Source organism: Pseudomonas sp. GM17 (assembly GCF_000282175.2).
GTDB lineage: Bacteria > Pseudomonadota > Gammaproteobacteria > Pseudomonadales > Pseudomonadaceae > Aquipseudomonas > Aquipseudomonas chlororaphis.
Genome location: NZ_CP124732.1, coordinates 6,043,598 through 6,496,540, shown reverse-complemented (window position 1 = coordinate 6,496,540; position 452,943 = coordinate 6,043,598). Strand labels below are relative to the sequence as shown.

Here is a 452,943-nt window from a genome sequence, read left to right as displayed (position 1 = left end):
CTACGATCGTCTGTCGCCGGTGTACCTGGCTGACTACGTCGAGCTGGGCGCGGGTACCGGCGTGGTTCACTCCTCGCCAGCCTACGGGGAAGACGACTTCGTGACCTGCAAGCGTTACGGCATGGTCAACGACGACATCCTCAACCCAGTGCAGAGCAATGGTGTTTACGCCACCTCGCTGGAGTTCTTCGGCGGCCAGTTCATCTGGAAGGCCAACCCGGCCATCGTCGACAAGCTGACTGAAGTCGGTGCGCTGCTGCACACCGAAACCATCAGCCACAGCTACATGCATTGCTGGCGCCACAAGACCCCGCTGATCTACCGCGCCACCGCGCAGTGGTTCGTCGGCATGGACAAGCAGCCAACCAGCGGTAACACCCTGCGCCAGCGTGCGTTGCAGGCCATCGAAGAGACTCAGTTCGTGCCGGCCTGGGGCCAGGCGCGCCTGCATTCGATGATCGCCAACCGTCCGGACTGGTGCATCTCCCGTCAGCGCAACTGGGGCGTGCCGATCCCGTTCTTCCTGCACAAGGAAAGCGGCGAACTGCACCCACGCACCGTCGAGTTGATGGAAATCGTTGCCAAGCGTGTCGAGCACGAAGGCATCGAAGCCTGGTTCAAGATGGACGCGGCCGAGTTGCTGGGTGACGAAGCCCCGCAATACGACAAGATCAGCGACACCCTGGACGTCTGGTTCGACTCCGGTACCACTCACTGGCACGTGCTGCGCGGCTCGCACCCGATGGGCCACGCCAGCGGCCCGCGTGCCGACCTGTACCTGGAAGGTTCCGACCAACACCGCGGCTGGTTCCACTCGTCCCTGCTGACCGGCTGCGCGATCGATGGCAATGCGCCGTATCGCGAACTGCTGACCCACGGTTTCACCGTCGACGAGAACGGCCGCAAGATGTCCAAGTCCCTGGGCAACGTGATCGCGCCGCAGAAGGTCAACGACACCCTGGGCGCCGACATCATGCGCCTGTGGGTCTCGGCCACCGACTACTCCGGTGAAATGGCGGTTTCCGACCAGATCCTGCAGCGCAGCGCCGACGCCTACCGGCGTATCCGCAACACTGCGCGCTTCCTGCTTTCCAACCTGAGCGGCTTCAACCCGGCCACCGATATCCTGCCGGCCGAAGAAATGCTCGCCCTGGACCGTTGGGCCGTGGACCGTACCCTGCTGCTGCAGCGCGAGCTGGAACTGCACTACGGCGAGTACCGCTTCTGGAACGTCTACTCCAAGGTGCACAACTTCTGTGTGCAGGAGCTGGGCGGTTTCTACCTGGACATCATCAAGGACCGCCAGTACACCACTGGCGCCGACAGCAAGGCCCGTCGTTCGTGCCAGACCGCGCTGTTCCACATCTCCGAAGCGCTGGTGCGCTGGATCGCGCCGATCCTCGCCTTCACCGCCGACGAGCTGTGGCAGTACCTGCCGGGCGAGCGCAACGAGTCGGTCATGCTCAACACCTGGTACCAGGGCCTCAGCGAGCTGCCGGAAGGCTTCGAGCTGGACCGTGCCTACTGGGAGCGGATCATGGCGGTCAAGGTCGCGGTCAACAAGGAAATGGAAATCCAGCGCGCGGCCAAGGCCGTCGGTGGCAACCTGCAAGCCGAAGTGACCCTGTACGCCGAGGAAGCGTTGAGCGCCGACCTGGCCAAGCTGAGCAACGAGCTGCGCTTCGTGCTGATCACCTCCACCGCCAGCGTTGCGCCTTTCGCGCAGGCACCGGCGGATGCGGTGGAAACCGAAGTCGCCGGCCTCAAGCTGAAAGTGGTCAAGTCGAGCTTCGCCAAGTGCGCCCGTTGCTGGCACTGCCGTGAAGATGTCGGCGTGCACCCCGAGCACCCGGAAATCTGCGGTCGCTGCGTCGACAACATCAGCGGCGCAGGCGAGGTTCGTCACTATGCCTAATGCCGCGGGCCGTTTCGGCCGTCTGGGCTGGCTGTGGTTGAGCGTGCTGGTCCTGGTCATCGACCAGGCCAGCAAGTTGCACTTCGAAGGCTCGCTGTCGATGTATCAGCAGATCGTGGTGATCCCGGATTACTTCAGCTGGACCCTGGCCTACAACACCGGCGCGGCATTCAGCTTCCTGGCGGACAGCTCGGGCTGGCAGCGCTGGTTGTTTGCCCTGATCGCGGTGGTGGTCAGCGCGGTGCTGGTGGTCTGGCTCAAGCGCCTGGGGCGCAACGAAACCTGGCTGGCGGTCGCCCTGGCACTGGTGCTGGGCGGCGCGCTGGGCAACCTGTATGACCGCATCGCCCTGGGCCATGTGATCGATTTCATCCTGGTGCATTGGCAGAACCGCTGGTATTTCCCGGCGTTCAACTTTGCCGACAGCGCCATCAGCGTAGGTGCGGTGATGCTTGCGCTGGATATGTTCAAAAGCAAGAAAACCGGAGAAGCCGTTCATGACTGAACAGGTATTGGCTGAACAACGCATCGGCCAGAACACGGAAGTCACTTTGCATTTCGCATTGCGCCTGGAGAACGGCGACACGGTGGACAGCACCTTCGACAAGGCCCCGGCGACCTTCAAGGTCGGTGACGGCAACCTGTTGCCAGGTTTTGAAGCGGCCCTGTTCGGTTTCAAGGCGGGTGACAAGCGCAGCCTGAACATCGAGCCGGAAAACGCCTTTGGCCAGCCGAACCCGCAAAACGTGCAGATCATCCCGCGTTCGCAGTTCCAGGATATGGAGCTGTCCGAAGGCCTGCTGGTGATCTTCAACGATGCGGCGAATACCGAGCTGCCAGGCGTGGTCAAAGCTTTTGATGACGCCCAGGTGACGGTTGATTTCAACCATCCGTTGGCCGGTAAAACCTTGACCTTTGATGTCGAGATCATCGACGTTAAAGCGCTTTAAAGGCATCGCGAGCCGGCTCGCGTCTACAGTCTCCGTAGGGTTGCTGTAGGCGCGAGCAGGCCAGCGAGCAATCGCGAAGCGGTTGCACCGAATATTCCTTGCCCGCAAGACACGAGGCACAGCATGCAAATCAAACTCGCCAACCCCCGTGGCTTCTGCGCTGGCGTGGACCGCGCGATCGAAATCGTCAATCGCGCCCTGGAGGTCTTCGGGCCGCCGATCTACGTGCGTCATGAAGTGGTGCACAACAAATTTGTCGTCGAAGACCTGCGCGCTCGCGGCGCGATCTTTGTCGAGGAGCTGGACCAGGTGCCGGATGACGTCATCGTGATCTTCAGCGCCCACGGCGTTTCCCAGGCCGTGCGCAGCGAAGCGGCGGGCCGTGGCCTGAAAGTCTTCGATGCGACCTGCCCGCTGGTGACCAAGGTGCATATCGAAGTGGCGCGCTACAGCCGCGACGGTCGCGAATGCATCCTGATCGGCCATGCCGGCCACCCGGAAGTCGAAGGCACCATGGGCCAGTACGACGCCAGCAATGGCGGTGCGATCTACCTGGTGGAAGACGAGCAAGACGTCGCCGAGCTGCAGGTGCGCAATCCTGAAAAGCTGGCGTTCGTGACCCAGACCACCTTGTCGATGGACGACACCAGCCGGGTCATCGATGCCTTGCGCCAGCGTTTCCCGGCGATTGGCGGGCCGCGCAAGGACGACATCTGCTACGCCACGCAGAACCGTCAGGACGCGGTCAAGCAACTGGCCGACGAGTGCGATGTGGTACTGGTGGTGGGCAGCCCGAACAGCTCCAACTCCAACCGCCTGCGTGAACTGGCCGAGCGCATGGCCACCCCGGCGTACCTGATCGACGGTGCCGAGGATATGCAGCGCAGCTGGTTCGACGGCGTCGAGCGCATCGGCATCACCGCCGGAGCTTCGGCTCCCGAGGTGCTGGTGCGGGGCGTGATCGAGCAGTTGCACGCCTGGGGCGCTACCGGCGCCGACGAATTGGCCGGCCGCGAAGAAAACATCACTTTCTCCATGCCCAAAGAGCTGCGCGTTCGCTCCCTGCTCTGATCAGCCCTGTCTGTCGCATAACGCCTGCGCGGCCTTGTCGCTGCGCAGGCTGACCCGCCCACTGCGGGAAAGCACCACCTGGTGCTGGCTCGTTCCCGGATCGGCCGCGCAGATGTGCAGCGTCCCGGCCTGAAAGGCGCCGCTGGGCAGCTGCGGATCACCCAGGCCACTGAAGCGCACGAAATGCTCCACTGGGCGATTGCCGACAATCGCCACCCGGGCGTCCCCCCGGCGTTCAAGCAATACCGGGTTATCGCTGTCCTGCGGGCCCTCGCCGCTGATATCCAGAATGATCCGCCAGCCTTGGCTCCAGTCGTCGTTCAACCCGTGAATCACGGTTCGCTGCTGACGCAGGATGGCTTCGGTGCGCGCATTGCGAATACCGCTGGCAAGCATCTGCGCGGCATCCAGCCGGCGTGTCGACTGGAACAACTCCCCGAATGAGGTGGTGGCGAACAGCATCAGCAGGCTGGCAAGCGCCAGGCCCACGATTATTTCGATCAGGCCGAAACCCTTCTGCGGCATGGTTCTCCCTCCATGGAGTGCGCCAGGTCCGGACAATCCTGCCCGGCCATTGAGCAAAACCTCAAACCCTCGGTCTATGAAGGTTCGAAGTGCCAGGGCCAGTTATAGCCGCTGGCCGCTCAAGGGGATGGCATGCGTCACCGTACAGAAGGTTTCACGCTGATCGAATTGCTGGTAGCCCTGGCAGTTTCGGCGGTTTTGTTGACCCTGGTGGTTCCTGCGTTCAGTCAGATGGCGCAGCGCTCCAAGGCCGACAGCGACATCAGCGAACTGCTGCGCAGCTTGAATTACGCGCGTCTGGAGGCGATCGACAGCGGCTTGCCGGTGCACCTGCGCCCGGCCGCGGTCGATTCGGACTGGAGCCGGGGGCTGTCGATTTATCAAGGCGACGGACCGGCGACGAATGTATTGCGGGTTGTTCCCGCGGTCAGTCGCGGCGCCCGGCTGACGCTAACCTCTGAATTCGACAGCATTGGCTTCAACGCGTTGGGCGGTGTATCGGCAGCGGTCCCGCCGGTCATGACTTATGTGCTGGGCGAGCAACACAGGACGATCACGCTGTGCCTGAATGGACGGATAGCGGTAAACGGGGAGTGCCAATGACGGGCAGGAGCGTGCAGGCCGGAATGACGCTGATCGAGGTGCTGGTGGCGGTGCTGATTCTCGGCGTCGGCCTGCTCGGTGCGGCGGCGGTCCAGCTCAATGCCCTGCGCTACACCGACAGTGCATTGATGACCAGCCAGGCCAGCTTCATCGCCTATGACATGCTCGATCGCATCCGCGCCAACAGCGCCGCGGACTACACCGTGGCAGCTCCCGAGGCCGGCAATTTCGGTGTGGTTCGGGACCAGGACCTCTATGACTTCCAGCGCAATGTCGAGAGTTTCGGCGGGCCGACCGCCGAGGGCCATATCAGCCTCAAACAGGGCGTGTTCACCATCAGCATCACCTGGGACGACGCCCGTGCCGCCCATGTTTCTGCCCAGCCTGCTGAAGGCTCTCGCAGTTTTGTCCTGAGCAGCCGGGTGGCGGTGGATCCGGGGAGCAAGCCATGAGACGCGGGAACAGCGGTTTCGGTCTGATCGAAATGCTGGTGGCGCTGGCGTTGAGCCTGATCGTGGCCTTGGGCGTGACGCAGATTTTCATCTCGGCCAAAAACACCTATGTCAGCCAGAACGCTTCGGCCAGCCTGCAAGAGGATGCGCGCTTCGTGCTGAGCAAGATGATCCAGGAGATACGCATGGTCGGCATGTTCGGCTGCCTGCAGAGCATCGCCGATGCCAGCATTGCCGCGGACTTCGCCGGCCATGCGCAAACGCCGATCCGCTGGGACAACGCCAACCACCGGCTGACGCTGGTCACGGCCGATATCGGCGACAGCGGTGGCGCCCCGACCTGGACCGTGCTGAGCGATTGCCGCAATAGCGCCACCGCTTATACCGGTGCCCGCAAGGCCCTCTCGGGGCAGCAGGCGTTTGCGGTGCGGCGCCTGGTGTACAGCTTGAAGGACGATCAACTGCTGATGGGCACCGGCACTGGCTCCGGCCAGGCGGTGCTGGTGAACAATGTCAGCGCGTTCGACGTGTCGTTCGGCATCGCCAGCACCGCCACGGATGTCGCGGCCTCCAGCTATAGCCGTGATCCCGCAGACCCGGCACGGATCCGCAGCGTGCGTTTGAGCCTGACCCTGAGCGATCCCCAGGCGCGAGTGCGGCCGCAGACGTTCAATGTGGTGGCCGCCTTGCGCAATCGCCTGTTGTGAGGGAGTTGCCGATGACTTCGTATCGAACGGCTCCCGGGGCGCAGCGCGGCATGGCGCTGTTGATGAGCTTGGTGTTCCTGTTGCTGCTGACCTTGATTGGCATTTCGTCGATGCAGAATGCGACCTTGCAGGAAAAGATGGCCGGCGGCCTGTGGCTGCGCAATCAGTCGTTCCAGGCGGCGGAGATGGCGCTGCGCATCGGTGAGAGCGCGGTGCAGCAGGACAGTTATGTATTGGCGGCCTGTAGCGGCGGCCAGTGCGCGCCGCCCGGCGAGTCCGCGGCTGTCAGCGCCGCGGGCCACAACAGCCATTCGGGCGTGACCTGGATCACCACCGGTAACGGATTTTACGCTGTACAGAACCTCGGTACGACGCTGGGGGCAGTCCATGTGCCGAGCAACACTTCCGCGACCCTATACCGGGTGACCGCTGTCGGGCTGGCCGGCCACTCGCGCAGCGTGCTGGAGAGCATTTATGCCAAGTATTGAAAGGCCTGGGGGATTGCTGGCTGGCGCTTTGCTGGGCCTCTATCTGAGTGCCCCGGCCTATGGCTTCAGCCCGGCGCAGGCACCTTTGGCGAACGCGGCGGCGGTGGCACCGAATGTGATGCTGCTGCTCGACGATTCGCAGAGCATGAACAGCATTGTCTATGCCCCGGGCTTCGATCCCGGGCTGGCGCGGGCGCCGGTCAGGCCGTGCCGGATGCAGGCGGGCGAATGCCTGGCCGGAGCCAGTCCGAGCGCGGATTCGCTTGCTCTCTCAACGCTGAGCCAGGCGGGCTGCGCCAGCGGTTATGTCGGTTTCTACCGCGACCATGCCCGGTCACAGTGCCTCAAGCTGCCTGATCCCGCGGGGAACGGCCGCACCCGTTATTCGGCTGCCTATTTGGCTTACCTGCTGGCCCTGGCCGACGGTCGCGATCGGGATTTCACCGATGGCTCGATTCCCGTTCAAGACCGGATGACCCTGGTGCGTGAGGCCGCCAGCAAGCTGGTGGCTGACAACCGCGCGCTGCGCATTGGCCTGGCGAGCTTCAACCCGCCAGCGGGCGGCGATCTGGCGCCGGGTGGGCGTATCGTGCGCGCCATCAGCGATCTGGCTCCGGTCGGCGATCAGGTCAGCCGGGCTCAGGCTGACGACAATTACCGGGTATTGCTGTCCGCCATCGGCGGGCTCAGGGCCTCGGCCGAGGCGCCGCTGGCGGAAACCTATTACGAGATCAGCCGTTATTTTCGGGGGCTGACGCCTTACTACAACAGCACGCCCTCTACCTATGGCAGCCCGATCCAGTATCGCTGCCAGCGCAATTACGGCCTGGTGGTGACCGATGGCCTGCCCAGTTACGACCACAGTTTTCCCTCCCGTGAACCCCAGGGGGCGAGCAGCCTGCCAGATTGGGATGGGGTGCCCAATGACGGCATTAATCCTGGTGGTAACGAGGAGGGCAGCAGCTTGTATCTGGATGACATCGCCAAGCTGGCGGTGGATATCGACATGCGCGCGGCAGGCATGGATATCGCGGGGAAAAGCTGGGATTCGGCGGGCTTCGCGCAACAGCACATGAACACTTACACCATCGGTCTCAACGCGCAGTACCCCATGCTGCTGGATGCGGCGAACTATGGCCGGGGCAAGTTCTACCCGGTGACCGACAAGGCGGGGCTCGACGCCGCGCTGGCCTCGGCCCTGGGCGAGGTTTCGGCTTCCACCGCCCAGGCGGGCAGCGCCACGGCGGGGGCCGCCGGGCTGGCCAGCGGTTCGAGTTATTTCCAGGCGTCTTATGACCCCGCCGATTGGCACGGCACCATCAGGGCGTATGGCATCAGCCCCGCTGGTGCGGTCGACACCAGTACGCCGCTGTGGAGCACGGACTCGACCCTGGTTGCCGATGCGTCGCCGGGGATCTTCCAGACCTGGAACAGTGCCTCCCGAACCGCCGTTGCCTTGCGCCATGACCAACTGTCCGGTGCGCAGCAGGCCGCGCTCGCCCAGAACCTGCCGCCCGGCACCACCGCGGCCGATCTACTGGCCTGGAGCCAGGGGAGTAACCGGGCCGGGCTCAAGGTGCGGAGCCGATTGCTGGGAGACATCGTCAACTCGCCGCTGGTCATGGCGGCGCCGACCGCGCAGGACGCCGCCGACCTGCAGGGCGACAGCGACTACAGCGCCTACCTGGCGAGCAAGGCCCAAGGCATGACCCCGAGCCTGCTGGTCAACGCCAATGACGGCCTGCTTTCGCTGATCGACCCTGAGAATGGCCGGCGCCGCTACGCCTATATGCCCTCCAGTGCCTTGCCGCTGCTGCATCACATCGCCGACCCCGGCTACGTCAACGGGGAGCGTCACCGGTTTTTGGCCGATGGCCCGGTGGCGGTCTTCGATGCCCAACTCGGCACGGCCTGGGCAACCCTGGCGCTAGCGGGCACCGGGGCCGGAGGCAAGGTGTTTTACGCGGTGCAGCTGTATGGCCAGGCCGGCAATACGCCGCAGGCGCTGTGGGAAATTGCCGCGCCTGTGCTAGCCGATAGTAACCACCCGTTCAATGACCTGGGTTATGCCTACGCCCGCCCGGAAGTGGCACGCTTGGCCGACGGGCGCTGGGCGGCTTTCATCGGCAATGGCTATGGCAGCCATTCCGGGCTCGCCGCCCTGTATGTGGTGGATATTCGCGATGGCTCGCTGATCAGGAAAATCCCGGTCGATGGCAATGGGCAGGAGAATGGTTTGTCCTCGGTGAAGGTGCGGGTGGACAGCCAGAATGTGGTCCAGGCGGCCTATGGCGGCGATCTCCAGGGTCATCTGTGGAAGTTCGATTTGAGCGGTTCGGCGCCGGAAAGCTGGGGTCCGGCCTTTGGCGGTGCTCCGTTGTTCAGCGCTCTGGGTGGCGCGAGCCAGCCGATCACCGCGCAGCCGTTGCTGGTGGATCATCCCGAGGGCGGCAAGCTGGTGCTGTTTGGCACCGGCAAGCTCAGCGAGCTGGCCGACAAGCGCAGCAAGGATGCCCAGGGTTTCTATGCGGTCTGGGATGCCCCGGCTGGGACGGGCCGCATCACCGTGGCTGACCTGCAGGCGCAAGCGATCACCGGGCTGTTTGCCGGCAGCGCGGGCTCCTATATCACCAGCACCCAGGCGGACGTCAGTTATCCGGCCGAGCAGGGCTGGTACCTGCCGCTGGGGGAGGCGTCGAGTGGTGAGCGGGTCATCAATCAGGCCACGCTGGTGGCGGGTCGCATTGTCTTCAGCACCGCCGCTGTCGAGGCGGTCGACCCTTGTTCCAGCGCCGGCAACGGCAAATTGGTCGAGCTGGACGCATTCAGCGGTAAGATGCAGGGCGACGCGGTGCTCGACACCAATGGCGATGAAGTGGTCGATGGCCTGGATACGCCTTCCAGCGGTGTCATCTTTACCGGCGGCATTCCTGCATTGAGTGCTGTGCTTAACCGCGCTACCCGCAAAATCGTCAGCGATTCCGGCGGCGGTATCGCCTCCCTGGTCGAGAAACCGGGCGGTGGCAGCCGCCGCATCATGTGGCGACAAATACAGTAAGTGAGAGTGAGGCATGCGTAGATCCAACCAAGGTTTTACCCTGATCGAAATCATGATCGTGATTGCGATCATCGGGCTCGTCGTCACCCTGAGCTTGCCCAGCATCACCGAGTACGTGAAGAAAACCCATCGCACGCAAATCGCCGGCCTGCTGTCGGAACAGGCGCAGAGTCTCGAGCGGTTTCATTCCAAGGGCGGTGTCTACAGCAACGCTCCGGGCCTCAGCGCCGGCAACGATGACTACAGCATCACGCCAGTCCTGGCCGACCAGAGCTTTACCCTGACCGCGACGCCGAAAACCGAGAGCATGATGGCCGGCGACAAGTGCGGCGAGTTCACCCTTAGTCACACCGGTGCCATGGGCAACAACAATATGGCCGACGGGGTGACCAGCAAGGATTGCTGGGGTCGCTGAACATCCTTCTCGGGCGCTGGCGGCGCCCGGTGTTTTCATTTCCTGGACTGGACTATGGCAAAGCAACAGCAAGTGGTGATTGTCGGCGGTGGAGTGATCGGCCTGCTGACCGCGTTCAACCTGGCGTCCGCCGGGCAGCAGGTGGTGCTGCTCGAACGCTCGAATGTCGGCCAGGAATCTTCCTGGGCTGGCGGCGGGATCGTCTCGCCGCTGTACCCCTGGCGCTACAGCCCGGCGGTCACCGCGTTGGCGCATTGGTCGCAGGACTTTTATCCACAACTGGCCGAACGCCTGTTCGCCACCACCGGTGTCGATCCCGAAGTGCACACCACCGGCCTGTACTGGCTGGACCTCGACGACGAGGCCGAAGCGCTGGCCTGGGCGCGGCGCGAACAGCGGCCATTGAGCGCTGTGGATATCTCGGCGGCCCATGACGCGGTGCCGGTGCTGGGTGGCGGTTTTTCGCGGGCGATCTACATGGTCGACGTGGCCAACGTGCGCAACCCGCGCCTGGTCAAATCGCTGAAGGCCGCTCTGTCGGCCCTGCCGACGGTGACCCTTCACGAGCAGTGCGAAGTCAGCGGGTTTATCCGCGAAGGGGAGCGGGTGCTCGGGGTGCAGACCTCCCTGGGCGAAATCCGTGGCGATCAGGTGGTGCTGGCGGCAGGGGCCTGGAGCGGCGAATTGCTCAAGAGCCTGGGTCTGGCGTTGCCGGTGGAGCCGGTCAAAGGCCAGATGATCCTCTACAAGTGCGCGTCGGATTTTCTTTCCTGCATGGTCCTGGCCAAGGGGCGTTACGCGATTCCCCGGCGCGACGGTCACATCTTGATCGGCAGTACCCTGGAGCACGAAGGCTTCGACAAGACCCCGACCCCGTCGGCCCTGGAAAGCCTGAAGGCTTCGGCCATCGAGTTGATCCCGGCGCTGGCGCAGGCCGAGGTGGTGGGCCATTGGGCGGGGTTGCGCCCAGGTTCGCCCGAGGGCATTCCCTATATTGGCCCGGTGCCCGGGTTGGCGGGGCTGTGGTTGAACTGCGGGCACTACCGCAACGGTTTGGTCCTGGCGCCAGCGTCCTGCCAGCTGTTCGCCGACCTGATGCTGGGCCGGGAGCCGATCATCGACCCGGCGCCTTATGCGCCCAGTGGGCGAATTTAATCCAGGCCGAGTTTCTTCAACCGGTAGCGCATCGAACGAAACGACAGGCTCAAGCGCTGGGCCGCCGCCGTGCGGTTCCAGCGGGTGTGCTCCAGAGCCTGGAGGATCAGCCGGCGCTCGACCTCTTGCAGATGTTTCTCAAGATTGATCACCTGTGCCGGGCCGGGCGTGATGGCTGGGTGGGCGCCGTTTGGCGTCAGGCGCAGGTCACGTGCTTCGATCCGCCGGTTCTCGCACAGGGTGTGCGCCCGTTCGAGCAGGTTCTCCAGTTCGCGCACGTTACCGGGAAAGTCGTAGCCCTGGAGTGCCAGCAACGCGCTTGGCTGAAGCCGTGTCAGTTGTTGGCCGTTACCCTGCGCCAGGCGCTCGAGGATGGCGGTGGTCAAGGGTTCGATATCAGCCTTGCGCGCCCGTAGCGGTGGCACCGGCAACTCGATCACGTTCAGGCGGTAGTAGAGATCCTGGCGAAAGCGCCCGGCATGCACTTCCGCCTGCAGCGCCTTGTGAGTGGCGCAGAGAATGCGCACATCGACCTGGACTTCCTGCTGTTCGCCGACGCAACGTATCGCCTTCTCCTGCAGTGCGCGGAGCAATTTGACCTGCATCGCCAGCGGCAGATCGGCCACCTCATCGAGAAACAGCGTGCCGCCGTGCGCCGCCTGGAACAGGCCGGGCTTGTCTTCGATAGCGCCGCTGAAGCTGCCTTTGCGATGGCCGAAAAACTCGCTCTCCATCAGTTCCGGTGGGATGGCTCCGCAATTGACCGGCACGAAGGCGTGGCTGGCTCGAGGACCCTGGTCGTGGATTGCGCGGGCGACCAGTTCCTTGCCGCTTCCGGACTCTCCGCTGATATAGACCGAGGCCTGGCTCCGGGCCAGTTTGCCGATTTGTCCGCGCAGCTTGTGCATGGCGGCCGAATCGCCGAGCAATGGTCCGGTGGCAGGGGGCGGGGGTGTCGATCCGGGCAGGGCACCATTCAGCAGCTCGCGCAAGCGCGCCAGGGCCACGGGTTTGCTCAGGAAGTCGATGGCGCCGGCCTTCAGGGCGTGGATCGCGGTTTCCTGGCGGGCGCAGGTGCTGAGTATTGCCAGCGGCATTCGCAGCTGGCGGCACTGGATATGCTCGAGTAACTCCAGCCCCGTGCCGTCGGGTAAATGCAGGTCGCTCAGGCACAGGTCGAAGCCTTCCCGGGCCAGCCAGTGACGCGCTTCGCCCAGGGTGCGGGCGCTGCGGGTATGGCGTTGCATCCGGCCGAGGCTGATTTCCAGATATTCGCGAATGCCTGGATCGTCATCGACGATCAAGACTTTTTGTCGTGGGCTCATGCCGCTTACTGCTTCATCCGTGAGCGAAAGAGGTGCGAGAGCACCCGCCATCCTGGCGTGTCGTGAAGTCTAGGCAGGCTTGAGGTCGTTGGCCCGCTCAAGGCCGGGCGGTGCGGGGCCGTTTGGTCGGATTCAAGATGACGCGCAGGGTAATAGCCCCGATTTGCCGAGGGTTGCCGGCCGGAAGCGAGGTGAGGAGGGGCGGTGGCTTTTTTGTAGCGAATTATTCAGCGGTGCAAACAACGTGCTTTTGACGTCATATGCACCGCTGCGGTCGAGGTTCAGCGATCGCGGGAGATCGGACCTTGCTCCAGGTGCGCCTGGCTGCAATACCACTGTTGCTCGAGGCTCAGCGCCCGGTCGCGGGGCAGGTGCACGCCGCAGTGGGCACAACGCACCATGGGCGTGGTGCTGGGTTCGCGGGGCGCAGCGGTGCCGGAGGCGGGCTGCTTGAATTTGCGCCAGAGCCATACCGCAGCGGCAATCAGGGCGATCCAGAACAGTAGACGAAGCATGGTAGCCAGCTATGTGAGTGAGGAACCGGCAGTTTAGCCAAGGTCATGCCGGGCGCACAGTGCAATCAGCGCTGAAATCCACGGACAAAAAAAGGGAGACTCGAAAGTCTCCCTTTTTTGTGACCGCGGCGGTGTCAGTCGAACACGCCGAAGGTCATGTAGCTGAACCACGAGCGGTCGCTGTTGTTGCCTTCGGCTTCATGCTGTTCTTCTTCGACAGCGTCGCCATTGGCGTCTTTAGGCTTGAGCTCGGCCGGAATCGCGTCCTTGGCATCCTGGTATTGCTTCATCACGTCCTGGTTGGCGCGGGTTTCTCCCGGCGGCAGCGGTGGACGGGACTCGATCAGGCCCAGGGTGGCCTTGCTCAGCCAGGAGCGGTTGTCCGCCTCGGCGACCCGTGGCACGAACTGGCCGTCGACCAGAGTCGGGTGATCGGGGTAGTTGAGCTTCAGGGTTTCCAGGCTGGTGGCGGCCAGTTCGTCCAGGTGCAGACGCTGGTAAGCCTCGGTCATCACCGCCAGGCCATCGGCCACCGATGGGGTTTCCTGGAAGTTTTCCACCACGTAGCGACCACGGTTGGCGGCGGCCACATAGGCCTGACGGGTCAGGTAGTAGTCGGCCACGTGGATTTCGTAGGAGGCCAGCAGGTTGCGCAGGTAGATCATGCGCTGCTTGGCGTCCGGCGCGTAGCGGCTGTTCGGGAAACGGCTGGTGAGCTGGGCGAACTCGTTGTAGGAGTCGCGCGCGGCACCCGGATCACGCTTGGTCATGTCCAGCGGCAGGAAGCGCGCCAGCAGGCCGACGTCCTGGTCGAAGGAGGTCAGGCCCTTGAGGTAGTAGGCGTAATCCACGTTCGGGTGTTGTGGGTGCAGGCGGATGAAACGCTCGGCGGCGGACTTGGCGGCCTCCGGCTCGGCGTTCTTGTAGTTGGCATAGATCAGTTCGAGTTGTGCCTGATCCGCGTAGCGGCCGAACGGATAACGCGACTCCAGGGCCTTGAGCTTGGCGGTGGCGCTGGTATAGCTGTTGTTGTCCAGGTCGGTCTGCGCCTGCTGGTACAGCTCGACCTCGCTCAGGTTTTCGTCAACGACTTCCTTCGATGAGCAAGCAGCGGTCAGTGCGAGGATGGCGATCAGCAGCAGGTGTTTCACTTGCATGGCGGCTTGCGTCCCTATGACGGCCGCTGTCTTGGGCGGGGCCGTCCTGTTATGATGAGCGCCCCGTTGAAAAAGCCTCGGGGCAAAAGACGCCGTATTTAACCACAAGCGCGCAGCCGAAACCAAAGGCTGTGCCGACGCCTAGTCTGAGCATGTCCGATAAAATTGAACTTCGCGCAGAGGTGCCGTCCGAACTGGGCGGCCAACGCCTCGATCAAGTCGCCGCCCAATTATTCGCTGAGCACTCGCGCTCGCGCCTTTCCGCCTGGATCAAAGACGGCCGCCTGACTGTGGATGGAGCGGTTATCCGCCCGCGAGACATCGTCCATGGCGGCGCGGTTCTTGAGCTGACCGCCGAGCAGGAAGCTCAGGGAGAATGGATCGCTCAGGACATCGAACTGGATATCGTCTATGAAGACGACGATATCCTGGTGATCAACAAGCCTGCCGGCCTGGTGGTCCACCCCGCCGCCGGTCACGCCGATGGCACGCTGCTCAATGCCCTGCTGCACCATGTCCCGGACATCATCAACGTGCCGCGCGCCGGCATCGTCCATCGCCTGGACAAGGACACCACCGGTCTGATGGTGGTGGCCAAGACCATCCAGGCGCAGACCCAGCTGGTTGCCCAGTTGCAGAGCCGCAGCGTCAGCCGCATCTATGAATGCATCGTGATCGGCGTGGTCACCGCCGGTGGCAAGATCAACGCGCCGATCGGCCGGCATGGCCAGCAACGCCAGCGCATGGCGGTGATGGAAGGCGGCAAGCCGGCCGTCAGCCACTACCGCGTGCTGGAGCGTTTCCGTTCCCACACCCATGTCCGGGTGAAACTGGAAACCGGGCGGACCCACCAGATCCGTGTGCACATGGCCCATATCAACTACCCGTTGGTCGGCGATCCGGCCTACGGTGGCCGTTTCCGCATTCCGCCCGCCGCGAACCCGACCATGGTCGAATCCCTCAAGCACTTCCCGCGTCAGGCGCTGCATGCGCGGTTCCTTGAGCTGGATCATCCGACCACCGGCGAGCGCATGAGCTGGGAATCGCCGCTGCCGGAAGATTTCGTCTGGCTGCTGACCCTGCTCAAGCAGGATCGCGAGGCTTTCGTCGGATGAGTGACTGGCTGATTCCTGACTGGCCCGCGCCGGCCGGGGTCAAAGCCTGCGTCACCACCCGTGCGGGTGGCGTCAGCCTGGCGCCGTTCGACAGCCTCAACCTGGGCGATCATGTCGATGACAACCCAGAGGCAGTGGCCGAAAACCGCCGTCGCCTGACCGATCGTTTCTCTATAAAGCCAGCCTGGCTGAAACAGGTTCACGGTATTGATGTGGTCGAGGCGGATCCGTCCGTTGTCGCCACCGCCGATGCCAGCTGGACCGCCACGCCCGGCATTGCCTGTAGTGCCATGACCGCCGATTGCCTGCCAGCGCTGTTCTGCGACCGCGCCGGTACTCGGGTGGCAGCGGCCCATGCCGGTTGGCGCGGGTTGGCGGCCGGGGTGCTGGAAGCGACGCTCGATAGCCTGAAAGTCGCGCCAGAGGATGTACTGGTCTGGCTGGGGCCGGCCATTGGTCCGCAAGCCTTCGAGGTCGGTCCGGAAGTGCGTGAGGCTTTCGTTCGGCACTTGCCACAGACCGAACAGGCCTTTGTACCGAGCCACAACCCCGGCAAGCTCATGGCTGATATCTATACGCTGGCCCGCCTGCGCCTGGCGGCATGCGGTGTCACCGTCGTGTATGGCGGCGGTTTCTGTACCGTGAGCGATCCGCGTTTCTATTCCTACCGCCGCAGCCTGCGCACCGGGCGCTTCGCTTCCCTGATCTGGCTGGAACGCTAGACTCTTCTGACCTGTGTCAAGCTCGCAAGGCTTGAATCTTCCAGAATCGACCGCATCTACAGGGGTATCTGGCAGGTTTCTCTATTTAGGTGTGTCCATCGCTCCGACCTGCTCAAAAGGAAGGTGACTAATGCGTATAGACCGATTAACCAGCAAGCTTCAGCTGGCGTTATCCGATTCTCAATCCCTGGCGGTCGGCCTCGATCATCCGGCCATCGAGCCGGCGCACTTGATGCAGGCGCTGCTCGAACAGCAGGGCGGCTCGATCAAGCCGCTGCTGATGCAAGTGGGTTTCGACGTGAACAGCCTGCGCAAGGAACTGAGCAAAGAGCTCGACCACTTGCCAAAAATCCAGAACCCCACCGGCGACGTGAACATGTCGCAGGATCTGGCGCGCCTGCTGAACCAGGCCGATCGCCTGGCACAACAGAAAGGCGACCAGTTCATCTCCAGCGAACTGGTGCTGCTGGCGGCCATGGACGAAAACAGCAAGCTCGGCAAATTGCTGCTGGGCCAGGGCGTCAGCAAAAAAGCGCTGGAAAACGCCATTAATAACCTGCGAGGCGGCGAGGCGGTGAATGACGCCAACGTCGAGGAGTCGCGTCAGGCCCTGGATAAATACACCGTCGACCTGACCAAGCGCGCCGAAGACGGCAAGCTCGACCCGGTGATCGGCCGTGACGACGAAATCCGCCGGACCATCCAGGTGCTGCAACGTCGGACCAAGAACAACCCGGTGCTGATCGGTGAGCCTGGCGTGGGTAAAACCGCGATTGCCGAAGGCCTGGCTCAACGCATCATCAATGGCGAAGTGCCGGACGGCCTGAAAGGCAAGCGCCTGCTGTCCCTGGACATGGGCGCGCTGATCGCTGGCGCCAAGTACCGCGGTGAATTCGAAGAGCGCCTGAAATCCCTGCTCAACGAGCTGTCCAAGCAGGAAGGGCAGATCATTCTGTTCATCGACGAACTGCACACCATGGTCGGTGCCGGTAAGGGCGAAGGTTCGATGGATGCGGGCAACATGCTCAAGCCGGCCCTGGCTCGGGGTGAGCTGCATTGTGTCGGCGCCACCACGCTCAACGAGTACCGCCAATATATAGAGAAGGACGCGGCCCTCGAGCGGCGCTTCCAGAAAGTCCTGGTGGATGAGCCGAGCGAAGAAGACACCATCGCCATCCTGCGTGGCCTGAAAGAGCGTTATGAGGTGCACCACAAGGTGGCGATCACCGACGGCGCGATCATCGCCGCAGCCAAGCTCAGCCATCGCTACATCACCGACCGGCAGTTGCCGGACAAGGCGATCGACCTGATCGACGAAGCCGCCAGCCGTATCCGCATGGAGATCGACTCCAAGCCTGAAGTGCTGGACCGCCTGGAACGGCGCCTGATTCAACTGAAGGTCGAATCCCAGGCCCTGAAGAAAGAAGATGACGAAGCGGCGATCAAGCGCTTGGAGAAACTCCAGGAGGAAATCACCCGCCTGGAGCGCGAATACGCCGATCTGGAAGAAGTCTGGACCTCGGAAAAAGCCGAAGTGCAGGGCTCGGCGCAGATCCAGCAGAAAATCGAGCAGTCCCGTCAGGAGCTGGAAGCCGCACGCCGCAAAGGCGACCTGAACCGCATGGCCGAGTTGCAGTACGGGGTGATCCCGGACCTGGAGCGCAGCCTGCAGATGGTCGACCAGCATGGCCAAAGCGAGAACCAGCTATTGCGCAGCAAGGTGACCGAAGAGGAAATCGCCGAAGTCGTGTCCAAGTGGACCGGTATTCCGGTGTCGAAGATGCTCGAAGGCGAGCGCGACAAGCTGCTGAAGATGGAAAGCCTGCTGCACCAGCGCGTCATTGGCCAGGACGAAGCCGTGGTGGCGGTCGCCAACGCAGTGCGGCGTTCTCGCGCCGGGTTGTCCGATCCGAACCGGCCGAGTGGTTCGTTCATGTTCCTCGGCCCGACCGGTGTGGGTAAGACCGAGTTGTGCAAGGCGCTGGCCGAATTCCTTTTCGATACCGAAGAGGCGATGGTACGGATCGATATGTCCGAGTTCATGGAGAAACACTCCGTGGCTCGCTTGATTGGTGCGCCTCCAGGCTACGTCGGCTACGAGGAGGGCGGTTACCTGACCGAGGCGGTGCGGCGCAAGCCTTATTCGGTGATCCTGCTGGACGAGGTCGAGAAGGCCCATCCGGACGTGTTCAACATCCTGCTGCAAGTGCTGGAAGACGGCCGCCTGACGGACAGCCACGGGCGTACCGTGGACTTCCGTAATACGGTGATCGTCATGACCTCCAACCTGGGCTCGGCACAGATCCAGGAGCTGGTGGGGGATCGCGAAGCACAGCGGGCGGCGGTGATGGATGCGGTGTCGACTCATTTCCGTCCGGAGTTCATCAACCGGATCGACGAAGTGGTGATCTTCGAGCCATTGGCCCGGGATCAGATCGCCGGCATCACCGAGATCCAGTTGGGGCGCCTGCGCGGCCGCCTGGCCGAGCGCGAGCTCAAGCTGGAGCTGAGTGGCGAGGCCTTGGACAAACTGATTGCCGTGGGCTACGACCCGGTCTATGGCGCGCGTCCGCTGAAACGGGCGATTCAGCGCTGGATCGAGAACCCATTGGCGCAGTTGATTCTGTCTGGCGGTTTTCTGCCGGGAGCCACTGTGACGGCCAAGGTGGAAAACGACGAAATCGTCTTCGCCTGAGTCCGATAGGGCGTCGTTGTGAAGGAGGCCTCGCATTGCGAGGCCTTTTTTTGCATAGGGCGTTGAACTGTAAGGCAAAGGCTTGTAAAGTGCGCCCCGCAGTACGTCACCCCAAGGCTTTTTCCTCCCTGAGGAAAAAACTGAAATAAGTTGCAAATCATTGTCTTGAAAGCAATTTAGGGGGTTGACAGAGGTTTTTAAGATTGTAGAATAGCGCGCCTCAGAGACATGAACGTAGCGATACGGACCAGGTCGACGAGGGGGCTTCTAGAAATAAAAGCCTGCTGTAAAGGTTGTAAATTGAAATGTTCAGTTCCGTGATAGCTCAGTCGGTAGAGCAAATGACTGTTAATCATTGGGTCCCAGGTTCGAGTCCTGGTCACGGAGCCAATTTCAAGCCGGGGTATAGCGCAGTCCGGTAGCGCGCCTGCTTTGGGAGCAGGATGTCAGGAGTTCGAATCCCCTTACCCCGACCATATTTGGGTCGTTAGCTCAGTTGGTAGAGCAGTTGGCTTTTAACCAATTGGTCGTAGGTTCGAATCCCACACGACCCACCATTTTTGAAACCAGTTCGCTGGAATCGAATCTTAAGATCAGACGCCAAAAGCTCTGTTCGCAGAAGGCGCCTTTAAAAGGTGCCTTTTTTTTACCGGGGTATAGCGCAGTCCGGTAGCGCGCCTGCTTTGGGAGCAGGATGTCAGGAGTTCGAATCCCCTTACCCCGACCATATTAAAAATCCTCGTATCGACAGATACGGGGATTTTTTTTGCCCGGAATTTGACACGCGGTGCTTGCCGGCGAATGCGACGCACAAAAAAGCCCCGATCATTCGGGGCTTTTTTATGGGGTGGCCCATGCTGGCTGAGTCCGGTCAGTTGTAGTCGAGTACGTAAGTCATCGTTGCATCTGCCTTGCCGGCCTTTATTTCGCCGCCACTCGGCGTATAGCGAGCGGACCCCGCGAAGCGGTAGACCTCGGCATCGGTTTCGCTGTGCTGCCAGTCCAGGCTGACCGCGCCGGGCTTGTTGAAGGGGAGTTTGGTGCCCTTGTCGTTTTTCAGCTCGATAGCCACGCCTTGGGCAACGCTGGTCTGCCCAGCTCCTGTCAGATTCAGCATGCCTGGGCCTGTCGAGTTGCCTTCGAAATAAATCTTCAGCGGAACCGGCTTTTCAGGCCGCATACCGCGGCAGCGAATATCGAGGGCGAAGGGTTTTTCCGGTGCGGCGCCAGACTTGATGTTGGAAATCGGGACCTTGCCCATTTGTACGGTCATGGAGGGCTCCCGGGCCTCGCAACTGCTGAAGTAGAAGTTGTTCTCCAGGTTGGTGAATCCTGAGGGTGTGTAAGTCACTGTGCTCGGGGTCAGGCCAGTATTCGGAGGGATAATGAAGTTGATTGTAAAGTTGGTTGGCACCTTGCCTGAGCCAACTGCGATTTCCGTGCGGACGTATTCGACATGAATGTAAGTAGGCAGGTGGACGCTATAACCTTGTCCAGTAAATGTGTGTTGGGAAGGCAGGGGGTACCTTAAACTCCTGTCCCCCCCACGTGTCTTGAAGCGATGATGCGCATACCGATGCCCGCCACGCCGGTTTTGTACACATCGGGGATGGCGGAGGGTTCGAGGCCGTTTTCAAAGGTTATGTTCATGATCTCGTTGCTGCTACAAGTAATCCCTCCTTGGACAGGGATCTGCTGGGAGTAACTTGCGAGTATTTCGCCGACTGGGACCCGCTTGACGGTCAGGCTGGATGGAACATTCACCTGGTTATATGACGCGCCAGGAGGGCCAGAAATGCTGCCCCATAGGCACCATGAGAGCGCTGGCTCGGCCAGCACCAGGGCAAGCAGGCCAATGGGAAGAGTGATCAGTTTGTGCATATGTCCGCTCTGGTTTGAAAGGGTGTGGGTCACAAGACCCGGCAAAGGCCGTCCACGCGTTCGTAAGCCAGCTCCTTGTTTGTTGGGGGGAGCTTGTAGTCCACCATGCAGCTGCCTTCGGCCCAGCGAATCTCCAGCCGGCCCTGGTCGGGAACGCCAAAGACCAGCAGGCGCGACAGGTTGTCGACCATGCCCAGGGGCTTGCCTTGTTCGTCGTAGCCTTGGGCGCCGAAGGGGATTGGATCGCCCTTGTCCGCGCGCAGGACGAATTGCAGGCGACGACCGGTTTGTGCGGTATAGGTGGCCTTGACGATGGCGCCACGGGTTGGCACCAGCACCTTGGAGGTTTCGTTGATCTCGGTGTCGGTCCCCAGGGTCTGGGTATCCAGGTTCAGCCAGTTGTAGCGATAAGGCTGCATATAGGGCACCACCGCGTAACCCTTGCCATTGGTGCGTACGGCGTTCCAACCGGATATCCCGACGCCGTCGACGTCCGGAACTTCCAGCAAACCGAAAGTCTCGCCAAGCGGCTGGCCGAGGGTAACGCCGCCGCTGTGCACCACCAGCGAGCCAGACGCACCCAGGTCGATATGCTTGTCGTCACGCCCCTGGTTATAGCCACCACGCAGCTTGGCGACGGGGGTATCCCAGTCCAGGCTGGCGCCGGCGGTGCTGCCATTTCTCTTGCTGTGGCCGGCCTGCGCCGAGTAGCTGAGGGTTGCCTGGTCGTCCAGGTAGCCGGACACGTTCGACTGCAGCGAGGAATCACCTTTGCTCGAGCTGATGGCGTTGCTGGAGAGGCGGTGAGAACTACCCCGGCCTCCCAGCGGCATGCTGATACTGGCGGTGAGTTGCGTATCCGAACCACCGTTCATGGGATCGCTCTGGGTGCGTGACACCGCCAGGTTGTAGCTGACGCTGGCAATGCTGCTGCCATAACCAAATTGCCAGTTGCGCGTACGGCCCTGCTGATTCCAGTAGTTGGTTTCATCCATGCTGAGGTACAGCGAGCCTCGCTGTGACAGGCTCTGGTTCACCCGGAGGTTGATTCGGCTCTTTTGTGCGCTGAAGCCGGCACGGTCCTGATACATGAGGTCGTCCACATGCTGGCCGAAGCTGCGATAGCCTTCGGTGGAGTAGCGATAGCCGGCCATGGTGAAGGTGGTATTGGTGGCGTTCAGCGTCTTGGAGTACAGGAAGCGCGCACTGTGACCTTTGTTTGTCTTGCCGTTCTGGGTCTTCGATTCACTGCTGGTGACGTCGAAGGAAATACCGCCGATGTTGGAGTTCACGCCCGCGCCAAGGTTGACGGCGCGATAGTCTTGCGCGAGCAGCGCACCGCCATAACCGGTGAGGTTGTCGGTCACACCGTAGACGGCCGTGCCCTGGGTGAACGACGGCGACGGCTGGTCGGCGGAGCGATATTCACCGGCGGTGACGCTGTAGCGAAGGTTGCCGCGCCGGGTCATGACCGGCTGGTAGGCATAGGACTGCTGATATTCGCGTACCCGGCCATCCGCTTCGATGATCTTGATCTGCAGGTCGCCGTTGGAGCCGCTGGGATAGATGTCGGTGAACTCGAAGGCGCCAGGCGGCACCGACGCGGAATAGATCACGTAGCCGTTTTGCCGTACTTCTACGGTGGCATTGGTTTCAGCGATGCCACGGATCACGGGTGCGTAGCCGATCTCGTTGTCGGGCAGCATGCCGAGGTCCGAAGCGATCTGTGCACCGCGAAAACGCACGCTGTCGAAGATCTCGCCAGGGGTGTACAGCTCGCCGAGGGAAAACTTGCCTTTCAGGCGCTGGACGTCGCGCTCCAGATAGTTGCGGTTGCTCTTGAATTCGCTTTTTGTGCCGGTTCCGCCGGTCAGCGCGGATTCGTTGCGAAAGCGCCAGCCGGCGATATTGAAGCCGTTGCGCAGGTTCAGGTTGTGGTAGTCGCTTTTCGTTCCCCGGTTGGTGTTGCGGTTGAAGTTGGCCTGGTAGTCGCTGTAGAAGGCCGTGATGCCTTCGTCCCAAACCGAGGGGTCGACGTAACCGCGGGAATAGCGCTGGACGTATGCCTGCGGAATGCTGAACTGCAATGCCAGGTTGGTGGCGTCGAAGTCCACCGCGGCGCCGGCGATCTGGGCGCTGACATCGAACGGCTGCTCATCCTTGGTGTCCGCGGCGATGAGTCCATCCTGCTGGGCTTTGCCCGCGTTGAGGCCGAGCTCTTTGAGCAGCCCGAGCGAGATGACGGGCTTGACCTGCCCGGAGGCGTCGGCGGCGAAGGTGATCTCCTGGCGCTTGATCAGTACATTGTTCAGGTAAAGGTCGACGCTGTAGGCGCCAGGCGGAACTGCACTGCCTTTCTCAAAATACTTGAGGTCTACCGGAGCACCCCCCATTTTCAGAAAGGAGTCGGCGAACTCGGCTTCTGCGGCGGACAGCTTCGAGGTCAGCCCCAGTGCCACGAGGCAGGTCGCGCACGCCCGCCGGGCGATCCTGAAACTGAGCTCTCTCTGAAAAATGGGCATGCGAAATCCTTTCGATCATGCATCGGATGCCCGAAGCACTGACCTGATTAAAAAGTCGGATTAGGTAAGGCGGTGCGCTCTAGCGAGCGACACGAGTGATGGCTGTGTTTCCGTTAGTTGGAAAGTTTGCTGGTGACTCGGTCCAGTCCGCCGTAATCGTTGATGCTGTCGAATTCCACTGTTGTGGTTCCGGCCCTCATGCCAGTCGAGCCTTTGATCGCGACGGTGCGTGTTGCTCCTGGTGCCAGCATTTCTGCGGTGGCGGTGCCCGTGTCCTTGCCATTGCGCAGCGTCACAGTGCTACCAGAAAAGGACACGTGGTACGCAGAAGGATTGCTCACGGAAAGCATGGTTTTGCCGTTTTGTTCCACCAGCTTCCATTGCAGGCTCTTGGCTGCATTTGCCGCAGTGTCCGGCAGATTGGCCGGGCGGTAGAACAGCTTCACTCGCTGGCGTATGGCAATTTGCAGGGTGTTCTCGTCCTTCGCTTTTTGCGGAATCTCCTGCACGGCCAACCAGAACACGGATTCCTTGTCGGTTGGCAGCCCCTGGCCTTGATAGAGGATGCGCAGGACCTGTTGCTTGTTGCCTCCCAGGCGAACCAGGGGAGGGGTAATGGCGAACGGTACGTCGGTCACGGGCCCGTTGGTGTCTGGCTCGACCCAGGACTGGACCATGATGTCATTCGAGCCTTGGTTCCTGACGACGACGGACGTTTCCTTGGCTGGCGCAGCAAAGACGACGCGAGTGCCATCCAGCGTAATGCCGGCACTGGCCATCGACGCAAAAAGCGTCATGACGCTGGCGAGTGCAAGACGTGTCAATAGTGAGGTTTTCATAGCGGCTCCAGGTCGGAGGGAGGGGCGCAGACCCCTCCCTTTGGCGCGGGTTACTCGTAAGTCAAGGTAAACGGCAGGGTGCCGTTTGCAGGACCTGCTTTGACCGGTTCACCGTTCGCCACATAACCTGCACGCATGTTCAGCTTGGCGGTGTACGTGGTGACATCACCGTCTTTGAGTGGCACCAAGTCTCCCTTGATGGTCTCGTTCGCGCCGAGGTTCACCAGCTTGCTGCTGCCGTCGTAAAGACCGATAGCCACACCCTCTGCGCCCCCTGTGACTTTCAGCAGCGAGCCGTTCTTGCTGTCGATGCCGGAGCCGCTGCTCGGGTCGAACTGCAGCTTGACGGACTTCAGGCCCTCTGCGGTGCCGCCGCAATCCAGATTCAGGTTGATGCTCTGACCGCCGACGATGCTGCCTCCTGCAGTGCCAGAGAGCGAGTCGGTGCTGACTTTGCCGAGGTTGACATCGATGTTCTGGTTGCCCTTGCTACCACCAACGTTGGTGCCGGAACCAGCGTCGATTTTGCAGGAGGCGGCGATAATGTCACCGGTGAAGTTGATGGTGCCATCTGCTGCGAGAGCGGAAGTGCTGACCGCGCCAGCGATAGCCATGGAGACGATGCTTTTGAGAAGTTTGGACATTTCATGTACCTGCTAAAGTTGGAGGTGCAATCTTGTATCTTCACTTTGGTCGTTACAATAAGACCATTCTTAAAGTATTGAATGCTCTATGGGTTTGAATGGCGGCTGATACTTTTTTGCCTGATATGATTTCAATAAGAAGATTCTTAAAATTTGATCGGGTGGCATGAAGTTGTCGGAATACCTGTCGGCAGCTAAACGGGACGATCGCCGCCAAAATCTTCGATCTTTGTATATAAGCAACTGTTTTGCAGGGGCTAATCCTCAGGGGTAGCAGGTTGGAGTCGAAGGATTAAGCGTGCAGGGCGAACTATCAATGCAACTAGATAGAGCGTGAGTGGCGTCGTGAATACTATCGGGTCAGCTATCTATATGCCGCAGTAAGAAGTGATGCGGAGGCCGGCGTATGTATTCGGTACGCCCGGGGAGAGCAACTTTTTGATGTGGGGGGTTAAGTCCGGTGGCTCTTCTATTTTAGAATTAAGATTAATCTTAAAGTTGCGCGGAAAGTTGGAAATAGAGTGCAGGAAGTCTCTAGGCACTTCGATCTTTAACAGCCTGCCTGTTTGCCTGAGTTCGTGTTGACCAGGGCGCAAAAAAATGCCCCGATCGCTCGGGGCACTCTTGTCTTGGTCTACAGGCTCAGATTCAGTGCAGCTTGAGGCGTGGCTCGGTGCCGCGGCCGATCCGGCTGCCGAGCATCAGCATGGCGGTACGGAACGGGCCGTAGAGCGCCATCTGGTGCATGCGGTACAGCGACACATAGAACATCCGCGCGAGCCAGCCTTCGAGCATCACGCTGCCGGTCAGGTTGCCCATCAGGTTGCCCACGGCGGAAAAACGCGACAGCGAGATCAGCGAGCCGTAGTCGGTGTATTTGTATTCCGGCAGGGCCTTGCCTTCGATACGCAGTTTCAGCGACTTGGTTAGCAGTGATGCTTGCTGGTGAGCCGCCTGGGCCCGCGGTGGAACGTTGCGATCGGTGCCCGGTTGCGCGCAGGCGGCGCAGTCGCCAAAGGCGAAGATGTTCTCGTCGCGGGTGGTCTGCAGGGTCGGCAAGACCTGCAGCTGGTTGATGCGGTTGGTTTCCAGGCCGTCGATGTCCTTGAGGAAGCCCGGTGCGCGAATCCCGGCGGCCCAGACTTTCAGGCTGGCGGCAATCACCTGGCCATCGGCGGTGATCAGGCTGTCGGCGGTGACTTCGCTGACCGCGGCATTGGTCATGACCTTGACCCCGAGTTTTTCCAGGGTCTTGTGCACCGGGCCGCCGATCCGCTCCGGCAGGGCCGGCAGTACCCGTGGGCCGGCCTCGATCAGGGTGATGTGCATGTTTTCCGGCTTGATCCGGTCCAGGCCGTAGGCCGCCAGTTCATGGGCGGCGTTGTGCAGCTCGGCGGCCAGTTCGACGCCTGTGGCACCGGCACCGACTATGGCCACGCTGATCTGCTCCACGACATCGGTCTGCCCGGCATGGGCGCGCAGGTAGTGGTTGAGCAGTTGCTGGTGGAAACGTTCGGCCTGTTTGCGCGTGTCGAGGAACAGGCAGTGCTGGGCGGCGCCCTGGGTGCCGAAGTCGTTGGTGGTACTGCCCACGGCAATCACCAGGCTGTCGTAGCCCAGCTCACGAGCGGGCAGCAGCTCCACGCCGTTTTCGTCGTAGGTGGCGGCCAGCTGGATCTTCTTCTGCTGGCGATCGAGCCCGCTCATGCGGCCCAGCTGGAACTCGAAATGGTTCCATTTGGCTTGGGCGACATAGTTGAGTTCGTCTTCGGAAGAGTTCAGCGAGCCGGCGGCCACTTCATGCAGCAAGGGTTTCCAGATGTGGGTCAGGTTCGCGTCGACCAGCATCACACTGGCGGTACCGCGCTTGCCCAGAGTCTTACCCAGACGGGTAGCCAACTCCAGACCGCCGGCGCCGCCGCCAACGATGACAATACGATGAGTCATGGGGATATCTCGCAAGGCTAAAAGAAATCGGTACGGTTACCCGAGCGAGCGCGATGCAGCTCATAGCGTCAGGTAACTGATAAATCGGCTCAGCAGGCCCAGGCCAATGGTGATGGTCACGACTATCACGAGGAGCATCCACGGCCGGAAGGGCCGGCGCTCGACTCGGTGCTGGGCCAGTTGCAGGTATTCTTCGACATGGCGTTGGTCGTCGGGGTTCAGGCGGCTGGTCATAAAGAGCCTCGTCAGCTAGACGTTGCGAAAAGTATGAAGGTTACAGCGCAGTGCCATCTTGTCGGGCTATGCGGCATGGAACGGAGCATAGCTGCTCGCGGATGCCGGCCTTGTCATCCCGTGAGTGATTGCGCTTTGTAACACTCGCGCGGTGTTTGCGCCATGCCACGAATGGCCTGAAGAGGTCCGGGAAATTCTGCTCCAGGCGGCCTACAGGCTGATACCGACATCGAAGAGGATGCTGCGCCCCAGGTTGCCGCGCAGGAAGTCCGGCGCGTCGGGGTGGGCGAACAGCACGCGGGCGAAGGTCGGCCCGACCAGCGACAACGAGCGCCAGCCCTGGCGCAGGTATTCGGTCGGCGGCGGGAAGTGGCTGTTGAGGTCCAGCACTTCGCGCTTGAGGCTGGCGAAGGCGATGATGTCCAGCTCCCCCAGGTCCATGCCGCGTTCCTTGTAGTTGTGGGCTTTCTTGCGCAGGGTCGGGGCCAGCCTGAGCAACAGTTCGTTGGCCGGAATGCGCTTGGGCTTGGCCTCGCGGCGCACCAGCTGGCTGAGGGAGAAGGCACTGCGGCGCCGTTGCAACTCGTCGCGCCATTCGTCGTTGAGGCGGCGGCCTTCGTCCAGCACGAAGAACACCTCGAAACAGGCCTCGCGAAACAGTACGTCCGGCGGCTCCTGCCCGGCGGGCGTGAACTCGTCGGCACGGTAGGGGATGTTCAAGCCTTGCAGCAGGCGTTGGCAGACCCAACGCTCACGCTCCCATTTGCGCGCATTGGACAGGAACGCGTTGGCTTGTTCGGCCTGAATGGTGAGCAGGCGCAAGTAATCTGAGTCATCCATAGTCCAAGCTTAGCGTCCAAACGCTGATCCAAGAAATACACTCTGCCGGGTCGGCGGGGGCTGACTGCACTTATAACGGATAAGTGTGACATCAGGTCAACCCTCTGCCGCTCGTTCAGGCCCGCCAGGGTTTCAGCCAGAGCCCCAAGGCGATCAGCAAGAGCAGCCCGGCCACTGTGCTGAGCCCCAGTTGCAGCCAGACATTCAATAGCGGATGCAACAGCAGCGCCGCGGCACTCAGCAGAACGGCGCTGACTGCCCAGCGCACCGGCCAGTTGATGAGGGTGAGCAATTGCTGGCGCTGCATCAGCAACAGGTTGGTCAGGAGCACACCGCCGAGGGCCGCCAGAGGAATCGCGGTCAGCCCCAGAACCAGCGGCAGGCCCGCCAGCAGCAAGGCGTTGAGCAGGCTGCCGAGCAGCTCGCAATGCAGTGGCGTGCTGGTATCACCGGCGGCATAGGCGTAACGGGCGAGCATGGCGTTCCAGGCGCCGAACACCAGGGACACGGCGAACCAGCCCAGCAGTGCCGGCAGCGGGCCGTCGGCGCTCTGGGCGGGCAGCAGCCAGTGGATCAGCGCCGGGCTGGCGCCCACCAGGCCGAGCGCGGCTGGCAGGCTCAGCAGGGTCGCGGCGTCGAGTCCCCGATGCAGCAGCCCCAGGCGCTGATCGCCGGACTTGCCGCTCATCAAGCCAAGCAGGACCTGGTTCAGGCTCATCAAGGCAATCAGCGGCAGGTTGATCAGCTTGCGCGCCAGGTTGACCCAGGTCACCACGCCTTCGCCCAGGTAGCTGGCGACCAGCCGTTCCACCAGCGCCAGGCCCTGGCTGGCCAGGTTGCTGGTCAACAACGGGCCGAGGCGGCCGAGCAGTTCCCGGCCGGCACCGGCATCCCCGCGGACTTGCCAGGGGCGCCAGCCGGCCTGCCAGACCGCCGGCACCAGCGACAGGCACATCAGCAGGCTGCCGAGAAAAAATGCCAGCGAAAGGCCGGAGCCAAGGCTCGCCTGGCCGTAGAAAAACAGGTAAAGCACCGGTGGCAGGTTGAACAGCAGCGAGCCTAGCCCCGGCAGGACAAAACGCTGCCGGGCGTGCAGCGGGATGCTGAACAGCGCGTGCATGAGCAGGCCGGGGATGCAGGCGGCCAGGCTGCGCAGGTTGGCGGCGGCTTCGGCCTGGGCTTCGCTGTCGAGCCCGGGGCCGATCAGGCGGATCCACAACGGCGCGCTCAAGGCCAGCAGGGCATACAGCCCCAGACCCAGGCCCAGCAGGCGTGGGCACAGGCCGGCCAGCCAGGCGTGCTGGCGCTGGGCGTCGCGCTCCTGATAGAGCGGCAGGGCCGCGGCCGCGAGAATGCCGGCGGCCAGGGTCATGCGCAGGGCTTCGGGAATGAACACCGCGACCAGGAACGCATCGCTGCGGCTGCCCGCGCCCCAGGCCGCCACCAGCAGCCATTCGCGGGCAAAACCGGCGAGCAGCCCGGCGAGGGTCGCCAGGGTCAGTAGCAGGGTGCTGCCGAGCATCAATAGAACAGGGTGAACAGGCCTTTGCCACCCACCTTGTAGTTCAGGTCGTGAGGGCGCTCGCCCATGGGTTTGGCACCGCTGCCGCCGATGATCTTGTAGGGGGGAACGGCCTTGGCCACGAGGGTGTTGGCGGTCACTACGGCCCCGCGACCGATATGCGAGCCATGGGCGAGCAGCGCCCGGGTGGCGATCCAGGCGTAGTCATCGATGTAGATGGGCGCGGACACCGACCAGAACTCGGGGCTCATCGGGTCATGGCCGCCGGCGAGAATCAGCACGTGAGAGGCGATCGTCACATGATCGCCGATGATCAGCCCGGCCCGGGCGTCGATCTGACAATGCCAGGCGATCACGCTGTCATCGCCGATCACCAGGTTCTCCACCCCCAGTACCTCGGTGTTGCGCCAGATGGTCGAGCCCTTGCCGATTTTCGCGCCGCCCAGGCGCAGCCAGGCGATGCGCACGTGATGGCTGGGGATCTTGTTGATCAGGATGTTGTAGGCCTGTTCCCAGGCCCGCAACCAGCGGTCCTTGAGGGTGGCCAGGTTCTTGCCGTAGCGCGGCACCAGGGTGGTGGGGATGTCCTGCTTCAAGCGGCGATACAGGCTTCGGGCCAGGGGATGTTCGATGATCTGTTCGATGTCCACCGAGGAGATGCTGTAGCGCGCCTGCTCGCCGTCGCCCTCGACGAACAGCACGTCGTTGTTCAGCCCCCAGCTGTAGGCCTCGAGCAGTTCATCGTGGCTGACACCCAGCTCCGAGGCCAGGGCAGGCAGGCGTTCCGGCAGATCCGCAGAATGGAAAATACGATGTTTCATGCTTGGCGATCCTTGGGGTTGATGAGGGGGAGGGTGATGGCCGGGCGTAACCGGACCTGTTGCAGGCTCATGCCCATCAACAGCCAGAACAGACCGATCAACACGAAAGTGAAGCTGAAGTAGTGGTCGAACAGACCCGTCAGCAACGCCGCCAGCAGGCCGGAAATGCAGCCCAGCCAGAGCGCGTTGTCGGCAGTCACCTGACGGATCGGCGCCAGCGGGCGCACCTCGCGCCACCACAACAGGGTGACGGCGATGAACAGCAGCATCCCCGGAATGCCAATCTTGTAGATGAAGTTCAGCCACAGGTTGGAGATGCCCGGCAGGTCGGTGCCCGGTACCGGCGGATCGACCTTGAAGCCGATGCCCAGCGGGTAGCGCATCATCGCCTCGGGGAATTTCGCGTACTCGTCGAAACGCACTTCGGTACTGGCGTTGGTCGCCGAGAACATGGTCATCAGGCGTTCCTGCAGCGGCGGATAGAACATCACCAGGGCCACTGCGAAAGCCGCCCCGAGGCCAATGATCCGGCCGCTGTAGGGCACGCGTTTGTAGGTCAGCCAGATCAGCACCAGGGCCAGGGCCAGGATCGCCCCGCGGGAAATACTCAGCAGCAGCCCCGCGCAACCGAGGATCGCCACCGCCAGCCCCAGGGCCCGGCGCGCGCCGGTGCGGGTCCAGCCATAGAGCAGCGCCAGGGGAATGAACAGCACCAGCACGCCGCCCGTGAGGTTGGGGTGAACCCAGGGTGATGCCATGCGCTGGTAGTTGGCGGAGAAGATGTCCTTCACCGCTTCCGGGTGGGCGTACTTGAGGTCGGTGAGGATCGGGATCATCGACATGGCATTGCGCGACTTGATGAACATGCCGATCGACAACAGCAGCATCAGCAGAGTGCCCAGCAGCAGGGCGATCACCAGTTTGTCGCGGTCGGCATCGGTACGCAGCAGCAGCGGCACCATGAACAGCAGCGACAGGTTCATCAGCCAGCGCACCCAGTTCACCGGGCCGTTGCCATCGGCATGAATGATCAGCATGCCCCAGACAAAGGGAATGGCGCTGAACAGCATCAGCCAGACCATGGCCCGCTCGGTGGGGCGCCAGAGCATGAGGTTGCGGGTCTTGCCGATGAACGATTGCCAGAACAGCCCGACCCACGTCAGGCCGAGCACCGCTTCACTGACCGTGGTGCGAATCCCCAGCTGCAGTGTGGTGTAGGGAATGCAGGTGGCCAGCACGGCGAAGATCAGCAGGCCCCACAGCGGCTTGCGGATCAGCGTCAGGGTCACGGCCAGGCCGATCACCACGAAGATGACTTTTGCCGGTGGCAGGGCCCACAACAGGATCCCGAAGATCAACCCCAGGGTCAGGCCAATGAATTTTCCTGGCAGCATCAGTGAAAGAGCCCTGTGAGCAAGGTATCGAGGCGCTGGCGGTGGGCCGGCTCGGCAAATTGCCGGGCCCAGTCGCGCAGGGTATCCGGATCGGGTCTGGCGCTGTCCTGCGCCTGTTCGATCAGCGCGTTGCGCAGGCTGGCGCGATCGCGGGCATTGAAGCGCCGCGCGCCGGGTGGCGTGACCTCGTCGAGCGCCGACCCCCTGGCCACCGCGACCGGCGTGCCCTGCCACAGCGCTTCGACCACCGGCAGGCCGAAGCCTTCGGCGTAGGAGGGCTGCCACAGGCAGTCGGCATGCCGGTACAGGGCCTGCAACTGCTCGTCGCTGACGCCGTTGACCCAATGCAGGCCGGGCAACTGGCTCAGGTTCGCGGGCAGGTCGCTGGCATGGCCGACCAGGACTAGCTCCGGTACTTGCGGGTTTTCCTGGCGGCAGCGCTGCCACTGCTCGATGAAGAACGGCATGTTCTTGCGCGGCTCCCGTGTCCCGACGGCCAGCCAGTAACGCTCGGGCAGGCCCGTCGGCAGTGGGCCGATGACGCCCTGGAACTCCGGCACCAGGTTGTTCAGCACGCGGAATTTCGGCCGCGCCCAGGGAAACAGTCGGGCCGCTTCGCTGCAGGAAAACCGCGAAGGGCACCAGACCTCATCGGCGACCCAGATCGACCAGGCGATCGACACGGCGTCGATCAGCCGATAGGCCACGGCCTTGAGCTGCGAACGGTGGAAGTTGCGCTGGGTCAACTGGAACAGGTCATGCAGGATCAGCACATAACGGGTGCCTGCCGGTTTGTGGCCGATGGGCAGGCCCATGTTGGCGGTGGCGATATACAGGTCGACCGACTGCTCGCGAATGGTCGCCGGCAAGAATTTGCGTTCGAAGCGCAGGCGCACGCCGGGGCGTTGCACGCCATCGAGGGGGCTCGGCCAGGCCGGACAGAAGGCGGTCTGGCGTTGCTCATGCTCCAGTGGCGCTTCGCTCACCAGCAGCAATTCGGTGTCTTCACGGGCACGCAGGGCCTGTTCCAGTGCCTTGACCTGACGGGCGATGCCCGAGGAGGGAGCGACCGTGGCCGGACGATAATCGAGGGCTACACGCATGCGGGATGCTCCTGTGTGGAGGGCAGAGTCCGGTAGATCTGTTCCAGTTCGTCGCCGGCCACGGTCCAGTCGTGATGCTGGCGGGCATACAGTCGGGCGCCGCCGGCCAGTTGGGCGGCGAGGGTTGGCTCGCGCAACAGGCGAATCACGGCATCGGCCAGGGCCTGGGCATTATCGCCTGCCAGGTAATGTTCCTCGGGGCGGATGGCCAGGCCCGAGGCGCCTTGCGCGGTGCTGACCAGCGGCAGGCCGGCGGCCATGGCTTCGAGCACCTTGAGCTTGGAGCCGCCACCCTGGCGTAACGGCGCGATGAACAGCGCGCAACGTCGTTGCAGATCGGGCAGGTCCGGCACGAAGCCGACCCACTCGATGCGGCTGTCGGTCCAGCGTTCGGGCCAGTGGGCCGGCAAGGCATACCCGGCCACCGCCAGGCGCGCCTCGGGGCAGTGGCTCCAGACCCGCGGGAAAATCTCGTCGAGCATCCACAGCACGGCGTCCAGGTTCGGCGCGTATTCGTAGTTGCCGACGAACAGCACCCGCTGGCTCTGCGGGTCGGCCGAGACCTCGGCAAAGCTGCGGCTGTCGACGCCGTTGACCACCACCTCGACCGGGGTACGGGTCAGCTGGCGCATGGCTCGGGCGTCGCTTTCGGTCACCGCGACCACCTGGCGGGCCGTGTCGAACGCCTTGCGTTCCCACTGCCGGCAGCGCCATTGGTCGTAGCGCACGAAGAGGCTGGCCCAGGCCGGGAAGCGGTCATAGGTCGCGCCGCCCAGGCTGGATTCGAGGTTGTGCTCGGTGAGCACGAAATCCCGGCCGGCCCGCCGCAGCGGTTGCAGATAGGGTTGCAGGCTGTAGCTGTGCTCGACCTGGATCACATCCCAGGGCTCTTGCAGCAGGCTGTCGAAGCGTTCGCGCAAAGGGCGCGACACACCGTTGACCGTGGTCAGCAGCGGCCACGGCGCGAACAGCCCGGCCAGCAGCGTGACCGGGTGCTTCAGCGGGCGCCGGGGCACCACGATCAGGCGTTCCAGCCAGGGCTCGAGGGCGGCGCGGGTGGCGGCATCGGCCTCGGTCTTCGACTGCACCAGCAAGGTGATGCGGTGACCCCGCTCGCTCAAGGTCCGCAGCAAGTGAAACTGGCGAGTCTTGCCACCGCTGGTCATGGGCCAGGGCAGGTAGGGGAGAATCCAGAGAATCTTCACGTACGGCACTCCAGGTCGAGATCGATTACCACACGAGAATCTGCAGGGACGATTTCACGGCCGGCTGGATGCCATCCGCGGCCTCGAGACTGGCCCGGGTTCCGCTGAGCGGATCGTAGAGCTCGGCCTGGTGCACCTGGGGCAAGCGGATAGTGCCGCCCTTGGCGCTCCAGAACATCAGCAGGCGCTTACCGTCGTCGCGGGTCCAGGACACGCTGTAGAAGGTGTCGGGCAGGTTCTCGAGCTCCGGCGTCTTGCCGGGTTTGAGGCGCGCGCCGGTAATCTCGAGAAAACGCGCGAGCGCCTTGTACACCGGCTTGGGTTCGCCGTTGAGATCGAGCAGGCCGTAATGCTGGTCGCGAGCCGAGGCGCGCGAGTCGAGATCGGAAAGGGCGAAGAGAAAGATCCGCTCGTAGTCCTGGTCGCTCATCAACGCCAGGCGACGCAGGGTGTAGTCGGCCTGGCCGTCGACGCCGATCAGCCGCTGCATCTCCTTGGGCCCGGCGTAGCTCGACCAGCCCCACTCGGTGGCCCAGATCCTCTTCAGGCCGGCGCCGTGCAGCATGTCGTTGAGCTGCTTGCCGCGCAGCAGCACTTCGTTTTTGCCCGGCTCATCGCTTTCCGGGGTTTCCGAATACGGGTGGTAGGCGGCGACCATGCCCAGGCTCTGCACGCCCAGTTCGCCGAGTTTCTCGAACATCAGCGCGTTGCGCTGGGTCGGCATCTGGCTGTAGTAGGCCATGCCGCCCATGACCTGGATCTTGTCCGGCGCCACCTGGTTCAGGGCCTGATGGGTCGCCAGCAGCAGCTCGCCGTAGCCCTTGGCATCGGGTTTCGGCCGCCAGTTGTTGGGTATGTTCTGCTCGTTCCACACCTGCCAGGCGTCGATGTCCGGGTAACGCTGGGCCAGCATGGCCATGCGCGTGGCGAAGACTTTCGGATCGCGCGGCGGGTACTGATCCTGGAACGGCCCGCCCTTGGGGGCGGTGGTCACGAAGGGCGCCGAGCCTACGAGGTAGAACAGCGACTTGAGTTTCGAGTCGCTCAGGGTCCGGTCCAGTTCGTCGAGGGTGCTGAGTTGATAACCCTCTTCGGTGGGTTCGAGCCGATCCCAATGCAGGTCGACCCGCACCCATTGCAGGCCGAGCTGCTTATAGGCGGCGATCTGTTTGCGGTATTGCTGCGGGGTGAACCACAGGAAATGCGCATTGACCCCCAGGTAGTCCTTCCACACCAGGGTGCGATCGGGGGCCAGGTTGATCGGTGTGGCATCGACCTGTTCGCTGAGCAGCAGGGCGCCGCCTACTGCCAGTGCGGCGACCAGTGGCAGATAGCGCAATAGAGGGCGACGTTTAAGGCCTGCTCGGGTCTTCATTTCGATCGCTCCTTGCACACTTCGTTGAACAATTCGGCGAAGCGCCGCGCGGTCGCGCTCCACTCGCGTTGTTGCCCGGCCTCGCTGGCCCGCGCGGCCCACTGGCGGGCCAGTTCGGGCTCCAGCACCAGACGGCTCAGGTGCTGGCTCAGCGCTTCGACATCGCCTTGCTGATAAGTCACGCCATTGCCGCCGGCAACCTCCTCGGCAAAGGCCCGGGCATTGGAGGTGACGACCCCGCGACCGCAGGCATTGGCCCAGGACAGAGCGCCGCTGGTGCCGCGCATCTGGCCGAGCCAGGCGAGCTTTTTCGATTCCCGGTACGGCAGCACCATCACATGGTGGGCCTGGATGGTGCGGGCGATCTCGGCGGACGGCAGGTCCAGTTGCCAGTCCACCACATCGTCCAACTGCAATTCGCGAATGCGCTGGCGCAGGCCGTCGAGGTAGCTGCCGGCCGGGTCGAAGGTCATTTCCGGGGCGGTGCCGCCGGCCAGGGTCAGGCGGACCTGGCCACGGCACTGCGGGTTGGCCGCCAGGGTGCGGGCCAGGGCTTCGATCAGGTCTTCGATGCCCTTGCCGCGGTAGATGAAGCCGAAGTACAGCAGGCGCAACGGCACCAGCGGCGGCAGCTCGGCCGCGGGGATCGGCAGGTTGCCGTGGGCGATCACCGCCACCTGTTGCGGTCGCAGGCCCATGCGCTGGCGCAGGCAGTCGCCGCCCAGCCGGGTCAGGGTAATCAGCCGGCGCATGCCGCGGGCCAGGCGCCGTTCTTCGCGCAGGGTCAGCGGGTCGGCGAGCAGCGCCGCCGCTTGCGGCAGCGGGTGCGGCAGGCGTTCGAGCAGGGTCAGTGGCCAGAACAGCCGGGCGCGCCGCCAGATCAGGCGCTCCGGGTCATGCACGGTGGCCGTGCGGGGGATCCGCGGTTGTTCGGTGCTCAGGTAGTCGAGCGCCTGGAATTCGCCGAAGCGGCCACCGCCGAGTTCGGCGTGCACCAGGTCGACGCCCGTCCAGTCGAAGGCGCGCAGGCGCGTCAGTTGCTCCGCTGGATCGTGACAGCCGGCCAGCGGCGTCAGCACTTCGATGCCAAGGCCGCGCAGCGCATTGCTGAAATGCGCGGCGTAGTCGGCGATACCGGTCTGTTCCGGCGGCAGCGGGGCCAGCAAGGCGATACGCATCAGGCCGCACCGCGCCAGCTGTTGATCCGCTCCAGCACCCTGGACGGTACTTCGAAGCGGCGACGGTTGAGGATCAGTCCGTCGACCTTGCCGAAGGCGGTGGTCAGCAACGACATTGCATTCTCGATCATCGGCACGGTGCTGGTCCGGGCCTCGATCACCAGGGCGATCAGGTCGGCGCGGCGCAGGATCAGGAAGGCCTCCTGGTTCGACAGCAGGGCCGAGGCATCCAGCAGCAGCACTTCACCGGGCTGGGCCGGTGCGCTGTCGTTGACCCGCACGCGCTGGCCGCGTTCTTCCAGCAGGCGGCGCAGGCGTTCGAGGATGAAACTCACGCCTTCGCCATGGCGCGCCGAGGTCAGGCCCAGGGTCAAGCCCTGGCTCTCGATGCGCTCCATGGGCAGCAGGCTGTAGAGCCGGTAGATGCTCGCGGTCATGGCGGCGGGCGTGGCGTCCTCAAGGTCCGGCACGCTGCCCCACAGCGGCACCTGGAACAGCTCCGGCAGGCGCGAGCCGTCGTGGATGCGCTGGTCCAGCAGGTAGCAGACATAGATGGTCAGCAGACCCACGGCGATGCCCGCGGGAATGGCGAACAGCAGGATCAGCAGGCTCTTGGGGAAGACCCGCGCCGGGTTGAAGGTGGCGTGCTCGATGATCGCGATGTTGCTGATCTGGCTGCTGTCGAGCTCGTGGTCGATACGCGCCTGTTCCAGGTTTTCCGAGTACAGCGCGTAGCTCTTTTCCGCGGTGCGCAACTGCTGGGTCAGGCGGTTGAGTTCGGGCTCGTCGGTCAGTACCCGGTCGCGCTCGGTACGCAGGGCGGCCAGGGTCTTGTCGTAGTTCTCGATCTGCCCGGTCAGCCGGCGCTGTTGCAACTGGGCATCGATGACCTGCTGCTTGACGTTGGTCACCAGGCTATTGGGCGCGATGTTCTTCGAGCGTTCCAGGCGGCTCTCTTCCTGTTCGCTGAGGGCCTGCAGGTCGTGGATGTTCTGTTCGATCTGCTTGACCGCCGGCGCCTCGGGCAAATAGGTGCGCAGCAAGCGCGCGCGTTCCACCTGCAGGGTGTTGAGCTGGCGCTTGAGGTCGAGCTGGGTCGGGTTGAGGCTGGTCTCGCGACTGGTCACTACTTCGACGGGCTGATCGAGGATCTGCTGGCGGGCGTTGATCAGGAAGCTGCTGATCCCGGACAACTGGTTCTGCGCATTGACCCGGGCGTCGGTCAGGCGGTCGATCTGGCTGGTGAGGTTTTCCAGGCGGGCATCGACGCTGATCGAATCGATCTGCTTCAGGCGGCCCTGCAATTGCTCCTTGAGGCTGAGGATCTGCGCGGCCACCTTGTTGCCTTCGCCCTCATAGAAGGCATAGAGGCTCTTGCGACCGAGCACCCGGGCGCGCTCCTCGAGGAAGGTGTCGACCCAGATCTTCACTACCTGCTGGGCGATTTCCGGGTCGTCCCAGGTAAAGCTGATATCGATCACCGACGAACCCGCTTCGTGGCTGGCCTGGAAGTTCTTTTCCAGGCGGGTCGCCAGGCGGTCCAGCGGGCTCTGCGGCTCAGACAGGCCGACCAGTTGCAGCAGGCTGCGCAGCGCATCGATGGCCGTGCCCATGGCCTTTTTGGCGTAGAACTTGAGGGTCTTCCAGAAACCCTGGGGTTCGGCGGCCGCGCTCAGTTCCAGATAGCGCTGGGCGACGATGTGCACGATCGGCCGGCCGGTGAGCATCTTCTCCTCATCGACGATCGGGTCGTGCTGGGTGCTGGGCGAGATCAGCGTCTGGCGATTGCCGGCTTCGATCGGTACCGTGGTGCTGTCGCGCCCGGGCTTGACCAGCAGGCGCGCGTCCGACTCGTAGCGCGTCGGCAGCAGGAAGGCGCCCAGCACCGCGACCACGATAGTGGTGATGACCGCCAGCTTGAACTCGCGACGGAAGATGAAGAACAGGCGCAACAGGTCGCGTAGAGAGCGTATTTCGATCACGGGATCACTCCGTTGAAAGTACTTGTAGCAGTGGCTGATGGAGGCCGATCAAACGTATCGATCCTGTTTACTGCCCCGTCCCGGTACCGGTGGAACTGCTGGTGAAGTTGTTGATTGTGTTGCCGCTGTTCTTCACTTCCTGATCATTCAGGTCGTAGTTGAAGCCCAGGCCGATCCCCTTGTTGATCGGGAACAGCTTGGTGAAGTACATGTCCACCGCTTCCACCGTGCTGCCGATGGTCGATTGCGGCACGTAGATCAGGTCGCCGCGCTGCAGGGCGACCAGCGGATGATCGGGGTTGCTGAGCATGCTGCCGAGGTCGACGAAGTACATCTTGTACTTGCCGTCGGGGCCGGTCCTGAGCAGGGCGATGTTGGAGCTGTCGGCCGAGGGCAGCACGCCACCGGAGCTGAGCAGGGCCTGCTCCACCGACACGGTTCCGGCCAGGTTGAAGAACGACGGGTTGGCCACCGCGCCGCCGATGAACACCCGGTTGCTCGGGGCAATGGCGATGTTCACGGTCACTTCGGGCTCGCGGTAGACACGGGTGTAGCGTTTGGTGATTTCCTTGCCCAGGTCTTCCGGGGTCAGCAGCGCGGCCTTGATCCGGCCGATGTTGGGCATCGAGATGAAACCGTCCGGTCGCACCACGAACATCGTCATGTCGTCGGAGCTGGCCGGCTCCTGGGCATCGCGCACGATGCGCAGGGTGTCGCCGCTCTGGATCAGCACCTGGGCGGGCGGCAGGTCGGCCAGGGTCAGTGCCGCCGCGTGGCGGGCCTTGAGGGTGTCGCTGTCGGGGAGCGCGACATGGGCGGGGGTCGAGCAGCCGCCCAGCCACAGGGTGGCGGTCAGGATGCTCAACAGACAAAGCCGGGAAGGTCGGTTAATAGTCATCATGACAGCTCAGGTCCAGTAGTTTGAGAACATGCTCAAGCGACGCTTGAGCGGTGTCGGCAGATGCTGTTCGGCGTGGCCGAGGCGATAGCCCAACAGTTTCAGCGCGCTGCGCAGCAGCACTTCCGGTACGCGTTGCAACTGGCCGGCGTCACGCAAGGCGCGCAACTCGGCCTGGACGTAACGCTTGCCTTCTCCGCCCGCGGTGCCGAAGGCTTCGCGGATCCAGGGCTCGCGGCCATAAAACACGCCGATATCGAAATAGCGGCGGAACTCCTGCATCAGACTGTAGCTGTGCGAATGCTGCACGCACGCACTGGCGGCGTAGCGCACCAGATAACCGTTGAGCAGCATGCGCGCGGCGACGTGGGCGTCCTCGCTGCCGATGACGTCCTCGGGAAAGCCACCCACCGCTTGCAGGGCACTGCGCCGGTAGACGGAAAACGAGTCCGAACTGAAGCAGGTCTTGATCCCCAGCTCCCCGGCGTCGGCCAGGCTTTTGCTGCGGCTCTGCGGGCTGTAGTTGAAGTGGCGTGACTGCGCCTCGAGAATCCCGGCCCCGGGATGTGGCAGTTGACGACCATAGGCGAGGCCGATCCGCGGGTCTTCTTCCAGCTCCTGGATCAGGTTGGCGAAGGTCTGGGGCGTGGCCGGAATCGCATCCTGGGTCAGCAGAATCAGCGCGTCGGCATCCACCTGCTCGCTCGCCCAGCGGCGGGTGCCGCCATGGTTGAATTGCTGGGCGGCGATGACCTCCACCCGGGCGCCGAACTGCCGGAAGCGGTCGACGGTGTCGTCCGTCGAGCTGCTGTCGACCACCAGCACCGTGTCCGGTTGCAGCGTCTGCGCGGCCAGCGCCGGGAGCAACCGCTCGAGATGCGGTGCGGCGTTGCGGGCGGGAATGATCAGCGCCACCTTCATCATGGTTTTACCTGCGCCGGGGCACGGCCGTAGACGTCTTCGAAACGCACGATGTCGTCTTCGCCCAGGTACTCGCCGCTTTGCACTTCGATCATCACCAGGTCGATGATCCCGGGGTTGCTCAGGCGGTGTTTATGGCCGGCGGGGATATAGGTGGATTCGTTGCTGTTGAGCAGGACCTCCAGGTCGCCATTGGTGATCAGGGCGGCGCCGCTGACCACTATCCAGTGCTCGCTGCGGTGATGATGCATCTGCAGCGACAGCGATTCCTTGGGCTTGACCATGATGCGCTTGATCTTGAAGCGGCTGCTTTCCTCCAGCACGGTGTAGGTCCCCCAAGGGCGGGTGACCGTGCGGTGCAGGCTGTAGGCACTGTGGCCGAGGCGCTTGAGTTCGGTGACGATATGGCGCACGTCCTGGGTCCGCGAGGCATCGGCCACCAGCAGCGCGTCCGGGGTGTCGACGATGATCAGGTCACTGACGCCGACGGCCCCGAGAACCCGCTTGGGCGAGTCGATATAGCAATTGCGCACGTCATGCAGGATGGCTTCGCCGTTGACCTGGTTGCCGGCGGCGTCGCTCGGGGTCAGCTGGCGCAGCGCATCCCAGGAACCGATGTCGCTCCAGCCGAGGTCGCAGGGCACCACGGCGACCCGCTTGGAGCGTTCCATCAGGGCCACGTCGATCGAAACGTCCGGGGCGCGGGCCAGGCTGTCGGCGTCAAGTTCACGCTGGCGGCAGTGCTTGTTGTCCAGGGTCATGCCTTGCTCCAGGCAGGCCTGGGCGGCGCTCAGCACCTCGGGAGCATGCAGAGTCAGCTCTTGCAGCAGAGTATCGGCGCGGAAGCAGAACATCCCGGCGTTCCACAAGTAGTTGCCGCTGTCGACGTAGGCCTGGGCAGTGGCCAGGTTGGGTTTCTCGACGAAGCGCGCGACCTGGAAACCTTCCTTCAGCGCCGGGCCCTGTTCGATGTAGCCAAAACCGGTCTCGGGTTTGTCGGGCTGAATGCCGAAGGTCGCCAGATAACCTGCTTCGGCAAGGCTGCGCGCCTTGCCCACGGCTGCGGCGAAGGCATCCTGGTCGAGGATCAGGTGGTCGGCCGGAAGGATCAGCAACTGCGCCTCGTCGCCCCAGTACTCGCGCACATGCAGGGCCGCCACGGCAATGGCCACGGCGGTGTTGCGCCCGAACGGCTCGAGCAGCAGGTCGAGGCCCAGCTTGCCCTGATTGACATTGCGGTACTCGTCCAGCGAGCGGAACAGCAGCTCGCGGTTGGTCACCGTGACCACGCAGCTGACGTCCGCCAGGCTGCTGGCGCGGACGAAGGTCTTTTGCAGCAGGCTCTGCCCATCGCGCATGCGTATGAATGGCTTGGGCATGTTCTGCCGAGAGACTGGCCACAGGCGCGAGCCAGAGCCGCCGGAAATAATGCAGGGGATCAATCCAGTGAATGCGCTCATCAGTAGACTTCCTTCGTCGAGAGGACGGCCGGAACCGTCATGAAAACGATGTACAGATCCAGCCAGACCGACCACTTGGAGATGTAATCGAGGTCGTACTCCACTCGTTTCTGGATTTTCTGCAGGGTGTCGGTTTCTCCCCGGTAGCCATTGATCTGCGCCCAGCCGGTGATCCCGGGCTTGACCCGATGGCGCGAGCTGTATTCGCGCACCGCCTGTTCGAACGGCACTCCCGCCGCCTTGGTGGCGGTGGCGTGTGGGCGAGGCCCGACAATCGACATGTTGCCCATCAGCACGTTGAACAGCTGGGGCAGCTCATCGATGCTGGTCTTGCGAATGAAGCGTCCGACCCGGGTGATCCGCGGGTCTTCCCGGGTGGTCTGCCGTTCGGCATTGAGGTCCGCCTGCTCGACATACATCGAGCGGAACTTGAACACACGGATCAGCCGGTCGTTGTAGCCGTAGCGCTTTTGCCGGAACAGCACGGGGCCCTTGGAATCGAGCTTCACCGCCACGGCAGTGGCCAGCAGCACAGGGGACAACAGGACCAGGCCCAGCAGGGCGAGCACGATGTCCTCGCAGCGCTTGATCAGCGGCGCCCAGCCGCGCAATGGCAGCTCGGAAGTGTTGAACATCAGGATGCCGCCGACATCGGTCGTGCGGTTGTGGCCAAAGCGCAGGGTGGTGATGTCGGGCACCAGGGCGACATTCACCGACAACTGCCGCAGCCGTTGCACCAGTTCGCCGATGCGCGCGTGCGCGGCCCAGGGCAGGGCGATCAGGACCTGATTGACCTGCTCGGAACGGATCAGCTCTTCCAGGTTCTGAGTGTTGCCCAGAAAAGGCAGGTCGCAGAAGGCCTTGGGCACGCGGTCGCTGCGATCGTCGATGAAACCGATCAGGCCGGAGCGGATATCGCCATGGCGCTGCATGTGTTCGGCAAGGAACAGCGCGCTCTCGCTGAAACCGAGGATCACCGTGCGTTGCAGGTATTTGCCCCTGGCCATCCACGAATGGAACAGGCGCAGCAGAAACAGACGCTCGATGCCAAACAGCACGAGGCTGGCGATGAACCAGATAGCCAGGTCCCGCAGGCTGAAGACCGGCAGCAGGTGCAGCCCCAGGTACATGACCAGCAGGATGCAGAAGGCGGAGGTCCAGGCCACCAGCATCGTGCGCAGACGCAGGCGATTGCTGAAGAACTCTTCGGAGTAGACCCCCTGGGCCTGGAACAGGATGACGGTGATGACGGCAAAGAACAGCAGCAGGCCGAGTACGGTTGGCCAGATATCCGCACTGGCGGATTCAAGACTCAGGAGCAGCAGGATGCCAGGCAGGGCGGCGGACAGGGCGTGCGTCAGTTTTACCCCCGAAATGAAGAGTTCCATGAATCCGGTTCGGGTCAGGAACCTGCTATCAATCGATTTCGTAAGCATCGAATCCCGTCGTTGCCAGGTAAGAACCCAGCTCTGTTAAGGGTAAAGCCACTACAGAGGCAGGCTGAAAAAACTAAGGCTTACTGCAAAAAGTCTGTTTTTTGGCGGCCCATGATGGCCAGACAATACTATTTTTCTGCTTTGATGGTCAATGAATTGACTAATTCTGGCAGATTAATCCTTTTTTTGCATTATGCATCGGTTTTTTGACGGTTTTGCGCATCCAGGACGAATGGCAGCCTGGGCATGTGTCACGAAGTTGGCTCATTCGTGAGCGAGGGCGTGACGGATAAATGGAGTGTTGTTCAGGGGTCGACTCTTGTCCAACCGGTGGCGACTTATTCCCTTTCGCCCGTGATTACGGGGTTCTTGATGGCTGATGCGGCCCTCGGGTGGGGCGCTCTGGCGGTGTAGACTGGACGCTGCGAACTAACCGAAGGAAGGGGAAGAAGCTGTGAAGTATTGGTCATTGCTGTTGCTGGGTTTGATGCCATTGCTGGCGCACGCGGTGGAGGTCGGCGAGCGTCTGGCGCCCTGGACCTTGCTCGATCAATTCGACCGGGCCTACAGCCTCGACGGGCAGGCACGGACCCTGCTGGTGGCGCGCAGCATGGATGGCGCCAAGCTGGTGAACGCCGCCTTGCAGGATCGTCCCGCGGGTTATCTGGAGGCCCGGCACACGGTATTCGTCGCGGACATCCAGCGCATGCCGGCGGTGATCGCCAGGATGTTCGCGGTGCCGGCGATGCGTGATTATGGCTACCGGGTCATGCTCGACCGTGACGGGCGGGTGGCGCCGCGCTACGCCGGGGCTGTGGATAAAGTCCTGTGGCTGCAGCTCGACGATGGCCGGCTGGTGGCTCAACGGGAATACGGCACGGCCGCCGAACTGCGCGCAGCGCTGGAGCAGGCGCAACCATGATCAGTGCCGCGCTGCTGGCGCCGCTCACTCTCGGCGCCGGCTGGCTGATCTATGTGCCAGTGCTGGTCTGGGCCGCCTGGCGCGCGCCCTGGGTCGAGCTGTTCAGCGACAGTCGGCGTCAGCATCTGCTGTTCGGTACGGTGTTCGCGTTGTTCATGTTGTGGCTGGTGCGCCGGGATTTCGATACCGGGGTGTCCTATCACTTCATCGGCATGACGGCGGTGACCCTGTTGCTGGACTGGCCGCTGGCGATCGTCGGCGGCCTGATTGCCCAGGTGGGGCTGGTCGCGCTGGGTCGCCAGGACCTGGCGGCGGTCGGCATCAACGGCGCCTTGCTGATCCTGCTGCCGGTGCTGGTCACCGAATGCTGCGCGATCCTGGTGGAGCGCGCGCAGCCGCGTAATCCCTTTGTGTATATCTTCTGTTCCGGTTTTTTTGCCGCCGCCCTGTCGGCCTTGTTGTGCCTGCTGGTGGGCCTGGGGCTGCTGTGGTTCGACGGGCGTTTTGCCATGCCGGAATGGCTGGAGGACTTCGTCGGCTACCTGTGGCTGATCCTCTTTCCCGAGGCCTTCATCAACGGCATGGTGGTCAGCGCCCTGGTGGTGTTCTGCCCCGAATGGCTGGAAACCTTCAACCGCACCCGTTACCTGTCGGCACCGTGGAAGGATGACGATCCGCGTTCTTGATCCATATCAAACACGTTCGGCAGGCGCGGTCCCATGCTCGGCAAAAACCGTTCGGGAGCAGGGTCATGAGTGTGTATGAATGGGCGCGGCAGGAAGTACGCAAGAGTCTGGATACTGCGCAGCAAGAGGGGTTCGAACCGGGCTTGAGCCTGCGCGCCCTGCTCAGCGCGGTGGTGCAGGAGAGTCGGCGGGTGCGCAGCGGCGAGGATCTGGCCGACGAGTTGCAGTTTCTCGCGGAGAACCTCGACGATACGCAGGATTACGCTTTCATGCGGCCTTAAAGCTTTAGTGGGCGCGAGGCGGCAGATCGTCGGAAAACAGATCGTCCTCGGCATCCGGGCTGACCGGAATCTTGTGTTCTTCGGCAGCCCAGGCGCCGAGGTCGATCAGTTTGCAGCGGTCCGAGCAGAATGGACGGTTGAGGTTGCTCGCGGTCCATTCCACGGGCGCACCGCAGGTTGGACATTCCACGGTCAGGGGTTGGCTCATGACTGGCCTCCACGCAAGGTAAGGTAAAAGTGATGCAGGCGTTCGACCTCGCTGTGCAGCCAGACGAGGTCGCGGTCGTTGACCAGCACATCGTCGGCATGGCTCAGGCGATCTTCTCGGGTCGCCTGAGCCTTGAGAATCGCCTGGATCTGCTGTTCGCTGATCCGGTCGCGTTGCAGGGTCCGCTCGATCTGCAGTTGCTGCGGCACATCGATCACCAGGATCCGCTGGGTCATCGCGTATTGCCCGGATTCGATCAACAGCGGTGACACCAGAATCGCGTAGGGCGATTCGGCACGGGCCAGGTGGGCGGCGATTTCATCGGCAATCAATGGATGCAGCAAGGCTTCCAGCCAGAGGCGTTGTTGCGGCACCTCGAAGATCAGCTTGCGCAGTGCGGCGCGGTCCAACTGGCCATCGGCCTGCAGCACGCTGTCGCCGAAATGTTCGGCAATGCGGGCCAGGGCCGGGCGGCCGGGCTCCACCACCCAGCGGGCGGCGTGATCGGCATCCACCACATGGATGCCCAGGTCGATGAAGTGCTGGGCCGCGGCACTTTTGCCACTGCCGATACCGCCGGTAAGGCCGAGGATCCAGGGTTTGAAAACAGGCTTGGTCATCTGAAACCGACAAACTGCAAATAGGAGTCGGTTATTTGACCACCCCAGAGCAAGGCAATCCAGCCGGCAATGGCCAGAAAGGGACCGAAAGGGATAGGCGTGGACATTTGCGCGCGGTTGCGGCGCAGCATGGCGATCCCGGCCAGGGCTCCGGTCAGTGAGGCCAGCAGCAGGGTCATCGGCAGAATCTGCCAGCCGCCCCAGGCGCCGAACATGGCCAACAGCTTGAAATCGCCGTGCCCCATGCCTTCCTTGCCGGTCAGCAGCTTGAACAACCAGTACACCGACCACAGGCACAGGTAGCCGGCCACGGCGCCCCACAGCGCATCGTGGAGGCTGACGAACAGGTCGAAGCCATTGACGATCAGGCCCAGCCACAACAGGGGCAGCACCAGCACGTCGGGCAACAGTTGATGATCGGCATCGATCAGGCTCATCGCCAACAGGCCCCAGCTCAGGAACAGCATCAAGCCGGACTGCCAGCCAAAGCCGAAATGCCAGGCCACGAACGCCGAGGCCAGGCCGCAGGTCAGCTCCACCAGCGGGTAGCGCCGGCCGATCGGGGCCTTGCACGCGGAGCAGCGTCCGCGCAGCAGCAGGTAGCTGAACAGAGGGATGTTTTCCCAGGGGCGGATCGGGTGCGCGCAGTGCGGGCACTGGGAGTGCGGGAGCAACAGGTTGTAGGTCGGCCCGGCAGGCTCGTCGGGCAGCCCGAGGATGTCACGGGCCTGGGCGTGCCAGTCGCGTTCGAGCATCTTTGGCAGACGCCAGATCAGCACATTGAGAAAGCTGCCGACAATCAGGCCCAGGATCAGCACCGATGCTACGAAGACCAGCGGGTAGCTGGCCAGGACCTCAGTCAATGACATGTTCAGATCGCTGTGCCGAGTTGGAAGATGGGTAAGTACATGGCGACCACCAGGCCGCCGACGAGGGTGCCCAAAACTACCATGATCACGGGTTCCATGAGACTGCTCAGGGTGTCGACCAGGGTATCGACCTCTTCCTCATAATGGATCGCGACCTTTTCCAGCATGCCGTCCAGGGCCCCGGACTCTTCGCCGATGGCGGTCATCTGGATGGCCATGCCGGGAAAGATGCCGGATGCGCGCATGGAAAAATGCAACTGCATGCCGGTCGCCACGTCCTGCCTGATGCGGTTCACCGCTTGCTTGAACACCTGGTTGCCGGTGGCCCCGGCCACCGAGCCCAGGGCTTCCATCAGCGGCACTCCGGCGGCGAAAGTGGTGGACAAGGTGCGGGCGTAGCGGGCCACCGCGGACTTGTACATCAGTGGCGCTACCAACGGCAGTTTCAGCAGGCCCACGTCCAGCCAGTGGCGAAAGCGTGGTGAGCGCCGGCGGGCATGGCGCAGGCCGAACACACTGAGCAACAGTGCGCCCGCCAGCAGCCACCACCAGTGCTGCACGAATTCCGAGAGGGCGATGACCAGTTGCGTGAACATGGGCAATTGCGCGCCGAAGCCCTGGAACATCGACTGGAATTGCGGCACCACCTTGACCAGCAGGATCCCCGTGACCACCAGCGCCACGCAGATCACCGCCAGGGGATAAGTCATGGCCTTGCGGATCCGCGTCTTGAGGTTTTCGCTTTTTTCCTTGTAGGTCGCCACCCGCTCCAGCAGGGTTTCCAGGGCCCCGGCCTGTTCGCCGGCATCCACCAGGCTGCAGTACAGCTCGTCGAAGTACCGCGGCCTCTTGCGCAGCGCGGTGGTGAAGCTGCTGCCGGCGGCGATGTCCTGTTTCAGCTCGCCCATCAGTTTGCGCATGTTCGGGTTGTCGAAGCCCTCGGCAATGATGTCGAACGATTGCAGCAGTGGCACGCCGGCCTTGATCAGGGTCGCCAGTTGCCGGGTGAACAGGCTGATGTCGCAGGCCTTGATCGGGGGCGTGCGCTGCAACAGCGAGCTGGACTTCTTCCTGACCCTGGCCGGGTTGATGCCTTGCTTGCGCAACTGGGCCCTGATCAGCGAGGGGGTATGGCCGCTCAATTCGCCGCGCAGTTTGCTGCCTTGCCTGTCGGTGCCTTCCCACAGGTAAACACTGACTTTTGCTGCTTTGACCGCCATGGTGTCGAGTCCCGGGTTGTGATGGATGTCCTCAGGGCCGGCAGTGCCCTGTGCGTTAGCGAGTGGACCGCTGCGCGGGGCGCGGCGTCCGGCTCATAGAGTTTGAATGGCCCGATACGTTCCTTGGATGGGGCGGGCAGTGAATGCAATCGATGATCGAATGACAGCGTAGCCCGTCACGACGACCGGCCCAGGGCACTTGGCTGACAAAAAGTGTCAGATAGTGCGACTTCTGGCGCTCACTGCCGCAGCTCCGCGCCGCTAAAGCCCCGTTCAGCCGGGGCGCAGGCGCTGGCACAGGCTGTGCTATGGCTGTGTGGTGAGTGCCCAGACCCCTGGATATCCCCTGCTTGGAGCAGATAGATGAAGTATCAGAAAGGTTTTACCTTGATCGAGCTGTTGGTCGTCGTGGCGATCATCGGCATCCTGGCCACCTTTGCCATGCCGCTGTATTCCAAATACCAGGCGCGGGCCAAGGTCACCGCGGCGTTGGCCGAAGCCTCGGCGCTGAAGGTCAACTTCGAGGACGTGCTGAACCAGGGCAGCGATCCGACCCTGGAGCTGGTGGGGGGCAAGGCGGCGACGTCGAACTGCACCATGACCGCTGCGGGTTCTGCCTCGACCGGAGCGGGAACAATCGGCTGCACCATCCTCAATGCACCGGCACCGGTGCTGAACAAGACCGTCACCCTGACCCGCACCACGGCCGATGGCTGGGTCTGCACCACCACTGTCCCCGCGGACTACTCCCCCAAAGGCTGCACCGCCAGCGGCAGCTGAGCCCGGTTCTCGCTTGCTCGACGAGTGAAACGCCACGCGCCAGTGCGCCTTTGGGGAAAGTATCGAGAATTCAGGAAGTTAGCTCGCCTGGGAAGTGCAACTTGCATGCAGATTATTCGCCGGTCATGCATTTTGCATGACCGCGAGTGTTTGGATGGTTTTGTAATTCATTGATATTTAAGAGTTTTATTGTTTTTCTGAACTTGGCATAACGCCTGCAATCTACTTAAGTAACCCTGCTGCCAGGACTTGGAGCAGGTTTTCCAGAAGAACAGGAGTTACTCGTATGAAGAAGTTCGCTATCGCTGCTGCAACTGCTACCGCTCTGACCCTGACCATGGCTAACGTCGCATTTGCCCAGACCACTCAAGCTACTCAGGCGCCAATGGTGCTCGCGGCGGGTGAAGTGACCGAGGCCAAGGAAGCCACTTCCGACACCTGGATCACCACCAAAGTCAAAGCGGATCTCGTAACTGAAAAAGGCATTCCTGGTACCGACATCAAGGTCGAAACCAACAAGGGTGTGGTTTCCCTATCCTCCACCACTGCTCTGACCGCGGCGCAGAAAGAAACCGCAGTCAACATCACCAAGAACATCAAAGGCGTGAAGGCAGTATCGGCTGACGGTTTGAAAACCGACTAAGCCTCAAGCTTCTTTCCTGGACAGGGAGAAGATGCGGTAGAGGATTCATCTACCGCTTCCTTGAAGGTTCATGCGAATGGCCACAGGGAAGTGGCTCCTTTTGTAAACAGAACAGGCCCCGGCACAGTGTGTCGGGGCCTGTTCTGTTTATGGCGGGGGAAAAACGCCGGGCCGACCCGTTTCCGGGGCGGCGGGGAGGGGGGCTATTCGGCGTCCAGGTGCATGGGGGTAATGACCCGACCATCGCTTTCGGCCTGGCCAAGGTTGGCATCGATGAAGTAGACCCGGTCGTCCGCCAGTTGGCCCTTGTCCACCAGGAAGTCCTTGATGCTGCTGGCCCGCTCCTGGCCCAACTGGCGCAACAGCACATCGCTGCCACTCCAGAACTTGATCACGCCTTCACGCATTTTCGCGGTGCGCTCTTCCTTGCCCAGGTCCTTCCAATCGGCCGGTGGCTGGGTCTTGAGGCGTGTGCGATAGATGCCTTCCAGCAGCGGGGCTTTCTCTTTCTCCGGTACTTCCAGCAGCGACGCCTGGGCCGGCACCTTGTCGCCGCGACGCTGGAGCATCTTGTAGTAGTTGTACTGGTATTCCCGCTCCAGGCGTTGCTCGGCGATCAGCGGGCCATCGCTGCTCTGCGCGGCGGTGCCTTCGATCTCCAGGCGCAGGGCCGGACGTTCCTTGAGCGCATTGGACAGCTTGACCAGCGTTGCTTCCGATTCCGGGCTCAAGTCACTCGAGCCCGGGGCGAACGAGACACTGCCCAAGTCTTGCGAACCGCCACCCGCGACCAGCCCGCCAATCAGTTTGAACGGTGCCGCGGCAGCCTTGACGATCAGGTTGCGCAGGGTCTGCCAGACAATCGGCATGACGCTGAACTGTGGGTTGTTCAGATCGCCGGTCACCGGCAGTTCGATGGAGATCTTGCCGTCGACATCCTTGAGCAAGGCGACCGCCAGTTTCAGTGGCAGGCTCACGGCATCCGGGCTGTCGACTTTTTCCCCCAGCTCCAGTTGTTCGACCACCACTTTGTTTTCGGCCTTGAGCTGGCCGTTGGTGATGACGTAGTGCAGGTCGAGGTTGAGCCGGCCCTTGCGGATGCGGTAGCCGGCGAACTTGCCGGAGTAGGGGGTCAGGTTGGTCAGTTCGACGCGTTTGAAGCTGGTGGCGATGTCCAGGGCGGCCATTGGATCGAAGGGGTTCACGCTGCCCTTGATGGTGACCGGCGCATAACGGTCGACCTTGCCCTTGATATCGACGCTGGCCGGTTTTGCCTGGCGGCTGTCGATGGTGCCGATCTGGCCATTGAGTTGCTGGACGGCCGTGGCGAAGTTGGGGGTCAGGCTGAAGTCGGCGAAGTTGGCCGAACCGTCGTTGATGGCGATCTGGCCGATATGGATGCCGAGGGGTTTTTCCTTGGCGGCCGGCTTGGCTGCGCCTTTCGGCGCGCTGTCGGCCGGTTGCGGGATCAGCAGGTCATCGATGTTGGTGGTGCGGTCATCGTTGATCATGAAGCGCGCATAGGGCTGCATCAGGTTGACCTTGTTGATCGTCAGGCTGTCGCCATGCTGATAGTTCAGACCTTCGAGCACCAGTTGCTGCCATTTCACGAAATCGCGGGTTTTCAGGGTGTCCAGGGTGTGCAACTGGTCGACCTGGGCGCGGCCAGTCACGCTGAATGTCAGGGGATCGATGTTTTTCAGGTCCACCGCCAGGTCGCTGCCGAGCATGCCGCTGCGCAGCTCCAGGCGAATGAACGGGCTGATGTAGGACTGGGCGACCCGCAGGTCGATGTCCTTGGTCTGCACCGCCAGCTTGGCGGTCACCGGTTGCAGGTTGACCACGCCGTTGGCGAGGATCTTGCCCTGTTTGCCCACTCCGGTGTCGAGCTTGAGGTTGAAAGGCGACTGGTTGAGGCTGTCGAAGTTCTGCACGTCGACGTTCAGCGGGCCGACTTCCAAAGCTACGGCCGGCTTGGCCTGACGGTCCGCCAGGTGCACCTGGTAATTGCGCAGTTGCACGTCCTTGAGCAGCACCTGCCAGGGTTTGCTTGGCGCTGGAGCGGGAGCCGGCGGAGTATCGGCGGCGGCCGGAGCGGGCTTGGCGGCCGGTTTGGCCGGCTGGCTGGCGAACAGCTTCTGCCAGTCCAGTTGACCATCGGCCTCCAGGGCGGCCCAGGTTTCCAGTTTCTGACTGCGGATCTTGCCGACCACCACTTGCTGCTTGGCCAGGTCGACCGTGGTTTCACTGACGTCCAGGCGCTCCAGGCGGGCCAGCGGCCGACCGTCGGGGGCCTTGATGGCGAAGGGGGCGACGCTGACCGAGGCATCGCTGAGCAACAGCTCGGTTTCCTTGGCCAGGTTCAGCTTGTAGTGGGTATCCAGGTTCAGCACGCCGTCTTCGAGAACCAGTGGTACCGCGTCGCGGACATAGGGCCACCAGGCTTTCATCTGGCCGTTGGTGACTTTCAGGCGGCCCTCGGAGGCGATCGGCGTCAGGCTGAAGTTACCGCTCCAGTCGAGCTGGCCACCCGCGGGGCCCATGGCGACCAGGGTCATGTCGGTGCTGTCGTCGGGCAGGGTGCTGAGGTTCTTCAGTTCAAGGTCGAGTTTGTCGTAGAGAAACTTGATGGGTTCGCTGGGGCGCTGGTCCTCGAAATGCACATAACCGTCGGCCAGCTTGATGCGTTCGATCCGCAGCGGGAATGGCTTGGCCTCGGGGTCGTCCGGAATCGGTTCGCTGGCGGGCAGGTTGAACAGGCCCAGCAGGTTGAGCTTGCCATCCTTGGCGAACAGGATCTCGCTCTTGGGTTTGTCCAGTTCGATATCGGCCAGGTGCAGCGCGCGGGTCCAGAGGCTGTCCAGTTGCAGGTTGGCGTAGAGACGTTCGAAGGCCACCTGCTCCTTGCCCGGCTCACCGATATTCAGGCCCCAGAGCGTCAGTTCGAGACTGAACGGGTTGAGTTCGATGCGCTGGATCTTTGCCGGTACCGTCGCGTAGTTGGCCAACTGTTGATTGGCCACTCGCAAGGCGATGCCCGGCAAAATCAGAAAGCCCAACAGGCTGTACAGGGCGAGAGCGGTCAACAAGGCGCCGATAGCGCGGATCAATCCTTTGGACATGCGAGGCTTCATCTATCTGAATCGGAAGTGCGTTGGAGTATGGCATGCGTTTCCGGTTCCGAAACAATCCCGTGACGGTCGCAAACAGGATTGTTCAGATTCCTCGCAGCAGGTCACAGATGCAGGATCAGGGTCTTGAGCGGCGGTTGCTGGTCCATGGACGGGAAGTCGCGAGCGGGTGTCAACACCTGCCATTCGCGTACCGGGCGACCGGCTTTTTCGGCACAGCGCAGCACCTGTTCGCGCCAGTCGTCCAGCGTGACTTTCGCCAGGTTGTTGCAGCAGATCAGCACGCCATTGTCGGCGGTGGCCAGCAGGGCAGGCTTGAGCAGACTCTGATAGTCGCGCAGCAGGTCGACGGTGCCGAATGCACTCTTGGCCCAGGCCGGCGGGTCGAGCAGCACCAGGTCGTACTGGCGTTGTTCCAGGCGTGGGTAGCTGGGCAGCTTTTGTCCACGGCGCTGGCTGATGGGCAGGCCGGCCAGTTGCCGGATCGCCGGGAAGTAATCCGATTGCACGAACTGCATGGCTGGCAATTGCGGATTGAGCTGGCCGTTCTCGCGGCCGACCGCCAGGTTGCCCTCGGCGAAGTCCAGGTTGCACACCTCGCGGGCACCACCTGCCGCGGCACTCAGACCGACGCCACAGGTATAGGCGAACAGGTTCAGCACGCTCTTGCCGGCGCTGTGGGCCTTGACCCAGCCACGGGCGTTGCGCAGGTCGAGAAACAGCAGTGGGTCCTGGCCGGCATGGCGACCGCGTACCCGGTAGTTCAAGCCCCATTCGTGGCCGACCAGGTCTTTGAGCGCCTCTTCTTCGGCGCGGTAAACCGAATCCTCGCGGTCGATGCGTGAGTTACCCCGGGAGCGGTCGTTGTAGACCAGCAGGGTGTCCAGGCCCAGTTGCTGCTGGACGGTCTCGTGCAATTGCAGCAAGGCATCGCGTTCCAGCGTCTGGTGAAAGCTTTGCACCAGCAGCTGCGGGCCGTAACGATCGATGGTCAGGCCCCCGGCGCCTTCCTGGCTGCCATGGAACAGCCGATAGCAGTCGGTGCCTTGCTGATGCAGCTCGACGAGCAGGTCCTGGCGATGATCGAGGGCGGCGCGCAGCGCCTGATTCAAGGAAGACATGCGGGCGCCTTGCGGATGATTGGGCGGGGCAGTCTACCAGTTTCGTTTTGTCCTCTGTGTAGGAGCGAGCTTGCTCGCGAAAGATCGGCCGCTCCTACAAGGGGATTGTGATCAGCGTTCGATGGCCAATGCCACGCCCTGGCCGCCACCGATGCACAGGGTGGCCAGGCCTTTCTTGGCATCGCGCTTGAGCATTTCATGCAGCAGGGTCACCAGCACCCGGCAGCCCGAGGCGCCGATCGGGTGGCCGAGGGCGATGGCGCCGCCGTTGACATTGACCTTGCTCGCGTCCCAACCCAGTTCCTTGCCCACCGACAGCGCCTGGGCGGCGAAGGCTTCGTTGGCCTCGATCAGGTCCAACTGCTCCAGGGACCAGCCGGCCTTGTCCAGGCAGCGGCGGGTGGCCGACACCGGGCCGATGCCCATGATCGCCGGGTCGACGCCGGCGTTGGCGTAGGCGGCGATCTTCGCCAGCACCGGCAGGCCCAGGGCCCGGGCCTTGGCGGCGCTCATCAGGATCACCGCGGCGGCGCCGTCGTTCAGCGACGAGGCGTTGCCGGCGGTGACCGTGCCGTCTTTCTTGAAGGCTGGTTTGAGCTTGCCCAGGGATTCGGCGGTGGTGCCGGCGCGCGGTTGTTCGTCGGTGGCGAAGGCCACGGGCTCGCCCTTGCGCTGGGGAATCAGGATCGGGGTGATCTCATCGACGAAACGTCCGCCCTCGATGGCGGCCACGGCCTTCTGCTGCGAGGCGGCGGCAAAGGCATCCTGGGCTTCGCGGCTGATGGCGTATTTGTCCACCAGGTTCTCGGCGGTGATGCCCATGTGGTAGTCGTTGAAGGCGTCCCACAGGCCGTCGCTGATCATGCTATCGACGATCTGGCTGTGACCCATGCGCAGACCGGTGCGGGCACCGGGCAGCACGTAGTTGGCCAGGCTCATGTTCTCCTGGCCGCCGGCGATGATCACTTCGGCGTCGCCGCAGCGGATCGCCTGGGCGCCCAGGTGCAGGGCCTTGAGGCCGGAGCCGCAGACCTTGTTCAGGGTCAGCGCCGGCACGGCGTGGGGCAGGCCGGCCTTGATCGCGGCCTGGCGCGCGGGGTTCTGCCCGGCGCCGGCGGTGAGCACCTGGCCCATGATCACTTCATCGACCTGGGCGCCGTCCAGGCCGGTCTGGGCCAACAGCTGGCGGATCACCGCGGCCCCCAGATCGACCGCGGGAATGTTCGCCAGCGAACCCTGGAAACTGCCGACCGCGGTGCGGGTGGCGGCAACGATTACGACGTCTTGCATGGCGCGAATCCTCATCGTTATTGGCGGCATCGGTCGGCGGCCATTGGCAGGTGACCGGTGCGCGAGAACTTGGAAAATCATGGTTGCATAGAAGGTCGCGACGTCGCCAATCGCGAACCGGTGGGTCGCGTTCTGTTCGCCCGGTCGGGTATTACAGGCCCATGCGTCGGCGTGCGCGATGTATCGAGCCGTTGCGTACCGCCCAGCGCAGCATCGGCGCACTGCGGTTGACGCTGGCGCGGATCAACTGGCGTTGCAGCAGACCCTGGTTGACGTCGAGCATATCGCTGGCCCAGTCGGGCAACAGGTCGATGCCGGCCTGCATCATCAACAAGCCAAATGGCTTGGCCAGGCGGCTTGGGGCAGGTGCCGCCAAGAGCAAACGCAGCACCTCGCGGCTGCGTTCATCGCAGAGCAACTGGGGGCGCATCCGTGCCAGGTAATCCGCCACGGCCCGGCGCGAGCGCGGTACATCAGTGGCGCCAAGACGCTCGGCGATCAGCGCGACTTCCCCGTAGTAACGGTCCTGGTCGGTAGGCGACAGGTGCGGGTTGCGATAACGCAGGTGCGCCGCCAGAAAGCTGCTGACCTCGGCCACATGTACCCAGGTCAGCAGTTGCGGATCGCTGGCGGCGTATGGCCGACCGTCTGGCGCATGGCCGACGATCTGCAGGTGAATGGTGCGCACCTTGTCGATCAGCCATTCGGCATCCTGGCGCGAGCCGAAGGTGGTGCCGGAAATGAACTGTGCGGTGCGCCGCAGGCGCCCGATCATGTCTTCCCGGAAGTTCGAGTGATCCCAGACCCCGGCCAGGGCCAGCGGGTGCAGGGCTTGCATCAGCAAGGCGCTGATGCCGCCGATCAGCATGCTGCTGAAATCGCCATGCACCTGCCAGCAGATGGCGTCCGGGCCGAACAGGCCCGGGTCGCCCTTGGGGTTGTCCAGGTCGAGCTGGCCCAGCGACAGGCCACCCAGGCTCATCACCTGGGTTTCGATACGACTGCGAATGAATTCCATACCGCTTGGCTGTTCCTTGGTTGAGGCCCGAGGCCCCGCTCAGAGGTTCAGGCGTTTATCGATCAGGCCCTCGACCACGCTCGGGTCGGCCAGGGTCGAGGTATCGCCCAGGCTGTCGAGCTCGTTGCAGGCGATCTTGCGCAGGATACGCCGCATGATCTTGCCCGAGCGGGTTTTCGGCAAGGCCGGCGCCCACTGGATCAGTTCCGGCTTGGCGAAACTGCCGATCTCGCGACTGACCAGGCTCAACAGTTCCTTCTTCAGTTCTTCGCTGGGCTCGACGTCGTTCATCGGGGTGACAAAGGCATAGATGCCCTGGCCCTTGAGGTCGTGGGGATAGCCGACCACCGCGGCCTCGGCGATGCTGTCATGCAGGACCAGGGCGCTCTCGACTTCGGCGGTGCCGATGCGGTGCCCGGACACGTTGATCACGTCGTCGATGCGTCCGGTGATCCAGTAGTCGCCGTCTTCATCGCGCCGCGCACCGTCGCCGGTGAAGTAGTAGCCCGGGTAGGGTTTGAAATAGGTCTCGACCATGCGCTGCGGGTCGCCGTAGACGCTGCGGATCTGTGCCGGCCAACTGGCCTTGATCGCCAGGATGCCGCTGCCGGCGCCGTTGATTTCCTTGCCGTACTCATCCAGCAGCACCGGTTGCACGCCGAACATCGGGCGGGTGGCGCAGCCCGGCTTGATGTAGCTGGTGCTGACCAGCGGGCTGAGCATGATGCCGCCGGTTTCGGTCTGCCACCAGGTGTCGACGATCGGGCAGCGCTGCTCGCCGACGCTATTGAAATACCATTCCCAGGCTTCCGGGTTGATCGGCTCGCCGACAGTGCCCAGCAGGCGCAGGCTGCTGCGCGAGGTGTGTTGCAGCGGCTCGGGGCCTTCGCGCATCAGCGCCCGCAACGCGGTGGGGGCGGTGTAGAAGATGTTCACCCGGTGTTTGTCGATGACCTCCCAGAAGCGCGAGCTGCTCGGATAACTGGGCACGCCCTCGAAGATCAGGGTGGTCGCGCCATTGGCCAGCGGGCCGTAGACGATGTAGCTGTGGCCGGTGACCCAGCCGACGTCGGCGGTGCACCAGAAGACTTCGCCTTCGCGGTAGTCCAGTACGTATTTGAAGGTCATCGCCGCTTGCAGCAAGTAGCCGCCGGTGGTGTGCAGCACGCCTTTGGGTTTACCGGTGCTGCCTGAGGTGTAGAGGATGAACAGCGGGTCTTCGGCGTCCATCGGTTGCGGCGGGCAGTCGTCTTCGACGTCGCGCAGGGCCTGGTGATACCAGAGGTCGCGGCCTTCGATCCAGTTCACCGGGTTCTGGGTGCGCTCGATCACCACCACGGTGCTGACGTTCGGGCAGCTTTGCAGGGCCTTGTCGACGTTGTTTTTCAAGGGTATGAACTTGCCGCCGCGCACCCCTTCGTCAGCGGTGATCACGGTGCGGCAGTCGGCGTCGAGAATGCGGTCGCGCAACGCGTCCGGGGAAAATCCGCCAAAGACCACCGAGTGCACCGCACCGATACGGGTGCAGGCGAGCATGGCGTAGGCCGCCTCGGGGATCATCGGCATGTAGATGCACACCCGGTCGCCTTTTTTCACGCCGCGGCTTTTCAGGACGTTGGCCAGGCGGCAGACGTAGTGATGGAGTTTCTTGTAGGTGATTTGCAGCGACTCGGCAGGGTCGTCGCCTTCCCAGATGATCGCTACCTGATCGCCGCGTTTTTCCAGATGGCGGTCGATGCAGTTGTAGCTGACGTTCAACTGGCCGCCGGCGAACCAGCTGGCGGCGCCGGTTTTCAGGTCATAGCGCTGCACGGTTTGCCAGGGAGCGCTCCAGTCGAGAAAGCGGGTGGCCTGTTCGGCCCAGAAGGTACTGGGGTGCTCGATGGATTCGCGGTACAGCCGCTGGTAGTCGTCCTGACTCAATTGTGCGGCCCGGCGGACGGCATCGGCTTGGGGGAACATGCTGATATCGAACATGACGGTTCCTTATTCTTGTTTTAGCGACAAGTAATAAAGATGCGCCTTGATCGGAAGGGGTTCAAGGGGAGGGAGGCCAATCGCGAGCAAGCTCGCTCCCACAGATGGATACGGATTCTGTAGGAGCAGCCGGTCGACGCTCGATTGCTCGCGAAGGGGTGTTTCAGATAGCTATCAGCCGCGGTGGCGACCGCGGAAGTAGTTGATCAGGCCCTGGGTCGAAGCATCCTCGGCCGGGGTTTCTTCGCTGCCGACCAGGCGGTTGTAGACGCCCTTGCCCAGCTCCTTGCCCAGCTCCACGCCCCATTGGTCGAAGGCGTTGATGCCCCAGATCACGCTCTGCACGAAGACCTTGTGTTCGTACATCGCCACCAACGCGCCCAGGCGGCGCGGGCTGATGCGCTCGACCACCAGGGTGTTGCTCGGGCGGTTGCCGGGGATCACCTTGTGCGGTGCCAGCTTCTGGACTTCGGCCTCGCTCAGGCCTTTTTCACGCAGCTCGGCCTCGGCCTCGGCGCGCGTCTTGCCCAGCATCAACGCTTGGCTTTGCGACAGGCAGTTGGCGTACAGCCACTGGTGATGGTCGGCGACCGGGTTGAAGCTGACGATCGGAACGATGAAGTCGGCCGGAATCAGCTGGGTGCCCTGGTGCAACAACTGGTGGTACGCGTGCTGGCCGTTGCAGCCCACGCCCCCCCAGATCACCGGGCCGGTGTCGGTGGAAACCGGCGTGCCGTCCTGGCGCACGCTCTTGCCGTTGGATTCCATGTCCAGCTGCTGCAAGTGCTTGGTGATGTTGCGCAGGTAGTGGTCGTACGGCAGGATCGCGTGGCTTTGCGCGCCCCAGAAGTTGCCGTACCACACGCCCAGCAGAGCCAGGAGAACCGGCATGTTCTGCTCGAACGGCGCGGTCTGGAAGTGCTGGTCCATGGTGTAGGCACCGGACAGCAGTTCCTTGAAGTTGGACATGCCGATGGCCAGGGCGATCGGCAGGCCGATGGCCGACCATAGCGAGTAACGCCCGCCGACCCAGTCCCACATCGGGAAGATGTTCTCTTCGCGGATGCCGAAGGCCACCGCGGCGGCGTTGTTGCTCGACACTGCGATGAAGTGGCGATACAGCTCGGCCTCGGAGCCGCCCTGAGCCAGGTACCAGGCGCGTGCGGCCTGGGCGTTCTTCAGGGTTTCCAGGGTATTGAAGGATTTCGACGAGACAATGAACAGGGTGGTTTCGGCGCGGATCTTCGAGGACAGCTCGTGGAACTCGCTGCCGTCGATATTGGCCAGGTAATGGCAACGCACGCCTTTCTGGGCGTAGGACAACAGGGCTTCGGACACCAGCTCGGGGCCGAGGAAGGAACCGCCGATGCCGATGTTCACCACGTCGGTGATCGGCTTTTCGGTGTAGCCACGCCACAGGCCGTCATGGATGCGCCCGACCAGCTCGGTGATCTGGTTCAGCACCTTGTGCACTTCCGGCATCACGTTGACGCCGTTGACCGACAGCTTGTCGCCCACCGGGCGGCGCAGGGCGGTGTGCAGGGCCGGACGGCCTTCGGAAGAGTTGACCAGCTCACCGGCGAACAACGCCTTGATCGCGTCCTGCAGGCCGGCTTCGTTGGCCAGGCCCACCAGCAGGTTGCGGGTTTCGGAGGTGATCAGGTTCTTCGAGTAATCTAGAAAAAGCCCACAGCCGCTGAGGCTGAATTGATGAAAGCGCTGCGGGTCGGCATTGAAGGCCTCGCGCATGCTGAAATCCTGCATGGCCTGGCGGTGGTCATTCAACGCTTGCCAGGCGGGCAGAGCGGTAACGTCGTGAGGAGTGCGGTAGTACGCCATCGCTGCGGTTTTCCTTTTACTTGAACTGCCTGTTGGACACTGAAAAGCCCGGAACGTCCTGCTCGAAGAATAACGTTCGGTCAAACCTGCGCTGACACGATTAAGCACGCAGGGCGATAACAGTAACTCTCGCGTGCTGATCTGTCTTGGCTTTGTCTGACTTGCGGCCGGTACTTTTTTACACCGGCGCCTCAGAGCCGCGCACGAACGGGATTTCAGGGGGTGAGAATGACTGGGGTTCAGGCGACCTGAACCGGGATGGCATGGCTGGTGTGGCTCAGCTCGTTGCCTGGCGCCATATAGAGCATGCGTGGCTTGAAGTTGAGCAGTTCGGCTTCGCTGTAGTGAGCGTAAGCGCAGATGATCACCCGGTCGCCGACCTTGGCCTTGTGCGCGGCGGCGCCGTTGACCGAGATCATGCGCGAGCCTTCCTCGCCACGAATGGCGTAGGTGGTGAAGCGTTCGCCATTGTCGACGTTGTAGATCTGGATCTGTTCGTACTCACGGATACCGGACAAGTCCAGCCATTCGCCGTCGATGGCGCAGGAGCCTTCGTAGTCGAGCACAGCGTGGGTGACTTCGGCGCGATGCAGCTTGGCCTTGAGCATGATGGCGTGCATGAGTGGTTCTCTCGGTCGGATCCTCGAACAGGGCCCGCAGCATCGCTGCAGGCCCCGGGCGGCGGCAGTTTGCCCGAAGGTCGGGCTTCGGGCAATCGGCCTTTGGGACCTAGGCGTCGAGGTCCAGATGCAGGTTGTCGATCAGGCGGGTAGCGCCCAGATAGGCCGCCGCCAGGATCACCAGGTCGCGGTCTTGCTCGGTGGCCGGGCGCAGGGTCCGGGCGTGGCGGATTTCCAGGTAATCGGGGCGCAAACCTGCGGCTTCGAGCACTCGTTTTTGCTCGTCCAGCAGCTTTGGATAGTCCCGCTCGCCCTGGTTGATGGCCTCGGCGATTTGAGTCAGGCCACGATAGATCACGGGGGCGATGGCACGTTGTTCTTCGCTCAGGTAGCCGTTGCGCGACGACAGCGCGAGGCCGTCGGCGGCACGTACGGTGGGCTCGCCGATGATCTGTATCGGCATGTTCAGGTCATGCACCAGGGCGCGGATCACCGCCAGTTGCTGGAAGTCCTTCTGGCCAAAGACTGCGAGGTCCGGCTGCACCATGTTGAACAGCTTGCTGACCACCGTGGCCACTCCTTCGAAATGCCCGGGACGGCTGGCGCCGCACAGGCCTTCGGAGAGCTGTGGCACGCTGACCCGGGTCTGGCCGTCCATGCCGTCGGGGTACATCTCTTCGACGGTCGGGGCGAACAGCAGATGGCAACCGGCTTGCAGGAGCTTTTCCTGGTCGGCGGCGAGGGTCCGCGGGTACTTGTCGAGGTCTTCGCCGGCACCGAACTGCAGCGGGTTGACGAAAATGCTCGCCACCACGAAATCCACCCGCTGGGCCGCCTTGGTCACCAGGGCCGCATGACCGCTGTGCAGGTTGCCCATGGTCGGTACGAAGCCGATGCGCTTGCCCTCGCTGCGGGCACGGGCCACGGCGGCACGCAGTTCACGTACGGTTTTGACAGTATTCATGCAGAAAACCCGTGTTCGGCGCCTGGGAAGGTCACGGCCTTGACTTCATTGACGTAGGCGCTCAGGGCGGCCTGGATGCTTTCCTGGCCGGCCATGAAGTTCTTCACGAACTTCGGCGCGCGACCGCTCAGGGACAGGCCCAGCATGTCGTGCAGAACCAGCACCTGACCGTCGGTGCCGCTGCCGGCACCGATGCCGATCACCGGAATCTTCACCGCCTGGGTGATTTCCGCCGCCAGTTCGCTCGGCACGCATTCGAGCAGCAGCATCGCTGCGCCGGCCGCTTCCAGGGCGATGGCGTCGGCACGCATCTGCCGGGCCTGGTTTTCGTTACGGCCCTGGACCTTGTAGCCGCCGAGGATGTTCACCGACTGCGGGGTCAGGCCCATGTGGGCGCAGACCGGGATACCGCGTTCGGCCAGCAGGCGGATGGACTCCGCCAGCCAGAGTGCGCCTTCGACCTTGATCATGTGCGCACCGGCCTGCATCAACTGGGCGCTGTTGTTCAGGGCCTGTTCGGTGGTGGCGTAGGCCATGAACGGCAGGTCGGCGAGGATCAGGGCGCCACTGTTACCGCGTTTGACCGCGGCGACGTGGTAGGCCATCTCGGCGGTAGTGACTGGCAGTGTGCTGTCGTGCCCTTGCAAGACCATGCCGAGGGAGTCGCCCACCAGCAGTACTTCAACGCCAGCCTGGCAACAGGTGTGGGCGAAGGTCGCGTCATAGCAGGTCAACATGGTGATTTTTTCACCTTTCTGCTTGAGGCCTTGCAGGGTGGTCAGGGTGATGTCTGGCATGAAAAGGGGTCCTCATTCAGGCGCTCTGGAAACTGCTGCGAGTAACGCGCGTGATTCTTTATCTATGCAGGCGCACGGTCTGTTGTCGTGCTTATAAGGCCTGGATTGCGCCCTGTAACGCCGTGTTGGCGGCAACGGGACGCCTATAGTCGTGAGGAGAACTCGGGAAGTCAATTGCATGTGTTACCGCCTTGTTACGGCGTGAGTGTTACCGCCGTAACTGATGCGTTTCAGCAGTCAGGTCAGACGTTCCAGGCCGACAAATGGGCAGGCGGCGAGCAGATCGCGCAGGTGGCGGCCATCGGCTAGTTGCAGGTCGACGGGGGCCAGTTCGGCCAGGGGATAGAGGACGAAGGCCCGGGCCTGCATATGGTAATGCGGGACCTTGAGCCGCGGCTCATCGATCAGGCGATCGCCGAACAGCAGGATGTCCAGGTCCAGGGTACGTGGCCCCCAGCGTTCGAGACGCTCGCGGCCCTGGCCGTTTTCGATGGCTTGCAGCGCGTCCAGCAGTTCGAGGGGCGCGAGGCTGCTGTCCAGGGCGGCCACGGCGTTGGTGTAACGCGGTTGGCCGGGCAGCAGGGAATCGCTTTGATAGAAGGCCGAGACCCCCGCCAGTTGGCTGTGCGGCAACTGCGCCAGGGCGTCGATCGCGCTGCGCAATTGCTCTGCCGGGGCAGCCAGGTTGCTGCCCATGCCGATGTAGATGCGTTCCATCGGGTTATTCGCCGGAAGCGCTCGGTGCGCCGGCGGTGGCGCGTTTGCGTTTGGCGCCACTGCTGCGGCGACGCTTGCGCGGACCTGTGCCGGCTTCGTCCTTGCCGCTCAGATCGCGAATCATGTCGCGGCGACCGGCTTCGTTGGCGTCCTGATAGTCGGTCCACCATTCGCCCAGGCCATCGGTCTGTTCGCCGGCGCTTTCGCGCAGCAGCAGGAAGTCATAGCCGGCGCGGAACCGCGGGTTGTCCAGCAGTTGATCGGCGCGCTTGCCGCTGCGGCGTGGCAGACGTTCCTGCATGTCCCAGATTTCGCGGATCGGCATGGTGAAGCGTTTTGGAATGGCGATGCGCTGGCACTGTTCGCTGATCAATTCGTGAGCGGCTTCCTGCATCGCCGGAATCGGCGGCATGCCGCGTTCCTGAAGGCGCAGCACGCGAGCCGGCAAGGCAGGCCACAGCAGCGCGGCGAACAGGAAGGCTGGGGTTACCGGCTTGTTCTGCTTGATGCGCAGGTCGGTATTGACCAGGGCTTCGCTGATCAGCGTATGGGTGTAGGTCGGGTTGTACTCCAGTGCCTCGGCGCTGGCCGGGAACAGCGGATCGAACAGTTGCAGGTCGACCAGCATCTCGAAGGTGTCGGCGGCATGGCCGGACAGGAACAGCTTGAGCACTTCCTCGAACAGACGCGCCGAGGGGATTTCCCGCAGCATGGGGGCCAGGTCGCGGATCGGTGTGGCAGTGTGTTTCTCGATGCCGAAATCCAGCTTGGCGGCGAAGCGCACGGCCCGCAGCATGCGTACCGGGTCTTCCTGGTAGCGCTGGCGTGGATCGCCGATCAGGCGGACCAGGTGATTGCGAATGTCGTGCACGCCGTTGGCGTAATCGAGGATGCGTTCGCTGACCGGATCGTAATACAGGGCGTTGATGGTGAAGTCGCGGCGCTGGGCGTCCTCTTCGAGGGTGCCGTACACGTTGTCGCGCAGGATGCGCCCGCTTTCGTTGCGCGCGGATTGGTTGCTGTCTTCCTCTTCATCGTTTTGCGGGTGATTGGCGCGGAAGGTCGCGACCTCGATGATTTCGCGACCGAAGTGGATATGCACCAGCTTGAACCGACGGCCGATGATCCGTGCATTGCGGAATTCGGCCCGCACCTGTTCCGGCGTGGCGCTGGTGGCGACGTCGAAATCCTTGGGGGTGATATTGAGCAACATGTCGCGCACGCAACCGCCGACCAGGTAGGCCTGGTAGCCGGCGTTCTGCAGGCGTTCGACGATGTTCACCGCATAACGGCTGAACTGGGCGCGTTGCAGCGAGTGTTGGCTGCTGTTGAGCACTTCAGGCGTGCTGCGTTTGTGTTGCGTACGACGCAAGGGAGAACGGAATGACTGGAACAACTTCTTCAGCATGGGATGCACTGTTTGAAGGAATGTTCGGCCATAACGAAGAATGACCGCATGATGGGCGGGGATTCTAGCATTTAGTCGGGGGATGGTGTAGGAAGCTGCGGCGAGTCGTGCGCGGGGCTTTGGAACGCGGGTTGGCGGGGCTTTGCGTCAGTAAAGTCGCAATCGCGGAAACCACAAGGGGAGCCGAAGCTCCCCCAGAAGTGTTTGCGTGCTCTATTTTTATTATTGGTTTCGGGCTTTTTGTTTTTGTTTAACGCCCTTGTCACCTGGTTAACCCAGGATGACCCTCCCAATCGGGAGCCAAGAGCAAACGGATTGCTTTGGTCGCTGTGTTGCAATGATCGATGATCCAACCAGTTCAGGCTCTGCCTTAGGGCAGTTTTTGTTGTTCTCGGCCTGGTTGTGGGGCAAGCCCCAATGACAACGCCTCTCCAAAAGAATCAGTTAGCTGCGCCTCCGCCGTGTTGTTTTTATTGTGCGTGAGTCGATTCGTCTTATTTTTATTGTCTTATGCATTGCTTGTTATTGTTCTTGTACCAAACATATAGCAGGTGCCGTGCCAACTTTTGCGAAGCCCAGTAAAACAAGGGGTTAGGCGTGGTGTTGAGGTTTTCGCGGGCGAAAAAAAGCCGGGGCTTCGTTACCTTAAGCCCCGGCTTTTGTTACGTGAAATGACTGAGGTAACAGTTTTTTCACAAGGTCGCGTGTTACCCGCAACCCGTTACCGCCGGACTTCAGCTTTCGCTGGCGACCCCGGTCTTGCGCCGTGGGATGCCCAGGCGCTGGCGGCGTTCCCACAGGCATTTGCGGCTGACGCCCAGTTTGCGCGCCAGTTCGGTTTCGGTCATATGGTCCTGGTGCTCGAGGACGAAATGCTGGAAGTAGTCTTCCAGCGACAGGTCTTCGGTCGGCTCGTGGCTGCTGTTGTTGGCGTTGGCGGCCTGGGGCGCCAGGCCGATGAATTCGTCGTCTTCCAGATCGCTCAGTTCGATATCGATACCCAGCAGCTCGGCGGAGATTTCCGGGCTTTCGCACAGGATGACCGAGCGCTCGACGGCGTTTTCCAGTTCGCGAACGTTACCTGGCCACGAGTAGTGACGAATGGCTTGCTCGGCGTCCGGAGCGAACTTCAGGTCAGTGCGGCCCACGCGCGCGCTTTGACGGGCGAGGAAGGCATTGGCGATTTCGTTGACGTCGGCGCCGCGCTCGCGCAGGGCTGGCAGTTTCAGGGCAATCACGTGCAGGCGGTAATACAGGTCTTCACGGAACTGGCCGATCTTGGCCAGGCTCTTGAGGTCGCGGTGGGTCGCGGCGATCAGGCGCACATCGACCTTCTGCGATTGCACCGAACCGACCCGGCGAATCTCGCCTTCCTGCAGCACACGCAACAGGCGGGCCTGGGCTTCGAGTGGCAGTTCGCCGATTTCGTCGAGGAACAGGGTGCCGCCGTCCGCCGCTTCCACCAAGCCGGCGCGCCCGGCGCTGGCACCGGTGAAGGCGCCTTTTTCATGTCCGAACAGCTCGGACTCGATCAGGGTTTCCGGAATGGCTGCGCAGTTCACCGAGATCATTGGCGCCTTGGCACGCTTGGACAGGTTGTGCAGGGCGCGGGCTACCAGTTCCTTGCCGGTCCCGGACTCACCCTGGATCAGTACATTGGAGTCTGTCGGGGCGACCTTGCGGATCTTGCTGTACAGATCCTGCATCGGTGGGCAGGAACCGATGATGCCGATTTCGCCGTTGCTGGCGCTGGCTTTGTCCGCACCGTTGCCCGGCTTGGCGGCCGGCCGCTCGTTGGGGCTGCTTTGCGCGGTCTGGCGGTCGCGCAGGATGCGCGCCACGGCCTGGAGCATTTCGTCGTGGTCGAAAGGCTTGGCGATGTAGTCCACCGCGCCCATCTTCATCGAGTCGACCGCCGAGCGCAGGCTGGCGTAGCTGGTCATGATCAGCACCGGGGTGCCCTGGCCGAGCTTGATCAGTTCGGTGCCGGGGGCGCCTGGCAGGCGCAGGTCGCTGACGATCAGGTCGAACGTGGGAATGCTGAAACGCTCTTGTGCTTCCTGCACGGAACCGGCTTCGCTGACCTGGTACTGGTTGCGTTCCAGCAGGCGGCGCAAGGCGGAGCGGATAATTGTTTCGTCTTCGACGATCAAAATGTGCGGCATTGATTCGATTCTCTCGACGGTCTCAGTTCACAGCGGACGTCGCTTCGACATGACGCGGTAAAGTCACCCGGATACGGGTGCCGCGTTGGCTTTCGGTGTCAGCCGGGCTGTCGATGGTGATTTGTCCATAATGCTCTTCAACGATGGAATAGACCAGTGCAAGGCCCAGTCCGGTGCCCTCGCCAGGATCCTTGGTGGTGAAGAAGGGTTCGAACAGTCGATCCATGATGCTCGAGGGGATGCCGCTGCCTTCGTCTTCGACGATCAGGTCGATCGTGTGTTCGCTGGCCTCGCTCTTGACCCGTACCGCGCTGCCCGCCGGTGAGGCGTCGCGGGCATTGGATAGCAGGTTGATCAGTACCTGGGCGAGCCGCTGCGGGTCGCCGTCGACCCAGTGGTCCGGATCGCACAGGTTGAAGAATTGCACTTCGAAGTTGCGCCGGTTCAGCGCCAGCAGACCAATGGCGTCCTGCGCCACCTCGGCCAGGCACACGGCTTCGTCGTTGTGCTGGTGGCTGCCGGCGTGGGCGAAGCTCATCAGCGACTGGACGATGCGCGATACGCGCTTGGTCTGCTCGAGGATCTGGCCGCTGATTTCGGTGAGTTCGCCGTCTTCTTCGCGCTCTTCGCGCAGGTTCTGCGCCAGACAGGCGATACCGGTGATCGGGTTGCCGATTTCGTGGGCCACGCCGGCGGCCAGGCGGCCGATGCTGGCAAGTCGTTCGGAATGCACCAGCTTGTCTTCGAGCATCTGGGTTTCGGTCAGGTCTTCCACCAGCAGCACCAGGCCGCTGTTGCCCGGGGCCAGGGGTTCGTCGATGGCGGCCTTGTGCAGGTTCAGCCAGCGGGTCTGGCCGTCGAGGGCCAGGTGCTGTTTATGCAGATGTTCATCGGGGATGTTGATGAAGCCTTGCAGCAGCTCTCTCCAGGGATCGGCGATGGTGCTCAGGCGCGAACCGACCACATGCTGCGCCGGAATGCTGGTGAGCTCTTCCATGGCCTTGTTCCACATGAGGATTTCCTGGTCCTTGGCCAGGGAGCAGACGCCCATCGGCAGCTCCTGCAAGGTCTGGCGGTGGTAGCGGCGCAAGGCGTCGAGCTCGGCGGCCAGGCCGGTCAGGCGCGAGTGGTAGTCCTCGAGCCGGCTTTCGATGAAGTGAATGTCTTCGGTCACATAGTTTTCGCCGCCGGCCTTGTAGGGCAGGAAGGTTTCCACCATGTCCTGGGCCACGCTGGGGCCCATCAGGCCGGACAGGTTGGCCTCGATACGGTCGCGCAAGCGGCGCAGGGCATAGGGGCGGCGTTCGTCGAAGGGCAGGTAGAGGTCGCGCAGCGCCTGCTCGACTTCCTTCTGCGCGGCCTTGGCGCCCAGGGGCTTGGCCAGCTGGGTGGCGAACTCCTGGGGTGAGGCAGCATGCAGTTCGCGACGTTGCGGCCGGCGCACGTTGTCCACCGCGCAGGCTTCGGCGGCGCTGGCTTCTTCGGAGCTGGCGTTGGTGAACAGCGAAATCAGGGTGAACATCAGGACGTTGGCGGCCAGCGAGGCGATAGCCGCCATGTGCCAACTGGTGTCGTCCAGCACGTAGATCATGTTCAGCAGCGGTATATAAAAGCCCTGCAAGTTGCCGATCAGCGGCAGCAACATGGTCACCAGCCACACCAGCGTCCCGGCCATCAGCCCGGCGATGAAGCCGCGCCGGTTGGCAGTCGGCCAGTACAGCACCGAGAGTACGCCGGGGAGGAACTGCAGGGTCGCGACAAAGGCCACGATGCCGAGGTTGGCCAGGTCCTGTTCGGCTCCCAGCAGCAGGTAGAAGGCATAGCCGGCCATGATGATGGCCACGATCAGTGCGCGGCGGGTCCATTTCAGCCAGCGGTAGATGTTGCCTTCGGCCGGTGGCTGATACAGCGGCAGCACCAGATGGTTGAGGGCCATCCCCGACAGCGCCAGGGTGGTGACAATGATCAGGCCGCTGGCGGCGGAAAGCCCACCGATATAGGCCATCAAGGCCAATGCCGGTTTGTTGGCGGCGATGCCGATGCCGAGGGTGAAGTATTCGGGATTGGTGGTGGCGCCCAGTTTCAAGCCGGCCCAGAGGATCAGCGGCACCGCCAGGCTCATCAGCAACAGGAACAGCGGCAGGCCCCAGCTGGCGCTGACCAGCGAGCGCGGGTTGAGGTTCTCGGTGAAAGTCATGTGGTACATGTGCGGCATCACGATCGCCGAGGCGAAGAACACCAGCAGCAGGGTGCGCCAGGGCCCTTCCTGCAATGGCGTGTGCAGGGCGGCGAGGGCGGTCTGGTTCTGCAGCAGCCAGAGTTCCAGCTGTTGCGGCCCATCGAACACACCGTACAGGGCATAGAGGCCGACGCCACCAATGGCGATCAGCTTGATCACCGACTCGAAGGCGATGGCGAACACCAGGCCTTCGTGCTTTTCCCGGGTGGCGATGTGCCGGGAGCCGAAGAAGATGGTGAACAGGGTGATCAGCGCGCAGAAACTCAGGGCCACCCGGTGCTGCACCGGCTCGCGGGTGAGGATACCGATGGAGTCCGCGACTGCCTGGATCTGCAAGGCCAGCAGCGGCAATACCCCGACCAGCATGATCACCGTAGTCAGCGCGCCGGCCCAGGTGCTGCGAAAACGGAAGGCGAACAGGTCGGCCAGCGACGACAGTTGGTAGGTGCGGGTGATTTTCAGGATCGGGTAAAGCAGCACCGGTGCCAGCAGGAAGGCACCGGAAACCCCGAGATAACTGGAAAGAAAACCGTAGCCGTACTGATAGGCCAGGCCGACCGTGCCATAAAAGGCCCAGGCGCTGGCGTAGACCCCGAGGGACAGGGTGTAGGTCAGCGGGTGGCGGATGATCGAGCGCGGGATCATGCCGCGTTCGCTGATCCAGGCCACCCCGAACAGCACCAGCAGGTACGCGGCGCTGATCAGGATCATCTGGGTCAGGCTAAAGCTCATCGGCATCTTTTTGGCTCTGCAGGATGAAGGTCACGACGATCAGGATCAGCCAGAGCAGATACGGGCGATACCAGGCGCCCGTAGCATCGATCCACCAATCCATGATGGCGGGGGAGAACAGATAGATCCCCACTACCAGCAGTAGGACCAAGCGATAGATGTACATCTCGGCCTCTCTTTATTGTGTGCGTGCCCGAAAACGTGCGGCGATGGTAACGGATGGGCGCCAACCTGCAAGGGGCGTCAGCGGATTTGCGCTTCGGGCACGCTCAGTGTGCGTGGGATCAGTAAAGCATCCCAGTGTTCGATGCCCCAACTCAGCACTTCCCGAGGGTTGGCATGGACCATTGCGCTGTCGGTTTTCTGCCCCAGAGCGCGCAGGGCACGCAACAGCAGCGGGGTGGCCTGGTCCGCGGCCAGCGGCGGGGAGCGGTAGGACTTGCCCAGTTTATGCCCATCCGGCTGGGTGATCAGCGGCACATGCAGGTAGCGCGGCTGTGGCAGGCCGAGCAGCTCCTGCAGGTACAGCTGGCGCGGGGTGGAGTCCAGCAGGTCGGCGCCGCGGACGATATCGGTCACCCCTTGCCAGGCGTCGTCGAGCACCACTGCCAGTTGATAGGCGTAGAGGCCGTCGCGGCGGCGGATCACGAAGTCGCCCACATCCCGTCCCAGGTGCTGGCGGAATTCGCCCTGGACCCGATCGGTGAAACGATATTCCAGCTCCGGTACGCGCAAGCGGATGGAGGCATCTTCCTGGCCATGTCCGGCATTGCGGCACAGGCCCGGATAAATGCCATGGTAGGGTTCCAGCTGCTTGCGCGAGCAGGTGCAGGCGTAAGCCAGGCCCTGGTTGAACAGACGGTTGAGGACTTCGGCGTAGGCCGCGTGCCGCTCGCTCTGGCGGACCATTTCGCCGTCCCACTCGAAGCCGTAGCTTTCCAGGGCCTTGAGAATGGCTGCCTGGGCACCGGGCTCTTCCCGGGGGGGATCGAGGTCTTCCATGCGTAACAACCAGCGGCCGCCGACGGCGCGGGCATCGAGGTAGGAGGCCAGGGCGGCGACCAGCGAGCCGAAATGCAGGTGCCCGCTGGGGGTTGGGGCAAAGCGCCCGATGTAGGAAGAGGCGTGAGAGGCAGTCATGGAGAGGATGTTACTTCGTTCGGTCCCAAGGTGACGATGGCGTCTGGCGGATCGCCATCGCGAGTAAGCTCGTTCCTACAGGGGGGAGGCGGCAGAAACAAAAACGGAGCGTTCGCACGCTCCGTTTTTCATTCAAGCCAGCGATTATTTGCCGACTTGTTTTTCCTTGATTTCCGCCAGGGTCTTGCAGTCGACACACATGTCGGCGGTAGGGCGGGCTTCCAGGCGGCGAATACCGATCTCGACGCCGCAGGATTCGCACCAGCCGTATTCTTCGTCTTCGATCAGTTGCAGCGTCTTGTCGATCTTCTTGATCAGCTTGCGCTCACGGTCGCGGGCGCGCAGTTCCAGGCTGAATTCTTCTTCCTGGCTGGCACGGTCGGCCGGATCGGGGAAGTTGGCTGCTTCGTCTTTCATGTGATCAACAGTGCGATCGACTTCCTGCATCAAGTCCTGTTTCCACTTGTTCAGGATCTTGGTGAAGTGCTCGCGCATGGGCTTGCCCATGTACTCTTCGCCTGCGGTTTCAACATAAGGCTCGAAGCCGCTGATCGATTGATTCTGTTGCTTTGCTTGGGTGGGCATGAAATGGACCGCCTCTACTCATGTAATCCATTGCGCAGGATTGCTCCATCACCGACACATGCCGGCCCTGCGACTGCAAGCGGGCGAACTTACCAGATCAAATCGGACGGCGCTACTCCCGGTTGTCGAGCCCGCGTCCCGCGGCGCTTGCAAAGGTCGATGCCGCCTGGCCTGGTCTGTTCGGGGGCCTGGTCAATTAATGATTTTAGCCAAGCCTGGGCCTGGTGTCGGTGTTCTTTAATGGGGTGGATGGCGGGGGCTCAAAGGCTTTGGGCTCTCCCTTGTCCCCGGGGTTGGGTAGAATCGGTTTTTTGCTCACTTCAATGAAGGAAGGCTAATGGCTCAGCCCTACAGTGCGCGCAGCCGCGCTATCGAACCTTTCCACGTGATGGCCCTGCTGGCCCGTGCCAATGAGCTGCAAGCGGCCGGGCACGATGTGATTCACCTGGAAATCGGTGAACCGGACTTCACCACGGCTGAGCCGATCATCAAGGCCGGGCAGGCCGCACTGGAAGCGGGCAGGACCCGCTACACCGCCGCCCGCGGGATTCCCGAGCTGCGCACGGCCATCTCCGGATTCTATCGGCAGCGTTACGGGCTGGACATCGACCCCGAGCGCATCATGATCACTCCCGGTGGTTCCGGTGCGCTGCTGCTGACCAGCAGCTTGCTGGTCGACCCCGGCAAGCACTGGCTGCTGGCGGACCCAGGCTACCCCTGCAACCGGCACTTCCTGCGCCTGGTGGAAGGCGCGGCGCAACTGGTGCCGGTCGGCCCGGACGTGCGTTATCAGCTGACACCGGATCTGGTGGAGCGCTATTGGGATCAGGACAGCGTCGGCGCCCTGGTGGCATCGCCGGCCAACCCCACCGGGACCTTGCTTTTCCGCGACGAACTGGCGGGGCTGTCGGCCGCGGTGAAGGCGCGTAACGGTCATCTGGTGGTGGACGAGATCTACCACGGCCTGACCTACGGCTGCGATGCCGCCAGCGTGCTGGAAGTCGATGACGGCGCCTTTGTCCTTAATAGCTTTTCCAAATATTTCGGCATGACCGGCTGGCGCCTGGGCTGGCTGGTGGCGCCGCAGGCGGCGGTCGGCGAGTTGGAGAAGCTGGCGCAGAACCTCTACATCAGTGCCCCGAGCATGGCCCAGTACGCTGCGCTGGCCTGCTTCGAGCCAGACACCATCAGTATTCTCGAAGAGCGTCGCAACGAGTTTCAGCGGCGCCGCGACTTCCTCCTGCCAGCCCTGCGCGAGTTGGGTTTTGGCATTGCGGTAGAGCCGGAAGGGGCGTTCTACCTGTATGCCGATATCAGCGCATTCGGCGGCGATGCCTTTGCCTTCTGCCGGCATTTCCTCGAGACCGAACACATTGCCTTTACCCCGGGGCTGGATTTCGGTCGCCATCAGGCCGGGCACCATGTCCGGTTCGCCTACACCCAGAGCCTGCCGCGCCTGCAGGAAGCGGTGGAGCGGATTGCCCGTGGCCTGCGGAGCTGGCAAGGCTGATGCGTTTTCATCCCCCCCTCGAAGAAGGTCGCCTGGTCCGTCGTTACAAGCGTTTTCTCGCCGATATCGAGACCATTGGCGGCGAGTTGCTGACCATTCACTGTCCCAACACCGGTTCCATGTTCAATTGCATGGTCGAGGGCGGGCAGGTCTGGTTCAGCCGTTCCAATGACCCCAAGCGCAAATTGCCGGGGACCTGGGAAATCAGCGAAACGCCCCAGGGGCGGCTGGCTTGCGTCAATACGGCGCGGGCTAACACGCTGGTGGAAGAAGCCTTGCACGCCGGGGTGATCGCTGAGTTGAACGGTTTTACCGCCCTCAAGAGGGAAGTGCCCTATGGCCAGGAAAACAGTCGTATCGACTTCCGCCTGGACTATCTGGACGGCCCGGCTTTCGTCGAGGTCAAAAGCGTCACCCTGGGCTTTGACGGCTCCGCGGTCGCGGCCTTTCCGGATGCGGTGACCCAGCGTGGTGCCAAGCATTTGCGGGAATTGGCCTGTCTGGCGCGGGACGGTATTCGCGCGGTGCAGTTGTATTGCGTCAACCTGTCGGGTGTCGAAGCGGTGCGACCGGCCGAAGAGATCGACCCCGGTTATGCCGCGGCGCTGCGCGAGGCAGTGGCGTCCGGGGTCGAGGTACTGGCCTACGGGGTACGCTTGACCGCCGAAGAAGTGTGCATCGACCGTCGTCTGGACGTATTGCTCAACGGCTAAAGCTGAACCCAGATGCCCTGGCTGTCTTCCCGGCAGGGGATGGCCTTCAGGGATTGCCCGGCACAGGGGCCGGCGACGCATTCACCGTTTTCGATCAGAAACAGTGCACCGTGGGTGGCGCACTGAATCAAGCTGGCGCTTTGATCGAGGAACTGATCGGGTTGCCACTCCAGAGCGACCCCGCGATGGGGGCAGCGATTGGTGTAGACGTATACCTGTTGATCGCGGCGCACCGCGAAAAGCGGCCGGCCTTCAAGGTTGAAACCTCGGCTGGAAGCCTCCGGCAGATCGCCGGGGGGGCAAAGAAACTTCATGTCTATCCTCGGTAACCGACGGCTCTGGGCTCAGGCTGTCACAGTTTTCCTGTGGGCGCTTGGTGAAACATGTCTGTGCTTGACGGTCAAATGCAAACAATTATCAAATGGCCGCTTCGCCTGTGGGGCGCTTGCTCATTTCGATGCCTGGGTTGCAGGGCATGTCACATGTACGGCGGCTTCCGTGGGCCCACTCTCTGAAGGAAATACCTTTATGCGTTCGAGTGCCCGCGCAATCGCGCTCTGTGTCGGACTTCTGGCCAGCCATGCCGCTGCGGCGGCCGAGCTACCACAACGCTGGGTGAGCGCCGGCGGCGCCTTGTCCGAATGGGTGAGCGCGCTGGGCGCCGAATCGAAGCTGGTGGGCGTGGACACCACCAGCCAGCATCCCGAATCCCTGAAGAGCCTGCCGAGTATCGGTTATCAGCGTCAGTTGTCGGCGGAAGGCATTCTCAGCCTGCGCCCGCAGATTCTGGTGGGTACCGAAGAGATGGGGCCGCCGCCAGTACTCTCGCAGGTGCGCAGCGCCGGGGTGCAGGTCGAGCTGTTCTCGGCCCAGGCCGACCTGCCGACCCTGCGGGGCAACCTGCAGCATCTGGGCAAGTTGCTGGGTAGCGAAGACAAGGCGACGCAGCTGTTCGAGCAATACCAGCAGCAGTTGGAGCAGCAGCGGGCCTGGGTCGGCCAGGCCCAGAAGAAACAGGCCGCGCCGGGGGTGCTGCTGTTGCTCGGGCATGCGGGTGGCAAACCTCTGATTGCCGGTAAGGACACGGCCGCCGACTGGCTGCTGCAGCAGGCGGGCGGACGCAACCTTGCGACCCATACGGGCTACAAGCCCTTTTCCAATGAGTCGTTGGCCGAACTCAACCCCGAGGTGCTGGTGTTTGCCGATCGCAGCCTGAGTGGTGAGGCGGCCCGCGCCGCGCTGTTCAAGGAGAACCCGATTCTCGCCTCCAGCGGCGCGGCCAAGGCCGGCCGGGTCTTCGAGATTGATCCGACCTTGCTGGTGGGAGGCCTGGGGCCGCGCTTGCCACAGAGCCTGAAAAGGCTGTCGGCCGGTTTCTATCCAGCCGAGTCGAGCCAGGCCAGCACCGCCCAATGACCCCTTTGCTTAAACCCCGTGCGTTGTTCATTGGCCTGAGCCTGCTGTGTCTGTTGGCGATCTGGCTGTCCCTGGCACTCGGGCCGGTCAGCCTGCCGTTGCTCGACACCCTGCGTGCCGCCCTGCGTTTGCTGGGCCTGCCTATTGAGGGGCAGGGGCTGGAGCAGGCTGAACTGATCCTCGGGCAGATTCGCCTGCCACGCACCTTGCTGGGGTTGGCCGTAGGGGGCGTCCTGGCCCTGTCCGGCGTGGCGATGCAAGGGCTGTTTCGCAATCCCCTGGCCGACCCGGGGCTGGTAGGCGTTTCGAGTGGCGCGGCGCTGGGCGCGGCCTTTGCCATCGTCGGTGGCTCGTTGCTGGGTGGCGTGCCGGAAGCGATCGGTCCTTACCTGCTGTCGTTCTGTGCCTTTCTCGGTGGTCTGGTGGTGGCGTGGCTGGTCTACCGCTTGGGGCGGCGCAACGGCCAGACCCATGTGGCGACCATGCTGTTGGCCGGGATCGCGTTGACGGCGCTGGCCAGCTCGGCGGTGGGCCTTTTCACCTACCTGGCCGACGACGCGACCTTGCGCACCCTGACGTTCTGGAACCTGGGCAGTCTCAACGGTGCCAGTTATTCGAGGTTGTGGCCGCTGCTGCTGATCAGCGCGGCCGTGGCATTGTGGCTGCCACGCCGGGCCAAGGCCTTGAATGCCTTGCTGCTGGGGGAGTCTGAAGCCGGTCATCTGGGGATCGATGTCGAACGGCTGAAGCGGGAGTTGGTGTTCTGTACCGCGCTGGGGGTCGGCGCGGCTGTCGCTGCTGCCGGGTTGATCGGCTTTGTCGGGCTGGTGGTGCCCCATCTGGTGCGACTGCTATCGGGGCCTGACCACCGGACCTTGTTGCCGGCGTCGATACTGGCCGGCGCCAGCCTGCTGTTGTTGGCGGATCTGGTGGCGCGCCTGGCGCTGGCGCCTGCGGAGCTGCCCATCGGCATCGTGACTGCTTTCATCGGGGCGCCATTCTTTCTGTTTTTGTTATTGCGAGGGCGCGCCTGATGCTGCGAGCGGAAAATCTGGCGGTGCGCCGTGGCAGGAAAACCGTGCTGGAAGGGATCGACCTCGAGCTCAAGCCCGGTGAAGTGCTGGGAGTGCTAGGGCCCAATGGCGCGGGCAAAAGCACCTTGCTGGCGGCCTTGTGCGGCGAGCTGAAACCCGATCAGGGTCAGGTCTGGCTGGATCAGCGTGAGCTCTCCAGGTGGGACGGCGGGCAAAAGGCGCAAAGGCTGGCGGTGTTGCCGCAAAGTTCGACGCTCGAGTTCGCCTTCCGGGTCGAAGAGGTCGTCGGCCTGGGGCGCCTGCCTTATCAAAGCGGCCGGGCGCGGGATGACGAGATCGTCCTGCAGGCCCTGCAAGCGGCGGATGCCGGGCACCTGCACGGTCGCAGCTATGTGGCCTTGTCGGGCGGCGAACGTCAGCGCGTGCACCTGGCCCGGGTGTTGGCGCAGCTGTGGCCGGGCGCGGTCGGTCAGACCCTGTTGCTCGATGAGCCGACCTCGGCCCTCGATCCCTTGCATCAACATGTCACGTTGCAGGCCATCCGCGAATTTGCCGATCGTGGGGTCGCGGTCCTGGTGATCCTGCATGATCTGAACCTCGCCGCGCGATATTGTGATCGCCTGTTGCTGCTCGAAGGCGGGCGGCCCCACTCGCTGGACAGTCCGGCGCAGGTGCTGCGGCCCGAACCGCTCAAGGCGGTGTTCGGACTGGAGGTGTTGGTGCAGGCGCATCCCGAGCGCGGCCACCCTTTGATCATCGCCCGCTGAGGCGATTCGCGGAGACGCCACATGCGTGTGTTATTGATCCTGAGTGTGTTGCTGCTGGGCGCCTGCGAGGGCGTGCCGGTCATGCCTGAACTTCCGGTCCAGGCTGAACGCGGGGCGATTCAGGACCTGCGCAGTGGAAAGCTCCTGACTCCAGAGGAACTGGTCATTCGTCTGGCCCGGGCGCCGCGGGTGATTGTCGGCGAGCAGCATGACCACCCCGAGCATCACGCCTTGCAGCTGTGGTTGTTGCAGGCGATGGCGACCCAGCGTAGGCAAGGCAGCCTGCTGTTGGAGATGCTCATGCCGGACCAGCAGCCGCGGGTCGACTCGCTCCGCCAGCACAAGGCGGCGCAGGGCTTGTCCGATGATCTGCCAGGCGCATTGGCCTGGTCGCCGGGGTGGGACTGGGCGCTGTACGGACCTGTCGTGCGCTATGCGTTGCTCCAGCCTTATCCGTTGCTGGCCGCCAATCTGGATAGCTCCGAAGTTCGCGACATCTATCGCCAGGCACCAGCCTTGAGTGGCGAGCACTCGAATGCCGCCTTGGTGCGCAATGAGTTGCTGCAGCAAGTTCGTGACTCCCATTGTGGCCTGCTGCCCGAAAGCCAGATGCCAGCGATGCTGGCGGTTCAGCAGCAGCGCGACCGACGCATGGCCGAGCGCTTGCTGGCGGCACCGACGCCGGCGCTGCTGTTTGCCGGGGCCTTTCATGCACGCAGGGATGTCGGGGTGCCGGTTCACCTGCGGGACCTCGACGCATCGAACGGCACCGTGGTACTGATGCTGGCGCAGAAGGGCATGCACGTATCGCCGCAAAGCGCGGATTACGTGTGGTACAGCGCGCGGTTGCCGGAGAAGGACTACTGCGCCCAGATGCGCCAGTAGGCTTTTTTCAGGCAAAAAAAGACCCGGCAAGAGCCGGGTCAAATAACCGTGATTAGCCTGATGAGGAGATAATCTGAGAGTCCGAACCACTGGTCTTCCAGGTTATCGACTGATCTCGCGATCAGCTGTGATAATCATAACGATTCTCATTTCCAAGTCAACAAAGTTTTTCCTGTTTCTGTGAATTCCGCCAAACGCTCGTTTGGATTGCTTGTAAAACGGGGCTTCAAAGGTTAGCGCTCAGGCTGTGCAGGCGGCTGACTTCCTTGTTCAACAGGTCGATTCGCCGTGCCATGCTTTCGATCAGGCTATGGGCGATACGTGGATTGCTCTGGGTCAGGCTGAGAAACTGGCTCTTGGGGATCAGCATCAGGGTGGATGGCTCGCTGGCAATCACGCTGGCGTTGCGTTTCTCCCCGGTAAAAATGGCCATCGCACCAAAGATCTCGTCCTTGGGCACATCCCCGACCTTGTGCCCGTCGACAAAGGCTTCGGCGTGCCCTTCGATGATGACGAACACATGATCGGCGTCATCGCCCTGGCGAATCAGCACTTCGCCCTTGGCCACGCGTTGAAAGCCGTTGCTGTTGCGCAACTCGGGCTGCTTGAGGCGGGCAACGGCATCGGAGAGCAGGGCGGTTTGTCCGATCAGGTACTGTAGAAACAGTTCGGCCCGCTGTTCGTCGGCATACAGATGCTGGAACACCGCGGAACGCTGATAGGGGATCAGGCTCAACGGCTGCTCGCTGCTGAGTTGCCAGTGAGGCAACTCAGCTCCTCGGCGCAGTCCGAGCAGATCGCCTTCATGCAGATAAAACAGTGGGCGCTCATCGACGCTGGCTTGTACCTGGCCGCTTCCGAGCAGGAACAACTGGCTGTCGGCAAGGCTGCTGGAGAGGTCTTTGGAAGGGGCCACTTCCAACACATCGCCGGACGGCAGCAGGCCTTCCAGCAGGCGCGGCGGGATGCTCTGCAACTGATTGATCAAGGCATCGGCGTAAGCCGGTTGTTCCCCCAGTAAATACATAAAAAGCCTGCCAGGTCAGTTCTTTTGGCGTGAAGAAATGGCATCCAGCTGTTTGTTGAGTGCTTCCTTGCGTTCTGCCGGAATGTCATTCCAGTGCACATCCATCAGTGCGCCTTCAATGGCGTACAACAGCACCTTCGAGGCTCGAAACCCTCGGGTCCGCACGGCCCGATAGGCATCCACCGCCCCCAGGCGGCGCAAGTCCGAAGCGCTATGGATGCCCACCGCATGCAGCCATTGTGCCGACGTCTTGCCAAGGTTTTTCAGGTGTTGCAATTCATCATTCATCAAGCCTCCTTGCGACGGCCGAATGGTGCGTGGGCAAGTCTCAAAGGAGTGTAGCGCTCAGTAGGAAAAGCGCTGTTCTTTGGTCGGTTTTGGCGCAAAAGCTTCTAAGGCGACAGAGGAAAGTACGCCAGAAACAGAGGGAAGAGGGGGCGGGAGAAGACCAAGTCCAGCGTAAGGCAGAGAGCGCCGGACCTCGGAGCAAAAAGGGGCGATTACTTGGTGCGGTAGCGCAGGCGAGTGCCGAAGTTGACGGACATCAGGATTTCATCGGCAGTCAGTTCGGGCGGAAAGTAGGCGCCGGAGATTTGCGCATGGGCCAGGCTGGCGCCTTCCATGGAGGAATTACGCAGGTCGAGGCCGCGCAGGTCGGCAGAACGGAAGTAGGCGTCGGTGAAGTCGATGCCGTCGGCATTCAGTTCACGCAGGTCGAGCCCACGAAAATCGCCGCCGCGCATGTCGACAGTCTGGTCTTTCGGGCGTTCCCGGTTAAAGCCGTCGATGTCGTCTTTGTGCAGCAAAGCGTAAAGGGGAGTATCGAGAAGTTTGGGCTGACTCATGGGGCGTCACCTGCTGGAATTATGACGCCAGTATAGTGCCACTATTTTTCAGCCGTGAAGCCTTTGCGATTTCACGGCTGAAATAGTTGATTACAAGCCTGGGAGACGCTGGCGAATGTTCGCGACCAGGGCGTCGAGGCTCCCGCTTTCATTGGTCTCGACGCGCTTGCTGCGCAGCACTTCCTCGGCGCTCAGGGCTTCGCGATTGGCTTGCTGCTGTTCGATCACGGCCAGGGTCGCGTCCGAGGGGTCGTTGCGATCGACCTGGCGTTGTGCCAGCCAGCTGGCAATGACGGCCTGCGGGGCATTGCAGTCGATGATCAGGCAAGGCGTGCCGGTCGCTTCGGCAACCTTGGCCGCGGCATCACGCTGGTCGCGCTTGAGGTAGGTGGCGTCGATGACCACCGGGAAACCGGCGCGCAGGACGATACCGGCAAGTTCATGCAGGCGGTCATAGGTCGCGGTATTGGCTTGGGCATTATAAATGCCGGCATTCGGATCGTTCTGTACCTGCTGCTCGCCAAACAGGCGTTTGCGCTCGACATCGGAACGCAGGCGAACGGCGCCCAGGGCTTCCACCAGACGCATGGCCACATGGCTTTTTCCAACGGCGGAAACGCCAGAAGTGATCGCCAGGAAGCGCGATGGAATGGTGCTGTAGCTTTCTGCCAGGTTGGCGTAGTTGCGGTACTGGCGCAGGGCCGTGGCGCGCTGCATCGGACTGGCGTCGGCCGGCATGCTGAACAGGGCGACCTTGGCTCGTACCAGGGCGCGATAGGCTTTGTAGAAATTCAACAGCTCCAGGCCCTGATAGTCACCGGTCTGTTCCAGGTACTGGCTGATGAAACGGCGTGCCAGGCATTTCAGGCCGCGGTCCTCCAGGTCCATGGCGAGGAAACCGGTGTCGGCATAGACGTCAGTGAAGCGGAACGGCTCGTTGAACTCGATGCAATCGAAGATCACCACCTTGCCATCGATAAGCGTTGCGTTACCCAGGTGGATGTCGCCGTGGCATTCACGGATGAAGCCTTCGGCCTTGCGCTTGGCGAGGAGTGGCTTGAGTCGTTCGAAGCTGCTTTCGGCCCAGGCTTGCAGGGCTTCGAGCTGTTGCAGGTCGGCCTTGTCGCTGAGGAATGGGCGGATCTGCTCGAAGTTCTGACGCACCGGCTCCATGACGCTTTCCGGGGTGCCGGCTTCGTGGGCTGCCGGGACCCGCGGGGCTTCGAGGTGGAACCTGGCAATCTGCCGGGCCATTTCGTCGATGTGCGCGGTGGTCAGTTCGCCATTGGCTTGCAGCGTGCTGAGCAGTTGGCTTTGCGGGAACTGGCGCATTTTCAGGGCGTATTCGATAACCGGGCCGTCCCCTGCGATCTGCGGCGCTTCGGCACTGCCGGTGATCGGCAACACTTCCAGATACAAATCATCGGTCAGGCGCTGGTTCAGACGCAGCTCTTCGCCGCAGAAGTGCCCGCGCGCTTCAAGGCCGGTGAAATCGAGAAAGCCGAAGTTGACCGGCTTTTTCAGCTTATAGGCATAGGGACCGGTGAGCAGGACCCAGGAGATATGGGTCTCGATGACCTGGAATCCGTCTACGGAATGCGGGTAGAGGGCCGGGTTTTGCAGGGCGGCGATCAGGGATTGGCTCACAGGCGATCCTTCAGAGTCGGGGAAAATACAAGGGCGTCATTATGGCCGCTGACAGGGCTAACGCAAACCTCGGGCCGCTCCTGTTGACGATGAATAAAGTGCGTATAATCCGCCGCCATGACTCGTACTCGATCCCCCCGTTCCGCTAAAAAACGTCCGTCTAGTGGCCCGCGCCCCTGGCTGGGCTGGGCCTTGAAGCTCGGTCTGGTCGCTCTGGTGGTGCTCGCCGGCTTTGCGGTTTATCTCGATGCCGTGGTCCAGGAGAAATTCTCCGGCAAGCGCTGGACCATTCCGGCCAAGGTCTATGCGCGCCCGCTGGAGCTGTTCGTCGGACAAAAGCTCAGCAAGGACGATTTCCTCACCGAACTCGACGCACTCGGCTATCGCCGCGAAAGCGTGGTCAATGGCCCTGGTGCTGCGTCGGTCAGTGGTAACACCGTTGAACTCAATACCCGCGGTTTCCAGTTCTATGAAGGCATGGAACAGGCGCAACCGGTGCGGGTGCGTTTTTCCGGTGACTACGTGGCCGAGCTGTCAGGTAGCAAAGGCTCGAAACTGGCCGTGGTACGCCTGGAGCCGCTGCTGATCGGCGGCCTGTATCCGAAGAATCTCGAAGACCGGATCCTGATCAAGATCGATCAGGTGCCTCCTTATCTGCTGGAAACCCTGGTGGCGGTCGAGGACCGGGATTTCTACAGCCACTTTGGCGTGTCGCCCAAGTCGATCGCCCGGGCGGTGTGGGTCAATACCTCGTCCGGCGCCATGCGCCAGGGCGGCAGTACCCTGACCCAGCAGTTGGTCAAGAACTTCTACCTGACCAACGAACGCAGCCTGAGCCGCAAGCTCACCGAAGCGATGATGGCCCTGCTGCTTGAGCTGCATTACGACAAGCGCGAGATCCTCGAGGCGTACCTCAACGAGGTCTTCGTCGGCCAGGATGGCCAGCGTGCCGTGCACGGTTTCGGCCTGGCCAGCCAGTTCTTCTTCAGCCAGCCGCTGGCCGAACTCAAGTTGCATCAGATCGCCTTGCTGGTGGGGATGGTCAAGGGGCCGTCCTATTACAACCCGCGTCGTTATCCGGAGCGTGCGCTGGAGCGGCGTAACCTGGTGCTCGATCTACTGGCGCAGCAGGGTGTGGCGACGCCGGAGCAGGTCGAAGCGGCGAAGAAAATGCCCTTGGGCGTGACCAAGCGCGGCAGTCTGGCGGACAGCTCGTTCCCGGGCTTCCTGGACCTGGTGAAGCGTCAGCTGCGTGAGGATTACCGCGACGAAGACTTGACCGAGGAAGGCCTGCGGATCTTCACCAGCTTCGACCCGATTCTGCAGATGAAGGCCGAGGCTTCGGTCGGGGATACCTTCAAGCGCCTGGCCGGGCGCAAGGGATCGGATGAAGTTGAAGCGGCAATGGTGGTGACCAACCCGGAAACCGGCGAAGTCCAGGCCATGATCGGCAGCCGTCAGGCCGGTTTTGCCGGTTTCAACCGGGCGCTGGATGCGGTGCGGCCGATCGGCTCCCTGATCAAGCCCGCGGTTTACCTGACGGCGTTGGAGAAACCCAGCCAATACACACTGACCAGTTGGCTCTCCGACGAGGCGTTCTCGGTGAAGGGGGGCGACGGACAGGTGTGGAAGCCCCAGAACTACGACCGTCGTTCCCACGGCACGGTCTTCCTTTATCAGGGGCTGGCGCATTCCTATAACCTGTCGACCGCGCGCCTGGGCCTGGAAGTCGGTGTGCCGAACGTGCTGAAAACCCTGGGGCGCCTTGGTGTCACCCGCGAATTCCCGGCGTTCCCTTCGATGCTGTTGGGGGCGGGGGGCTTGAGCCCGATGGAAGTCGCCACCATGTATCAGACCCTGGCCAACGGCGGTTTCAATACCCCGATGCGCGGGATCCGTAGCGTGCTGACCGCTGAGGGCGAACCGCTGAAGCGTTATCCGTTCCAGATCCAGCAACGTTTCGATCCAGGCTCGATCTACCTGATCCAGAGCGCGATGCAGCGCGTCATGCGCGAAGGTACCGGCAGTTCGGTCTACAACGTGCTGCCGCGCTCCCTGGCGCTGGCGGGCAAGACCGGTACCAGTAACGATTCCCGCGACAGCTGGTTCGCCGGTTTCAGCCAGGATCTGCTGGCCGTGGTCTGGCTGGGGCGTGATGACAACGGCAAGACACCGTTCACCGGCGCCACCGGTGCGCTGCAGGTCTGGACCAGTTTCATGCGCAAGGCCGACCCGTTGCCGTTGGATATGCCACAACCGGATAACGTGGTGCAGGCCTGGGTCGACTCACGGACCGGGCAGGGCTCGGATGCCAACTGTCCGGGCGCGGTACAGATGCCGTATATTCGCGGCAGCGAACCTCCTCCCGGTCCGGCATGCGGTGGCGAAAGCCCGGCGTCCGGCGAGTCGGTGATGGATTGGGTCAAGGGCTGGATGAATTAAGCGAAGAGGGTTTGACGTGAACAAGTGGTGGATTCCAGCTATTACAGCTCTGGCTTTGCTCAATGGTTGTGCCAGCGTGCAGCGTGGCTCGATTCCGGTGGTGGACTCCGGTACCGCGGTGTCCAACAGCGAACGCATTTCGGCCAATGGCGGCTTCCGTCAGACGACCATCAAGCGTCCTGCGCAAGCTCAGGCTCAAAGTATTCCCCAGGACTCGGGCGTGGTGGTGATGGTGCCGGGCGGGGCTGCGGCCACTGCCGCGCCGATCAGCAGCGCACCGATCACCCCGGGCCCGATCACCCCAGGTCCTATCGATACCGCGCCGATCCAGTCCGCGCCGATCAATCAGGGCAGCTACAGCCTGCCGCCGACGCCGAGCGGAGTGCCTTCGGCCAGCTCCGGCGGGCTGTCCGCCGATGAGCAGCTGGACGGTCCGGTGCTGGCCCTGTTGACCACCGCTCAGCAGCAACAGGCGAGTGGCGATCTGAACGGTGCTTCCTCCAGTCTTGAGCGCGCCCAGCGTGTCGCGCCGCGTGAGCCGCAAGTGCTGTATCGCCTGGCCCAGGTGCGCATGGCCCAGGGCGATGCCCCGCAGGCTGAACAGTTTGCCCGTCGCGGCCTGAGCTTCGCCAACGGTCGTCCGGATCTGCAGGCCAGCCTGTGGGCATTGATTGCCCAGGCACGCGAGAAACAGGGCGATGCCGCCGGTGCCGCTCAGGCCCGGCAAAAAGCCAAGGTGTCGCTCTGATGGATGCACGTTTTCCAAAAATTGCCGATCAGTTGCTGTTGATCGAGCGTGAGATGCGGTTACAGGGGTTGTGGGATGACACTCCGCCGAGTGCCGAAGCGCTGGCCAGTGTCGAGCCGTTTGCCGTGGATACGCTGGAGTTCGAGCAGTGGCTGCAGTGGATCTTCCTGCCGCGGATGAAGGCGATTCTTGAGCAGGATCTGCCTTTGCCCAACGCCTCGGGTATCCAGGAAATGGCCGAAGTGGTATTCGCCGGTCGCTCGATGCAGGGCCGGGACCTTCAGTTGCAGAGCCTGCTCAAGGAGTTTGACCAACTGATCGGCGGCGCCCGCTAAACCTTCTGCAACCACTGCCTAGCGGCAGTGGTTGTCTATCGCCTTCTGTGTTTCCGCAATGCGCTGCTGCCGTTGTTCCTCGGTCAGGCGGCGCATTCCCCCCTCTGTGTTCTCGCTCAGGCGCGGGTTGTTCTGCAACTGCGTCAGACTGGCCCGTGCCTGTGTGCAAAAACGCCTGCGTTCGGCTTCCTGCCTGGCGAGCTGCTGCTTGGCCTGATTGTCCATGACTTGTTGCTGAGGGCCTGGCTTGTCGGGCGGCGGAGTACTGCTTGCACCTTTCGGCGCTTTTGGCAGGGTGATGGCAGTGCTGCCCACGCCTTGGGGTGGCTGGGCGTCGAAATGGGTGACTCCCTGGGCGTCGACCCATTTGTAAATCTGGCCGGCCTGGCACGGGAGGCTCATGGCGAGCAGCAGGCCAGCGGTCATGGCGAAGGTTCGCATTTTTGAATTCCTTATTCAGGATTGCGCAATTGAAGCGCAGACACTCGCGGTTTACAGGTTTTTTCTTGCGTTCTCATGCGCTTAGTTCGAATAAAGCACATTGACGTCTTGACTTGCAGAGGGCGAAACAGAAGAATCCAAAGTCCGCTGTAGAGGGACTGCCAGAAGCAGACCCACTCGGCAGAACATGAGGCGCACATCCGCGCCGACCTGCTACACCCGCAACGCGTTACCTCGCGCTGGGTGGGAAAACCCCGCAACACTTGGGGCACTCCCAATACTTGCTCAGTCAGTGCTGACGTAGTCGGCGACCACCGTCGCTCATGCTCTGCTGAGAAGTAAACCTATTAAGACCCGTCCCCTTTCAAGAGGGCGGTATTCTGGCGTTTTAGAGGTGAACAACGTGGAGCTTTTATCTGGCGGTGAGATGCTCGTCCGCTTTTTGCGTGACGAAGGCGTCAAATATATCTATGGGTACCCGGGTGGTGCTCTCCTTCATGTTTACGATGCCCTGTTCAAAGAACCGGAAGTGACCCACATCCTGGTTCGTCACGAGCAAGCGGCTACCCATATGGCTGACGGCTACGCCCGTGCCACCGGCAAGGCCGGTGTGGTACTGGTGACTTCCGGCCCTGGCGCGACCAATGCCATCACCGGTATCGCCACTGCCTATATGGACTCCATTCCAATGGTGATCATTTCCGGTCAGGTGCCTAGCACCATGGTCGGTACCGACGCGTTCCAGGAAACCGACATGATCGGTATCTCCCGGCCGATCGTGAAGCACAGCTTTATGATCAAGCACGCTTCGGAAATCCCGGAAGTCATGAAGAAGGCGTTCTACCTGGCGCAATCCGGTCGTCCGGGTCCAGTCGTGGTCGATGTCCCTAAGGACATGACCAATCCGGCTGAAAAGTTCGAATACGTTTTCCCTAAAAAAGCGAAGCTGCGCTCCTATAGCCCGGCTGTTCGTGGTCACTCCGGGCAAATCCGCAAGGCGGCAGAAATGCTCCTGGCGGCCAAGCGTCCTGTGCTGTACGCCGGCGGCGGCGTGATCCTCGGTGGCGGCTCCGCGCCGCTGACCGAACTGGCACAAATGCTCAACCTGCCGGTCACCAATACCCTGATGGGCTTGGGTGCCTACCCTGGCACCGATCGTCAGTTCGTCGGCATGCTCGGCATGCACGGCAGCTACACCGCCAACCTGACCATGCACCATGCCGATGTGATCCTGGCAGTCGGCGCGCGTTTCGACGACCGTGTCATCAACGGTCCGGCGAAATTCTGCCCGAACGCCAAGATCATCCATGTCGACATCGACCCGGCGTCCATCTCCAAGACCATCAAGGCAGACGTGCCGATCGTGGGTCCGGTAGAGAGCGTCCTGACCGAAATGGTCGCGGCCCTCAAGGAAATCGGCGAAACCCCGAACAAGGACACAGTCGCCAGCTGGTGGAAGCAGATCGAGGAGTGGCGCGGTGATCGCGGCCTGTTCCCTTACGACAAGGGCGACGGCAGCATCATCAAGCCGCAGACCGTGATCGAGACCCTCTGCGAAGTGACCAAGGGCGATGCCTATGTGACCTCCGACGTGGGTCAGCACCAGATGTTCGCGGCGCAGTACTACCGGTTCAACAAACCCAATCGCTGGATCAACTCCGGTGGCCTGGGCACGATGGGCTTCGGTTTCCCTGCGGCCATGGGCGTCAAGCTGAGTTTCCCTGATGCTGACGTTGCCTGTGTAACGGGCGAGGGCAGTATCCAGATGAACATTCAGGAGCTGTCGACCTGCCTGCAGTACGACCTGCCGGTCAAGATCATCAACCTGAACAACGGTGCGCTGGGTATGGTGCGGCAGTGGCAGGACATGAACTACGGTAGCCGTCACTCGCATTCCTACATGGAATCGCTGCCTGATTTCGTCAAGCTGGCCGAAGCCTATGGGCACGTGGGCATTCGCGTCACGGACCTGAAGGATCTGAAGCCGAAGATGGAAGAAGCGTTCGCCATGAAAGATCGCCTGGTGTTCCTCGACATCCAGGTCGATACCAGCGAGCACGTCTACCCGATGCAGATCAAAGACGGCTCCATGCGCGATATGTGGCTGAGCAAGACGGAGCGTACTTAATCATGCGGCACATTATCTCCTTGCTTCTGGAAAACGAACCGGGCGCCTTGTCTCGTGTGGTTGGCCTGTTTTCGCAGCGCAACTACAACATCGAAAGCCTGACCGTGGCGCCGACCGAAGACCCGACCCTGTCGCGTCTGACGCTGACTACCGTGGGGCATGATGAAATCATCGAGCAGATCACCAAGAACCTGAACAAGCTGGTTGAAGTGGTCAAGCTGGTCGACCTGTCGGAAAGCGCTCACATCGAACGCGAGCTGATGCTGGTCAAGGTCAAAGCCACTGGCGCCCAGCGCGCCGAGGTCAAGCGCACCACCGATATTTACCGTGGGCAGATCGTCGATGTCAGTGCCAGCGTGTATACCGTTCAATTGACCGGTACCAGCGACAAGCTCGACAGTTTCATCCAGTCGATCGGCACCGCCTCGATTCTGGAAACCGTACGCAGTGGCGTCACCGGCATTGCCCGTGGCGATAAAGTACTCAGCATCTAACTCAAATTAGCGAACGGCCTGAACGGCCTGATATAGGGGAAATTCATGAAAGTTTTCTACGATAAAGACTGCGACCTCTCGATCATCCAGGGCAAGAAAGTTGCCATCATCGGTTACGGCTCCCAAGGCCACGCTCAAGCGTGCAACCTGAAAGACTCCGGCGTTGATGTCACCGTTGGCCTGCGTAAAGGCTCGTCCACCGTTGCCAAGGCTGAAGCCCATGGCCTGAAAGTGACCGACGTTGCCGCGGCCGTTGCCGGCGCCGACCTGGTCATGATCCTGACCCCGGACGAATTCCAGTCCCAGCTGTACAAGAACGAAATCGAGCCGAACATCAAGAAGGGTGCCACCCTGGCCTTTTCCCACGGCTTCGCGATCCACTACAACCAGGTCGTTCCGCGCGCCGACCTCGACGTGATCATGATCGCGCCGAAGGCCCCGGGCCACACCGTACGTTCCGAGTTCGTCAAGGGCGGCGGTATCCCTGACCTGATCGCTATCTACCAGGACGCTTCCGGCAACGCCAAGAACGTTGCTCTGTCCTACGCGGCAGGCGTGGGCGGCGGCCGTACCGGTATCATCGAAACCACCTTCAAGGACGAGACTGAAACCGACCTGTTCGGTGAGCAGGCTGTTCTGTGTGGCGGTACCGTCGAGCTGGTCAAGGCCGGTTTCGAAACCCTGGTCGAAGCTGGCTACGCGCCGGAAATGGCTTACTTCGAGTGCTTGCACGAACTGAAACTGATCGTTGACCTCATGTACGAAGGCGGTATCGCCAACATGAACTACTCGATCTCCAACAACGCCGAATACGGCGAGTACGTGACCGGCCCTGAAGTGATCAACGCCGAATCCCGTCAGGCCATGCGCAACGCCCTGAAGCGTATCCAGGACGGCGAGTACGCCAAGATGTTCATCAGCGAAGGTGCTACCGGCTACCCATCGATGACCGCCAAGCGTCGTAACAACGCCGCTCACGGTATCGAAATCATCGGTGAGCAACTGCGCTCGATGATGCCGTGGATCGGTGCCAACAAAATCGTCGACAAAGCCAAGAACTAAGTTCGAGTCTTGTCAGGGAAAACGCGGCCTAGGCCGCGTTTTTTCGTTTGGATAGACAGGTTCTGGTATAAAGCTGGATCCTTTGTGGTCCAATCGTGACCCTGGGTATCGTCGAAACTTTTCACACCGTTGCAAGGTAATGTCCATGAGCGAACGTCCCGAAGAGCCAAACCAGGCCTCTGACGCCGAAAGCCTGCTACCCATCGATGAGCATGTCGAAGAAGGGCATGACGCTGAAGGCCGTAAAGTCCGGCATCGTGGTATCTATCTGCTGCCGAATCTCTTCACCACCGCGAACCTGTTCGCCGGTTTCTACTCGATCATCAACTCCATGAGTGCCCAAAGTGCATTGAGCGCCGGGGACGCGGCAGGAGCGAGCAGGTATTTCGCGTTCGCGGCCATCGCGATTTTTGTCGCCATGGTGCTCGACGGTCTGGATGGGCGCGTGGCCCGCATGACCAATACCCAGAGCGCTTTTGGCGCCGAGTATGACTCGCTGTCCGACATGGTTGCCTTCGGCGTTGCGCCTGCCTTGTTGGCATTCGGTTGGGCGCTGGGCGACATGGGCAAGGTCGGCTGGATGGTCGCTTTCATCTATGTAGCTGGCGCGGCTCTGCGTCTGGCTCGTTTCAACACCCAGGTGGGGACTGCCGACAAGCGTTACTTCATCGGCCTGGCCAGTCCGGCCGCGGCGGGTGTGGTGGCCGGTATTGTCTGGGCGTTCAGCGATTACGGCATCCAGGGTTCGAAGATGTCGTTCCTGGTGGCGCTGATGGTGGCGGCGGCCGGCATGCTGATGGTCAGCAATATCAAGTACAACAGCTTCAAGGAGTTGGACCTGAAGGGGCGTGTACCTTTCGTGGCGATTCTCGCCGTGGTTCTGGTATTCGCCGTGGTCTTCAGTGATCCGCCGCGGATTCTGCTGCTGGTTTTCCTCGCTTATGCGGCGTCCGGTCCGGTGCAATACCTGCTGCGTCTTCGTCGACGCAAAACGTTGCCTTAATGTAATTTCCCCCATACTCCGCAGTCTATTGGTGCATCAGTCCTCCAATACTGCGGAGTTGCCATGTTGATCAAAATCCCCAAGTCGTCTGACTGCAAAGAGTCAGACGTCACGCCTGAATCTCTTTATTTCTCTCGCCGTAGCCTGTTGGGTGGGGCCATTGCTGGCCTGGCTGCCAGTGCGCTGCCACGTTGGGCCAGTGCCGAAGACGCTGGGCGCTATCCAGATGTCGAGCCTGGAAAGGCGCCGTCATGGTTTGCGCAGAAACTGCCGGAAACCAAATGGCAGGCGGTCAACGTCAAGGATGAGGCGATCACTCCGTTCAAGGATGCCACCCACTACAACAACTTCTATGAGTTCGGTGCCGACAAGGGCGACCCGGCTGCCAATGCCGGTGCGCTGAAAACCGAGCCCTGGAGCGTGGTGGTGGACGGGGAGGTGGGCAAGCCAGGGCGTTATGCGTTGGAAGACTTCATGAAGCCTTATCAGTTGGAGGAGCGGATCTATCGGCTGCGTTGTGTCGAGGCCTGGTCCATGGTGATTCCCTGGATCGGTTTCCCGATCTCCGAATTGCTCAAGCAGGTCGAGCCAACCTCCAAGGCCAAGTTCATCCGCTTCGAAACCCTTCAGGATCCTAAAAGCATGCCCGGTCAACGTTCGGGTTTTGCTCTGATCGATTGGCCTTATGTAGAAGGGCTGCGCCTGGATGAGGCGATGCACCCCTTGGCGATTCTTGCCGTGGGGATGTATGGCCGTGAGTTGCCCAACCAGAATGGCGCGCCGTTACGTTTAGTGGTGCCGTGGAAGTACGGCTTCAAGAGCATCAAGTCCATCGTGCGTATCAGTCTGGTAGAGGAGCAGCCGAAAACCACCTGGCAAAGCATCGCTGCCAATGAGTACGGTTTTTACGCGAACGTGAATCCCACGGTTGATCACCCTCGCTGGACTCAGGCACGCGAACGTCGATTGCCTAGCGGTCTGTTCAGTCCCAACGTGCGTGAGACACGGATGTTCAATGGCTACGCGGATGAAGTCGCTTCTTTATATACCGGCCTGGATCTGCGGAAGAATTACTGATGCGCTACCCACTCTGGCGCCTTGGCGTCTTCATCGTTGCTGCTATCTGGCCTTTGCTTTGGTTGTACCAGGCTTGGGCCTCCGCCCTCGGGCCCGACCCGGGAAAGGTACTGGTCGATCGATTGGGTCTGGGTACCCTGATCTTTTTACTGATCACCCTGAGCATGACGCCCCTGCAGAAACTCACGGGATGGGCGGGGTGGATCGCGGTACGACGCCAGCTTGGTTTGTGGTGCTTTGCTTATGTAGTGCTGCATTTAAGTGCTTACGCTGTATTTATCCTCGGGCTCGACTGGTCGCAGTTGGGCGTGGAGTTGCGTAAGCGGCCCTACATTATTGTAGGAAGCCTGGCCTTTCTCGGATTGTTGGCCTTGGCGGTGACTTCCAATCGATACAGCCAGCGTCGCCTGGGCAGTCGTTGGAAGAAGTTGCATCGGTTGGTGTATCTCATTCTCGGGCTGGGTTTACTGCATATGCTCTGGATTGTTCGGGCTGATCTTAAAGAGTGGGCTATCTACGCCTCTATTGGCGCGTTGTTGTTACTGTTGCGGGTGCCGCCGGTGACACGGCGAATCCCGCGTTTAGTGGGGAAAAACCATCTTTTGCAACAAAAGCGTAATTAGGGGTTGACGGCAGATTCTGGAAGTCTATAATTCGCCCCACTTCCGGCGCAGTCGAAACGGAAAACTCCTTGAGATTCAACGAGTTACGCGATTTTCGACAGTGGTTACGCTTCAGTTCATCGAAGCCCGAAGGAGTTGATTCGGCAGTAAGTTTTCGCCGAGTTAACGATTCGATCTTCTCGGTCGAAAGCGGAGAAAAAGAGGTGTTGACAGCAGCGTGTAACGCTGTAGAATTCGCCTCCCGCTGACGAGAGATCGGAAGCGCAAGTGGTTGAAGTTGCAAAGGAAACTTTGAAAACTTCTTAAAATAACCGCTTGACAGATACAGAGGCTGCTGTAGAATGCGCGCCTCGGTTGAGGCGAAAGACTTAACCAACCGCTCTTTAACAACTGAATCAAGCAATTCGTGTGGGTGCTTGTGGAGTCAGACTGATAGTCAGAAAGATTATCAGCATCACAAGTTACTCCGCGAGAAATCAAAGATGTAACCAACGATTGCTGAGCCAAGTTTAGGGTTTTCTCAAAACCCAAAGATGTTTGAACTGAAGAGTTTGATCATGGCTCAGATTGAACGCTGGCGGCAGGCCTAACACATGCAAGTCGAGCGGTAGAGGGGTGCTTGCACCTCTTGAGAGCGGCGGACGGGTGAGTAATGCCTAGGAATCTGCCTGGTAGTGGGGGATAACGTTCGGAAACGGACGCTAATACCGCATACGTCCTACGGGAGAAAGCAGGGGACCTTCGGGCCTTGCGCTATCAGATGAGCCTAGGTCGGATTAGCTAGTTGGTGAGGTAATGGCTCACCAAGGCGACGATCCGTAACTGGTCTGAGAGGATGATCAGTCACACTGGAACTGAGACACGGTCCAGACTCCTACGGGAGGCAGCAGTGGGGAATATTGGACAATGGGCGAAAGCCTGATCCAGCCATGCCGCGTGTGTGAAGAAGGTCTTCGGATTGTAAAGCACTTTAAGTTGGGAGGAAGGGTACTTACCTAATACGTGAGTATTTTGACGTTACCGACAGAATAAGCACCGGCTAACTCTGTGCCAGCAGCCGCGGTAATACAGAGGGTGCAAGCGTTAATCGGAATTACTGGGCGTAAAGCGCGCGTAGGTGGTTCGTTAAGTTGGATGTGAAATCCCCGGGCTCAACCTGGGAACTGCATCCAAAACTGGCGAGCTAGAGTATGGTAGAGGGTGGTGGAATTTCCTGTGTAGCGGTGAAATGCGTAGATATAGGAAGGAACACCAGTGGCGAAGGCGACCACCTGGACTGATACTGACACTGAGGTGCGAAAGCGTGGGGAGCAAACAGGATTAGATACCCTGGTAGTCCACGCCGTAAACGATGTCAACTAGCCGTTGGGAGCCTTGAGCTCTTAGTGGCGCAGCTAACGCATTAAGTTGACCGCCTGGGGAGTACGGCCGCAAGGTTAAAACTCAAATGAATTGACGGGGGCCCGCACAAGCGGTGGAGCATGTGGTTTAATTCGAAGCAACGCGAAGAACCTTACCAGGCCTTGACATCCAATGAACTTTCCAGAGATGGATTGGTGCCTTCGGGAGCATTGAGACAGGTGCTGCATGGCTGTCGTCAGCTCGTGTCGTGAGATGTTGGGTTAAGTCCCGTAACGAGCGCAACCCTTGTCCTTAGTTACCAGCACGTCATGGTGGGCACTCTAAGGAGACTGCCGGTGACAAACCGGAGGAAGGTGGGGATGACGTCAAGTCATCATGGCCCTTACGGCCTGGGCTACACACGTGCTACAATGGTCGGTACAGAGGGTTGCCAAGCCGCGAGGTGGAGCTAATCCCACAAAACCGATCGTAGTCCGGATCGCAGTCTGCAACTCGACTGCGTGAAGTCGGAATCGCTAGTAATCGCGAATCAGAATGTCGCGGTGAATACGTTCCCGGGCCTTGTACACACCGCCCGTCACACCATGGGAGTGGGTTGCACCAGAAGTAGCTAGTCTAACCTTCGGGAGGACGGTTACCACGGTGTGATTCATGACTGGGGTGAAGTCGTAACAAGGTAGCCGTAGGGGAACCTGCGGCTGGATCACCTCCTTAATCGACGACATCAGCTGCTTCATAAGCTCCCACACGAATTGCTTGATTCATTGAAGAAGACGATTGGGTCTGTAGCTCAGTTGGTTAGAGCGCACCCCTGATAAGGGTGAGGTCGGCAGTTCGAATCTGCCCAGACCCACCAATTACTGGTGCACCCTGTAGCGATACGGGGCCATAGCTCAGCTGGGAGAGCGCCTGCCTTGCACGCAGGAGGTCAGCGGTTCGATCCCGCTTGGCTCCACCATTACAGATTGGTGTCCATCGTTTAAAGCTTAGAAATGAGCATTCCATCAAGTTGATGGTGAATGTTGATTTCTGATCTTTATCAGAATCGTTCTTTAAAAATTTGGGTATGTGATAGAAAGATAGACTGGATAGCACTTTCACTGGTGTTGTTCAGGCTAAGGTAAAATTTGTGAGTTTAATCGCGAATTTTCGGCGAATGTCGTCTTCACAGTATAACCAGATTGCTTGGGGTTATATGGTCAAGTGAAGAAGCGCATACGGTGGATGCCTTGGCAGTCAGAGGCGATGAAAGACGTGGTAGCCTGCGAAAAGCTTCGGGGAGTCGGCAAACAGACTTTGATCCGGAGATGTCTGAATGGGGGAACCCAGCCATCATAAGATGGTTATCTTGTACTGAATACATAGGTGCAAGAGGCGAACCAGGGGAACTGAAACATCTAAGTACCCTGAGGAAAAGAAATCAACCGAGATTCCCTTAGTAGTGGCGAGCGAACGGGGACTAGCCCTTAAGTGGCTTTGAGATTAGCGGAACGCTCTGGAAAGTGCGGCCATAGTGGGTGATAGCCCTGTACGCGAAAATCTCTTAGTCATGAAATCGAGTAGGACGGAGCACGAGAAACTTTGTCTGAATATGGGGGGACCATCCTCCAAGGCTAAATACTACTGACTGACCGATAGTGAACTAGTACCGTGAGGGAAAGGCGAAAAGAACCCCGGAGAGGGGAGTGAAATAGATCCTGAAACCGTATGCGTACAAGCAGTGGGAGCAGACTTTGTTCTGTGACTGCGTACCTTTTGTATAATGGGTCAGCGACTTATATTCAGTGGCGAGCTTAACCGAATAGGGGAGGCGTAGCGAAAGCGAGTCTTAATAGGGCGTTTAGTCGCTGGGTATAGACCCGAAACCGGGCGATCTATCCATGGGCAGGTTGAAGGTTAGGTAACACTGACTGGAGGACCGAACCGACTACCGTTGAAAAGTTAGCGGATGACCTGTGGATCGGAGTGAAAGGCTAATCAAGCTCGGAGATAGCTGGTTCTCCTCGAAAGCTATTTAGGTAGCGCCTCATGTATCACTGTAGGGGGTAGAGCACTGTTTCGGCTAGGGGGTCATCCCGACTTACCAAACCGATGCAAACTCCGAATACCTACAAGTGCCGAGCATGGGAGACACACGGCGGGTGCTAACGTCCGTCGTGAAAAGGGAAACAACCCAGACCGTCAGCTAAGGTCCCAAAGTTATGGTTAAGTGGGAAACGATGTGGGAAGGCTTAGACAGCTAGGAGGTTGGCTTAGAAGCAGCCACCCTTTAAAGAAAGCGTAATAGCTCACTAGTCGAGTCGGCCTGCGCGGAAGATGTAACGGGGCTCAAACCATACACCGAAGCTACGGGTATCACGTAAGTGATGCGGTAGAGGAGCGTTCTGTAAGCCTGTGAAGGTGAGTTGAGAAGCTTGCTGGAGGTATCAGAAGTGCGAATGCTGACATGAGTAACGACAATGGGTGTGAAAAACACCCACGCCGAAAGACCAAGGTTTCCTGCGCAACGTTAATCGACGCAGGGTTAGTCGGTCCCTAAGGCGAGGCTGAAAAGCGTAGTCGATGGAAAACAGGTTAATATTCCTGTACTTCTAGTTATTGCGATGGAGGGACGGAGAAGGCTAGGCCAGCTTGGCGTTGGTTGTCCAAGTTTAAGGTGGTAGGCTGGAATCTTAGGTAAATCCGGGGTTCTAAGGCCGAGAGCTGATGACGAGTTACCTTTCAGGTGACGAAGTGGTTGATGCCATGCTTCCAAGAAAAGCTTCTAAGCTTCAGATAACTAGGAACCGTACCCCAAACCGACACAGGTGGTTGGGTAGAGAATACCAAGGCGCTTGAGAGAACTCGGGTGAAGGAACTAGGCAAAATGGCACCGTAACTTCGGGAGAAGGTGCGCCGGTGAGGGTGAAGGACTTGCTCCGTAAGCCCATGCCGGTCGAAGATACCAGGCCGCTGCGACTGTTTATTAAAAACACAGCACTCTGCAAACACGAAAGTGGACGTATAGGGTGTGACGCCTGCCCGGTGCCGGAAGGTTAATTGATGGGGTTAGCTAACGCGAAGCTCTTGATCGAAGCCCCGGTAAACGGCGGCCGTAACTATAACGGTCCTAAGGTAGCGAAATTCCTTGTCGGGTAAGTTCCGACCTGCACGAATGGCGTAACGATGGCGGCGCTGTCTCCACCCGAGACTCAGTGAAATTGAAATCGCTGTGAAGATGCAGTGTATCCGCGGCTAGACGGAAAGACCCCGTGAACCTTTACTATAGCTTTGCACTGGACTTTGAATTTGCTTGTGTAGGATAGGTGGGAGGCTTTGAAGCGTGGACGCCAGTTCGCGTGGAGCCATCCTTGAAATACCACCCTGGCAACTTTGAGGTTCTAACTCAGGTCCGTTATCCGGATCGAGGACAGTGTATGGTGGGTAGTTTGACTGGGGCGGTCTCCTCCTAAAGAGTAACGGAGGAGTACGAAGGTGCGCTCAGACCGGTCGGAAATCGGTCGTAGAGTATAAAGGCAAAAGCGCGCTTGACTGCGAGACAGACACGTCGAGCAGGTACGAAAGTAGGTCTTAGTGATCCGGTGGTTCTGTATGGAAGGGCCATCGCTCAACGGATAAAAGGTACTCCGGGGATAACAGGCTGATACCGCCCAAGAGTTCATATCGACGGCGGTGTTTGGCACCTCGATGTCGGCTCATCACATCCTGGGGCTGAAGCCGGTCCCAAGGGTATGGCTGTTCGCCATTTAAAGTGGTACGCGAGCTGGGTTTAGAACGTCGTGAGACAGTTCGGTCCCTATCTGCCGTGGACGTTTGAGATTTGAGAGGGGCTGCTCCTAGTACGAGAGGACCGGAGTGGACGAACCTCTGGTGTTCCGGTTGTCACGCCAGTGGCATTGCCGGGTAGCTATGTTCGGAAAAGATAACCGCTGAAAGCATCTAAGCGGGAAACTTGCCTCAAGATGAGATCTCACTGGAACCTTGAGTTCCCTGAAGGGCCGTCGAAGACTACGACGTTGATAGGTTGGGTGTGTAAGCGCTGTGAGGCGTTGAGCTAACCAATACTAATTGCCCGTGAGGCTTGACCATATAACACCCAAGCAATTTGCGCTTAACAGCCAGATTGCGGTGTGTGAAGACGAAACGAACCGAAAGTTCGAGAAAACACACAAACTATCGCATACCCAATTTGCTGAAGCGTCGAAAGACGAGTCGGCACACCGAATTTCTTGACGACCATAGAGCATTGGAACCACCTGATCCCATCCCGAACTCAGCAGTGAAACGATGCATCGCCGATGGTAGTGTGGGGTTTCCCCATGTGAGAGTAGGTCATCGTCAAGATTAAATTCCGAAACCCCAATTGCGAAAGCAATTGGGGTTTTGTTTTTGCGCGTAGAAAACGGTTCTTATCTCCAAACAATTTTGCACAGTTATTTTCGGGACGGACCTCTAGAATAGCTTCACGCCTTTTCAGAGCCAGAGCCTTGTATGTCAGATACGGTTGACGCCCCCGGGCTGTCGGAGTTGCCGCTGGACGATCTGGTGGCCTGCCACGAATGCGACTTGCTGATGCGCAAGCCAGAGCTGGTCCACGGAGAAAAAGCCCAGTGCCCCCGTTGTGGTTACGAGCTATATGCACACCGCCATAACGTCGTGGATCGCAGCTTGGCATTGGTTATTGCCGCGCTACTGCTCTATGTCCCCGCGAACTTTTTACCCATCATGCAGCTCAATCTACTCGGACAATCCTCTGAGGACACCGTGTGGAGCGGTGTTATCGGTTTGTTCAATACCGATATGCAAGGCGTGGCGGTGGTGGTGTTTCTCTGCAGCATGGGCATTCCATTGCTCAAGCTGGTCTGCCAGTTGCTCGTGCTCCTGAGCATTCGCCTGGACATAGGTCGCAGTTACGGCCTGTTGCTGTACCGCATTTATCACCACTTGCGGGACTGGGGCATGCTCGAGGTCTACCTGATGGGGGTATTGGTCGCCATCGTCAAGCTGGCGGATCTGGCTGCCATGACGGTCGGCCTGGGGTTGGTGTGTTTTGTCAGCCTGTTATTGGTTCAGGTATGGCTGGAGGTGGTCATGTCGCCGCATCAGATATGGGATGCCCTGGCCGGGGAGGATGCGCATGCGGGCGATTGATGCGGGCATTCTGGTCTGTAATGAATGCCACGAGCTGAACAGGCAGGAACCCGATACCGATGAGCAAACCTGCACTCGCTGCGGGGCCCTGGTGCATGCTCGTCGCCCCAACAGCATCATGCGTACCTGGGCACTGCTGATTACCGCGGCGATCCTGTACATCCCGGCCAATGTACTGCCGATCATGACGGTCACGTCACTCGGCCAGGGTGACCCCAGCACCATCATGTCGGGGGTGATCGTACTGGTGCAGCACGGCATGATCCCGATTGCGGCGGTGGTGTTTATCGCCAGTATCCTGGTGCCCACTTTCAAGCTGGTGGGAATTGCCCTGTTGCTGTTCTCGGTCCAGCGCCACCAGCCGTTATCGGCGCGGCAACGCATTTGGATGTACCGCTTTATCGAGTTCATCGGCCGCTGGTCGATGCTGGATATCTTTGTGATCGCCATCCTGGTGGCGGTGGTGAACTTCGGTCGGCTTGCCAGTATCGAGGCCAATCTCGGTGCAGTGGCCTTTGCCAGCGTGGTGATTCTGACGATGCTCGCCGCAGTAACTTTTGATCCCCGACTGATCTGGGATAACACGGAGTCGGACGACGACAATGAGTGATTTGCCTAAAGCTAAAACCCGTCCGGCTTCGAACTGGTCGGCCATCTGGGTCCTGCCCCTGATCGCGTTGCTGATTGGCGGATGGTTGGGCTGGCGTGCCTACAGTCAGACCGGTATCGAGGTCCAGGTGCGCTTTGAAAGCGGCGAGGGCATCCAGGCCAACAAGACCGAGGTGGTCTACAAAGGGATGTCGGTGGGCAAGGTCAAGGCCCTGGCCCTGGACGACGAAGGCAACACCAGAGGGGTGATTGCCACTGTCGAGATGAACAAGGACGTCCAGCAATACCTGAAGAGCAGCACACGCTTCTGGCTGGTCAAGCCGAGCGTGACCCTGGCCGGGATCACCGGGCTGGAGACGCTGGTTTCAGGTAACTACATCGCCATCAGCCCGGGAGAGGGCGAGCCTGCGCGCAAGTTCAAGGCGCTGGTCGAAGAACCACCGTTATCGGACGCCAAGCCAGGCCTGCACTTGACCATTAAGGCGGATCGCCTGGGATCGTTGAACCGCGGCAGCCCGGTGTTCTACAAGCAGATCCAGGTGGGGCAGGTGAAAAGCTACCTGCTCTCCGAAGACCAGAACACGGTTGAGATCAAAGTCTTTATCGAGCCGACCTACGCCAACCTGGTGCGTAAACATACGCGTTTCTGGAACGCCAGCGGCATCAGCATCGACGCCAACCTGTCCGGTGTGAAAGTGCGTAGCGAATCCCTGGCCAGCATCGTCGCCGGCGGTATCGCCTTCGCTACCCCGGAGAATCGCCGGGACAGCCCGCCAACCGACCCGACCCTGCCGTTCCGTCTCTACGAGGACTTCGACGCGGCGCAGGCGGGCATCCGGGTCAAGGTCAAGCTGAGTGACTTCGAAGGGCTCCAGGCAGGTCGCACGCCAGTCATGTACAAGGGGATTCAGGTTGGTAACCTCAAGGCCCTCAAGGTCGACCCGGATTTGTCCAGCGCCACGGCGGAGCTGACCCTGGACCCCCTGGCCGAGGATTACCTGGTGCAAGGCACCCAGTTCTGGGTGGTCAAGCCTTCGATCTCCCTGGCGGGTATCACCGGTCTGGAAGCCCTGGTCAAAGGCAACTACATCGCGGTGCGCCCAGGTGACAAGGGCGCTGCTCCGCAACGCGAATTCGAGGCGCGGCCCAAGGCGCCGCCGCTGGATCTGCGCTCCCCTGGCCTGCACCTGGTGCTGTTCACCGAAAACCTCGGTTCGCTGGAGGTGGGCAGCCCGATTCTGTACAAGCAGGTCAAGGTCGGCTCGGTGCAGAGCTACCAGTTTTCGCGGACCCGCAAGCAGTTGGTCATCGGCGTGCACATCGAGAAGGAGTACGAAGGGCTGGTGAACGGCTCGACGCGCTTCTGGAATGCCAGCGGTGTCACCTTGACCGGTGGCCTGACCGGCGGCATCCAGGTCAAGAGCGAGTCGCTGCAAAGCCTGATGGCCGGCGGTATCGCCTTCGACACGCCGGAACCCAACGTGCCGCTGAAAAAGCGCATCCCACGTTTCCGCTTGTATGCCGACAAGGAGCAGGCGACGCAGAAGGGCACCCTGATCAGCATCAAGGTCGATCGCGCCGATGGCCTGCGTCCGGGCACGCCTATCCGCTTCAAGGGGCTGGATGTCGGCAAGGTCGAAGACGTCGACCTGAGCGGCGATCTGCAGTCGGTGCTGCTCAAGGCTCGGATCACCGAGGTGCCGGAGCGTATCGCGCGGGTCGGCAGCCAGTTCTGGGTGGTCAAGCCGGAGCTTGGCTTGATCAAGACCGCCAACCTGGAAACCCTGGTGACCGGGCAGTACATCGAAGTGCAGCCGGCGGCGAAGAACCTCGGCGCGCAAACCAGCTTTGTCGCCTTGCCCCAGCCACCGGAAACCGCGGTCGCCGAGGCCGGCCTGAGCCTGGTGCTGAGCGCGGCGCGGCGCGGCTCGCTGAAGGTCGGCGTGCCGGTGACTTACCGCGAGGTAACGGTGGGCAAGGTCACGGGCTACGAACTGGGCCAGACTGCCGACCGGGTGTTGATCCATATCCTGATCGAGCCGAAGTACGCGCCGCTGGTGCGTGGCGGTACGCGTTTCTGGAACAGCAGTGGGTTCGGTATCGACATCGGCCTGTTCAAGGGCGCAACCGTCCGTACCGAGTCGCTGGAGACCCTGATCCAGGGCGGCATCGCCTTTGCCACGCCGGATGGCGAGCGCATGGGCAACCCGGCACGGCCGGAACAGACCTTCCCGTTGTTCGACAAGTTCGAGGACGAATGGCTGACCTGGGCACCGAAAATCCCCCTGGGCAAATAACCCAGAAAGCAAAAAGGCCGTGATCGAAAGATCACGGCCTTTTTGTTTTACGGCTTCGGCAGTTACACCTCGTCCAGCTCCGCTTCGGCTTCTGGTTCGACGTTCAGGGTGGCCTTGACCTGATCGTGACGGCGGATGTACTTCCAGTCCGCCTCGTCGATGTAGATACCGTTCGGGCCGCTGCCGCCTTCCAGGTCGATGGCGACCTGGGCCGACACCTGCGGCTTCACACTGGCCAGGATCGGCACGAAGCCCAGTTGCAGGCTGGTTTCCAGCAGCGCTGCCTGGTTCTTCTCGTCGATGTCCGCAGCCTCGTCGAGGTAGTACGGCAGGCGGATGCGCCCGGCCTGCTCGCGGTCCATCAAGTGCAGCAACAGGTACATGTTGGTCAGCGCCTTGATGGTCATGGTGGTGCCGTTGGACGCCGCGCCATCGATATCGGTGTGGATCACCGGCTGGCCATTGACCTTGGTGATCTCGAACGCCAGCTCGAACAGGTCTTTCAGACCCAGTTGGTTATGGTTGGCCGCTACCAGGCGGGCCAGGTATTCCTTGGCCTCTTCGTTCTTGCTGTCCTGTTCGGCGCTCTGGCTCAGGTCGAACACCGACAGGGTCTCGCCTTCTTCGTACTGGCCGGCGCTGTGGATGATCTGGTCGATGTGCTTGAGGGCTTCCTTGTTCGGTGCGAGCACGATACGGAAGCTCTGCAGGTTGGACACCTGGCGTTTGTTGATCTCGCGGTTGAACAGCGCCAACTGATGCTCGAGGCTGTCGTAGTCGCTGCGGATGTTGCGCAGGGTCCGGGCGATATCGGTGACGGCCGCGCGACGCGCCTTGCCCAGGGTCAGGGCTTCGTCGGTACGGTGCGCATAGGCGTTGATCAGCAATTGCAGGCGACGCTCCATGTCGTCTTCGCTGTCGAACTTGGCCACGCCCTTGAGGCGCACCTGGGCGTACAGCGCCTCGATCTGGCCATCGACCCGCTGCAGGCCCTGCCAGCTGTCCTGGTAGTCGTTGAGCAGGGGCAGCAGGTTGTCCATGGAGTCGTCCACCGGCTCCATGAATGGCGTGCCGAACGGCAGGTCCGCCGGCAACAGCTGGCGACGGCGCAGGGCGTCGTCGAGGGTGCGTTGCTTGGCTTCCATGTCGCCGATCTGCCGGCCCACGAGTTGCAGCTTGGCCGACAGTTGCTGGACGCGTTCGGTGAAGGCGTCGCTGGAACGCTTGAGTTCGTCCTGGGCGGCTTCCATCTGCGCCAGCTGTTCCAGCTTTTCGCCTTCCTCGGCGCTCAGGGTCTGCGCGCGGCGGAAATCTTCCAGGGCTTTCTGCGCATCCAGCACCTGCTGGTACAGCGCTTCGGTCTGGGTCTTGCTCGCGGCGCGGTCGGCGGCCACTGCGGCCTGGGTTTTCAGCTGCTTGAGTTCTTTGTCCAGGCGCTCTTTCTGGTCGCGCAATGCCGCGCGATCCGCCAGGGCCTGCAAGGCCGGCGGTTCGATGTGGGAAATGTCGATGGACAGCCCCGGCACTTCGAAGCGCTCGCCCTTGAAGCCATCGAGGATCAGCTCCACGGATTTGACCCAGTCGCCGTTCTCGTCCAAGGCAATGCCATGTTCGCCCAGCGGCAGGCTGAACAACTGGCTGTTGAACAGGCGCATCAGGCGCTCGACGTCCTGTTGCGAGAATTCCTCGCGCAGGCGCGCATAGCTGTTGTTGTCGGCGTTATCGAGCTGCTGCTTGACCGACTTCAGGCGTTTTTCCAGGTCCCGCAGGCGCTCTTCCAGGTCCTCGGCGGAGAACTGCCGGGACTGGGCCAGGGCGCCGGCCAGTTCGTCGTGGGCATCCTTGGCCGCCAGCAGTTGCTGCTCCAGGACCTTGACATCGTCCACCAGGGCGAAACGATGCTTGAGCACCGAGAGCTCGCCGAGCCAGCGCTGGGTGCCGGTGATTTCCCGCTCCAGGCGCATCATTTCCTGGGTGCTGCTGCGCTGGTCGTTCTGCAGTGCGTCCTGCTCGTTGCGGTAGTGCTCGGCCTGGATGGTCAGCTCTTCCTTGCGCGCGCTGGCGTAGTCGGACCAGGTGCCCAGCAGCGAATCAAGCAGCGGCGACAGGCGATGCAGTTTGCCGCGCAGGATGTCGCGCTGTGTCACGCCGTTGGCCAGGGCTTCCACCAGGGGACCCGCGGCCACCAGCGAGTTGTAGTCCTGCTCCATGCGGCGCACGTCGCGGAAGGCATCTTCGCAGGCGGCGATGTAGTCGACGCTGCCGGAACGCAGGCTGTGCTCGAAGGCATCGAGGAACAGCTGCTTGAGCTTGGCCGCGGTGATTTCGCGCATGTGCAGCAGGTTGATGAACAGCGCGCGGAAGGTCTTCAGGCTCTGCTCGCTGGTGGAGCGCAGCGGGATCAGGGTCAGGTCCAGCGGAATCGAGGTATGCCCGCCCACCAGCAGGCGACGCAGTTCGTCCGGCTTGAGTTCATAGGCCTTCAGGCCCTGGCGCTCGAGGTTGGTGAACAGCTCTTTCTGCCGCAGGCAAGTGTCGTCTTTCTGGTAGTGCGCAAGGTCCAGCGAGCCGGCATAGGCGAAGAACTGGTGACCGAAACTGCCGCCCGGACCGCGCCCGGCCACGCCGATCACATGCGGGCCATGGGGCAGGGACACTTCCACCAGGATGTAGCTGGTATCGGTGGCGAAGTAGAAACGCCGCGACTGTTCCAGGCTGTACTTGCCGAAGCTCATGTCCGACATGCGCGCCAGGATCGGGAATTGCAGAGCGTTGATCGAAGCGGACTTGCCCAGGTTGTTCGCGCCGTAGACCGACAGCGGCTCTTCCAGCGGGAACAGGCCCAGGCTGTAGCCGGCGGTGTTCAAAAGGGCAAAGCGGCGGATGCCGTAGCGTTCCTTGCTCATGCGTCGAGCTCCTGTTCTTCGGCAATGGCGCGGGCCAGTGCGTCTTCTTCACTTTCCGATTCGACGAATTCGCTGAGGTCCAGCGGGTCGTCGGTCTGCAGCAGTTTTTCGTCGCTGTCTTCGTCGATCAGCACCGGCGTCGGCAACGGCAGCACGCTGTGCAGGCTGGCGGCCAGGTCACGGTCCTGCTGCACCGACAGGCACACATCGAGGAAGCGGTGCATCGGCGGCAGGAAGCGGTAGATGCCCGGCTCCTCGCCGGCAAAGCCCAGTTGGGTCATGCGGCGCATGATTTTTTCTTCCAGTTCTTCATGGGTCTGCACTTCGGCCTGGATGAACAGGTCGCGGTACTTCTCCAGCAAGGACGGCAGTTCGTCACGGCCGAGGCTGCCGCCGTCGAGCACGGCGACCGGGTCGCGGCCCTGGTCGGCCAGGTGCTCCACCAGGATGAAGGTGAACAGCGCCAGGCGCTGGGCGGTCTTGTTCACCTGGGCGGCGGCGTTCTCCGGCACGAAGTAGTAGAAGCCACGGGTGTCGCATACCAGTTCGAAGCCCAGGGCCTTGAACAGGGTGCGGTACTGGTCCTGGAAGTTCGACAGCTGGGAGTACAGCTCCGGGTCGCGGCGGCTGACGTGATAACCCTTGAACAGCTCGCGAAAGATCGGCGCCAGCTGGGACAGTTCGGAAAGATCAAGATGCATGTGGAGTGCTCGCAGAATTCTCAGCGGCGTCATCGCGGGCCGAGAGCAGGGCGAAGGAGCGCAGGCTGACCTGGTGCTCGTGGGTGTGGTAGTCGCGGCGTTCCAGACGCTCGCGCTTGAAGCGTTTTTCCCGCGACAGGCGGGAGAACCAGTACAGCAACTCGTCGGTGGCACCGTCCGGTTCCTGCTCCAGCAGCCAGGTCATCAGGTCCGGCATCGGCAGGGCGTCTTCGCAGCGGTCGAGCATCTCGCGGACCGTGCGTGGCGCCCGTGGCGCATTACCACCCTTGTGGGTCTTGTGCGCCTTGGGGAAGCGCGTCGGCTTCGGCTCGAAGCTGGCCAGGGCATAGACATAGGCCTCGACCTGGCCGGAGCTGCCGAGGAAGGTGCTTTGCGGACGGGTGAACAGTGGCATGGCCGCTTGCGGCACGGCGTCGATGCCCTTGCGCCGGATGGCCGACAGGGCCAGGGCCGCGCCGCGGGTCACGGCGTTGTGCCGGCGGGCTTCTTCACGCAGCGGCAGCAGCAGTTCCCGGGCGTGACGCAGGGTCAGCTGGGCGCTGGTCTGCATTTCCAGGATCCGCGCGTGGGTGCGCAGCAGCATGTCGTCGTCCACCAGGTGGCCCAGGCGCTGCTGTTCGGTGAGCATGCGCAGCAGGACGTTCTCGACCTTGCGCACGCCTTGCTCGAAGGCGCCATCGGCGTTCACCAGCTGGATCATCGGCTCGACGTATTCGTCCCAGGTGGCCAGTACCTCGGCGTACCGCTGGCGCAGGGGAATCTGCCGGTCGCTGGTCTTGGCCCGATCGGCGACGGCCACCAGGGCCTGTTCGTCGTTGGCGAGCTTTTTCAATACATCGCGCACGCGCATGTCCAGCAACCGCAGCTGGCGGGCCAGGTCATGGCCGTCGCGGATGTCGAAGGCGTCCTGGATGTAACCGGCCAGGCGTTCGAGGTGGCGCAGGTAAGCTTCGATTTCCAGGCACAGGCCCAGGCGGTGCTCGCGCCGCAGGTAGGCGAGGAAGTCATGGATCTGTGCGTTGAGCTCAAAACGGTTCGGGCTTTTCGCCACCGGAACCAGGATATCCAGGCGGATCCACACATCCAGCAGGCTGGTAATGTCCTGTGGCGTACTGTCAATTTGCTGGGTGGCCAGCTGTGAACGCAGTTCGGCGAGGCTCAGGGTGCCTTGGTCGAAGTGCTCGCACAGTGGCTCCAGAAGTGCCCAGTGTTCGGCGAGGGCGCGCAACACGCGCTTGGGTTCGATCATCGGAATGGCCGGCTGGTTGGCAATGAAAAGCAGCGATTGTACTGCATCGGAAGGCTGACGATTCACCCCTCGGTCTTGTCATGGGCTGGACCGGTGTTTTTGTGACGAATCAACTGCGGGCGATCTTCGGCGAAGGACGGTAGAATCCCCCCACTTCAGTTATCCACAAGTGGCCGACCTTTGCTTATCGAGTCCCGCCGTCGCGCTTATCTGTCCGCCATGCAGGTGGTCAGCTGGCTGCCGCGCACCGAATTGCCCTTTGCGGCGCCGTCCCGTCCCGAGTTGCTGGTGATTGCCGAGCCCGTGGTCGAGGCCCCGGCAGCCCCTGCACCTGTGGCCAAAACGGTTGCCGAGCCTGTGGCCAAGCCTGCCGAACGGCCGAAAATCGAAGTGCCGCGTCCCGCCGGCGCTGCCGTTCGTCCGGTCAGCAAGCCCGTGGTCGATGCCGAGGAGGCCCCGGCGCCGGTCAAGGCCCCGCCCGTGCCGCCACCGCGTTTCGCCCTGCAATTGCTGCGCGCCGGTCGTTGCCTGCTGCTGGTGGAGTTACCCACAGGCGAAGCCTTCCAGAGCCGCGACCCGGCCTATCTGCTGCTCAAGGACATGCTGCGCGCCGCTGGCCTGCCGGACAGCCCGCAGATCCTCGCCGAGCCGGTGCGCTGGCCGATGCTGACCCGCGGCAATCTCGACCAGGGGCCGGACGCGGCGCGGGATTTCGTCCAGGCCTTTGTCGGGGCGCGCGTCGAAGAAGAACCTTGTGTCTGCCTGTGGCTGATCGGCCTGCCGGCGGTGCGTTTCGCGGGCGAGGCTGATGTGCAGTCCTACAACCGTGAACTCCAGGTCGAAGGCCTGGGCTCGGTCTGGGCGCTGCCTGGGCTGGAACTATTAATGGAAGAGCCACAGCGTAAGGCTGATGTCTGGCAAGCCATGCGTCGGCTGATGGCGCGTTGGAAAAGTAGCAATGAGTGACGCTTTATCGTTCCGCCAGGCCACCGAGGCGGATCTGGATGCCATCCTGAAAATCGAATACGCGGCGTTCAGCCATCCCTGGACCCGCGGCATTTTCACCGATGCCCTGAAATCCTATGAAGTCTGGCTGATGTTCGAAGGCAGCCAGCAAGTCGGCCACGGCGTGATCCAGGTGATCATCGACGAAGCCCACCTGCTCAATATCACCGTCAAGCCGGAAAACCAGGGCCGTGGCCTGGGCCTGCGCCTGCTGGAAGAGTTGATGAAGCGCGCCTACCAGAAAGACGCGCGCGAATGCTTCCTCGAAGTGCGCTCCAGCAACCAGACCGCCTACCGTCTGTACGAACGCTACGGTTTCAACGAGGTTGGCCGCCGCCGCGATTACTATCCGGCGACAGGCGGGCGCGAAGATGCGCTGGTGATGGCCTGCACCCTGGTCGATTGACGGCGTATCGAGCCGCTATCGTAGGAGCGAGGCTTGCCCGCGATAGCGCTGTGTCAGGCAAACCGCTATCGCGGGCAAGCCTCGCTCCTACAGTTGTTAAAGGCAGGTATCAGCGTTTGCCATCCAGTGGGTCGCGCTGGGCCAGTTCGGCTTCGTCCAGGCCATTGCCGCCGCCGATATCGTTTTCATCGACAATGCTCAGGTCCCAGTCGGCCGGCTGGTCTTCACCGGCTTCATGGGCGGAGCGGGCGCCGTCTTCGCGGATCAGGTTTTCCGGGGTCAGCTCATCGTCGTTGGGCTCATCCTCGGCGTTGCCGGTCAGGCTGGAGCCATGGATGTGCCTGTGGGGAGTACGATGCTCCACAGGGCTGGAAGCAGGGTCGCCGACCCTGGCGCCGGGTTCTTCTTCATCGAAATCCAGCTCTTCCATGGAACCCATGCGGTCTTCGTTGTCGTCGATGGGCTCGGGCTGAGGCGCGCCATAGGGACGTCGTGATTCAGTCATGACGGTTGCTCATACTTTTGGGCTTAAAGAGTGGACCCACCAGACCCGGCAAGATTCAAAGGGGTGGATAAGCGGTATCTGCATAGACGCGCGTGACCCCGATAGACAGTCGTCTGTCATAGCAACGCATCAATCCTGAGGTTTCACAGCATGAACGAACTACAAGACCTGATTGATAACAACGAGCGTTGGGCCGAAGCGATCAAGCAGGAAGATCCTGAATTCTTCTCCAAGCTGGCCCGCCAGCAGACGCCGGAATACCTGTGGATCGGCTGTTCGGACGCCCGTGTACCGGCCAACGAGATCGTCGGCATGCTTCCCGGAGATCTGTTCGTACACCGCAACGTGGCCAACGTGGTGCTGCACACCGACCTCAATTGCCTGTCGGTGATCCAGTACGCGGTGGACGTGCTCAAGGTCAAACACATCCTGGTCACCGGTCACTATGGCTGTGGCGGCGTGCGCGCCTCGATGCAGGATCGCCAGCTGGGCCTGATCGACGGCTGGCTGCGCTCGATTCGCGACCTGTACTACGAACATCGCGAAGTCCTGGGGCAACTGGCCACCGAGGAAGAACGGGTTGACCGCCTCTGCGAGCTGAACGTGATCCAGCAAGTGGCCAACGTCGGCCACACCAGCATTGTGCAAAACGCCTGGCATCGTGGGCAGAGCCTGTCGATCCACGGTTGCATCTATGGCATCAAGGACGGTCGCTGGAAGAGCCTGAACGCCACCATCAGTGGCTTCGAGCAGCTGCCGCCGCAGTACCGCCTGCGTCCGGTCGGGGCGCTCTGAGGCGCTGAAAACCCATCGCGAGCAAGCTCGCTCCTACGGGCGATGTGCCGTTCTGTAGGAGCGAGCTTGCTCGCGATGGGATGTAGCTGTTACCGCTTGTCCGTCAGATATGCGGCGGTACTTCGGCACTCATCGACGGTGCCGGCGCCTTCAGCTGCTTCAGCTGGGTCTGTACCGGCTCGCTGGTGCACTTGGCCTGGGCCTGCTCCGGCGTCAGCTTGCGGATCGAGGTGTAGAACAGGGCGCAGGTCTGCTCTTTGTTGGTCACCTGCCAGTTCTGCGTGCAGCTTTTGAGCTGCACTGTCGGGTCGCTGCCCGGCTTGCTGCCCATCCCGGCCTGCCAGCAGGCCGCGCTCAGATCCTGCCCCATCACCTTCAAACCGGCCGCGTCGGCCTTGGCCTCGTCGCCGTCGTAGTTCTCCGGATCCGCCGCGTACCAGATGTAACTCGGGTGGTTGGAGCCCAGCACCGGCACCTTCAGGCCCGCGCTCGGGCTGATCTGCGTCAGGCCCAGCACGTTCACGGTCGGGCCGTACTGCTGCTTGATCCAGTTACGCACCGGCGCGCCGAAGGCCACCATTGGCAGGGCGGCGCCGCTGGCACTCTGGCTGATCTGCTTGACCATGGTGGTCTGGTAGTCCTGGAAGTAGCCGTAGACGCCTTCCAGGTCCTTGCCGGCAGTGGCCGGGGCGGCGATCGGCGCAATGTCGATGATGGTCTGATAGCCCGGCGTCTGCTCGGTTGGAATGCCATTGGTGGTGAGCAGGGTGGCCCAGCGGTCGGTGGTGGCCGATTTCAGGTAGTCCTGGGCTTGAGTCAGCGAGTAGTCCGGCGGGAAGTGCAGCAGTTCGACGCTCTTGCGGTTTTCCAGGGCCATGCCCAGGGGCAGGAACAGGTACCAGCTGTAGGTCCATTTGCCGTCGCTGTTGAGTTTGCTGGCGCCCTTGTAGGCCAGGTCGCCGGCATCCAGCAGGGCGGTCAGCGGCTTGCCATAGTCCTTCGGAACACCACTGATGTTGGCGTACAGCTGGTTGTTATCGGTCTTCACCTTGACCTTGGCGGTGCTGTAGCCATCGCGCTTCACGCTTTGGGTCAGGTAATGCTCGACGGTCTGTTCCAGCGTCCAGTTGCGAAAGCAGATCACGTTGCAGTTGTTGGGGTAGGAGAAGAGTTGGGTGACGCGCTGGGTGTTGCCCAGCTTCAGATCGACGTTGGCCTGGGCCATGGTACTTAAGGTCAGGCTGCTCAGGCCGCCCAGGGTCAGGGCGGCGAGGGGGAGGGACAATCCTGTGAGTTTCATGCTTGGCTCCTTGTCAGCGTTGGCCTCGTCTGGGCGAGGTAAGTTCCGTACTGAAACAGTAGCGGGTGACAAGGAAAAGGGTGGAATAAATCTTTATTTTGCACCCGCAAACGGCCGCCCGGGCGGCCGCTGCCGTCGGTTCAGGCCGGGAAGTGCAGGGCATTGCTCAGGTCGCCCATGGGCGCCTGCCCCCGGGCGATCATCGTCGCGTCCCGTTGCTTGAGGCCGTCGAGCGGTTCCAACTGGAACACCCGGGTGATCAGCCGCAGGATCGACGCGGTGTCGTACACCGTATGGTCTACCGTGCCCTTGCGGGCGAACGGTGACACCACCAGCGCCGGGATGCGTGTCCCCGGCCCCCAACGGTCGCCCTTGGGCGGGGCGACGTGGTCCCACCAGCCGCCGTTCTCATCGACCGTGACGATCACCACCATGTTCTGCCACTGCGGGCTTTCGCGCAGCACCTTCAGGGCTCGCACGATATGCCGGTCGCCCGCGGCCACATCGGCATAACCGGCGTGCATGTTGAGGTTGCCCTGGGGCTTGTAGAACGCCACCGGCGGCAACTTGCCGGCCTCGGCATCGGCGAGGAAGCGGTTGCTGCTCGACTCATCGCCCAGGCCCGCATCGCGCAGGTGATGGCTGCGTTCGTTGGGATGCTCGGGACCGAACTGCGCGAAGTAGTTGAACGGCTGGTGGTGGTACTGGAAGTTGGGGATCTTCGGAATCCCCGCCGAATCCTTGTAGGCGTCCAGCGTGACCTGCCAGGCGCCGGCGTACCAGGCCCAGTCGATGTCCTTGCGCGAGAGCTTGTCGCCGATGGTGTCGTGGCGCTGCGGTACCAGCACATTGGGCAGGTCGGCCTTGGCATAGGCCGGGCGCTGCGGGTCGCGGATCCAGGTCGGCCAGTAGGGCGGGGCCATGGTATTGACCGCGTAGCCGTCCGGGGTCAGCAGGCTCGGGCCGAATTGCGGCGGGCCGCTCATGGCGCTGGCCGGGGATTGTTCCAGCGGCTTGAGACGGCTGTCGAGCGGGTCGTCGCTCTGCAGGGTGGCGATCTGTGGCTTGGCCACCGAATTGGCCGCATCCGGATAAAACGGCACCGCGGCGCTGATCAGGTACTGGTGGTTGAGAAACGAGCCGCCGAAGGTGCCCTGGAAGAAGTTGTCGCACAGCACGAATTCCCGGGCCATATCCCACAGGCGCAGCTCATAGCAGCTCTGGGCGTAATACCCCATGGGCAGGCCGCCGGCGTCGGCCCAGGCGACGAAACCATCGTTCTTGCCGCCGTTGATCTGCATCTGGTTCTGGTAGAACACGTGCCACAGGTCGCGGGTGACCAGGCCCAGGGGCAGGTCTTGGCCATCGGGGCCCTTGAGGGCGAAGGGCGCGTTGGGCAGGTGCTCCTGGTACTGGGTGCCGACCGGGTAGGTCACGCCATCCAGGGCCTGGGGCCCGACCTGGGCGACGCCACCCCAGACCGGCGGCAGGGCCGGCAACAGGCTGCCGTCACGGTCGCGTTGCTGATAGTCGGCGGGCTTGAGGGCCGAGAGCGGTTTTTCCAGCCCCGGGAAGTCGGCAAACAGGTTGTTGAAGCTGCGGTTCTCGGCATAGATCACCACCACGTTCTTCACGTTGTCGCGCAGCGCCCGGTCCAGTTCGGCCGGCGACAGCGGGCGCTCCACCGGCTTGCCCGGCGCCGGGTCGTTGTGGCCGCAGGCGCTGAGCGTCGCGCCGACACCCAGCACCGCCACGCCGCCGAGAAAACGCCGGCGGCTGGTGTCGGTGGGGGGCTCCGTGGCCTTGGAATGTTCTGGGTCTTTCGAGTGTTCGTCGCTCATGCCGGGTCCCTGATTACCTTTCGATCAATTCGTAACAAAGTATTTCGGCTGCACGGTAGCAACCGAATATGACGGAAAGACTACAGAAAAGGCTCTGGGACGGGGCTTAGAAGATAGTAGGGGGAGGCTGGAAAGGATGTAGGGCTGCTTCTGCAGGAGCGGCCGGTCGACGCTCGATTGCCCGCGATGACGGCATGGCAGGCACCCTCGGCCTGGCGGCCGATCGCGAGCAGACTCGCTCCTACAGGGGAGCGAGTCTCTGGCAACAGATTACGGCGCCACGGGCGGCATATAGCTCAAGGTGGTGCCCAGTGCCCACAGCAGCACCAGCACCAGCGGTGCGTGGACCAGCAACTGGACGAAGGAGAAGCCGATCAGGTCCCGCGCCTTGAGCCCCAGCACCCCCAGCAGCGGCAGCATGTAGAAGGGGTTGATCAGGTTCGGCAGTGCCTCGGCGGCGTTGTAGATCTGCACCGCCCAGCCCAGGTGGTATTGCAGGTCATTGGCCACCTGCATCACGTAGGGCGCCTCGATGATCCACTTGCCGCCGCCCGACGGAATGAAGAAGCCCAGCACTGCCGAGTAGACCCCCATCAGCAGCGCGTAGGTGTCGTGGGAGGCGATCTGCACGAAGAAGGTCGAGATATGGTGGGCCAGGGTCTGGCCGTCGACGCCCTTGACCACTGTCAGCAAGGCCGCGATGGAACCGTACAGCGGGAACTGGATCAGCACCCCGGTGGTGGTCGGCACGGCGCGGGCCACCGCTTCGAGGAAGCTGCGCGGGCGCCAGTGCAGCAGCGCGCCGAGCATCAGGAACAGAAAGTTATAGGTGTTGAGCCCGGAAATCGCGGTGATCGCCGGCTTGGTGGCGAACTCATGGTAGAGCCAGCCGGCTGCCAGCAAGGCCAACAGGATGGTCAGCAGCGGGCTGTATTCCAGCCACTCGCCGGGGCGGGTGCGCGGTTGTGGCTTGGGCATGCTGAAGCTTGGGTCGATGCCGCAAGCCTTGGCGTCGCGCGCCGAGTTCGGACCGGGCGCGGTGGCATAGGCGATGACCAGCGAGACCACGATCAAGGCCAGCAGCAACACGCCCGACTGCCAGAGAAAGATGGTCTGGGTGAACGGAATCACTCCGGTGATCGACAGGATCGACGGCGGCAGGCTGCCCGGGTTGGCCTGCAATTGCGCGGCCGAGGACGACAGGCCCAGGGCCCAGACCGCGCCCAGGCCCAGGTAGGCCGCGGCCCCGGCGGCGCGGTAGTCCATGCGCAGCTCGGTACGCCGGGCCAGGGCCCGCACCAGCAAGCCGCCGAACACTAGCGACAGGCCCCAGTTGAGCAAGGAGGCGACCATGGAGATCAGCGCGACCCAGGCCACGGCGGAACGGCCGTTCTTCGGGATGCGCGCCAGTTTGTCGATCAGCTTCACCGCCGGCGGCGAGCTGGCGACCACATAACCGCCGATGACCACGAAGGCCATCTGCATGGTGAAGGGGATCAGGCTCCAGAAACCGTCGCCGAAGGCCATGGCGGTGTCGGTGGGCTTGGCGCCCATGGCCATGGTGGCGAGGGCGACGATGATCACCGCCAGCGCGGCGAACACCCAGGAGTCGGGGAACCAGCGCTCGGCCCAGTTCGAGCAGCGCAGGGCAAAACGGGCGGAACGGCTGTCTTCAATGTCTGTGGACACGTCGATACCTCAAGTCTTTTTATGATTGTCAGGAGGTCGGTCGCCTCAGGCTGGGGCGATCGAGAACTGTGCAAGAATGCGGCAATTGGTAACCACTGCAAAGGATTGACGTACATGCCATTCCCGCTCGAAGAACGCCAGGCGCTGCTCAAGCTCAAGGGTGTCGGCGAAACCGTGGTCGCCCGTCTCGAACAACTGGGCATCGATTCCCTCGCCCAACTGGCCCGGGCCAATGCCCTGGAGATCGTCACCCAGGCCTCGGCCCTGGTCGGCTCCAGCTGCTGGAAAAACAGCCCCCAGGCCCGCGCGGCGATCCAGGCGGCGATTGCCCTGGCCAAGGACGCCTGAAACGGTGAGCCGAGAAACGCCTTTCGCCTATCAGGCGGTCTACCGCTACCTGGTGGAGTGGCTGGACGGCGCCAGCGCGGCCGAGCAGCGCCTGCCGTCATTGCGTGCCCTGGCCCAGCGCCTCAAGGTATCGGTTTCCACCACCAAGTACGCCTATGGCTTGCTCGAGGATGAAGGGCGGATCTACGCCCGGCCCAAGCAGGGCTACTTCAGCCGCCCCGTGCCGGCGCCAGGGCTGGCGCCGGATACGGACCTGCTGGACAGGGTCTATGCCTACGCCCGCCAGCCCGGAATGCTGGCGCTGTGCAGCGACGCTCCGGCGATGCTGCTGTCGCTGGACAATCCCCTGTTGACCGCCGAGCGCGAGCTGGTACGCCAGTACCCACGCTCCCAGGCACCGCTGTACCAGCCGTTTGGCGAGGCGGAGCTGCGCACGGCGCTGGCCGAGCGCTACACCCGCTCGACCACGGATTACTGGCAGGCCGAGCAGGTGTTTCTCGGCACGGATTTGCGCGCGGTGCTGGCATTGTCGCTGGATGCCCTGGAGCTGAACGGCAGCGTCGCCCTGGTGGAGTCGCCTTGTTCCTGGGCGATCCTGCGGCAATTGCAGGCGGCGAAGATCCGCGTGATCGAGCTGCCGCTGGACCCCGCAGGACGCTTCGATCGCCAGCGCCTGCATGAGGTGCTGCAACGCGAACCGGTGCGCCTGGCGCTGCTGTCTTCGACCCTGAGCGCGCCCCACGGCAGCCTGATGCCCGCGGCGGACAAACGGCAGCTGTGCCGCTGGCTGGGGGAGCGCGGCATCTGGCTGTTGGAAAATGACAGCTATGGCGAGTTCTGCTTTACACCGGCGCCGGCGCGGTATCGCGATTACGCCGATCCCGAGCGGCTGCTGGTGTTTTCCACCTTCGACAAAGTCATCGGTTCCGAGGCGCCCTTCAGCTATGTGCTGTGCCGTGGCCAGGGCGCGCGCTTGCAGCGGCACTTTCTCGAGCGCGCGTTCCGCCTGTCACCGATCCGCCAGAAGGCCGTGGCCAAACTGCTGGGCAGCGGCCGGGTCGATCAGCACCTGGTTCAGTTGCGCGGCCTGCTGCGCGAACGCATGGGCCAGCTGCAGGCGCTGCTGGCCGAACATGCCGCCGAGCGGTTGCGGGTGGTTACCCCGGCCGGGGGCGCGACCCTCTGGGCCGAGGCCACGCGCCCGGTGGAGATGCTTCAGGTCTATGAGCAATTGCTGGGGCAGGGCATCGTCATCGCCCCGGGGCAGATGTTCAGCCAGCAAGGCCTGTGGCGCCATCACCTGCGCCTGAGCTTCACCCTCGACTGGCGCCAGGACATCGCCGGCGCCGTGCAACGCCTGGCCCGGGCCATCGATCAGACGCCGTAGCAGTGCCGCGCCTCGGGGAAGCGGCCATCGCGCACCTCGGCGGCGAACCGCTCGCAGGCCTGGCTGATCAGCGCCCCGACATCGGCGTACTGTTTGACGAAGCGCGGCACCTGGGGCCCGCCCAGGCCCAGCAGGTCCTCGGTCACCAGCACCTGGCCGTCGCAGGCAGGGGAGGCGCCGATGCCGATGGTCGGCATCGCCGAGAAGTCGCTGATACGCCGCGCGAGGTTTTCCGCCACCCCTTCCAGCAGCAGGCTGAACGCCCCGGCTTCGAGATGGGCGCGGGCGTCGGCCTCGATGGCCTGGGCTGTGGCGTCGTTCAGGCCCTGAGCCTTGAAGCCGCCCATGACGTTCACGTACTGGGGCATCAGGCCGATATGGGCCATCAGCGGAATCCCGCGCTGCACCAGGAACTCCACGGTCGGCGCCAGGGCCAGCCCGCCTTCGAGCTTGAGCGCGTCGCAGCCGGTGCGCGCCAGCACTTCGGCGCAATTGCGGTAGGCCTGTTGCGGCGATTCCTGATAACTGCCGAACGGCATGTCGGCGATCACGCAGGCCAGCCGGGTGCTGGCGACCACGGCGCGGGTGTGGCCGATGATCTCTTCCAGGCTCATGTCCAGGGTCGAGGTGCGGCCGTAGCCGACCATGGCCGTGGAGTCGCCGATCAGCACGAAATCGACGAACGGGTCCATCAGCCGCGCCATGTGGCTGGTGTAGGCGGTCAGGGAGACGATCTTCTGCTGGCCTTTCATGGCCACCAGTTGCGGCACGGTCAGGCGTTTGCTGCGGGTATGGATGCTCATGGCGGCTTTCCTGTTGCGGGTGGGAAAGTCGCCGATTATTGGCGTCCGCAGCGCCGATTCAATGCACAGGAAAAGCCTAAAAACCGACCCAGAAGGGTGTTGCGGTTGTCCCTCGCGGCGTTTGCGTAGACCATGGGCGCCTTGAATTGTGCCCAACACCGAGTGGCTTTATGTCCTTTTCCCCTGACGCGCGGCCGGCGCCGTTTTCCCGGTCCGACTACAAGACCCTGGGCCTGGCGGCACTGGGCGGCGCCCTGGAAATCTACGATTTCATCATCTTCGTGTTTTTCGCCCTGACCCTGAGCCAGCTGTTCTTCCCGCCGGAAATGCCCGAGTGGCTGCGGCTGTTGCAGAGCTTCGGGATCTTCGTCACCGGCTACCTGGCGCGGCCGCTGGGCGGCATTCTCATGGCGCACTTCGCCGACCGCCTGGGGCGCAAGAAGGTGTTCAGCCTGAGCATCCTGATGATGGCCCTGCCGTGCCTGCTGATCGGCATCATGCCGACCTACGCGCAGATCGGTTATTTCGCGCCGCTGTTGCTGCTGGCGCTGCGGGTGCTGCAAGGTGCGGCGGTGGGCGGTGAAGTGCCGAGCGCCTGGGTGTTTGTCGCCGAGCACGCACCGGCCGGCCATCGCGGTTACGCCCTGGGCTTTCTGCAGGCCGGGCTGACCTTCGGCTACCTGATCGGCGCGCTGACCGCGACCCTGCTGGCGCAACTCTTCACCCCGGCGGAAATCCTCGATCACGCCTGGCGTTATCCGTTCCTGCTCGGTGGAGTGTTCGGCGTGATCGGCGTCTGGCTGCGCCGCTGGCTCAGCGAAACCCCAGTGTTCATGGCCATGCAGGAACAGCGCGACAGCGCCGTCGAACTGCCGTTGCGCACCGTGCTGCGCGAGCATCGCCTGGCCCTGTTGCCGGCGGCGATTCTCACCTGCGTGCTGACCTCGGCGGTGGTGGTGTTCGTGGTCATCACCCCGACCATGATGCAGAAAACCTTCGGCATGAGCGCCAGCCACACCTTCGCCCTGAGCAGCCTGGGCATCGTGTTCCTGAATATCGGTTGCGTGCTGGCCGGGCTGATCGTCGATCGCATCGGCGCCTGGCGCACGGTGATGCTCTACAGCCTGCTGCTGCCGCTGGGCATCGGCCTGCTTTATGGCTGCCTGATCAGCGGCGGCGCCTGGGTCGGCCTGGCCTACGCCATCGCCGGCCTTGGCTGTGGCGTGGTGGGCGCGGTGCCGTCGGTGATGGTCGGCTTGTTCCCGGCGCGGATTCGCGTCTCCGGCATTTCCTTTACCTACAACATCGCCTACGCGCTGTGGGCGAGCACCACGCCTTTGCTGCTGATCGGCCTGATGCCCTGGAGCCCGTGGATCTGCGTGATCTATTGCGCGGTGATGGGCGCGGTCGGGGTGGTCAGCGCGGGGTACTTCGGTACGCGCATGCCGAGGCTGGCAGGCAGTGGGGCGCCTGGGGTCTGTGCCGGGTCCTGAGACTCTTTCGCGAGCAAGCGAGCGCTCCCACAGGGTAAAAATTTTCACCTCCGGAAATACCTGCAGGCGCCGGCGCGCGCGGGCTAGAGCCTTCGCCGCCAGCCTGCTGTTTAGCCCGGCCAATACCGTTGAATGTTGTGCTTAGCCAAGGCCCATTTACCCGCTAATCTCTCGAAAAAAAACGCGCGGTCCACGCGCCAGTTTTCGGGAGCTGCCTTGATCCGGTCCGTCCTGTGTTCCCTGCGTGATTTCTCCACGCTGCCCCTGCTGCTGCAGGCGGCGTGGTTGTCCTTTGCCATTGGCTTGTTCATGACCCTGCTTCATCTGTGGATCTTCAACCTTGTCGACTATGGGCTGGACGGTGCCAGCGTCGAATCCCTCAGCGGCAAGGTGCTGTATGCCGACCGTGGCGGGATGCTGATAGAGGACGCGGAGAGTGGCGAATACACCCGGCTCAAGGTGGTTCGTGGCATCAGCTATCTGAACGTCGGCCATGACCAGATCCTGGGGCGCACCCTGAGCTTCACCCACCTGCGCGATGCGGTGCTGAGCTGCACCCTCGATGGCCAGGAGCTGTGCATCGCGCAATGCGCCAACGCCATGGAGTGCCTGGACAGCCGCCGCGAGCGCGAGACGCCGCAGGGCATATTGATCGTAGCGTTCGGCACCAGCCTGGTGTGCCTGGGCCTGCATGTGCTGCGCCGGCGCAAGCCCGCGTCGGGTAGCGGGATCTTTTGAATTGCCGCCGGGCACCGTTGCCCCTAGGCTGTGCGGCATCCGTTTCAGACCAGGAGCCCCGCATGCAGGTCGTGCCGATACTCGAGACTTGTGCACAGGTGCAGGCGCGCGTGCGCGAGCTGCGCAACCAGCCGGACGTGCGCAAGTACATGTACACCTCCCACGAGATTTCCGAGGCCGAGCACCGTGCCTGGCTCGACTCGCTGGCGGGCAATCCGCGGCAGTCGGTGTTCGTGGTGCTGCAAGAGGGAATCGCCTGTGGCGTGGTGTCGCTGAACGCGATCAATGCCCTGCACAAGAGCGCCGACTGGGCCTTCTACCTGGACAGCGGCTTGCAGGGCAAGGGCCTGGGCAGCCAGCTGGAATTCTGGCTGCTCGACCATGCCTTCGGCGCGGCCGGCCTTGCGAAGCTCAACTGCGAGGTGCTGGCGCTGAACCAGGCGGTGATCCGCCTGCACCAGAAGTTCGGTTTCACCCTCGAGGGCGTGCGCCGGCAGAACGTCGAGAAGGACGGCCAGCGCATCGACGTGGTGCTGCTCGGCATCACCCGCGAGGAATGGGCCGCCCGGCGCCCGGATATGCTCGCGGTGATGGCGCGCCTGGGGCGCTGAAAGCCGTCACCCATAACCGCCAGATGGCAGCAGCATGACCATTGCGTCATTTTGTCGGGGCCAGCTGCCCGGGCCGGCTATCATCAGCCACGACGATTTCCACAGGTGGGGGCTTTCATGGGCGCAGGGCACAGTCACGGACAGGTTCGGGCCGGACACGAACGCAAGTTATGGATGGCCCTGGGGCTGACGGGCAGTTTCATGATCGCCGAGGTGATCGGCGCCTTTGTCACCGGCAGCCTGGCGCTGCTGTCCGATGCCGCCCATATGATGACCGATGCGCTGGCGCTGGCGATCTCCCTGGTGGCGATCCAGGTCGGCAAGCGCGCGGCCGATCGCAAGCGCACCTTCGGTTATGCGCGCTTCGAGATTCTCGCCGCGGCGTTCAACGCCCTCCTGTTGTTCGTGGTCGCCTTCTACATCCTGTTCGAGGCCTGGCAGCGCCTGTCCGCGCCAGCGGAAATCCAGTCCACGGGCATGCTGGTGATTGCGGTGCTGGGGCTGGTCGTCAACCTGATTTCCATGCGCCTGCTGGCCTCGGCGAGCGCCGAAAGCCTCAACGTCAAGGGCGCCTACCTGGAGGTGTGGAGCGACATGCTCGGCTCCATCGGCGTGATCGTCGCGGCCTTGGTGATCATGTACACCGGCTGGGGCTGGGTCGATTCGCTGGTGGCGGCGGCCATCGGTTTCTGGGTGCTGCCGCGCACCTGGACATTGCTAAGGGAGAGCATGAACGTGTTGCTGCAAGGCGTGCCGGACGGCATCGATATCGATCAGGTCGAGCAGGGCATCCGCGCCATCGACGGGGTGACCGAGGTGCACGACTTGCACCTGTGGGCCCTGACCAGCGGCAAGAACGTGATGAGTACGCATCTGGTGGCCGACCTGGGGCGGCGCAGCGAGCAGCAGATCCTCGCCGAGGTCACCGAACTGATGCACGAGCGCTTCGATATCTCCCATGTGACGGTCCAGGTCGAACAGGCCGGCTTTCACGAACAGGGGCACGAAGAGCACGTACATTAATCACCTGTAGCCGCTGCCGAGCCCGCGAGGCTGCGATCGACCGCGAAGCGGGCGCCGCTCTTGGGCGCGCCGGAGGTCCTTCGGACCTATCGCAGCCTGCGGCAGCGGCTACACCGATCGCGGCACTGAACTATCGGGTTGCTCCCTGTAGCCGCTGCCGAGCCCGCGAGGCTGCGATCGACCGCGAAGCGGGCGCCGCTCTTGGGCGCGCTGGAGGTCCTGCGGACCTATCGCAGCCTTCGGCAGCGGCTACAGGGTTTCAGTCGCGCTCTTCGAGCACGTAGCCGACACCGCGCAGGGTGTGGATCAGTTTGCTCTCGAACGGGTCGTCGATCTTGGCCCGTAGGCGGCGGATCGAGACTTCCACTACATTGGTGTCGCAATCGAAGTTCATGTCCCACACGAACGAGATGATCTGGGTCCGCGACAGCACCACGCCGCTCTGGCGCATCAGCAGGTGCAGCAGGGCGAACTCCTTGGTGGTCAGGTCGATGCGCTGTTTGCCGCGAAACGCCCGGTGGCGGCCCTGGTCCAGCTCCAGGTCGGCCACCCGCAGCACGTCGGGGGTCGGCGACTGCTCGCTGCGCCGCAGCAGGCTGCGCACCCGCGCCAGCAGCTCGGGGAATTCGAACGGCTTGACCAGGTAATCGTCGGCGCCCAGGTCCAGGCCCTTGATCCGGTCCACCAGCCGCCCCTGGGCGGTGAGCATCATGATCCGCGTATTGCTGTTCTGGCGAATGCGCTGCAGCACCCCCCAACCGTCCAGCTCCGGCAGATTGACGTCGAGAATCACCAGGTCGTAGGCGTGCTGGCGGGTCAGGTGCAGGCCGTCGGCGCCGTTATTGGCGCAATCGACGACGTAGCCGCTTTCGCTCAATCCCTGATGCAAGTAGTCGGCGGTTTTCGGTTCATCCTCAATCACCAGAATGCGCATGCTGAATTAGCCTCGGTGTTTAATGCAGTGGGGCAGTCCAATAACTTCGTTGGAAGTAACGGGCTGGATTATTCAACTTTCAAAGTTGCGGATTTCAAGGTTATTAATTTAAAGGCTCTGAATTTAAAAGCTTCGAAGTGTCGTGCGGGGAGAAGTTGTTTCTCTATATTTCAAGTTGTGGATTTATTGAGCTTGCTCTCGGGTCGATGGCCGGGATGTTAATGCATAAGCCCGTGGCAGAGCGTTTGCTAACGGATTTGTAATCTTTGCGCCACCCTGTCGATAAGTACCGAAGGCTACATTTGGCCGGCACTAAATACTCACCTGTTAGTTGTTTTATGGGTGGAGTGTGGATGCGTCGTGCCGGTTCAACTTCCTCGCACCGCAGAGCCTCCGCCGTCACTCTGTATCGGTAAGGGGCCAGAACGCGTTATGCCAACCTCCATTAAAAAACTTGCCTGGATAGTCGGGGCATTGTTCGGCGTCCTGTTGTTGGCCAGTGCCGCGCAGCAGGACGCCGCGGCGGCCGAGAGCCGGGTGCTGAGCCTCGACAACGCCCTGGCCAGTGCCTTTGCCAACAACCCCGAACTGGCGGCGGCGCGCTGGGAAATCGACATCGCTCAGGGTGGCCGCCAGCAGGCCGGGTTGATCCCCAATCCGGTGTTGTCCTGGGACGCCGAAGACACCCGCCGCAGCTCGCGCACCACCACCGTCAAGCTCAGCCAGACCCTGGAACTGGGCGGCAAGCGCGGCGCGCGCATCGATGTCGCCAGCCGTGCCCAGGACGCCGCGGCGCTGGAGCTGGAACGCCAGCGCAACCAGCTGCGCGCCGATGTGATCGCGGCCTTTTACGGCGCCTTGCGTGCCCAGGAGCGCAGCGAGCTGGCCGGCCGCTCCCTGGCCCTGGCCGAGCGCGGGCTGACGGTGGCCAAGGGCCGGGTCAGCGCTGGCAAGGCCTCGCCCGTGGAGGCCACCCGCGCCCAGGTCCAGCTCTCGGAAGTGCGCCTGGAACTGAGCCGCGCCGAGATGGATCGGGCCAATGCCTATCGCCAGCTGGCGACTGTTACCGGGGCCGCCACCACCGACTTCAGCGCCGTCGCGGAGCCGGCCAGCGGGCTGCCGTCGCTGCCGCCTTCGGCGCAATTGCTGGCGCGCCTGCAACAGACCACCGAACTGCGCCTGGCCGAAATGCAGGTGGTGCAGCGCGAAGCGTCCCTGGGGCTGGAAAAGGCCCAGCGTATTCCCGACCTCGATATCAGCGTGGGCAGCCAGTACGACGCCAGCGTGCGCGAGCGGGTCAATCTGGTCGGGGTGTCGATGCCGATTCCGCTGTTCAACCGCAACCAGGGCAACGTGCTGTCGGCGGCGCGGCGCGCCGATCAGGCCCGGGATCTACGCAACGCCGCGGAGCTGCGCCTGCGCACTGAAACCCGTCAGGCCCTGGATCAGTGGAGCACCGCCAGCAACGAAGTGCAGTCGTTCAACCAGGTGATCCTGCCGGCCGCGCAAAACGCCGTGGACACTGCGACCCGTGGCTTCGAGATGGGCAAGTTCAACTTCATCGAGGTGCTCGACGCCCAGCGCACGCTGATCAGCGCCCGCACCCAGTACATCGCCGCCGTGGCCCAGTCCACCGACGCCTGGGTGCGCATCGAGCGCATCTACGGCGATCTCGCCGGCCCCGATCGCACGCTGTGAGAACCGCATTGTTCGTCCTGTTGTGCCTGGGCGCGCTGCTGGTCACCGATTGCAGCGTCCCGCTGCCGAGCCGGGTCGAGGAGGGCGCGTCCCATTGGTGCCTGCATGATCTGCATCGGGCGCTCGGCGATTTCTTTTTTCCACAGACCTCATGACGCGTCGCTGTTGCCGGTTGGCGCGTCGAGTCGATTTTTTCAGGAGCATGCATGGACAAGAAACGAAGCACAGCCTTGGCGTTGGCCGTGGCGATCGCGCTCGGCGTGGCCGGGTTGATGTGGCAGGAGCTGTTCCAGGCGGCGCCGGTGGCCGCACAGGCGAAACCCGCGGCCAAGGCGGACACGCACAAGGACGGCGAGGCGCATCAGGAAGGCGAAGAGGGGCAAGCGCAAGCTGAGGGGCATGCCGAGGAAGAGGGCAAGGTCGAACTCAGCGCCGAGCAGATCAAGGCCGCCGACATCCAGCTGGCCGAGGCCGCACCGCGGGATCTCAGCAGCTTGCTGACGCTGCCGGGGGAGATCCGCTTCGACGAGGACCGCACCTCGCACATCGTGCCGCGCGCGGCCGGGGTGGTGGAGTCGGTGGCGGTCAATCTCGGCCAGACGGTGAAGAAGGGCGAGCTGCTGGCGGTGATCGCCAGCCAGCAGATCTCCGACCAGCGCAGCGAACTGGCCGCCGCCGAGCGCCGGGTCGAGCTGGCGCGCACCACCTTCCAGCGCGAGCGCCAGTTGTGGGTCGACCAGATCTCCGCCGAGCAGGATTACCTGCTGGCGCGCCAGACCCTGCAGGAAGCCGAAATCGCCCTGAACAATGCCCGGCAAAAGATGAACGCCCTGAGTGGCAGCTCGGTGCTGGCGGGCGGCAACCGCTATGAGATGCGTGCGCCGTTCGACGGCGTGGTGGTGGAAAAACACCTGAGCGTCGGCGAGGTGGTGGGCGAGACCAGCGCCGCCTTCACCCTGTCCGACCTGTCCCGGGTCTGGGTCACCTTCGGCGTGTTTCCCAAGGACTTGAACAAGGTCCGGGTGGGCAAGCCGGTCCGGGTGCAGTCCACCGAGCTGGGCACCCAGGTGCAGGGCACGGTGGCCTATGTCGGCAGCCTGCTGGGCGAGCAGACCCGGACCGCCACGGTGCGGGTCACCGTACCCAACCCGGACGATGTCTGGCGGCCGGGGCTGTTCGTCTCGGTGCAGGTGGCGACCGACACCTACCAGGCCGGGGTAACCGTGCCGCAGAGCGCGGTCCAGAGCGTGGAAGACAAGCCTGCGGTGTTCGTGCGCGTCGCCGACGGTTTCCAGGCCACCCCCGTGGTGCTGGGCGGCAGCGAAGGCGGCTTCGTCGAGATCCGCGAAGGCTTGCGCGCCGGGGCCCAGGTGGCGACCACCGGCAGCTTCATCCTCAAGTCCGAACTGGGCAAGGGCTCGGCCGAGCACGGCCATTGATCCGCACTGAGTGTTTCCCTGGAGAGTGACTTCCCATGTTTGAACGCATCATTCAATTCGCCATCGAGCAGCGCATCATCGTGCTGCTGGCGGTGCTGCTGATGGCCGCCGTGGGCATCGGCAGCTACCAGAAACTGCCGATCGACGCGGTGCCGGACATCACCAACGTCCAGGTCCAGGTCAACGCCAGCATGCCCGGCTACTCGCCGCTGGAAACCGAGCAGCGCATCACTTACCCGGTGGAAGTGGCCATGGCCGGCCTGCCGGGCCTGGAGCAGACCCGCTCGACTTCGCGCTCGGGCCTGTCCCAGGTGACGGTGATCTTCAAGGAAGGCACCGACCTGTACTTCGCCCGGCAACTGGTCAACGAGCGCCTGCAGGTGGCCCGCGAACAGCTGCCCGAAGGCGTGGAGGCGAGCATGGGGCCGATCTCCACCGGCCTCGGCGAGATCTTCTTCTGGACGGTGGAAGCCGAGCCCGGCGCGCTCAAGGACGACGGCACGGCCTATACGCCGACCGACCTGCGGGTGATCCAGGACTGGGTCATCGCCCCGCAACTGCGCAACGTGCCGGGGGTGGCCGAGATCAACACCATCGGCGGTTTCGCCAAGCTCTATCAGATCGCTCCGGACCCCAGGCGCCTGGCGGCCTACAACCTGACCCTGAGCGACCTGATGACCGCCCTGGAGCGCAACAACGCCAACGTCGGCGCCGGCTATATCGAGCGCAACGGCCAGCAGTTGCTGATCCGCGCGCCGGGGCAGGTGAAGTCCATCGAGGACATCGCCAACATCGTGATCAACACCGTGGACGGCACGCCGATCCGCGTCAGCAACGTGGCTACCGTGGACATCGGTCGTGAGCTGCGCACCGGCGCGGCCACCGAGAACGGCCGCGAAGTGGTGCTCGGCACGGTGTTCATGCTGGTGGGGGAAAACAGCCGCACGGTGTCCCGGGTGGTGGCGGAAAAACTCGCCGAGATCAATCGCTCGCTGCCCAAGGGCGTGACCGCGGTCACTGTGTACGACCGCACCAACCTGGTGGACAAGGCCGTGGCCACGGTGAAGAAAAACCTCATCGAAGGCGCGCTGCTGGTCATCGCCATTCTGTTCCTGTTCCTGGGCAATATCCGCGCCGCGCTGATCACCGCCATGGTGATCCCGCTGGCCATGCTGTTCACCTTCACCGGCATGTTCACCAACAAGGTCAGCGCCAACCTGATGAGCCTCGGCGCGCTGGACTTCGGCATCATCGTCGACGGCGCGGTGGTCATCGTCGAGAACGCCATCCGCCGCCTGGCCCATGCCCAGCAGCATCACGGGCGCATGCTCACGCGTTCCGAACGCCTGCACGAAGTCTTCGCCGCGGCCAAGGAAGCGCGACGGGCGCTGATCTACGGGCAACTGATCATCATGGTGGTGTACCTGCCGATCTTTGCCCTGTCCGGGGTGGCCGGGAAGATGTTCCACCCGATGGCCTTCACCGTGGTGATAGCCCTTCTGGGGGCGATGATCCTCTCGGTGACGTTCGTCCCGGCGGCGATCGCGCTGTTCGTCACCGGCAAGGTCAAGGAGGAAGAAAACTTCGTCATGCGCGGCGCCCGCCGGGGCTACGAGCCGGTGCTGCGCTGGGTGATGAGCCACCGTTCCCTGGCCTTTGCCCTGGCCGTTCTCAGCGTGCTGGTCTCGGGCCTGGTGGCCAGTCGCATGGGCAGTGAATTCATCCCCAGCCTCAGCGAAGGCGACTTCGCCCAGCAGGCGATGCGCGTGCCCGACGCCAGCCTCACTCAGTCGGTGGAAATGCAGAAGACCCTGGAGAAAACCCTGCTGGCGCAGATCCCGGAAATCGAGCGGGTGTTCGCCCGTACCGGCACCGCCGAGATCGCTTCGGACGTGATGCCGCCGAACATTTCCGATGCCTACCTGATGCTCAAACCCAAGGCGCAATGGCCGGACCCGGGCAAGTCGCGCGAGGCGATCATTGCCGACATCGAACGGGTCAGCAACAGCCTGCCGGGCAACGTCTACGAACTGTCGCAACCGATCCAGCTGCGCTTCAACGAACTGATTTCCGGGGTGCGCAGCGATGTCGCGGTGAAGGTCTTCGGCGATGACATGGAGGTGCTGAACAAGACCGCCGAAGAGATTTCGCAGACCTTGCAGAAGATCGACGGCGCCGCCGAAGTGAAGGTGCAGCAGACCACCGGCCTGCCGGTGCTGACGGTGAATGTCGACCGCGACAAGGCCGCGCGTTTCGGCCTCAACGTCGGCGATGTGCAGGACGCCGTGGCGATTGCCGTGGGTGGGCGCAAGGCGGGCATTTTGTATGAGGGCGACCGGCGCTTCGACATGCTGGTGCGCATGTCCGACAGCCTGCGCACCGACATCGACGGGCTGTCGCGCCTGCTGATTCCGGTGGCGGCGACCGCAGGCAGCGTCAACGGGCAACTGGGTTTCATCGCCCTCTCGGAAGTCGCCAGCGTCGACCTGGTGCTCGGCCCGGCGCAGGTCAGCCGCGAGAACGGCAAGCGCCTGGTGATCGTCAGCGCCAACGTGCGTGGGCGCGACATGGGTTCCTTCGTCGAAGAGGCGACCCGGGCCATTGGCGATCAGGTGCAGATCCCGACCGGCTACTGGATCACCTGGGGCGGCCAGTTCGAACAGTTGCAGGAAGCCTCCAAGCGCCTGGAGATCGTAGTGCCGGTGGCGCTGCTGCTGGTGTTCGGCCTGCTGTTCATGATGTTCAACAACCTCAAGGATGGGTTGCTGGTGTTCACCGGGATTCCCTTCGCCCTGACCGGTGGGATCATGGCCCTGTGGCTGCGCGACATCCCGCTGTCGATCTCGGCGGGGGTGGGCTTCATCGCGCTGTCGGGGGTGGCGGTGCTCAACGGCCTGGTGATGATCGCCTTTATCCGCAACCTGCGCGAAGAAGGACGGATGCTCGCCGCGGCGGTCAACGAAGGCGCACTGACCCGCCTGCGCCCGGTGCTGATGACCGCGCTGGTGGCGTCGCTGGGGTTCATCCCCATGGCCCTGGCCACCGGCACCGGTGCTGAAGTGCAACGGCCGCTGGCCACCGTGGTCATCGGCGGCATCATCTCCTCCACCGCCCTGACCCTGCTGGTGCTGCCGGCGCTGTACCACTGGGCGCACCGCAAGGAAGAAGAGCAGGAACTGCAGGACCTGCTAAACGACTGACCCGCGACCGGCGTCAACCAACCCCGCCTGCGTCATGCGCAGGCGGGGTTTTGTTTATCCCGAGAGCACCCGCCTGTAGCCGCTGCCGCAGGCTGCGAAAGGTCCGGGCCACGCTGGTCGCAGGACCTCCTGCGACTCCAAGAGCTGCGCCCGCTTTGCGGTCGATTGCAGCCTCGCGGGCTCGGCAGCAGCTACAGGCCGATGTGTAGCCGCTGCCGCAGGCTGCGATAGGTCCGCAGGACCTCTTGCGATTTCAGAAGCGGCGCCTGCTTCGCAGTCGATCGCAGCCTCGCGAGCTCGGCAGCGGCTACAGGGATCTGGAAACATCTGCTGAAAGAGTGCTCCCGCATGCGAAAGCATGAGCAGCTAGGTTGAGGTAAATGACCTGTATGGAGAGCAAAGGAATGCTTGTCCACTCCAATGGCTACCGCCTACTCAAAGGACGGGTATCGGAAGCCGGCCGTATCTATTCGATTACCGTCGTGACCCAGCAACGGCGCCCCTTGTTTCGCGACTTTCGTGTTGGCCGCCTGGTGGTTGATCAGCTCAAGCAAGTCGACGAAGCCGATCACGTACGTTCACTGGCTTGGGTTGTCATGCCTGACCATCTTCACTGGCTATTTGAACTGCGAGACAGATCTTTGGGAAAGGTGATGTGCCGTTTCAAATCCAGAAGCAGCCTACAGATCAATCAACACTTTGGCTGTCAGGGCCGTCTCTGGCAAAAGGGCTATCACGATCGTGTCCTGCGCAAGGAAGAAGACCTGAAGGCCATCGCCCGCTACATCATTCTCAATCCGGTGCGAGCAGGGCTCGTTCAACGTCCTGGCGACTATCCCCTCTGGGACGCCATCTGGTTTTGATGTAGCCGCTGCCGAAGGCTGCGATAGGTCCGCAGGACCTTCTGCGATTTCAAGAGCTGCGCCCGCTTCGCGGTCGATCGCAGCCTCGCGGGCTCGGCAGCGGCTACAGGCCGATGTGTAGCCGCTGCCGCAGGCTGCGAAAGGTCCGCAGGACCTCCTGCGACTCCAAGAGCTGCGCCCGCTTTGCGGTCGATCGCAGCCTCGCGGGCTCGGCAGCGGCTACGGGGAGGGAAGTGGCGGGCAAAAAAAAGCGCCCCATGCGGGACGCTAAAAATTCATCTCTTTCCAAAGGAGCATTCGAAAAAACGCTTCAGAGATGAATGTGCTCGGGGTGGGCCGGCGTCAGCGGGAGGCTGTGCATGCCTGGGGCCCTGCGGTTCTGTGAGAGGCGGCGCCGGTTGCGCCGTTGTGGTTGTTTTCGCCGTTGTGCTGTTGCTGGCCGAGCCAGAATTGTTCCAGGGCATGCCTGGCGCGTTCGCTGCTGTTATCGCTGGGAAGCGCGCTGGGCTGGCCAGGCGGAGTCAGGTGGGCAGGCTTCAAGACATGATCTCCCGCAAGTGGCTGGCCGCCAGCGAAGCGCTGTCGGCTCGGGCATGCGGGCAAGTATACGAAGGCCAACCTGACGAGAAGGTGAGGGCGATATTACAGTTCTGAAAGACAGGCGTCTGTGAAGAAGTTTTAACGTCGGGCGGGCCTCTCACCCGCCCGGCGCAAGGGCTCAGAGAATGGCCAGCGGGTATTCGACGATCAGGCGGAATTCCTCCAGGTCGGATTCGAAGCTGCTGGAGCGCACGGTGGCCTGGCGGATGCGCAGCGACAGGTCCTTGAGCGTGCCGCCCTGCACCACGTACTTGGCTTCGATATCGCGTTCCCAGCGGCGCTGGTCGGTCAGCGGATTGCCGTCCGCACCGCGGCGCATGTACACCGAGTTGGCATTGCTGTAGTCGGCGTCGCTGCCTTTGCCGTAGCGGGTCATGAACGACAGGCCGGGGATGCCCAGGGGCTGCATGTCGAGGTCGTAGCGGACCATCCACGAACGTTCCTTCGGCGAGTTGAAGTCGCTGTACTGGATCGAGTTGTCGAGGAAGATCGAGTCCGACTGGCGCAGGTAGTCGAAGTCGTCGTCGCCATTGTTGCGCTGGTGCGACAGGGACAGGGTGTGGGCGCCATAGGTGGCGCCGATCTTGGCGCTCCAGATGTCGTTGTCGAACTCGCCGAGCAGTTTCTTGCCCTCGTCCACCGCCTTGTAATAGTTGAACCCGGCGAACAGCGAGAGCTCGTCGGAGATCGGCCAGGTCGCCGCGGTGCCGAAGTAGTACTGGTCCCAGGCGTCCTTCAGGCGGCTGCTGTAGAGGCTGAAGCTGAGGTGCTTGTTCAGGCTGTAGTCGCCGCCGAAGTAGGCGACCCACGGCGAGTCGACCTCGCCGGCATAGAAGGTGGCGAAACCGTCGCGCAGGCTACTGCTGTCGGGCTGGCTCATGCTGTGCAGGCGCCCGCCCTGGAGGCTCAGGCCGTCGATGCTGGTGTTCTCGAAGGTGGCGCCGCGAAAGCTTTCCGGCAGCAGGCGCGAGTCGCCGTAATGTACCACCGGGGTTTTCGGGAAGACGTCGCCGACCTTGATCACGGTGTCGAGCAGGCGCATTTTCGCCGCGCCGCCGACCTTGCTGTAGTTGTCGGCCGGGTGGTTGTCGCTGTCCACCGGCAGCATGCCGAACGACCCGCGACCACCACTGCGGCCGGCGCCGGAGTCGAGCTTGAGGCCATACATGGCAAAGGCATCGAGGCCGAAACCGACGGTGCCCTGGGTAAAGCCGGATTCGAACTTACCGATCAGCCCCTGGGCCCAGGCCTCCGAATAGCCGTTGCCGGTGGGGCTGGACTGGCCCTTGCGATCGTCGCGATTGAAGTAGTAGTTGCGGGCCAGCACGTTGAGGCTGCTGCCTTCGATAAAACCTTCGGGCTGGTCGTCTGCCGCGTTCACGGCCAGCGGGCTCAGCCCCAGTACCGCGGAAAACACGGACAGGGACCAGCGGGTTTGAATGCGCATGTTGTTTGCTCCTGGATATGGGCAGCTATCAGCTGTTATGTCGCCTGGGGCGTTCTTGTTAGTTGTACTCGCGAACCGTCTGGTTAACGGCTGGAGTCAGCGTCGATAGTTGCAAACAACAGATAACGCGGAGGTGACCCGGTTATTACAATTCTGCAAGGATAAAAATTGTAAGTTGTATTTGGTTTTAGTTGGGGGCCTTGTTTTATATGGGGTTTTCTCAAGGGCAAGAAGCGGTCTTGGGTTTATTACATATAAGTAATGTATCCGTGATCTTCCCGAAAGGGTCCGCTGGTTATCCTCGTTGCAACTAACCAAAACGAGGAAACAGTCATGAAGTTATTTAAATTGAGTATCGCCGCGCTGGTACTTTCCATTTCGTCTCTGGCCATGGCCGAGGGCGGCGGCGACCGCACCTTCGACCGCGCCATGCAGGCAAATGAGAAGGCCATGGCGGCCTACGCGGCGAAGCAGGGCAAGGAGGCGCCGGTGGTGGAAAACTATCGCTACGGCATGCCCCTGGACATCCAGAAGGTGGTCAACGTGACGCCGCCGGCCAAGGCCTGCAACCCGGTGCCGTCACGCATGACCTATGAGGATTCGGCCGGACAGCTCAAGACCGTTGAGTATCAGGTGATGGGCCAGTGCCGCACCAATGGCAGCTAGGGGCCCTAATCCTCAACGTCCTCATGGGGCGCGGGAAGCGGTTCGAGGGCTACGATCATGTCGATTTCCACCGCGGCATTCTTCGGCAGCTGATAGACCCCGAGGGACGTGCGGGTGTGCACCCCGGCCTCGGCAAAGATCGAATAGAGCACTTCGGAGGCCGCGTCGGCGACTTCGCTCTGCTGGGTGAAGTCGGCGGCGCTTTGCACATAGACGTTGAGCCGCAGGACTTTTTTCACCCGCTGCAGATCGCCCAGCAACTGGGCGAGGATCGCCAGGGCGCGCATGGTGCAAATACGTGCGGCATACCGGCCGTCTTCCAGCGAAACATCGCCACCGACCCGCCCGACCACCTTCACGGTGTTGTCGATGCGTGGGATCTGCCCGCTGACGTACACCTCGTCGCCGTTCTGCACCGCGGGCACATAGTTGCCGCCGATGCGCATTTCACCGTCGAAAGCGTGTCCCAGACGCGTCGCCACCTGGTCGAACAGGGCCTTGCGTGAAGCCTCCATAGATTGCACTCCGTCGATTGCCGTTGATTTTCCAGAGCACGACTATAGCCCCTCTTCCGGGCTCCGGAGCATGGGTTGTAGCCCCGCAGGGCCGGGGCCTGAGGCGTTTCAAAGTTTTTTGGTCGGATATGTCTTATGGGCTCTTCAGAAAAATACTCAAGCGCCGATGGCTAGAGACAATGCTGCCCACTATTACAGCCCATCGGTGCATCCCATGTTCAACAAAAGCTTGAAGCAAGAGCTGTTGGCTCTACGCGAAGAACTCTCGAGCCTCCAGCAAGTGAAGGACAGTCTCGACAGCGAAATGCTGGTGCTGGTTCTCGATCCCGATGGGCGCATTTTGTCGGTCAACGACAACTTCAACCAGGAAATGCTCTACAGGGGCAGCGAACTGGTCGGTCGTCACATCGAGGACATTGTGCCGGCCCACGTCAAGACCGATGAGTTCCACCACCGTTTCAAGGCGACGCTGACCCGTGGCGAGCATTTTGCCGGCGCGGTACGCCTGCTGCGCGGCAACGGCCAGGAAGCCTGGTTGCGCTCGATCTCCCAGCCGGTTCGCGATTCCCAGGGGCGGATCAAACAGTTCTCGATCTACTCCAGCGACCTGACCCGCACCATCGAAGCCTCTCGCGAGCACGAGAACCTGATCGGCGCGCTGGTCCGCTCCACGGCGGTGATCGAGTTCGACCTCAATGGCAACGTGCTGACGGCCAACGAGCGTTTCCTCCACGGCATGGGCTACAGCCTGGCGCAAATCCAGGGCAAGCATCACCGTACCTTCTGCGAGCCTGAGGAATACAACAGCGCGGAGTACCAGGCATTCTGGAAGCGCCTGAACGCCGGCGAGTTCGTCGCCGGGCGGTTCAAGCGCATCGACAGCTACGGCCGCGTGGTCTGGCTCGAGGCTTCCTACAACCCGGTGGTCGATGCCAACAACCGGCTGTACAAGGTGGTGAAGTTCGCCACCGTGATCACCGACCAGGTGAACCAGGAGCAGGCAGTCGCCGAGGCGGCGAACATTGCCTACAGCACCTCCTTGCAAACCGACAACAGCGCCCAGCGCGGCACCACCGTGGTGACCGAGGCGGTGAACGTGATGCGCGACCTGGCCAAGCACATGCAGCAGGCCGGTGAAGGCATCGAGGCGCTGAACGAGCAGTCGCTGGTGATCGGCACCATCGTCAAGACCATCAGCGGCATTGCCGAACAGACCAACCTGTTGGCGCTCAACGCGGCCATCGAAGCGGCGCGGGCCGGTGAACAGGGACGCGGCTTTGCCGTGGTGGCCGACGAAGTCCGGCAACTGGCCTCGCGCACCAGCAAGGCCACCGACGAAATCGTCGGCGTGGTACGGCAGAACCAGGACATGGCGCGCGAGGCCGTGGCGCTGATGACCGATGGCAAGGCCCAGGCCGAGCAGGGCCTGGCCCTGGCCGCCGAAGCCGGCACGGTGATCGTCGAGATCCAGGACGGTGCGCAGAAGGTGGTGAACGCCGTCGGCCAGTTCGCCAGCCAATTGTCCAACTGAGTCCTGTCCCGGACCCGGCGTCAGGCCTTTTTCAGGCCATGACGTCGGGTGCCGAGTGGCCGCCAGGTCGACGGCCACGATCTGCTCCAACGCCAGCGCGCCCTGCGCGGGTGGTTAGGAAGTTTCCTGTCTCTATGGAAGATAAATCCTAAAGAGCCTTGAGCGCGTCAAGAACGCGTTTCCAACGCCGATGGTGAGGCTGCTGCAGTCTCCAATCACAGGCTATCGGTGTATCCATGTTCAATAAACGTTTGAATCAGAAGCTCCTCGCGTTGGGTGAGGAGTTTCGTGCGCTCGAGCAGGTCAAGGAAGGTTTCGAGCGCACCCAGCTCAGTGTCGATCTCGATCCGCAGCGCCGGATCCTGGTGGCGAACCGCAATTTCACCCAGGGCATGCATTATTCCCCCGAGGCGCTGCTGGGCTGGCCCATCGACAATCTGCTGCCGGACGATGCCCGGCCCGAAGAGGCGCACTCGCGTTTCATGACGGCGCTGGCCAGCAGCGAGCCTTTCGACGACACCCTGCGCCTGCGTCGTGGCGATGGTCATGACGCCTGGCTGAGGGTGATCCTGCAGCCGATCTTCAACTCCGAGCGGCAACTCAGGTCCTTTTCCCTGATCGCCAATGACCTGACCGAAACCGTGGAAACCGCCTGCGAGCACGACAACCTGATCGCGGCCCTGCTGCGTTCGACCGCGGTGATCGAGTTCGACCTCAAGGGCCGGGTACTGACCGCCAACGAGCGGTTCCTGAGCTGCATGGGCTACAGCCTCGAGCAGATCCTGGGCCAGAACCACAGCCTGTTCTGCGAGCCGCAGGAGTACAACAGTCCGGCCTACAAGGTGTTCTGGGAGCGGCTGAATGCCGGCGAGTACGTCGCCGACCGCTTCAAGCGCATCGACAGTCTCGGCCGCGTGGTCTGGCTCGATGCCTCGTACAACCCGGTGGTCGATGCCAACGGCAAACTCTACAAGGTGGTGAAATTCGCCACGGTGATCACCGAGCAGGTCAAGCAGGAGCAGACCGTCGCCGACGCCGCGGAGATCGCCTACACCATCTCGCAGCAGACCGACAGCAGCGCCCAGCGCGGCTCTTCGGTGGTGACCGAAGCGGTGCAGGTGATGCGCGACCTGGCGACCCACATGCAGCAGGCCAGCGACAGCATCGAGGCGCTGAACGAGCAGTCGCGGGTGATCGGCAGCATCGTCAAGACCATCAGCGACATTGCTGAACAGACCAACCTGCTGGCGCTCAACGCGGCCATCGAAGCGGCTCGCGCGGGTGATCAGGGGCGCGGCTTCGCGGTGGTGGCGGACGAGGTCCGGCAACTGGCCTCGCGCACCAGCAAGGCCACCGACGAGATCGTCGGCGTGGTCCGGCGCAACCAGGACATGGCCCGCGACGCGGTGGTGCTGATGGCTGACGGCAAGGCCCAGGCCGAGCAGGGCCTGGGCCTGGCCGCCGAAGCCGGCACGGTGATCGTCGAGATCCAGGACGGCGCGCAGAAGGTGGTAAGCGCCGTCGGCCAGTTCGCCCATCAGTTGTCCGGCTGATGGGCTGGCTGGCTGCAGCCAGCAGCCTGGGTGGGGCCGCTGTCAGTCCTGCCGGTCGTTTTCGAGATGGGGCGCGATCAGGGTTTCGAACCATTCGATAAAGGCGTTCAGCCGGCGCGAGCGATGGTTGCGATTGGGATAGAGCGCGGAAATCGCCATGGACGCGGGGCGAAAACCGGGCAGGACTTCCACCAGTTCGCCCCGGTCGAGCAGGTACTGCACGTCGAAGCGCGGGATCTGGATCAGGCCCAGCCCGGCTCTGCAGCAGGCGATGTAGTTTTCGGCGTTGTTGACGATCACCCGGCTGGGCAAATTCAGTTCCAGCTCGTGACCTTCGGCCTGGTATTCCCAGGGCTGTTCGCGGCCCGTGCTGGGGGAGCCGTAGCCGACCATCCAGTGACCGTCGGCCAGGTCGCCCGGCGTTTGTGGCTGGCCGTGCCGGGCCAGGTAGGCGGGGCTGGCGCAATTGATCAGGGCCAGGTGGCCCAGGCGCCGGACAATCAGGCTGCTGTCGCGCAGGGTGCCGACGCGGATCGCGCAATCCACGCCTTCCTGCACCAGGTCGATGGAACGGTCGGTGGAGCCCAGCGCCAGCTTCAGGCTGGGGTAGCGGGCGAAAAGCTCGGGCAGGGCGGGGGCGATGAAGCGCCGGGCAATCCGGCTGGGCACGTCGACATTGAGCCGGCCACAGACGTCCAGGTGACGGGTGTGAAACAGCTGCTCGAGTTCCACCGCATCGCTCAGCAACAGACGCGCGCGCTCCAGCAGGACCGCGCCGTCGGCGGTCAGCTGAACCTGGCGCGTGGTGCGGTGCAACAGGCGCGTGGCGAGGGCGGTTTCCAGTTGCTGTACCGCTGCCGAGACGGTAGCCCGGGGCAGTTCAAGGGCGTGCGCGGCCTTGATGAAACTGCCCATGTCAGCCACCTGGATGAATACACGGTACTGCTCGAGCTTATCCATGAATGGGGCGTTGTTCCGAGGCGTGTGGTGCGTATTTTCTGTAGGAGCGAGGCTTGCCCGCGATAGCGTTGTGTCAGACAGCCCCTGATCGCGGGCAAGCCTCGCTCCTACGCAAGCCTTTCGCAAACGCCAATCTACCTCGCCCCTTGGCGGATTACTCGGGTCGATGACAACCGTCGATCAGAAGGCCGGGCCTCACTTGGTGGCGTGGCCGCCGTTGATCAGCAGGGTCTGGCCGGTGATCCACCAGCCGTCGGTGACCAGATGACGGATGAAGGGCACCACGTCCTCGATGTCGGTCAGGCCGGTCTTGCTGAAGCCGGACAGCGCCGCGGCGGTCTTGTGGTAAGCCACGGCGTCCGCGCCCTCGGCCGGGTAGAAAAATGGCGTGTCCATCGGCCCAGGGCCCACGGCGGTCACCGAGATACCGCGGGCACCGAACTCCTTGGAGGCGGCGCGGGTAAAGTGTTCCACCGGAGCCTTGGCCCCGCTGTAGGCGGCATAGAAGGGCGTGTAGGCGCCGAGCAGCGAGGTCACCAGCGACACCAGCTTGCCGTGGTCCTCCAGGTGCTTGCCGGCTTCCTTGATAAAGAAGAACGCGCTCTTGGAGTTGACCGCGAACATATCGTCGTACTCGGCTTCGCTGATCTCGACTATGGGTTTTTTCAGGACCTTGCCCACGGTGTTGATGGCGATGTCGATCTTGCCGAAACGCGCCTTGGCGTCGCTGAAGAGTTGCTCCACGGCCGCGGCGGTGGTCAGGTCGGCCTGCCAGGCGTGGGCATCGACGCCCAGGTTCTTGATCGCGGCCACGGTCCGGTCGGCGTCGGCCTTGCTGGTGGTGCTGTTGTAATGCACGGCGATGGCCTTCGCGCCATGGGCGGCCAGATCCCGGGCGATCAGGCCGCCCAGGTTCTTCGCGCCACCGGCGATCAACGCCACTTTGTTTTTCAAAGAATGGTCTGCCATGGAAAAACTCCTTCAGCCTGTGAGGTGAAGGCCCAGTCTAAGCAGCCGCGAGTCAGGAATAAGCCCGGTCAATCTGGATGGATTATCCAGGGAAATGGCCCAATCCCGACTGCTGTGCCGAACCGGGATGTCGCTACAATCGACGTTTTTCTCCTGGAGCCTTACCCATGAGCCCATCCCATCGTCGTCCGGTTCCGCTGGCCAAGGCCTACCGTCTGCTCAACCACGGGCCGACCGTGCTGGTCAGCGCCACCCATGGCGGCCAGCGCAACATCATGGCCGCGGCCTGGGCCATGCCGCTGGATTTCGAGCCGCCGAAAGTCGCCGTGGTGCTCGACAAATCCACCTGGACCCGGCAACTGCTGGAAGCCTCCGGCACTTTCGTGCTCAACGTGCCGTGCGCCGTCCAGGTCGATATCGCGCAGACCGTGGGTTCCACTTCCGGCCAGGAGCTGAACCGCGACCAGGGCCGCGACAAGTTCGAGCGCTATGGCCTGCCGACCTTCGCCGGCGAGCTGATCGACGCGCCGCTGCTCGAGGGTTGCGTGGCCTGGCTCGAATGCCGGTTGCTGCCGGAGCCGCACAACCATGAACGCTACGACCTGTTCCTCGGCGAGGTCATCGCCGCCCAGGCCGATGAGCGAGTGTTCAGCGACGGCCGCTGGCATTTCACCGGGCACGATGCCTTGCGCACCCTGCACCATGTGGCGGGCGGGCATTTCCTGACGATTGGCGACTCGCTGGACGGCAAGACCCTGGCGGTGTGAGCGGCAATATACCGCTGAACTCTCCTGTAGCCGCTGCCGAGCCCGCGAGGCTGCGCACGAGGACGCAGTCCTCGCCAATCCTGCGCATACGGTTTTGCCCGTTTTACGGCCGCTGCGCTGCCGATCGCAGCCTCGCGGGCTCGGCAGCGGCTACGGTCACCAGCTGACGGTGTTCAGGGCGTCGGCGAAGACCTTGAGTTTCGGCGAGTACTGGCGCGACGGCGGGTAGACCAGCGACAGCGCCCGGCTGCGTCCGGAGAAGGTCTGCAGGATCGGCACCAGGCGGCCGTCGGCGAGGGCGTCCTCGACGGCGAAGTTCATCAACTGGGCGATGCCGAAGCCCCCCAGCACACCGTCCACCAGCGCGTCGCCGATATCGAAGATCAGCCGGCTGGGCACGCTGACATCGCGCACCTTGCCGTCGCGCATGAACTGCCAGTCCACCAGGCGCCCGCTGCGCAAATTGCGCACGGTCAGGCAGTTGTGCTGTTGCAGCTCTTCCACCGTCTGCGGCGTGCCATGGCGCGCCAGGTAGGCCGGGGATGCCACCGTGACCCAACGCAGCGGCGCCAGCGGCCGGGCGATCAGGCGCTGGTCCTGGATCTCGCCGGTGCGCAGGATGGCGTCGAAGCCTTCGTCGACGATGTCCACCAGGCGATCGGTCATCACCGCCTCGATGCTCAGGTCCGGGTATTGCTCGGTCAGGCGACCGATCAACGGCATCACCACCTTGCGTCCGAACAGCGACGGCGTGCTGATTTTCAGCAGCCCGGTGGGCGAGTCGCGGCGGTCCAGCAGCAGGCTTTCGGTCTGCGCCAGTTCGGCCAGCAGCGGCGCGGCGCGCTCCACCAGCAGCTGGCCGTCCGGGGTCAGGCTGACGCTGCGGGTGTTGCGTTGCAGCAGGCGTACGCCCAGTTGCTGCTCCAGGCGCGAAATGGCCCGTGACAGGCCGGACTGGGTCAGCCGCAGATCGCCGGCGGCGCGGGTAAAGCTGCGGGTCTCGGCGACCCGGACCAGCAAACGAACGGCGTTCAGATCCATGATTAAAGTCATCACTGAAAGAGCAAGGACGGTATTTATCATCTAATCGGCATCAAAGAAACTGAGGGTCCTTGATTCATCCCCCTTTATTTTCCACACAAGGACTCGACGTGATGCCCGCCACCTCTTCAGCCAGGCCGTCAGGCTGGATGCTGCTCCTGCTGGCCAGTGCGCAGCTGATTATCGCCCTGGACGCGACCATCGTCTTCGTCGCCTTGCCGGAGATCGGCAGCCACCTGGGGTTTTCCGCGCAACAGCTGCAATGGGTGGTCAGTGCCTACAGCGTGGCCTTCGGCGGCTTCCTGCTGCTGGGCGGTCGGGCGGCCGACCTGCTGGGCAAGCGGCGTTTCTATATCGTCGGGCAAAGCCTGTATGCCCTGGCTTCGCTGGCCGGCGGCCTGGGCGGCAGCGCACTGCTGCTGGTGCTGGCGCGGGCGGTGCAGGGTGTCGGCGGGGCCATGCTGTTCCCGGCGACGCTGGCGCTGATCAACAGCCATTACCCCGAAGGGGCGGCGCGCAACCGGGCGTTCGCAGTGTGGAGCGCGGCCTCGGCGGCGGGCCTGGCCCTGGGCGCGTTGCTCGGTGGCGTGCTGACCCAATGGTGGGGCTGGGAGGCGGTGTTTCTGGTCAACGTTCCGCTGGCTGGCGCCTGTGCCTTGCTGGCCCGGCGCTGGATTCCGGCCGATGGCCAGCGCGAGCGTGGCCGGCGTTTCGACCTCAGCGGCGCCTTGACCGTGACGGTGGGCGGCACGTTGTTGGTGTTCGCCATCGTCCAGGGCCCGGAATGGGGCTGGTGCGCACCGGCGACCCTGGGCTGCGGGGCGCTGGCGCTGTTGCTGCTCGGGGTGTTCGTGTGGATCGAGCAGCGTGGCCACGACCCGCTGATGCCGCTGCGCCTGCTGGCCCATCGCGAGCTGCGCCTGGCGATGTTTCTCACGGCCTTGTTCATGAGCAGCTTCGGCGTGCAGTACTACTTCCTCGCCCTGTATTTCCAGCAGGTCTATGGCTACAGCGTGCTGCAAAGCGGCGTGGCGTTTTTGCCGGCGACGCTGCTGTGCACCGTGGGCATTTGGCTGGCCGAACGTTCGTTGCTGCGCTTCGGGCTGCGGGCGACCCTGGTCAGCGGCTTGCTCCTGGGCGCACTGGGCATTGGCGGGGTGTATGTGGCGCTGCCCGACGGGGCGGGGTTCTGGAGCCTGATGCCGGGCATCGTGGTGCTGAGCATCGGCCAGGGCATGACCTGGACCGCCATGTGGGTTTCGGCCGGGCAGGGTATCGCGCCGGGCGAACAGGGCGTGGCGGCGGGCATTGCTTCCACCAGCCAGCAGATCGGCGGGGCGCTGGGGCTGGCGCTGCTGGTGTCCCTGGCCAACGCCGGGCTGGGTGGCTCACAGGCGGCCGGCATCGAGCAGGCGGTGGGCGCCAGCGCCTTGCTTGCCTTGCTGGGGGCGCTGTTGGCCCTGCGTTTGCGGGTGCCGCCGGCCCAAGGCTTGACGGCGGCACCCGAGCGCGGTTGAACTCAGTGGACGCTTTGTGGCAGATGGCGGCGCACCGCCCAGATCACCCCGAGCAGCAGCAAGCCGCTGGCGACGCTTTCCAGCAGACCGGGCAGGCGTTGCAGGTAGAGGAAGCCGTAGAGCAGGGAAAACACCGTCTCGAACACGATCAATTGACCGCTCAGGGTCAGTGGCAGGCGGCGTGACGAGGCATTCCACATGCGGTTGCCGAACCACGAACCGAGTACCGCGCAGGCCAGGCTGGCGAGCCAGAACTGTTGCCAGCGTTGTTCGCTGACTTCGATCTGCATCGCTGGCAACTGCAAGGCGTCGGCCCCGAGCCAGATCAGCGCGCCCAAGACGCCGGTGACGATGCCCCACAGGCTCGACCATTCGCCGCTGTCGAAGCGGCTGGTCTTCAGGTAGCGGGCATTGTCGGTGGCGAACCAGGTCCAGCACACCAGCGCGCCAAAGGCGCAGACGATGCCCAGTAGCCGCTGACTCGGGACCTGCCCGCCAGCGCCGTCGAGCAGCAATGTGTGCAGGTTGATACAGGCGATACCGACGCCGATCAGCAGCAGCGGCCAGCGCAGGCGGGCCAGCGGCAGGGCGTCCTGATCGCCACGCCCGGCCAGGGTGATGGTCACCGGCAGCACACCGATGATCAGCGCAGTGGTGGCCACGCCGGCCTGCTGGATGGCGCTGGCCAGGAGCATGAAATAGATCAGGTTGCCGGTCAGCGCCAGCTTGAGCAGGAGCAGGCCGTCGGCCCAGCTCAGGCGTCGCCACAGGCTGCGGGCCTTGGGCAGAGCCAGGAGCAGGGAGAATGCACCATAGAGCACGAAGCGCGCACAACTGATCAGCAACGGGCTGAACTCCGGCAGCAGGCTGGGGATCAGCACCACCAGACCCCACACCGCACCTGCCATGACGGCACAAGCTATTCCGCGTTTCACCGACGACTCCGGAATTCATCAATAAGAACCCGCAGGCTAACGATTGCCGGCTGGTCGGACAAAGGATATATAGGCACCCACCTATTCCACTGTGGAATGTCTTATGAGCCGTTTTGCGAGAAACCTGCCGCCACTGGAAACCCTGGTGACCTTCGAGGCAGTGGCACGCAACGCCAGCTTTACCCGCGCCGCCACTGAGTTGTGCCTGACCCAGAGCGCGGTGAGCAAGCAGATCCGCGCCCTGGAGCTGTCGCTGAAAACCGAGCTGTTCGAGCGTCAGGCCCGAGGGGTGAAGCTGACCACCAGCGGCGCCAGCCTGTTCGCCGAGGTCAGCACCCAGCTGGAGTCGCTGTTGCGCAGCGTCACCCGCCTGCGCGCCGGGCGCGACGGCAACACCGTCACCGTGCAATGCACCCATGCGGTGGCCCAGTACTGGTTGTTTCCGCGCTTGCTGGCGTTCAACAAGGAACACCCGAACATCACCGTGAGCATCCATGCCAACAACGGCATGGACGAGTCCAGCGTGGCCGAGCATGACTTCGGCATTCTCTATGGCGCGGGGCAGTGGTCGTCGTTGAGTGCAGCGCCGCTGTTCGCCGAGATCGTCTACCCGATCGCCAGCCGGCAGCTGCGCTTCGAGCCCGGTATTGGTCTGGCGCAATTGCCCGGGCTGACGCTGATCCAGCTCGATGCCTCGGAGTGGAACTGCATTGACTGGAGCGACTGGTTCCGCCACTTCGGCCTGGACTACAACCCGCCGGCCAATGCCCTGGTGTTCAACCAGTTGACCTTGCTGTTCAACGCGGTGATCCAGGGCATGGGGGTCGGGCTGGGCTGGGACTTCATGGCTCGCGAGCTGATCGACAAGGGCGAGTTGCAGCGCGTCAGCGACCTGGCCTTCCACACCGGCCAGGCCGATTACCTGGTGCATGTGCGCCAGCGGCGCTTGTCGGCCAGCGCGCTGCTGTTTCGCGACTGGCTGCTGGCGCAGTGCGCCGAGGGGTGAGTCCCCCCCTTTGAACCCCAACCCTGTAGCCGCTGCCGAGCCCGCGAGGCTGCCATCGACCGCGAAGCGGTCGCAAAACCAGGCGCCGCATTCATCCAGGTAAACCACATGCGCAGGTATGGCGAGGACTGCGTCCTCGAACGCAGCCTCGCGGGTTCGGCAGCGGCTACAGGGCAACGTGAGTCTGTTGCGAACTCAGATCCACACATCATTGGCGGCCGTGCGTTCGCCGCCTTCTTCACCGGTGTTGCGCACGCCCTTGGGTTCGATCAGCAGCAACTTGACCTCCTGTTCGGCGTACGGCTTGTGCTTCATGCCCTTGGGCACGACAAACATCTCGCCCTGGTTGATGGTCACCTGGCCGTCGGCGAAGTCGATGCGCAGTTGGCCTTCGAGGACGATAAAGGTCTCGTCGGTGTGCGGGTGGTCGTGCCAGATGAAGTCCCCTTGCAGCTTCACCAGTTTGAACTGGTAGTCGTTCATTTCGGCGATGACGCGGGCTTGCCAGTGGTCGTCGAACAGGCTGAGTTTGTAGGCGAAATTCAGGCTCTGGTAAGTGATGGGCGTGGTGCTGGCTGGGTTCATGCTGCGGCTCCGTAAAGAGGGGATCGGGCCTCTACGGTAATCAGCGCGGTGCTGCGGTTCTTGTACGATTGTGCGTGTCGGGCGGCGTTCAGCGGCCGTGCATTTTCAGCCAGCGCGCCGGCGGCAGGCCGTAGGTCTTGCTGAATTGCCGGGTCATGTGGCTCTGGTCGGTAAAGCCGGCCAGCAGCGCCGCGCTGACCAGCGACTGGCCTTGCAGCAACAGTGCCCGGACCAGGTCCAGGCGGCGCATGGTCAGATAGCGGTAAGGGCTGGTGCCGAACAGCAGGCGGAAGTCCCGCGACAGGCTCCAGCGGTCGCGACCGCTGTGGGTGGCCAGTTCGTCGAGGGTGATGCTCTGGTCCAGGGCGCTGTGCATGTATTCCCGCGCCCGCTCCGCGGCCTGATAGTCGAAGCGCTGCGCCGGCCGGGAAACGCCGGACACGGCATTCAGCGCATGGGCCAGATCGAACAGCGCGTCTTCCTGTTCCAGCGGATCCAGCGGGCCGTCCATGCTGCGCAGCAAGGTGTCGGTGGCGGCGAACAAGCGTGGGTCGGTGGACAGGCCGTTCTTGATGAAGGGCAGCGGCTGGCCGCCGAGGATCTGCTGGATCAGCGCCGGCTCGATATACAACATGCGGTAATGGAAACCGTCCTGGGTGCCGGCTTCGCCGTCATGCACTTCATCCGGATGCAGCACCATGGTCCCGCCCGGCAGGTTATGGCGCCAGCCGCCGCGGTACTGGAAGCTCTGCACGCCGGACAGCGTGCGGCCGATGGCGTAGGTGTCGTGACGATGCAGGTCGTAGCCATGCCCGGCGAAAAACGCCTCGATACGCTCCAGCCCCCGGGCGGGAGGCGCGCGGTGGACCCAGTCTTTGCGGGGGGCGGGCTTGCCCATGAAACTGTCCTCGACACAACGTCAGGCCAGTACGGTAACCCAGGAAGGCGCACCTGTCTTCAGCGCGTCATCTGCCCGCGTCGGCTTCCTTGGCCTCTTTGCCGAGGGTGCCGAACTCGATCGGCGTCTTGATGTAGAACAGCGCAATGTCCTCGTCCTCCAGGCGTTCGAACAGCCGGGCCGACTCCTCTTCGGTGAGTGCCAGGCGGACCTCGATGGGCTGGTCGGCCAGTTCGAAAAAGTGGGCGGAGTGCAGCCGGCCGGTGTGGCCGAAGCCTTCGATGGCGGTGCTCATGGTCGCGCCGCGCAGGCCCAGTTCATTGGCCAGGTCGACGAGCCAGTCCCCCAGCATTTTGCCGTGGTAGCGGCGGTTTTGCTGGGTGAAGAAAATCACCAGGAAACCGTTCATGAGCGTTCTCCAATGGCCTCCATTACTTTCAGCATAGCCCCGGGGGTAGGACGGGAGTGCTATGTCCATTGTCGTTCTGCCGGGCGGGATACGGGCCCGACGCAAGGTCAAGGGCCTGCGGCTCGCGACCCTGGACGCGATCTGCCAATACCTGGAGTGTCAGCCGGGCGACCTGTTGATCCATGAGCCCGAGGTGGAGTAGCGTCAGCGTCCCCCCTCATGGCTGCCGTCTATAGTCGTTCACGCAGATGGCTGGACCGCTTTGCCGGCAGTTGCTACCTGCTGTTCGGCGCCCATCTGGTGGCCAATCGCTGAAGCCGGGGCTGGGCGCATTCCATGGATTTTCAGGGTCAGGAGACAGGACATGAGCTTTGTTTTTCGCCCCGTGCAGGATCGGGATATTCCACGGATCTGCGGTTTTGCCCGGGATCCCGGCGAGTTGTTTTTCTTTTTTCCGGCGGCCACCTGGCCGCTGACCCACGAGCAACTGCGCGACTCCATTGCCCAGCGCTCTGATTCGACAGTGATCGAGCGGGACGGCCAGGTGCTGGGTTTCGCCAACTTCTATCAATGGGGCACCCACGGCACCTGCACCATCGGCAATGTCATCGTCGATCCCGAGGCCCGCGGCGCTGGCGTCGCCGGGCAACTGATCGGCGAGATGCTGCGCATCGCCCGGGACAAGCACCAGGCCGCGCAGGTGACCCTGTCCTGCTTCAATGACAACGTGGCGGGCCTGCTGCTGTATCCCAAGCTCGGTTTCGTACCGTTCGCCATCGAAGAGCGCCGGAACAAACAAAATGAGCGGGTGGCGCTGATTCACCTGCGACATCAGCCGGCTTGAGCGGTCCGATACAAGCGCTGAACCACTTTTTTAACAGGAACAAACCATGAGCAAGCTGCGGGTCGGGATTATTTTTGGTGGCCGTTCGGCCGAACACGAAGTGTCGCTGCAATCGGCGCGCAACATCGTCGACGCGCTGGATCGCGAACGTTTCGAACCGGTGCTGATCGGCATCGACAAGAACGGTCACTGGCACCTTAACGACACCTCGAACTTCCTGATCAACCAGGAAAACCCGGCGCTGATCGCCCTCAACCGGTCCAACCGCGAACTGGCGGTGGTGCCGGGCAAGGCCAGCCAGCAACTGCTGGAAACCTCCAGCCAGGAACTGCTGGGCCATGTCGATGTGATTTTCCCCATCGTCCACGGCACCCTCGGCGAAGACGGCTGCCTGCAGGGCCTGCTGCGCATGGCCGACCTGCCGTTCGTGGGTTCCGATGTGCTGGGTTCGGCGGTGTGCATGGACAAGGACATCAGCAAGCGCCTGCTGCGCGATGCCGGCTTGGCGGTGACGCCTTTTATCACCCTGAACCGGGCCACCGCGGCGCGCACCGACTTTGCCCTGGCGCAAAGCAAACTGGGCCTGCCGATGTTCGTCAAGCCGGCGAACCAGGGCTCGTCCGTGGGCGTGAGCAAGGTCACCAGCGCGGCGGAATACCACGCGGCGATCGAGCTGGCACTGGGCTTCGATGAAAAGGTCTTGGTGGAGTCGGCGGTCAGTGGTCGCGAGATCGAATGCGCGGTGCTGGGCAACGATCAGCCGATCGCCAGCGGTTGTGGGGAAATCGTGGTCGGCAGCGGTTTTTATTCCTACGACAGCAAATACATCGACGACCAGGCGGCCCAGGTGGTGGTGCCGGCGGACCTCAACGAAGAGGTCAGCGAGCGCATTCGCACCCTGGCGGTCGAGGCGTTCCAGGTGCTGGGCTGTTCGGGGCTGGCGCGGGTCGATGTGTTCCTGACCCAGGGCGGCGAAGTGCTGATCAACGAGATCAATTCGCTGCCCGGTTTCACCCGCATCAGCATGTATCCGAAGCTGTGGCAGGCCGCGGGCATGACCTATAGCGAACTGGTCAGCCGCCTGATCGAGTTGGCGCTGGAGCGCCATGCGGCGCGCCAGGCATTGAAAATCAGCCGCTGAATTTTGGAGTGAACAATGAGCGTTGCCACTGAAGCGTCGCATTACCTGTTTTCCTACGGCACCTTGCAGGACAAGGCCGTGCAACTGGCCAACTTCGGTCGCGAGCTGGAGGGCAGCACGGACGCGCTGCCGGGGTATGAACAGGCCTGGGTGCAGATCACCGACCCCCAGGTGCTGGCCACCAGCGGCAAGACCCATCACCCGATCCTGCGCCCGGGCAGCGCGGCCAGCGCGCCGATCCCGGGCACGGTATTTCGCATTACTGCCCAGGAGCTGGCCGCGGCGGACAGCTACGAGGTGGCGGACTACAAGCGCGTGAGTGTGGTGCTGCAGTCCGGGATCGAGGCGTGGGTGTATGTGAGCGTTTGAGGCCCGGGCTCAGTTCACAGTCGTGGCCATGTAGTACAGCATCGTGCACCACAGCGTTGCCCCGAGAGCCATGAACACATAGTTGATCGGGGTGAACCGCGCGTTGCTTTCGCCCAGCGGGTCACCGGCGGCGGCGTTGAGGCCGCGCTGGCCCTTGAAGGTCACCAGCGCCTGGATCGGCAACAGCACCAGGCTGGCGATATCCAGCCACAGATTGTCGGGATGCCTTTTGGACATGCCATCAAGGCCGTGGCTGATCAGCAGTATCACCACGAACTGCGAAGCCAGGTCCCACGGTAGCCAGTCATGGCGACGGCCGTTTTTCTTGATCAGGGTATTGGCTTCGCGGTACAGCGCGTGGGTGTAGAACAGCATGAGCATGGCCCGGGCAATGGGCCACATGGGTTGTCCGCTGGCCTGCTTGAACTGCTGCCAGTTCTTGTAGGCCCAGTACAGCAGGTAGAGGCCGAAGGTCAGCATGAACAGGGTCATGAACTTGGTCTTGGACACTACGTAGAAAGGGCGCTGCACGTCGCTGGCAGTGGCCAGCTGGGCTTGAGGCGGGGCATAGAGCTTGTCAGACACGATCATTCCTTTGTGGGTCTACAGGGCGCGCAAGATTAACCCGGTGCGGTGCCAAGGACCTATCGCGATAAATCTGAAGATGCGGTTTCAGGCCCGCCCGATCCAGGAATACTGGAAGGACTTCTCCTCGCCCCGGTGGCCGCGGCGGCGATAGCTGGCCAGGGTCGCGCTGGAACAGTAGGTGCAGTGCTCGCAGTGTTCGATCTGTTCCTCATCGATGCCTGCCGCGCGCAACAGGTTCAGGGCATAGAGGCTCAGGTCGAACCACAGCGAGTCCGGCCGGGTCGGCGCTGGCGGGGCAATCTCCGGGGGCAGCAGTGGCGCGGGGCGCTCCTGGCTCCAGGGTGTCTGCTCCGGCGACCACAGGTGGCCTTGGGTGGCCGACAGGGTGTTAATGAAATCCGGGCTGACTTCGTAGCAGCAAGGCTTGATCGACGGGCCGAACGCCACGCGCAACTGATGGGCGGCGATGCCCTTGGCGGCGAAGTGCTGCAGCACATTGTCGATGATGCCGCCGTGCAAGCCTTTCCAGCCGGCATGGACCGCGGCGACCCACGAGGCGTCCTCGCTGCTGATCAGCAGCGGCAGGCAGTCGGCGGTGATCACCGCAATGGGGCGACCGGTGCGGGTGAACACCGCGTCGCCGCGGATGATGCCGCTTGGCAGGGTGGTGCTGGCCTCCACCACCTCGCCGGTGTGGGCCTGGGAGCAGAAGAACAGGTTGGCGGGCTTTGTTGCCCCGATACGCGAAAACTCGTGACGGATGCCCGGTATCTGCTTCAACACTGGCGCCTGGAAACTCATCGGACCTTCGCTCTGTTGCCTTGGACTGCTACAGAGCATAGCGGGATCATGAGTCCTTTTGCTGACAGAGGCCTGTCAACTGGTCGGCAGCTCGTCCGATCGCGGCATCAGTTTTTCAGCGGGATATAGAGTTCGACCACGCTGTCCGGGTGCATCGGCCCGAAAAAGCGCTCCCCGGTGTACTCGAACTCCACCCCTTCATCGGCCCGCATCCCGGCGGCCGGCAGCCATTCGCTGTAGGCGGCGCGGAAGGTCTCCGGCAGGGTCTGCACCGTGCCCCGATGCTCGACCCGGGCGTACTGGCGGGCGGGGATTTCCAGTTCCACCATGCCGTCCACCAAGGGCGCCTCGGCGCTGACCGGCAGCCCGGCGACGTAGCGCCATTGGCCGTCGCCCAAGGGCTGGCAGATACCATAAGTGCCGACCGGTTCGGCCAGGCGCTGGATCTCCTGCTCCCGTGGCTCGAAGCGCTGCCACAGCTCGGCAATCGAGCCCTGGTCATCCTGCTGCCAGGCCATGCCGATGATGCGCTGCGCCGCCAGCGTCACCCGCACCGGCGTCTGCGGCGCCGGTAGGCTGCGCTCGGGCTGCGCCAGATAACGCTGCAACTGGCCGAGCACGTTCTGGCTGCGGGCGATCTGGGTTTCCAGCTCACCGGCATGGGCCTGCAACGCCTGGCGCAGACTCAACACACTGTGCAGCGCGCCGCTGTCCGCCAGCCCACGAATCTCCTCCAGCCCCATGCCCAGCTGCCGCAACCAGACAATGCGCCCGAGGACGCCGATCTGCTCCGGCTTGTAGTAGCGATAACCGTTGTCCTGCCCGGTCAGCGCCGGGGTGAACAGACCGATGCTGTCGTAGTGGCGCAAGGTCTTGGTGGTGAGGCCATGGCAGCGGGCCATTTGACCGATGGTGAGCATGCAAACGTCCTTTTTTGTGGTGAGGGTCGAGCGGCACTTTAGGGGTTTACCCAAGGGCAAGCTCAAGGCCGTCTTCTCTTTTTTCTGGTTATCACGGGGGGATGTTCGGACCTGTCATGGGTTCGGGGCCCACAGCGATGGAGTTCACATGAAAATGCCATCGTGGACAACGAGGGCATAGGGCATAGGGCGGTGATGGTGGATGTATGCAGCGGATGGAGCGGCTCAGACCGGTTTCACCGGCTTGATCAGGCTCTCGGCGGGGATGCCGAACAGTTGGTGCAGTTTCCAGATCATTGGCAGGGTCAGGGCGCGTTTGCCGTTGAGTACTTCGTAGACCCGGTTGGTTCGGCCGATGGCGGGAGCCAGGTCGGCGGCCGACAGGCCCGATTGCTCCATGCGGAACTTGATGGCGTCGATCGGGTTGGGCAGGTCGACCGGGAAGTGCTTGGCTTCATAGGCTTCGATCAGGGTGATCATCACGTCGAAGTAGTCGCCTTCTGCGGTGCCGGGTTCGGGCTCGTTATCGAACAGCACCGACACTTGCTTGAGCGCCGCGCGGTAATCCTGGTCGGTGTGGATGGGGCGAATCTGCATGCTCGTTACTCCATTTCAACGCGGTCGGCGTCGATGGCATCGTACTGCTGGTGAGTGCCAACGAACTTGATGTAGAGGGCGCCAAAGCGGTAAGCCACGGCCACTACCAAGCGGTAGTCATTACCTTTGATGTTGAACACCACGCGACGGCTTTTAAGAATGCTGGCGCTGCAAAACTGGTCCTTGATCTGCGCCGGGCTGGACCAGTTGGCATTGCGCGCTTCATCGATCCAGGCCAGAAGCGGTTGTTCGACATCCGGGTGCTGTTCCCAGAACGTCTTCAAATGACTGACGGCGATAATCCTCATGGCTCGAAATCCTAGTCCCGCCCTGGGACTTAAGCAAGGGAGTGAGAGAGGAAGGCGATGGACGGACAGCCATTGAGGCTACCCGTCCCGCAGGTGTGGCTCAGTGTCGATCAGCGCCTGCTGTCATCGCGGTGTGCACATCATCCATCACCGCTTTACCCATCTCACCCAGGTAATGTGCCGCCCAAGCATAGCGGTCCGCCTGCGGTTCCATGGCCGCGTCCAGGGTCAACTGTTTTGCCAGATGTAGCAGCAACGAGGCGTGTTCCAAGGCATCGGCCAGGGGCACGTCGGCGTTGACCCGCAGCAGCGGACGTTGGCCTTCGCCACAATTGGCAAAGGTTATTTCGCCGAGGGTGTGCAGGGAGGAAGGGGACGGATTGAGGGTGTGTTTCATGGTGAACCTCCTTGATTCGAAGAATCATCACCGTCTGCCGCCAAACAGATCAGGGTGACGGGTTACGCGGGATTGGCGGACCGGGAATCAAGGCAACCGGCGAACCCGAAGGTTCTCCCACGCAACCCGTCATAACGCAGGTATGCGGGCGCAAAAAAAAGCGCCTGCAAAGGTGGGGGCGCTTGTGCGCCTCGATTCTATCAGGCCGCCAAGCCTGTTCGCTGGTTTTGCAGCGATGGTCGAACCATAGGGTGGAAGAGATGGAGTCGCAACGCTGTTACTGCGACATTCTGTGACTGTGGGATGTGCGCATTTCTTGAATGCCCTAAAGGATTCTGTAGCCGCTGCCGAAGGCTGCGATAAGGCCCGAAGGGCCTTCGGCGCCAGTAAGATCGCTGCGCCCGTTCCGGTCGATCGCAGCCTTCGGCAGCGGCTACCCAAAAGGCGTAACGCACCAGTCGAAAGCCCATTGGCCCCTGTAGCCGCTGCCGAAGGCTGCGATAGGACCGAAGGTCCTCCAGCGGTCGCAAGATCCCTGCGCCCCCGGCGGGGTCGTTCGCAGCCTCGCGGGCTCGGCAGCGGCTACAGGCCTGTGTTCAGCACCTTGGCCATTTCCGCGGTGGCCGCCCAGCCCAATCCGGCATACACCGGCTTGCCCACCTCGGTCGCATGCAGCACAGCGAAGCTCAGCCCGCGCTGGATGAATTCGGCTTCCGCCAGCTTCATCAGCGCCGAGGCCAGCCCTCGGCGCCGGTACGCGGGTTCGACGTACAGGTTGAGCACATAACCGCGCTGGTCCTGGGTCGGATGGGCCGGGTGGGGCGGCCAGTCGATGCTCATCAAGCCAATGGCCGCCACCGGTTGCTGGCCGTCCAGCAGGGCAAAACCGTAGTAGCGGCCATCGGGCAAGCGCTCGCGCAGCCAGGGGCGGAAGTGGTCGCTCATCACTTGCAGGGCCGCGGGTTCACCTCCCGCTTCGAGGAACATCGCCTCGCGGTGCCGGCAGACCAGTTCGAGGTCGTCGGCCACCAGTCGGCTCACCGTTAAGCCGGAAAAATCGATACCGCCGGGAATCGGGTTCATCGCCTGCACCTCGGCCAAAAAACCTGATGCTAGGAGCGATCGAAAGACGGCGTCAGACACAGAACGCAGGAAAAATCGGCATACAGCATTCATCACCCATGCCCGCGCTTGCGCGGCGTGAAAAATAAAAAGGGCCCACCTCGCGGCAAGCCCCTTGGGTTCTCCTGCGTTGGCCTCAATCCCCCAACGCTGCCCCTTCACGCCGTGGATCGGCGCCACCGGCCCATGAGGTTTTACCCTGGGCATCGCGTACCCGCACGATCGCCTGGGTGCCGCTGGTCATGTCGATGTCGGTCACCTCATGCCCCTTGGCTTTCAGCGCCGCTTTCAACCCAGGGGTGAACTGGCCTTGTTCCAGTTCGGTCGGGCCGTTGCGGCTGCCGAAGTTGGGCAGGCTGATGGCGGCTTGCGGGTCGAGGTTCCAGTCGAGCATGCCGATCACCGACTTGGCCACGTACTCGATGATCTGCGAGCCGCCCGGCGAGCCGACGGTGGCCAGCAGTTCACCGCTGTCGCGGTCGAAGACCAGGGTCGGCGCCATGGACGAGCGTGGGCGCTTGCCCGGCTGCACGCGGTTGGCCACCGGCTGGCCGTTCTCTTCGGGGATAAAGGAGAAGTCGGTCATCTGGTTGTTGAGCATGAAGCCCTGGACCATCAGGTGCGAGCCGAAGGCCGCCTCCACGGTGGTGGTCATGGACACCGCGCCGCCCTGGTCATCCACCGCCACCACTTGCGAGGTGGAGATGCGCATCGGCGAGCGATCCGGGGCGTAGGCCACCTGGATGCCCTGGGGCTTGCCGGGCTCGGCCTTGGCCATGCTGCGCTCGCCGATCAAGGCGGCACGCTGCGCCAGGTATCGCGGGGCGACCAGGCCGGCGATCGGCACCGGGGCGAAGTCCGAATCCGCCACGTACAAAGCGCGGTCGGCGTAGGCCAGGCGTTCGGCTTCGGCGATCAGGTGCACTGCTTCAGGCGCCGGTTCGAGGCCGGCCGGCAGATGGGTCTTGGCCGGCTTCAACGGTGGCAGCGCATAACGCGGGTCGCGGGCTTCCAGCGCCTGCAGGGTGCCGAGGATCTGCGCCAGGGCGATACCGCCCGACGAAGGCGGCGGCATGCCGCAGACCTGCCAGCGCTTGTAGTCGGTGCACAGCGGTTCGCGCTCCTTGGCGCGGTAGCCTTGCAGGTCGTTGAGCGACAGGCTGCCCGGGTTGGCGTGGCCCTGCACCTTGGCGACGATTTCCCGGGCGACCGGCCCTTGGTACAAGGCGTTCGGGCCTTCCTTGGCGATGCGTTCGAGCACGGCGGCCAACTGCGGGTTTTTCAGCAGGGTGCCGACGGCTTTTGGCGTGCCATCAGCCTGCAGGAAGTAGGCGGCCATGTCCGGCGATTTCGCCAGGTACGGATCGGCGACGATCATGCTGTGCAGGCGCGGAGAGATCGGGAAGCCCTGGTCCGCCAGGCGAATCGCCGGTTCGAACAGCTGCGCCCACGGCAGGCGGCCGTGTTTTTCATGGGCCAGTTCCAGGGCGCGCAGCACGCCGGGCGTACCTACCGAACGTCCGCCGATCTGTGCCTGCGGGAACGGCATGGGCTTGCCGTCAGCTTGCAGGAACAGCTTCTCGGTGGCCCCGGCCGGCGCGGTTTCGCGACCGTCGTACGTGCGCACCGCCTTGCCGTCCCAGAGCACGATCAAGGCCCCGCCGCCGATACCCGACGACTGCGGCTCCACCAGGGTCAATACCGCTTGCATGGCAATCGCCGCATCGATGGCCGAACCACCCTTGCGCAACATTTCGCGCCCGGCTTCGGCCGCCAACGGGTTGGCCGCGGCCGCCATATGCCGGTCGGCGTGTTGCACTTGCAGGTCGGTGCGATAACCCGAAGCGATTTCCGGGGCGGGGGGCAGGGCGGTGTGGGAAGGGGCGGAAGCGTTGCAGGCGGCGAGGCTTAAGGCGACGGCGAGCAGCGAGAAACTGGCAAGCCGGCGGTGACGCGGATTGAGGGTCGAGAACACGCGTTGAACTCCGTTCACTGGGTAAATGATGTGTCGTCCGTGGGGAGGAATGTACAACAGTGAGCGGGCCCATGCTGACCCTTTCGCTGGGCGCTACGGTGTCGGGATTGCCGGTGCTTGCGGGCAAGGCCCGATGCCGGACACTGGCCTGGAGGTGGCCGGTGGCGCTGCTGGGATTTCTGGGGGCTTGGGCTTTGGCATTGAAGGCGCGGGGCGCGGGGCGCCTTGAATCAAGGTAGAAACATCATGCCGGCAATGGCAGCCACAGGCCGGCGGGCCTGCCTGTGGCTGCCTCAGGCTCGTATCAGACCGAGATCCCGTGCAAACGTAGCCAGGCATCCAGCGCCAGCGCTGTTTCCAGGCTGTGCCGGCTAATTTGCGTATTGAAGTGGCCCTCGGGCTGGCGCAGTTCCTCGGACATATAGGCGTGGGATACGATGCCGAACACCGGGTTCCCCGTGTCCTGCAGAAGCTGCCGGGCACTCTGGCGCAGGAAGCGTTCGTAGCCCAGGTCGGCTGAGGTCGGATAGGGGCTCTTGCGGCGTTTGAGCACCGCCTCCGGTACGAAGTCGGCACAGGCCTGCTTGAGCAGCCACTTCTCCTCGCCATCCTTGCTCTTGATCGACCAAGGCACGTTATAGATGTACTCGACCAATTGGTGATCGGTGAACGGCACACGTACCTCGAGGCTGTTGCACATGCTCAGGCGGTCCTTGCGATCCAGCAGCATCACCATCCAGCGTTTCAGGTGCATGTGGCAAAGCTCGCGCATCCGGCGCTCGTGCGGGCTGTCTTGCGCCAGGTGTTCGACCTGGCGCAGCGCATCGTCGTAGCTCGCCTGTTGGTACTGGGCGAGATCGCATTGGCGGTTGAAGTCGGCATTGATAAACGCGGCCGGCAACTTCACCCGCGACGCCCATGGAAAGGACGCCGAGGCGATGACCTGAGGATCACGGAACCAGCCATAGCCACCGAAGACCTCATCGGCACCCTCCCCGGAGATAGCCACCGTGGAGTGCTTGCGAATTTCCCTGAACAGCAGGTTCAACGAGGTATCCATGTCGCCGAAGGTGAACGGTACGTCCTTGGCGCGGAACACTTCCTCGCGCGCCAGGTCGGAGATCAGTTCCTCGTTGTCGATGAGGACGGTCTGGTGCCGGCTACCGATGAACTCCGCGGCCAATAGGGCAAAGGGCTGGTCCTGGTCGGGGCGCAGGTCGTCGCTCTTGAACTGCGCGGACTGGCCAGTGAAGTCCACCGAAAAGGAATTGATATCCCCGCCGGTCTTCGCCTTGACGATACGTTGCGCGATGGCCGTGAGGGTGGTGGAGTCGAGCCCGCCGGACAGCAGCGAGCACACGGGAACGTCGGCATACAACTGCGAACCCAGCGCGTGGGTGACCAACTCGCGGGTCTGTTGCACAGTCGTCTGCAGGTCGTCCTGGTGCTCCTGACGGCGTACCTTCCAGTAGCACTGGATCTTCATCTGCCCATTGGGGCGCCAGGACAGGAAGTGGCCGGGAAGCAGCTCCATCAGGTTCCTGAAAGGCGTCTGGGCGGTTCCCTTCGACAGCGTGAGCACGTCGACCAACCCCGTCACCTCCAGCCCCGTGGTGAACTCCGGGTGAGCCAGGATGGCCTTGATCTCCGAGCCGAAGAGCAGCCCTTCGCGATGCCGGGCATAGAACAACGGCTTGATCCCCAGGCGATCGCGTACCAACAGCAGGTGGCCGTCGCGTCCGTCGAACAGGGCGAAGGCGAACATGCCTGTCAGGTGATCGCAGCAACGCTCGCCCCATTCCAGGTAGGCATGCAGCACGACCTCGGTATCGCTGCGGGTCTGAAATTCATGCCCCGCCTGTCGTAGCTGGTCGCGCAACGCATCGTGGTTGTAGACCTCCCCTGTGTAGACCAGCGAGACCTCCTGGCCGTCCGCAAAGCGATAGACCATTGGCTGGGTACCACCGCTCAGGTCGATGACCGCCAGCCGCCGATGCCCCAGCAGAGCATGTCGATGTTTCCATATGCCTTCGGCATCAGGCCCGCGCAGTGCGAGCGTATTGGTCATGGCGCGAATCGCAGGGTCTTCCCCTTCGAGCCTGCGCGTATAGTCTACCCATCCTGTGAGACCACACATTTAGTAACTCCTGTCATTAATCATTGAACCGCGCCAGCTCTGTATTGAGCGAGTCATGCCACCTTGGCTGACTCGTCAACGAGGCGGGTCTCGTGCAAATACCTGCGTTATTCAGGGTTGCAAACGCCGCACCTTCCAGCCCGTATCGCTGCGGTCATAGCGCAGGCGCTCATGCAGGCGCTCCTGGCCGTTACCCCAGAACTCCAACGACTCAAGCCGCAACTCAAACACGCAATAACCCTCGGGACGCGGCAGCGGACCTTGCACGTCGGCCAGTTCCCTGGCGGCGCTGCGCATGGCTTGAACATCCTTGAGTTCTTCACTCTGGCGAGACACCGATGACATCGGATGCGTGGCATAAGGGCGCTTCAGCCACGCCTCGTCAGCCTTGGCATCCGGCAAGCGCACGGCCTGGCCATTGAGGATGATCTGCTGGCTGGTTTCGCGCCAATACAGCACACCCGAGGCCCAGGGGTTCTCTGTCAGTTCGCGGCCTTTCTGGCTTCCGGCATGGGTGCTGAACAGCACCCCGGTGTCATTGATCTCACTGATCACCACGATGCGCGTCGAAGGCCGGCCCTGGCTGTCAGCCGTGGCCAGCGCCAGCGCACGGGGTTCGCGGATGCCCACGCGGCGTGCGCGTTCGAGCCAGTTGTGCAGCACGCTCATGGGATTGGCAGGCAGCGTCTGGTACTCGGGAAACGGCGCATCCAGTGTGCCGGTCAGGGATTCCGACATGCCTTTACCCAGCAGCGGCTGGCCTAGTACTGAACTGTTCATAGAACGATGGTCCCCCGTCCGAAGGTGACGCCATTGCCTGATACTTCGACCCGCGTCAGTTGATCGGCGCGGCCCTCGGTCCTGGCGAACATCAGTGAAGGGCGGCCGATTTCCACGCCCTGAAGAATCTCGATCTGCTGGCCGAACTCGATCTGGCCATGACGCGCCAGATGAATCGCCAAGGGCCCGGCAGCGGAGCCTGTGGCCGCATCCTCGACCACCCCATAGGCCGGTGAGAACATCCGGCTGCGCCAACGCCGTCCCGCGCCGGCAAAACAGTTGATGGCCATGTCGTGGAAGCTGGACAGGGCACGGTGGTCGGGGTGCAGGGCGGACAACGCGGCGATGCTCGGCAGGCCGACGAACACATGACGCGGGCCGTTGTGATAGATCTCGATGGGAAAGGTCGAGTCGCTGATGCCCAGGGCCTTGAGCAATTCGGCGTCGCGCCCCAGGGCCGTCCAGGTCGGTATCGGCTGGTCCATGCTGGCGGCGACGACGTTGCCGTTCTGGCGCTCCAGGTCAAAGGCGATGGTGCCCATCTGGGTTTCCAGGAACAGCCGGTGATTGTCGGTGTGCGCCCCCAGGGCAATGGCCGTGCCCAGCAACGGGTGCCCGGCGAAGGGCAGTTCGTTGACCGGGGTGAAGATCCGGATCAGCGCATCGCCACAGTTGCGTGGCTTGAGCACGAAGGTGGTTTCCGACAGGTTCATCTCCCGGGCGATGCGTTGCATTTGCTCGGCCGACAAGTCATCGGCGTCAAAGAACACCGCGACCGGATTGCCTTCCAGCGGGGCGCTGGCAAAGGCGTCGATGATGACGTAATGGTGCATGGTTATCTCCCGGCGGCCGAAGCGTTGCTCTCGACAGGTGTGTGGATGAGGGCGTGCCGCAGCAGGTCGGCGATGATGCGCGGGCCTTCCTGGGTCAGCAGCGACTCGGCATGAAACTGCATGGAGGCGAACGACGGCCCACGCAGGGCATGCACCTCGCCGGTCTCGCTGTCGCGGCTGATTTCGACGGTGCCGATGCCGTCGATGTCCAGGCGGTCACTCGAACTCTGGGCGGCGAAGGTGTTGTAGAAACCCACCCGTTCGGCGTTGCCAAACAGGTCGATCTGTTTTTGCACACCCTGGTTGGGAATGGCTTTGCGCTGCAGTTCCAGGCCCAGGCACAAGCTCAGCACCTGATGGCTCAGGCACACCGCAAGGAACGGCCGCTGCTGGCTGAGCAAGGAGCGGATGGCCACGTGCAGGTGGTTGATTTTCGGCTGTTGGACTTCGCTCGGGTTGCCGGGGCCGGGGCCCATGATGACCAGGTCGTAGCCGTCAAAGCTGTATTCGTCGCTGAAGCTGCATACCGTCACTACCAGGCCCAGGGCCCGCAGTTGCTTGGCGATCATCGAGGTGAAGGTGTCTTCGGCGTCGACGATCAGCACCTGGCGCCCACTGAAGTCGGCCTGGAGCTGCTCCCGCTGCTGGCTGTCCATCAGCCAGAAGTCCGAGACGTAGGCATTGCGGCTGGCCAATGCGGCGCGCACTTGCAGGTGATTGCCGAAGCGCGAGGGCGCCTGGTTTTTCAGCGCGCTGATCAGGCCGGTGGCCTTGGCCCGGCTTTCGGCAGCCTCGGTCATCGGGTCGGAATGGCGCACGATGGTCGAGCCCACGCTGATCCGCACCTCGCCGCTGTTATCGATGTCGGCGGTGCGAATCAGGATCGCCGAGTCCAGGGAACGCCCGCCCTTGCCATCGCTGCCGATCAGCGCAGCCATGCCGCTGTAGTACGCGCGGCCTTGCGGCTCATAGCGCTGGATGACCCGGCAGGCGCTTTCCAGCGGGCTACCGGTGACGGTCGGGGCAAACAGGGTTTCGCGCAGGATTTCCCGTACATCGCGATGGGTCTTGCCTTCGATGAAGTACTCGGTGTGGGCCAGGTGCGCCATTTCCTTGAGGTAAGGACCGAGGACGTGGCCGCCGTCGTCACAGATGCGCGCCATCATTTTCAGCTCTTCATCCACCACCATGTAGAGCTCGTCGGCCTCCTTGCGATCCGCCAGGAAGTCCATGACTTCCGTCAGGTTGGGACCGGCGGGCGGATAGCGGTAAGTGCCGCTGATGGGGTTCATCACCGCGAGCCCATCCTTGATGCTGATGTGGCGCTCGGGGGACGCACCCACGAAGGTACGGCTGCCGGTGTGGATGATGAACGTCCAGTAGGCACCTTTCTCCCGTTCCAGCAGATGGCGAAAGAACGACAGCGCACTGGCCGGGCCGTACTCGCTGATCTCGGCCAGGAAGGTGCGCTTGATGACGAAGTTGGCGCCTTCCCCGGAGCCGATTTCGTTGGCGATCACCTGGCTGACGATCTCGGCGTAGCTCGCGTCGCTGAGGTCGAAGCGTTCGCTGTTCAACTGGATCGGCACGTTGGGCAGCAACCCCAGCAAGCGTTCGATGCTGATGGATTGCTGCTCGGTGATGTTCATCGCCAGCAGCGGCGACTGATCGTCCACCGCCTCGAAACCGCGCTCGGCGATCTGCCGGTAGGGGATCAGCGCCAGTACATCCAGGCGAGGCGCGCCGATCGAGGTGGCAGGCAAGTCGATATCGGCCAGGACCTGCGGTTCCGACATTTCGCCGATCAGCACGTCCAGCAGGCCGGGGCCGCTGGATTCCGGGCGGTACAACAGGGCAAACGGCTCAGGAGCCGGTTGCAGGATGCGTTCCATGAGGTGGGCTGCGGTCTGGCTCATAGCACTACCTCGTCGGTGGTGATGACCATGGCGCAACGGCTGGCGGCGTATTCGATGGCCATCCAGTGGTGCTCCTTGCTGAAGTCGGCGATCGCGTCGGCAACGAGGAACGGCTGGATATCGTTGGAGTAGGCATCCACGGTGGAAATCAGTACCCCGACATGGGCGTACACCCCGCACAGGATCAACTGATCGCGCTCGTTGGCGCGCATGCGTTCCAGCAGGTCGGAGTTGAAGAACGCACTGTAGCGCCACTTGGTCAGCAGCCAGTCGCCGGGCTTGGGCGCCAGGGCGCCGACCACCTCGCGGTCGGCGGGGCTGGCCTTCATGCCCGGGCCCCAGAAGTCCTTGAGCAGCCCGCGTTGCTCCTCGCTCATGCTGCCGGGCTGGGCGGTGTAGGCCACCGGAACGCCGTTGTCGGCAGCCCACTGGCGAATGCGCGCGGCATTGCTCACGACTTCGTCACGCAGGGCGTCGGGCAAGGGGCGCAGGAAGTAGCGCTGCATGTCATGCACCAACAGCACGGCACGCTCGGGGTCGATGCTCCATTGTGCGAGGTTGACGGGCAGGTCGCGGTTAGTAGGCAAGGCGTAAGGGACGATCGATGGAATGCCGGTCATGACGACAAACTCCAGTCAAAAGGAGGCAAGGGTTGAGGAGGGCTGGTTTTTCCAGGCCATCACCGCAGTAATGGCTTGCCAGGGGTTCAGGCGCGGGTCGCACAGGCTTTTGTAGCGGCTGGCAACCTGATGCAGGCCGGCGGCATCGGAAGCGCACTCGCTGACATCGTCAGGGGTGGTTTCCAGGTGCAGGCCGGCGGCCACTCCACCGGCAGAGGTCACGGCATGCTTGAAGGCGGCGATTTCCTCGGTGATGGCCTGCACCATGCGGGTCTTGTTGCCGCAGGGCGCGACGATGGTGTTGCCGTGCATCGGGTCGCTCAGCCAGATGATCTTGTGGCCGGCCTGGCACACCGCTTCGACCAGTGGAGGCAGGCGCTCGGCGACCTTCTGGGCGCCCATGCGGGCAATCAGGGTCAGCCGGCCGGGTTCGCGCTTGGCGTCCAGACGCTCACACAGGCTCAGCAGCTGGTCCCGGGTAATGTCCGGGCCGACCTTGCACGCCACTGGGTTGAGCACTTCGCTGAGCAGCGCCACGTGAGCGCCCGTTAACTGACGGGTACGCTCGCCGATCCATGGCCAGTGGGTAGAACCGAGAAATACCCGGCCCTGTTCGTCCTGGCGCAGTTGTGGCAGTTCGTAGTCGAGTACCAGCATTTCGTGGCTGGTCCAGGCCGGTGAACCTATGAGTTGCTCCTGGCCTGCCGACGCTTTCCAGCCCAGGTGCTGCATGATGTCCCGTGCGGCGCCATAGCCTCGAACCAGGCGTTGCGCATCGTGCTGGCGATGGCCGCAGACGGCCTCGCGGCCGTTGACCATGTCGCCGCGATACACCGGCAACTCGAGATCGCCAATGCGTTCGTTGTTATTGGAACGGGGCTTGGCAAACTGCCCGGCAATCCGTCCCACCCGTACCACCGGTTGCTGGGTCACGAGCCGGAACGCTCCGGCCAGGATGTCCAGCACCGCTGCTTTGCGGGCCACATGATCGGGAGTGCTTTCATCCATGTCCTCGGCGCAGTCACCGGACTGGATGACCATCGCTTCGCCGGCCGCTACACGCGCCAGGGTGGCGCGCAGCACCAGGATGTCTTCCACTCGAATCAATGAGGCGCTGTCCCTGAGGTAGGCCTGCGCGTCATGCAATTGTGATGGTTCGCTCCATTGAGGCTGCTGGAACGCTTCACAACTTAGAACCCGTTTCAGTAAGTCTTCCATGATGCGATCACTCTCACGAGGATTAAGTTGGAATGCCTTCACGTTTGATTTGCGGCACTGGAATACCCAGGGCGCGCAGTTGTTGAAAGACGTTCATGAATTCGCGATTGCGTTTTACTTTGCCGTCTTCCAGCTCGAAGGAGTGCAGGAAGTGGTTCTCGTAATAGCCTTCCGGATAACCGGGAAAGAGGATCTTGCCGTGGCCATCACACTCGACCCAGATATGGTTAGGGTCATCGGTTTCAAATACTTTGACGTTGTACCACTCCCAGTCCGGGAAGCACTTGAGTGACCAAACAGCATGTTCGGCCAACTTGGCCTTGCCACTGATTACAATCGGCGCGCCGGTATCGGTGGTCCATAAGCCGCCTGAACCATCTTCGGTAAATAGTTCATGGCGGCGCAGGCGGTCTTGGCCTTTGGTGCGCATATATTGCTCGACCGTGGCGCGGTTCTTGCGGCGAAGTTCAGTGATGTCGCTAGCGGTTAGTTGTTGCGCTGCGCTATTGGGCATGCTCAGTCTCCAATGAATAAGGGGGGGTTATGAAGCGGGGATACCTTCACGCTTGATTTTTGGAACGGGGATGCCCAAGGCGCGAAGTTGTTGGAAGGGGTTCATGAATTCACGGTTCTGCGTGATCTTGCCGTTATCCAGTTCGAAAGAATGGATGTAATGATTTTCGCAATAACCTTCGGGGTAACCGGGAACCAGGGTCTTGCCGCGACCGTCGCTTTCCACCCAGAAGTGGTTGGGGTTATCGGTTTCAAACACCCGGACGTTGTGCCATTGCCAGTCCGGAAAGCACTTCTCCAGCCATACGCCGAGGGCAGCCAGCTTCGTGTGGCCTTTAAACACAAGGGGTTCACCGGTTTCGGTGTTCCAGGAACCGCCACTGCCATCTTGAGTGAACAGTTCATGACGACGCAGGCGATCTTTGCCGTTAGTGCGCATGTACTGTTCGACCGTGGCGCGATTTTTTTGGCGAAGTTCAAGGTGATCATTAAAGCCGCTAGGGGAAAGCGAAGCAGGCATGGGCAGCATCCTCCTTAGTTGGGGTTGTGTTTTTGAAAGTAAATATTTAGTTAATTGGCGCGGGTGAATGTTTACAGTTTTTAACTATTGTTCCTTCGTGGCCGTGCCGAACGGGTGTTGTTTATACACCTGCATTTCTTGGGGGTGGAACTACCAGATCTTGTAGTGATGTAGGACGTGAACGGGCAGGCTGCAGTCCGCCGGATGAACTGTTGCATTATTATGAAGAGGCAGGTTCATTCGTCGGCTGAGAGGCGGTAATGGCTTACTAGCATCGTCAGGATGCAATGTTCTATTTGGTTAGTTGTATTAGATGCAATAAATCTAGTGCTAGTGCGAAGCAGCCTATGACTGTGTGGTTTTGCTTGTTGACAGAGGGTCAGGTTGGTCTAGGCTAACGGCCTGTTTTCAACTTTGGTGGTGCTCAGAATGGAATTAGGGCAGCAGTTGGGATGGGATACGTACTTTTATAGTATCTTTGCGCGAACCATGGACATGCAGGAGTTTACAGCTGTCGCGTTGAGGGCCTTGCGCGAACTACGGTTTGATTTTTTTGCCTACGGCATGTGCAGCGTGACTCCGTTCATGCGGCCCAGGACTTATATGTATGGCAATTATCCCGAGGACTGGGTGCAGCGATATCAGGCGGCTAACTACGCGGTGATCGATCCCACTGTGAAGCACAGCAAAGTCTCGTCGTCCCCCATTTTGTGGAGCAATGAGTTGTTCCGGGGGTGCCCGGATCTGTGGTCCGAAGCCAACGACTCGAATTTACGCTACGGCCTGGCACAACCCTCGTTCAACACCCAGGGGAGGGTTGGGATGTTAAGCCTGGCGCGCAAGGATAATCCCATCAGTCTTCAGGAGTTCGAAGCGTTGAAGCTGGTGATCAAAGCGTTTGCTGCAGCGGTCCACGACAAGATTTCCGAGCTGGAGAGCGACGTGCGTGTCTTCAATACGGATGTGGAGTTCAGTGGGCGGGAATGTGATGTGCTGCGCTGGACGGCCGACGGCAAGACCTCGGAGGAAATCGGCGTGATCATGGGGGTGTGCACCGATACGGTGAATTACCACCACCGCAACATCCAGCGCAAAATCGGCGCCAGTAACCGCGTGCAGGCAGTCTCTTACGCCGTCGCGATGGGCTATATCTGAGGGTCTTCAAGAAGGACGACTCGGCCTGTATCAAGCGGTCTCTCTCAATAATGTGTCGGACATGAAGGCTGACGGTGCGACTGCGCTGCGGTGATGCTCGCGGTGGGCCGAGAGTTTGATGGCGAGGATTTTTTCATTCTGATGCACCGTGACCGGGCCCAGTCGTTCGTAGTGGACGCCGTTGATTTTGTAATAGCGCTCCATGGTGCTGTTGACGATCCCGACGATGGCATCTGCGCCCGCCAGGCTGGCCGTCTTGAGGCTTCTCCAGAACAACGGCATCGCCAGTTGCGGTTCGCGGGTGGTGAAGCGAGTCATTTCCCAGATGGCTGGATGCTTGGGCGGCGCCCCGGCGCAGGTATGGCCGAACACTCCTTCAAGCAGGTTGGGGAACGTGGTGGGAATCAGGCGGGCGCAGCCAACGATGGCGCGGTCTTCATTGAACGCCAGGAGGTAGCGGGCGTGCTCGGTGTCGTATTGATCCCATTCGCAACCTGCCTGGCTCGGATGGGCCGGCAGCCGCCATCCGAGTTTCTCGACGAATTGTTCGTGCCGAAAGCGGCCGAGCATGAGTTTCAGCTCGTCGCTCATTTCGTTCAGTGTGTGCTCTTCCATGTGCATTACTGAAGTTTTCCTTAGGGATGAAGGGAGTGCAGTTTTATAGAGGACTTGTACCGGCTTGGCACCTGCAAGATCTGGTAGGGGCATCGGTGGCATCAAGGTGAAGCCATTCGCTGGGGACTGTGCCGAAGCGAGCGGCGGCGACAGTGGCGTTGATCCGGCCGTCGGCATTGAAGGCGGCAGTCTGGTCCAGGTAGTCGTAGAGAATGGCTGGTGCGCTCATGGGGCAGGGGGTGCGGCGTTTTGGGCTTGCGTCCCCTCAGTTCAATTATTTGGCGAGGATAGGAGATACATGGAGGGAAGGTGGAGAGATAGCCAGAAACAACAAAGCCCGCACAAGGCGGGCTTTGTTGAGGTACTTGGTGGCTACACAGGGACTTGAACCCCGGACCCCAGCATTATGAATGCTATGCTCTAACCAACTGAGCTATGTAGCCAAGTGGCGCGCATTATTCGCGTAGAACGGTAATGCGTCAAGCGCTTTTTATAAAAAAATTATCTACGCTATCAACCGTTTATCCAATTCCCTCCTGTAGCCGTCAGCGCATCCTGCGATTGCACGCGCAACGCGCCGTGAACCCTGGTCCGCGTTTTAGTCGCTACACCGTATTGGCCGGTTTGCGTCGGCCGTGCCGCTGAACGCAGGCTTCGATGTTTTGTCGTGCTGCGCATCAAGCAAAATATTCAAGTCGTTAGCAAGCTAAGGGGATAGCCGCGGCGCACCGAAAAATGGCACATTGGCCACCCCTGCAACTGCGCATCCATCTGCTGTACGGAAACTCTCATGGCTATCAGCAATGTTCAGTCCGCCTCTGTGGCGACTCCCGCGCCTTCACACAGCAGCCCCCTGGTGCTGCGCATCATTGGCGCGGTGGCGCTGGCGCATTTGATCAACGACCTGATCCAGGCGGTGCTGCCGGCGATCTACCCGATGCTCAAGGCCAGCTACGGCCTGACCTTCACCCAGGTCGGCCTGATTACCCTGACCTTCCAGCTCACGGCCTCACTGCTGCAGCCGTGGGTCGGCTATTACACCGACCGCCACCCCAAGCCGTACCTGTTGCCGGTGGGCATGGTCTGCACCCTGATCGGCATTCTGATGATGTCCCAGGTCGGCAGCTTTGCCTTGATCCTGCTGGCGGCGGGGCTGATCGGTGTCGGCTCCTCGACCTTCCACCCGGAAGCCTCGCGGGTGGCGCGGCTGGCCTCCGGCGGGCGTTATGGCCTGGCGCAATCGACCTTCCAGGTCGGCGGCAATGCCGGCACGGCCTTCGGCCCGCTGCTGGCGGCGGCCATCATCATTCCCTTCGGCCAGGGCAATGTGGCCTGGTTCGGCCTGTTGGCGGTGTTCGCCGTGGCGCTGCTCTATGCCATCAGCCGCTGGTACGCCAACCACCTCAAGTTGTTCAAGCTCAAGCAGGGGCAGGCGGCGACCCACGGCCTGTCCAGGGGGCGAGTGCTCAGCGCCCTGGTGGTGCTGGGGCTGCTGGTGTTCTCCAAGTATTTCTACATGGCCAGCCTGACCAGCTACTTCACCTTCTACCTGATCGAGAAGTTCGACCTGTCGGTGGCCAGCTCGCAGCTGCACCTGTTCCTGTTCCTTGGCGCGGTGGCGGCCGGGACCTTCTTCGGCGGGCCGATCGGCGACAAGATCGGGCGCAAGGCGGTGATCTGGTTCTCGATCCTCGGCGTGGCGCCGTTCACCCTGTTGCTGCCCCATGTCGACCTGTTCTGGACCAGCGTGCTCAGCGTGGTGATCGGCTTCATCCTGGCGTCGGCGTTCTCGGCCATCGTGGTCTACGCCCAGGAGCTGGTGCCGGGCAACGTCGGCATGATCGCCGGGGTGTTCTTCGGCCTGATGTTCGGGTTCGGCGGGATCGGCGCGGCATTGCTGGGCCATCTGGCGGACATCCACGGCATCGAGTACGTGTACTTCCTGTGCTCGTTCCTGCCGCTGTTCGGCCTGCTGGCGATCTTCCTGCCGCGGACCCGAAAAGCCTGAGTGCAGGCCTTGAACCAAAGGGCCCGGGACGTGCCGATCTTGGGCCTGGCCGAAGAGTCGCTGGCAGCTGCCGACAGTGAGTTGATCTGCCGGGAACATCCGTTCGCCGCTGAAACCATGGAGTAAGGTAATGACCCCTGAGCGTATAACCCTCGATGCCCTGTTGACTGGCCGCGCCGTGGCCTACAGCCGGCCGGGGTCGATGAGCGCGATCGCCAAGACCCCGCGCACCGGCAGCCTGCAGGTCGGTCCCCTGGGCCTGCTGGAAGACGAGCAGGGCGACTTGCGGGTGCATGGCGGCACCGAGAAAGCCATTCATCACTATCCCCGCGAGCATTACGCCGCCTGGGCCGCCGAGCTTGGGCCACACGCGTTGCTGGAGCAGCCGGGCGCCTTTGGCGAGAACTTCAGCAGCCACGGCTGGACCGAGCAGAACGTCTGCCTGGGCGACCGGGTCCGGGTCGGCAGCGTGTTGCTGGAGGTGTCCCAGGGACGCATGCCGTGCTGGAAACTCAATGACCGCTTTGCCGTGAAAGACATGTCGCTGCGGGTCCAGCAGAGTGGGCGCACCGGCTGGTATTACCGGGTGCTGGAGGCGGGCAGCCTGAGCGCCGGGGACGTGTTGCAGCAGGTCGAGCGCCCGTTCGAGCAGTGGCCGCTGTCGCGCTTGAGCGCGGTGCTGTTTTCCCGCGAGGTGGCAGTGGAGGAGATTCGTCTGTGCCTGGAGCTGCCGCTGGTGCCCTCCTGGCGACGCACCCTGGAGCGTCGGGTCGAGCAGGCGGCGGTCGAGGATTGGGGCCCGCGCCTGCTGGGCACTGAGCGGGTCGATGAGGAGTCGGCCCGCTAAGCGGCGGGCGCGATCAGTTCGCCTCCAGGGTCAGACGGGCCTGGACCAGGGCCTGAGGGTCGACCTCCAGCTGCAGCGACACCAGGTTGACGCCCTGGTTTTCCACGTCGTCCAGCCAGGTCAGCAGGTCTTGCAGCGCGCCGCCGAGGTTGAGATTGAGGCGTCCGGATTCTTCGCTGTCCATGCGTTCGATGCTCAGGTTGGCCGCGGCCGTGCTGGCGGTGATCAGGCCGGCCAGGGTCCGACCGTTGGCCTGCGGGCCGCGGGCCTGGGTGGACGAGGGCAGTTTGAGCAGATCGGTTTGCAACTGCAGGGCCTCCTGGAACTGCTGTTCAGCCTGGCGCAGGGCCTGGCGCTGAGGACTCCAGAGCAGGGTCCAGAACAGCGTCACGGCCAGAAACAGGCTGAGCAGCTTCAGGGCCAGGCGGTCGCGAGGCGGTAGCTGCTGCCAGCGGTTCGAGTAACGATTGAAAAGGGTGGTCATGGGTTAGTCCGTGATTTTCAGGCGGGCGCTGACCCCGTCGGGAGCGAGCACGGCCGAGTCGGCCTGCACATTCGCGCCCTGCTGCGCGAGGGCTTCGCGCAGACGTTCGAGGGTGGAGAAATCCGGCGCGTTGACTTGCAGGGTCCAGCCTTGCGCCTGTTGGTAGTCCAGCCGGCGAACCCGCGTATCGCCGCCATCGCTGCCGGTCCATTGGCTGGCCAGGCTGTCGAGCCGGCGCGCCAGGCTTTGCCGGGGCTGGCCGGCCTGCTGGGCACGGGCCTGGACCTGGCGGGCGAGGTCGATCACCCGGGGCTCGTCGGGGAAGCGTTGGCGCCAGAGTTCCAGGCTGGCCTCGGTCACCTCGGCGGCCTTGTGTTGCAGCAACCAGCGATGACCCACGTCCTGGGCCACTTGAGCGCCGCAGGCGATGGCCAGGATTGCCAGCAGCGCCCGCCATGGCGTGCGCGACGGGCTGCGCAGGGCGAAGGCTCCCTGGCGCAGATCGATGGCCTGCGCGCTGCCGCGGGCCAACAGCGGCCAGGGCGTTTCCTCGCTGCGTTGCAGGGTGTCGGGCAGCAGCGGGGCCAGCTCTTCGAGGGCCTGGTCGTCGAGCGCCAGGCGTTGCTGGCAGGCCCCGCCGATCAGCCAGCGGTCGTGGCAGCGCAGGGCCAGGGCCTGGCTGTCCGGCAGGCAGTCGGCATCGACATGAATGCGCTCGGCCGTCAGGCCATGACTGGCCAGCCGTTCCAGCAGTTGCTCCAGCCACTGCCGTTGCAGGGCGAACAGGCGGCAGTGCCGTCGCGCCTGCAACGGCCCGCGGGCCAGGTGCAACTGCTCGGGGTCGTCCAGCAGCCGTTCTTCCAGCACCGAATGGATGGCTTGCTGCAACCAGCGGCCGCTGCGCGGCGGTACGTCGAAGCGGTGATGGCTGGCGATTTCCGCCGGCAACAGCAGGGTCAGGCGCTGGCCGGCCAGCACCGCCGCCTGTTGCAGCGTGCCGTGCACCGGCTCGCCGTCGATTTGCCACCAGGTGACGAGCGAGTCGTCGTCCGCATTCACTGTGGCGAGGTAAAGCCAGGCTTGCATGGGGTTACTCCGGAAAACGGGAAGGGGCGGCGAGGGTGCGCTGCAGTACGCTGACCTGACCGTCCTGCTCGATGCGCAGGCGGCTGATCAGGCGCAATTGGCGGTCGCCCAGTTCGACATTCAGCACCGCCTGGAAATAGCGGCTGCTGACATCGAGCCCCTGGCTGTTGATCTCGTGCTGTTTCAGCACGGGGGCGTCGAGAAACTCCTGCACCGTCTTGTAGCCATCGGCGGGACGCGCCTGCACCAGGGCGGTGGCCTGGGCCAGGTCGAGCTGGCCCAGGCTGGCCAGTTGTTCGGCCGGGGCGGTGTTGAGGTTCAGCGCCCCCGGCGTGGTTCTTACCCAGGGCCGCAGGCGTTCCATGACCGCTGTGTCGACGCCCTCCAGGCGCATCAATTCGCTGCTGTCGTTCCAGGCCAGCGGCTTGCCGTCGAAACCACGGACCGGCGGCAGGCGCCTGGGGTCATGGGGCGGCAGGTCGAGTTCCTTGAGCAAACGCTGGTAGCGCACACGACTGATGCGGTCGTTGGGCGTGCGCAAGGTGCCGAGGTTGAAGCGTGCGCCGAGGTCTTGCAGCTGGATGCGGATACGCCCGCCGTCGATGTCGAAGGTCGGCGTGCTGTGGGCCCAGCGCTGGCCCAGGTGCACGCGCTTGGGTTCCGGCTCATCGCGCCAGTCATCGCGCAGTTGGCCACGGGCCCAGGCTTCGCCACTGAGCGCCAGTTGCCACAGTTGTTGCTGCAACAGCTGGTTGGAGCTGCCGATCAGGCTCAGGCGCTGGCGGGCCAGCATGTCACTGACGATCAGGGTCGCCAGGGAGGTGATCAACAGCACGCTGATCAGCGCGATGCCCCGTTGTCTACAGGCCCTAACCATGGTCCAGCCCCTTGAAGCCCGGCAGCAGGATCACCCGCCGCAGGCCGGGATAACCCGGAGCGTCGAGTTCCAGTTCAATCGCCTGGGGCAGGCTCAATGGCGCCTGGCCGACGGGCCAGTTGGAATGGGCCTGACCCTGATCGTCGATGTAGCGCAGGCGTTCGAGGCGGACGCCATCGAGCAGCAGTTGTTGCGCGGCAGTGCCGGACAGGTCGGGACCGTCCACCGGGCTGCGGTACTCGCGCAGCCATTGGTTGTCGCTCCAGCGATAGGTGACCAGCAGCAGGTCGTTGCGTGCCTGCTGCAAGGGATTGCTCCAGCCGCCGCGTACCAGCTGGATGCGCCCCGGTTCGCCGATCAGGGCCTGGCGCGCCGAACTGCCATTGACCGGATAGGCGATGGCCTGGGTCAGGTCACGTTCGAAGATACCCACCGCGCGTTGCAGGCGCCGCAGTTGCAGTTCGTGCTGATGAATCCGCTGGTCGGTGTGCATCATGCGTTCGAGCAACTGATAGCAGGCCAGGCCGAGCAGGCTGAACAGGGCCATGGCGATCAGCACTTCGAGCAGGGTGAAACCCTGTTGTCGGCGTTTCATGGGCGGGCCTCCAGGTAACCGGCCAGGCGCGCGCGCTGCCGCGGCATGGGGGCGTCGGTGGAGACTTCGAGCACGATCTTCAGCAGACGCGGGTCGGGCGCCGCGGCGGTTTCGCTGGTCAGCAGCCAGTCGCGCCCGGCGAAGCGGACCGGTTCCTGGCGCTGGCTCTGGGGCTGGCGCATGCCGGCGCGCAGTTCGTTCAGGCGGTTGTCCGCCAGCCATTGCGCCAGGGTCCGTTCGCTGAGGCCGCCGTTGTTGCCGATCAGGTGTTCGGTGGCGCTGTAGAGCGACAGCGACAGCACGGCGAAGATGGCCAGGGCGACCATCACTTCCAGCAGGGTGAAGCCCGCCTGTTTATTGCACCGGGGCAAGACGCACCTCCTCGACACCGTCGCTGGACAGCGACAGCAGCGGTTGCTGGCGGTACTCCAGCTGCAGGCTGAAGGGCGAGATCTGGTCGTTGGCCAGCACCCAGAGTTGCGGCTCCTTGCCCTGGCCCAGGCCTTTATTTGGGCCTGGTGGCTCCTGCAGGTTCAGGCGCAGCTCGCCGGGCAGCCGGTGTTCCTTGAAGCGTTTGTCGGCCTGCCACTGTCCGCCGCGGTCGAGGCTCAGCACTGTGTAGTGGTCGGGCGCCAGGCGCAGGCCGTGATTGAGGTTGTTCAACACTGCGTCTTCGCGCAGCAAGCCAATGAGGTTCTGCAGGCGTTCGGCCTCGCGCCGGGCCTTCTGCCCGCCCGAGTCGCTCTGGACCAGCCCGACCATGCCGGCCAGCAAGCCGATGATCAGCATGACCACCAGCAGCTCCAGCAGGGTGAAACCCGCCATTGGCTTGCGCACCTCAAGGCTCCCAGTTGCCGATGTCGGCATTGGTCCCGTCGCCGCCGTTGCGGCCGTCGGCACCGAAGGAATACAGGTCGTAGGCCGAGCCTTCGCGACCCGGGGCGAGGAACTGGTAAGGGTTGCCCCACGGGTCCTTGGGCAGGCGCTTGAGGTAGCCGTCGGGGTTCCAGTTGAGGGCCGCCGGCATGCCCGCCGGTTTCTTCACCAGGGCTTCCAGGCCCTGCTGGGTCGACGGGTAGTGGTGGTTGTCGAGCTTGTAGATTTCCAGGGCGGTGGCCACGGCCTTGATGTCGCTGCGGGCGGCGGTGACCTTGGCCTGGTCCGGGCGGCTCATGATCTGCGGGACCACCAGGGCGGCCAGGACACCGAGAATCACCACGACCACCATGATCTCGATCAGGGTGAAGCCGCGTTGGCAGGAAGGGTTGCGCATGTTGTGTGCTCTTCAGGTGATGAGTTGGTTGAGGTTGAGAATGGGCATCAGGATCGCCAGGACGATCACCAGCACGCTGGCGCCCATGAACACCAGCATCGCCGGCTCGAACAGCCCGACCAGCATGGCGATGCCGTTGGACAGCTGGGTCTGCTGCTGGTGGGCGGCGCGTTCGAGCATGCTGTCCAGTTCCCCCGAGCGTTCGCCGCTGGCGATCATGTACAGCATCATCGGCGGGAAATCGCCGCTCTGTTCCAGGGCCCGGGTCAGCCCGCTACCTTCGCGTACGGCACGCGCCACGTCTTTCATACGAGTACGAATCTGCTGGTTGGCGACCACCTCGGCGGAGATTTCCAGGGCATCGACAAGCGGCACGCCGCTGCGCCCGAGAATCGCCAGGGTGCTGACAAAACGGGTGCTGTTGCTGGCCTGGATGACCCGCCCGATCACCGGCAAGCGCAGCTGGGCCTGATGCCAGCGCATGGCCAGGGCGGGCTTGCGCAGGGCCACGCGCAGGCCGGCGGCGAGGCTGCCGAGCATCAGCAGCAGGAGCAGGCCGTAGTCCCGGGCGAAGTCGCTGGTGGCGATCAGGCCGCGGGTCAGCACCGGCAGTTGCTGGCCGCTGTCGATGAACACCTTGACCACATCCGGCACCACGAAACTGAGCAGGAAACCGACGATGCCGAAGGCCGCCAGCAGCAGGATGCTCGGGTACAGCATGGCCAGTTGCAGCTGCTGGCGGGCGGCATGCCGGGCCTCGGTGTAGTCGGCCAACTGCATCAGCACCTGGGCCAGGTGGCCGGCGCGTTCGCCGGCGGCCACCGTGGCCCGGTACATCGAGGTGAAGGCGCGCGGGTATTCGCCCATGGCTCGGGCCAGGTCATGGCCTTCCAGCACCCGTGCGCGGATCGCCAGCATCATGCTTTGCTGCGCGCGTTTGCTGCATTGCGCGGCGACGGCGGCCAGCACTTCTTCCAGGGGCAGAGCGGCCTGGACCAGGGTTGCCAGCTGGCGGGTGAGCAAGGCCAGTTGCGCCGGGCTGAGGCGTTGGCTGCTGGTCAGCGTGGCGCCGGAGCGGTCCTGTTGCCCGCGGGCCGGCTTGACCTGCAGGGCGATCAGGTTGCGTTCGCGCAGCAGCTGGCGGACCTGCCGCGCGCTGTCGGCTTCCTGCACGCCGCGGGTCTTGCGCCCGGCGTTGCACATGGCGAGGTATTCGTAGGCGGCCACGATCAGTGCTCCCGGGTTACGCGTAGCAGTTCTTCGACGCTGGTGACGCCTTGCAGCACCTTGTCCCGGCCGTCGGCGAACAGGCTGTGGGCATGCTGGCGCGCGTAGTGGGTCAAGGCGGCCTCGCCAGCCCCTTCATGGATCAACTGGCGCAGCGGTTCGTCGAACAGCACCAGCTCGTAGATGCCCTGGCGGCCGCGATAGCCGCTGTGCTGGCAGGCCGGGCAGCCGACCGGGTGGTAGAGCACCGGGGCCTGCTGCGGGTCGAGGTGCAACTGGCGGCAGGCCGCGGCGTCGGCCGGCGCGGCGCTCTTGCAATCGCCGCAGAGCACCCGCACCAGGCGCTGGGCGACCACGCCGAGCAGCGAGGTGCACAGCAGGAAGGGCTCGATGCCCATGTCCAGCAGGCGGGTGACGGCGCCGATGGCGCTGTTGGTGTGCAGGGTGGACAGCACCAGGTGGCCGGTGAGGGAGGCTTGCACGGCGATGTCGGCGGTTTCCCGGTCACGGATCTCACCGACCATGACCACGTCCGGGTCCTGGCGCAGGATGGCGCGCAGGCCACGGGCGAAGGTCATGTCGACCTTGGTGTTGACCTGGGTCTGGCCGATGCCGGCCAGGTGGTATTCCACCGGATCTTCGATGGTCAGGATGTTGCGCGTCTGGTTGTTCAGGCTGCTGAGCCCGGCATACAGCGTGGTGGTCTTGCCGGAACCGGTGGGGCCGGTGACCAGCAGGATGCCGTGGGGGCGCCGCAGGGCGTCTTCCAGCTTGTCGCGGATCGCCTCGGCCATGCCCAGCCGCCCCAGGTTCAGGCGCCCGGCCTGTTTGTCGAGCAGGCGCATGACCACCCGTTCGCCGTAGGCCGAAGGCAGGGTGGAGACCCGCACGTCCACTTCATGGCCGCCGATGCGCAGGGCGATGCGGCCGTCCTGGGGGATGCGTTTCTCGGCGATGTCGAGCTTGGACATGACCTTGATCCGCGACACCAGCAGGCCCGCCAGTTCCCGGCGCGGGCGCAGCACTTCGCGCAGCAGGCCGTCGACCCGCAGGCGCACGGACAGGTGCTGCTCGAAGGTTTCCAGGTGGATGTCCGAAGCCTTGACCTTGACCGCCTCGCCGAGGATCGCGTTGATCAGGCGAATGATCGGCGCGTCGTCTTCCTGCTCCAGCAGGTCGGTGATCTGCGGCAGTTGCTCGGCCAGGCTGGCCAGGTCGTCCTGGCCGGCGATCTGGTCGCCCAGGCCCTCGGCCATTTGCATGGCGTCGTCGCGGCCGTCGCGATACTGCCCGGCCAGCAGTTCGGCGAAACCCTCGGCGTCGAGTATCCGGTGGCCCAGCAGCGGGCCGTGGCAGCGGCGGATCTCGGCGAGGATTTCCACCGGCGTGTCGGCCCGGCAGTAAAGCCGCAGGCCGCTCTCCAGGGGCTCCAGCAGGACCCCATGGCGCTTGGCGAAACCAAAGGGCAGGCGCGCGACCGGGCTCATCGGCGTGGCTCTCTGGCGCGCATGTCGATGGTGCCGTCCTGCGGCGCGGCATCGAACAGTTGGCGCGAGTCGGCGGGCAGGGCCAGGCCGCTGCGGCTGTCACCGTTGGCGCGCAGCTTGCGCAGGTCGTTGTACTTGCGCTGGCTGACGTTGACGGCATCGGCGCTGCCGCGCACCAGGGTCGGCCGCAGGAAGACCATCAGGTTGGTCTTTTCGGTGACGTCCTTGGTGCTGGTGAACAGCCGGCCGAGCAGGGGAATGCTGCCCAGCACCGGCACCTTGCTGACCTGGGTCTTGACGTTGTCCTTGATCAGGCCGCCGAGCACGATGATCTGCCCGTCGTCGGCGAGGATGGTGCTTTTCACCGAGCGCTTGTTGGTGATCATGTCGCTGGTGGTGATGCCGGGCGGGGCGCTGGCCAGTTCCGAGCTTTCCTGCTCGACCTTCAGGCGCAGGGTGTTGCCCTCGTTGATGTGCGGCGTCACCTTGAGGGTCACGCCGACGTCCTGGCGTTCCACGGTGGTGAAGGGGTTGCTGGCGCCGGCGGTGTCGGTGGTGTACGAGCCGGTCTGGAACGGCACGTTCTGGCCGACGAGGATTTCCGCCGCTTCGTTGTCCAGGGTCAGCAGGCTCGGGGTGGACAGCAGGTTGTTCTTCGAGTCGCTGGACAGGGCGGTGACCAGCGCGCCGAAATTGCTGGTGCCGATGCCGATGATGGCACCGTCCGGCAGGGTGATGTTCTTGTCCTTGCCCGAGCTCAGCAACGTACCGATCGACAGGCCGGTGCCGCTGAAGTTGGTGCCGCCGGCGACGTTGCCGGCGCGCGCCGCCCATTGCACGCCGAGGGCTTCGTTGATGTCGCCGCTGACTTCGACGATGGCCGCTTCCACCAGCACCTGGGCCCGTGGCTGGTCCAGCTGGGTGATGACTTTGTCGAGCATGCTCAGTTGCGCCGGGTCGGCCATCAGCACCAGGGCGTTCTGGCTTTCGTCGGCGCTCACCAGTATCGAGTTGCCGCTGCCCTTGCCTTCGCCGCCACCGCGATTGCCGTCTTCCAGGCGCTTGCCGATGCCGTCGAGCAGCTTCGAGAGTTTTTTCGCATCGCTGTGGTGCAGGCGCACCACCCGCGCGCTGTCATTGGCATTGGTCGGCACGTCGATGGCCTTGACCAGATCGGCCATGCGCTGGCGGGCCTGGGCGGAGCCCGCGAGGATCACCCGGTTGCTGCGGGCGTCGCCCACGGCCTTGGCGTCGCTGGGGCCGTTGCCCGTCTGGCTGATGCTTTCGTTCAGGGTCCGGGCCACATCGCTGGCCCAGGCATGCTTGAGCGCCACGGTGCTGAACGAGCGGTTGCCGGCCTGGTCCAGTTCGCTGACCACCTGGCGGATGCGCTCGACGTTGCTGGCGCTGTCGGAAACCACCAGCGCGTTGGAGCTGGCCGAGGGCGCGACATAGGCGTCGTCGCTCACCAGCGGGCGGACCACTCCGGAGATTTCCGCGGCGTTGGCGTTGCGCAGGTCCAGGACCCGGGTCACGAACTCATCGCCGGACTGCTCGCTGGATTTGGTCTTGGCTTCCATCGCCGGCACGATCAGCACCCGGTCGCCCTGGTCCAGGGCGACGAAACCCTGGCTGCGCAGCACGCTGAGGAACAGCGAATAGATACCGTCCTTGTCCAGCGCACTGGACGATTGCACGCTGACCTTGCCTTGCAGCCGGGCATCGACCACCAGGGTCTTGCCGGTGATTTCACCGACTTCGCTGGCCAGGTCGCGCAGTTCGGCGTCCTTCATGTTCAGCGTCCACAGGCGCTGGGTGGTGAGGGCCGCGGTACTGGGCAGGGCACTCAAAAGAAGGCCGAGGCTGAGCACGGCGCCTGCAATCTTGGACAGTTTCATGGTGTGTTCTCTATCGCTCGCAGAAGGGCCGTGGCTTTTCGGTCGGCGACCTCCGGTGGGGTTGTCTGGGGGCTGAGCAGGCGCAGTTGGCGCCCGGGTAGCAGCAGGTTCTGTTCACGGCCGTTGCGCAGCACCACCACCTGATCGGCGCTGACACTCTTGAGCAGCGTGCCGTCGGGCAGGCGTTCGCCCGGGGAGTAGAAGGCCCGGCTGTCGGCGTACTGGATCAGGGCCCTGGATTGTTCGGGCTGGCTGCCCAGCAGGCTGGCGAGCAGGACCAGCGGCAGGCTGGCCTGCGCGCTGTCGAATTCGACCGGCACGGTGCCGAACACCCTGGCGATGTTGCGATCGTCCAGGGGCGCGGGCAGCCGCTGTTCGGCGCTGGCGCTCGGTACCGCGTTCGGCACCGGCTGGCCCGCCACGACTTGCCGGTAGGTCCAGCTGTCGAGGCCGAGCCAGGTCAGCCAGAGACCCAGGGCGACCAGGCTTACGGGCAGCAGGTAGCGCTGGCCGGCGCCGCGCGGGCGCCATGAGAGCAGCGTTTTCATGGGCGTTTGGGCAGCATGCGTCTGAGCACGCCCTGCCCGCGCCATTGGTGGAGGATCACCGCGGCGATATGGCCGGCCACCAGCAGGGCCAGGGCCATGCAGCTGTAGTGGTGAAGCTCTTCGAAAAAGGTGATGGCCGCCGGGTCCTGCAAGGGTTGCGGGAGCTGCAGGCCGAACAGGTCGATCGGGCGCGACATCATCAGCACGCCGCTGAATAGCACGGTACCGAGGGTGACCAGCAGGGCGCCATGCCCGGCATGCACCAGCTTGCGCTCAGCCGCGCTCTGATGGGCGGGCGCCGCCGGAGCGGGATGACGCACCAGGTAGAACAGCCGCAGGACGAACAGCGGCACCAGCAGGGTGGTCAGCGAGACATTGATAAAGGCGATCGCCTGTTGGACCGAGCTTGGCGGCTGCAACAGGGCGCTGGCATAGCCGCTGATCGTGGCCCACAGCACAACGGCGGCGAACAGCCAGTGCAGCAGCCTGCGCGGTCCTGAGTAGTGAGGGTGATTCATGTCGATTCCCAAGGTCCGCAACGCGGTGCCGAGGCACCACGCTGCGGTTGGTCAGGTTATGGATTACTTGCGAATCCAGGCGTCCTTCCAGTTGCTGCCCACGCCAGGCTCGAACTGAGTGGCGCCAGCGTTCCACTGGATGCAGTAGCCGCTGTAAGGGAACGGCTTGCATTCATAGACGTTGCCGTCCTTGGCCAGGACCTTGGTGCCGGCCTTGTAGCCGGTCAGGCCTTTGGGGAAGACGAAGTCGTAATCACCGCCGCCGCCCACTTCCTCGGCTTTGAGGGTGATGCGCTGGCTTTGTTGCAGCTGCTCGCCTTTCTCCGGCTTGGCCACGACCACCACGTCGTACTCACCTTCGCTGACATTACGCAGCGGGATGGAGAAGTGCGGGGTGTTGTTGCCAGGCTCGGCTTGTACGTGAGCAATGCTTTCGTTCTTGCCGTTGAAGACCGTCGAGCTGATGGTGTACTTGCCGCCCTGGGCAATGGCATTGAAGTGCAGGTCGGTGGCGTTGTCCTTCAGGGTGTACTCGGCCTGCAGGCCGGAAAGTTTCAGCTCGCCAGGAATGCTCGGCTGCTCTTTCTGGATTTCCACACGCACCACGTCGCTGTTGTTCTTGGCGTACATAGTGTTCTTGCCGTAGTTGGGCACGACTTCGTTGTTGGCGTTGAGCTCGCCCATCACATAGCCGGCATTGGCCTTGTTGACCTTTTCCGCCAACAGGAACGGCCAGGTGTTGGCGTTGGCCTGCTCGGCGGTTTCGATGTTCAGGCGGGTCTGGCGGTTCTGCTGTTCACCGGCATTGGTGAACACGCGAGTGCTGACCTTGTCGCCGACTTGCAGTTGTTCAGGCTGTACCGCGCCGAGGATTTTCCAGTCGGGAATCGGCGCGCCATCGTTGTCGATGTTGACGTCGATGGCCTGGTAGAAGGTGGCGGCGGTGTCGGCGATCTTCCAGGTCGCCAGGATCACGTGGTAACCGCTGCGGTCAGCAGGAATGTTGACCTTGTGCTGGGTCTTGCCACCGGCCGGCGGACGCACGCCACCGGCGTTTTCATTGAGCAGCGGGGTCATCTCGAAGGAGTCGCGGGTCAGCGGCTGGTTCGGGTTCCAGTCTTTCTTGGTGATGTAGAACTGGTAGTAGGCGCTGGCGTGACCGGCGGAGTAGTGCCAGGTGAATTCATTCATGCCCGGCTTGATCGTGGTTTTCTGCCAGCGGGTCGCCGTCTGCTCGTTGAGCTGCGAGAAGCTGGTGATGCCGCCCGCCGGGATGGTGCCGTTCGCCGGACCGCATTGGGTGAAGTCGCCCGAGCAGTAATCCTTGGGGTAGTGATGCTGGACCGATGGCGAGTACTCGACACTCTGCGGTTCGTAAGTGACGGGGCCGCAATCGCGGTTGAGGTTGCCGCCGGTGGCGGAGCACATGAAGGCACGGGACTTCGGACTTTCGACATAACCGTGGGCGAAGGCTTGCTGGCTGGCCAGCGAAGCCAGGCCGAGGGTGATGGCCAACGGAAGCTTGCGCATGGCGCTGGCGCGGGTGTTATGAAGCATCGAATCACCTTGAATTAGGGATATGAAAGAGTCTTTTTTTGAGTTCTTCGATGCCGGCCGCCCAATGGGTCGACCTGGAGTGTTCCTGGTCCGCGGCGCCCGGTTTCGAAGGGGGCCTAGGATGCCGAGCGGGGCTTTTGCCTTGTATGAGACGAGTACGAAACGGCGAGCCAGGGAATGGAACAAAATGTTTCAGGAGGGCGGCCTGGGGATGCCCAGGGCCGGGATTGTTGCTCAGGGCTGCCCGGGACGGGTCAGCCGTGGCGTTCGATATCGCGCAGCATGCGTTCGATGACCGACAGCACCGCGTGGCGTTGCGCCTCCAGGTCCTGCTCGCTTCCACGAGCCGCACGTTGCAGGTCGAGGCAGGCCCGCATCAACGCCGGCGAATCGACCGTGCAGGCCAGGCCGCTGACCCGGTGGACCCACTGTTCGAGGAACTCCGGCGTGTCGGGCAGCGGGGCGCTCAGCAGCTCGCGCTCCTGCTCCAGGTTCCGGCGCAGCTCCTGGAGCAAGCGCTCCTTGAGCTGCGGATCGCTCTGGAAGCCCTCCAAGTAGGTCAGGTCGAACGTTGCGGCAGCCTCCTCGTCAGGCGCTGGGGCGAGGGGCGGCGTGAGGGGGGCGTTGAGATATGAGCTGGATAGCCCGGGCGCTTTCAGCTTGCCGAGTATTTCCCGCAGGCGCTCGAGGACGATGGGCTTGATCATCAGGTCGTCCATGCCGGCCGTCTGGCAACGCTGCTTTTCGTCTGCCAGGGCGCGGGCGGTGTAGCCGATGATCGGGATCCTGGGCAGTCCGCGCGCCCGCTCTGCGGCACGGACACTGCGGGCCAGGGCGTAGCCGTCCATGTGCGGCATGTTGCAATCGGTGACCAGCACATCGAAGTGGCCCTGTTCCCAGGCTTGCAAGGCCGCCTTGCCATTGCTGACGTAGGTCCCGCGATGGCCGAGCCTGAGCAGTTGCTGTTCGAGCACCAGGCCGTTGGTGGAGACGTCGTCGACGATCAGTACATTTAACCCGGCCACCGCCGTAGCGCCTTGAAGGGCATGCTGCGGCTCGTCCTTGTCCGGTTGCCAGGGCAGGGTCAGTTCGAAGCTGACCCGGCAACCCTGGCCCGGCGCACTGGCGAGGCGGATGCTGCCGCCCATGAGCTCGACCAGCTGTTTGCAGATGCTCAGGCCCAGGCCGGAGCCGCCGTGCAGGTGGGCGATCTCGGCGTGGGCTTGCTGGTAAGGCGCGAAAATCTGCGGCTGCTGATCCTCGGCGATGCCGATGCCGGTGTCGCTGACATGGAACATCAGGCGGCTTTGCCGAGGCCCCGAGTCCAGCTCCTGGACCGACAGTTCGACCCAGCCCTGGTTCGTGAACTTCAAGGCGTTGGACAACAGGTTGTGAAGGATCTGCGTCAGGCGCAGGGCGTCCACCTGGTAGCGCCGCTCGGGGGGCAGGCGGTGTTGCAGCTTCAGCTCCAGGTGTTTTTCCCGGGCCTGCGCGGCGAACAGCTCAAGGCAGTTGGCCAATAGTTGATCGAGGTCGGTGGGGCCGGGCACCAGCTCCATCTGGCCAGTCTCGACCTTGTCCAGATCGAGAATATTGCCGATCAGGTCGATCATCGATTGCGCCGACTGCTGGGCGATGCTGAGGTTTTGCGAAGGGGTGGACGCGCCGCTGGTTTCCAGCTCCAGCAGGCCGACCATGGCGTTCAGCGGGGTGCGCAGCTCATGGCTCATGGTCGCGAGGAACTGGCTTTTCGCCGCGCTGGCGTCGATTGCCTGCTGCTGGGCTTCGAGCAGCTTGTGTTCCAGGTGCTTGCGCACGCTGATGTCGATCCAGCCGCCCAGCAGGCCCTGCTGCTTGCCGAGTGCGGTGTAGAAGGGCACCAGCCATTGGTAGATATGATGGGCCTGGCCATCGACCTCGATCACGCTGTCGAGGAATTGCGACTGGCGGTTATCCAGCAGCCGTTGGTGCTGCTCCTCCAGATCCAGGGCCAGGGCGCGTGGGGCGATGCCTTGCTCTTGCGGCGTGGTGCCGCGCATCTCGTCCAGGGACCGGCCGAAGAACTGCTCATAAGCGTGGTTGCAGGTGCTCAGGCGCCCTTGCAAGTCACGCACGTAAAGCGGGATGGGCAAGCCGTTGAGCAAGGCGAACTGGAAGGCCAGTTGGTCCTTGAGCTGATTCTGCGCGACGCGCCGCTGGCGGATCTGAATCCGCAGGCGCCAGTTCCAGTAAAACGACAGCAGCACCAGCACCAGGACCAGCGCGGCGCTTTGCCAGACCCAGCTCGGCAGGTAGGCCCAGAGCGAACCCTTGGTGGCGGGGCGCGCCTGGATGCTGATGCGGTCCTGGTTGCCGTCCGAAGTTTTCAACGAATACAGGAGTTTGTTGAGAATGCTCAGGAGTTCGGGGTGCTTGGCCGATACGGCGAACACCAGGGGCTCGGCCTGGGCCTGGAACTGCTTGCCGGCCCGGAGCCGGGGATTGTCCAGCAGTTGGGCATCGGCGGCGCTGTTCAGTGTGGCGTCGACCATGCCCTGTTCGACCAGATGCACGGCCTGGGAATAGTAGTCGGTGAGTACCAGTTCGATGCTCGGGTAGCGGCTCTGGAGCAGAGGCTGCAGGGGATGTCCGGCGGCGATCGCCAGGCGCCTGCCCTCCAGGGCCGCTAGCGAGCTGGGGGAACTGGCGCCCTCGCGGGTAATGAAGGCCCAGTACTCGGTGCCGAAGCCATCGCTGAATAACAGGCTCTTTTGCCGGACCGGAGTCGGTGCCAGCGACAGGGCGATTTGCGCCTCATCCCGTTCCAGGCGCTGGCGGTCGATATCCGGGGACTGGCTGTCGATGATGTTCAGTTGCAGTTGGTAGTCGTCGGCCAGGCTGCGCAGCACATTGAACGCCAGTCCGGCCCATTGGCCGTCGTCCTTGCGGTACAGGTAATTGGGGATTTCGTGGGCGATCAGGTTCAGCGAAGGAAGACGCTTGAGCCAGCTGTCTTCCGCGCTGTTGAGGGCGAAGGAGTCGGTCGGTGCGAACAGCCAGGGCGAGCGTTCCCAGTGCTGCAGTATCTCTTGCTTGCGCTCCCGGGAAACCGTCTTCAGCGCGGCGTTGATCAGGGGTATCAGATTGTCCTCATGCCCGCGGACGGCGAAGCTGAACCCCATGGCCGGCAGGTTGGCGACGTACTTGTTCTGCAACTTGAGGTTGGCCAGGCTGCGCATATAGAAATTGGTGCGCAGTTGATCGCCGATCAGTGCGTCGGCTCCGCCGTCGGACAGGCGTTGCAGGCCCTCGACAATGCTGTTGATCACGATCAGTTCAGCCTTGGGATAGGCCTTGCCGACTGTTTCAGCCTGCACATAGTAGGCCGGAACCAGCACGCGTTTGCCCGCCAGGTCAGGGGACAGGTCCTTGTCGGCGATGCGCCCGACGATGATCGGCTCGTTGTCCAGGTAGGGCTTGCTGTAGACGAACCCAGGCTGTTTTCTTTCGTACTCGGTGGCGCGGGGCATCAGATCGATGTCCCCAGCGATCAGGGCGGCGATGGCACTGTCCACCGAAGGGTAGGGCACCCGTTGAATCGGCAGTTCGAGAAACTGGCTGATGTGTTCCAGGTAGTCGTTGGTGATCTGGTTGAGCACATCGTTGCCACGAGGTTCGGGTTGCTCGTTGGAGGCGCTCACTTCGGCGACCCGTAGCGGGCGAGGGGGCAACGTCTGACGCATGGCCATCAGCGTGGCCAGGGACAGCGGCGCAGGCTCGGGCTCGGCGGCGCCCAGGGACGCGAGACTGGTCAGCAAGAGCGTGATCCAGAGGATCAGGCGCGGCAGGCCGGCTGGAGGGTTCGGCATAGTCTCAGGCCAGCCCGACTTCCTGGATGTACAGGTAGAGGCTGGCGTTGCTGTCCAGGCCCAGCTTGCGCATGGCGCTGCTCTTCTGGCTGCTGATGGTCTGCTTGGAACGATTGAGGTGCAGGGCGATTTCATTGACCGACAACCCGGCGCCGTAGAGGCGTAGCACCTCGACTTCGCGAGGGGACAGTTGTTCGACCTCGGCCATAGGCTCCACGGGGTCGAACAGATGCCGGATGGACGGGGAGACGAAGGGTTTGGCTTGGCTTGCGCGAATGGCCTTTTGCAGGTCGCCTTGTACCCCGCGCTTGCTGATCAACCCCTGGACCCCCAGCTTGAGGATCGAGGCCAGCAGCGCCGGGTTGTTGAGCATGGTCACCACGATGACTGCGATCTCGGGGTAACGGCGGCGCAACTGTTCGATCAGACGGATGCCGTCGGCCTGTTCGCTGTGGGGCATCATCAGATCAGTGACGACCAGATCGCAGGGCTGTTCGGCCAACAGCTGGAACAGCCCTTCGACATTCTGGGCCTCGCCGACGATCTGCAACGTGCTGTCGCCGCTGAGCGAGGCGCGGATGCCGATCAGTGTCAGCAGATGATCGTCGACGAGTATTACTTTCCTTTGCATCTGTGGCGGGTTCCTGTCCGTGCGTAGCGAGAGCATAGAGTTAAGCAGAACGCATGCAAGTATCTGACAGTGTCAGCGGTGCGCAGGGTACTCCTGTCGCGTGGCGCGATGAAGTGTCCACCGCTTCAGGCAAAACAGGCGTTGGCCTGACAGCGGGCATGGGGCAGGGGATGTCCGTAAAGCATTGGCAAATAGGAGGGAGTAAGGGGGCGTAACAGCCAGCAGGGCCAGGAGTCCCATCGGCGAGCCCGTGGCTTGGGTTTCAAGCCACGGGGCATTTCGCACAGGTCAGATCAGACGTTGAAACGGAAGTGCATCACGTCGCCGTCCTTGACGATGTAGTCCTTGCCTTCCAGGCGCCATTTACCGGCTTCCTTGGCACCGGCTTCACCCTTGAACTGGATGAAGTCGTTGTAGGCGATCACTTCGGCGCGGATGAAGCCTTTCTCGAAGTCGGTGTGGATCACCGCGGCGGCCTGCGGAGCGGTAGCGCCGACGCGGACGGTCCAGGCGCGCACTTCCTTGACGCCGGCAGTGAAGTAGGTCTGCAGGTGCAGCATTTCGTAGCCGGCGCGGATCACGCGATTCAGGCCAGGTTCTTCGAGGCCCAGGGCTTCGAGGAACATGTCTTTCTCTTCGCCGTCTTCAAGTTCGGCGATTTCCGCTTCGATCTTGTTGCAGACCGGCACAACCACGGCGCCTTCTTCTTCGGCGATGGCCTTGACCACGTCAAGGTGCGGGTTGTTTTCGAAACCGTCTTCAGCAACGTTGGCGATGTACATGACCGGCTTGGTGGTCAGCAGGTGGAAGCCTTTGATCACTGCTTTTTCGTCGGCGCTCATGTTCTTCATCAGGCTGCGCGCTGGCTTGCCTTCGGTGAAGTGCGCGATCAGTTGCTCGAGCAGGGCTTTCTGCGCCACGGCGTCCTTGTCACCGCCCTTGGCGTTGCGCGCAACTTTCTGCAGTTGCTTTTCGCAGCTGTCGAGGTCGGCGAAGATCAGTTCCAGGTCGATGATCTCGATGTCGCGTTTCGGGTCGACGCTGTTGGACACGTGGATCACGTTGTCGTCTTCGAAGCAGCGGACCACGTGGGCGATGGCATCGGTTTCGCGGATGTTGGCCAGGAACTTGTTACCCAGGCCTTCACCTTTCGAGGCGCCCGCCACCAGGCCGGCGATGTCGACGAACTCCATGGTGGTCGGCAGCACGCGCTCGGGCACTACGATGGCGGCCAGGGCGTCCAGACGCGGATCCGGCATCGGCACGATGCCGCTGTTCGGCTCGATGGTGCAGAAGGGGAAGTTCTCGGCCGCGATACCGGATTTGGTCAGGGCGTTGAACAGGGTGGACTTGCCGACGTTAGGCAGGCCGACGATGCCGCAGTTGAATCCCATGGTGTTTCCCCTCGGATAAGAGTCAGGCCTTCTGGCTGTGCAGGTTTTTCATCGCACGGTTCCATTCACCGGCGAAGATATCCGGCAGCACGCCGAGGGCAAAATCGATGCTGGCATCGAGCTTTTCCTGTTCGGCGCGCGGCGCACGACCCAGGACAAAGTTCGAGACCATGCTGGCGACGCCTGGGTGGCCGATGCCAAGCCGCAAGCGGTGAAAGGTATTCTGGTTGCCCAGTTGCGCGATGATGTCGCGCAACCCGTTGTGCCCGCCATGCCCGCCGCCCTGTTTGAGCTTGGCGACGCCGGGTGGCAGGTCGAGTTCGTCATGCGCCACCAGGATTTCTTCGGGTTTGATACGGAAGAAACCGGCCAATGCCGCCACGGCCTGGCCGCTGCGGTTCATGTAGGTGGTGGGTATCAGCAGGCGAATGTCCTGACCCTGGTGCGAAAAGCGCCCGGTCAGGCCGAAATATTTGCGATCGGCCACAAGGCTGACGCCTTGTTTCTCGGCAATGCGCTCAACAAAAAGGGCCCCTGCGTTATGCCGGGTCTGTTCGTATTCGGCGCCTGGATTACCCAGGCCAACGATCAGTTTGATGGCAGTCACGATAGGGGCCCTTCCTTGGAGTTGTGGATAACATCGCCGCGACTGGAGTGTGCGGCGAAAGTGGACGACAAGTGCTCATTTACCATTATGTAAACTCCGCGTTCCCGCCCGCTTTCTCGCTACGTTCCAGTCCGCGATGTTTCCGGTAACTCCGGCAAGCAGAGTGAATTACTCTGCAGCGCCTTCTGCAGCTTCTGGAGCAACACGTGGAGCGTGAACGTTGGCAACAGCCAGGTCGTTACCGTGAGCCAGAGCAACGAACTCAACGCCTTTAGGGGCCTTGATGTTCGACAGGTGAACGATGGTGCCGATTTCAGCGTCGCCCAGGTCGACTTCGATGAACTCAGGCAGGTCTTTCGGCAGGCAGGACACTTCGATTTCAGCGATAACGTGCGAAATCTCGCCGCCTTTCTTGACCGGAGCAGCTTCGTTGATGAAGTGCACTGGAACGATAGCGGTCAGTTTCTGACCAGCAACAACGCGTACGAAGTCAGCGTGCATCACGTGGCCTTTGGCCGGGTGACGTTGCAGCGCCTTGATCACGACGTTTTGCTTGGTGCCGCCAACGTTCAGTTCGATAACGTGGCTGAAAGCCGCTTCGTTTTCGAGCAGTTTGGCAACTTCTTTGGCCAGCATGCTGATGGATTCAGGGGCTTTGTCGCCACCGTAAACTACAGCTGGAACCAGGCTTGCGAGACGACGCAGGCGGCGGCTCGCACCTTTCCCCAGGTCGGAACGCAGTTCAGCATTCAGAGTAAAATCGTTCATGTTGTATCTCCAAAATAACCACACTCGCCCCAGCGTTTGCGACCAGCGCTAAAGGCGATATGGGCAAAAAAGCCCCGCCCCAACAGGAATGCTGGGGCGGGGCGCTTTTCGTCATCGAGATGTAAGGCTAGGGCAGGGCCCTAGCGGAACATCGCGCTGATCGATTCTTCGTTGCTGATACGGCGAACCGCTTCGGCAACAACCGGTGCGATATCCAGTTGACGGATACGTGCACAGGCTTGTGCTGCAGCGGACAGCGGGATGGTGTTGGTCACCACCAGCTCGTCCAGCACGGAATTTTCAATGTTTTCGATTGCTCGACCCGACAGCACAGGGTGTGTGCAGTAGGCAAAGACCTTGGCAGCGCCATGCTCTTTCAGGGCCTTGGCCGCATGGCACAGGGTGCCGGCGGTATCGACCATGTCGTCAACCAGGATGCAGGTACGGCCTTCAACGTCACCGATGATATGCATCACTTCAGAGTGATTGGCTTTCTCGCGGCGCTTGTCGATGATCCCGAGATCCACGCCCAGGGATTTGGCCACGGCACGTGCACGCACGACGCCGCCAATGTCCGGGGAGACGATCATCAGGTTTTCGAAACGTTGGTCTTCGATGTCATCGACCAGAACCGGGGAGCCGTAGATGTTATCTACCGGAATATCGAAGAAGCCCTGAATCTGGTCAGCATGCAAATCAACCGTGAGAACACGGTCGATGCCGACTACGGTAAGCATGTCAGCCACGACTTTCGCGCTGATAGCCACACGTGCGGAACGCGGACGGCGATCCTGACGGGCATAACCAAAGTAAGGAATTACAGCAGTGATTCGAGTCGCTGAGGAGCGGCGGAAGGCATCAGCCATCACGACGAGTTCCATCAGGTTATCGTTGGTCGGAGCGCAAGTCGGCTGAATAATGAAGACGTCTTTACCGCGGACATTTTCATTGATCTCAGCGGTAATTTCGCCGTCGGAAAATTTACCGACAGAGATGTCACCGAGAGGGATATGCAGCTGACGTACGACACGCCGAGCCAGATCGGGGTTAGCGTTCCCCGTAAAGACCATCATCTTGGACACGCGCAGTACCTGAAGGCTGAGGGTATACCTGGATGAGTATAAGGAAAATGGCAGGGGCGGCTGGATTCGAACCAACGCATGGCAGGATCAAAACCTGCTGCCTTACCGCTTGGCGACGCCCCTGTATCTGTTGCATCAAGTGCCTGGCACTTGGTTCCTTTTAGAGCAGACTTTGCAGCTTGCGATGCAACATCGAAACGTTGCTTCCTTTTGCTACAAACCCTGTAAGGGTCTCTGTAAGAAGGGCCGAGACTTTATCAGCTTCAGCTTTGCTTGGGAAGCCCCCAAACACACAACTTCCAGTTCCGGTCAGTTTTGCCTCGGTAAATTTACCTAGCAAATTCAATGCGTTATGTACATCTGGATAACGCCTTGCAACCACCGGCAAACAGTCATTTCTGCCGTTTCCCTTGGGAACGGGGCGCACTTTAATGGGCGGAGTGTCACGTGTCAACAGCGGATCTGAAAAAATTTCTGCTGTACTTACAGAGACTTGCGGCACCAGCACGAGATACCAAGGTTCCTCGGGGTCTACAGGGGTGAGTTTTTCTCCCACGCCCTCGGCGAAAGCCGCATGCCCCCGCACGAAAACCGGCACGTCGGCGCCCAGGGAAAGGCCCAGCGCGGCCAGGCGATCTTCGTTCCAGCCCAGTTGCCAGAGGTGATTCAGGCCCAGCAAAGTGGTTGCTGCATTGGAACTGCCGCCACCGATGCCGCCGCCCATGGGCAGGACTTTCTCGATCCAGATATCGATGCCCAACGGGCATGCGGACTGTTCCTGAAGCTGTTTGGCCGCGCGCACGATCAGGTTGCTGTCGTGGGGGACGCCGGCGAACTCCGTATGCAGGCGAATGACGCCGTCATCGCGCACGGCAAAGGTGATTTCATCGCCGTAATCGAGAAACTGAAAAATCGTCTGCAGTTCGTGATAGCCGTCTTCACGGCGACCGAGGATATGCAGCATCAGATTGAGTTTTGCCGGGGAGGGCAGGGTCAGTCGTGGCGCGCTCATGCTTACTGCCCCAGCTTGCGTGGTTGCCATTCCTTGATCACCAGCGTGACGTCAAGGTCGCGGCCATGCAGCTTGATCCGCTCGGGCAGCCAGTAACCGCTCTGTTGTGCATAACTCAGGTATTCGACCTGCCAGTTGTCCTGTTCGAGATTGGACAGGCGGCTGTCGCCATCCAGGGTCAGGCGACTCTTGCTGTCGGGGGCGGGCAGCCCGCGAACCCACCAGGCCAGATGCGAGACCGGCAGGTTCCAGCCCAACTGTTCTTCGAGCAGGGCTTCCGGAGTCGGGGCTTCGTAACGTCCCTGGTTGGCGACTTCCAGCGCGACCTTGCCGGGACGTCCGGTCAGGCGGGCGGCGCCGCGACCCAGCGGGCCGGACAGGCGGATATCGTAGTAATCTTGGCGCTGCAGCCAGAACAGCGTGCCGCTGCCCGAATCCTTGGGGGCGCGAATGCCGATCTTGCCGTTGATCTGCCAGCCGTCGAGGCCGCTCAGTTGCTGTTTGTGCTCGCGCCATAGTGCGGGGCTGCCGTGACCCTCGACGGATTCGCGGGTGCCGAAACCCGAGCAACCGGCGAGCAGAGCGATAAAGCTGAAAACGATAAGGTGGCGCAAAAACATAGTCTTAAAGGGTCTCTGATCCGGTCAGGCGCTTGATGGTGCTGCGCAGGATAGGGCTGTCTGGTTGGTCCTTGAGGAACTTGCTCCAGATCTGCTTGGCTTCGCGTTGCTTGCCATTGGCCCAGAGCACTTCGCCCAGGTGCGCGGCGACTTCCTGGTCGGGAAAGCGTTCCAGCGCCTGGCGCAGCAGGCGTTCGGCTTCCGCGAGGTTGCCCAGGCGATAGTTCACCCAGCCCAGGCTGTCGAGTACCGCCGGATCGTCCGGGGTCAGCTGGTGGGCCTGTTCGATCAGGGCCTTGGCTTCGGCGTAGCGGGTCGTGCGATCCGACAGGGTGTAGCCGAGGGCGTTCAATGCCATGGCGTTGTCCGGCTCGCGCTTGATGATCAGGCGCAGATCCTTTTCCATCTGGGCCAGGTCGTTGCGCTTCTCGGCCTGCATCGCACGGGTGTAGAGCAGGTTCACATCGTCCGGGTATTGCTGCAGGGCTTGCTGGAGAATCTTCCAGGCCTTGTCGCCCTGTTTGTTGGCGGACAGGGTTTCGGCTTCGATCAGGTACAGCTGGATGGCGTAGTCCGGCTGGGTGTCGCGGGCGGCGGCCAGGCGTTTTTCGGCTTCGGCGGTACGGCCGTTGTTCATCAGGATGTCGGCCTGGCGCAATTGTGCCGGCAGGTAGTCGGTACCTGGGCCGACCTGGCCGTATTCCGCCAGCGCGCCTTGCGGGTCGTTGAGTTCTTCGGCGATACGGCCCAGGTTCAGGTGCGCCGAATCGACGTGGCTTTCCCGGGCGATCAGGTCCTCCAGGTAACCCTTGGCTTCTTCCCAGTCCTTGGCTTCCAGGCAGACCAGCGCCAGGGAGTAACGCAGTTCGTCGTCTTCCGGATACTGCTGGACCAGGCTGGAGAACTGGGCCTTGGCGTCGTCCATGCGATCCTGCTCGACCAGCATGCGCGCGTAAGTCAGGCGCAGGCGCTTGTCGTCCGGGTACTTGCGAATGCTTTTTTCCAGCAGCGGCAGGGCTTCGTCGGCGCGGCTGAGGCTCTGCAGCAGGCGGGCGCGCAGGAGGATCGGCGCGATCTCGCCTTCTTCCGGCGGGTTCTGTTCCAGCAGCTTCAGGGCTTCGCGGGTATCGCCGTCCTGTTGCAGCAGCAGCGCCTTGCCGAACACCAGTTGGCCGTTGTTCGGGTGTTTTTGCAGCAAGCGGTCGAAACTCTTCATCAGGCCGTTGCGGGTGTCCTGGTCGGTGTCGGCGGCCGACAGCGCGAGGAAATCGAAATGGGTATCGCCCTTGCCCTGCAGGACTTTCTCCATATAGACCATGGATTCGTCGTAACGCCCGCTGCGGGCCAGCTGGATGGCGGCGGCACGCTGGGCTTCCAGGTCGTCCGGGGCGTTTTTCGCCCAGATCAGCGCAGTGTCCAGCGCGGCCTGGTCGGCGCCCAGGTATTCGGCGATGCGAAACGCCCGCTCGGAGATGCCCGGATCCTGGGTATTGATGGCCTGGGTGACATAGTTGTCCAGGGCAATGTCGAAACGATTGCGTTGGCCAGCCAGCTCCGCGCTCAGCAGGCTGAAGACCGTGTCTTCGCTGAACGAGGAGTAAACCTTGGGCTTTTCAGGAGCCGGGGTAGTGTCTTCGACCGGCGGCGTACCGTCCGGTGAAACGGGTGCCAAGGCCTGGCAGCCGCTGAGGAAGACAAAAGCGAGGAGCAACGCGGAAGATCTATTCATATAGGAAGAGGACGACTAACCTGCGGTCGGATCATCATGACACAAGCCTTCGGCCAAACATAACCGAGACTCAGCGGATGCCTTACAGAGGCAGTCTATTGGGACAATAGTCGGCAGTGGTTGTTCTGAATCTTTCGAAGTAGGACAATTGTCGGCTTCTCGACATCATCAGCGACCTTGAATGGCCTTCCTCGCACTCGGTATTAACCACAAGACTGCTTCAGTAGACGTCCGCGAGCGCGTGGCCTTTACCCCTGAGCAGTTGGTTGAGGCCTTGCAGCAGCTCTGCCGCCTCACCGACAGCCGCGAAGCTGCGATCCTCTCCACCTGCAATCGCAGTGAACTCTATATAGAACAGGATCACCTTTCGGCGGATATCGTGCTGCGCTGGCTGGCCGAGTACCACCATCTGAGCCTCGAAGACCTGCGCGCCAGTGCCTATGTGCACGAAGACGATGCGGCCGTTCGTCACATGATGCGTGTCGCCTCGGGGCTGGATTCGCTGGTGCTGGGCGAACCGCAGATCCTCGGGCAGATGAAATCCGCCTACGCCGTGGCGCGTGAGGCCGGAACCATTGGTCCGCTGCTGGGGCGGCTGTTCCAGGCCACCTTCAGTGCCGCCAAGCAGGTACGCACCGACACCGCCATCGGCGAAAACCCGGTTTCCGTGGCCTTTGCCGCGGTGAGCCTGGCGAAACAGATTTTCAGCGATCTGCAGCGCAGCCAGGCGCTGCTGATCGGCGCCGGCGAGACCATTACCCTGGTCGCCCGCCACCTGCATGACCTGGGGGTCAAGCGCATCGTGGTCGCCAACCGCACGCTGGAGCGCGCCAGCACCCTGGCCGAACAGTTTGGAGCCCATGCCGTGCTGCTGTCGGATATTCCTCAGGAACTGGTGCACAGCGATATCGTCATCAGTTCCACCGCCAGCCAGCTGCCGATCCTTGGCAAGGGCGCGGTGGAAAGCGCGCTGAAGCTGCGCAAGCACAAGCCGATCTTCATGGTGGATATTGCCGTTCCGCGGGATATCGAACCGGAAGTCGGCGAGTTGGACGACGTTTACCTCTATACCGTCGACGATCTCCACGAAGTGGTCGCCGAAAACCTCAAGAGCCGCCAAGGCGCGGCGCAGGCGGCGGAAGAGCTGGTGAACATCGGCGCCGAGGACTTCATGGTGCGCCTGCGCGAGCTGGCTGCGGTGGACGTGCTCAAGGCGTATCGTCAGCAGAGCGAGCGCCTGCGCGATGAAGAACTGCAAAAGGCCCAGCGCATGCTGGCCAACGGCAGCAGCGCCGAAGACGTCCTGGTGCAACTGGCTCGCGGCCTGACCAACAAACTGCTGCATGCGCCCAGCGTCCAGTTGAAAAAACTGACCGCTGAAGGCCGCCTGGATGCGCTGGCCATGGCCCAGGAACTCTTTGCCCTCGGTGAGGGCGCTTCGGACTCTTCGGATAAAAAACCGCAATGAAAGCGTCACTGCTCAATAAGCTGGATGTCCTCCAGGACCGTTTCGAGGAACTGACCGCGTTGCTTGGCGACGGCGAAGTCATTTCCGATCAGGCCAAGTTCCGCGCCTATTCCAAGGAGTACGCGGAAGTCGAGCCGATCGTCGAGACCTATAAACAGGTGCTCAAGGTCCAGGCCGACCTCGAGGGTGCCCAGGCGCTGCTCAAGGACAGCGATCCGGACATGCGCGAAATGGCGGTGGAAGAAGTTCGCGAGGCCAAGGAACAACTGGTCGAACTGGAAAGTACCCTGCAACGCATGCTGCTGCCCAAGGACCCCAACGACGGGCGCAATGTGTTCCTGGAAATCCGCGCCGGCACCGGTGGCGACGAGGCGGCGATCTTCTCCGGCGACCTGTTCCGCATGTATTCGCGTTATGCCGAGCGGCGTGGCTGGCGGCTGGAGATCCTCTCGGAAAACGAGGGCGAGCACGGTGGCTATAAAGAAGTCATTGCCCGGGTCGAAGGCGAGAACGTCTACGGCAAGCTGAAATTCGAATCCGGCGCCCACCGCGTGCAGCGGGTGCCGGCCACCGAGTCCCAGGGCCGCATCCATACTTCGGCCTGCACCGTGGCGGTGCTGCCCGAGCCGGACGAACAGGAAGCCATCGAGATCAACCCCGCGGACCTGCGAATCGATACCTACCGCTCCTCCGGTGCCGGTGGCCAGCACGTCAACAAGACCGACTCGGCGATCCGCATCACCCACATCCCGTCGGGAATCGTGGTCGAGTGCCAGGAAGAACGTTCCCAGCACAAGAACCGGGCGCGGGCCATGTCCTGGCTGTCGGCCAAGCTCAACGACCAGCAGACCAGCGCCGCGGCCAATGCGATTGCCAGCGAACGCAAGCTGCTGGTGGGGTCGGGCGACCGTTCCGAGCGCATTCGCACCTACAACTTTCCCCAGGGCCGGGTGACCGATCACCGTGTCAACCTGACCCTCTATTCCCTGGATGAAATCCTCGCCGGTGGCGTCGAAGCCGTGATCGAACCGCTTCTGGCCGAATACCAGGCCGATCAACTTGCGGCACTGGGCGAGTAAACATAAATGACCATCATCGCCAGCCTGTTGCGCGCCGCCCAATTGCCCGATTCGCCCACGGCCCGCCTGGATGCCGAGTTGCTGCTGGCCGCTGCGCTGGGCAAGCCGCGCAGCTTCCTGCACACCTGGCCCGAGCGGATCGTGCCCAGCGAAGCGGCATTGACCTTCGCCAGTTACCTGCAGCGGCGCCGTTCCGGCGAGCCGGTGGCTTATATCCTTGGCCAGCAGGGCTTCTGGAAACTCGATCTGGAAGTGGCGCCACACACCCTGATTCCGCGCCCTGACACCGAATTGCTGGTGGAGGCGGCGCTGGAACTGCTGCCCGCCACCCCGGCCAAGGTGCTCGACCTGGGCACCGGCAGCGGCGCCATCGCCCTGGCCCTGGCCAGCGAGCGCCCGGGGTGGCGGGTCACCGCGGTCGACCGGGTGCTGGAAGCCGTGGCCTTGGCCGAACGCAACCGCCAGCGCCTGCAACTGGACAATGTCACGGTGCTGAGCAGCCATTGGTTCAGTGCCCTCCCAGGCGAGCGTTATCAGCTGATCATCAGCAATCCGCCCTATATCGCCGACGCCGACCCGCACCTGGCGGCTGGCGATGTGCGTTTCGAGCCGGAGAGCGCCCTGGTCGCGGGCAAGGACGGGCTGGACGACCTGCGCCTGATCATCGCCCAGGCGCCAGAGCACCTCGAGGCTGGCGGCTGGTTGATGCTCGAGCATGGCTACGACCAGGCGCCGGCTGTACGCGACCTGTTACTCAGCCAAGGGTTTGCCGAGGTGCACAGCCGTGTCGACCTGGGCGGTCATGAACGCATCAGCTTAGGAAGCCTGCCGTGCTGAACGATCAGGAGTTGTTGCGCTACAGCCGGCAGATTCTGTTGCAGCACGTCGACATCGACGGCCAGTTGCGACTCAAGACCAGCCGCGTATTGATCGTCGGCCTGGGTGGCCTGGGCGCTCCGGTGGCCTTGTACCTGGCCGCCGCGGGCGTCGGCGAGCTGCACCTGGCCGACTTCGATACGGTCGACCTGACCAACCTGCAACGCCAGATCATTCATGACACCGACAGCATCGGCCTGAGCAAGGTCGATTCGGCGATGGGGCGTCTGTCCGCGATCAATCCCGAAATCCAGCTGGTGCCTCATCGTGCCGCGCTGGATGCCGACTCCCTGGTGGCCGCGGTCACGGCGGTGGACCTGGTGCTCGATTGCACCGACAACTTCTCGACCCGCGAAGCAGTGAATGCCGCCTGTGTCGCCGCCGGCAAGCCGCTGGTCAGCGGCGCGGCGATTCGCCTGGAAGGGCAACTGTCGGTGTTCGACCCACGGCGTCCCGAGAGCCCGTGCTACCACTGCTTATATGGGCACGGCAGCGAAGCCGAACTGACCTGCAGCGAGGCCGGTGTGCTCGGGCCGCTGGTGGGGCTGGTGGGCAGCTTGCAGGCCCTCGAGGCCTTGAAGCTGCTGGTGGGGTTCGGCGAGCCGCTGGTGGGTCGCCTGTTGTTGATCGATGCCCTGGGCACGCGCTTTCGCGAACTGCGGGTCAAGCGCGACCTGGGCTGCAGCGTCTGTGGGGGGGCACATGCGTGAGGCGCCGATCGGTGTCTTCGACTCCGGCGTCGGCGGCCTGTCGGTGCTGGTGGAGATCCAGCAGCGCCTGCCCCATGAATCGCTGCTATATGTAGCCGATTGCGGCAACATTCCCTACGGCGAGAAAACCCCCGAATTCATCCGTCAGCGTTGCAGCCTGGTCGCCGGGTTTTTCCGCGAGCAGGGCGCCAAGGCGCTAGTGCTGGCCTGCAACACCGCGACTGTGGCCGCTGTCGCCGACCTGCGTCGGGACTACCCGGACTGGCCTATCATCGGCATGGAGCCCGCGGTCAAGCCGGCTGCTGCCGCCACCCGCAGCGGCGTGGTCGGCGTGCTGGCCACCACCGGAACCTTGCAGAGTGCCAAGTTCGCCGCCTTGCTCGATCGTTTCGCCACCGATATCAAGGTCATTACCCGGCCATGTCCGGGCCTGGTGGAACGGATCGAAGCCGGGGACCTGCACAGCCCCGCGTTGCGCCAACTGCTGCAGGGTTATGTCGAACCGCTGCTGGCGGCCGGCTGTGACACCCTCATCCTCGGCTGCACCCACTATCCGTTTCTCAAGCCGTTGCTCAAGTCGATGATCCCCGAGGACATCAGCCTGATCGATACCGGGGCCGCGGTTGCCCGCCAGTTGGAGCGCCTGCTCGGCGAGCGCGAGCTGTTGGCTGCGGGGCCTGCACGCCAGGCCCGGTTCTGGACCAGTGGCGATCCGTGTCACTTCAGACATATTCTGCCGTTGCTCTGGAAAGAGGCGGGAGCGGTGCAAAGCTTCGCTTTATAAAAAATCCTGCAGAAGCGCTGATTTGCTCTGAACTTCTGTTCAAGCGCAGATTTCTATTAACGTGTCTGCGGAATCTGTACAACACCATACAAATCGTTTGAAAAGGATGTTCCTGATGAGACGAATGTTTTGTTTGGCCGCGCTTGCGGCCGCGCTGTTGGGGCAAAGTTTTTCGGCACAGGCGGCCGGCGTCGAGTTTTCGGTGGGGCAGACCGGCGATTCGACCCAGACCTATCGCCTGGGCATGCAATTCGATTGGGACAAAAGCTGGCTGCAAAGCGATGTCGGTCGCCTGACCGGCTACTGGAGCGGCGCCTATACCTTCTGGGATGGCGACGAGAAGTCCAGCAACCACAGCCTGTCGTTCTCGCCGGTGCTGGTGTACGAATTTGCCGGGCAGAACATCAAGCCTTACATCGAGGCGGGGATTGGCGTGGCGGTGTTCGCCAACACCGAGGTGGAGGACAACAAGCTGGGTTCGGCGTTCCAGTTCGAGGACCGCTTCGGTTTCGGCCTGCGGTTCAACGGCGGGCATGAAGTCGGTCTCCGTGCCACGCACTATTCCAACGCTGGCATCGCGACGCCCAACGACGGTGTAGAGAGCTACTCGCTGCATTACACCATGCCGTTGTAAGACCCTTTCAGCGATACGCCGTGGCGATGCCACGGCGTTCGTTGAGGCAGTCCGCTTCCCCCATCTCGAATTCCCGGCAGATCAGTGGCCGTTGTTCGTAGATGCTGCACAGCATGCTGTTGCGATCCAGCGCGGCACACCAGCCATCATCCAGTCGCAACATGACTTCGCCGCCCCAGTCGTCGGTGTCGATAAAACGTTCGGGCACCCCGGTTTCGGTGATCAGCATCACTTCCAGTTGGCAGCAGCAGGCCGCGCAGCTCGAGCAGGTGACCGCCGTTTCGGCGATCTGGGTGACAGGAATAGTGGTCATAGGCGCGCAGTGTAAGGCAAGTGGCCGCAGGCTGTGTGAAACCACTGACGGACGCCTGCCGCCCTTACTCCCGATACTCCTCGGCCGCCACCCGTGACGGCAGGTTCTTGAAGGCCGCCAGGGCGCGCTCGCGGGACATCGACAGATCGACCATCGGCGGCGGGTAATCGGCCACGCCGAACAGGCCACCCATGGCAGCCGGGTTGTGGATATCTTTTTCGCTCAATCCCGCCAGCTCTGGCAGCCAGTGCTTGATGAACGTCCCTTGGCTGTCGAACCTCTGCGACTGGCTCAAGGGGTTGAAGATGCGGAAGTAGGGCGCCGAATCGGTGCCGGTGGATGAACTCCATTGCCAGCCACCGTTATTCGCCGCCAGGTCGCCGTCGATCAGGTGGCGCATGAAAAAACGCTCGCCCTGGCGCCAGTCGATCAGCAGGTTCTTGGTCAGGAACATCGCCACGATCATCCGCAGGCGATTGTGCATCCAGCCGGTTTCCAGCAACTGGCGCATGGCTGCATCGATGATCGGCAGGCCGGTGCGGGCCTGCTGGCAGGCCGCCAGCTCCTCGGGGGCATCGCGCCAGGCCACGGCTTCGGTTTCCGGGCGGAAGGCCCGGTGCCGGGACACCCGCGGATAACCCACCAGGATGTGTTTGTAGAACTCGCGCCAGAGCAGTTCGTTGATCCAGGTGACGGCGCCGGGGCTACCACTGGCGAACTCGCCCCGGTTGTTTTGCAGCGCCGCGTGCAGGCATTGGCGCGGCGACAGCACGCCGGCGGCGAGGTAGGGCGAAAGCTGGCTGGTGCCGGGCCTGGCCGGCAAGTCGCGCTCGGCTTGGTAGTGGTCGAGCTGCGTCTCGGCAAAGCGCGCCAGGCGTTGTTGCGCCGCGGTTTCACCGGCCGGCCATAGCGCCTGCAGGTGCGGGCCGGGTGTGGGGAAGCCCTCGACCTGCCAGGGCAGCGCATCGGCCTTTATCCTCAGCGCGGCTTGCGCCCTGGGAGCCGCCAGCTGTGGCGGCAGGGCGCTGTGCAGCCGGTTGTAGCAGACCTTGCGAAACTGGCTGAAGACCTGGAAGTAGCCGCCGCTCCTGGTCAGCACACTGCCGGGCCGGAACAGCAGTTGGTCGAGGTAACTGTGGAAGCCCACGCCCTGGCTCTTCAGCAGGCTGGCCACCGCCATGTCACGGCGACTCTCGTGAATGCCGTATTCCTCATTGACGTGCAGCGCCTCGATGGCCAGTTCCCGGCACAGCTGCAACAGCACCTGGGGTGCCTGTTCCCAGCTCGGCGCCTGGCGGATCAGCAGCGGGATGTTCAGCCGGGCCAGGTCGCCGCTCAGTTGCTCAAGGTTACGCAGCCAGAAGTCGACCTTGCACGGCGCATCGTCATGCGCCTGCCATTGCCGCGGGCTCAGCAGGTACAGCGCCACGGTCGGCCCGCGCTGGGTTGCGGCGCTCAGCGCGGTGTTGTCATGCAGGCGCAGGTCGCTGCGTAGCCAGATCAGTTGCATGGGAATTCCTGCATTAGAGAAGCCTTAGCCCGGTCAGGGCCTGGTGCGCCGAGAGCGGGTCTGCGGCGAGGTGCAGATTGGCGATCTCGGTAGTGCAGATGGCCAGTTCGGCGTGGTGGATGCTCACTGCTGGGCCGACGATGAGTACCGGGCGGTCGAGGCCGCCGAGCAGGTGTGGCAGTTGCCGCAGGTTGATCGACTGGCTCGAGTACAGCAGCACGCCCCGCGCTTTCAGGTGTTCGGCGGCCAGGGCCAGTTCACCGGGGGGCAGCGGCCAGTCGAAGACTTCCACCGGGCAGTCGGCATTGCTGATCAGCCAGGCGCAGAGCCACAGGTGCGGCTCCAGCGGCAGGTCCGAGTGATTGATCAGCAGCAGCGGGGCGCCTTGCAGCTGGCGATTGTTGTGATAGACCCGCACCGCGAATTTGCTGCGCAGCCAGGAATGGAAAAACCCCCGCTCCATCCGCATGCCAAAGCGGCCCTGCCAGCGCTGTTCGAGTTCGCCCAGCAGTGGTAGCAGCAGGTGCTCGCACAAGGTTCGTGGCGGATAGAGCGCCATGGCCTGGTTGAAGCTTTCGTCGACCTGGCGCTCGGCCAGTTGGCTGATGGCCTGAATCAGGCGCTGGCGTTGCAGGTGCCAGTCGTTGTGGGCCGGTTCGCTGGGCGCCGGCTCGGCGTCCAGCAGGTGCTTGACCTGGCTGACCGCCACCCCGCGATCGAGCCAGGTCAGGATCTTCAGGATGCGCTGCACGTGTTCGTTGGAAAACAGCCGGTGACCCTTGGCGGTGCGTTGCGGCACGATCAGCCCGTAACGACGTTCCCAGGCGCGCAGGGTGACGGCGTTGACCCCGGTCTGGCGGGTCACCTCGCGAATCGGCAACCAGCTTTGCTCATGGGCGCCATCGGATTCGCTGGCGGATGCATCCGGGTCGAGCCTCGAGTCATTCATGGTTCAGAGCGCGTTGCGCAGGCTGAGGCTTTCCGGGTGGGGCTGCAGGTACGCCTGTTGCGCGATGTAGGGATCAGGGTGCCGGCGCAGGTGATGCTTGAGCAGGGTCAGCGGCACCACCAGCGGCACGATGCCGTGGCGGTACTGGGTGATGAGGTGCTGCATTTCCTGTTTGTCGTCGCGGCTGATGGCTTGCTTGAGATAGCCGCTGATGTGTTGCAGCACGTTGCTGTGGGTGCGGCGGGTGGCGCACTTTTTCAGGGCCGTCATCAACTGGCTGAAATAACGCGGGCCGACGTGCGCCGGGTCGCTTTGGCCCATGCTGCCCAGCAGATTGCCGAGGACCTTGTATTGCTCCGGGTTGTGGGCCATCAACAGGTATTTGTAGCGCGCGTGAAAGTCGGTCAGGCGGCGACGGCTCAGGCCCTGCCTGAGCACGTCCTGCCAGGCGCTGTAGGCGAATACCCGGGTCAGGAAGTTTTCCCGCAGCACCGGATCCTTGAGCCGGCCGTCTTCTTCCACCGGCAGGTCCGGATGGCGGCTGCAGAAAGCCTGGGCATGGATGCCGCGTCCGCTGAGCTTGGCGGGGCGGCCCTGGTCCTGATAGACCTTGACCCGCTCCAGGCCGCAGGACGGAGATTTCTGCATGAAGATGTAGCCGCAGAGGCTGTCCAGTTCAGCGGCCATGCGCTGGCCGTAATCCGTGAGTGCCCGGGTGACATCCATGGTTTGGTCGACGCTGCCAACGGCCCGCGGTTGCCGCGGATCGCCCATCAGGCGGATCGGTTCGCGGGGGGTACCCAGGCCAATGGCGACTTCCGGGCACAGCGGGACAAACTCGAAAAACTCAGCGAGGGCCTGGCTGCACAGGCGCGATTCCTTGTGCCCGCCGTTGTAGCGCACAGGCGCCCCCAACAGGCAGGCGCTGATGGCGATTCTCGGCTTGTCGGCCTGGGCTGGATTGTCGGGCATGTGAGAGGCTCCGGTTTCGTGTACAAAAATAAGATCTTGTACAACTTTTCCTCATCATAGGATCAAAGGTGTGCAAGTCAAATATTTTGTACAGCTTTGCCGCGCAGCCTTTTGGGTTACGTCCTGCTCATCTGTCGTGCGATTGCTGGCTGGCTAACGCATGAGATTGTGGCGCGCGTTTTTCTTCGTCTCGGAACGGTCCGACTGGCAGAAGTGTGTTCGAGTCTTGAGCGGAGCAGACAGGCTGCTGTCCATGGCGACAGCAGCAAGGTTACGCGGGGTGATGCGCTTACAGGTTTTCGTGCAACCGGCGGGCGGCCTCCTGCCCGCTGAGCCAGGCTCCTTCGACGCGACCGGACAGGCACCAGTCGCCGCACACATAGAGCCCCAGGTCGACATCCGCCAGGGCTCCCCACTCATGGCTGCTGGCCGGGCGAGCGTAGAGCCAGCGGTGGGCGAGGCTGAAGGTCGGGGCGGGCATGGCGCTGTGCAGCAGTTCGGCGAATGCGCCGTGCAGCTGTTCGATCACGGCTTCTTTCGGCAGATCGATGTGCTGGCGGCTCCAGGTGCTGCTGGCATGCAGGACCCAGGTGTCGAGGCTGTTGTCGCGTCCTGGCTTGCTACGGTTGCGGGCTAGCCAGTCCAGCGGGCTGTCCTGTACGAAGCAGCCTTCCACCGGGGTTTCCAGCGCGCTCTCGAATGCCAGGGCGACAGCCCAGGTCGGGTCCATTTTCACCCCGGCGGCGGCACTCGCCAGTTTCGGTGCGGCGGCCAGCAGGGCGGTGGCCTGGGGGGCCGGCGTGGCGATGATCACGTGGCTGAACGGACCATGGGTGAAACCTTCGGCATCCTGCAGGTGCCAATGCTGTTCGCCGCGGTAGACCTCGGTGATGCGGCAGGCGAAATGCACCTCCGTTTCGCCCAGCAGGCCACGGGTGATGGCGCTCATGCGTGGGGTGCCGACCCAGCGGGTCTGTTCGTCCGGCGACGGGGTGAGCTGGCCGCCATGGAAGTTGTACAGCTGCGGCGCCCATTCGGCGGCCCAGCCATTGGCTTGCCAGCGCTGGACTTCGGTGACGAAGCGCCGGTCGCGGGCGGTGAAATATTGCGCGCCCATGTCCAGCGCGCCGGCGTCGCTGCGTTTGCTGGACATACGCCCGCCGCTGCCGCGGCTCTTGTCGAAGAGTTGCACGACATGCCCGGCGTCTCTCAGCGCCTGGGTGGCGGAGAGTCCGGCGATGCCGGTACCAATGATTGCGATGGGTACGGTCATAGGGGCCTCGTTTACCTTTCTGTGCAGACTACGCCGTCGTTAAAATCTGTACAATTTTGTTGTTTGGTATAACTTTCGGCGTTATCGGTTTTACAGGGTGTCCTATTGTTAAACACAGAGCCTGCCCGATTGAAAAGATCCCTGCTTATAAAAATAGACTAGGGATGCGGGTAAAACGCCACGCGAGGAAGATGTCATGCACATATTGCTGACCGGCGGTACTGGTTTGATAGGACGTCAGCTCTGCCGTCACTGGTTGACCCAGGGCCATCAGTTGACCGTATGGAGTCGTCGGCCCACCGAGGTGCCCAAACTCTGTGGCGCTCAGGTTCGTGGCATCGCCCGCCTGGACGAGCTCGCAGAGGAACCGGTCGACGCCATCATTAATCTGGCGGGAGCACCGATCGCCGATCGGCCCTGGACTCACAAGCGCAAGGCGTTGCTCTGGAGCAGCCGCATTACCCTGACGGAAAAGCTGCTGGCTTGGCTGGAAAACCGGGGGCAGAAGCCCGGGTTGCTGATCTCCGGGTCGGCCGTGGGCTGGTATGGCGATGGCGGGGAGCGCGAGCTGAACGAGGATTCGCCCCCGGTCAGTGAGGATTTCGCCAGCCAGTTGTGTATCGCCTGGGAGGAGACCGCGCAGCGTGCCGAGGCCATGGGCCTGCGTGTGGTGCTGATTCGCACGGGCCTGGTGCTGGCGGCCGAGGGCGGCTTTTTGTCGCGCCTGCTGCTGCCCTTCAAACTGGCGCTGGGCGGGCCGATCGGCAACGGTCGGCAGTGGATGCCGTGGATTCATATCAAGGATCAAATCGCCCTGATTGATTTTCTTCTGCACCGCAGTGATGCCAGCGGTCCTTATAATGCCTGCGCGCCCAAGCCGGTGCGCAATCGCGAGTTCGCCAAGACCCTGGGCAGCGTCTTGCACCGGCCGGCGGTAGTGCCGGTGCCGGCCTTTGTCTTGCGTGTCGGCCTGGGGGAATTGTCGTTGTTGCTGCTGGGTGGTCAGCGCGCGGTCCCCGCGCGGTTGCAGGCCGCCGGATTCACTTTCCAGTTCACTGATTTGCGTGCGGCCCTGGACGACCTGTCCAGCCGCCTCTGAAATAGGACGTTGCATGACCGATCACGCGTTGCTCCTGGTCAACCTGGGTTCGCCGGCCTCCACCTCGGTGGCGGATGTTCGCAGCTACCTCAATCAATTCCTGATGGACCCTTACGTGATCGATCTGCCGTGGCCGGTTCGGCGGCTGCTGGTGTCGCTGATCCTGATCAAGCGGCCGGAGCAATCGGCCCATGCCTACGCCTCGATCTGGTGGGAGCAGGGTTCGCCGCTGGTGGTGCTCAGCCGCCGCTTGCAGGAAGCCATGACGCGGGAGTGGAAGCACGGCCCGGTGGAACTGGCGATGCGTTATGGCGAGCCGTCCATCGAGTCGGCGTTGCTGCGCCTGGTGGCCCAGGGGCAGAAGAAGATCACCCTGGCGCCGCTCTATCCACAATTCGCCGACAGCACCGTGACCACGGTGGTGGAGGAAGCCCGGCGGGTGATTCGGGACAAGAAGCTGGATGTGCAGCTTTCGGTGCTGCAGCCGTTTTACGATCGGCCGGAGTACCTCGAAGCGCTGGTGGCCAGTGCCAGGCCGCACCTGCAACAGGACTTCGATCATCTGCTGCTGAGCTTCCATGGCTTGCCCGAGCGGCACCTGAAAAAGCTCAATCCCGGCCACAGCCTGGAAGGCGATTGCTGCCGCGACGCGACACCCGAGGTGGCCGCCACCTGTTACCGCGGCCAGTGCCTGAGCACGGCCCGGGCATTCGCCGAACGCATGGGGCTGGCGGACGGCAAGTGGTCGGTGTCGTTCCAGTCCCGTCTGGGGCGTGCCAAGTGGATCGAGCCCTATACCGAAGCGCGCCTGGATGAATTGGCCCGACAGGGGGTGAAGAAGATCCTGGTGATGTGCCCGGCGTTTGTCGCCGACTGCATCGAGACCCTGGAAGAGATCGGTGATCGCGGTCGCGAACAGTTCCGCGAAGCGGGAGGGGAGGAATTGGTGCTGGTGCCGTGCCTGAACGACGACCCGCAATGGGCCAAGGCATTGAACACCTTGTGCGAGCGTGCGCCTTTGGCGTTGTAAACGCATCGCGGGCAAGCCTTGCTCCTACGGCAACACCGTTGGTAGGAGCGAGGCTTGCCCGCGATGGATTTCCGGCTGACGCGGATCCTCAGATCAGCGGTTCCTCAGCCTTCTTGTTCTTCCAGCCATCGTTACCCGGCAGGATCAGGTTCAGCGCAATCGCGACGACGGCGCACAGGGCGATCCCTTTCAGGCCGAAGTCGTCCGGACCGGTACCGGTACCGATCAACACCCCGCCAATCCCGAACACCAGGGTCACCGAGACGATCACCAGATTGCGGGCTTCGCCCAGGTCGATCTTGTGACGGATCAGGGTGTTCATGCCCACCGCCGCGATCGAGCCGAACAACAGGCAGAGAATCCCGCCCATCACCGGTACCGGAATGCTTTGCAGCAGTGCGCCGAACTTGCCGATAAACGCCAGGCTGATGGCGAAGATCGCCGCCCAGGTCATGATTTTCGGGTTGTAGTTCTTGGTCAGCATGACCGCGCCAGTCACTTCGGCGTAGGTGGTATTGGGCGGACCGCCGAACAGGCCGGCGGCGGTGGTGGCGATGCCGTCACCGAACAGGGTGCGATGCAGGCCGGGCTTCTTCAGGTAATCGCGACCGGTCACGCTGCCGACTGCGATCACCCCACCGATGTGCTCGATGGCGGGTGCCAGGGCCACAGGGACGATGAACAGGATCGCCTGCCAGTTGAACTCCGGCGCGGTGAAGTGCGGCAGGGCCAGCCAGGGGGCCGCGGCGATCTTCGCGGTATCGACCACGCCGAAGTAGAACGACAGGGCAAAGCCCACCAGTACCCCGGAGATGATCGGCACCAGGCGGAAGATGCCTTTGCCGAACACCGCGACGATCAGGGTGGTCAGCAGCGCCGGCATCGAGATCATCATCGCCGTCTGGTAATGAATCAGCTCGCTGCCGTCGCCGGCCTTGCCCATCGCCATGTTGGCGGCGATCGGTGCCATGGCCAGGCCGATGGAAATGATCACCGGGCCAATCACCACCGGCGGCAGCAGCCGGTCGATGAAACCGGTGCCCTTGATCTTCACCGCCAGGCCCAGGAAGGTATAAACGAAACCGGCCGCCATCACCCCACCCATGGTCGCGGCCAGACCGAACTGGCCCTTGGCGAGAATGATCGGGGTGATGAAGGCAAAGCTGGAGGCCAGGAATACCGGTACCTGGCGCCCGGTCACGAGCTGGAACAACAGAGTCCCGAGACCCGCCGTGAACAGCGCCACGTTGGGGTCGAGACCGGTAATCAGCGGCATCAACACCAACGCGCCAAAGGCCACGAAGAGCATCTGCGCGCCAGACAGCACCTGGCGCCAGAGCGGATCGTTGAACTCATCCCGCATGCTCAGGCGTCCTTCTGCTTGGTGCCGAAGATCTTGTCGCCGGCATCGCCCAGGCCTGGGATGATGTAGCCGTGCTCGTTGAGTTTCTGATCGATGGATGCGGTGTAGATGGTCACGTCCGGGTGAGCTTTCTCGACGGCTTCGATGCCCTCGGGAGCGGCGACCAGCACCATGGCGCGGATGTCCTTGCAGCCAGCCTTTTTCAACAGGTCGATGGTCGCGACCATGGAGCTGCCGGTGGCGAGCATCGGGTCGATGATCATGGCCAGGCGTTCGTCGATTTCCGGAACCAGTTTTTCCAGGTAGGTGTGCGCCTGCAGGGTTTCTTCGTTGCGGGCCACGCCCACGGCGCTGACCTTGGCGCCCGGGATCAGGCTGAGCACGCCTTCGAGCATGCCGATACCGGCGCGCAGGATCGGCACCACGGTAATCTTCTTGCCGGCGATCTTCTCGACCTGGACGGGGCCGCACCAGCCCGGAATCTCATAGGATTCGAGCGGCAGGTCTTTGGTGGCTTCGTACGTCAGCAGGGCACCGACTTCCTGAGCGAGCTCGCGAAAGTTCTTCGTGCTAATGTCGGCGCGGCGCATAAGGCCAAGTTTGTGTCGGATCAGCGGATGGCGGATCTCACGGATGGGCATAGGGAAAGGCTCCGGCGGCGGGCAAAAAAACCGGCCTAGATTAATCTATCCGAGGGTGTTGTCCTATAGACATCTAAGTACGTTAGTCCAGAAACGCTTGATCTGACCGGGCCGGATGCGTACCTTTGCTCGCTTTTCCGAAACTGCCACCCCCCTGGAGAGCGCCATGTCCGCTGATCTCGAGCATATCCGTCAAATCATGCGCGAGGCTGACTGCCTGTACACCGAAGCTGAGGTCGAGGCGGCCATCGCCCGAGTCGGTGCACAAATCAATGAACAACTGGCGGAACGCAATCCGGTGGTTTTCTGCGTGATGAACGGTGGCCTGATCTTCTCCGGCAAGCTGCTGACCCACCTCAAATTTCCGCTGGAAGCTTCCTACCTGCACGCTACCCGCTATCGCAACGAAACCAGCGGCGGCGAGTTGTTCTGGAAGTCCAAGCCGGAAGTGTCCTTCATCGACCGTGACGTGCTGATCATCGACGACATCCTCGACGAGGGTCATACCCTGGGCGCGATCATCGACTTCTGCAAACACGCCGGTGCCCGCGCGGTGCACACCGCCGTGCTGATCGACAAGGACCACGACCGCAAGGCCCGTCCCGACCTGAAAGCCGACTACGTCGGCCTGCCCTGCGTGGACCGCTACATCTTCGGTTACGGCATGGACTACAAGGGTTACTGGCGCAACGCTGCCGGCATCTTTGCCGTCAAGGGCATGTAAGCCATGAGCGGGCCGAGCTATCTGGATCAGTCGCTGTTTGCCGAACTGGCCGAAAAAGCCTCGGCCAGCCCCCGTGGTCGCCATCACCACAATTTCCATCAGATGCCAGAGCCTTGTCACCGCATGGCGGTGGGGCTGCAGCCATCCACCTATATCCCGCCCCATCGCCACCTGAGTGACGACAAGGCCGAGACTCTGCTGGTACTCAAGGGACGCCTGGGCCTGCTGATTTTCGACGACGCCGGTCAGGTACTGGAAAAACGTGTGCTGCAGGCGGGTGGCGATTGCATGGGCGTCGACCTGCCGGTCGGCGTCTACCACGGCCTGGTGGTGCTTGAGCCCGATAGCCTGATGTTCGAATGCAAGGCCGGGCCTTATCGCCCGGTCGGCGAAGGCGAACTGGCCGCCTGGGCGCCCCGCGAGGGGGAGCCGGGTGTGGCCGAATACCAGGCCTGGATGCGCGCCCAGTTCGACTGAGCGCCATCCTCGCGCTTGAGCTGTAGCCGCTGCAAAAAATCTGCGCTGACCCATGCTAGAGTGCCAGGCCTTGTGTCCGGAGCCTGTCATGAGCCTTTTGATTCGCAGTTGCGCGGCCTTTGTTCTGATCCTGAGCCTGCCCCTGGCCGCCGCCCCGGCGCCCATGCATGCGCAGTTCCTGCCCCCCGATGACCTGACCCTGCGTGACGCCGCCCCCGAGCAGCAACAGTTGTTGCAGGTCACTGAATACTCGGTGGTCATCGGCAGCCAGCGCCAATCCAACCAGCAACCGATCCCGGTCACTTCGCCGCTGCTGGTCCGGCTCAAGGGCAAGCCGTTGAACAAGGGCGCGACCATCAGCCAGGTGCTGGTGAATTTCGACGGCGAGAGCAAAAGCCTGAAAAAGCCCCAGTTCGACGCCAAGAGCAAGACCCTCACCCTGTTCTATCCATTGGCCCAGTATCGGGTGGTGATGGACCTGTTGCGCAACGACACGGTGTATTGCCAGTTCCTCAGCTACGCCAACGGCCACATCTGGGCCGATCTGCACACCGGCGCCGTACGCTCGCGTTGAGGCCCGACGCAGCCTGGGGGTAAACTGCCTGCCCCGTGAAATGTCTGCGAGCTGGAGTCGGCAATGCGTAAAGATAAGAAACAAGTGATTGGTGACGAGATCGGCGATGCGCAGATCAAACTGTTCCTCGATTTCGAGCCGGCCGACGCCACTTCGCCGTCCCTGCACAAGCTGATCAAGGCCTATCGTGGCCTGCGTATCGACGATTTCGAGCGTTTCCTGGTGTTCTTCGTCGAGGCCGGCTACGACCTGGACGGCAAGGACGAACACGGCAAGGATTTCGTGGCCCTGATCCAGGACCAGCGCAATGCCGCCGACTACATCGAACTGATCGAAAAAGCCCGCGGCTGAAATGTTCATGTGAAAAAGTGGTAGATGCCGGGCCTTTCTTGGTGCTCAGACGATAAAGAGCAGTCTATGAGCAGGCATCCCTCTCCCCCCCTCCCGTCTTAATATGCTCCTTGCAATCCTGTAGGTGAGGAGCGGCATGGGTGAATTGTGGTTGAAGTCTTCAACTCCAGCCTGCCCAATTGTTGAGCGAAGTAGTGAGTCTTGGCCAACCGACCGATACCCTGCTTGGCAGGGCCTCGGCGTTTTTTTCTTGTAGATACTCTGCAGAAAGCTTATTGAAAATAAGATTAGTCTGATTCCTAATCATTGCTGTGCTTCTTATTATCTTGCATTCGCTTATCTATGAAAGTATGCATAATTATGTTAGGCATTTCGAAAGGTCGAGTGCGGGTGTTTTTTCTCTTGGTCGCTTTGATAGCGATGGTTAGTCAGGCGAACGCAGAATTGGTAATCGAAGGGACCAGGGTTATTTATAATGGGGCAAACAGAGAGGCGGCAGTAACAGTCTCTAATTTTGGTGAAAAAGTTGCGTTGGTACAAAGCCGTATAACCAACGATCAAAATAAAGATGATCTTGATGTTCCATTTGTAATAATCGAGCCGCTAATAAAAATCGAGCCGCAAAGACGCCATCAGATTCGTATGATTTATTCTGGTGCCGGTTTGCCGCTGGATCGGGAATCAATGTTCTTTTTGAATGTTATGGAAATTCCAATAAAGTCTGGGAAGCAAAACAGTGTGCAATTTGCTGTTCAACAAAGACTGAAACTGTTTTTCCGTCCCAAGGGCATGAAGGGAAGTGTTTCCGATGCCGTGGCTTCGCTACACTGGAAAAGACTCCAAGATAGGGTGGAGGTTATAAATCCCAGTCGTCTTCATGTATCGCTAATGGATATTGCTTTCCAAACAGCAGCGGGAACTGTTCCCGGTCTCGATTATTTGTTTCTTAAGCCAGGAGAGCGAAAGTATATTGATTTTAAGGTTTTATCCGGAATCGATAATGTAAAAGTTGAGTTTGCTGAGATTAATGATGTGGGGTTGCAAGTTCCTCATGTGGCTAAGCTCTTTAGTAAGTGATTTTTTCTAACGGCGATGAGATAAAATGAAACTCTCAAGAGTTATTTCAGTAATTTTTCTTTTGTTGTTTTGGATTCCAATCAAAAGCTTTGCTTTGGCGTGCCTGGTAGACGGGACTGATAGTGCAAGCTTCTATGAAGCCCTGGGTACAGATTTAGCTGTGCAAGCTGACGCCCCGGACGGGACAATTATCTGGGAGTCGGAAGCTAGGTCTATTCCCGTGAGATGCATTGATAACGCTGGAGGAGGAAGAGAAAACATTTATTTTTACCTGAACCCAATAAACTACTTTGTTGGGGAAGGAATTCGTGTAGGAATTCGCTATAAAGGGATTGCCATCACACGGGCTAGCGGAAAATATAATACCGGGCATCATTCTCACGAAGGGTGTACTTTGTCTAACTGCAATGGTTGGAGTTCTGCAAGATTCACATTAAATTTCTCTGTTTTTATAGAAAAGTACGGTGCGACTCCAACGACGGGTCAGGCGACCAATCTGACAAGTTACAGCGTCTTTCAGTTGGATGGTGTTGGTGGGTTGAATGCATCGCCCAAATATAACTTGAATTATATTCTGACAGGGCTCAATAAAATTCGTTTTGTTCCGTGTTCGCCAAAGTTAACTGTTACACCGAGTACGATTGATTTTGGGCGATTGTCTTCTGGGGGAGGGCAGAGCGGCCAGCAGATTACAGTCTCAAGATTCAGTCTGAACTTAAAGAGGGATTGCGCTACGCCTTATACGGTCAATGCGCGGTTCACTCCTAAGACTGGCAGTATTTTAAATGGATTATTAGTCCCGGAAAATAACAGTTCTGTTGGGATTTCTTTGCTTCGGGCGGAAAATAATGAAAAGCTTGCTTACAACAGCTGGTTCAAACTTACTGACATGACTGGAACCACCCCAGCTCGGATCGATCTCCTTGCGCAACTTTTTTGGCGCGCGAAGCCGGTGATAGGGCCGTTCGATGCTGCTGTGGTAATTGATCTGTTTTACAAGTAGTGGGCAAGCAAAATAAAAAACGCCCCGTTCTCCAAGAGAGCGGGGCGTTTTTCATGAGCGCGGCTTAAGCGTAGCTTTCGGCTTCGCTGCTCTGTTCGACCAACTCCAGGCTGACGTTGTTCTCGCTGTTGATCTTGCGGTACAGCGCGGCGTCGGTTTCCAGGGCCTTTTCACGGGCCGGGAAGATTTCCTTGAGCTTAATGGCCCACTCGCCGCTGGCCTTGGCCGGGAAGCAGCGCTCGATCAGTTCCAGCATGATCGAGACGGTCACCGAAGCGCCTGGCGAAGCGCCGAGCAGGGCGGCGAGGGAGCCGTCCTTGGCTGCGACCAGCTCGGTACCAAACTGCAGCACGCCGCCTTTCTTCGGATCCTTCTTGATGATCTGCACCCGTTGGCCGGCCACTTCCAGGCGCCAGTCTTCGGCCTTGGCCTCCGGGTAGAAGCGACGCAGGGATTCCAGGCGCTGCTCCATGGACTGCATCACTTCGCTGACCAGGTACTTGGTCAGGTCCATGTTGTTCTTGGCCACGGCCAGCATCGGGCCGATATTGCCGGCGCGAACCGACATCGGCAGGTCCATGAACGAACCGTGCTTGAGGAACTTGGTGGTGAAGCCGGCGTAAGGTCCGAACAGCAGGGACTTCTTGCCATCGACCACGCGGGTGTCCAGGTGCGGCACGGACATCGGTGGCGAACCGACCGCGGCCTGGCTGTAGACCTTGGCCTGGTGATGCTTGACCACTTCCGGATTGTCGCAGCGCAGCCACTGGCCGCTGATCGGGAAGCCGCCGAAGCCTTTGCTTTCCTCGATGCCCGAAGCCTGTAGCAGCGGCAGGGCTGCGCCACCAGCGCCGAGGAACACGAACTTGGCGTCGACTTCACGGGTGTTGCCGCTGTTGACGTCCTTGATGCTGACGGTCCAGCCGTTGTCCTTGTTGCGTTTCAGGCCGGTCACGCGCTTGCAGTACTTGACCTGGGCATCGGGTGCGCTGGTCAGGTGCTTGAGCAACTGGTTGGTCAGGGCGCCGAAGTTGACGTCGGTGCCGTTGATCACGCGGGTGGCGGCGAGGACTTCGTCAGCCGCGCGGCCCGGCATCATCAGCGGCATCCACTCGGCCATCTTGGCCTTGTCTTCGGTGTATTCCATGTCCGCGAAAGCGTGGTGCTTGCTCAGCACTTCAAAGCGCTTCTTCAGGAAGGACACACCGCTGTCGCCCTGAACGAAGCTCAGGTGCGGCACCGGGCTGATAAAGGACTTGGACGAGCCGAAGGTGCCTTTCTTGGTCAGGTAGGACCAGAACTGCTTCGACACCTCGAACTGGGTATTGATGTGCACGGCTTTCTTGATATCGACGGAACCGTCGGCGGCCTGTGGCGTGTAGTTCAGCTCACAGAGGCCGGCGTGGCCGGTACCGGCATTGTTCCACGGGTTGGAACTTTCCGCGGCACCCGAATCCATCAGCTCGACGACTTCCAGCTTGATCGCGGGGTCGAGCTCCTTGAGCAGTACAGCGAGGGTGGCACTCATGATGCCGGCCCCAACCAATACGACGTCTACTGCTTCGTTATGCGCCATTAACGCGTCTCCAAAATCTGCAGCACCAAATTGACGGCATAGCTGCCAGGAGTAAGGGGCGGTTCACGTTATGCCCCGGGTCACTCATGGCCAGGATCGCCATGTCCGAATCTTCGCAATTTTTCGCAACTTCGACGGACGCTACCAACCGGGCCTGATCCGCGTATGAACGCATTTCAGGGCAGGGCGGGCAATTCGACTTATGGTCAAGAGTCCGTTTGTGCAACCAAATCCGTAGCGGACAGGCTTCAAGCGCAAGTATCTGAGGCGTGCTCGGTCCTGTGTAATCGGGCTGTTGTAGACGCTAATGGTGCCAGTACAGACGCAAAACTATTCATTTGCTCGCCACACTCTTGTGAAGTTGTGAAAACCCGTTTTTTCACGCTCTTTTGAAGACGTGAACCTCAAAAAAGGGCTGTCCAAGCCTGGCACCGGCCCGAGGGGTGAATGCCGACATGGAGCACGTGGCATTAACGGGCGAACAGCTTAGTGGCCGAGCAATGGCAGCTCTGCAGATGCGCGAAAAGCGGTGGTTTGCAAGATGAACAGCAAGCACGCCGGCTTCACTCGATCTGTGTGGGCGGCTCTCTGTGGGCAATGCGGGGGAGCTGAAGCTGATGCATCAGCGATGCTGCGAGGCCCGATCAGGAGACGTCCTTATAATCGGGGGGAGATTGTAACGAAGAAACGCGCGGAAATGATCCTGTTTAATGACTTTTATTAGTCTTTTGGTCAGGTAGCCATCATCGGTTGTACCCGGGCGCGGGCGATGCGTGGGCTGACGCGGGCGCCGGCGGGTAGCGGCTGGTGCAACCAGTTGAGACGGATTTCCTCGATTTCCACCCAGCCGTCGCCCATTGGCGGCACTTTGCAGTGCTTGAAAGCCTGGCAGCGGCCCTGCGGGTCGAGCTTGGCGAAGCTGCGGTATTTCTGGCGCGGAGCGAACAAGGACCAGAGGAAATGCATGGCGATGTACCTGTTGGGCAGTTGCGATGAAGAATGCCGCCCGGGCGTTACATGGCCATGTAACGCCCGTGACGGGGAGGTTACAGCAAGCGCCTTGTACCGAACCTGTATGAGAGCTGACTGACTCGCGCCGGGCCGCTGGTTAGCGGCCGCTGACCCCCGCTATACTGCGCGTCTGTCTGTGCCTGATTCCTGGAGAAATGAGCATGTTGCAACGCCTGTTGTTCGGTTTGATCACTGTGACCAGTTTGACGCTGGCTGGTTGCGCCCATAGCCCGCAACAACTCAGCCCGGAACCGAAGCTCACCACTCAGCTCGCGCCGGTCGGCCATGGCCAGCCGGTGGTCGTGAAAGTGGTCGATGGCCGTCCGTCGCCAACCCTGGGTACCCGCGGCGGGCTGTACCCTGAAACCAGTGCGATTACCGTCCAGGGCGCGCAGATTCTGCCGAAGCTGCAGGCCCAGGCCGAGGCCGCGGTACGCCTGCTGGGCTTTACCCCGACCGCCAACGCGCTGAACGCTCCGCAACTGACCGTGACCCTGGCCGAGCTGAAGTATCAGTCGCCCAAGGAAGGCCTGTACGTGACTGAGGCCACCATCGGCGCGACCTTCCGTTCCGATGTGCAGAGCGCCAACCGCCGCTACAGCGGTCGCTACGGTGCGTCCCTGGACCAGCGTTTCGGCATGGCGCCGAACCAGGAAACCAATACCAAGCTGGTCAGCGACGTACTCAGCGACGCCTTGACCCGTCTGTTCAAGGATCCGAGCATCGGTCAGATTCTCGGCGAATAATGTGAGCCCCGTAGCCGCTGCCGCAGGCTGCGATAAGGCCCGAAGGGCCTTGCTTGATGTCATCGGCTCCATGCACAAAAAAAGCCCGGCTTCCACAGAAGCCGGGCTTTTTATTGGCTGTCGATTTGTTTCGAGTCCGGCCTCACGCCGCCTCGACGTAAAAATCCAGCACGCTGACCCCTGTCAGCAGATCGGTTTCCGGCAGGTCGGCATGCTGGTGCCCGCCGAGGGCGCAATACACCAGCCAGTGGCGGTCCTGGACGTTGAAGGCCAGGGCGCCGACCAAGGCTTCCTGTTCGTCGCTGGGGGCGATCAGGTAGAGGCGGTCCTGGTTTTCTGCGTGCAGCATGACAAGCTCCGTGTCGGTTTCGAGGGGCGCCAGACTGGCCTGTTTGTATGACGAACGTATGACAGGGCGAATTAACCGGCAGGCGGCTTGTTATCTGTCGGAAAGCCCAGGCAGAAAGTGGGCCTTTGGGTAAAATCCGCGCCGCGAGTCGCCAGGGCTCGTTATCCGGTTTCATTCGAGGTTCGTGATGTCGCTGCAACTGATCTGGTCGCTGTTCAGCGCCCACCCCGCCAAGCTGATCAATATTCTTGCCTTGCTGTTCGCCTTTCCCGGTAGCTGGTTGTTGCACGCCACCCGACGTCGTGAGCAGCGTGCGCTGGCCAATCTGGCCGTCCAGGGCCAATCCCGCTCCCAGGGTCTGTCGGCGCAGGCATTGGACGATGCGACCTTGCGCATGAACCGGTTCTTCTACCGCTTCGGTTTTGCCTGCCTGGGGCTGGCGTTGCTGGTGTCCTGGATCAGTACGCGGTTCTGATAGATTTCGGGATCGCTATGCATTGCACAAACGACAACGGCGCCTTCTGGCGCCGTTGTCGTGTGCGATGAGCGTTATGGCAATGCCAGTCCCGCCTTGACCCGATACTGATTGCGCACCGGCGTCGCATATTGCAGCACCAGGTACGGGCGATGTTCCTCCGGGCAGGCGTCCAGGCGCCGTTGCCACTCTTCCTGGGCCTTGGCCAGTTCGTCCGCCGGGAACACCTGGGCCGCGCTCGGTACCTGCAGCGCCGGGTCGGCATCGCTCCACTGGGCGTAGGCCAGGTAATGCACCGGGAACAGGCGATAACCGCCGAGGATCTGCCGGTCCATCTCCACCGCCAATTGCTTGGTGTCCTCGAACAGCTCGCTGATCGGCGCGGCGAAGTTCACGTGGACCCGGCCCTTATAGCCGGTGATGCCCTTGGCGATGCTGATGTCGTCCTCGCCCGGGGCCTTGGTGTAGCTGCCGGTGGTGGCGCGGATATACAGCTCGCGGGCCTTGGCCTGATCGCAAGGGTCGTATTCGTAGCTGATCGACACCGGGGTCAGGTTCAGCGACTGGATGACCTCGCCGAACGGCTCGTCCTTGCGGCTCATGTGGAACATCTTGAGGATCGCCGATTCGGTACGGTCGTCGCCGTCCTTGGCCCGGCCTTCGGCCTGGGCAATCCAGATCGATGCGCAATCGTTGCGGATCGAGTGGTTGATGTAGGCCGACAGCAGCTGGTAGGCGGCCATCTTTTCCCGGCGTCCGGTGATAGAACGGTGCACGATGAAGCTCTTGTTCAGGCGCATCAGGTCGCTGACGAAGGGCTTTTGCAGCAGGTTGTCGCCGATGGCGATGCGCGGGGTCGGCAGCCCGGCGTGGTACACCGCGTAATTGACGAAGGCCGGGTCCATCACGATGTCGCGGTGGTTGGCGATAAACAGGTAGGCGCTGCCGGACTTGAATTGCTCGACCCCGGTGTAGGTCACGCCGTCGGTGGCCCGCTCGATGGTGCGGTCGACGTAGAACTCGACCTTGTCCTGCAGGGTCGCCACCGAAGTGACCGCGGCGAACTCACGGCGCAGCCGATGAGCTATAAGGGGTTTGAGCAGCCAGCCGAAAGCACCGGCAAAGCGCGGGAAGCTGAAGTGGGTGAGGATATCTAGAAACGCCTTGTCGCCGAGCAGTCGAGCCAGCACCGCTGGTACTTCAGTGTCGTCGTAAGGTCGGATGGCATCGAATTCGCCCATCATGCTCTCTTGTTGGAAACGGCTAGGTAAGAAAAGGTTTGGATCGAAAAATAGCCGGGCGCGGTCTGAAAAGTAAGCTCAGATCTCAATAGCCCTGCAAATAGACCGGCGATTATACGCACAAGTCACTCCGGAGGCCGCGATGCTGGAAACCGAGCGCTATCAATGTCCCTACTGTGGTGAAGAGGCCGAGGCTGTACTGGACCTGTCCGGGGGCGATCAGCAGTACATCGAGGATTGTCCGGTCTGTTGTCGGCCCATTGTGTTCACCCTGCAGACCGACGGGCAGGAATGGATGCTCGACGTGCGCAGCGAAAACGAGTGACGGGGGGCTTTATGCAGCGAATCTACGAACCGGAAAACCTGCTGGAGGCGGAATTGCTCCAGGGCATGCTGGCCAGCGAGGGGGTCGAGGCGCATCTGGTGGGGCGGGATTTGCTTGGCGGTACCGGTGAGTTGCCCATGTTCGGCCTCCTTGGGCTGGCGGTGGATAACGACCAGGCGCAATACGCTCGGGAGCTGATCGCCGCGTACAATGCCGCGCTGCCGATGCCCGGCGACGAGCCGGCCAATCATGCCGGTGTGCTGATCTGTTAGGCTGGCCGCCGATTTTCCGAGAGTTGTTTGCCCCATGTGTGGACGTTATGCCCTGTTTCGCTGGAACCAAGCGTTTGCCGCCTTGCCCGGATTTCCGGCGGACCAGCAGGCGCAGTGGAACATTTCACCCAACGATTCGGTGCTGATCCTGCGCAGCAGCGACGGCCAGCGCAACCTTGCCCGCGCCCGCTGGGGCCTGACGCCGCCCTGGCTGACCGATCTGTCACGGACCCCGGCCCATGCCCGCGCCGAAACCCTGGCCGAACAGCCGATGTTCCGCGAAGCCTTTCGCCAGCGCCGCTGCCTGCTGCCGGCCAACGGTTTTTACGAATGGCGCGGCGGCACCCGCAAACGCCCGTACTGGCTGACGCCGGGGGAGGGTTCGTCGCTGTTCTTCGCGGCGATCTGGGAAGCCTATCCAGTGCAGGAGCAGGTCTGGCTGAGCACCGCAGTGGTCACCCAGCCGGCGGCCAGCCAGCGTCGGCCATTGATTCTCGATGCCCAGGGCCAGGAAGCCTGGCTCGACCCCGATACACCGTTTCCGGTGCTGCAAGCCTTGCTGGCCAGCCCACCGGCCGCCTTGCGCGAGCGGGTGCTGGCCAACCTGGTGAACGATCCGAAGCTCAACGCCCCGGAATGCCTGACCCCGGGTTGAGGCCGTCCCTGAATCGCGTGGCCTGATTCGGCGAGCGCTTCGCACGGAGTGCCGCCCAACTCGATCGCAGCCTGCGGCAGCGGCTACAGAGCCCGTGTCGGGCTCTTGAATCGCGCCGCAATTCCTGTAGCCGCTGGCGAAGGTTGCGCAAGGTCCGCAGGGCCTTTTTTACACCTTGAACTGATTGATCAGGCGCCGCTGCTGCTCGGCCAGTTTGGTCAGGCCGGCGCTGGCCGCGCTGGATTCGTCGGCGCCGCCGGCCACTTCGTTGGCCACCTGGCCGATATTGATCACGTTGCGGTTGATGTCCTCGGCGACCGCACTTTGCTCTTCGGCGGCGCTGGCGATCTGGGTGTTCATGTCATTGATCACCGACACCGCCTGAGTGATGGTTTCCAGGGCTTCGGCCGCTTTCGCCGCGTGCTGCACGCTTTCGTCGGTGCGGTTCTGGCTGTCCTCCATGACCCGCACCACATCGCGGGTGCCTTGCTGCAGTTGCTGGATCATCGACTGGATTTCTTCGGTCGCCTGCTGGGTCTTCTGCGCCAGGTTGCGTACTTCGTCGGCCACCACGGCAAAGCCGCGGCCCTGTTCGCCGGCGCGGGCGGCTTCGATGGCGGCGTTGAGGGCCAGCAGGTTGGTCTGTTCGGCGATACCGCGAATGGCGATCAGGATTGCGTTGATGTTCTCGCTGTCCTTGGCCAGAGTCTGCACGACGCCCACCGCCCGGCCGATTTCCACGGCCAGGGCGCCGATGGCGGTCGAGGTGTCGCGCACGATCCGCATGCCCTGGCTGGCGGCCTGGTCGGCATGGTTGGCGGCTTGCGCGGCCTGGGTCGCGTTGCGGGCCACGTCCTGGGCGGTGGCGGTCATTTCATGCACGGCGGTGGCTACCTGGTCGATCTCGGCCATCTGCTTGTGCACGCCCTGGTTGGTGCGAATGGCGATATCGGCGGTGTGTTCGGAGGAGTCGCTGACGCTCTGCACCGAGGTCACCACCTGGCTGATCATCGCTTGCAGCTTGGCCAGGAAGGTGTTGAAGCCCTTGGCGATCGAGCCCAGTTCGTCGGCGCGGTCGCTGCTCAGGCGGCGGGTCAGGTCGCCTTCGCCCTGGGCGATATCGTCGAGCATGGCCACCATCTGCTTGAGCGGACGGGCGATGCCGTGGCCCACCAGCCAGATCACCAGCAGGCCGAGGCCGGCAATGATCAGGCCGACCATGGCCATGCCGAAGGTGTCGGCCTTGCGTTGTTCGGCCAGGTCGCTCTGCAGTTTCTGCAGGTCGGCCATGACAGCGTCCAGCGGCAGTTGCAGCATCAGGGTCCAGCGGGCGTCGGCCTGGCCAATGCCGAACGGCAGGTACAGCTCGATCCGTCCGTTGGCCTGATCGACGTTGTAGTTCACTTCGCCGCGCTTGAGGTTGCCCAGCTTGGCGACTTCCTCGCTGTCGAGAATGTCGCTGACCTTTTCGCCGAACTTGCTCGGGTCCTTGGTGTAGGCCACCAGTCGGCCATTGCCACCGATCAGGGCCATTTCACCGACGCCGTTATAGAGTTTCCGGTTGGCACCCAGGAGCATGTCCTGGATGAAGTTCACCGACAGGTCGGCACCGACGATGCCCTGGAAGGCCCCGTCGAGCAGGATGGGCTCAATAAAGGAGGCGAGCATGACGATCTTGTCGCCAACCTTGTACGGCGCCGGATCGATCACGCAGGATTTCCGGCTTTCCTTGGAGCACAGGTAGTACTCGCTGGCACGCACGCCAGTGGACAGGACTTTCTGGTCGTCCACGTCCACCAGTTTGTCCAGGCCCAGGCTGCCGTCTTCGTTGCGGAACCACCACGGCAGGAAGCGTCCGTTGCTGGCATCGATACCCATCACCTTGGTGTCGACATAGGCGCTGTCGTTATGGTCGATGGCGTTCTTTTCCCAGCCTATATAGGCACCGAGAATCTTCGGGTTCTGCGCGACGTTTTCCTTGATCAGGTTGATCAGCTGCTCGCGGCTGAGATTGAGCTGTGGATTGCCGTCCGCGCCCTTGCTGCCGATCAGCGCGTTGATCCGCACCAGCCCGCCGGCGATCAGCAGGGGCGCCTCGAGTTCGCGCTGGATCTGGCTGACCTGGGTCTGCGCCAGGCCGACCAGCCGTTGTTCGATGACTTGCTCGAACTGGGCCTGGGTTTGCTGCTGGACCATCTCCTGGGTCCGGGCGCCGGCGAACAGGGCGTACAGCACCAGGGCAACGACCACGCTGAGGACGATGGCACCGGCCAGGGCGGCCACGGAAAACTGGATCGACTTGAATTTCATAAGGGCTCCGGACGCAGGAATGACGTCTGCCCCGTTGTATCGGCAAGGCCCTCGCCGACCATGAGCGAGGATTGGAAAAATGGCTGTTTTGTAGGCTGGCATGTCGCAAATGGACAGCTGCCGGCCGTTGCCAGCGCGGAGGGGGAGGTTCTGTGAATTTTTTCCTACGGTGCCGTATCTGAAAACAGCGTGCTACACGTCCGTTGTATCTGGCGTCGATACACAACTGGGCCTAGGATACGCGCCATGTTTTCAGGGAGCGTTTTCATGAGTAAGAAGCAGGTTTTGGGTGCACTCACCGCTGCGTTGCTGCTGTCGGGTTGCCAGTCGGTCAACACCACCAGCGGTGGCGCTGTTGGGGTCGATCGCAAGCAGTACATGTTCAGCATGCTGTCGACCGATGAGGTCAACCAGTCCTACGCGCAGTCCTATCAACAGACGATCGGCGAGGCGAGCAGCAAGAACGTGCTGGACAAGTCCAGTGCCAATGCCAGGCGCCTCCAGGCGATCGCTAACCGGCTGATTGCCCAGGCCCCGGTGTTCCGCCCGGATTCCGCGCAGTGGAATTGGGAAGTCAACCTGATCAAGAACGATGAGCTCAACGCCAACTGCGGTCCTGGCGGCAAGATCATTTTCTACACTGGGATCATCGACAAGTTGCAACTGACCGACGATGAAATCGCCGCGGTCATGGGGCATGAAATCGCTCACGCCTTGCGCGAGCACGGCCGTGAAGCGATGTCCAAGGCCTACGGTGTCAGCGCACTGAAGCAGATTGCGCTGATCGCCGGCGCGCCGCAGGAAGCGGTCGCCGTGGGCGACAACGGGGTCAACCTGTTGATGACCCTGCCCAACAGTCGCGGCAATGAAAACGAAGCCGATCTGATCGGCCTGGAACTGGCGGCCCGCGCCGGCTACAACCCGAACGCGGCCATTACCCTGTGGAACAAGATGAGCAAGGCTTCGGAAGGCGCGCCACCTGAATTCCTCAGTACTCACCCGGCGTCCGGCAGTCGTATTTCCTCGTTGGAAGCGGCGATTCCGAAGGTGATGCCGTTGTACCAGCAAGCCAAGAGGCCCTGATCGTCTGGCGTGTTGTTGACGACAGGGTCGTGAACAAGCCGGCCCCCTGCAAAAGAAAGCCCCGACTGGTTCGGGGCTTTTTTGTGCTCGCAGGTTTGCCTGGAGGCGTGCCTGCTGATGGTGTGCTTACAACCAGCCGCTGCTCTGCATGGCCTTGTACACCGCGACAATGGCCAGGATGAAGAACGCCGAGGCCGCGAGGCGACGGATCAGGGGCAGGGGCAGTTTCTCCGCCGCGAAGTTGCCGGCCAGTACCACCGGGACGTTGGCGATCAGCATGCCGGCGGTGGTGCCGATGATGACCAGCCACAGTTCCGGGTATTGCGCCGCGAGCATGACGGTGGCGATCTGGGTCTTGTCGCCGATTTCAGCGAGGAAGAACGCGATCAGCGTGGTCAGGAAGGGGCCGAACTTGCGGGCGGTGCTGGCTTCGTCGTCGTCCATCTTGTCCGGCACCAGGGTCCAGAGCGCGGTCGCGGTAAAGCTCGCGGCGAGGATCCAGTGCAAGGTCGCGTCCGAGAAGAAGCTGCCGAACCAGGCACCTACCGCACCGGCTGCCGCATGGTTGGCCAGGGTCGCGGCGACGATGCCGGCGATGATTGGCCAGGGTTTGCGAAAGCGCGCGGCGAGAATGAGGGCAAGCAGTTGCGTCTTGTCGCCGATTTCGGCCAAGGCAACGATCGCAGTGGGAACCAGTAGAGAATCCAGCATCAGGGCATTCCTAAGGGGCGGGTCGACACGGCTATGACACGTACAGCCTTCCCGCCCCGGGTAAGGTGTGCGTGTCATAGGTCTTGTCAAACCCTGCGGTCCGTCTGTGCGGACTCTTGGGTCGCATGCGCCATGATCTGAGGATCAAGTATGTTGACGCATGCCGGGCGAGCGTGGTGCTCGCGGGAGACTACTCCCCTAGGACGGAGCGGATTCTGCCTAGGCAAAATCCATTCGGCAAGCGTTCTTTTGCAAAAAGGTTTTCAGCCGCGCTTGGCGCTGTAGATGCGAAAACCCTGGCCTTCGGCCTTGATCGAACAAGGGCCGAGATGCTCTTCGATCAGCGGTTGATAACGCAGGAAGCTGTTGGCCACCAGCCGAAGTTCGCCACCGGTTTTCAGATGTTTGGCTGCTTTTCGCAGCAGGTTCTCCGTTGCCTGGTAGTCCGTGTGGACCCCGACATGGAACGGCGGATTGGTCAGGATGGTGTTCAAACCCATGGGCGCGGCATCGATGCCGTCACCGGTCAGGACCTCGGCTTCCAGGCCATTGGCGGCCAGGGTCAGGCGACTGCTGGCAGCGGCGAAGGCATCGACATCCAGCAGGGTCACATTGTTATGTGGGTAGCGACGTTTGATCGCCGCGCCCAGAACCCCGGCGCCGCAACCGAAATCCAGCAGGTGGCCGCTGGGCAGTTTGTCCAGGTGTTCCAGCAACAGGGCGCTGCCGCGATCCAGGCGACCATGGCTGAACACCCCCGGCAGGCTGATCACTTTCAGCGGCCCTTCGGCCAACGGCAGTTCATATTCCTGGGCCAGGCTTTCCAGGCTGACGGCTTGTGGCGCGTTGTCTACCGTCACTTGCCACAGCTGGCAGTGCCGCGCGCTGTCGAGCTTGCGCGGTTTGCCGAAGGGGTTGAGCTGCTTGGCCGCGCGTTCGATGCCGCTGCGTTTTTCCCCGACCAGAAACAGCTCGCGCCCGGCCAGGCGCGAGGCGAGGGCGTTGAGCAGGTAGTCGGTCAATTCCTTGGACTTGGGCAGGAACAGCACGGCGTTGGCAAAGGCTTGCTCGGGGGCCGTCACGCCGAAGTGGCTGCGCCCGGCGAAACGCGCATCCAGGGCGGCCTGATCGCCGGCGTGCCAGCACCAGCCATGGGCACCCGGCAGGCGGCCGAGCAGGTCATCGGCGGGCAGGCCGGCCAGCAGCAGCGAGCCTTGAAACAAGTCAGCCTGACGAAGCAGTACTTCACTGCGCGGATCCATAATCTGCTCCTGGGAAAAAAGTGGCGCAGTTTATCAACTGACGACCCGCAGCGCTGTACCGCTGAAAAACGCCTGGGCGTTTTCCGCCAGCTGGCCGACGATGCGCTGCCGGGCTTCGCGGCTGCCCCAGGCGTTGTGTGGGGTCACGATCAGCCGCGGGATGTCATGGGCCAGCAGCGGGTTGCCAGCGGTCGGTGGCTCGACGCTCAACACGTCGGTGGCCGCGCCGCCCAGGTGACCGCTGCGCAGGGCGTCGGCCAGGGCCTGCTCGTCGATCAGGCCGCCACGGGCGGTGTTGACCACAAAGGCCTGGGGCTTGAGCAGGGCCAGCTCCCGGGCGCCGATAAAGTGCCGGGTGTGTTCGTTGAGCGGGCAGTGCAAGGTCAGCGCATCGACTTGTGGCAGCAATTCATCCAGCGGCAGGCGGTCGGCGCGGGCCGGGCGGCCGGGAATCTGCCCCAGCAGCACGCGCATGCCAAAGGCCTCGGCCAGGCGGGCGACGGCGCCACCCAGCTCGCCATGGCCCAGCAGACCCAGGGTCTTGCCTTGCAGTTCGACGATCGGGAAGTCCAGCAGGCAGAACTGCCGGGCCTGCTGCCAGCGACCGTCGCTGACCGCCTGGCGGTAATCGCCGAAGCGGGTGGCGAGGTTAAGCAGCAGCATGAGGGTGTGCTGGGCCACCGATGGTGTGCCGTAGCCCTGGCAGTTGGCGACGGTGATGCCTTGGGCGCGGGCGGCGGCCAGATCGACATTGTTGGTGCCGGTGGCCGCCACCAGGATCAGTTTCAGCTCGGGGCAGGCGGCCAGGGTTTCGGCATTGAGCGGTACTTTGTTGCTGATCGCCACCTGGGCTCCCTGCAGGCGCTCGACCACCTGTTCGGGGCTGGTCCGGTCATGCAGTTGCAGTTCGTCGAAGCTGTGGCGCAGCGCGCTGAGGTCGAGGTCGCCAAGGTCCAGGGAGCTGTGGTCGAGGAAGACGGCGCGGCGATTGTTAGTCATCAACTGTACCTTTTGCACGAGGGTCTGAAGGCGTAATCTGCCGAGCCTAACAGATGAAATAATTAGATACACAGGAGTGTCCATGTACCTCGCCGAGTTCTTGACCGTCGCCCTTATTCACCTGCTTGCAGTGGCCAGCCCGGGCCCGGATTTCGCCGTCGTGGTGCGCGAAAGCGTGACCCACGGTCGCCGCGCCGGCACCTGGACCGCCTTGGGCGTCGGCACCGCGATCTTCCTGCATGTGGGGTATTCGCTGCTGGGTATCGGTCTGATCGTGTCGCAGTCGATCGTGCTGTTCAACGCGCTGAAATGGGCCGCCGCCGCTTACCTGCTGTACATCGGCTACAAGGCCCTGCGCGCGCAGCCGGCCAAGCCCGCTACCGAGAATCTGCACCTGGAAGCTGGCGAGCGCACCGCGCGCGGCGCCTTCACTTCCGGCTTCGTGACCAACGGCCTGAACCCGAAAGCGACGCTGTTTTTCCTGTCGCTGTTCACCGTGGTCATCAATCCGCACACGCCCCTGGCCATCCAGGCCGGTTATGGCGTGTACCTGGCGGTGGCGACGGCTACCTGGTTCTGCCTGGTGGCGCTGCTGTTCAGCCAGCAGAAAGTCCGCGCCGGTTTTGCCCGCATGGGCCACTGGTTCGACCGCACCATGGGCGCGGTGCTGATCGCCATCGGGGTGAAGCTGGCCTTTACCGAGATGCATTGAGGCGGTCTTTCTCGTCCATATTTATCGGATATTTCTGATCATTAATTGGGATTAATCGTACAATCGTCCGCTTTTATGCCACTCCGGCAGGTCGAGCCCCTTGACCGTCCGGAGAGCGCGCGAGACCGGACGCTTGATGACGATACAAAAAGTACCGCAGCAGTTGCTCTATCTGGTTTATGGCGGCAAAGAGGTTTATCGCCATGAAGCGAAATTCAGCATTCTGACGGCCCTCGACCAGAGCAAGAGTACCGAGCCGCTGGTGATTCGGGTCATGACCGACCGTCCCGAGGATTACCGCGGCTGGCCGGTGCAAGTGGTGCCGTTGAGTGAGCAAACGCTGGTCGAGTGGCAGGGTGACCAGGGCTACTACCACCGGCGCAAGGCCTGTGCCTTTGCCGCGGGCCTCGTGCTGGCGGACAAGACCCTGTTTGTCGATACCGACACCTTGTTCGAGGCCGACCCGCAGCGGCTGTTCGATCGCATCGCACCCGGCCAGTATCTGATCGATGAAGACGAGTTTCTCTGGTCTGAGGTCCGTACCCGCCCCGAGTTCGTCAAACTCGACCGCTACCTGCAGGCCAGCGGTCAGTCGGTAGCCGACGACCAGCGTCTGTTCAACAGCGGGGTTTGTGGCCTGACGGCCGGCGATGGTCCGCTGATGCAAGCCTCGATTGCCTTGATTGACGAGTGGAGCGCCCACATCAAGGACCTGCACACACTGGAACAGATCGCCTTGTCATTTGCCTTGCGCGGTCAATCCGTGGGCGAGAGCAAGAGTTGCATCTATCACTACTTCTCCGACAAGGACTTCTTCCACGCCATGCAAGCGCTGTTCTTCCAGCGCCATGGCGAAGCCTTCCGGCCGGAGTTGCTGCGCCTGCAGCGCGAGGTCCCACGGCGTAAACCCTTGCCGTCGTTGTTTCAGCGCTCGCGGATCAAGTTCTACTTGAGGCGGCAGAACAAGGACATGCAAAAAGTCGGACGCGACTTGCTGTATGGCAGCTGCGGCCCGATCTCGCCCTATGTCGAGGCTTGCCGCCATGTCTGGTGGGATCAGGGGCTGCGTCAGATCCAGCGCCGGGGCATGAGCCAGCAGGCGCCGATTCGCGCGCTGGCACGTGGCGAATGGCCGGCCGGGTTGCCCAGGCCGCGTAACCGCGATGTGGAAAAACGTCTGCGCAGCTACCTGCAACAGCATTTGCAACTGCACGGGGCTACACCCGGGGCTAACTGATGGGGCTGTAATGGGGCTGTAATGGGGCCTGGCGCCTTGAGCTGATTCGGGGCGCCGAGCTATTCCCGTGCAGGGTGGTCGAGCAAGCGGCTTGACGCTCACGCATGTACCTTCCCATGGCGAATGTCTGGTCGCGCGAATGCTGGCTTGGAGCTAGCATTCGTACGGCTCTGCAAATCATTCCTTTGGCTGATTTGGCAGAGCCAGCGGCGCTCTAGAGTGAGCGTTCTTCAGCCACGACCGTGCAGTCACGAAAAGGGATGCTTATGTTGCAGACTCGCGTTATTCCGCCAGCCGAAGGCGCCTACCAATACCCGCTATTGATCAAGCGGCTGCTGATGTCTGGCACCCGTTACGAGAAAACCCGTGAAATCGTCTACCGGGACAAGCTGCGTTACAGCTACCCAACCCTGATCGAGCGCGTGGCCAGGCTGGCGAACGTGTTGACGGCTGCCGGGGTCAAGGCCGGGGATACCGTGGCGGTGATGGACTGGGACAGCCATCGCTATCTGGAGTGCATGTTCGCCATCCCGATGATCGGCGCGGTGATCCATACCATCAACGTGCGTCTGTCGCCGGAACAGATCCTGTACACCATGAATCACGCCGAGGACCGCTTCGTGCTGGTCAACAGCGAGTTTGTCGGGCTCTACCAGGCGATCGCCGGGCAACTGAGCACGGTGGAGAAAACCCTGCTGCTGACCGACGGCCCGGACAAGAGCGCCGACCTGCCCAACCTGGTGGGCGAATACGAGCAGCTTCTGGCGGCTGCCAGCACCCAGTACGCCTTCGAGGATTTCGACGAAAACTCGGTGGCCACCACCTTCTACACCACAGGCACCACCGGCAATCCGAAGGGCGTGTACTTCACCCACCGCCAGCTGGTGCTGCACACCATGGGCGTGGCGGTGATCATGGGCAGCATCGACAGCGTGCGCCTGCTGGGCACCAGCGATGTGTACATGCCCATTACCCCGATGTTTCATGTGCATGCCTGGGGTCTGCCTTATGTGGCGACCATGCTCGGCCTCAAGCAGGTCTACCCCGGCCGTTACGACCCGGAACTTCTGGTGGAGCTGTGGCGCAAGGAGAAGGTCACCTTCTCCCATTGCGTGCCGACTATCTTGCAGATGCTGCTCAATGCCAAGGCGGCCCAGGGCACCGATTTCGGCGGCTGGAAGATCGTCATTGGCGGCAGCGCGCTCAACCGTGCGCTGTACGAGGCCTCCAAGGCCAAGGGCATTCAGCTGACGGCGGCCTATGGCATGTCGGAAACCGGGCCGCTGGTGTCCTGCGCCCACCTCAACGAAGAACTGCTGGTGGGCACCGAGGATGAGCGCACTACCTACCGGATCAAGGCCGGCGTGCCCGGACCTCTGGTGGAGGCGGCGATTGTCGATGGCGACGGCAACTTCCTGCCGGCCGATGGCGAGACCCAGGGTGAGCTGGTGCTGCGCGCGCCCTGGTTGACCGAAGGCTATTTCAATGAGCCGCAGAAGGGCGCAGAGCTGTGGGAAGGCGGCTGGCTGCACACCGGCGACGTGGCGACTCTCGACGGCATGGGCGTGATCGATATTCGCGACCGGATCAAGGATGTGATCAAGACCGGAGGCGAGTGGGTATCGTCCCTGGCCCTGGAAGACCTGATCAGCCGTCACCCGGCGGTACGCGAAGTAGCAGTGGTGGGGATCCCCGATCCGCAATGGGGCGAGCGCCCGTTCGCCTTGCTGGTGGTCCGTGAAGGGCATGCGATCGAGGCCAAGGAGCTCAAGGACCATCTCAAGCCGTTTGTCGAACAGGGGCACTTGAGCAAGTGGGCGATTCCCAGCCAGATCGCCCTTGTTACTGAAATTCCCAAGACCAGTGTCGGCAAGCTCGACAAGAAGCGCATCCGCCTCGACATCACCGAATGGCAGGCCAACAACAGCACCTTTCTTTCGACGCTATAAACACCCTCTACCGTGCCCGAAAGGGCACGGTAGAGCCCACCAAGCAAGCGCTTGCCTTGTCAAATCCGAATTTTCAGCCATCCTTGCCGTGCCGGCATTTGCCGGACTGGCGAAAGGACCGTTCCAGAGTGGTTGGGGGCTGCAAATCACACTTTAGAGGGATCAAGCCGTACCACCCGCTGGCTATAGTCCGCCCAAGGATTTTTAAGAACGGGGCAACCGCACAACATGGGGCGATGCAACTTTGAACGACTTCGGGGCTGACTGGGTTCCGCCCGTTCAGAGCGTTTTTAAAAGTGCTCACTGCCATAACAATAAAGCACATGGAGTAGCGTCGATGACATCAGTAAACCAGTTCTGGCGCCGGGCGAAACTGCCTCTGGCCGTCAGTCTCGCCTCTACGCTCGCCGGACCTGCCTTCGGCGTCAGTTTCAACATCGGTGAAATCGAAGGTCAGTTCGACTCTTCTCTATCGCTGGGTGCGAGCTGGTCTACCCAGAGCCCCAACAAGAATCTGATTGGTGTCAACAACGGCGGCCATGGCCTGTCCCAGACCTCCGACGATGGCCACGCTAACTTCAAAAGCGGCGAAACCTTTTCCAAGATCTTCAAGGGCATCCATGACCTTGAACTGAAATACGGCGACACCGGCGTCTTCGTCCGTGGCAAGTACTGGTATGACTTCGAGCTCAAGGACGAAAGCCGCGAGTTCAAGGACATCAGCGACAGCAACCGCAAGGAAGGCGCCAAGTCCTCCGGTGGGCAGATCCTCGACGCCTTCATCTACCACAACTACTCGATCGCCGAGCAGCCGGGTTCCGTGCGCCTGGGCAAGCAAGTGGTGAGCTGGGGTGAAAGTACCTTCATCGGCGGCGGCATCAACTCGATCAACCCGATCGACGTATCGGCTTTCCGCCGTCCTGGCGCGGAGATCAAGGAAGGCCTGATCCCGGTCAACATGTTCTACGTCTCCCAGAGCCTGACCGATAACCTCTCGGCCGAAGCCTTCTATCAGCTGGAGTGGGACCAGACCGTCGTCGACAACTGCGGCACCTTCTTCTCCCAGCCGGACATCATCGCCGACGGTTGCAGCGACAATCTGCGGGTGTTGAACAAGCGCTCGACCATTCCGTCGATTGCCCTGGGGCCACTGGCCGCCGCGGGCGTCGACGTCAATCAGGAAGGCGTGCTGGTGCGTCGTGGCCCGGACCGCGATGCACGGGACAGCGGGCAGTGGGGCGTGTCCTTCAAGTACATGTACGAGCCGCTCGACACCGAGTTCGGCGCGTACTTCATGAACTACCACAGCCGTGCGCCGATCTTCAGCGCTACCGGTGCTCCGCAGTCGGTCTTCGACCGTGTCGCGGCCTTGCCTCCAGCGTTCCGCGCCCTGGGCCCACTGGTGGTGGCGGGCAGCTCCGAGTACTTCGTCGAGTACCCTGAGGACATCCGCCTCTATGGCCTGAGCTTCTCCACCACCTTGCCTACCGGTACCGCATGGAGCGGTGAGATCAGCTATCGCCCGAACGCTCCGGTGCAGCTGAACTCCACCGATATCCTGTTCGCCGGTGTTCGCCCCCTGGGCGGCACCCTGGCCAATGCCTCGCTGCTCGACGGCTCCCCGGGTCAGGACCTGCACGGCTATCGCCGTAAAGAGATCACCCAGCTGCAGACCACCTTCACCCACTTCTTCGATCAGGTCATGGGCGCGAGCCGCTTGACCCTGGTTGGTGAAGTCGGCCTGACCTACGTGGGCGGCTTGGAAAGCACCTCCAAGGTTCGTTACGGCCGCGATCCGGTCTATGGCCCGGGCGAACTGCCTGCCACCGGCAGCCTGGACACCTGCTCGCAGATCCTTAATACCAGCACCATCAACGGCGCGGGTCCAGGCGCGGCGACCAACAATCGCAGCCGCAACTGCAACGACGACGGCTTCACCACCTCGACTTCCTGGGGTTATCGCGGTCGTGCCATCTGGGAATACAACGACGTGTTCGCCGGTGTGAACCTCAAGCCGAACGTGGCCTGGTCCCATGACGTCAGCGGTTACTCGCCTGGCCCTGGCGGCAACTTCGAGGAAGGTCGCAAGGCTATCAGCCTGGGCGTGGATGCCGAGTACCAGAACACCTACACCGCGAGCCTGGCGTACACCAACTTCTTCGACGGCAAGTACACCACCGTGGATGACCGTGACTTCGTGGCCCTCAGTTTCGGCGTGAACTTCTAAGCACTGCATTTTCAGGAAGAACAAGAATATGAAAGTAACCAAGAGTCTGTTGCAGGTCGGTGTCCTCGGGCTGTCGCTGCTGGCGACCGGGGTCATGGCCGCGGTCTCGGCCGATGAAGCGGCCAAGCTGGGTACCTCCCTGACGCCGATGGGCGCGGAAATGGCCGGTAACTCAGCCGGCACCATTCCGGCCTGGAAAGCCTTGCCGACCAACGCCGGCAGTGTGGATGGCAAGGGCTTCCTGTCCAACCCGTACGCCAGCGAGCAGCCGCAGTTCACCATCACCGCGCAGAACGTCGAGCAGTACAAGGACAAGCTGGCGCCAGGGCAGTACGCGATGTTCAAGCGCTACCCGGAAACCTACAAGATGCCGGTCTATCCTTCCCATCGCGGCGCCACGGTGCCTGCCGATGTGTTCGCCGCGATCAAGGAAAACGCCACCAAGACCAACCTGGTCAGCGGCGGCAACGGCCTGGAAAACTTCAAGACCGCCATTCCTTTCCCGATTCCGAAAAGCGGCGTGGAAGTCATCTGGAACCACATCACCCGCTATCGCGGCGGCAGCGTGACCCGCCTGGTGACCCAGGCGACGCCACAGGCCAACGGCTCGTTCAGCCTGGTGTACTTCCAGGACCAGTTCGTGTTCCGCGACAAGATGAAGGACTACGATCCGGCCAACCCGGGCAACATCCTGTTCTACTTCAAGCAGAAAGTGACCGCGCCAGCGCGTCTGGCCGGTGGTGTGCTGCTGGTGCACGAAACCCTCGACCAGGTGAAGGAGCCGCGTTCGGCGTGGGTCTACAACGCTGGCCAGCGTCGTGTGCGTCGCGCTCCGCAAGTGTCGTATGACGGTCCGGGTACCGCCGCCGACGGCCTGCGTACCTCCGACAACCTCGACATGTACAACGGCGCGCCGGACCGCTACGACTGGAAGCTGGAAGGCAAGAAGGAGATGTACATCGCCTCCAACAGCTACAAGCTCGATTCGCCGCAACTGAAGTACGCCGAGATCATCAAGGCCGGCCACATCAACCAGGACCTGGCTCGCTACGAGCTGCGCCGTGTCTGGCACGTGGTCGCGACCCTGAAGGAAGGTCAGCGCCATATCTACGCCAAGCGTGACTTCTACATCGATGAAGACACCTGGCAGGCCGCGGTGATCGACCACTACGACGGTCGTGGCCAGCTGTGGCGCGTGGCCGAGGCGCATGCCGAGAACTATTACGACAAGCAAGTGCCGTGGTACGCCCTGGAAACCCTCTACGACCTGCAGTCCGGCCGTTACCTGGCACTGGGCATGAAGAACGAAGAGAAATCGGCCTACGACTTCGGCTTCACCGCCACCACCAGCGACTTCACTCCGGCGGCCCTGCGCCAGGATGGCGTTCGTTAACCCGCGGTAAATCGAGGCGCATCCTCGATCGACGCCCCGACTGGTTCGGGGCGTTTTTTATTGTCTGCGTTTTTCTACAAGACCCGGGGTGGCCTCTGTAGGAGCGAGCTTGCTCGCGAAAAAACTCCAGACAATGCCACCTCCCGGTAAAACCGCGCTGCTCTTATCGAGAGCAAGCTCGCTCCTACTGGTACGCGGGGAACGCTGAAAAACCCGGTTGTATTCTTTTTCTATCCATCTGTAGCAAAAATCTTCAACAGGGGGCTTTTTACCGCTAGTCTGCCGACATCTGTATTGCCGACAACAGCACTTCAATAAGAGTTGGCCATGACTGATCTGTCCCGTATCCAGGGGCCTGCCGGTGCGGCCATTCCCGCGCCGGAAGGGCGCTTCTACCGACCTCCCTTGCCCGACGGCTACGTACTGCGGCCGCGTCTGTGCGAGCGCTTGAGCGCGGGCCTCAATGGCCGGCTGCTGTTGGTCAGCGCACCGGCCGGTTTTGGCAAGAGTTCGCTGGCGGTGGAGTTCTGCCAAAGCCTGCCGCCGCACTGGCGCAGCCTGTGGCTGGGGCTCAGTCGCCGGGACAGCGATCCGGGACGTTTTCTCGAGCGCCTGCTTGAGGGGCTGCAACAATATTTCGCCCAATTGGGCAACCAATCCCTCGGGCTGCTGAAGATGCGCCAGCGCCACCAGCCCTTCGCCTTCGAAGAGTGGCTGGACGGGCTGCTCGATGAGTTGGCGACCCATCTTTCCAGTGCTTCTCCCTTGTTGCTGGTACTGGACGATTACCACCTGGCCCAGGGGCCGGTGCTCGATCGCTGCTTGCAGTTCTTTCTCAATCATTTGCCCGACGGCTTGCTGGTGCTGGTAACCAGCCGCCAGCGCCCGGACTGGCACCTGGCGCGTCTGCGCCTGTCGCGGCAGTTGCTGGAACTGCATGAGCAGGACTTGCGCCTGACCTACGACGAATCCCTGACCCTGCTCGACCGGCACAGCAGTTCGCTGCGCGGCGAGGCGCTGGAAAGCCTGATCCTGCGCAGCGAAGGCTGGGTGGCGGGGCTGCGTTTCTGGCTGTTGGCGGCCTCGGAGGCGGGCAGTGGCGCAACCTTGCCGCAGTCGCTGAATGGCGGCGAAGGACTGATTCGCGATTATCTGCTGGAAGAAGTCATCGATTGCCTGCCTGCCGAAGTGCAGTCGTTCCTCTACGACACGGCGCCCCAGGAACGTTTCTGCAGCGACCTGTGCGATGCATTGCGCGAGTCCCACGACAGTGCCGAGATCCTGCGTTACCTGTTGGCCCACCAGGTATTCCTGGTGCCGCTGGACGAGCAGGGGCACTGGTACCGTTATCACCACCTGTTCTCCGACCTGCTGCGCACCCGGCCCACCGCCAACGCGATATTACCGCCGGCCAGCCTGCACCTGCGGGCCTGTCGCTGGTTCAACGCCCAGGGGCTGCTGGACGAAGCGGTGGAGCAGGCGTTGCGCGCCGGGCATCTGGACGTGGCGGCGAACCTGGTACAGAACCTGTCCGAGGAACAACTGCTGGCCGAGCAGAACGTCGGCATGCTGCTGCGCTGGAAAATGGACTTGCCCGACAGCCTGCTGATCAGCACCCCGCGGCTGATCGTGCTGTACAGCTGGGCGCTGGGGCTGGCGTGCCAGCTGGACGCCGCCGAGGAGCTGGCCAGCCATTTGAGCCGCTTCCTGCCGGCCCCCTCGGCCACCGCGCAGAAATCCATGCTGGCGCAATGGCTGGCCTTGAGCGGGATCGTCGCCCGGGGACGGGGGAATCGCGAGCTGACCCTGCTGTATTGCACTGAAGCCCTGGAAACCTTGCCCCAGAAACGTTACGGGCAGCGGCTGGTGTGCCTGTCGACCCTGTCCAACCTGGCGATCGCCGATGGCGACCTGTGGCGTGCCCGGGGGCTCAACCGCGAGTCCCTGGAACTGGCGCAGCGGGTCGGCAACCCCTTGTTCGAGGCCCTGGCCCATTACGAGCGGGCCCGGGTGCTGCAAGCCCGCGGCGAGATCCTGCGGGCGCTGGATGAGGTCCGCCAGGGCTTGCAGCGCTTGTATGGCCTGTCGGCGCAACGCCTGTACGCGATACGGGCGCGGCTGACGCTGTACGAAGGTTACCTGATGGCGTTGCGCTGCCAGCCCGAGACCGGACTGGCGCGCCTGCGGGCGGGGCTGGTCGAGGCGCGGGCCTGTCGCGATATCAGCGTGCTGATCGGCCATTGCGTGATCGCCAACCTGGAAGGTCACAACGGTGAATTTGCCAAGGCCTTTGCCGAGCTGGCCGAGGCCGAACGCCTGATGCACATCTGGGACGTACCGCCGATCTACTACCTGGCGATGATCACCCTGGTCAAATGCGAACTCTGGCTGGCCCAGGGCCGCACCGACCTGGCGCAGGCCTGGCTGGCTCGCCTGGGGCAGACCTACACCGGCGACCAGGCCGCCGCCGCGCCGGAATTTCATCCACAGCTGCCGCTGCATATCGAGTTGCAGCAAGCCTTGCTCGACAGCATCCAGGGCGAGCCGGCCCTGGCCGAGCAGCGCCTGGACAAACTGCTGGAGCATGGCCGGCAGACCGGGCGGCAGATGCTCAATGTGATGGCGCTGAATCAGAAGGTCGCGCTGTTGCTGGCCCAGGGGCGCGACCCCGAGGCCCGACAGGCCTTTGCCCAGGCGCTGGAGGCTGCCGTGGGCGGGGCATTGCAGCCCTTCGAATGGGCGGTGCGGGCACATCCGGCCTGGGTTCGCGAGCAACTTCAGCAGGGGGCGGCGACGCCATTGCGCCAGACCTTGCTCGAACGCCTGCCGGCCGCCGTGGCACGTGATTCTCTGGAGCAGCATCACGGCGAAGCCCTCAGCTCCCGCGAGCTGGCGGTGCTGCAACTGATCGCCCAGGGCTGTTCCAACCAGGAAATCAGCGATCAGTTGTTTATCTCGCTGCACACGGTGAAGACCCATGCCAGCCATATCAACAGCAAGCTGGGGGTGGAGCGTCGCACCCAGGCCGTGGCCCGGGCCCAGGAGTTGGGATTACTGGGCTGATTGAGCGCTCAGCTGATCTTGCAGGTATCGTCCTCGGCTCGCTCCTGGGGCGAAGCAGGGGGCTCTGCGGTGTTGAAGTCCAGGGTCACGGTGAAGCGCTGTTGTTCGGTGAGGACCTGGATGTGCCAGCCCAGCCTGGCGCACAACTGGCGCATCAGCTCCAGGCCCAGGCCGTAGCCGAAGTCGCTGGATTCTTCTGACTGGCTGGTATCACGGATACGGTTGACGATGCGCAGTTGCAGCTGTTCGAAGGTGATTTCGATGCTGCCTTCTTCAGCATATTGCAGGGCATTGCGCAGAAAGTTACCAACCACGATTCGGCAGGCGGTCAGGGGCAGGCGACAAGGCTCGTTGCTGATGTCGAGGATCAGTTCGATATCCCGCTTGCCGATCAGGTAGCGATGCTCCTGGATCAATTCGTTGAACAACTCGGCCATGTCGATGGCTTCTTCCGGCAAGGGTTCAACGCGCTCGCGGCTCATCCACAATAGCGTCTCGGCAATGCGCTGCATGTTCAGCACCGAGCGTTCGATACGTTGCAGAGGTGGGGGCAGGGAGCCCCCGGCCTGCAGGGTCAGCAGTTCCAGGTTGGCCTTGAGCACCGCCAGCGGCGTGCGTAACTCATGGCTGGTGTAGCGCAGCAGGCGCCCTTCGCGCTGGCTGGCGGCCTGCACCTGCTGCACGCTCTGGGCCAGGGAGTCGGCCAGGACATTGAACTCCTTGAAACGGAAATTCGGGCGTTGGCTGGACACCTCCTCCGGATCTTTCAGGGTGGTGGACCACTGGGCCAGCCGGCCGAGAGGGCGTACCAGCCACCAGACCAGCAGGGCGATGATGATCAGTGCCGGGATGAATACCGCCAGACTGATGACATTAATGCTGTTCAGTTCGTGATCGAGATAGGCATCCGACAACGGGGTCTCGACCTCGCCACCTTCTTCATGGTCGTGGTCGACATCGAACATGTAGAGGATTTTGCCGTCACCCAGGGGCTGGGCCAGGATCGCTTTGACTTCATCCTGTCCATCGGCGTCCAGTTCACCGAACACCTGCACGGCGCCGAAGGACAGGGTTGGCGGCGTATCCAGTAACTGGCGAATTTTCGGCGGCAGCGCTTCCTTGCCGATAACGCTGCTGAAGAAATAGTTCTGCGGCGGGGCAAGGCTTGGGTCTTTCTTGTAGTGCCTGACGAAATACAGGGCTTCTTCTTCCATCATGGCGCTGGCGGTATAGAGCAGGCCTCGGATGCTATAGCTCGATAGCAGCTGGCTGTAGATCAGCAGCACCACGGCGATCAACAGCAGGAAACTGCCGCTGATCACCCATTTCAGACTCAGCCCTTTACGCATGGGGTCCTCAACTGCACACCGACGCCAGAAATAGTGTGGATCAGCGTTTGGCTGAAATCCTTGTCCACCGCCTTGCGCAAGCGGTGCATGTGCACCTTGAGGGTGTTGCTGTCCGGCGGTTCGTCGCCCCAGACCGTCGCCTCGAGACGTTCGCGCCCCACCGGCTCGGGACTGGCACGCATCAGGCATTCCAGCAGGGTCCAGCAGGTGGGCGACAGGTGCAGTTCCTGTCCGGCGCGACTGACCTTGCGGGTGGACAGGTCCATGGTCAGGTCGGCCACTTGCAGGCGGCTGGCCTGGCCGCTGCGCCGCAGGCTCAGGGCGCGGATCCTGGCTACCAGTTCGGCCAGTTCGAAGGGCTTGACCAGGTAATCGTCGGCGCCCATGGCAAAGCTGGCGAGCTTGTCCGGCAGGGCATCCAGCGAGGTGAGCATCAGGATCGGTGTCTGTTTGCCCTGTTCGCGCAGCTGTTTGCACAGCTGTTGGCCGTCCAGGCGCGGCAGCATGATGTCCAGCAGGATCACATCATAGTGTTGGCTCAGCGCCAGGTTCAGGCCGGTCTGGCCATTACTGGCGTGATCGCAGACGATCCCGCTGATCTCCAGGTATTCGATGACGGTGTTGGCCAGGTCGAGGTTGTCCTCGACCAGCAGCAGGTGGATATGCACGGGAACGTCCCCTTGGACCTGTGTCGCTCAGTGGCCCAGAGGATAACGGAGCCGGCGCGTTTTTTACCGATGTTTACCTGGCGTTAACCCGCCGGGCTCTAGGGTGGCGGCTTTTACACCAAGAGAGCGCCACCATGAACCTGTCTCCCGTCGTCAAAGGCATTCTGCTGGTCTTGATTGTCATCGGCCTGATGGCCTGTGCCTTGTCGCCCGGCACGTCTGTGGCGCGCCTGGGCGGGGGTGGGCCGCTGTCAGGGTTCTTGACCGGGAATGGGGGCGGGCTGGCAGCAGGATCGGGCTCTATTGCCTATGTCTTCTGAAAAGACCTGCGCGGGTTACACCGACCAGTTGGTGTTGTGCCTGTTGCTGATTCTTTGCGTGGCGCTTGCGCTGGGCACCTATATCGTCCGGCTCAATGCGCGTATCGATCAACAGCGTGAGCTGTCGCCGGTGCATCTGCTGGAGTGCGGCAACGGGCGCGGGGCTTTTATCGTCGATCCCCATGGCCGGCGCAGCAGCAGTGACAATTGTTATCTGATCGAAGAGGATGAGTAGCCGATGTAGCGGCCCCAGGAAAATCCGGCACTGAGTTCAAGCGCAAGAAACGTAGTTCTTGCGCTTGAATGTCGGTCTACAGTGCAGGCGTACCGAGATGAAGGCCAGGTCCGGGCCTGATCTCCCTGGAAGATAAAGGAGGCTTGCCATGTCCTGCGTATTCAAATTGATCAACTCGCCCGTCGGTCAACTGACCCTGGTTGCCAGAGGCACGAAGCTCGCCGCGATTCTCTGGGAGAACGAACGCGAAAACCGGGTGCGTCTCGGCCCGTTGCAGCCTGCCGAGGATCATCCGGTCTTGCTGGAAACCGAACGCCAGCTCAAGGAGTACTTTGCCGGCAGCCGCGATCGCTTCGAACTGGAACTGGACTTTGTCGGCACCGAGTTCCAGCGCAAGGTCTGGCAGGCGCTGCTGACCATTCCTTTCGGTGAAACCCGCAGCTACAGCCAGATTGCCGCGCAGGTGGGCAGTCCCAAGGCCGTGCGCGCGGTCGGTGCGGCCAATGGCCGGAACCCGATCTCGATCATCGCGCCTTGCCACCGGGTGATCGGCGCCTCGGGCAGCCTCACCGGTTTTGCCGGCGGCCTGCAGGCCAAGCAGTTTCTGCTGGCGCTGGAAGGCGAGGAAACCCTGCAGTTGGCGTTCTGACTGTGAATGATTGCCGCCCCGGGGGCGTGGGCGGCAGTTGTCGTTGTCTGCATTGCGCGGCAAAGCAGCGGCTGCAAGCTGTGCGAGAATGGCCCATCGATTTCTTCAGGAACATCCCATGGAAGCCGCCAAGCCCACTCTTATTCGCGAAACCTTCCCCGTCGGTCCCTTGCAGTGCAACTGCACGATCATTGGCGATCCTGTTACAAAAAAGGCCATAGTCGTCGACCCGGGTGGCAATCCTGACCTGATCATGGCGCGGCTCGACGCGCTGGGGCTGAAGGTGGTGAGCATCATTCATACCCATGCGCACCTGGATCACTTCCTGGCATCCGGACAGATGAAGGAGAAAACCGGCGCGACCCTGCACCTGCACAAGGAGGATCAGTTCCTCTGGGACAACCTGGAGATGCAGTGCAGCATGTTCGGTGTGCCTTACACGCCGGTGCCGGCACCGGATCGCTGGCTGGCGGACGACGAAGAACTGGCCTGCGGTTGCGGTGTGGCCCTGCATACGCCGGGACATACCCCAGGTTCCATGAGCTTCTGGTTCGCAGAGGCTAAGCTGCTGATTGCCGGCGACACGTTGTTCAAGCGCGGGGTAGGGCGCACGGATCTGTGGGGGGGCGACCAGGCCACCATCGTCCGTTCGATCAAGCAGCGTCTGTACACCCTCGACGAAGACGCGACTGTGGTGGCCGGACATGGTCCGGACACCCGCCTGGGCGATGAAATGCGTGAAAATCCCTTTGTCAGGGCCTGACCTTTGCTGTCAAAAGTTTCACGGAATTTTTGTCATTGGCCGTGTTCAAACGCCTGCAAAGGTCTGTTGCCAACGTCCGCTGCATCACAGAATGAAAAAAGTAGGAGCTTCTCCATGTTCACCTCGCGTCGTTTGATCGTTGTTGCTACCGCTGTGGCCTTGTTGTCCGGCTGTGCTTCGCCTAACCCCTATGACAGTCAGGGGCAGGCCGACGGCTCCACGGGCATGAGCAAAACTGCAAAATACGGTGGCCTGGGTGCCTTGGCCGGTGCGCTGGCCGGTGCCGCCATCGACCACAACAACCGTGGCAAGGGCGCGCTGATCGGCGCCGCGGTAGTCGGTGCTTCCGCCGCCGGCTACGGCTACTACGCCGACCAGCAGGAAAAGAAACTGCGTGCCAGCATGGCCAATACCGGGGTCGAAGTGCAGCGCCAGGGCGATCAGATCAAACTGATCATGCCGGGCAACATCACCTTCGCCACCGATTCGGCGAACATCGCCCCAAGCTTCTATCAACCGCTGAACAACCTGGCCAACTCCCTCAAGGAGTTCAACCAGAACCAGATCGAAATCGTCGGCTACACCGACAGCACCGGCAGCCGCCAGCACAACATGGACCTGTCCCAGCGTCGCGCCCAGAGCGTGGCGACCTACCTGACCTCGCAAGGTGTCAGCGGTGCCAACCTGTCGGCCCGTGGCGCTGGTCCGGATAACCCGATCGCCAGTAACGGCGACGTCAATGGCCGTGCGCAGAACCGTCGAGTGGAAGTGAACCTCAAGGCGATTCCTGGCCAGCAGTATGGTGGTCAGCAGCAACAGCCGGGTACGGTTCAGCAGTATCCGTAACTGATCGTTTGAATGAAGAAATGCCCGATCCTGTGATCGGGCATTTTTGTGTGGCCTTTGCCAGCCTCTTCGCAGGCTTGCCCGCGAAGAGGTCTGATCAGCCGCTATCAAATCACCAGATACAAAAAAGCCCCCGGACAACCGAATTGTCCGGGGGCTTTTTACTGGACGCGAAGCCTGATTACTTCTTCAGGCCATAATGCTCGTCGAGCATGCCAGGCGCATTAGGCGTCTTTGGCGCGTAGTCCCGTGGCGGTTCCTGGTCGCGCGGTGGCGTCAGGCGTTCCCGTGGAGCCTGCACCGAGTCGGAGTGCAGCGCGGCCAGGAGGCGTTGGCGGGTCAACTCGTCCAGGGCCAGGCGGTTGGCGCCCTCGGCGAGGTGGTCCTGCACTTCCTGATAGCTTTGAGTGAGTTTTTTCACCAGGGTGGCGGTGCTGTTGAAGTGGGTGACCACTTCGTTCTGATAGCTGTCAAAACGTTCCTGAATATCATCCAGCTGACGTTGCGTGCGGTTAGGCGCGGCATTCGGCAGCAGGCGAGCGACCAGAAATCCAATGGCGACACCCGCGATCAGGGCAAGAGTCGGCAACAACCAAACTAGGAGCGAGTGTTCCACGAGTCCTTCCTCTATAAACGGCTTTGCTTTACGTTAACGGCTCGAACCTGCGCTGTATACCGCGATTCACTCGCAATAGATTGGCACAGACAATTTGCTAGACGAGTCGACCCGATTCGAGGTCACGGAGTTCCTTCCTTGCTTATGCGTGAAACCCCCGTAGTGATTGCCGGCCCGGTCGGCCAACTGGAAGCCCTGTATCTGGATGTCGCCGACGCCCGTGGCGTGGCGTTGATCTGCCATCCGAACCCGGTGCAGGGCGGCACCATGCTCAACAAGGTGGTCTCGACCCTGCAACGTACCGCGCGTGACGCTGGCCTGATCACCTTGCGTTTCAACTACCGTGGCGTCGGCGCCAGCGAAGGCAGCCATGACATGGGCAGTGGCGAAGTCGACGACGCGCAGGCGGCGGCCGAATGGCTGCGAGCCAGGCACCCGGACTTGCCGATGACCCTGCTCGGCTTCTCCTTCGGCGGCTTCGTCGCCGCCAGCCTCGGCGGGCGCCTGGAGGCCCGCGGCGAGCCGCTCAAGCACCTGTTCATGGTTGCCGCCGCCGTGATGCGTTTGCGCGATAGTGACCTGCTGCCGCAGAACTGCCCGCTGACCCTGATCCAGCCGGAAACCGACGAAGTGGTCGACCCGCAGCTGGTCTACGACTGGTCCGACGCGCTTGAGCGCCCCCATGAGCTGCTGAAAGTGGCAGAATGCGGACACTTTTTTCATGGCAAGCTCACCGATCTCAAGGATCTGGTGCTGCCACGACTCTCGAATTGATTGCAGTCTGATAAGCGATTACCCATGACTACTCGTACGCGCATCCTCACCGGCATCACCACCACCGGCACGCCGCACCTGGGCAACTACGCCGGCGCCATCCGCCCGGCGATCCTCGCCAGCCGCGACAGCAATGCCGACTCGTTCTACTTCCTGGCCGACTATCACGCGCTGATCAAGTGCGATGACCCGCTGCGTATCCAGCGCTCGCGCCTGGAAATCGCCGCGACCTGGCTGGCCGGTGGCCTGGATGTGGAGCGCGTGACTTTCTATCGCCAGTCGGACATCCCGGAAATCCCGGAGCTGACCTGGTTGCTGACCTGCGTGGCGGCCAAGGGCCTGCTCAACCGTGCTCACGCCTACAAGGCTTCGGTGGATAAAAACGTCGAGACCGGCGAAGACCCGGACGCCGGCATCACCATGGGCCTGTACAGCTACCCGGTACTGATGGCCGCGGACATCCTGATGTTCAACGCCCACAAGGTACCGGTCGGTCGCGACCAGATCCAGCACGTGGAAATGGCCCGTGATATCGGCCAGCGCTTCAACCATCTGTTCGGCCAGGGCAAGGAATTCTTCACCATGCCCGAGGCGCTGATCGAGGAAAGCGTTGCCACCTTGCCGGGCCTCGATGGCCGCAAGATGTCCAAGAGCTACGACAACACCATTCCGTTGTTCAGCAGCGCCAAGGACATGAAGGACGCGATCTCGCGCATCGTCACCGACTCCCGTGCTCCAGGCGAAGCCAAGGACCCGGACAACGCTCACCTGTTCACCCTGTTCCAGGCTTTCGCGACGCCGGCCCAGGCTGACGAATTCCGCAGCGAACTGCTGCAGGGCCTGGGTTGGGGCGAGGCGAAGAATCGTCTGTTCCAGCTGCTGGACAACCAGTTGGGCGAGGCGCGTGAGCGTTATCACCAGTTGATCGAGCGTCCTTCGGACCTGGAAGACATCCTCCAGGCCGGCGCCAAGAAAGCCCGCGCCGTGGCCACGCCATTCCTCAACGAGCTGCGCGAGGCCGTGGGCCTGCGTTCGTTCGTCAATCAGGTACAAGTGGCGGCGACCACCAAGAAGAAAGCGGCCAAGGCCGCGCGCTTCGTCAGCTTCCGCGAAGACGACGGCAGCTTCCGCTTCCGTCTGCTGGCCGCCGATGGCGAGCAACTGTTGCTGTCGCGCAACTTCGCCGACGGCAAGACCGCAGGTGCAGTGACCAAGCAACTGCAATCCGGCCAGGCTCTGGATCTGCGCAGTGAAGCGCTGGGTTTCAGCGTGTGGCTGGAAGGCGAGTGCGTGGCCGACAGCCCGGCCTTTGCCGACGCGGCGGCCCGCGATGCGGCGATCGAGGCGCTGCGCGTCGCCCTGGCGCCTGTGCAGGACTAACCGCAATCTCCCGACCAAGGGCTGATTGCCATTCTCAAGGGCCGTCGCTACAGTGACGGCCCGTTTTTGTTGCCTTGCTAACGAATTATGACGCCCCTAGAACGATACCAAGCTGATCTGAAACGCCCGGAGTTCTTCCACGACGCCGCGCAGGAAACCGCCGTGCGTCATTTGCAGCGCCTGTACGACGATCTGATCGCCGCGTCGAACAACAAACCGGGCCTGTTGGGCAAGCTGTTTGGCAAGAAAGACCAGGTGCCGGTCAAGGGTCTGTACTTCTGGGGCGGGGTAGGGCGTGGCAAGACGTATCTGGTCGATACCTTCTTTGAAGCCCTGCCGTTCAAGCAAAAGGTCCGTACTCACTTCCACCGCTTCATGAAGCGTGTGCACGAGGAGATGAAGACCCTGGGCGGCGAGAAGAACCCGCTGACCATCATCGCCAAGCGTTTCGCCGACGAGGCCCGGGTGATCTGCTTCGACGAATTTTTCGTTTCCGACATCACCGACGCGATGATCCTCGGCACGCTGATGGAAGAGCTGTTCAAGAACGGCGTGACCCTGGTGGCTACCTCGAACATCGTGCCGGACGGCCTGTACAAGGACGGCCTGCAACGTGCGCGTTTCCTGCCGGCCATTGCCCTGATCAAGCAGCACACCGAGATCGTCAACGTCGACAGTGGCGTCGACTACCGTCTGCGTCACCTGGAGCAGGCCGAGTTGTTCCACTTCCCGCTGGACGAAGCGGCCCACGAAAGCCTGCGCAAGAGCTTCCGCGCGCTGACGCCGGAATGCACCCAGGCGGTGGAAAACGATGTGCTGATCGTCGAGAACCGCGAAATCCGCGCCCTGCGTACCTGCGATGACGTGGCCTGGTTCGACTTCCGCGAACTGTGCGATGGCCCTCGCAGCCAGAACGACTACATCGAGCTGGGCAAGATCTTCCACGCCGTGCTGGTCAGCGGTGTCGAGCAGATGAGCGTCGCCACCGACGATATCGCCCGTCGCTTCATCAACATGGTCGACGAGTTCTACGACCGTAACGTCAAGCTGATTATTTCCGCTGAAGTCGAGCTCAAGGATCTGTACACCGGCGGCCGCCTGACCTTCGAGTTCCAGCGCACCCTCAGCCGTCTGCTGGAAATGCAGTCCCACGAGTTCCTCTCGCGGGCGCACAAGCCTTAACGGTTTCCGGATAAAAAGAAGGGCCTGCATTGCAGGCCCTTTTTCATTTACGCGGCTTGTTGGTGAAACTGCTGCCGGTACTGGTTCGGTGACAGCTCGGTGTGCTGGCGGAACAGGCGGGCGAAGAAGCTCGCATCGTCATAGCCGACCTCGTAGCTGATGGTCTTGATGCTCTTGCGCGTCCCCGAGAGCAGGCCCTTGGCGGTTTCGATGCGCAGGCGCTGCAGGTAATGCAGGGGTTTGTCGCCGGTGGCGGTCTGGAAGCGGCGCATGAAATTGCGAATGCTCATGCCATGTTCGCGGGCCACGTCCTCGAAGCGGAACTTGTCGGCGAAATGCTCTTCGAGCCAGTGCTGGATCTGCAGGATGATCACGTCCTGGTGCAGCTTCTGGCCGCCAAAGCCGATACGCCCCGGGGAATAGCTGCGCTGCACTTCATAGAGGATGTCGCGGGCCACGGCCTGGGCCACGTTGGCGCCGCAGAAGCGCTCGATCAGATAGATGTACAGGTCACAGGCCGAAGTGGTGCCGCCAGCGCAATACAGGTTGTCGGCGTCGGTCAGGTGCTTGTCCTGATTGAGCTGGACCTTGGGGAAGCGTTCGCTGAAGGCATTGAAGAAACGCCAGTAAGTGGTGGCTTCCTTGCCGTCGAGCAACCCGGCTTCGGCCAGCCAGAACACCCCGGTGGCCTCGCCGCAGAGCACGGCGCCGCGGGCGTGTTGCTGGCGCAGCCAGGGCAGGATCTGTGGATAACGTTGGCAGAGGGTTTCGAAATCGTCCCAGAACGCCGGGAGGATGATCACGTCGGTATCTTCCAGGCCGCCGTCCACCGGCATGATCACGTTGCTGAAACTGCATACCGGTTTGCCGTCGGGGCTGACCAAGCGGGTTTCGAAGGCCGCGGTCAGGCCCTGGCCCAGCTGCTTGCCGTAGCGCAGGCTGGCCAGATGGAAGAAATCCTTGGCTTGCATGAGGGTGGAGGCGAAAACCCGGTCGATCGCCAGGATGCTGACGCGCCGCAAGGGCGTGGAGGTTTGGTTAGACATAATTAAATTGTTCTTATAGGGGAAAGTGGTCACCAGACGGCTGGATCGTCTTATTTTTTGTCGGATGTGTCCAGTGTCCTGTGTCGTACGCGTGGGCTTAGGCTCTGTGGGCCGATCCCGGCTAACAATAACGACAGGTGGCCCCATGATCCCCAGAACCTTGTTCAGCTCCGAGCACGAACTCTTTCGTGACAGCGTACGTACCTTCCTGGAAAAGGAGGCCGTGCCATTCCATGGGCAATGGGAAAAACAGGGCTACATCGACCGCGCCTTGTGGAACAAGGCCGGTGAGGCGGGAATGCTCTGCTCCCATCTCCCCGAGGAGTACGGCGGACTGGGGGCTGACTTTCTCTACAGCGCGGTAGTGATCGAGGAGGTAGGGCGCCTTGGTCTGACCGGTATCGGCTTCTCCCTGCATTCCGATATCGTCGCGCCTTACATCCTGCATTACGGCAGCGAGGAGCTTAAGCACAAGTACTTGCCGAAACTGGTGTCCGGCGAGATGGTCACGGCCATCGCCATGACCGAGCCGGGCGCCGGCTCCGACCTGCAGGGGGTCAAGACCACTGCGGTGCTGGACGGCGACGACTATGTGATCAACGGTTCCAAGACCTTTATCACCAACGGCTACCTGGCCGATCTGGTGATTGTCGTGGCCAAGACCGATCCGAAGGCCGGCGCCAAGGGCACCAGCCTGTTCCTGGTGGAGGCTGATACGCCCGGCTTTTCCAAGGGCAAACGCCTGGAAAAGGTCGGTATGAAGGCTCAGGACACTTCCGAACTGTTCTTCCAGGACGTCCGCGTGCCCAAGGAAAACCTGCTGGGGCAGGCCGGAATGGGCTTTGCCTACCTGATGCAGGAGTTGCCGCAGGAGCGTTTGACGGTGGCAGTAGGCGGTCTGGCGTCAGCCGAGGCGGCATTGCAGTGGACCCTGGAGTACACCCGCGAGCGCAAGGCTTTCGGCAAATCGATCGCCGACTTCCAGAACACCCGCTTCAAATTGGCGGAAATGGCCACTGAGATCCAGATCGGCCGGGTCTTCGTCGACCGCTGTCTGGAATTGCATCTGCAAGGCAAGCTCGATGTACCGACCGCCGCCATGGCCAAGTACTGGGGCACGGACCTGCAATGCAAGGTGCTCGACGAATGCGTGCAGTTGCACGGCGGTTACGGCTTCATGTGGGAGTACCCGGTGGCCCGGGCCTGGGCGGATGCGCGGGTGCAGCGGATCTATGCCGGGACCAACGAGATCATGAAGGAAATCATTGCGCGTTCCCTGTAGCGCGTTGTCTCCCGCGTAGAGGCGAGCTTGGCGGGCCAGCTCGCTTCTATTCGGGAGGGCAGGTTACGGCGCCGGGTTCGGGTGGTCCTTGTGGATCGCCTCGATGCCGGCCAGCACCTCATTCGACAGCTTCAGCTCGAGACTGGCGATATTGCTGTCCAGTTGTTCTAGGGTGGTCGCACCAATAATGTTGCTGGTGACGAACGGTTGCTGAGTGACGAATGCCAGGGCCATTTGCGCCGGGTCCAGGCCATGCTCGCGGGCCAGGGCGACATAGCGGCTGCAGGCCGCTTCCGATTGCGGGTTGAAGTAGCGGCTGAAGCGGCTGTACAGGCTCAGGCGGCCTTTGGCCGGGCGCGCGCCGCCTTCGTATTTGCCGGAGAGGAAGCCGAACGCCAGTGGCGAATAGGCCAGCAATCCACATTGTTCGCGAATGGCGATTTCCGCCAGGCCCACTTCAAAGCTGCGGTTGAGCAGGTTGTAGGGGTTCTGGATCGATACCGCCCGTGGCCAGCCGCGGCTCTCGGCGAGGGCCAGGAACTTCATGGTGCCCCAGGGCGTTTCGTTGGACAGGCCAATGTGGCGGATCTTGCCGGCCTTGACTTGCTCATCCAGGGCTTTGAGGGTTTCCTCCAGCGGGGTGAAGTCTTCTTCCTTGTGCTTGTAGCCCAGTTGGCCGAAGAAGTTGGTGCTGCGCTCTGGCCAGTGCAACTGGTAGAGGTCGATCCAGTCGGTCTGCAGGCGCTTGAGGCTGGCATCCACGGCTTGGACTATGTGCTTGCGGTTGTGTTTGAGCTGGTTGTCGCGGATGTAGTCGATGGTGTTGCCGGGGCCGGCGATCTTGCTGGCGAGGATCCAGTCGGCGCGATCGCCGCGAGCCTTGAACCAGTTGCCGATGTAGCGCTCGGTGGTGGCATAGGTTTCGGCCTTTGGCGGCACCGGGTACATCTCCGCGGTGTCGATGAAATTGATCCCGGCAGCCTTGGCCCGTTCGATCTGGGCGAAGGCCTCGGACTCGTTGTTTTGCTCGCCCCAGGTCATGGTTCCCAGGCAGATTGCACTCACGTTCAGGTCGGTCCGGCCTAGCTGGCGATAGTCCATCGGGTGCTCCTTCGGCAAAACAATCATAAAAGCAGGTTGAATTTTTTTTCGCAATCTGCATAATTCCGCAGCTCTTTCTGCAGTGGAAGTGATGCGCCGCCTGCCGAAGAATCTTGCCGTATAACGGACGCGCTGACCCGAGCCCCCGATAGCGTCTGTATCCGGCTGCCTTTGACTTGTCAAAGTACGCACTATTCAGTAAGATCCGCCGTCTAATTTACAGGGCGGCCCCTGAGGCTATAAAGAATGAAAACTTTTACTGCTAAACCGGAAACAGTTAAGCGCGACTGGTTTGTCGTCGACGCTGCTGGTCAGACCCTGGGTCGTCTGGCCACCGAAATCGCGAGCCGTCTGCGTGGCAAGCACAAGCCTGAGTACACCCCTCACGTCGACACCGGTGACTACATCGTCGTGATCAACGCTGAGCAAGTACGTGTTACTGGCGCTAAAACCACTGACAAAATGTACTACTCCCACTCCGGTTTCCCGGGCGGCATCAAGTCGATCAACTTTGAAAAGCTGATCGCCAAGGCCCCTGAGCGCGTGATCGAGACCGCGGTAAAAGGCATGCTGCCTAAGAACCCGCTGGGTCGCGACATGTACCGTAAGCTGAAAGTCTATGCGGGCGCTGCACACCCTCATACTGCTCAGCAGCCCCAAGAACTGAAGATTTAACGGAATAGTTCATTATGTCGGCGACTCAAAATTACGGCACTGGCCGTCGCAAGACTGCAACCGCACGCGTTTTCCTGCGTCCGGGCACTGGCAACATCTCCATCAACAACCGCTCCCTGGATAACTTCTTCGGCCGCGAAACTGCCCGCATGGTAGTTCGTCAGCCGCTGGAACTGACCGAGACCGTCGAGAAGTTCGACATCTACGTCACCGTTATCGGCGGTGGTGTGAGTGGCCAAGCTGGCGCAATCCGCCACGGCATCACTCGCGCTCTGATGGATTACGACGAAACTCTGCGCAGCGCTCTGCGTAAAGCCGGTTTCGTAACCCGTGACGCACGTGAAGTTGAACGTAAGAAAGTTGGTCTGCGTAAAGCGCGTAAGCGTCCGCAGTACTCGAAGCGTTAATTCGCTTTCGCGTTCAAAAAACGCCCAGTCTCCTTGCGGAGCTGGGCGTTTTTTTATGGGCGATTATTTTGCGCTGTGACAACTTGCCACATCTGCAGAGCCCCTATACTACAGGGCTTGGGGCCGGGCCAAGTTGGTAATTACCTTGTCAGAGTAGGGGCTTTTCATTACCATTCGGCAAAATTTTTATAAGTTCAGATTTTTACTTAGTAGATGCCTGATTTAACAGGCCACAAAGCTGATGGGAGAGGACTGAATGAGCAATGACGGCGTGAATGCAGGCCGGCGTCGCTTCCTTGTAGCAGCCACATCCGTGGTGGGTGCTGCAGGAGCGGTGGGGGCTGCGGTCCCGTTCGTGGGGTCATGGTTTCCCAGTGCCAAGGCGAAAGCCGCAGGGGCACCGGTGAAAGTGAATATCAGCAAGATCGACCCAGGTCAGCAGATGATTGCTGAGTGGCGTGGTCAGCCGGTATTCATCGTCCGCCGTACACAGGAAATCCTGGGGAATCTCAAAAAGATCGAGGGTCAACTTTCCGACCCCGACTCCAAGAACTCTGTCCAACCAACCTACGTCGACCCGGAAGTGCGTTCGATCAAGCCAGAGATTCTGCTGCTGATCGGTATCTGCACCCACCTGGGTTGCTCACCGACTTTCCGCCCTGAAGTGGCGCCTGCGGATCTGGGCAAGGATTGGGTAGGTGGCTATTTCTGCCCTTGCCACGGTTCCCACTACGATCTGGCTGGCCGCGTCTACAAGTCGCAACCTGCGCCTTTGAACCTGCCAGTACCCCCGCATTCCTATGAGTCGGACGACCTTATTGTCATCGGCGTCGATACGGAGAAAGCGTGATGAGTAAGTTCATGGATTGGGTTGATGCGCGCTTCCCCGCGACCAAAATGTGGGAAGACCATCTCAGCAAGTATTACGCCCCGAAGAACTTCAACTTCTTCTACTTCTTTGGTTCCCTGGCTCTGTTGGTTCTGGTTAACCAGATCGTCACCGGTGTCTGGCTGACCATGAGCTACACCCCGTCGGCGGAAGAAGCTTTCGCTTCCGTCGAATACATCATGCGCGATGTCGAGTACGGCTCGATCCTGCGTCTGTTGCACTCCACTGGCGCCTCGGCGTTCTTCATCGTGGTTTATCTGCACATGTTCCGTGGCCTGCTCTACGGTTCCTACCAGAAGCCGCGTGAGCTGGTGTGGCTGTTCGGCATGCTGATCTACCTGGCGCTGATGGCCGAAGCCTTCATGGGCTACCTGCTGCCTTGGGGGCAAATGTCCTACTGGGGTGCCCAGGTGATCATCTCGCTGTTTGGTGCGATCCCGGTCATCGGTAACGACCTGACCCAGTGGATTCGTGGTGACTACCTGATTTCCGGTATTACCCTGAACCGCTTCTTCGCCTTGCACGTAGTGGCCCTGCCAATCGTGATTCTCGGTCTGGTAGTGCTGCACATCCTGGCGCTGCACGAAGTGGGTTCGAACAACCCGGATGGTGTGGACATCAAGAAGCACAAAGACGAAAACGGCGTACCGCTGGATGGCATCGCTTTCCACCCGTACTACACCGTGAAAGACATCGTCGGCGTGGTGGTGTTCCTGTTCATCTTCTGCTCGATCGTGTTCTTCTTCCCGGAAATGGGTGGTTATTTCCTCGAGAAGCCGAACTTCGAACAGGCCAACCCGTTCAAGACGCCTGAGCATATTGCCCCGGTTTGGTACTTCACCCCGTTCTACGCGATTCTGCGCGCTGTTCCAGACAAGCTGCTGGGTGTGATTGCGATGGGTGCGGCGATCGCCGTGTTGTTCGTGCTGCCATGGCTCGATCGCAGCCCGGTCAAATCCATGCGCTACAAGGGTTGGCTGAGCAAGATCTGGCTGGTGGTGTTCTGCATCTCGTTCGTGATCCTGGGGATCCTCGGCGTTCTGGCACCGACGCCGGGTCGCACGCTGCTGTCGCAGGTATGTACCTTCCTGTACTTCGCCTACTTCATTCTGATGCCGTTCTATACCAGGCTCGAGAAGACCAAACCGGTTCCGGAAAGGGTGACTGGCTGATGAAAAAGCTATTTGCTGTACTGATTCTTGCTGCTATGCCTGTACTGTCCTTCGCGGCCGAACACGGTGGTCCCGAGCTGGAAAAAGTCGACATCGACGTCTCCGACAAGGCCGCCATGCAGGATGGCGCACGGACATTCGCCAACTACTGCATGGGCTGCCACAGCGCCAAGTTCCAACGCTATGAGCGCGTTGCCGACGATCTGGGGATTCCTCACGATCTGATGATGAGCAAGCTGGTGTTCACCGGTGCGAAAATCGGCGATCACATGAGCATCGGCATGCAGCCGGCTGACGCCAAGACCTGGTTCGGTGCGGCTCCGCCCGACCTGACCCTGGTGGCTCGTGTGCGTGGTACCGACTGGCTCTATGGCTACCTGCGCTCCTTCTACGAAGATCCTGCGCGTCCATGGGGCGTGAACAACAAGGTCTTCCCGAACGTGGGTATGCCTAACGTCCTGGTCGGCCTGCAGGGTCGCCAGGTTGTTGGCTGCAAGCAGGTGCAGATCGTCGAAGACGGCAAGAAGCAATACGATCCGCTGACTGGTACCGCTTTGACCCATGAAGCCTGCGACCAACTGACCGTGCTGCCAAAAACCGGCACGCTCAACGAAGAGCAGTTCGACGAGAAGGTCAAGAACCTGGTGACCTTCCTGGCCTACTCGGCCAACCCGGTCAAGCTGGAGCATCAACGTATCGGCACCTATGTGTTACTGTATCTGGCCTTCTTCTTCGTGTTCGCCTATCTGCTCAAGCGCGAATACTGGAAAGACGTTCATTGATAAAGCTGTAATTCATTGCTGTTAATCGTGCGCGCCCAAGGGCGTCTCTGAAGGTGTAACGAGTCTGGATCATCCAGGCGTTACGGGAGGCGCCCTCTGGGCGCGCTCGTTTTTCTGCTTCCGATAATTTCAACAAGCGAGGAGGACCGCCATGGGCGTGACCAATCGGTTGGCCTGTTACTCCGACCCCGCCGACCACTATTCCCACCGGGTACGTATCGTGCTCGCAGAGAAGGGTGTCAGCGCCGAGATCATCAGTGTGGAGGCGGGGCGTCAGCCGCCGAAGCTGATCGAAGTGAACCCTTACGGCAGTCTGCCCACCCTGGTCGATCGTGACCTGGCGTTGTGGGAGTCGACCGTGGTGATGGAATATCTGGATGAGCGTTACCCGCACCCGCCACTACTGCCGGTTTACCCAGTGGCGCGTGCCAACAGCCGTCTGCTGATTCATCGGATCCAGCGTGACTGGTGTGGGCTGGTGGATCTGATCCTGGATTCCCGGACCAAGGAAGCCGCTCGGGCTCAGGCTCGCAAAGAGCTGCGCGAGAGCCTGACCGGCGTTTCGCCGCTGTTCGCGGAGAAGCCGTTTTTCCTCAGTGAGGAACAAAGTCTGGTGGATTGCTGCCTATTACCAATACTCTGGAGATTACCGATTCTGGGTATTGAATTGCCACGGCAAGCCAAGCCGTTGCTTGATTACATGGAGCGCCAGTTCGCCCGTGAGACGTTCCAGGCAAGTCTGTCTGGCGTCGAACGCGACATGCGCTAAGGCTTAAGGAGCCGCTATGAACTCCAGTCGACCTTATCTGGTCCGCGCGCTCTACGAGTGGATTGTGGACAACGATTGCACCCCGCATATGCTGGTCAATTCCGAATACCCGGCGGTGCAGGTGCCTCAGGGTTTCGCCAGTGACGGACAGATCGTCCTGAATATTTCGCCGAGTGCCGTGCGCCATTTGCACATGGATAACGAGGTGGTGACTTTCGAGGGGCGCTTCGGTGGCGTCCCGCATAGCTTGTACGTCCCTGTGCCGGCGATCCTGGGCATTTACGCCCGGGAGAATGGTCAGGGTATGGTGTTCGATCTGGAGTCGCCCGTGGATGACGAGGACGATGAAATCGAGCCGGATGATGATATTCCACCACCGGATAACGAGCCGCCGCGTCCAAGCGGTCGACCGAGTCTGAAGGTCGTGAAGTAATAAAAAAGGCGATCCATCCGGATCGCCTTTTTTGTGCTCGTACCTTTCGCCTGCATCAGTCGATGTATTCGAACAGTTTGACGATTTTCTGCACGCCGGAAACGCCCTGTACCAGATTGGTCGCCTGGGTGGCTTCCTGTTGAGTCAGCAGGCCCAGCAGGTAGACGATGCCGTTTTCCGTCACGACCTTGATGCGCGAGCCTGGAATGCTGGCATCGGTCAGCATCTGGGTCTTGATCTTGGTGGTCAGCCAGGCATCGTTCTGCCGGGCCAGCAGGGAAGAGGGCGGCAGAACCTGCAGTTCGTTGTGGACTTTCTTCACCCGTTGCACGGCGCTGGCGGCCTGCTCGGCGAGTGTCTTGAGGTCGGCGCGCGGGGTCTGGCCAGCCAGCAGGACGATGCCGTTGAAGCTGGTCACCACGATGTGCGAATTGTGGTCCAGGTCCGGACTGGCCTTGGCGACGTTCACTTCGACTTTGGTCTGGATCAGTGAGTCATCGATCTTGCTGCCGAAGGTGCGGGTGCCGCGGTCATCTTCGATCGGGCTTTCGCGGGTGGCGGTAATCACCGAGCTGCAACCGCTGATGCTCAAGGCTAGGGTCAGGGCCAGTAGGCCAAGGCGATTAGGGGTCATTCTTCACTCCCGAACAGTTGGCTGTCGATCAAGTCGCAGAGGCAGTGGATCGCCAGCAGGTGGACTTCCTGGATACGTGCAGTGACATTGGCCGGTACGCGAATCTCGACATCTTCCGGCAATAGCAGGGACGCCATGCCGCCGCCATCGCGACCGGTCAATGCTACGACAATCATTTCGCGATCATGTGCGGCCTGGATCGCTTGAATAATATTCGCCGAGTTGCCGCTGGTGGAGATCGCCAGCAGGACATCGCCAGGCTGGCCCAGGGCGCGAATCTGCTTGGAAAAGACTTCGTTGTAGCTGTAGTCGTTGGCGATCGAGGTAATCGTCGAGCTGTCGGTGGTCAGCGCAATGGCTGGCAGGCTCGGGCGCTCGCGCTCGAAACGGTTGAGCAGTTCGGAGGAGAAGTGCTGGGCATCGCCGGCCGAGCCACCATTGCCGCAGGAAAGCATTTTTCCTTCGTTGAGCAGGGCGTTGACCATGACCTGGCTAGCTTGCTCGATGTGCGGTGCAAGTACGTCCATCGCCTGCTGCTTGGTGTCGATACTGGCCTGAAAAAGCTGGCGAATTCGGGATTGCATGTCCATCTGTGTGACCTTAAGTGGCGCGGCTTTCTGGCACATGAATGTGCTGCCCGCAAAGCAAAGAGCAAAAATGTTGAGTGAAAATGTCCGGCTCGGCCCGAGAGCGTCGATCAGCTTTCAAAGGCATTCCGTAGCCAGTTCAAATGAGTGGTTGTACCTGGGGCGCTGTCTATGGCGACCACATCGAAACGGCAAGGGTGGTTGGACCAGCGCGACTCGCGCTGCAGGAAAAACTGTGCGGCGAGTATCAGTTTCTGACGCTTGCGTGCGTCGATGCTGCCTAGTGCGCCACCCCATTGCGTGTGTTGTCTGTAGCGGACTTCGACGAATACTACTGTATCGCCGTCAAGCATGACCAGATCAAGCTCGCCGCGTTTGCACAACCAGTTCTGCGCCAGCAGGCGCAGCCCCTGTTGTTCAAGATGCCGGAGCGCTTGGGCTTCGGCATCCTGACCGCTTTGCTGGCGTGATCGTTGTGGCATTAACGCTGGGTGTCAGGCAGGCGAGTGATCTGGCCGCTGACGAACTCGGCCCATGGCAACTGGCGTTGAACACGCTGGCTCGGGCTCATGGTCAGGCTGCCCGACAGGCCTTCGATGCGGCTGTCCGGCAGGGCCTTGAGTTGCCCCAGGCGTGGTGCCAGGCGGTAGGCGTCGGCGCCCATCGCATACAGTCGACCCAGGCTGCCACCGGCTTGTGGCCATTGCGCGGCGACCTGTCGGCGCAGCGGGTCATTGGCATCCAGCAGCCAAGGCGTCTCGCAGAAGCGTATGCCGTTCATGTCGTTGTACTGGTTCTGGTCGCCGCTGGCGCTGAAGACATGAGAGGTGGCGTAGACAGGTACATCGCCGGCGTACTGGAAGTTCAGGGTCGGCTTGATCTGTTGTGCCTGTTGCGGAGTGGATGCCAGGAAAATGAACTCGATGTCCTGGCGACGCGAAGGTTGTGCGGCCACTTGAGTGCCAGCGGCGTTCTGCAGGCTCTTGGCGCGGGCTTCGCTCTGGCGCAGTTGGAACAGGTCGGCAATCTGCTGGGCCAGGGCTACCGGCTGATCGACGCGTTCGATACCGACCACGCTACCGCCGTTACTTTCCCAGTCCTGACGGAAAGCCTTGAGCACACGATCACCCCATTCGCCGCGTGGCACCAGGACCGCAGCGCGGTGCAGGCCGTCGGCGCGGGCGCGGCGGGAGACTTCGCGAGCTTCGTCTTCGGCGGCCAGGCCGAACTGGAACAGTTGCGCGGGGCCTTGCTCGCCTTCGCTGTAGTTCAGCGCCAGGGTGGTGATAGGCAATTGCGGGCGCGCAGCGAGCTGTTTGACCAGTGGTTTTTCCAGCGGGCCGACGACCAGTTGCACGCCATCTGCCTGGGCCTTGCGATAGAAGTCATCCAGCGAAGTCAGGCGCGAGCTGTCGTAGAACTCGATGCTGGGTGGTTTCTGACCGGCTTGCTGGGCCTGATAGTGCGCGGCCATGAAGCCATCGCGCAGGGCCTTGGAGACCGCGGCCAGCGGGCCGTCCTGCGGCAACAGCAGGGCGATCTTGGACAGCGGCTGGCTGGCCAGCTCCTTGAGTTTGGTCAGCGGCAGCGGCAGCTGAATGGCCGCCGGATGCTTGGGGTTCTGTGCGCGCCAGTTGTCGATGGCGGCCTGCTGTTGTTCCAGGGTGCCGGCGGTCTTCACTGCCAGCGCCAGGCTCATCCAGCCGCCCAGGTCATCGTTGCCGACGGCTTGCAGTTGATCAGTCGGCAGGCTGGCAATCAATGCCCAGATGGCTTCGTGGTTCTTGCTCGCGGCGTCGTCCTTGAGCAGTGGCGCAATGAAAATGCGCTCCCGTGCCGCGGCGAGGGCCTGGCCGTCAGCCTCTAGTGCGCGAGCGTGGACAGTGCCGGTGCGGATTTGCTGCTCTTCCGGCAGTTCGCTCAGGCGTTGCAGGCTCGGGTGACTCAGGGCAGTCAGGGCGGCCTTTGGCTGGTTGCGACTCATGGCCAGTTCGGCGGCCAGGGTGCTGGCGAAAACCTGCTGACCGGGCTTGAGTTGCTCCATCGGCACTTGTTGCAGAATTTGCGCGGCCTGGCCGGCGTTGCCCTGGCGATAGGCCAGATCGGCAGCGCTCAAGCGCAGCAGGGCTGCCTTGTCGGGTGTTTTGCTGTTGGCGGCCTGTTCGAGCAGTTGCTCGATGCTGGCATCCGGGGTCCGTGGAAGTTCGCCAAGGCTGGAGGAGGGCGAGCTGGCGCAAGCTGCCAGGAGGGCGGCAAGGCATAAGGCAGAGAACAGCCGCAGGCAAGCGATCATGTAAGCGTTCCTGATACTCGATCAAATTAGCGTGGAATTGTACCCAAGCACTGGCCGGGGCGCGATGTTACTGGCAATAAACCGTCTATTTTAGGTCGAGCAAATGTTGCAGTGCTTTAGAACCACAGGCGCTGTCGCAGGCGTGAGGTGCCTGCGACACGCATTCCGAAGGCTTCTACGCGCTACAATGGTGCTTTTACCGATCAAGAGGTGTGCGCTTTGACTGCTCCAGGTCCTTTGAATTCCGCTGCTGGCTCGCTTTATGTGGTGGCGACGCCCATCGGCAACCTGGACGACATCAGTGCCCGGGCCTTGAAGATCTTGCGTGAGGTGGCGCTGATTGCCGCCGAAGACACGCGCCACTCGCAACGCTTGATGCAGCACTTCGGGATTTCTACACCGCTGGCCGCCTGTCATGAACATAACGAACGGGATGAAGGCAGTCGTTTTCTCACGCGTCTGTTGGCGGGAGACAGCGTTGCACTGATTTCCGACGCGGGCACGCCGTTGATCTCCGATCCGGGTTACCACCTGGTGCGTCAGGCGCGTGCGGCGGGTATCAATGTCGTTCCTGTTCCTGGGGCCTGCGCTCTGATTGCGGCCTTGTCGGCGGCGGGGCTGCCTTCCGATCGTTTTATCTTCGAGGGCTTTCTGCCGGCCAAGGCGGTAGGGCGGCGCGGGCGTCTTGAGCTATTAAAGGAAGAGCCGCGCACGCTGATTTTCTATGAGGCGCCACACCGTATTCTCGAGTGCTTGCAGGATATGGAGTCGGTGTTCGGTGGCGAGCGCCAGGCATTGCTGGCCCGGGAGCTGACCAAGACCTTTGAAACCCTCAAGGGGCTGCCGCTTTCGGAGTTGCGGGCTTTCGTCGAGGCAGACAGCAATCAGCAGCGTGGTGAATGCGTGGTGCTGGTAGCGGGATGGTCAGTGCCGGAGAGCGACGAGGCTGTGAGCAGTGAGGCGATGCGGGTTCTCGACCTGCTGCTCAACGAGATGCCGCTCAAGCGTGCCGCGGCATTGGCGGCGGAAATTACCGGCGTGCGCAAGAATGTGCTCTATCAAGTGGCGCTGGATAAACAGAAAGGCGAGTAAACACGATCGGCGGAATGGCAAAAGGCTTTTATCCCTTGTTCTTCCGCCGCTCTGCCGTTAACCTGCGCGGCGGAGAGTCGATTGGACAGTCGCTGCCCTCTATGAAAATTAGAGGGGGGAGGAAAGTCCGGGCTCCATAGGGCGGAGTGCCAGGTAATGCCTGGGAGGCGCGAGCCTACGGAAAGTGCCACAGAAAATAACCGCCTAAGCACTTCGGTGCCGGTAAGGGTGAAAAGGTGCGGTAAGAGCGCACCGCACGTCTGGCAACAGTTCGTGGCTAGGTAAACCCCACTCGGAGCAAGACCAAATAGGGTTCCAAGGCGTGGCCCGCGCTGGAACCGGGTAGGTTGCTAAAGATGTCCAGTGATGGCCATCGTAGAGGAATGACTGTCCTCGACAGAACCCGGCTTACAGATCGACTCTCCACCTTTTCCCTCCCTGCTTGAATCAATAGCAGAAGCGCTTTTGTAATACCGAAAAGATCTTACTCTTAACAAATTACTTTAACTTCGCGATACAGCTTCTTGAGCTGATTGAAATTATTGCGCCAAATCCTTCGCCAAATTCCCGTTACCCCTCCTTTTAGTCTCCTAAATCTCCGTTCTATAAGGCTTTTCCGTCGCTCCGTGCCTTGACGGTGTGGTGGGCGCATTCCTATAGTGTGCGCAAGTGGCGGAAAGTGGCATGAAGTGGGTTTTTTGGACGTAAAACGCTAAAATTTGGAGAAACGCTGACGTGTTTCGCGGAGCTAACGCTATCAGTCTCGACGCAAAGGGCCGACTCGCCATGCCGAGCCGGTACCGTGACGAGCTCGTTTCGCGTAGTTCCGGGCAACTTATCGTCACTATTGATGCCGTTGATCCGTGTTTGTGTGTCTACCCCCTCGACGAGTGGGAAATTATTGAAACCAAGCTGCGCGCGCTGCCTTCGCTACGTGAAGAAAACCGTCGCTTGCAGCGTTTGCTGATTGGTAATGCCGTCGACCTCGAACTCGATGGCAGTGGTCGTTTTCTGGTTCCGCCGCGTCTGCGCGAATATGCCAAGTTGGATAAGCGCGCAATGTTGGTAGGCCAATTGAACAAGTTCCAACTGTGGGACGAGGATGCCTGGAATGCTGTTTCCGCAGCGGACCTGGCAGCTATTCAACAACCGGGCGCCATGCCTGATGAACTGCGTGATTTGATCCTGTGACTATTGATAGCGGCTTTAACCACATCACCGTACTGCTTGACGAAGCCGTCGAGGCTCTCGCCGTACGTCCTGATGGCTGCTATCTGGATGGCACCTTCGGTCGCGGTGGTCATAGTCGTCTGATCCTCAGCAAGCTCGGGCCGGATGGCCGGCTGCTCGGATTCGACAAAGATCCTCAAGCGATTGCCACCGGGCAAGCGCTAGCGGCCGAAGACGGCCGCTTTGTCGTTGTGCAGCGCAGCTTTGCCGAACTGGGCTCGGAAGTGGCCGAGCGCGGCCTGGATGGCAAGGTCAGCGGCGTGCTGCTCGACCTGGGAGTGTCTTCGCCGCAGCTCGACGATCCTGAGCGCGGCTTCAGTTTTCTCAATGATGGTCCTCTGGATATGCGCATGGACCCGTCCCGCGGCATCAGCGCGGCGGAGTTCGTCAACACCGCGCCGGTGGAAGAAATCGCCCGTGTATTCAAGGAATACGGCGAAGAGCGTTTCTCCGGTCGTATGGCCCGCGCCGTGGCTGAGCGCCGCGACATCAAGCCGTTCGAGCGCACCGCCGACCTGGCGGAAGTCTTGAAAGTCGCCAACCCGGCCTGGGAAAAGGGCAAGAACCCGGCAACCCGTGCGTTCCAGGGGCTGCGTATTCATGTCAACAACGAACTGGGCGATCTGGAAGCCGGCCTCGAAGCCGCGCTGGAATGCCTGGAGGTCGGCGGCCGTCTGGTGGTCATCAGTTTCCACTCGCTGGAAGACCGCATCGTCAAACTGTTCATGCGCAAGCTGGTGAAGGGCGAGGCGGACAACCTGCCTCGCAACCTGCCGGTGCGCCACGTGGCTTTCGAGCCGAAAATCAAAGTCCATGGCAAAGCGCAGACGGCCTCCGATGCCGAGCTCAAGGCCAACCCGCGTGCCCGTAGTGCTGTCATGCGCGTTGCGGAGAAGCTGCGGTGAGCAAGCTTTTCGCCAAGCCACTTCCAGGCGGAAGCTTTTTCATGCTTCTGCTGTTCATCGGCGTTCTTGTGTCCGCGATTGCGGTGTCCTACAGCGCCCACTGGAATCGTCAGTTGCTCAACACGCTGTACGGTGAGTTGAGTGTGCGTGACAAGGCACAAGCGGAGTGGGGCCGGCTGATTCTCGAACAAAGCACCTGGACCGCCCATAGCCGGATCGAAGTGCTGGCCACCGAACAACTGAAAATGCGCATTCCCGGCGCGGCAGAAGTCCAGATGGTGGCGCCATGATGAAGCTTGAAGGCGCACTCTTCCCCTGGCGGTTCCGCCTGGTGCTGGGCTTGCTCGGCATCATGGTGGCGGCGATCGCCTGGCGCATCATCGATCTGCAGGTCGTCGATCGCGACTTCCTCAAGGGGCAGGGCGATGCGCGCAGCGTTCGGCATATTCCGATCCCGGCTCACCGTGGCTTGATCACCGACCGTAACGGCGAGCCGCTGGCAGTCAGTACGCCAGTGACCACCCTGTGGGCCAACGCCAAGGAAATGCAGCTGGCCAAGGACAAGTGGCCGGCATTGGCTGCTGCCTTGGGGCAAGACCCCAAGGCGCTGGCCGAGCGCCTTGAAGCGCAAGCCAATAAAGAATTCATCTACCTGGTGCGCGGCTTAACGCCCGAGCAGGGCCAGCAAGTTCTCGATCTCAAAGTGCCGGGGGTGTATGGCATCGAAGAGTTCCGGCGCTTCTACCCGGCCGGCGAAGTGACCGCGCATATGGTCGGCTTTACCGACATCGACGATCGCGGCCGCGAAGGGGTCGAACTGGCTTATGACGAGTGGCTCGCCGGAGTTCCGGGCAAGCGCCAGGTCATCAAGGACCGGCGCGGCAGACTGATCAAGGATGTCCAGGTCACCAAAAACGCCAAGGCCGGCAAGCCCTTGGCGTTGTCGATTGACCTGCGCCTGCAATACCTGGCCAACCGCGAGCTGCGCAACGCCATCGTCGAGAACGGCGCCAAGGCCGGCAGCCTGGTCATCATGGACGTGAAGACCGGCGAGATCCTGGCCATGGTCAATCAGCCGACCTACAACCCGAACAATCGTCGCAACCTGCAACCGGCGATGATGCGCAACCGCGCCATGATCGACGTGTTCGAGCCGGGTTCGACCATGAAAGCCATCTCCATGAGCGCGGCGCTGGAGACCGGCCGCTGGAAACCGAGCGACACCGTCGAGGTGTATCCAGGCACGCTGCAGATCGGCAAATACACCATTCGTGACGTATCCAAGAGTGAAGGCGCGGTACTCGATCTGACCGGGATTCTGATCAATTCCAGTAACGTCGGCATGAGCAAGATCGCCTTCGATATCGGTGGCGAAGCCATCTTCCGCCTGGCCCAGAAAATCGGTCTTGGCCAGGACACCGGCCTCGGCTTCCCGGGCGAACGTGTCGGCAACCTGCCGAATTATCGTGAATGGCGCAAGGCCGAGACAGCCACACTGTCGTATGGCTACGGCATTTCGGTGACCGCGATCCAGCTGGTTCACGCCTTCTCGGCCCTGGCCAATAACGGTCGCATCGCTCCGCTGACTCTGATCAAAACCGACAGGACACCGGAAACCGCCCAGGTGATTCCGGAAAAGGTCGCCAAGACCATGCAAGGCATGTTGCAGCAGGTGATCGAGGCGCCGCGTGGCGTGTTCCGTGCCCAGGTACCGGCTTATCACGTGGCCGGCAAGAGTGGTACTGCGCGTAAGACTTCGGTCGGTACCAAGGGTTATGCCGAGAACTCCTACCGCTCCCTGTTCGCCGGTTTCGGCCCGATGAGCGATCCGCGCTACGCCATCGTCGTGGTGATCGACGAGCCGAGCAAGGCTGGTTACTTCGGTGGTCTGGTATCGGCGCCGGTGTTCAGCAAAGTGATGTCCGGCACCCTGCGTCTGATGAATATCTCGCCGGACAACCTGCCACCTACCCAACAAGCCAATGCGGCACCAGCTAAAGGAGGGCGCGGCTGATGTCTCTTAGCCTGAACAAAATTTTCGCCCACGCTGGTCGTGATCTGCTGATTCGCGAACTGACTCTGGACAGCCGTAATGTGCGCGCCGGCGATCTGTTTCTCGCGGTGCCTGGCGGCAAGTTCGATGGTCGTGCGCACATCGCCGACGCCTTGCAGCGCGGTGCGGCTGCGGTGGCTTATGAAGTCGAAGGCGCGACCGTCCTGCCGATTACCGACGTGCCGCTGATTCCGGTCAAAGGCCTGGCGGCGCAGCTGTCGGATATCGCCGGGCGTTTTTATGGCGACCCGAGCCGCAACCTCAACCTGATTGGCGTGACCGGTACCAACGGCAAGACCAGCGTGACCCAGTTGGTGGCGCAGGCACTCGATCTGCTGGGCCAGCACTGCGGCATTGTCGGCACCCTCGGCAGCGGTTTTTATGGCGCGCTGCAAAGCGGCATGCACACCACGCCGAACCCGATTGCCGTGCAGGCCACCCTGGCCGACCTGAAAAAGGCCGGCGCCAAAGCCGTGGCGATGGAAGTGTCGTCCCATGGTCTGGACCAGGGGCGAGTCAGTGCTCTGGCCTTCGACGTGGCGGTGCTGACCAACCTGTCTCGCGATCATCTGGATTATCACGGCACCATGGAAGCCTACGGCTCCACTAAGGCCAAGCTGTTCGGCTGGACCGATCTGGGGTGCCGTGTCATCAACCTCGACGATGACTTCGGTCGGCTGCTGGCCAGTGACGAACAGGATTCGCGGTTGATTACCTACAGTCTCGAGGATCCGCGGGCTTATCTGTACTGCCGCGAAGCGCAATTCGACGACGAAGGCGTGCGTGCAATCCTGGTGACTCCGCAGGGCGAACATCATCTGCGTAGCACCTTGCTCGGTCGTTTCAACCTGAGCAACGTGCTGGCCGCTGTCGGCGCCTTGCTCGGCCTGGATTACGCCCTCGACGAAATCCTTCACGTACTGCCGAAACTGGAAGGCCCAGCCGGTCGCATGCAGCGCCTGGGCGGTGGTTCGCAACCGCTGGTGGTGGTCGATTACGCCCACACCCCGGATGCCCTGGAAAAGGTATTGCTGGCCCTGCGTCCCCATGCCAAGGGCCGTTTGCTGTGCTTGTTCGGCTGCGGCGGCGATCGCGATCGCGGCAAGCGTCCGCTGATGGCGGAAGTGGTCGAGCGCCTGGCCGACGGTGTGCTGGTCACCGACGACAACCCGCGCACGGAAGATCCGGCGCAGATTTTCGACGACATTCGTGCCGGCTTCAGCGCAGTGGACAAGGTCGAGTTCGTTTCCGGTCGCGGCCTGGCCATCGCCCAGTTGGTCGCCGGCGCTTCGGCGGACGACGTGATTGTCCTGGCCGGTAAAGGTCATGAGGACTATCAGGAAATCAATGGCGTGCGTCTCGACTTCTCCGACCTGGTGGAAGCCGATCGAGCGCTGACCGCGTGGGAGGTGGCCCATGCTTAAGGCCCTGAAACTCAGTGAGCTGAGCGGACCGCTGGCGGGGCGCCTGCTGGCTGGCGATTGCAGCTTCGATGGCGTGAGCATCGACAGCCGGTCGATCAAGCCGGGCCAACTCTTTATTGCCCTGGCCGGCCCACGCTTCGACGGGCACGACTACCTGAATGAAGTCGCCGCCAAAGGCGCCGTCGGTGCCCTGGTCGAACGCGAAGTGCCAGACAGCACGCTGCCGCAGCTGCTGGTCAGCGATACCCGGCAGGCGCTCGGCCAACTGGGGGCGTTGAATCGCGCGGCTTTCACCAAGCCGGTAGCGGCGATTACCGGCTCCAGCGGCAAGACCACGGTCAAGGAAATGCTTGCGAGCATCCTGCGCACGCGCGGGCCGGTGCTTGCCACACGCGGCAATTTGAACAACGACCTGGGCGCGCCCTTGACCCTGCTGGAACTGGCCCCGGAGCACACCGCGGCCGTGATCGAGCTGGGGGCTTCGCGCATCGGCGAAATTGCCTACACCGTGGGGATGACCAAGCCGCAGGTCGCCATCATCAATAATGCCGGTACCGCTCATGTGGGCGAGTTTGGCGGGCCGGAGAAAATCGTCGAGGCCAAGGGCGAGATCCTTGAAGGGCTGGATGCTTCCGGTACCGCTGTGCTCAACCTCGACGACAAGGCCTTCCCGATCTGGAAAGCCCGCGCCGCTGGCCGTCAGGTGCTGAGTTTTGCCCTGAGCAACAATGCCGCCGACTTTTACGCCTCGGATATCCAGCGCGATGCCCGTGGCTGCCCGAACTTCACCCTGCACGCGGGCAACGGTTCCGAGCGTGTCCAGTTGAACCTGCTGGGTACCCATAACGTTGCCAATGCCCTGGCCGCTGCCGCTGCCGCGCATGCCCTGGGCGTGTCGTTGTTCGGCATCGCCACCGGGCTCAACGCGGTGCAGCCAGTCAAGGGCCGCACTGTCGCCCAGCTGGCGAAAAACGGCATGCGGGTAATCGACGACACCTATAACGCGAACCCCACGTCAATGTGCGCGGCCGTTGATATACTCGCCGGCTTTTCCGGTCGCACCGTCCTGGTGCTCGGAGATATCGGCGAGTTGGGCGATTGGGCGGAGCAGGGGCACCGCGAAGTGGGTGCTTATGCCGCCGGCAAGGTGTCGGCGCTCTATGCCGTGGGCCCGATGATGACCCACGCGGTCGCCGCCTTCGGTGAGCACGCCCGACACTTCGCCAGCCAGGCCGAGCTGATTGCAGCCCTGGGCGCCGAGCAAGATACAAACACCACTATTTTGATCAAGGGATCGCGCAGCGCGGTGATGGAAAACATCGTCGCGGCTTTGTGTGGTTCCAGCACGGAGAAACATTGATGCTGCTGCTGCTAGCGGAGTACCTGCAACAGTTCTACAAAGGCTTCGCGGTCTTTCAGTACCTGACCCTGCGCGGGATTCTCGGGGTACTGACTGCACTGGTGCTGTCCTTGTGGCTGGGGCCGTGGATGATCCGCACTCTGCAGACCCGTCAGATCGGCCAGGCAGTGCGTAATGACGGTCCGCAATCGCACCTCTCCAAGTCGGGTACTCCGACCATGGGCGGCGCGTTGATTCTTTCGGCAATCGGTATCAGCACCCTGCTGTGGGCCGACTTGAGCAACCGTTATGTGTGGGTGGTGTTGCTGGTCACCCTGCTGTTCGGCGCCATCGGCTGGGTCGATGACTATCGCAAGGTGATCGAGAAGAACTCCCGTGGCTTGCCTAGCCGCTGGAAGTACTTCTGGCAGTCGGTATTTGGCCTGGGCGCGGCGATCTTCCTGTATGTCACCGCGCAAACCCCGGTCGAAACCACCTTGCTGATCCCCATGCTCAAGGACGTCAGCATTCCGCTGGGTATCGGCTTCGTGGTCCTGACCTATTTCGTGATCGTCGGCTCCAGCAACGCGGTCAATCTGACCGATGGCCTCGACGGCCTGGCGATCATGCCGACCGTGATGGTAGGCGGCGCCCTGGGCATCTTCTGCTACCTGTCGGGTAACGTGAAATTCGCTGAGTACCTGCTGATTCCTTACGTTCCGGGCGCGGGTGAACTGATTGTGTTCTGCGGCGCGCTGATCGGCGCCGGGCTCGGTTTCTTGTGGTTCAACACTTACCCGGCACAAGTCTTCATGGGCGACGTCGGCGCGCTGGCGCTGGGCGCGGCCCTGGGCACCATCGCGGTGATCGTTCGCCAGGAAATCGTCCTGTTCATCATGGGCGGCGTGTTCGTGATGGAAACCCTGTCGGTGGTCATTCAGGTGGCCTCCTTCAAGTTGACCGGTCGTCGTGTCTTCCGCATGGCGCCGATTCACCACCACTTTGAACTCAAGGGCTGGCCCGAGCCGCGTGTGATCGTCCGTTTCTGGATCATCACCGTGATTCTCGTGCTGATCGGCCTTGCCACCCTGAAGCTGAGGTAGAACGAGTGTCTCTGATCGCTTCTGACCACTTCCGCATCGTTGTCGGCCTCGGCAAGAGCGGCATGTCCCTGGTTCGCTTCCTGGCGAACCGGGGCGTGTCGTTTGCCGTCGCCGATACGCGGGAAAATCCACCGGAACTGGCCACGCTGCGCCGTGACTATCCGCATGTGGAAGTGCGTTGTGGCGAGCTGGACGTCGACTTCCTGTGCCGTGCCGACGAGCTCTACGTGAGCCCCGGCCTGGCCCTGGCGACCCCGGCCCTGCAAGCCGCCGCCGCCCGTGGGGTGAAACTCTCCGGCGATATCGAGCTGTTCGCGCGTAACGCGAAGGCGCCGATCGTCGCCATCAGCGGTTCCAACGCGAAAAGCACCGTGACCACCCTGGTGGGGGAAATGGCTGCGGCGGCGGGCAAGCGGGTCGCCGTGGGCGGCAACCTGGGCACGCCGGCCCTGGACCTGCTCAGCGACGACGTTGAGCTGTATGTCATGGAACTGTCCAGCTTCCAGCTGGAAACCACCGACCAGTTGGGGGCCGAAGTGGCCACCGTGCTGAACATCAGCGAAGACCATATGGACCGCTACAGCGGCCTGCCGGCGTATCACCTGGCCAAGCACCGGATCTTCCGTGGCGCCCGGCAAGTGGTGTTCAACCGCCAGGATGCCCTGACTCGGCCATTGATCGGCGAAGGCCTGCCGTGCTGGACCTTTGGCCTGAGCAAACCCGATTTCAAGGCGTTCGGCCTGCGTGAAGAGAATGGCGAGAAATACCTGGCCTTCGAATTCCAGAACCTGATGCCGGTGCGCGAGCTGAAGATCCGTGGCGCCCATAACCAGTCCAACGCCCTGGCGGCGCTGGCCCTGGGACATGCGGTCGGCCTGCCGTTCGATGCCATGCTCTCGGCCCTGCGCACCTTCGCCGGCCTCGAGCACCGCTGCCAATGGGTTCGCGACCTGGATGGCGTGGGGTATTACAACGACTCCAAGGCCACCAACGTCGGCGCCGCACTGGCGGCCATCGAAGGCCTGGGCGCGGATATCGAAGGCAAGATCGTGCTGATCGCCGGTGGCGACGGCAAGGGTGCCGAGTTCAAGGACCTGCGCGATCCGGTTGCGGCCAACTGCCGCGCCGTGATCCTGATGGGCCGCGATTCCGACAAGATCGGCGAGGCCATCGGCGATGCCGTGCCGCTGATTCGTGTCGGCTCCCTGGTCGACGCCGTGGCGCAATGCCGTGCCGCCGCCCAGTCCGGCGACGTGGTGCTGCTGTCGCCTGCCTGCGCCAGTTTCGACATGTTCAAGAACTACGAAGACCGTGGTCACCAGTTCGTCCGCGCCGTGGAGGATCTGGCATGAACCTGAGAGACATCATCAAGCCTTATCCATCGCCGATCATCACCGGGCGCGGCGTCGACCTCGACTTCCCGATGCTCGCCGGCTGCCTGACGCTGCTTGGCCTCGGGCTGATCATGATTGCCTCGGCCTCCACCGAAGTGGCGGCGGTGCAATCGGGCAGCGCCCTGTATTACATGATTCGCCACCTGATCTACGTGGTGCTGGGCCTGGGTGCCTGCATCGTCACCATGATGATTCCGATCGCCACCTGGCAACGCCTGGGCTGGATGATGCTGCTCGGTGCCTTCGGTTTGCTGGTGATGGTGATCATTCCGGGGATCGGCCGTGAGGTGAACGGTTCGATGCGCTGGATCGGTTTCAGTTTCTTCAACGTCCAGCCTTCCGAGATTGCCAAGGTGTTCGTGGTGATCTACCTCGCCGGTTATCTGGTACGTCGCCAGAAAGAAGTGCGCGAAAGCTGGATGGGCTTCTTCAAGCCGTTCATCGTGCTGCTGCCAATGGCTGGCCTGCTGCTGATGGAGCCGGACTTCGGTGCCACCGTGGTGATGATGGGGGCGGCGGCGGCGATGCTGTTCCTCGGTGGGGTCGGGCTGTTCCGTTTCTCCTTGATGGTGGTCCTGGCGGTCGCGGCGGTGGTCCTGCTGATTCAGATGCAGCCCTATCGAATGGCGCGCCTGACCAACTTTGCCGACCCTTGGGCCGACCAGTTCGGCGCGGGCTACCAGTTGTCCCAGGCCTTGATCGCTTTTGGCCGCGGCGAATGGCTGGGCGTTGGCCTGGGCAACAGCGTGCAGAAGCAGTTCTACCTGCCGGAAGCCCACACCGACTTCGTGTTCTCGGTCCTGGCCGAAGAGCTGGGCGCCGTGGGTTCCCTGTGCACGGTGGCGTTGTTCGTCTTCGTCTGTATCCGTGGCATGTACATCGGTCTGTGGGCCGAGAAAGCCAAGCAGTTCTTTGCCGCCTATGTCGCTTATGGCTTGTCGTTCCTGTGGATCGGCCAGTTCCTGATCAACATCGGGGTGAACGTCGGCCTGTTGCCGACCAAAGGTCTGACCTTGCCGTTCCTCAGTTATGGCGGCAGTTCGTTGGTGATCTGTTGCGCCTGTCTGGGCCTGCTGCTGCGTATCGAGTGGGAGAGTCGGACCCACCTGGGCAGCGAAGAGATGGAGTTCAGCGAGAGCGACTTCGCCGAGGAGCCAAGCCATGGGCGCTAATGTGCTGATCATGGCCGGTGGCACCGGCGGTCATGTATTCCCGGCGCTGGCCTGTGCCCGCGAGTTCCAGGCGCGCGGTTATACCGTGCACTGGCTCGGCACTCCGCGCGGTATCGAAAACGAGCTGGTGCCGAATGCCGGCCTGCAGCTGCACCTGATCAACGTCAGCGGCCTGCGGGGCAAGAGCAAGCTGTCGCTGCTCAAGGCGCCATTCGTGCTGCTCAAGGCCGTGCTGCAGGCGCGTCGGATCATCCGTCAGCTCAAGCCGGTCTGCGTGCTGGGCTTTGGCGGTTATGTGACCGGCCCTGGCGGTGTCGCGGCCAAACTGTCCGGCGTGCCGGTGATCGTTCATGAACAGAACGCGGTCGCCGGTACCGCCAATCGGCTGCTGGTGCCGTTGTCGGCCCGAGTCTGCGAAGCTTTCCCGGACACCTTTGGTGCCTCCAGCAGCCGGCGTACCACCGGCAACCCGGTGCGCACCGAGCTGTTCCTCGATACACCGCGCGAGGCCCTGGCCGGACGCAAGGCGCGTTTGCTGATCCTGGGTGGAAGCCTGGGAGCAGAGCCGTTGAACAAGTTGCTGCCTGAAGCCCTGGCGCTGGTCTCCCCCGAACTGCGTCCGGAAGTGTTTCATCAGGCCGGCAAAAACCACGATGAAGTGACTGCAGAGCGCTATCGCGCCGCCGGCGTCGAGGCGCAGGTGCAGCCGTTCATCAAAGACATGGCCCAAGCCTACGGCTGGGCTGACCTGGTGGTCTGTCGCGCAGGTGCGTTGACCGTCAGTGAACTGGCTGCCGCCGGTCTGCCTTCGATGCTCGTGCCTTTGCCTCACGCCATCGACGATCACCAGACCCGCAATGCCGATTATTTGGCTCGTGAAGGCGCTGCCTTCCTGATGCCGCAAAGAACGACTGGCGCAGCGGACCTTGCCGCTCGCCTGACAGAGGTTTTGATGCAACCGGAACGACTCAACAGCATGGCCGACGCCGCACGTCGCCTGGCCAAACCCGATGCCACCCGTAGCGTGGTCGATATCTGCCTGGAGGTGGCCCATGGTTGAGAATCAGAAAGCCATGCCACAACCGGAAATGCGCCGTATCCGTCGCATCCACTTCGTCGGTATCGGCGGCGTGGGCATGTGCGGGATCGCCGAAGTACTGCTGAACCTGGGCTACCAGGTTTCCGGCTCCGACCTCAAGGCGTCGCCGGTCACCGAGCGCCTCGAGTCCTTTGGTGCGCAGATCTTCATCGGCCATCGTGCCGAGAACGCCGCCAACGCCGATGTACTGGTGGTGTCCAGCGCCGTGAACACCTCCAACCCGGAAGTGGCCACCGCCTTGGAACGCCGCATCCCGGTGGTGCCGCGCGCGGAAATGCTCGCCGAGCTGATGCGCTACCGCCACGGCGTCGCCGTTGCCGGTACCCACGGCAAGACCACCACCACCAGCCTGCTGGCCTCGGTGTTCGCCGCCGGTGGCCTGGACCCGACCTTCGTCATAGGTGGCCGGCTGAATGCAGCTGGCACCAATGCACAGCTGGGCACCAGCCGCTACCTGATCGCCGAAGCCGATGAAAGCGACGCCAGCTTCCTGCACCTGCAGCCGTTGGTGGCCGTGGTGACCAACATCGACGCCGACCACATGGCGACCTACGACGGTGACTTCAACAAGCTGAAGAAAACCTTCGTCGAATTCCTGCACAACCTGCCGTTCTATGGCCTGGCCGTGCTGTGCCTGGACGACCCGGTGGTGCGCGAGATCCTGCCACAGGTCAAGCGTCCGACCGTCACCTACGGTTTCAACGAAGGCGCCGACGTGCGCGCGATCAATGTACGCCAGCAGGGGATGCAGACCTTCTTCACCGTGCTGCGTCCCGATCGCGAGCCGCTGGATGTCTCGGTGAACATGCCGGGCAACCACAACGTGCTGAACGCCCTGGCGACCATTTGCATCGCCACCGACGAAGGCATCAGCGATGAAGCCATCGTCCAGGGCCTGTCGGGCTTCCAGGGCGTGGGACGTCGCTTCCAGGTCTACGGCGAACTGCCGGTAGATGGCGGCAATGTGATGCTGGTGGACGACTACGGCCACCACCCGACCGAAGTCGCGGCGGTGATCAAGGCCGTGCGCGGTGGCTGGCCTGAGCGTCGCCTAGTGATGGTCTACCAGCCGCACCGTTTCAGCCGCACCCGCGACCTGTACGACGATTTCGTCCAGGTATTGGCGGACGCCAACGTCCTGCTGTTGATGGAAGTCTATCCAGCGGGCGAAGAGCCGATCCCGGGGGCGGACAGCCGTCAGCTGTGCCACAGCATCCGTCAGCGCGGTCAATTGGACCCGATCTACATCGAGCGTGGGGTCGACCTCGCGCCGCTGGTCAAGCCGCTGCTGCGCGCCGGCGACATCCTGCTGTGCCAGGGCGCCGGTGATATCGGCGGTCTTGCGCCGAAGCTGCTGGGCAGCCCGTTGTTCGCGGGCGCCGTGCCTGCCGGTCAGGGGAAGTCGAAATGACCGCCGCCTACGCCTCTCTGTTTTCGACCCTCGCGCCGAAGGATTTCGGTCGCGTCGCCGTGCTGTTCGGCGGCAAGAGCGCCGAGCGCGAAGTCTCGCTGAAGTCCGGTAACGCCGTGCTCGAAGCCTTGCTGAGCGCTGGTGTGGACGCCTTCGGCATCGACGTCGGTGACGACTTCCTGCAGCGCCTGCTGAACGAGAAGATCGATCGCGCCTTCATCATCCTCCACGGTCGTGGCGGCGAAGACGGCAGCATGCAGGGCCTGCTGGAATGCATGGGTATTCCCTACACCGGCAGCGGCATCCTGGCTTCGGCGCTAGCGATGGACAAACTGCGTACCAAGCAGGTCTGGCACAGCCTCGGTATTCCGACGCCACGCCACGCCGTACTTGGCTCCGAGGCCGATTGTATTTCTGCGGCTACGGAACTGGGCATGCCTTTGATCGTCAAACCGGCGCATGAAGGTTCCAGTATTGGTATGGCCAAAGTGACATCCGCGTCCGAACTGATCGACGCATGGAAAGCGGCCAGCACCTACGACTCGCAAGTCTTGGTTGAACAATGGATTCAAGGTCCGGAGTTCACCATCGCCACGCTGCGCGGCCAGGTATTGCCACCGATCGCCCTGGGCACGCCCCACACGTTTTACGACTACGACGCCAAGTACCTGGCTTCCGATACCCAGTACCGGATTCCGTGTGGCCTCGACAGCAATAAAGAGCAGGAGCTCATGGACCTGACGGCGAAAGCCTGCGGGGCGCTCGGTATCGCCGGTTGGGCGCGTGCCGACGTGATGCAGGACGCTGATGGCCAGTTCTGGTTCCTGGAAGTGAACACCGCTCCCGGCATGACCGATCACAGTCTGGTTCCGATGGCGGCCCGTGCCGCCGGTCTGGATTTCCAGCAGCTGGTTCTGGCCATCCTGGCGGAGAGTGTCGTCAGTAACGCAGAGCCGCGAGGTTAAGGCCATGCAAGGCGCCCAGCTACGTCATCAGCAACCCGCTCCCGGCCGCAAGCCGGTGCCGCGTGGTGCCAGCCGGATGGTGGCCAAGGAGCCGATGTCGGCGCGCCTGCCGAAAGCCAACTTTGGCGTGCTGAAAAGCCTGATGTGGCCGGTGCTGCTGGTCGCGCTGGGCTTCGGCACTTACGAGGGCGCGCAGCGCCTGTTGCCCTATGCCGACCGGCCGATCACCAAGGTCGCGGTGCAGGGCGACCTGAGTTACATCAGCCAGCAGGCGGTACAGCAGCGGATCGCGCCCTACGTCGCGGCGAGCTTCTTCACCATCGACCTGGCGAGCATGCGTACCGAGCTGGAACAGATGCCATGGATCGCTCATGCCGAGGTACGGCGTGTGTGGCCGGACCAGGTGGTGATTCGCCTGGAAGAGCAGTTGCCGGTGGCCCGTTGGGGCGACGAGGCGCTGTTGAACAACCAGGGCCAGGCCTTCACCCCGCGTGAGCTGGCGAACTACGAGCACTTGCCACAGTTGTTCGGCCCGCAGCGGGCCCAGCAGCAGGTGATGCAGCAGTACCAGGTGTTGAGCCAGATGCTTCGCCCGATGGGTTTCTCCATTGCCCGTCTGGAGTTGCGCGAGCGCGGCAGCTGGTTCCTGACCACGGGGGCCGGCAGCGCCGGTCCTGGTATCGAACTGTTGCTCGGACGCGATCACCTGGTGGAGAAGATGCGCCGCTTCATTGCCATTTATGAAAAAACGCTGAAAGAACAGATTACGAACATCGCGCGCATCGATCTGCGTTATGCCAACGGCCTGGCCGTCGGCTGGCGGGAACCTGTAGCGCCCACGACGGCCCAACCCGCCGTCGCGAAGAATTAAGAAGAGGCAGGACCATGGCAAACGTGCAAAGCGGCAAAATGATCGTCGGTCTGGATATCGGTACCTCCAAGGTGGTGGCGCTGGTAGGCGAGGTCGCGGCCGATGGCACGCTGGAAATCGTCGGTATCGGCACCCATCCATCGCGCGGCCTGAAGAAGGGCGTGGTGGTGAATATCGAGTCCACCGTTCAATCGATCCAGCGCGCGGTAGAAGAAGCGCAACTGATGGCCGGTTGCCGTATCCACTCGGCGTTCGTCGGCGTGGCGGGCAATCACATTCGCAGCCTGAACTCCCACGGCATCGTGGCGATTCGTGATCGCGAAGTGAGCTCGGCGGACCTGGAGCGGGTACTCGACGCGGCGCAGGCCGTGGCGATTCCGGCCGACCAGCGGGTGCTGCACACCCTGCCGCAGGATTACGTGATCGATAACCAGGAAGGCGTGCGCGAGCCACTGGGCATGTCCGGCGTACGCCTGGAAGCCAAGGTGCACGTGGTGACCTGCGCGGTGAATGCCGCCCAGAACATCGAAAAGTGCGTGCGTCGCTGCGGCCTGGAAATCGACGACATCATTCTCGAACAGCTGGCCTCGGCGTATTCGGTGCTGACCGACGACGAGAAAGAGCTGGGCGTGTGCCTGGTGGATATCGGTGGTGGCACCACCGACATCGCGATCTTCACCGAAGGCGCAATCCGCCATACCGCGGTGATCCCGATTGCCGGCGACCAGGTGACCAACGACATCGCCATGGCGCTGCGTACGCCGACCCAGTACGCCGAAGAAATCAAGATTCGTTATGCCTGCGCCCTGGCCAAGCTGGCCGGTGCCGGCGAAACCATCAAGGTGCCAAGCGTCGGCGACCGTCCGCCGCGCGAGCTGTCCCGCCAGGCCCTGGCCGAAGTGGTCGAGCCGCGTTACGACGAGCTGTTCACCCTGATCCAGGCCGAACTGCGTCGCAGCGGCTACGAAGACCTGATCCCGGCCGGCATCGTGCTGACCGGCGGTACTTCGAAAATGGAAGGCGCGGTCGAACTGGCCGAAGAGATTTTCCACATGCCGGTCCGCCTGGGCGTGCCGCACACCGTCAAAGGCCTGTCCGACGTGGTGCGCAACCCGATCTACTCCACCGGCGTGGGCTTGCTGTTGTACGGGCTGCAGAAGCAGTCCGACGGTATCTCGTTCTCCGGCATCGGTAGCCGAGACAGCTACAGCAGCGATGAACCCAAGGCCGCCTTGCTCGATCGCATCAAGAGCTGGGTGCAGGGCAATTTCTGAAGATTTACCGCAACACCGTTGTAAGCAGTAGGCGAAAAAACTAGAGAAATGAAAGGAGAGGGAAAATGTTCGAACTCGTAGACAACGTCCCCGCAAGTCCGGTAATCAAGGTTATCGGTGTCGGCGGTGGCGGCGGCAACGCCGTCAATCACATGGTCAAGAGCAACATCGAAGGCGTCGAATTCATCTGCGCCAACACTGATGCTCAAGCGCTGAAAAACATCGGTGCGCGGACCATCCTGCAACTGGGTACCGGCGTGACCAAGGGCCTGGGTGCTGGCGCCAATCCTGAAGTCGGCCGTCAAGCCGCCCTGGAAGACCGCGAGCGTATCGCTGAAGTGCTGGCGGGCACCAACATGGTGTTCATCACGACCGGCATGGGCGGTGGTACCGGTACCGGTGCTGCGCCGATCATCGCCGAAGTGGCCAAGGAAATGGGCATCCTCACCGTTGCGGTGGTGACCCGTCCGTTCCCGTTCGAAGGCCGCAAGCGCATGCAGATCGCCGATGAAGGCATCCGCGCGCTGAGCGAAAGCGTCGATTCGTTGATCACCATTCCCAACGAAAAGCTGCTGACCATCCTCGGCAAAGACGCCAGCCTGCTGTCGGCTTTTGCCAAGGCCGACGACGTCCTGGCCGGTGCCGTTCGCGGTATCTCCGACATCATCAAGCGTCCGGGCATGATCAACGTCGACTTTGCCGACGTACGCACCGTGATGAGCGAAATGGGCATGGCGATGATGGGCACTGGCTGCGCCAGCGGTCCTAACCGTGCACGTGAAGCGACCGAAGCGGCGATCCGCAACCCGCTGCTGGAAGACGTGAACCTGCAAGGTGCGCGCGGCATCCTGGTGAACATCACCGCCGGTCCCGACCTGTCCCTGGGTGAGTACTCCGACGTGGGTAGCATCATCGAAGCCTTCGCTTCCGAGCACGCCATGGTCAAGGTCGGTACCGTTATCGATCCGGACATGCGCGACGAGCTGCACGTGACTGTGGTTGCCACAGGTCTGGGCGCGAAAATCGAGAAACCTGTGAAGGTCATCGACAATACCGTGCAAACCTCCATGGCCGCTGCACAGGCGCCAGCACCTGCGCGTCAGGAACTGCCATCGGTCAACTACCGTGATCTGGACCGTCCGACCGTCATGCGCAACCAGGCCCAGGCCAGTGCTGCGACTGCGGCGAAGCTGAATCCGCAAGATGATCTGGACTACCTGGACATCCCGGCTTTCCTGCGTCGCCAGGCCGATTGATGGAATGTATCAGGGGTATTAGGGTGATTGGTGTTCAGCAAAGGTCTGGTCTGTTATTATCGCCAGCCTTTGTTGATACCAGTTCGCAATTTGCGCTGAAGCGGCCCAAGCCATGATTAAACAACGCACCCTGAAGAATATTATCCGTGCCACAGGTGTAGGCCTGCACTCTGGGGAGAAGGTTTACCTGACCCTCAAGCCTGCGCCTGTCGACACCGGCATTGTGTTTTGTCGTGCCGACCTGGACCCTGTGGTGCAGATACCTGCTCGCGCGGAAAACGTTGGTGAAACCACTATGTCGACCACCCTGGTCAACGGTGACGCCAAAGTGGACACGGTGGAGCACTTGCTCTCGGCCATGGCTGGCCTGGGCATCGATAACGCCTACGTCGAGCTCTCCGCGTCCGAAGTCCCGATCATGGATGGCAGCGCTGGACCCTTCGTATTCCTGATTCAATCTGCCGGCCTGGAAGAACAGGACGCAGCCAAGAAGTTCATCCGTATCCTTCGTGAGGTGACGGTGGAAGACGGCGACAAGCGCGCCACTTTCGTGCCTTTCGACGGTTTTAAAGTGAGCTTTGAGATCGATTTCGATCACCCGGTTTTCCGTGACCGCACCCAGAGTGCAAGCGTGGACTTTTCCAGCACTTCGTTCGTGAAGGAAGTCAGCCGCGCCCGTACCTTTGGTTTCATGAGTGATATCGAGTACCTGCGCAAGCACAACCTCGCACTCGGCGGCAGCGTGGAAAACGCCATCGTGGTCGACGCGGATGGTGTACTGAACGAGGACGGCCTTCGCTACGAAGACGAGTTCGTGAAGCACAAGATCCTCGACGCAATTGGTGACCTCTACCTGCTGGGCAACAGCCTGATAGGTGAGTTCAAAGGCTTCAAGTCGGGCCATGCACTGAACAACCAGCTTCTGCGCAAGCTCATTGAGCAGAAAGACGCTTGGGAAGTCGTGACCTTCGAAGATGCCAGCACTGCACCGATCTCTTACATGCGTCCGGTTGCGGCCGTGTAAGTAACACTCTCTTTCCTTTAGTTTTTAAAGGCTGCCTTCGGGTGGCCTTTTTTTATGCCTGCAGATTGCTGCACGGCTGATGAGGTCACGGGACCCGTAGGAGCGAGGCTTGCCCGCGATGAGGCCTTAACCTACCACCCGGTTTCGCCCTTCGGCCTTGGCCTGGTACAGCGCCTTGTCGGCCATCGAGCACAGCGCTTCCAGGCTGGACTTCGGCGTGCCCGCCCAGGTGCTGAGGCCGATGCTGATGGTGATCGGCGAGGCGCCGTCCCGGATCGGCGGCAGGCGCTCGATCGCCACGCGGATATGCTCGGCGATACGCCGGGCGCCTTCGTTATCGGTCTCCGGCAGGACCACGGCGAACTCTTCGCCGCCGTAGCGTGCGGCCAGGTCGCCGGGGCGACGGATATTGTCACTGATCACCCGGGCCACGATGCGCAGGGCTTCATCGCCGAGCGGGTGGCCGTAGCGGTCGTTGAAGGCCTTGAAGTGATCCACGTCCAACATCAGCAGCGACAGGGCGCTGTGGGAGCGTTGCGCGCGTCCCCATTCGCGGGCCAGGGTCTGGTCCAGGCTGCGGCGGTTGTCCAAGCCGGTGAGAGCGTCAGTGGCGGCCAGTTGCGCGAGTTCCTGCTCGGCGCTCTGGCGGCGGCGCAATTCCCGGCAAAGCAGCCAGGTCAGCCACAGCAGGCCCAGGCACAGCGCGCCGGTGGCGCCGCCGACCACCAGCGCGGTGCGCTGCCAGGAGGCGAAGACTTCATTGCTGGAAAGCGCCACGATCACGATCAGCGGCAGGTCTCCGACCTGGGAGAAGGTATACAGGCGCGGCTGCTGGGTGCTGGACATGCCTTTGAAGCTGCCGTTCCCCTCGCGCAGGATGCGGATGAAATTGGGCCGTTGGCTGAAGTCCTGGCCGATCAGGTTGTCCGCTCGCGGTGGTTCCTGGGCCAGCAGGATACCGTCGCGACTGATCAGGTTGACCGAGCTGTCGCGGCCGACATTCAAGCTTTTGAACAATTGGCTGAAGTAGTCCAGGCGCATGGCTGCTTCGGCCACGCCGAGGAACTCCCCGCGCTCGCCGGACACCCGGCGGCTGAAACTGATGCGCCAATCCAGCTCGGGCGGGCGGGCGCGGAACGGTCGGCTGATCAGCATGCCCGGATCAGGGTTATCCACATGGGACTGAAAATACTCCCGGTCGGAAAAGTTGCCCTGGCGCGGTTCGACCGAGGCGGAGTCGGCGAGCACGTCGCCGCGCGAGTCGAGCAGCAGGATGTTGCCCTTGTAGGGGGCCGCGGTGGCCCGGTCGAACAGCGCCATATGGCGAATGGTCGGCGATACCTGTTTCAGGTCGTCGCGTTGCGAGGCGCTGATCAGGCCACGCAGAGATACGTCGTACAGCTCGACGTTGCGCAGCACGTCGGCGTCGATCAATTGCACGATGTTGGAAGCCGCGCGGGTGGCGGCCATTTCGGCGCTGCCGCGTTCGCGAATCAGCAAGAAGGTCACGATGCTCAGGATGGAGATGACCATCAGTGAGCTTCCAAGAATCAGCATCCTTTCCGACCGGGTCAAAGTGGTCGTGCTGCGGGGTGTCGCACTACTCACACTCATGGTTCTGACTTCTGCGGTGTGTACGTTTCAGGGGTGATTCCGGATGAAGCAAGCAGAGTTGCAGAGACCGATCGCGCCTGCGGGCGCATGTATAAATCGCAGACAAAAAAAAGGCCAGCAAAATGATGCTGGCCTTTTGCTTATTCGCGCTTAGAACACACTGAATGGGTAATCGACGATCACCCGGTATTCGTCGGTGTCATTGTCCAGCGCCCCATAACCGTTGCCGCCACGGTTGGTGGCCCACTGCAGGCGGACCGCCAGATCCTTGGCCTGGCCACCCTGCACCACGTACTTGAGGTCAAGGTCGCGTTCCCAATGCCTGGCGTGCTCGCCGCCGGCGCTGTACCAGTTGGCGTAGCCACGGCTGTGCGGGTCGACCTTGGTCAGGTCCAGCTCGCCGCGAGAGTAGGAGAGCGCCGAAGTCAGGCCCGGCAAGCCGAGGCCGGCGAAGTCGTAGGCGTACTTGAGTTTCCACGAACGCTCGTTGGGGCCGTTGAAATCCGAATACTGCTGGGAGTTGTCCAGGTAGATGCTGTCACCCTGGTTGATGTAGTCGAACGGGGTGTTGCCATTCACCCGCTGGTAAGCGGCGGTGAGGCTATGGTGGCCGACGCCCAGGGTGAAATGCAGGCTGTAGGTGTTGTTGTCGATGTCGCCCAGCAGCGCGTCGCCGGTGTCCTGGGTGTGATAGAAGTGCAAGCCCGGGTTCAGGGTCACCAGCTCGTTCAGCGCATAGCTGTAGTCGAGGTCGTAGTAGTACTGGTTCCAGATGTCCTTGAGTTCGGCGGCGTACAGGCTGCTGGTCAGCCCGGGCACGCCGCTCCAGGCCACGCCGGCCCAGTTCAGGTGGCGGCTTTCGTCGCCATTCGCCAGTTTGCCGTAGGCCGTGTCGATACGTCGGCGGCCGCTCTGGTTATAGGGCTTGGTGAAGCTGGCCTGGCCGCCTTCGAGCAGCCAGCCGTCGAAGCTGTGGTTGGCCAGGCTGACCCCGCGGAAGGTCTGCGGCAGCATGCGGCTCTGGCCACCGGCGATCACCGGATTGTTGAGGAACAGATCGCCGGCCTTGAGCTCGGTGTCGAAGGCGCGGATTTTCAGGGTGGCGCCAGCCGTGGAAAACGAGGTCGGCGCTTTGCCGCTGCCATCGCTGACCGGCAGGATGCTCGAGCTGTCGGTGCCGCCACCGCCATCGAGTTTCAAACCGAGCATGGCGTTGGCATCGAGGCCGAAACCGACCGTACCCGGGGTATAACCCGACTCGAAGATCCCCAGGAAACCCTGGCCCCATTCGATATTGTCGGGAGCCTGCTGGTGGCGATTGCGATTCATGTAGTAGTTGCGGGCGTTGAGCTTGAGGCTTGCGCCTTCGACGAAGCCTTCGGGGCTGGCCTCGTCGGCGGCCTGGACACAGGGGGCGATAGTTGCAGCCATTGCAATGAACAACGGGCTGAGAGTTGAAGTGACCTTCACCGGTAAAAAGCTCCTTGGATGAATGATGACAGTTGTTATTGTCGATTCGGGTGTTTCTTGTTCTGGGTGAAACGAATGAAACAGGCAGTTCTACATGGCAAAAAAAAGCCGCTGTTATCAGCGGCTTTAAGACAACTTACTCCAGGGTTAGAGCAGAGAAGTTGTCGAGGGAAACGAGTCGGTAGCAGGTGTCAGCTGTCCTTCTGAACGTCCGGCTGGCGTTGTTCCGCCGTGATCTCCTGCGGCTGCTTGCCGTTCTGTTGCTTGGTAGCCAGCGCTTCCTGGGCGTCCTGGAAGGCAGCGGCGCGTGCGGCGTTATGCGCGGCGAAAGTCTGCGATTCTTCGGCCATGGCCATAGGGGCCAAGAACAGGGAGGACAAAACAAAGGCGCTGGCAATACCCATACTGTTGGACATTTCTGAAGACCTTCTTGCAGAGCAAGTTCAAATTAGGTGCGACAAAAATATAACTTCAAGACGGCTGGAAAAAGCGCCGAACAGGATAAGCACTGTTACGCCAAAAGCAATAGTTGACACCGCTTCTGTAGGCGCCAGGCTGGCCGGCGATGGGGCAATGCGCTGTGCCTGATGCACCGCTATCGCGAGCAAGCTTCGCTCCTACAGGTCCGTGGCGAGCCTGCTTCTGTAGGAGCCAGGCTTGCCGGCGATAGAGGTAATGCGATGTATCTGACTGCCGCCATCGCGAGCAATCGAGCGTCGACCACAGAGGAGAGGGAGAGCTCAGATTGGCAGGTAGAGGCCGAAGGTGTTCATGCCGTCATCGCTGCGCACGAACACGTCGCCGCCGTGCATCAGGGCGATGGCCTTGACGATCGCCAGCCCCAGGCCGTGGTTGGCACCGCTGTTGCTGCGGGAGGCGTCGACCCGGTAGAAGCGCTCGAACAGCCGGGGCAGATGCTCGCGTGCGATGGCCTGACCGGGATTGCTCACGCCGATGCTCACCTGGTGTTCCTGCACATCGATCTGCACCCGGATCACCTGCCCGGGCTCGGTGTGCTGCACGGCATTGCTCAGCAGGTTGATCAGCGCCCGGCGCAGGTGGGCGATCTCGATCTGCACCTGGGCATCGCCGCGGACCTCGACCTTGACCTGGGCGTCTTCGAGGATGAAGTCCAGGTAGTCCAGGGTGGTCGCCACTTCACTGGCCAGGGAGGTGCTGGTGAGCTTGGTGGCCTTGCTGCCCTGGTCGGCGCTGGCCAGGAACAGCATGTCGTTGATGATCGAACGCAGACGTTCCAACTCTTCGAGATTGGATTGCAGCACCTCGAAATAATGCTCGGCGGAGCGCCCGCGAGTCAGTGCCACCTGGGTCTGGCCGATCAGGTTGGTCAGGGGCGAGCGCAGTTCGTGGGCGACGTCGGCATTGAAGGATTCCAGGCGCGAATAGGCCTGTTCCACCCGCTCCAGGGTCGAGTTGAACGAGTTGGCGAACTGCGTCAGCTCTGGCGGCAGCGACGACAGCTGCAGGCGTCCGGAAAGCCTCGGCGGGGCCAGGCGCTGGGCTTCTTCGGACAGCCCGATCAAGGGCTTCAGGCCGATGCGCGCCACCCAGTAACCCAGCGCCGAGGCCAGCAGCACGCCGATGATGGCCAGGCTGATCAGGGCAATCAGCAGCTGGTGCTGGGTCTCGTAGAAGGTCTCGGTGTCGATGGCGATCAGAAAGCGCAGCGGCGGGCGCAGCTCCTTGGCCGGCAGCTGGCTGACCAGCACTTTCAGCGGATAGGGATGCCCGGGCAGGGTCAGGTCGCGCATGCCCAGCGGGCCCTGGGCGAAGCGGCGGATCTGCGGGTCGGGGTTGCCGTATTCGTAGGCGGGGTCGCCGCTGACCACCCAGAAACGGATGCGCTTGTCTTCTTCGCTGAGCAGCTTGAGCTTGTTGTTGATCTTGGCCCAGTGCTCCGGGTTGCCGAAGCGCGTCAGGGCCGACTCCAGCACGCTGTAGCGCGCGTCCAGCTCGGCCTCGGGCAGCAGGCCCAGGCCCTTGTCCACCTGTTGATAGAGCGCGCCGCCGATCAGCAGGAACACCAGCAGGGCGACCAGGGTGAACAGCCCGCTCAGGCGCAGGGCAATCGAATTACGAGGCACCGCGGTTCTCCAGCACATACCCCATGCCGCGGATGGTGTGCAGCAGTTTCTGTTCGAACGGCCCGTCGAGCTTGGCCCGCAGGCGCTTGATCGCCACTTCGACGACATTGGCGTCGCTGTCGAAGTTGATGTCCCAGACCATCTCGGCGATCGCGGTTTTCGACAGGATCTCGCCCTGGCGCCGGGCGAGCACACTGAGCAGCGAGAACTCCTTGGCGGTCAGGTCCAGGCGCGTACCAGCGCGGCTGGCCTTGCGGCTGATCAGGTCTATCCACAGGTCGGCAATGCTGATCTGCACCGGTTCGTGGCCGCCGCTGCGGCGGGTCAGGGCCTGCAGGCGCGCCACCAGTTCGAGGAAGGAAAAGGGCTTGCCCAGGTAATCGTCGGCGCCATCGCGCAGGCCCTTGATGCGGTCTTCGACGCGCTCGCGGGCGGTGAGCATGATCACCGGCGTCTGCTTGCGCGCGCGCAGCGCCCGCAGCACGCCGAAGCCGTCGAGGCCGGGCAGCATCACGTCGAGCACGATCACCGCGTAGTCGCCTTCCAGCGCCAGGTGCAGGCCCTCGACACCGTCGCGCGCGAGGTCCACGGTGTAGCCTTGTTCGGTCAGGCCACGGTGCAGATAGTCCGCGGTTTTCTCTTCGTCTTCGATAATCAGAACGCGCATGACCCCGCCTCAGGATGTGCTTGCCAGCGCTGGCGCTGGTGTGGGCCGATGGAATAGCCGCTCGAGCCACAAGTATATGACCGGAGTGGTGAACAGCGTCAGCGCCTGGCTCACCAGCAGGCCACCGACCACGGCGATCCCCAGCGGCTGGCGCAACTCCGCGCCGGCGCCATAGCCGAGCATCAGCGGCAAGGCGCCGAGCAAAGCGGCGAGGGTGGTCATGATGATCGGCCGGAAACGGGTGATACAGGCCTGGTAGATCGCCTCCTGCGGCGACAGCCCGCCCTTGCGCTGGGCTTCGAGGGCGAAGTCGATCATCAGGATGCCGTTTTTCTTGACGATGCCGATCAGCAGCACCAGGCCGATCAGGGCCATGATCGAGAAGTCCTGGCCCAGCAGCCAGAGCATGATCAGCGCGCCAAGGCCGGCCGAGGGCAGGGTGGAAATGATCGTCAGCGGGTGGACGAAGCTCTCGTAGAGCACGCCGAGGATGATGTACACCGCCACCAGCGCCGCGAGGATCAGCCACGGCTGGCTGGCCAGGGAACTCTGGAAGGCCTGGGCCGCGCCCTGGAAATTGCCGGCGATGGAGGCGGGCATGCCGATCTGGTTTTTCGCCTGGTCGAGCATGATCACCGCGTCGCCCAGGGCCACGCCGGGGGCCAGGTTGAACGACAGGTTGGCGGCCGGGAACATGCCGTCGTGGGCAATGGACAACGGGCCGACGGTGGGCGGGTCGACCTTGGCCAGCGCCGACAGCGGCACCATCTCGCCGCTCAGGGGCGAGCGCAGGTAGAAGTAGTTCAGGCTCTCGGCCTTGCCGCGCTGCCGGGCGTCCAGTTCGAGGATCACGTTGTACTGGTTGGTCTCGGTCTGGAACTCGTTGACCTGGCGCTGGCCGAAGGCGTCGTAGAGCGCTTCGTCGACATCGGTGGCGGTCAGGCCGAAACGCGCCGCGGCGCTGCGGTTGATGCTGATATGGGTGATGCTGCCGCCCAGTTGCAGGTCGTTGGACAGGTCGCGAAAGGCCGGGTTGGCCCGCAGTTTTTCCGTCAGGCGCTGGGTCCAGGTATTCAGCGTCGGCCCGTCGTTGCTCTTGAGCACGTACTGGTACTGGCTGCGGCTCGGCCCGGAGCTGAGGTTGATGTCCTGGCCGGCCCGCAGGTACAGGACGATGCCCGGGACCTTGGCCAGCTGCGGGCGAATGCGGTCGATGAACTGGCTGGCTGAGACGTCCCGCTGGCCGCGGTCCTTGAGGGCGATCCAGAAGCGGCCGTTGGCGATGGTCTGGTTGTTGCCGGTGACGCCCACCGAGTGGGAGAAGGTTTCCACCGCCGGGTCGGCGCCGAGGATCTTCGCCAGGGCCAGGTGTTTTGCCACCATGTCCGGGTAGGAGATGTCGGCCGCCGCTTCGCTGGTGCCGAGCACGAAGCCGGTGTCCTGGACCGGGAAGAAACCCTTGGGAATGAAGACATAGCCGGCGATGGCCAGGCCCAGGGTCAGGCCGAACAGGCCGAGCATCAGCCGTTGATGGGCCAGGGCTCGGCGCAGCCCGCGCTCGTAGAGTGCCAGCAGGCGTTCGCCGAAGCCCGGGCGATCATGGGGATGATCAGTCGGCGCGCGCATGAACAGCGCCGCCAGGGTCGGCGCCAGGGTCAGCGACACCACCACCGAAATCAGGATGGTCGAGGTGGCGGTCAGGGCGAACTCCTTGAACAGCCGCCCGACCACGCCGCCCATGAACAGCAGGGGAATGAACGCGGCGATCAGCGAGAAGCTGATGGACACCACGGTGAAGCCGATTTCGCCGGCGCCCTTGATCGCCGCCTCGCGCATGCCGTCGCCGGCCTCCAGATGGCGATGGATGTTCTCCACCACGACAATCGCGTCGTCGACCACGAAGCCCACCGAGATCACGATCGCCACCAGGGTCAGGTTGTTCAGGCTGAAGCCCATCACATACATCAGCGCGAAGCTGGCCACCAGCGACACCCCGAGCACGCTGGAGACGATCAGCGTCGCCGACAGCTGGCGCAGGAACAGCGCCATCACCGCCACCACCAGCAGCACCGCGATCAGCAGGGTGATTTCCACTTCATGCAAGGACGCGCGGATGGTCTTGGTGCGGTCCGAGAGCACGGTCACGTCCACCGAGGCCGGCAGCATGGCCTCCAGGCGCGGCAACTCGCCCTGGATACGGTCCACGGTGTCGACGATGTTGGCCCCCGGCTGGCGGAAGATCACCAGGTTGAGCCCCGGCTGGTCGTTGGACCAGGCCTGCACGTAGGCGTTTTCCGGGCCGCTGATGACCCGGGCGACGTCCTTGAGCTGCACCGGCGCGCCGTTCTTGTAGGAGACGATCAACTGGCCGTAGTCATCGGGATGGAACAGCTGGTCGTTGGTCGACAGGGTCGAGATGCTCGACTCGCCATACAGCGCGCCCTTGGCCAGGTTGAGGCTGGCCTGCTGCAGGGCGACGCGGATATCGGCCAGGGTCAGGCCGATGGCCGCCAGCCGGTCGGGCGAGGCCTGGACGCGGATCGCCGGGCGTTGCTGGCCGGTGATGTTGATCAGGCCGACACCGTCGATCTGGCTGATCTGCCGGGCCAGCAGGGTTTCCACGTAGTCGCTCAGTTCAGTACCGGGCATCTGCGTGGAACTGATGCTGAGGATCAGCACCGGGCTGTCCGCCGGGTTGACCTTGCGCCAGGTGGGCAGGCTCGGCATGTCGTTGGGCAGCTTGCCCGAGGCGGTGTTGATCGCCGCCTGTACTTCCTGGGCGGCGGTGTCGATGCTCTTGTCTAGGGTGAATTGCAGGGTCAGGTTGGTCGAGCCCAGGGCGCTGCTGGAGGTCATCTGGGTCATGCCGGGGATGGCACTGAACTGCACCTCCAGCGGTGTGGCCACCGAGGACGCCATGGTTTCCGGGCTGGCGCCGGGCAGTTGCGCGGTGACCTGGATGGTCGGGAATTCGGCCTCCGGCAGCGGCGCTATGGGCAGCCGGGGAAAGGCGATGGCGCCCAGTAGCACCAGGGCGAAGGTCAGCAGCAGGGTGGCGACCGGATGGTCGACGCACCAGGCGGATATCGAGCCGTGGCCCTTCATGGCTGTGGCTCCGCGTTCGCCGCCTGGATCTGTTGCGGCGGTTCGCTGAGCACTTCGATATGTGAGCCGGCCTTGAGCCGCGACTGGCCGTCACTGACCAGCAGGTCGCCGGCCTGCACGCCCTTGATGATGTTCTGGCCGCTGTCCTGATAGACCATCTGCACCGGGACGATTTCCACCTTGTCGTCCTTGACCCGATACACGAAGTGTTTGTCCAGGCCGCGTTGCACCACGCCGGGCGGTACCACCAGGGCGGCTTTTTCCACGGCGGTCTGGATCTTGATGGTCACCAGTTGGCCGGGCCAGAGCTTTTGCCCGGGGTTGCTGAATTCGGCCTTGGCGCGGATGGTCCCGGTGTTGGTGTCGATCTGGTTGTCGATCAGGCTCAGGTGGCCTTCGCCCAGGCGCTCGCCCGTGTCGGAGTCGGTATCGGCGCCCAGGTAGGCGTCCACCGAGGCCGGGTGCTCGGCGACCAGCAGCCCCTGCAGGGTCGGCAGCATCTGTTGCGGCAAGGAAAACTCGACCGCGATCGGGTCGATCTGGGTCACCGAGAACAGGCCCTGGGTATCGCTGGTGCGCAGGAAATTGCCTTCGTCGACGGTGCGGATGCCGACGCGGCCGGACACCGGCGAGCGGATCTGGGTATAGGACAGCTGCACCTGCGCCGCATCGATGGCGGCCTGGTTGCCCTGGACGCTGGCCTTGAGCTGGTTGACCAGCGCCTGCTGCTGGTCGTAGGTCTGCTTGGACACGCCATCATCCACCGACAGCAGCTTGTAACGCTTGAGGTTGACCTGGGCCACTTGCAGTTGCGCCTGGTTTTCCGCCAGTTGCGCCCGGGCCTGATCGAGGCTGGCGCGGATCGAGCGGTCGTCGATGGTCGCCAGCAGGTCGCTGGCCTTGACCAACTGGCCTTCCTTGATCAGCAGCCGGGTGAGGATGCCGTCCACCTGGGGGCGAATCACCACGCTGTGCAGCGAAAGCACCGAGCCGATGCCACTGACATGCCGCGGTACATCCTGCTGGGCGACGCTGATCACCCGCACCGGCACGGCGGTCGGCGCGGCCAGTCTGGCGTTGGGCGGCTTGAGCAGGGACCACAGGCCAGCGGCGGCGAGAACGGCGAGCACGCCTGCGAGCACAAGGGTTGTTTTTCGATTACGCATGGACGCCAGCGCCGGGGGGCAAGGGGGACGGGAAGATGGCCAGAATCGATGGCCCCTTTATAGCCGGCCGACCCGGTCAGCAACGTGACGCCTGCCTGACAGCGCTGTCAGCAAAGGCCGACCGATGACCTTTGGCCGATGACGGTCGCGGCCGCTCAACGATCCGCAACGCGGGTATACTGCCGGCCTTCGCGGCCCGCTTCCCCGGGCCCGGCCTTTGCTTTTCACCCGGAGCTTCCATGACTACCCCAGCACAACCGCCTGTGTCCGACGCGCCCAGCGCCGACCAGGTCGACGACGCCAGCGCGCCTGGCGAAGGCAAGCCGGCGATCGCGCCGTTCAAGTTTCCGTTCAAGCCGTCCGAGTTCGCCCAGGCCAAGAATGCCCAGCAACCCTGGTACAAGAACGGCGCCACCAACGGCCACACCAAGACCCCAGGCGCGGCGCCACCCGGCACCCGCCGCTCGATGGGCAAGCGCTGAGTCCGAAGTTTTTGTGTAGCCCTGCCGCAGGTTCGGGCCGCGCTCGGTCGATCGCGTCCGAAGGGAGCGCAAGATCTTGAGGTCGCCGAAGGCCTTCGGCCTTATCGCAGCCTGCGGCAGCGGCTACAAGTTCCGCGAATGCCGCGATATCCCAATCCGTGCAGCCGCTGCCGCAGGCTGCGTACGAGCGGCGCGCTCGCAACGATTTGACGGACACCGGAGACTCTGCGGGTCAGCGGCAAGGCTTCATGCTGCCCGCAGGGAAATGAAGGCGTAGGTGAGCGGCGCCTCGGTCACCACCTGGGCGCCGGCGTCCTGCACCTGCTCGGCAATGTCTTCACCGGATACATGGAACAGCCACTCGCCGGCCGGCGCCGCCAGCGGTTGCGCCTGGACCCGCTCGATGGCTTCGGCCAGGGTGGCCATGTCCGGCAGGTAGGCGGTAAAGCCATCGCCCTTGAGGGCGGTGGTGTGAATGCCCAGCAGTTGGCAGATGGCTTGTTTGCTGTGGATATCGTCGCGGTCGGCCTGGCGCGAGCGCTGGATCAGTTCGGCCAGTTCCTGGTCCACCAGCTCACCGCCGACAATCAGCTGCGGGCCTTTTTCCCAGGATTCGGGCGGGCAATCCTTGACCGCCGGGTTGAGTGGGATGTGCGGATTGATTTCCATCGGGTAGATACGGCACACCAGCGGCCGGCGTTCATAGATCCGGCACAGTTGGTCTTCGTCAAGATTCCGGCAGGGGCCGACGTTGTAGGCGGCGAAAGTGATTGCCACGTGGGCCTGGGCATTGCCGCTGGGCACCACGCAGGAACGCCGTTCGGCGTGCTCGCGCTGCTGGGCTGGCAGCCCCAGGCCATTGCTCAGGAACCCTTCCACCAGCACGATCACCTGGCCGCCATCCAGCGCCCACTGGCGGGCTTCGCCGAGGGTCAGGGGAACGTGATGATCGTTGCAGCACTTGCCGCAGCCTACGCAGGAAAAACGAGTATTCATTGAGCCGGCAGCCATAGTCGAAAGGCGGAAGCGGCGACGGAATGACTCACATCGCCCTCTAAATAGCGCTCTCGAAGCAAGTTATGCGCCAGTCACCGGCCCTTGGCCTCGAGGGCGGGACGGATCGAATCCCACTCGGTGACGTGGGCGTTCTTGCGCTGTTTGTCGTACAGGCACAGTTCCACGCCAATCTGGCCCTTCATGTGTTTTTGCGGGTACTGGCCCTGGAGCAGCAACGCGCTGTAGCCGACCCGGTCGTCGAACTGTGCGGCGTTGCCCAGCACTTTGACATTCTTCAACTGGCTGGCCTTGGTGCAACTGGCCCGTACCTGCTTGTCGAAGGTCGCCCAGGCGTCCGGGCTGGAGGCCTGGGCCTGGCTGGCGAGGAGGGTGAGGCAGGCGAAGCTCAGGGACAGGGCTTTCATGGCGGGGCGCTCCTTCGTTCACGAGTGTGCGCGGGAGTATGCCTGAGGCGCCGACAATGAAAATCGCTGTAGCCGCTGCCGCAGGCTCGGGCCGCGTTCGGACGATCGGCCGGAACGGCCGCGGCGATCTTGAAATCGCTGAAGGTCCTGCGGACCTTATCGCAGCCTGCGGCAGCGGCTACAGGTTACAGCGGTGTGTGGGGAACCTGCTCACGGCGGATCGCGACCATGCCGACGCTGTCGTACAGCCCACGGGCTCGCTGGTTGTCTTCCAGCACCCGCAGGTCGACAAAGGCTTCGCGGCGCTGGCGGAAGGCCTCGAAGGCCTGCAGCAGCAAGGCCCGTCCCAGGCCCTGGCCGCGGGCCCGCGGATGCACCACCAGGTCCTTGATATAGGCGCTGGTCCAGCACTGGATCACCCCGACGACGCCCTCGGCATCCTGCGCCACCAGGCACAGTTGCGGGTCGTATTCGGCGTCGCTTTCGAAACGCTGGCGCCAGCTGTCCAGCTCCGGCACGCGCCCGCCGCCGTCCTGGTAGCCAAGGTGCATCAGGCCATGCACCGCTTCGGCCAGTTCCGGCCGATAGCTGTCGAGGCTGAAGGCGGCCGGCCAACTGGCGGGATTCGATTGCCCGGTCAGGTCGCGGCGCATCAGCAGGCAGTAGTCGTCGGCCATGACTCAGGCGCTCTGGGCGGCGACGTGACGGGCCGCTTTGATCAGGCAGCGGGTCAGGTCCGGCGAGGAGAACTTGGTCAGCACCGCGTTGGCGCCGGCCAGGCGGGCCTTTTCCGCGTTCATGGCACTGTCCAGCGAGGTATGCAGCAAGACGTAGAGGTGGGCGAAGTCCGGGGTCTCGCGCAGGGTGCGGGTCAGGGCGTAACCGTCCATCTCCGACATCTCGATGTCCGAGACGATCAGGTTGATCTCCTGGGCGGTGCCTTGCAGGTCCAGCAGGCAGTCGATGGCCTCCTTGGCGCTGCGCGCGGTGTGGCATTGCAGGCCGAGGTTACGCAGGGTATGCACCGACTGCTGCAGGGCCACCTGGCTATCGTCGACCACCAGGATCCGCGCGTTACCCAGCAGTTCGGCGTCTTGCATGCTCAGCTCGGTCGGCGCGGTTTCGATCTGCGCCGGGGCGATGCCATGGATGACTTTCTCGATGTCCAGCACCTGCACCAGGGTGCCGTCGACCTGGGTGACCCCAGTGATGTAGGACTTGACCCCACCGGAGCCATAGGGCGGCGGACGGATATCGGTGGTCAGGCAATGCACGATCTTGCTCACCGCCTGCACATGCAGGCCCTGCTTGGAGCGGCTGACGTCGGTGACGATCAGGCAGCCGCCCTCCGGGTCTTCCAGCGGCCGTTCGCCGATGGCCCGGCTCAGGTCGATGACCGACAGCGAATTGCCGCGCAGGGTGGCGATGCCTTTCACGTGCGGGTGCGATTCCGGCAGTTTGGTCAGCGGTGGGCAGGGAATGATTTCACTGACTTTGAGCAGGTTGATCGCCATCAGCTTGCCGCTGCGCAAGGTGAACAGCAGAAGCGAAAGAGAGTCTGCGCGGGCTTTGTTGGAAGACATAAAAACCTTCTGTGGAAAAAAGGTGGTTCGCGCCATGGGCCGCGAACAGCTAGCGATAACGGGTTATCGACGCGCAAAGGGCTGGCTTTAGGCTTAATCCCAATATCCGCGACCCGCGCAATCCGTAGCCGCTGCCGAAGGCTGCGATCGAGGACGCAGTCCTCGCAAGATCAGCCACTGCGTCGTTTCGGTCACACCTCATGTATCGGGTTCATGGCCGTTTCGTGGCAATGCCGCCCAAGCCGATCGCAGCCTTCGGCGGCTACAGGTGAGTCACTTCAAGCCTAGCCTCTTGGCCATGCGCCCCAGGTTGGCGCGGTCCAGGCCCAGCTCGCGGGCGGCGCTGGCCCAGTTGTGCTGGTGGCGCTCAAGGCAGGCACTGATCAGTTGGCGCTGGTAGTTTTCGGTGGCCTGCCGTAGATCGCCGGTGCCGGGAAGGTCGGCCATGGCCGTCGCAGCCGGGGGCTGGGGCGTGAGCGGCGCCGAGGCGTCCGGCAGGTCCAGGTCGGCGGCGCTCAGGCTGAGGATCTTCGGTCGTTCGCGGCAATTGCCCAGGGCCTTGAGGGCGCTGCGGCCGATCAGGTGTTCCAGCTCACGCACGTTGCCCGGCCAGGCGTAGGCCAGCAGCGCCGCCTGGGCATCGCTGGTCAGGCGCAGGCTGCCCAGGCCCATGCGCGAGCGATTCTGTTCGAGGAAGTAGCCGCTGAGCAGCAGCACATCGCGGCCGCGGTCGCGCAGGGCCGGCACCAGCAGCGGGTAGACGCTGAGGCGGTGATAGAAGTCCGCGCGATAGCGGCCGCTGCGCACTTCTTCGGCCAGGTCGCGGTTGGTGGCGGCGATCAGCCGCACGTCGACCTGATGTTCCTGGTCCGACCCCAGGCGTTGCAACTGGCCGCTTTGCAGCACGCGCAGCAGCTTGGCCTGCACGGTCAGCGACAACTCGCCCACTTCATCGAGAAACAGCGTGCCGCCATTGGCCAGCTCGAATTTGCCGCGGCGGTCGTTGGTGGCGCCGGTAAAGGCGCCCCGCACATGGCCGAACAGTTCGCTTTCCACCAGGGTGTCGGGCAGGGCGGCGCAGTTGAGGCTGATGATCGGTTTGTCGGCCCGGGGCGAGGCGGCGTGGATGGCCTGGGCCACCAGTTCCTTGCCGACCCCGGTTTCACCGGTGATCAGTACCGTCAGGTCGCTGCCGCCGACCAGGCCGATTTCCTCCAGCAGGCGTTTGTGGGCTTTGCTCTGGCCGATCATCTCGCGGTTCTGGCCGCTGGCCTGGCGATAGACCTCGGCGCGCTGGTGTTCGTCTTCGGCGCGCAGGGCCAGGCGCTCGATGCGCTCGGCGGCGTTGACGGTGGCCGCCGCCAGGCTGGCGAACGCCTGCAGGGCATCCAGCTCGATGGGTTCGAAGCGCTGCGGGTCGAGGGCATCCAGGGTCAGCAAGCCCCAGGGGCGCTCGTCGATAAACAGCGGGCAGCCCATGCAGTCGTGGACTTCCAGGTGTTCGTGCAGGCCATCCACCAGGCCGTCGTAAGGGTCCGGCAACTCGCTGTCGCTGGCGAAACGGGTAGGGCCGGGGTGGCTGAGCAGGGCGGCGAAACGTGGGTGTTCGCTGACCTTGAAGCGTCGGCCCAGGGTGTCGGTGCTCAAGCCGTCCACCGCCAGCGGCACCAGCCATTCGCCATCCAGGCGCAGCAGCGCGGCGGCGTCGCAGGGCAGCAGGGCGCGCATGGCTTCCAGCAGGCGGCGGTAGCGCTCGCCTTCGGGCAGTTCGCGGGACAGGTCGGAGACCAGGGGCAACAAGGCGGTGAGCAGGGATTTTGCGGTCATAATGACTCCGTATGGTCTTAATGACTATAAATGCGGCTTTGTCGATATGACTACAATTATTACAAGTAATTGATTTATATGGTTTTTATTGTTGGCACGAAAACTGATTGGTAAAGGGCAACCTGCAAGTAGTCAGAAAGCTCAGGAGTTGTACTTATGCTTAGCGTCGAAGATCGTGCCATCATCAAATCCACCGTACCGTTGCTGGAAAGCGGTGGCGAAGCCCTGATCACCCACTTCTACCGGATGATGCTCTCCGAGTATCCGCAAGTGCGCCCGCTGTTCAACCAGGCGCACCAGGCCAGCGGCGACCAGCCACGGGCCCTGGCCAATGGCGTATTGATGTACGCCCGGCACATCGACCAGCTCGACCAATTGGGCGATCTGGTGGCGAAGATCATCAACAAGCACGTGGCCCTGCAGATCCTGCCAGAGCATTACCCGATCGTCGGCAGTTGCCTGTTGCGCGCCATTTCCGAAGTGCTGGGCGAAGAGATCGCCACGCCGGCGGTGATGAACGCCTGGGGCGCGGCCTATAACCAGCTGGCGGACATCCTGATCGGTGCCGAAGGCGCGATCTACGACCAGAAGGCCCAGGCCCCGGGCGGCTGGCGTGGTGCGCGGGAGTTCAAGCTGGTCCGCCGCGAGCAGGAGAGCGCGGAAATCACCTCCTTCTATTTCGAGCCTGTGGATAACGGCCCGATTCTCGCTGCCGAGCCGGGGCAGTACATCGGCATGCAGCTGTTCCTCGAGGGTGAGGAAATCCGCCGCAATTACTCGCTGTCGGCCCTGTCCGACGCCGGCCAGTACCGCATCAGCGTCAAGCGCGAGGCCGGTGGCCGCGCTTCCAACTACCTGCACGACCAACTGCAGATCGGTGCCAGCATCCAGCTGTTCCCGCCAGCGGGCGAATTCACCCTGGCGGACAGCGACAAGCCGCTGGTGCTGATCAGTGGTGGCGTCGGCATCACCCCGACCCTGCCGATGCTCGAAGCCGCGCTGGCCACCGAGCGTCCGGTGCACTTTATCCACTGCGCGCGCAACGGTGGGGTGCATGCGTTCCGCGATTGGGTCGACGGCCTGGCCGCGCGTCATCCACAACTCAAGCGCTTCTACTGCTACGCCGAAGACGACGGCATCAGCCCGGCGGCGGACAAGGTCGGCCTGCTGAACCAGGAACAACTGGCCGAATGGTTGCCGCAGGAGCGTGACCTGGACGCCTACTTCCTCGGCCCGAAAGCCTTCATGGCGGCGATCAAGCGCCACCTCAAGGCCCTGGGCGTACCGGAAAAACAAAGCCGCTACGAGTTCTTCGGCCCGGCCGCGGCGCTGGAGTAACCCACCGGCCAGCCTCCGCCCGGAGGCTGGCCTCTTCGTAGCCGCTGGCGCAGCCTGCGATCGAGCGCGCAGCGCTCGCAATGCTTTCCCCCGAGTACTCAGGCAAACCGCGAGCTCAGGCTTGGCGGTCGCTGCGCAACCGATCGCAGGCTGCGCCAGCGGCTACAGGGGCGCACTCGTAAAAATCCTTTAAAGGTTAATCCGTTCTTAACCTGTTTATCGTTAATTCCCCGATGCTGATGATAGGCGCTCGTTCGCACTGATCAGGATCATCCCATGCAACTCTCAGCCATTTCCCGCATCACCCTGGCCGCGACCCTGCTCGCCAGTCCCCTGGTTTTCGCCGAGCCGGCCTTGCTTCAACCGCAGACCCTGATCGTCGATCAGAGCCAGCCCAAGGCCCAGCGTGAAGCCATGGAACTGGCCGCGCGGCGCTACGGCAGTTTCTGGAACAGCGGCGATGAAAGCCTGGCCAGGGCCGCGCTGGCGGAGAATTTCGTCGATATGACGCCGCCTGCAGGGCGGGTCCAGGGGCCGACGGGGCCGCTACTGGCGTCGCGGTTCTTTCGCACGGCGGTGCCGGACCTGAGCGCAGACATCGAGCAGATGATCGTGGCCGGGGATCGGGTGGTGCTGCACCTGCATTTTCGCGGGCACTTCAGCGGGACCTTCAATGCACTCAAAGGTCATGGTCAGCGTGTAGACTTCCGGGCAACCGACATCTATCAGATCGCCGATGGCCGGATCACCGCCAATTGGCATATCGAAGACAACCTCAGCCTGATGCAGCAGTTGCAAACGCTGCCGTCGGGTTGAGCCACAGACAGAAAGGAATTGAGGATGACTGACGACACACTGCGTTTGGGGCGCGAGCGACGTTTTCTGGTGTTGCTGGGGGTGATCTGCCTGGCGCTGATCGGCGGCGCGCTGTACATGCAGGTGGTGCTGGGCGAGGCGCCTTGCCCGTTGTGCATCCTGCAGCGCTACGCGTTTCTGCTGATCGCGATTTTCGCCTTCATCGGCGCGGCCATGCGCAGCCGTCGCAGCCTCACCGTGCTGGAAGCGCTGGTAGTGATCAGCGCGCTGTTCGGGGCGGCGGTGGCGGGGCATCACGTCTACACCCAGGCCCATCCTGCGGTCAGTTGCGGCATCGATGTGTTGCAGCCGATCGTCGACAGCCTGCCGCTGGCGACCGTCTTCCCGCTGGGGTTCCAGGTCGATGGCTTCTGCTCCACGCCGTACCCGCCGGTGCTGGGCCTGTCCCTGGCGCAGTGGGCGCTGGTGGCCTTTGTGCTGACCCTGGTGCTGGTGCCGCTGGGCATCATTCGTAACCGTCGCAAGAGCGCCTGACCCGGCGCAAAAAGCCCCGGTCCCGATGTTCGGGGCCGGGGCTTTTTTGCGTGTAGGACAATGTGTGAAGGGGGCGTGATATGGGGCAATCGGATGCGCGATAAAAGTGCGACATGTTGTCACATGGTGATGTCGCAGCTGTGTTTCAGAGGATGACGTCGAGACGATTTTTCTTGCGCCAGGAGCGAAAAAAGTCTGTCAGTTCGTGTCAGCGCGGTGAACGGCCAGGCAAGCATAGCCTGCTATCTAAATAAATCGGTTCAGCCCTCGTTTTACAAGGGGTAGCGCGATGCCATCGGTGGATTTTGTACGGGTGAAAGGCGCCTTTTTCGACTTGGCTGGAAGGTGTTTTTGGGGCTTTTTATTGCGAATGAATCTCGATATGATCGCGACCCGTTGCAATAATCGCCACGCATTGTTGCGCGAGCCGATAAAAATTATTTCGGGATAAGACATGGTTTATAAAACGCTACATATCTACAATCGCCCGCACTGAATTTCCGGCGCTGCTCACCCCTGAGCATACGGCGGCGGTCGAGGGGCGTTGGACGCTCCATGCGACCCCAGGTGTCGGCACCTTCCAAATATCCGCACCAAATGGAATTGGTCTGTAAAAGGCCTTTGACCACGAATTCGAATAAGAACTCACTGCTAGCCCAGGATTTGTCAAACAACGCGTAACGCGTCGGGCAGGCCCTTATTCAATCGAAGAAAAAATGCCAACCCTTGGCACGGTGAAGTGTTGGCGATCAAAACCCAACTGCATGGCGCAAGCTGCTTTAGAGGTCGTGAGATGAGTAAAAACAGGTACCCCCGATTACTAGGCTTTTTGCCGCTGCTTGGCATGATGTTAATGCTGGGAGGCTGCAAGTGGACCTTGCTCGACCCGAAGGGACAGGTCGGTCTGGATGAGCGAAACCTGATCATCACCGCTACCCTGCTGATGCTGCTGGTCGTGATTCCGGTGATCGTGATGACCTTCGCGTTCGCCTGGAAATACCGCGCGTCCAACACCAACGCGACCTACGCGCCCAAGTGGTCGCACTCCACCAAGATCGAAATCGCGGTGTGGCTGGTCCCGATCCTCATCATCATTGCCCTGGGTTATGTGACCTACAAGTCCACCCACGCGCTGGACCCGTATCGTCCGCTGGAATCCGACGTCAAGCCGATCAACATCGAAGTGGTCGCGCTGGACTGGAAGTGGCTGTTCATCTACCCGGACCAGGGTATCGCCACTGTTAACCAGATCCGGTTCCCGGAGCACACTCCGCTGAACTTCAAGATCACCTCCGACGCCGTGATGAACTCGTTCTTCATCCCAGCCCTGGGCGGCCAGATCTATGCGATGGCAGGCATGCAGACCAAGCTGCACCTGATCGCCAACCAGAAAGCTGAAATGGAAGGCATCTCCGCTAACTACAGTGGCGCTGGCTTCACCGGCATGAAATTCAAAGCGATCTCGACGAGCCAGGAAGATTTCGACGCCTGGGTAGCCGAAGTCAAGGCCGCACCTAAACAGCTTGATCAAGCTGAATACGAAGCCCTTGCCAAGCCAAGCCAGAACAACCCTGTCGCGCTGTACTCCTCGTACACGCCGGACCTGTTTCAGAAAATTGTCGACAAGTATGAAGGCATGAAACCAGGCGCACCGGTCAAGCACGAGAAGAAAGAAGTGGCCGCTGTGGAAGGGACTGACATGAGCTCGCATTCAGCTGCTGGGGCAGAGGAGTAAACGATGTTTGGTAAATTAAGTCTGGACGCGATACCGTTCCACGAGCCGATTGTCATGGTGACCGTTGCCATGATCATCCTCGGTGGTCTGGCGCTTGTCGCGGGTATCACGTACTTCAAGAAATGGTCCTACCTGTGGACCGAATGGCTGACTTCGGTCGACCACAAGAAAATCGGCGTGATGTACATCATCGTCGCCATGGTCATGCTCCTGCGCGGCTTCGCCGACGCGATCATGATGCGTACCCAGCTGGCCATGGCCACCGAGGGTTCGCCGGGCTACCTGCCTCCTGAACACTATGACCAGATCTTCACCGCCCACGGTGTGATCATGATCATCTTCATGGCGATGCCTTTCTTCACCGGCCTGATGAACCTTGCAGTGCCGCTGCAGATCGGTGCGCGTGACGTTGCCTATCCGTTCCTCAACTCCCTGAGCTTCTGGCTGCTGGTTTCCGGCGTCGTGCTGATCAACCTGTCCCTGGGCGTCGGCGAATTCGCCAAGACCGGCTGGGTTGCCTATCCGCCGCTGTCGGGCCTGCAATACAGTCCGGGCGTGGGTGTCGACTACTACATCTGGGCGCTACAGCTATCAGGGCTAGGGACGACGCTGACGGGGGTCAACTTCCTGGCCACCGTGCTGAAAATGCGTACCCCGGGCATGAAGATGATGGACATGCCGATCTTCACCTGGACCTGCACCTGGGCCAACGTGCTGATCGTGGCTTCGTTCCCGATCCTGACCGCTACCCTGGCACTGCTGACCCTCGACCGTTACATGGATTTCCACATTTTCACCAATGAACTTGGTGGCAATCCAATGATGTACGTGAACCTGTTCTGGGCTTGGGGTCACCCTGAGGTGTACATCCTGATCCTGCCGGCGTTCGGTATCTTCTCCGAAGTCATCTCGACCTTCTCGGGCAAGCGCCTGTTCGGCCACCACTCGATGATCTACGCTTCCGGCGCGATCTCGGTACTGGGCTTCATGGTCTGGCTGCACCACTTCTTCACCATGGGTTCGGGGGCCAGCGTCAACGCCTTCTTCGGCCTGGCGACCATGCTGATTTCCATCCCGACGGGGGTGAAGCTGTTCAACTGGCTGTTCACCATCTACCACGGCCGTCTGCGTATCACCAGCCAGGTCCTGTGGACCCTGGGCTTCATGGTGACCTTCGCCATCGGCGGCATGACCGGCGTACTGCTGGCCATCCCGGGTGCTGACTTCGTACTGCACAACAGCCTGTTCGTGATCGCGCACTTCCACAACGTGATCATCGGTGGTGCCGTGTTCGGCTACATCGCCGGTTTCAGCTTCTACTTCCCGAAAGCGTTCGGCTTCAAGCTGCACGAAGGCTGGGGCAAGGCTGCATTCTGGTTCTGGATCTCGGGCTTCTTCGTCGCGTTCATGCCGCTCTATGCACTGGGCTTCATGGGCATGACCCGTCGTCTGAACGCCACGACCAACCCTGAGTGGGTGCCGTACCTGTACGTCGCCATGTTCGGTGCGGTGATGATCGCCATCGGTATCGCCTGCCAGCTGATCCAGCTGTACGTCAGCGTGCGTGATCGCAAGCAGAACCAGACTGTTTCCGGCGACCCGTGGAATGCCCACACCCTGGAATGGTCGACTTCGTCGCCACCGCCGTTCTACAACTTCGCCGTACTGCCGAAGGCCAATGGCATCGACCCGTTCACCGAAGCCAAGGAAAACGGTACCGCGTACCAGAAGCCTGCTCGCTATGAACCGATCCACATGCCGAACAACACCGCCACCGGCCTGGTGATGGGTGCTCTGTTGACCGTCTTCGGTTTCGCGATGATCTGGCACATCTGGTGGCTGGCGATCGCTAGCCTGGCCGGTACCGTGATCTATTTCGTGATCCACGCGGCTCGCGATGATCAAGGCTACATGGTGCCGGTCGACGTGATCGAACGCATCGAAGCCGAGCAGCACGCTCGCCTGGTAGCCGAGAAGAAGATTCCGGCCAACCGTGTAGAAACCTCGTTGGAACAGGCTTAAACCATGTCGAACTTAGTGACCAATGCTGGACACACCCATGTCGATGACCATGGGCACGATGACCATCACCACGACTCGGGCGAGATGACCGTATACGGTTTCTGGCTCTACCTGATGACCGACTGCATTCTGTTTGCGTCGATCTTCGCGGTGTACGCGGTACTGGTAAACAACGTAGCGGGTGGCCCGTCGGGCCACGACATCTTCGAACTGCCTTACGTGCTCGGCGAAACCGCCTTGCTGCTGTTCAGTTCGATCACCTACGGCTTCGCCATGCTGGCGTTCTTCCGGGGCAACAAGAAGCAGGTCCTGGGCTGGCTGGCCCTGACCTTCCTGTTCGGCCTGGGCTTCATCGGCATGGAGATCAACGAGTTCCACCTGCTGATCTCCGAAGGCTACGGCCCTAGCCGCAGTGGCTTCCTGTCCGGGTTCTTCACCCTGGTCGGCACCCACGGTCTGCACGTGACCGCCGGCCTGATCTGGATGGCGATCATGATGTATCAGGTCAACAAGCACGGCCTGACCGCAACCAACAAGACCCGCCTGAGCTGCCTGAGCCTGTTCTGGCACTTCCTGGACGTGGTCTGGATCTGCGTCTTCACCGTTGTTTACCTGATGGGGACTATGTAATGGCTAATGCACACTCCCATGACAGCCATGATGCGGGCCACGGCAGCGTAAAGTCGTACGCCATCGGCTTCATCTTGTCGGTGATCCTGACGATCATCCCGTTCGGCCTGGTGATGTACCCGACCCTGCCGAAATCCATCACCCTGATGATCGTGCTCGCCTTCGCGGTGATCCAGGTCCTGGTTCACCTGGTGTACTTCCTGCACCTGGACCGCTCCGAGGCCCAGCGTAACAACGTGATCGCGTTCGTCTTCGCTGCCCTGGTGATCGTCCTGCTGGTTGGTCTGTCGTTGTGGATCATGTTCAGCATCCACACCTACATGATGGCGAAGTGAGGTAAGACCCGATGTCGCTCAAGCACTTTATCCAAATCACCAAACCGGGGATCATTTTCGGTAACGTGCTTTCTGTGGCGGGCGGTTTTTTCCTGGCCTCCAAGGGACATGTCGATCTGGCCATCTTCCTGGCCGCGATGATCGGCACGTCCCTGGTGGTGGCTTCCGGTTGCGTGTTCAACAACTGCATCGACCGTGACATCGACCTGAAGATGGAACGCACCAAGAACCGTGTGCTGGTCCAGGGCCTGATCTCCCTGAAAGTGGCACTGGTCTACGCGACCCTTCTGGGTGTCGCCGGCGTTGCGTTGTTGTACAAGGTGGCCAATCCGCTGGCGGCGCTGTTTGCCGTGATCGGCTTCGTCATCTATGTCGGCTTCTACAGCCTGTACCTCAAGCGCAAGTCGGTGCACGGCACGCTGGTGGGCAGCCTGTCCGGGGCGATGCCGCCGGTGATCGGCTACGTGGCCGTGAGCAACAGCTTCGACATGGCCGCGCTGACCCTGCTGGTGATGTTCAGCCTGTGGCAGATGCCGCATTCCTATGCCATCGCGATCTTCCGCTTCAACGATTACCTGGCCGCATCGATTCCGGTGCTGCCAGTGAAGCGCGGCATCCTGGTGGCCAAGAAGCACATCCTGCTCTACATCCTGGCGTTCCTGGTGGCGACCCTGATGCTGACCTTCAGCGGGTATGCCGGCATGAGCTACCTGGCCGTCGCGGCCGCGATGGGCATGTACTGGCTGTACATGGCCTGGACCGGCTACAAGGCGGTGGACGACACCGTCTGGGCGCGCAAGCTGTTCGTGTTCTCGATCTTCACCATCACCGCGCTGAGCGTGATGATGTCCCTGGATTTCAAGGTACCGAGCGAGCTGCTGCTGACCTACGCGCCATAAGCTGCAAACGCTATGAAAAAGCCCCGCCTTCGAGAGAAGCGCGGGGCTTTTTTATTGAGTGTCAGTCAGTGGGCTGTTTAAATATTCAAATGACTCTATTCATGCAGGAAGCAGAATGATGAAGAAAAAAGCCGTTGTCGTATTCAGTGGCGGGCAGGACTCGACGACCTGTCTGATCCACGCATTGCCGCTCTATGATGAAGTGCACTGCATTACCTTTGATTACGGTCAGCGCCACCGCGCAGAAATAGAAGTGGCGCAGCAACTCGCGAAGCAATTGGGGGCGACAGTCCACAAAGTGCTGGATGCCTCGCTACTCAATGAATTGGCGATCAGCAGTCTCACTCGGGACAATATCCCGGTTCCTACGGTGAACAGTTCGGGCGAAAGCCTGCCCAGCACTTTCGTGCCGGGAAGGAATATTCTGTTTCTGACCCTGGCCTCTATCTATGCCTACCAGGTAAAGGCTGAAACGGTCATTACCGGGGTATGTGAAACGGACTTCTCCGGCTATCCCGATTGCCGTGACGAGTTTGTAAAGGCCTTGAACAAGGCCGTCGAGTTGGGCATGGAATACCGCCTGCGCCTTGAGACTCCGCTGATGTGGCTGAACAAGTCGGAGACTTGGGCGCTGGCGGATCATCACCATCAGTTGAGCCTGGTTCGCGAGCAGACCCTGACCTGCTACAACGGCGTTATCGGCAGCGGCTGTGCCAATTGCGATGCATGCAATCTTCGCAGCAGAGGGCTGAATGAATATCTGGGGAACAAGGCAGAAGTCATGAACAGCTTGAGAAGCAAGATGAACTTGCAATGAAGGCTTGATCGACCGTCTCAATGGAGTTCAACACTGCATCTGCCTGCTGGATGAGTGTTGAATCCATCAGCTCGAGCCAAGCGTGGTCGTACTATTTTGCCTGGCTGTCCGTTATGTATTTCTTGAACAGTGACCTTGCGCCATAGGCAGGCAAGATGTTGAAGAAGGCAAAACATACCTTGATCGCGATCTGCACATAAATCATGTTCAGGATGTCGTTGTTCTCCATCGAGCCGTAAAAGGCAATGTAGCAAAACACGAAGCTGTCAATAATGACCGCGAACAGCGTGCTCAAGAATATCCGCAGGAACAGGAATCTGGAGTTGGTCAGCTCTTTTATTTTGCATAGCAAGTAAGAGTTTATGTTTTCCGAAACCAGGAACGAGACCGAAGATGCCACCAGCACGGATGACACATGAATGATGACGTCATTGTACGGGGTGTCGAGCTTCCAGCCCGGCAGGCCGGGAAGAAAGGTCGAGCCATACAGAAGGACGATAATCATGGCGTTGCTGGCGAAGGCAAAGAAGATCGCTTTTCTTGCCAGCCTGAGGCCAAAGTTTTCGTTCAACAGGTCAACGATCAGGAAGGTCAGAGGGTAAAGAAAGGTGCCCGGAGTGATAATGATGCCAAGTGATTCAAGATAAATGGGCTTGGTGGCGGCAATGCTGGTGAATATATAAAATGTAAAGAGTAGTAGATTCAGGATGATATAAATCATCCATGAGCTTTCGTGGCGGTCATTCAGGTCGTATGCAGTAAGTGCTCCTCCTTGGGAGTAGAACTTCTTGTAAATATTTTTAACTTCCATTTTGTTCAGATTTTCCATTATTTCGCTGTTAAGCACTTCGCTTAATTTGATCTTTATGACTTTGCCTGTGGCGATGATCATGATCACGGCCAGGTTCTTGTTGTTTTCAAAGCCCAGAAGTTTGTATTTGCTGTTCTCGAGTTCGCCTTCATAAGCTGCCATTGAATCGCTCCTCGATGATGTCACCCACCACAAATACTCGATCTGAGTCGGAGCATGCCTCATTGATGATGAACAGCTTTTTTGTCTGCCTGTCGTAAACCAGTTTTTCCTTGTCGTCGGTCGATGTGCCCTTTTGAATGATCAACAGGTCACCGGCCTCGTACAGGCCCTTGATCTCATTCTCGAGCAGCACCGCTATCAAGTTGTAGGATGCGCCGAAGTAATAGGTCAGTGGATGAAGTATGGCCAGTTCGCCAATCCGTTTGTCCATGTTGATCATCAGCAGGCTTTCCTTGAGGATCGGAACCGCCGCCGGGTTCATGTTTCCTTGTGGGGAAATACTGCTGTCGATGATCTCCTTCTCTTCAAAATCGACGGTTTCTATTTCTTCATAGGAGACACCGAAGAAATCGGAGATTTTGCGAATGGTGGATTGCTGTACGTTGCTGACCTTGCCTTCCAGGATGTTGTATATGGTCGTTCGGGTCAGGCCGCTGGCATTGCACAAAGACAGTTGCGTCTCGCCGCGACTTTTTATCAGGTATTTGATGTTGCTCTTCAAATACTCTGTTCTTTCTCTTCTGTGCATCAAATGCTCACCATTTCCTTATAGTCGCCACGCATAGGGTCTTTCATGGAATGCGTGCCGTGCATGACATTCAACTGCTCGACGCCAAAGGTGAGAACAGTCGGATTGATGCGGCTAGAGCTTGTTGGGTTCTTTCGTGGCCTGTACCAACTCGCTAGCACTCCTTTAGCCAGCCTGCATCCATCCTGGGATATTTCGCTGTCGGTATGGGGCGCGCTCGGAATTGTCGGGAGGGTCCGGACCGGAGGCGCCGCGGCGGCAAGTGTTGCATGTCCCAGTCATGACAATAAAGCCCCGAAACGTCCGGTGCCCTGGCCTCGATTGACGAACATTCAGCGGCAACGCAAATCTGCTGTCCCCTCCTGATTCTCGGAAAAGAAGCATTTTGTTTGGAAAATGTTTAATTCTTTGATTAATTAGCGGCTCGCGAACGTTAAATCAGGAAGCGTGCTGTCGTTCGTGGCACGCAAATGACAAGGAAGGAATACCGAACGATGGCAGCTTATACAGCACCACTGAGGAACCAGGCCGACCTGCTGCGACGAGGTTTGGCGGATCTGCGGGCAGAAGACGCCGAACTGGCTGGGATCCTGGACGCTGAAGTCAGGCGTCAACACCGCACACTGTCCCTGGTTTCATCTTCCTGCGCGGCCAACCCTCGAATCCTCGCGGCGTCTGCCTCGGCACTGGTCAACGTCACCGCCGAGGGCATACCAGGCAAGCGCCATCATGTCGGCTGCGAGAACGTCGATCTGGTCGAGTCCCTGGCGATTCGCAGGGCGCGGGAGCTGTTCGGGGCGCAATATGCCAGCGTACAGTCGCATTCCGCCTCCAACGCCAACTACCAGGTGCTTGCTGCCCTGCTCGAGCCCGGGGACACCATTCTCGGCATGGCCCTCGATCATGGCGGGCACCTGACCCACGGCAGCCCTGTCGCATTCACAGGCACTCACTACAAGGCGATCCGCTACGGCACCACATCGCAGGGCGTGATCGATTACGCAGAGGTACGCCATCTGGCGCTCGCCCATCGTCCGCGCATCATCATCTGCGGTGCGACGGCCTATTCCCGGGTCGTGGACTTCCAACGCTTTCGCGCTATTGCCGACGAGGCCGGGGCCATCCTGCTGGCGGATATCTCCTCTATCGCCGGGCTGGTCGCAACGGGTCGACATCCGAGCCCGATCGACGTGGCGCACGTCACCACCGCGTGTACCCACAAGCAACTCGCAGGGCCGCGTGGCGGCCTCATCCTTTCCGGCCGGGACGCCGACACCAAGGTTCCCGGCCTGAGGGCGAGCTTCAGTCGTGTCCTTGAGCAAGCGGTATTCCCCGGGATGCAGGGCTCGCCGGCGGTCAACATGATTGCCGCCAAGGCGGCTGCGCTGGGCTACGCGATGACCCCGGAGTTCGACGCCTACATGGGACGGATTCGCAGCACGGCCGATGCAATGGCCAGCGCATTCATGGCGCAGGACTACGAAGTCGTGGGCGGGGGGACGGAGAACCACACGATTCTGCTCAGGCTGCGTGGTGGGGTTAGCGGTTCGATTGCCGCCTCGGCACTGGAGCGATGCGGCATCATCGTGAGTAAAAACCGCGCACTGGGGGAAACCCGATCCTCATTCGTCGCCAATGGCTTGTGTATCGGCACGGGCTCCATCGCCCAACGCTACATCGATCCCCAGGGCTGTCGTGAAGTCGTCGAACTGGTCTGCCGGATACTGGACAAGGTGACGCCCCTCAGCGAGCAGAAGTACCGCCTGGAGCCTGAGCTGCAGGAACAGTTCCGTCTTCAGACCGAGGCTTTGTGTGCGATGTATCCCATCGCCGATTACCGGGGCAACTGAGGGGGCCCCGGCCTTTGATTCGTAGGTGCCAGCCGGCGAAGGGCGCGCTGCACTGTTGCCCGATCCGCCGTCTGCGCGAGCCAGCCCGCGGGTACGGGTTACTGCTGTTGTAGAGCGCTGTAGCCTTCGAACGCGGTCTGCTGCTGGATCGCGGTGACGATGTTCTTGCGCGTGGCCGGCTGTTCGTTGCCGTCCTTGTCGAAGAACACTTCGCTTTCCAGTTCCGCTTCGTCGCCTTCGCCGACAAAGGCGAAACCGAGGAACTCGAAGGCTTCACGGTCGACGTTGGCCTTGGAGCGCGGGCGGATCGGCAGGGTGACGCTGATGCCGTCCTTGCTGATGGCGAACACTTCCATTTCCTTCTTGGCCCGCGAGGCCTTGCTCTTGCCGCCACCCGGGCTGCTGATGGCCTGGTGGGTCTGGTTCAGCACCTTCAGCGCCAGGCCGTAGACCAGCTCCTGGAAGCTCGGGTCATCCTTGTAGCTGGACAGGATGCGGCTGATCGGGAACTTGCTGCTCAGGTCTTCCAGGGCGGCGCTGTCGGCGGCCTCGGCGTCCTTGAGCTGTTTGAGCTGGCCCATGAGTTCATAGGCGCGGTCGTCGTCGAAGCGGTCGTGAGCCTGGCGGATCTCGGCGCGCAATTCGCGGATCTGGTCGCTTTCCTTGGTGGACTGGAAAGCGTCGAGGACCATCTCGCTGATGGTCTTGGCCTGGGAAACATGCTGTGAAAGATTGATGGCGTTTTCGTATTCCGCTTTGGACGACAAGGCGTTTACGGATTCTTCTGTATTGGAATCGGACATTGATATTTCACTACTTCGTTTAACTGGAAATGAGGCTAGAAAAGCACCGGGCCTTTTCAGGGCGCCTAATTTATGGGACCGAGGCCCCATTGTCACGGACCAACGGACCGGTGCGAAAAGGCGTGGCTCTACTGACCCGCGATCGACGGGAAAATTCCGGCGCCGATCATCCCAGGCGAGCGTTCACTGGGCAACGCTTGGCGTCGCACGGCAGCCGTTCCTGTCTCATTTCCTTCAGCGTCGCGCCTGCTGATGAAACTCGGCGAACGAGACCATGCGCTGGCGCGCCGGGTCCCACAGCTTGAGCCGCAGGCAGCGGTAGATATCCCGCGGGTGCAGTGAGGTGGTGATCGGCGATTGCAGCGCCGGGATCGCCGCCATGGCTTGCGGCAGGCGGTAGAAGGGGATGCCCGAGTTGGCGTGGTGCACATGGTGGTAGCCGATATTGGCGGTGAACCAGGCCATCAGTGGGCCGGTGCGCATGTAGCTGGAGGAGAACACCGCGGTGGCCGCGTAGTCCCAGTCGGCGCGCTCGGGGTAACGCACGCCGGGGAAGTTGTGCTGGCAGTAGAACATATAGGCGCCCAGCGCCGAGCCGGACAGGCTGGGGACCAGCACCCCATACAGCAGGATGTCCGGCGCCAGCAGCGCCAGGGCGACGGCGCTCGCCAGGTTCAGCGCCAGGGCCAGCAGCGACCACAGTCGATGCCGCGGCTGGGTGATCAGCGAGACCATGCAGATGCTGAAAATAAAGATACTGAATGACGCCAGCAGGATCATCAGCGGGTGTCGGGCGACGCGGTAGCGCAAGCGCTTGAGGCGCCCGGCGCGGGCATATTCCTCGGTGGACAGCAGGGGAAAGGTGCCCAGGTCAGTGTGAGTAGAGAGCAGCGGCAGGCGGTTTTTCTGCGCGCCGACATACTGGCAGCTGTGCCCGTGGTGGTAATCGTGGGACTGCTTCCACAGTGTCGGCGGGGCCATCAGCAGCAGGCCGAAGGTCTTGAAAAACACCTCGGCAAAACGCGAGCCCTTGAGGATCGCACCGTGCATGTAGTCGTGGTACAGCACGAACATGCGCACCAGGGACAAGCCCAGCAGCACACTGCAACCCAGGCGCAGCGGCCACCACAGCGGCAGGGCCACGGCCGAGCCGAACAGCCCGATCACCAAAAGCGTCGAGTAGAAATGCCACCAGCTCAGGCGGCGGTTTTCCACGGTAAAGGGCAGGGTCTGGCGAATCAGCTCCTTGCCATAACGCGCCAGTTGCTCGCGGTCCAGGCCGTCGGTGGGCCAGGGGATGGCCCCCGGCAGAGGCTGCTCCTGGCCTGCGCCGGCACGGCAACAAGCAGAGGCGGTCGAGGTGTCCAGCGTGCGCATGCTCGGTGCTCTCCTTAGCCGATAACCGCTTCGTCGGGGCTGTGCTGCATGAACAACTGTGGCCGCCGGTCCTTCCACGGGCGTGCCTGTTCCAACTGGCCGGCCAGGCGGAACAACAGGCCTTCCTCGCCAAAGGCGGCGCTGAGCATCAGGCCGATCGGCAGGCCCTCGGCGTTCCAGTGCAACGGCAAGGAAATCGCCGGTTGCCCCGAGGCGTTATGGATGGCAGTGAACGGGCTGTAGTCGATCAGCGGGCCGTAGGTGCTTTCCAGGTCGCTGGAATGGATATCCACCACGCCGTTGCGCAGCGGCGGCCGGGCCAGGGTCGGGGTCATCCAGCAGTCGTAGGTCTGGTGGAAACGCGCCATTTCCCGACCTACCTGCTGCAACACCAGCTCGGACATCTGGTACTCCACCGCGCTGACGCCAAGGCCGCGTTGATGCACGGCCTGGGTCAGGTTTTCCAGCTCGCCGGGCAGCGGGCCGCGTCCCAGTTGCAGGCTCATCAGTTCCACGGCGAAGGCAATGCCGGAGAACCACAGGGCGCTGAAGGCTTCGGCGAAGCTTTGCAGGTCCAGCTGCGGCGCCGCTTCTTCCACATGGTGGCCGAGGGATTCGAGCAGGCGCGCGGTGCTTTCCACCGCGGAGATGCAGTCGGGGTGCAGCGGCCGCCCGGCCGGGTCTGTACTGGAATAGGCGATGCGCAGGCGCCCCGGTTCGCGGCCGAGCTGGTCGAGAAAGCGCCCCTGCATCGGCGGCGCGCGATACGGGTCGCCCGGCACCACGCCGTGGGTGGCGTCGAGCAGGGCGGCGCTGTCGCGCACGCTGCGGGTCAGCACATGTTCGTCCAGCAGGCCGCTGAGCAGCTCGCCGAAGTCCGGGGCCAGGGAGTTGCGCGCCCGGGTCGGCTTGAGGCCGACCAGGCCGCAGCAGGACGCGGGAATGCGGATCGAGCCGCCGCCGTCGTTGCCATGGGCCGCCGGGACCATGCCGGTGGCCACCGCGGCGGCCGCGCCGCCACTGGAGCCGCCGGTGGAATACTCCAGGTTCCACGGGTTGCGCGCCGGGCCATGGAAGGCGCCTTCGGTGGTGGGCAGAATGCCGAACTCCGGGGCGTTGGTCTTGCCGACGAACACCAGTCCGGCCTGGCGAAAGCGCTTCACCAGCTCACAGTCCTGGGGCATGACCCGCGCTTGCAGCATGCGCGAGGCGAGGGTCGAAGGCAGGTCCTGGCAGTCTCCGAGGATGTCCTTGAGCAGGAACGGCACGCCGTGCAGCGCGCCGGTCGGCGGCGCCTTGTCTTGTGCGGCGGCCTGCGCCCGGGCCTTGTCGTAGGCTTTGTAGACCACGGCGTTGACCGCCGGGTTGAAGGCTTCGATGCGGCGTATGGCTTCCTCCAGCAGTTCGGAGGGGCGTACCTGCCCGGTCCTGACCAGATCGGCCAGGCCGACCGCATCGAAGGTGGCGTATTCGCTAAAAGACATCCTGTTCTCCCGTGCTGCGCACGCTGCTGGCGATACCGGGGCGCTCCCGCTCCGGCCTGGGTTTGATGGCATGGCCGGTTGCACAGGCCCGGCTTGCACGGGCCTGGATATATCGGCTTCACATCCTTGAAAAAAGCTGATGACTGCAAGTGACATGGCAAAAAGCCATGCATGCATCGAGCTGTGAGGCGAATATGCGCCGGGGGCGGAAATTGCGGGTATACGCCGTTCGGAGTATTAACTTCGACTGCGCGCTCCCAGAGGATGATCAAGCGTAATGGATGCGCAAGGCCGCAGATTTCGGGCCTTGCGGGAGATGGCTAAGTACGGCTGCCTGGACACAAAATAATGACTACGAACGACCACGATAGCGACGTTCCGTATGCGAATTTTTCGGAATGTCTGCAGCTTCACGCCCATACGATCCCGGACCGATTGGCCTATCGTTTTCTGCACAACGGGCGAGACGAAGAAACCCTGATCACCTTCTCTGAACTGGACCGCGCGGCCCGAGCGGCGGCGGTCCGGCTGCAGGGGCATTGCCAGGCGGGGGACAGGGTGCTGATCCTGCTCAAGCCAGGCCTGGACTATGTGATCGCCTTCATGGGCTGTCTGTATGCCGGGCTGGTGGCGGTGCCGGCCTACCCGCCGGGGGCGACCAAGACCCTGGACCGGCTGGACGGCATCATCGACGACTGCCAGCCGACGGCGGCACTGGCCAGTGGCGAGGATGTCCCGACCATCCGGGCCCGGCTGGGGCAGGCGCAGAGTCCGCGGGTGCTGGACATGGCGAGTCTCGATCTGGCCCTGGCCAGCGAGTGGCGGGCCGTCCCGGTAACCCGGGACGATATCGCCTTTTTGCAATACACCTCCGGCTCCACCGGGATTCCCAAAGGAGTGGCGGTGACCCACGGCAACCTGATTCACAATTCGCGCAGCATCAGCCGCGGTTTTTTGACCCACAAGGACAGCCACCTGGTCAGCTGGCTGCCGCCGTATCACGACATGGGGCTGATCGGCGGCATCCTGCAATCCTTGTTCGTCGGCTTCGGCTCGACCTTGCTGGCGCCGATCCACTTCCTGCAACGGCCGCTGCGCTGGTTGCAGGCCATCAGCACCTACCGCGGCACCGTCAGCGGCGGGCCGAACTTCGCCTATGAATTGTGCCTGCGCAAGATCAAGGACGAAGAGCTGGCCGGCCTCGACCTGAGCAGCTGGGAGGTGGCGTTCAACGGCGCCGAGCATGTGCGGGCGCAGACCATTGCCGCCTTCCATGAGCGTTTCGCCCGCGCCGGTTTTGCCAGCACCTCGGCCTTTCCCTGCTACGGGCTGGCCGAAGGCACGCTGATGGTCAGCGCCGGCGGCAGCAAGCGCGAGCCGGTGATCCGTCAGTTCCATGCCGGCTTGCTGGAGGACAATGTGGCATGCCTGCATGAAGGCCCGGGCAGCGACGCCGAGTTGCGCCTGCGCACTCTGGTCAGCAGCGGCCGCGGCATCCCCGGGCAGGGCCCGTTCATCTGCGACCCGCACACCGAGCAGCCGCTGGAAGACGGGCGGGTCGGGGAGATCTGCATCCTCGGCGACAGCGTCGCCAGCGGTTACTGGCAGCGCCCGGAGAGCACCGCCGCGGCCTTTCGCCCGGCCCCGCCGGCGCTCGGCTGGTCGCGCTACTTTCGCACCGGCGACCTGGGCTTCCTGCTCGACGGCGAGCTGTTCGTCACCGGGCGGCTCAAGGACCTGATCATCGTCAATGGCGTCAACCATCACCCTGGTGATATCGAGAACACCGTGCTGCGCACCCATGACAGCTTTCGCCCGGACGGCACCGCGGCCTTCAGCATCGAGACCGGCGACAGCGAGCAGGTGGTGATCGCCCAGGAAATCGAACGGCGTGCCTTGCGCAGCCTCGACCTGCCACAGCTGTTCAGCGACTTGAAAGCGCGGCTGTGGCAACAGCACCAACTGGCGCGGCCGGTGCTGTTGCTGGTGTTCGGCGGGTCGTTGCCGCGTACCTCCAGCGGCAAGATCAAGCGCCAGGAGTGCCGCAAGCAGTTCGCTCCCTGGCTGGCGGCACTCGATGATGCCGCGCCGGCCGAAGTCCACCCGCTGGACAAGTCGGTGGTCGCGGTGGAGAGCAACGGCCGGGTATTGCGTGACATCACCGTCGACAGCCAGGTCGTGGAAGCATGACCAGTCTATCGATCGGCCCGGTGCATGCGCCCAAGCCCGCGGCGTTGCTGTTCGCCCAGCCGGCCTTCTGCGAACCGCGGCTGGAACTGGCCAGCCGCCCGCGGTCGGTGCTGTCGTTGCCGCCCACCGACAGCCAGCAACGGCTGCAACTGACCAGCGTGCTCAACTCCATCACCTCGGCGCGCAGCATCGCCGAGCTGACGCAGCAGACCCAGCTGGCGCTGCCGCAGATCCTGCCGTGCGAGAACTTCGTGTTCGCCAGCGGCCGGGTCCGCGCGCACCGGGTGTTCTTTTCGCACCTGATTCATCCGGACAGCGTCTCCGATGACCTGATCAAGGCCATCGTCGGTCGCGACGGCATGATTCCGCCGCTGGGCATCGACCCCATCGAGCATTGCGGGCGCCCCAAGTTCACCACCCTGGAGCGCCTGGGCAACTCGCAGGACCAGGTGTGGGCGAAGATCTTTCGCGAACACGGCATACGCAACCTGGGCTGGACCCTGCTGCCCGGATTGCACCGCAACACCTTCACCGGCTACTTCTTTCACAACATCTCGGCCACCGTGGCCCATGAAAGCAAAATGCGCATGATGGTCTTCGCCCCGTACCTGCACATTGCCCTGAACCGGGCGCTGGGCAGCAAGCTGTTGCGCCACAACCCGGGGCCGAACCATCAACTGTTGTCCATCCTGTCCAGCCGCGAAGCGGAGATTTCGCGCTGGGTGGCCCGAGGCAAGACCAACTGGGAGATTGGCCAGATCCTCGGCATCAGCGACAAGACCGTGAAAACCCATCTGCAGAACATCTTCTCCAAACTCCAGGCGTCGAGTCGGGCGCAGATCGCGGCGTTGTTCTGCGACGAGTGAGTGCTGCCTGCCTGTCTTTCATCCGGTAACCCTTCCACAGTGCTGACGGGGGTCAGTGCTTCGGCGTCGCCTGCGCCTCTGTAGGAGCGGCCGGTCGACGCTCGATTGGCCGCGATGGGGGCTGTTTGGGTGCTGCATGTTTGGGATGGTGTACATATCCATTTCTACGGTAACGGCTGCTTATGGTTTCGCCCTTACGGCGAGTCCCTTTTTACAAACGCCTAAAAAGGAACCAAAAACGCTTGCCCCTGCGTACGGCCTTCGCTGCGCTCAGGTTCCCTCGCTCCGGCGTCCCTCAGGGGGCATCGACTCCGGTCGGCTTCGCTTCGACCTCCATACGATGTACTCGACTGCGTCGAGGGGCGCTGCGCGCCATCCCCCTGATGAACACCGGAACGAAGCCTCCCGATGGGGCGGGTAGATCAAGATCAAAAGCCAAAGCCAAAGCCAAAGCCAAAGCCTGGCGCGACCTACCGGTCGGCGCCAAACCCTGTAGCCGCTGCCGAGCCTGCGAGGCTGCGATCGACTGCGCAGCAGGCGCAGGGATCTTGAGGCCGCTGGAGGACCTTCGGTCCTATCGCAGCCTGCGGCAGCTGCTACAGGGCTCGCTACTCCTTACGGAGTATTGAGCTGAACCGGCATGACGCCGAGCATCGGGGTGTAGCAAATAGCCTGCTCCGTCGGGTTATCCACACTCAACACGCGTTTGCATCATGACGCCTGCCCAAGCGTTGATCCGCTGGTTTCACCACGCGGTTGGCGCGGGCCAACGGCCATGCAAAGGAAGCGAAATACGCTGGGAGGCGACTGTGCACATAGACGAAATAACCTTTGCCGTGACCGAAACCCTGGCCAGCCTGCTGGAGGTCGATTCCGGGTCGCTGGACGTCGAGCGCTCGTTCCACGAGATGGGCGTCGACTCGGTGTTGATCGTCGGCCTGTCCGCCGAGTTCGAGGACCGTTTCGGCATCTCCCTGGACCCTGAGCTGGCCTACCTGCACGACACCGTGAGCAAGGTCAGCCAGCACCTGTACGGCGTCATCAACCAGGGCGCGTTCGGCGCAGTGAGGGAGGTCAGTCATGGCTGATTCATTGCTCAATATCACCCGCCAGGAACTGCTGGAATTCGTCGGCCTCAACGAGACCGTGGTACGCGCCCAGGGCACTCGCATCGAAACCGCCAGCGGCCAGACCCTGATCGATTTCGTCGGCCAGTTCGGCGCGGTGCCCTTCGGTTATGGCGCGGCGCCTATTACTGAGGCGATCCACACCTTTCTCGCCAGCGGCCAGGCCTCGCTGGTCCAGCCGCTGATCAACCCCGGCGCCGAAGAACTGGCGCGGCGCCTGATCGAGCTGGCGCCGGGTACCCACTCGAAGGTGACCTTCACCACCAGCGGCGCGGAAACCGTCGAAGCGGCGATCAAGCTGTGTCGCGCCGCGACCCAGCGCGAGCTGGTGATCGGCACCCTGACCGGTTTTCACGGCAAGACCCAGGGCGCGGTCGGGGTCACCGGCAAGGCCACTTACCGCGAGCCGTTCCAGATCCGCGCCGACGGTTTCAGCCATGTGCCCTATGGCGACCTGGAGGCCCTCGAGGCGCTGCTGAAAACCCGGCGCGCCGCGGCCTTTTTCGTCGAGGCGGTGCAGGGCGAGGCGGGCATGATCACCCCGCCGCCAGGCTACCTGCTGGCGGCGCAGAACCTCTGTCGCCAATACGGCACCCTGTTCGTGCTCGACGAGATCCAGACCGGACTGGGCCGTACCGGCGAGCTGTTCGCCGCCACCGCCCACGGTCTGGAACCGGACGTGGTGCTGTTGGCCAAGGCCTTGGGCGGCGGCGTCGCGGCCATCGGCGCGTGCATCTACGGCGAGCAGTGCTGGAGCCGCGATTTCGACCGGCACCACAGTTCCACCTTCGCCGTGAACGGCTTCAGCGCCGCCATCGGCCTGGCCGTGCTCGACCAGCTCACCGCCAACGACGGCGCCCAGCTCAAGCATGCGGCGGAGCAGGGCGCCTACCTGTACGCCGGGCTGTCGCGGCTGGTGCAGGACTATCCCGAGGTGTTCCACAGCCTCGACGGCCGCGGCCTGATGCTCGGCCTGAAGTTCCGCCGCTGGAGCGGCGAGCGCCTGTATACGCTGTCCCTGGCCAGCGCTTTCGGCGCCCTGGTGCCGATCGTCTGCGGCTACCTGAAAAGCCGGCATGGCGTGTACTGCCTGCCGACCCTCACCGAAGGCAACGTGCTGCGCATCCAGCCGCCGCTGTGCATCGAGCGCGCCGATATCGACCTGTTGCTCGAAGGCCTCAAGGCGGTGGCGGAACTGGTGGTGCACAACCAGCAGCATCGCTTGATTCTCGAAGCCCACGGTTATGCCGGGCCCCGGGGGGCCCTGAGCCCCTGGATCGCAGCGGGCAAACCACGCAGCAGCGGGCGTTGCCTGGGGCGCTTCGCCTTCCTGCTGCACCCGACCACCGCCGAGAGCGTCAACGGCGACAGCGTGGTGGACGGCCTGGGGCTGTCGGCGGCGGAAAAAACCTTTATGCAGGGCTGGCTCGACGACTTCTCCGAATGGGCCAAGCCCGACCTCGACGCCGGGGTGTCCTATCACGCCCGCCGGGTCTACAACGATGCCGGCGACTACGTCGAAGGCTGGCTGGTCGGCAGCCTGCTGCAACCGCGCGACCTGATGCGCCTGAGCCTGGGCAAGCGGCGCAAGCTGCTGGCCAACTACCTGGACAGCGTCGCCGAGCTGGAGGTGGATTTCGTCGGGCTGGGGGCCTACACCTCGGTGATTTCCAGTGCCGGCGTGGATGTCATCAACGAGCGGTTCCATACCACCACCGGCAACAGCCTGACGGCCATGGTCGGTGTCGATGCGCTGCTGAGCACTTGCGCCAACCGCGGTGCGCCGCTGGCCAAGCGCCTGACCGGGGTGATCGGTGCCTACGGTTCGGTGGGGCGCCTGGCCAGCCTGCGCCTGGGGCGCTTCTGCGAGCACCTGGTCTTGCTCGGCAATGGGGCCAATCGGGGCGCCATGGACGAGCTGCGGCTGGTGGCCGGCGAGTTGTATCGCGATGCCTTGCTGCAGATCCAGGGCGGCCACAGCAGCGGCATCGCCAAGACCCTGGTGCTGCTCCTGCCGAGCCTGGCCAGCGTCGAGCAACTGCTGGATCGCGACCTTGGCGACGAGGAGCAATTGCGCACGCTGTTCGACAGCGTCGATGCCCTGGCCCAGGGCAAGCCGCAGGTGCAGCCGCCGCTGGTGATCACCGCGGACCTGGGCCACTGGCTGCCGCGCCTGGAAACCGTGCTCTCGGCCACCTCCAATGGCTCGGCCTTTATCGACCCGCTGGTGCTGCATCAGAACGCGATCATCTGCGACTGCGCGCAGCCGCCGGACATCGGCCACGTCACTCTGGCACTGCGCCCGGACGTCACGGTGATCGAAGGCGGCCTGATCCATCTGCCCGACCGCAGCCAGCGTTTCGGCCAACAGAACCTCACCGGTCTGCCCACGGGCGTGACCTTCAGTTGCCTGGCCGAAACCATGGTCCTGACCATGGCCGGCCTGCAGCGCGACTACAGCATCGGCAAGCGTCCTCCACTGGAGGATGCCGAAGCGATCTTCGACCTGGCCCGAGCCTTCGGTTTCGCCCCCGCGGTGGAGCAGTTGATCGAAAAAGCCGGTTAACCCTGACAACGAGAAAGGAGTCCACACCATGTCGATGCACAACGCCTGCAACGCCACCGAGAAGTACCTGCCGGGCCTGCTCGCCGCCCTCCGGGAGCGCGGCCTGATGGCCCTGGAGCAAGCCGACCCGGCCGTGCTCTGCGGGCTGTTTCGCGACTACCGCGCCGCCGGCCTGATCATCCCCGAGACCTACGGCGGCCTCGGCGCCTCGCCGGAGGAGACCGTGGAGATCCTGCGCGCCATCGGTTCGCTGTGCCCATCCCTGGCGGTGATGATGACCATGCATCACCACACCATCGCCACCATCGTGCAACTGGGCGGGTTGATCCCGGCGGCGGAAGAGCTGCTGTGGGGCATCACCCAGAACCAGCTGCTGATCGCCTCGGCCTTCGCCGAGGGCAAGCCGGGCTCGGAGATCTTCAACCGCAGCGTCAAGGCGCGGCCGGTGGAGGGCGGTTTCGTCCTCGACGGCAGCAAGAAGCCCTGCACCATGAGCCACCACATGGACGTGATCGTGGTCGGCGTCGCCTGTGAACAGGACGACGGCAGCGTCAGCCAGGGCTTTGCCGTGGTCTTTGCCGATGGCAGCACGATCACCCGCGAACCCTTCTGGAACGCCACGGTACTGCGTGCCACCGACAGCAACGAACTGGTGTTCAACGGCGTGTTCGTGCCCAGCGAGCGCATGCTGCTGGCCGACGGCGCCGACAGCGAAGAAGTGGCCGCCACCGCCATGGAAACCTCGCTCAACGGCCTGAGCTGGTTCCAACTGATGGTCGGCGGCAGCTACCTGGGCGTGGCTTCGGCGCTGGTCGACCGGTTGCTGAGAAAGCCCTTCGCCGACCCCGCGCAACTGGCCCTGCTGTGCATCGAGCTGGAGGGCGCCCATCAGGCGCTGCTCGGCACCGCCGGCGAATTGCAGGCGCAACAGGATGCGCCGATGAACACCTACCACAAGGCGCTGTGCACGCGCTTCCTGGTGCAGGCGGCGATCGAGCGGGCGACCAACCTCAGCGTCGAGCTGTTGGGTGGCATGGCGTTCATCGCCTCCGACGAAGTGGCCTATCTGCTGGCGGCCTCCCGGGCGATCGGCTTCCACCCGATCTCCCGCAGTGCCGCCACGCCCTTGCTGGCGCAGTTCCTGCGCGAGTCCTACAGCGCCTGATTCGCCTGCTACCGCAGTCGGAGCTTCGGCGCCCCTGGCGTCGCTCCGGCCTCGGCAACATGCCTAATGGAGTAGAAGCATGAGTAGCGATTTTCTCTATCCGCCGCGCCCGGCCAATGTCGGTCGCGGGTTTCACTGCCTGGCTATTCCGCTGTTCAGCCTGCTGCTGGTGTTCAACACCGCGGCCATCGCTGTGATTCTGGCCCTGTCATGCACCTTGCAGGCCGGGCGCCGGTCGTTGTCGTGGCTGCCGGGCATGAAGGCCCTGGGCAACTGGCTGGTGACGAGCTATCACCGCTTGTTGCAACCCCTGGCCGACCGCTTGCTCAAGGACCCGCGGGACGAGCCGATCCTGGCCGCCGTCATCAGTCTGGGCCTGACCGCCGGGCCGGTGTTCATCGCCCAGCTGTGGCTCAAGGAAATCTCCTGGTTGCTGGTGCTGCTGTTCTACGCCTTCGTCTATGGGCCGAACATTCGCGGCTTTGTCCGCTCCTTCAGCGCCATGCATCAGGAAGGCCATGTGCCCGGCGGCATCTTCAAGCGTTCGAGCCTGCTCGATCGCTGGGTCGGCAACTCCTTCCTGTACATGTTCTTCGCCATTCCCATGGGCCTGATCCCCCATGCGGCGGCGCACCTGCAACAGCATCACCGGGAAAACGCCGGGCCGCTGGATGTCTACGCCACCGCGCGCTACGACCATGCCAGCGCCTGGGATTTCGCCGTGTATATGGTGCGCGAGGTGATGTACCAGCAGTTCATGGTTTCGCCCTGGCTGTACTTCAAGAGCAAACACAAGCGCAGCCAGGCCCGGGCCATGGTCATGGGCAACCTGGTGCATGTCGGGCTGTTCGTCGCGCTGGCGTGCTACAGCCTGCCGATCGCCGTGCTCTACATGCTGGTGCCCTGGTGCGCGAGCAACTTCCTGATGGGCGTCATCCACTGGAGCCAGCACGCCTTCTACGGCGGCCAGCAAGACCCCAAGGATTGGATGTACAACACCGTGACCCTGCTGGAAACACCGGTGAACATCCTCAACGAGGGTTACCACGCCTGCCACCATCACTGGTCTGTCGGCCACTGGTCGGAGAGCCCGGCGCTGTTCGAGCGGCTCAAGCCGGAACTGGCGGCCGCAGGTTCCATGGTGTTTCGCGACCTCAGCGTATTCGGCCTGTTCGTACTGCTGATGCTGCGCCGCTTCGATGCGCTGGCGGACAAGCTCGACTGGTGGCAGCCGCTGGACCACGCAGAGAAAGTCCGCCTGCTGCAATTCCGGGTGCTGCCGGCGCCCATCGCGGCCCATGAACATGCCCATCAACGGCGCCTCGCCACACCGCGCAACGCCGACGAACCCACCCCCGCGCACAGCGCCCTGGGCCAGCCATGAACCGTCCCCTGACTTTGAAAGTCGCCGCCATCGAACGGGAAACCGACGATGCGGTGACCATTCACCTCAAGCAGCCGCTGCTGCGCAAAGTCCGCTACAGCGCCGGGCAGTACCTGACCCTGGAGGTCGACGTCGACGGCGCCAAGGGCTGCCGCGCCTATTCCATCAGCAGCACGCCGGGGCTGGACAAGACCCTGTCGATCACCGTCAAGCGCGTGGCCGGCGGCAAGGTTTCCAACCGCCTGGTGCAGGAGCTGAGCGCCGGCGACGCGGTGCAGACCCTCGGCACCCACGGCCGCTTCACCTTCGCCCCGCAGCCGGGCCGGGGGCGGCACCTGGTGCTGCTGGCGGCGGGCAGCGGGATCACGCCGATCTTCTCGATCCTCAAGTCGGCGCTGCACTTCGAGCCGGATGCCCAGGTGTCGCTGATCTACGGCAACCGCAATCAGGAGTCGGTGATCTTTCGCGACAAGCTCGACCAGCTGCGCCAGACCTTCGGCGAGCGCTTGCAACTGGTGCATGTGCTGTCGCGGCCGGACACCCCGGGGGCCCACGAAGGGCGCCTGACCCGGCAGCGGGTGATCGACATTCTCGGCGCGCTGCCCGGCCCGCAAGCCCGCGAATACTACAGCTGTGGCCCCAGCGGCATGATGGACGAGGTGACCGCCGCCCTGGAGACCCTGGGCATCGCCCCGGAAAGCGTGCACCAGGAGCGTTTCACCCCGGCCAAGGCGCCAGTGGCCAGCGGCGACACGGAAAAACGCGTGGAACTGCTGATGCAGGGCCAGGCGTTCAGTTTCACGGTCGCCCCGGGCCAGACCCTGCTCGACGCGGCCCTGGCCAGCGGCGTGCAGCCACCGTTTTCCTGCCGCAGCGGTTTCTGCACGGCCTGCGTCTGCACCCGGCTGGCGGGGCAGGTGCGCATGCGCGAGGACCATGGGCTGTCGGCGGACGAACTGAACCGGGGCCAGGCACTGTTGTGCGTGGGCTATCCATTGACGGACGACGTGCGCCTGCAAGTCGATTAGCGATACAGACAGAGGAAGGTCAATTCATGAATCATTCAACCCACCACGCCGCCGAGGACGAACTGCGGCTGGCCAAGCGCGCCGAACTGCGGGTCGACCGCGAGCGCCAGGCCCAGCTGCAGGCACTGATGCAGCCGCAGCCGCTGAAGTTCGTGCTCTGGTCGGTACTGCATGTGCTGGTCTGGTGCGCGGCGGCGCTGTACATCCTGCTCGGCGACAACCCCTGGGGCCTGGCGCTGGCGGTGCTGGTGCTGGGCAACCAGCTGCATGCCTTCACCGTGCTGCAGCACGATTGCGGGCATGCCAGCGGCTTTCGTTCGGCGGCGCTGAACCTGTGGGTCGGGCGCTTCATGGCCTGGTTCATCGTGTTCCCGTTTTCCTCCTTCACCGAGTGCCACAAATACCATCACCGCTACCTGGGCGACCCGGACAAGGACCCCGACGACTGGAACTACACCGGCGGGGTGAAGTGGATGTTCCTGCGCATCGCCGTGTTCGTGCCGCGCTTCATCTACTTTTCCCTGGTGCGCTACGGCAAGGCGGTGCGCAACCGGGTGCTGCGCGAGCTGGCGTTCAATCTGCTGTCGATGGCGGCGATCGGCGCCTGGTGCTACAGCCAGGGGCTGATGCTGCAATTCGTGCTGATTTTCATCGTGCCGCTGCTGTTGCTGGCGCTGGTGATCAACCCGATTTCCCGGGGCTATGAGCACTTCCCCATGGCCACCCTGGCGGTTGGCGACCCGCAGCGCCTGGACCTGGCGAAGAACACCGTGACCGTCAGCGACCGGCTGATCGGCCTGTTGTGGGCCAATATCAACTACCACGTCGAGCATCACATCTACCCCGGCGTGCCCTTCGTCAACCTGCCGCGGCTGGCGGCGCTGCTGGACAACAAGCCCTACCTGCGCGACCGCTGGCTGCTGGCGCGGATGTTCGCGCGACGTCCGGTAACAACTTGCGCCGAACCTCGGCGAGCGGCGTGAGCTACATTTACAGTGCCCGAAGGAGCGCCACTCACCGAGGATTCACGGATGACCTGTATTTTCTGCCAGATCGCGGCCGGCGAATTGCCCAGTGCCCTGGTCTATCGCGACACCCACTGCATGGCCTTCATGGATGTGCATCCGCTGGGGCAGGGGCACTTGCTGCTGATCCCGCTGGCCCATGTGGAAAAACTCGAGCAACTGCCCACGGTCATCCGCCAGCACCTGTACCAGGTGTTCGATACCCTGCTCGCCGCCCAGCGGCGCGCCGGCTTCGGGGTGGAAGGCACGCACCTGATCGTCAACGACGGCAAGGCCACCAACCAGCACATTCCCCACGCCCACCTGCACCTGGTGCCGCGGCAAAGGGGCGATGGGCTGGGTTTCGGCCTGCGCATGTTCATGCACTTCACCGGCATATTCGGCCGCCGCACGCCCCTGCAGACCCTGCGCCGCCAGGCCCTGGTGATCGCCGCCGAACTCGATCCGCAGGCGCTGGAGAACCTGGCGCACCGGACCAGCAGGCTGCACGCAGCGTCAACCTAACCGCCAGGGCCGGTGAGCGGCCCACCCTCGATCCACGGAACTTCGGAATGAACAGCCGTGCATGCGCTGCGGGCGGTCTCGCCCGGCGTTTGTGCCGCCAGGAGTCAGGAACATGAGTGCGCTACTTCAGGAGCAGGCCGACCCCGCGCGGGTCTATCGGGTCGTGATCATCGGCGCCGGCTTCTCCGGCATCGGCATGGCGATCAACCTGCGCCAGCGCGGCGAACAGGACTTCCTGATCCTCGAACAGGAAGCCGGCGTCGGCGGCACCTGGTGGGTCAATCAGTACCCCGGCTGTGCCTGCGATATTCCTTCCCACCTCTATTCGTTTTCCTTCGAGCCCAACCCCGACTGGTCGCGGCGCTTTTCGCCGCAGCCGGAGATCCGCGACTACCTGCGGCACTGCGCCGACAAGTATCAGGTGCTGCAACACTGTTGCTTCAACACCGCGGTCACCGGCCTGCGCTGGCTGGAAGAGCGCGCCCTGTGGCAGGTGACGGATGCCCGTGGCGGCGTGCGTTTTGCCCAGGTGGTGGTGGCCGGCACCGGGGCCTTGTCGACCCCGGACTATCCCCGACTGCCGGGGCTTGAGCGCTTCAAGGGCCGGGTCTTTCATTCCCAGCAGTGGGACCATGACTATGTCCTGGCCGGCAAGCGAGTGGGGGTGATCGGCACCGGCGCCTCGGCGATCCAGTTCGTGCCGCAGATCCAGCCGCAGGTGGCCAGCCTGGCGGTGTTCCAGCGCACGCCGCCGTGGATCATCCCCAAGCCGGACCGGGCCTTTTCCACGACCGCCCAGCGCCTGCTGCGGCGTTTTCCCGCGGTGCAGCGGCTGTTGCGCGGGCTGATCTATACCGCCCATGAAACCCGGGTATTGGGTTTCGTGTTCAACCCGCGGCTGATGGCTCTGCACAAATGGCTGGCGCTCAACCTGCTGCGGCGCCAGGTCAAGGACCCGGAACTGCGCCGGCGCCTGACCCCGGACTACGCCATCGGCTGCAAGCGCATCCTGCTGTCCAACGATTATTTTCCGGCGCTGGCCCAGGCCAATACCCGGCTGGTCACCAGCGGCATCCGTGAAGTCACCGAGGACGCGCTGATCACCGTCGACGGCCAGCGCCATGCCCTGGATGCGCTGATCTTCGGCACCGGCTTCAAGGCGCGCACGCCATTCCCGGCGGGGATGATCCTCGGGCGTGGCGGGGGGGACATAGTCAACACCTGGCAGCAGGGCAGCGAAGCCTACAAGGGCACCACGGTCAGCGGCTTTCCCAATCTGTTCCTGTTGATGGGGCCCAACACCGGCCTGGGGCACAACTCCATCGTCTACATGATCGAGTCGCAGATCGCCTACATCCTCGGCGCCCTGGACACCCTGCAACGCCTGGGCGTGACCAGTGTCGATGTCGACCCGCAGGCCCAGGCGCGTTTCAACCAGGGCCTGCGCCACCGGCTGCGCGGCGCGGTATGGAGCGTCGGCCATTGCCAGAGCTGGTACATGGACCCCAGCAGCGGGCGCAACGTCGCCCTGTGGCCAGGGTTCAGCTGGCAGTTCCGCCAGCAGACCCGTTATTTCGATGCCGAGGCCTATCGCCTCACCTCGCACCCCCAAGGAGTGAAACCATGAGCCATCCGGGCAAGAGCGTGTTTGTGTTCGGCCTGTACATGTTGTTGCTGGGCGCCGCGTTGGTGCTGGCGCCGAACCTGTTGTTGCCGTTGTTCGGCTTCGCCCTGACCGATGAGGTGTGGATCCGGGTGATGGGCCAGTTGGCCTTGTACCTGGGCGTCTATTACGTCTGGGCCGGCTACACCGAGCGGCGCGAGTTGATGGCCCTGACGGTGGCGATCCGTCTGTCGGTGCCGGTGTTTTTTGCCGCCTTCGTCGCCGCCGGGCTGGTGTCGCCGGTGCTGTTGCTGCTGGCCTTGCCGGACCTGTGCGGCGCGCTCTGGACCTGGCGCGCGCTGAAGGCTGCGCGGGCTTCCCGCCAGTCGCTGGGTAACGCCTGACCCCGCCAGTCTTCTGTTGCCTTGTCCCGCCAGCTAACCCTGGCGGGGTACTCCTTTGCAGTGATTACCGCGCGGCTGCATCCCCTCCATACTCGCCACCAGCCCTGGCGGGTGACACCCATGTGGCGTCCGGAGACCTGCCGACACTTCAAAGGATCCACGATGAAGATTGAACTGATGCAACTGGCCGGTCGTGACGGCGACACGGCCTACAACCTCGAGCGGGTCCTGCAGGGCATTGCCGACTGTGATGACGACATCGACCTGCTGGTCTTCCCGGAAACCCAGATCAGCGGTTTCGCCAACCAGCAGCAACTGGCCGAGGTCGCCGAGCCATTGGACGGGCCGAGTATCCAGGCCGTATTGCGGGCGGTGCGCGCCAAGGGGGTCGCGGTGGTGGTCGGCATCGCCGAAAAAGCCGCCGGCCATTACTACAACACCTCGCTGCTGGTGACCCCCGAAGGGGTGGCGACGAGTTATCGCAAGACTCACCTGTGGCCCGACGAGCGCGGTCTGTTCCAGCCCGGTGATCGTTACGCCACCGTGCTCTGGCGGGGCGTGCGGGTCGGCCTGCTGATCTGCTACGACATCGAACTGCCGGAAAGCGCCCGCGCCCTCGGCCAACTGGGCGCCGAGCTGATTCTGGTGAGCAACGGCAACATGGACCCCTACGGCCCGGTGCACCGCACCGCGATCATGGCCCGTGCCCAGGAGAACCAGGCCTTCGCGGTGATGGTGAACCGGGTCGGCAGCGGCACCGGCGGCCTGGTGTTCGCCGGTGGCAGCGCGCTGGTCGATCCCTTCGGCCGACTGCTGTTCGAGGCCGGCCGCGACGAGTGCCGGCAGGTGGTGCAGCTCGACCTCGGGCAACTCAAGGCCGCTCGCCGCGATTACGACTACCTGCACGACCGGCGCCTGCAACTGTCCGGCGAGTACGTCGAGCACGCCGATGGCCGTCGCGAGCTGTTGATCCCTTAAACCCCATCGCTGTTTTTCCGCCGCTTTCGGCCCTGCCATAACAATCCATAATCAGCAGGCGAGGCGCACGTCCCTTGGGCGGGTGCCAACGCTCGGAGTCCTCAGATGAAAGCTATCCGCTGTTTGCCCCTGGCCCTGGCCGCACTGTTCGGTTTCGCTACGGCCCAGGCCGCCGAACCGAGCGTGCATTTCTACAACTGGTACGACTACATCGCCCCGGACACGCCCGGACAGTTCCACAAGGAAACCGGCATCAGCGTGCTGCAGGACACCTTCGACAACAGCGACGTGATGCAAAGCAAGCTGATGGCCGGGCGCAGTGGCTATGACGTGGTGGTGGCCAGCAGCGACCTGCTGCCGAACCTGATCAAGGCCGGGGTGCTCCAGGAACTGGACCGCAGCCAGCTCGGCAACTGGTCGCACCTGGACCCCGAGATGCTGGCCAAGGTGCAGAGCAACGACCCTGGCAACCGCTTCGCCGCACCCTACCTGTGGGGCACCACGGGCATCGGTTATGACGTCGGCAAGGTCAAGGCGCTACTCGGCGACCAGGCGCCGGTGGACTCCTGGGACCTGATCTTCAAGGAAGAGAACCTGGCCAGGCTCAGCCAGTGCGGGGTGGCCATGCTCGATGCACCGAACGAAATCATCCCCATCGCCCTGCATTACCTGGGCCTGCCCTACAACAGCCAGAACCCCGAGGATTACAAGAAGGCCGAGGCCTTGCTGCTCAAGGTCCGGCCGCATATCCGCTACTTCGATTCGTCGAAGTTCATCTCCGACCTGGCCAACGGCAACGTCTGTGTGGTGGTGGGCTGGAGCGGCGGGGTGTTCGATGCCCAGGTCGCCTCGCAGAAGGCTGACAACGGCCGTCATCTGGTCTACAGCATTCCGCGCGAAGGCGGGCCGGTCTGGGTGGAGAACCTGGTGTTGCTCAAGGACGCGCCGCACCCACAGGATGGCCTGAAGTTCATCGACTACCTGTTGCGTCCGTCAGTGATTGCCCAGTCTTCCGACTACCTGGGCTACCCCAACGCCAACCGCGATGCCACGGCGCTGGTGGAGCAGAAAATCCGCGACAACCCGGGTGTCTATCCGTCCAGGGAAGTGATGGCCACGCTGTTCCCGCTGGAACCGCTGCCGCTGAAAATGGAACGGGTGCGTACCCGGGTCTGGAGCAAGGTCAAGACCGGGAGCTGAGCCCGGGGGAGTGGACAGCCATGCTGGCCAAGGGGAAAGGGGCGTCGCGCAAGGAAGGAGCAGAACTGGCTACATCCGTGTAGCCAGTTCCGAAGGGTCGGTACTACGCATTGTTCAATGAAGCTCCTGAGCAAAGTCGCAGTGAGCCAGGCGGGATATCTCGATTCATATCCACAACGGGTTCTTCATCGAACTCGAACCTGCTGCCTGAACGCCCGGTGTCGCTATTACTTGAGCGTTACATCGAGCATCGGCGGGATGTAACCGTAGTCGTACTCGGCCACCACGAAGGTCTGTTGCCCTTTGATCCTGATCCCGACCGTCGGTGCTTCGGTACCGCCGATACGAATCTGCGTGCCGCTTTCGTCGGTCGGTACGCTGTCGATAAAGGAGGTCACCAGGCCGTTGGGCATCACACAGTGCGAGTAGGTCTGGAACGGCTGGGAGGACGGGTTGCCCAGCACCAGGCCGGAACCGTTCAACGGCACGTAGGGACCGAACAGCGAATCGGCGACAAAACCGTACACCCCGTCCGGCCCGGTCACGCCGTCGGCATAGGTGAAGGTGTGGCTGATGGTGAACAGGTAGTACTTGCCGTCCTGGAACACGAAGTGCGGGCGTTCGGTCTGGTCGTTGACGCCGACCGCGGTCAGCAGCGGCGGCAGCATTTCCCAGTCGTCGCCGTCTTCGTCACGGGCCACGGCGATACCGACGCAGGCGGTCTGGAAACGGGAGTTGCCGACGTCTTCATAACCTGGCGGCACGTCGCCGATTTCTGCTTCGCCCACTGTGTGCGAGCCGCGCTCGCCGGCCACGTTGCCTTCGAACAGCATGTACAGCTTGCCGTCGTTGGGGTCGCGGAACGGCCATGGATCGCGGAAGCCCCAGAAGGGGTTCTGCGCTTCGGTCTGGTACATCTTGCCGTCGGCCTCGAACAGCGGCTTGACCTTCTCGAAACCGACCATGCTGACGCCATGCTCGGTGGTCACCACCCGGCCGCGCACCTTGACGATGGTCGCGCCTGGCGTGACGGCGGTGTAGTACAGGTCCACTTCACCCTGTTCGTTCAACAGGATCGGCGTGCCGGCCCATTCGCGAACCGTGGGCGAAACCCCTTCGGCCATCACCCGGCCACCCAGTTCCCAGTCCTTGCCGGTACGGGAAAACCAGTAGTACATCTTTGCCCGGCCGTGGCGGTCGTTCCAGTCGCGGGTGATGTCGTAGTTGCCGTTTTCGTCGATGTACTGCGGGTCGTTCGGATGACGATCCGCGGTCAGGGTGAAGATCACCGACCAGCCGTCGACGGAGGTTATGTTTCCGTCCAGGTCGCGCAGCGGCATGGTGTCCCAGATGAACACCTCGTTGCTCAATACTGGGAAATCCGCACTGACCAGTGGCTGGGTCGTGGTGGGATCGTCCGCTTGGACTTTCAGCGCATCGGCCCGGGTCCAGAGGCTGGGTTGATGGGGTGTTTTGCCGAATTTTTCAGTGTTGCTTTTCATAGGTAATACCTCGTCCGTGAATGGATTCACATAAATGTTCATCAAAAAATACTGTATGTGCATACAGTGATTTAACCTTAAGCGAGGCGATTTTTTGGGTCAAGGGTAAATTTGCATTTATGCATAATTGCTGTTTTTGCTGAAGCTGATACGTTTCAGCTAGTTCTGTTTCTAGAAGTTCGTTTTCGGCTCGATCAACGACGATGCCTGCAAAATGCGCGCTTGGAACCGTTGGTCGATCCGAGGGGCAGGGAAGGGGGAAAGGAGGGAGACGGAACCAGGTGGAGGGTGGGCGCCGAACCTGGGCGGATCGGTCAACGCCGCCGAGCGCTGCGAACATTGTCGCTGTCATGGCGCGGACGTAGCCTGAGCCCTCGTCGCCTGAATCACGGTCAGCAGAGGGGGATAGCTCTCATGAAGGGTGCAATCGACGCATGGGCACAACCGGCCAACGGCCGGGCGCGGCTGTTGCTGCCGGAGGTGGCGCGGCTGTTCGAGAAGTCAGGTTCCGCGCATTTGCTGGACCAGCCGCTGAGCATCGAGCAGACCGTCGAGCTGATGGACCAGGCCGGGGTCGAGAAGCTGATGCTGGCGGCCTGGTGCCGGCCGGAGCGCTGGGTGTTCAGCAACGATGAAATCGCCGCCTATACCCGGGCTTATCCCGAGCGTTTTGTTGGTGTGGCCACGGTGGACCTGAGCCGGCCGATGGCGGCGCTGGCCGAGCTGGAGCGGGCGGTGGACGAGCTGGGCTGCAAGGCCCTGCGCATCGTGCCCTGGCTGTGGAAACTGCCGCCCAACCACCGCCTGTACTACCCGCTGTACGCCAAGTGCGTGGAGCTGGGCATCCCTTTCTGCACCCAGGTCGGCCACACCGGCCCGCTGATGCCTTCGGAAACCGGGCGGCCGGTGCCTTATCTGGATGAGGTGGCGCTGGACTTCCCGGAACTGCGAATCGTCGCCGGGCACATCGGCCACCCCTGGACCGACGAGATGATCGGCCTGGCCTGGAAGCACGACAATATCTACATCGACACCTCGGCCTACCTGCCGGCCTATTACCCGCCGCAGCTGCTGCATTTCATGCGCACCTACGGGCAGGACAAGGTGTTGTTCGGCAGTAATTTCCCGCAGTTGCCGTTCGCCAAATGCATGCAGCAGGTCCAGGCCCTGGAGCTGCCGGAGCCGGTGCGGGACAAGTTCCTGCAGGGCAATGCGCGGCGGGTATTCGGCTTGTAGCGCAGCGCCTCAGGCGTGGTCCTGGTAGCGGCGCCGGCTGAAAAACAGCGAGCTGCCCATGGCCACCAGCGCCACGGCAATCAGCCCGGCATCGATCTCGCCCAGCATGGGCGGCAGGAACAGAATCCACAGCAGCCCGGCGAGGCCCAGGGCCAGGCCTGTCCACTTCCTCAGCGGGTAAGGCTTCATCCAGTAGTACAGCGGCGTCAGCAGCAGGTAGACCAGCACAAAGGGAATGTACTGCTTCATGAGTCTTGCTCGCCGCGGCCGAAGATTCCTGGGCTGGCGGTCGTGAGCCGCTCTCTGTAGCCGGGACACGTCATGTGGCGCTTCCTTGTCGATGGCATGAGGGGCGCCAGTGTCCACGGCGAGCGGCTTTTGTGCAAACGCGCGGTGTCATGCCAACCGCGCCAGGCAGCCCTCGAGAATATCCAGCCCTTCTTCCAGCACCTGCGGCTCAATGGTCAGTGGCGCCAGCAGGCGGATGATGTGCCGCGACTTGCCGCTGGGCATCAACAGTAGGCCGGCGTCCCGCGCCGCGCTGAGCAGCGCGCTCAGTTGTTCCGGGGCCGGCGAGCCGTCGGCCTTGAGCAGCTCGATGCCGCGCATGGCGCCGACCCCGGTCAGGCGCCCTAGATAAGGTGTCAGGCGCTCGGCCCGCCAGTGCTGGTAGCGGCTGACGATGGCCTGCTCCTGGCGTTCGCCCCAGGTTTGCAGATTGTGGTCGCTCATCTCGTCCAGGGTCGCCAGGGCCGCCGCGCAGGCGATGGGGTTGCCGGAATAGGTGCCGCCCAGGCCGCCCTTGGGCAGGTTGTCCAGCAGCGCCTTGCGCCCGAGCACCGCGCCCAGGGGCACACCGCCGCCGATGCTTTTGCCCAGCAGGACCAGGTCCGGTTCGATCCCCAGCCGCGAGAAGGCGAAGCGCTGGCCGGTGCGGCCGAAACCGGACTGGATTTCATCGGCGATCAGCAGGATGCCTTGCTCATCGCAGAAGCGTCGCAGGGTACGGGCGAACTCGACGTCCAGGGCCAGGAAACCAGCCTCGCCCTGCACCGGCTCGACAATGAAGCAGGCCACTTCGGCGACATCGATCTCCACGCTGAACAGCCGGTCCATGGCCTTCAGCGCCTCCTCGCAGGTCACGCCGTTGTCCGCGCTCGGGTAGGGCAGGTGGTACACCGGGCCGGGCAGCACGCCGATCTTCTGCTTGTAGGGCGCGACCTTGCCGTTGAGGTTGAGGGTGGCCAGGGTGCGGCCATGGAAACCGCCATCGAAGGCGATTACCGCGGTACGCCCGGTGGCGCCCCGGACGATCTTCAAGGCGTTCTCAGCCGCCTCCGCGCCGCTGTTGGTGAGCATGCCGCTGACCGGGTAACTCAAGGGCACGAAGCGCGCCAGCCGCTCCATGAACTCCACATAGGGCCCGTGGGGCGCCGCGTTGAACGCGTAGTGGGTCAGCCGGGTGGCCTGCTGCTGGATCGCCGCCACCACCCGCGGATGACAATGCCCTAGGTTGAGCACGCCGATCCCACCGACGAAATCGATGTAGCGCTTGCCATTCTCGTCCCACACCTCGGCATTCTTGCCGTGGCTCAGACGGATGGGGTGAACGATGGAAATCGACTGGCTGATGCTTTCGCTGCTCATGGGCTAAGGGCTCTGTCTGCCTGGAACATGCGGGCTATCTAAGCCAAGAGCGGGGTGGGGCCGCAAACGAAATAAAGTGCGGGGGTCAGTATGAAAATTCCGGATGTTGGGGTGGGGGCGGGATCAGCCGTTAAGCGGCGCGGCGTTCCTGGCCCTGGCCCGGCGCTGACGCAGCAGGGCGACCAGCAGCACCAGCACCACGACACCGAGGACAATCGGCAGGCGATAAGGCTTCAAATCGCCGAACAGATGCTCCAGCGCATCGCCGGCCCAGTAGCCGCCGCAGACGAACAGCGTGGCCCAGAGCAGCGCGCCGAGCATATTCAGCAGGGTGAAACGCAGCGGCGACAGACCGCTGGCGCCGATCACCACCGGGCCGACCCAGCGCATGCCATACATGAAACGCACCGCCAGCACCGAGGTCGAGGGGTAACGCCGGATCAGCCCGGTCACCCGCTCGATGGCGGCCTGCTGGCCCTTCAGGCGCGGCAACAAACGCCCGCCGAAATGCCGCCCGCTCCAGAACAGCAACTGGTCGCCGAACATCCCGCTGACCGTGGCCACGGCAATCACGGCCCAAAGATCCAGCACTTGCTGATGCGCCGCCATGCCGCCCAGGATCAGCACGGTTTCGCCTTCGAGCAGGCAGCCGAGGACGATCACCCAGTAACCGTAGGTCGCGAGCAGGGCGTGCAGGTCGAGGTGTTCGAACATGGGAATCCGGGAGCCTTTGAAGGGCTAATGGGGTGGTGCGATCAACCGGCTGAACCATAGCGTGTCCGAGCGAATCCGTTGTTGCGAATCGCTCGGCGGGGTTTAGTCTTCCTCCGGCGCCAGCATCCGGGTTTTCGGCGCGCCATTGGCGTTGTGCTGGTAGATCTCCCGGGGCTGGCCGTTGTCGTTGAAGAATACCTGGCCAATGCCCGCCGAGTTCCACAGCCGTTCGCCGGCCTCGCGATGTTCGGGGCTGTAGGGCACCACTCGCATCAGCCGGCGGCGGGTGAACCAGTTCAACGGCGAGCGCGGCGAATACAGCCAGCGATTGAGGCGGTCGAACCATTCCAGCAGGGTTGGCGGGAACTCGTTCTTGATGCCGCTGCTGGTGATCTGCCAGATCTTCGGCCCGCCCTTGCGGTGGCGGATCAGCACTTCGTAGACGAAGGAATAATGCACGTCGCCGGAGAGGATCACGTAGTTACCCGGGGTGCGCGAGTGGCGAAAGATATTCAGGATCACCTGGGCCGCGCCGCGGTGGGCCATCCAGTTTTCCGCGTCCACCAGCAGTGGGTGACCGCACCAGCTGAAGACCTTCTGCACCGTCTCGATCAGCTTGACGCCGAACACCGGCGCCGGGGACACGATGATCGCCGACGGGTGATCCAGCAGTTCATGTTGCAGCTCGCTCAGGGCTTCCCAGTCGAGCAGGCCCGAGGGCTGCGCCAGGTTGAACTCGCTGCGCCAGCGCCGGGTGCGGGTGTCCAGCACCACTAGCGCCGGGGTGGTGGGCAGCGTGTATTGCCATTGCTGGAAACGCAGCAATTCGTCGATCAGGGTGTCCTGGGTGCTGCTGTCCAGGTAGCGCGCATCGCCCTGGGCCTCGGCGCTCAGGGCGCGGGTGTGTTGCAGCGGTGTGGCGAAGGCATCCGGATTGTTGCCCCAGCCCTGGCACAGCATGTAGGCGATCAGCGCATTGCCGATGATGCGTTTGGAAAACGGATGGCCGTAGGCGGTTTCTTCCCACTGGGCGCTGAGGTTCCAGTCGTCGGTGATGTCGTGGTCGTCGAAGATCATCAGGCTCGGCAGGTGGGCGAACACCCGCGCCACGCCGCCCAGGCCCTTGGCGAAAGCCTCGATCCGCAGTTGTTCGCGCTGGTAGCGCTGCTGCTCCTTGGCATCCAGCTGCGGCGGTCGTGGATCGATCAGGCGCCAGGGCAGCGGCGACCAGACCAGCAGGTACATGGCCATGACTTCGGCAAAGGTCACCAAATGGTTGTCGGCGCTGCTGCTGGTGAAGATCGGCTTCTTCACCCCGCCGAAGAAACGCTCGCGCAGGGTCTCGTTGCTTTTCAGCGCCGGCAGCAATTCGGCGCGTTTGTAATAGCTGGCGCGATGCCGGTAAAGCGCGGCGCTGTCGCTGACCACCGCGCCCTCCAGATGTTCGCCGAACAAGCCCAGGCGCTCGATCAGCGCATGAATCGCCCGCAGCATCGGTCCGGCCACGTCGTCGGCGTACACCTGGTCGCCGGTCATCAGCAGCAGGGCAGGGCGTTGCTGCGGATCGGCTGTTTCCGCCAGCAGGCGATCGACGCAAAGCAAACCCTCGTCCGCCGAGTGATGGGGTTTGCGGCAGGAGCCGTGGACCAACTGCTGGATGCGGCTGTGCAGCACAAAATCCGGCTGCTGCTTTTGCCCATACAGCAGATGCGGCGCCCACTCGGCGATCCCCGAACTGGAGCCGTCGGCGTTGGCGATCAGCAGGTCGTAGTCGATGGGCACATCGCAAGGCAGGGGATTGTCCAGCGGCAGGTCGATCAGGTGGATAAACGCGTGTTGGCCTACCGGGATCACCTGGCACTGCTCGGCGCTGAGCGGGTAGTCGCGGATTTGCGCCTCGCTGCCAGCCTGCAAACGCAATGTCAGCTCCAGCGCTCGCGAGCCCACCAGCCACAGCACCAGCCGCGTGGGTTCCAGGCGGCGCAGCAGGGGGCCGGCGAGGACGTAGGGCAAGGCGATGCTGGAAGCGGTCGATGGCGACGGTTGAGACATGCAGGTTCGAGGCTCTTGCGGCAAACGGAGGCGGGGATAGTACCGCAGCCAGTGTCGAAGAGTTGTCAGCGAGTGCTGGGCTTCCAGGTGGGCGCACAGCATTGGTTAAAAACTGCGCGACGCTCGTAGGAGTTACGGAGTTTTGGGTTTATTGATTTCGTGAAGGAGGTCGGCAACAGGTAATTGCAGGGTGTTGGAGTAGTAGGCTTTGTAACCAAAGGCGGTAATGACAGCTTTGCAGGGGATGTTTTGTTTATTGGCTAAAAGCTGGTTCAGCTCGTGGATGGTTCGTTTCGGTTGGGTTGGTTCGAATGTGTCACTTAAAAGGGCGCTGGTTAAGTAGCTGAATTTCTCGCGGCTTGAGTGCAAGGTGTCGTCTTCAATAAGACCAGAAGCCGAAGGCTCCATGAAATGCCCGACTGTAAAGTCTTGATCAGCACCCAGCGCGCACAATAGTTTTGTCGAGATTTGACCTCGACCACGACCTTTGCCGTAAAGATCAAGCAGGTCGACGTCCGAGTTGAAGTGGATAGTGTAGGCCGTAAAATTTTCGATCCGGGAAGTTGATACGAACTCCAGGTTGGCTGGAGTTTTGCCATGATTCTTGGCACATGAGGCGCAGAGCATAATGAATAGCAGAGTAAACAGGTTCTTCATGTTTATGCGAGCTCTTTACTGATGGACTCAAACACCTTGTCACAGACGGGCTGTTGGCCAGCGATGGGGCAATTAAACAGTCCAACTGCATTGGCGAGCCGTTGGAAGGGTTATGGGTAAATACTCAGCTTGCTTGGAAACGGTGTCGCGCAGTTTCGGATGAAGACTGCGCGTTGTCCGCAGGCGCTATGGTGCTGTGGGCTTATTGATTTCTCGCAGCAGGTCGGCAACTGGCAACTGCATGCTGTTGGAGTAGTAAGGCTTGTAGCCATAGGCGGTGATAAGTGCTTTGCACGGAATCGTCTTTTTGTTGGCTAACAAGGCGTTCAATTCTTCGACAGAGAGGTCGCGACGGGATTGTCCTTTGTCGAGGGTTTCACTCAAAAAAGCTTCAGTGAAAAAGATTGAAGTTGGTTGATTCGCTTGAGCCGCATCAGCCTGAATCCTGCCATAGGCAGAACGCGCAATTTCATGCTCAACAGAAAAGTCATAGTCACCGTCTAATGCACAAATAAATTGAGCTGAGGCAATACCTTCTCCCATACCTCTTCCGTAGAGATCCAGAAGGTTGATGTTTGATTCGTAGCGGATGATGTACAGCGAAAGATCCGCTTTGCGTTCGACAGAAATGAAACTCAAGTCTGCTGGCGGTTTCTCATGATCTTTTGCGCAGGAGGAACAGGCGATAGCCAGTAGAAGCAGCCATAGTCTTTTCATGTTTTTGCCAGCTTGTTGGTAATGGATTCAAAGATGATATCGCAGGCGGATTGTGAGCCCACAATTGGCCGCATGAACATACCAAATGCATTTGCATGATTAATATCCATGTTTAGATTCAAATCAGGCCCGCTATTCATTATCCATCTTTCACCAAAGTCCGCGACTTTGTCTGAATCGTCAGGTTTGGATGGTGTGGCTCTGATGTTGATCCACTTCTCCGCAACCGGTGTAGGCGCAGATCCGGCAATGTCAGAGCCAAGCCACACCAGCGTACCTTCTCCGACGGGGTCGAGAGTCACCAGTGTTGTTATGGTGTACCCCCAGTCAGCCATGGTTTTAGTCAAATGCCCGCTGTTCCAGCCTCCCAAGCTATGGCCAATAATGTAAATAGGGCACGATTTATAAGGGATAATATTCAAGACATTTTTCTGAATATCTTTCTTTCCTCTAATCTGGTTGTACCCAAGCCATGCGGATCTGTATTTTCCTTGTTTTTGTAAGGTATTGGCTCGCTTATCTAAGGGCTCTTGTGCGTATTTTATATTTTCATAAGGGCCAGAAAAATAATAACTTTCCTTGTCCCCTGCACCCCCGACAAAAAACACAATGGCCTTGGTGCTCTCGATAGGAATGACTTTGTCACTCTTGTCTTTTTTATCTGTAAGCGTGTGCTCGGCTTTCAACTTGACGGGTTTACCGTTCGCCGAGGTAATGGTATTGGCTTCCATGCGTCACTCTTCCAAAAACAACTTGATGCTTTCTGCAATATGCGAGCTGATTTCATGGGTGAAACCAGCGGCGTCCGAAACCCCATGCTCAAGGCGCCCATCGGCCCGTTGGATCACGTAAGCATGATTGGGCATCGGTTCGCCCGTTACATCGTTCACCAGCTTCAAACGGTCAGTGAAGTTCACCGGCATGGGCAGGAGCCCGGAGAAGGGGGCGTTGACCACCGTGTCGCCAATGATGACGGTGCCGGAGCCCCCGACGATGATGTTGCCGTGCCCGCCGGTGCTGTCCAGCGTGGCGGCGTTCAAGCCATTGGATGAAAACAGTGCTGGAAACCGCCCCGGTTATCGGGCTGCCACAAGCTGATTGGTCACTCTTTCGAGCGGCGGCCAGGCCGTCGAAAATGACATTGGGCGAACCCGTGACGATAGGGTTGGTGCCGTGGCCGGGAAGCGGGCAGGCGGTTGGGTCGCTGACGCGGGCAGCGGGTTTGCCACTCATGATCGGTCCTTGAAGTGTTGCGAGTCATCCCTTTGGGGCGCGCATGATGCAGTAGCCGAGCAGGTTCTTCAAATCTGAACGGAAAGCTATTTTGTATAAGAGTGAGCCTGACGCGGCTGATCTGAATCGAGTGGAGTTACACCGGTACTTGAGCGTCATTCAGCTCAACCTTCAGTGCTTGGTTGTCCTGAGATTTATCAGCGAATCTCCCTTGAACGTCTTCCGGTAGTCGGTGGTGGACGGCGCGATGGCAAAATAGTAGCTTCGATCCCCAGCGCCTCTGCTTACGGCCCCCAAAAAATGCCGTGGTCCGGCTCTTCATGCTCATTAAGGGAGACGTTCTACCCTAGCTGCCACCTATCAAGGATGAACCATGGCCACCAAGTCCACGCACTCGAACCAGCAAAAACACCTCGCCGTGCTTATCGACGCCGACAACGCCCAGGCGTCGATTGTCGAGGCGTTGTTCGAGGAAATCGCCAAGTACGGCATCGCCAGTGTGAAGCGCATGTACGGCGACTGGACCGGGCCGCAGTTGGGCGGTTGGAAGAAGCTGATGCTGGAGCATTCGATCCAGCCCATCCAGCAGTTCTCCTACACCAAGGGTAAGAACTCCACTGACAGTTCGTTGATCATCGACGCCATGGACCTGCTTTACACCCGGCGTTTCGACGGCTTCTGCCTGGTGTCCAGCGACAGCGACTTCACGCGTCTGGCCGGGCGTTTGCGCGAGGAAGGCATGACGGTATATGGCTTCGGCGAAGAGAAAACGCCCAAGCCCTTTGTCGTGGCCTGTGACAAGTTTATCTACACCGAAATTCTCCGGCCCCAGGATGTCACTGAGACCGCCGCCCAGGGCGATAAGGCCCAGGTCACCCCCGGTCCCATCGAGGAGACGGGCAAACAAACAGCCGCTTCATTTTCCAGCAGTCCGGCAAAAGTACCGGTGGAGTTCATCGCCAAGATCCTCGATGACATCGCCGAAGAGGATGGCTGGGCGCCCTTGGCCATGTTGGGCACCACCATCAGCAAGGTACGTCCCGCCTTCGACTCCCGGCTGTACGGCCACACCAAACTCAGTGGCCTGATCCGTAGCCAGAGCAAATGGTTTGACCTGGACACCCGTGGCGGCTCGCCCACCGGCGGGGCGGTGTTGTACGTGCGCAACAAAAATAGAGCCCCCGACCAGCAGGCTCGCTGAGTTGGTCGGCCACGACCGATTCGATTGACCTTCCCAGGAGTGATCCATGCGTAACCTTTGTGCCAGCTTGTTGATCGGCGCGACCGTTCTGTTGTCAGGCTGCAACACCACACCCTATGACAGGGCCACCATCTATTACGATCGCACGCAGTTCACGACTCAAGTCAGCAAAGACTTCCCGGACATCAAGGGACCGATCCTGCAACACGGTCGCTGCTCGCTACTTATCTCCACTCCGGGCTCTACCACCGGCACCTACCACTTCTGCACCTTCGCCCTGACCCAGGACGAACTCTACGTCCAGGGCTGGGACGCCACGGCGCTGAAGTACAAGGAAATCCTGCGGGTCGACCTGTCGACCCTGAGCAAGGTCGCTTTGGATTCGTACTTTCGGACCAACCAGGTGCAACTGATCGAACAACGCCGTCAGAGCGCACTGAGTGTGATGATCGATGATGGTGGCTATCACGACACGGCAGCGACGGAGCGCGTGTACGAGACCATCAAGAAGCGCGGAGTGGCTGTGGTGAAGAGCGAAGGAATGATGATGCCGCCGGCTGGGCCGACGCCGATGGTGATTCCGATTGTTATTCCGCGATAAGTTTATCTATTAAAGTGCATGAAAAGTTATAGGGTGTTGGTTGTGCTAGGTAGTGTGTTTTTTTTGAATGTTATTCATTGGTTTTAGATAGGGGCAGTTTGTAGGGAATGCTGGCTGCTATATGAGAGAGAAGGCAGGATGCAAAAAAGGCCCTTAAAGGGCCTTTTTGTATTCAGGTGAAGCGCTCAATTAATTTCATTGCACTAACCGATAACAGCTGCTTCCCCCAAGTCCCCATACAATATAATGCGACATGATGAGTCTTCTTTTAAATGGCTGAGGGAAAGTGCCTATCTCGTTGGCGTCCAGTATGCCTTTTTTAACGTAGGAAGTAGGTCGGGCTAAGAAGCCTGCCACCATACCGACCATTACAAGCCTTCCCCAAGGGCCCATGTGAAGATAGAACCTGCTCCCGGTTATTGCCTTGCAGTTTTTAACGTGGCCAAGTATTTCCTCCATGCGGGTGTACCCCCAATAAAGATAGGTACCTGCCATGCTGAATACTCCAAGAAAAGTCAGGGCGCATACAGCAACAAAAAAATCATGTGGGGAGCTAATCAGGTTTGTTTTTCCTTTTTGTGGGTGGGATTTTAAGTTTTCTCGCTCTTGGTTTGTCTATTGCCAATTCTAATGCCTGTGGAACTTTAACTTTTGTGTTGACTTTGATTTTGTGTGTCGTTTGTTTTTGTTATCTGATTAGTCTCATTGCTATATATTCGATGAAGAAGCTTGTCAGCAGTCCCCCCAGAATATAGTGTGAGGCGATCAGCTTTTTTTTGAGCGGCTCAGGGAAGTTGTTTACCTCGTCAGCATCTAGTAGGCCCCTTTTAATAAAATAACCGGAATATGTCAAAAACCCTGCTATCCCTCCGATTAACGCCATTTTTCCCCAGGTTCCAAAATATAGAAAAGCCCTTTGCTGATTTACTATTTTGCTGTTTTTGAAGTATGCAAGCGCTTCATTTAAATGAGTGCGAATCCAATAGAGGTGCACACCGATCATAATGAAGGCCCCGAGGAAAGTTATACAACCAAAAGAGACCAGCACAATTTCGGCAGTCGTTACGTTACTCATTTCCCGACCTCATAAATAACCTTCCCTGAATACTCTCCGAAGCGCTCACCCGCCTTACCGGCTACATAAACACCCCCACCGACCAATACCAGGCCACATATGACGCCACCAACACCTCCTGTGGAGGCTGCAACTGCCGCACAGACAGTCGCCGCACCGGAATGTATAACGGGGGTAGCGATTGATCCGATAGCTACCCCGCCAATAAAACTTCCGGCCTCAGTGAACTTCACCTTCTCGCACGCCTGCTTGCTTCCCGCCAAACAAACATCCTGCACCTTTACATAAGAGGCCCCACCGCCTAGAGCAACCCCAATCCAACCGCCCCACTGAAGCACCTTGGATGCTCTGGATACGCCCTCAATATGTGTAGCGTACCCCGGTATTTGCCCCACTACGCCCGCTTGGGTCCAGCGATGCACCAAGCTTTGGCTGGAAATCCCCAAGGCGCTTTTAAGACTCGGATGATCTGGGAAGGCAATGCTCATTTTCGTGATGGACGTCAGCTTGGCGTCCAGTTTTGCAAACAGCTTTCTCCTTTCACTAAAGAACTCGACGCTGCGCAGATGCCCATCCCGCAGGAAGAAGTTTTGGTGGAGTGCTTCGATGTCCTGCAAGGTCCCTTTCAAGCCGTTTATATGATTGCCCGCTGCTGCCGCAGTAACGTTTAAAGCAGTCGAACCATAGGACAGTATCGACTCAACTTGGGCCCGATACTTGAGCATAAAAGCCGCTTCCTCATCGCTCAGGGATGCCAAGGCCGCGCTGACCTTTTCCGCCGCTTCCATCAACAGCGCTTCTTCGCGAGTGCATTGGTAGTTGTCAGGATGACTGAGCACGACCAGTTGCCCAGGTTTAGCATCGTTCGAGAGTTGAGGATTGAGCCGACGGAATTTCTCCAGCACCGCCTTATCGGCTTGACCGAACAGCACCGTCTCCAGTGCCGCTCGGCTCATGGGCGTTTGCACGATATGAAAACCCGGCTCTACCAGATGCTGCGTGTCCTGCACGGACAACGGCGGTGAAACGATATCGCCGTGAGCAACGCTCAGGCCGCGCACCTGATCCCGCGGCACCGCATCGGCAAACTCGTTTTGCGGGTAGCCCTTATGAATGGCGTCGGCCCAGCGCTGGGTATTGATCACCGCCGGCCCGACGCAATCGCTGTCGAGCGGGATGGTCGGTTGATTCCCGGAGCAGACCGTCCACTGAGTGGCTACCAGTCGGTTGGCCCCGGTCGGGCAGCCACATTGCACCAGGCTGCCCTCCACCGCCGTGGCTTGCTGGTCATCCACCCAGGTGTGATGGCCCTCGGCGATAAAACCTACTGTCTGGCATACCGGGCACCAGACCGGGTCGGCAATGCGGGCCACTCGTTGATTCACGACAAAGGTGGTGCCCGAGCCGGCGATGACCTTGCCGCCGGTTGTGGTGGGGTCGCCTTCCCTGATGACAAAAGCCATGGCGTACGTTCCAGGTGAGGGATGGGCCCTCGAACGTAACGACGAATATCAGGCTGCTGAATCAGGCGATCCTGAAATGCCTATCTCCTCGACTGGCCTCAGCCCCGCCGACTCATAACGACGCAAGATCGCTGTCCACCCCTCGCACCAACACCTGCGGTTCCCCCTGCTTGATCACCCACCGTATCAACTCGCTCACGCTGATACGGTGTTGGCGTTCGACCCATTCCAGGCCTTCGGGGCTGTAGTGCTCGCTGTAGCGGCTGAGGGTCAGGTGCTGCTGGTCGTCTGACAGGCGTAGGCTGACTTCGCGGCATTGCAGGGAGGCGTCGCCGTGTTTGGCCACGCGTTGCAGCAGGACCAGGGCGTCGGTTTCAGAAGTCATCATGAGTCGCTCCTTCACAGCGGTTTTTCGCGGGGCTGGTAGCGCCTTGCTTGCCTTCCTGCACGAAGGCGGCGCGGTGTTCGGCGTTCACGTCGCGCAGGGCGCTGTAGTAGTCGGGCATCGTTTTCAGGCAGTCGGTCAGCGGCAGCAGGGCGGCGCGACCGTCCACTACGCCGCCGACCATGGCGACGGTGCCCAGGGTCTGCACGGTGTCGCTGTTGTCGCCGAAGGGGGAGACCACGAAGTTGAGGATCTTGCCCACGGAGTCGCGGCTGTTGTCGGTGCCCAGCAGCGGCAGTTCGACGATGGGACCGTTGCCGATGCCCCACACGCCGAAGGTCTGGCCGAAATCGGCGGTATGGCGTGGGATGCCGAGCGGGTCCGAGACGTTGAACAGGCCGAGCACGCCGACCGTGGTGTTGACCGCAAAGCGCCCCAGGCTGTTGACCGAGCGCTGTGGGTTGCCCTGCAACAGGTCGTTGATGAAGACCTTGGGCTCGCCGAAGTTGCTCGCGAAGTTGTGCACACCCTGTTGCATGAAGTCGGGCAGGTGGCGGTAACCGCGGGCGACCGGTGCCAGTGCGTAGTCGTCGACGGCTTTGTTGAAGGTGAACACGCCACGGTTGACTGGCTCGGCGGGGTCATAGATCGGATAGTCGACCTTCGCGCAGTCGGTTTGAGTGGTGGGGCCCGGGCTGGTACAGCCCGCCAGGTAGGACAGGGACAGCAGCAGGGCGGTATGACGAGGCAGGCGGACGGAACACAGGAATGAGCGCATGGGCGGCGGACTTTGGGAACAGGGAGGCCGATGCTGGCATGGGCGTTTTGCTTAAAGATGTCTGCTTTATTGCGTGGTTGTCGGTTTGTTACCGCGCTGAAATATATGACGGGCCGCGTCCAATGGTTTTGAATGACAGCTCATTCCGAGCTTGAGTGATACACACTGGTGAGCAGTCTGTTGATCGTGGACGACGACCTTGAGGTCCTCGCGCTGCTGAAGAAATTTTTTGTGCAACACGGCTACTCGGTGGAAGTCGCCACCGAGGGCGCTTCGCTGTGGGCGGCGCTGGAGCGGCAGGTGCCGGACCTGATCATTCTCGACCTGATGCTGCCGGGGAAAACGGCCTGACCCTGTGCCAGCGCCTGCGCCAGCAGCACGCCGTGCCGGTGATCATGCTGACCGCCATGGGCGAATTGAGCGACCGCGTGGTGGGGTTGGAAATGGGAGCCGACGATTACCTGAGCAAGCCCTTCGATGCCCGCGAGTTGCTGGCCCGGGTGCGCGCGGTGCTGCGCCGGGCCGGGGAGAGTCGGCCGGTGACCGGGGAGGTGCCGCGCCCGTTGATCCGGTTCGCCGACTGGCAACTGGACCTGACCCGCCGCGAACTGCGCTCGCCGGACCAGGTGATGATCCCGCTGTCGGCGGGGGAGTTCGACCTGCTGCTGGTGTTCGTCGAGCATCCGCAACGCATCCTCACCCGCGAGCAGTTGCTCGACCTGGCGCGCGGGCAGGCCCATGACGCCTTCGACCGCAGCATCGATGTGCAGGTCAGTCGCCTGCGGCGCAAGCTGGAGTTCGACACCAAGCGCCCGGCGATGATTCGCACGGTGCGCAATGGCGGCTATCTGTTCACCCCCAGCGTGACCCGCCAATGAGAGCAAGACACAGACCGGGCGGCCCGCGCGACACCATCGCCCGCTGGATCGCCCTGACCACCCTGATGGCGATGCTCACCGCGTTGGCCTTCAATGCGCTGTTCGTGCAGTTGGCCGGGGTCTGGGCCAAGCCGCCGTTGAGCGAATCCGGCCTGGTGGAAAAGATCGCGTCCATCAGCAATCTGATCGACGCCTCGCAACCGCTGCAACGCGCGCGCTTGGCCGAGTCGGTCAGCGACCACGGCCTGAGTGTGACCTGGCACCCCACGCGACGGGATATCGAGGTACCGATAGTCGATGAGCCGGAGTACCGCGAGGATTCGACGAAACTCAAACAACTGCTCAGGCCGGGGGCAGGGCACATTGAAGCCTATCAGCCCAGCGACTGGCCGGAGCCGGGCGGACCTTATGCGTTGTTGATCCAGATGAGCGACGGCTCCTGGCTGATGTTCTCCTCGGTCTCGCGCAACTGGGGGCTGGATGAGGGGCCGCGTAACCTGATCGTGATCGGGCTGGTGTTGTTGTCCACTGTCCTGGTCGCCTTGATCGCCACCCGCCGCCTGGCCAAGCCCTTGCAGCAGTTCGCCCTGGGCGCGCGGCGCTTTGGCGTGGACTTTCGCGCGCCGCCTATCGAGCCGGTCGGGCCCCACGAGATTCGCCAGGCGATCCTCGCGTTCAACGCCATGCAGGCCCAGTTGCAGCACTTCATCAAGGACCGTACGCAGATGCTCGCGGCGATCTCCCATGACCTGCGTACCCCCCTGACGCGCATGCGCCTGCGCGGCGAATTCATCGAGGACCCCGAGCAGCAGCGCCGGCTGTTCCATGACGTCGACGAGATGCAGGCGATGATCAACTCGGCCCTGGACTTCTTCCGTGACGACGCGCGGTTGGAGGAGGCGACGTCCTTCGATCTGGCGGAGCTGCTGCAAACCCTGGTCGACGATTACCGCGACCAGTCCATCGACATCGCGTTCAGCGGCCCGCCGCGCCTGGTGTATTTCGGCCGCCCGCTGGGGCTCAAGCGGGTCATGAGCAACCTGCTGGAAAACGCCATCAAATATGGCAGCGAACCGGCGATTGAAGTAGTGGCGGATGCCGAGCAGGTGAAGGTCTGTGTGCTGGATCGCGGGCCGGGGATTCCCGTCGAGTGGCAGGAACAGGTGTTCGAGCCGTTCTTCCGCATGGAAAGCTCGCGCAACCGCAATACCGGCGGCGTCGGCCTGGGGCTTTCCGCGGCGCGGGCGATCGTGCTGGAGCATGGCGGCGAACTGCGCTTGCGCAACCGTGACGGTGGCGGGCTGCAGGCCTGTGTGCTGTTGCCGGTGACATACCTGTAGGAGCGAGCTCGCTCGCGATAGCGCCCGACCGGACGGCCCGGCCGCTGGCCGCTACGCGGATCGCGAGCAAGCTCGCTCCTACAGGGGACACAAGTTAGGGCGAGGGGGGATTGGGCATGAGGTTGTCCCGGTACACCCGCTCGTCTTCCTCCATCACCCGCGACGCCCGGCCCACCAGCACAGGGTCGGGTTGATGGGCCACGCGCAGGTTCTTGCCCGGATAGTCGAGGGAATGCAGGAAGTGGCGGATGCAGTTGATCCGCGCGCGCTTCTTGTCGTCCGACTTGATCACTGTCCAGGGCGCATCGGCGGTGTCGGTGTGGAAGAACATCGCCTGTTTGGCGGCGGTGTATTCGTCCCACTTGTCCAGCGACTTGATGTCGATGGGCGAGAGCTTCCAGTGCTTGAGCGGGTCGTCGCGGCGCGAAATGAAGCGGCGCAGTTGCTCGTCGCGATTGACCGAGAACCAGTACTTGAACAGCAGGATGCCGCTGTTGCACAGCATGCGTTCCAGTTCGGGCGTCTGGCGCATGAACTCCAGGTATTGCAGGGGCGAGCAGAAATCCATGACCCGCTCGACCCCGGCGCGGTTGTACCAGGAGCGGTCGAAGAACACCATTTCCCCGGCGGTGGGCAGGTGTTGGATGTAGCGTTGGAAATACCACTGGCCCTGTTCCTGCTCGCTGGGCTTTTCCAGGGCGACGATCCGCGCGCCCCGCGGGTTCAGGTGCTCCATGAAGCGCTTGATGGTGCCGCCCTTGCCCGCGGCATCGCGCCCCTCGAACAGCACCACGACGCGCTGCCCGGTTTCCTTGACCCAGCTTTGTACCTTGAGCAGTTCGATCTGCAATTCCTGCTTGGCCTTTTCATATTCGGCGCGGCGCATGCGGCTGCGATACGGATAGCTGGCGGGCAGCTTGGCGGTGGAGCTGTCTTCATTACTGCCATGGGGCGCACTGGCCACCTGCAGGGCGACCGGCTGCTGGCTGATGGCGCTGATTTCGGCCTCGGCGTTTTTGGCCGCGGCAGGTTTACTGGCCGCACGAGGCCGGCGCGGGCGTGGGGTGGCGGGCTTGCGTGGCACACTTTTGCTGTTGGCCGTGACGGTGGGCTTGGCTGTGGGTGTGGCTTTTTCGGGAAGAGGGTTAAGGGGACGCGCGGTGGATTCTTCGCTCATATCGGGCCTGTCTGATCGCTCCAATGTCTTTCAGACAGTCTATGGTGCACAAGTCAGGGCTTCTTGATGCGCATCAAGGAAGCTTTTGAGCAGGTTTGCATTGGTGCTTTTTAGTCCTCTGTAGGAGCGAGGCTTGCCCGCGAAACAGGCGCTGCGTAGTAGCAGTCTCTCCGCGTCATCGTTCATCGCGAGCAAGCTTCGCTCCTACGAAATCCTGGCGGGCAGGGGCTGCGGCACTTTTCTGCAGGCGAAAAAAAAGACCTTGAATTTCAAGGTCTTTTTTAAGTTTGGTGCCCCGAGGGAGACTCGAACTCCCACTTCTCTCGAAAACGGATTTTGAATCCGCCGCGTCTACCAATTCCGCCATCAGGGCTCAATGGCGGCGAAGTATAGAGACGTGCCTACCGTTGGTCAATCAGGTTTCATGGTCAATTTTGGCTATTTCCGCTAAACTTTCCGGCCCTGCTAGACGAACCCCATCATGCGTGTTGCTGACTTTACCTTCGAGCTCCCTGATTCGCTGATCGCCCGCCACCCCCTGGCCGAGCGTCGCGCGAGTCGCCTGTTGACCCTGGATGGGCTCACTGGCGCCCTGGCCCACCGTCAATTCACTGATTTGCTTGAGCATTTGCGCCCGGGCGACTTGATGGTGTTCAACAATACCCGGGTGATTCCGGCGCGCCTGTTTGGCCAGAAGGCCTCCGGCGGCAAGCTGGAAATCCTCGTGGAGCGGGTGCTCGACAGCCACCGTGTGCTGGCCCATGTGCGCTCCAGCAAGTCGCCGAAACCGGGTTCGAAGATCCTGATCGACGGCGGTGGCGAGGCCGAGATGCTGGCCCGCCACGACACCCTGTTCGAGCTGGGGTTTGCCGAGGAAGTGTTGCCGCTGCTGGAGCGCGTCGGCCATATGCCGTTGCCTCCTTATATAGACCGCCCGGACGAAGACTCGGACCGCGAGCGTTATCAGACCGTGTATTCCGAGCGCCTGGGCGCGGTGGCCGCGCCGACCGCGGGGCTGCACTTCGACCAGCCGCTGCTGGAGGCGATTGCCGCCAAGGGCGTCGAGACCGCGTTCGTGACCCTGCATGTCGGCGCCGGGACCTTCCAGCCGGTGCGGGTGGAGCGCATCGAAGATCACCATATGCACAACGAATGGCTGGAAGTCAGCCAGGACGTGGTGGATGCGGTGGCTGCCTGCCGTGCGCGCGGCGGTCGGGTGGTGGCGGTGGGGACCACCAGCGTGCGTTCCCTGGAAAGCGCGGCGCGCGATGGCGTGCTCAAGCCGTTCAGCGGCGATACCGACATCTTTATCTACCCGGGCCGGCCGTTCCATGTGGTCGATGCTCTGGTCACCAACTTCCATTTGCCCGAATCCACGCTGTTGATGCTGGTTTCGGCGTTCGCCGGTTATCCCGAAGCCATGGCCGCCTACAAGGCTGCCGTCGAGCATGGATACCGCTTTTTCAGCTACGGTGATGCGATGTTCATCACCCGCAATCCCGCGCCACGCGGCCCTGAGGATCAAGCATGAGTCGCACCTGTCGTATGTCTTTCGAGCTGCTCGCCACCGATGGCAAGGCTCGTCGCGGTCGTCTGACCTTCCCCCGCGGCACCGTGGAAACCCCGGCCTTCATGCCCGTGGGCACCTACGGCACGGTCAAGGGCATGCTGCCGCGGGACATTGTCGCCACTGGCGCCGAGATTATCCTGGGCAACACCTTCCACCTGTGGCTGCGCCCGGGCACCGAAGTGATCAAGAAGCACGGCGACCTGCATGATTTCATGCAGTGGAAAGGCCCGATCCTCACCGACTCCGGCGGTTTCCAGGTGTTCAGCCTGGGCGCCATGCGCAAGATCAAGGAGGAGGGCGTGACCTTCGCCTCGCCGGTCGACGGCGCCAAAGTCTTCATGGGCCCGGAAGAGTCGATGCAGGTCCAGCGCGACCTGGGCTCGGACATCGTGATGATCTTCGACGAATGCACCCCGTACCCGGCCGACGAAGATGTCGCGCGGGTGTCCATGGAGCTGTCGCTGCGCTGGGCCCAGCGCTCGAAGAACGCCCATGGCGACAACACGGCGGCGCTGTTCGGCATCGTCCAGGGCGGCATGCACCAGGACCTGCGCATGCGCTCCCTGGAAGGCCTGGACAAGATCGGCTTCGACGGCCTGGCCATTGGCGGCCTGTCGGTGGGCGAGCCCAAGCACGAGATGATCAAGGTGCTGGACTACCTGCCAGGCCAGATGCCAGCAGACAAACCTCGTTACCTTATGGGTGTTGGCAAGCCGGAAGATCTGGTTGAGGGTGTGCGCCGCGGTGTGGACATGTTCGATTGCGTGATGCCAACCCGTAATGCCCGCAATGGGCACCTGTTCATTGACACTGGCGTGCTGAAGATCCGCAACGCGTTCCATCGCCATGATGATTCGCCGCTGGATCCGACCTGCGATTGCTATACCTGCCAGAACTTCTCCCGTGCTTATCTGCATCATCTGGACAAGTGCGGCGAAATGCTGGGGAGCATGCTCAATACCATCCATAATTTGCGTCATTACCAACGGCTTATGGCTGGTTTGCGCGAGGCTATTCAACAGGGTACATTGGCCGCCTTTGTCGATTCCTTCTATGCCAAACGCGGGTTGCCCGTGCCGCCTTTAGAATAAGTTCTAAAGACGTTTAGACCCACTTTTGCAATTATCCGGAGTGTTACATGAGCTTTTTTATCTCGACTGCAATGGCTGATGCTGCTGCACCTGCTGCTGGCCCCGCCGGCACTGGCTTTGAGTGGATTTTCCTGGTCGGTTTCCTGGTCATCTTCTACCTGATGATCTGGCGTCCACAGGCCAAGCGCGCCAAAGAGCAAAAGAACCTGCTGGGCAGCCTGCAGAAAGGTGACGAAGTTGTGACTACTGGCGGGATCGCCGGCAAGATCACCAAAGTGACCGACGACTTCGTAGTGCTGGAAGTTTCCGACACTATCGAGATGAAGTTTCAGAAAGGCGCTATCGCTGCCACGCTGCCAAAAGGCACGCTGAAGGCGATCTAAGTTTCATCTTTTACCAATCGACGGGGCGCGCAAGGCGCCCCGCTTCATAAACGGGCGGCGTGATGCTGAACAAATACCCTCTGTGGAAATACGTACTGATCCTGGCGGTGCTGGCGATCGGTTTTATTTATTCCGCTCCCAATCTATACCCTGATGATCCGGCCATTCAGGTCAGCGGCGCGAGCACCGCGTTGCAGGTCACTCAGGCGGATCTGGATCGTGCGAGCAAAGCGCTCACCGACGCCGGGATCAACGTCAAGGCAGCGACCATCGCGGCCAAGGGCAAGGGCGGGCTGTTGCGTCTGACCAAGCAGGAAGACCAGCTTCCAGCCAAGGACGTCGTGCGCAAGGCCCTGGGTGACGACTACGTCGTTGCATTGAACCTGGCCCAAACCACCCCGCAATGGCTGCGCAACCTCGGCGCGCATCCGATGAAGCTGGGCCTGGACTTGTCCGGTGGTGTGCACTTCCTGCTGGAAGTGGACATGGAAAAAGCCCTCGACGCCCGCCTGAAAGTCTACGAAGGCGATGTGAAGAGCCTGCTGCGTAAAGAGCGTCTGCGCTATCGCAGCCTGCCGCAGCTGGGCGGTGCCATTCAACTGGGCTTCAGCGACGAAGCGACCCGTGAACAGGCCCGTGCGCTGATCCGCAAGAACTTCAACGATTTCGACATTGTTCCGGCCGACCTCAATGGTCAGGCGGTGCTGCGTCTGGCGATGACCCCGGCCAAGCTGGCGGAAATCCGTGAATACTCCATCAAGCAGAACTTGACCACGGTGCGTAACCGCGTCAACGAGCTGGGTGTTGCCGAGCCTCTGGTTCAGCGCCAGGGTGCCAACCGTATCGTGGTTGAGCTGCCGGGCGTGCAGGACACCGCTGAAGCCAAGCGTATCCTGGGCAAGACGGCCAACCTTGAGTTCCGTCTGGCCGCTGAGCCGGGCGCTTCGAAAGCCACTTCCGAGTCTTTCGAGTTCCGTGAAGGCAATCGTCCTCCTGCGCTGATCGAGCGTGGCCTGATCATCACCGGTGACCAGGTGACCGACGCCCAGGCGGGCTTCGACGAGCATGGTCGTCCACAGGTGAACATCAAGCTCGATGGCCACGGCGGCGAGCTGATGAGCCGTTCGACCCGCAGCAATGTCGGTCGCAGCATGGCGGTGATCTTCATCGAGCAGAAGCCGACCACCACTTACACCAAGCAAGTGGTTGACGGTGTCGAGAAAGACGTCGCGGTGCAGAGCTTCAAGGAAGAGAAGAAGATCATCAGCCTGGCGACCATTCAGTCGCCGCTGGGTAGCCAGTTCCGCATCACCGGCCTGAACGGTCAGGGCGAGTCCTCCGAGCTGGCGCTGCTGCTGCGTGCCGGTGGCCTGGCCGCGCCGATGTACTTCGCCGAAGAGCGCACCATTGGCCCGAGCCTGGGTGCCGACAACATCACCAAGGGTATCGATGCGTCGCTGTGGGGCATGCTGTTCGTGTCGCTGTTCATCATCGCCATCTACCGTTTCTTCGGCATCATCGCCACCGTGGCGCTGGCGCTGAACATGGTGCTGCTGCTGGCCCTGATGTCCTTGCTGGGGGCTACGCTGACCCTGCCGGGTATCGCCGGTATCGTGCTGACCATGGGTATGGCGGTGGACGCCAACGTACTGATCTTCTCGCGGATACGTGAAGAGATCGCCGCCGGCATGACCGTGCAGCGGGCAATCAACGAAGGCTTCGGCCGGGCATTCACCGCGATTCTCGACTCCAACCTGACCACATTGCTGGTCGGCGGGATTCTCTTTGCCATGGGCACCGGCCCGGTCAAAGGCTTTGCGGTGACCATGTCCCTCGGGATCTTTACCTCGATGTTCACGGCCATCTGGCTGACCCGCGCGATGGTCAACCTGATTTTCGGCGGTCGTGACTTCAAGAAGTTGTGGATTTAAGGGGCTGCCATGTTACGTACTATCAACTTCATGGGCGTGCGGAACGTTGCGTTCGGCGTCACTTTGCTCCTGACCGTTCTGGCGCTGTTCAGCTGGTTCCACAAGGGGTTGAACTATGGCCTGGACTTTACCGGCGGTACGCTCATCGAGCTGACCTACGAGCGTCCGGCGGATGTGATGAAGGTTCGTGCTCAACTGAGCGAGTCCGGCTATCACGAAGCGATCGTGCAAAGCTTCGGTGCGACCACCGATCTGCTGGTGCGGATGCCGGGTGAAGACCCGCAACTGGGCCACCAGGTGGCGGAGGCACTGCAGAAGACCGGCGGCGACAACCCGGCGCAGGTCAAGCGCGTCGAGTTCGTCGGCCCGCAAGTGGGTGAAGAGCTGCGCGACCAGGGCGGCCTCGGCATGCTGATGGCGCTGGGCGGCATCCTGATCTACCTGGCCTTCCGCTTTCAGTGGAAGTTCGCGGTCGGCGCCATCGTCTCCCTGATCCACGACGTGGTGGTGACCGTGGGTATCCTGTCGTTCTTCCAGATCACCTTCGACCTGACGGTGCTGGCGGCGGTACTGGCGATCATCGGCTACTCGCTCAACGACACCATCGTGGTGTTCGACCGGGTGCGTGAGAACTTCCGTGTGCTGCGCAAGGCCAGCCTGATCGAGAACATCAACATCTCGACCACTCAGACCCTGTTGCGCACCATGGCGACCTCGATCTCCACCCTGCTGGCGATCGCTGCACTGCTGTTCTTCGGTGGCGACAACCTGTGGGGCTTCTCCATCGCCTTGTTCGTTGGTGTCCTGGCGGGTACCTACTCGTCGATCTACATCGCCAACGTGGTGCTGATCTGGCTGAACCTGAGCAGCGAGGATTTGATTCCTCCGGCCAATACCGAGAAGGAAGTCGACGACCGTCCATAACGGTTTTCCCTTCCCGCCAAGTAGTCGAAAAGGCGCGAGTATTGAACTCGCGCCTTTTTTTATGCTCCAAGGCTGGGAGAAGCGCGGGCTTGTCCCGCTTGTGATGGTCAGGAGGTTCACGTGAACAAGTCGATGCTAGTTGGTGCGGTATTAGGTGCCGTCGCTGTGACTGCTGGGGGGGCTGTTGCCACCTACAAGCTGGTCAATAGTGGCCCTGAGTATGCGCAGGTGCTGGCAGTTCAGCCGGTCAAACAACAGATCAAAACACCGCGTGAAGTGTGCAAGGACGTCACCGTGACCCGTCAGGCTCCGGTGAAGGATCAACATCAGATCGCCGGTACGGTAGTCGGTGCGCTGGCCGGTGGCCTTCTGGGCAACCAGATCGGCGGCGGTACAGGCAAGAAGATCGCTACGGTCGCCGGTGCGGTCGGCGGTGGTTACGCGGGTAACAAGGTGCAGGAAGGCATGCAGGAGCGTGACACCTACACCACCACTCAGACTCGCTGCAACACGGTCAACGACATCAGTGAAAAGGTCGTGGGTTATGACGTGAAGTATGAGCTGAACGGCAAGCAGGGTCAGGTGCGTATGGATCGTGATCCAGGTAGCCAGATTCCGGTCAACAAGGAAGGTCAGTTGATCCTGGGCCAGAACCAGCCGGTGCAATAAGCCTTTCGGCGTCAATCAAAAAAAGCACCCTGCGGGGTGCTTTTTTATTGCCTGTGGCTTGGGTTTGCTTCTGTAGGAGCGAGGCTTGCCCGCGATAGCTTCAACCCCGAATGAGGCTGATACAGCGCAGCGCCCAGATAGCGGGCAAGCCTCGCTCCTACGGAAAGAGTGGTTTCCGACAAATCCCAGGCATAAAAAAAGCACCCCGAGGGGTGCTTTTTTGTCGCTGGCGTTTAGCGCTTCAGCGAAGCCGGCAGGTGCGGCTGGATAGCGGTGAGGACCGCCTTGAAGCATTTGGTGTTGCCGGCAACCACGTGGCCTTTTTCCAGGAAGTCGTGACCGCCGGTGAAGTCGCTCACCAGGCCGCCGGCTTCTTGGATCAGCAGGGCGCCCGCAGCCATGTCCCACTCGGACAGGCCCGACTCCCAGAAGGCATCGAAACGACCGGCAGCCACGTAGGCCAGGTCCAGGCTGGCAGCACCGGCACGGCGGATGCCGGCGGTCTGGCCGACCAGGGCGCGGAACATGCCCAGGTAGTTGTCGAGGTTGTCCATCTGGTCGTCACGGAACGGGAAGCCGGTACCCAGCAGGGCGCCGTCCAGGCTGGTGCGGCCGCTAACGCGCAGGCGACGACCGTTCAGTTGGGCGCCGCGACCACGGCTGGCGGTGAATTCTTCCTGGCGCACCGGGTCCAGAACCACGGCGTGTTCCAGGCGACCGCGGTATTTGCAGGCGATGCTGACAGCGAAATGAGGAATGCCGCGCAGGAAGTTGGTGGTGCCGTCCAGCGGGTCGATGATCCACAGGTAGTCTTCGCCTTCGCCGCTGCCAGCGTGCAGACCGGTTTCTTCGCCGAGAATGCCGTGAGTCGGGTAGGCTTTGCGCAATGCGTCGATGATCTTCTGCTCGGCAGCGCGATCAACTTCGGATACGTAGTCTTTGGCGTCTTTTTCGTCGACCTTGATGGTATCCAGGCGCTCGATGGAGCGGAAAATCAGTTCACTGGCGCTGCGGGCGGCGCGCAGCGCGATATTCAGCATTGGCTGCATGGATAGGTCACCTAAGGTTGTTAAAGAAAGCCGAGCATTCTAGCAGAAAACTTTTGCAGATGAAGGTCGACATTCGCTCCGCTTGCCTTGAACTGCCGCCCGTGTCCGTAAATACGTGCACATTTTGACGAGTGGCGGTTCGTCTGGAGCTGGTCGGCTTCTATAAGGTGCGATCCAGAAGCAGTTATTTTTGAGGCGGGAGCGCTGGCTGTTCTGTAAGATTTGCTCCCCTTTCCCGTGTCCGAGAGCGCCTCCCTTGCTGCAGAACATTCGTGTCGTCCTGGTCAATACCAGTCATCCCGGGAACATCGGTGGTGCTGCGCGTGCCATGAAGAACATGGGGCTGTCGCGGCTGGTGCTGGTCGAGCCGCGGATTTTCCCGTCCCATGAGGCCGATGCGCGCGCCTCCGGCGCTACCGACATTCTGGAAAACGCTCAGGTCGTCGCCACCCTGGAAGATGCCCTGGCCGGCTGCACCCTGGTGTTTGGCACCAGCGCCCGTGACCGGCGTATTCCCTGGCCGTTGCTCGATCCCCGGGAGTCCGGGGTCAAGGTGGTGCAGGAGGCAGGGCAGGGTGCCGAAATTGCCTTGGTCTTCGGTCGTGAGGATTCCGGCCTGACCAATGACGAATTGCAGCGATGTCATTTTCACGTGCATATCCCTTCGGACCCGGAGTTCAGCTCGCTGAACCTGGCGACGGCGGTGCAGGTACTGGCTTATGAAGTGCGTATGTCCTGGCTGGCGGCCGAAGGCCAGCCGAGCAAGGTCGAGAAGGATGAAGTGGCGTCGCCGCGCAGTGATGAGCTGGCGACCATGGATGAACTGGAGCGGTTCTACGAGCATCTGGAGCAGACGCTGGTGGCCATCGACTTCCTCGATCCGGAAAAGCCACGGCACTTGATGGCGCGCCTGCGCCGGTTGTACGGACGCAGCTCGGTGAGCCGGGCGGAAATGAATATTTTGCGTGGCATCCTCACGGAGACCCAGAAAGCGGCCCGTGGCGAGCTCCTTAAGCGGAAGAATGATGATGTTTGAGCGTTTGCGTGAAGATATCCAGAGTGTTTTCCATCGTGACCCGGCGGCGCGTAACGCGTTCGAGGTCCTGACCTGCTACCCGGGCATGCACGCCATCTGGATTCATCGCCTGTCCGGCGCGTTGTGGGGCATGGGTTGGAAGTGGCTGGCGCGCCTGGTGTCGAACTTCGGGCGCTGGTTGACCGGGATCGAGATTCACCCGGGGGCCAAGGTCGGTCGCCGTTTCTTTATCGACCACGGCATGGGCATCGTCATTGGCGAGACCGCCGAGATCGGTGACGACGTCACCCTCTATCAGGGCGTGACCCTGGGCGGCACCAGTTGGAACAAGGGCAAGCGTCATCCAACCCTGGAAGACGGTGTGGTGGTGGGGGCGGGCGCCAAGGTGCTGGGGCCGTTCACTGTAGGGGCGGGCGCCAAGGTCGGCTCCAATGCGGTGGTGACCAAGGCGGTGCCGGCGGGCGCCACGGTGGTGGGTATTCCCGGGCGCATCATCGTCAAGTCCGATGACGAGCAGGAAGCCAAGCGCAAGGCCATGGCCGAGAAGCTCGGTTTCGACGCCTATGGGGTCAGCGAGGACATGCCGGACCCGGTGGCGCGGGCCATTGGCCAGTTGCTCGATCACCTGCAGGCCGTCGATGGGCGTCTGGAGGGGATGTGCGGGGCCTTGAAGGATCTGGGCAGTAACTACTGTGCCAAGGATCTGCCGGCGCTGCGCGATGAGGACTTTGCGGGCGTCAAGGACAAGGGCGACAGCCAGGTTGGCTGAGCCTTTCGGGGCTTTGGCGTTGATCGCGAGCTGGCTTGCTTTGTCGAAGTGAGCCGGCTCGTGCAGCGCCCAAAAGGGTGTTGGCGACCCATTAGTCACCGAGCAAATCCAGGGCGTGCCATTACCCTGCAGACTTTGCTATGATTCGCGCGCTCTTTTGCGGGTAAACCTGACTAAAGTAGTAGGTCTTATAGTTGACTTAATTACTCGGGAATTGCATACTCGCTCCCATCCCGAAACACTCCGTGGTACTTGTCCATGCGACTGACTACAAAAGGCCGATACGCGGTAACAGCCATGCTTGACTTGGCGTTGCACGCGCAACATGGGCCGGTGTCCCTGGCCGATATCTCTGAGCGCCAAGGCATCTCCCTGTCCTATCTCGAACAGCTCTTCGCCAAGCTGCGCCGCAGCAATCTGGTGTCCAGCGTGCGTGGTCCAGGCGGTGGCTACCAGCTGTCGCGTGACATGCAAGGCATTCAGGTGGCCCAGGTGATCGATGCGGTGAACGAGTCGGTCGATGCAACCAAATGCCAGGGCCAGGGCGATTGCCATTCCGGCGACACCTGTCTGACCCACCACCTGTGGTGCGATCTGAGCCTGCAGATTCACGAATTTCTGAGCGGTATCAGCTTGGCTGACCTTGTGACTCGCCGTGAGGTGCAAGAAGTAGCCCAGCGTCAGGATCAGCGCCGCTGTAATGGCAAGGCGCAGCACCTGGACAAGATTGAAGCGTCCGCCGTCGAATGACAGCCAAAGAGCTAGCGGCACGCCAGCCAGCCTGATTTAGGAGAGAGTCCATGAAATTGCCGATTTACCTTGATTACTCAGCGACCACCCCGGTTGATCCGCGTGTCGCGCAAAAGATGAGTGAATGCCTGCTGGTCGACGGAAACTTCGGTAACCCGGCGTCCCGCTCCCACGTGTTCGGTTGGAAAGCCGAAGAGTCGGTGGAAAATGCCCGTCGCCAAGTGGCTGACCTGGTCAATGCCGACCCGCGTGAAATTGTCTGGACCTCCGGTGCCACCGAGTCCGACAACCTGGCAATCAAGGGTGTCGCGCATTTCTACCACACCAAGGGCAAGCACCTGATCACCTCGAAGATCGAGCACAAGGCTGTCCTGGACACCATGCGCCAACTCGAGCGTGAAGGCTTCGAAGTCACCTACATCGAGCCGGGCGAAGACGGCCTGATCACTCCGGCCATGGTTGAAGCCGCCCTGCGCGACGACACCATTCTGGTTTCGATCATGCACGTGAACAACGAAATCGGCACCATCAACGACATCGCCGCTATTGGCGAGCTGACTCGTTCCAAAGGCATTCTGTTCCACGTCGACGCGGCTCAGTCCACCGGCAAGGTCGACATCGACCTGCAGGCGCTGAAAGTCGACCTGATGTCCTTCTCCGCCCACAAGACCTACGGTCCTAAGGGTATCGGTGCTCTGTACGTCAGCCGCAAGCCGCGGGTTCGCCTCGAAGCGACCATGCACGGCGGCGGTCACGAGCGCGGCATGCGTTCCGGCACCCTGGCCACCCACCAGATCGTTGGCATGGGCGAAGCCTTCCGTGTAGCCAAGGAAGACATGGCTGCCGAAAACCTGCGCATCAAGGCGTTGAGCGACCGTTTCTACAAGCAGGTCGAGCACCTGGAAGAGCTGTACATCAACGGCAGCATGACCTTCCGCGTACCGCACAACCTGAACCTGAGCTTCAACTACGTCGAAGGCGAGTCGCTGATCATGGCGCTCAAGGACCTGGCGGTTTCCTCCGGTTCGGCCTGCACCTCGGCTTCGCTGGAGCCTTCGTACGTACTGCGCGCCCTGGGCCGCAACGACGAACTGGCACACAGCTCGATCCGCTTCACCTTCGGCCGCTTCACCACCGAAGAAGAAATCGATTATGCCGCGCAGAAAGTCTGCGAGGCCGTGACCAAGCTGCGCGCTCTGTCGCCGCTGTGGGACATGTACAAAGACGGCGTCGATATCTCGAAGATCGAGTGGGCGGCACACTAAATATAGAAGCCGCCAGGTACAGCTCCTGTAGCGACGCGGCGACTGACGCAGGCGTAACTACAGGGGCTCAAGAGCGGCCCTGATGAGTGAGGATTAAGAATCATGGCTTACAGCGAAAAGGTCATCGACCACTACGAGAACCCGCGCAACGTCGGCAAGATGAACGCGGAAGATCCTGATGTCGGCACCGGCATGGTCGGCGCTCCGGCGTGCGGCGACGTGATGCGCCTGCAGATCAAGGTCAACGAACAAGGCATCATCGAAGACGCCAAGTTCAAGACCTATGGTTGCGGTTCGGCTATCGCCTCCAGCTCCCTGGCTACCGAGTGGATGAAAGGCAAGACTCTGGATGAAGCAGAGACCATCAAGAACACTCAGCTGGCTGAAGAGCTGGCCCTGCCGCCAGTGAAAATCCACTGCTCGGTACTCGCCGAAGACGCCATCAAGGCCGCCGTTCGCGACTACAAGCAGAAGAAAGGCCTGATCTGATTTTCGCGGATCAGCTTTCACAGATTGAGCGACAAGTAAGGAGTCACGATGGCTATCAGCATGACAGAAGCGGCTGCTCAACACGTGCGGCGCTCCCTCAACGGGCGCGGCAAAGGTGATGGGATTCGTCTGGGTGTTCGCACCACGGGCTGTTCCGGCCTTGCCTATGTCCTGGAGTTCGTCGACGAGATCGGTGAAGACGATCAGGTGTTCGAGAGTCATGGCGAGAAAGTGATCATCGATCCGAAAAGCCTGACCTACCTGGATGGCACCGAACTGGACTTCGTCAAGGAAGGGTTGAACGAGGGCTTCAAGTTCAACAACCCCAACGTGCGCGGTGAATGTGGCTGCGGCGAAAGCTTCAACATCTGAGGCGGCTCGTGGGTACTCCTTGTCATTTCGCTTTATTTGAGCTGCAACCGAGCTTCCGCCTGGATCTCGAGCAGCTGGCCACGCGCTACCGTGAGTTGGCGCGTGCCGTTCATCCGGACCGCTTCGCTGACGCTTCCGAGCGTGAGCAGCGGCTGGCGCTGGAACAATCCGCCAGCCTCAACGAGGCCTACCAGACTCTCAAGAGTCCTCCCAAGCGCGCGCGATACCTGCTCGCGATGGGCGGCCATGAGCTGCCGCTGGAGGTCACGGTGCACGATCCGGAGTTCCTTCTGCAGCAGATGCAGTGGCGCGAAGAGCTCGAGGATCTGCAGGACGAGGCCGATCTGGCCGGTATTGCAGCTTTCAAGCGCCGCCTGAAAGTGGCCCAGGATGAATTGAACGAAAGCTTCGCAGCCTGTTGGGATGATGCTGCGCAACGCGAACAGGCCGAGCGCCTGATGCGGCGCATGCAGTTCCTCGACAAGCTCACCTACGAAGTGCGCCAGTTAGAAGAGCGCCTCGACGATTAACCCAGTGCCGCTCCGGTCGCACGCCTGATATACAGATAAGTCCAGATAAACATGGCCCTACTGCAGATCGCTGAACCCGGCCAAAGTCCTCAACCGCACCAGCGTCGCCTGGCTGTGGGGATCGACTTGGGTACTACCAATTCTCTGGTCGCTGCCTTGCGCAGTGGTCTTTCCGAGCCGCTGGCCGACGTCAGCGGGCAGGTCATCCTGCCATCTGCCGTGCGCTATCACGCCGACCGTGTCGAGGTGGGCGAGTCCGCCAGGCTGGCGGCGTCTGCCGATCCCCTGAACACTGTGTTGTCGGTCAAGCGCTTGATGGGGCGTGGTTTGTCCGACGTCAAGCAGTTGGGCGAGCAGCTGCCATACCGCTTCGTCGACGGCGAGTCGCACATGCCGTTCATCGACACCATCCAGGGCCCGAAAAGTCCGGTGGAAGTCTCCGCCGATATCCTTAAGGTCCTGCGCCAGCGCGCCGAGTCGACCCTGGGCGGTGAGTTGGTGGGGGCGGTGATTACCGTTCCGGCCTATTTCGACGATGCGCAGCGTCAAGCGACCAAGGATGCGGCCAAGCTGGCCGGTCTCAATGTGTTGCGTCTGCTCAACGAGCCGACCGCGGCGGCCGTGGCCTATGGTCTGGATCAGCACGCCGAAGGCGTGGTGGCCATTTATGACTTGGGTGGCGGGACTTTCGATATTTCCATTCTGCGCCTGACCGGCGGTGTCTTCGAAGTGCTGGCCACCGGTGGCGACAGCGCCCTGGGCGGTGACGATTTCGATCATGCGATCGCCGGCTGGATCATTGAGAATGCCGGCCTGTCCGCCGATCTCGATCCGGGCAAGCAGCGTAATCTGCTGCAAATCGCCTGTGCCGCCAAGGAAGCGCTCACCAATGCCCCGTCGGTCGATGTGACCTATGGCGTCTGGTCGGCACCGCTGACCCGCGAAGCCTTCGATGCCCTGATCGAACCAATGGTGGCGCGCAGCCTCAAGGCCTGCCGTCGCGCCGTGCGTGATTCCAATGTCGAGCTGGAAGATGTCCAGGCAGTGGTCATGGTCGGTGGTTCGACCCGTGTTCCACGGGTTCGCGAGGCGGTCGCCGAAATGTTCGGTCGCCAGCCGCTGACCGAGATCGACCCGGACCAGGTGGTGGCCATTGGTGCCGCGATCCAGGCCGATACCCTGGCCGGTAACAAACGCGATGGTGGCGAACTGCTGCTGCTTGATGTGATTCCGCTGTCCCTGGGGCTGGAAACCATGGGGGGGTTGATGGAGAAGGTGATTCCGCGCAACACCACCATCCCCGTTGCCCGGGCCCAGGACTTCACCACTTACAAAGATGGCCAGTCGGCCATGATGATTCATGTGCTGCAGGGCGAGCGCGAGCTGATCAGCGACTGCCGTTCCCTGGCGCGTTTCGAACTGCGCGGCATTCCGGCCATGGTCGCCGGGGCAGCGAAGATCCGCGTGACCTTCCAGGTCGATGCCGACGGTCTGCTGAGCGTGTCCGCTCGCGAGCTGGGCTCGGGCGTCGAAGCCAGCATTCAGGTCAAGCCCTCCTACGGTCTGACCGATGGCGAAATCGCCAGGATGCTCAAGGATTCCTTCCAGTACGCCAGCGACGACAAGGTCGCCCGCGTGCTGCGTGAGCAGCAGGTCGATGCCCAGCGCCTGATCGAGGCGGTGCAGGGCGCTCTGGAGGCGGACGGCGAGCGTCTGCTGGATGCCGAAGAGCGCATGGTCATCGAGCTGCAAATGCAGGAATTGAGTGAATTGATGCGTGGCACCGATGGTTACGCCATCGAGCAGCAGACCAAGCGTCTGTCGCAAGTGACCGATGCTTTTGCTGCCCGCCGCCTGGACTCGACGGTGAAAGCCGCTCTGGCGGGGCGCAATCTGAATGAAATCGAGGAATAACTGATGCCGCAGATCATTTTTCTGCCACACGCCGTGTTTTGCCCGGATGGCCTGGTTGTAGAGGCTGCCCCGGGTACCTCGATTCTCGAAGTGGCGCATGACAACCACATCGAGATCGAGAGCGCCTGCGGCGGCGTCTGCGCCTGCACCACCTGCCATTGCATCATTCGCGAGGGCTTCGACTCGCTGAACGAAGCCGACGAGCTGGAAGAAGACTTGCTGGACAAAGCCTGGGGCCTGGAGGCGCAATCGCGTCTATCCTGCCAGGCGATCGTCGGCGAGGAAGACCTGACCGTCGAAATTCCGAAATACTCGCTCAACCATGCAGCCGAAGCGCCGCACTGATTCAAGGAATCATCATGAGTCTGAAATGGGTTGATGTGCTGGAAATCGCGATCCAGCTGGCTGAATCCAAGCCGGATGTGGATCCGCGGTACGTAAACTTTGTCGATCTGCACCAATGGGTTCTGGCGCTGCCGGAATTCAGCGACGATCCGGCTCGCGGTGGCGAGAAGGTTCTTGAAGCCATTCAGGCCGCCTGGATCGAAGAAGCAGACTGAGTCTGTCCCGTACGCAGTTAGGCAATCCCTATAAACCCGCGTATAATTCGCGGGTTTAATTTTTCGCTTTAATCACCGTTTCTGGAGTTACACCATGGCTGTTCAACGTACTTTCTCCATCATCAAGCCTGACGCTGTTGCAAAAAACGTCATCGGCGAGATCGTTACCCGTTTCGAAAAAGCTGGCCTGCGCGTTGTAGCTTCGAAAATGAAGCAACTGTCGAAAGCCGAAGCTGAAGGCTTCTACGCTGAGCACAGCGCTCGTGGCTTCTTCGGCGAGCTGGTTGCTTTCATGACTTCCGGTCCGGTTGTCGTTCAGGTTCTGGAAGGCGAAAACGCTATCGCTCTGAACCGTGAGCTGATGGGCGCTACCAACCCTAAAGAAGCTGCTGCCGGCACCATCCGCGCTGACTTCGCTGAATCCATCGACGCCAACGCCGTTCACGGTTCGGACTCCGAAGCCGCTGCTGCACGCGAAATCGCTTACTTCTTCGCTTCCACCGAAGTGACCACTCGCTAAGCCAAAGGCCCGTGAGTGAAGGTGAAACCATGACTACATCGACTGGCAAAACTAACCTGTTGGGTCTGACTCAACCGGAAATGGAAAAATTCTTCGACTCAATCGGGGAGAAGCGTTTCCGTGCCGGTCAGGTAATGAAATGGATTCACCACTTTGGCGTCGATGATTTCGACGCCATGACGAACGTCGGCAAGGCCTTGCGCGAAAAGCTCAAGGCCGTTGCCGAAATTCGTGGTCCGGAAGTGGTCAGCGAGGACATCTCCAGCGATGGCACCCGCAAGTGGGTGGTGCGCGTGGCGTCCGGCAGCTGCGTCGAGACCGTTTACATTCCCCAGGGCAAACGCGGCACCTTGTGCGTTTCGTCCCAGGCAGGCTGTGCCCTGGACTGCAGTTTCTGCTCCACCGGCAAGCAAGGCTTCAATAGCAACCTCACCGCCGCCGAAGTCATCGGCCAGGTGTGGATTGCCAACAAATCCTTTGGCAGCGTCCCGGCGACCGTCGACCGTGCCATCACCAACGTGGTGATGATGGGCATGGGTGAGCCGCTGCTGAACTTCGACAACGTCATCTCGGCCATGCACCTGATGATGGACGACCTGGGCTACGGCATTTCCAAGCGCCGCGTGACCCTGTCGACCTCCGGCGTGGTACCGATGATCGATGAGCTGGCCAAGCACATCGATGTCTCCCTGGCGTTGTCCCTGCACGCACCGAACGATGCGCTGCGCAACCAGCTGGTACCGATCAACAAGAAGTACCCGCTGAAGATGCTGCTCGAGTCCTGCCAGCGCTACATGTCGTCGCTGGGCGAGAAACGTGTGCTGACGATTGAGTACACGCTGCTCAAGGACGTCAATGATAAGGTTGAACACGCTGTCGAGATGATCGCGTTGCTCAAGGACATTCCTTGCAAGATCAACCTGATCCCGTTCAACCCGTTCCCGCACTCCGGTTACGAGCGGCCGAGCAACAACGCCATTCGCCGGTTCCAGGATCAACTGCATCACGCAGGCTTCAACGTCACCGTGCGCACCACGCGCGGCGAAGACATCGATGCGGCCTGTGGACAACTGGTCGGGCAGGTGCTGGATCGCACCCGTCGTAGCGAACGTTATATCGCCGTGCGCGAGTTGAGCGCCGACGCCGATATGCCGCAAAGCGCTGCGAATCGTACCTGAGAGAGGATCTCCATGACCTTGCGCGTCGCGCTGCTTCTGCTTTTTGTCAGCCTGTCGGCTGGCTGTGTTCTTTCGGGGGATTTCAACCCGATGAAGACAAGCAAGGGGCGGGACGAGGCGCGTGAGGCCTATGTTCAGCTGGGCCTGGGGTATCTGCAACAAGGCATGACCGAACGGGCGAAAGTGCCGCTGAAAAAGGCCCTGGAGCTGGACGAGTCCGATGCTGACGCCAATGCCGCTCTGGCCTTGGTGTTCCAGGCCGAAATGGAACCCGAGCTGGCTGACCAGCATTACCGCAAGGCCCTGGCTGCGCGTCCCTCCGATGCCCGTATCCTGAACAACTACGGCAGCTTTCTCTTTGAAGAAAAACGTTACAAAGATGCTTATCAGCGCTTTGAACAGGCGGCTGCTGATACCCTGTACCCCGAGCGATCCCGAGTGTTCGAGAACCTTGGCATGACCGCCGCGATGCTGGGTGAGCGTGACCTGGCCCGGCAACAGCTGGAAAAAGCCCTGCGCCTGAACCGCCAGCAGCCTCGCGCATTGCTGGAAATGGCTGAGTTGTCCTTCGAAGACAGGCATTATGTGCCCGCACGCGACTATTACGATCGTTTTAGCCTGCTGAGCGAGCAAAATGCACGTAGTCTATTGCTCGGCGTTCGGCTGGCAACGGTGTTTGAAGATCGCGACAAGGCCGCCAGTTACGGCCTGCAATTAAAACGACTCTATCCCGGTACGCCGGAATATCAGCAATACCTGTCGGAGCAATGATGAAAGCGGCGCATCCCGAAGTTCTAGCAGCGACTCGCGTCAACCCCGGTGAGACCCTGCGTCAGGCCCGCGAAAGCAATGGTTGGTCGCTGGCTGAAGTGGCCCTCAAGCTCAATCTGACCGCAAGCTCGTTGAGCAACCTGGAAGCCGGCGCTTTCGACAAACTGCCGGGGCATACCTTCGCCCGCGGTTATATCCGTGCCTATGCCAAGTTGCTGGGGATGGACCAGGCCGTTCTGGTCCAGGCCTTCGACCAATACACGGGCACCGATTCCCAGGGCAGCAATGTGCACAGCCTCGGCCGTATCGAAGAGCCAGTACGGGTTTCCCACACCATTTTGCGCATCGTCAGCCTGTTGCTGCTGATCGCGGTGATCGGTGGTGGCTTTATCTGGTGGCAGGATCAAACGTCCGTGCGCACCAAGGAGCTGGTTGGCCTCAATCAGGAACACGTCGAAGTCGAAGGGGCCGACGGCACCACGCAGATTCATCCGATCGACGAGCCGGAAGACCAGGCGGTCGTGGAAGGCCAGACCGAGGGCGAAACCGCCCTGGCCCTGCCTGAAACCCCGGCTCCAGGCCAGACCGCTGCGGATGCAGCGGCTCCTGCGCCAAGTGCTCCGGCTGCCGCACCTGCGGCCCCGGTTGCTCCTGCTCCAGTGGTCGTGGCACCGGCGGCACCAGCGCCGAGCGCTTCGGCCGCGCCTGCCCCTGTAGCGCCCGTGGTCGCAGCAGCGACTATTCCGGCTGCCCCGGCAGTTCCAACTGCGCCCGCCGCCGCGCCTGTAGCCGGCGCGGGTCAGGTACAGATCCAGTTCACAGCCGATTGCTGGACCCAGATCACCGACGGCAGCGGTAAAGTGTTGTTGAGTGGCCTGAAGCGCAAGGGCGAGACCGCCGATGTTTCCGGCAAGCCGCCATTTGCCGTGCGCCTGGGTTATGCCCGTGGTGCGCAGGTCAGCTACAACGGACAAGCGGTCGATGTGGCTCCGTTCACCAGTGGCGAGACTGCTCGCCTGAAGTTAGGTCAATAAGTCATGCACGGCGAATCTCCAATCAAACGTCGCGAGTCCCGCAAGATCTGGGTCGGCTCGGTACCCGTGGGTGGCGATGCCCCCATTGCCGTGCAGAGCATGACCAACAGCGACACCAACGATGTGGCGGCCACTGTGGCCCAGATCAACCGTCTGGAAGCCGCCGGTGTCGATATCGTGCGGGTTTCCGTACCGGATATGGACGCGGCCGAAGCTTTCGGCCGTATCAAGCAACAGGTCAAGGTGCCGCTGGTTGCCGACATCCACTTCGACTACAAGATCGCCTTGCGCGTGGCCGAACTGGGCGTCGATTGCTTGCGGATCAACCCCGGCAACATCGGTCGTGAAGACCGCGTGCGTGCGGTGGTGGATGCGGCCCGTGATCGCGGGATCCCGATCCGTATCGGCGTCAACGCCGGTTCCCTGGAAAAAGACCTGCAGAAGAAATATGGCGAGCCGACCCCGGCGGCGCTGGTGGAGTCTGCCCTGCGCCACGTCGAGCACCTTGAGCGCCTGAACTTCAAGGACTTCAAGGTCAGTGTGAAAGCCTCCGACGTATTCATGGCCGTCGAGGCCTATCGCCTGTTGGCCAAGGAAATTATCCAGCCGCTGCACCTGGGTATCACCGAAGCCGGCGGTTTGCGTTCAGGCACGGTGAAATCCGCCGTGGGCCTCGGTATGCTGCTGGCCGAAGGGATTGGCGATACTATTCGCATCTCGTTGGCGGCTGACCCGGTCGAAGAAGTGAAAGTCGGCTACGACATTCTCAAGTCCCTGCATCTGCGTTCCCGTGGCATCAACTTCATCGCCTGCCCTAGCTGCTCGCGGCAGAATTTCGATGTGGTCAAGACCATGAACGAACTGGAAGGGCGTCTCGAGGATCTGCTGGTACCGCTTGACGTGGCGGTCATCGGTTGTGTGGTCAACGGTCCGGGCGAAGCCAAAGAGGCGCATATCGGCCTGACCGGCGGGACGCCGAACCTGATTTACATCGACGGCAAGCCGTCGCAGAAACTGACGAATGACAATCTTGTGGATCAACTGGAAAAGCTGATCCGCGAGAAAGCGGCCGAAAAGGTCGAAGCCGACGCAGCGCTGATCGCGCGCGGCTAATCGAACGAATTAAGGATTTTTTGTGAGCAAGTCTCTGCAAGCCATTCGTGGCATGAACGACATCCTGCCCGAGCAGACGCCCCTGTGGCGCTATTTCGAGGGCACCGTTGCGCGGTTGCTGGATAACTACGGTTACAAGCAGATCCGTATGCCGATCGTCGAGTTCACCGAGCTGTTCAAGCGCTCCATCGGTGAAGTGACCGACATCGTCGAAAAAGAGATGTACACCTTCGACGACCGTAACGGCGACTCCCTGACCCTGCGTCCGGAAGGCACCGCGGCGTGCGTGCGCGCTGTGCTCGAGCATGGCATCACTGGCGGTGGCCAGGTGCAGAAACTCTGGTACATCGGCCCGATGTTCCGTCATGAGCGTCCGCAGAAAGGCCGTTATCGCCAGTTCCACCAGATCGGTTGCGAAGTCTTCAACCTCGACGGTCCGGACATCGACGCCGAACTGATCGTGCTGACCTGGCGCCTGTGGGGTGAACTGGGTATCCGTGACGCGGTCAAGCTCGAGCTGAACAGCCTGGGAACCGCCGAAGCCCGTGCGCGTTATCGCGATGCGCTGGTGACGTTCCTCTCGGCACGCATGGACAAGCTCGACGAAGACAGCCAGCGCCGCCTGAAAACCAACCCGCTGCGCGTGCTCGACACCAAGAACCCGGACACTCAAGCCGTACTGGTGGACGCGCCGAAGCTGGCCGACTACCTGGACGAAGAGTCCCGCGTGCACTTCGAGGGGCTCAAGGCCCGTCTGGATGCCGCCGGTATCCCTTATGTGATCAACCCGAAGCTGGTGCGCGGGCTGGATTACTACAGCAAGACCGTTTTCGAATGGGTCACCGACAAGCTCGGTGCCCAGGGTACCGTCTGTGCCGGCGGCCGCTACGACGGCCTGGTCGAGCAGATGGGCGGCAAGCCTACCCCGGGTGTCGGTTTCGCCATGGGTATCGAGCGTCTGGTACTGCTGCTGGAAACTCTGGAGCAGATCCCGGAAGAGATCTCGCGCCAGGTCGACGTTTACCTCTGCGCCTTCGGGGAAGCCGCCGAACTGGCTGCTCTGGCGTTGAGTGAACGGATTCGTGACCAGTTGCCCAACCTGCGCCTGCAGATCAACGCCGGTGCCGGCAGCTTCAAAAGCCAGTTCAAGAAGGCCGACAAGAGCGGTGCGTTGTACGCATTGATCCTCGGTGACGACGAACTGGCCCAGCAAGTGGTAGGTTTCAAACCCCTGCGTGGCCAGGGCGAACAACAAAGCATTGCCTGGGATGCGCTCGCTGCACACCTGGCCACCTGCGTCGTGCAGGGTTGAAGCTGTCAAACAGCCGATTTAGCGAATAAGGAGTATTGGGGTGTCGAGTACCGAAGATGAACAGCTGGCGGATTTGAAGGACTGGTGGCAGCGCAACGGCAAGCCCCTGGTCACCGGCGGCCTGTTGGCGCTGGTCATCGTGTTCGGCTGGCAGGCCTGGCACAAGTATCAGAACAATCAATCGCAAGGCGCCTCGATGCTCTATCAGCAATTGCTGGAGACCACGCTGACGCCTGACGGCAAGCCGGATGCAGCCCGTGTTGCAGACCTGGCCGGCAAGCTCAACAGTGAGTTCGGCGGTACTGCCTACGCGCAATACGGCAGCCTGTTCGTCGCCAAGGTGGCGGTCGACACCGGCAAGCTGGACGACGCAGCGACCGAACTCAAAGCCATCGCCGACAAGCCGGCCAACCCGACGCTGGGCGAAATCGCCCGTCAGCGCCTGGCCCAGGTCCTGGCCGCGCAGAACAAGGCTGACGAAGCGCTGAAGCTGCTCGAAGGCGATGCCGACAAGGCATTCCTGGCCACTCGCGAAGAGCTCAAGGGCGACCTGCTGGTCCAATTGGGCCGTACCGACGAAGCCCATGCTGCGTATGAAAAAGCCAAGGCCGCGCTGTCCGATGAAGCGGCGGTCGGTGGCCTACAAATCAAGCTGGACGACCTGGCCAAAGGGGATGCGTGACGTGATCCGTTGGAAACATGCAGCATTGCTGGCTCTGGCCGTTCTGGCCGCGGGTTGCAGCAGCAACAGCAAGAAGGAATTGCCACCTGCCGAACTGGTCGACTTCAAAGAAGAAGTGGTCCTGCAGAAACAGTGGAGCCGTTCGGTCGGTGACGGCCAGGGCGAAACCTACAACATGCTGGTTCCGGCGATCGACGGCAGCACCATCTACGCCGCCGACGTCACTGGAGTGGTAGAGGCACTGGATCGCATGAATGGCGACGTCAAATGGAAACAGGACCTGGAGTTGCCTGTGTCCGGTGCCGTTGGCGTGGGTTACGGCCTGGTCATGATCGGTACCCTCAAGGGCGAAGTGGTCGCTCTGGACGCTTCGAGCGGCGAAGAGAAGTGGCGCGCGCGGGTGACCAGTGAAGTACTGGCTCCGCCGTCCACCAATGGCGATGTGGTGGTGGTCCAGACCCAGGATGACCGTGTGATTGGCCTCGATGCCGCCACCGGCAACCAGATGTGGGTTTACGACAGCACCCCGGCGGTACTGACCCTGCGTGGCACCAGTGCGCCAATCACCACCAACCGCCTGGCGGTCGCCGGTCTGTCGACCGGTAAAGTGGTGGCCCTGGATATCCGCAACGGCGTGCCGGTGTGGGAACAGCGCGTGGCTATTCCGCAAGGTCGTTCCGAGCTGGATCGCGTGGTCGACATCGACGGTGGCCTGCTGTTGTCCGGCGGCACCCTGTATGTCGCCAGCTACCAGGGTCGCGTAGCGGCGCTGGACCTGGAAAGCGGTCGTCCGCTCTGGCAGCGCGATGCTTCCAGCTATGCGGGTGTCGCTCAAGGTTTCGGCAGCGTCTATGTGAGCCTGTCCTCTGGCACCGTCGAAAGCATCGACGAGCGTTCCACCACTGCGCTGTGGAGCAACGACTCGCTGGCCCGCCGTCAACTGTCGGCCCCGGAAGTCTTCTCCAGCTACGTGGCGGTCGGTGACCTGGAAGGTTACCTGCACCTGCTGAGCCAGGTTGACGGTCGCTTCGTTGGCCGTGAGCGTATCGACAGCGATGGTCTGCGTGCGCGTCCGCTGGTAGTGGGCAACATGATTTATGTGTATGGCAACAGCGGCAAACTGGAAGCCCTGACCATCAAGTAATGGTTTGACTATGCTTGGGGTTGATCCCCAAGCGGCCTTGCCCCGGCAAGGTTCGCAGCACGTCACGTGCTGCCCCGAGCACCAGCCGCTGCCTCGCAGCGGCTTTTGTATTTTCTGAATTAACGCAGTGGAGAGCCGCATGGTTCCCGTAATCGCCCTGGTGGGCCGACCGAACGTCGGCAAGTCCACCTTGTTCAACCGCCTGACTCGGACTCGCGACGCCATTGTCGGCGACCTGTCCGGTCTGACCCGTGATCGCCAATACGGTGAGGCCAAGTGGCAAGGGCGTACCTACATTCTGATCGACACCGGCGGTATCTCCGGTGACGAGCATGGCATGGACGAAAAGATGGCCGAGCAGTCGCTGCTGGCCATCGAAGAAGCCGATGTCGTCCTGTTCCTGGTAGATGCCAAGGCCGGTTTCACCGCGGCCGACCAGATGATCGGCGAGCACCTGCGCAAACGTAACAAGACCTCTTACGTGATCGCCAACAAGGTCGACAATATCGACCCTGACATGGCGCGTGCCGAGTTCGCCCCACTGGGCATGGGCGACGCGATCCCGATCGCCGGTGCTCACGGTCGTGGTATCACGCAGATGCTGGAAATCGCCCTGCGCGAGTTCCCGAAAGACGACGCAGACGAGCCGGAAGAGGGGGAGGAAGAAGTCGTAGCCGAAGGCGAGGAAGCCAAGCGCATTCCGGGCCCGAGCGAAAAAGACGGGATCAAGATCGCCATCATTGGTCGGCCGAACGTGGGCAAGTCCACCCTGGTCAACCGCATGCTCGGCGAAGACCGGGTCATCGTCTACGACCAGCCGGGCACCACCCGGGACAGTATCTACATTCCCTTCGAGCGTAACGAAGAGAAGTACACGCTGATCGACACCGCCGGTGTGCGCAAGCGCGGCAAGATCCACGAGGAAGTTGAAAAATTCTCGGTGGTCAAGACCCTGCAGGCGATCAAGGACGCCAACGTGGTGATCTTCGTCATGGACGCCCGCGAAGGCGTGGTGGACCACGACCTGAACCTGCTGGGCTTTGCCCTGGAAGCAGGCCGGGCCCTGGTCATCGCCCTGAACAAATGGGATGGCATGGACCCGCGCGAGCGTGACTATGTGAAGACCGAGCTGGAGCGCCGGCTGTTCTTCGTCGACTTCGCCGACATCCACTTCATTTCGGCGTTGCACGGCACTGGCGTGGGCAACCTCTACCAGTCGGTGCAGAACTCCTTCAAGTCCGCGGTAACCCGCTGGCCGACCAGCCGCCTGACGCAGATCCTCGAAGACGCCGTGAGCGAGCACGCGCCACCGATGGTCAACAACCGTCGCATCAAGCTGCGTTATGCCCACCTGGGTGGTGCCAACCCGCCGCTGATCGTGATCCACGGCAACCAGGTGGAGAAGGTGCCGAAGTCCTATGTGCGCTACCTGGAAAACACCTACCGGCGTGTTCTGAAGCTGGTCGGTACGCCGATCCGCATCGAATTCAAGGGCGGCGAAAACCCGTACGAAGGCAACAAGAACACGCTCACCGACCGTCAGGTCAACAAGAAGCGTCGTTTGATGACACACCACAAAAAGGCCGAGAAGAAGCGCAAAGACAAGCGCTGAGTCACCTGGTAGGAGCCGGCTTGCCGGCGAAGCCCCGGACCCGCTTCAATGCTTCGCCGACAAGCCGGCTCCTGCAGGATTTGCCTTGGAAAAAGGGCGCCTTTGGCGCCCTTTTTCATGCCTGTGGTTTGGGCTATTCTCGGGACCTCCCCGAGCCGCCGTAGAGCCGGGTGTTCAGCAGGGAACCACCCATGATCACCAGTAAGCTGCCGAATGTCGGCACCACCATCTTCACGCAAATGTCACAGCTCGCCGTGGAAGCCGGCGCGCTGAACCTGTCCCAGGGTTTTCCCGATTTCGATGGCCCACAGGCCCTGCGCGATGCCGTCGCCCGGCATATCGCCAGCGGCCACAACCAATACGCACCGATGACCGGTCTGCCGGCCTTGCGCCAGCAAGTGGCGGCCAAGATCGCCCGCAGTTATGGCGTGCAGGTGAATGCCGACACCGAGGTAACCATTACTCCGGGCGCCACCCAGGCGATCTTTTGCGCCATCCAGGCAGTGATCCAGCCCGGTGATGAAGTGATCGTCTTCGATCCTTGCTACGACAGCTATGAGCCTTCGGTGGAGCTGGCCGGCGGCCGTTGCGTGCATGTACAGCTTGGCCTGACCGATTTCGCCATCGATTGGCAGAAGCTTGGCGAGGCCCTGAGCCCGCGTACGCGGATGATCATTCTCAATGCCCCGCACAACCCCAGCGGTGCGCTGATCAGCCATGCGGAACTGGACCAGCTGGCTGCGCTGATTCGCGATCGGGATATCTACCTGGTCAGCGACGAGGTGTACGAGCATCTGGTATTCGACGGCATCCCCCACGTCAGCGTGCTGGCCCATGAGGAGCTGTACCAACGGGCATTTGTGGTCAGTTCCTTTGGCAAGACCTATCACGTGACCGGTTGGAAAACCGGTTATGTGGTCGCACCACCGGCCCTGAGTGCGGAGCTGCGCAAGGTGCATCAATATGTCAGCTTCTGCGGCGTGACCCCTTTGCAGTACGCTCTGGCGGACTACATGGCCGAACACCCGGAACATGTCGAAGAGCTACCCGGTTTCTATCAGGCCAAGCGCGACCTGTTCTGCGACCTGCTGGCACCTTCGCGATTCAGCTTTACCCGGGTGGCCGGTACTTACTTCCAACTGGTGGACTACTCGCAGATCCGCCCGGACCTGAATGACGTCGAGATGGCGATCTGGATGACCCGTGAGCACGGTGTCGCGACCATTCCGGTGTCGGTGTTCTACCGCGAGCCACCGCAAGGACAGCGTCTGGTAAGGCTATGCTTTGCCAAACGTGAGGAGACGCTGCGTCAGGCAGCGGAGAAGCTATGCGTGATCTGAGTGCTTTGCCCAATCTGAATGTGGCGCTGATCCAGACCTCTCTGGTCTGGCACGACCGCCAGGCCAATCTCGAGCACTTCGAGCTGTTGCTCGAACAGGCCCGGGGCGCCGACCTGATTATCCTGCCGGAAATGTTCACCACCGGATTTTCCATGGAGTCCGAAGCCCTCGCCGAGGCGGAAAACGGTCCGACCAGCAAGTGGCTGCGCAGCCAGGCCGCCAGGCTCGATGCGGTCATCACTGGCAGCGTGATTATCCAGGCCGCCGACGGCAGCCACCGCAACCGCCTGCTGTGGGCTCGCCCTGACGGTGAGGTCTGGCATTACGATAAACGCCATCTGTTCCGCATGGCGGGCGAGCACGATCACTACACGCCAGGCGAGCGTCAGGTGCAATTCGAACTCAAGGGGTGGCGGGTCAGGCCGCTGATCTGCTACGACCTGCGCTTTCCGGTGTGGAGCCGCGATGCCCGGGATACCGACTTGCTGCTGTACACGGCCAACTGGCCGGGGGCGCGGCGTCAGCACTGGAACCGTTTGTTGCCGGCCAGGGCCATCGAAAACCTGTGTTATGTGGCGGCGGTCAATCGGGTCGGCACCGACGGCAAGGGGTTTGCCTACACCGGGGATAGCCAGGTGCTGGATTTCCAGGGCGAGACCCTGCTCAGCGCCGGTGAGGCCGACGGAGTATTCCAGGTCTGCCTGAATGCCGCGGACCTGGCGGCCTATCGCGCGCGCTTTCCAGCCTACCTCGATGCTGACACCTTCGAGTTCACCCAGGCTTAAAGATCTGTCGGGGTGGGCCGTTAAGGGGTAAGAGGATTTTCAGGGAGATTTGTCATGACCACTATCGGTGCCGCGAGCATCAATCCATTCCCGCTGGGGGCCGCGCCGCAAAAGCTTAACATCGCCGAGCAGCAGGCCAGCCCGCTCGAGGTGCAGGACAAGGGCGCTGTCGATGACATCGACTCGGTGAGTGTCGACATGCAGGAGTACGGTGCCAAGGCCGACTTCAGCTCATCCACCGCTGATATCGTCGCGCAGTTGCAGAAGCAGATCGACCAGACGGAAAAGACCCTGTCCGAGCAGCAGTCGCAATTGTCCGGGGTGCAGAAGGGCCAGGCGAGCGAGGAGCAGAAGGCGCAACAGGCCCTGGAGGTGCAGGCGCAGATCGCGATCACCGCCAACAATCTGCAAGTGTTGCAGGCGGCCTTGCTCCAGGCGCTGACGGCGCGGATCAATACCACCGCCTGAGCGGGGCAATAAATACACAGCCAAAAAAAGCCCCGGATCATCCGGGGCTTTTTTGTGGCCGTAAAACCGTCAGGCGGCTTTGGCGTCCAGCTGGCTCAGGGAGCGGTTCAGCGCGCTGAACAGGGCCTTGAAGCTGGCGGTGGTGATGTTTTCATCGATACCCACACCGTGCACCGCGCGTTCGCCGTTCACGCGCAGTTCGATATAGGCGGCAGCCTTGGCGTTGGTGCCCGCGCCGATGGCATGCTCGTTGTAGTCCATGATTTCCACCGGAACCGGCAAGCCGGCCACCAGGGCTTCCAGGGCGCCATTGCCCTTGCCGCGCCAGTGCAGATTGGTCTCGCCCTGGCCCTTGCCGGACACCTCCACTTCCACGGCGCTGTGGCCGTTTTCTTCCTGCAGGCGATGGCTGACCAGCGCGTACGGGGTGTTGGCCTGCAAGTATTCGCTGTGGAGCAGCGCGTGGATCTGCTGGGCGGTCATCTCCAGACCCAGGCGATCGGTTTCACGCTGTACCACCTGGCTGAACTCGATCTGCATGCGGCGTGGCAAGCTGATGCCGTATTCCTGTTCCAGCAGGTAGGCGATACCGCCTTTGCCCGACTGGCTGTTGACGCGAATCACCGCCTCGTAGCTGCGACCGATGTCGGCCGGGTCGATCGGCAAGTACGGCACTTCCCACAGCGCATCGGATTTCTGCTGGGCGAAGCCCTTGCGGATAGCGTCCTGGTGCGAGCCGGAGAAGGCGGTGTGAACCAGGTCGCCGACATACGGATGACGCGGGTGAACCGGGATCTGGTTGCACTCTTCGACCACTTTGCGCACGCCGTCGATATCGGAGAAATCCAGTTCCGGATCGATGCCCTGGGTATAGAGGTTCAGGGCTACGGTGACCAGGTCGACGTTGCCGGTGCGTTCGCCGTTGCCGAACAGGCAGCCTTCGACGCGGTCGGCGCCGGCCATCAAGCCCAGCTCGGTGGCGGCTACGCCGGTACCACGGTCGTTGTGGGTGTGCAGGCTGATGATCACGCTGTCACGACGGTTGATGTGGCGACCGAACCATTCGATCTGGTCGGCATAGATGTTCGGCGTGGCGACTTCGACGGTGGCCGGCAGGTTGAGGATCACCTTGTTGGCTGGCGTCGGGTTCCAGACCTCGATCACTGCGTCGCAGACTTCCTTGGCAAACTCCAGCTCAGTGGCGCTGAAGGTCTCTGGCGAGTATTCGAACTGCCATTGGGTTTCCGGCTGCTGGGCAGCGTATTTGACGAACAGCTTGGCGGCGTTCACCGCGATCTCTTTCACGCCTTCCTTGTCCTGGTTGAAGACAATGCGGCGGAACGACGGGCTGGTGGCGTTGTACAGGTGGACGATGGCTTTCTTCGCCCCGCGCAACGATTCGAAAGTGCGGGCGATCAGGTCTTCACGGGCCTGGGTCAGCACCTGGATGGTGGTGTCGTCCGGGATGTGGCCGCCTTCGATCAGGGTACGCACGAAGTCGAAGTCGGTCTGCGACGCGGCCGGGAAGGAGGCCTCGATTTCTTTCACGCCGACGGCGACCAGGGTTTTCCAGAAGCGCAGCTTCTTCACCGCATCCATTGGCTCGATCAACGACTGGTTGCCATCACGCAGGTCGGAGCTGCACCAGATCGGCGCGCGGGTGATGGTCTTCGACGGCCAGGTGCGGTCCGGCAAGTTGATGGTCGGGAACGCGCGGTACTTCGAGGAAGGGTCTTTGAGCATGCTCATGGGGAAATCCTTATTGTCCGGGCCGAAAAGAGGCGGCCTGCCGGTGAATCAATGGGTGTGTTGTTTGAAGCAGGGGACGAGGTACCGCGACTCAACCTGGCAGTCGTGCGCTGACGAGGCAGAGGCTTCGGTGTTGACGGCGCTGAATGAGGGTGTGAGAGGTTTTCATGCCCTCAACCCTAACCACTGGGGTGAAAGATGGCAAGCAGTCGAAAAAAATTGAGATAAATCTCTTAAAAATGGTTTTTCGCGAGATTTTATTCTGTCGAGCTTATAGCTGGCTCGATCTTATTGCGCAGAGTTTTGAACCTGCGCAATCCCTGCGGGAGCCACGGCTCAGGGCTGGAAGGCCCCGATAAAGATCGCCGGATCGACCCGGGCGTCGTTCAGGCTGACGTTCCAGTGCATGTGCGGCCCGGTGGCGCGCCCGGTGGAGCCGACTTTCCCGACCACCCCGCCGCGGGCCAGTTGCTGGCCGACCTTCACGTCGATCTTCGACATATGGCAGAACATGCTGATAAAGCCCTGGCCGTGGTCGACGAATACGGTGTTGCCGTTGAAAAAGTAATTGCCGATCAGGATCACCTTGCCGGCCGCCGGCGTCTTGATCGGAGTCCCCGCAGGTACCGCGAAGTCCAGCCCGGCGTGTGGATTGCGCTCCTCACCGTTGAAGAAGCGGCGTACGCCGAACTTGCTCGACAGCGGGCCGCTCACCGGCTTGTCCAGCAGCAGGTTGCTCGGGGTGTTGGGGCTGAAACTGCGGTAGGCGCGGACCTGCTCGGCCAACTCGGCGTCGATGCGCTTGAGGTCGGCCGGATCGGGGTTGACCTGGCGTTTGTTCTTCAGCGTGATGTGCTGTTCCGGGTATTTCTTGCTGCCCACACTGAAGTTCAGGCTGCGACCGCCAGCACTGATCTGCTGGGTACCGGGTTTGACGGTCAGGGGGATGCCGACAATCGCCAGCCAGTTGTTCTGTTCCTTGACTACCAGCAGCGGTTTTCCCTGGTAGCTGGCCTTGGGCGCCTGGGCGGCGCTGCCCAGGTCGATCACCGCCACGCCGCCGGGCACCGGTTTGTTCAGCAGGCGCGTGATGTAGCTATCGGCGTGGGCGTTGAAGGTCAGGCACAGCAGTAACAAGGAGCTAAGAAAACGCGGCATGGATCAATCCAGTAAAGAAAGGGTGACAGGCGTCAGGTGATTGTCCTCGACCCGGACCTGCAGTTCGCCTTCGCCGAGCCGGGCTTTGAGGCGCTGGCCCGGCTGGGTCTGTGCGGCGCTGCGAATGGCCTGGCCACGTTCGTCCAGCAGGATGCTGTAGCCACGGCCCAGGGTGGCCAGCGGGCTGACCACATGCAGGGTCTGCATCTGGCTTTGTAGTTGCAGGCGCCGGGATTTCAGACCTTCGCGCATGGCCCGTGGCAGGCGTTCGGCCAGGCTGTCGAGGCGTTGCCGCAGCAGCGCCAGTTGACGCCCGGGGTGTTGGCCGGCGAGCCGGGTTTCCAGGCGAATCAGGCGCTCGCGGCGGATATTGAGGCTGCGCTCGAACGCCCGGCGCATACGCATGTCCAGGTCATCCAGGCGCTGCGCTTGCTGGCGCAGGCGCTCACCTGGGTGACGCAGGCGCCGGGCCATGCCTTCCAGGCGCAGGCGATCACGCAGCAACCGATCGCGCATGCGCATCACCAGGCGTCGATGCAGGCTTTCGACCCGGTGTTGCAGGTCGCTGGAGTCCGGCGCGAGCAGTTCGGCGGCCGCCGAGGGCGTTGGTGCGCGCACGTCGGCGACGAAGTCGCTGATCGATACGTCGGTTTCATGACCCACGGCGCTGACGATCGGCGTGACACAGGCATCCACCGCCCGGGCCACAGCTTCTTCGTTGAAGCACCAGAGGTCTTCCAGGGAGCCGCCGCCACGGGCCAGGATCAGCGCGTCGAAGCCCCGGGCATCGGCCATTTTCAGGGCGCGGACGATCTGCGCGGTCGCCTCGCGGCCTTGTACGGCGGTAGGGATCAGGGTCAGGGCCACCTGTGGCGCTCGGCGCCGGAACACGCTGATGATGTCGCGAATCACCGCGCCGGTCGGCGAACTGATAATGCCGATGCGCTGCGGATGGGCGGGCAGCGGCACTTTGCGTTCGCTGCTGAACAGGCCTTCGGCGCTGAGCTTTTCCTTCAGCGCATCGAAGGCCAGGCGCAGGGCCCCGTCGCCGGCCGGTTCGACCGTATCGAGGATCAGCTGGTAGTCGCCGCGGCCTTCGAACAGCGAGACCTTGCCGCGCACCTTGACCGCCAGGCCGTCCTTCAGTGCCTGGCGCACCCGCGCGGCATTTTGCCGAAACAGCGCGCAGCGCACCTGGGCACCGCTGTCCTTGAGGGTGAAATACACATGGCCGGACGCCGGGCGGGCGAGGTTGGAAATTTCGCCTTCGACCCAGATGTTGCTGAACACGTCTTCCAGCAACACCCGCGCACGGCCGTTGAGCTGGCTGACGGTCAGGACTTCGCGGTCCAGGCCGAGTCTTGCAAAGGGATCTTTAATCATGGGGCGCAGTTTAAAGGCATTCGGCAAACAATCTCCATGGATCGAAACAAAAGGAGACGATGCCTTTGCCGGCCTCGAATACGCCTTCGGCGGTTAAGGCGTGAGAGCGTTGTGGAAGTGTTCGATGAACTGCTTGACCAAGGGTGTCGGATCTTGCCGACAGGCGAGGGCGACCGTGCTCTGGCAGGCCGGGTCCGCCAAGGGCAGGAAGTGCAGGCTGGCGGGCGCGCTGTCACGCATCGACTCGGGCAGCAGGGCGATGCCGAATCCAGCCTGGATCAGTTGCAGCTGCGTGGTCTTGCGCGACAGCACCCGCGCCGCCTTGGGGAAAAAGCCCTGGCGCATGCACAGCTCGGCCGACAGGTAACTCAGGCCGCCACGCTGCGGATGGGGAATGGAGATAAAGGCTTCGTCGCGCAGTTGCGCCAGATCCACGCTCTGCTTGGGAGGATCTGCTGCCAAAGGGTGGCCCGGCGGCACGGCCAGCAGCAGGCGTTCGCTGAACAGTGGCGTGATCCGCACGCCCTCGCGCTGGCGCAGTACCGGCAGTCGCAGCAGGCCGATATCCAGCCGGCCTTCGGCGACTTCTTCCAACTGCGCTTCGGAAGACAGGGTGGCGATGTCCATCGAGGCCCCCGGGCACTGCTCCAGGTAACCGCTGATGGCCCGCAGCAGGCGGCCGCTCATGGACACGGTGCTGGAGTGGCTCAGGCGCAATGTTCCCAGTTGCCCATGGCCGACCTGGGTCGCCAGTTCGCTGGCCTTGTTCAGCTCATCGAGCAGGTTGCGGGCGCGCGGGTAGAACGCCTCGCCCGCCGCCGTCAGCCTGGGCAGGCGCGCGGTGCGCTCGAACAATGGCGTCTTGAGGTGGGTTTCCAGTTCCCTGATCTGCCGGCTGAGGGCGGACTGGGCAATGAACAGGCGTTCGGCGGCGGCGCTGAAACTGCCGCTGTTGGCGATTTCCACGAAGTAGCGCAGTTGGCGGGTTGAAATCACGCGTCATGCCTTTTTGAGATGGGTGGATGGCTTTGATGATATTAGTCGCAAGGCTTGTGGCTGGCTAAAGTCATTCCTTGATTAAAGAAGGAAGGCGAGTCGATGAGCATGGTCGAGTTGTTGGGGCAGTGGTCGTGGGGGACGAGTGGCTGGTTGGCGATCGGTCTGGGGATCGCCCTGGCCTATATCGTGTTTGGCATCGCCGGGTTCGGCACGGCGCTGGTGGCGGGGCCGGTGCTGATCCTGTTCATGCCGCTGTCGAAGATAGTCCCACTGCTGGTGCTGCTGGATTTTGTCGCGGCCTTCGGCAATCTCCTGCCGTCGCGGCGGGATGTCGATCGCTCCGAGCTGCTGCGCCTGCTGCCGTGCATGGCGCTGGGCTGCACCCTGGGGGTGATCTTCCTGCTCAACCTCAAGTCCGATGTGTTGCTGCTGTTGATGGGGCTGTTTATCAGCGCTTATGCGGCGTACAGCCTTTGGGTCAAGGCAAGGCCCAAGGCGCTGGCGGCGGGCTGGGCGATTCCCATGGGGACCGTGGGTGGAACGTTCGGCGCGCTGTTCGGCAGCGGCGGCTTTTTATATGCGATCTATCTGAACAGCCGCCTGCCCAAGGATGCGGCGCGGGCCACCCAGAGTGCATTGATCAGTTGCAGCACGGTGGTGCGCCTGAGCCTGTTCGCCATTGCCGGCGTTTATGCGCAACTGCCTTTATTGGTGCTGGCGCTGTGCTTGTTGCCGGCCATGGCCCTGGGCCTGTGGATTGGCCGGCGGCTGACCATGAGATTGTCCCGCGAGGCGTTCGTCCGGCTGGTGACTTGGCTGGTGCTGGCCAGCGGCATGGCCCTGATCGGTCGTTACCTGAGCACTTGACCTGTGGGGTTCAGGGATTAAGCTGCGGGCCCTCGGATTTGCCAGGCACGCTGACTTCTACACTTATTGGTAGGTGTCGGTTTGCTGGCGGTACTGTTCGAGCAGGCGACGCAGACTTCCCTTCAGACGCTTCAGGCCCCATCCATGAACTCGCAAAGCATCATCGTCCCGAAAATCTCCACCATGCCGGTTCACGAACCCCGCGCCCGGGCGATCGTGCGTTGGTTGGTGCGCAAGAACATCGTCGAGGAAGCCTTGAGCACCTGTGGCCGTACCGGCAATCGTATGGCGCATGCGATCGCCCCTGGCGCGCGGGATGTGGTGCTGCACCCGGAGGCCTTGCCCTTCGGTGAACCGGTCAACGGCCTGGAAATCATTACCAAGCGCTGCATCTATACCCCGGCCAAGGGGTTTCTCGAGGAAGCGGGTTGCGCCGAATGCCGCCAGGAAGTGGGGGAGGCGCTGTTCGAGAGCCTGGAGGACTGGATGCCCGGGCGCACCGATAACTTCACCTGCCCCGAGTGCGGGCATGAAGATGACATCAATGGCTTTCTGTTCTTGCAGGAGTGCGGGTTTTCCAACCTCGGCTTCATCTTCAACAACTGGGCCGAAGCCGGGTTCAAGCAGAGTTTTCTCGACGAGTTCGCCGAATGGCTGGATCAGCCGGTGAGCTGGGTGAAGGTGGAGTTGTAAGGGGATTTCGGCAGCCGGTTCCGGGTGGTGAATTCATCATCGGCAGGTGCCATGTCTGCTCGCGAAACAGATGCTGTGTTCTGGCAAATTCCCCATCCATCACCCCGTTGATAATAGACAGACTTTTACATTGAGCCCGGGTAGGTGTCTGAGTATAATGGCGCGCTTCCATTTTCCCGCTCGGGAGCCCCCGCGATGCTGCGTATCAGCCAAGAAGCTCTGACCTTCGACGACATTCTCCTAGTGCCTGGTTATTCCGAGGTGCTTCCTAACGAAGTCAGTCTCAAGACCCGTCTTACCCGTGGCATCGAGCTGAATATTCCACTGGTTTCCGCCGCAATGGACACCGTCACTGAAGCCCGTCTGGCAATCGCCATGGCTCAGGAAGGTGGCATCGGCATCATCCACAAGAACATGACCATCGAGCAGCAAGCTGCCGAAGTCCGCAAGGTCAAGAAGTTCGAAGCCGGCGTCGTCAAAGACCCGATCACCATCGAGGCTGACGCCACGGTGCGCGACCTGTTCGAACTGACCCGCATGCACAATATTTCCGGCGTTCCGGTACTGCACGATGGCGACCTGGTCGGCATCGTCACTTCCCGTGACGTGCGTTTCGAAAACCGCCTGGACGCCAGTGTCCGTGAAGTGATGACGCCTAAAGAGCGCCTGGTCACGGTCAAGGAAGGCGCCGACAAGAACGACGTGCGCGAGCTGCTGCACAAGCACCGCATCGAGCGCGTGCTGATCGTCGACGACAAGTTCGCCCTCAAAGGCATGATGACCGTCAACGACATCGAAAAAGCCAAGGCTTACCCGCTGGCCAGCAAGGACGATCAAGGTCGTCTGCGCGTAGGTGCTGCCGTCGGTACCGGTAAAGACACCGGTGACCGCGTTGCCGCCCTGGTCAACGCCGGCGTGGACGTGGTGGTGGTCGACACTGCCCACGGTCACTCCAAAGGTGTGATCGACCGCGTTCGCTGGGTCAAGGAAAACTACCCGCAAGTGCAGGTAATCGGCGGCAACATCGCCACCGGTGCAGCAGCCAAGGCCCTGGCCGCAGCGGGCGCCGACGCGGTCAAGGTCGGTATCGGCCCTGGCTCGATCTGCACCACCCGTATCGTCGCCGGTGTCGGCGTACCGCAAATCAGCGCCATCGCCAATGTCGCCGCGGCCCTTGAAGGCACCGGCGTTCCATTGATCGCCGACGGCGGCATCCGCTTCTCCGGTGACCTGTCCAAGGCCATCGTCGCCGGTGCTTCCTGCGTGATGATGGGCTCGATGTTCGCCGGTACCGAAGAGGCGCCAGGCGAAATCGAACTGTTCCAGGGGCGCTCCTACAAGGCTTACCGCGGCATGGGTTCGCTGGGTGCCATGTCCCAGGCCCAGGGCTCTTCCGACCGTTACTTCCAGGACTCCTCCGCGGGTGCCGAGAAGCTGGTTCCGGAAGGCATCGAAGGCCGTGTTCCCTACAAGGGCACCTTGACCGCCATCATCCATCAGCTGATGGGTGGCCTGCGTTCTTCCATGGGCTACACCGGTAGCGCCAACATCGAAGAAATGCGCACCAAGCCAGAGTTCGTACGCATCACTGGCGCCGGCATGGCTGAATCCCACGTCCATGACGTGCAGATCACCAAGGAAGCGCCAAACTACCGCGTAGGTTGATGCTTCAAGCAAAACGTTAAATGACCGGGGCTGTTTTATTCAGCCCCGAGTCGTTTCTGAATCACGACTGTTTTCGAATTACCTAGACGAGACTGAATCATGGCCCTCGACATTCACGCCCACCGCATCCTGATCCTCGATTTCGGTTCTCAGTACACCCAATTGATCGCCCGTCGCGTGCGTGAAATCGGCGTGTACTGCGAACTGCATCCGTTCGACATGGATGACGAAGCGATTCGCGAATTCGCTCCCAAAGGCGTCATTCTCGCCGGCGGCCCCGAGTCCGTGCACGAAGCCAACAGCCCGCGTTGCCCGCAAGCGGTGTTCGACCTGGGTGTGCCGGTCTTCGGTATCTGCTACGGCATGCAGACCATGGCCGAGCAAATGGGCGGCAAGGTCGAGGGTTCCGAACTGCGTGAATTCGGTTATGCCCGCGTCGATGTGGTCGGCAAGAGCCGCCTGCTGGACGGCATCGAAGACCACGTCGACGCCGACGGCCTGTTCGGCCTCGACGTATGGATGAGCCACGGTGACAAGGTCACCAAGATGCCGCAAGACTTCCACATCCTGGCCAGCACCCCGAGCTGCCCGATCGCCGGCATGTTCAACGACGACCTGCGTTACTACGGCGTGCAGTTCCACCCGGAGGTGACCCACACCAAGCAGGGCGGTCGCATCCTGTCGCGCTTCATCCTCGACATCTGCGGCTGCGAAGCCCTGTGGACCCCATCGAAAATCGCTGAAGACGCCATCGCCCAGGTGCGTGCCCAGGTCGGCACCGACAACGTGCTGCTGGGCCTGTCCGGCGGCGTCGACTCCTCGGTGGTCGCGGCCCTGCTGCACAAGGCCATCGGCGACCAGCTGACCTGCGTTTTCGTCGACAACGGCCTGCTGCGCCTGCACGAAGGCGAGCAAGTGATGGCCATGTTCGCCGAGAACATGGGCGTCAAGGTGATCCGCGCCAACGCCGAGGAGCAGTTCCTCAACAACCTGGCCGGCGAAGCCGACCCGGAGAAGAAGCGCAAGATCATCGGCCGTACCTTCATCGACGTGTTCGATGCCGAATCCTGCAAGCTGGACAACATCAAGTTCCTGGCCCAGGGCACCATCTACCCGGACGTGATCGAGTCGGCTGGCGCCAAGAGCGGCAAGGCCCACGTGATCAAGTCGCACCACAACGTGGGCGGCCTGCCGGAAGAAATGAACCTCAAGCTGGTCGAGCCACTGCGCGAATTGTTCAAGGACGAAGTCCGTCGTCTGGGCCTGGAGCTGGGCCTGCCGTACGACATGGTCTACCGTCACCCGTTCCCGGGCCCGGGCCTGGGCGTGCGCATCCTTGGCGAAGTGAAGAAGGAATACGCCGACCTGCTGCGTCGCGCCGACCACATCTTCATCGAAGAGCTGCGCAAGGCCGACTGGTACCACAAGGTCAGCCAGGCGTTCGTGGTGTTCCAGCCGGTGAAATCGGTGGGCGTGGTCGGTGACGGCCGTCGTTACGCCTGGGTCGTGGCCCTGCGTGCCGTGGAAACCATCGACTTCATGACCGCGCGTTGGGCGCACCTGCCTTACGAGCTGCTGGAAACCGTCAGCGGCCGGATCATCAACGAGATCGAAGGCATCTCCCGCGTCACCTACGACGTGTCGAGCAAGCCGCCAGCCACCATCGAGTGGGAATGATCCCGGCCGAGTGATCGGCAGCTGATCGTTCAGGCAACAGCAATGGCGATCGAGACCTTCGGGTGTCGATCGCCATTTGTGTTTCAGGGTCTTTAAAAAGCCCGTTTTCCAGCCCTCCCGCAATACCAGGAAAGACATGGGCACATCATCGCCCGCCTGGCCTGTGTACCCTTGACAGACATTCATCGAACTCTCCCAGCGGCGGCCTCTGGCGACTCCGGCGCAGGTGTTCAGAATATTTGTGGTTGTCGGTTGACAACCAGTTCATTGTTGACGAGACTGGAGGCCATGGATGGCTCGCACACCTCATCCCAAGAAAGACATTGAAATGGCGCTGCGTTACGCCGAATGGCAGGGCTGGCGCGTCGAAGTCGGCGGTAGCCATGCCTGGGGCAAGATCTACTGCCCTTACAACAGCGAGGTGTGTCGTTGCGGCGAGTTCTGCATTACCAGTGTGTGGAGCACGCCAAAAAATCCCCTCCAGCATGCTCGGGCGCTGTGCCGGGTAATCGACAACTGCACGCTGAATCAGCTGCGCGGCGGGAAAGTCCCGCAACCTCGTCGGGAGTCATGACCATGGAATACCTGTTTACCCTCAACTACCTGCTGCCCGCCCACGACTGCGACCCGGACGTGCTGGTGGAGCGCCTTGGCGCGGGGGGCTGTACCGATGCGCTGGTCGGTACCGGGCTGGCGGGGCGCCTGGCACTGGAGTTCAGCCGCGAGGCCGAAAGCGGTGAGGCGGCGCTGCTCAGTGCCCTGGGCGATATCAAGCGGATCATTCCGGATGCGCGGCTGGTAGAGGCGAGCCCGGATTTCGTCGGCCTGAGCGAGATTGCCGACATCGTCGGGGTCTCCCGGCAGAACATGCGCAAGTTGATGCTCAACCATGCCGGCAGTTTCCCCCTGGCGATCCACGAGGGCAGTGCCTCGCTCTGGCATCTGGCGGAAGTGCTGAGCTGGCTGGAGGCCCGGGGCGGTTACCAGTTGCAGCATCCGGTGATAGAGGTGGCGCGGGTCGCGCAATCCGTGAACGTCGCCAAGGAGGCCCGGCGGGTCGGCACCCCGAGCGCCGAACTGGTGGCGCTGCTGGGTTGAGCGGGCCTGCCGCGGTGGTCAGCGTCGGGCGACGTCCGAGAAGTAGAACTTGTCCAGGGTATGGCGTGATTCGGTGTACTCGAACTGCCGGCCGTCCTGCAGGAAGGTCTGGTTGCTGACCACTATCACGTGGCTCTGGCCCTCCAGGTCCAGGTGCTGCTGGTCATCCCGGGTGCGCGGGGTGGCCTCGATGGTCCGCTGGGCGTAGCTGATCTGCAATTGCAGGGTCTGTTCGATGTAGGCGTAGATCGAGTGCTCGGCAATCTGCCGGTCCAGCCCCGGGATCAACTCGGCGACGAAGTGGTTGATGTCGAGAATCACCCGTTTGCCATCGATACGCCGCACCCGCTTGATGCGGGTAATCAGGCTGCCTTCCTCGGCCTGCAGGTGTTCGCGCAACGCGCCTTCGAGGGGGAACTGAGTGAACTCCACCACCTCGGTACTGACGTCGTTGCCCAGGCGCGGATAGGTTTCCTGGAAGCTGACAATGCCGCCCAGCTGGAACTCGATCGGGTGCGGCGACAGCACAAAAGTGCCCTTGCCATGGATCTTCTGGGCGAAGCCGCGCTCCTGCAGCTGCTCGATGGCCTTTCGCACAGTGCCGCGGCTGGCCTGGTAGCTGTCCATCAACTCGGTTTCGGAAGGCAGACGGGCGCCGCGTTCCAAGCGCTCGGTGGTGATGCTGGCAAGCAGATCGCTGTAGATCTGGTTGTATTTACTCATGGGATGGCTCTGTGCCGTCTGCGCTCAAGGCGGGAACCTTAAGGGCCGTGAGCGGATTTGTCTATTTGAGGCGAGTGGGTCGAACGCCTGACTGCGGGTGTCGAAATGGCAATGAAACACCTTACAGCAGTTTAAGAATTTTCTGTCGCGCATGGCGCGCTCTGCCGGAGAGTGTGGATCTAGAGCCGTTTTTGCGCAGCAGAAACTCCCTGCGACCCGGGTTTCGGAGCGATGCCGGCAAACTCGTCTGTACGAGTTGTTGCTTTAACTCGTACAGACGAGTATTTTTCGCTTCGGCGTGCTGCCAATAACAAAAAACCAAAGCGGAAGAACAAGCATGAGCCATGATTACTCCACGATCGCCAGCGAGTTGCTGCACAGCCTCGGTGGCGCCGACAACCTCGAACAAGCCGCGCATTGCGTCACCCGCCTGCGCCTGGCGCTCAAGGACCCGAGCCGGGTGGACAGCGCGACGCTGAACCAGATCGATCTGGTCAAGGGCTCGTTTTTCACCGGTGGCCTGTTCCAGGTGGTCATTGGCCCCGGCGAGGTCGAAAAGGTCTATGCCGCGTTGCGCCAACTCACCGGGCTGGCCGCTTCCACCATCGCCGACGTCAAGCAGAAAGGTGCCGACAAGACCAACGCCATGCAGCGTCTGGTGCGAGTGTTTTCCGATGTCTTCATGCCGATCCTGCCGGCGCTGATCATTGCCGGCCTGCTGATGGGGGTGAACAACCTGATCGGCGCCAAGGGCATGTTCATCGAAGGCCGGACCCTGCTCGAGGCCTATCCGACCCTGGATGGCGTGTGGAGCCTGATCAACCTGATGGCCAACACCTCCTTCGTATTCCTGCCGGCCTTGGTGGGCTGGTCGGCGGCCAAGCGCTTTGGCGGCAGCGAAATCCTCGGCATCGTGCTGGGCCTGATGCTGGTGCACCCCGACCTGCTCAATGCCTGGAACTACGGCAAGGCCGTGGCCGGGCTGGAGGGCCAGAGCCTGCCGTACTTCGACATCGTCGGCCTGTTCCAGATCGAGAAGGTCGGCTACCAGGGGCAGATCCTGCCGATCCTGCTCGCGGCCTATGTCATGAGCGTCATCGAGAAATGGCTGCGGGCGCGGGTGCCGAATGCGATCACCCTGCTGGTCGTGCCCATCACCACCATCGTGGTCACCGGCGTGCTGGCACTGGCGGTGATCGGCCCGGTGACCCGGCACCTGGGGATCCTGATCACCGAAGGCGTGGTCACCCTGTTCGAACTGGCGCCAATGGTCGGCGGGGCGATTTTCGGCCTGCTCTACGCGCCGCTGGTGATCACCGGCATGCACCACATGTTCCTCGCCGTGGACCTGCAACTGATCTCGACCCAGGGCGGCACCTTCATCTGGCCGATGATCGTCATGTCCAACCTGGCCCAGGGCAGCGCGGCACTGGCGGTGTTCAGCATGAGCCGCAACGCGCGGGACCGCAGCATGGCCTCGACCTCGGCGATCTCCGCCTATTTCGGCATCACGGAACCTGCCATGTTCGGGGTCAACCTGCGCTACAAGTTCCCGTTCTACGCCGCGCTGATCGGCTCGGCGCTGGGCTGCATTTTCCTCTCGCTGAACAAGGTCCAGGCCTCGGCCATCGGCGTCGGTGGGCTGCCGGGATTCATCTCGATCATTCCCCAGTACATCCCGATGTTCGTGGTCGGCATGGTCGTCGCCCTGGTGGTGCCGTTCGTGCTGACCTGCGGCTTGAGCATGAAGATCATCCGGCCGGGGTATCGCGTCGCTTGATAAATCGCATCGCGAGCAAGCTCGCTCCTACATGACCGCATATTCCTCTGTAGGAGCGAGCTTGCTCGCGATGAGGCCCTCAAGGCCTGTACCCAACCCATTGAAGGAGCCCGCCATGCAAGACTGGCAGCGTTCGGTGATCTACCAGATCTACCCGAAGAGTTTCTACAGCCACAGCGGCCAGGCCACCGGCGACCTGCTGGGGGTGGTCGACAAGCTCGACTACCTGCACTGGCTGGGTGTCGATTGCCTGTGGCTCACCCCGTTCCTGCGCTCGCCCCAGCGCGACAACGGCTACGACATCAGCGACTACTACGCCATCGACCCGAGCTACGGGACCATGGCCGATTGCGAGTTGCTGATCGCCGAGGCCGGCAAGCGCGGCATCAAGCTGATGCTGGACATCGTGGTCAACCACACCTCCATCGAGCACGAGTGGTTCCAGCAGGCGCGCAGCAGCCTCGACAACCCGTATCGCGACTTCTACATCTGGCGCGACCAGCCGAACAACTGGGAGTCCAAGTTCGGCGGTTCCGCCTGGGAATACGAAGCGCAGACCGGCCAGTACTACCTGCACCTGTTCGACCATACCCAGGCGGACCTCAACTGGGACAACCCCCAGGTGCGCGCCGAAGTGTTCAAGATGATGCGTTTCTGGCGCGACAAGGGCGTGGGCGGCTTCCGCCTGGATGTGATCAACCTGATCTCCAAACCGGCGGATTTCCCGGAAGACGCCAGCGATGGCCGGCGCTTCTATACCGACGGCCCGAACGTGCACCCGTACCTGCAGCAGATGCATCGCGAGGTCTTCGAGGGCTTTGACCTGATCAACGTCGGCGAGATGTCTTCCACCAGCCTCGAGCACTGCATTCGTTACTCGCAGCCCGAGTCGAAAGAGCTGTCGATGACCTTCAACTTCCACCACCTGAAGGTCGATTACCCGAACCTGCAGAAGTGGATCCGCGCCGATTTCGACTTCCTCCAACTCAAGCGCATCCTCTCCGAGTGGCAGAGCGGCATGCAGGCCGGTGGCGGCTGGAACGCGCTGTTCTGGTGTAACCACGACCAGCCACGGGTGGTGTCGCGTTTCGGCGACGACGGCGAGTACCGGGTGGTCTCGGCGAAGATGCTCGCCACTGCGCTGCACTTTCTCCAGGGCACACCGTTCGTGTACCAGGGCGAAGAGCTGGGCATGACCAACCCCGGTTTTACCCACATCGACCAATACCGCGATGTCGAGACCCTGAACATCTACCGCCTCAAGCGCGAAGCCGGCGACAGCGAGGCGGACAACATGGCGGCGATCATGCAGAAGTCCCGGGACAACGGGCGCACGCCGATGCAATGGAATACCGAGGCCCATGCCGGTTTCAGCAGCATCGAGCCCTGGATCGGTGTGCCGGCCAATGCCGCGCAAATCAATGTCGAGCAGCAGTTCGAAGACCCGGATTCGGTGTTGCACCACTATCGCCAGCTGATTGCCCTGCGCCGTCGCGAGCCGCTGATCCAGGACGGCGAATATCGCCAGCTGCTGGCCGAGCACCCGCAGGTCTGGGCCTATCTGCGCGAGGGCCAGGGCGAGCGCCTACTGGTGGTGAACAATTTCTACGGCAGCGCCTGTGAAGTGCAGTTGCCGGAGGGAGTGATGACCGAGCGCATGGAGCAGCGCCTGGTCATCAGTAACTACGCAGACCATCAAACCCGCAGTTGCCAGCTGTTCCTGCGGCCTTACGAGTCCTTTGTCCTGCACCTGATCGACCGCTGACAACCTTCCCCGCATGAGCGCGGCGTGCCCGGTACACCGCGAGCTTTCGCTCGCCGGTAGGGCGGCGCCTGCGGGGCACACACAGAATAAAAATAATGGGGTGGCTTATGAAAACAACAATAAATCGCGGTCTCGCAGCCTCTTGCGTCTGCCTGGCCTTGCCGTTCCCGGCCCAGGCCCTGGAGTTCGCCGGTTACTTGCGTAGCGGCCTCGGGACCTCGGTCAACAGCAGCTCGCAATCCTGTTTCCAACTGCCCGGCGCCCAGTCCAAATACCGCCTGGGCAACGAATGCGAACAGTACGCCGAGCTGGAGCTGCGCCAGGACCTGTACACCCTGGACGACGGCTCGGTGCTCAGTGTCGATGCCATGGCGTCGCTGTATAACCAGTACGACCGCAGCCTGACCTTCCAGGGCGACAACGGCTCGGCGCGCATGCCGCAGATGTATGCCCAATGGTCGAACATGCCCAGCCTCAATGGCGGCTCGCTGTGGGCCGGCCGGCGTTACTACAAGCGCAACGACATCCATATCTCCGACTTCTACTACTGGAACCAGAGCGCCACTGGCGGCGGTATCGAGGACGTGCTGATCGGCGACCTGAAATACAGCTATGCCTTCTCGCGCAAGGACAACCTGTACCAGAAGGACTACATCAACCGGCACGACTTCAACGTCGCCGGTTTCAAGACCAACCCCGGCGGCGAGCTGGAACTGGGCCTGAGCTACATCGACAAGCCCGACAGTCGCGACGCCCATCGGGGCTGGGCGATCACCGCCCAGCATGTGCAAAAGGACTTCCTCGGCGGCAAGAACAAGCTGGCGTTGCAGTACGGCGAAGGCCCGGGCACCGGGCTGGGTTACACCGGCAATGTGCAACTGGACGACAGCAACAAGAGCTACCGCCTGGTGGAGTTCTTCGACTGGCAATTGACCCCGCGGTTTGGCGGGCAGGTCGAGGCGATCTATCAGAAAGACATCCGCCCCGACGGCAACGACCAGAACTGGATCTCCCTGGGCATCCGCCCGGCCTATGCGATAAGCGATCAGTTCAAGCTGGTCACCGAGCTGGGCCACGATCAGGTCGAGGCCCCCGGCGGCACGCGCAAGCTCAGCAAGTTCACCTTCGCCCCGACCTGGTCGCCCAAGGGCCCGGAATTCTGGGCGCGCCCCGAGGTGCGTCTGTACTACACCTATGCCAGTTGGAACCAGGCCGCCAAGCGCGCGGCCAATGAGCTGGCGACGGGGTCGGCGCTGTCCGATACCGGCGCCTTCGGCACCGCCAGGCATGGCGCGAACGTCGGATTGCAAGTCGAGTACTGGTGGAAATAAGCGATGCTGTCGGGGCTCGCGCTCCATCGGCACTTACAAGAACAAACAGCAGGTGAAGTCATGGCTACAACCCAACAATTGCAACTGCTCGCGCCGCTGTCCGGGCTGCTGATGCCCCTGGAGCAAGTGCCGGACCCGGTGTTCAGCAGCCGGGTCATTGGTGACGGCCTGTGCATCGACCCGACCTCGCAGACCCTGCGCGCGCCGCTGGCCGGTGTGGTCAGCAATGTGCAGGACAGTGGCCATGCGGTGAGCATCACCGACGACAACGGGGTGCAGGTGCTGATGCACATCGGCCTGGACACGGTGAACCTGGCGGGCAAGGGCTTCAGCCGCCTGGTGGAGGAGGGCCAGCGGGTCGAGGCCGGGCAACCGCTGATCGAGTTCGATGCCGACTACATCGCCGTGCATGCCCGCAGCCTGCTGACACTGATGCTGGTGGTCAGCGGCGAGCCGTTCACCTGGCTGACAGGGGACAGTGCGTTGGTGGACAGCGGCCAGCCGTTGTTGCAGCTGAGCCTGGGCGCGCTTGCGCCAAGCGCGGAGCCCGAGGAAGAGGGCGAGGCGCGGTTTTCCAAACCGGTGACGCTGCCCAACCCCAATGGCCTGCATGCGCGCCCGGCGGCGGTGTTCGCCCAGGCGGCCAAGGGCTTCAAGGCGAGCATCTGCCTGCACAAGCAGCAGGCCAGCGCCAACGCCAAGTCCCTGGTGGCGATCATGGCGTTGCAGACCGCGCAGGGCGATGCCCTGCAAGTCAGCGCGGCGGGCGAGGATGCCGAGAGGGCGATCAAGACCCTGGCCGAATTGCTGGCGAGTGGTTGTGGCGAGGCGGTGACGGCGGCGATCGCCGCCGAGCCGCTGGCGGCGGTTGCGGCGCCAGCGGGCAAGTTGCTGCGGGGCGTCTGCGCCTCGACGGGCTCGGCCTTCGGGCAAGTGGTGCAGGTGGCCGAGCAGAAGCTTGAGGTCGTCGAGTTCGCCAGCGATCAGGCCGCGCAGCGCGGGCAGCTGGAACGGGCGCTGGCGCAGGCCAACGCGGCCCTGCAAGTCCTGCGGGACAAGGCCGCCAGTGCAGCCCAGGGCGAGATCTTCAAGGCTCACCAGGAACTGCTGGAAGACCCGAGCCTGCTGGAGCAGGCCCAGGCCCTGATCAGCGACGGCAAAAGCGCGGCATTCGCCTGGAACCGCGCCACCGAAGCCACCGCCGAGCTGTTCAAGGGGTCAGGCAGTCCGTTGCTGGCCGAGCGCGCCCTGGACCTGATGGATGTCGGCCAGCGGGTGCTCAAGTTGCTGCTGGGTGTGCAGGACAGCGCCTGGGCCCTGCCGGAGCAGGCGATCCTGATTGCCGAGCAGCTCACCCCGTCCCAGACCGCCAGCCTCGATATCCACAAGGTGCTGGGGTTCGCCACGGTCGGCGGCGGGGCCACCAGCCATGTGGCGATTCTGGCCCGGGCCCTGGGGTTGCCGGCGATCTGCGGCCTGCCGGTACAGGTGCTGGCGTTGGCCAGCGGCACACCGGTGCTGCTGGATGCCGACCAGGGCGAATTGCACCTGGAGCCTGCGCCGGCGGTGATCGCGCAGTTGCAGGCACGACGTCAGCAGCAACAGCAGCGCCAGCGCCAGGAGCTGGAGCAGTCGGCCCAGGCCGCGGTGACCCGCGACGGCCATCACTTCGAGGTGACGGCCAACGTCGCCTCGCTGGCCGAGGCCGAGCAGGCCATGGACCTGGGCGGGGAGGGCGTCGGCTTGTTGCGTTCGGAATTTCTTTATCAGGACCGCGGCGTCGCCCCGAGCCACGAGGAACAGGCCGCGACCTACAGCGCCATCGCCCGGGCCCTGGGGCCGAAGCGCAATCTGGTGGTGCGGACCCTGGATGTCGGCGGCGACAAACCGCTGGCCTATGTGCCGATGGAGCCTGAAGCCAACCCCTTCCTCGGCATGCGCGGGATCCGCCTGTGCCTGGAGCGCCCGCAGCTGTTGCGCGAACAGTTCCGGGCGATCCTCGCCAGCGCCGGGCTGGCCCGCCTGCACATCATGCTGCCGATGGTCACCCAGCTGGCGGAGTTGCGGCAGGCACGGCAGATGCTGGAGGACGAAGCCCTGGCCCTGGGGTTCAAGGAGTTGCCAAAGCTGGGGATCATGATCGAAGTGCCGTCGGCGGCGCTGCTGGCCGACCTGTTCGCGCCGGAGGTGGACTTCTTCTCCATCGGCACCAACGACCTGACCCAGTACACCCTGGCCATGGACCGCGATCATCCGCGCCTGGCCAGCCAGGCCGACAGTTTCCACCCGGCGGTGCTGCGCCTGATCGCCTCCACGGTCAAGGCCGCCCATGCCCATGGCAAGTGGGTCGGCGTGTGCGGGGCGCTGGCTTCGGAAACCCTGGCGGTGCCGCTGTTGCTGGGGCTGGGCGTGGATGAGCTGTCGGTCAGCGTGCCGCTGATTCCGGCGATCAAGGCCGGCGTGCGCGAGGTCGAGTTGAGCCAGTGCCAGGCCCTCGCCGGGCGCATTCTCGGCCTGGAAAGCGCCGAGCAGGTGCGTGACGCCTTGCACCAGCATCGGCAATCGACGCTGGCCCCTTCACCGGTTCTGGAGAACTGAACATGTTCGAGAAATTGCAGCGGGCGTTCTGGAAGGCCCTGACCCCGGACCTGGTGCCCGACCAACCGAAAGCGCCGGCCCCGGTCAAGGACGACGCCGCCCTGGACGAGGCCGTGATTGCGGCGCTGGGCGGCGCCAACAACCTCAAGACCCGGCAGCGCGTGGCCCTGACCCGGGTGCGGGTGGAATTGCATGACCCGTCTTTGCTCGATGCCACAGCCTTGCGTAGCGCCGGCGTGCCCGGGGTGATGGCGCTGGTCGGCGGCGTGGTGCATCTGCTCGTTGGCTTGTCTCCTCTGTAGCCGCTGCCGAGCCTGCGAGGCTGCGTACGGTCGCGCAGCGCCCGCCAAGGCATCCAAGGTGGTGGCTCAGGTGCAAGGCATTGCCTGGATTGCGGACGCTTCGCGTCCGTACGCAAGCTCGGCAGCGGCTACAGGGGCGGTTACGCCTGCGGCCGGTCGCCGCGCCGGCCTTACTGTTTCTCAACTGCGGGTGTATCGTATTCGCCTTTTGCGGGCCCCGGCCCGCCGCGGATACGTGAGGTAGTTGAGTCCATGTCCTTTACCCGTCGACAGATACTCGGTGGTCTGGCCGGTCTTGCCGTGGTTGGCGTGGGCGCCGGCGGCGCGGCGCGTTACTGGCTGGGCAAGATGGCCGACGCCGAGGCGGGCCACGATTATCAACTGATCGCCGCGCCGCTGGACGTGGAACTGGTGCCGGGCCACAAGACCGAAGCCTGGGCCTTCGGCCCGTCCGCGCCGGGCACCGAGCTGAGGGTGCGCCAGGGCGAGTGGCTGCGGGTGCGCTTCATCAACCACCTGCCGGTGGCCACCACCATCCACTGGCATGGCATCCGCCTGCCGCTGGAAATGGACGGTGTGCCTTACGTCTCGCAATTGCCGGTGATGCCGGGCGAATACTTCGACTACAAGTTCCGCGTGCCGGATGCCGGCAGCTACTGGTACCACCCCCACGTCAACAGCAGCGAAGAACTGGGTCGCGGCCTGGTTGGCCCGCTGATCATCGAAGAGCGCGAACCCACCGGCTTCAAGTACGAACGCACCCTGAGCCTGAAAAGCTGGCATGTGGATGAAGCAGGCGCCTTCGTGCCTTTCAGCATTCCCCGCGAGGCGGCGCGTGGCGGTACGGCGGGGCGCCTGTCGACCATCAATGGCGTGTCCCAGGCAGTGGTGGAAATCCCGGCCGGGCAGATCACCCGCGTGCGCCTGCTCAACCTCGACAACACCCTGACCTACCGCATCAACATTCCGGGTGTCGAAGCGCAAATCTACGCCCTGGACGGCAACCCCATCGAGCCGCGGCCGCTGGGCAAGGAATACTGGCTGGGGCCGGGCATGCGCATCTGCCTGGCGATCAAGGCGCCGCCGGCCGGTGAAGAATTGTCGCTGCGCAACGGCCCGGTGCGCCTGGGCACCTTGCGTTCGGTGGCCAACAGCGATGCGCCGACCGAGTGGCCGCCGGCGTTGCCGGCCAACCCGATCGCCGAGCCGGACCTGGATAACGCCGAGAAGCTCAACTTCAACTTCGAGTGGGTTGGCTCGGTCTCGGTGAACGTGGACAATGGCAAGCCACCGAGCCTCTGGCAGATCAACGGCAAGGCTTGGGACATCACCGACAAGACCTGCGCCGACCGCCCGATCGCCACGCTCAAGAAGGGCCAGAGCTACATTTTCGAATTGAAGAACATGACTCAGTACCAGCACCCGATCCACTTGCACGGCATGAGCTTCAAGGTCATTGCCTCGAACCGCAAGAAGATCACCCCGTACTTCACCGACACCTACCTGCTGGGCAAGAACGAGCGTGCCCGGGTGGCGCTGGTGGCGGATAACCCGGGGGTATGGATGTTCCATTGCCATGTGATCGACCACATGGAAACCGGCCTGATGGCCGCCATCGAGGTGGCCTGATGCGGCAGATTCGCCCCGCCCGGATCATCGATCGCAGCCGCGACCAGGACTTCATGCGTGAAGCCCTGGCCCTGGCCGCCCAGGGCGCGGCCCTGGGCGAGGTGCCGGTGGGCGCGGTGCTGGTGCAGGACGGGGAAATCATCGGCCGCGGTTTCAACTGCCCGATCAGCGGCAGCGATCCCAGCGCCCACGCGGAAATGGTCGCGATCCGCGCCGCGGCCCAGGCGCTCGACAACTATCGCCTGCCCGGCAGCACCCTCTACGTGACCCTGGAGCCGTGCAGCATGTGCGCCGGGCTGATCGTGCATTCGCGTATCGCCCGGGTGGTGTACGGCGCGCTGGAGCCCAAGGCGGGCATCGTACAGAGCCAGGGGCAGTTCTTCAGCCAGGGCTTTCTCAACCACCGGGTATTGGTCGAGGGCGGGGTGCTGGCCGAGGAGTGCGGCGCGGTGTTGAGCGAGTTTTTCAAGGCGCGCCGGGCCAGTCGCAACTGAGTCCCTGCCTCTGTAGGAGCGAAGCTTGCTCGCGATGACGCTAGCCCGGGCCATGCATACCTCGAACCTGGCGTGACGCTTGAAATCGCTATCGCGGGCAAGCCTCGCTCCTACACGGCGCGGGGCATTTATTTCCTGGCGACAATCACCGCGCGCATCGGCGCCGGCAGGCCTTCGATGGTCTTGCTGTGGTCGTTCGGGTCGAGGAAATCGCTCAGCGACTGGTACTTCATCCACTCGGTGCCGCGCTGCTCCTCGATGCTGGTCACGCTCACATCCACGCAACGCACATCGCTGAAGCCGGCACGGCGCAGCCACAGTTCCAGGGCCGGCACCGACGGCAGGAACCACACGTTACGCATCTGCGCGTAGCGGTCTTCCGGCACCAGCACCTGATGCCGGTCGCCTTCCACCACCAGGGTTTCCAGCACCAGTTCGCCGCCCTTGACCAGGCAGTCCTTGAGCGCCAGCAAATGCTCGATCGGCGAGCGGCGGTGGTAGAACACGCCCATGGAAAACACCGTGTCGAAGCCTTCCAGGTTGGGTGGCAGATCTTCGAACGGGAACGGCAGGTGCCACACCGCGGGCTCCGACAGGTAACGCTGCACCGCCTGGAACTGGCAGAAGAACAGCCAGTTCGGATCGACGCCGATCACGCTGTGGGCACCGGCGCCGAGCATGCGCCACATGTAGTAGCCGTTGCCGCAGCCGACATCGAGGATGCGTTTGCCTTGCAGGTCCAGGTGCTTCGCGACCCGCGACCATTTCCAGTCCGAGCGCCATTCGGTGTCCACATGCACGCCGAACAGGTCGAACGGGCCCTTGCGCCAGGGCGACAGGCCCATCAGCGCGCTGCGCATCTGGGCGCGGGTGGCGTCGTCGCAATCGGTATCCAGGGTCAGGCCGTTGAGCAGGTCGACCGTGCTCGGCTGGATCTTCGGCAGCGCGTCCAGCGCGCTCTGCCAGCGCTCCAGGTCGCCGTGGCCCTTTTCCATCTTGGTGTCGAGTTGCGCTTGCAGGGTGTTGGCCCAGTCGGCCAGCGGCGTACCGGCCAGACGGCGGGCGAGGGGGGACAGATCAATCATGGCAAGGCAATCAACGAGGCAAAGTTAAGACACTGGAACCACGGCACGACTTTCGAGAACCCGGCCGCCAGCAGGCGTTCGCGGTGTTCTTCGAGGCTGTCGGGCTTCATGACGTTTTCGATGGCGCTGCGCTTCTGGGCGATTTCCAGTTCGCTGTAGCCGTTGGCGCGCTTGAAGGCGATGTGCAGGTCGGTGAGCAGCGCATGCTCCTCGGGGTCGTTGAAGCGCAGTTTCTCCGAGAGAATCAGCGCGCCGCCGGGCAGCAGCGCCTGGCGAATGCGCCCGAGCAGGGCCAGGCGCTGTTCGGGGGCGATGAATTGCAGGGTGAAGTTCAGCGCCACCACCGAGGCCGGCTGGAACTCCAGGGCGAGGATGTCGCCTTCGATCACTTCGACCGGCAACAGCTCCTGGAACATCGAGTCCTGGCCGTTGAGGTACTCGCGGCAGCGCTCGACCATGGCCGCTGAATTATCTATGGCGATCACCCGGCAGCCGTCGGTGCGCACATGGCGGCGCAGGGCTTGGGTCACGGCGCCGAGGGACGAGCCCAGGTCGTAGAGCACGCTATTGGGCTGGGCGAACTGGGCGGCGAGCACGCCAAGGTTCTCGACAATGGTCGGGTAACCCGGCACCGAGCGCTTGATCATGTCCGGGAACACCCGCACCACGTCCTCGTTGAAGGCGAAGTCGGGCACCTGGGCCAGGGGCTGGGCGAAAAGGCGGTCGGGTTCTTTGCTCACGGCGGTTCCAGCGGTGGAGATAGAAAGAGGGGCGGCATTGTAGCCGCTGCCGCAGGCTGCGATAAGGCCCGAAGGGCCTTCAGGGCCTCAAGGGCGACACAAGGCGCCGCCCGGTGGATTCCCCGCCGGTGGCCCTGTAGCCGCTGCCGAGCTTGCGAGGCTGCGCACGAGGACGTAGTCCTCGCCAAGCCTGCGCATGGAATTTATCTGAAGGACCGCGGTGGCCGGTTTTACGGCCGCTTTGTCGGAATGCCGCCCAGACCGATCGCAGCCTCGCGGGCTCGGCAGCGGCTACAGGCTCAGCGGGGCTTCTGGCGGAAGGCCGACGCCGCGATCCCCCATTGCCCCAGCCAGTAACTGAGGATGATCAGGTAGGGCGCGGCATCGAAGGCCACCACAAAACGGCTGATGCCGATCACGCTGTCGGAGAACACAAAGGCCACGGCGCCGGCGGCGGCCAGTTGCGCCGAGCGCTTGGGCACGTCGCTGCCCAGGCGAGCCAGGGCGCGCCAGAGCATGGCGCTGATGGCCAGGCCATAGACGATCACCGGCACCAGCAACGGGCCGAGGCCATGGCTGATCAGGATGCCCAGCAACGCCGCGCCGACAACCAGGGCCAGCAGCAGGGGCAAGGGCGCCAGGCGCTGGCAATCGCTGGTATAGGCCTTGAGATAGGCCAGGTGCGCGACCAGGAAGGCGCCGAGGCCGAACACGAACAGGTCGGCGGGCCAGGCCAGCAGCACGTCGCCGAGCAGGGAGAACAACAGGCCGAGGCTGATCCAGCGGCGATAGTCGCTGGGGGGCGCATCGTGCAGCCAGCCGAGCAGGGCCAGCACCGGCAGCGGCTTGACCAGCAGGCACAGCAGGGTGGCGTGGATGCTCAGGCCGTAGAGGAAGGTCACCGCGCCCATCAGCGCCAGGATCAGCCAGCCCATGTCATTTGACCGAAATGGCGCAGTCGAAGGCTTTCACCGGCGCGACTTCCGGGGCCCAGGGCTGTTGATAGGTCAGCAGCAGGCGCCCGGTACCGGCGGCGAAGGCCTGGAAACGCCAGGTGGACTGGCCGGCGCTGCCCACCAAGCCACTGTCTTCGGGGTTGCTGTAGACCTCGGGGCTGATTTTGCGCAGCACGCCGCCGGCCGAGTCCTGGATCGCCCAGCGATAACCCGTGGTCGGGTTGCTCGGCAGGGTCAGGATCAGGTTTTGCCCGTTGCTCAGTTGCACTGGGCATTCGCTCTGGTTCTCGACCGTGACGTTGTGCTTGGGTTGGCTGGCGCAGGCGGCGAGCAGGGCGAGGCTGAGGGGCAGCAACAGACGAATCGGTGACATGGGTCAGAAAGCTCCGGTCATGACAAAGGGCGAGCATAACCGAAGATTGAGGAATATGTGGTGGAGCAGGGCTGTTGTAGGAGCGAAGCTTGCTCGCGATGAACGATGACGCGGTGCGTCAGGTACTACGCGTTACCTTCATCGCGGGCAAGCCTCGCTCCTACAGGTCCGGGGTTAGAACAGCACTTTCGCCACATCGGCGAAACGCTTGGCGAAGTGCACGGTGATGCCTTCCTTGAGGTACTCCGGCAGCTCTTCGAAGTGGCCGCGGTTGGCTTCCGGCAGGATCAGCTCGTAGAGCTTCTGCCGGCGCGCCGCGATGACTTTCTCACGCACCCCGCCGATGGGCAGGACATGCCCGGTCAGGGTCAGCTCGCCGGTCATGGCCACGCCCTTTTTCGGCGGCTGGTTGCGTGCCAGGGACAGCAGGGCGCTGGCCATGGTCACCCCGGCGCTCGGGCCATCCTTCGGTGTGGCGCCTTCCGGCACGTGCAGGTGGACGAATGCCTCGTCGAAGAACTTGGCATCGCCACCGAATTGCTTGAGGTGCGAGGTGACGTAGCTGTAGGCGATTTCCGCCGACTCCTTCATCACATCGCCCAACTGCCCGGTGAGCTTGAAGCCACGGTTGAGGGTATGAATCCGCGTGGCTTCGATCGGCAGTGTGGCGCCGCCCATGCTGGTCCAGGCCAGGCCGGTGATCACCCCGGTGCCGCTGAGCACCTGCTCGTTGCGGAACACCGGCATGCCCAGGGAGGCTTCCAGGTCTTTCGGGCCGAGCTTGATCACCGCGTCCGGTTCTTCCAGCAGCCGCACCACGGCCTTGCGCACCAGTTTGCCCAGCTGTTTCTCCAGCTGGCGCACGCCGGCCTCGCGGGCGTAACCATCGATCACCGCGCGCAGGGCCGCGTCGCTGATACTCAGGTTGGCCTTGGACACACCCGCCTTTTCCAGCTGCTTGGGCCACAGGTGGCGCTTGGTGATGGCCAGCTTTTCCTCGGTGATGTAGCCCGACAGGCGAATCACTTCCATCCGGTCCAGCAACGGGCCGGGAATCGAATCCAGGGTGTTGGCGGTGCACACGAACAGCACTTTCGACAGGTCCAGGCGCAGGTCCAGATAGTGGTCGAGGAATTCCACGTTCTGTTCCGGGTCGAGGGTTTCCAGCAGCGCCGAGGCCGGGTCGCCCTGGTAGCTCTGGCCCATCTTGTCGATCTCGTCGAGCATGATCACTGGGTTCATCACCTCGACGTCTTTCAACGCTTGCACCAGCTTGCCCGGCAAGGCACCGATGTAGGTGCGGCGGTGGCCCTTGATCTCGGCCTCGTCACGCATGCCGCCGACGCTGAAGCGGTAGAACGGCCGGCCCAGGGATTCGGCGATGGACTTGCCGACACTGGTCTTGCCCACGCCGGGCGGGCCCACCAGCAGCACGATGGAGCCACTGATCTCGCCCTTGTAGGCGCCGACCGCGAGGAATTCGAGAATCCGGCTCTTGATGTCGTCGAGCCCGGCGTGGTGCTGGTCCAGCACCTTGCGCGCATGCTTGAGGTCGAGCTTGTCCTCGCCGTACACGCCCCAGGGCACCGCGGTTGCCCATTCCAGGTAGTTGCGGGTGACCGCGTACTCCGGCGAGCCGGTCTCGAGGATCGACAGTTTGTTCATTTCCTCCACGATGCGCTTTTGCGCTTGAGGAGGCAGGACCTTGCCAGCCAGGCGCTGCTCGAACTGCTCGATGTCGGCGCTGCGATCGTCCTTGGTCAGGCCCAGCTCCTGCTGGATGACTTTGAGCTGTTCCTTGAGGAAGAACTCGCGCTGGTGTTCGCCGATCTTGCGATTGACCTCGGCGGAAATCTCTTTTTGCAGGCGCGCGACCTCGACTTCCTTGCGCAGCATCGGCAGGACTTTTTCCATGCGCTTGAGCATCGGCACGCAGTCGAGCACTTCCTGCAGTTCGTTGCCGGTGGCCGAGGTCAGCGCGGCGGCGAAGTCGGTCAAAGGCGACGGGTCGTTGGGGCTGAAGCGGTTGAGGTAGTTCTTCAGCTCTTCGCTGTACAGCGGGTTGAGCGGCAGCAGTTCCTTGATCGCGTTGATCAGTGCCATGCCGTAGGCCTTGACCTCGTCGGTCGGCTCGCTCGGCTGGTGCGGGTATTCGACCTCCACCAGATAGGGCGGGCGATGGTGCTTGAGCCAGGTGCGGATGCGCACGCGGGTCAGGCCCTGGGCCACGAACTGCAACTTGCCGTTCTCGCGGCTGGCGTGGTGCACCTTGACCAGGGTGCCGTACAGCGGCAGGGCCGAGGTGTCGAAATGGCGTGGGTCTTCCGGCGGGGTGTCCATGAAGAACAGCGCCAGGGAATGGTGTTCGGACTTGCTCACCAGCTCCAGGGTTTCGGCCCAGGGTTCTTCGTTGACGATCACCGGCAAGACTTGCGCGGGGAAGAACGGCCGATTGTGGATCGGGATGATGTAGACCTTGTCCGGCAGATTCTGCCCGGGCAGGGCCAGGCCCTTGCCGGAGGACGTATGGAGTTCGGCGTTTTCCGGGTCGGCGTATTCACTCATGGTTTCAGGAAGTTCTTGCTGGTCGCTCATGGGGCACCTGCGCAATGGGGTATGCCAGGTTAGATGGGGCAGGTGACGAGCGGTTTCAATGGTGCCCGGGCCGGATCAATTATTTCAGTCCTTGTCGCCGCAACGCAGTGCAGCCTCCAAAGCGCTGATTGTGAGGCTGTCATTTCTGCGCAAGAACGTTGGTAAATTGGCGGTGACAAAAAAATGACTTTATGAACCCCCTGATTTTATTGCGTGATCTTCTTCTCTTGGCAGTCTAATCTGGACCGATTAAATGTTGTCAGGAAAATGGCATTTATTTGACGCATCTTTAGCTGCCCAGAGGGACGCGTAATGATCAAAGGACTTTTCAGCGGGGAGCGGCGGGTGTCGCCGTGGGGGTGCAGGGTCGACAACAGTGAGGTCGCGGCGACGAGAGCCGTCTCATGAAGTGGCGCCATACGTTCCAGGTAAGGATCACTGGGGTATTGGCGTTGTTGCTGTTGATCGTGATCGGGGTGGTGTATTTCGCCGTCAAGGCCGCGACCAATCATGCGGTGGAAAACCAGGCGCAAGTGCAGCTGCAAACCGGCGCCCGGGTCTTCGAACGCCTGCTCGAACTGCGCGGTCGGCGCTTGCGTTATGGCGTGGACTGGCTGGTGGTGGACTCGCAGTTCCGTGAGGCGGTGATCAGCGGCGACTCGCGGGCGATTCTGGAGGCGCTGCGTCAGCATGGCACTGGCACCCGCGGCAGCGAGCTGTTCGTGCTCGGCGCCGAAGGCACGGTGATCGCCAGCACCCTGGGGGCGATCGCCGAGCGTGAGCATTTCCCCTATGACCGAGCATTGCGCACGGCCCTGCGGCAGAGCAAAAGCATGTTGATCGTCGCGCTCAAGGGCCAGCCTTATCTGCTGGTCCAGGGGCAGGTACTGACGCCGATGCACATGAATCGGGTGGTCATGGCGTTTCGCATGGACGACCTGTTCGCCAGCGAGTTGCGCTCCATGAGCAACCTGGAGGTGTCATTCCTCACCCTGCAGGACGGGCGCGCGGGGGAGCTGTTCAGCACTCAGCCGGACATTTTCTGGGCGACCATCATCACCACCCTGCGCAATGCGTCCTGGCGCGCGCGACCACAGTTGAGCGATGCTCACGGCAAGCGCTTCCTCAATCAGGCCCTGCAACTGGCCAATACCGACGATCCCGACGACCCCAAGGTTCTGGCGTTGCTGCAAAGCCCGCTGGATCACGCCTTGCAGGCCTTCGCGCCGCTGGACCGCGAGTTCCTGGTGATTGCCCTGGTGGCGCTGGTGGTGTCGCTGGCCGGCGCCCTGTTCATGGCGCGGCGGGTGTCGCGGCCGTTGAATGTGCTGGCCGATGCCGCCCAACGCATCGGCGCCGGCAACTACCAGGTGCCGGTGGTGCTCAAGCGCACCGACGAGTTCGGCTTGCTGGCCGAGGCGATCAACGCCATGCAGAGCGGGATTGCCAGCCGCGAGCTGCAACTGGCCCACAACGCCCTGCACGACCCCCTGACCGGCCTGCCCAACCGGGCGCTGGCCATGGAGCGCCTGAGCAACGCCATCAGCGCCGGGCGCAAGGTGGTGCTGCTGTACCTGGGCATCGAGGACTATCGGGCGATCAACGAAGGCCTGGGCCCGGAAGGAGTGGAGCAGATGATGCGCGAAGTCAGCCGGCGGCTGTCGGAGACGGTGTCCACCGGCGACACCGCCGCGCGCATCACCGCCAACGAGTTTCTGTTGCTGCTGGAAAATACCGAGATCGATGGCGCGGTGGCCATGGCCGACCGGCTCCATGCGTTATTGAGCCGGCCGCAGCCCCTGCGTGGCGATGAAGTGCAGCGCCAGGTGTGCATCGGCGTGGCGGTCTACCCCACCGACGGGCAATCGGCGGAAGAGCTGATCAGCCGCGCCGCCATCGCCCGCCACGACGCGGCCGCCCAGCCCGGTTACCTGCAGATCTACCAGCAGGACCGCGACCTGGCCCATCAGCGCCAGATCGGACTGATCCGCGACCTGCGCCGGGCCGCGGCGGAAGGCGAGCTGTTCTTGCTGTACCAGCCCAAGCTGGACCTGCGTCACGGCCATGTGCACCAGGCCGAAGCCCTGCTGCGCTGGCAGCATCCGGAGTTCGGCATGGTCTCGCCGACGGAGTTCATCCCCCTGGCCGAGCGCACCGGCAGCATGAACAGCCTGACCCTGTGGGTGATCGAGGAGGGCATGCGGCAACTGGCCGAATGGAACATGCGCGGGCTGCATCTGCAGTTGTCGCTGAACATCTCGGCGGACGACCTGCATGGCCACGACCTGGCGGCGCGGGTGAGCGTGTTGCTGCAGCGTTATCGGTTGTCCGCCGAGCAACTGATTTTCGAGATCACCGAAAGCGCCATCATGCGTCACCCGGAGCAGGCGCTGGAGGTGTTGCAGAGTCTGCGCGACTGCGGCATCAGCCTGTCGGTGGACGACTTCGGCACTGGCTACTCGTCGCTGGCGCAATTGCAGCGGCTGCCGGTGCAGGAGCTGAAGATCGACCAGTCGTTTATCCGCAACCTCGACGAAACCAGCGGCGACGCGGTGATCGTGCGTTCCACCATCGAGATGAGCCACAACCTGGGGCTCAAGGTGGTGGCCGAAGGGGTGGAGCAGGAGCGCAGCCTGCGCCTGCTGGAGCGCTGGCATTGCGACACGGCCCAGGGCTACCTGATCAGCCGGCCGCTGACTGCCGCAGCCTTCGAGGCCTGGCTGTTGAAGTCGCGGATTTCCAGCTGAGCAGCCCTGTGTGGCCGCACCGGGCGCTGCAGCCAGAGATCTGCAGGCCCTGCTTCACGGTGTGGACTCTGTCGCCATGAACCCTCGGCGATGGGGCCGCGGCTTACTGCTTGGTGCACTCGGCGGGGAGCGCTACGACGCCGCCCATGGAGGCGAAGGCGACCATGCCGCCACTGGGCAGGATGCAATTGTATTCGCCGTTGCTGGTGCTGGCGGTGAAGTAGGTCTGGGAAGCGTCGCTGCGCACATTGGAGACCGTGGTCACGGGCTTGCCGAGGGTGGTCTGGGCGCGGTTCTTGAGGTCGTCGTTGCTGGGTTTGGCAATGGCGCAACCGCCCAGGGCGAGAGCCAGGATGCCGAGCAGGGCGAGGGGACGAGCAGTGGGGTGGAGGTTCATGGTGATTCTTCCTTGGCATTGTTGTGTTTTCTACGGCGCAGCCGACCCCGACACCGCAGAGCGTCGGTGTTGAGAAGAGCGAGTGAGTGGTTGGCACTATATCGCCGGGGTGGGGGAGGGTCGATTAGCACAGATGGGCTAATGTCCCTTTGCAATTGCGGGGGGCGGGGTATGGGGTCAGGGCCGGCAGAAGGTCGCCGGCCCCGGATCGAGGTTCAGCTCAGCAGTTGTTCCTGCAGGCGCCGGCCGAGTACGTCCAGCAGGTCGCAACCGTCGCGCAGGGGGATGACGCAGAGCTGGGCGAAATCCTGGAGCAGCGCCGGGTTGCCGTGCAGGTTGGCGTCGCTGGCGAGGTTTTCCAGCAACTGGGCCGCGGCGCGGATGCGGTGGGCGGCGGCTTCGTGCAGCACATCCAGGGGCGCCTGGGTGTCGATCAGCAAGGCGGGGATGGTGCAGTCGTTGCTGGTCAGGGCCATGTAGCGGCGGGGTGAGGGGTCGTCGATAAGCGCGGGTGGATCGGGAGTGAGTTTTTTCATTGGTCTGTTCCTAACGTATGAGTCGGAGTCGCCAGAAATCACTTCCACGTAATCAGGTGGCGGCTGTACGCAGGTGTGGAAGACCGGGACGTTAGGCACCCGGCGCACTCAAGAGTGCCCCACGCACAGCCGCCATAAAGTGCAGGCGAAAAAACGCCTGACTCACGTTGCTTTGCGCGCCTAACGATATAAGGGCTTCCACACCCTGTCACTGAGTTTGCAGTGACAGGCAAACCATAGAGTCCGGGGCCCGGCGGGACAAGGTGATGGGAGTCGACGCGTGTTGTAGGAATTTTCGCTATAACCACTGCCACACCGATCTCGGATCAATATTGGCCCTGTAGCCGCTGCCGAGCCCGCGAGGCTGCGATCGGCCGCAAAGCGGACGCCAAACCAGACAACGCGGTGTCTCAGGCCGATGGGGGATACCGCCCTTGCGTCTGCTGCGCAGACGATCGCAGCCTCGCGGGCTCGGCAGCGGCTACATGAACCGTTATCGCCTGGGCGCCTTGTTGGTGGTTGGGCGGGCCCTATCGTGAGCAAGCTCGCTCCTACAGGTATTGCACCGTCCTTGTAGGAGCGAGCTTGCTCGCGATGACGTCAGGCCGGGCAATACAAAAATGAAAGGCCGAAGAAACTCCCTCCAAACGCCACCCACAAAAAAAGGCGGCTACCCGCAGGTAGCCGCCTTTTCATTCACCGCCGGTAAGGCTTATTCCGACAGTTTGTAGGCGATGATGTAGTCGCCCATCTTGGTGCCCAGCGAGCCGTGGCCACCCACGACCACCAGCACGTACTGCTTGCCATCCTTGCCGGTGTAGCTCATCGGCGTGGCCTGGCCGCCCGCTGGCAGGCGGGATTTCCACAGTTCCTTGCCGTTGTTCACGTCATAACCGCGGATGTACTGGTCCAGGGTGCCGCTGAGAAAGCCCACGCCACCGGCGGTGACCATCGAGCCGCCCATGCTCGGCACGCCGATGGGCAGGCCGATCGGTACCGGCGAGCTGTCGCGGCTGGTGCCGTTCTTGTGCTTCCACACCACTTTGTTGGTGGTCAGGTCGATACCGGCCACGTAGCCCCAGGCCGGGGCCTGGCAAGGTACGCCGAACGGCGACATGAACGGATGCATGATCACCGCGTAAGGCGCGCCGGTGTTGGGTTGCACACCGGAGGTTTCGCTTTCGCGCTTGCTGCCGGCGGCGACTTCGGCGCGCGGCACCAGCTTGGAAACGAAGGCCATGTAGTTCGGGCTGGTGAACAGCAGGTGACGGACCGGGTCGATCGACACGCTGCCCCAGTTGAACACACCGACGTTACCCGGATAGACCAGGCTGCCCTGGATCGACGGCGGGGTGTACTGGCCTTCGTAGCGCAGTTCCTTGAACTGGATGCGGCACAGCATCTGGTCGAACGGCGTGGCGCCCCACATGCCTTTTTCTTCCAGCGGCGGCGGCAGCAGGTTCAGGTCCGAACGGGCCTGGGTCGGCGCGGTGTGGTCACCTTCGACCGCACCGCCCGGCGCCGGTACTTCCTGGATCGGCACGATCGGGGTGCCGTCGCGACGGTCCAGCACATACAGGCTGCCTTGCTTGGTCGGCTGAATCAGCGCCGGCTTGATGCCGTCCGCGGTCTTCATGTCCACCAGGGTCGGCTGGCTGCCCACGTCCATGTCCCACAGGTCATGGTGGGTGAACTGGTAGTTCCAGCGCAGCTTGCCGGTGTCGATGTCCAGGGCCACGGTGCCGGCGCTGAACTTCTCGGCGCCCGCGGTGCGGTTGCCGCCCCACTGGTCAGGCATCTGGTTGCCCAGCGGCAGGTAGACCAGGCCCAGCTTCTCGTCGACGCTGGCCAGGGACCACATGTTCGGCGAGTTGCGGGTGTAGGTCTGGCCTTCCGGCAGCGGCGTGGTGACGTCGGGGTTGCCGGCGTCCCAGTTCCACACCAGGTGACCGTCGTGCACGTCGAAGGCGCGGATCACGCCGGACGGTTCGTTGGTCGACTCGTTGTCGGTCACGTGGCCGCCGATGATCACCAGGTTACGGGTGATGGCGGCTGGCGACGTCGAGTAGTAGCCGCCCGGGGTGAACGGGCCGATACCGGCCTTCAGGTCCACGGCGCCTTTGTTGCCGAAGTCTTCGCAGACCTTGCCGGTGTCGGCGTTGATCGCGATCAGGCGCGCGTCGGCGGTCGGCAGGAACAGGCGACGCGGGCAGCTGGCGGCGATCGCCTGGCCGGCGGCCGAGAGGCTGGCCGGGGTGCTGATGGCGTCGCTTTTGTTGAAACTGGCTTCGTCGTAGTACGACACGCCGCGGCAGGTCATGTGTGCCCAGCCACGGAAGTCATCGCCGTTCGGGCCCTGGATTTTCGGGTCGAAACGCCAGATTTCCTTACCGGTGTCCGGGTCCAGCGCCAGCACCTGGCTGTGGGCGGTGCAGGCATAGAGCATGCCGTTGACCTTCAGCGGGGTGTTCTGGTTGGTGATTTCCACCGGGTCCTTGGCGGTCGGCATGTCGCCGGTGCGGATGCGCCAGGCTTCCTGCAGCTTGCCGATGTTGGCCGGAGTGATCTGGGTCAGCGGCGAGTAGCGGTCACCGAACTCGGTGCGGCCATACGCCTGCCAGTCGCCTTCGGGCATGGTCGGCGCGGCGCTGGTGGTGTCGGCGCTTGCACGGCCCAGTTCGCCCGAGATCTCGCCCGGATTGGTGAACTGGCTGTTGATCGCGGCACCGCCGGCCAGGACCACAGCCACGCCCAGTACCGCGGTGCTCACAGGCGCCGGGCCGTTGCGCAGCAGCGGACGACGGAACCATGGCAGCAGCAGAACCACGCCCAGGGCAAAGAACAGCGACAGGCGTGGCACCAGTTGCCACCAGTCCAGGCCGACTTCCCACAGCGCCCAGACGGAGCTGGCGAACAGCACCACCCCGTAGACGAGCAGCGCGGCACTACGACCGGCCAGCAGCAGGATGCCGCTGACGATCAGGCCAATACCGGCCAACAGGTAGTACAGCGAGCCGCCGAGCATGCTCAGCTTGATCCCCCGGCCAGCATGGCCAGGCCCATTAGCAGCAGCAAGATGCCGAGCAGGCTCGGCAGCAGGCGGCTCGGACTTGAAGCACCATCAGTGCTCATAGTGTGGTTCTCCGTGACGTTTAAGGTAGTCCCGCGCTTGTTCACTGTAGATGACGATCAGGCGCGGGCATGGTTCAGCAGTGTTTGGGAAAAACAGTTTTATTCAGATTGGGCGCGTTGCCGGTGCGCCTCAGAACGAGCTCTGGATCTTGATCCCGCCGATCAGTGCGTCGTCGACCTTGTCCACGCCACCCGGGTGGCGGATGTATTGCAGGTTCGGGCGCACGGTCAGCCAATTAGTGACATGCACGCCGTAGTACAGCTCGGCGCTGTATTCGGTGTCCTGGGGCGGCAGGTAGGCCGGGTTGTCGTAGTCCTGGATGAGGTTGGCCTGGTTGCTCGCTTCGGCGTTCTTGCGGTAGGCCGGGTTGACGTGGACCCGGGCCATGGCGAAGCCGATGTCGTCCTTGGCGCGCGCATCGAACAGGCCCTTGTAGACCAGGCCGGCCTGGACGTAGTTGTCGATGGCGTTGGTCTTCTTGTCGTGCATCGTCGCGTTGGCGAACAGGCTCAAGCCGCGCGAGTGGTCGCTGGCCAGGCTGGTGATTTGCTGTTGCGCGCCCAGCCACAGGCCGTGCTTGCTCGAACTGCTGCGATAGGCCTCGCCGCTCAAGGCCGCCGGCTGGCCGTTGCTGTCCTTGTACACGTCGCTGGCCTTGGCGCTGCTGTAGTAGTAACCGGCGCGGTATTCACCCGGCAGGCCGCCCGGCTTCGGCGTCCACACCAGTTCCACTGGCAGCAGGGTGCCCTGGGTGCCGCTGCCGCTGAGCTTGAAGCCATTGCCGCGCTCGAGGTTGGACGGGTTCTGCTCATAGGCGCCGATCTGCGCGTAGAGCTCAGGGGTCAGGTGATATTTGACCCGCAGCGCCCACTGGCTGACCGGCCAGTTGTACCAGACGCTGCCGGCCCAGTTGCCGACCTGGGAGCCACAGAACGCCAGGTTCTGGAAGTCGCAGGGGAAGCTGTTGAAGTCTTCGCCCTGGCCGAACCGGCCGACCTTGATATCGAGTTTCTGGTCGAAGAATTTCTGCTGGTACCACATCTGCGTCAGGCGCCAGGTCTGGCCGCGGCCCCAGACTTCCTGGGCCGAGGTGAAGCCACCGACCCGCGGGTCGTTGATGCGGTCGTTGCTGATGTTGTCGCCGTCGCGCTTGGTGATGGTCAGTTGGAACTCGGCATCGTTCCAGCCGAGGATCTTGCCCAGGTCCAGGTGGCTGCCGAAGGCGAACTGGTCGCTGAAGCGCGCGGTGCGGTCATGGTCGTAACCGCCATGCAGGTTGGCGCCCATTTCGCCGACGAAGTCGATCTTGAAGTCGTAGCCTTTTTTCGCCAGCTCGGTGCGGTTGCCATTCCAGTCGCCGAGCATCCACGGGGACTCGCTGTCGAAGGCCGGCGCGGCCTGGGCGCAGGTAGCCAGGCCGAGGGCGCCGAGCAGGGTCATGGTTTGGTGCAGGGCGGCAGGGTGAGAGACAGCGCTGTCTTTAAAGGTTTGAACGTCTGGCATAGGTGAAGTCTTGGTCTTATTCAAGGAAATGGGCAGGCAAGCAAAGGCTCGACGTGGCTCGGTTCGCGGCAGTGCGAGCACGTTAATACAGCTGATTCAAAGGGCAGGATTAAAGGTTTCAGCCTGAGCGGCGCGAAGAATAAATCAGGGGCCAGGCGAGAGAAAGGGCTTTTGTTGACATGAATCATTTCGGATTCGGTAACAGTACTGTCTCGCCGCCTGGAGCATAGGGCCTGCTGGCGCGGTGAATGCCAGGAAAGCCGTGGCGCGACGGCCCGTTGCAGGTCGTCGCGGGTCAGAGCCTCAGAAGGTGGTGCGCAAGCCGACCTCGATGCTGCGCCCCTGGGCCGGGGCGATGTCGCGCAGGATCGAGCTGGCGTAGCGCACGGTCTGGTTGGTCAGGTTCTCGCCCTTGACGAAGGCCAGCCACTGGCTGCTGCCGATGTCGAAGTGGTAACCGGCGCTGGCGCCCAGGGTGGTGTAGCCGTCGGTGCCGCTTTCGTTGTCCGGCACGCGACGCTGGCTGGCGGCGTGTTCGACATCGATGCGCGCCTGCCAGCGATCCAGTTCCCACAGCAGGCCGCTGTTCAGGCGCAGCGGCGCGATGCGTGGCAGGGCTTCACCGTTGTCCAGATTCTTGGCGCGGGTGTAGTCGCCGGACAGTTCCAGGGCGAACTTGCCGTAGGCGCTTTCGCCGAGCTTCCAGTGGTCCTGGGCCTCGATCCCGGCAAACCGCGCGCGGACCCCGGAGTAGGTGTATTCCGGCATGCCGCCTGCGTCTTCCTCGCCTTCATCGTTGAGGGTGCGCCCGCTACCGAGCAGCCCGATGTAGTTGGAGAAGTGGCTGTAGAACACCCCGACGCTGCCTTTGTGGGTGCCGTTGTCGAAACGCAGGGCCAGGTCGCTGGACACGGCTTTTTCTTTCGACAGGTTGGCGTCGCCGACTTCATAGGTGCCGGTGGCCACGTGGGCACCGTTGGCATACAGCTCGTAGAAGGTCGGCGCGCGTTCGGTGTAGCCCAGGGTGGCGGCCACGGACCAGATCGGCGTCAGGGTGTAGACCGCGCCGGACGACAGGCTGCCGGCGGTGAAACTGTTGGAGCTGTCGGCCTGGCTAAAGCGCTCGTTGCCTTTGCTGTCCGGGTCGACGCGGGTGTGTTCCAGGCGCCCGCCGAGGCTGAGTTTCAGGCGCTCGGTGGCCTGCAATTCTTCGAGGATGAACAGCGCGGCGCTGTCGGTATCGGTCTGGGGTACGAAGGCTTCTTCGCCGAGCGCGGAAAATTCGCTGCGGCTGACCTGGGTGCCGATCACCCCATTGAGCGGGCCGAGGGGCTGGTGGCGCGCTTCGACCCGGGCTTCGTAACCCTTGTTCTTGAAAATGGTGCCGGTCTCGCCGCCTTCGATTTCGCGGTGCTCGTAATCGGTGTAGCCGGCGTCGAACTTCAGTGAGCTGAAGGGGCCGTCGAGGTTGCGCAGTTCCGAGGCGAAGGCGTAGTGATCCTGCTTCATGCGGATGCGCACGTCGTCTTCGGCGGGCGAGCCGTAGTTGGAGTCGTAGTTGCTGTAGGACAGCCCGGCGTAACCGTCGTCCCAGGTGTAGGAACCGCCGATGGCGCCGCCGTCCTGACGGCCGTCGCTGTTGCCCAGGCGGCCTTTTTTGCCGTTGCCGTCTTCACTCGCTGGGGCGTGGCGGCTGCGGGCGTAGCCGGGGATTTTCAGGTCGTTGAACTGCCGCGAGTTGGCGTCCAGGTGCAAGGCGAAGGTGCCGTTGCCGGCTTCCAGCTTGCCCGCGCTGCTGCGGGTGGTGTCGGCACCGCCGTAACGCAATTCACCGGCACCGTGGATGCCTTCGATGGCTGCGGTGGGGATGCGGTTGTCGAAGGTGTTGACCACGCCGCCGATGGCGCTGCCGCCATACAACAGGGCGGCCGGGCCGCGGACGATCTCGATGCGCTCGACGTTGACCGGGTCCAGCGGCACGGCGTGGTCGTAGGACAGCGACGACGCATCCAGGGCGCCGACACCGTTGCGCAGCAGGCGAATGCGATCGCCGTCCAGGCCGCGAATGATCGGCCGGCTGGCGCCCGGGCCGAAGTAGGACGAAGACACGCCCGGCTGTTTATTCAGGGTTTCGCCGAGGCTGCCTTGTTGTTGCAGGGTCAGATCGTCGCCTTCCAGTACCGTGCTTGGCGCTGCCGTTTGCTGGCTGCCCAGGGGGTTGGCGGTGATGACCTGCGGTTGCAACTCCAGGGCTTGGGCCTGGGAGGCGAACAGCAAGGCGGCGGACAGCGGCGTCAGGCGCCAGAGTAAGGAGCGAGAAGGGCGGGGGGCAGAGAGGGACATCGGTCATTCCTTGGCAAGCGCAAGGCTGTGCGCTTTGAGTCAAAAGAGAACAGGCGTGACACGGCGAGGTGTCTGGATCAGGGGTTTGTTTTGTATTGATATAATATAACATCTCTTTCTGCACAAAAAGAAAGGAACTTTTCAGGAGAAGGGGGGCATTCGTTCCGATGTAGTCGCTGCCGCAGGCTGCGATCGAGCGGAACGCTCGCGGCGATCTCAGGTGCATGAGCGCCTTCGGCGCTATCGCAGCCTGCGGCAGCGGCTACAGTTGATGAGTGTTCGCCCTTCCACGGGCTCGAAGCCTCGGCTAAGGTGCGCGACTTCCTTTTTCTCTTGCTCGAAGGCCCGGCATGACTGCAACGAACAACGACCCGCTGCACGGCGTCACCCTGGAACAGATCCTCAAGGCGCTGGTGGAACACTACGAATGGCAGGGGTTGGCCGAGCGCATCGATATCCGTTGCTTCAAGAGCGACCCGAGCATCAAGTCGAGCCTGACCTTTCTGCGCAAGACGCCCTGGGCGCGGGAGAAAGTCGAGCAGCTGTACGTGAAACTGCAGCGCACCAAACGCCCGCTCTAAGGACCTTCGATGGCTGTCGAGCCGGTTTTTCCTTCAGGCGGCAAACGGCTGTTCACCGCGCTGGCCGCGTTGCTCGGCTGGTTGGCGCTGACGATCCAGCTGTACCTGATCCTCCATCTGCGCTGGACAGTGGGCGCCAGCCTGCTGGGCGGGCTGATCAACTTTTTCAGTTTCTTCACCGTGCTCACCAACACCCTGGTGGCGGTGGTGCTGACCTGCGCCTTGAACCTGCGCAGCTCGCGCGGGCAGCGGTTCTTTCTGCAACCCTGGGTCAGCAGCGGCATCGCGGTCAGCATTGTGGTGGTGGGGCTGGCGTACAGCCTGTTGCTGCGTCACCTGTGGCATCCCCAGGGCTGGCAGTTGGTGGCGGACGAGTTGCTGCACGACGTGATGCCGCTGCTGTTTCTCGTCTACTGGTGGTGCTGCGTGCCCAAGGGCCGCCTGGGGCTGCAACATGTCGCCGGGTGGATGCTCTACCCGCTGCTGTACTTCGCTTATGTGCTGCTGCGCGGGCACGTGCTGGGGCTGTATCCCTATCCTTTTCTCGACGTGGGCAAGCTGGGCTATGCGCAGGCGTTCGTGAATGCGCTGGGGATTCTGGCGGGGTTCGTGCTGGTGGCGCTGCTGTTGGTGGGCATTGATCGGTGGCGGGGAGCTGGCTCGGTGTCATCTGGCTGAATGCTTTCGCGGGCAAGCCTCGCTCCTACAGAGGCGGGTCTGTAGGGACGAGGCTTGGCAGTCCGTCACTCTTCTTCGCTACTGTCCAGGCGCCAATAACCGGCGGCCTTGACGAACTCGTCGTCGAGCCGGTGTTCGTCCAGCAGCACCCGGCGAATCTGCCGCGAGACTTTGCTTTCCGTGGCCACCCAGGCGTACAGCTTGCCACTCGGTACCTGCAGCCCGCGCACGGTGCCGATCAGGTCCTGCTGGTCGCCGTCGCGCTCGACCCAGATCACCTCGACCTGCGCCGCGCTCTGCAGCACCTGGCGCTCGGCGGCGTCCTGGATCTCGATCACCGCCAGCACCCGGCGCCCGGCCGGCAATTCTTCCAGGCGCCGGGCAATCGCCGGCAGCGCGGTTTCATCGCCGATCAGCAGGTAGCTGTCGAAGATGTCCGGCACGATCATCGAGCCGCGCGGCCCGCCGATATGCAGGAACTGACCGGGCTTGGCCTGCTCGGCCCAGGTCGAGGCAGGGCCGTCGCCGTGCAGCACGAAATCGATATCCAGTTCACCGATGTCCAGGTCGTAGCGTCGTGGCGTGTAGTCGCGCATGGCCGGCATCGCGCCGTTGTCCTTGCCCGGGCCCAGCACCAGGGTTTCAAGGGCCGCCTGCTGTTCGGCGTTCTGCGGGAACAGCAGCTTTATATGGTCGTCGCTGCCCAGGCTGATGAAGCCGGCCAGTTCCGGCCCGCCCAGGGTGATGCGACGCATGCGCGGGGTCAGGTCGACCACCCGCAGCACTTCCAGGCGGCGGCGTTTGATCTCGTGGCTGACCCGATGAATCGATGGCGAAGTGTCTACGGTCATTCAGCTGACTCCTGAGCAGAAGGGTTGGCCGGGCCGTCGACGATGGCGCGGGCGGTGTTGTTCAGCAGGTCGCGGACTCGCAGTATTTCTTGCGGGTTCCAGCGGCCGTGGTGCATCTGCAGGGCGTGGCGCAGGTTGTGCACCGCCTCGTGGATTTCCGCCGGGCGATCGTGGCCGCGCAGCGAGCGCTTGCTGACGTCGATGCGCATGCGCACGCCATCCAGGGCAATCGCCTGGTCCTGTAAGGACAGACGGCCGGCCTCGGTCACGCTGTAGCGTTTTTTCCCGCCTTCGGCGTCGCCGCTGATCAGTTCGCTCTCTTCGAGGAAGGTCAGGGTCGGGTAGATCACGCCCGGGCTGGGGCTGTAGGCGCCATCGAACATGCCTTCGATCTGGCGGATCAGGTCGTAGCCGTGGCACGGCTGCTCGGCGATCAGCGCCAGCAACAGCAACTTCAGGTCGCCGGGGGCGAAGACCCGCGGGCCACGGCCGCCGCGTTCGCGCCCGGGGCGTTTTTCGAAACCGTCGTGGCCGTCGCCGTACTCGCGGTGGGGGTGGTGGTGTTCTCTCATTTTCTCTTTCTCCTGTGCGGTTAAGACATAACTTAAGATATATCTTAATGACCGCGCAAGTACTTCCGTGCTGGCCGCACCAGCCGTTTGTCGTAGAGGGGGAGAGTCGAGACAGTCCGTAGCCGCTGCCGAGCCCGCGAGGCTGCGATCGAGGACGCAGTCCTCGCAAAACGGCCTCCGCAGTGGTACCTGGAGCAACGGGGTTGCCCGGTTTGCGGCCGCTAGGCAGCCGATCGCAGCCTCGGCAGCGGCTACAGGCGGCTACGTTGCGGGGGGAGGTTTCAGCGTTGGGCCAGGCTGCCCAGGCATTGGGTATTGCTGCCCGGTTGCAGGTACGGCGTGAGGATCGGCGCCATGCCCTTGAGCACCTGGACCGGCAAGGCCGAGGTGAACTTGAAGGCTTGCGCCGAGACGCCCGGCACATAGGCGGTCAGGGTGCCGAAGTGGTGTTCGCCGATATAGAACACGAAGGTGGCGGTGCGGTTGATGGATTTCGAACTGAGGATCCGCCCGCCGGAGCCAATGGCCTCGATACGGTTGTCGCCGGTGCCGGTCTTGCCGCCCATGGCCAGCGGGGTGCCGTCGGCTAGCTTGAAGCTGCCGGAGAGGCGCTTGGCGGTACCGGCATCCACCACTTGTGACAGGGCGCCGCGCAGCGCCGTGGCCACTTCCGAAGGCATCACCCGCTTGCCCTCGGCCGGGTCGTTGACCAGCTTGGTTTCATACGGCGTATCGGCGGCGAAATGCAGGCTGTCGATGCGCAGGGTCGGCATGCGCACACCGTCGTTGAGAATGGTGCCGACCAGTTCGGCCAGCGCCGCGGGGCGATCGCCGGAACTGCCGATGGCGGTCGCCAGTGAGGGCACCAGATGGTCGAACGGATAACCGACTTTCTGCCAGCGCTGATGAATGTCGAGGAACGCCTCGATCTCCAGCATGGTGCGGATGCGGCTGTCCCGCGCGCTCTTGTGCCGGCTCTTGAACAACCAGCTGTAGACCTCCTGGCGCTCGAATTCGCTGGCTTTGACGATCTCGCTGAACTTGGCGTCGGGGTGGTTCAGCAGGTAGCCGAGCAGCCACAGGTCCAGCGGGTGCACCTTGGCGATGTAGCCCTGGTCGGGCAGGTCGTAGGAGCCGGGGCCGTAGCTGTAATAGAGCTTGTCCAGGCGTTCGTCGGTGAGTTTCTCGGTGAGCTTGGCGCCCTTGAGGTGCGAGCGCACGAAACTGTTGAAACTCTCCTGGCTGGCTTCCGGCAGCAGGTAGCGGTGCACGGCCGCCAGGCGGATCGGCGTCGGGTGCATGCTGTCGAGGAAGGTGTCCAGGCGCGCCTGGGTGTCCTTGTTGCGGTATTTCTTCCAGAACCGCAGGAGGAAAGAAGTGCCCTCGCGGTCGGCGAACTTGGCCAGGTATTCCTGGCGTCGCGGGTCGCCGTCGTCCTTGAGCAGGTTGGCGCTGTTGCTCGGACCGGCATAGGTGCTGTAGCGCACCAGGTCGCGCATCAGGCGGATGAAGGGCAGGTTGATCGACTCGCGCAGGGCGTCGCGCAGGGTCGGCATGCGGCCGTTGTCTTCCTTGCGGAAGTTATGAAAGGTGTGCAGCCCGCCGCCGGTGAAAAAACTCTCGCCGGGGCTGGCCGAGTATTTGCGGTCCAGGGCCGCCTCGAGCATTTTCGGCAGGCTGCGGTCGCTGTTCTGGATCAGGTAGTCCACGGCCCAGCGGCTCAGGCGGTCCTGTTCGGCGATCTCGACTTTCTTCAGCACCGCCGGGGTTTCGGCGCCGTACTGCTCGTACAGTTCGGCAATGATCTGCAGGTAGGTGGTCAGGACCCGCAGCTTGGCGGTGGAGCCCAACTCCAGCTTGCTGCCTTCGTTGATGTCGAAGGGCTGGTCGGTGCTGTCGGTCTGGACCCGCACCCGCGAACCGTCCGGCGTCAGCTCGAGCAGGGTGAAGCTGTAGCGCACCTGGGTGGTGCTGGTCGGCGTCAGCAGGCGTTCGCCGAGCAGGCCGATCTCGGCGGCGAACACCGGGTCGGCCAGGTGCTTGAGGTACTCGGTGGCCTGGCGTTGCAGGTCGCTTTGCAGGGTGCTGGTGGCGGACAGGTCGAGGCGATCGAGGTCGTACAGCGGCCGGTTGAGCAAGCCGGCCAGGCGACTGCGGGCGACGCTGATGCCCTTGTTGGTTTCGATCGGCTGGATCGTCGGTTGCTGCACCCAGTCGCGGAAGGTGGCCTTGCTGGCCAGGGCGGCGGCCGACAGCGGCGCATCGATCACGCCATTCTGGGTCAGCACGCGGATATGGCTGTCGGTGAGTTCGGCCAGTTCCCGGCGGCCCTTGGACAGGTAATGCGAAGGCCGGCGCTGGGCGATCATCAACGACAGCACCTGGCGCAGGGCCAGGCCGCGTTGCGCCAGGCTCTGCGGATCGCTGGCGGTGCTCGCCAGTTGCTCGTTGACCTGGGCGAAGTCGGCGCCGTACCAGACCCGCAGCCCTTCGGCCATGCCATGCACTTCACCGTGGCCGGGCACGGCCGACAGCGGCACGCTGTTGAGGTAGTCGCGAATGATGCGCCGCCGGGCCTCGAGGGTCTGCTGGCCGCCCTGGTAGGCACGCACGCTGGCGGAAATCATCTGCCGGATCTTTTCCGCGCCGGACACGGTCAGGCCGTCCGGCGAGTGCCGGTACTTTTCCAGCTGGGTCGCCAGGGTACTGCCGCCCGCCGTCTGCCCTGGCAAGTGCAGGAGCTTGGCCACTTGCGACCAGGCGGCCTTGGCGAAGCGCGGCCAGTCCACCGCCGGGTTGGCCAGGGGCTGGTCGGGGTCGAGCAACTCGCGGTTCTCGATGAACAGCAGGCTGCGCACCATCACCGGCGGGATGGCGGCAAAGTTCGAATAGAGCTGTTGCGGGTACTTGAATTGATAGAGCGGCGCCGCGCGGCAATCGGTGATAGACAGCCCGGCCTGAATCTTCTCTGTATAGGGTACGAAGAAGCCGTTTTCGCTGTAGTTCATCAAGGCGGGGGAGAAGCGGGTCTGGGCCTCCACCACGTAACCGCGCTTGAGCAGGCGCGCCAGAAAATCATCGAGGGCGCTGTAGCCCAGGCGCTTGTCGAAGGGCCCGGCGCCGGGGTAGACGATGGCATCGCTGGGGCCGGGCACCATGGAATAGTTCAGGTCCGCGGCAAACTTGCTGAGCTCGCGCGCCTGCAGTTTCGAGGTGCGCATTTCCTTGGACGCGGCAAAGCCCAGGGCGATCAGCGCCATCAGCAGCAATAGCCAGAACAGCCGCCACCAAAGCCGGCTTGAATGGGATTTCTCAGGGATAGGCGCTTCTTCCACGCGATCAGTTGGCACTACTTTTTTACTCGAATCGGTCTGTCGCAAAGCACCCATAGTCGACTGATCCATTCACGCAGATTGATCGGACTTGTCTGAAGCTTAGACGGTGGTAGGCAATGGTGAAAAATTTGTGCGCGACCTGAAAGCATTCATCTCCCCCTGTAGGAGCGAGCTTGCTCGCGATGGTCGTCAACGATGGCTCGGTGTATCCAAAGCATCGCGGCGCCCTCGGGTTTATCGCGAGCAAGCTCGCTCCTACAGGGCATGGGGCGAGGCAAAAGAAGCTTGAGATAGAGCCATCGCGACCAGTAAATAGGTCCTAGGTAGGGGCATGACGCTGCACCATGGCTGTGCAATACTCGGCGCCGTTCAAAAATGACAAACGGCGAAAATTCCAGGTAATGCCACTCGGTAAAACCCGAAAATACCGAGATTTCTCTCTGAATTTAGCTGTTTATAGAGTGAAAAAGTCTGTCGTCAGCTTTTTATACTGCACACCCCACTGATTTTGCAGGGTTTGTCCTACAAGACGTGTCGGCCCACAAGGTCGATCCGATCTGGTTGGCACGGGTTATCCATCCGTGCCTCACAGACTCGGTGGCTCATATCCAATAACAAGATGAGGTTGTATCCCTATGCCAGTTGGCAACCACCTGCCCCAAGGCGAGACCGCTCAAGGCGGCCCGCTGAAACGCGAACTCGGCGAACGGCATATTCGCTTGATGGCGCTTGGCGCCTGTATCGGCGTCGGCCTGTTCCTCGGTTCGGCCAAGGCCATCGAAATGGCCGGCCCGGCCATCATGCTGTCCTACATCCTCGGCGGCCTGGCGATTCTTGTGATCATGCGCGCCCTCGGCGAGATGGCCGTGCATAACCCGGTCGCGGGTTCCTTCAGCCGTTACGCGCAAGACTACCTCGGCCCGCTGGCGGGCTTTCTCACCGGCTGGAACTACTGGTTCCTGTGGCTGGTGACCTGTGTCGCGGAAATTACCGCGGTGGCGGTGTACATGGGCATCTGGTTCCCCGATGTGCCGCGCTGGATCTGGGCCCTGGCGGCCCTGGTGAGCATGGGCTCGATCAACCTGATCGCGGTCAAGGCCTTCGGTGAGTTCGAGTTCTGGTTCGCCCTGATCAAGATCGTCACCATCATCGCCATGGTCATCGGTGGCGTCGGCATCATTGCCTTCGGTTTCGGCAATGACGGCGTGGCGCTGGGCATCTCCAATCTGTGGACCCACGGCGGTTTCATGCCCAACGGCGTGACCGGCGTGCTGATGTCCCTGCAGATGGTGATGTTCGCCTACCTGGGCGTGGAGATGATCGGCCTCACCGCCGGTGAAGCGCGCAACCCGCAGAAGACCATTCCCAACGCCATCGGCTCGGTGTTCTGGCGCATCCTGCTGTTCTATGTGGGCGCGTTGTTCGTGATCCTGTCGATCTACCCGTGGAACGAAATCGGCACCCAGGGCAGCCCGTTCGTGATGACCTTCGAGCGCCTGGGCATCAAGACCGCCGCCGGCATCATCAACTTCGTGGTGATCACCGCCGCGCTGTCATCCTGCAACGGTGGCATTTTCAGCACCGGGCGCATGCTCTACAGCCTGGCGCAGAACGGCCAGGCCCCGGCCGGTTTTGCCAAGACCTCGAACAACGGCGTGCCGCGTCGCGCGCTGCTGCTGTCGATCTTCGCCTTGCTGCTGGGCGTGCTGCTCAACTACCTGGTGCCGGAGAAAGTGTTCGTCTGGGTGACCTCCATCGCCACCTTCGGCGCGATCTGGACCTGGGTGATGATCCTCCTGGCCCAGCTCAAGTTCCGCAAAGGCCTGAGCGCCTCGGAACGTGCCGGCCTGAAGTACCGCATGTGGCTGTACCCGGTCAGTTCCTACCTGGCCCTGGCGTTCCTGGTGCTGGTGGTGGGGCTGATGGCCTACTTCCCGGACACCCGCGTGGCGCTGTATGTGGGGCCGGCGTTCCTGGTGCTGCTGACGGCGTTGTTCTACCTGTTCAAGCTGCAACCGAACAATGCCCAACAGGGCGCGGTGCGTTCGGCGTCGTAACGCCATAGGCGATAAAACCAAAAGCCCCGGTCAGTGACCGGGGCTTTTTTATGCGGGCGCTGTTTCTGCGGTTCCGGGTTTTAGTGTTGCAATCGCCCGTTCACCGCAGCCCGGTGAACGGTCAGCTCCCCAACAGCCCTGTGGTGTCCGCATCGAACGCCGCTTTCGCTTGTTGCGCGGCGGGCGCCAGCAGGGCCAGCAACGCGGCCTCGCTGTACAGCTTGGTGCTCGCCAGGTGCTTGGGCGTTGGTTCGATGGGGATCAGCACGTCTTCATCGCTGGCGTGCAGCCAGATCGCCGCGACATGCAGCGCCGAGACAAACAACACACGCAGCTCGAAGGTCCGGCCTTTGAGGTGCGGCGCCTTTTCCGCCAGGTTCAGCGCATTGACCGTGGCCGACGCCAGGGCGCCGTGGTTCAGCGACGAGAACTCGACCTGGCCGGCGACTTCCGCCAGTTGCGCGTCGGCAATCGAGACTCCGTCGCTGAATACCAGGTAATGCCAGTCCCCCAGCGTGGCCTGCTGCAGGCCTTTGCCCTGGGCCAGGTCTTCCAGGCTCAGCGAGTAGCCGCGGTAGGGCTCGGACAGGCTCACTTTACTGGCGGTGGCCTGGGCGAACTGGCGGTTGACGCCGAAGCCTTTGCTCTGCAGGGCCGCCTGGAGAGCCGGGCGCAGTACCTGAGCGCCGTTGGCGGGTGCCTTGGGATAAGTCAGTTGCATGCTGCCCTCCTTAGTTTTTCCGGGTGAAGTAGGTGGTGGTCCAGTTGCCGCCGCCGTTGTACGAACGGGGGAAGGTGTTCAGGGCACGGGTCGAATAGCCGTAGATGGAATCCGCAATCAGCAGGTAGCTGCCGTTGGTGCCATAGATCGCCAGAAAGTGCGCGCCGCCGCCAAACCAGGCACAGCGCAGGCCAACGGGGCGTCCCATGTTGATCTGGTTGTCGATGGCCGACAGTTGGATCGAGCCCTGGCTCATGCCGCCAAAACTGCGGGTGGTGCGCAGGGCCGAGTCCAGGTAGCCGTATACGTTGCACGGCCCTGGCTGGTTGCAGCAGGAATTGCGCCCCAGTTCAGTGTTGGCGACCCCGCATTGAGTCCAGGAACCGGTGCGGTAAAAGTTGCCGACCGAGGCCGACAGCGCGGCCCAGCACCAGTTGGTCTGGGTTTGCTGCTGAATGCTGAAGTTCAGGCTGGCGGCCAGGGCGGCGTGTTCCGCGCTGTCGTCGACTTCGCTCAGTCCGGCGTTGAGCAGGGTGCCGACCAGGCACTGTGGCAGTGCCTTGGCAGGACCTGTACGGGTAAAGGGTGTGTCTTCAAGGGTTAACATTTTCATCCTCCATGAGTGAAAACAAGCGTCCAGCTTGTGTCGTTGTTGCGTGTGGCGATGCAGCGTTTTTCGCAAGCCCGTGACCGGCCTGTAGGGTTCGCCATCCTCGATGGCCTGCTCCGGTCGGGCTCAGGGGTAACCTTAGCTGCAATATGCATTTATGCAAGTTTAAATATGCATTGATGCAATTCGTTGTGGGTAGGCAATCAGGCCAGAGAAGGCCTGGGAGGGGGCTTGCACGACGACGGCCCCATGCAGACCGGCTTGGATGCCACACGTCTGAAAGACCGCCGGATCAGCGATTTCGCCAATCGATGGGCAGAAAAACCTGCCATACAAGTTGAGCAACATTCAACGCGGGAGAGTCACCAATGAGACTCTTATGGAAGGGAATCTCCAGATACACGGTGATCGGCATCGCCAACACCTTTATCCACTGGCTGGTGTTCTTTTTGCTGAGCCTGGTGGCGGGCCTCAGCCAGGCGCTCAGTAACCTGGCGGCCTTTTGCGTCGCGGCGTCGTTTTCTTTCTATATGAATGCGCGCTTCACCTTCGCCGCCAGGGCGTCGGTCGGCGGTTATCTGCTGTTTCTGGGGGGCATGGGGGCGCTGAGCCTGGGTGTCGGGCATGCCGGGGATGTGTGGCGGCTGCCCGGCTTGCTGACGGTGCTGGTGTTTTCCGCCCTGAGCCTGGTGGCGGGTTTTCTGTTCGCCAAGTACCTGGTGTTCCGCGAGTGTGAACGATGAAGATCTCGCTGATCGTTCCGGTCTTCAATGAAGAGCAGGCCATCGGCCTGTTTTACCAGGCGGTGCGTCGCGAGTTGCGGTTCGAGCAGGGCGAAGTCGAGATCGTGTTTATCAACGACGGCAGTTCCGACCGCACGGCCGAAGAGGTCAAGGCCCTGGCGCAGATGGACGATCAGGTGCTGTTGATCAACTTTTCGCGCAACTTCGGCAAGGAGCCGGCGTTGTTCGCCGGGCTGGAGCACGCCAGCGGCGATGCGGTGATTCCCATGGACGTCGACCTGCAGGACCCGATCAGTGTCATCCCGCGGCTGATCGAGGAATGGCAGAAGGGCGCCGATGTGGTCCTCGCCAAACGCCGCAGGCGCACGGCCGACAGTTTTCTCAGGCGCAGCAGCGCGGCGCTGTTCTACCACCTGCTGAACCGTATCGCCTACACCCGGATCGAGGAAAACGTCGGCGACTTCCGGCTGATGGATCGCAAGGTGGTCGATGTGATCCGGACCCTGCCCGAGCATCAGCTGTTCATGAAGGGCGTCCTGTCGTGGGCCGGGTTCACCACGGTGGTGGTGGAATACGAGCGCGCCGGACGGGTGGCGGGCAAGAGCAAGTTCAATGGCTGGAAACTGTGGAACCTGGCGCTGGAAGGCATCACCTCGTTCAGCACCGTGCCGTTGCGCTTGTGGACCTACATCGGTGGCGGCATCTCGATTTTCGCGGTGCTCTACGCGGTGTACATGGTCCTGGACAAGATCTTCTTCGGCAACAGCGTGCCCGGCTACCCTTCGTTGATGACCGCCATTCTGTTTCTCGGCGGCGTGCAGTTGATCGGCATCGGCATCCTCGGCGAGTACGTCGGCCGTATCTACATCGAGGCCAAGCATCGGCCGCGCTACGTGATCAAGGACGTCATCGGCGGCAAAGACCGCCTGGGGCTCTAGCATGGACAGAATGGGCAGCTTGCTCAGCGGGGAACTCGGGCGTCGCCAGGCCTGGCTGTTTTTTCTGTGCGCCACCTTGTTGTATGTGCTGCCGCTGATCCTTGCGGACTTTCCCTATATCGATGACAACTGGCGCTCGCTGTCGGCCGGCACTGCCTGGACGGAGCAGGGGCGGCTGTTTACCGAGCTGTTCTACAACGCCCTGACCTTCAGCCATGCTGCGCCAAACATCTTTCCCTTACCGCTGCTGATCGCCACGGTCGCCATGGCCGCGGCCTTGACGAGCCTGACGTTCCATTACTACCCGCAGCCGACGGCGGCCTGCTGCCTGGTGCTGTTGCCGCTCTGGTACAACCCGTTCTTTCTGCAGAACCTGTCGTATCAATACGACGGCCCGGCCATGGCCTTGAGCCTGGTGGCGGTGATCTACGCCATCACCTATCGCAACCCGTACCGCGTACTGCAATGGCTGGTGCCGGCCTTGCTGGTGGCGCTGGCCATCGGGCTGTATCAGATCAGCATCAATGTGTTCCTGGGCCTGTGTTGCCTGGAGGTGATCCGCGGCGCCAATGACAAGAGTGCCTGGCCGCGCTGGTGGGAAATGATCGGCTGGAAGATCGCCCAGGCGGCCCTGGGCTGGATGATCTATTGCGTCACCGCCTACCCCTTCATGGAACAGACCCGCACCTTGCTGCTGAATTGGTCGGCGCAGCCCTTGCTGCAACTGCAAGTCAACATCGCCAGGGTGCTGGAAAAAGTCGCGCTGCTGTTTCACGGCGGGTTCGCCTGGGTGTTCGCCGCGCTGGCGCTGTGCGCCCTGGCCGGTTGCGTGCGGCTGGGGGCGAACCTGTTCCAGCGGCCGGACAGCGGCCTGAAAAAAGTCATGATGGCCCTGGTCTGCCTGCTGGCATTGCCGCTGGTGCTTGTGCTGGTGTCGGGGATCGCGCTGTTTTTCCGCGACTTCAATGAAGGCGCCCGGACCTTGATGGGCTTCGCGGTGTTGTGGGTGCTGCTGTTCTATCTGAGCCACCTGGCGTTGGCGGCGCTGCATGAGCGCTTGCCGCTGCTGCTGATGGTGCCGCTGCTGGCGATGCTGTCGCTGTCGTTCGCCTATGGCCGGGTGCTGACGGTGCAGAAAACCCTGGTGGCCAGCGCGCTGTCGAGCCTTGAGCGCGACATCACCGGCCACCGGCCGTTGCGCGAGGCCAAGCGCATCTATATGTCGGTGACCTATTCCGATCACTGGCTGCTGGCGGCCGCGGGCTCGTTCAAGCAGATGCCGGTGCTGCACTACCTGCTGAACATCGACTTCTTCATGCTGGCCGAGAACCTGCCCAAGGTGGGTATTACCAACGTGGTCGCGGAAAGGGAGCGGCGCAATGCGACCCTGGTCGGTTACCAGGGCTATCCACCGCTGGTGGACAGCCGCTACTACCGGATCTATCTGCTGGGCGATTACGGTTTTATCGTCATGAAGGAACCGGCGCCGATCAAGACGTTGCACTGGTGAGGCGTCGGGCTTATCCGCTGGATCAGAACTGATCCATCAGCAGCACACGGCATTCCCTGGCCTGGAAGGCGTTGATCTGTGGCACCAGGCGGGTGAAGTGCTCGGTCTGGCAATGGGCCTCGAGCGCCGCGCGGTCTGGCCATTGTTCGATAAAGATGAAGTGCCCCGGGTCTTGCTGGTCGACGAACAGGTCGTAGGCGATGCAGTCCGGCTCCTGGCGGGTTTTCTCCACCAGTTCGGCGTACCAGGGGCGCACGGTGTCGAGGTGTTCGGGCTTGATGAAGTCTTCGGCGATGACTTTGAGCACTGGGGTTGCATCCTTTGCATGATGGATAGCGCCCCGCCGTTGCGGCGGGGCGCCGAGGGTGGCCGGTCAGGCCGCGGCTTCGCTGTTGGGCTCGAAGCTGTCGGCGCGCGCCAGCTGCCACATGCGCGAATAGAACTCGCCGCTGACCGCGCCGGTGAGCAATTCGCCGGGCTTGAGGAACACATGCAGCTGCGAGAACAGCTTGATCTCGGTGGCCGACATGCGCCGTACCAGGTGCTTGGCTTCCAGTTGCGAGGGGTGATTCAGGCCGGCGGCGGCGAGCATTTCGGCCAGGGCCTTGAGGGTGTTGCGGTGGAAACTGAACACCCGTTGCGCCTTGTCCGGTACCACCAGCGCGCGCTGGCGCAGGTTGTCCTGGGTGGCGACGCCGGTCGGGCATTTGTTGGTGTGACAGCTTTGCGACTGGATGCAGCCGATGGCGAACATGAAGCCGCGCGCCGAGTTGGCCCAGTCGGCGCCGATGGCCAGCACACTGGCGATATCGAAGGCGCTGACGATCTTGCCGCTGGCGCCGAGCTTGATCTTGTCGCGCAGGTTCAGGCCCACCAGGGTGTTGTGCACGAACAGCAGGCCTTCGCGCATCGGCGCGCCGATGTGGTCGGTGAACTCCACCGGTGCCGCGCCGGTGCCGCCTTCCTTGCCGTCGACCACGATGAAGTCAGGGAGGATGCCGGTCTCCAGCATGGCCTTGGCGATGCCCATGAACTCCCACGGGTGGCCGAGGCAGAACTTGAAGCCTACGGGCTTGCCGCCAGACAGCTCACGCAGCTGCTGGATGAAATGCATCATTTCGATCGGCGTGGAAAAGGCGCTGTGGCTCGATGGCGAGATGCAGTCCTCGCCCATGCGGATGCCGCGGGTATCGGCGATTTCCTGGGTCACCTTGTGCTTGGGCAGGATGCCGCCGTGGCCGGGCTTGGCGCCCTGGCTCATCTTGATTTCGATCATCCGCACCTGCGGGTTCTGCGCCTGCACGGCGAAGCGCTCCGGGTCGAAATGGCCGTCGCTGGTGCGGCAACCGAAGTAGCCGCTGCCCAGTTCCCAGGTCAGGTCGCCACCGTTTTCCCGGTGGTAGGGGCTGATGCTGCCTTCGCCGGTGTCATGGGCGAAGTTGCCGAGCTTGGCGCCCTGGTTGAGGGCACGGATAGCGTTGGCGCTGAGGGAGCCGAAGCTCATGGCCGAGATGTTGAACACCGAGGCCGAATAGGGCTGCTTGCACTGCGGGCCGCCGACCGTGACGCGGAAGGTGCTCGGGTCGCTCAGGGGCGCTGGGCGCATGGAGTGGCCGATGAATTCGAAACCCGACTGGTAGACGTCGATCAGGGTACCGAACGGCTTGTCGGCGCTTTCGTTCTTGGCCCGCGAATAGACCAGCGAGCGCTGGGCCCGGGAGAAGGGCAGGGCGTCGCTGTCGGACTCCAGCAGGTACTGGCGGATTTCCGGGCGGATACCTTCTACCAGGTAGCGGATATTGCCCAGGATCGGGTAGTTGCGGCGCACCGCGTGGGGGCTTTGCAGCAGGTCGAAAATGCCCAGCAGGCTTAGCAGGAAGGTGACCAGGGTGATTGGCCAGAGCCAGTCATGTTCGAGAAAGGGCAAGCTGGCGAGGGTGAAAATCACGCAGGCAGCAAAGAAGGCGTAGCGGCTCAGGAGGGACAGGCTCATACGGTTTCCTTGGTTCGGACTCTATAGATTTCGTTTTTGGGTACTCATTCTTCTTGTGTGGCCAACGATCTTGTTGTTGTAGAGAACGGCTGTGGCGCAGCCAGTGTGCGCACAGGGCAGCTTCAGGCGTCAGGCAGTGCGCGCCTGGAGAACAATCGAAAACAGTTCGGACCGGGACCTGATGCCCCGCGTGCCGTAGATGTGTTTCTTATGGACGTTCACGGTTTCGGCAAAGGTTTGCAGCTTACGAGCGATCTCCTTGCTGGAGCAACCGCTGAGCATCAGGTGTCCGCCTTGGTGCCAGGTGTTGATGAGGGCGATAGACGATTTGCTGCTTTCCTTATTGCAACTGTTTCTCGTTTCCATGATCGGATAATGTTACTGTATAACGCACTCGATCATCACCCTGCCCTCGGAGACTGCCATGAAAGCCAATATCCATCCCGCCTACCGCACCGTGCTGTTCCACGACACCGCCGCGGATGCGTACTTCCTGATCGGTTCCACCGTGGACACCGACCGTACCCAGCGCCACAGCGATGGCAACACCTATCCCTATGTCACCCTCGACGTCTCCAGCGCCTCGCACCCGGTCTACACCGGCCAGCAGCGCAAGACCCAGTCCGAAGGGCGGATCGCCGGCTTCAACAAGCGTTTCGCTTCGTTCGGTTCGTCCGGCAAGACCGGCAACGCTTGAGGGCCCCGGCCCTTGCCGCACAGCCGCTGGTTCCTGCATCCCTGTAGGAGCGGGCGGCATCCTCTCGTCCATTCCCCTCTCTAATGACGGCCCCCCATGGAAGGCCTGAACGGCGTCGCTTCGTCCCGCCGGCCGAGGCGCCGGGTGTATGGAAAAAACAGCGGCCGACTGTGTCGTGACGACGCCTCGCCAGTCATGGGATCCTTGCCGCCTCGCGTAACCGATCCAGGTTTTTCATGACTTTTTCAAGCGCTACATCCCCCCTTATCCGTATCGCCGCGGCCCTGTTGATCGGCCCGGACGGCCGTACCCTGCTGGTGCGCAAGCGCGGCACCCTGGTCTTCATGCAGCCGGGCGGCAAGATCGAGCCGGACGAGTTGCCGGCCCAGGCCCTGGCCCGTGAGCTGGAAGAGGAACTCGGGCTGCGGATCGCCCCGGCCGACGCCCGTTACCTGGGACGTTTTTCCGCACCGGCAGCCAACGAGCCGGGTTTTGTGGTCGAGGCCGAATTGTTTCGCCTCGATCTGGACACCGACGAGGTCCGGCCCGCGGCGGAAATCGAGGAGGTCTGCTGGATCGATCCGCAGGCTGGCGACGAGCTCACATTGGCCCCATTGACACGCGACCTGATCTTGCCGTTCTATCGCGCCTCGCAACTGGCCTCGGCCTGATTTTTCAAGGACAAAGGATTGCCCATCATGATTCCCCTTCACGACATGTTGATCTTCATCGCCGCAGCCTTGCTGATGGTGCTGACCCCCGGCCCCAACATGATCTACCTGATCTCCCGTTCGATCTGCCAGGGCCGCCGGGCAGGCGTGACCTCGCTGGTCGGCGTGGTGGCCGGTTTCTTCGTCCACCTGTTCGCCGCGGCGATCGGTCTGACCGCGGTCTTCATGGCCGTGCCGGTGGCCTATGAAGTGCTCAAGTGGGTTGGCGCCCTGTACCTGATGTGGCTGGCCTGGCAGGCCCTGAAGCCGGGCGCGCGTTCGCCGTTCGAGGCGCAGCAGCTGCCGCCGGATTCGTCGCGCAAGCTGATCCTGATGGGTTTTCTCACCAGCGCCCTGAACCCGAAGATCGCGGTGTTCTACCTGTCGGTCTTTCCCCAGTTCATCAGCCCGGAACACGGTTCGGTGTTCACCCAGAGCATCATCCTCGGCCTGACCCAGATCAGCGTGAGCTTCAGCGTCAACCTGCTGATCGCGCTGTTCGCTTCGGGCATCGCCGCCTGGTTCGTGCACAATCCGCTGTGGCTGGCGACCCAACGTTATTTCATGGGCTTCGTGCTGGCCGGGCTGGCGGTGCGTCTGCTGCTGGAACAACGCCAGACGGTCTGACCGTTTCATTCACCTGCGGCCCGGGGGCCTCGACCGACCATGTCCATCCAGCGCCTCGATGCCGGTCACGCCGCTGCCTACCGCGCGCTGATGCTCGAAGCCTACGAGCATCATCCGCAGGCCTTTACTTCCAGTGTCGCCGAACGTGCGGCGATGCCCTTGAGTTGGTGGGAGTCGCGGCTGAGCAGCCCGCTGGACCTGTTGCTGGGGGCTTTCGAGGATGGCGAACTGATGGGCATCGTCGGCCTGGCGTTCGAGGTCCGGGAAAAAGCCCGGCACAAGGCCACGCTGTTCGGCCTGTATGTGGCGCCGCCTTATCGCCACGGCGGCCTGGGTTACCGGCTGGTCCAGGCGCTGCTGCAGGAGGCGCGCAAACGCCCCGGGGTGCGGCTGGTGCAACTGACGGTCACCGCCGGCAACGACGCCGCCCTGGCGCTGTACCAGCGTTGCGGTTTCGTCCAGTTCGGCCTGGAGCCACTGGCGGTGCGGGTGGGCGTCGAGTACTTCGACAAGCTCCACCTGTGGCGTGAAGTTGTCTCCCCCCTCTGAAAGTCCCCGTTCCTGCAGGCCGATGGCGCTTTTCAACGCACCGCGCTGACCCCGTCCAGGGTCGAGAACGAGGTGTCCTTGGCGGTCAGCAGGAAGTCGCGCATATAGGGCGCATCCAGCATGTCGGCGCGGATCGCCGCGTACAGCGTGGCGAACAGGCCTTTTTCCCCCAGGCGCTTGGCCTTCACATAGCCCCGCGAGCTGTATTCATGCAGCGCCCAGTGGGGCATGCCGCACACGCCACGGCCACTGGCCACCAGTTGCATCATCATCACCGTCAGCTCCGAGGTGCGGACCTGGGCCGGCTCGATGTCGGCGGGCTCCAGGAAGCGGGTGAAGATATCCAGGCGATCGCGCTCCACCGGGTAGGTGATCAGGGTTTCGCTGAGCAGGTCTTCCGGAACGATGTAGGGCTTGCTGGCCAGGCGGTGCTGGTTGGCCACCGCCAGCATGGCTTCGTAGGTGAACAGCGGCACGTAGGTGATGCCCGCCAGCTCCAGCGGGTCGGAGGTCACCACCAGGTCCAGGTCGCCACGGGCCAGGGCCGGCAGCGGGGCGAAGGAGAAACCCGAGGCCAGGTCCAGCTCGACTTCCGGCCAGGCGTCGCGGAACTGGTCGATGGTCGGCATCAGCCACTGGAAGCAGCTGTGGCATTCGATGGCCATGTGCAGGCGCCCGGCGGTACCGCCGGCCAGGCGGGAAATGTCCCGTTCGGCGGCGCGCAGCAACGGCAGGGTGGCGTCCGCCAGTTGCAGCAGGCGCAGGCCGGCGCTGGTGAAGCGCACCGGTTTGGTCTTGCGCACGAACAGCGGCATGCCCATGCGCTCTTCCAGTTCCTTGAACTGGTGGGACAGGGCGGACTGGGTCAGGTGCAGGCGTTCGGCGGCTTCGACCAGGCTGTCGGCTTCGCGCAGGGCGTGCAGGGTCTTCAGGTGACGGATTTCGAGCACCAGGGTCTCCATGAGTAAATTTTGTGATCAACACGAAAAGGTTGAGTTTGTCTCATGTTGGGTTGGCTGTCGACAATAGCGCCATCTTTTACAGGGAGGAACCCACTCATGGCCTTGGCCCACACCCTTGGTTTTCCGCGCATCGGCGCCGACCGCGAACTGAAAAAAGCCCTCGAATCCTACTGGAAGGGCGACCTTGACCGGCAGGCGCTGCAAGACGTCGGGCGCCAGCTGCGGGCCCGGCACTGGCAACTGCAAAAGGACGCCGGCATCGACCTGCTGCCGGTGGGCGACTTCGCCTGGTACGACCAGGTGCTGACTCACTCGCTGACCTTCGGCGTGGTTCCCGAGCGCTTCGCCAGCAGCCAGGACGCCCAGGGCCAGCCGACCCTCGACACCCTGTTCGCCATGGCCCGCGGCGCCTCGGCGGGCTGCTGTGGCGGCGATCACGCCAAGACCCAGTACGCCCAGGAACTGACCAAGTGGTTCGACACCAACTACCACTACCTGGTCCCGGAATTCAGCGCCGAACAGTCGTTCAAGCTGAGCTGGGAACAGCTGTTCGACGAGGTCGATGAAGCTCACGCCCTGGGGCACCGGGTCAAGCCGGTGATCATCGGCCCGCTGACCTACCTGTGGCTGGGCAAGGCCAAGGGCAACGATTTCAACAAGCTCGAGCTGCTGGAACGCCTGCTGCCGGTCTACGGCGAAATCCTCAACCGCCTCAAGGCCCAGGGCGTGGAGTGGGTGCAGATCGACGAACCGATCCTGACCCTCGACCTGCCGCAGGACTGGAAGAGCGCCTTCGAGCGTGCCTACCACATCCTCCAGTACTCGCCTCTGAAAAAGCTGGTGGCCACCTACTTCAGCGGCCTGCAGGACAACCTCGGGCTGGCCGTCGGCCTGCCGGTGGACGGCCTGCACATCGACGCCGTGCGGGCGCCGGAGCAACTGACCCAGGTGCTCGACCGCCTGCCGACCTACAAGATTCTGTCCGTGGGCCTGGTCAACGGTCGCAACGTCTGGCGTTGCGAGCTGGAGCAGGCGCTGCAGCAGCTGCAAGCGGCGCAGGAACGTTTTGGCGACAACCTGTGGGTCAGCAGTTCCTGCTCCCTGTTGCACAGCCCGGTGGACCTGTCCCGGGAAGACCAACTGGATGCCGAGCTGAAAAGCTGGCTGGCCTTTGCCGTGCAGAAATGCGGCGAGATCTCGGTGCTGCGTGACGCCCTGAACGATCCCCAGGCCCCGGCGGTGCAAGCGGCCCTGGCCGCAAGCCGCCAGGTGCAGGCCAGCCGCGCGCGGTCGCCGCGCATCCACAAGGCCGAGGTCCAGGCGCGGCTCAAGGCGGTCAGCGCCGCCGACAGCCAGCGTCATTCGCCCTTTGCCCAGCGCATTACCCAGCAGCATGCCCGCTTGAAGCTGCCGGTGTTCCCGACCACCACCATCGGTTCGTTCCCGCAGACCGCGTCGATCCGCCTGGCGCGCCAGGCGTTCAAGCAAGGCAAGCTGTCGAACAACGATTACACCGATGCCATGCGCTGCGAAATCCGCCATGCGGTGCAGGTCCAGGAGCGCCTGGGGCTGGATGTGCTGGTGCACGGTGAGGCCGAACGCAACGACATGGTCGAATACTTCGCCGAGCAACTGGACGGCTACCTGTTCACCCGCTTCGGCTGGGTGCAGAGCTACGGTTCGCGCTGCGTGAAACCGGCGGTGATCTACGGCGACCTGAGCCGTCCGCAGGCCATGACCGTTGACTGGATCACCTACGCCCAGAGCCTGACCGACAAGGTGATGAAGGGCATGCTCACCGGGCCGGTGACCATGCTGATGTGGTCCTTCCCCCGCGAGGACGTACCGCGTGAAGTACAGGCGCGGCAACTGGCGCTGGCCTTGCGCGATGAGGTGGTGGACCTGGAAAAGGCCGGGATCAAGATCGTGCAGATCGACGAAGCGGCGTTCCGCGAGGGCCTGCCGCTGCGCCGGGCGGACTGGCAGCCGTACCTGGACTGGGCGGTGGAAGCCTTCCGCCTGACCGCCTCTGGGGTGCGCGACGACACCCAGATCCACACCCACATGTGCTACAGCGAGTTCAACGACGTGATCCAGGCCATCGCGGCCATGGATGCCGACGTGATCACCATCGAGACGTCGCGTTCGGACATGGAGCTGCTGGAGGCGTTCGAAGCCTTCGACTACCCGAACGACATCGGCCCGGGGGTGTATGACATCCACTCGCCGCGGGTGCCGGACACCGCCGAGATGGTCAAGCTGATGAGCAAGGCGGTCCGGCGCATTCCCGCCGAGCGCTTGTGGGTCAACCCGGACTGCGGCCTGAAGACCCGCGCCTGGCCGGAAACCGAAGCCGCGCTGGTCAACATGGTCGCCGCCGCCCGTCAGTTGCGTAACCAGCAGGCCTGAATGCACCCAAAGCCCCTGTAGCCGCTGCCGCAGGCTGCGAAAAGGACCGAAGGGCCTTCAGCGGATTCAAGATCGCTGCGTCCCTTCGGGCCGATCGCAGCCTGCGGCAGCGGCTACAGGAATCCCCATGAAAACGACCGCTGGGCAATCTTCATCAAACTGTCACGTAACTGTGGCAGCGCGCTCGACCAAAGTTCATCAGACTCGCGCTCTACTGGGCTTCTGCGTTTCGGTGTTTCTTCATGTGGGCAAGATTTTTTTCAACGACTGTTTTCCTGGCCGCGCTGCTGTTCGGCCTGCCGTCTCAGGCGGCGTCTCGCTGCGATGTCAACGTACCGACCCAAAGGGTCGAACTGGAGCAGGTGAGCCTGGCCTACCAGAGTATCGGCCGTGCCTCCGATCCGGCCCTGCTGCTGGTGATGGGCCTGGGCGGGCAGCTGATCCACTGGCCGGACGAAGTGGTCGTTGCCCTGTGCCAGCAGGGTTTTCGGGTGATCCGTTACGACAACCGCGACGTCGGCCTGTCCACCTGGCGCCAGGCGCCGGTCAGCGCCAACCTGACGTTCGAGGTGCTGCGCTACAAGCTCGGCCTGCCGGTGGCCGCGCCCTACAGCCTGACCGACATGGCCGACGACGCCCTGGGCCTGATGAATGCCCTGCAGGTCGAGCAGTTCCATGTCCTGGGCGCGAGCATGGGCGGGATGATCGCCCAGCACCTGGCGGCCATGGCGCCGCAGCGGGTCGAGAGCCTGACCCTGATCATGACCAGCTCCGGCGCCGAAGGCCTGCCGGCGCCCAATGCGGCGCTGGTGCAACTGTTGTCGCGGCGCGGCGCGGCGAACCGTGAGGTGGCGCTGGAGCAACAGGCCGACCTGCTGGCCGCCCTCGGCAGCCCGCAGGTCACCGACGATCGGCAGGCGCTGCTGCATCAGGCGGCGGAGGCCTATGACCGGGCCTTCAACCCGGAAGGGGTGAAGCGCCAGATCATGGCGATCCTCGCCGAACCGAGCCGGGTGGCCCTGCTCAACCAGCTGCGCGTGCCGACCCTGGTGGTGCATGGCACCGCCGATCCGTTGCTGCCGGTGATGCACGGCGTGCACCTGGCGGCGCATATCCAGGGCAGCCAATTGAAGCTGATTCCGGGCCTGGCCCATCGCTTTCAGGAAGCCTTCAAGGCGCCGTTACTGGCGGCGGTGTTGCCGTACCTGCAACGCCATCGCGAAGACACTTCGCACTGGGCGCAGATCGATCCGCTGCCCGCGCCGAATCTTCTTTGAGCTGATGCTCATGTAGGAGCGAAGCTTGCTCGCGATGAACGATAACGCGGTCTACTGGTGGACCGCGGCGTCTGAATCGCGAGCAAGCTTTGCTCCTACAGAAGCGGACGGCGCCTGGCTTCTGTAGGCGCCAGGCTGGCCGGCGATGGAGGCAACGCGGTGAGTCTGAAATATCGCCATCGCGGGCAACAGGCTTTGGCGGATCAGCGAACGATCTTGTCGACCTGGATCCCGAGTTTCTTCAGGCGGTACCAGAAGCTGCGCTCGGAAATGCCGATCAGCTGCGCGGCGGCGGCCTGCACGCCGTTGCTCTGTTGCAGGGCGGCGAGGATGTAGGCCTTCTCCACTTCGGCCAGGGCCGCGTCCAGGTCGCTGGGCACGCTGAGGCTATCGCCGGGCAGGGCGCAGGCCCCGGCGTTCACGGGAGGTGAGCTGAACAGATAGCCCGGCAGGTCGCTTTCCTCGATCACCGCGCCCGCAGCGACTATGGTCGCGCGTTCGACGCAGTTCTGCAGTTCGCGGATATTGCCCGGCCAGGAATAATTGGCCATCGCCTGCAGGGCCTGCGGGCTGAAACCGGTGATGCGTTTACCGGCGGTGGCGCCCAGGGTGTGGGCGAAGTGCCGGGCCAGGGGCGCGATATCCTCGACCCGTTCGCGCAGGGCGGGCAGGGGGATCGGGAAGACATTGAGGCGGTAATACAGGTCTTCGCGAAACTCCTTGTTGGCCACCGCTTCCAGCAGGTTCTTGTTGGTGGCGGCGATCACCCGCACATCGACCTTGCGCTCGCGCGGGTCACCCACCGGCTCGATCACCCGCTCCTGCAAGGCACGCAGGATCTTCGCCTGCAGGGCCAGGGGCATGTCGCCGACCTCATCGAGGAACAGCGTGCCCTTGTCCGCCTGCTGAAAGCGCCCGACCCGGTCGGCCACGGCGCCGGTGAAGGCGCCCTTGCGATGGCCGAACATTTCGCTTTCCAGCAGGCCTTCGGGGATCGCCGCGCAGTTGACCGCGACAAAGGGTTTGTTGGCGCGGTTGCCGTGCTGGTGGATGGCCCGGGCGACCATCTCCTTGCCGGTGCCGCTTTCGCCGGTCAGCAGGATGGTGGCGTTGCTTTCGCGCACCGAGTCCACCGCTTGCAGGACCTGGCGGAAGGTCGGGCTGTCGCCCACCAGGCTGTCGATTTGCCGGTGCTCGTCGAGCTCGGCGCGCATGCGCTGGTTGTCTTTGAGAATGTCGCGAAACTGCAGGGCCTTGCTGACGGTGATGTCCAGCTCGTCGATGTCGAAGGGCTTGGCGATGTAGTCGTAGGCGCCGTTGCGCATCGACTGCACGGCATTTTTCACCGTGCTGTAGGCGGTCATGACGATCACTGGGATCTGTGGGTAGCGCTGCTTGACCTCGGCCAGCAGCTGCGGGCCGTCCATGCCGGGCATGCGCCAGTCGCTGATCACCAGGTCGATCTCTTCCTGCTCCAGTACCTTGAGCGCATGCAGGCCATTGCCGGCGGTGAACACCTGGATACCGTCCTGGCTCAGCGCCGAGGACAGCAGGTCGCAAAGCTTGGGCTCGTCGTCGACCACCAGCAGGTTATGCGTCATGGCTGGGCCTTTTGCTCGTCTTGATCATCTTCGTCGTCCTCACCTTTGGCCGGAATGTACAGGCTGAAGGTGGCGCCGGCATCTATTTCGCTGCTGCATTCGATGTGCCCGTCATGGTTTTCCATGATCGAGAACACCTTGGCCAGGCCCAGCCCGGTGCCCGAGGCCTTGGTGGTGACGAAGGGGGTGAAGATGCGTTCGAGCATGTCCGGCTCGATGCCCTGGCCGGTGTCGGCGACCCGCAGGATGGTGTGCTCGGCGTCCTGGGCGATGCCCAGGGTCAGGCGTCCGCCGGCGGGCATGGCGTCGATGGCGTTGAGGATCAGGTTCAGGCAGGCCTGCTTGAGCTGGCGGGCGTCGGCGTACAGGGTCGCGCCTGGCGCCTGGTCGTCGATCCGGGCGTCGATCTTGTGGCTGGCCAGTTCCGGCTCGCAGAAGCCGATCAGTTCCTCCACCAGCGGCCGCGCCAGCAGGGTCGAGCGGATCGGCGCGCTGGGTTTGGCGAAGTCGAGGAAATCGGTGATCAGGTCGTTGATCCGGCTGACTTCGCTGATCACGTATTCCAGGTGGCGCTTGTCGCCTTCGGGCAGGTCCGCCCGGCGGTGCAGCAATTGGGTGGCGGTCTTGATGATGCCCAAAGGGTTGCGGATTTCGTGGGCCAGGCCCATGGCCACTTCGCCCAGGGCGTGCAGGCGGTCGCGACGGCGCAACTGGGCTTCCAGGTGATGCAGTTCGCCCAGGCGTTCGCTCATATGGTTGAAGGTACTGCTCAGCTCCGCCAGCTCGTCGCCGCCAATCACCGGCACGCGTTGTCGGTAGTCGCCGGCAATCACCGCCTGGACCCCCTTGGACAAGCCGCGCAGGGGCATGGTCAGTCGTTTCGACACCAGCCAGCCGACGGCCAGCGACGCCGCCGAGCTGAGCAGGAAAATCAGGATGAACAGGTTGCTCTGGTTGACCAGCCCCACCAGGCTGCTGTGGCGCAGCAGGCCGCTGAAAATCACCCCCACCAGCTCGCCGCTGTCGTTGAAGATCGGCCGGTACAGCCCGCTGTAGCGGCTGGTGAACTGCTCGGTGGGTTGGCGAGTGTCGCGCAGGATGTTCTCGATCTTTTCCGGCACCTGGGTCGGGTGGTCTTCGAAACGCTGGGTGGCGAAGATCTCGGCGAAGTCGTTGGCCTTGGCCAGGTACAGGCGCAGGTCGAGGGAATGCACCTCGGCCACGCTGGTGAGGAAGCTGGCGTCCAGGTAGGTGGCGATCAGCAGCTGGTAGTCGATGCCGTCGAGGGTGGTCTGGAAGGTCGAGACCACGGCTCCCGTGGCCACGCCGCCGACCTGCAGGGTCTGCAGCACGGCGTTGTGGGCCAGGCTGATTTGCCCGACGATGTCGTCGGCGGCGGTGCTGAACACCACCTGCTGGTCGCGCTTGCGGATCAGCGCCACCACATCGATGCCCATGGAGTCGGCGATGTCGGCGGTGAGCTTGTCGTGCTTGGCCGCGTTGCGGTCGGTGGGCGGCTTGGTGTAACGCAGGAACAGCTGGGCGATGCGCGCGTTGTCGCGCAGGGTCTCGGTGATTTCGTCCTCGACGATCTTGGTCGACTCCTGCAGCCAGATGCGCACGTTGCTGTCGAAGATCTGCGACAGGGTAGTGGCCGCCAGCTCGGCGGCGATCATGGTGGGGATCACGCTGACCATCCAGAACGCCAGCACCAGCTTGCGCTGCAGGCTCCAGCGGGAGATGGCGAAAGGGCGAGGGGCGCGGCGGTCTTTTCTGGTCATGAACTTTCGCTTAGTGCAGCAGCCATGGCGGGGTCGGTGCGATCCGGCCGGAGAACATATTTCAGCCCTTTGAGCAGGGTGTCGAGCAGCGGGTTGCGATGCTGGAAAAACAGGCTGTTGCCGGTGAAGGTACAGCCCAGGCGCAGCTTGCTGGCATAACCGGCCTGGCCACATTCGTAGAGCGCGATCCGGTGCTGGATACAGTAGTCGACATTGGCCATCCAGCTGCGCAAATACAGGTTGTGCTCACGAGTGATATCCAGGTCGTGGGCGAAGAATTTGTCGATCAGTCGGTGCTCGTCCAGCAGCACCAGGTTGAAGGCCACCAGTTGGTCGTCGACCCAGTACAGCACGCAGGCGGCCCGTTCCCCCAACTGCTGGAGGATACCGGTGAAATAGGGCGCGGGTAAGCGTTCGAATTGCAGTTCGCTGCGCCGCAGGGTGGCTTCGTACAGGCGCATGACCTCGGGCAGCACATCGTCGATGTTGTGTCGCCATTCGATTCGCAGCCCGGGCGCGCGCAACTTGCGGCGCAGGTCCTTGCGCGTGGACTTGCCCAGGGTGCCGAGGTAGGCATCCAGCGAGCCGAAGGGCACCGGCAGCAGGGCGCTGGGCAGGCTGGGCATGGCTTGCAGGCCGAACGCCTGGCAACTGGCGGCCCATTGCCGATCCTGGCTGGCGGCATCCTTGACCGCCAGCAGGCCAATGCCCTGGGCGTCGGCATCGCGCCGGGCCAGGTGCAGCAGTTGCTCCAGCAGGGCCTGGCGGCGCACCGCGGGAATATGGCTGGCGGTGCCGGCGTGGCACTGTTCGGCCACCGGCGAACCGATGGCGTACAGGCGCAGTTGCAGTAGCCCCGGCCACCAGCGTTGCAGGCGTTCGCTCAGGCGCTTGGCCGGGCCCGAGACGGTGGTGTCCAGGCGATAGCAGGTGGTGAAGGCCGGAGCGACGGCCACCAGCTTCGAATCTTCGAACACTGCCAGATAGCGCCAGCTGAAGCCCTCGATGCCGGCGTTCTGTACCGCCAGGTAATAATCCCAATCTTCCAGGGCGCCGGGAAAACAGTCGTTCCAGGCGCTGCGGTCGATGGCCTGGATGCTCGAAAAGACTTGGCTGGTGATCACGTGCGGTCCTTGAGTCAGGCGAACTGGCGCAGGTCGTCGTACGCCACGGGCCGCGGGCCAGCCTGCTTTTCGATGAAGTCCGCGCTCAACTCCACCACCCGGCGGTACTGCAGGTCGACGGTGATCATGTGGTAGCAGTTGTCCAGCAGCACCTTGACCACCGGGCCGCCGAGCTTGCGCTCGACATAGTCGGCGTTCCAGCGGCTGGTGATGTCGTCCTCGATGGAGTGCAGCACCAGGGCCGGGGTGGTGATCGACGGCATGCGTTTTTTCACCACTGCGTTCATCCGGTGCAGCTCGCGCACGGTCACCCCTTCCATGGTCAGCAGGCCGGCACTGCTGCTTTCGCCGGCCTTCATCTGCCGCTCGACCACCGCCCGCAGGCGCTCGTTCTTGATGCCGTACGGCGGCTTCTCCTCGAAGCTGCAGATGTGCACGCCGAACGGAATCTTCATCAGCAGCGGGGTGAGGAACGCCAGCTTGTTGATGCTCCAGCCGTCGTACTTGAGGGTGGTCGAATACATCAGCAGGCCGCTGACCTGGCCCGGGTGTTCCGAGGCCAGGTACATGGACATGACGGCGCCCATCGACAGGCCGCCGACGAACACCTGCCGGTGGCGGCGACGGATGCCGACGAAGGTCCGGCGCACGCCCTCGTACCAGTCCTGCCAGCCGGTGGCCTGCAGGTCGGCGTTGTTGCCGCAGTGCCCGGCCAGGGTCGGCACGTACACCGTGCACCCCGCGTTGGCCAGGCCGACGGCCACCCGACGCAGTTCCGTCGGGGTGCCGGTGAGGCCGTGGATCAACAACACCGCGACCTCGCCACTGCCGAGCACGAACCCGGCATCGCCCTGGCCCAGGTCGATGCCTTCGTCCAGATCGATCGGTGCGCTCATCGCTTCATGGCCCGGTCCAGCAGACGGTCGAGCAGGGCGATGCCGAGGTCGATCTCCGCGTAGCTGATTTCCAGCGAGGGGGCCAGGGTGATGACGTTCTTGTAGTAGCCGCCCACATCGAGAATCAGCCCCAGGCGCTGGCCGTTGATTTCGATGTCGCCCTTCATGCCTTCCTCGACCATGTAGTCCAGGGTCGCCTTGTCCGGGGTGAAACCGTCGCTGGTGCAGATCTCGCAGCGCAGCGCCAGGCCCAGGCCGTCGACGTCGCCGATGATCGGGTAGCGCTTCTGCAGGTCTTGCAATCCGGCCAGGAAATACTTGCCCTTCTCCATGACCATGGCGCCGTAGTCGGTCTCGCTGGTCATCTTGAACATTTCCAGGCCCACCGCGGTGCCCAGCGGGTTGGAGGCGAAGGTCGAGTGGGTCGAACCCGGCGGGAACACCTTGGGGTTGATCAGTTCTTCGCGGGCCCAGATGCCGCCCAGGGGGTTGAGGCCGTTGGTCAGGGCCTTGCCGAAGACGATCACGTCCGGCTTGACGTCGAAGTGCTCGATCGACCACAGCTTGCCGGTGCGGTAGAAGCCCATCTGAATCTCGTCGACCACCATCAGGATGCCGTGCTGGTCGAGCACGTGCTTGAGCTCGCTGTAGAAGTTCATCGGCGGGATCACGTAGCCGCCGGTGCCCTGGATCGGCTCGACGTAGAAGGCGGCGTATTCGCTCTGGCCGACTTTCGGGTCCCACACGCCGTTGTATTCGGTCTCGAACAGTCGGGCGAACTGCTGCACGCAGTGGCTGCCGTACTCTTCCTTGGTCATGCCCTTGGGGCCGCGGAAGTGGTAGGGGAAGGGAATGAAGTTGGCGCGCTCGCCGAAGTGGCCGTAGCGGCGACGGTAGCGGTAGCTGGAGGTGATCGACGAGGCACCGAGGGTGCGGCCGTGGTAGCCGCCCTCGAAAGCGAACATCAGGCTCTTGCCGTTGGTGGCGTTGCGCACGACTTTCAGCGAGTCCTCGATGGACTGCGAGCCGCCGACGTTGAAGTGCACGCGGCCATCGAGGCCGAATTTCTTCTTGGCATCGACCGCGATCATTTCCGAGAGCTCGATCTTGCCCTTGTGCAGGTACTGGCTGGCGATCTGCGGCAGGCTGTCGATCTGTTGCTTGAGGGCGTTGTTCAGGCGCGGGTTGGCATAGCCGAAGTTCACCGCCGAGTACCACATCTGCAGGTCGAGGTAGGCCTGGTCGCTGGTGTCCCAGACGTAGGAGCCCTCGCAGCGGCTGAAGATCCGTGGCGGTTCGATGTAGTGGACGGTGTCGCCGTAGGAGCAGTACTTGGCTTCTTTTTCCAGAAGCACCTGGTCTTCGGCGGTAGCGATACGAATGTCAGACATGGTGGAAGAGTTCCTGAGTGTGTACGGAGTGTTCGGTGGTGTTGTCGAGGGTAAAGGTGCCGGCGTTGGCCGCTTCGTTGGGCAACAGCGCCAGCAGTGCCGGCAGTTCGGCGAAGGAGTCGAAGGTCGCGTGGGGAATGGCGTGGCGTTGGCAGTACTCGGCCAGGCGGCCCTTGGCGAACACGAAGTCGGCGCTGGCGGCCACGCACATGTCGGACTGGCCGTCGCCGATCACCAGCACCCGCTTGCCCTTGGGCGTGGATTTGCATTTGCAGTTGCCGGACGCGGCGCGGCAGGCGTCGCTGGAATGCGGGAAGTCGATGCGCCAGCTGTGCTGGTCGACCTGGCGCAGGCGGTTGGCGAGGATCGGCAGCAGGCTCACGTAGTGGCGCGCGAGGATTCGCGCGATGCCTTGCTCGATGCCGTCGCTGACCACTTCCAGGGACGCGCCCAGGCCGATCACGTGATCGACGAAGTCGGGGAAGTCGGGATCGATCTCGACGCTGTCGAAGCAGGCCAGCAATTCGGCGGGCGAGGCCTTGACCAGCGCCAGTTGGCGGCTGAGGCATTCCCGGGAGCCGATATGGCCATCCAGCCATTGCTGCTCGATGTCTTCCCAGCTCGGGTCGGCGAAGCGTTGGAGGACGTTGTCGATCACGTCGGTGCGGGTGATGGTCCCGTCGAAGTCACACACGATATGCCAGTGCATCATCTGCAGTTACCTGTTGTAGAGGAGCGCACTTTGCGCATGCCAGGTACTGGAGCAGGGACTGTGCCAAGTGGATCAAGCCCAGGCGGGCTGGGCTTTGCGCGGGAACAAGGCGTTGGATGGGCGGGTTGGAGCTACAAATTTTGTAGCTCGCTACAAACAACATCAGTGCTTGCAGGGAGGGGGCACGGTGGTGATTGATGCGCGCATCTTCACTTAAGGAAACCCGCGCCATGTTCAGCTTCACACGCTCCGCCCTGCTCGCCGCCCTGCTGTCTCTGGGGGCTGTCTGCGGGGCTTTCGCCGAGGACGGGGGCCAGGATGGATTGAGCGGCGCGCTGGGCCTGGGCATCGGTTACCAGCCCCATGACCCCAGCGGCAGCCGGCATGACACCGTGCCCTTGCCCTATGTCGATCTGGAGTGGGGCGATGTCAGCCTCGACACCGACGACGGCCTGACCTGGGACGCCTTCAAGGCCAAGGGTTTCAGCGCCGGGCCCTATATCAACTACTTGCCGGGACGCAACGCCAACGGCTCGCTGCGCGGCCTGCGGGATGTGCCGAACATGGCCGATGTCGGCGGCTACATCCAATACGCGCCGGACGACTTCTGGCGCCTGTTCGCCTCCCTCGGCAGCGCGGTGGGCGCGGGCTCCGGCCAGGGCGGCCTGCTGGGCAAGGTCGGCGGCGAAATCGGTTATCCCCTGGGCCTGGGGATCATCGGCAGCAGCAACCTCACCGCGCATTTCGCCGACGCCCGGCAGACCCAGACCTTCTTTGGCATCAGCGACGCCGAAGCCCAGGCGACGGGCATCGGCCGCTACAGCGCCGGCGGCGGTCTGCAGAACCTGACCCTGACCCAGAACCTGCAGGTGCCCCTGGGCGGCAACTGGTCGTGGATGACCAGCGCCAGTTGGATTCACCTGACAGGCTCGGCGGCCGACAGCACCCTGGTGCGCGAGCGCGGCGAAGTGAACCAGGGCCAGGTCCAGACCGCCCTCAGCTACCAGTTCTGAGGCCGGCAAGGCCTTATCACTGGGCTTGCGATGCAGGCGTAGCCTGCCTTTTGTGCTGTATTTCTCTCCGGTTATCTGGATGATCTCGGGGTTTTTCGCGAGCAAGCTCGCTCCTACAGGGAGAGCCTGTGTCATTGCTGTCGCGAACCGTTTCGTTATTACGTCTGAGAAATTGGTCCACCCTTTGCACTGGCAGCCATGAACCCACTTTTCAGGAAGTTCTTCATGGCTCGTCCCGCTTATCGCCTGCTCGCCCATTCGCTGTGGGACATCGTCCCGATCCTGATGGCCCTGGCGCATTTTTCCTTCGTCCTGTGGCTGGTGCTGGCCTTTCACAGCCTGTCCTGGTGGGTGATCCTGCCGGCGGCGTCGTTGTATGCGCTCAGCCTGTCGTGGAGCATCAACAGCATTTCCCACAACCAGATCCACAACGCCTATTTCAGCCTGCCGTGGCTGAACCGCGGCTTCGATCTGCTGCTGTCGGTGACCATCGGTTTTTCCCAGACCCTGTACCGTGATATCCACAACCGCCATCACCGTGGCAACTCGGATCGGCCCGGGCCGGACGGCACCACGATCGACCCGCTGTCGATCTACCTGCATGGCCGCAACGGTCAGCCGGACAATGTCTGGGCCTACACCTTCCTGAGTTTTTTCCGCGACGACCCCAAGGCCATCTACCAGGAAATGCAGCGCAAGCGCCCGGCGGACGCGCGTTGGGTCAAGGTGGAAATCGGCGTGACGGTATTGGCCTACGTGGCGCTGGCGCTATACGACTGGCATGCGCTGCTGGTGCTGCTGCCGTTCTGGTACCTGGGACAGTCGCTGTCCTCGCTCAACGGCTACTACGAACACCTGGGCGGCAACCCGGACCTGCCGATTGCCTGGGGCGTGAGTTCCTACAGCTGGCTTTACAACCTGATCTGGATGAACAACGGCTACCACGCCGAACACCACTATCGGCCGAAGATGCACTGGACCCGGGTCAAGGCCTTCCACCGCGAGATCCGCGAACAGCAGCGAGCGGCGGGGGTGAAGGTGATTCCGCTGGCCCATGGCCTGGGCTTTCTGCTGAAACACTCCAAGCGCTGACACCCGCGCACCTGTAGCCGCGCCGCAGGCTGCGATCGACCGGTACGGTCGTGGCGTTCTGAAGACCGCGAAAGGTTCGGCGGGAGATTGGGAACCAAGGCCCTGTGGGCCTTATCGCAGCCTCGCGGGCTCGGCAGCGGCTACAGGGGCGTTATGCGCCCCCATGTCCTAGGCTTCTTCGCCCTCGGCCAGCAGGGCGATCCCGCCGACGATCACCAGCACGCCGACCCAGTGCAGCAGGCTGATCTGCTCGCCCAGGCCCAGCCAGGAGCCGAGCAACACCACCACGAACACCAGCGAGCTCAGGGGGAAGGCCAGGGACAGGCTGCTGCGCCGCAGGATCAGCATCCACACGAAGAACGCGCCGATGTAGCAGGCAATCGCTAGCAGTACCCCGGGGTTGACCGCCACCGCGGCCAGCCATTGCAGGTTGAAATCCATCTGGCCCAGCTGGTCGCCGCCGACCTTGGTGGCGATCTGGCCGGCGCTTTCGAAGCCGATCAGCAGGGCCCAGAGCACCAGGGTGCCAAGGCGCCCGTGGAGCCAGCCGTGAGTCTGTGCAGTCATGAAATCTTTCCTTGTGAAGCGTTGAGGGGGCTCAGGTGCTGGCGACGCACACCAGCATCACGCCGAGGGTGATGACCAGGGTGCCCAGCCAGCGTCGGCGGCTGACGTGCTCGCCGAGAATCAGCTTGCCGGCCAGGACCACGCCGCAATAGGCCAGGGCCGCCGCCGGAAACAGCAGGCTCAGCGGCGCGCGGGACAGGGCTTCGAGCCAGACGAAAAACTCGATCACATAGGCGCCGATGCCGCACCACAGCAGCGGCGCGTTGAACACCTGGCCCCAGAAGGCATTCAGGCGAAAACCGCCTTCCAGCTCCGGCAGGCGGTCCAGGCCGAGCTTGAAACAGAGCTGGCCGATCACGTCCAGGACAATGGAAAACGCCACCAGCAAGATAACGGTCAGGGTCACGGGAACAGCTCCTCGAACAGCGCCATCAGGGCTTCGTTGGTGGTCGAATTGCGTAGCAGGTCGGCCGCGCTCCAGCGTTCGGCCGGCGGTTGGTCGGAGCGTGCTTCCCAGCGCTTGAAGGCGTTGCTGAAGGCCGGCGCGGCGAACTCGCCGCAGATGTCGATACCGAGGATGCGCTTGCCCGCCGCCAGGCTGCGCAGGGCCTGCAGCAGGTGGCTCAGGCGCATGCCGCCCTGGTCCCAGTTGGTCGCGGCGTCGGCACTGGCCAGCACGTCCTTGTCGATGGTGATCCAGATCGCCTGGGTGGGCAGGCTGGCGATCAACTGGTCGAGGAAGGCTGGCCAGTCGAGCCCGGCCAGGTTGCGCCAGTGCAGGTGGTTTTCCTGCTGCTGGTGCCCGGCGCCGTCGCCGACCCGGCCCCAGACCTTGGAGGGCGCGTGCTCCCAGGGAAACAGCTGCAGCTTGCCGTGGCGCAGCGCGCCGAGGTTGCCGCCGCGCAGCTGCGGGTTGTGCAGGTCGTCGCTGCACGGCCCGAGGGTGACGATGCGCTGGATGTGCGGCAGCTGCAGCGCCCGGTTGACCCAGGAACCGCAGTGCCGGCGCGGCGCGAAGCGCACCCAGTCGGGGTGGTTGTCGAAGTGGATCAGGCTGACCGGCTGTTGCAGGTCGGCGAGGAAGGCCGGGGTCAGGTGGTGGTAGTCACCGGAGCCGACAAAGAAGATTTCCGGCTGCGGGCCGCTGTGGGCTGGCCTTTGCCGCAGGCGTTCGGTGAAGTGGCGGTAGGTGCGTTCGGTGGACCAGAGCCGCAGTTTCGGGCCCAGGTCCAGCAGGTCCAGGCGTCGCGCCTGGCCGCTGCGCAGCCGGCGCTGGACAGGCTCCTGGGCGGTCAGGCTGTGGTCGAGATCGAGAATGTTCAAAGCAGGATTTACCCATGGCAGCGCCCCTCGGAAAAGCCTGCGTCACAGGTCGCGGACGCAGGCAGAGCGGGCTTTACAGGGTAAATGCAAGGGACGGGCCAGGGCGCTGAACGGCACCTGTAGCCGCTGCCGAGCCCGCGAGGCTGCGATCGCCCCCGCAGGGGGCGCAGAGGTCTTGAGATCGCTGAAGACCTTCGGCCTTATCGCCGCCTGCGGCAGCGGCTACAGGGGGGAGTCAGGCGTGGACGCGGACCCAGACGCTGACCAGCACGGTGGCGGCCATCAGCCAGGCCACCGCGGCCACTGCCAGGGAGGCTTCCAGGCGCAGGCGGTCGACCATCACGTAGAGGGTCGCCAGGTACACGAAGTAGGGAATGATCGACCACATGCCGAACAGGATTGTGGTCTTCAGGTCGTCGATGGAACGGCCCTTGCCGACGATGTAGTGGGCGATCAGGGCGAAGGTCGGGAACAGCGGCACCAGGCCGGCGATGTAGTAATTCCGGGTCTTGGCCAGGGCGGCGAGGATCACCACCACGGCGGCGCCCAGGCAGGCTTTGAGCAATAAATCCACGGTACTTCTCGCAGTCTGGTTAGTGGCTCAGGCCGTATTTCTTGACCTTGTCGAACAGCGTGGTCTTGGCCATCCCCAGTTCCTGGCTGGCCTGGGTCAGGTTGCCGCCGCTGCGTTGCAGGGCGTCGTTGAGTAGGTTGCGCTCGAAGGCCTCGACCGCTTCGGCAAAGCCCAGGCCCTGCGCGGCGTTGCCGCTGGATTTCTTGAACGCCGGCAGGCCCAGGGCAAAACGTTCGGCGACGTTGCGCAACTCGCGCACGTTGCCTGGCCAGTCATGGCTCATCAGGTTCGACAGGGTCTGGTTGTCCAGCTCCGGCGCGGCGCGGTCGAAGCGCAGGGACGATTGCTGCAGGAAGTGTTCGAACAGCTGCAGGATGTCCTCGCGACGTTCGCGCAACGGTGGCAGCTCCAGGGTCACCACGTTCAGGCGGTAATACAGGTCGCTGCGGAACTGGTTGGCGCGCCCCAGTTCGTCGAGGTCGGACTTGGTCGCCGCGATCACCCGGCAATCCACCGCCACGCTCTGGTTCGAGCCCAGGCGCTCCAGGGTGCGCTCCTGCAACACCCGCAGCAGTTTGATCTGCAGGTTCATCGGCATGCTTTCCACTTCGTCGAGGAACAGCGTGCCTTCGTGGGCGTGCTCGATCTTGCCGATGCGCCGCTTGCCGGCGCCGGTGAAGGCGTTGGCCTCGTGGCCGAAGATCTCGCTTTCGAACAGGTTTTCCGGCAGGCCGCCGCAATTGAGGGCGACAAACTGGTGGGTGTGCCGGCGGCTGAAGTCATGCAGGCAGCGGGCGACCAGTTCCTTGCCGGTACCGGTCTCGCCTTCGATCAGCACGTTGGCCGAGGTGTCGGCGACGTTGGCGATCAGCTCCCGCAGATGCTGCATGGCCGGCGAGCGGCCGATGATCCGTCCTTCGAGGGAGTCGCGCTCGGCCAGCTGGCGGCGCAGCGACGACACTTCCCGGGCCAGCCCACGCTGCTCCAGGGCGCGGCGAGCAACGTCCACCAGGCGCTCGGGGGAGAAGGGCTTTTCCATGAAGTCATAGGCGCCTTTCTGCATCGCGCCGACGGCCATGGAGATATCGCCGTGGCCGGTGATCAGCACCACCGGCAGGCTGCGGTCACGGGCCTTGAGGCGGGTCAGCAGCTCCAGGCCGTCGATGCCCGGCAGGCGGATATCGCTGATGACGATCCCGGCGAAGTTGTCGCCGACCCGCTCCAGGGCTTCTTCGGCGCTGCCCACGCCGACGCAGGGAATGTCTTCCAGGGCCAGGGCCTGCTGGCAGCCGAGCAGGACATGGGGGTCGTCTTCGACGATCAGGACGGTAAGGTCGTTGTTCATAGCGGCTCGGCTTGTGTAGGGCTGACCAGGGGCAGGCTGAGGACGAAGGCGGTACCGCCGTCGGCCGGGTGCTCGACGCCCAGGTTGCCACCCGTGGCGGCGGCCAGGCTGGCGGACAGGGTCAGGCCGAGGCCCAGGCCCTGCTCGCCGGGTTTGGTGGTGAAGAAGGGTTCGAACAGATGCTTGCGCGCCTCGGCGTCGATGCCATGGCCGTTGTCGCGTACCCGCAGGCGGTATTTGCCTTCGACGCTTTCGCCTTCCAGCCACAGCTCCGGTCGCGGCTGGGCCTGCATGGCGTCCAGGGCGTTGCCGATCAGGTTGACCAGGATCTGCTCCAGGCGGGTCTGGTCGATCCGCACCTGGACTTCGTTGAAGTCGCGGTGCAATTGCAGCGGCAGGTTTTCCAGGCGTGCGTTGAGCAACTGCAGGGCGGCGTCCACGGCCTTGCCGAGGCTGGCTTCGCCCTGGTCCTCGCCACGACGGGCGAAGGAACGCAGGCTGGCGGTGATGCGGCCCATGCGGTCGATCAGTTCGTTGATGGTCTTGAGGTTGGTGCTGGCGGTATCCAGGGCGCCGCGCTCGAGGAAACGCACGGTGTTGCCGGACAGGGTGCGCAGGGCGGCCAGCGGCTGGTTCAGTTCATGGGCGATGCTGGTGGACATCTGGCCGATGGCGGCGAGCTTGCCGGCCTGGACCAGTTCGTCCTGGGCGCGGCGCAGGGTTTCCTCGGCCTGGCGGCGTTCGCGGATCTGGCCCTTGAGCCGTTCGTTGCTGGCGCGCAGGTCGCTGGTGCGTTCGGCGATCCGCCGTTCCAGCTGGTTGTTGGCTTCCTGCAGGGCTTCGCGGGCGGCGAGGCGGGTGGCGATGACCTTGCGCCGCTCGTTCCAGGCAATCAGCAGGAAAGCCACCAGGGCGAAGGCCACGGCCACCAGGATGCCCTGGTTGATGGCTTCGCGGCGCAGGTCCTTGAGCGGGGTCAGCAGGGTGAAGTTCCAGGGTGTATCGCTCAGGGGCCGGGTCTGGGACAGGTAGCTGATTTCCTTGTCGTCGGACACCAGTTCGGTGTTGGCCGGGAAGGTCAGCTTCTCCACGCCTTCGGCCAGGCGTTCGCGGGCCAGCGGCTCCAGTTCGTTGAGGGTGAACCAGTAATACTGCAGGCTGCGCGCCAGGCGCTCCTTGGTGTCGTCGCTCAGCGGGCGTACCGACCGCAGCCGCCGGGCCGGGTCGCTGGAGAGGATGATGATGCCGTTCTCGTCGCTGACGAAGCCTTCCAGGCGGGCGCGTTGCCAGCGTTCTTCCAGGGCCTCCAGGCGTACCTTGACCACCGCCACGCCGATGATCTTGCCCTGTTCTTCCAGGCCGTGGGCGAGGTAGTAGCCGGGCTCGCCATTGGTACTGCCGATGCCGTAGAAGCGCCCGGGCTGGCCGCGCACGGCATTCTGGAAATAGGCCCGGAACGACAGGTCTTCACCCAGGTAGCTGTCGACGTCGCGCCAGTTGCTGGTGGCCAGCACGCGACCGGTGGTGTCCATCACGTAAATGGCCCGACTGCGGCTGCGCCGGTTCAGGCCTTCGAGGTAATTGTTGACGGTCTGCCGGTGCTCCGGCGTCGGGTCGTTGAGCAGCAGCGACACACTGGATTCGAGTTCCAGCAGGCTGGGCAGGTAGGTGTATTTGCTGATCTCGCTTTCGACCGCGCGGGCGTGCAGTTCCAGCTGGCGTTCGCCGTTCTCGCTGAGGCTGCGGATGCCGTAATGCTCGCTGATCCAGAAGCCGACGTAGCCCAGGCCGATCATCAGCGCGATGACCAGTGGCGGCAGGAACAGGTGGCGGATCAGACGGGGTTTCACGGCGAGTGATGGCGGCGCGGCGCGATAGAGAGTGGGGTCGCATTTCATCACAGATGCCTTGGGTCAACCAGCGCTCGCCCGCTTCCTGTAGGAGCGAGCTTGCTCGCGAAGAACTCAAGGACAACGCATTATCCAGGATGCACGCGTTATCGTTAACGACCATCGCGAGCAAGCTCGCTCCTACAGGGGCGAGCCGCATCGTTTTTAGTGCTGCAGGATTTTCTCGAGGAAATGCTGAGCACGCTCGGAGCGGGCGTTGATGTCGCCGAAGAATTCCTCTTTCGGGCAGTCTTCGATGATTTTGCCGGCGTCCATGAAGATCACCCGGTCCGCAACCTTGCGGGCGAAGCCCATTTCGTGGGTCACGCACATCATGGTCATGCCTTCGTGAGCCAGTTGCACCATCACGTCCAGCACTTCGTTGACCATTTCCGGGTCGAGCGCGGAAGTCGGTTCGTCGAACAGCATGACGATCGGGTCCATCGCCAGCGCGCGGGCGATCGCCACACGCTGCTGCTGGCCGCCGGACAACTGGCCCGGGTGCTTATGGGCGTGGGCGGACAAGCCGACGCGTTCCAGCAGCTGCAGGCCTTTCTTGGTGGCTTCTTCCTTGCTGCGGCCCAGCACCTTGATCTGCGCGATGGTCAGGTTTTCGGTGATGGTCAGGTGCGGGAACAGCTCGAAGTGCTGGAACACCATGCCCACGCGCGAGCGCAGTTTCGGCAGGTTGGTCTTCGGGTCGGCGATGGAGGTGCCGTCGACCACGATGTCACCTTTCTGGAACGGCTCCAGGGCGTTGACGCATTTGATCAGGGTGGATTTGCCGGAGCCGGACGGTCCGCACACCACGATCACTTCGCCTTTCTTGACCTCGGTGCTGCAATCGGTCAGCACCTGGAAGTCCCCATACCACTTGTTGATGTTCTTGATAGAGATCATACGGCAAACCTTTTTTGCAGACGCTTGACCAGCAGCGAGGCGGCAAAGCTGATTGTGAAATACACCAGACCGGCAACGATCAGGAACTCATTGGAGCGGCCGATGATGTCGCCGCTGGAGCGCGAAGCATTGAGGAAGTCCACCAGGCCCACGGTGTACACCAGCGAGGTGTCCTGGAACAGGATGATGCTCTGCTGCAGCAGCAGCGGGGTCATCTTGCGGAACGCCTGGGGCAGGATGATCAGGCGCATCATCTGGCCATAGCTCATGCCCAGTGCCTGGGCGGCGCCCATCTGGCCCTTGGGGATCGACTGCACGCCGGCGCGGACGATTTCGCAGAAGTACGCCGCTTCGAACATCATGAAGGCCACGATGCACGAGCCGAACGCGCCGATCGGGGTGTCTTCGCCGGTGATCCAGCGCAGCACGAAGGGGACCGCCAGGTAGAACCAGGTGATCACCAGCAGCAGCGGGATGGAGCGGAAGTAGTTGACGTAGACGCCGGCGATGTTCGACAGCAGCTTGCTGTGGGACAAGCGCATCAGCGCCAGGATGGTGCCGAGGACGATCCCGCCGACGACGCCCAGGGCCATCAGCTTGAGGGTCATCAGCATGCCGTTCCACAGGCCGGGAATGGCCGGGACGACGCCAGTGAAATCGAATTCCATTATTTGCCCCCCACGGAGATCAGGCCGGGCACTGCGACTTTCTTCTCGACCATGCGCATCAGCAGCATCAGGCTCATGTTCAGGGTGAAGTAGATCAGCGTGGCCAGGGTGAAGGCTTCAAACAGGTTGGCCGAGAATTCGGCGGTCTGCTTGGTCTGCGCCAGCAACTCCATCAGGCCGATCAACGAGGCCACGGAGGAGTTCTTGAAGACGTTGAGGAATTCCGAGGTAAGCGGCGGAATGATGATCCGGTAGGCCTGGGGCAGCAGCACGTTCCAGTAGATCTGCGGCAGCTTGAAGCCCATGGCGCGGGCCGCGGATTCCTGGCCGCGTGGCAGCGCCTGGATACCGGTGCGCACCTGTTCGCAGACACGGGCGGCGGTGAACAGGCCCAGGCACACGACGACGCTCAGGTAGGCCGAAGTGGTCGGGTTGAGGTCCTGCTTGTACCAGTCCTGCAGGTTTTGCGGCAGCAGGTCTGGCACCAGGAAGTACCAGATGAACAGCTGAACCAGCAGCGGTACGTTACGGAAAATCTCCACGTAGACGGTGGCGATGCCCGACACCAGGCGGTTCGGCACGGTACGCATGACGCCCAGGATCGAGCCCAGCAGCAGTGCGACGATCCAGGCCACCACGGCGATGGCGATGGTCCAGCCCAGGCCCGCGATGTACCAGTCGAGATAGGTCTCGCTGCCCACGCCGGTGGACTTGAAGAACACGCCCCAGTCCCAGTTGTAATTCATTAGGGTCTCCCCTCTGATCGATCGATGTACAAGCACCCGCTTGGGGAAATCCGTTCCCGCCTGGATGACGCCCAGGCACACGCGATCGGCTCGACAACCACCGGTTCGAGTGTTTCCAAAAAAAGCCAGCAGGTAGTGACAGGCTCCTGAAAGGGCCGCGCCCTTTCAGGAGACAAGGTTAGTCAGGAATCAGGACTTTTTATCGTCAGCCGCTTTGTCGGTCGGGTTGGCGATCAGGGCCTTGAGCTCGTCGCTCATCGGGAACATCAGGTTCAGGCCTTTTGGCGGAATCGGCGACTGGAACCATTTGTCGTAGATCTTGTTGATCTCGCCCGACTTGTAGGTGGCGACGATGGCGTCGTCCACGGCCTTCTTGAATGGTGCGTCGCCCTTGCGGACCATGCAGCCGTAGATTTCGTAGGATTGCGCGGTACCGGTCACAGCCCAGTCGGTCGGTTTGCGGGCCTTGGCCATTTCACCGGCCAGCAGCGCGTCGTCCATCATGAAGGCGACGGCGCGGCCGCCTTCGAGCATGTTGAAGGACTCGCCATGGTCCTTGGCCGAGATCACGTTCATGCCCATCTGTTTGTCGGCGTTCATCGCCTTGAGGATGCGCTCGGACGTGGTGCCGGCGGTGGTCACGACGTTCTTGCCCTTCAGGTCGGCGAAGTCCTTGTAAGGCGAATCCTTCTTGGACAGCAGACGGGTGCCGATCTCGAAGATGCCGACGGAGAAGTCGACCTGCTGCTGACGCTCGACGTTGTTGGTGGTGGAACCGCACTCGACGTCCACGGTGCCGTTTTGCACCAGCGGGATACGGGTCTGCGAGGTAACCAGGTTGTATTTGACCTTGAGATCCGGCATGTCGAGGTCTTTCTTGATGGCTTCGACGATTTTCAGCTGGATGTCGTGGGAGTAGCCGACTGGAACGCCGGATGCATCCGCGATGTAGGAGAACGGAATGGAAGCGTCGCGATGTCCGAGGGTGATGGTGCCGGAGTCTTTGATTTTCTTCAGCGTGCCGGTGAGTTCGGCGGCGACCACTGGAGTGCTAATCAGAGCAGCAGCAATGGCTGCGCCCAACAGATGGGGAACGATGCGCATCAATATTTCCTCGACATTTGTTTTTTTTATGAAGCCAGTTCGACGGCTCTCTTATACAGCGAATGCCTTGACGGCTCCTGATGTGTGTTGGCCCATCAGGCATTCGTCGAAGAGTGTAGAGCATGAGTCGTGCCAGGCCAGCTGATCCGTATCAAGACCTTGATTTGAAAGGCTATTAAATATTTATGGCGGATATTGTCGGCGGTCTTTATCCGGTTATCCGAATTGACCCGAAAGTCGCGTTCGGAAAACCGAATGCCCAGCAGGGCCGGGCTCATCCCCGTAGGAGCGAGGCTTGCCCGCGATGGCATCACCGCGCTGATCCTGTTGCACCGCGTTGCGCGGATCGCGGGCAAGCCTCGCTCCTACAAAAGCTGCGGCCATGAAAAAGCCCCCGGGCCATGTGGCGCGGGGGCTTCTTTATAGGACGGGCGATCAAGCGGCCTCGATCTTCGCCCGGTTCTGCTCGACCTTCTGCAGGTAGTGCTGCAGTTTTTCCTGCTCTGCCGGGGTCGTGAACAGCCCCAGCTTGCTGCGGCGCCAGAGGATGTCCTGGGCATTGACCGCCCATTCTTCGCTGCACAGGTAATCGACTTCGCGGGTGTACAGGCCGCCACCCAGGTGCTCGCCCAGGTCGCTCAGGCTGCGTACGCCTTCCAGCAGGCGCCAGGTGCGGCTGCCGTAGCTGGTGGCCCAGCGGCGGGCGATTTCGCTGGGTACCCAGTCGAACTTCTGGCGAATCGCTTCGGCCAGTGCCTGCGGGGTGGTCATGTCTTCGCCGCCGGGCAGGGTCGAGTGGGCGGTCCAGCTCGGCTTGATGCCCTTGAAGAACGGTGTCAGCTGGGCCATGGCCGATTCGGCCAGCTTGCGGTAGGTGGTCAGCTTGCCGCCGAACACCGACAGCAGCGGCGCTTCGTCGGCATTGCCGGACAGCGCCAGGGTGTAGTCGCGGGTCACGGCCGACGGGTTGTCGGATTCGTCGTTGCACAGCGGGCGCACGCCGGAGTAGGTGTGCACGATGTCCTGGCGGCTCAGCTGCTTCTTGAAGTGGGCGTTGACCACTTTCAGGATGTAGTCGGTTTCGCCTTCGGTAATCGCCACCTTCGCCGGGTCACCGGTGTACTCGCGGTCGGTGGTGCCGATCAGGGTGAAGTGGTTCAGGTACGGAATGGTGAAGACGATGCGCTGGTCTTCGTTCTGCAGGATGTGCGCATGTTCGCCTTCGTACAGCTTCGGCACGATCAGGTGGCTGCCCTGGATCAGGCGGATGCCGTAAGGCGAATCCAGCTTCAGGTCGTCCTTGATGAACTTGGCGACCCATGGGCCGGCGGCGTTCACCAGGGCTTTGGCTTGAATCGAGAACAGGCTGCCGTCGGCGCGCTCCAGGTGCAGGTGCCACATGCCCTTGCTGCGGCGGGCGCTGATGCAGCGGGTCTGGGTGTGCACGTGGGCGCCTTTTTCGCGGGCGGCCATGGCGTTCAACACCACCAGGCGGGCGTCGTCGACCCAGCAGTCGGAGTATTCGAAGCCTTTGGTGATCTCGGTTTTCAACGGGCTGTCGGCGCCGAACTTGAGGCTCTTGGAACCGGCGAGTTTTTCCCGCTTGCCCAAGTGGTCATAAAGGAACAGGCCGGCGCGGATCATCCACGCCGGACGCAGGTGCGGGCGGTGCGGCAGGACGAAACGCATGGGCTTGACGATATGCGGGGCCTTGGCCAGCAGCACTTCGCGTTCGGCCAGGGCTTCGCGCACCAGACGGAATTCGTAATGTTCGAGGTAGCGCAGGCCGCCGTGGATCAGCTTGCTGCTGGCCGAGGAGGTATGGCTGGCCAGGTCGTCTTTTTCGCAAAGGAACACGGACAGGCCACGCCCGGCGGCATCGGCGGCGATGCCGACACCATTGATCCCACCACCGATCACGGCAATGTCATAAATCTCGGCGAGAGGGGGCGCGGGCAAGGTGGAAGTGGGCATCGACTGGCCTCGTGTTCTTCTGGTATTTGAAATCGAACATTAATGTTCATTTGCGAAAATACTAGCGCAGAAACACGCCGACAGCCAGCGAGATTCGATTGAAAAAACTCATCGAAAGGCAGGGAAAGGAAAATTTACGAACATTGTCGGACGCGAGGTGTCCGCGGCTTGCGGAAGGGGGATCTGTAGCCGCTGCCGAAGGCTGCGATCGCGCCCGAAGGGGGCGCAGGATCTCCAGTTCGCTGAAGGCCTTCGGCCTTATCGCAGCCTGCGGCAGCGGCTACAGGGGAGGGATCAGACGACTTCCAGGCGAATCTTGTGCTGTTGCAGCAACTGGGTCAGCGCCGGAACCGGCTGCTGGTCGGTGACCAGGCAATCGATCAGGCTGATGGGGCCGAGGCGGATCATGGCATTGCGCCCGAACTTGCTGGAGTCGGCGGCCAGGATCACCTGCCGGGCATTGGCGATGATCGCTTGGGACACCCGCACTTCCTGGTAGTCGAAGTCCAGCAGGCTGCCGTCTTCGTCGATACCGCTGATGCCGACCAGGGCGAAGTCGACCTTGAACTGGTTGATAAAGTCGACGCTGGCCTGGCCGACCACACCGCCATCGCGACGCACGTTGCCGCCGGTCAGCAGCACGTCGAAGTCGTCCTTGGCGCTGAGCATGGAAGCCACGTGCAGGTTGTTGGTGATGATCTTCAGGTGGCTGTGATTGAGCAGCGCCCGGGCAATGGATTCGGTGGTGGTACCGATATTGATGAACAGCGAGGCGTGATCGGGGATCTGCGCGGCGATGGCTTCGCCGATGCGTTGTTTCTCATCGCGCATCTGGTCGGCGCGCATGGCGTAGGCGGTGTTTTCGACACTGGAGTCGTAGGCTGCGCCGCCATGGTAGCGACGCAACAGGTTCACTTCCGCCAGTTGGTTGATATCGCGGCGGATGGTTTGCGGTGTAACGACGAACAGCTGGGCCATTTCCTCGATGCTGACATAGCCGCGTTCGCGGACCAGCTCGAGGATTTGCTGCTGACGGGGAGGCAGATTCATGGGGCTTCCTTTGGGCTGCCATGCAAAATTTGCCCATGATGCCGCAGGAATCTACTCCCGACCAGTTACAACCCGATACGAATCCGCGACTTGGCTTATTCAGCGCCTTCGTGCGGTTCCCAGTCGCGGGTGCGGCTGACGGCTTTTTTCCAGCCGGCGTAGAGCTTTTCCTTCTCGGTTTCGGCCAGCTGTGGTTCGAACTCGCGCTCGATCACCGCCTTGCCGCGCAGCTCTTCCAGGCTGCCCCAGAAACCGCAGGCCAGGCCAGCCAGGTAGGCCGCGCCCAGGGCCGTGGTTTCGCGCATTTGCGGGCGCTCGACCTGGGTGCCGAGGATGTCGGCCTGGAACTGCATGAGGAAGTTGTTGGCCACCGCGCCGCCGTCCACGCGCAGGGCCTTGAGGCGTTCACCGGAGTCCTGCTGCATGGCGTCGAGGACGTCGCGGGTCTGGTAGGCGATCGACTCCAGCGCGGCGCGGATGATGTGGTCCACGCGCACGCCACGGGTCAGGCCGAACAGCGCGCCACGGGCGTAGGGGTCCCAGTACGGAGCGCCCAGGCCGGTGAAGGCCGGGACCAGGTACACGCCGTTGCTGTCCTTGACCTTGCTGGCGAAATATTCGGTGTCGTGGGCGTCGTTGATGATCTTCAGTTCGTCCCGCAGCCACTGCACGGTGGAACCGCCGTTGAACACCGCGCCTTCGAGGGCGTAAGCCACTTCGCCGCGAGGGCCGCAGGCGATGGTGGTGAGCATGCCGTGCTTGGACTTGACCGCCTTGTCGCCGGTGTTCATCAGCAGGAAGCAGCCAGTGCCGTAGGTGTTCTTCGCCTGGCCCGGCTCGACGCACATCTGGCCGAACAGCGCGGCCTGCTGGTCGCCGGCGATACCGCCGATGGCGATGCCGCTTTTAGTGCGGCCGTAGATTTCCGAGGACGACTTCACTTGCGGCAGCATTTCCCGCGGGATATCCAGCACTTCCAGCATTTTCGCATCCCACTCCAGGGTGTGGATGTTGAAGAGCATGGTACGCGAGGCGTTGGTGTAGTCGGTGACGTGGGTCTTGCCGCCGGTGAATTTCCAGATCAGCCAGCTGTCGACGGTGCCGAACAGCAGTTCGCCGTTGCGCGCGCGTTCGCGGCTGCCTTCGACGTTGTCGAGGATCCACTTCAGTTTGGTGCCGGAGAAATACGGGTCGGTGACCAGGCCGGTGGTGTTGCGGATGTACTCTTCCAGGCCGTCACGCTTGAGCTGCTGGCAGATTTCGGTGCTGCGGCGGCACTGCCAGACGATGGCGTTGTAGATCGGCCGGCCGGTGGTCTTGTCCCAGACCACGGTGGTTTCACGCTGGTTGGTGATGCCGATGGCGGCGACCTGGTCATGGTGCAGGCCGGCTTGCGCCAGGGCCTCGACCATCACCGCGCTCTGGGTGGCGAAGATTTCCATCGGGTCGTGTTCGACCCAGCCGGCTTGCGGGTAATGCTGGACGAATTCGCGCTGGGCGGTGCACACAACGTTGGCGTCGCGATCGAAAATGATCGCGCGCGAGCTGGTCGTACCCTGATCGAGGGCAATGATGTAGTTCTTATTCTGAATGTCGGTCATGTCGATTGCCTTGGACAAAAATAAGGAAGTGGGCAAGAGGCGCAGGTCGGGGTTGGGCAGGACCTTGCGCCGCCGGTTTCAAGAAGTTCTTACTTTGCCGTCAATGGCTTTTTCGGCATCCGTTGGAGCAGGGGCGACGGTTGGCAGGTGGCGGGCAATCAGCCCGCGGTAAGCCACGGCGCCGAGGCAGGCACCGATAATCGGCGCGAAGATCGGAACCAGGAAGTACGGAATGTCGCGGCCGCCGGTAAAGGAAACCTCGCCCCAACCCATGAAGAATGTCATCAGTTTAGGGCCAAAATCCCGTGCCGGGTTCATCGCGAAACCAGTCAGCGGCCCCATCGCGCTGCCGATCACGGCGATCAGCAGGCCGATCAGCAGCGGCGCCATCGGGCCGCGCGGCAAGCCGTTGTTGTCGTCGGTCAGGGACATGATTACGCCCATCAGGATCGCGGTAATCACCACTTCGACCAGGAACGCCTGGGCGGTGGACAGCGCCGGGTTGGGATAGGTGGAGAATACCGACGCCAGTTCAAGGCTGGCCTGGGAGCCGCGGACCATCTGGTGGGCTTGTTCGTAATCGAAGAACAGGTTGCTGTACAGCGTGTAGACCAGTAGCGCCGCGCAGAAGGCGCCGGCGATCTGGGAGACGATGTAGAACGGCAGTTTGCGTTTCTCGAAGTCGGCAAAGATGCACAGCGCGATGCTGACCGCGGGGTTGAGGTGCGCGCCGGAAACGCCGGCGGTGAGGTAGATCGCCATGCTCACGCCGATCCCCCAGATGACGCTGATTTCCCACAGGCCGAAGCTGGCGCCCGCGACCTTGAGCGCGGCGACGCAGCCAGTACCGAAGAAGATCAACAAGGCTGTACCCAGGAACTCGGCCATGCACTGGCCGGAGAGCGACGGTTGTTGTAACGCAGTTGTCATGGAAAACCTCGGTTTTTGTTGTTGTCTGGCACTGGCGTGAAGGGCGCCGAGCGCGATTTTCACCGTCGGCAGGATCCCCATCCTGGACGCGGCTTACTGCTGGGTACGGCTGTTGGATCTACCACATGATATTCGCAAACGAAAAAATATAGACAAGAAACATTACTGTCAAAGGTCGAAAGTGAACCATTAGTCATTTTATAACTATCAGTCATGTGAATGATCCTGCGGGAAGCGCATGGGTTTTGCGCAAAAGGCGCGGCCAGCCTGGTGCCGGCGGCTGCCGGGACTGAGGTATGGGCCTTGGAATAGAGCCTTTTGCTGGCGGATATCCTAGAATCGCCGGTGTTCTTTTCCCTGCCTATGGAGTTGCTATGACCCCTGCACTGGATCTGCTGAAAAAAGTTCGCGCCGAACATCGGGTGCACAGTTATGAACACGACCCGAAGGCGGCCTCCTATGGTCTGGAGGCGGCGGAAAAGCTCGGCCTCGACCCGGCGCAGGTGTTCAAGACGCTGCTGGCCAGCAGTGAAAAGGGCGAATTGCTGGTGGCCGTGGTGCCGGTCGTCGGAAGTCTCGACCTCAAGGCCCTGGCGCACGCGGCGGGGGTGAAAAAAGCCGAGATGGCCGACCCGGCTGCGGCGCAGCGAGCGACCGGTTACCTGCTGGGCGGGATCAGCCCCCTGGGCCAGAAAAAGCGCCTGCGCACCTTTATCGATAACAGTGCGCAACCTTTTCCCAGCATCTTCGTCAGCGCCGGTCGGCGTGGGCTTGAGGTCGAACTCTCGGCCGCCGTGCTGGCCGAGCACACCCAGGCGGCATTCGCCGATATCGGGCGCGACTGACCGCCAGTGCGCCGATAAGTATCGGCGCTGTATGGCAAAAAATAACTTTCTCTGTGGCTGTCGGCGCCTGGACGGGCAGCCTCATGCTTGCGCGGCATGTTCAAGGAGAGATGTTTATGCAGCTTGAGTTTCATCAGGTCGACGCGTTCAGCGATCGTCCGTTCAGCGGCAACCCGGCGATGGTCTATCGACTGCCGGCCTGGCCGGCCGATGAGTTGATGCAGAACATCGCCGCCGAGCACAACCTGGCGGAGACCGCTTTTGTCGTGCGCGAGCCTCAAGGCTGGCGTATCCGCTGGTTTACCCCGACCACCGAAATCGCCTTGTGCGGCCATGCCACCCTCGCCAGCGCCCACGTGCTGTTCGAGATTTATGGCGAGCCGGGGCCGCGTATCGACTTCATCTGCCAGTCTGGCTCCTTGAGCGTCAGTCGCGAAGATGCGCAGCTTTGGCTGGATTTCCCGGTTCGCGCGCCGCGCGCGATCGATGGCCGCGAGCAACTGGAGTGCGCTTTGGGCACGAGGGTCGTGGAGTTACTGGGGGCCAACGAGTTGTTCGCGGTGCTGGAGTCCGAGCAAGCGGTGCTCGACTGTCAGCCGGACATGGCGGCGCTGGCCAAGCTGCCCTGGCCTGGCGCGATCGTGACCGCGCAGGGCAGCCAGCATGATTTTGTCTCGCGCTATTTCGCGCCGGCCATTGGCATCAACGAAGACCCGGTTACCGGCTCGACCCACTGCGCCCTGATTCCGTACTGGGCCGAACGCCTGGGCAAGACGAGCCTGACGGCTTATCAATGCTCGAAGCGCGGAGGGGCGTTGTTCTGTCGGCTGGAAGGGGAGCGGGTGAAGATTGGCGGGCAGGCGACGCTGGTGGTCAGTGGCAAGCTGTTCCTGGATTGAAAGCGCAGGCGCCGGTTGAGCGGCGCCTGCGGTATCCGCTGGATCAGTGGGCGCTGCTGTAGCGGCGAACGCCCGATTCAGCCTGTGGCAGCTGCGCCGCGGTGCTGCCGGAGGCCTGGAACAGCACCAGGTGTTCGGCGGCGACGCGGATTCCGACGTCAGCGCCTATCAGATGATCGGCATGGCTTGGGAAGATCGACTCGAGCTGGCTGCCGGTCGGCAGTTGTAGGCGGTACAGGGTCGACGCGCCCTGGAAACTCTTGCCGACGATCCGCGCCTTGAGGTCGCTGTCCGGTGCATAAACGATGTCGTCCGGGCGTAGCAGTACATCCACCGCGCCGCCGGGCGGCCAGGTGTAGGCACGGTTGCCGCGCAGTACGCCGAGTTCGGTTTGCACCGATTCCGGGCTGTCCAGCTGGCCGCGAATGAAATAGCCCTGGCCGATAAAGCTCGCCACGAACGGCGTCAACGGTTCGTGATAGAGGTTGTACGGCGTGTCCCATTGCTCCAGGCGGCCTTCCTTGAACACCCCGACGTGATCGCTGACGGCGAAGGCTTCTTCCTGGTCGTGGGTCACCAGAATCGCACTGGTGCCCCGCGCCTTGAGGATGTCGCGCACTTCGTGACTGAGCTTGCGCCGCAGTTCGCCATCGAGGTTGGAAAAGGGTTCGTCGAGCAGCAGCAACTGCGGCTCCGGCGCCAGGGCCCGGGCCAGTGCGACGCGCTGTTGCTGGCCGCCGGACAGCTCATGAGGGAAGCGCTTGCCGAGGTTCTTCAGGTTGACCAGTTCCAGCAGTTCCTCGACCACCCGGTTCTTCTGCGGGTGCTTGCGGATGCCGAAGGCAATGTTGTCCGCCACGCTCAGGTGCGGGAACAGGGCGTAGTCCTGGAACACCATGCCGATCCGCCGGCGCTCCGGCGCCAGGGTGAAGCCGGCGCGGGAGATGGTTTCGCCGGCCAGCTGGATTTCACCTTCGTGCACCGGCTCGAAACCGGCAATCGCGCGCAGGGTGGTGGTCTTGCCGCAGCCGGAGGAACCGAGCAGGCAACCGATATCGCCGGCGTTGAGGTGCAGGTTGAGGTTCTGCACGACCCGTTGGTCCTGGTAGCCGCAGGCGAGATTGCGCAGGTTAAGCAGTAATGGCTGGCTCATGCGTGGTGGTACGCCGGCTCGACCAGAAACTCGAGCAGGGCCTTTTGTGCGTGGAGACGGTTTTCTGCCTGGTCCCACGCCACGGAGCGTGGATCGTCCAGCAGGTCGAGGCTGATTTCTTCGCCGCGGTGGGCGGGCAGGCAGTGCATGAACAGCACGTCTTCGGCGGCCAGGTCGAGCAGCGCGCGATTGACCTGGAACGGCGCGAACAGCTTGAGGCGCAGGGCGGTTTCTTCTTCCTGGCCCATGGAGGTCCAGACATCGGTGCTCACCAGGTGGGCGCCGATCACCGCGTCTTGCGGATCGCGCACGATGCTCACCCGGTCGCCGGCGCGGGCGACGAATTCAGGGTTGGGGTCGTAGCCTTCAGGGCAGGCGATGCGCAGTTGGAAGTCGAACTGGATCGCCGCTTCTATATAGCTGTTGCACATGTTGTTGCCGTCGCCGATCCAGGCCACGGTTTTGCCCTGGATCGAGCCGCGGTGTTCGAGGAAGGTTTGCATGTCGGCCAGCAACTGGCACGGGTGCAGGTCGTCGGACAGGCCGTTGATCACCGGTACGCGGGAGTTGGCCGCGAACTCGG

415 protein-coding genes, 9 tRNA genes, 3 rRNA genes, 1 other RNA gene, 9 pseudogenes and 1 riboswitch (2 of these 438 only partly in view) are annotated in these 452,943 nt (G+C 62.4%); of the genes and pseudogenes, 223 read left to right on the top strand and 214 right to left on the bottom strand.

Going from position 1 to position 452,943, the window contains the following annotated elements:
* The 4 genes from ileS to ispH form a co-directional block, all read left to right on the top strand.
* Nucleotides 1-1,915, top strand: partial view of an isoleucine--tRNA ligase gene (gene ileS, locus PMI20_RS29150; protein ID WP_007924735.1) — the 3' portion only. The gene continues 917 nt to the left of window position 1, outside the view; only the last 1,915 of its 2,832 coding nucleotides appear in the window; its start codon lies off the left edge, out of view; the stop codon is at nt 1,913-1,915.
* On the top strand, nt 1,908-2,420 hold the full coding sequence (lspA, locus tag PMI20_RS29145) for a signal peptidase II (protein WP_007924734.1): 513 nt from the start codon (nt 1,908-1,910) through the stop codon (nt 2,418-2,420). Before ileS ends, lspA begins: the two co-directional genes overlap by 8 nt.
* A 7-nt stretch (nt 2,421-2,427) precedes the next feature.
* A complete protein-coding gene (gene fkpB / locus PMI20_RS29140; protein ID WP_177323788.1) occupies nt 2,428-2,865 on the top strand; it encodes an FKBP-type peptidyl-prolyl cis-trans isomerase in 438 nt (145 codons plus the stop codon).
* Between the two features lie 123 nt (nt 2,866-2,988).
* Nucleotides 2,989-3,936 (top strand): 4-hydroxy-3-methylbut-2-enyl diphosphate reductase, encoded by a 948-nt coding sequence (ispH, locus tag PMI20_RS29135; protein ID WP_007924732.1) that lies wholly within the window; start codon nt 2,989-2,991, stop codon nt 3,934-3,936.
* Here the strand turns inward: ispH and PMI20_RS29130 are convergent, their stop codons facing one another.
* Nucleotides 3,937-4,461 (bottom strand): GspH/FimT family pseudopilin, encoded by a 525-nt coding sequence (locus PMI20_RS29130; protein ID WP_007924731.1) that lies wholly within the window; start codon nt 4,459-4,461, stop codon nt 3,937-3,939.
* 132 nt (nt 4,462-4,593) lie between these two features.
* Here PMI20_RS29130 and PMI20_RS29125 point away from each other — a divergent pair, with 132 nt between their 5' ends.
* The 7 genes from PMI20_RS29125 to thiO are packed head-to-tail and all read left to right on the top strand — an operon-like array spanning nt 4,594 to nt 11,339.
* Complete coding sequence (locus tag PMI20_RS29125; protein WP_007924730.1) at nt 4,594-5,064, top strand: GspH/FimT family pseudopilin; 471 nt, start codon at nt 4,594-4,596, stop codon at nt 5,062-5,064.
* Complete coding sequence (gene pilV, locus PMI20_RS29120; protein ID WP_007924729.1) at nt 5,061-5,516, top strand: type IV pilus modification protein PilV; 456 nt, start codon at nt 5,061-5,063, stop codon at nt 5,514-5,516. Before PMI20_RS29125 ends, pilV begins: the two co-directional genes overlap by 4 nt.
* On the top strand, nt 5,513-6,223 hold the full coding sequence (locus PMI20_RS29115) for a PilW family protein (RefSeq protein WP_007924728.1): 711 nt from the start codon (nt 5,513-5,515) through the stop codon (nt 6,221-6,223). Before pilV ends, PMI20_RS29115 begins: the two co-directional genes overlap by 4 nt.
* Before the next feature lie 11 nt (nt 6,224-6,234).
* On the top strand, nt 6,235-6,711 hold the full coding sequence (locus tag PMI20_RS29110; protein WP_007924726.1) for a pilus assembly PilX family protein: 477 nt from the start codon (nt 6,235-6,237) through the stop codon (nt 6,709-6,711).
* Nucleotides 6,698-9,769, top strand: a complete 3,072-nt coding sequence (locus PMI20_RS29105; RefSeq protein WP_007924725.1) for a pilus assembly protein — start codon at nt 6,698-6,700, stop codon at nt 9,767-9,769. The genes PMI20_RS29110 and PMI20_RS29105 overlap by 14 nt, the downstream gene beginning before the upstream one ends.
* 13 nt (nt 9,770-9,782) lie before the next feature.
* Nucleotides 9,783-10,184: a type IV pilin protein gene (locus PMI20_RS29100; RefSeq protein ID WP_007924724.1), complete on the top strand. Its 402-nt coding sequence runs from the start codon at nt 9,783-9,785 to the stop codon at nt 10,182-10,184.
* A 54-nt stretch (nt 10,185-10,238) separates the two neighbouring features.
* Nucleotides 10,239-11,339 carry a glycine oxidase ThiO gene (thiO, locus tag PMI20_RS29095; protein WP_007924723.1) on the top strand — a complete coding sequence of 367 codons (1,101 nt, stop codon included), beginning with the start codon at nt 10,239-10,241 and terminating at the stop codon, nt 11,337-11,339.
* Here thiO and PMI20_RS29090 read toward each other — a convergent pair.
* From PMI20_RS29090 to PMI20_RS29080, 3 genes are all read right to left on the bottom strand, one after another.
* Nucleotides 11,336-12,664: a sigma-54-dependent transcriptional regulator gene (locus PMI20_RS29090; protein WP_007924722.1), complete on the bottom strand. Its 1,329-nt coding sequence runs from the start codon at nt 12,662-12,664 to the stop codon at nt 11,336-11,338. The two genes, thiO and PMI20_RS29090, sit on opposite strands and share 4 nt — an antisense overlap.
* 281 nt (nt 12,665-12,945) lie before the next feature.
* The gene (locus tag PMI20_RS29085; protein ID WP_007924721.1) at nt 12,946-13,179 is read right to left on the bottom strand and encodes a PP0621 family protein; all 234 of its coding nucleotides are present in this window, start codon (nt 13,177-13,179) and stop codon (nt 12,946-12,948) included.
* Nucleotides 13,180-13,313: 134 nt separating this feature from the next.
* Nucleotides 13,314-14,336, bottom strand: a complete 1,023-nt coding sequence (locus PMI20_RS29080) for an outer membrane protein assembly factor BamD (protein WP_007924720.1) — start codon at nt 14,334-14,336, stop codon at nt 13,314-13,316.
* Nucleotides 14,337-14,488: 152 nt separating this feature from the next.
* Here PMI20_RS29080 and rluD point away from each other — a divergent pair, with 152 nt between their 5' ends.
* From rluD to PMI20_RS29045, 7 genes are all read left to right on the top strand, one after another.
* The gene (gene rluD / locus PMI20_RS29075) at nt 14,489-15,451 is read left to right on the top strand and encodes a 23S rRNA pseudouridine(1911/1915/1917) synthase RluD (protein ID WP_007924719.1); all 963 of its coding nucleotides are present in this window, start codon (nt 14,489-14,491) and stop codon (nt 15,449-15,451) included.
* Nucleotides 15,448-16,173, top strand: a complete 726-nt coding sequence (gene pgeF / locus PMI20_RS29070; RefSeq protein WP_007924718.1) for a peptidoglycan editing factor PgeF — start codon at nt 15,448-15,450, stop codon at nt 16,171-16,173. Before rluD ends, pgeF begins: the two co-directional genes overlap by 4 nt.
* 130 nt (nt 16,174-16,303) lie before the next feature.
* Nucleotides 16,304-18,868 (top strand): ATP-dependent chaperone ClpB, encoded by a 2,565-nt coding sequence (clpB, locus tag PMI20_RS29065; protein ID WP_007924717.1) that lies wholly within the window; start codon nt 16,304-16,306, stop codon nt 18,866-18,868.
* Nucleotides 18,869-19,182: 314 nt separating this feature from the next.
* A tRNA-Asn gene (locus PMI20_RS29060) sits at nt 19,183-19,258 on the top strand.
* A gap of 9 nt (nt 19,259-19,267) precedes the next feature.
* Nucleotides 19,268-19,344 (top strand) — tRNA-Pro (locus PMI20_RS29055).
* A 5-nt stretch (nt 19,345-19,349) separates the two neighbouring features.
* A tRNA-Lys gene (locus PMI20_RS29050) sits at nt 19,350-19,425 on the top strand.
* Between the two features lie 93 nt (nt 19,426-19,518).
* Nucleotides 19,519-19,595: transfer RNA gene (locus PMI20_RS29045), tRNA-Pro, on the top strand.
* 144 nt (nt 19,596-19,739) lie between these two features.
* Here PMI20_RS29045 and PMI20_RS29040 read toward each other — a convergent pair.
* The 20 genes from PMI20_RS29040 to PMI20_RS28945 form a co-directional block, all read right to left on the bottom strand.
* Nucleotides 19,740-20,219, bottom strand: coding sequence for a fimbrial protein (locus PMI20_RS29040; RefSeq protein WP_284173483.1), 480 nt, complete (start codon nt 20,217-20,219; stop codon nt 19,740-19,742).
* 176 nt (nt 20,220-20,395) lie between these two features.
* Complete coding sequence (locus tag PMI20_RS29035; RefSeq protein WP_101339164.1) at nt 20,396-20,749, bottom strand: hypothetical protein; 354 nt, start codon at nt 20,747-20,749, stop codon at nt 20,396-20,398.
* Nucleotides 20,750-20,778: 29 nt separating this feature from the next.
* The gene (locus PMI20_RS29030; protein ID WP_007924715.1) at nt 20,779-23,271 is read right to left on the bottom strand and encodes a fimbria/pilus outer membrane usher protein; all 2,493 of its coding nucleotides are present in this window, start codon (nt 23,269-23,271) and stop codon (nt 20,779-20,781) included.
* 113 nt (nt 23,272-23,384) lie between these two features.
* The gene (locus tag PMI20_RS29025; protein WP_007924714.1) at nt 23,385-24,110 is read right to left on the bottom strand and encodes a fimbrial biogenesis chaperone; all 726 of its coding nucleotides are present in this window, start codon (nt 24,108-24,110) and stop codon (nt 23,385-23,387) included.
* A 50-nt stretch (nt 24,111-24,160) separates the two neighbouring features.
* On the bottom strand, nt 24,161-24,754 hold the full coding sequence (locus PMI20_RS29020; protein WP_007924713.1) for a fimbrial protein: 594 nt from the start codon (nt 24,752-24,754) through the stop codon (nt 24,161-24,163).
* Nucleotides 24,755-25,402: 648 nt separating this feature from the next.
* Nucleotides 25,403-26,701 carry an NAD(P)/FAD-dependent oxidoreductase gene (locus tag PMI20_RS29015; protein ID WP_007924712.1) on the bottom strand — a complete coding sequence of 433 codons (1,299 nt, stop codon included), beginning with the start codon at nt 26,699-26,701 and terminating at the stop codon, nt 25,403-25,405.
* A gap of 60 nt (nt 26,702-26,761) precedes the next feature.
* Nucleotides 26,762-26,935, bottom strand: coding sequence for a DUF3094 family protein (locus PMI20_RS29010; protein ID WP_007924710.1), 174 nt, complete (start codon nt 26,933-26,935; stop codon nt 26,762-26,764).
* Nucleotides 26,936-27,145: 210 nt separating this feature from the next.
* Nucleotides 27,146-27,775: a DUF1780 domain-containing protein gene (locus tag PMI20_RS29005; RefSeq protein ID WP_007924708.1), complete on the bottom strand. Its 630-nt coding sequence runs from the start codon at nt 27,773-27,775 to the stop codon at nt 27,146-27,148.
* A 115-nt stretch (nt 27,776-27,890) separates the two neighbouring features.
* Nucleotides 27,891-29,297 (bottom strand): lipid II flippase MurJ, encoded by a 1,407-nt coding sequence (locus tag PMI20_RS29000; protein ID WP_007924706.1) that lies wholly within the window; start codon nt 29,295-29,297, stop codon nt 27,891-27,893.
* Nucleotides 29,297-30,118 (bottom strand): acyltransferase, encoded by an 822-nt coding sequence (locus tag PMI20_RS28995; protein WP_007924704.1) that lies wholly within the window; start codon nt 30,116-30,118, stop codon nt 29,297-29,299. The genes PMI20_RS29000 and PMI20_RS28995 overlap by 1 nt, the downstream gene beginning before the upstream one ends.
* Nucleotides 30,115-31,512: an O-antigen ligase family protein gene (locus tag PMI20_RS28990; RefSeq protein ID WP_007924702.1), complete on the bottom strand. Its 1,398-nt coding sequence runs from the start codon at nt 31,510-31,512 to the stop codon at nt 30,115-30,117. The genes PMI20_RS28995 and PMI20_RS28990 overlap by 4 nt, the downstream gene beginning before the upstream one ends.
* Nucleotides 31,512-32,615, bottom strand: a complete 1,104-nt coding sequence (locus tag PMI20_RS28985; protein ID WP_007924700.1) for a glycosyltransferase family 4 protein — start codon at nt 32,613-32,615, stop codon at nt 31,512-31,514. The genes PMI20_RS28990 and PMI20_RS28985 overlap by 1 nt, the downstream gene beginning before the upstream one ends.
* Nucleotides 32,606-33,820, bottom strand: coding sequence for a glycosyltransferase family 4 protein (locus tag PMI20_RS28980; protein ID WP_007924698.1), 1,215 nt, complete (start codon nt 33,818-33,820; stop codon nt 32,606-32,608). The genes PMI20_RS28985 and PMI20_RS28980 overlap by 10 nt, the downstream gene beginning before the upstream one ends.
* A 25-nt stretch (nt 33,821-33,845) precedes the next feature.
* Nucleotides 33,846-35,195, bottom strand: a complete 1,350-nt coding sequence (locus PMI20_RS28975) for a glycoside hydrolase 5 family protein (RefSeq protein ID WP_007924696.1) — start codon at nt 35,193-35,195, stop codon at nt 33,846-33,848.
* Complete coding sequence (locus PMI20_RS28970; protein ID WP_007924695.1) at nt 35,192-36,373, bottom strand: glycosyltransferase; 1,182 nt, start codon at nt 36,371-36,373, stop codon at nt 35,192-35,194. Before PMI20_RS28970 ends, PMI20_RS28975 begins: the two co-directional genes overlap by 4 nt.
* Nucleotides 36,373-38,355, bottom strand: a complete 1,983-nt coding sequence (locus PMI20_RS28965) for a GumC family protein (RefSeq protein ID WP_007924694.1) — start codon at nt 38,353-38,355, stop codon at nt 36,373-36,375. The genes PMI20_RS28970 and PMI20_RS28965 overlap by 1 nt, the downstream gene beginning before the upstream one ends.
* 67 nt (nt 38,356-38,422) lie before the next feature.
* Complete coding sequence (locus PMI20_RS28960) at nt 38,423-39,256, bottom strand: polysaccharide biosynthesis/export family protein (RefSeq protein ID WP_007924693.1); 834 nt, start codon at nt 39,254-39,256, stop codon at nt 38,423-38,425.
* 6 nt (nt 39,257-39,262) lie between these two features.
* The gene (locus PMI20_RS28955; RefSeq protein ID WP_037034435.1) at nt 39,263-40,174 is read right to left on the bottom strand and encodes a glycosyltransferase family 2 protein; all 912 of its coding nucleotides are present in this window, start codon (nt 40,172-40,174) and stop codon (nt 39,263-39,265) included.
* A complete protein-coding gene (locus tag PMI20_RS28950) occupies nt 40,174-41,634 on the bottom strand; it encodes a mannose-1-phosphate guanylyltransferase/mannose-6-phosphate isomerase (protein WP_007924690.1) in 1,461 nt (486 codons plus the stop codon). The genes PMI20_RS28955 and PMI20_RS28950 overlap by 1 nt, the downstream gene beginning before the upstream one ends.
* Nucleotides 41,634-43,070: an undecaprenyl-phosphate glucose phosphotransferase gene (locus PMI20_RS28945; protein ID WP_037034433.1), complete on the bottom strand. Its 1,437-nt coding sequence runs from the start codon at nt 43,068-43,070 to the stop codon at nt 41,634-41,636. Before PMI20_RS28945 ends, PMI20_RS28950 begins: the two co-directional genes overlap by 1 nt.
* Before the next feature lie 454 nt (nt 43,071-43,524).
* Here PMI20_RS28945 and PMI20_RS28940 point away from each other — a divergent pair, with 454 nt between their 5' ends.
* The 3 genes from PMI20_RS28940 (at nt 43,525) to PMI20_RS28930 (ending at nt 44,959) form a co-directional block, all read left to right on the top strand.
* The gene (locus PMI20_RS28940; protein ID WP_007924686.1) at nt 43,525-43,992 is read left to right on the top strand and encodes a hypothetical protein; all 468 of its coding nucleotides are present in this window, start codon (nt 43,525-43,527) and stop codon (nt 43,990-43,992) included.
* Complete coding sequence (locus tag PMI20_RS28935) at nt 43,989-44,678, top strand: energy-coupling factor ABC transporter permease (RefSeq protein ID WP_007924684.1); 690 nt, start codon at nt 43,989-43,991, stop codon at nt 44,676-44,678. Before PMI20_RS28940 ends, PMI20_RS28935 begins: the two co-directional genes overlap by 4 nt.
* Before the next feature lie 65 nt (nt 44,679-44,743).
* Nucleotides 44,744-44,959, top strand: a complete 216-nt coding sequence (locus tag PMI20_RS28930; RefSeq protein WP_007924682.1) for a hypothetical protein — start codon at nt 44,744-44,746, stop codon at nt 44,957-44,959.
* 4 nt (nt 44,960-44,963) lie between these two features.
* On the opposite strand, the gene yacG is transcribed toward PMI20_RS28930, so the two are convergent.
* From yacG to PMI20_RS28910, 4 genes are read right to left on the bottom strand one after another with little or no spacing between them, the layout of a single operon-like run.
* Nucleotides 44,964-45,167: a DNA gyrase inhibitor YacG gene (gene yacG, locus PMI20_RS28925; RefSeq protein ID WP_007924679.1), complete on the bottom strand. Its 204-nt coding sequence runs from the start codon at nt 45,165-45,167 to the stop codon at nt 44,964-44,966.
* The gene (gene coaE / locus PMI20_RS28920) at nt 45,164-45,787 is read right to left on the bottom strand and encodes a dephospho-CoA kinase (RefSeq protein ID WP_007924677.1); all 624 of its coding nucleotides are present in this window, start codon (nt 45,785-45,787) and stop codon (nt 45,164-45,166) included. Before coaE ends, yacG begins: the two co-directional genes overlap by 4 nt.
* Nucleotides 45,784-46,656 carry a prepilin peptidase gene (locus PMI20_RS28915; protein ID WP_007924675.1) on the bottom strand — a complete coding sequence of 291 codons (873 nt, stop codon included), beginning with the start codon at nt 46,654-46,656 and terminating at the stop codon, nt 45,784-45,786. Before PMI20_RS28915 ends, coaE begins: the two co-directional genes overlap by 4 nt.
* Before the next feature lie 2 nt (nt 46,657-46,658).
* A complete protein-coding gene (locus tag PMI20_RS28910; RefSeq protein ID WP_007924674.1) occupies nt 46,659-47,876 on the bottom strand; it encodes a type II secretion system F family protein in 1,218 nt (405 codons plus the stop codon).
* Between the two features lie 363 nt (nt 47,877-48,239).
* On the opposite strand from PMI20_RS28910, the gene PMI20_RS28905 reads away from it, so the two are divergent.
* A complete protein-coding gene (locus PMI20_RS28905) occupies nt 48,240-48,656 on the top strand; it encodes a pilin (RefSeq protein ID WP_007924673.1) in 417 nt (138 codons plus the stop codon).
* Between the two features lie 286 nt (nt 48,657-48,942).
* Entirely contained in the window at nt 48,943-49,299 is a 357-nt protein-coding gene (locus PMI20_RS28900; RefSeq protein WP_007924672.1) for a BON domain-containing protein, read from the top strand.
* Between the two features lie 203 nt (nt 49,300-49,502).
* Here the strand turns inward: PMI20_RS28900 and PMI20_RS28895 are convergent, their stop codons facing one another.
* The 16 genes from PMI20_RS28895 to dksA form a co-directional block, all read right to left on the bottom strand.
* Nucleotides 49,503-52,421 carry a DUF748 domain-containing protein gene (locus PMI20_RS28895; protein WP_007924671.1) on the bottom strand — a complete coding sequence of 973 codons (2,919 nt, stop codon included), beginning with the start codon at nt 52,419-52,421 and terminating at the stop codon, nt 49,503-49,505.
* Between the two features lie 113 nt (nt 52,422-52,534).
* Complete coding sequence (locus PMI20_RS28890; protein ID WP_007924670.1) at nt 52,535-53,551, bottom strand: class I SAM-dependent rRNA methyltransferase; 1,017 nt, start codon at nt 53,549-53,551, stop codon at nt 52,535-52,537.
* A 111-nt stretch (nt 53,552-53,662) separates the two neighbouring features.
* The gene (locus tag PMI20_RS28885) at nt 53,663-54,841 is read right to left on the bottom strand and encodes an acetyl-CoA C-acetyltransferase (RefSeq protein ID WP_007924669.1); all 1,179 of its coding nucleotides are present in this window, start codon (nt 54,839-54,841) and stop codon (nt 53,663-53,665) included.
* Nucleotides 54,842-54,992: 151 nt separating this feature from the next.
* Nucleotides 54,993-55,859, bottom strand: coding sequence for an oxygenase MpaB family protein (locus PMI20_RS28880; protein ID WP_007924668.1), 867 nt, complete (start codon nt 55,857-55,859; stop codon nt 54,993-54,995).
* 39 nt (nt 55,860-55,898) lie between these two features.
* Nucleotides 55,899-57,836: an acetate--CoA ligase gene (acs, locus tag PMI20_RS28875; RefSeq protein WP_007924666.1), complete on the bottom strand. Its 1,938-nt coding sequence runs from the start codon at nt 57,834-57,836 to the stop codon at nt 55,899-55,901.
* A gap of 174 nt (nt 57,837-58,010) precedes the next feature.
* Nucleotides 58,011-59,675 carry a glucose-6-phosphate isomerase gene (pgi, locus tag PMI20_RS28870; RefSeq protein WP_007924664.1) on the bottom strand — a complete coding sequence of 555 codons (1,665 nt, stop codon included), beginning with the start codon at nt 59,673-59,675 and terminating at the stop codon, nt 58,011-58,013.
* 239 nt (nt 59,676-59,914) lie between these two features.
* Nucleotides 59,915-60,295, bottom strand: coding sequence for an aspartate 1-decarboxylase (panD, locus tag PMI20_RS28865; protein WP_007924662.1), 381 nt, complete (start codon nt 60,293-60,295; stop codon nt 59,915-59,917).
* 109 nt (nt 60,296-60,404) lie between these two features.
* Nucleotides 60,405-61,259, bottom strand: a complete 855-nt coding sequence (gene panC / locus PMI20_RS28860) for a pantoate--beta-alanine ligase (RefSeq protein WP_007924660.1) — start codon at nt 61,257-61,259, stop codon at nt 60,405-60,407.
* A complete protein-coding gene (panB, locus tag PMI20_RS28855; protein WP_007924658.1) occupies nt 61,256-62,056 on the bottom strand; it encodes a 3-methyl-2-oxobutanoate hydroxymethyltransferase in 801 nt (266 codons plus the stop codon). The genes panC and panB (PMI20_RS28855) overlap by 4 nt, the downstream gene beginning before the upstream one ends.
* A 237-nt stretch (nt 62,057-62,293) precedes the next feature.
* Nucleotides 62,294-62,773, bottom strand: a complete 480-nt coding sequence (gene folK / locus PMI20_RS28850) for a 2-amino-4-hydroxy-6-hydroxymethyldihydropteridine diphosphokinase (protein WP_007924656.1) — start codon at nt 62,771-62,773, stop codon at nt 62,294-62,296.
* Nucleotides 62,774-62,777: 4 nt separating this feature from the next.
* Nucleotides 62,778-64,181, bottom strand: a complete 1,404-nt coding sequence (locus PMI20_RS28845) for a polynucleotide adenylyltransferase PcnB (protein WP_007924654.1) — start codon at nt 64,179-64,181, stop codon at nt 62,778-62,780.
* A 734-nt stretch (nt 64,182-64,915) separates the two neighbouring features.
* Complete coding sequence (locus tag PMI20_RS28840) at nt 64,916-66,346, bottom strand: sigma-54-dependent transcriptional regulator (RefSeq protein WP_007924652.1); 1,431 nt, start codon at nt 66,344-66,346, stop codon at nt 64,916-64,918.
* A gap of 22 nt (nt 66,347-66,368) precedes the next feature.
* Entirely contained in the window at nt 66,369-69,323 is a 2,955-nt protein-coding gene (locus PMI20_RS28835; protein ID WP_007924650.1) for a sensor histidine kinase, read from the bottom strand.
* A complete protein-coding gene (locus PMI20_RS28830) occupies nt 69,307-69,483 on the bottom strand; it encodes a hypothetical protein (RefSeq protein ID WP_003176118.1) in 177 nt (58 codons plus the stop codon). The genes PMI20_RS28835 and PMI20_RS28830 overlap by 17 nt, the downstream gene beginning before the upstream one ends.
* A 77-nt stretch (nt 69,484-69,560) precedes the next feature.
* Nucleotides 69,561-70,457 (bottom strand): tRNA glutamyl-Q(34) synthetase GluQRS, encoded by an 897-nt coding sequence (gene gluQRS, locus PMI20_RS28825; RefSeq protein WP_007924647.1) that lies wholly within the window; start codon nt 70,455-70,457, stop codon nt 69,561-69,563.
* Between the two features lie 144 nt (nt 70,458-70,601).
* Nucleotides 70,602-71,042 carry an RNA polymerase-binding protein DksA gene (dksA, locus tag PMI20_RS28820; RefSeq protein WP_007924645.1) on the bottom strand — a complete coding sequence of 147 codons (441 nt, stop codon included), beginning with the start codon at nt 71,040-71,042 and terminating at the stop codon, nt 70,602-70,604.
* 337 nt (nt 71,043-71,379) lie between these two features.
* On the opposite strand from dksA, the gene PMI20_RS28815 reads away from it, so the two are divergent.
* Both PMI20_RS28815 and sfsA read left to right on the top strand, forming a co-directional pair.
* The gene (locus PMI20_RS28815) at nt 71,380-72,552 is read left to right on the top strand and encodes a pyridoxal phosphate-dependent aminotransferase (protein ID WP_007924644.1); all 1,173 of its coding nucleotides are present in this window, start codon (nt 71,380-71,382) and stop codon (nt 72,550-72,552) included.
* Nucleotides 72,552-73,265 (top strand): DNA/RNA nuclease SfsA, encoded by a 714-nt coding sequence (gene sfsA / locus PMI20_RS28810; RefSeq protein ID WP_007924643.1) that lies wholly within the window; start codon nt 72,552-72,554, stop codon nt 73,263-73,265. Before PMI20_RS28815 ends, sfsA begins: the two co-directional genes overlap by 1 nt.
* On the opposite strand, the gene PMI20_RS28805 is transcribed toward sfsA, so the two are convergent.
* Entirely contained in the window at nt 73,262-73,579 is a 318-nt protein-coding gene (locus PMI20_RS28805; RefSeq protein ID WP_007924642.1) for a Rieske (2Fe-2S) protein, read from the bottom strand. The genes sfsA and PMI20_RS28805 overlap by 4 nt on opposite strands.
* Before the next feature lie 214 nt (nt 73,580-73,793).
* Between PMI20_RS28805 and PMI20_RS28800 the strand changes: the two genes are divergently transcribed.
* From PMI20_RS28800 to PMI20_RS28785, 4 genes are read left to right on the top strand one after another with little or no spacing between them, the layout of a single operon-like run.
* Nucleotides 73,794-74,681 carry a heme/hemin ABC transporter substrate-binding protein gene (locus tag PMI20_RS28800; RefSeq protein WP_007924641.1) on the top strand — a complete coding sequence of 296 codons (888 nt, stop codon included), beginning with the start codon at nt 73,794-73,796 and terminating at the stop codon, nt 74,679-74,681.
* A 50-nt stretch (nt 74,682-74,731) separates the two neighbouring features.
* Nucleotides 74,732-75,715 carry a FecCD family ABC transporter permease gene (locus tag PMI20_RS28795; protein ID WP_177323787.1) on the top strand — a complete coding sequence of 328 codons (984 nt, stop codon included), beginning with the start codon at nt 74,732-74,734 and terminating at the stop codon, nt 75,713-75,715.
* A complete protein-coding gene (locus PMI20_RS28790; RefSeq protein WP_007924639.1) occupies nt 75,715-76,482 on the top strand; it encodes a heme ABC transporter ATP-binding protein in 768 nt (255 codons plus the stop codon). The genes PMI20_RS28795 and PMI20_RS28790 overlap by 1 nt, the downstream gene beginning before the upstream one ends.
* A 21-nt stretch (nt 76,483-76,503) precedes the next feature.
* Nucleotides 76,504-77,367, top strand: a complete 864-nt coding sequence (locus PMI20_RS28785) for a ChaN family lipoprotein (RefSeq protein WP_007924638.1) — start codon at nt 76,504-76,506, stop codon at nt 77,365-77,367.
* Nucleotides 77,368-77,593: 226 nt separating this feature from the next.
* On the opposite strand, the gene PMI20_RS28780 is transcribed toward PMI20_RS28785, so the two are convergent.
* The 4 genes from PMI20_RS28780 to PMI20_RS28765 form a co-directional block, all read right to left on the bottom strand.
* A complete protein-coding gene (locus tag PMI20_RS28780) occupies nt 77,594-78,394 on the bottom strand; it encodes a Crp/Fnr family transcriptional regulator (protein ID WP_007924636.1) in 801 nt (266 codons plus the stop codon).
* A gap of 15 nt (nt 78,395-78,409) precedes the next feature.
* Nucleotides 78,410-78,682: a TfoX/Sxy family protein gene (locus tag PMI20_RS28775; protein ID WP_007924634.1), complete on the bottom strand. Its 273-nt coding sequence runs from the start codon at nt 78,680-78,682 to the stop codon at nt 78,410-78,412.
* 212 nt (nt 78,683-78,894) lie between these two features.
* Nucleotides 78,895-79,239, bottom strand: a complete 345-nt coding sequence (locus PMI20_RS28770; protein WP_007924632.1) for a pentapeptide repeat-containing protein — start codon at nt 79,237-79,239, stop codon at nt 78,895-78,897.
* A 90-nt stretch (nt 79,240-79,329) separates the two neighbouring features.
* Entirely contained in the window at nt 79,330-80,886 is a 1,557-nt protein-coding gene (locus tag PMI20_RS28765) for a bifunctional aminoglycoside phosphotransferase/ATP-binding protein (RefSeq protein WP_007924630.1), read from the bottom strand.
* Between the two features lie 117 nt (nt 80,887-81,003).
* Between PMI20_RS28765 and mrcB the strand changes: the two genes are divergently transcribed.
* From mrcB to PMI20_RS28750, 3 genes are read left to right on the top strand one after another with little or no spacing between them, the layout of a single operon-like run.
* On the top strand, nt 81,004-83,328 hold the full coding sequence (gene mrcB, locus PMI20_RS28760) for a penicillin-binding protein 1B (RefSeq protein ID WP_007924629.1): 2,325 nt from the start codon (nt 81,004-81,006) through the stop codon (nt 83,326-83,328).
* 16 nt (nt 83,329-83,344) lie between these two features.
* A complete protein-coding gene (locus tag PMI20_RS28755) occupies nt 83,345-84,076 on the top strand; it encodes a tetratricopeptide repeat protein (RefSeq protein ID WP_007924627.1) in 732 nt (243 codons plus the stop codon).
* The gene (locus tag PMI20_RS28750; RefSeq protein WP_007924623.1) at nt 84,076-84,411 is read left to right on the top strand and encodes a YqcC family protein; all 336 of its coding nucleotides are present in this window, start codon (nt 84,076-84,078) and stop codon (nt 84,409-84,411) included. The genes PMI20_RS28755 and PMI20_RS28750 overlap by 1 nt, the downstream gene beginning before the upstream one ends.
* Nucleotides 84,412-84,429: 18 nt before the next feature.
* Here PMI20_RS28750 and PMI20_RS28745 read toward each other — a convergent pair whose 3' ends face one another.
* Complete coding sequence (locus PMI20_RS28745; protein WP_007924622.1) at nt 84,430-84,852, bottom strand: DUF4124 domain-containing protein; 423 nt, start codon at nt 84,850-84,852, stop codon at nt 84,430-84,432.
* A 403-nt stretch (nt 84,853-85,255) separates the two neighbouring features.
* Here PMI20_RS28745 and PMI20_RS28740 point away from each other — a divergent pair, with 403 nt between their 5' ends.
* The 14 genes from PMI20_RS28740 to PMI20_RS28675 all read left to right on the top strand — a co-directional run bounded on the left by PMI20_RS28740 (nt 85,256) and on the right by PMI20_RS28675 (nt 100,658).
* Nucleotides 85,256-86,980 (top strand): acetolactate synthase 3 large subunit, encoded by a 1,725-nt coding sequence (locus PMI20_RS28740; RefSeq protein WP_007924621.1) that lies wholly within the window; start codon nt 85,256-85,258, stop codon nt 86,978-86,980.
* 2 nt (nt 86,981-86,982) lie between these two features.
* Complete coding sequence (gene ilvN, locus PMI20_RS28735) at nt 86,983-87,474, top strand: acetolactate synthase small subunit (RefSeq protein WP_007924620.1); 492 nt, start codon at nt 86,983-86,985, stop codon at nt 87,472-87,474.
* A gap of 45 nt (nt 87,475-87,519) precedes the next feature.
* Nucleotides 87,520-88,536: a ketol-acid reductoisomerase gene (gene ilvC / locus PMI20_RS28730; RefSeq protein ID WP_007924618.1), complete on the top strand. Its 1,017-nt coding sequence runs from the start codon at nt 87,520-87,522 to the stop codon at nt 88,534-88,536.
* A gap of 145 nt (nt 88,537-88,681) precedes the next feature.
* A complete protein-coding gene (gene pssA / locus PMI20_RS28725) occupies nt 88,682-89,539 on the top strand; it encodes a CDP-diacylglycerol--serine O-phosphatidyltransferase (protein ID WP_007924611.1) in 858 nt (285 codons plus the stop codon).
* A 63-nt stretch (nt 89,540-89,602) separates the two neighbouring features.
* Entirely contained in the window at nt 89,603-90,616 is a 1,014-nt protein-coding gene (msrP, locus tag PMI20_RS28720; protein ID WP_007924610.1) for a protein-methionine-sulfoxide reductase catalytic subunit MsrP, read from the top strand.
* Complete coding sequence (gene msrQ, locus PMI20_RS28715) at nt 90,616-91,239, top strand: protein-methionine-sulfoxide reductase heme-binding subunit MsrQ (protein ID WP_007924609.1); 624 nt, start codon at nt 90,616-90,618, stop codon at nt 91,237-91,239. The genes msrP and msrQ overlap by 1 nt, the downstream gene beginning before the upstream one ends.
* Before the next feature lie 539 nt (nt 91,240-91,778).
* Nucleotides 91,779-93,315: ribosomal RNA gene (locus PMI20_RS28710) — 16S ribosomal RNA — on the top strand.
* 65 nt (nt 93,316-93,380) lie between these two features.
* Nucleotides 93,381-93,457, top strand: a tRNA-Ile gene (locus PMI20_RS28705).
* Nucleotides 93,458-93,483: 26 nt separating this feature from the next.
* A tRNA-Ala gene (locus tag PMI20_RS28700) sits at nt 93,484-93,559 on the top strand.
* Nucleotides 93,560-93,798: 239 nt separating this feature from the next.
* Nucleotides 93,799-96,690, top strand: a 23S ribosomal RNA gene (locus tag PMI20_RS28695).
* 139 nt (nt 96,691-96,829) lie between these two features.
* Nucleotides 96,830-96,945 (top strand): 5S ribosomal RNA (gene rrf / locus PMI20_RS28690).
* Together the 16S, 23S and 5S rRNA genes with 2 tRNA genes alongside form the textbook arrangement of a ribosomal RNA operon.
* A gap of 147 nt (nt 96,946-97,092) precedes the next feature.
* Nucleotides 97,093-97,752, top strand: coding sequence for a paraquat-inducible protein A (locus tag PMI20_RS28685; RefSeq protein WP_007930123.1), 660 nt, complete (start codon nt 97,093-97,095; stop codon nt 97,750-97,752).
* Nucleotides 97,739-98,362 carry a paraquat-inducible protein A gene (locus tag PMI20_RS28680; protein WP_007930128.1) on the top strand — a complete coding sequence of 208 codons (624 nt, stop codon included), beginning with the start codon at nt 97,739-97,741 and terminating at the stop codon, nt 98,360-98,362. Before PMI20_RS28685 ends, PMI20_RS28680 begins: the two co-directional genes overlap by 14 nt.
* Nucleotides 98,355-100,658, top strand: a complete 2,304-nt coding sequence (locus tag PMI20_RS28675; protein ID WP_007930129.1) for a PqiB family protein — start codon at nt 98,355-98,357, stop codon at nt 100,656-100,658. The genes PMI20_RS28680 and PMI20_RS28675 overlap by 8 nt, the downstream gene beginning before the upstream one ends.
* A 62-nt stretch (nt 100,659-100,720) precedes the next feature.
* On the opposite strand, the gene mksF is transcribed toward PMI20_RS28675, so the two are convergent.
* Genes mksF through mksB form a run of 3 tightly spaced genes read right to left on the bottom strand, consistent with a single transcriptional unit; the run spans nt 100,721 to nt 105,535 of the window.
* Nucleotides 100,721-103,564 carry an Mks condensin complex protein MksF gene (gene mksF, locus PMI20_RS28670; RefSeq protein ID WP_007930131.1) on the bottom strand — a complete coding sequence of 948 codons (2,844 nt, stop codon included), beginning with the start codon at nt 103,562-103,564 and terminating at the stop codon, nt 100,721-100,723.
* Nucleotides 103,561-104,265: an Mks condensin complex protein MksE gene (gene mksE / locus PMI20_RS28665; RefSeq protein WP_007930132.1), complete on the bottom strand. Its 705-nt coding sequence runs from the start codon at nt 104,263-104,265 to the stop codon at nt 103,561-103,563. Before mksE ends, mksF begins: the two co-directional genes overlap by 4 nt.
* A complete protein-coding gene (gene mksB, locus PMI20_RS28660; protein ID WP_007930135.1) occupies nt 104,255-105,535 on the bottom strand; it encodes an Mks condensin complex protein MksB in 1,281 nt (426 codons plus the stop codon). Before mksB ends, mksE begins: the two co-directional genes overlap by 11 nt.
* Nucleotides 105,536-105,715: 180 nt before the next feature.
* Here mksB and PMI20_RS28655 point away from each other — a divergent pair, with 180 nt between their 5' ends.
* Together PMI20_RS28655 and rimI are read left to right on the top strand one after the other, a co-directional pair.
* Nucleotides 105,716-106,501: a hypothetical protein gene (locus tag PMI20_RS28655; protein WP_037035597.1), complete on the top strand. Its 786-nt coding sequence runs from the start codon at nt 105,716-105,718 to the stop codon at nt 106,499-106,501.
* Nucleotides 106,494-106,946 carry a ribosomal protein S18-alanine N-acetyltransferase gene (gene rimI, locus PMI20_RS28650; RefSeq protein ID WP_007930137.1) on the top strand — a complete coding sequence of 151 codons (453 nt, stop codon included), beginning with the start codon at nt 106,494-106,496 and terminating at the stop codon, nt 106,944-106,946. The genes PMI20_RS28655 and rimI overlap by 8 nt, the downstream gene beginning before the upstream one ends.
* A gap of 109 nt (nt 106,947-107,055) precedes the next feature.
* Here the strand turns inward: rimI and PMI20_RS28645 are convergent, their stop codons facing one another.
* Entirely contained in the window at nt 107,056-107,451 is a 396-nt protein-coding gene (locus PMI20_RS28645) for a hypothetical protein (RefSeq protein ID WP_007930138.1), read from the bottom strand.
* A 150-nt stretch (nt 107,452-107,601) separates the two neighbouring features.
* On the opposite strand from PMI20_RS28645, the gene can reads away from it, so the two are divergent.
* On the top strand, nt 107,602-108,246 hold the full coding sequence (can, locus tag PMI20_RS28640; RefSeq protein ID WP_007930139.1) for a carbonate dehydratase: 645 nt from the start codon (nt 107,602-107,604) through the stop codon (nt 108,244-108,246).
* A gap of 103 nt (nt 108,247-108,349) precedes the next feature.
* Here can and PMI20_RS28635 read toward each other — a convergent pair whose 3' ends face one another.
* The 3 genes from PMI20_RS28635 to PMI20_RS28625 all read right to left on the bottom strand — a co-directional run bounded on the left by PMI20_RS28635 (nt 108,350) and on the right by PMI20_RS28625 (nt 113,076).
* Nucleotides 108,350-109,546, bottom strand: a complete 1,197-nt coding sequence (locus PMI20_RS28635) for a hypothetical protein (protein ID WP_007930145.1) — start codon at nt 109,544-109,546, stop codon at nt 108,350-108,352.
* A 140-nt stretch (nt 109,547-109,686) separates the two neighbouring features.
* Nucleotides 109,687-111,387, bottom strand: a complete 1,701-nt coding sequence (locus tag PMI20_RS28630; protein ID WP_007930146.1) for an acid phosphatase — start codon at nt 111,385-111,387, stop codon at nt 109,687-109,689.
* Between the two features lie 270 nt (nt 111,388-111,657).
* The gene (locus PMI20_RS28625) at nt 111,658-113,076 is read right to left on the bottom strand and encodes a short-chain fatty acid transporter (protein WP_007930148.1); all 1,419 of its coding nucleotides are present in this window, start codon (nt 113,074-113,076) and stop codon (nt 111,658-111,660) included.
* 114 nt (nt 113,077-113,190) lie between these two features.
* On the opposite strand from PMI20_RS28625, the gene PMI20_RS28620 reads away from it, so the two are divergent.
* Nucleotides 113,191-113,424 (top strand): hypothetical protein, encoded by a 234-nt coding sequence (locus tag PMI20_RS28620; protein WP_007930149.1) that lies wholly within the window; start codon nt 113,191-113,193, stop codon nt 113,422-113,424.
* Nucleotides 113,425-113,428: 4 nt separating this feature from the next.
* Nucleotides 113,429-114,811 (top strand): aminotransferase-like domain-containing protein, encoded by a 1,383-nt coding sequence (locus PMI20_RS28615; RefSeq protein WP_007930152.1) that lies wholly within the window; start codon nt 113,429-113,431, stop codon nt 114,809-114,811.
* Here the strand turns inward: PMI20_RS28615 and panB (PMI20_RS28610) are convergent.
* Complete coding sequence (gene panB, locus PMI20_RS28610) at nt 114,799-115,614, bottom strand: 3-methyl-2-oxobutanoate hydroxymethyltransferase (protein WP_007930153.1); 816 nt, start codon at nt 115,612-115,614, stop codon at nt 114,799-114,801. The two genes, PMI20_RS28615 and panB (PMI20_RS28610), sit on opposite strands and share 13 nt — an antisense overlap.
* A 170-nt stretch (nt 115,615-115,784) precedes the next feature.
* On the opposite strand from panB (PMI20_RS28610), the gene PMI20_RS28605 reads away from it, so the two are divergent.
* The 4 genes from PMI20_RS28605 to PMI20_RS28590 all read left to right on the top strand — a co-directional run bounded on the left by PMI20_RS28605 (nt 115,785) and on the right by PMI20_RS28590 (nt 119,479).
* The gene (locus tag PMI20_RS28605; protein ID WP_007930155.1) at nt 115,785-117,107 is read left to right on the top strand and encodes an MFS transporter; all 1,323 of its coding nucleotides are present in this window, start codon (nt 115,785-115,787) and stop codon (nt 117,105-117,107) included.
* Between the two features lie 216 nt (nt 117,108-117,323).
* A complete protein-coding gene (locus PMI20_RS28600) occupies nt 117,324-117,845 on the top strand; it encodes a hypothetical protein (RefSeq protein ID WP_007930160.1) in 522 nt (173 codons plus the stop codon).
* Between the two features lie 62 nt (nt 117,846-117,907).
* Nucleotides 117,908-118,456: a UDP-4-amino-4,6-dideoxy-N-acetyl-beta-L-altrosamine N-acetyltransferase gene (gene pseH, locus PMI20_RS28595; protein WP_007930162.1), complete on the top strand. Its 549-nt coding sequence runs from the start codon at nt 117,908-117,910 to the stop codon at nt 118,454-118,456.
* Between the two features lie 117 nt (nt 118,457-118,573).
* Nucleotides 118,574-119,479 (top strand): cation diffusion facilitator family transporter, encoded by a 906-nt coding sequence (locus PMI20_RS28590; RefSeq protein ID WP_007930163.1) that lies wholly within the window; start codon nt 118,574-118,576, stop codon nt 119,477-119,479.
* Nucleotides 119,480-119,738: 259 nt separating this feature from the next.
* On the opposite strand, the gene PMI20_RS28585 is transcribed toward PMI20_RS28590, so the two are convergent.
* The gene (locus PMI20_RS28585) at nt 119,739-120,413 is read right to left on the bottom strand and encodes a heavy metal response regulator transcription factor (protein WP_007930804.1); all 675 of its coding nucleotides are present in this window, start codon (nt 120,411-120,413) and stop codon (nt 119,739-119,741) included.
* Between the two features lie 432 nt (nt 120,414-120,845).
* On the opposite strand from PMI20_RS28585, the gene PMI20_RS28580 reads away from it, so the two are divergent.
* The 5 genes from PMI20_RS28580 (at nt 120,846) to PMI20_RS28560 (ending at nt 127,613) form a co-directional block, all read left to right on the top strand.
* Nucleotides 120,846-122,111: a TolC family protein gene (locus tag PMI20_RS28580; RefSeq protein ID WP_037035749.1), complete on the top strand. Its 1,266-nt coding sequence runs from the start codon at nt 120,846-120,848 to the stop codon at nt 122,109-122,111.
* Complete coding sequence (locus tag PMI20_RS28575) at nt 122,108-122,266, top strand: hypothetical protein (RefSeq protein WP_157173179.1); 159 nt, start codon at nt 122,108-122,110, stop codon at nt 122,264-122,266. The genes PMI20_RS28580 and PMI20_RS28575 overlap by 4 nt, the downstream gene beginning before the upstream one ends.
* 51 nt (nt 122,267-122,317) lie before the next feature.
* On the top strand, nt 122,318-123,550 hold the full coding sequence (locus PMI20_RS28570; RefSeq protein WP_007930802.1) for an efflux RND transporter periplasmic adaptor subunit: 1,233 nt from the start codon (nt 122,318-122,320) through the stop codon (nt 123,548-123,550).
* 35 nt (nt 123,551-123,585) lie between these two features.
* Complete coding sequence (locus tag PMI20_RS28565) at nt 123,586-126,750, top strand: efflux RND transporter permease subunit (RefSeq protein ID WP_007930789.1); 3,165 nt, start codon at nt 123,586-123,588, stop codon at nt 126,748-126,750.
* Between the two features lie 404 nt (nt 126,751-127,154).
* Nucleotides 127,155-127,613 (top strand): REP-associated tyrosine transposase, encoded by a 459-nt coding sequence (locus PMI20_RS28560; protein WP_007931048.1) that lies wholly within the window; start codon nt 127,155-127,157, stop codon nt 127,611-127,613.
* 718 nt (nt 127,614-128,331) lie between these two features.
* Here PMI20_RS28560 and PMI20_RS28555 read toward each other — a convergent pair.
* Nucleotides 128,332-129,660 carry an OprD family porin gene (locus PMI20_RS28555; protein ID WP_007928828.1) on the bottom strand — a complete coding sequence of 443 codons (1,329 nt, stop codon included), beginning with the start codon at nt 129,658-129,660 and terminating at the stop codon, nt 128,332-128,334.
* Nucleotides 129,661-129,993: 333 nt separating this feature from the next.
* Between PMI20_RS28555 and PMI20_RS28550 the strand changes: the two genes are divergently transcribed.
* Nucleotides 129,994-130,326 carry a DUF2790 domain-containing protein gene (locus PMI20_RS28550; RefSeq protein ID WP_007928829.1) on the top strand — a complete coding sequence of 111 codons (333 nt, stop codon included), beginning with the start codon at nt 129,994-129,996 and terminating at the stop codon, nt 130,324-130,326.
* A gap of 5 nt (nt 130,327-130,331) precedes the next feature.
* Here the strand turns inward: PMI20_RS28550 and PMI20_RS28545 are convergent, their stop codons facing one another.
* Entirely contained in the window at nt 130,332-130,841 is a 510-nt protein-coding gene (locus PMI20_RS28545; protein ID WP_007928830.1) for a RidA family protein, read from the bottom strand.
* On the opposite strand from PMI20_RS28545, the pseudogene PMI20_RS31095 reads away from it, so the two are divergent.
* The 4 genes and pseudogenes from PMI20_RS31095 to PMI20_RS31080 form a co-directional block, all read left to right on the top strand.
* Nucleotides 130,765-131,832: pseudogene (locus tag PMI20_RS31095) on the top strand (PAS domain-containing protein); the annotation flags it as partial. The gene PMI20_RS28545 and the pseudogene PMI20_RS31095 overlap by 77 nt on opposite strands.
* A gap of 108 nt (nt 131,833-131,940) precedes the next feature.
* On the top strand, nt 131,941-132,372 hold the full coding sequence (locus PMI20_RS31090; protein ID WP_232539795.1) for a methyl-accepting chemotaxis protein: 432 nt from the start codon (nt 131,941-131,943) through the stop codon (nt 132,370-132,372).
* Between the two features lie 236 nt (nt 132,373-132,608).
* Nucleotides 132,609-133,382: pseudogene (locus tag PMI20_RS31085) on the top strand (PAS domain-containing protein); the annotation flags it as partial.
* Nucleotides 133,365-133,925, top strand: a complete 561-nt coding sequence (locus tag PMI20_RS31080; RefSeq protein ID WP_502945123.1) for a methyl-accepting chemotaxis protein — start codon at nt 133,365-133,367, stop codon at nt 133,923-133,925. The pseudogene PMI20_RS31085 and the gene PMI20_RS31080, both read left to right, overlap by 18 nt.
* A gap of 42 nt (nt 133,926-133,967) precedes the next feature.
* Here PMI20_RS31080 and PMI20_RS28530 read toward each other — a convergent pair whose 3' ends face one another.
* Together PMI20_RS28530 and PMI20_RS28525 are read right to left on the bottom strand one after the other, a co-directional pair.
* Nucleotides 133,968-134,885, bottom strand: coding sequence for a LysR family transcriptional regulator (locus PMI20_RS28530; RefSeq protein WP_007928833.1), 918 nt, complete (start codon nt 134,883-134,885; stop codon nt 133,968-133,970).
* Nucleotides 134,886-135,080: 195 nt separating this feature from the next.
* On the bottom strand, nt 135,081-135,854 hold the full coding sequence (locus tag PMI20_RS28525; RefSeq protein ID WP_007928834.1) for an SDR family oxidoreductase: 774 nt from the start codon (nt 135,852-135,854) through the stop codon (nt 135,081-135,083).
* Between the two features lie 167 nt (nt 135,855-136,021).
* Here PMI20_RS28525 and PMI20_RS28520 point away from each other — a divergent pair, with 167 nt between their 5' ends.
* A complete protein-coding gene (locus PMI20_RS28520; RefSeq protein WP_007928835.1) occupies nt 136,022-136,621 on the top strand; it encodes a flavin reductase family protein in 600 nt (199 codons plus the stop codon).
* A gap of 156 nt (nt 136,622-136,777) precedes the next feature.
* On the opposite strand, the gene PMI20_RS28515 is transcribed toward PMI20_RS28520, so the two are convergent.
* Nucleotides 136,778-137,662: a LysR family transcriptional regulator gene (locus PMI20_RS28515; protein ID WP_007926232.1), complete on the bottom strand. Its 885-nt coding sequence runs from the start codon at nt 137,660-137,662 to the stop codon at nt 136,778-136,780.
* 113 nt (nt 137,663-137,775) lie between these two features.
* Here PMI20_RS28515 and PMI20_RS28510 point away from each other — a divergent pair, with 113 nt between their 5' ends.
* The gene (locus tag PMI20_RS28510) at nt 137,776-139,179 is read left to right on the top strand and encodes an MFS transporter (RefSeq protein WP_007926235.1); all 1,404 of its coding nucleotides are present in this window, start codon (nt 137,776-137,778) and stop codon (nt 139,177-139,179) included.
* Nucleotides 139,180-139,181: 2 nt separating this feature from the next.
* Here PMI20_RS28510 and PMI20_RS28505 read toward each other — a convergent pair whose 3' ends face one another.
* On the bottom strand, nt 139,182-140,114 hold the full coding sequence (locus PMI20_RS28505) for a DMT family transporter (RefSeq protein WP_007926237.1): 933 nt from the start codon (nt 140,112-140,114) through the stop codon (nt 139,182-139,184).
* Between the two features lie 103 nt (nt 140,115-140,217).
* Between PMI20_RS28505 and PMI20_RS28500 the strand changes: the two genes are divergently transcribed.
* The gene (locus tag PMI20_RS28500; RefSeq protein ID WP_007926238.1) at nt 140,218-141,120 is read left to right on the top strand and encodes a LysR substrate-binding domain-containing protein; all 903 of its coding nucleotides are present in this window, start codon (nt 140,218-140,220) and stop codon (nt 141,118-141,120) included.
* Between the two features lie 195 nt (nt 141,121-141,315).
* Here PMI20_RS28500 and PMI20_RS28495 read toward each other — a convergent pair whose 3' ends face one another.
* The 3 genes from PMI20_RS28495 to PMI20_RS28485 form a co-directional block, all read right to left on the bottom strand.
* Complete coding sequence (locus PMI20_RS28495) at nt 141,316-141,705, bottom strand: cupin domain-containing protein (protein ID WP_007926239.1); 390 nt, start codon at nt 141,703-141,705, stop codon at nt 141,316-141,318.
* 88 nt (nt 141,706-141,793) lie between these two features.
* Nucleotides 141,794-142,603, bottom strand: coding sequence for an AraC family transcriptional regulator (locus tag PMI20_RS28490; protein ID WP_007926240.1), 810 nt, complete (start codon nt 142,601-142,603; stop codon nt 141,794-141,796).
* Nucleotides 142,604-142,670: 67 nt separating this feature from the next.
* Nucleotides 142,671-143,012, bottom strand: coding sequence for a DUF190 domain-containing protein (locus PMI20_RS28485; RefSeq protein ID WP_007926241.1), 342 nt, complete (start codon nt 143,010-143,012; stop codon nt 142,671-142,673).
* A gap of 103 nt (nt 143,013-143,115) precedes the next feature.
* On the opposite strand from PMI20_RS28485, the pseudogene PMI20_RS28480 reads away from it, so the two are divergent.
* The 5 genes and pseudogenes from PMI20_RS28480 to PMI20_RS28460 form a co-directional block, all read left to right on the top strand.
* Nucleotides 143,116-143,214: pseudogene (locus PMI20_RS28480) on the top strand (helix-turn-helix domain-containing protein); the annotation flags it as partial.
* A 5-nt stretch (nt 143,215-143,219) separates the two neighbouring features.
* Nucleotides 143,220-143,327: pseudogene (locus PMI20_RS28475) on the top strand (lysine transporter LysE); the annotation flags it as partial.
* Between the two features lie 49 nt (nt 143,328-143,376).
* Nucleotides 143,377-143,856: a GNAT family N-acetyltransferase gene (locus PMI20_RS28470; protein WP_007926244.1), complete on the top strand. Its 480-nt coding sequence runs from the start codon at nt 143,377-143,379 to the stop codon at nt 143,854-143,856.
* 46 nt (nt 143,857-143,902) lie between these two features.
* On the top strand, nt 143,903-144,997 hold the full coding sequence (ddlA, locus tag PMI20_RS28465; protein WP_007926246.1) for a D-alanine--D-alanine ligase: 1,095 nt from the start codon (nt 143,903-143,905) through the stop codon (nt 144,995-144,997).
* A gap of 15 nt (nt 144,998-145,012) precedes the next feature.
* Entirely contained in the window at nt 145,013-145,366 is a 354-nt protein-coding gene (locus PMI20_RS28460) for a gamma-glutamylcyclotransferase family protein (RefSeq protein ID WP_007926248.1), read from the top strand.
* Nucleotides 145,367-145,375: 9 nt separating this feature from the next.
* Here the strand turns inward: PMI20_RS28460 and PMI20_RS28455 are convergent, their stop codons facing one another.
* From PMI20_RS28455 to PMI20_RS28380, 16 genes are all read right to left on the bottom strand, one after another.
* On the bottom strand, nt 145,376-145,957 hold the full coding sequence (locus PMI20_RS28455) for a hypothetical protein (protein WP_225970745.1): 582 nt from the start codon (nt 145,955-145,957) through the stop codon (nt 145,376-145,378).
* An 81-nt stretch (nt 145,958-146,038) separates the two neighbouring features.
* Nucleotides 146,039-146,755 (bottom strand): purine nucleoside phosphorylase YfiH/LACC1 family protein, encoded by a 717-nt coding sequence (locus PMI20_RS28450; RefSeq protein WP_007926252.1) that lies wholly within the window; start codon nt 146,753-146,755, stop codon nt 146,039-146,041.
* Nucleotides 146,756-146,862: 107 nt separating this feature from the next.
* Nucleotides 146,863-147,675, bottom strand: a complete 813-nt coding sequence (locus PMI20_RS28445; protein WP_007926253.1) for a MerR family transcriptional regulator — start codon at nt 147,673-147,675, stop codon at nt 146,863-146,865.
* 225 nt (nt 147,676-147,900) lie between these two features.
* On the bottom strand, nt 147,901-148,272 hold the full coding sequence (locus PMI20_RS28440) for a helix-turn-helix domain-containing protein (RefSeq protein ID WP_007926254.1): 372 nt from the start codon (nt 148,270-148,272) through the stop codon (nt 147,901-147,903).
* A 5-nt stretch (nt 148,273-148,277) separates the two neighbouring features.
* The gene (locus PMI20_RS28435) at nt 148,278-148,580 is read right to left on the bottom strand and encodes a type II toxin-antitoxin system HigB family toxin (protein ID WP_007926255.1); all 303 of its coding nucleotides are present in this window, start codon (nt 148,578-148,580) and stop codon (nt 148,278-148,280) included.
* Between the two features lie 100 nt (nt 148,581-148,680).
* Nucleotides 148,681-148,977, bottom strand: coding sequence for a DUF3077 domain-containing protein (locus PMI20_RS28430; protein WP_007926256.1), 297 nt, complete (start codon nt 148,975-148,977; stop codon nt 148,681-148,683).
* A 582-nt stretch (nt 148,978-149,559) separates the two neighbouring features.
* Nucleotides 149,560-150,060: a GNAT family N-acetyltransferase gene (locus PMI20_RS28425; protein ID WP_007926258.1), complete on the bottom strand. Its 501-nt coding sequence runs from the start codon at nt 150,058-150,060 to the stop codon at nt 149,560-149,562.
* Nucleotides 150,061-150,235: 175 nt separating this feature from the next.
* Nucleotides 150,236-152,074 carry a gamma-glutamyltransferase gene (gene ggt, locus PMI20_RS28420; protein WP_007926260.1) on the bottom strand — a complete coding sequence of 613 codons (1,839 nt, stop codon included), beginning with the start codon at nt 152,072-152,074 and terminating at the stop codon, nt 150,236-150,238.
* Between the two features lie 304 nt (nt 152,075-152,378).
* On the bottom strand, nt 152,379-154,211 hold the full coding sequence (gene asnB / locus PMI20_RS28415; protein ID WP_007923181.1) for an asparagine synthase (glutamine-hydrolyzing): 1,833 nt from the start codon (nt 154,209-154,211) through the stop codon (nt 152,379-152,381).
* Nucleotides 154,212-154,322: 111 nt separating this feature from the next.
* Complete coding sequence (gene phzG, locus PMI20_RS28410) at nt 154,323-154,991, bottom strand: phenazine biosynthesis FMN-dependent oxidase PhzG (RefSeq protein WP_007923183.1); 669 nt, start codon at nt 154,989-154,991, stop codon at nt 154,323-154,325.
* Nucleotides 154,988-155,824 (bottom strand): PhzF family phenazine biosynthesis protein, encoded by an 837-nt coding sequence (locus PMI20_RS28405; protein ID WP_007923184.1) that lies wholly within the window; start codon nt 155,822-155,824, stop codon nt 154,988-154,990. The genes phzG and PMI20_RS28405 overlap by 4 nt, the downstream gene beginning before the upstream one ends.
* Before the next feature lie 2 nt (nt 155,825-155,826).
* Nucleotides 155,827-157,716: an anthranilate synthase family protein gene (locus PMI20_RS28400; protein ID WP_422121757.1), complete on the bottom strand. Its 1,890-nt coding sequence runs from the start codon at nt 157,714-157,716 to the stop codon at nt 155,827-155,829.
* Nucleotides 157,717-157,736: 20 nt separating this feature from the next.
* Nucleotides 157,737-158,360, bottom strand: a complete 624-nt coding sequence (locus PMI20_RS28395) for an isochorismatase family protein (RefSeq protein ID WP_007923187.1) — start codon at nt 158,358-158,360, stop codon at nt 157,737-157,739.
* Between the two features lie 15 nt (nt 158,361-158,375).
* Entirely contained in the window at nt 158,376-159,578 is a 1,203-nt protein-coding gene (locus PMI20_RS28390) for a 3-deoxy-7-phosphoheptulonate synthase (RefSeq protein ID WP_007923189.1), read from the bottom strand.
* A gap of 22 nt (nt 159,579-159,600) precedes the next feature.
* Nucleotides 159,601-160,092, bottom strand: a complete 492-nt coding sequence (locus tag PMI20_RS28385) for a PhzA/PhzB family protein (RefSeq protein WP_007923191.1) — start codon at nt 160,090-160,092, stop codon at nt 159,601-159,603.
* Nucleotides 160,093-160,119: 27 nt separating this feature from the next.
* Nucleotides 160,120-160,611 carry a PhzA/PhzB family protein gene (locus PMI20_RS28380; RefSeq protein WP_007923193.1) on the bottom strand — a complete coding sequence of 164 codons (492 nt, stop codon included), beginning with the start codon at nt 160,609-160,611 and terminating at the stop codon, nt 160,120-160,122.
* Between the two features lie 429 nt (nt 160,612-161,040).
* On the opposite strand from PMI20_RS28380, the gene PMI20_RS28375 reads away from it, so the two are divergent.
* On the top strand, nt 161,041-161,766 hold the full coding sequence (locus PMI20_RS28375) for an autoinducer binding domain-containing protein (protein WP_037034074.1): 726 nt from the start codon (nt 161,041-161,043) through the stop codon (nt 161,764-161,766).
* A 30-nt stretch (nt 161,767-161,796) separates the two neighbouring features.
* Here PMI20_RS28375 and PMI20_RS28370 read toward each other — a convergent pair whose 3' ends face one another.
* Nucleotides 161,797-162,387 (bottom strand): acyl-homoserine-lactone synthase, encoded by a 591-nt coding sequence (locus PMI20_RS28370; RefSeq protein ID WP_007923204.1) that lies wholly within the window; start codon nt 162,385-162,387, stop codon nt 161,797-161,799.
* A gap of 360 nt (nt 162,388-162,747) precedes the next feature.
* A tRNA-Met gene (locus tag PMI20_RS28365) sits at nt 162,748-162,824 on the bottom strand.
* 347 nt (nt 162,825-163,171) lie between these two features.
* Between PMI20_RS28365 and PMI20_RS28360 the strand changes: the two genes are divergently transcribed.
* A complete protein-coding gene (locus PMI20_RS28360; protein ID WP_007923205.1) occupies nt 163,172-164,389 on the top strand; it encodes an MFS transporter in 1,218 nt (405 codons plus the stop codon).
* 130 nt (nt 164,390-164,519) lie between these two features.
* Entirely contained in the window at nt 164,520-165,236 is a 717-nt protein-coding gene (locus tag PMI20_RS28355; RefSeq protein WP_007923206.1) for an MOSC domain-containing protein, read from the top strand.
* A gap of 13 nt (nt 165,237-165,249) precedes the next feature.
* On the opposite strand, the gene gspM is transcribed toward PMI20_RS28355, so the two are convergent.
* The 23 genes from gspM to PMI20_RS28240 all read right to left on the bottom strand — a co-directional run bounded on the left by gspM (nt 165,250) and on the right by PMI20_RS28240 (nt 188,477).
* Complete coding sequence (gene gspM / locus PMI20_RS28350) at nt 165,250-165,720, bottom strand: type II secretion system protein GspM (RefSeq protein ID WP_007923207.1); 471 nt, start codon at nt 165,718-165,720, stop codon at nt 165,250-165,252.
* A 3-nt stretch (nt 165,721-165,723) separates the two neighbouring features.
* The gene (gene gspL / locus PMI20_RS28345; RefSeq protein WP_007923208.1) at nt 165,724-166,806 is read right to left on the bottom strand and encodes a type II secretion system protein GspL; all 1,083 of its coding nucleotides are present in this window, start codon (nt 166,804-166,806) and stop codon (nt 165,724-165,726) included.
* 4 nt (nt 166,807-166,810) lie between these two features.
* Nucleotides 166,811-167,683 carry a type II secretion system protein GspK gene (locus PMI20_RS28340; protein WP_007923209.1) on the bottom strand — a complete coding sequence of 291 codons (873 nt, stop codon included), beginning with the start codon at nt 167,681-167,683 and terminating at the stop codon, nt 166,811-166,813.
* On the bottom strand, nt 167,676-168,278 hold the full coding sequence (gene gspJ, locus PMI20_RS28335) for a type II secretion system minor pseudopilin GspJ (RefSeq protein ID WP_007923210.1): 603 nt from the start codon (nt 168,276-168,278) through the stop codon (nt 167,676-167,678). The genes PMI20_RS28340 and gspJ overlap by 8 nt, the downstream gene beginning before the upstream one ends.
* Nucleotides 168,275-168,649 (bottom strand): type II secretion system minor pseudopilin GspI, encoded by a 375-nt coding sequence (gene gspI / locus PMI20_RS28330; RefSeq protein ID WP_007923211.1) that lies wholly within the window; start codon nt 168,647-168,649, stop codon nt 168,275-168,277. The genes gspJ and gspI overlap by 4 nt, the downstream gene beginning before the upstream one ends.
* Complete coding sequence (gene gspH, locus PMI20_RS28325; protein WP_284170659.1) at nt 168,633-169,115, bottom strand: type II secretion system minor pseudopilin GspH; 483 nt, start codon at nt 169,113-169,115, stop codon at nt 168,633-168,635. The genes gspI and gspH overlap by 17 nt, the downstream gene beginning before the upstream one ends.
* 1 nt (nt 169,116) lies before the next feature.
* The gene (gspG, locus tag PMI20_RS28320) at nt 169,117-169,551 is read right to left on the bottom strand and encodes a type II secretion system major pseudopilin GspG (protein ID WP_007923623.1); all 435 of its coding nucleotides are present in this window, start codon (nt 169,549-169,551) and stop codon (nt 169,117-169,119) included.
* A gap of 12 nt (nt 169,552-169,563) precedes the next feature.
* A complete protein-coding gene (gene gspF / locus PMI20_RS28315; protein ID WP_007923626.1) occupies nt 169,564-170,778 on the bottom strand; it encodes a type II secretion system inner membrane protein GspF in 1,215 nt (404 codons plus the stop codon).
* A gap of 2 nt (nt 170,779-170,780) precedes the next feature.
* On the bottom strand, nt 170,781-172,265 hold the full coding sequence (gspE, locus tag PMI20_RS28310; protein WP_007923628.1) for a type II secretion system ATPase GspE: 1,485 nt from the start codon (nt 172,263-172,265) through the stop codon (nt 170,781-170,783).
* On the bottom strand, nt 172,262-174,163 hold the full coding sequence (gene gspD / locus PMI20_RS28305; protein ID WP_007923629.1) for a type II secretion system secretin GspD: 1,902 nt from the start codon (nt 174,161-174,163) through the stop codon (nt 172,262-172,264). The genes gspE and gspD overlap by 4 nt, the downstream gene beginning before the upstream one ends.
* Nucleotides 174,160-174,711 (bottom strand): type II secretion system protein N, encoded by a 552-nt coding sequence (locus PMI20_RS28300; RefSeq protein WP_284170656.1) that lies wholly within the window; start codon nt 174,709-174,711, stop codon nt 174,160-174,162. Before PMI20_RS28300 ends, gspD begins: the two co-directional genes overlap by 4 nt.
* The gene (locus PMI20_RS28295; protein ID WP_007928330.1) at nt 174,708-175,229 is read right to left on the bottom strand and encodes a cytochrome b; all 522 of its coding nucleotides are present in this window, start codon (nt 175,227-175,229) and stop codon (nt 174,708-174,710) included. The genes PMI20_RS28300 and PMI20_RS28295 overlap by 4 nt, the downstream gene beginning before the upstream one ends.
* 63 nt (nt 175,230-175,292) lie before the next feature.
* Nucleotides 175,293-176,786, bottom strand: coding sequence for an N-acetylglucosamine-binding protein GbpA (gbpA, locus tag PMI20_RS28290; protein WP_007928332.1), 1,494 nt, complete (start codon nt 176,784-176,786; stop codon nt 175,293-175,295).
* Nucleotides 176,787-177,040: 254 nt separating this feature from the next.
* Complete coding sequence (locus PMI20_RS28285; protein ID WP_007928334.1) at nt 177,041-180,634, bottom strand: ATP-binding protein; 3,594 nt, start codon at nt 180,632-180,634, stop codon at nt 177,041-177,043.
* Between the two features lie 4 nt (nt 180,635-180,638).
* Nucleotides 180,639-181,265 (bottom strand): response regulator, encoded by a 627-nt coding sequence (locus tag PMI20_RS28280; RefSeq protein WP_007928336.1) that lies wholly within the window; start codon nt 181,263-181,265, stop codon nt 180,639-180,641.
* A 293-nt stretch (nt 181,266-181,558) separates the two neighbouring features.
* A complete protein-coding gene (gene ychF, locus PMI20_RS28275) occupies nt 181,559-182,659 on the bottom strand; it encodes a redox-regulated ATPase YchF (protein ID WP_007928338.1) in 1,101 nt (366 codons plus the stop codon).
* Nucleotides 182,660-182,681: 22 nt separating this feature from the next.
* On the bottom strand, nt 182,682-183,266 hold the full coding sequence (pth, locus tag PMI20_RS28270) for an aminoacyl-tRNA hydrolase (protein ID WP_007928340.1): 585 nt from the start codon (nt 183,264-183,266) through the stop codon (nt 182,682-182,684).
* Between the two features lie 168 nt (nt 183,267-183,434).
* Nucleotides 183,435-184,034, bottom strand: a complete 600-nt coding sequence (locus PMI20_RS28265) for a 50S ribosomal protein L25/general stress protein Ctc (RefSeq protein ID WP_007928342.1) — start codon at nt 184,032-184,034, stop codon at nt 183,435-183,437.
* 140 nt (nt 184,035-184,174) lie between these two features.
* Nucleotides 184,175-185,116: a ribose-phosphate pyrophosphokinase gene (locus PMI20_RS28260; RefSeq protein WP_003171603.1), complete on the bottom strand. Its 942-nt coding sequence runs from the start codon at nt 185,114-185,116 to the stop codon at nt 184,175-184,177.
* Nucleotides 185,117-185,164: 48 nt separating this feature from the next.
* Nucleotides 185,165-185,239 (bottom strand) — tRNA-Gln (locus PMI20_RS28255).
* Nucleotides 185,240-185,276: 37 nt separating this feature from the next.
* Entirely contained in the window at nt 185,277-186,128 is an 852-nt protein-coding gene (gene ispE, locus PMI20_RS28250; RefSeq protein ID WP_007928344.1) for a 4-(cytidine 5'-diphospho)-2-C-methyl-D-erythritol kinase, read from the bottom strand.
* Between the two features lie 2 nt (nt 186,129-186,130).
* Nucleotides 186,131-186,748, bottom strand: a complete 618-nt coding sequence (lolB, locus tag PMI20_RS28245; protein WP_007928346.1) for a lipoprotein insertase outer membrane protein LolB — start codon at nt 186,746-186,748, stop codon at nt 186,131-186,133.
* Between the two features lie 4 nt (nt 186,749-186,752).
* Entirely contained in the window at nt 186,753-188,477 is a 1,725-nt protein-coding gene (locus PMI20_RS28240; protein WP_007928348.1) for a tetratricopeptide repeat protein, read from the bottom strand.
* Between the two features lie 181 nt (nt 188,478-188,658).
* Between PMI20_RS28240 and hemA the strand changes: the two genes are divergently transcribed.
* The 6 genes from hemA to PMI20_RS28210 all read left to right on the top strand — a co-directional run bounded on the left by hemA (nt 188,659) and on the right by PMI20_RS28210 (nt 194,028).
* Nucleotides 188,659-189,945 carry a glutamyl-tRNA reductase gene (gene hemA / locus PMI20_RS28235; RefSeq protein ID WP_007928350.1) on the top strand — a complete coding sequence of 429 codons (1,287 nt, stop codon included), beginning with the start codon at nt 188,659-188,661 and terminating at the stop codon, nt 189,943-189,945.
* Nucleotides 189,942-191,024, top strand: a complete 1,083-nt coding sequence (gene prfA, locus PMI20_RS28230) for a peptide chain release factor 1 (RefSeq protein ID WP_007928353.1) — start codon at nt 189,942-189,944, stop codon at nt 191,022-191,024. Before hemA ends, prfA begins: the two co-directional genes overlap by 4 nt.
* A 6-nt stretch (nt 191,025-191,030) precedes the next feature.
* Nucleotides 191,031-191,861 carry a peptide chain release factor N(5)-glutamine methyltransferase gene (prmC, locus tag PMI20_RS28225; protein ID WP_007928355.1) on the top strand — a complete coding sequence of 277 codons (831 nt, stop codon included), beginning with the start codon at nt 191,031-191,033 and terminating at the stop codon, nt 191,859-191,861.
* Nucleotides 191,855-192,610: a molybdopterin-synthase adenylyltransferase MoeB gene (locus PMI20_RS28220; RefSeq protein WP_007928357.1), complete on the top strand. Its 756-nt coding sequence runs from the start codon at nt 191,855-191,857 to the stop codon at nt 192,608-192,610. Before prmC ends, PMI20_RS28220 begins: the two co-directional genes overlap by 7 nt.
* Nucleotides 192,603-193,394 carry a glutamate racemase gene (gene murI / locus PMI20_RS28215; protein WP_007928359.1) on the top strand — a complete coding sequence of 264 codons (792 nt, stop codon included), beginning with the start codon at nt 192,603-192,605 and terminating at the stop codon, nt 193,392-193,394. The genes PMI20_RS28220 and murI overlap by 8 nt, the downstream gene beginning before the upstream one ends.
* 115 nt (nt 193,395-193,509) lie before the next feature.
* A complete protein-coding gene (locus PMI20_RS28210) occupies nt 193,510-194,028 on the top strand; it encodes an acyloxyacyl hydrolase (protein ID WP_007928361.1) in 519 nt (172 codons plus the stop codon).
* A gap of 7 nt (nt 194,029-194,035) precedes the next feature.
* Here PMI20_RS28210 and PMI20_RS28205 read toward each other — a convergent pair whose 3' ends face one another.
* The 5 genes from PMI20_RS28205 to PMI20_RS28185 form a co-directional block, all read right to left on the bottom strand.
* Nucleotides 194,036-194,341 (bottom strand): YkgJ family cysteine cluster protein, encoded by a 306-nt coding sequence (locus PMI20_RS28205; protein WP_007928363.1) that lies wholly within the window; start codon nt 194,339-194,341, stop codon nt 194,036-194,038.
* A gap of 64 nt (nt 194,342-194,405) precedes the next feature.
* A complete protein-coding gene (phrB, locus tag PMI20_RS28200; RefSeq protein ID WP_007928365.1) occupies nt 194,406-195,851 on the bottom strand; it encodes a deoxyribodipyrimidine photo-lyase in 1,446 nt (481 codons plus the stop codon).
* A 13-nt stretch (nt 195,852-195,864) separates the two neighbouring features.
* Nucleotides 195,865-196,800 carry a MerR family transcriptional regulator gene (locus tag PMI20_RS28195; RefSeq protein WP_007928367.1) on the bottom strand — a complete coding sequence of 312 codons (936 nt, stop codon included), beginning with the start codon at nt 196,798-196,800 and terminating at the stop codon, nt 195,865-195,867.
* A 3-nt stretch (nt 196,801-196,803) separates the two neighbouring features.
* Entirely contained in the window at nt 196,804-197,772 is a 969-nt protein-coding gene (locus tag PMI20_RS28190; RefSeq protein WP_007928369.1) for a YbgA family protein, read from the bottom strand.
* Nucleotides 197,773-198,061: 289 nt separating this feature from the next.
* Nucleotides 198,062-199,045: an NAD(P)/FAD-dependent oxidoreductase gene (locus PMI20_RS28185; protein ID WP_007928371.1), complete on the bottom strand. Its 984-nt coding sequence runs from the start codon at nt 199,043-199,045 to the stop codon at nt 198,062-198,064.
* Between the two features lie 196 nt (nt 199,046-199,241).
* On the opposite strand from PMI20_RS28185, the gene PMI20_RS28180 reads away from it, so the two are divergent.
* Both PMI20_RS28180 and hemH read left to right on the top strand, forming a co-directional pair.
* Complete coding sequence (locus PMI20_RS28180) at nt 199,242-200,144, top strand: TIGR01777 family oxidoreductase (RefSeq protein ID WP_007928373.1); 903 nt, start codon at nt 199,242-199,244, stop codon at nt 200,142-200,144.
* A 13-nt stretch (nt 200,145-200,157) separates the two neighbouring features.
* Complete coding sequence (gene hemH, locus PMI20_RS28175) at nt 200,158-201,174, top strand: ferrochelatase (protein WP_007928375.1); 1,017 nt, start codon at nt 200,158-200,160, stop codon at nt 201,172-201,174.
* An 88-nt stretch (nt 201,175-201,262) separates the two neighbouring features.
* Here hemH and PMI20_RS28170 read toward each other — a convergent pair whose 3' ends face one another.
* Nucleotides 201,263-202,537: a uracil-xanthine permease family protein gene (locus PMI20_RS28170; RefSeq protein WP_007928377.1), complete on the bottom strand. Its 1,275-nt coding sequence runs from the start codon at nt 202,535-202,537 to the stop codon at nt 201,263-201,265.
* Between the two features lie 2 nt (nt 202,538-202,539).
* Nucleotides 202,540-203,178, bottom strand: coding sequence for a uracil phosphoribosyltransferase (gene upp, locus PMI20_RS28165; protein ID WP_007928379.1), 639 nt, complete (start codon nt 203,176-203,178; stop codon nt 202,540-202,542).
* Between the two features lie 166 nt (nt 203,179-203,344).
* On the opposite strand from upp, the gene PMI20_RS28160 reads away from it, so the two are divergent.
* The 6 genes from PMI20_RS28160 to PMI20_RS28135 all read left to right on the top strand — a co-directional run bounded on the left by PMI20_RS28160 (nt 203,345) and on the right by PMI20_RS28135 (nt 207,384).
* Nucleotides 203,345-203,902, top strand: coding sequence for a hypoxanthine-guanine phosphoribosyltransferase (locus tag PMI20_RS28160; protein WP_007928381.1), 558 nt, complete (start codon nt 203,345-203,347; stop codon nt 203,900-203,902).
* A 3-nt stretch (nt 203,903-203,905) separates the two neighbouring features.
* A complete protein-coding gene (locus tag PMI20_RS28155; protein ID WP_007928382.1) occupies nt 203,906-204,379 on the top strand; it encodes a WbuC family cupin fold metalloprotein in 474 nt (157 codons plus the stop codon).
* 88 nt (nt 204,380-204,467) lie between these two features.
* Nucleotides 204,468-204,953 carry a hypothetical protein gene (locus PMI20_RS28150; protein ID WP_007928383.1) on the top strand — a complete coding sequence of 162 codons (486 nt, stop codon included), beginning with the start codon at nt 204,468-204,470 and terminating at the stop codon, nt 204,951-204,953.
* Between the two features lie 63 nt (nt 204,954-205,016).
* Nucleotides 205,017-205,304: a PA4642 family protein gene (locus tag PMI20_RS28145; RefSeq protein ID WP_007928384.1), complete on the top strand. Its 288-nt coding sequence runs from the start codon at nt 205,017-205,019 to the stop codon at nt 205,302-205,304.
* A gap of 390 nt (nt 205,305-205,694) precedes the next feature.
* A complete protein-coding gene (locus PMI20_RS28140) occupies nt 205,695-206,381 on the top strand; it encodes a fimbrial biogenesis chaperone (RefSeq protein WP_157173165.1) in 687 nt (228 codons plus the stop codon).
* A 25-nt stretch (nt 206,382-206,406) separates the two neighbouring features.
* Nucleotides 206,407-207,384 carry a fimbrial protein gene (locus PMI20_RS28135; protein ID WP_007928386.1) on the top strand — a complete coding sequence of 326 codons (978 nt, stop codon included), beginning with the start codon at nt 206,407-206,409 and terminating at the stop codon, nt 207,382-207,384.
* Between the two features lie 64 nt (nt 207,385-207,448).
* Here PMI20_RS28135 and mqo read toward each other — a convergent pair whose 3' ends face one another.
* Both mqo and PMI20_RS28125 read right to left on the bottom strand, forming a co-directional pair.
* Nucleotides 207,449-208,960 (bottom strand): malate dehydrogenase (quinone), encoded by a 1,512-nt coding sequence (gene mqo / locus PMI20_RS28130; protein WP_007928387.1) that lies wholly within the window; start codon nt 208,958-208,960, stop codon nt 207,449-207,451.
* Between the two features lie 732 nt (nt 208,961-209,692).
* A complete protein-coding gene (locus tag PMI20_RS28125; protein WP_007928388.1) occupies nt 209,693-209,926 on the bottom strand; it encodes a hypothetical protein in 234 nt (77 codons plus the stop codon).
* 206 nt (nt 209,927-210,132) lie between these two features.
* Here PMI20_RS28125 and PMI20_RS28120 point away from each other — a divergent pair, with 206 nt between their 5' ends.
* Nucleotides 210,133-210,717 carry a YajG family lipoprotein gene (locus tag PMI20_RS28120; RefSeq protein WP_007928390.1) on the top strand — a complete coding sequence of 195 codons (585 nt, stop codon included), beginning with the start codon at nt 210,133-210,135 and terminating at the stop codon, nt 210,715-210,717.
* Between the two features lie 142 nt (nt 210,718-210,859).
* Here PMI20_RS28120 and PMI20_RS28115 read toward each other — a convergent pair whose 3' ends face one another.
* Nucleotides 210,860-211,066 (bottom strand): hypothetical protein, encoded by a 207-nt coding sequence (locus PMI20_RS28115; protein WP_007928392.1) that lies wholly within the window; start codon nt 211,064-211,066, stop codon nt 210,860-210,862.
* A 187-nt stretch (nt 211,067-211,253) separates the two neighbouring features.
* Here PMI20_RS28115 and PMI20_RS28110 point away from each other — a divergent pair, with 187 nt between their 5' ends.
* Nucleotides 211,254-211,541, top strand: a complete 288-nt coding sequence (locus tag PMI20_RS28110; RefSeq protein WP_007928393.1) for a hypothetical protein — start codon at nt 211,254-211,256, stop codon at nt 211,539-211,541.
* A gap of 74 nt (nt 211,542-211,615) precedes the next feature.
* Here PMI20_RS28110 and PMI20_RS28105 read toward each other — a convergent pair whose 3' ends face one another.
* Nucleotides 211,616-212,782, bottom strand: coding sequence for a 1-acyl-sn-glycerol-3-phosphate acyltransferase (locus PMI20_RS28105; RefSeq protein WP_007928394.1), 1,167 nt, complete (start codon nt 212,780-212,782; stop codon nt 211,616-211,618).
* A gap of 142 nt (nt 212,783-212,924) precedes the next feature.
* On the opposite strand from PMI20_RS28105, the gene PMI20_RS28100 reads away from it, so the two are divergent.
* The 3 genes from PMI20_RS28100 to PMI20_RS28090 are packed head-to-tail and all read left to right on the top strand — an operon-like array spanning nt 212,925 to nt 214,034.
* The gene (locus PMI20_RS28100) at nt 212,925-213,107 is read left to right on the top strand and encodes a CPXCG motif-containing cysteine-rich protein (RefSeq protein ID WP_007928395.1); all 183 of its coding nucleotides are present in this window, start codon (nt 212,925-212,927) and stop codon (nt 213,105-213,107) included.
* 11 nt (nt 213,108-213,118) lie between these two features.
* Nucleotides 213,119-213,379 carry a putative signal transducing protein gene (locus PMI20_RS28095; RefSeq protein WP_007928396.1) on the top strand — a complete coding sequence of 87 codons (261 nt, stop codon included), beginning with the start codon at nt 213,119-213,121 and terminating at the stop codon, nt 213,377-213,379.
* A 34-nt stretch (nt 213,380-213,413) separates the two neighbouring features.
* On the top strand, nt 213,414-214,034 hold the full coding sequence (locus tag PMI20_RS28090; protein WP_007928397.1) for an SOS response-associated peptidase: 621 nt from the start codon (nt 213,414-213,416) through the stop codon (nt 214,032-214,034).
* 168 nt (nt 214,035-214,202) lie between these two features.
* Here the strand turns inward: PMI20_RS28090 and PMI20_RS31075 are convergent, their stop codons facing one another.
* Both PMI20_RS31075 and PMI20_RS31070 read right to left on the bottom strand, forming a co-directional pair.
* The gene (locus tag PMI20_RS31075) at nt 214,203-214,946 is read right to left on the bottom strand and encodes a methyl-accepting chemotaxis protein (protein ID WP_370686835.1); all 744 of its coding nucleotides are present in this window, start codon (nt 214,944-214,946) and stop codon (nt 214,203-214,205) included.
* A 111-nt stretch (nt 214,947-215,057) separates the two neighbouring features.
* A pseudogene (locus PMI20_RS31070) lies at nt 215,058-215,255 on the bottom strand (HAMP domain-containing protein); the annotation flags it as partial.
* Nucleotides 215,256-216,611: 1,356 nt separating this feature from the next.
* Between PMI20_RS31070 and PMI20_RS28080 the strand changes: the two are divergent.
* Nucleotides 216,612-217,427 carry a M48 family metallopeptidase gene (locus PMI20_RS28080; RefSeq protein WP_007928401.1) on the top strand — a complete coding sequence of 272 codons (816 nt, stop codon included), beginning with the start codon at nt 216,612-216,614 and terminating at the stop codon, nt 217,425-217,427.
* 126 nt (nt 217,428-217,553) lie between these two features.
* Here PMI20_RS28080 and PMI20_RS28075 read toward each other — a convergent pair whose 3' ends face one another.
* From PMI20_RS28075 to PMI20_RS28065, 3 genes are all read right to left on the bottom strand, one after another.
* Complete coding sequence (locus tag PMI20_RS28075; protein ID WP_007928403.1) at nt 217,554-218,138, bottom strand: TMEM165/GDT1 family protein; 585 nt, start codon at nt 218,136-218,138, stop codon at nt 217,554-217,556.
* Nucleotides 218,139-218,226: 88 nt separating this feature from the next.
* Nucleotides 218,227-218,350, bottom strand: a riboswitch (yybP-ykoY riboswitch).
* A 51-nt stretch (nt 218,351-218,401) separates the two neighbouring features.
* Nucleotides 218,402-219,400 carry a methyltransferase gene (locus tag PMI20_RS28070; RefSeq protein WP_007928404.1) on the bottom strand — a complete coding sequence of 333 codons (999 nt, stop codon included), beginning with the start codon at nt 219,398-219,400 and terminating at the stop codon, nt 218,402-218,404.
* Between the two features lie 33 nt (nt 219,401-219,433).
* Nucleotides 219,434-220,399 (bottom strand): 2-hydroxyacid dehydrogenase, encoded by a 966-nt coding sequence (locus PMI20_RS28065; protein ID WP_007928407.1) that lies wholly within the window; start codon nt 220,397-220,399, stop codon nt 219,434-219,436.
* Nucleotides 220,400-220,481: 82 nt separating this feature from the next.
* Between PMI20_RS28065 and PMI20_RS28060 the strand changes: the two genes are divergently transcribed.
* From PMI20_RS28060 to PMI20_RS28035, 6 genes are all read left to right on the top strand, one after another.
* Nucleotides 220,482-221,111, top strand: coding sequence for a LysE family translocator (locus PMI20_RS28060; protein ID WP_007928409.1), 630 nt, complete (start codon nt 220,482-220,484; stop codon nt 221,109-221,111).
* 136 nt (nt 221,112-221,247) lie between these two features.
* Nucleotides 221,248-222,348: a hypothetical protein gene (locus PMI20_RS28055; RefSeq protein WP_007928416.1), complete on the top strand. Its 1,101-nt coding sequence runs from the start codon at nt 221,248-221,250 to the stop codon at nt 222,346-222,348.
* A gap of 266 nt (nt 222,349-222,614) precedes the next feature.
* Nucleotides 222,615-224,297: a fatty acid--CoA ligase gene (locus PMI20_RS28050; RefSeq protein WP_007928417.1), complete on the top strand. Its 1,683-nt coding sequence runs from the start codon at nt 222,615-222,617 to the stop codon at nt 224,295-224,297.
* 337 nt (nt 224,298-224,634) lie between these two features.
* Complete coding sequence (locus tag PMI20_RS28045) at nt 224,635-226,524, top strand: DUF1302 domain-containing protein (protein WP_007928418.1); 1,890 nt, start codon at nt 224,635-224,637, stop codon at nt 226,522-226,524.
* A gap of 28 nt (nt 226,525-226,552) precedes the next feature.
* Nucleotides 226,553-227,917 carry a DUF1329 domain-containing protein gene (locus PMI20_RS28040; protein WP_007928419.1) on the top strand — a complete coding sequence of 455 codons (1,365 nt, stop codon included), beginning with the start codon at nt 226,553-226,555 and terminating at the stop codon, nt 227,915-227,917.
* A 327-nt stretch (nt 227,918-228,244) separates the two neighbouring features.
* Nucleotides 228,245-230,980, top strand: coding sequence for a winged helix-turn-helix domain-containing protein (locus PMI20_RS28035; protein ID WP_007928420.1), 2,736 nt, complete (start codon nt 228,245-228,247; stop codon nt 230,978-230,980).
* A gap of 8 nt (nt 230,981-230,988) precedes the next feature.
* Here PMI20_RS28035 and PMI20_RS28030 read toward each other — a convergent pair whose 3' ends face one another.
* Both PMI20_RS28030 and PMI20_RS28025 read right to left on the bottom strand, forming a co-directional pair.
* Complete coding sequence (locus PMI20_RS28030; protein ID WP_007928421.1) at nt 230,989-232,329, bottom strand: sensor histidine kinase; 1,341 nt, start codon at nt 232,327-232,329, stop codon at nt 230,989-230,991.
* Complete coding sequence (locus tag PMI20_RS28025) at nt 232,314-232,997, bottom strand: response regulator transcription factor (RefSeq protein WP_007928422.1); 684 nt, start codon at nt 232,995-232,997, stop codon at nt 232,314-232,316. Before PMI20_RS28025 ends, PMI20_RS28030 begins: the two co-directional genes overlap by 16 nt.
* A gap of 134 nt (nt 232,998-233,131) precedes the next feature.
* Here PMI20_RS28025 and PMI20_RS28020 point away from each other — a divergent pair, with 134 nt between their 5' ends.
* From PMI20_RS28020 to PMI20_RS28000, 5 genes are all read left to right on the top strand, one after another.
* Nucleotides 233,132-233,317, top strand: a complete 186-nt coding sequence (locus tag PMI20_RS28020; protein ID WP_007928423.1) for a hypothetical protein — start codon at nt 233,132-233,134, stop codon at nt 233,315-233,317.
* The gene (locus PMI20_RS28015; protein WP_037035256.1) at nt 233,307-233,552 is read left to right on the top strand and encodes a hypothetical protein; all 246 of its coding nucleotides are present in this window, start codon (nt 233,307-233,309) and stop codon (nt 233,550-233,552) included. The genes PMI20_RS28020 and PMI20_RS28015 overlap by 11 nt, the downstream gene beginning before the upstream one ends.
* A 148-nt stretch (nt 233,553-233,700) precedes the next feature.
* Complete coding sequence (locus tag PMI20_RS28010) at nt 233,701-234,201, top strand: methylated-DNA--[protein]-cysteine S-methyltransferase (RefSeq protein WP_007928425.1); 501 nt, start codon at nt 233,701-233,703, stop codon at nt 234,199-234,201.
* 118 nt (nt 234,202-234,319) lie between these two features.
* On the top strand, nt 234,320-234,964 hold the full coding sequence (locus PMI20_RS28005; protein WP_007928426.1) for an MBL fold metallo-hydrolase: 645 nt from the start codon (nt 234,320-234,322) through the stop codon (nt 234,962-234,964).
* 114 nt (nt 234,965-235,078) lie between these two features.
* Nucleotides 235,079-235,810, top strand: a complete 732-nt coding sequence (locus PMI20_RS28000) for a YiaD family glycine zipper/OmpA-like lipoprotein (protein ID WP_007928427.1) — start codon at nt 235,079-235,081, stop codon at nt 235,808-235,810.
* Between the two features lie 181 nt (nt 235,811-235,991).
* Here the strand turns inward: PMI20_RS28000 and PMI20_RS27995 are convergent, their stop codons facing one another.
* Nucleotides 235,992-236,426: a Z-ring associated ZapG family protein gene (locus PMI20_RS27995; protein WP_007928428.1), complete on the bottom strand. Its 435-nt coding sequence runs from the start codon at nt 236,424-236,426 to the stop codon at nt 235,992-235,994.
* 144 nt (nt 236,427-236,570) lie between these two features.
* Here PMI20_RS27995 and PMI20_RS27990 point away from each other — a divergent pair, with 144 nt between their 5' ends.
* The 3 genes from PMI20_RS27990 (at nt 236,571) to zapE (ending at nt 239,762) form a co-directional block, all read left to right on the top strand.
* A complete protein-coding gene (locus tag PMI20_RS27990; protein ID WP_037035259.1) occupies nt 236,571-237,200 on the top strand; it encodes an alpha/beta hydrolase in 630 nt (209 codons plus the stop codon).
* A 24-nt stretch (nt 237,201-237,224) separates the two neighbouring features.
* Entirely contained in the window at nt 237,225-238,580 is a 1,356-nt protein-coding gene (locus PMI20_RS27985) for a tryptophan--tRNA ligase (protein WP_007928430.1), read from the top strand.
* A gap of 87 nt (nt 238,581-238,667) precedes the next feature.
* Entirely contained in the window at nt 238,668-239,762 is a 1,095-nt protein-coding gene (zapE, locus tag PMI20_RS27980) for a cell division protein ZapE (protein ID WP_007928431.1), read from the top strand.
* 47 nt (nt 239,763-239,809) lie between these two features.
* On the opposite strand, the gene PMI20_RS27975 is transcribed toward zapE, so the two are convergent.
* A complete protein-coding gene (locus tag PMI20_RS27975) occupies nt 239,810-240,709 on the bottom strand; it encodes a GlxA family transcriptional regulator (protein ID WP_177323801.1) in 900 nt (299 codons plus the stop codon).
* A 244-nt stretch (nt 240,710-240,953) separates the two neighbouring features.
* Between PMI20_RS27975 and PMI20_RS27970 the strand changes: the two genes are divergently transcribed.
* Nucleotides 240,954-242,090, top strand: a complete 1,137-nt coding sequence (locus PMI20_RS27970) for an acyl-CoA dehydrogenase family protein (protein WP_007928433.1) — start codon at nt 240,954-240,956, stop codon at nt 242,088-242,090.
* A gap of 63 nt (nt 242,091-242,153) precedes the next feature.
* Here PMI20_RS27970 and PMI20_RS27965 read toward each other — a convergent pair whose 3' ends face one another.
* Complete coding sequence (locus tag PMI20_RS27965; protein WP_007928434.1) at nt 242,154-243,191, bottom strand: NADP(H)-dependent aldo-keto reductase; 1,038 nt, start codon at nt 243,189-243,191, stop codon at nt 242,154-242,156.
* Nucleotides 243,192-243,437: 246 nt separating this feature from the next.
* On the opposite strand from PMI20_RS27965, the gene rplM reads away from it, so the two are divergent.
* The 7 genes from rplM (at nt 243,438) to PMI20_RS27930 (ending at nt 248,318) form a co-directional block, all read left to right on the top strand.
* The gene (gene rplM / locus PMI20_RS27960; RefSeq protein ID WP_007928449.1) at nt 243,438-243,866 is read left to right on the top strand and encodes a 50S ribosomal protein L13; all 429 of its coding nucleotides are present in this window, start codon (nt 243,438-243,440) and stop codon (nt 243,864-243,866) included.
* A 14-nt stretch (nt 243,867-243,880) separates the two neighbouring features.
* A complete protein-coding gene (gene rpsI, locus PMI20_RS27955; protein WP_003228056.1) occupies nt 243,881-244,273 on the top strand; it encodes a 30S ribosomal protein S9 in 393 nt (130 codons plus the stop codon).
* A gap of 256 nt (nt 244,274-244,529) precedes the next feature.
* Nucleotides 244,530-245,123, top strand: a complete 594-nt coding sequence (petA, locus tag PMI20_RS27950) for a ubiquinol-cytochrome c reductase iron-sulfur subunit (RefSeq protein WP_007928454.1) — start codon at nt 244,530-244,532, stop codon at nt 245,121-245,123.
* Nucleotides 245,123-246,334, top strand: coding sequence for a cytochrome b (locus PMI20_RS27945; RefSeq protein WP_007928456.1), 1,212 nt, complete (start codon nt 245,123-245,125; stop codon nt 246,332-246,334). Before petA ends, PMI20_RS27945 begins: the two co-directional genes overlap by 1 nt.
* Complete coding sequence (locus PMI20_RS27940) at nt 246,334-247,116, top strand: cytochrome c1 (protein WP_007928459.1); 783 nt, start codon at nt 246,334-246,336, stop codon at nt 247,114-247,116. The genes PMI20_RS27945 and PMI20_RS27940 overlap by 1 nt, the downstream gene beginning before the upstream one ends.
* Before the next feature lie 151 nt (nt 247,117-247,267).
* On the top strand, nt 247,268-247,885 hold the full coding sequence (locus PMI20_RS27935) for a glutathione S-transferase N-terminal domain-containing protein (protein ID WP_007928460.1): 618 nt from the start codon (nt 247,268-247,270) through the stop codon (nt 247,883-247,885).
* Nucleotides 247,886-247,901: 16 nt separating this feature from the next.
* Complete coding sequence (locus tag PMI20_RS27930) at nt 247,902-248,318, top strand: ClpXP protease specificity-enhancing factor (protein WP_007928461.1); 417 nt, start codon at nt 247,902-247,904, stop codon at nt 248,316-248,318.
* Between the two features lie 55 nt (nt 248,319-248,373).
* Here PMI20_RS27930 and PMI20_RS27925 read toward each other — a convergent pair whose 3' ends face one another.
* The 4 genes from PMI20_RS27925 to PMI20_RS27910 all read right to left on the bottom strand — a co-directional run bounded on the left by PMI20_RS27925 (nt 248,374) and on the right by PMI20_RS27910 (nt 251,832).
* On the bottom strand, nt 248,374-248,952 hold the full coding sequence (locus PMI20_RS27925; protein WP_007928462.1) for a BON domain-containing protein: 579 nt from the start codon (nt 248,950-248,952) through the stop codon (nt 248,374-248,376).
* A complete protein-coding gene (locus tag PMI20_RS27920) occupies nt 248,949-249,542 on the bottom strand; it encodes a phosphoheptose isomerase (RefSeq protein WP_007928463.1) in 594 nt (197 codons plus the stop codon). Before PMI20_RS27920 ends, PMI20_RS27925 begins: the two co-directional genes overlap by 4 nt.
* A 107-nt stretch (nt 249,543-249,649) precedes the next feature.
* The gene (locus PMI20_RS27915; RefSeq protein ID WP_007928464.1) at nt 249,650-250,021 is read right to left on the bottom strand and encodes a YraN family protein; all 372 of its coding nucleotides are present in this window, start codon (nt 250,019-250,021) and stop codon (nt 249,650-249,652) included.
* Nucleotides 250,021-251,832 (bottom strand): penicillin-binding protein activator, encoded by a 1,812-nt coding sequence (locus tag PMI20_RS27910; RefSeq protein WP_007928465.1) that lies wholly within the window; start codon nt 251,830-251,832, stop codon nt 250,021-250,023. The genes PMI20_RS27915 and PMI20_RS27910 overlap by 1 nt, the downstream gene beginning before the upstream one ends.
* Nucleotides 251,833-252,069: 237 nt before the next feature.
* Between PMI20_RS27910 and rsmI the strand changes: the two genes are divergently transcribed.
* The 18 genes from rsmI (at nt 252,070) to lpxC (ending at nt 271,444) form a co-directional block, all read left to right on the top strand.
* Nucleotides 252,070-252,924, top strand: a complete 855-nt coding sequence (gene rsmI, locus PMI20_RS27905) for a 16S rRNA (cytidine(1402)-2'-O)-methyltransferase (protein ID WP_177323802.1) — start codon at nt 252,070-252,072, stop codon at nt 252,922-252,924.
* 73 nt (nt 252,925-252,997) lie between these two features.
* An RNA gene (gene rnpB / locus PMI20_RS27900) (RNase P RNA component class A) lies at nt 252,998-253,351 on the top strand.
* 308 nt (nt 253,352-253,659) lie between these two features.
* Nucleotides 253,660-254,115, top strand: a complete 456-nt coding sequence (gene mraZ, locus PMI20_RS27895; RefSeq protein ID WP_003205355.1) for a division/cell wall cluster transcriptional repressor MraZ — start codon at nt 253,660-253,662, stop codon at nt 254,113-254,115.
* Entirely contained in the window at nt 254,112-255,059 is a 948-nt protein-coding gene (gene rsmH, locus PMI20_RS27890; RefSeq protein WP_007928467.1) for a 16S rRNA (cytosine(1402)-N(4))-methyltransferase RsmH, read from the top strand. Before mraZ ends, rsmH begins: the two co-directional genes overlap by 4 nt.
* Nucleotides 255,056-255,349, top strand: coding sequence for a cell division protein FtsL (gene ftsL / locus PMI20_RS27885; protein WP_009050721.1), 294 nt, complete (start codon nt 255,056-255,058; stop codon nt 255,347-255,349). Before rsmH ends, ftsL begins: the two co-directional genes overlap by 4 nt.
* Nucleotides 255,349-257,073 carry a peptidoglycan D,D-transpeptidase FtsI family protein gene (locus PMI20_RS27880; RefSeq protein ID WP_177323803.1) on the top strand — a complete coding sequence of 575 codons (1,725 nt, stop codon included), beginning with the start codon at nt 255,349-255,351 and terminating at the stop codon, nt 257,071-257,073. Before ftsL ends, PMI20_RS27880 begins: the two co-directional genes overlap by 1 nt.
* A complete protein-coding gene (locus tag PMI20_RS27875; RefSeq protein ID WP_007928473.1) occupies nt 257,073-258,536 on the top strand; it encodes a UDP-N-acetylmuramoyl-L-alanyl-D-glutamate--2,6-diaminopimelate ligase in 1,464 nt (487 codons plus the stop codon). Before PMI20_RS27880 ends, PMI20_RS27875 begins: the two co-directional genes overlap by 1 nt.
* Complete coding sequence (locus PMI20_RS27870; RefSeq protein WP_007928474.1) at nt 258,529-259,896, top strand: UDP-N-acetylmuramoyl-tripeptide--D-alanyl-D-alanine ligase; 1,368 nt, start codon at nt 258,529-258,531, stop codon at nt 259,894-259,896. Before PMI20_RS27875 ends, PMI20_RS27870 begins: the two co-directional genes overlap by 8 nt.
* Nucleotides 259,896-260,978, top strand: a complete 1,083-nt coding sequence (gene mraY, locus PMI20_RS27865; RefSeq protein WP_007928475.1) for a phospho-N-acetylmuramoyl-pentapeptide-transferase — start codon at nt 259,896-259,898, stop codon at nt 260,976-260,978. The genes PMI20_RS27870 and mraY overlap by 1 nt, the downstream gene beginning before the upstream one ends.
* A 5-nt stretch (nt 260,979-260,983) precedes the next feature.
* Nucleotides 260,984-262,330: a UDP-N-acetylmuramoyl-L-alanine--D-glutamate ligase gene (gene murD / locus PMI20_RS27860; protein WP_007928476.1), complete on the top strand. Its 1,347-nt coding sequence runs from the start codon at nt 260,984-260,986 to the stop codon at nt 262,328-262,330.
* Nucleotides 262,327-263,544 carry a putative lipid II flippase FtsW gene (gene ftsW / locus PMI20_RS27855; RefSeq protein ID WP_007928477.1) on the top strand — a complete coding sequence of 406 codons (1,218 nt, stop codon included), beginning with the start codon at nt 262,327-262,329 and terminating at the stop codon, nt 263,542-263,544. The genes murD and ftsW overlap by 4 nt, the downstream gene beginning before the upstream one ends.
* Nucleotides 263,534-264,604 carry an undecaprenyldiphospho-muramoylpentapeptide beta-N-acetylglucosaminyltransferase gene (gene murG / locus PMI20_RS27850; RefSeq protein WP_009050717.1) on the top strand — a complete coding sequence of 357 codons (1,071 nt, stop codon included), beginning with the start codon at nt 263,534-263,536 and terminating at the stop codon, nt 264,602-264,604. The genes ftsW and murG overlap by 11 nt, the downstream gene beginning before the upstream one ends.
* Nucleotides 264,597-266,054 carry a UDP-N-acetylmuramate--L-alanine ligase gene (gene murC / locus PMI20_RS27845; protein WP_007922136.1) on the top strand — a complete coding sequence of 486 codons (1,458 nt, stop codon included), beginning with the start codon at nt 264,597-264,599 and terminating at the stop codon, nt 266,052-266,054. The genes murG and murC overlap by 8 nt, the downstream gene beginning before the upstream one ends.
* The gene (locus tag PMI20_RS27840) at nt 266,051-267,019 is read left to right on the top strand and encodes a D-alanine--D-alanine ligase (RefSeq protein WP_007922135.1); all 969 of its coding nucleotides are present in this window, start codon (nt 266,051-266,053) and stop codon (nt 267,017-267,019) included. Before murC ends, PMI20_RS27840 begins: the two co-directional genes overlap by 4 nt.
* A 4-nt stretch (nt 267,020-267,023) precedes the next feature.
* Nucleotides 267,024-267,890 carry a cell division protein FtsQ/DivIB gene (locus tag PMI20_RS27835; RefSeq protein WP_007922133.1) on the top strand — a complete coding sequence of 289 codons (867 nt, stop codon included), beginning with the start codon at nt 267,024-267,026 and terminating at the stop codon, nt 267,888-267,890.
* A gap of 14 nt (nt 267,891-267,904) precedes the next feature.
* Entirely contained in the window at nt 267,905-269,164 is a 1,260-nt protein-coding gene (ftsA, locus tag PMI20_RS27830; protein WP_007922131.1) for a cell division protein FtsA, read from the top strand.
* Between the two features lie 65 nt (nt 269,165-269,229).
* Nucleotides 269,230-270,420: a cell division protein FtsZ gene (gene ftsZ / locus PMI20_RS27825; RefSeq protein WP_007922129.1), complete on the top strand. Its 1,191-nt coding sequence runs from the start codon at nt 269,230-269,232 to the stop codon at nt 270,418-270,420.
* 112 nt (nt 270,421-270,532) lie between these two features.
* Nucleotides 270,533-271,444, top strand: a complete 912-nt coding sequence (lpxC, locus tag PMI20_RS27820; protein ID WP_007922127.1) for a UDP-3-O-acyl-N-acetylglucosamine deacetylase — start codon at nt 270,533-270,535, stop codon at nt 271,442-271,444.
* Nucleotides 271,445-271,570: 126 nt separating this feature from the next.
* Here lpxC and PMI20_RS27815 read toward each other — a convergent pair whose 3' ends face one another.
* From PMI20_RS27815 to PMI20_RS27785, 7 genes are all read right to left on the bottom strand, one after another.
* The gene (locus PMI20_RS27815; RefSeq protein WP_037033891.1) at nt 271,571-273,058 is read right to left on the bottom strand and encodes a sensor domain-containing diguanylate cyclase; all 1,488 of its coding nucleotides are present in this window, start codon (nt 273,056-273,058) and stop codon (nt 271,571-271,573) included.
* Nucleotides 273,059-273,208: 150 nt separating this feature from the next.
* Nucleotides 273,209-274,489, bottom strand: a complete 1,281-nt coding sequence (locus PMI20_RS27810) for an OprD family porin (protein WP_052034461.1) — start codon at nt 274,487-274,489, stop codon at nt 273,209-273,211.
* Between the two features lie 230 nt (nt 274,490-274,719).
* Nucleotides 274,720-274,944 carry a hypothetical protein gene (locus tag PMI20_RS27805; RefSeq protein WP_007922123.1) on the bottom strand — a complete coding sequence of 75 codons (225 nt, stop codon included), beginning with the start codon at nt 274,942-274,944 and terminating at the stop codon, nt 274,720-274,722.
* A 324-nt stretch (nt 274,945-275,268) separates the two neighbouring features.
* Nucleotides 275,269-276,633: a heavy metal sensor histidine kinase gene (locus PMI20_RS27800; protein WP_007922122.1), complete on the bottom strand. Its 1,365-nt coding sequence runs from the start codon at nt 276,631-276,633 to the stop codon at nt 275,269-275,271.
* Complete coding sequence (locus PMI20_RS27795) at nt 276,623-277,300, bottom strand: heavy metal response regulator transcription factor (protein ID WP_007922121.1); 678 nt, start codon at nt 277,298-277,300, stop codon at nt 276,623-276,625. Before PMI20_RS27795 ends, PMI20_RS27800 begins: the two co-directional genes overlap by 11 nt.
* A 9-nt stretch (nt 277,301-277,309) precedes the next feature.
* Nucleotides 277,310-280,405, bottom strand: a complete 3,096-nt coding sequence (locus PMI20_RS27790) for a multidrug efflux RND transporter permease subunit (protein ID WP_007922120.1) — start codon at nt 280,403-280,405, stop codon at nt 277,310-277,312.
* Nucleotides 280,402-281,571 carry an efflux RND transporter periplasmic adaptor subunit gene (locus PMI20_RS27785; protein ID WP_007922118.1) on the bottom strand — a complete coding sequence of 390 codons (1,170 nt, stop codon included), beginning with the start codon at nt 281,569-281,571 and terminating at the stop codon, nt 280,402-280,404. Before PMI20_RS27785 ends, PMI20_RS27790 begins: the two co-directional genes overlap by 4 nt.
* A 239-nt stretch (nt 281,572-281,810) precedes the next feature.
* Here PMI20_RS27785 and PMI20_RS27780 point away from each other — a divergent pair, with 239 nt between their 5' ends.
* The gene (locus tag PMI20_RS27780; protein ID WP_007922116.1) at nt 281,811-282,053 is read left to right on the top strand and encodes a hypothetical protein; all 243 of its coding nucleotides are present in this window, start codon (nt 281,811-281,813) and stop codon (nt 282,051-282,053) included.
* A 246-nt stretch (nt 282,054-282,299) separates the two neighbouring features.
* Here PMI20_RS27780 and PMI20_RS27775 read toward each other — a convergent pair whose 3' ends face one another.
* The 5 genes from PMI20_RS27775 to norR form a co-directional block, all read right to left on the bottom strand.
* The gene (locus PMI20_RS27775; protein ID WP_007922114.1) at nt 282,300-283,049 is read right to left on the bottom strand and encodes a YkgJ family cysteine cluster protein; all 750 of its coding nucleotides are present in this window, start codon (nt 283,047-283,049) and stop codon (nt 282,300-282,302) included.
* A gap of 92 nt (nt 283,050-283,141) precedes the next feature.
* Complete coding sequence (locus PMI20_RS27770; RefSeq protein WP_007922112.1) at nt 283,142-283,474, bottom strand: hypothetical protein; 333 nt, start codon at nt 283,472-283,474, stop codon at nt 283,142-283,144.
* 185 nt (nt 283,475-283,659) lie between these two features.
* Entirely contained in the window at nt 283,660-284,151 is a 492-nt protein-coding gene (locus PMI20_RS27765) for a GNAT family N-acetyltransferase (protein ID WP_007922110.1), read from the bottom strand.
* Between the two features lie 3 nt (nt 284,152-284,154).
* Entirely contained in the window at nt 284,155-285,057 is a 903-nt protein-coding gene (locus PMI20_RS27760) for a chemotaxis protein CheV (RefSeq protein WP_007922108.1), read from the bottom strand.
* A gap of 273 nt (nt 285,058-285,330) precedes the next feature.
* Nucleotides 285,331-286,884, bottom strand: coding sequence for a nitric oxide reductase transcriptional regulator NorR (gene norR, locus PMI20_RS27755; RefSeq protein ID WP_007922103.1), 1,554 nt, complete (start codon nt 286,882-286,884; stop codon nt 285,331-285,333).
* A 156-nt stretch (nt 286,885-287,040) separates the two neighbouring features.
* Between norR and hmpA the strand changes: the two genes are divergently transcribed.
* The 9 genes from hmpA (at nt 287,041) to queC (ending at nt 296,010) form a co-directional block, all read left to right on the top strand.
* On the top strand, nt 287,041-288,222 hold the full coding sequence (gene hmpA, locus PMI20_RS27750) for an NO-inducible flavohemoprotein (protein WP_007922102.1): 1,182 nt from the start codon (nt 287,041-287,043) through the stop codon (nt 288,220-288,222).
* Nucleotides 288,223-288,498: 276 nt separating this feature from the next.
* Nucleotides 288,499-289,038 carry an ester cyclase gene (locus tag PMI20_RS27745; protein WP_007929694.1) on the top strand — a complete coding sequence of 180 codons (540 nt, stop codon included), beginning with the start codon at nt 288,499-288,501 and terminating at the stop codon, nt 289,036-289,038.
* Nucleotides 289,039-289,062: 24 nt separating this feature from the next.
* Nucleotides 289,063-289,572: a disulfide bond formation protein B gene (locus PMI20_RS27740; protein ID WP_007929696.1), complete on the top strand. Its 510-nt coding sequence runs from the start codon at nt 289,063-289,065 to the stop codon at nt 289,570-289,572.
* A gap of 793 nt (nt 289,573-290,365) precedes the next feature.
* Nucleotides 290,366-291,307 carry a ubiquinol oxidase subunit II gene (cyoA, locus tag PMI20_RS27735; RefSeq protein WP_007929698.1) on the top strand — a complete coding sequence of 314 codons (942 nt, stop codon included), beginning with the start codon at nt 290,366-290,368 and terminating at the stop codon, nt 291,305-291,307.
* Between the two features lie 3 nt (nt 291,308-291,310).
* Complete coding sequence (cyoB, locus tag PMI20_RS27730) at nt 291,311-293,329, top strand: cytochrome o ubiquinol oxidase subunit I (RefSeq protein ID WP_007929700.1); 2,019 nt, start codon at nt 291,311-291,313, stop codon at nt 293,327-293,329.
* Between the two features lie 3 nt (nt 293,330-293,332).
* Complete coding sequence (locus PMI20_RS27725) at nt 293,333-293,959, top strand: cytochrome o ubiquinol oxidase subunit III (RefSeq protein ID WP_007929702.1); 627 nt, start codon at nt 293,333-293,335, stop codon at nt 293,957-293,959.
* Nucleotides 293,959-294,294 carry a cytochrome o ubiquinol oxidase subunit IV gene (gene cyoD / locus PMI20_RS27720; protein ID WP_007929704.1) on the top strand — a complete coding sequence of 112 codons (336 nt, stop codon included), beginning with the start codon at nt 293,959-293,961 and terminating at the stop codon, nt 294,292-294,294. The genes PMI20_RS27725 and cyoD overlap by 1 nt, the downstream gene beginning before the upstream one ends.
* Before the next feature lie 11 nt (nt 294,295-294,305).
* Nucleotides 294,306-295,193: a heme o synthase gene (gene cyoE / locus PMI20_RS27715; RefSeq protein WP_007929705.1), complete on the top strand. Its 888-nt coding sequence runs from the start codon at nt 294,306-294,308 to the stop codon at nt 295,191-295,193.
* Between the two features lie 118 nt (nt 295,194-295,311).
* Nucleotides 295,312-296,010, top strand: a complete 699-nt coding sequence (gene queC / locus PMI20_RS27710) for a 7-cyano-7-deazaguanine synthase QueC (RefSeq protein ID WP_007929707.1) — start codon at nt 295,312-295,314, stop codon at nt 296,008-296,010.
* A 91-nt stretch (nt 296,011-296,101) separates the two neighbouring features.
* Here queC and PMI20_RS27705 read toward each other — a convergent pair whose 3' ends face one another.
* Both PMI20_RS27705 and PMI20_RS27700 read right to left on the bottom strand, forming a co-directional pair.
* Entirely contained in the window at nt 296,102-296,983 is an 882-nt protein-coding gene (locus PMI20_RS27705) for a queuosine precursor transporter (protein ID WP_007929709.1), read from the bottom strand.
* Entirely contained in the window at nt 296,970-297,572 is a 603-nt protein-coding gene (locus PMI20_RS27700) for a helix-turn-helix transcriptional regulator (protein WP_007929711.1), read from the bottom strand. Before PMI20_RS27700 ends, PMI20_RS27705 begins: the two co-directional genes overlap by 14 nt.
* A gap of 494 nt (nt 297,573-298,066) precedes the next feature.
* Here PMI20_RS27700 and glyA point away from each other — a divergent pair, with 494 nt between their 5' ends.
* Nucleotides 298,067-299,422, top strand: a complete 1,356-nt coding sequence (glyA, locus tag PMI20_RS27695; RefSeq protein WP_007929713.1) for a serine hydroxymethyltransferase — start codon at nt 298,067-298,069, stop codon at nt 299,420-299,422.
* Nucleotides 299,423-299,520: 98 nt separating this feature from the next.
* Here glyA and PMI20_RS27690 read toward each other — a convergent pair whose 3' ends face one another.
* The 3 genes from PMI20_RS27690 to PMI20_RS27680 all read right to left on the bottom strand — a co-directional run bounded on the left by PMI20_RS27690 (nt 299,521) and on the right by PMI20_RS27680 (nt 303,086).
* Complete coding sequence (locus tag PMI20_RS27690) at nt 299,521-300,225, bottom strand: hypothetical protein (RefSeq protein ID WP_007929715.1); 705 nt, start codon at nt 300,223-300,225, stop codon at nt 299,521-299,523.
* A gap of 234 nt (nt 300,226-300,459) precedes the next feature.
* On the bottom strand, nt 300,460-301,602 hold the full coding sequence (locus tag PMI20_RS27685) for a fatty acid desaturase family protein (RefSeq protein ID WP_007929717.1): 1,143 nt from the start codon (nt 301,600-301,602) through the stop codon (nt 300,460-300,462).
* 14 nt (nt 301,603-301,616) lie between these two features.
* Nucleotides 301,617-303,086: an amidase gene (locus PMI20_RS27680; protein WP_007929719.1), complete on the bottom strand. Its 1,470-nt coding sequence runs from the start codon at nt 303,084-303,086 to the stop codon at nt 301,617-301,619.
* A 348-nt stretch (nt 303,087-303,434) separates the two neighbouring features.
* Here PMI20_RS27680 and PMI20_RS27675 point away from each other — a divergent pair, with 348 nt between their 5' ends.
* The 13 genes from PMI20_RS27675 to PMI20_RS27615 all read left to right on the top strand — a co-directional run bounded on the left by PMI20_RS27675 (nt 303,435) and on the right by PMI20_RS27615 (nt 319,126).
* Nucleotides 303,435-305,276 (top strand): fatty acyl-AMP ligase, encoded by a 1,842-nt coding sequence (locus PMI20_RS27675; protein ID WP_007929722.1) that lies wholly within the window; start codon nt 303,435-303,437, stop codon nt 305,274-305,276.
* Nucleotides 305,273-306,142 carry a LuxR C-terminal-related transcriptional regulator gene (locus PMI20_RS27670; RefSeq protein WP_007929724.1) on the top strand — a complete coding sequence of 290 codons (870 nt, stop codon included), beginning with the start codon at nt 305,273-305,275 and terminating at the stop codon, nt 306,140-306,142. Before PMI20_RS27675 ends, PMI20_RS27670 begins: the two co-directional genes overlap by 4 nt.
* 809 nt (nt 306,143-306,951) lie before the next feature.
* On the top strand, nt 306,952-307,230 hold the full coding sequence (locus PMI20_RS27665) for an acyl carrier protein (RefSeq protein ID WP_007929443.1): 279 nt from the start codon (nt 306,952-306,954) through the stop codon (nt 307,228-307,230).
* Nucleotides 307,223-309,835: an aminotransferase class III-fold pyridoxal phosphate-dependent enzyme gene (locus PMI20_RS27660; protein WP_007929444.1), complete on the top strand. Its 2,613-nt coding sequence runs from the start codon at nt 307,223-307,225 to the stop codon at nt 309,833-309,835. The genes PMI20_RS27665 and PMI20_RS27660 overlap by 8 nt, the downstream gene beginning before the upstream one ends.
* 28 nt (nt 309,836-309,863) lie before the next feature.
* Nucleotides 309,864-311,000 carry an acyl-CoA dehydrogenase family protein gene (locus tag PMI20_RS27655; protein WP_007929445.1) on the top strand — a complete coding sequence of 379 codons (1,137 nt, stop codon included), beginning with the start codon at nt 309,864-309,866 and terminating at the stop codon, nt 310,998-311,000.
* 79 nt (nt 311,001-311,079) lie between these two features.
* Nucleotides 311,080-312,384, top strand: coding sequence for a fatty acid desaturase (locus tag PMI20_RS27650; RefSeq protein ID WP_007929446.1), 1,305 nt, complete (start codon nt 311,080-311,082; stop codon nt 312,382-312,384).
* Nucleotides 312,381-313,412 carry a ferredoxin--NADP reductase gene (locus PMI20_RS27645; RefSeq protein WP_007929452.1) on the top strand — a complete coding sequence of 344 codons (1,032 nt, stop codon included), beginning with the start codon at nt 312,381-312,383 and terminating at the stop codon, nt 313,410-313,412. Before PMI20_RS27650 ends, PMI20_RS27645 begins: the two co-directional genes overlap by 4 nt.
* Nucleotides 313,413-313,438: 26 nt before the next feature.
* Nucleotides 313,439-314,395 carry a fatty acid desaturase family protein gene (locus tag PMI20_RS27640; protein WP_007929454.1) on the top strand — a complete coding sequence of 319 codons (957 nt, stop codon included), beginning with the start codon at nt 313,439-313,441 and terminating at the stop codon, nt 314,393-314,395.
* A 48-nt stretch (nt 314,396-314,443) separates the two neighbouring features.
* On the top strand, nt 314,444-314,941 hold the full coding sequence (locus PMI20_RS27635) for an HIT family protein (protein ID WP_007929455.1): 498 nt from the start codon (nt 314,444-314,446) through the stop codon (nt 314,939-314,941).
* 112 nt (nt 314,942-315,053) lie between these two features.
* On the top strand, nt 315,054-316,568 hold the full coding sequence (locus PMI20_RS27630; protein WP_007929458.1) for a flavin-containing monooxygenase: 1,515 nt from the start codon (nt 315,054-315,056) through the stop codon (nt 316,566-316,568).
* A complete protein-coding gene (locus PMI20_RS27625) occupies nt 316,565-316,948 on the top strand; it encodes a hypothetical protein (protein WP_007929460.1) in 384 nt (127 codons plus the stop codon). Before PMI20_RS27630 ends, PMI20_RS27625 begins: the two co-directional genes overlap by 4 nt.
* 162 nt (nt 316,949-317,110) lie before the next feature.
* Nucleotides 317,111-317,926, top strand: coding sequence for a carbon-nitrogen hydrolase family protein (locus PMI20_RS27620; protein WP_007929462.1), 816 nt, complete (start codon nt 317,111-317,113; stop codon nt 317,924-317,926).
* A gap of 105 nt (nt 317,927-318,031) precedes the next feature.
* Nucleotides 318,032-319,126 (top strand): polyamine ABC transporter substrate-binding protein, encoded by a 1,095-nt coding sequence (locus PMI20_RS27615; protein WP_007929464.1) that lies wholly within the window; start codon nt 318,032-318,034, stop codon nt 319,124-319,126.
* A 227-nt stretch (nt 319,127-319,353) separates the two neighbouring features.
* Here PMI20_RS27615 and PMI20_RS27610 read toward each other — a convergent pair whose 3' ends face one another.
* Together PMI20_RS27610 and PMI20_RS27605 are read right to left on the bottom strand one after the other, a co-directional pair.
* Nucleotides 319,354-320,628, bottom strand: a complete 1,275-nt coding sequence (locus PMI20_RS27610; protein WP_007929466.1) for a glycoside hydrolase family 68 protein — start codon at nt 320,626-320,628, stop codon at nt 319,354-319,356.
* A complete protein-coding gene (locus tag PMI20_RS27605) occupies nt 320,612-320,968 on the bottom strand; it encodes a hypothetical protein (RefSeq protein ID WP_157173174.1) in 357 nt (118 codons plus the stop codon). Before PMI20_RS27605 ends, PMI20_RS27610 begins: the two co-directional genes overlap by 17 nt.
* A gap of 74 nt (nt 320,969-321,042) precedes the next feature.
* Here PMI20_RS27605 and PMI20_RS27600 point away from each other — a divergent pair, with 74 nt between their 5' ends.
* Complete coding sequence (locus tag PMI20_RS27600) at nt 321,043-321,864, top strand: amidohydrolase family protein (protein WP_007929467.1); 822 nt, start codon at nt 321,043-321,045, stop codon at nt 321,862-321,864.
* A gap of 9 nt (nt 321,865-321,873) precedes the next feature.
* On the opposite strand, the gene PMI20_RS27595 is transcribed toward PMI20_RS27600, so the two are convergent.
* The 8 genes and pseudogenes from PMI20_RS27595 to PMI20_RS27560 form a co-directional block, all read right to left on the bottom strand.
* Nucleotides 321,874-322,113, bottom strand: coding sequence for a hypothetical protein (locus PMI20_RS27595; protein ID WP_007929469.1), 240 nt, complete (start codon nt 322,111-322,113; stop codon nt 321,874-321,876).
* A 147-nt stretch (nt 322,114-322,260) separates the two neighbouring features.
* Entirely contained in the window at nt 322,261-323,511 is a 1,251-nt protein-coding gene (locus tag PMI20_RS27590) for a 2-aminoadipate transaminase (protein WP_007929472.1), read from the bottom strand.
* A 123-nt stretch (nt 323,512-323,634) separates the two neighbouring features.
* Nucleotides 323,635-324,225, bottom strand: coding sequence for a DedA family protein (locus PMI20_RS27585; protein ID WP_007929473.1), 591 nt, complete (start codon nt 324,223-324,225; stop codon nt 323,635-323,637).
* Nucleotides 324,226-324,327: 102 nt separating this feature from the next.
* Complete coding sequence (locus PMI20_RS27580) at nt 324,328-326,277, bottom strand: alkaline phosphatase D family protein (protein ID WP_007929474.1); 1,950 nt, start codon at nt 326,275-326,277, stop codon at nt 324,328-324,330.
* Nucleotides 326,278-326,409: 132 nt separating this feature from the next.
* Nucleotides 326,410-326,934, bottom strand: coding sequence for a hypothetical protein (locus PMI20_RS27575; RefSeq protein ID WP_007929475.1), 525 nt, complete (start codon nt 326,932-326,934; stop codon nt 326,410-326,412).
* 186 nt (nt 326,935-327,120) lie between these two features.
* Nucleotides 327,121-327,651, bottom strand: coding sequence for a hypothetical protein (locus PMI20_RS27570; protein ID WP_037035499.1), 531 nt, complete (start codon nt 327,649-327,651; stop codon nt 327,121-327,123).
* A complete protein-coding gene (locus PMI20_RS27565; RefSeq protein ID WP_007929476.1) occupies nt 327,648-328,382 on the bottom strand; it encodes an alpha/beta hydrolase in 735 nt (244 codons plus the stop codon). The genes PMI20_RS27570 and PMI20_RS27565 overlap by 4 nt, the downstream gene beginning before the upstream one ends.
* Nucleotides 328,383-328,385: 3 nt before the next feature.
* A pseudogene (locus PMI20_RS27560) lies at nt 328,386-328,884 on the bottom strand (PAAR domain-containing protein).
* A gap of 373 nt (nt 328,885-329,257) precedes the next feature.
* Between PMI20_RS27560 and PMI20_RS27555 the strand changes: the two are divergent.
* Both PMI20_RS27555 and PMI20_RS27550 read left to right on the top strand, forming a co-directional pair.
* A complete protein-coding gene (locus tag PMI20_RS27555; RefSeq protein ID WP_007929484.1) occupies nt 329,258-330,085 on the top strand; it encodes an NYN domain-containing protein in 828 nt (275 codons plus the stop codon).
* 46 nt (nt 330,086-330,131) lie between these two features.
* Nucleotides 330,132-330,686, top strand: a complete 555-nt coding sequence (locus PMI20_RS27550; protein ID WP_007929486.1) for a hypothetical protein — start codon at nt 330,132-330,134, stop codon at nt 330,684-330,686.
* A gap of 688 nt (nt 330,687-331,374) precedes the next feature.
* On the opposite strand, the gene PMI20_RS27545 is transcribed toward PMI20_RS27550, so the two are convergent.
* From PMI20_RS27545 to PMI20_RS27530, 4 genes are all read right to left on the bottom strand, one after another.
* Entirely contained in the window at nt 331,375-331,761 is a 387-nt protein-coding gene (locus tag PMI20_RS27545; RefSeq protein WP_007929488.1) for a hypothetical protein, read from the bottom strand.
* Complete coding sequence (locus tag PMI20_RS27540) at nt 331,758-333,224, bottom strand: PAAR domain-containing protein (RefSeq protein ID WP_007929490.1); 1,467 nt, start codon at nt 333,222-333,224, stop codon at nt 331,758-331,760. Before PMI20_RS27540 ends, PMI20_RS27545 begins: the two co-directional genes overlap by 4 nt.
* 112 nt (nt 333,225-333,336) lie before the next feature.
* Nucleotides 333,337-333,612: a hypothetical protein gene (locus PMI20_RS27535; protein ID WP_007929492.1), complete on the bottom strand. Its 276-nt coding sequence runs from the start codon at nt 333,610-333,612 to the stop codon at nt 333,337-333,339.
* A complete protein-coding gene (locus PMI20_RS27530) occupies nt 333,599-334,387 on the bottom strand; it encodes an MlaA family lipoprotein (protein ID WP_007929493.1) in 789 nt (262 codons plus the stop codon). Before PMI20_RS27530 ends, PMI20_RS27535 begins: the two co-directional genes overlap by 14 nt.
* A gap of 168 nt (nt 334,388-334,555) precedes the next feature.
* On the opposite strand from PMI20_RS27530, the pseudogene PMI20_RS27525 reads away from it, so the two are divergent.
* Together PMI20_RS27525 and PMI20_RS27520 are read left to right on the top strand one after the other, a co-directional pair.
* A pseudogene (locus tag PMI20_RS27525) lies at nt 334,556-335,265 on the top strand (response regulator).
* Nucleotides 335,262-336,605, top strand: coding sequence for a sensor histidine kinase (locus PMI20_RS27520; protein WP_007929503.1), 1,344 nt, complete (start codon nt 335,262-335,264; stop codon nt 336,603-336,605). The pseudogene PMI20_RS27525 and the gene PMI20_RS27520 overlap by 4 nt, the downstream one beginning before the upstream one ends.
* A 94-nt stretch (nt 336,606-336,699) precedes the next feature.
* Here PMI20_RS27520 and ppk2 read toward each other — a convergent pair whose 3' ends face one another.
* Nucleotides 336,700-337,782: a polyphosphate kinase 2 gene (gene ppk2 / locus PMI20_RS27515; protein ID WP_007929507.1), complete on the bottom strand. Its 1,083-nt coding sequence runs from the start codon at nt 337,780-337,782 to the stop codon at nt 336,700-336,702.
* Nucleotides 337,783-338,070: 288 nt separating this feature from the next.
* Nucleotides 338,071-338,155, bottom strand: a tRNA-Leu gene (locus tag PMI20_RS27510).
* A 108-nt stretch (nt 338,156-338,263) separates the two neighbouring features.
* On the opposite strand from PMI20_RS27510, the gene queA reads away from it, so the two are divergent.
* From queA to PMI20_RS27480, 6 genes are all read left to right on the top strand, one after another.
* Entirely contained in the window at nt 338,264-339,313 is a 1,050-nt protein-coding gene (gene queA, locus PMI20_RS27505) for a tRNA preQ1(34) S-adenosylmethionine ribosyltransferase-isomerase QueA (RefSeq protein ID WP_007929508.1), read from the top strand.
* 14 nt (nt 339,314-339,327) lie between these two features.
* Nucleotides 339,328-340,443: a tRNA guanosine(34) transglycosylase Tgt gene (tgt, locus tag PMI20_RS27500; protein ID WP_162096445.1), complete on the top strand. Its 1,116-nt coding sequence runs from the start codon at nt 339,328-339,330 to the stop codon at nt 340,441-340,443.
* A 47-nt stretch (nt 340,444-340,490) separates the two neighbouring features.
* Nucleotides 340,491-340,826, top strand: a complete 336-nt coding sequence (gene yajC, locus PMI20_RS27495) for a preprotein translocase subunit YajC (RefSeq protein ID WP_007929510.1) — start codon at nt 340,491-340,493, stop codon at nt 340,824-340,826.
* A gap of 62 nt (nt 340,827-340,888) precedes the next feature.
* A complete protein-coding gene (secD, locus tag PMI20_RS27490) occupies nt 340,889-342,757 on the top strand; it encodes a protein translocase subunit SecD (RefSeq protein WP_007929511.1) in 1,869 nt (622 codons plus the stop codon).
* Nucleotides 342,758-342,766: 9 nt separating this feature from the next.
* Complete coding sequence (gene secF, locus PMI20_RS27485) at nt 342,767-343,681, top strand: protein translocase subunit SecF (RefSeq protein ID WP_007929512.1); 915 nt, start codon at nt 342,767-342,769, stop codon at nt 343,679-343,681.
* Between the two features lie 120 nt (nt 343,682-343,801).
* Entirely contained in the window at nt 343,802-344,350 is a 549-nt protein-coding gene (locus PMI20_RS27480; RefSeq protein ID WP_007929513.1) for a glycine zipper 2TM domain-containing protein, read from the top strand.
* Between the two features lie 233 nt (nt 344,351-344,583).
* Here the strand turns inward: PMI20_RS27480 and suhB are convergent, their stop codons facing one another.
* On the bottom strand, nt 344,584-345,399 hold the full coding sequence (gene suhB, locus PMI20_RS27475; protein WP_007929514.1) for a type III secretion system regulator SuhB: 816 nt from the start codon (nt 345,397-345,399) through the stop codon (nt 344,584-344,586).
* 256 nt (nt 345,400-345,655) lie between these two features.
* On the opposite strand from suhB, the gene trmJ reads away from it, so the two are divergent.
* From trmJ to PMI20_RS27365, 22 genes are all read left to right on the top strand, one after another.
* Complete coding sequence (gene trmJ / locus PMI20_RS27470) at nt 345,656-346,435, top strand: tRNA (cytosine(32)/uridine(32)-2'-O)-methyltransferase TrmJ (RefSeq protein WP_007929516.1); 780 nt, start codon at nt 345,656-345,658, stop codon at nt 346,433-346,435.
* Nucleotides 346,428-347,204: a serine O-acetyltransferase gene (cysE, locus tag PMI20_RS27465; RefSeq protein WP_007929518.1), complete on the top strand. Its 777-nt coding sequence runs from the start codon at nt 346,428-346,430 to the stop codon at nt 347,202-347,204. The genes trmJ and cysE overlap by 8 nt, the downstream gene beginning before the upstream one ends.
* A 258-nt stretch (nt 347,205-347,462) precedes the next feature.
* Nucleotides 347,463-347,954 (top strand): Fe-S cluster assembly transcriptional regulator IscR, encoded by a 492-nt coding sequence (gene iscR / locus PMI20_RS27460; RefSeq protein WP_009045442.1) that lies wholly within the window; start codon nt 347,463-347,465, stop codon nt 347,952-347,954.
* 50 nt (nt 347,955-348,004) lie between these two features.
* Nucleotides 348,005-349,219 carry an IscS subfamily cysteine desulfurase gene (locus PMI20_RS27455; protein WP_007929521.1) on the top strand — a complete coding sequence of 405 codons (1,215 nt, stop codon included), beginning with the start codon at nt 348,005-348,007 and terminating at the stop codon, nt 349,217-349,219.
* Nucleotides 349,220-349,321: 102 nt separating this feature from the next.
* Nucleotides 349,322-349,708: a Fe-S cluster assembly scaffold IscU gene (iscU, locus tag PMI20_RS27450; protein ID WP_007929523.1), complete on the top strand. Its 387-nt coding sequence runs from the start codon at nt 349,322-349,324 to the stop codon at nt 349,706-349,708.
* Nucleotides 349,709-349,756: 48 nt separating this feature from the next.
* Nucleotides 349,757-350,080 carry an iron-sulfur cluster assembly protein IscA gene (gene iscA, locus PMI20_RS27445; RefSeq protein WP_007929524.1) on the top strand — a complete coding sequence of 108 codons (324 nt, stop codon included), beginning with the start codon at nt 349,757-349,759 and terminating at the stop codon, nt 350,078-350,080.
* Nucleotides 350,081-350,088: 8 nt separating this feature from the next.
* Complete coding sequence (gene hscB, locus PMI20_RS27440; RefSeq protein ID WP_007929525.1) at nt 350,089-350,610, top strand: co-chaperone HscB; 522 nt, start codon at nt 350,089-350,091, stop codon at nt 350,608-350,610.
* 51 nt (nt 350,611-350,661) lie between these two features.
* On the top strand, nt 350,662-352,524 hold the full coding sequence (hscA, locus tag PMI20_RS27435) for a Fe-S protein assembly chaperone HscA (RefSeq protein WP_007929526.1): 1,863 nt from the start codon (nt 350,662-350,664) through the stop codon (nt 352,522-352,524).
* A 3-nt stretch (nt 352,525-352,527) separates the two neighbouring features.
* A complete protein-coding gene (fdx, locus tag PMI20_RS27430; RefSeq protein WP_007929527.1) occupies nt 352,528-352,869 on the top strand; it encodes an ISC system 2Fe-2S type ferredoxin in 342 nt (113 codons plus the stop codon).
* Between the two features lie 14 nt (nt 352,870-352,883).
* On the top strand, nt 352,884-353,084 hold the full coding sequence (gene iscX / locus PMI20_RS27425; protein WP_007929528.1) for a Fe-S cluster assembly protein IscX: 201 nt from the start codon (nt 352,884-352,886) through the stop codon (nt 353,082-353,084).
* A gap of 94 nt (nt 353,085-353,178) precedes the next feature.
* The gene (ndk, locus tag PMI20_RS27420; protein WP_007929529.1) at nt 353,179-353,604 is read left to right on the top strand and encodes a nucleoside-diphosphate kinase; all 426 of its coding nucleotides are present in this window, start codon (nt 353,179-353,181) and stop codon (nt 353,602-353,604) included.
* Between the two features lie 29 nt (nt 353,605-353,633).
* Nucleotides 353,634-354,782 (top strand): dual-specificity RNA methyltransferase RlmN, encoded by a 1,149-nt coding sequence (rlmN, locus tag PMI20_RS27415; protein ID WP_007929531.1) that lies wholly within the window; start codon nt 353,634-353,636, stop codon nt 354,780-354,782.
* 12 nt (nt 354,783-354,794) lie between these two features.
* Nucleotides 354,795-355,553, top strand: a complete 759-nt coding sequence (pilW, locus tag PMI20_RS27410; protein WP_007929533.1) for a type IV pilus biogenesis/stability protein PilW — start codon at nt 354,795-354,797, stop codon at nt 355,551-355,553.
* Complete coding sequence (locus PMI20_RS27405) at nt 355,553-356,587, top strand: RodZ domain-containing protein (RefSeq protein ID WP_007929535.1); 1,035 nt, start codon at nt 355,553-355,555, stop codon at nt 356,585-356,587. Before pilW ends, PMI20_RS27405 begins: the two co-directional genes overlap by 1 nt.
* A gap of 3 nt (nt 356,588-356,590) precedes the next feature.
* Nucleotides 356,591-357,700: a flavodoxin-dependent (E)-4-hydroxy-3-methylbut-2-enyl-diphosphate synthase gene (gene ispG, locus PMI20_RS27400; protein ID WP_007929536.1), complete on the top strand. Its 1,110-nt coding sequence runs from the start codon at nt 356,591-356,593 to the stop codon at nt 357,698-357,700.
* Between the two features lie 22 nt (nt 357,701-357,722).
* A complete protein-coding gene (gene hisS / locus PMI20_RS27395; protein WP_007929539.1) occupies nt 357,723-359,012 on the top strand; it encodes a histidine--tRNA ligase in 1,290 nt (429 codons plus the stop codon).
* 40 nt (nt 359,013-359,052) lie between these two features.
* A complete protein-coding gene (locus PMI20_RS27390; protein WP_007929540.1) occupies nt 359,053-359,694 on the top strand; it encodes a tetratricopeptide repeat protein in 642 nt (213 codons plus the stop codon).
* Nucleotides 359,687-360,838, top strand: a complete 1,152-nt coding sequence (gene bamB, locus PMI20_RS27385) for an outer membrane protein assembly factor BamB (protein WP_009045434.1) — start codon at nt 359,687-359,689, stop codon at nt 360,836-360,838. Before PMI20_RS27390 ends, bamB begins: the two co-directional genes overlap by 8 nt.
* 139 nt (nt 360,839-360,977) lie before the next feature.
* Nucleotides 360,978-362,450: a ribosome biogenesis GTPase Der gene (gene der, locus PMI20_RS27380; RefSeq protein WP_007929542.1), complete on the top strand. Its 1,473-nt coding sequence runs from the start codon at nt 360,978-360,980 to the stop codon at nt 362,448-362,450.
* Between the two features lie 191 nt (nt 362,451-362,641).
* A complete protein-coding gene (locus tag PMI20_RS27375) occupies nt 362,642-363,790 on the top strand; it encodes a pyridoxal phosphate-dependent aminotransferase (protein ID WP_007929543.1) in 1,149 nt (382 codons plus the stop codon).
* Complete coding sequence (locus PMI20_RS27370) at nt 363,778-364,575, top strand: amidohydrolase (RefSeq protein ID WP_007929544.1); 798 nt, start codon at nt 363,778-363,780, stop codon at nt 364,573-364,575. The genes PMI20_RS27375 and PMI20_RS27370 overlap by 13 nt, the downstream gene beginning before the upstream one ends.
* Before the next feature lie 54 nt (nt 364,576-364,629).
* Nucleotides 364,630-365,043: a hypothetical protein gene (locus PMI20_RS27365; RefSeq protein WP_007929546.1), complete on the top strand. Its 414-nt coding sequence runs from the start codon at nt 364,630-364,632 to the stop codon at nt 365,041-365,043.
* A gap of 69 nt (nt 365,044-365,112) precedes the next feature.
* Here PMI20_RS27365 and leuA read toward each other — a convergent pair whose 3' ends face one another.
* The 4 genes from leuA to PMI20_RS27345 form a co-directional block, all read right to left on the bottom strand.
* Nucleotides 365,113-366,792, bottom strand: a complete 1,680-nt coding sequence (gene leuA, locus PMI20_RS27360; protein WP_007929549.1) for a 2-isopropylmalate synthase — start codon at nt 366,790-366,792, stop codon at nt 365,113-365,115.
* 336 nt (nt 366,793-367,128) lie between these two features.
* Entirely contained in the window at nt 367,129-367,950 is an 822-nt protein-coding gene (locus PMI20_RS27355) for a peptidoglycan DD-metalloendopeptidase family protein (protein WP_007929551.1), read from the bottom strand.
* Between the two features lie 3 nt (nt 367,951-367,953).
* Nucleotides 367,954-369,333 (bottom strand): exodeoxyribonuclease VII large subunit, encoded by a 1,380-nt coding sequence (gene xseA / locus PMI20_RS27350; protein WP_037035503.1) that lies wholly within the window; start codon nt 369,331-369,333, stop codon nt 367,954-367,956.
* A 93-nt stretch (nt 369,334-369,426) separates the two neighbouring features.
* On the bottom strand, nt 369,427-370,329 hold the full coding sequence (locus PMI20_RS27345; RefSeq protein ID WP_007929555.1) for a LysR family transcriptional regulator: 903 nt from the start codon (nt 370,327-370,329) through the stop codon (nt 369,427-369,429).
* 102 nt (nt 370,330-370,431) lie between these two features.
* Between PMI20_RS27345 and PMI20_RS27340 the strand changes: the two genes are divergently transcribed.
* The 6 genes from PMI20_RS27340 (at nt 370,432) to PMI20_RS27315 (ending at nt 376,332) form a co-directional block, all read left to right on the top strand.
* Nucleotides 370,432-371,199: a sulfite exporter TauE/SafE family protein gene (locus tag PMI20_RS27340; protein ID WP_007929557.1), complete on the top strand. Its 768-nt coding sequence runs from the start codon at nt 370,432-370,434 to the stop codon at nt 371,197-371,199.
* Nucleotides 371,200-371,343: 144 nt separating this feature from the next.
* On the top strand, nt 371,344-371,892 hold the full coding sequence (locus tag PMI20_RS27335) for a hypothetical protein (protein WP_007929559.1): 549 nt from the start codon (nt 371,344-371,346) through the stop codon (nt 371,890-371,892).
* A 195-nt stretch (nt 371,893-372,087) separates the two neighbouring features.
* The gene (gene guaB, locus PMI20_RS27330; RefSeq protein WP_007929561.1) at nt 372,088-373,557 is read left to right on the top strand and encodes an IMP dehydrogenase; all 1,470 of its coding nucleotides are present in this window, start codon (nt 372,088-372,090) and stop codon (nt 373,555-373,557) included.
* 99 nt (nt 373,558-373,656) lie between these two features.
* The gene (gene guaA, locus PMI20_RS27325) at nt 373,657-375,234 is read left to right on the top strand and encodes a glutamine-hydrolyzing GMP synthase (RefSeq protein WP_007929562.1); all 1,578 of its coding nucleotides are present in this window, start codon (nt 373,657-373,659) and stop codon (nt 375,232-375,234) included.
* 292 nt (nt 375,235-375,526) lie between these two features.
* On the top strand, nt 375,527-375,808 hold the full coding sequence (locus PMI20_RS27320) for a hypothetical protein (protein WP_007929564.1): 282 nt from the start codon (nt 375,527-375,529) through the stop codon (nt 375,806-375,808).
* Nucleotides 375,809-375,810: 2 nt separating this feature from the next.
* Complete coding sequence (locus tag PMI20_RS27315) at nt 375,811-376,332, top strand: helix-turn-helix transcriptional regulator (protein ID WP_007929565.1); 522 nt, start codon at nt 375,811-375,813, stop codon at nt 376,330-376,332.
* 18 nt (nt 376,333-376,350) lie between these two features.
* Here PMI20_RS27315 and treR read toward each other — a convergent pair whose 3' ends face one another.
* On the bottom strand, nt 376,351-377,055 hold the full coding sequence (gene treR / locus PMI20_RS27310) for a trehalose operon repressor (RefSeq protein ID WP_007929570.1): 705 nt from the start codon (nt 377,053-377,055) through the stop codon (nt 376,351-376,353).
* Nucleotides 377,056-377,392: 337 nt separating this feature from the next.
* On the opposite strand from treR, the gene treP reads away from it, so the two are divergent.
* The 7 genes from treP (at nt 377,393) to tadA (ending at nt 386,954) form a co-directional block, all read left to right on the top strand.
* The gene (treP, locus tag PMI20_RS27305) at nt 377,393-378,835 is read left to right on the top strand and encodes a PTS system trehalose-specific EIIBC component (RefSeq protein WP_007929572.1); all 1,443 of its coding nucleotides are present in this window, start codon (nt 377,393-377,395) and stop codon (nt 378,833-378,835) included.
* Between the two features lie 115 nt (nt 378,836-378,950).
* On the top strand, nt 378,951-380,600 hold the full coding sequence (treC, locus tag PMI20_RS27300; protein WP_007929575.1) for an alpha,alpha-phosphotrehalase: 1,650 nt from the start codon (nt 378,951-378,953) through the stop codon (nt 380,598-380,600).
* Nucleotides 380,601-380,707: 107 nt separating this feature from the next.
* On the top strand, nt 380,708-381,931 hold the full coding sequence (locus PMI20_RS27295; RefSeq protein WP_007929578.1) for a maltoporin: 1,224 nt from the start codon (nt 380,708-380,710) through the stop codon (nt 381,929-381,931).
* A 60-nt stretch (nt 381,932-381,991) separates the two neighbouring features.
* Nucleotides 381,992-384,529 carry a phosphoenolpyruvate--protein phosphotransferase gene (ptsP, locus tag PMI20_RS27290; protein ID WP_007929581.1) on the top strand — a complete coding sequence of 846 codons (2,538 nt, stop codon included), beginning with the start codon at nt 381,992-381,994 and terminating at the stop codon, nt 384,527-384,529.
* Nucleotides 384,530-384,531: 2 nt separating this feature from the next.
* Nucleotides 384,532-384,831, top strand: a complete 300-nt coding sequence (locus PMI20_RS27285) for a PTS sugar transporter subunit IIB (RefSeq protein ID WP_007929583.1) — start codon at nt 384,532-384,534, stop codon at nt 384,829-384,831.
* A 252-nt stretch (nt 384,832-385,083) separates the two neighbouring features.
* Nucleotides 385,084-386,460, top strand: coding sequence for a multicopper oxidase family protein (locus PMI20_RS27280; RefSeq protein ID WP_007929587.1), 1,377 nt, complete (start codon nt 385,084-385,086; stop codon nt 386,458-386,460).
* The gene (tadA, locus tag PMI20_RS27275) at nt 386,460-386,954 is read left to right on the top strand and encodes a tRNA adenosine(34) deaminase TadA (protein WP_007929589.1); all 495 of its coding nucleotides are present in this window, start codon (nt 386,460-386,462) and stop codon (nt 386,952-386,954) included. The genes PMI20_RS27280 and tadA overlap by 1 nt, the downstream gene beginning before the upstream one ends.
* A 128-nt stretch (nt 386,955-387,082) precedes the next feature.
* Here the strand turns inward: tadA and cmoB are convergent, their stop codons facing one another.
* The 5 genes from cmoB to lon form a co-directional block, all read right to left on the bottom strand.
* Entirely contained in the window at nt 387,083-388,039 is a 957-nt protein-coding gene (cmoB, locus tag PMI20_RS27270; protein ID WP_007929591.1) for a tRNA 5-methoxyuridine(34)/uridine 5-oxyacetic acid(34) synthase CmoB, read from the bottom strand.
* Nucleotides 388,036-388,779, bottom strand: a complete 744-nt coding sequence (gene cmoA / locus PMI20_RS27265; protein WP_007929593.1) for a carboxy-S-adenosyl-L-methionine synthase CmoA — start codon at nt 388,777-388,779, stop codon at nt 388,036-388,038. The genes cmoB and cmoA overlap by 4 nt, the downstream gene beginning before the upstream one ends.
* A gap of 299 nt (nt 388,780-389,078) precedes the next feature.
* Nucleotides 389,079-389,714 carry a lysoplasmalogenase gene (locus PMI20_RS27260; protein WP_007930774.1) on the bottom strand — a complete coding sequence of 212 codons (636 nt, stop codon included), beginning with the start codon at nt 389,712-389,714 and terminating at the stop codon, nt 389,079-389,081.
* 1 nt (nt 389,715) lies between these two features.
* Entirely contained in the window at nt 389,716-390,108 is a 393-nt protein-coding gene (locus PMI20_RS27255; protein ID WP_007930776.1) for a protease inhibitor I42 family protein, read from the bottom strand.
* A gap of 174 nt (nt 390,109-390,282) precedes the next feature.
* Complete coding sequence (gene lon / locus PMI20_RS27250; RefSeq protein WP_007930780.1) at nt 390,283-392,703, bottom strand: endopeptidase La; 2,421 nt, start codon at nt 392,701-392,703, stop codon at nt 390,283-390,285.
* 404 nt (nt 392,704-393,107) lie between these two features.
* Here lon and PMI20_RS27245 point away from each other — a divergent pair, with 404 nt between their 5' ends.
* Entirely contained in the window at nt 393,108-395,450 is a 2,343-nt protein-coding gene (locus PMI20_RS27245; RefSeq protein ID WP_007930782.1) for a putative bifunctional diguanylate cyclase/phosphodiesterase, read from the top strand.
* A gap of 103 nt (nt 395,451-395,553) precedes the next feature.
* On the opposite strand, the gene PMI20_RS27240 is transcribed toward PMI20_RS27245, so the two are convergent.
* The 5 genes and pseudogenes from PMI20_RS27240 to PMI20_RS27220 form a co-directional block, all read right to left on the bottom strand.
* Nucleotides 395,554-395,847 (bottom strand): hypothetical protein, encoded by a 294-nt coding sequence (locus tag PMI20_RS27240; protein WP_007930783.1) that lies wholly within the window; start codon nt 395,845-395,847, stop codon nt 395,554-395,556.
* A gap of 215 nt (nt 395,848-396,062) precedes the next feature.
* Nucleotides 396,063-396,383: a hypothetical protein gene (locus tag PMI20_RS27235; protein ID WP_007930784.1), complete on the bottom strand. Its 321-nt coding sequence runs from the start codon at nt 396,381-396,383 to the stop codon at nt 396,063-396,065.
* A 712-nt stretch (nt 396,384-397,095) separates the two neighbouring features.
* Nucleotides 397,096-399,515: pseudogene (locus PMI20_RS27230) on the bottom strand (glucose/quinate/shikimate family membrane-bound PQQ-dependent dehydrogenase).
* Between the two features lie 130 nt (nt 399,516-399,645).
* Nucleotides 399,646-401,019 (bottom strand): carbohydrate porin, encoded by a 1,374-nt coding sequence (locus PMI20_RS27225; protein ID WP_007929106.1) that lies wholly within the window; start codon nt 401,017-401,019, stop codon nt 399,646-399,648.
* Between the two features lie 303 nt (nt 401,020-401,322).
* The gene (locus PMI20_RS27220; RefSeq protein WP_284170380.1) at nt 401,323-403,362 is read right to left on the bottom strand and encodes a TonB-dependent receptor; all 2,040 of its coding nucleotides are present in this window, start codon (nt 403,360-403,362) and stop codon (nt 401,323-401,325) included.
* Nucleotides 403,363-403,712: 350 nt separating this feature from the next.
* Between PMI20_RS27220 and PMI20_RS27215 the strand changes: the two genes are divergently transcribed.
* Together PMI20_RS27215 and PMI20_RS27210 are read left to right on the top strand one after the other, a co-directional pair.
* Entirely contained in the window at nt 403,713-403,943 is a 231-nt protein-coding gene (locus PMI20_RS27215; protein ID WP_007923118.1) for a VF530 family protein, read from the top strand.
* Nucleotides 403,944-403,952: 9 nt separating this feature from the next.
* Complete coding sequence (locus PMI20_RS27210) at nt 403,953-404,621, top strand: Pr6Pr family membrane protein (protein ID WP_007923120.1); 669 nt, start codon at nt 403,953-403,955, stop codon at nt 404,619-404,621.
* Between the two features lie 65 nt (nt 404,622-404,686).
* Here the strand turns inward: PMI20_RS27210 and PMI20_RS27205 are convergent, their stop codons facing one another.
* From PMI20_RS27205 to PMI20_RS27195, 3 genes are all read right to left on the bottom strand, one after another.
* Nucleotides 404,687-405,472 (bottom strand): siderophore-interacting protein, encoded by a 786-nt coding sequence (locus PMI20_RS27205; RefSeq protein WP_007923122.1) that lies wholly within the window; start codon nt 405,470-405,472, stop codon nt 404,687-404,689.
* Entirely contained in the window at nt 405,469-406,044 is a 576-nt protein-coding gene (locus tag PMI20_RS27200; RefSeq protein WP_007923131.1) for a PadR family transcriptional regulator, read from the bottom strand. The genes PMI20_RS27205 and PMI20_RS27200 overlap by 4 nt, the downstream gene beginning before the upstream one ends.
* 281 nt (nt 406,045-406,325) lie before the next feature.
* Nucleotides 406,326-409,433, bottom strand: coding sequence for a transglycosylase domain-containing protein (locus tag PMI20_RS27195; protein WP_007923134.1), 3,108 nt, complete (start codon nt 409,431-409,433; stop codon nt 406,326-406,328).
* A 581-nt stretch (nt 409,434-410,014) separates the two neighbouring features.
* Here PMI20_RS27195 and PMI20_RS27190 point away from each other — a divergent pair.
* Nucleotides 410,015-411,436, top strand: coding sequence for an amino acid permease (locus PMI20_RS27190; protein ID WP_007923136.1), 1,422 nt, complete (start codon nt 410,015-410,017; stop codon nt 411,434-411,436).
* A gap of 121 nt (nt 411,437-411,557) precedes the next feature.
* Here PMI20_RS27190 and PMI20_RS27185 read toward each other — a convergent pair whose 3' ends face one another.
* Together PMI20_RS27185 and PMI20_RS27180 are read right to left on the bottom strand one after the other, a co-directional pair.
* Entirely contained in the window at nt 411,558-412,157 is a 600-nt protein-coding gene (locus tag PMI20_RS27185; RefSeq protein WP_007923139.1) for a hypothetical protein, read from the bottom strand.
* A gap of 10 nt (nt 412,158-412,167) precedes the next feature.
* Complete coding sequence (locus PMI20_RS27180; RefSeq protein WP_007923140.1) at nt 412,168-412,764, bottom strand: papain-like cysteine protease family protein; 597 nt, start codon at nt 412,762-412,764, stop codon at nt 412,168-412,170.
* Between the two features lie 371 nt (nt 412,765-413,135).
* Between PMI20_RS27180 and PMI20_RS27175 the strand changes: the two genes are divergently transcribed.
* The 3 genes from PMI20_RS27175 to PMI20_RS27165 are packed head-to-tail and all read left to right on the top strand — an operon-like array spanning nt 413,136 to nt 415,958.
* Nucleotides 413,136-413,510, top strand: a complete 375-nt coding sequence (locus tag PMI20_RS27175; RefSeq protein ID WP_007923142.1) for a GtrA family protein — start codon at nt 413,136-413,138, stop codon at nt 413,508-413,510.
* Entirely contained in the window at nt 413,507-414,448 is a 942-nt protein-coding gene (locus tag PMI20_RS27170) for a glycosyltransferase family 2 protein (RefSeq protein ID WP_007923144.1), read from the top strand. Before PMI20_RS27175 ends, PMI20_RS27170 begins: the two co-directional genes overlap by 4 nt.
* Before the next feature lies 1 nt (nt 414,449).
* Nucleotides 414,450-415,958, top strand: a complete 1,509-nt coding sequence (locus tag PMI20_RS27165; protein ID WP_007923146.1) for a glucosyltransferase domain-containing protein — start codon at nt 414,450-414,452, stop codon at nt 415,956-415,958.
* Between the two features lie 22 nt (nt 415,959-415,980).
* Here the strand turns inward: PMI20_RS27165 and PMI20_RS27160 are convergent, their stop codons facing one another.
* From PMI20_RS27160 to PMI20_RS27150, 3 genes and pseudogenes are all read right to left on the bottom strand, one after another.
* Entirely contained in the window at nt 415,981-416,265 is a 285-nt protein-coding gene (locus PMI20_RS27160) for a putative quinol monooxygenase (RefSeq protein WP_007923147.1), read from the bottom strand.
* A gap of 66 nt (nt 416,266-416,331) precedes the next feature.
* Nucleotides 416,332-417,951, bottom strand: coding sequence for an FMN-binding glutamate synthase family protein (locus tag PMI20_RS27155; protein WP_007930530.1), 1,620 nt, complete (start codon nt 417,949-417,951; stop codon nt 416,332-416,334).
* A 129-nt stretch (nt 417,952-418,080) separates the two neighbouring features.
* Nucleotides 418,081-418,242, bottom strand: a pseudogene (locus tag PMI20_RS27150) (LuxR C-terminal-related transcriptional regulator); the annotation flags it as partial.
* A 133-nt stretch (nt 418,243-418,375) separates the two neighbouring features.
* Here PMI20_RS27150 and PMI20_RS27145 point away from each other — a divergent pair.
* The 4 genes from PMI20_RS27145 (at nt 418,376) to PMI20_RS27130 (ending at nt 420,534) form a co-directional block, all read left to right on the top strand.
* A complete protein-coding gene (locus PMI20_RS27145; protein WP_007930532.1) occupies nt 418,376-418,648 on the top strand; it encodes a type B 50S ribosomal protein L31 in 273 nt (90 codons plus the stop codon).
* Nucleotides 418,649-418,884: 236 nt separating this feature from the next.
* Complete coding sequence (locus tag PMI20_RS27140; RefSeq protein ID WP_007930533.1) at nt 418,885-419,319, top strand: NUDIX hydrolase; 435 nt, start codon at nt 418,885-418,887, stop codon at nt 419,317-419,319.
* Between the two features lie 27 nt (nt 419,320-419,346).
* A complete protein-coding gene (locus tag PMI20_RS27135) occupies nt 419,347-419,985 on the top strand; it encodes a LysE family translocator (RefSeq protein WP_007930534.1) in 639 nt (212 codons plus the stop codon).
* Nucleotides 419,986-420,024: 39 nt separating this feature from the next.
* Entirely contained in the window at nt 420,025-420,534 is a 510-nt protein-coding gene (locus tag PMI20_RS27130; protein ID WP_007930535.1) for a GNAT family N-acetyltransferase, read from the top strand.
* Between the two features lie 32 nt (nt 420,535-420,566).
* On the opposite strand, the gene metR is transcribed toward PMI20_RS27130, so the two are convergent.
* Nucleotides 420,567-421,484: a transcriptional regulator MetR gene (gene metR, locus PMI20_RS27125; RefSeq protein ID WP_007930536.1), complete on the bottom strand. Its 918-nt coding sequence runs from the start codon at nt 421,482-421,484 to the stop codon at nt 420,567-420,569.
* Nucleotides 421,485-421,592: 108 nt separating this feature from the next.
* Here metR and metE point away from each other — a divergent pair, with 108 nt between their 5' ends.
* Nucleotides 421,593-423,905 (top strand): 5-methyltetrahydropteroyltriglutamate--homocysteine S-methyltransferase, encoded by a 2,313-nt coding sequence (gene metE, locus PMI20_RS27120; RefSeq protein ID WP_007930537.1) that lies wholly within the window; start codon nt 421,593-421,595, stop codon nt 423,903-423,905.
* A gap of 242 nt (nt 423,906-424,147) precedes the next feature.
* The gene (locus PMI20_RS27115; protein ID WP_007927161.1) at nt 424,148-425,182 is read left to right on the top strand and encodes an alpha/beta fold hydrolase; all 1,035 of its coding nucleotides are present in this window, start codon (nt 424,148-424,150) and stop codon (nt 425,180-425,182) included.
* 203 nt (nt 425,183-425,385) lie between these two features.
* On the opposite strand, the gene PMI20_RS27110 is transcribed toward PMI20_RS27115, so the two are convergent.
* The 6 genes from PMI20_RS27110 to PMI20_RS27085 are packed head-to-tail and all read right to left on the bottom strand — an operon-like array spanning nt 425,386 to nt 432,687.
* Nucleotides 425,386-426,783 (bottom strand): sigma-54-dependent transcriptional regulator, encoded by a 1,398-nt coding sequence (locus tag PMI20_RS27110; protein ID WP_007927158.1) that lies wholly within the window; start codon nt 426,781-426,783, stop codon nt 425,386-425,388.
* Nucleotides 426,780-428,564 carry a sensor histidine kinase gene (locus PMI20_RS27105; protein WP_007927157.1) on the bottom strand — a complete coding sequence of 595 codons (1,785 nt, stop codon included), beginning with the start codon at nt 428,562-428,564 and terminating at the stop codon, nt 426,780-426,782. The genes PMI20_RS27110 and PMI20_RS27105 overlap by 4 nt, the downstream gene beginning before the upstream one ends.
* A complete protein-coding gene (locus tag PMI20_RS27100) occupies nt 428,561-429,688 on the bottom strand; it encodes a GNAT family N-acetyltransferase (protein WP_007927155.1) in 1,128 nt (375 codons plus the stop codon). Before PMI20_RS27100 ends, PMI20_RS27105 begins: the two co-directional genes overlap by 4 nt.
* Nucleotides 429,689-429,702: 14 nt before the next feature.
* Nucleotides 429,703-430,584, bottom strand: coding sequence for an alpha/beta hydrolase (locus PMI20_RS27095; protein ID WP_007927154.1), 882 nt, complete (start codon nt 430,582-430,584; stop codon nt 429,703-429,705).
* On the bottom strand, nt 430,581-431,975 hold the full coding sequence (locus PMI20_RS27090; protein ID WP_007927153.1) for an aspartate aminotransferase family protein: 1,395 nt from the start codon (nt 431,973-431,975) through the stop codon (nt 430,581-430,583). The genes PMI20_RS27095 and PMI20_RS27090 overlap by 4 nt, the downstream gene beginning before the upstream one ends.
* Entirely contained in the window at nt 431,968-432,687 is a 720-nt protein-coding gene (locus PMI20_RS27085; RefSeq protein WP_007927152.1) for an MtnX-like HAD-IB family phosphatase, read from the bottom strand. The genes PMI20_RS27090 and PMI20_RS27085 overlap by 8 nt, the downstream gene beginning before the upstream one ends.
* A 230-nt stretch (nt 432,688-432,917) precedes the next feature.
* Here PMI20_RS27085 and PMI20_RS27080 point away from each other — a divergent pair, with 230 nt between their 5' ends.
* Nucleotides 432,918-433,700 (top strand): MipA/OmpV family protein, encoded by a 783-nt coding sequence (locus tag PMI20_RS27080; protein ID WP_007927151.1) that lies wholly within the window; start codon nt 432,918-432,920, stop codon nt 433,698-433,700.
* 225 nt (nt 433,701-433,925) lie between these two features.
* Nucleotides 433,926-434,792: a fatty acid desaturase family protein gene (locus PMI20_RS27075; protein WP_007927150.1), complete on the top strand. Its 867-nt coding sequence runs from the start codon at nt 433,926-433,928 to the stop codon at nt 434,790-434,792.
* Between the two features lie 168 nt (nt 434,793-434,960).
* Here PMI20_RS27075 and PMI20_RS27070 read toward each other — a convergent pair whose 3' ends face one another.
* The 14 genes from PMI20_RS27070 to PMI20_RS27005 all read right to left on the bottom strand — a co-directional run bounded on the left by PMI20_RS27070 (nt 434,961) and on the right by PMI20_RS27005 (nt 449,463).
* Entirely contained in the window at nt 434,961-435,359 is a 399-nt protein-coding gene (locus PMI20_RS27070) for a DMT family transporter (protein ID WP_007927148.1), read from the bottom strand.
* Between the two features lie 31 nt (nt 435,360-435,390).
* Complete coding sequence (locus PMI20_RS27065; RefSeq protein WP_007927146.1) at nt 435,391-435,765, bottom strand: DMT family transporter; 375 nt, start codon at nt 435,763-435,765, stop codon at nt 435,391-435,393.
* Nucleotides 435,762-436,682, bottom strand: coding sequence for an arginase family protein (locus PMI20_RS27060; protein ID WP_007927145.1), 921 nt, complete (start codon nt 436,680-436,682; stop codon nt 435,762-435,764). The genes PMI20_RS27065 and PMI20_RS27060 overlap by 4 nt, the downstream gene beginning before the upstream one ends.
* Nucleotides 436,683-436,917: 235 nt before the next feature.
* Nucleotides 436,918-437,247 carry a GlpM family protein gene (locus PMI20_RS27055; RefSeq protein ID WP_162136174.1) on the bottom strand — a complete coding sequence of 110 codons (330 nt, stop codon included), beginning with the start codon at nt 437,245-437,247 and terminating at the stop codon, nt 436,918-436,920.
* A gap of 28 nt (nt 437,248-437,275) precedes the next feature.
* Complete coding sequence (aauR, locus tag PMI20_RS27050) at nt 437,276-438,601, bottom strand: two-component response regulator AauR (RefSeq protein ID WP_007927143.1); 1,326 nt, start codon at nt 438,599-438,601, stop codon at nt 437,276-437,278.
* On the bottom strand, nt 438,598-440,499 hold the full coding sequence (aauS, locus tag PMI20_RS27045) for a two-component sensor histidine kinase AauS (RefSeq protein ID WP_007927142.1): 1,902 nt from the start codon (nt 440,497-440,499) through the stop codon (nt 438,598-438,600). The genes aauR and aauS overlap by 4 nt, the downstream gene beginning before the upstream one ends.
* 156 nt (nt 440,500-440,655) lie before the next feature.
* On the bottom strand, nt 440,656-441,390 hold the full coding sequence (locus PMI20_RS27040; RefSeq protein WP_007927141.1) for an amino acid ABC transporter ATP-binding protein: 735 nt from the start codon (nt 441,388-441,390) through the stop codon (nt 440,656-440,658).
* Nucleotides 441,387-442,058, bottom strand: coding sequence for an amino acid ABC transporter permease (locus tag PMI20_RS27035; protein ID WP_007927139.1), 672 nt, complete (start codon nt 442,056-442,058; stop codon nt 441,387-441,389). The genes PMI20_RS27040 and PMI20_RS27035 overlap by 4 nt, the downstream gene beginning before the upstream one ends.
* Nucleotides 442,058-442,804 (bottom strand): amino acid ABC transporter permease, encoded by a 747-nt coding sequence (locus PMI20_RS27030; protein ID WP_007927137.1) that lies wholly within the window; start codon nt 442,802-442,804, stop codon nt 442,058-442,060. The genes PMI20_RS27035 and PMI20_RS27030 overlap by 1 nt, the downstream gene beginning before the upstream one ends.
* 189 nt (nt 442,805-442,993) lie before the next feature.
* Entirely contained in the window at nt 442,994-443,908 is a 915-nt protein-coding gene (locus PMI20_RS27025; protein WP_007927135.1) for a glutamate/aspartate ABC transporter substrate-binding protein, read from the bottom strand.
* Between the two features lie 435 nt (nt 443,909-444,343).
* A complete protein-coding gene (gene glpD, locus PMI20_RS27020) occupies nt 444,344-445,882 on the bottom strand; it encodes a glycerol-3-phosphate dehydrogenase (protein ID WP_284170358.1) in 1,539 nt (512 codons plus the stop codon).
* Nucleotides 445,883-446,176: 294 nt separating this feature from the next.
* A complete protein-coding gene (locus tag PMI20_RS27015; RefSeq protein ID WP_007922413.1) occupies nt 446,177-446,932 on the bottom strand; it encodes a DeoR/GlpR family transcriptional regulator in 756 nt (251 codons plus the stop codon).
* A 95-nt stretch (nt 446,933-447,027) separates the two neighbouring features.
* Nucleotides 447,028-448,533: a glycerol kinase GlpK gene (gene glpK, locus PMI20_RS27010; RefSeq protein ID WP_007922414.1), complete on the bottom strand. Its 1,506-nt coding sequence runs from the start codon at nt 448,531-448,533 to the stop codon at nt 447,028-447,030.
* 78 nt (nt 448,534-448,611) lie between these two features.
* Nucleotides 448,612-449,463: an MIP/aquaporin family protein gene (locus tag PMI20_RS27005; RefSeq protein WP_007922415.1), complete on the bottom strand. Its 852-nt coding sequence runs from the start codon at nt 449,461-449,463 to the stop codon at nt 448,612-448,614.
* A gap of 374 nt (nt 449,464-449,837) precedes the next feature.
* Between PMI20_RS27005 and ybaK the strand changes: the two genes are divergently transcribed.
* Both ybaK and PMI20_RS26995 read left to right on the top strand, forming a co-directional pair.
* Nucleotides 449,838-450,308: a Cys-tRNA(Pro) deacylase gene (gene ybaK, locus PMI20_RS27000; protein WP_007922416.1), complete on the top strand. Its 471-nt coding sequence runs from the start codon at nt 449,838-449,840 to the stop codon at nt 450,306-450,308.
* Nucleotides 450,309-450,424: 116 nt separating this feature from the next.
* Nucleotides 450,425-451,207 (top strand): PhzF family phenazine biosynthesis protein, encoded by a 783-nt coding sequence (locus PMI20_RS26995; protein ID WP_007922417.1) that lies wholly within the window; start codon nt 450,425-450,427, stop codon nt 451,205-451,207.
* A gap of 43 nt (nt 451,208-451,250) precedes the next feature.
* Here the strand turns inward: PMI20_RS26995 and PMI20_RS26990 are convergent, their stop codons facing one another.
* Together PMI20_RS26990 and argF are read right to left on the bottom strand one after the other, a co-directional pair.
* Nucleotides 451,251-452,360: an ABC transporter ATP-binding protein gene (locus tag PMI20_RS26990; protein ID WP_007922418.1), complete on the bottom strand. Its 1,110-nt coding sequence runs from the start codon at nt 452,358-452,360 to the stop codon at nt 451,251-451,253.
* Nucleotides 452,357-452,943, bottom strand: partial view of an ornithine carbamoyltransferase gene (argF, locus tag PMI20_RS26985; RefSeq protein WP_009045370.1) — the 3' portion only. 334 nt of this gene lie beyond the right edge of the window; the window shows 587 of its 921 coding nt (coding positions 335-921); its start codon lies off the right edge, out of view; it ends in the stop codon at nt 452,357-452,359. The genes PMI20_RS26990 and argF overlap by 4 nt, the downstream gene beginning before the upstream one ends.

Excerpts from the sequence above, each read along its gene's own strand:
- lspA (WP_007924734.1), top strand. The coding sequence starts at position 1,908 with ATGCCTAATGCCGCGGGCCGTTTCGGCCGTCTGGGCTGGCTGTGGTTG.
- ispH (WP_007924732.1), top strand. The coding sequence starts at position 2,989 with ATGCAAATCAAACTCGCCAACCCCCGTGGCTTCTGCGCTGGCGTGGAC.
- PMI20_RS29130 (WP_007924731.1), bottom strand. The coding sequence starts at position 4,461 with ATGCCGCAGAAGGGTTTCGGCCTGATCGAAATAATCGTGGGCCTGGCG.
- PMI20_RS29125 (WP_007924730.1), top strand. The coding sequence starts at position 4,594 with ATGCGTCACCGTACAGAAGGTTTCACGCTGATCGAATTGCTGGTAGCC.
- pilV (WP_007924729.1), top strand. The coding sequence starts at position 5,061 with ATGACGGGCAGGAGCGTGCAGGCCGGAATGACGCTGATCGAGGTGCTG.
- PMI20_RS29115 (WP_007924728.1), top strand. The coding sequence starts at position 5,513 with ATGAGACGCGGGAACAGCGGTTTCGGTCTGATCGAAATGCTGGTGGCG.
- PMI20_RS29110 (WP_007924726.1), top strand. The coding sequence starts at position 6,235 with ATGACTTCGTATCGAACGGCTCCCGGGGCGCAGCGCGGCATGGCGCTG.
- PMI20_RS29105 (WP_007924725.1), top strand. The coding sequence starts at position 6,698 with ATGCCAAGTATTGAAAGGCCTGGGGGATTGCTGGCTGGCGCTTTGCTG.
- PMI20_RS29100 (WP_007924724.1), top strand. The coding sequence starts at position 9,783 with ATGCGTAGATCCAACCAAGGTTTTACCCTGATCGAAATCATGATCGTG.
- thiO (WP_007924723.1), top strand. The coding sequence starts at position 10,239 with ATGGCAAAGCAACAGCAAGTGGTGATTGTCGGCGGTGGAGTGATCGGC.
- PMI20_RS29090 (WP_007924722.1), bottom strand. The coding sequence starts at position 12,664 with ATGAGCCCACGACAAAAAGTCTTGATCGTCGATGACGATCCAGGCATT.
- PMI20_RS29085 (WP_007924721.1), bottom strand. The coding sequence starts at position 13,179 with ATGCTTCGTCTACTGTTCTGGATCGCCCTGATTGCCGCTGCGGTATGG.
- PMI20_RS29080 (WP_007924720.1), bottom strand. The coding sequence starts at position 14,336 with ATGCAAGTGAAACACCTGCTGCTGATCGCCATCCTCGCACTGACCGCT.
- rluD (WP_007924719.1), top strand. The coding sequence starts at position 14,489 with ATGTCCGATAAAATTGAACTTCGCGCAGAGGTGCCGTCCGAACTGGGC.
- pgeF (WP_007924718.1), top strand. The coding sequence starts at position 15,448 with ATGAGTGACTGGCTGATTCCTGACTGGCCCGCGCCGGCCGGGGTCAAA.
- clpB (WP_007924717.1), top strand. The coding sequence starts at position 16,304 with ATGCGTATAGACCGATTAACCAGCAAGCTTCAGCTGGCGTTATCCGAT.
- PMI20_RS29035 (WP_101339164.1), bottom strand. The coding sequence starts at position 20,749 with ATGCACAAACTGATCACTCTTCCCATTGGCCTGCTTGCCCTGGTGCTG.
- PMI20_RS29030 (WP_007924715.1), bottom strand. The coding sequence starts at position 23,271 with ATGCCCATTTTTCAGAGAGAGCTCAGTTTCAGGATCGCCCGGCGGGCG.
- PMI20_RS29025 (WP_007924714.1), bottom strand. The coding sequence starts at position 24,110 with ATGAAAACCTCACTATTGACACGTCTTGCACTCGCCAGCGTCATGACG.
- PMI20_RS29020 (WP_007924713.1), bottom strand. The coding sequence starts at position 24,754 with ATGTCCAAACTTCTCAAAAGCATCGTCTCCATGGCTATCGCTGGCGCG.
- PMI20_RS29015 (WP_007924712.1), bottom strand. The coding sequence starts at position 26,701 with ATGACTCATCGTATTGTCATCGTTGGCGGCGGCGCCGGCGGTCTGGAG.
- PMI20_RS29010 (WP_007924710.1), bottom strand. The coding sequence starts at position 26,935 with ATGACCAGCCGCCTGAACCCCGACGACCAACGCCATGTCGAAGAATAC.
- PMI20_RS29005 (WP_007924708.1), bottom strand. The coding sequence starts at position 27,775 with ATGGATGACTCAGATTACTTGCGCCTGCTCACCATTCAGGCCGAACAA.
- PMI20_RS29000 (WP_007924706.1), bottom strand. The coding sequence starts at position 29,297 with ATGCTCGGCAGCACCCTGCTACTGACCCTGGCGACCCTCGCCGGGCTG.
- PMI20_RS28995 (WP_007924704.1), bottom strand. The coding sequence starts at position 30,118 with ATGAAACATCGTATTTTCCATTCTGCGGATCTGCCGGAACGCCTGCCT.
- PMI20_RS28990 (WP_007924702.1), bottom strand. The coding sequence starts at position 31,512 with ATGCTGCCAGGAAAATTCATTGGCCTGACCCTGGGGTTGATCTTCGGG.
- PMI20_RS28985 (WP_007924700.1), bottom strand. The coding sequence starts at position 32,615 with ATGCGTGTAGCCCTCGATTATCGTCCGGCCACGGTCGCTCCCTCCTCG.
- PMI20_RS28975 (WP_007924696.1), bottom strand. The coding sequence starts at position 35,195 with ATGAAGACCCGAGCAGGCCTTAAACGTCGCCCTCTATTGCGCTATCTG.
- PMI20_RS28970 (WP_007924695.1), bottom strand. The coding sequence starts at position 36,373 with ATGCGTATCGCCTTGCTGGCCCCGCTGCCGCCGGAACAGACCGGTATC.
- PMI20_RS28960 (WP_007924693.1), bottom strand. The coding sequence starts at position 39,256 with ATGATGACTATTAACCGACCTTCCCGGCTTTGTCTGTTGAGCATCCTG.
- PMI20_RS28955 (WP_037034435.1), bottom strand. The coding sequence starts at position 40,174 with ATGAAGGTGGCGCTGATCATTCCCGCCCGCAACGCCGCACCGCATCTC.
- PMI20_RS28950 (WP_007924690.1), bottom strand. The coding sequence starts at position 41,634 with ATGAGCGCATTCACTGGATTGATCCCCTGCATTATTTCCGGCGGCTCT.
- PMI20_RS28945 (WP_037034433.1), bottom strand. The coding sequence starts at position 43,070 with ATGCTTACGAAATCGATTGATAGCAGGTTCCTGACCCGAACCGGATTC.
- PMI20_RS28935 (WP_007924684.1), top strand. The coding sequence starts at position 43,989 with ATGATCAGTGCCGCGCTGCTGGCGCCGCTCACTCTCGGCGCCGGCTGG.
- PMI20_RS28930 (WP_007924682.1), top strand. The coding sequence starts at position 44,744 with ATGAGTGTGTATGAATGGGCGCGGCAGGAAGTACGCAAGAGTCTGGAT.
- yacG (WP_007924679.1), bottom strand. The coding sequence starts at position 45,167 with ATGAGCCAACCCCTGACCGTGGAATGTCCAACCTGCGGTGCGCCCGTG.
- coaE (WP_007924677.1), bottom strand. The coding sequence starts at position 45,787 with ATGACCAAGCCTGTTTTCAAACCCTGGATCCTCGGCCTTACCGGCGGT.
- PMI20_RS28915 (WP_007924675.1), bottom strand. The coding sequence starts at position 46,656 with ATGTCATTGACTGAGGTCCTGGCCAGCTACCCGCTGGTCTTCGTAGCA.
- PMI20_RS28910 (WP_007924674.1), bottom strand. The coding sequence starts at position 47,876 with ATGGCGGTCAAAGCAGCAAAAGTCAGTGTTTACCTGTGGGAAGGCACC.
- PMI20_RS28905 (WP_007924673.1), top strand. The coding sequence starts at position 48,240 with ATGAAGTATCAGAAAGGTTTTACCTTGATCGAGCTGTTGGTCGTCGTG.
- PMI20_RS28900 (WP_007924672.1), top strand. The coding sequence starts at position 48,943 with ATGAAGAAGTTCGCTATCGCTGCTGCAACTGCTACCGCTCTGACCCTG.
- PMI20_RS28895 (WP_007924671.1), bottom strand. The coding sequence starts at position 52,421 with ATGTCCAAAGGATTGATCCGCGCTATCGGCGCCTTGTTGACCGCTCTC.
- PMI20_RS28890 (WP_007924670.1), bottom strand. The coding sequence starts at position 53,551 with ATGTCTTCCTTGAATCAGGCGCTGCGCGCCGCCCTCGATCATCGCCAG.
- PMI20_RS28885 (WP_007924669.1), bottom strand. The coding sequence starts at position 54,841 with ATGCAAGACGTCGTAATCGTTGCCGCCACCCGCACCGCGGTCGGCAGT.
- PMI20_RS28880 (WP_007924668.1), bottom strand. The coding sequence starts at position 55,859 with ATGGAATTCATTCGCAGTCGTATCGAAACCCAGGTGATGAGCCTGGGT.
- acs (WP_007924666.1), bottom strand. The coding sequence starts at position 57,836 with ATGTTCGATATCAGCATGTTCCCCCAAGCCGATGCCGTCCGCCGGGCC.
- pgi (WP_007924664.1), bottom strand. The coding sequence starts at position 59,675 with ATGGCGTACTACCGCACTCCTCACGACGTTACCGCTCTGCCCGCCTGG.
- panD (WP_007924662.1), bottom strand. The coding sequence starts at position 60,295 with ATGCACGCCATCATGCTCAAGGCCAAGCTGCATCGCGCCGAAGTCACC.
- panC (WP_007924660.1), bottom strand. The coding sequence starts at position 61,259 with ATGAATACTGTCAAAACCGTACGTGAACTGCGTGCCGCCGTGGCCCGT.
- panB (WP_007924658.1), bottom strand. The coding sequence starts at position 62,056 with ATGCCAGACATCACCCTGACCACCCTGCAAGGCCTCAAGCAGAAAGGT.
- folK (WP_007924656.1), bottom strand. The coding sequence starts at position 62,773 with ATGGAACGCATCTACATCGGCATGGGCAGCAACCTGGCTGCCCCGGCA.
- PMI20_RS28845 (WP_007924654.1), bottom strand. The coding sequence starts at position 64,181 with ATGCTGAAGAAGTTGTTCCAGTCATTCCGTTCTCCCTTGCGTCGTACG.
- PMI20_RS28840 (WP_007924652.1), bottom strand. The coding sequence starts at position 66,346 with ATGCCGCACATTTTGATCGTCGAAGACGAAACAATTATCCGCTCCGCC.
- PMI20_RS28835 (WP_007924650.1), bottom strand. The coding sequence starts at position 69,323 with ATGCCGATGAGCTTTAGCCTGACCCAGATGATCCTGATCAGCGCCGCG.
- PMI20_RS28830 (WP_003176118.1), bottom strand. The coding sequence starts at position 69,483 with ATGTACATCTATCGCTTGGTCCTACTGCTGGTAGTGGGGATCTATCTG.
- gluQRS (WP_007924647.1), bottom strand. The coding sequence starts at position 70,457 with ATGACTGCCTCTCACGCCTCTTCCTACATCGGGCGCTTTGCCCCAACC.
- dksA (WP_007924645.1), bottom strand. The coding sequence starts at position 71,042 with ATGCCCACCCAAGCAAAGCAACAGAATCAATCGATCAGCGGCTTCGAG.
- PMI20_RS28815 (WP_007924644.1), top strand. The coding sequence starts at position 71,380 with ATGGCTCAGCCCTACAGTGCGCGCAGCCGCGCTATCGAACCTTTCCAC.
- sfsA (WP_007924643.1), top strand. The coding sequence starts at position 72,552 with ATGCGTTTTCATCCCCCCCTCGAAGAAGGTCGCCTGGTCCGTCGTTAC.
- PMI20_RS28805 (WP_007924642.1), bottom strand. The coding sequence starts at position 73,579 with ATGAAGTTTCTTTGCCCCCCCGGCGATCTGCCGGAGGCTTCCAGCCGA.
- PMI20_RS28800 (WP_007924641.1), top strand. The coding sequence starts at position 73,794 with ATGCGTTCGAGTGCCCGCGCAATCGCGCTCTGTGTCGGACTTCTGGCC.
- PMI20_RS28790 (WP_007924639.1), top strand. The coding sequence starts at position 75,715 with ATGCTGCGAGCGGAAAATCTGGCGGTGCGCCGTGGCAGGAAAACCGTG.
- PMI20_RS28785 (WP_007924638.1), top strand. The coding sequence starts at position 76,504 with ATGCGTGTGTTATTGATCCTGAGTGTGTTGCTGCTGGGCGCCTGCGAG.
- PMI20_RS28780 (WP_007924636.1), bottom strand. The coding sequence starts at position 78,394 with ATGTATTTACTGGGGGAACAACCGGCTTACGCCGATGCCTTGATCAAT.
- PMI20_RS28775 (WP_007924634.1), bottom strand. The coding sequence starts at position 78,682 with ATGAATGATGAATTGCAACACCTGAAAAACCTTGGCAAGACGTCGGCA.
- PMI20_RS28770 (WP_007924632.1), bottom strand. The coding sequence starts at position 79,239 with ATGAGTCAGCCCAAACTTCTCGATACTCCCCTTTACGCTTTGCTGCAC.
- mrcB (WP_007924629.1), top strand. The coding sequence starts at position 81,004 with ATGACTCGTACTCGATCCCCCCGTTCCGCTAAAAAACGTCCGTCTAGT.
- PMI20_RS28750 (WP_007924623.1), top strand. The coding sequence starts at position 84,076 with ATGGATGCACGTTTTCCAAAAATTGCCGATCAGTTGCTGTTGATCGAG.
- PMI20_RS28745 (WP_007924622.1), bottom strand. The coding sequence starts at position 84,852 with ATGCGAACCTTCGCCATGACCGCTGGCCTGCTGCTCGCCATGAGCCTC.
- ilvN (WP_007924620.1), top strand. The coding sequence starts at position 86,983 with ATGCGGCACATTATCTCCTTGCTTCTGGAAAACGAACCGGGCGCCTTG.
- ilvC (WP_007924618.1), top strand. The coding sequence starts at position 87,520 with ATGAAAGTTTTCTACGATAAAGACTGCGACCTCTCGATCATCCAGGGC.
- pssA (WP_007924611.1), top strand. The coding sequence starts at position 88,682 with ATGAGCGAACGTCCCGAAGAGCCAAACCAGGCCTCTGACGCCGAAAGC.
- msrP (WP_007924610.1), top strand. The coding sequence starts at position 89,603 with ATGTTGATCAAAATCCCCAAGTCGTCTGACTGCAAAGAGTCAGACGTC.
- msrQ (WP_007924609.1), top strand. The coding sequence starts at position 90,616 with ATGCGCTACCCACTCTGGCGCCTTGGCGTCTTCATCGTTGCTGCTATC.
- PMI20_RS28685 (WP_007930123.1), top strand. The coding sequence starts at position 97,093 with ATGTCAGATACGGTTGACGCCCCCGGGCTGTCGGAGTTGCCGCTGGAC.
- PMI20_RS28680 (WP_007930128.1), top strand. The coding sequence starts at position 97,739 with ATGCGGGCGATTGATGCGGGCATTCTGGTCTGTAATGAATGCCACGAG.
- PMI20_RS28675 (WP_007930129.1), top strand. The coding sequence starts at position 98,355 with ATGAGTGATTTGCCTAAAGCTAAAACCCGTCCGGCTTCGAACTGGTCG.
- mksF (WP_007930131.1), bottom strand. The coding sequence starts at position 103,564 with ATGAGCAAGGAACGCTACGGCATCCGCCGCTTTGCCCTTTTGAACACC.
- mksE (WP_007930132.1), bottom strand. The coding sequence starts at position 104,265 with ATGCATCTTGATCTTTCCGAACTGTCCCAGCTGGCGCCGATCTTTCGC.
- mksB (WP_007930135.1), bottom strand. The coding sequence starts at position 105,535 with ATGATCGAACCCAAGCGCGTGTTGCGCGCCCTCGCCGAACACTGGGCA.
- rimI (WP_007930137.1), top strand. The coding sequence starts at position 106,494 with ATGAGTGACGCTTTATCGTTCCGCCAGGCCACCGAGGCGGATCTGGAT.
- PMI20_RS28645 (WP_007930138.1), bottom strand. The coding sequence starts at position 107,451 with ATGACTGAATCACGACGTCCCTATGGCGCGCCTCAGCCCGAGCCCATC.
- can (WP_007930139.1), top strand. The coding sequence starts at position 107,602 with ATGAACGAACTACAAGACCTGATTGATAACAACGAGCGTTGGGCCGAA.
- PMI20_RS28635 (WP_007930145.1), bottom strand. The coding sequence starts at position 109,546 with ATGAAACTCACAGGATTGTCCCTCCCCCTCGCCGCCCTGACCCTGGGC.
- PMI20_RS28630 (WP_007930146.1), bottom strand. The coding sequence starts at position 111,387 with ATGAGCGACGAACACTCGAAAGACCCAGAACATTCCAAGGCCACGGAG.
- PMI20_RS28620 (WP_007930149.1), top strand. The coding sequence starts at position 113,191 with ATGCCATTCCCGCTCGAAGAACGCCAGGCGCTGCTCAAGCTCAAGGGT.
- panB (WP_007930153.1), bottom strand. The coding sequence starts at position 115,614 with ATGAGCATCCATACCCGCAGCAAACGCCTGACCGTGCCGCAACTGGTG.
- PMI20_RS28605 (WP_007930155.1), top strand. The coding sequence starts at position 115,785 with ATGTCCTTTTCCCCTGACGCGCGGCCGGCGCCGTTTTCCCGGTCCGAC.
- pseH (WP_007930162.1), top strand. The coding sequence starts at position 117,908 with ATGCAGGTCGTGCCGATACTCGAGACTTGTGCACAGGTGCAGGCGCGC.
- PMI20_RS28590 (WP_007930163.1), top strand. The coding sequence starts at position 118,574 with ATGGGCGCAGGGCACAGTCACGGACAGGTTCGGGCCGGACACGAACGC.
- PMI20_RS28585 (WP_007930804.1), bottom strand. The coding sequence starts at position 120,413 with ATGCGCATTCTGGTGATTGAGGATGAACCGAAAACCGCCGACTACTTG.
- PMI20_RS28580 (WP_037035749.1), top strand. The coding sequence starts at position 120,846 with ATGCCAACCTCCATTAAAAAACTTGCCTGGATAGTCGGGGCATTGTTC.
- PMI20_RS28570 (WP_007930802.1), top strand. The coding sequence starts at position 122,318 with ATGGACAAGAAACGAAGCACAGCCTTGGCGTTGGCCGTGGCGATCGCG.
- PMI20_RS28565 (WP_007930789.1), top strand. The coding sequence starts at position 123,586 with ATGTTTGAACGCATCATTCAATTCGCCATCGAGCAGCGCATCATCGTG.
- PMI20_RS28560 (WP_007931048.1), top strand. The coding sequence starts at position 127,155 with ATGCTTGTCCACTCCAATGGCTACCGCCTACTCAAAGGACGGGTATCG.
- PMI20_RS28555 (WP_007928828.1), bottom strand. The coding sequence starts at position 129,660 with ATGCGCATTCAAACCCGCTGGTCCCTGTCCGTGTTTTCCGCGGTACTG.
- PMI20_RS28550 (WP_007928829.1), top strand. The coding sequence starts at position 129,994 with ATGAAGTTATTTAAATTGAGTATCGCCGCGCTGGTACTTTCCATTTCG.
- PMI20_RS28545 (WP_007928830.1), bottom strand. The coding sequence starts at position 130,841 with ATGGAGGCTTCACGCAAGGCCCTGTTCGACCAGGTGGCGACGCGTCTG.
- PMI20_RS31090 (WP_232539795.1), top strand. The coding sequence starts at position 131,941 with ATGCGCGACCTGGCCAAGCACATGCAGCAGGCCGGTGAAGGCATCGAG.
- PMI20_RS28530 (WP_007928833.1), bottom strand. The coding sequence starts at position 134,885 with ATGGATAAGCTCGAGCAGTACCGTGTATTCATCCAGGTGGCTGACATG.
- PMI20_RS28525 (WP_007928834.1), bottom strand. The coding sequence starts at position 135,854 with ATGGCAGACCATTCTTTGAAAAACAAAGTGGCGTTGATCGCCGGTGGC.
- PMI20_RS28520 (WP_007928835.1), top strand. The coding sequence starts at position 136,022 with ATGAGCCCATCCCATCGTCGTCCGGTTCCGCTGGCCAAGGCCTACCGT.
- PMI20_RS28515 (WP_007926232.1), bottom strand. The coding sequence starts at position 137,662 with ATGGATCTGAACGCCGTTCGTTTGCTGGTCCGGGTCGCCGAGACCCGC.
- PMI20_RS28510 (WP_007926235.1), top strand. The coding sequence starts at position 137,776 with ATGCCCGCCACCTCTTCAGCCAGGCCGTCAGGCTGGATGCTGCTCCTG.
- PMI20_RS28500 (WP_007926238.1), top strand. The coding sequence starts at position 140,218 with ATGAGCCGTTTTGCGAGAAACCTGCCGCCACTGGAAACCCTGGTGACC.
- PMI20_RS28495 (WP_007926239.1), bottom strand. The coding sequence starts at position 141,705 with ATGAACCCAGCCAGCACCACGCCCATCACTTACCAGAGCCTGAATTTC.
- PMI20_RS28490 (WP_007926240.1), bottom strand. The coding sequence starts at position 142,603 with ATGGGCAAGCCCGCCCCCCGCAAAGACTGGGTCCACCGCGCGCCTCCC.
- PMI20_RS28485 (WP_007926241.1), bottom strand. The coding sequence starts at position 143,012 with ATGAACGGTTTCCTGGTGATTTTCTTCACCCAGCAAAACCGCCGCTAC.
- PMI20_RS28470 (WP_007926244.1), top strand. The coding sequence starts at position 143,377 with ATGAGCTTTGTTTTTCGCCCCGTGCAGGATCGGGATATTCCACGGATC.
- ddlA (WP_007926246.1), top strand. The coding sequence starts at position 143,903 with ATGAGCAAGCTGCGGGTCGGGATTATTTTTGGTGGCCGTTCGGCCGAA.
- PMI20_RS28460 (WP_007926248.1), top strand. The coding sequence starts at position 145,013 with ATGAGCGTTGCCACTGAAGCGTCGCATTACCTGTTTTCCTACGGCACC.
- PMI20_RS28455 (WP_225970745.1), bottom strand. The coding sequence starts at position 145,957 with ATGATCGTGTCTGACAAGCTCTATGCCCCGCCTCAAGCCCAGCTGGCC.
- PMI20_RS28450 (WP_007926252.1), bottom strand. The coding sequence starts at position 146,755 with ATGAGTTTCCAGGCGCCAGTGTTGAAGCAGATACCGGGCATCCGTCAC.
- PMI20_RS28445 (WP_007926253.1), bottom strand. The coding sequence starts at position 147,675 with ATGCTCACCATCGGTCAAATGGCCCGCTGCCATGGCCTCACCACCAAG.
- PMI20_RS28440 (WP_007926254.1), bottom strand. The coding sequence starts at position 148,272 with ATGCAGATTCGCCCCATCCACACCGACCAGGATTACCGCGCGGCGCTC.
- PMI20_RS28435 (WP_007926255.1), bottom strand. The coding sequence starts at position 148,580 with ATGAGGATTATCGCCGTCAGTCATTTGAAGACGTTCTGGGAACAGCAC.
- PMI20_RS28430 (WP_007926256.1), bottom strand. The coding sequence starts at position 148,977 with ATGAAACACACCCTCAATCCGTCCCCTTCCTCCCTGCACACCCTCGGC.
- PMI20_RS28425 (WP_007926258.1), bottom strand. The coding sequence starts at position 150,060 with ATGAACCCGATTCCCGGCGGTATCGATTTTTCCGGCTTAACGGTGAGC.
- asnB (WP_007923181.1), bottom strand. The coding sequence starts at position 154,211 with ATGTGTGGTCTCACAGGATGGGTAGACTATACGCGCAGGCTCGAAGGG.
- phzG (WP_007923183.1), bottom strand. The coding sequence starts at position 154,991 with ATGAACAGTTCAGTACTAGGCCAGCCGCTGCTGGGTAAAGGCATGTCG.
- PMI20_RS28405 (WP_007923184.1), bottom strand. The coding sequence starts at position 155,824 with ATGCACCATTACGTCATCATCGACGCCTTTGCCAGCGCCCCGCTGGAA.
- PMI20_RS28400 (WP_422121757.1), bottom strand. The coding sequence starts at position 157,716 with ATGGAACGCATCCTGCAACCGGCTCCTGAGCCGTTTGCCCTGTTGTAC.
- PMI20_RS28395 (WP_007923187.1), bottom strand. The coding sequence starts at position 158,360 with ATGACCGGCATTCCATCGATCGTCCCTTACGCCTTGCCTACTAACCGC.
- PMI20_RS28390 (WP_007923189.1), bottom strand. The coding sequence starts at position 159,578 with ATGGAAGACTTACTGAAACGGGTTCTAAGTTGTGAAGCGTTCCAGCAG.
- PMI20_RS28385 (WP_007923191.1), bottom strand. The coding sequence starts at position 160,092 with ATGCCCAATAGCGCAGCGCAACAACTAACCGCTAGCGACATCACTGAA.
- PMI20_RS28380 (WP_007923193.1), bottom strand. The coding sequence starts at position 160,611 with ATGCCTGCTTCGCTTTCCCCTAGCGGCTTTAATGATCACCTTGAACTT.
- PMI20_RS28375 (WP_037034074.1), top strand. The coding sequence starts at position 161,041 with ATGGAATTAGGGCAGCAGTTGGGATGGGATACGTACTTTTATAGTATC.
- PMI20_RS28370 (WP_007923204.1), bottom strand. The coding sequence starts at position 162,387 with ATGCACATGGAAGAGCACACACTGAACGAAATGAGCGACGAGCTGAAA.
- PMI20_RS28360 (WP_007923205.1), top strand. The coding sequence starts at position 163,172 with ATGGCTATCAGCAATGTTCAGTCCGCCTCTGTGGCGACTCCCGCGCCT.
- PMI20_RS28355 (WP_007923206.1), top strand. The coding sequence starts at position 164,520 with ATGACCCCTGAGCGTATAACCCTCGATGCCCTGTTGACTGGCCGCGCC.
- gspM (WP_007923207.1), bottom strand. The coding sequence starts at position 165,720 with ATGACCACCCTTTTCAATCGTTACTCGAACCGCTGGCAGCAGCTACCG.
- gspL (WP_007923208.1), bottom strand. The coding sequence starts at position 166,806 with ATGCAAGCCTGGCTTTACCTCGCCACAGTGAATGCGGACGACGACTCG.
- PMI20_RS28340 (WP_007923209.1), bottom strand. The coding sequence starts at position 167,683 with ATGGTTAGGGCCTGTAGACAACGGGGCATCGCGCTGATCAGCGTGCTG.
- gspJ (WP_007923210.1), bottom strand. The coding sequence starts at position 168,278 with ATGAAACGCCGACAACAGGGTTTCACCCTGCTCGAAGTGCTGATCGCC.
- gspG (WP_007923623.1), bottom strand. The coding sequence starts at position 169,551 with ATGCGCAACCCTTCCTGCCAACGCGGCTTCACCCTGATCGAGATCATG.
- gspE (WP_007923628.1), bottom strand. The coding sequence starts at position 172,265 with ATGAGCCCGGTCGCGCGCCTGCCCTTTGGTTTCGCCAAGCGCCATGGG.
- gspD (WP_007923629.1), bottom strand. The coding sequence starts at position 174,163 with ATGAAACTGTCCAAGATTGCAGGCGCCGTGCTCAGCCTCGGCCTTCTT.
- PMI20_RS28300 (WP_284170656.1), bottom strand. The coding sequence starts at position 174,711 with ATGAAAACGCTGCTCTCATGGCGCCCGCGCGGCGCCGGCCAGCGCTAC.
- PMI20_RS28295 (WP_007928330.1), bottom strand. The coding sequence starts at position 175,229 with ATGAATCACCCTCACTACTCAGGACCGCGCAGGCTGCTGCACTGGCTG.
- gbpA (WP_007928332.1), bottom strand. The coding sequence starts at position 176,786 with ATGCTTCATAACACCCGCGCCAGCGCCATGCGCAAGCTTCCGTTGGCC.
- PMI20_RS28285 (WP_007928334.1), bottom strand. The coding sequence starts at position 180,634 with ATGCCGAACCCTCCAGCCGGCCTGCCGCGCCTGATCCTCTGGATCACG.
- PMI20_RS28280 (WP_007928336.1), bottom strand. The coding sequence starts at position 181,265 with ATGCAAAGGAAAGTAATACTCGTCGACGATCATCTGCTGACACTGATC.
- ychF (WP_007928338.1), bottom strand. The coding sequence starts at position 182,659 with ATGGGATTCAACTGCGGCATCGTCGGCCTGCCTAACGTCGGCAAGTCC.
- PMI20_RS28265 (WP_007928342.1), bottom strand. The coding sequence starts at position 184,034 with ATGAACGATTTTACTCTGAATGCTGAACTGCGTTCCGACCTGGGGAAA.
- ispE (WP_007928344.1), bottom strand. The coding sequence starts at position 186,128 with ATGAGCGCGCCACGACTGACCCTGCCCTCCCCGGCAAAACTCAATCTG.
- lolB (WP_007928346.1), bottom strand. The coding sequence starts at position 186,748 with ATGTTTTTGCGCCACCTTATCGTTTTCAGCTTTATCGCTCTGCTCGCC.
- PMI20_RS28240 (WP_007928348.1), bottom strand. The coding sequence starts at position 188,477 with ATGAATAGATCTTCCGCGTTGCTCCTCGCTTTTGTCTTCCTCAGCGGC.
- hemA (WP_007928350.1), top strand. The coding sequence starts at position 188,659 with ATGGCCTTCCTCGCACTCGGTATTAACCACAAGACTGCTTCAGTAGAC.
- prfA (WP_007928353.1), top strand. The coding sequence starts at position 189,942 with ATGAAAGCGTCACTGCTCAATAAGCTGGATGTCCTCCAGGACCGTTTC.
- prmC (WP_007928355.1), top strand. The coding sequence starts at position 191,031 with ATGACCATCATCGCCAGCCTGTTGCGCGCCGCCCAATTGCCCGATTCG.
- murI (WP_007928359.1), top strand. The coding sequence starts at position 192,603 with ATGCGTGAGGCGCCGATCGGTGTCTTCGACTCCGGCGTCGGCGGCCTG.
- PMI20_RS28210 (WP_007928361.1), top strand. The coding sequence starts at position 193,510 with ATGAGACGAATGTTTTGTTTGGCCGCGCTTGCGGCCGCGCTGTTGGGG.
- PMI20_RS28205 (WP_007928363.1), bottom strand. The coding sequence starts at position 194,341 with ATGACCACTATTCCTGTCACCCAGATCGCCGAAACGGCGGTCACCTGC.
- phrB (WP_007928365.1), bottom strand. The coding sequence starts at position 195,851 with ATGCAACTGATCTGGCTACGCAGCGACCTGCGCCTGCATGACAACACC.
- PMI20_RS28195 (WP_007928367.1), bottom strand. The coding sequence starts at position 196,800 with ATGAATGACTCGAGGCTCGACCCGGATGCATCCGCCAGCGAATCCGAT.
- PMI20_RS28190 (WP_007928369.1), bottom strand. The coding sequence starts at position 197,772 with ATGCCCGACAATCCAGCCCAGGCCGACAAGCCGAGAATCGCCATCAGC.
- PMI20_RS28185 (WP_007928371.1), bottom strand. The coding sequence starts at position 199,045 with ATGACCGTACCCATCGCAATCATTGGTACCGGCATCGCCGGACTCTCC.
- PMI20_RS28180 (WP_007928373.1), top strand. The coding sequence starts at position 199,242 with ATGCACATATTGCTGACCGGCGGTACTGGTTTGATAGGACGTCAGCTC.
- hemH (WP_007928375.1), top strand. The coding sequence starts at position 200,158 with ATGACCGATCACGCGTTGCTCCTGGTCAACCTGGGTTCGCCGGCCTCC.
- PMI20_RS28170 (WP_007928377.1), bottom strand. The coding sequence starts at position 202,537 with ATGCGGGATGAGTTCAACGATCCGCTCTGGCGCCAGGTGCTGTCTGGC.
- upp (WP_007928379.1), bottom strand. The coding sequence starts at position 203,178 with ATGCCCATCCGTGAGATCCGCCATCCGCTGATCCGACACAAACTTGGC.
- PMI20_RS28160 (WP_007928381.1), top strand. The coding sequence starts at position 203,345 with ATGTCCGCTGATCTCGAGCATATCCGTCAAATCATGCGCGAGGCTGAC.
- PMI20_RS28155 (WP_007928382.1), top strand. The coding sequence starts at position 203,906 with ATGAGCGGGCCGAGCTATCTGGATCAGTCGCTGTTTGCCGAACTGGCC.
- PMI20_RS28150 (WP_007928383.1), top strand. The coding sequence starts at position 204,468 with ATGAGCCTTTTGATTCGCAGTTGCGCGGCCTTTGTTCTGATCCTGAGC.
- PMI20_RS28145 (WP_007928384.1), top strand. The coding sequence starts at position 205,017 with ATGCGTAAAGATAAGAAACAAGTGATTGGTGACGAGATCGGCGATGCG.
- PMI20_RS28135 (WP_007928386.1), top strand. The coding sequence starts at position 206,407 with ATGAAACTCTCAAGAGTTATTTCAGTAATTTTTCTTTTGTTGTTTTGG.
- mqo (WP_007928387.1), bottom strand. The coding sequence starts at position 208,960 with ATGGCGCATAACGAAGCAGTAGACGTCGTATTGGTTGGGGCCGGCATC.
- PMI20_RS28125 (WP_007928388.1), bottom strand. The coding sequence starts at position 209,926 with ATGCATTTCCTCTGGTCCTTGTTCGCTCCGCGCCAGAAATACCGCAGC.
- PMI20_RS28120 (WP_007928390.1), top strand. The coding sequence starts at position 210,133 with ATGTTGCAACGCCTGTTGTTCGGTTTGATCACTGTGACCAGTTTGACG.
- PMI20_RS28115 (WP_007928392.1), bottom strand. The coding sequence starts at position 211,066 with ATGCTGCACGCAGAAAACCAGGACCGCCTCTACCTGATCGCCCCCAGC.
- PMI20_RS28110 (WP_007928393.1), top strand. The coding sequence starts at position 211,254 with ATGTCGCTGCAACTGATCTGGTCGCTGTTCAGCGCCCACCCCGCCAAG.
- PMI20_RS28105 (WP_007928394.1), bottom strand. The coding sequence starts at position 212,782 with ATGGGCGAATTCGATGCCATCCGACCTTACGACGACACTGAAGTACCA.
- PMI20_RS28100 (WP_007928395.1), top strand. The coding sequence starts at position 212,925 with ATGCTGGAAACCGAGCGCTATCAATGTCCCTACTGTGGTGAAGAGGCC.
- PMI20_RS28095 (WP_007928396.1), top strand. The coding sequence starts at position 213,119 with ATGCAGCGAATCTACGAACCGGAAAACCTGCTGGAGGCGGAATTGCTC.
- PMI20_RS28090 (WP_007928397.1), top strand. The coding sequence starts at position 213,414 with ATGTGTGGACGTTATGCCCTGTTTCGCTGGAACCAAGCGTTTGCCGCC.
- PMI20_RS31075 (WP_370686835.1), bottom strand. The coding sequence starts at position 214,946 with ATGGCCGAGATCGACCAGGTAGCCACCGCCGTGCATGAAATGACCGCC.
- PMI20_RS28080 (WP_007928401.1), top strand. The coding sequence starts at position 216,612 with ATGAGTAAGAAGCAGGTTTTGGGTGCACTCACCGCTGCGTTGCTGCTG.
- PMI20_RS28075 (WP_007928403.1), bottom strand. The coding sequence starts at position 218,138 with ATGCTGGATTCTCTACTGGTTCCCACTGCGATCGTTGCCTTGGCCGAA.
- PMI20_RS28070 (WP_007928404.1), bottom strand. The coding sequence starts at position 219,400 with ATGGATCCGCGCAGTGAAGTACTGCTTCGTCAGGCTGACTTGTTTCAA.
- PMI20_RS28065 (WP_007928407.1), bottom strand. The coding sequence starts at position 220,399 with ATGACTAACAATCGCCGCGCCGTCTTCCTCGACCACAGCTCCCTGGAC.
- PMI20_RS28060 (WP_007928409.1), top strand. The coding sequence starts at position 220,482 with ATGTACCTCGCCGAGTTCTTGACCGTCGCCCTTATTCACCTGCTTGCA.
- PMI20_RS28055 (WP_007928416.1), top strand. The coding sequence starts at position 221,248 with ATGACGATACAAAAAGTACCGCAGCAGTTGCTCTATCTGGTTTATGGC.
- PMI20_RS28050 (WP_007928417.1), top strand. The coding sequence starts at position 222,615 with ATGTTGCAGACTCGCGTTATTCCGCCAGCCGAAGGCGCCTACCAATAC.
- PMI20_RS28045 (WP_007928418.1), top strand. The coding sequence starts at position 224,635 with ATGACATCAGTAAACCAGTTCTGGCGCCGGGCGAAACTGCCTCTGGCC.
- PMI20_RS28040 (WP_007928419.1), top strand. The coding sequence starts at position 226,553 with ATGAAAGTAACCAAGAGTCTGTTGCAGGTCGGTGTCCTCGGGCTGTCG.
- PMI20_RS28035 (WP_007928420.1), top strand. The coding sequence starts at position 228,245 with ATGACTGATCTGTCCCGTATCCAGGGGCCTGCCGGTGCGGCCATTCCC.
- PMI20_RS28030 (WP_007928421.1), bottom strand. The coding sequence starts at position 232,329 with ATGCGTAAAGGGCTGAGTCTGAAATGGGTGATCAGCGGCAGTTTCCTG.
- PMI20_RS28020 (WP_007928423.1), top strand. The coding sequence starts at position 233,132 with ATGAACCTGTCTCCCGTCGTCAAAGGCATTCTGCTGGTCTTGATTGTC.
- PMI20_RS28015 (WP_037035256.1), top strand. The coding sequence starts at position 233,307 with ATGTCTTCTGAAAAGACCTGCGCGGGTTACACCGACCAGTTGGTGTTG.
- PMI20_RS28010 (WP_007928425.1), top strand. The coding sequence starts at position 233,701 with ATGTCCTGCGTATTCAAATTGATCAACTCGCCCGTCGGTCAACTGACC.
- PMI20_RS28005 (WP_007928426.1), top strand. The coding sequence starts at position 234,320 with ATGGAAGCCGCCAAGCCCACTCTTATTCGCGAAACCTTCCCCGTCGGT.
- PMI20_RS28000 (WP_007928427.1), top strand. The coding sequence starts at position 235,079 with ATGTTCACCTCGCGTCGTTTGATCGTTGTTGCTACCGCTGTGGCCTTG.
- PMI20_RS27990 (WP_037035259.1), top strand. The coding sequence starts at position 236,571 with ATGCGTGAAACCCCCGTAGTGATTGCCGGCCCGGTCGGCCAACTGGAA.
- PMI20_RS27985 (WP_007928430.1), top strand. The coding sequence starts at position 237,225 with ATGACTACTCGTACGCGCATCCTCACCGGCATCACCACCACCGGCACG.
- zapE (WP_007928431.1), top strand. The coding sequence starts at position 238,668 with ATGACGCCCCTAGAACGATACCAAGCTGATCTGAAACGCCCGGAGTTC.
- PMI20_RS27970 (WP_007928433.1), top strand. The coding sequence starts at position 240,954 with ATGATCCCCAGAACCTTGTTCAGCTCCGAGCACGAACTCTTTCGTGAC.
- PMI20_RS27965 (WP_007928434.1), bottom strand. The coding sequence starts at position 243,191 with ATGGACTATCGCCAGCTAGGCCGGACCGACCTGAACGTGAGTGCAATC.
- rplM (WP_007928449.1), top strand. The coding sequence starts at position 243,438 with ATGAAAACTTTTACTGCTAAACCGGAAACAGTTAAGCGCGACTGGTTT.
- rpsI (WP_003228056.1), top strand. The coding sequence starts at position 243,881 with ATGTCGGCGACTCAAAATTACGGCACTGGCCGTCGCAAGACTGCAACC.
- petA (WP_007928454.1), top strand. The coding sequence starts at position 244,530 with ATGAGCAATGACGGCGTGAATGCAGGCCGGCGTCGCTTCCTTGTAGCA.
- PMI20_RS27945 (WP_007928456.1), top strand. The coding sequence starts at position 245,123 with ATGAGTAAGTTCATGGATTGGGTTGATGCGCGCTTCCCCGCGACCAAA.
- PMI20_RS27940 (WP_007928459.1), top strand. The coding sequence starts at position 246,334 with ATGAAAAAGCTATTTGCTGTACTGATTCTTGCTGCTATGCCTGTACTG.
- PMI20_RS27935 (WP_007928460.1), top strand. The coding sequence starts at position 247,268 with ATGGGCGTGACCAATCGGTTGGCCTGTTACTCCGACCCCGCCGACCAC.
- PMI20_RS27930 (WP_007928461.1), top strand. The coding sequence starts at position 247,902 with ATGAACTCCAGTCGACCTTATCTGGTCCGCGCGCTCTACGAGTGGATT.
- PMI20_RS27925 (WP_007928462.1), bottom strand. The coding sequence starts at position 248,952 with ATGACCCCTAATCGCCTTGGCCTACTGGCCCTGACCCTAGCCTTGAGC.
- PMI20_RS27920 (WP_007928463.1), bottom strand. The coding sequence starts at position 249,542 with ATGGACATGCAATCCCGAATTCGCCAGCTTTTTCAGGCCAGTATCGAC.
- PMI20_RS27915 (WP_007928464.1), bottom strand. The coding sequence starts at position 250,021 with ATGCCACAACGATCACGCCAGCAAAGCGGTCAGGATGCCGAAGCCCAA.
- PMI20_RS27910 (WP_007928465.1), bottom strand. The coding sequence starts at position 251,832 with ATGATCGCTTGCCTGCGGCTGTTCTCTGCCTTATGCCTTGCCGCCCTC.
- PMI20_RS27880 (WP_177323803.1), top strand. The coding sequence starts at position 255,349 with ATGAAGCTTGAAGGCGCACTCTTCCCCTGGCGGTTCCGCCTGGTGCTG.
- PMI20_RS27875 (WP_007928473.1), top strand. The coding sequence starts at position 257,073 with ATGTCTCTTAGCCTGAACAAAATTTTCGCCCACGCTGGTCGTGATCTG.
- PMI20_RS27870 (WP_007928474.1), top strand. The coding sequence starts at position 258,529 with ATGCTTAAGGCCCTGAAACTCAGTGAGCTGAGCGGACCGCTGGCGGGG.
- mraY (WP_007928475.1), top strand. The coding sequence starts at position 259,896 with ATGCTGCTGCTGCTAGCGGAGTACCTGCAACAGTTCTACAAAGGCTTC.
- ftsW (WP_007928477.1), top strand. The coding sequence starts at position 262,327 with ATGAACCTGAGAGACATCATCAAGCCTTATCCATCGCCGATCATCACC.
- murG (WP_009050717.1), top strand. The coding sequence starts at position 263,534 with ATGGGCGCTAATGTGCTGATCATGGCCGGTGGCACCGGCGGTCATGTA.
- murC (WP_007922136.1), top strand. The coding sequence starts at position 264,597 with ATGGTTGAGAATCAGAAAGCCATGCCACAACCGGAAATGCGCCGTATC.
- PMI20_RS27840 (WP_007922135.1), top strand. The coding sequence starts at position 266,051 with ATGACCGCCGCCTACGCCTCTCTGTTTTCGACCCTCGCGCCGAAGGAT.
- PMI20_RS27835 (WP_007922133.1), top strand. The coding sequence starts at position 267,024 with ATGCAAGGCGCCCAGCTACGTCATCAGCAACCCGCTCCCGGCCGCAAG.
- ftsA (WP_007922131.1), top strand. The coding sequence starts at position 267,905 with ATGGCAAACGTGCAAAGCGGCAAAATGATCGTCGGTCTGGATATCGGT.
- ftsZ (WP_007922129.1), top strand. The coding sequence starts at position 269,230 with ATGTTCGAACTCGTAGACAACGTCCCCGCAAGTCCGGTAATCAAGGTT.
- lpxC (WP_007922127.1), top strand. The coding sequence starts at position 270,533 with ATGATTAAACAACGCACCCTGAAGAATATTATCCGTGCCACAGGTGTA.
- PMI20_RS27815 (WP_037033891.1), bottom strand. The coding sequence starts at position 273,058 with ATGAGTGTGAGTAGTGCGACACCCCGCAGCACGACCACTTTGACCCGG.
- PMI20_RS27810 (WP_052034461.1), bottom strand. The coding sequence starts at position 274,489 with ATGGCTGCAACTATCGCCCCCTGTGTCCAGGCCGCCGACGAGGCCAGC.
- PMI20_RS27805 (WP_007922123.1), bottom strand. The coding sequence starts at position 274,944 with ATGTCCAACAGTATGGGTATTGCCAGCGCCTTTGTTTTGTCCTCCCTG.
- PMI20_RS27795 (WP_007922121.1), bottom strand. The coding sequence starts at position 277,300 with ATGCGCGTTCTGATTATCGAAGACGAAGAGAAAACCGCGGACTATCTG.
- PMI20_RS27790 (WP_007922120.1), bottom strand. The coding sequence starts at position 280,405 with ATGAAGGGCCACGGCTCGATATCCGCCTGGTGCGTCGACCATCCGGTC.
- PMI20_RS27785 (WP_007922118.1), bottom strand. The coding sequence starts at position 281,571 with ATGCGTAATCGAAAAACAACCCTTGTGCTCGCAGGCGTGCTCGCCGTT.
- PMI20_RS27780 (WP_007922116.1), top strand. The coding sequence starts at position 281,811 with ATGACTACCCCAGCACAACCGCCTGTGTCCGACGCGCCCAGCGCCGAC.
- PMI20_RS27775 (WP_007922114.1), bottom strand. The coding sequence starts at position 283,049 with ATGAATACTCGTTTTTCCTGCGTAGGCTGCGGCAAGTGCTGCAACGAT.
- PMI20_RS27770 (WP_007922112.1), bottom strand. The coding sequence starts at position 283,474 with ATGAAAGCCCTGTCCCTGAGCTTCGCCTGCCTCACCCTCCTCGCCAGC.
- PMI20_RS27765 (WP_007922110.1), bottom strand. The coding sequence starts at position 284,151 with ATGGCCGACGACTACTGCCTGCTGATGCGCCGCGACCTGACCGGGCAA.
- PMI20_RS27760 (WP_007922108.1), bottom strand. The coding sequence starts at position 285,057 with ATGTCTTCCAACAAAGCCCGCGCAGACTCTCTTTCGCTTCTGCTGTTC.
- norR (WP_007922103.1), bottom strand. The coding sequence starts at position 286,884 with ATGACCGCAAAATCCCTGCTCACCGCCTTGTTGCCCCTGGTCTCCGAC.
- hmpA (WP_007922102.1), top strand. The coding sequence starts at position 287,041 with ATGCTTAGCGTCGAAGATCGTGCCATCATCAAATCCACCGTACCGTTG.
- PMI20_RS27745 (WP_007929694.1), top strand. The coding sequence starts at position 288,499 with ATGCAACTCTCAGCCATTTCCCGCATCACCCTGGCCGCGACCCTGCTC.
- PMI20_RS27740 (WP_007929696.1), top strand. The coding sequence starts at position 289,063 with ATGACTGACGACACACTGCGTTTGGGGCGCGAGCGACGTTTTCTGGTG.
- cyoA (WP_007929698.1), top strand. The coding sequence starts at position 290,366 with ATGAGTAAAAACAGGTACCCCCGATTACTAGGCTTTTTGCCGCTGCTT.
- cyoB (WP_007929700.1), top strand. The coding sequence starts at position 291,311 with ATGTTTGGTAAATTAAGTCTGGACGCGATACCGTTCCACGAGCCGATT.
- PMI20_RS27725 (WP_007929702.1), top strand. The coding sequence starts at position 293,333 with ATGTCGAACTTAGTGACCAATGCTGGACACACCCATGTCGATGACCAT.
- cyoD (WP_007929704.1), top strand. The coding sequence starts at position 293,959 with ATGGCTAATGCACACTCCCATGACAGCCATGATGCGGGCCACGGCAGC.
- cyoE (WP_007929705.1), top strand. The coding sequence starts at position 294,306 with ATGTCGCTCAAGCACTTTATCCAAATCACCAAACCGGGGATCATTTTC.
- queC (WP_007929707.1), top strand. The coding sequence starts at position 295,312 with ATGAAGAAAAAAGCCGTTGTCGTATTCAGTGGCGGGCAGGACTCGACG.
- PMI20_RS27705 (WP_007929709.1), bottom strand. The coding sequence starts at position 296,983 with ATGGCAGCTTATGAAGGCGAACTCGAGAACAGCAAATACAAACTTCTG.
- PMI20_RS27700 (WP_007929711.1), bottom strand. The coding sequence starts at position 297,572 with ATGCACAGAAGAGAAAGAACAGAGTATTTGAAGAGCAACATCAAATAC.
- glyA (WP_007929713.1), top strand. The coding sequence starts at position 298,067 with ATGGCAGCTTATACAGCACCACTGAGGAACCAGGCCGACCTGCTGCGA.
- PMI20_RS27690 (WP_007929715.1), bottom strand. The coding sequence starts at position 300,225 with ATGTCCGATTCCAATACAGAAGAATCCGTAAACGCCTTGTCGTCCAAA.
- PMI20_RS27685 (WP_007929717.1), bottom strand. The coding sequence starts at position 301,602 with ATGCGCACGCTGGACACCTCGACCGCCTCTGCTTGTTGCCGTGCCGGC.
- PMI20_RS27680 (WP_007929719.1), bottom strand. The coding sequence starts at position 303,086 with ATGTCTTTTAGCGAATACGCCACCTTCGATGCGGTCGGCCTGGCCGAT.
- PMI20_RS27675 (WP_007929722.1), top strand. The coding sequence starts at position 303,435 with ATGACTACGAACGACCACGATAGCGACGTTCCGTATGCGAATTTTTCG.
- PMI20_RS27670 (WP_007929724.1), top strand. The coding sequence starts at position 305,273 with ATGACCAGTCTATCGATCGGCCCGGTGCATGCGCCCAAGCCCGCGGCG.
- PMI20_RS27660 (WP_007929444.1), top strand. The coding sequence starts at position 307,223 with ATGGCTGATTCATTGCTCAATATCACCCGCCAGGAACTGCTGGAATTC.
- PMI20_RS27655 (WP_007929445.1), top strand. The coding sequence starts at position 309,864 with ATGTCGATGCACAACGCCTGCAACGCCACCGAGAAGTACCTGCCGGGC.
- PMI20_RS27650 (WP_007929446.1), top strand. The coding sequence starts at position 311,080 with ATGAGTAGCGATTTTCTCTATCCGCCGCGCCCGGCCAATGTCGGTCGC.
- PMI20_RS27645 (WP_007929452.1), top strand. The coding sequence starts at position 312,381 with ATGAACCGTCCCCTGACTTTGAAAGTCGCCGCCATCGAACGGGAAACC.
- PMI20_RS27640 (WP_007929454.1), top strand. The coding sequence starts at position 313,439 with ATGAATCATTCAACCCACCACGCCGCCGAGGACGAACTGCGGCTGGCC.
- PMI20_RS27635 (WP_007929455.1), top strand. The coding sequence starts at position 314,444 with ATGACCTGTATTTTCTGCCAGATCGCGGCCGGCGAATTGCCCAGTGCC.
- PMI20_RS27630 (WP_007929458.1), top strand. The coding sequence starts at position 315,054 with ATGAGTGCGCTACTTCAGGAGCAGGCCGACCCCGCGCGGGTCTATCGG.
- PMI20_RS27625 (WP_007929460.1), top strand. The coding sequence starts at position 316,565 with ATGAGCCATCCGGGCAAGAGCGTGTTTGTGTTCGGCCTGTACATGTTG.
- PMI20_RS27620 (WP_007929462.1), top strand. The coding sequence starts at position 317,111 with ATGAAGATTGAACTGATGCAACTGGCCGGTCGTGACGGCGACACGGCC.
- PMI20_RS27615 (WP_007929464.1), top strand. The coding sequence starts at position 318,032 with ATGAAAGCTATCCGCTGTTTGCCCCTGGCCCTGGCCGCACTGTTCGGT.
- PMI20_RS27610 (WP_007929466.1), bottom strand. The coding sequence starts at position 320,628 with ATGAAAAGCAACACTGAAAAATTCGGCAAAACACCCCATCAACCCAGC.
- PMI20_RS27605 (WP_157173174.1), bottom strand. The coding sequence starts at position 320,968 with ATGTTCGCAGCGCTCGGCGGCGTTGACCGATCCGCCCAGGTTCGGCGC.
- PMI20_RS27600 (WP_007929467.1), top strand. The coding sequence starts at position 321,043 with ATGAAGGGTGCAATCGACGCATGGGCACAACCGGCCAACGGCCGGGCG.
- PMI20_RS27595 (WP_007929469.1), bottom strand. The coding sequence starts at position 322,113 with ATGAAGCAGTACATTCCCTTTGTGCTGGTCTACCTGCTGCTGACGCCG.
- PMI20_RS27590 (WP_007929472.1), bottom strand. The coding sequence starts at position 323,511 with ATGAGCAGCGAAAGCATCAGCCAGTCGATTTCCATCGTTCACCCCATC.
- PMI20_RS27585 (WP_007929473.1), bottom strand. The coding sequence starts at position 324,225 with ATGTTCGAACACCTCGACCTGCACGCCCTGCTCGCGACCTACGGTTAC.
- PMI20_RS27580 (WP_007929474.1), bottom strand. The coding sequence starts at position 326,277 with ATGTCTCAACCGTCGCCATCGACCGCTTCCAGCATCGCCTTGCCCTAC.
- PMI20_RS27575 (WP_007929475.1), bottom strand. The coding sequence starts at position 326,934 with ATGAAGAACCTGTTTACTCTGCTATTCATTATGCTCTGCGCCTCATGT.
- PMI20_RS27570 (WP_037035499.1), bottom strand. The coding sequence starts at position 327,651 with ATGAAAAGACTATGGCTGCTTCTACTGGCTATCGCCTGTTCCTCCTGC.
- PMI20_RS27565 (WP_007929476.1), bottom strand. The coding sequence starts at position 328,382 with ATGGAAGCCAATACCATTACCTCGGCGAACGGTAAACCCGTCAAGTTG.
- PMI20_RS27555 (WP_007929484.1), top strand. The coding sequence starts at position 329,258 with ATGGCCACCAAGTCCACGCACTCGAACCAGCAAAAACACCTCGCCGTG.
- PMI20_RS27550 (WP_007929486.1), top strand. The coding sequence starts at position 330,132 with ATGCGTAACCTTTGTGCCAGCTTGTTGATCGGCGCGACCGTTCTGTTG.
- PMI20_RS27545 (WP_007929488.1), bottom strand. The coding sequence starts at position 331,761 with ATGAGTAACGTAACGACTGCCGAAATTGTGCTGGTCTCTTTTGGTTGT.
- PMI20_RS27540 (WP_007929490.1), bottom strand. The coding sequence starts at position 333,224 with ATGGCTTTTGTCATCAGGGAAGGCGACCCCACCACAACCGGCGGCAAG.
- PMI20_RS27535 (WP_007929492.1), bottom strand. The coding sequence starts at position 333,612 with ATGATGACTTCTGAAACCGACGCCCTGGTCCTGCTGCAACGCGTGGCC.
- PMI20_RS27530 (WP_007929493.1), bottom strand. The coding sequence starts at position 334,387 with ATGCGCTCATTCCTGTGTTCCGTCCGCCTGCCTCGTCATACCGCCCTG.
- PMI20_RS27520 (WP_007929503.1), top strand. The coding sequence starts at position 335,262 with ATGAGAGCAAGACACAGACCGGGCGGCCCGCGCGACACCATCGCCCGC.
- ppk2 (WP_007929507.1), bottom strand. The coding sequence starts at position 337,782 with ATGAGCGAAGAATCCACCGCGCGTCCCCTTAACCCTCTTCCCGAAAAA.
- queA (WP_007929508.1), top strand. The coding sequence starts at position 338,264 with ATGCGTGTTGCTGACTTTACCTTCGAGCTCCCTGATTCGCTGATCGCC.
- tgt (WP_162096445.1), top strand. The coding sequence starts at position 339,328 with ATGTCTTTCGAGCTGCTCGCCACCGATGGCAAGGCTCGTCGCGGTCGT.
- yajC (WP_007929510.1), top strand. The coding sequence starts at position 340,491 with ATGAGCTTTTTTATCTCGACTGCAATGGCTGATGCTGCTGCACCTGCT.
- secD (WP_007929511.1), top strand. The coding sequence starts at position 340,889 with ATGCTGAACAAATACCCTCTGTGGAAATACGTACTGATCCTGGCGGTG.
- secF (WP_007929512.1), top strand. The coding sequence starts at position 342,767 with ATGTTACGTACTATCAACTTCATGGGCGTGCGGAACGTTGCGTTCGGC.
- suhB (WP_007929514.1), bottom strand. The coding sequence starts at position 345,399 with ATGCAGCCAATGCTGAATATCGCGCTGCGCGCCGCCCGCAGCGCCAGT.
- cysE (WP_007929518.1), top strand. The coding sequence starts at position 346,428 with ATGTTTGAGCGTTTGCGTGAAGATATCCAGAGTGTTTTCCATCGTGAC.
- iscR (WP_009045442.1), top strand. The coding sequence starts at position 347,463 with ATGCGACTGACTACAAAAGGCCGATACGCGGTAACAGCCATGCTTGAC.
- PMI20_RS27455 (WP_007929521.1), top strand. The coding sequence starts at position 348,005 with ATGAAATTGCCGATTTACCTTGATTACTCAGCGACCACCCCGGTTGAT.
- iscU (WP_007929523.1), top strand. The coding sequence starts at position 349,322 with ATGGCTTACAGCGAAAAGGTCATCGACCACTACGAGAACCCGCGCAAC.
- iscA (WP_007929524.1), top strand. The coding sequence starts at position 349,757 with ATGGCTATCAGCATGACAGAAGCGGCTGCTCAACACGTGCGGCGCTCC.
- hscA (WP_007929526.1), top strand. The coding sequence starts at position 350,662 with ATGGCCCTACTGCAGATCGCTGAACCCGGCCAAAGTCCTCAACCGCAC.
- fdx (WP_007929527.1), top strand. The coding sequence starts at position 352,528 with ATGCCGCAGATCATTTTTCTGCCACACGCCGTGTTTTGCCCGGATGGC.
- iscX (WP_007929528.1), top strand. The coding sequence starts at position 352,884 with ATGAGTCTGAAATGGGTTGATGTGCTGGAAATCGCGATCCAGCTGGCT.
- ndk (WP_007929529.1), top strand. The coding sequence starts at position 353,179 with ATGGCTGTTCAACGTACTTTCTCCATCATCAAGCCTGACGCTGTTGCA.
- rlmN (WP_007929531.1), top strand. The coding sequence starts at position 353,634 with ATGACTACATCGACTGGCAAAACTAACCTGTTGGGTCTGACTCAACCG.
- pilW (WP_007929533.1), top strand. The coding sequence starts at position 354,795 with ATGACCTTGCGCGTCGCGCTGCTTCTGCTTTTTGTCAGCCTGTCGGCT.
- PMI20_RS27405 (WP_007929535.1), top strand. The coding sequence starts at position 355,553 with ATGAAAGCGGCGCATCCCGAAGTTCTAGCAGCGACTCGCGTCAACCCC.
- ispG (WP_007929536.1), top strand. The coding sequence starts at position 356,591 with ATGCACGGCGAATCTCCAATCAAACGTCGCGAGTCCCGCAAGATCTGG.
- bamB (WP_009045434.1), top strand. The coding sequence starts at position 359,687 with ATGCGTGACGTGATCCGTTGGAAACATGCAGCATTGCTGGCTCTGGCC.
- der (WP_007929542.1), top strand. The coding sequence starts at position 360,978 with ATGGTTCCCGTAATCGCCCTGGTGGGCCGACCGAACGTCGGCAAGTCC.
- PMI20_RS27375 (WP_007929543.1), top strand. The coding sequence starts at position 362,642 with ATGATCACCAGTAAGCTGCCGAATGTCGGCACCACCATCTTCACGCAA.
- PMI20_RS27370 (WP_007929544.1), top strand. The coding sequence starts at position 363,778 with ATGCGTGATCTGAGTGCTTTGCCCAATCTGAATGTGGCGCTGATCCAG.
- PMI20_RS27365 (WP_007929546.1), top strand. The coding sequence starts at position 364,630 with ATGACCACTATCGGTGCCGCGAGCATCAATCCATTCCCGCTGGGGGCC.
- leuA (WP_007929549.1), bottom strand. The coding sequence starts at position 366,792 with ATGAGCATGCTCAAAGACCCTTCCTCGAAGTACCGCGCGTTCCCGACC.
- PMI20_RS27355 (WP_007929551.1), bottom strand. The coding sequence starts at position 367,950 with ATGCCGCGTTTTCTTAGCTCCTTGTTACTGCTGTGCCTGACCTTCAAC.
- xseA (WP_037035503.1), bottom strand. The coding sequence starts at position 369,333 with ATGATTAAAGATCCCTTTGCAAGACTCGGCCTGGACCGCGAAGTCCTG.
- PMI20_RS27340 (WP_007929557.1), top strand. The coding sequence starts at position 370,432 with ATGAGCATGGTCGAGTTGTTGGGGCAGTGGTCGTGGGGGACGAGTGGC.
- PMI20_RS27335 (WP_007929559.1), top strand. The coding sequence starts at position 371,344 with ATGAACTCGCAAAGCATCATCGTCCCGAAAATCTCCACCATGCCGGTT.
- guaB (WP_007929561.1), top strand. The coding sequence starts at position 372,088 with ATGCTGCGTATCAGCCAAGAAGCTCTGACCTTCGACGACATTCTCCTA.
- guaA (WP_007929562.1), top strand. The coding sequence starts at position 373,657 with ATGGCCCTCGACATTCACGCCCACCGCATCCTGATCCTCGATTTCGGT.
- PMI20_RS27320 (WP_007929564.1), top strand. The coding sequence starts at position 375,527 with ATGGCTCGCACACCTCATCCCAAGAAAGACATTGAAATGGCGCTGCGT.
- PMI20_RS27315 (WP_007929565.1), top strand. The coding sequence starts at position 375,811 with ATGGAATACCTGTTTACCCTCAACTACCTGCTGCCCGCCCACGACTGC.
- treR (WP_007929570.1), bottom strand. The coding sequence starts at position 377,055 with ATGAGTAAATACAACCAGATCTACAGCGATCTGCTTGCCAGCATCACC.
- treP (WP_007929572.1), top strand. The coding sequence starts at position 377,393 with ATGAGCCATGATTACTCCACGATCGCCAGCGAGTTGCTGCACAGCCTC.
- treC (WP_007929575.1), top strand. The coding sequence starts at position 378,951 with ATGCAAGACTGGCAGCGTTCGGTGATCTACCAGATCTACCCGAAGAGT.
- PMI20_RS27295 (WP_007929578.1), top strand. The coding sequence starts at position 380,708 with ATGAAAACAACAATAAATCGCGGTCTCGCAGCCTCTTGCGTCTGCCTG.
- ptsP (WP_007929581.1), top strand. The coding sequence starts at position 381,992 with ATGGCTACAACCCAACAATTGCAACTGCTCGCGCCGCTGTCCGGGCTG.
- PMI20_RS27285 (WP_007929583.1), top strand. The coding sequence starts at position 384,532 with ATGTTCGAGAAATTGCAGCGGGCGTTCTGGAAGGCCCTGACCCCGGAC.
- PMI20_RS27280 (WP_007929587.1), top strand. The coding sequence starts at position 385,084 with ATGTCCTTTACCCGTCGACAGATACTCGGTGGTCTGGCCGGTCTTGCC.
- tadA (WP_007929589.1), top strand. The coding sequence starts at position 386,460 with ATGCGGCAGATTCGCCCCGCCCGGATCATCGATCGCAGCCGCGACCAG.
- cmoB (WP_007929591.1), bottom strand. The coding sequence starts at position 388,039 with ATGATTGATCTGTCCCCCCTCGCCCGCCGTCTGGCCGGTACGCCGCTG.
- PMI20_RS27260 (WP_007930774.1), bottom strand. The coding sequence starts at position 389,714 with ATGGGCTGGCTGATCCTGGCGCTGATGGGCGCGGTGACCTTCCTCTAC.
- PMI20_RS27255 (WP_007930776.1), bottom strand. The coding sequence starts at position 390,108 with ATGTCACCGATTCGTCTGTTGCTGCCCCTCAGCCTCGCCCTGCTCGCC.
- lon (WP_007930780.1), bottom strand. The coding sequence starts at position 392,703 with ATGAGCGACCAGCAAGAACTTCCTGAAACCATGAGTGAATACGCCGAC.
- PMI20_RS27245 (WP_007930782.1), top strand. The coding sequence starts at position 393,108 with ATGAAGTGGCGCCATACGTTCCAGGTAAGGATCACTGGGGTATTGGCG.
- PMI20_RS27240 (WP_007930783.1), bottom strand. The coding sequence starts at position 395,847 with ATGAACCTCCACCCCACTGCTCGTCCCCTCGCCCTGCTCGGCATCCTG.
- PMI20_RS27235 (WP_007930784.1), bottom strand. The coding sequence starts at position 396,383 with ATGAAAAAACTCACTCCCGATCCACCCGCGCTTATCGACGACCCCTCA.
- PMI20_RS27225 (WP_007929106.1), bottom strand. The coding sequence starts at position 401,019 with ATGCCAGACGTTCAAACCTTTAAAGACAGCGCTGTCTCTCACCCTGCC.
- PMI20_RS27220 (WP_284170380.1), bottom strand. The coding sequence starts at position 403,362 with ATGTCCCTCTCTGCCCCCCGCCCTTCTCGCTCCTTACTCTGGCGCCTG.
- PMI20_RS27215 (WP_007923118.1), top strand. The coding sequence starts at position 403,713 with ATGACTGCAACGAACAACGACCCGCTGCACGGCGTCACCCTGGAACAG.
- PMI20_RS27210 (WP_007923120.1), top strand. The coding sequence starts at position 403,953 with ATGGCTGTCGAGCCGGTTTTTCCTTCAGGCGGCAAACGGCTGTTCACC.
- PMI20_RS27205 (WP_007923122.1), bottom strand. The coding sequence starts at position 405,472 with ATGACCGTAGACACTTCGCCATCGATTCATCGGGTCAGCCACGAGATC.
- PMI20_RS27200 (WP_007923131.1), bottom strand. The coding sequence starts at position 406,044 with ATGAGAGAACACCACCACCCCCACCGCGAGTACGGCGACGGCCACGAC.
- PMI20_RS27195 (WP_007923134.1), bottom strand. The coding sequence starts at position 409,433 with ATGGGTGCTTTGCGACAGACCGATTCGAGTAAAAAAGTAGTGCCAACT.
- PMI20_RS27190 (WP_007923136.1), top strand. The coding sequence starts at position 410,015 with ATGCCAGTTGGCAACCACCTGCCCCAAGGCGAGACCGCTCAAGGCGGC.
- PMI20_RS27185 (WP_007923139.1), bottom strand. The coding sequence starts at position 412,157 with ATGCAACTGACTTATCCCAAGGCACCCGCCAACGGCGCTCAGGTACTG.
- PMI20_RS27180 (WP_007923140.1), bottom strand. The coding sequence starts at position 412,764 with ATGTTAACCCTTGAAGACACACCCTTTACCCGTACAGGTCCTGCCAAG.
- PMI20_RS27175 (WP_007923142.1), top strand. The coding sequence starts at position 413,136 with ATGAGACTCTTATGGAAGGGAATCTCCAGATACACGGTGATCGGCATC.
- PMI20_RS27170 (WP_007923144.1), top strand. The coding sequence starts at position 413,507 with ATGAAGATCTCGCTGATCGTTCCGGTCTTCAATGAAGAGCAGGCCATC.
- PMI20_RS27165 (WP_007923146.1), top strand. The coding sequence starts at position 414,450 with ATGGACAGAATGGGCAGCTTGCTCAGCGGGGAACTCGGGCGTCGCCAG.
- PMI20_RS27155 (WP_007930530.1), bottom strand. The coding sequence starts at position 417,951 with ATGAGCCTGTCCCTCCTGAGCCGCTACGCCTTCTTTGCTGCCTGCGTG.
- PMI20_RS27145 (WP_007930532.1), top strand. The coding sequence starts at position 418,376 with ATGAAAGCCAATATCCATCCCGCCTACCGCACCGTGCTGTTCCACGAC.
- PMI20_RS27140 (WP_007930533.1), top strand. The coding sequence starts at position 418,885 with ATGACTTTTTCAAGCGCTACATCCCCCCTTATCCGTATCGCCGCGGCC.
- PMI20_RS27135 (WP_007930534.1), top strand. The coding sequence starts at position 419,347 with ATGATTCCCCTTCACGACATGTTGATCTTCATCGCCGCAGCCTTGCTG.
- PMI20_RS27130 (WP_007930535.1), top strand. The coding sequence starts at position 420,025 with ATGTCCATCCAGCGCCTCGATGCCGGTCACGCCGCTGCCTACCGCGCG.
- metE (WP_007930537.1), top strand. The coding sequence starts at position 421,593 with ATGGCCTTGGCCCACACCCTTGGTTTTCCGCGCATCGGCGCCGACCGC.
- PMI20_RS27115 (WP_007927161.1), top strand. The coding sequence starts at position 424,148 with ATGTGGGCAAGATTTTTTTCAACGACTGTTTTCCTGGCCGCGCTGCTG.
- PMI20_RS27110 (WP_007927158.1), bottom strand. The coding sequence starts at position 426,783 with ATGACGCATAACCTGCTGGTGGTCGACGACGAGCCCAAGCTTTGCGAC.
- PMI20_RS27105 (WP_007927157.1), bottom strand. The coding sequence starts at position 428,564 with ATGACCAGAAAAGACCGCCGCGCCCCTCGCCCTTTCGCCATCTCCCGC.
- PMI20_RS27095 (WP_007927154.1), bottom strand. The coding sequence starts at position 430,584 with ATGAGCGCACCGATCGATCTGGACGAAGGCATCGACCTGGGCCAGGGC.
- PMI20_RS27090 (WP_007927153.1), bottom strand. The coding sequence starts at position 431,975 with ATGTCTGACATTCGTATCGCTACCGCCGAAGACCAGGTGCTTCTGGAA.
- PMI20_RS27085 (WP_007927152.1), bottom strand. The coding sequence starts at position 432,687 with ATGATGCACTGGCATATCGTGTGTGACTTCGACGGGACCATCACCCGC.
- PMI20_RS27080 (WP_007927151.1), top strand. The coding sequence starts at position 432,918 with ATGTTCAGCTTCACACGCTCCGCCCTGCTCGCCGCCCTGCTGTCTCTG.
- PMI20_RS27075 (WP_007927150.1), top strand. The coding sequence starts at position 433,926 with ATGGCTCGTCCCGCTTATCGCCTGCTCGCCCATTCGCTGTGGGACATC.
- PMI20_RS27070 (WP_007927148.1), bottom strand. The coding sequence starts at position 435,359 with ATGACTGCACAGACTCACGGCTGGCTCCACGGGCGCCTTGGCACCCTG.
- aauR (WP_007927143.1), bottom strand. The coding sequence starts at position 438,601 with ATGAACAACGACCTTACCGTCCTGATCGTCGAAGACGACCCCCATGTC.
- aauS (WP_007927142.1), bottom strand. The coding sequence starts at position 440,499 with ATGAAATGCGACCCCACTCTCTATCGCGCCGCGCCGCCATCACTCGCC.
- PMI20_RS27040 (WP_007927141.1), bottom strand. The coding sequence starts at position 441,390 with ATGATCTCTATCAAGAACATCAACAAGTGGTATGGGGACTTCCAGGTG.
- PMI20_RS27035 (WP_007927139.1), bottom strand. The coding sequence starts at position 442,058 with ATGGAATTCGATTTCACTGGCGTCGTCCCGGCCATTCCCGGCCTGTGG.
- PMI20_RS27030 (WP_007927137.1), bottom strand. The coding sequence starts at position 442,804 with ATGAATTACAACTGGGACTGGGGCGTGTTCTTCAAGTCCACCGGCGTG.
- PMI20_RS27025 (WP_007927135.1), bottom strand. The coding sequence starts at position 443,908 with ATGCGCATCGTTCCCCATCTGTTGGGCGCAGCCATTGCTGCTGCTCTG.
- glpD (WP_284170358.1), bottom strand. The coding sequence starts at position 445,882 with ATGCCCACTTCCACCTTGCCCGCGCCCCCTCTCGCCGAGATTTATGAC.
- PMI20_RS27015 (WP_007922413.1), bottom strand. The coding sequence starts at position 446,932 with ATGAATCTGCCTCCCCGTCAGCAGCAAATCCTCGAGCTGGTCCGCGAA.
- glpK (WP_007922414.1), bottom strand. The coding sequence starts at position 448,533 with ATGACCGACATTCAGAATAAGAACTACATCATTGCCCTCGATCAGGGT.
- PMI20_RS27005 (WP_007922415.1), bottom strand. The coding sequence starts at position 449,463 with ATGACAACTGCGTTACAACAACCGTCGCTCTCCGGCCAGTGCATGGCC.
- ybaK (WP_007922416.1), top strand. The coding sequence starts at position 449,838 with ATGACCCCTGCACTGGATCTGCTGAAAAAAGTTCGCGCCGAACATCGG.
- PMI20_RS26995 (WP_007922417.1), top strand. The coding sequence starts at position 450,425 with ATGCAGCTTGAGTTTCATCAGGTCGACGCGTTCAGCGATCGTCCGTTC.
- PMI20_RS26990 (WP_007922418.1), bottom strand. The coding sequence starts at position 452,360 with ATGAGCCAGCCATTACTGCTTAACCTGCGCAATCTCGCCTGCGGCTAC.